Source organism: Maribacter spongiae, from assembly GCF_047345125.1.
GTDB lineage: Bacteria > Bacteroidota > Bacteroidia > Flavobacteriales > Flavobacteriaceae > Maribacter.
This window is the reverse complement of the sequence record NZ_JBLFEQ010000001.1, coordinates 229,941-595,022: the sequence shown is the minus strand read 5'-3', so window position 1 is coordinate 595,022 and position 365,082 is coordinate 229,941. Positions and strand designations below refer to the sequence as shown.

At 39.9% G+C, this 365,082-nt stretch carries 297 protein-coding genes, 3 tRNA genes and 1 pseudogene (1 of these 301 cut by a window edge); 179 read left to right on the top strand and 122 right to left on the bottom strand.

Going from position 1 to position 365,082, the window contains the following annotated elements; translation table 11 throughout:
- Nucleotides 1–512: 512 nt before the first annotated feature.
- From ACKWB9_RS02590 to ACKWB9_RS02575, 4 genes are all read right to left on the bottom strand, one after another.
- A complete protein-coding gene (locus ACKWB9_RS02590) occupies nt 513–2,504 on the bottom strand; it encodes a putative porin (RefSeq protein ID WP_414001418.1) in 1,992 nt (663 codons plus the stop codon).
- Between the two features lie 131 nt (nt 2,505–2,635).
- Entirely contained in the window at nt 2,636–3,160 is a 525-nt protein-coding gene (locus ACKWB9_RS02585) for a hypothetical protein (RefSeq protein ID WP_414001417.1), read from the bottom strand.
- Nucleotides 3,161–3,171: 11 nt separating this feature from the next.
- The gene (locus ACKWB9_RS02580) at nt 3,172–4,593 is read right to left on the bottom strand and encodes a SusD/RagB family nutrient-binding outer membrane lipoprotein (RefSeq protein ID WP_414001416.1); all 1,422 of its coding nucleotides are present in this window, start codon (nt 4,591–4,593) and stop codon (nt 3,172–3,174) included.
- An 18-nt stretch (nt 4,594–4,611) separates the two neighbouring features.
- Nucleotides 4,612–7,752 (bottom strand): SusC/RagA family TonB-linked outer membrane protein, encoded by a 3,141-nt coding sequence (locus ACKWB9_RS02575; RefSeq protein WP_414001415.1) that lies wholly within the window; start codon nt 7,750–7,752, stop codon nt 4,612–4,614.
- A 207-nt stretch (nt 7,753–7,959) separates the two neighbouring features.
- Here ACKWB9_RS02575 and ACKWB9_RS02570 point away from each other — a divergent pair, with 207 nt between their 5' ends.
- From ACKWB9_RS02570 to ACKWB9_RS02555, 4 genes are all read left to right on the top strand, one after another.
- The gene (locus ACKWB9_RS02570; protein ID WP_414001414.1) at nt 7,960–8,556 is read left to right on the top strand and encodes a ribonuclease HII; all 597 of its coding nucleotides are present in this window, start codon (nt 7,960–7,962) and stop codon (nt 8,554–8,556) included.
- 33 nt (nt 8,557–8,589) lie between these two features.
- Entirely contained in the window at nt 8,590–11,040 is a 2,451-nt protein-coding gene (locus ACKWB9_RS02565) for a ribonuclease HII (RefSeq protein WP_414001413.1), read from the top strand.
- 145 nt (nt 11,041–11,185) lie between these two features.
- Entirely contained in the window at nt 11,186–12,499 is a 1,314-nt protein-coding gene (locus ACKWB9_RS02560) for an OmpA family protein (protein ID WP_414001412.1), read from the top strand.
- Nucleotides 12,500–12,577: 78 nt separating this feature from the next.
- A complete protein-coding gene (locus tag ACKWB9_RS02555; protein ID WP_414001411.1) occupies nt 12,578–13,270 on the top strand; it encodes a TapB family protein in 693 nt (230 codons plus the stop codon).
- 199 nt (nt 13,271–13,469) lie between these two features.
- On the opposite strand, the gene lipB is transcribed toward ACKWB9_RS02555, so the two are convergent.
- Both lipB and ACKWB9_RS02545 read right to left on the bottom strand, forming a co-directional pair.
- Nucleotides 13,470–14,186 (bottom strand): lipoyl(octanoyl) transferase LipB, encoded by a 717-nt coding sequence (gene lipB, locus ACKWB9_RS02550; RefSeq protein ID WP_414001410.1) that lies wholly within the window; start codon nt 14,184–14,186, stop codon nt 13,470–13,472.
- Nucleotides 14,187–14,289: 103 nt separating this feature from the next.
- Nucleotides 14,290–14,445 carry a YqaE/Pmp3 family membrane protein gene (locus ACKWB9_RS02545; RefSeq protein WP_414001409.1) on the bottom strand — a complete coding sequence of 52 codons (156 nt, stop codon included), beginning with the start codon at nt 14,443–14,445 and terminating at the stop codon, nt 14,290–14,292.
- Nucleotides 14,446–14,683: 238 nt separating this feature from the next.
- Between ACKWB9_RS02545 and lysS the strand changes: the two genes are divergently transcribed.
- From lysS to ACKWB9_RS02515, 6 genes are all read left to right on the top strand, one after another.
- Complete coding sequence (gene lysS / locus ACKWB9_RS02540) at nt 14,684–16,378, top strand: lysine--tRNA ligase (protein ID WP_414001408.1); 1,695 nt, start codon at nt 14,684–14,686, stop codon at nt 16,376–16,378.
- Between the two features lie 49 nt (nt 16,379–16,427).
- On the top strand, nt 16,428–17,858 hold the full coding sequence (locus tag ACKWB9_RS02535) for an SLC13 family permease (RefSeq protein ID WP_414001407.1): 1,431 nt from the start codon (nt 16,428–16,430) through the stop codon (nt 17,856–17,858).
- A gap of 303 nt (nt 17,859–18,161) precedes the next feature.
- Nucleotides 18,162–20,135: a beta-galactosidase gene (locus ACKWB9_RS02530; RefSeq protein WP_414001406.1), complete on the top strand. Its 1,974-nt coding sequence runs from the start codon at nt 18,162–18,164 to the stop codon at nt 20,133–20,135.
- Between the two features lie 433 nt (nt 20,136–20,568).
- A complete protein-coding gene (locus ACKWB9_RS02525; RefSeq protein ID WP_414001405.1) occupies nt 20,569–23,064 on the top strand; it encodes a zinc-dependent metalloprotease in 2,496 nt (831 codons plus the stop codon).
- A 181-nt stretch (nt 23,065–23,245) separates the two neighbouring features.
- Complete coding sequence (locus tag ACKWB9_RS02520) at nt 23,246–23,425, top strand: hypothetical protein (RefSeq protein ID WP_414001404.1); 180 nt, start codon at nt 23,246–23,248, stop codon at nt 23,423–23,425.
- Between the two features lie 157 nt (nt 23,426–23,582).
- Nucleotides 23,583–24,029, top strand: coding sequence for a hypothetical protein (locus ACKWB9_RS02515; RefSeq protein ID WP_414001403.1), 447 nt, complete (start codon nt 23,583–23,585; stop codon nt 24,027–24,029).
- A 359-nt stretch (nt 24,030–24,388) separates the two neighbouring features.
- Here ACKWB9_RS02515 and ACKWB9_RS02510 read toward each other — a convergent pair whose 3' ends face one another.
- Nucleotides 24,389–24,619 (bottom strand): hypothetical protein, encoded by a 231-nt coding sequence (locus tag ACKWB9_RS02510; protein WP_414001402.1) that lies wholly within the window; start codon nt 24,617–24,619, stop codon nt 24,389–24,391.
- 62 nt (nt 24,620–24,681) lie between these two features.
- Here ACKWB9_RS02510 and ACKWB9_RS02505 point away from each other — a divergent pair, with 62 nt between their 5' ends.
- The 6 genes from ACKWB9_RS02505 to ACKWB9_RS02480 are packed head-to-tail and all read left to right on the top strand — an operon-like array spanning nt 24,682 to nt 30,572.
- Nucleotides 24,682–25,410: a FadR/GntR family transcriptional regulator gene (locus ACKWB9_RS02505; RefSeq protein WP_414001401.1), complete on the top strand. Its 729-nt coding sequence runs from the start codon at nt 24,682–24,684 to the stop codon at nt 25,408–25,410.
- On the top strand, nt 25,407–26,414 hold the full coding sequence (locus ACKWB9_RS02500; RefSeq protein ID WP_414001400.1) for a PfkB family carbohydrate kinase: 1,008 nt from the start codon (nt 25,407–25,409) through the stop codon (nt 26,412–26,414). Before ACKWB9_RS02505 ends, ACKWB9_RS02500 begins: the two co-directional genes overlap by 4 nt.
- Entirely contained in the window at nt 26,411–27,049 is a 639-nt protein-coding gene (locus ACKWB9_RS02495) for a bifunctional 4-hydroxy-2-oxoglutarate aldolase/2-dehydro-3-deoxy-phosphogluconate aldolase (protein ID WP_414001399.1), read from the top strand. Before ACKWB9_RS02500 ends, ACKWB9_RS02495 begins: the two co-directional genes overlap by 4 nt.
- Nucleotides 27,046–28,203 (top strand): galactonate dehydratase, encoded by a 1,158-nt coding sequence (dgoD, locus tag ACKWB9_RS02490; protein ID WP_414001398.1) that lies wholly within the window; start codon nt 27,046–27,048, stop codon nt 28,201–28,203. The genes ACKWB9_RS02495 and dgoD overlap by 4 nt, the downstream gene beginning before the upstream one ends.
- An 18-nt stretch (nt 28,204–28,221) precedes the next feature.
- Nucleotides 28,222–29,544 (top strand): GntP family permease, encoded by a 1,323-nt coding sequence (locus tag ACKWB9_RS02485; RefSeq protein WP_414001397.1) that lies wholly within the window; start codon nt 28,222–28,224, stop codon nt 29,542–29,544.
- A gap of 8 nt (nt 29,545–29,552) precedes the next feature.
- Nucleotides 29,553–30,572, top strand: a complete 1,020-nt coding sequence (locus ACKWB9_RS02480; protein WP_414001396.1) for an SMP-30/gluconolactonase/LRE family protein — start codon at nt 29,553–29,555, stop codon at nt 30,570–30,572.
- A 152-nt stretch (nt 30,573–30,724) separates the two neighbouring features.
- Here the strand turns inward: ACKWB9_RS02480 and ACKWB9_RS02475 are convergent, their stop codons facing one another.
- Genes ACKWB9_RS02475 through ACKWB9_RS02465 form a run of 3 tightly spaced genes read right to left on the bottom strand, consistent with a single transcriptional unit; the run spans nt 30,725 to nt 35,205 of the window.
- The gene (locus tag ACKWB9_RS02475) at nt 30,725–31,237 is read right to left on the bottom strand and encodes a DoxX family membrane protein (protein ID WP_414001395.1); all 513 of its coding nucleotides are present in this window, start codon (nt 31,235–31,237) and stop codon (nt 30,725–30,727) included.
- Between the two features lie 53 nt (nt 31,238–31,290).
- Nucleotides 31,291–32,451: a cellulase family glycosylhydrolase gene (locus ACKWB9_RS02470; protein WP_414001428.1), complete on the bottom strand. Its 1,161-nt coding sequence runs from the start codon at nt 32,449–32,451 to the stop codon at nt 31,291–31,293.
- 33 nt (nt 32,452–32,484) lie between these two features.
- Nucleotides 32,485–35,205, bottom strand: coding sequence for a glycoside hydrolase family 2 TIM barrel-domain containing protein (locus tag ACKWB9_RS02465; RefSeq protein ID WP_414001394.1), 2,721 nt, complete (start codon nt 35,203–35,205; stop codon nt 32,485–32,487).
- Between the two features lie 237 nt (nt 35,206–35,442).
- On the opposite strand from ACKWB9_RS02465, the gene ACKWB9_RS02460 reads away from it, so the two are divergent.
- Complete coding sequence (locus tag ACKWB9_RS02460; RefSeq protein ID WP_414001393.1) at nt 35,443–37,308, top strand: MGH1-like glycoside hydrolase domain-containing protein; 1,866 nt, start codon at nt 35,443–35,445, stop codon at nt 37,306–37,308.
- 97 nt (nt 37,309–37,405) lie between these two features.
- Here the strand turns inward: ACKWB9_RS02460 and ACKWB9_RS02455 are convergent, their stop codons facing one another.
- The 6 genes from ACKWB9_RS02455 to ACKWB9_RS02430 all read right to left on the bottom strand — a co-directional run bounded on the left by ACKWB9_RS02455 (nt 37,406) and on the right by ACKWB9_RS02430 (nt 46,007).
- Complete coding sequence (locus ACKWB9_RS02455) at nt 37,406–39,460, bottom strand: hypothetical protein (protein ID WP_414001392.1); 2,055 nt, start codon at nt 39,458–39,460, stop codon at nt 37,406–37,408.
- A 50-nt stretch (nt 39,461–39,510) separates the two neighbouring features.
- Nucleotides 39,511–40,605 carry an aldose epimerase family protein gene (locus ACKWB9_RS02450; RefSeq protein ID WP_414001391.1) on the bottom strand — a complete coding sequence of 365 codons (1,095 nt, stop codon included), beginning with the start codon at nt 40,603–40,605 and terminating at the stop codon, nt 39,511–39,513.
- 162 nt (nt 40,606–40,767) lie between these two features.
- The gene (locus ACKWB9_RS02445) at nt 40,768–41,973 is read right to left on the bottom strand and encodes an enolase C-terminal domain-like protein (RefSeq protein WP_414001390.1); all 1,206 of its coding nucleotides are present in this window, start codon (nt 41,971–41,973) and stop codon (nt 40,768–40,770) included.
- 67 nt (nt 41,974–42,040) lie between these two features.
- Nucleotides 42,041–43,879 carry a glycoside hydrolase family 2 protein gene (locus ACKWB9_RS02440; protein ID WP_414001389.1) on the bottom strand — a complete coding sequence of 613 codons (1,839 nt, stop codon included), beginning with the start codon at nt 43,877–43,879 and terminating at the stop codon, nt 42,041–42,043.
- Nucleotides 43,880–44,052: 173 nt separating this feature from the next.
- Entirely contained in the window at nt 44,053–44,766 is a 714-nt protein-coding gene (locus ACKWB9_RS02435; protein ID WP_414001388.1) for an NUDIX hydrolase, read from the bottom strand.
- Nucleotides 44,767–45,074: 308 nt separating this feature from the next.
- A complete protein-coding gene (locus ACKWB9_RS02430; protein ID WP_414001387.1) occupies nt 45,075–46,007 on the bottom strand; it encodes a helix-turn-helix domain-containing protein in 933 nt (310 codons plus the stop codon).
- Nucleotides 46,008–46,243: 236 nt separating this feature from the next.
- Between ACKWB9_RS02430 and ACKWB9_RS02425 the strand changes: the two genes are divergently transcribed.
- The 9 genes from ACKWB9_RS02425 to ACKWB9_RS02385 all read left to right on the top strand — a co-directional run bounded on the left by ACKWB9_RS02425 (nt 46,244) and on the right by ACKWB9_RS02385 (nt 61,588).
- Complete coding sequence (locus tag ACKWB9_RS02425; protein WP_414001386.1) at nt 46,244–48,487, top strand: DUF2961 domain-containing protein; 2,244 nt, start codon at nt 46,244–46,246, stop codon at nt 48,485–48,487.
- Nucleotides 48,488–48,557: 70 nt separating this feature from the next.
- The gene (gene fucP, locus ACKWB9_RS02420) at nt 48,558–49,910 is read left to right on the top strand and encodes an L-fucose:H+ symporter permease (RefSeq protein WP_414001385.1); all 1,353 of its coding nucleotides are present in this window, start codon (nt 48,558–48,560) and stop codon (nt 49,908–49,910) included.
- Between the two features lie 46 nt (nt 49,911–49,956).
- A complete protein-coding gene (locus ACKWB9_RS02415) occupies nt 49,957–51,657 on the top strand; it encodes a hypothetical protein (RefSeq protein ID WP_414001384.1) in 1,701 nt (566 codons plus the stop codon).
- 58 nt (nt 51,658–51,715) lie between these two features.
- Nucleotides 51,716–53,386, top strand: a complete 1,671-nt coding sequence (locus tag ACKWB9_RS02410) for a ribulokinase (protein ID WP_414001383.1) — start codon at nt 51,716–51,718, stop codon at nt 53,384–53,386.
- A 79-nt stretch (nt 53,387–53,465) separates the two neighbouring features.
- On the top strand, nt 53,466–54,743 hold the full coding sequence (locus ACKWB9_RS02405; protein ID WP_414001382.1) for a glycoside hydrolase family 172 protein: 1,278 nt from the start codon (nt 53,466–53,468) through the stop codon (nt 54,741–54,743).
- 67 nt (nt 54,744–54,810) lie between these two features.
- Nucleotides 54,811–56,091 carry a DUF6786 family protein gene (locus ACKWB9_RS02400; protein ID WP_414001381.1) on the top strand — a complete coding sequence of 427 codons (1,281 nt, stop codon included), beginning with the start codon at nt 54,811–54,813 and terminating at the stop codon, nt 56,089–56,091.
- A gap of 52 nt (nt 56,092–56,143) precedes the next feature.
- Nucleotides 56,144–58,552, top strand: coding sequence for a glycoside hydrolase family 95 protein (locus tag ACKWB9_RS02395; protein ID WP_414001380.1), 2,409 nt, complete (start codon nt 56,144–56,146; stop codon nt 58,550–58,552).
- Between the two features lie 163 nt (nt 58,553–58,715).
- The gene (locus ACKWB9_RS02390) at nt 58,716–60,434 is read left to right on the top strand and encodes a glycoside hydrolase family 172 protein (RefSeq protein WP_414001379.1); all 1,719 of its coding nucleotides are present in this window, start codon (nt 58,716–58,718) and stop codon (nt 60,432–60,434) included.
- A 14-nt stretch (nt 60,435–60,448) separates the two neighbouring features.
- On the top strand, nt 60,449–61,588 hold the full coding sequence (locus ACKWB9_RS02385) for a glycoside hydrolase family 172 protein (RefSeq protein ID WP_414001378.1): 1,140 nt from the start codon (nt 60,449–60,451) through the stop codon (nt 61,586–61,588).
- Between the two features lie 400 nt (nt 61,589–61,988).
- On the opposite strand, the gene ACKWB9_RS02380 is transcribed toward ACKWB9_RS02385, so the two are convergent.
- The 4 genes from ACKWB9_RS02380 to ACKWB9_RS02365 form a co-directional block, all read right to left on the bottom strand.
- Complete coding sequence (locus ACKWB9_RS02380; RefSeq protein ID WP_414001377.1) at nt 61,989–64,571, bottom strand: GH116 family glycosyl hydrolase; 2,583 nt, start codon at nt 64,569–64,571, stop codon at nt 61,989–61,991.
- A gap of 286 nt (nt 64,572–64,857) precedes the next feature.
- The gene (locus tag ACKWB9_RS02375; protein WP_414001376.1) at nt 64,858–66,582 is read right to left on the bottom strand and encodes a RagB/SusD family nutrient uptake outer membrane protein; all 1,725 of its coding nucleotides are present in this window, start codon (nt 66,580–66,582) and stop codon (nt 64,858–64,860) included.
- 12 nt (nt 66,583–66,594) lie between these two features.
- Nucleotides 66,595–70,119: a TonB-dependent receptor gene (locus ACKWB9_RS02370; protein WP_414001375.1), complete on the bottom strand. Its 3,525-nt coding sequence runs from the start codon at nt 70,117–70,119 to the stop codon at nt 66,595–66,597.
- Nucleotides 70,120–70,295: 176 nt separating this feature from the next.
- Nucleotides 70,296–71,456, bottom strand: coding sequence for a FecR family protein (locus ACKWB9_RS02365; RefSeq protein WP_414001374.1), 1,161 nt, complete (start codon nt 71,454–71,456; stop codon nt 70,296–70,298).
- A 160-nt stretch (nt 71,457–71,616) separates the two neighbouring features.
- Here ACKWB9_RS02365 and ACKWB9_RS02360 point away from each other — a divergent pair, with 160 nt between their 5' ends.
- On the top strand, nt 71,617–72,111 hold the full coding sequence (locus ACKWB9_RS02360) for an RNA polymerase sigma-70 factor (protein ID WP_414001373.1): 495 nt from the start codon (nt 71,617–71,619) through the stop codon (nt 72,109–72,111).
- A 198-nt stretch (nt 72,112–72,309) separates the two neighbouring features.
- Here the strand turns inward: ACKWB9_RS02360 and ACKWB9_RS02355 are convergent, their stop codons facing one another.
- The 13 genes from ACKWB9_RS02355 to ACKWB9_RS02295 form a co-directional block, all read right to left on the bottom strand.
- Nucleotides 72,310–73,692 (bottom strand): RagB/SusD family nutrient uptake outer membrane protein, encoded by a 1,383-nt coding sequence (locus tag ACKWB9_RS02355; RefSeq protein ID WP_414001372.1) that lies wholly within the window; start codon nt 73,690–73,692, stop codon nt 72,310–72,312.
- 25 nt (nt 73,693–73,717) lie between these two features.
- Nucleotides 73,718–77,185: a TonB-dependent receptor gene (locus tag ACKWB9_RS02350; RefSeq protein WP_414001371.1), complete on the bottom strand. Its 3,468-nt coding sequence runs from the start codon at nt 77,183–77,185 to the stop codon at nt 73,718–73,720.
- Nucleotides 77,186–77,527: 342 nt separating this feature from the next.
- Nucleotides 77,528–80,914, bottom strand: coding sequence for a VCBS repeat-containing protein (locus tag ACKWB9_RS02345; protein WP_414001370.1), 3,387 nt, complete (start codon nt 80,912–80,914; stop codon nt 77,528–77,530).
- Between the two features lie 2 nt (nt 80,915–80,916).
- On the bottom strand, nt 80,917–84,273 hold the full coding sequence (locus ACKWB9_RS02340; protein WP_414001369.1) for a VCBS repeat-containing protein: 3,357 nt from the start codon (nt 84,271–84,273) through the stop codon (nt 80,917–80,919).
- Nucleotides 84,274–84,464: 191 nt separating this feature from the next.
- Nucleotides 84,465–87,083 carry a GH116 family glycosyl hydrolase gene (locus ACKWB9_RS02335; RefSeq protein ID WP_414001368.1) on the bottom strand — a complete coding sequence of 873 codons (2,619 nt, stop codon included), beginning with the start codon at nt 87,081–87,083 and terminating at the stop codon, nt 84,465–84,467.
- Nucleotides 87,084–87,244: 161 nt separating this feature from the next.
- Nucleotides 87,245–88,723, bottom strand: a complete 1,479-nt coding sequence (locus ACKWB9_RS02330; RefSeq protein ID WP_414001367.1) for a RagB/SusD family nutrient uptake outer membrane protein — start codon at nt 88,721–88,723, stop codon at nt 87,245–87,247.
- Between the two features lie 10 nt (nt 88,724–88,733).
- The gene (locus ACKWB9_RS02325) at nt 88,734–92,081 is read right to left on the bottom strand and encodes a TonB-dependent receptor (protein WP_414001366.1); all 3,348 of its coding nucleotides are present in this window, start codon (nt 92,079–92,081) and stop codon (nt 88,734–88,736) included.
- Nucleotides 92,082–92,204: 123 nt separating this feature from the next.
- The gene (locus ACKWB9_RS02320; RefSeq protein WP_414001365.1) at nt 92,205–93,344 is read right to left on the bottom strand and encodes a FecR family protein; all 1,140 of its coding nucleotides are present in this window, start codon (nt 93,342–93,344) and stop codon (nt 92,205–92,207) included.
- Nucleotides 93,345–93,561: 217 nt separating this feature from the next.
- On the bottom strand, nt 93,562–94,164 hold the full coding sequence (locus ACKWB9_RS02315) for an RNA polymerase sigma-70 factor (protein ID WP_414001364.1): 603 nt from the start codon (nt 94,162–94,164) through the stop codon (nt 93,562–93,564).
- Between the two features lie 403 nt (nt 94,165–94,567).
- Entirely contained in the window at nt 94,568–97,558 is a 2,991-nt protein-coding gene (locus tag ACKWB9_RS02310; RefSeq protein WP_414001363.1) for a CBM96 family carbohydrate-binding protein, read from the bottom strand.
- Nucleotides 97,559–97,839: 281 nt separating this feature from the next.
- Nucleotides 97,840–101,457, bottom strand: a complete 3,618-nt coding sequence (locus tag ACKWB9_RS02305) for a CBM96 family carbohydrate-binding protein (RefSeq protein ID WP_414001362.1) — start codon at nt 101,455–101,457, stop codon at nt 97,840–97,842.
- A gap of 400 nt (nt 101,458–101,857) precedes the next feature.
- Nucleotides 101,858–105,451 (bottom strand): CBM96 family carbohydrate-binding protein, encoded by a 3,594-nt coding sequence (locus tag ACKWB9_RS02300; protein WP_414001361.1) that lies wholly within the window; start codon nt 105,449–105,451, stop codon nt 101,858–101,860.
- 208 nt (nt 105,452–105,659) lie between these two features.
- Nucleotides 105,660–109,766 (bottom strand): hybrid sensor histidine kinase/response regulator transcription factor, encoded by a 4,107-nt coding sequence (locus ACKWB9_RS02295; protein ID WP_414001360.1) that lies wholly within the window; start codon nt 109,764–109,766, stop codon nt 105,660–105,662.
- Between the two features lie 722 nt (nt 109,767–110,488).
- Between ACKWB9_RS02295 and ACKWB9_RS02290 the strand changes: the two genes are divergently transcribed.
- The 7 genes from ACKWB9_RS02290 to ACKWB9_RS02260 all read left to right on the top strand — a co-directional run bounded on the left by ACKWB9_RS02290 (nt 110,489) and on the right by ACKWB9_RS02260 (nt 119,817).
- On the top strand, nt 110,489–110,944 hold the full coding sequence (locus ACKWB9_RS02290; RefSeq protein WP_414001359.1) for a hypothetical protein: 456 nt from the start codon (nt 110,489–110,491) through the stop codon (nt 110,942–110,944).
- A 210-nt stretch (nt 110,945–111,154) separates the two neighbouring features.
- Nucleotides 111,155–115,561: a CusA/CzcA family heavy metal efflux RND transporter gene (locus ACKWB9_RS02285; protein ID WP_414001358.1), complete on the top strand. Its 4,407-nt coding sequence runs from the start codon at nt 111,155–111,157 to the stop codon at nt 115,559–115,561.
- A 23-nt stretch (nt 115,562–115,584) separates the two neighbouring features.
- Complete coding sequence (locus ACKWB9_RS02280; protein WP_414001357.1) at nt 115,585–116,790, top strand: efflux RND transporter periplasmic adaptor subunit; 1,206 nt, start codon at nt 115,585–115,587, stop codon at nt 116,788–116,790.
- 24 nt (nt 116,791–116,814) lie between these two features.
- Nucleotides 116,815–117,213 (top strand): hypothetical protein, encoded by a 399-nt coding sequence (locus tag ACKWB9_RS02275; RefSeq protein ID WP_414001356.1) that lies wholly within the window; start codon nt 116,815–116,817, stop codon nt 117,211–117,213.
- Between the two features lie 51 nt (nt 117,214–117,264).
- Nucleotides 117,265–117,954 carry a HupE/UreJ family protein gene (locus ACKWB9_RS02270; RefSeq protein ID WP_414001355.1) on the top strand — a complete coding sequence of 230 codons (690 nt, stop codon included), beginning with the start codon at nt 117,265–117,267 and terminating at the stop codon, nt 117,952–117,954.
- A gap of 12 nt (nt 117,955–117,966) precedes the next feature.
- A complete protein-coding gene (locus ACKWB9_RS02265; protein WP_414001354.1) occupies nt 117,967–118,602 on the top strand; it encodes a hypothetical protein in 636 nt (211 codons plus the stop codon).
- Nucleotides 118,603–118,614: 12 nt separating this feature from the next.
- A complete protein-coding gene (locus tag ACKWB9_RS02260; protein ID WP_414001353.1) occupies nt 118,615–119,817 on the top strand; it encodes an MFS transporter in 1,203 nt (400 codons plus the stop codon).
- 202 nt (nt 119,818–120,019) lie between these two features.
- On the opposite strand, the gene ACKWB9_RS02255 is transcribed toward ACKWB9_RS02260, so the two are convergent.
- Entirely contained in the window at nt 120,020–120,817 is a 798-nt protein-coding gene (locus ACKWB9_RS02255) for a hypothetical protein (protein WP_414001352.1), read from the bottom strand.
- Nucleotides 120,818–120,977: 160 nt separating this feature from the next.
- On the opposite strand from ACKWB9_RS02255, the gene ACKWB9_RS02250 reads away from it, so the two are divergent.
- A complete protein-coding gene (locus ACKWB9_RS02250; RefSeq protein WP_414001351.1) occupies nt 120,978–121,463 on the top strand; it encodes a class I SAM-dependent methyltransferase in 486 nt (161 codons plus the stop codon).
- A 281-nt stretch (nt 121,464–121,744) separates the two neighbouring features.
- Entirely contained in the window at nt 121,745–121,915 is a 171-nt protein-coding gene (locus tag ACKWB9_RS02245; RefSeq protein WP_414001350.1) for a DUF6747 family protein, read from the top strand.
- Nucleotides 121,916–122,076: 161 nt separating this feature from the next.
- Here the strand turns inward: ACKWB9_RS02245 and ACKWB9_RS02240 are convergent, their stop codons facing one another.
- Nucleotides 122,077–122,298 carry a hypothetical protein gene (locus ACKWB9_RS02240; RefSeq protein ID WP_414001349.1) on the bottom strand — a complete coding sequence of 74 codons (222 nt, stop codon included), beginning with the start codon at nt 122,296–122,298 and terminating at the stop codon, nt 122,077–122,079.
- 361 nt (nt 122,299–122,659) lie between these two features.
- Between ACKWB9_RS02240 and ACKWB9_RS02235 the strand changes: the two genes are divergently transcribed.
- The 3 genes from ACKWB9_RS02235 (at nt 122,660) to ACKWB9_RS02225 (ending at nt 124,797) form a co-directional block, all read left to right on the top strand.
- Complete coding sequence (locus ACKWB9_RS02235) at nt 122,660–123,700, top strand: PfkB family carbohydrate kinase (protein WP_414001348.1); 1,041 nt, start codon at nt 122,660–122,662, stop codon at nt 123,698–123,700.
- 81 nt (nt 123,701–123,781) lie between these two features.
- Entirely contained in the window at nt 123,782–124,447 is a 666-nt protein-coding gene (locus ACKWB9_RS02230) for a bifunctional 4-hydroxy-2-oxoglutarate aldolase/2-dehydro-3-deoxy-phosphogluconate aldolase (RefSeq protein ID WP_414001347.1), read from the top strand.
- A gap of 8 nt (nt 124,448–124,455) precedes the next feature.
- A complete protein-coding gene (locus ACKWB9_RS02225) occupies nt 124,456–124,797 on the top strand; it encodes an L-rhamnose mutarotase (RefSeq protein WP_414001346.1) in 342 nt (113 codons plus the stop codon).
- Nucleotides 124,798–124,872: 75 nt separating this feature from the next.
- Here ACKWB9_RS02225 and ACKWB9_RS02220 read toward each other — a convergent pair whose 3' ends face one another.
- Nucleotides 124,873–127,911 (bottom strand): DNA polymerase III subunit alpha, encoded by a 3,039-nt coding sequence (locus ACKWB9_RS02220; protein ID WP_414001345.1) that lies wholly within the window; start codon nt 127,909–127,911, stop codon nt 124,873–124,875.
- 26 nt (nt 127,912–127,937) lie between these two features.
- Entirely contained in the window at nt 127,938–129,152 is a 1,215-nt protein-coding gene (gene dinB / locus ACKWB9_RS02215; RefSeq protein WP_414001344.1) for a DNA polymerase IV, read from the bottom strand.
- A gap of 218 nt (nt 129,153–129,370) precedes the next feature.
- Between dinB and ACKWB9_RS02210 the strand changes: the two genes are divergently transcribed.
- The gene (locus tag ACKWB9_RS02210; RefSeq protein ID WP_414001343.1) at nt 129,371–130,249 is read left to right on the top strand and encodes a hypothetical protein; all 879 of its coding nucleotides are present in this window, start codon (nt 129,371–129,373) and stop codon (nt 130,247–130,249) included.
- 200 nt (nt 130,250–130,449) lie between these two features.
- Here ACKWB9_RS02210 and ACKWB9_RS02205 read toward each other — a convergent pair whose 3' ends face one another.
- The 3 genes and pseudogenes from ACKWB9_RS02205 to ACKWB9_RS02195 all read right to left on the bottom strand — a co-directional run bounded on the left by ACKWB9_RS02205 (nt 130,450) and on the right by ACKWB9_RS02195 (nt 131,825).
- A complete protein-coding gene (locus tag ACKWB9_RS02205; RefSeq protein ID WP_414001342.1) occupies nt 130,450–131,385 on the bottom strand; it encodes an arginase in 936 nt (311 codons plus the stop codon).
- Nucleotides 131,382–131,516, bottom strand: a pseudogene (gene rocD / locus ACKWB9_RS02200) (ornithine--oxo-acid transaminase); the annotation flags it as partial. The gene ACKWB9_RS02205 and the pseudogene rocD, both read right to left, overlap by 4 nt.
- 228 nt (nt 131,517–131,744) lie before the next feature.
- Nucleotides 131,745–131,825, bottom strand: a tRNA-Leu gene (locus tag ACKWB9_RS02195).
- A 185-nt stretch (nt 131,826–132,010) separates the two neighbouring features.
- On the opposite strand from ACKWB9_RS02195, the gene ACKWB9_RS02190 reads away from it, so the two are divergent.
- From ACKWB9_RS02190 to pth, 3 genes are all read left to right on the top strand, one after another.
- Nucleotides 132,011–132,952 carry a ribose-phosphate pyrophosphokinase gene (locus tag ACKWB9_RS02190; protein ID WP_414001341.1) on the top strand — a complete coding sequence of 314 codons (942 nt, stop codon included), beginning with the start codon at nt 132,011–132,013 and terminating at the stop codon, nt 132,950–132,952.
- Nucleotides 132,953–133,033: 81 nt separating this feature from the next.
- The gene (locus ACKWB9_RS02185) at nt 133,034–133,666 is read left to right on the top strand and encodes a 50S ribosomal protein L25/general stress protein Ctc (RefSeq protein WP_414001340.1); all 633 of its coding nucleotides are present in this window, start codon (nt 133,034–133,036) and stop codon (nt 133,664–133,666) included.
- A gap of 93 nt (nt 133,667–133,759) precedes the next feature.
- Nucleotides 133,760–134,386, top strand: coding sequence for an aminoacyl-tRNA hydrolase (gene pth, locus ACKWB9_RS02180; RefSeq protein WP_414001339.1), 627 nt, complete (start codon nt 133,760–133,762; stop codon nt 134,384–134,386).
- 1 nt (nt 134,387) lies between these two features.
- On the opposite strand, the gene ACKWB9_RS02175 is transcribed toward pth, so the two are convergent.
- Both ACKWB9_RS02175 and ACKWB9_RS02170 read right to left on the bottom strand, forming a co-directional pair.
- On the bottom strand, nt 134,388–135,068 hold the full coding sequence (locus tag ACKWB9_RS02175) for a hypothetical protein (RefSeq protein WP_414001338.1): 681 nt from the start codon (nt 135,066–135,068) through the stop codon (nt 134,388–134,390).
- A complete protein-coding gene (locus ACKWB9_RS02170) occupies nt 135,065–138,841 on the bottom strand; it encodes a zinc-dependent metalloprotease (protein WP_414001337.1) in 3,777 nt (1,258 codons plus the stop codon). Before ACKWB9_RS02170 ends, ACKWB9_RS02175 begins: the two co-directional genes overlap by 4 nt.
- A gap of 51 nt (nt 138,842–138,892) precedes the next feature.
- On the opposite strand from ACKWB9_RS02170, the gene ACKWB9_RS02165 reads away from it, so the two are divergent.
- The 18 genes from ACKWB9_RS02165 (at nt 138,893) to ACKWB9_RS02080 (ending at nt 156,778) form a co-directional block, all read left to right on the top strand.
- Entirely contained in the window at nt 138,893–139,819 is a 927-nt protein-coding gene (locus ACKWB9_RS02165) for a bifunctional riboflavin kinase/FAD synthetase (RefSeq protein WP_414001336.1), read from the top strand.
- 1 nt (nt 139,820) lies between these two features.
- Nucleotides 139,821–141,149: an HTTM domain-containing protein gene (locus tag ACKWB9_RS02160; protein ID WP_414001335.1), complete on the top strand. Its 1,329-nt coding sequence runs from the start codon at nt 139,821–139,823 to the stop codon at nt 141,147–141,149.
- Between the two features lie 52 nt (nt 141,150–141,201).
- Nucleotides 141,202–141,636, top strand: coding sequence for a hypothetical protein (locus ACKWB9_RS02155; protein WP_414001334.1), 435 nt, complete (start codon nt 141,202–141,204; stop codon nt 141,634–141,636).
- 1 nt (nt 141,637) lies between these two features.
- Entirely contained in the window at nt 141,638–141,949 is a 312-nt protein-coding gene (locus tag ACKWB9_RS02150) for a hypothetical protein (RefSeq protein ID WP_414001333.1), read from the top strand.
- 76 nt (nt 141,950–142,025) lie between these two features.
- Complete coding sequence (gene serS, locus ACKWB9_RS02145) at nt 142,026–143,297, top strand: serine--tRNA ligase (RefSeq protein ID WP_414001332.1); 1,272 nt, start codon at nt 142,026–142,028, stop codon at nt 143,295–143,297.
- 153 nt (nt 143,298–143,450) lie between these two features.
- Nucleotides 143,451–145,238, top strand: coding sequence for a tetratricopeptide repeat protein (locus tag ACKWB9_RS02140; RefSeq protein WP_414001331.1), 1,788 nt, complete (start codon nt 143,451–143,453; stop codon nt 145,236–145,238).
- A gap of 123 nt (nt 145,239–145,361) precedes the next feature.
- Nucleotides 145,362–145,673: a DUF4286 family protein gene (locus ACKWB9_RS02135; protein WP_414001330.1), complete on the top strand. Its 312-nt coding sequence runs from the start codon at nt 145,362–145,364 to the stop codon at nt 145,671–145,673.
- 7 nt (nt 145,674–145,680) lie between these two features.
- Nucleotides 145,681–146,538: a 16S rRNA (adenine(1518)-N(6)/adenine(1519)-N(6))-dimethyltransferase RsmA gene (gene rsmA / locus ACKWB9_RS02130; RefSeq protein ID WP_414001329.1), complete on the top strand. Its 858-nt coding sequence runs from the start codon at nt 145,681–145,683 to the stop codon at nt 146,536–146,538.
- 265 nt (nt 146,539–146,803) lie between these two features.
- A complete protein-coding gene (locus tag ACKWB9_RS02125) occupies nt 146,804–149,200 on the top strand; it encodes a glycoside hydrolase family 3 N-terminal domain-containing protein (protein ID WP_414001328.1) in 2,397 nt (798 codons plus the stop codon).
- Nucleotides 149,201–149,202: 2 nt separating this feature from the next.
- A complete protein-coding gene (locus ACKWB9_RS02120) occupies nt 149,203–151,497 on the top strand; it encodes a GH92 family glycosyl hydrolase (protein ID WP_414001327.1) in 2,295 nt (764 codons plus the stop codon).
- 127 nt (nt 151,498–151,624) lie between these two features.
- Nucleotides 151,625–152,977, top strand: a complete 1,353-nt coding sequence (gene mgtE / locus ACKWB9_RS02115; protein ID WP_414001326.1) for a magnesium transporter — start codon at nt 151,625–151,627, stop codon at nt 152,975–152,977.
- A 64-nt stretch (nt 152,978–153,041) separates the two neighbouring features.
- Entirely contained in the window at nt 153,042–153,407 is a 366-nt protein-coding gene (locus ACKWB9_RS02110; protein WP_414001325.1) for a cupin domain-containing protein, read from the top strand.
- Complete coding sequence (locus tag ACKWB9_RS02105; protein ID WP_414001324.1) at nt 153,408–154,349, top strand: 2-hydroxyacid dehydrogenase; 942 nt, start codon at nt 153,408–153,410, stop codon at nt 154,347–154,349.
- Nucleotides 154,350–154,358: 9 nt separating this feature from the next.
- Nucleotides 154,359–154,769: a response regulator transcription factor gene (locus tag ACKWB9_RS02100; protein WP_414001323.1), complete on the top strand. Its 411-nt coding sequence runs from the start codon at nt 154,359–154,361 to the stop codon at nt 154,767–154,769.
- A 106-nt stretch (nt 154,770–154,875) separates the two neighbouring features.
- Nucleotides 154,876–155,337 carry a DUF4199 domain-containing protein gene (locus ACKWB9_RS02095; RefSeq protein WP_414001322.1) on the top strand — a complete coding sequence of 154 codons (462 nt, stop codon included), beginning with the start codon at nt 154,876–154,878 and terminating at the stop codon, nt 155,335–155,337.
- A 3-nt stretch (nt 155,338–155,340) separates the two neighbouring features.
- Nucleotides 155,341–155,712 (top strand): VOC family protein, encoded by a 372-nt coding sequence (locus ACKWB9_RS02090; RefSeq protein WP_414001321.1) that lies wholly within the window; start codon nt 155,341–155,343, stop codon nt 155,710–155,712.
- A gap of 80 nt (nt 155,713–155,792) precedes the next feature.
- Entirely contained in the window at nt 155,793–156,245 is a 453-nt protein-coding gene (locus tag ACKWB9_RS02085) for a DUF1801 domain-containing protein (protein ID WP_414001320.1), read from the top strand.
- Between the two features lie 146 nt (nt 156,246–156,391).
- Entirely contained in the window at nt 156,392–156,778 is a 387-nt protein-coding gene (locus tag ACKWB9_RS02080; protein WP_414001319.1) for a YtxH domain-containing protein, read from the top strand.
- A 141-nt stretch (nt 156,779–156,919) separates the two neighbouring features.
- Here the strand turns inward: ACKWB9_RS02080 and ACKWB9_RS02075 are convergent, their stop codons facing one another.
- From ACKWB9_RS02075 to ACKWB9_RS02060, 4 genes are all read right to left on the bottom strand, one after another.
- Nucleotides 156,920–157,951, bottom strand: coding sequence for a carboxypeptidase-like regulatory domain-containing protein (locus tag ACKWB9_RS02075; RefSeq protein ID WP_414001318.1), 1,032 nt, complete (start codon nt 157,949–157,951; stop codon nt 156,920–156,922).
- Nucleotides 157,941–159,746, bottom strand: a complete 1,806-nt coding sequence (locus ACKWB9_RS02070) for a GNAT family N-acyltransferase (protein WP_414001317.1) — start codon at nt 159,744–159,746, stop codon at nt 157,941–157,943. The genes ACKWB9_RS02075 and ACKWB9_RS02070 overlap by 11 nt, the downstream gene beginning before the upstream one ends.
- Nucleotides 159,747–159,828: 82 nt before the next feature.
- The gene (locus tag ACKWB9_RS02065) at nt 159,829–161,076 is read right to left on the bottom strand and encodes an aspartate kinase (RefSeq protein ID WP_414001316.1); all 1,248 of its coding nucleotides are present in this window, start codon (nt 161,074–161,076) and stop codon (nt 159,829–159,831) included.
- A gap of 39 nt (nt 161,077–161,115) precedes the next feature.
- Nucleotides 161,116–161,607, bottom strand: coding sequence for a GNAT family N-acetyltransferase (locus tag ACKWB9_RS02060; protein ID WP_414001315.1), 492 nt, complete (start codon nt 161,605–161,607; stop codon nt 161,116–161,118).
- Between the two features lie 112 nt (nt 161,608–161,719).
- Here ACKWB9_RS02060 and fbp point away from each other — a divergent pair, with 112 nt between their 5' ends.
- The gene (gene fbp, locus ACKWB9_RS02055; protein ID WP_414001314.1) at nt 161,720–162,730 is read left to right on the top strand and encodes a class 1 fructose-bisphosphatase; all 1,011 of its coding nucleotides are present in this window, start codon (nt 161,720–161,722) and stop codon (nt 162,728–162,730) included.
- Nucleotides 162,731–162,854: 124 nt separating this feature from the next.
- On the opposite strand, the gene ACKWB9_RS02050 is transcribed toward fbp, so the two are convergent.
- The gene (locus ACKWB9_RS02050) at nt 162,855–163,277 is read right to left on the bottom strand and encodes a tellurite resistance TerB family protein (RefSeq protein WP_414001313.1); all 423 of its coding nucleotides are present in this window, start codon (nt 163,275–163,277) and stop codon (nt 162,855–162,857) included.
- Between the two features lie 562 nt (nt 163,278–163,839).
- On the opposite strand from ACKWB9_RS02050, the gene mfd reads away from it, so the two are divergent.
- The 3 genes from mfd to ACKWB9_RS02035 all read left to right on the top strand — a co-directional run bounded on the left by mfd (nt 163,840) and on the right by ACKWB9_RS02035 (nt 169,517).
- Nucleotides 163,840–167,163, top strand: coding sequence for a transcription-repair coupling factor (gene mfd, locus ACKWB9_RS02045; protein WP_414001312.1), 3,324 nt, complete (start codon nt 163,840–163,842; stop codon nt 167,161–167,163).
- A gap of 90 nt (nt 167,164–167,253) precedes the next feature.
- On the top strand, nt 167,254–167,961 hold the full coding sequence (locus tag ACKWB9_RS02040; protein ID WP_414001311.1) for a Dph6-related ATP pyrophosphatase: 708 nt from the start codon (nt 167,254–167,256) through the stop codon (nt 167,959–167,961).
- Between the two features lie 233 nt (nt 167,962–168,194).
- On the top strand, nt 168,195–169,517 hold the full coding sequence (locus ACKWB9_RS02035) for a TlpA family protein disulfide reductase (RefSeq protein ID WP_414001310.1): 1,323 nt from the start codon (nt 168,195–168,197) through the stop codon (nt 169,515–169,517).
- Nucleotides 169,518–169,538: 21 nt separating this feature from the next.
- Here the strand turns inward: ACKWB9_RS02035 and ACKWB9_RS02030 are convergent, their stop codons facing one another.
- Nucleotides 169,539–170,198 carry an aspartate kinase gene (locus ACKWB9_RS02030; RefSeq protein ID WP_414001309.1) on the bottom strand — a complete coding sequence of 220 codons (660 nt, stop codon included), beginning with the start codon at nt 170,196–170,198 and terminating at the stop codon, nt 169,539–169,541.
- 89 nt (nt 170,199–170,287) lie between these two features.
- Nucleotides 170,288–170,647 (bottom strand): YraN family protein, encoded by a 360-nt coding sequence (locus ACKWB9_RS02025; RefSeq protein ID WP_414001308.1) that lies wholly within the window; start codon nt 170,645–170,647, stop codon nt 170,288–170,290.
- Nucleotides 170,648–170,834: 187 nt separating this feature from the next.
- On the opposite strand from ACKWB9_RS02025, the gene ACKWB9_RS02020 reads away from it, so the two are divergent.
- From ACKWB9_RS02020 to ACKWB9_RS02000, 5 genes are all read left to right on the top strand, one after another.
- Nucleotides 170,835–172,328, top strand: coding sequence for a DUF1800 domain-containing protein (locus tag ACKWB9_RS02020; RefSeq protein WP_414001307.1), 1,494 nt, complete (start codon nt 170,835–170,837; stop codon nt 172,326–172,328).
- A gap of 8 nt (nt 172,329–172,336) precedes the next feature.
- The gene (locus ACKWB9_RS02015) at nt 172,337–174,040 is read left to right on the top strand and encodes a DUF1501 domain-containing protein (RefSeq protein ID WP_414001306.1); all 1,704 of its coding nucleotides are present in this window, start codon (nt 172,337–172,339) and stop codon (nt 174,038–174,040) included.
- Nucleotides 174,041–174,164: 124 nt separating this feature from the next.
- A complete protein-coding gene (metG, locus tag ACKWB9_RS02010) occupies nt 174,165–176,264 on the top strand; it encodes a methionine--tRNA ligase (protein WP_414001305.1) in 2,100 nt (699 codons plus the stop codon).
- 224 nt (nt 176,265–176,488) lie between these two features.
- Nucleotides 176,489–177,322 carry a phosphatase PAP2 family protein gene (locus tag ACKWB9_RS02005; RefSeq protein WP_414001304.1) on the top strand — a complete coding sequence of 278 codons (834 nt, stop codon included), beginning with the start codon at nt 176,489–176,491 and terminating at the stop codon, nt 177,320–177,322.
- Nucleotides 177,323–177,465: 143 nt separating this feature from the next.
- Nucleotides 177,466–178,080 (top strand): hypothetical protein, encoded by a 615-nt coding sequence (locus ACKWB9_RS02000; RefSeq protein ID WP_414001303.1) that lies wholly within the window; start codon nt 177,466–177,468, stop codon nt 178,078–178,080.
- 4 nt (nt 178,081–178,084) lie between these two features.
- Here ACKWB9_RS02000 and ACKWB9_RS01995 read toward each other — a convergent pair whose 3' ends face one another.
- The gene (locus ACKWB9_RS01995; RefSeq protein ID WP_414001302.1) at nt 178,085–179,332 is read right to left on the bottom strand and encodes an NAD(P)/FAD-dependent oxidoreductase; all 1,248 of its coding nucleotides are present in this window, start codon (nt 179,330–179,332) and stop codon (nt 178,085–178,087) included.
- 115 nt (nt 179,333–179,447) lie between these two features.
- Between ACKWB9_RS01995 and flxA the strand changes: the two genes are divergently transcribed.
- The 34 genes from flxA (at nt 179,448) to flxY (ending at nt 211,673) form a co-directional block, all read left to right on the top strand.
- On the top strand, nt 179,448–180,983 hold the full coding sequence (flxA, locus tag ACKWB9_RS01990; protein ID WP_414001301.1) for a flexirubin biosynthesis tyrosine ammonia-lyase FlxA: 1,536 nt from the start codon (nt 179,448–179,450) through the stop codon (nt 180,981–180,983).
- Nucleotides 180,980–182,104, top strand: coding sequence for a WG repeat-containing protein (locus ACKWB9_RS01985; protein WP_414001300.1), 1,125 nt, complete (start codon nt 180,980–180,982; stop codon nt 182,102–182,104). The genes flxA and ACKWB9_RS01985 overlap by 4 nt, the downstream gene beginning before the upstream one ends.
- 97 nt (nt 182,105–182,201) lie before the next feature.
- Nucleotides 182,202–182,948: a flexirubin biosynthesis SDR family reductase FlxB gene (gene flxB / locus ACKWB9_RS01980; protein ID WP_414001299.1), complete on the top strand. Its 747-nt coding sequence runs from the start codon at nt 182,202–182,204 to the stop codon at nt 182,946–182,948.
- Between the two features lie 14 nt (nt 182,949–182,962).
- Nucleotides 182,963–184,180, top strand: a complete 1,218-nt coding sequence (locus tag ACKWB9_RS01975) for a beta-ketoacyl-[acyl-carrier-protein] synthase family protein (RefSeq protein ID WP_414001298.1) — start codon at nt 182,963–182,965, stop codon at nt 184,178–184,180.
- An 8-nt stretch (nt 184,181–184,188) separates the two neighbouring features.
- Nucleotides 184,189–184,431 (top strand): acyl carrier protein, encoded by a 243-nt coding sequence (locus ACKWB9_RS01970; protein ID WP_414001427.1) that lies wholly within the window; start codon nt 184,189–184,191, stop codon nt 184,429–184,431.
- A 23-nt stretch (nt 184,432–184,454) separates the two neighbouring features.
- Nucleotides 184,455–185,342 (top strand): LpxL/LpxP family acyltransferase, encoded by an 888-nt coding sequence (locus ACKWB9_RS01965; protein WP_414001297.1) that lies wholly within the window; start codon nt 184,455–184,457, stop codon nt 185,340–185,342.
- Nucleotides 185,339–186,265, top strand: a complete 927-nt coding sequence (locus ACKWB9_RS01960; protein WP_414001296.1) for a dialkylrecorsinol condensing enzyme DarA — start codon at nt 185,339–185,341, stop codon at nt 186,263–186,265. Before ACKWB9_RS01965 ends, ACKWB9_RS01960 begins: the two co-directional genes overlap by 4 nt.
- On the top strand, nt 186,265–187,398 hold the full coding sequence (gene darB, locus ACKWB9_RS01955; RefSeq protein ID WP_414001295.1) for a dialkylresorcinol biosynthesis protein DarB: 1,134 nt from the start codon (nt 186,265–186,267) through the stop codon (nt 187,396–187,398). The genes ACKWB9_RS01960 and darB overlap by 1 nt, the downstream gene beginning before the upstream one ends.
- A complete protein-coding gene (locus ACKWB9_RS01950) occupies nt 187,399–187,833 on the top strand; it encodes a hypothetical protein (RefSeq protein ID WP_414001294.1) in 435 nt (144 codons plus the stop codon).
- 1 nt (nt 187,834) lies between these two features.
- Nucleotides 187,835–188,290 carry an ABC transporter permease gene (locus ACKWB9_RS01945; RefSeq protein ID WP_414001293.1) on the top strand — a complete coding sequence of 152 codons (456 nt, stop codon included), beginning with the start codon at nt 187,835–187,837 and terminating at the stop codon, nt 188,288–188,290.
- 2 nt (nt 188,291–188,292) lie between these two features.
- Nucleotides 188,293–188,694 (top strand): flexirubin biosynthesis protein DarG, encoded by a 402-nt coding sequence (DarG, locus tag ACKWB9_RS01940; RefSeq protein WP_414001292.1) that lies wholly within the window; start codon nt 188,293–188,295, stop codon nt 188,692–188,694.
- Complete coding sequence (darH, locus tag ACKWB9_RS01935; RefSeq protein ID WP_414001291.1) at nt 188,687–189,694, top strand: BtrH-related acyltransferase DarH; 1,008 nt, start codon at nt 188,687–188,689, stop codon at nt 189,692–189,694. Before DarG ends, darH begins: the two co-directional genes overlap by 8 nt.
- An 87-nt stretch (nt 189,695–189,781) precedes the next feature.
- Nucleotides 189,782–190,897 (top strand): ATP-binding protein, encoded by a 1,116-nt coding sequence (locus ACKWB9_RS01930; RefSeq protein WP_414001290.1) that lies wholly within the window; start codon nt 189,782–189,784, stop codon nt 190,895–190,897.
- 16 nt (nt 190,898–190,913) lie between these two features.
- Nucleotides 190,914–191,660 (top strand): ABC transporter ATP-binding protein, encoded by a 747-nt coding sequence (locus tag ACKWB9_RS01925; protein ID WP_414001289.1) that lies wholly within the window; start codon nt 190,914–190,916, stop codon nt 191,658–191,660.
- Entirely contained in the window at nt 191,653–192,912 is a 1,260-nt protein-coding gene (locus tag ACKWB9_RS01920) for an ABC transporter permease (protein ID WP_414001288.1), read from the top strand. Before ACKWB9_RS01925 ends, ACKWB9_RS01920 begins: the two co-directional genes overlap by 8 nt.
- On the top strand, nt 192,890–193,342 hold the full coding sequence (locus ACKWB9_RS01915) for an acyl-CoA thioesterase (RefSeq protein ID WP_414001287.1): 453 nt from the start codon (nt 192,890–192,892) through the stop codon (nt 193,340–193,342). The genes ACKWB9_RS01920 and ACKWB9_RS01915 overlap by 23 nt, the downstream gene beginning before the upstream one ends.
- Nucleotides 193,335–194,477, top strand: a complete 1,143-nt coding sequence (locus ACKWB9_RS01910; RefSeq protein WP_414001286.1) for a beta-ketoacyl synthase N-terminal-like domain-containing protein — start codon at nt 193,335–193,337, stop codon at nt 194,475–194,477. Before ACKWB9_RS01915 ends, ACKWB9_RS01910 begins: the two co-directional genes overlap by 8 nt.
- A gap of 21 nt (nt 194,478–194,498) precedes the next feature.
- On the top strand, nt 194,499–194,753 hold the full coding sequence (locus ACKWB9_RS01905; protein ID WP_414001285.1) for a hypothetical protein: 255 nt from the start codon (nt 194,499–194,501) through the stop codon (nt 194,751–194,753).
- A gap of 4 nt (nt 194,754–194,757) precedes the next feature.
- A complete protein-coding gene (locus ACKWB9_RS01900) occupies nt 194,758–195,399 on the top strand; it encodes a 3-oxoacyl-ACP synthase (RefSeq protein WP_414001284.1) in 642 nt (213 codons plus the stop codon).
- The gene (locus ACKWB9_RS01895; protein WP_414001283.1) at nt 195,359–195,613 is read left to right on the top strand and encodes a phosphopantetheine-binding protein; all 255 of its coding nucleotides are present in this window, start codon (nt 195,359–195,361) and stop codon (nt 195,611–195,613) included. The genes ACKWB9_RS01900 and ACKWB9_RS01895 overlap by 41 nt, the downstream gene beginning before the upstream one ends.
- A 53-nt stretch (nt 195,614–195,666) precedes the next feature.
- Nucleotides 195,667–196,872: a beta-ketoacyl-[acyl-carrier-protein] synthase family protein gene (locus ACKWB9_RS01890; protein WP_414001282.1), complete on the top strand. Its 1,206-nt coding sequence runs from the start codon at nt 195,667–195,669 to the stop codon at nt 196,870–196,872.
- The gene (locus ACKWB9_RS01885) at nt 196,869–197,936 is read left to right on the top strand and encodes a beta-ketoacyl synthase N-terminal-like domain-containing protein (protein ID WP_414001281.1); all 1,068 of its coding nucleotides are present in this window, start codon (nt 196,869–196,871) and stop codon (nt 197,934–197,936) included. Before ACKWB9_RS01890 ends, ACKWB9_RS01885 begins: the two co-directional genes overlap by 4 nt.
- The gene (locus tag ACKWB9_RS01880) at nt 197,930–198,706 is read left to right on the top strand and encodes a polysaccharide deacetylase family protein (RefSeq protein ID WP_414001280.1); all 777 of its coding nucleotides are present in this window, start codon (nt 197,930–197,932) and stop codon (nt 198,704–198,706) included. The genes ACKWB9_RS01885 and ACKWB9_RS01880 overlap by 7 nt, the downstream gene beginning before the upstream one ends.
- The gene (lolA2, locus tag ACKWB9_RS01875; protein WP_414001279.1) at nt 198,699–199,316 is read left to right on the top strand and encodes a flexirubin biosynthesis/transport protein LolA2; all 618 of its coding nucleotides are present in this window, start codon (nt 198,699–198,701) and stop codon (nt 199,314–199,316) included. Before ACKWB9_RS01880 ends, lolA2 begins: the two co-directional genes overlap by 8 nt.
- Before the next feature lie 43 nt (nt 199,317–199,359).
- On the top strand, nt 199,360–199,902 hold the full coding sequence (gene lolB2, locus ACKWB9_RS01870; RefSeq protein ID WP_414001278.1) for a flexirubin biosynthesis protein LolB2: 543 nt from the start codon (nt 199,360–199,362) through the stop codon (nt 199,900–199,902).
- Entirely contained in the window at nt 199,903–200,490 is a 588-nt protein-coding gene (locus ACKWB9_RS01865) for an outer membrane beta-barrel protein (RefSeq protein WP_414001277.1), read from the top strand.
- A 4-nt stretch (nt 200,491–200,494) separates the two neighbouring features.
- Nucleotides 200,495–200,863 (top strand): 3-hydroxyacyl-ACP dehydratase, encoded by a 369-nt coding sequence (locus ACKWB9_RS01860; RefSeq protein WP_414001276.1) that lies wholly within the window; start codon nt 200,495–200,497, stop codon nt 200,861–200,863.
- On the top strand, nt 200,864–201,349 hold the full coding sequence (locus tag ACKWB9_RS01855; RefSeq protein ID WP_414001275.1) for a hypothetical protein: 486 nt from the start codon (nt 200,864–200,866) through the stop codon (nt 201,347–201,349).
- Between the two features lie 92 nt (nt 201,350–201,441).
- A complete protein-coding gene (locus ACKWB9_RS01850; protein ID WP_414001426.1) occupies nt 201,442–202,611 on the top strand; it encodes a DUF2062 domain-containing protein in 1,170 nt (389 codons plus the stop codon).
- Nucleotides 202,604–206,296: a 1-acyl-sn-glycerol-3-phosphate acyltransferase gene (locus tag ACKWB9_RS01845; RefSeq protein WP_414001274.1), complete on the top strand. Its 3,693-nt coding sequence runs from the start codon at nt 202,604–202,606 to the stop codon at nt 206,294–206,296. Before ACKWB9_RS01850 ends, ACKWB9_RS01845 begins: the two co-directional genes overlap by 8 nt.
- Nucleotides 206,293–207,840 carry a phytoene desaturase family protein gene (locus ACKWB9_RS01840; protein WP_414001273.1) on the top strand — a complete coding sequence of 516 codons (1,548 nt, stop codon included), beginning with the start codon at nt 206,293–206,295 and terminating at the stop codon, nt 207,838–207,840. Before ACKWB9_RS01845 ends, ACKWB9_RS01840 begins: the two co-directional genes overlap by 4 nt.
- Nucleotides 207,840–208,712: a cupin-like domain-containing protein gene (locus ACKWB9_RS01835; RefSeq protein WP_414001272.1), complete on the top strand. Its 873-nt coding sequence runs from the start codon at nt 207,840–207,842 to the stop codon at nt 208,710–208,712. The genes ACKWB9_RS01840 and ACKWB9_RS01835 overlap by 1 nt, the downstream gene beginning before the upstream one ends.
- A 5-nt stretch (nt 208,713–208,717) precedes the next feature.
- On the top strand, nt 208,718–210,376 hold the full coding sequence (locus ACKWB9_RS01830) for a C45 family autoproteolytic acyltransferase/hydolase (RefSeq protein WP_414001271.1): 1,659 nt from the start codon (nt 208,718–208,720) through the stop codon (nt 210,374–210,376).
- A 4-nt stretch (nt 210,377–210,380) separates the two neighbouring features.
- Nucleotides 210,381–211,673 carry a flexirubin biosynthesis putative acyl-CoA ligase FlxY gene (gene flxY, locus ACKWB9_RS01825; protein ID WP_414001270.1) on the top strand — a complete coding sequence of 431 codons (1,293 nt, stop codon included), beginning with the start codon at nt 210,381–210,383 and terminating at the stop codon, nt 211,671–211,673.
- 48 nt (nt 211,674–211,721) lie between these two features.
- On the opposite strand, the gene ACKWB9_RS01820 is transcribed toward flxY, so the two are convergent.
- Nucleotides 211,722–212,054: a single-stranded DNA-binding protein gene (locus ACKWB9_RS01820; RefSeq protein ID WP_414001269.1), complete on the bottom strand. Its 333-nt coding sequence runs from the start codon at nt 212,052–212,054 to the stop codon at nt 211,722–211,724.
- A 602-nt stretch (nt 212,055–212,656) separates the two neighbouring features.
- On the opposite strand from ACKWB9_RS01820, the gene ACKWB9_RS01815 reads away from it, so the two are divergent.
- The 6 genes from ACKWB9_RS01815 (at nt 212,657) to ACKWB9_RS01790 (ending at nt 216,587) form a co-directional block, all read left to right on the top strand.
- The gene (locus ACKWB9_RS01815; protein WP_414001268.1) at nt 212,657–213,190 is read left to right on the top strand and encodes a hypothetical protein; all 534 of its coding nucleotides are present in this window, start codon (nt 212,657–212,659) and stop codon (nt 213,188–213,190) included.
- A gap of 232 nt (nt 213,191–213,422) precedes the next feature.
- On the top strand, nt 213,423–213,644 hold the full coding sequence (locus ACKWB9_RS01810) for a pentapeptide repeat-containing protein (RefSeq protein WP_414001267.1): 222 nt from the start codon (nt 213,423–213,425) through the stop codon (nt 213,642–213,644).
- A 274-nt stretch (nt 213,645–213,918) separates the two neighbouring features.
- Nucleotides 213,919–214,776 (top strand): hypothetical protein, encoded by an 858-nt coding sequence (locus tag ACKWB9_RS01805; RefSeq protein WP_414001266.1) that lies wholly within the window; start codon nt 213,919–213,921, stop codon nt 214,774–214,776.
- A gap of 99 nt (nt 214,777–214,875) precedes the next feature.
- Complete coding sequence (locus ACKWB9_RS01800; protein ID WP_414001265.1) at nt 214,876–215,067, top strand: hypothetical protein; 192 nt, start codon at nt 214,876–214,878, stop codon at nt 215,065–215,067.
- On the top strand, nt 215,068–215,418 hold the full coding sequence (locus tag ACKWB9_RS01795; RefSeq protein WP_414001264.1) for a hypothetical protein: 351 nt from the start codon (nt 215,068–215,070) through the stop codon (nt 215,416–215,418). It abuts the gene before it with no gap.
- Nucleotides 215,419–215,888: 470 nt separating this feature from the next.
- A complete protein-coding gene (locus tag ACKWB9_RS01790) occupies nt 215,889–216,587 on the top strand; it encodes a hypothetical protein (RefSeq protein WP_414001263.1) in 699 nt (232 codons plus the stop codon).
- A gap of 9 nt (nt 216,588–216,596) precedes the next feature.
- Here ACKWB9_RS01790 and ACKWB9_RS01785 read toward each other — a convergent pair whose 3' ends face one another.
- On the bottom strand, nt 216,597–216,785 hold the full coding sequence (locus ACKWB9_RS01785) for a hypothetical protein (protein WP_414001262.1): 189 nt from the start codon (nt 216,783–216,785) through the stop codon (nt 216,597–216,599).
- 135 nt (nt 216,786–216,920) lie between these two features.
- Here ACKWB9_RS01785 and ACKWB9_RS01780 point away from each other — a divergent pair, with 135 nt between their 5' ends.
- The 3 genes from ACKWB9_RS01780 to ACKWB9_RS01770 all read left to right on the top strand — a co-directional run bounded on the left by ACKWB9_RS01780 (nt 216,921) and on the right by ACKWB9_RS01770 (nt 219,041).
- Nucleotides 216,921–217,142 carry a helix-turn-helix domain-containing protein gene (locus tag ACKWB9_RS01780; RefSeq protein ID WP_414001261.1) on the top strand — a complete coding sequence of 74 codons (222 nt, stop codon included), beginning with the start codon at nt 216,921–216,923 and terminating at the stop codon, nt 217,140–217,142.
- 144 nt (nt 217,143–217,286) lie between these two features.
- Nucleotides 217,287–218,348: an SH3 domain-containing protein gene (locus ACKWB9_RS01775; RefSeq protein ID WP_414001260.1), complete on the top strand. Its 1,062-nt coding sequence runs from the start codon at nt 217,287–217,289 to the stop codon at nt 218,346–218,348.
- Between the two features lie 15 nt (nt 218,349–218,363).
- Nucleotides 218,364–219,041, top strand: a complete 678-nt coding sequence (locus ACKWB9_RS01770) for a hypothetical protein (RefSeq protein ID WP_414001259.1) — start codon at nt 218,364–218,366, stop codon at nt 219,039–219,041.
- A gap of 249 nt (nt 219,042–219,290) precedes the next feature.
- On the opposite strand, the gene ACKWB9_RS01765 is transcribed toward ACKWB9_RS01770, so the two are convergent.
- Entirely contained in the window at nt 219,291–219,491 is a 201-nt protein-coding gene (locus tag ACKWB9_RS01765) for a hypothetical protein (RefSeq protein WP_414001258.1), read from the bottom strand.
- A gap of 169 nt (nt 219,492–219,660) precedes the next feature.
- Here ACKWB9_RS01765 and ACKWB9_RS01760 point away from each other — a divergent pair, with 169 nt between their 5' ends.
- The 10 genes from ACKWB9_RS01760 (at nt 219,661) to ACKWB9_RS01715 (ending at nt 227,592) form a co-directional block, all read left to right on the top strand.
- Nucleotides 219,661–219,870, top strand: coding sequence for a helix-turn-helix transcriptional regulator (locus ACKWB9_RS01760; RefSeq protein WP_414001257.1), 210 nt, complete (start codon nt 219,661–219,663; stop codon nt 219,868–219,870).
- Between the two features lie 11 nt (nt 219,871–219,881).
- Nucleotides 219,882–220,496 (top strand): DUF4062 domain-containing protein, encoded by a 615-nt coding sequence (locus ACKWB9_RS01755; RefSeq protein ID WP_414001256.1) that lies wholly within the window; start codon nt 219,882–219,884, stop codon nt 220,494–220,496.
- 1 nt (nt 220,497) lies between these two features.
- On the top strand, nt 220,498–221,889 hold the full coding sequence (locus ACKWB9_RS01750; protein WP_414001255.1) for an ATP-binding protein: 1,392 nt from the start codon (nt 220,498–220,500) through the stop codon (nt 221,887–221,889).
- Nucleotides 221,890–222,255: 366 nt separating this feature from the next.
- A complete protein-coding gene (locus tag ACKWB9_RS01745) occupies nt 222,256–222,846 on the top strand; it encodes a DUF3575 domain-containing protein (protein WP_414001254.1) in 591 nt (196 codons plus the stop codon).
- Between the two features lie 163 nt (nt 222,847–223,009).
- Nucleotides 223,010–223,612 carry a hypothetical protein gene (locus ACKWB9_RS01740; protein ID WP_414001253.1) on the top strand — a complete coding sequence of 201 codons (603 nt, stop codon included), beginning with the start codon at nt 223,010–223,012 and terminating at the stop codon, nt 223,610–223,612.
- Between the two features lie 257 nt (nt 223,613–223,869).
- On the top strand, nt 223,870–224,184 hold the full coding sequence (locus ACKWB9_RS01735; RefSeq protein WP_414001252.1) for a transposase: 315 nt from the start codon (nt 223,870–223,872) through the stop codon (nt 224,182–224,184).
- Between the two features lie 258 nt (nt 224,185–224,442).
- The gene (locus ACKWB9_RS01730) at nt 224,443–225,093 is read left to right on the top strand and encodes an IS3 family transposase (protein WP_414001251.1); all 651 of its coding nucleotides are present in this window, start codon (nt 224,443–224,445) and stop codon (nt 225,091–225,093) included.
- A 98-nt stretch (nt 225,094–225,191) separates the two neighbouring features.
- Nucleotides 225,192–226,100, top strand: a complete 909-nt coding sequence (locus ACKWB9_RS01725; protein ID WP_414001250.1) for a hypothetical protein — start codon at nt 225,192–225,194, stop codon at nt 226,098–226,100.
- Nucleotides 226,101–226,183: 83 nt separating this feature from the next.
- Nucleotides 226,184–226,432: a hypothetical protein gene (locus ACKWB9_RS01720; RefSeq protein ID WP_414001249.1), complete on the top strand. Its 249-nt coding sequence runs from the start codon at nt 226,184–226,186 to the stop codon at nt 226,430–226,432.
- A gap of 48 nt (nt 226,433–226,480) precedes the next feature.
- Nucleotides 226,481–227,592 (top strand): IS3 family transposase gene (locus ACKWB9_RS01715; protein WP_414001248.1). Its coding sequence is split into 2 segments (ribosomal slippage): nt 226,481–226,742 and nt 226,742–227,592, totalling 1,113 coding nucleotides; the frame shifts between segments, so codons are not numbered across the junction.
- A gap of 1 nt (nt 227,593) precedes the next feature.
- Here the strand turns inward: ACKWB9_RS01715 and ACKWB9_RS01710 are convergent.
- From ACKWB9_RS01710 to ACKWB9_RS01700, 3 genes are read right to left on the bottom strand one after another with little or no spacing between them, the layout of a single operon-like run.
- The gene (locus ACKWB9_RS01710; RefSeq protein ID WP_414001247.1) at nt 227,594–227,923 is read right to left on the bottom strand and encodes a transposase; all 330 of its coding nucleotides are present in this window, start codon (nt 227,921–227,923) and stop codon (nt 227,594–227,596) included.
- Nucleotides 227,907–228,605, bottom strand: coding sequence for a hypothetical protein (locus ACKWB9_RS01705; protein ID WP_414001246.1), 699 nt, complete (start codon nt 228,603–228,605; stop codon nt 227,907–227,909). Before ACKWB9_RS01705 ends, ACKWB9_RS01710 begins: the two co-directional genes overlap by 17 nt.
- Nucleotides 228,551–228,865 (bottom strand): transposase, encoded by a 315-nt coding sequence (locus tag ACKWB9_RS01700; RefSeq protein ID WP_414001245.1) that lies wholly within the window; start codon nt 228,863–228,865, stop codon nt 228,551–228,553. The genes ACKWB9_RS01705 and ACKWB9_RS01700 overlap by 55 nt, the downstream gene beginning before the upstream one ends.
- Before the next feature lie 242 nt (nt 228,866–229,107).
- On the opposite strand from ACKWB9_RS01700, the gene ACKWB9_RS01695 reads away from it, so the two are divergent.
- Together ACKWB9_RS01695 and ACKWB9_RS01690 are read left to right on the top strand one after the other, a co-directional pair.
- On the top strand, nt 229,108–229,353 hold the full coding sequence (locus tag ACKWB9_RS01695) for a type II toxin-antitoxin system ParD family antitoxin (RefSeq protein ID WP_414001244.1): 246 nt from the start codon (nt 229,108–229,110) through the stop codon (nt 229,351–229,353).
- Complete coding sequence (locus tag ACKWB9_RS01690) at nt 229,354–229,650, top strand: type II toxin-antitoxin system RelE/ParE family toxin (protein WP_414001243.1); 297 nt, start codon at nt 229,354–229,356, stop codon at nt 229,648–229,650.
- A 219-nt stretch (nt 229,651–229,869) separates the two neighbouring features.
- Here ACKWB9_RS01690 and ACKWB9_RS01685 read toward each other — a convergent pair whose 3' ends face one another.
- Complete coding sequence (locus ACKWB9_RS01685; RefSeq protein WP_414001242.1) at nt 229,870–230,334, bottom strand: CBS domain-containing protein; 465 nt, start codon at nt 230,332–230,334, stop codon at nt 229,870–229,872.
- A gap of 120 nt (nt 230,335–230,454) precedes the next feature.
- Between ACKWB9_RS01685 and ACKWB9_RS01680 the strand changes: the two genes are divergently transcribed.
- From ACKWB9_RS01680 to ACKWB9_RS01660, 5 genes are all read left to right on the top strand, one after another.
- A complete protein-coding gene (locus ACKWB9_RS01680; protein WP_414001241.1) occupies nt 230,455–232,743 on the top strand; it encodes a M28 family peptidase in 2,289 nt (762 codons plus the stop codon).
- A complete protein-coding gene (locus tag ACKWB9_RS01675; protein ID WP_414001240.1) occupies nt 232,736–233,548 on the top strand; it encodes an NAD-dependent epimerase/dehydratase family protein in 813 nt (270 codons plus the stop codon). Before ACKWB9_RS01680 ends, ACKWB9_RS01675 begins: the two co-directional genes overlap by 8 nt.
- Before the next feature lie 304 nt (nt 233,549–233,852).
- Nucleotides 233,853–234,560 (top strand): hypothetical protein, encoded by a 708-nt coding sequence (locus tag ACKWB9_RS01670; protein WP_414001239.1) that lies wholly within the window; start codon nt 233,853–233,855, stop codon nt 234,558–234,560.
- 191 nt (nt 234,561–234,751) lie between these two features.
- The gene (locus ACKWB9_RS01665) at nt 234,752–235,180 is read left to right on the top strand and encodes an SRPBCC family protein (RefSeq protein ID WP_414001238.1); all 429 of its coding nucleotides are present in this window, start codon (nt 234,752–234,754) and stop codon (nt 235,178–235,180) included.
- Nucleotides 235,170–235,493, top strand: coding sequence for an ArsR/SmtB family transcription factor (locus tag ACKWB9_RS01660; protein ID WP_414001237.1), 324 nt, complete (start codon nt 235,170–235,172; stop codon nt 235,491–235,493). The genes ACKWB9_RS01665 and ACKWB9_RS01660 overlap by 11 nt, the downstream gene beginning before the upstream one ends.
- Here ACKWB9_RS01660 and ACKWB9_RS01655 read toward each other — a convergent pair.
- The 3 genes from ACKWB9_RS01655 to ACKWB9_RS01645 all read right to left on the bottom strand — a co-directional run bounded on the left by ACKWB9_RS01655 (nt 235,490) and on the right by ACKWB9_RS01645 (nt 237,638).
- Nucleotides 235,490–236,581: a DUF2652 domain-containing protein gene (locus ACKWB9_RS01655; protein WP_414001236.1), complete on the bottom strand. Its 1,092-nt coding sequence runs from the start codon at nt 236,579–236,581 to the stop codon at nt 235,490–235,492. The two genes, ACKWB9_RS01660 and ACKWB9_RS01655, sit on opposite strands and share 4 nt — an antisense overlap.
- An 81-nt stretch (nt 236,582–236,662) precedes the next feature.
- Nucleotides 236,663–237,151, bottom strand: a complete 489-nt coding sequence (locus tag ACKWB9_RS01650) for a nuclear transport factor 2 family protein (protein ID WP_414001235.1) — start codon at nt 237,149–237,151, stop codon at nt 236,663–236,665.
- On the bottom strand, nt 237,141–237,638 hold the full coding sequence (locus tag ACKWB9_RS01645; RefSeq protein WP_414001234.1) for a hypothetical protein: 498 nt from the start codon (nt 237,636–237,638) through the stop codon (nt 237,141–237,143). The genes ACKWB9_RS01650 and ACKWB9_RS01645 overlap by 11 nt, the downstream gene beginning before the upstream one ends.
- Nucleotides 237,639–237,703: 65 nt before the next feature.
- On the opposite strand from ACKWB9_RS01645, the gene ACKWB9_RS01640 reads away from it, so the two are divergent.
- From ACKWB9_RS01640 to ACKWB9_RS01585, 12 genes are all read left to right on the top strand, one after another.
- The gene (locus ACKWB9_RS01640) at nt 237,704–238,645 is read left to right on the top strand and encodes an NAD-dependent epimerase/dehydratase family protein (RefSeq protein WP_414001233.1); all 942 of its coding nucleotides are present in this window, start codon (nt 237,704–237,706) and stop codon (nt 238,643–238,645) included.
- A gap of 16 nt (nt 238,646–238,661) precedes the next feature.
- Complete coding sequence (locus ACKWB9_RS01635) at nt 238,662–238,907, top strand: GIY-YIG nuclease family protein (RefSeq protein WP_414001425.1); 246 nt, start codon at nt 238,662–238,664, stop codon at nt 238,905–238,907.
- A gap of 89 nt (nt 238,908–238,996) precedes the next feature.
- Complete coding sequence (locus ACKWB9_RS01630; protein ID WP_414001232.1) at nt 238,997–239,281, top strand: GIY-YIG nuclease family protein; 285 nt, start codon at nt 238,997–238,999, stop codon at nt 239,279–239,281.
- Between the two features lie 89 nt (nt 239,282–239,370).
- Nucleotides 239,371–239,655: a GIY-YIG nuclease family protein gene (locus tag ACKWB9_RS01625; RefSeq protein ID WP_414001231.1), complete on the top strand. Its 285-nt coding sequence runs from the start codon at nt 239,371–239,373 to the stop codon at nt 239,653–239,655.
- Nucleotides 239,656–239,676: 21 nt separating this feature from the next.
- Nucleotides 239,677–239,748: transfer RNA gene (locus ACKWB9_RS01620), tRNA-Arg, on the top strand.
- A 457-nt stretch (nt 239,749–240,205) separates the two neighbouring features.
- Nucleotides 240,206–243,883, top strand: a complete 3,678-nt coding sequence (locus ACKWB9_RS01615; RefSeq protein WP_414001230.1) for a DUF2341 domain-containing protein — start codon at nt 240,206–240,208, stop codon at nt 243,881–243,883.
- Nucleotides 243,884–244,020: 137 nt separating this feature from the next.
- On the top strand, nt 244,021–244,842 hold the full coding sequence (locus tag ACKWB9_RS01610; RefSeq protein ID WP_414001229.1) for a helix-turn-helix domain-containing protein: 822 nt from the start codon (nt 244,021–244,023) through the stop codon (nt 244,840–244,842).
- Between the two features lie 264 nt (nt 244,843–245,106).
- A complete protein-coding gene (locus ACKWB9_RS01605) occupies nt 245,107–246,405 on the top strand; it encodes an Ig-like domain-containing protein (RefSeq protein ID WP_414001228.1) in 1,299 nt (432 codons plus the stop codon).
- A gap of 370 nt (nt 246,406–246,775) precedes the next feature.
- Nucleotides 246,776–248,446, top strand: coding sequence for a helix-turn-helix domain-containing protein (locus ACKWB9_RS01600; RefSeq protein WP_414001227.1), 1,671 nt, complete (start codon nt 246,776–246,778; stop codon nt 248,444–248,446).
- Between the two features lie 97 nt (nt 248,447–248,543).
- Nucleotides 248,544–249,152, top strand: coding sequence for a hypothetical protein (locus ACKWB9_RS01595; RefSeq protein ID WP_414001226.1), 609 nt, complete (start codon nt 248,544–248,546; stop codon nt 249,150–249,152).
- A 154-nt stretch (nt 249,153–249,306) separates the two neighbouring features.
- Nucleotides 249,307–250,005: a hypothetical protein gene (locus ACKWB9_RS01590; RefSeq protein ID WP_414001225.1), complete on the top strand. Its 699-nt coding sequence runs from the start codon at nt 249,307–249,309 to the stop codon at nt 250,003–250,005.
- A gap of 366 nt (nt 250,006–250,371) precedes the next feature.
- Nucleotides 250,372–251,532 carry an MFS transporter gene (locus tag ACKWB9_RS01585; protein ID WP_414001224.1) on the top strand — a complete coding sequence of 387 codons (1,161 nt, stop codon included), beginning with the start codon at nt 250,372–250,374 and terminating at the stop codon, nt 251,530–251,532.
- A 583-nt stretch (nt 251,533–252,115) separates the two neighbouring features.
- Here the strand turns inward: ACKWB9_RS01585 and ACKWB9_RS01580 are convergent.
- The 7 genes from ACKWB9_RS01580 to ACKWB9_RS01550 all read right to left on the bottom strand — a co-directional run bounded on the left by ACKWB9_RS01580 (nt 252,116) and on the right by ACKWB9_RS01550 (nt 259,856).
- Nucleotides 252,116–254,233, bottom strand: a complete 2,118-nt coding sequence (locus ACKWB9_RS01580) for a peptidylprolyl isomerase (protein ID WP_414001223.1) — start codon at nt 254,231–254,233, stop codon at nt 252,116–252,118.
- Between the two features lie 106 nt (nt 254,234–254,339).
- Entirely contained in the window at nt 254,340–255,626 is a 1,287-nt protein-coding gene (locus ACKWB9_RS01575; protein ID WP_414001222.1) for a hemolysin family protein, read from the bottom strand.
- A complete protein-coding gene (locus tag ACKWB9_RS01570) occupies nt 255,626–255,832 on the bottom strand; it encodes a hypothetical protein (protein WP_414001221.1) in 207 nt (68 codons plus the stop codon). The genes ACKWB9_RS01575 and ACKWB9_RS01570 overlap by 1 nt, the downstream gene beginning before the upstream one ends.
- A complete protein-coding gene (gene lptC / locus ACKWB9_RS01565; protein WP_414001220.1) occupies nt 255,825–256,433 on the bottom strand; it encodes an LPS export ABC transporter periplasmic protein LptC in 609 nt (202 codons plus the stop codon). The genes ACKWB9_RS01570 and lptC overlap by 8 nt, the downstream gene beginning before the upstream one ends.
- Before the next feature lies 1 nt (nt 256,434).
- Nucleotides 256,435–257,805 carry a tetratricopeptide repeat protein gene (locus ACKWB9_RS01560; protein WP_414001219.1) on the bottom strand — a complete coding sequence of 457 codons (1,371 nt, stop codon included), beginning with the start codon at nt 257,803–257,805 and terminating at the stop codon, nt 256,435–256,437.
- Nucleotides 257,806–257,843: 38 nt separating this feature from the next.
- The gene (locus ACKWB9_RS01555; RefSeq protein ID WP_414001218.1) at nt 257,844–259,127 is read right to left on the bottom strand and encodes a hypothetical protein; all 1,284 of its coding nucleotides are present in this window, start codon (nt 259,125–259,127) and stop codon (nt 257,844–257,846) included.
- Nucleotides 259,128–259,856: a type III pantothenate kinase gene (locus ACKWB9_RS01550; protein ID WP_414001217.1), complete on the bottom strand. Its 729-nt coding sequence runs from the start codon at nt 259,854–259,856 to the stop codon at nt 259,128–259,130.
- A gap of 155 nt (nt 259,857–260,011) precedes the next feature.
- Between ACKWB9_RS01550 and ACKWB9_RS01545 the strand changes: the two genes are divergently transcribed.
- Nucleotides 260,012–260,084, top strand: a tRNA-Phe gene (locus tag ACKWB9_RS01545).
- Between the two features lie 71 nt (nt 260,085–260,155).
- Here the strand turns inward: ACKWB9_RS01545 and ACKWB9_RS01540 are convergent.
- The 9 genes from ACKWB9_RS01540 to gap form a co-directional block, all read right to left on the bottom strand.
- Entirely contained in the window at nt 260,156–260,734 is a 579-nt protein-coding gene (locus ACKWB9_RS01540) for a RidA family protein (RefSeq protein ID WP_414001216.1), read from the bottom strand.
- A 29-nt stretch (nt 260,735–260,763) separates the two neighbouring features.
- Complete coding sequence (locus ACKWB9_RS01535; protein ID WP_414001215.1) at nt 260,764–261,978, bottom strand: aminotransferase class V-fold PLP-dependent enzyme; 1,215 nt, start codon at nt 261,976–261,978, stop codon at nt 260,764–260,766.
- A gap of 23 nt (nt 261,979–262,001) precedes the next feature.
- Complete coding sequence (locus ACKWB9_RS01530; RefSeq protein ID WP_414001214.1) at nt 262,002–262,469, bottom strand: RidA family protein; 468 nt, start codon at nt 262,467–262,469, stop codon at nt 262,002–262,004.
- A 51-nt stretch (nt 262,470–262,520) separates the two neighbouring features.
- Nucleotides 262,521–263,450, bottom strand: a complete 930-nt coding sequence (locus ACKWB9_RS01525; protein ID WP_414001213.1) for an RraA family protein — start codon at nt 263,448–263,450, stop codon at nt 262,521–262,523.
- 31 nt (nt 263,451–263,481) lie between these two features.
- Nucleotides 263,482–264,582, bottom strand: coding sequence for a bile acid:sodium symporter family protein (locus ACKWB9_RS01520; protein WP_414001212.1), 1,101 nt, complete (start codon nt 264,580–264,582; stop codon nt 263,482–263,484).
- 49 nt (nt 264,583–264,631) lie between these two features.
- Complete coding sequence (locus ACKWB9_RS01515) at nt 264,632–265,879, bottom strand: amidohydrolase/deacetylase family metallohydrolase (RefSeq protein ID WP_414001211.1); 1,248 nt, start codon at nt 265,877–265,879, stop codon at nt 264,632–264,634.
- Nucleotides 265,880–265,978: 99 nt separating this feature from the next.
- On the bottom strand, nt 265,979–267,748 hold the full coding sequence (locus ACKWB9_RS01510; RefSeq protein ID WP_414001210.1) for a PQQ-dependent sugar dehydrogenase: 1,770 nt from the start codon (nt 267,746–267,748) through the stop codon (nt 265,979–265,981).
- Between the two features lie 390 nt (nt 267,749–268,138).
- Nucleotides 268,139–268,795 (bottom strand): carbohydrate-binding family 9-like protein, encoded by a 657-nt coding sequence (locus ACKWB9_RS01505; RefSeq protein ID WP_414001209.1) that lies wholly within the window; start codon nt 268,793–268,795, stop codon nt 268,139–268,141.
- 1,015 nt (nt 268,796–269,810) lie between these two features.
- Entirely contained in the window at nt 269,811–270,803 is a 993-nt protein-coding gene (gene gap, locus ACKWB9_RS01500; protein WP_414001208.1) for a type I glyceraldehyde-3-phosphate dehydrogenase, read from the bottom strand.
- A 196-nt stretch (nt 270,804–270,999) separates the two neighbouring features.
- Between gap and ACKWB9_RS01495 the strand changes: the two genes are divergently transcribed.
- The 4 genes from ACKWB9_RS01495 to ACKWB9_RS01480 all read left to right on the top strand — a co-directional run bounded on the left by ACKWB9_RS01495 (nt 271,000) and on the right by ACKWB9_RS01480 (nt 274,001).
- Nucleotides 271,000–271,617: a TIGR04282 family arsenosugar biosynthesis glycosyltransferase gene (locus ACKWB9_RS01495; RefSeq protein WP_414001207.1), complete on the top strand. Its 618-nt coding sequence runs from the start codon at nt 271,000–271,002 to the stop codon at nt 271,615–271,617.
- A 1-nt stretch (nt 271,618) separates the two neighbouring features.
- A complete protein-coding gene (locus ACKWB9_RS01490; protein ID WP_414001206.1) occupies nt 271,619–272,434 on the top strand; it encodes a purine-nucleoside phosphorylase in 816 nt (271 codons plus the stop codon).
- Nucleotides 272,435–272,518: 84 nt separating this feature from the next.
- Nucleotides 272,519–273,289, top strand: coding sequence for a DUF547 domain-containing protein (locus tag ACKWB9_RS01485; RefSeq protein WP_414001205.1), 771 nt, complete (start codon nt 272,519–272,521; stop codon nt 273,287–273,289).
- Nucleotides 273,261–274,001 carry a TIGR04283 family arsenosugar biosynthesis glycosyltransferase gene (locus ACKWB9_RS01480; protein WP_414001204.1) on the top strand — a complete coding sequence of 247 codons (741 nt, stop codon included), beginning with the start codon at nt 273,261–273,263 and terminating at the stop codon, nt 273,999–274,001. Before ACKWB9_RS01485 ends, ACKWB9_RS01480 begins: the two co-directional genes overlap by 29 nt.
- Here ACKWB9_RS01480 and ACKWB9_RS01475 read toward each other — a convergent pair.
- From ACKWB9_RS01475 to ACKWB9_RS01445, 7 genes are all read right to left on the bottom strand, one after another.
- Nucleotides 273,983–275,020, bottom strand: a complete 1,038-nt coding sequence (locus tag ACKWB9_RS01475) for an N-acetylmuramoyl-L-alanine amidase family protein (protein WP_414001203.1) — start codon at nt 275,018–275,020, stop codon at nt 273,983–273,985. The genes ACKWB9_RS01480 and ACKWB9_RS01475 overlap by 19 nt on opposite strands.
- A 52-nt stretch (nt 275,021–275,072) precedes the next feature.
- The gene (locus ACKWB9_RS01470; RefSeq protein ID WP_414001202.1) at nt 275,073–276,011 is read right to left on the bottom strand and encodes a hypothetical protein; all 939 of its coding nucleotides are present in this window, start codon (nt 276,009–276,011) and stop codon (nt 275,073–275,075) included.
- A 28-nt stretch (nt 276,012–276,039) separates the two neighbouring features.
- The gene (locus ACKWB9_RS01465) at nt 276,040–277,305 is read right to left on the bottom strand and encodes a POTRA domain-containing protein (protein ID WP_414001201.1); all 1,266 of its coding nucleotides are present in this window, start codon (nt 277,303–277,305) and stop codon (nt 276,040–276,042) included.
- Nucleotides 277,306–277,373: 68 nt separating this feature from the next.
- A complete protein-coding gene (locus ACKWB9_RS01460; RefSeq protein WP_414001200.1) occupies nt 277,374–278,093 on the bottom strand; it encodes a hypothetical protein in 720 nt (239 codons plus the stop codon).
- A complete protein-coding gene (locus ACKWB9_RS01455; protein WP_414001199.1) occupies nt 278,090–279,097 on the bottom strand; it encodes a glycoside hydrolase family 113 in 1,008 nt (335 codons plus the stop codon). Before ACKWB9_RS01455 ends, ACKWB9_RS01460 begins: the two co-directional genes overlap by 4 nt.
- Before the next feature lie 47 nt (nt 279,098–279,144).
- Nucleotides 279,145–280,050 (bottom strand): hypothetical protein, encoded by a 906-nt coding sequence (locus tag ACKWB9_RS01450; RefSeq protein ID WP_414001198.1) that lies wholly within the window; start codon nt 280,048–280,050, stop codon nt 279,145–279,147.
- Nucleotides 280,051–280,077: 27 nt separating this feature from the next.
- Nucleotides 280,078–280,791 (bottom strand): DUF547 domain-containing protein, encoded by a 714-nt coding sequence (locus ACKWB9_RS01445; protein ID WP_414001197.1) that lies wholly within the window; start codon nt 280,789–280,791, stop codon nt 280,078–280,080.
- Nucleotides 280,792–281,068: 277 nt separating this feature from the next.
- Between ACKWB9_RS01445 and ACKWB9_RS01440 the strand changes: the two genes are divergently transcribed.
- From ACKWB9_RS01440 to argH, 19 genes are all read left to right on the top strand, one after another.
- Entirely contained in the window at nt 281,069–282,418 is a 1,350-nt protein-coding gene (locus ACKWB9_RS01440) for an NAD(P)/FAD-dependent oxidoreductase (protein ID WP_414001196.1), read from the top strand.
- 77 nt (nt 282,419–282,495) lie between these two features.
- Nucleotides 282,496–284,076: a 4Fe-4S binding protein gene (locus tag ACKWB9_RS01435; RefSeq protein ID WP_414001195.1), complete on the top strand. Its 1,581-nt coding sequence runs from the start codon at nt 282,496–282,498 to the stop codon at nt 284,074–284,076.
- Nucleotides 284,077–284,200: 124 nt separating this feature from the next.
- Nucleotides 284,201–284,686: a toxin-antitoxin system YwqK family antitoxin gene (locus ACKWB9_RS01430; RefSeq protein ID WP_414001194.1), complete on the top strand. Its 486-nt coding sequence runs from the start codon at nt 284,201–284,203 to the stop codon at nt 284,684–284,686.
- The gene (locus ACKWB9_RS01425) at nt 284,686–285,375 is read left to right on the top strand and encodes a glycosyltransferase family 2 protein (protein WP_414001193.1); all 690 of its coding nucleotides are present in this window, start codon (nt 284,686–284,688) and stop codon (nt 285,373–285,375) included. Before ACKWB9_RS01430 ends, ACKWB9_RS01425 begins: the two co-directional genes overlap by 1 nt.
- Nucleotide 285,376: 1 nt before the next feature.
- Nucleotides 285,377–286,861 carry a cellulose synthase family protein gene (locus ACKWB9_RS01420; protein ID WP_414001192.1) on the top strand — a complete coding sequence of 495 codons (1,485 nt, stop codon included), beginning with the start codon at nt 285,377–285,379 and terminating at the stop codon, nt 286,859–286,861.
- Between the two features lie 18 nt (nt 286,862–286,879).
- Nucleotides 286,880–287,500 (top strand): thioredoxin family protein, encoded by a 621-nt coding sequence (locus tag ACKWB9_RS01415; RefSeq protein ID WP_414001191.1) that lies wholly within the window; start codon nt 286,880–286,882, stop codon nt 287,498–287,500.
- Nucleotides 287,501–287,689: 189 nt separating this feature from the next.
- Nucleotides 287,690–289,018, top strand: a complete 1,329-nt coding sequence (locus tag ACKWB9_RS01410) for a mannosyltransferase (protein WP_414001190.1) — start codon at nt 287,690–287,692, stop codon at nt 289,016–289,018.
- A gap of 235 nt (nt 289,019–289,253) precedes the next feature.
- A complete protein-coding gene (locus tag ACKWB9_RS01405; protein ID WP_414001189.1) occupies nt 289,254–289,868 on the top strand; it encodes a GNAT family N-acetyltransferase in 615 nt (204 codons plus the stop codon).
- Nucleotides 289,869–289,938: 70 nt separating this feature from the next.
- On the top strand, nt 289,939–291,129 hold the full coding sequence (gene argG / locus ACKWB9_RS01400) for an argininosuccinate synthase (RefSeq protein WP_414001188.1): 1,191 nt from the start codon (nt 289,939–289,941) through the stop codon (nt 291,127–291,129).
- On the top strand, nt 291,122–292,096 hold the full coding sequence (gene argC, locus ACKWB9_RS01395; protein ID WP_414001187.1) for an N-acetyl-gamma-glutamyl-phosphate reductase: 975 nt from the start codon (nt 291,122–291,124) through the stop codon (nt 292,094–292,096). Before argG ends, argC begins: the two co-directional genes overlap by 8 nt.
- Before the next feature lie 138 nt (nt 292,097–292,234).
- Nucleotides 292,235–293,029, top strand: a complete 795-nt coding sequence (gene proC / locus ACKWB9_RS01390; protein ID WP_414001186.1) for a pyrroline-5-carboxylate reductase — start codon at nt 292,235–292,237, stop codon at nt 293,027–293,029.
- A 55-nt stretch (nt 293,030–293,084) separates the two neighbouring features.
- Nucleotides 293,085–294,212, top strand: a complete 1,128-nt coding sequence (locus tag ACKWB9_RS01385; protein WP_414001185.1) for an aspartate aminotransferase family protein — start codon at nt 293,085–293,087, stop codon at nt 294,210–294,212.
- Nucleotides 294,209–295,405 carry a glutamate-5-semialdehyde dehydrogenase gene (locus ACKWB9_RS01380; protein ID WP_414001184.1) on the top strand — a complete coding sequence of 399 codons (1,197 nt, stop codon included), beginning with the start codon at nt 294,209–294,211 and terminating at the stop codon, nt 295,403–295,405. The genes ACKWB9_RS01385 and ACKWB9_RS01380 overlap by 4 nt, the downstream gene beginning before the upstream one ends.
- Before the next feature lies 1 nt (nt 295,406).
- Nucleotides 295,407–296,180 carry a glutamate 5-kinase gene (gene proB, locus ACKWB9_RS01375; protein ID WP_414001183.1) on the top strand — a complete coding sequence of 258 codons (774 nt, stop codon included), beginning with the start codon at nt 295,407–295,409 and terminating at the stop codon, nt 296,178–296,180.
- On the top strand, nt 296,165–297,103 hold the full coding sequence (locus ACKWB9_RS01370; RefSeq protein ID WP_414001182.1) for a Rossmann-fold NAD(P)-binding domain-containing protein: 939 nt from the start codon (nt 296,165–296,167) through the stop codon (nt 297,101–297,103). Before proB ends, ACKWB9_RS01370 begins: the two co-directional genes overlap by 16 nt.
- Before the next feature lie 9 nt (nt 297,104–297,112).
- Nucleotides 297,113–297,862 (top strand): SDR family NAD(P)-dependent oxidoreductase, encoded by a 750-nt coding sequence (locus ACKWB9_RS01365; RefSeq protein ID WP_414001181.1) that lies wholly within the window; start codon nt 297,113–297,115, stop codon nt 297,860–297,862.
- Between the two features lies 1 nt (nt 297,863).
- Entirely contained in the window at nt 297,864–298,643 is a 780-nt protein-coding gene (gene argB / locus ACKWB9_RS01360) for an acetylglutamate kinase (RefSeq protein WP_414001180.1), read from the top strand.
- Nucleotides 298,640–299,713, top strand: a complete 1,074-nt coding sequence (locus ACKWB9_RS01355) for a M20 family metallo-hydrolase (protein WP_414001179.1) — start codon at nt 298,640–298,642, stop codon at nt 299,711–299,713. The genes argB and ACKWB9_RS01355 overlap by 4 nt, the downstream gene beginning before the upstream one ends.
- Before the next feature lie 50 nt (nt 299,714–299,763).
- Complete coding sequence (argH, locus tag ACKWB9_RS01350) at nt 299,764–301,041, top strand: argininosuccinate lyase (RefSeq protein WP_414001178.1); 1,278 nt, start codon at nt 299,764–299,766, stop codon at nt 301,039–301,041.
- 47 nt (nt 301,042–301,088) lie between these two features.
- Here argH and ACKWB9_RS01345 read toward each other — a convergent pair whose 3' ends face one another.
- A complete protein-coding gene (locus ACKWB9_RS01345; protein WP_414001177.1) occupies nt 301,089–301,673 on the bottom strand; it encodes a DUF4870 domain-containing protein in 585 nt (194 codons plus the stop codon).
- 449 nt (nt 301,674–302,122) lie between these two features.
- Entirely contained in the window at nt 302,123–303,037 is a 915-nt protein-coding gene (locus ACKWB9_RS01340) for an AraC family transcriptional regulator (protein ID WP_414001176.1), read from the bottom strand.
- Between the two features lie 308 nt (nt 303,038–303,345).
- Here ACKWB9_RS01340 and ACKWB9_RS01335 point away from each other — a divergent pair, with 308 nt between their 5' ends.
- On the top strand, nt 303,346–304,329 hold the full coding sequence (locus tag ACKWB9_RS01335; RefSeq protein ID WP_414001175.1) for a hypothetical protein: 984 nt from the start codon (nt 303,346–303,348) through the stop codon (nt 304,327–304,329).
- Between the two features lie 248 nt (nt 304,330–304,577).
- Here ACKWB9_RS01335 and ACKWB9_RS01330 read toward each other — a convergent pair whose 3' ends face one another.
- The 10 genes from ACKWB9_RS01330 to ACKWB9_RS01285 form a co-directional block, all read right to left on the bottom strand.
- The gene (locus ACKWB9_RS01330; RefSeq protein ID WP_414001424.1) at nt 304,578–305,348 is read right to left on the bottom strand and encodes an IS3 family transposase; all 771 of its coding nucleotides are present in this window, start codon (nt 305,346–305,348) and stop codon (nt 304,578–304,580) included.
- Nucleotides 305,349–305,422: 74 nt separating this feature from the next.
- The gene (locus tag ACKWB9_RS01325) at nt 305,423–305,689 is read right to left on the bottom strand and encodes a transposase (RefSeq protein WP_414001174.1); all 267 of its coding nucleotides are present in this window, start codon (nt 305,687–305,689) and stop codon (nt 305,423–305,425) included.
- 280 nt (nt 305,690–305,969) lie between these two features.
- Nucleotides 305,970–306,611: a hypothetical protein gene (locus ACKWB9_RS01320; RefSeq protein WP_414001173.1), complete on the bottom strand. Its 642-nt coding sequence runs from the start codon at nt 306,609–306,611 to the stop codon at nt 305,970–305,972.
- On the bottom strand, nt 306,608–313,168 hold the full coding sequence (locus ACKWB9_RS01315; RefSeq protein ID WP_414001172.1) for an RHS repeat-associated core domain-containing protein: 6,561 nt from the start codon (nt 313,166–313,168) through the stop codon (nt 306,608–306,610). The genes ACKWB9_RS01320 and ACKWB9_RS01315 overlap by 4 nt, the downstream gene beginning before the upstream one ends.
- Nucleotides 313,169–313,248: 80 nt before the next feature.
- Entirely contained in the window at nt 313,249–313,725 is a 477-nt protein-coding gene (locus ACKWB9_RS01310) for a T9SS type A sorting domain-containing protein (RefSeq protein WP_414001171.1), read from the bottom strand.
- A 6-nt stretch (nt 313,726–313,731) separates the two neighbouring features.
- Nucleotides 313,732–314,850, bottom strand: a complete 1,119-nt coding sequence (locus tag ACKWB9_RS01305; RefSeq protein WP_414001170.1) for a hypothetical protein — start codon at nt 314,848–314,850, stop codon at nt 313,732–313,734.
- Between the two features lie 5 nt (nt 314,851–314,855).
- Nucleotides 314,856–315,323, bottom strand: a complete 468-nt coding sequence (locus ACKWB9_RS01300) for a hypothetical protein (protein ID WP_414001169.1) — start codon at nt 315,321–315,323, stop codon at nt 314,856–314,858.
- A 98-nt stretch (nt 315,324–315,421) separates the two neighbouring features.
- The gene (locus ACKWB9_RS01295) at nt 315,422–315,919 is read right to left on the bottom strand and encodes a hypothetical protein (protein WP_414001168.1); all 498 of its coding nucleotides are present in this window, start codon (nt 315,917–315,919) and stop codon (nt 315,422–315,424) included.
- 2 nt (nt 315,920–315,921) lie between these two features.
- Nucleotides 315,922–316,770 carry a hypothetical protein gene (locus ACKWB9_RS01290; RefSeq protein WP_414001167.1) on the bottom strand — a complete coding sequence of 283 codons (849 nt, stop codon included), beginning with the start codon at nt 316,768–316,770 and terminating at the stop codon, nt 315,922–315,924.
- Nucleotides 316,771–316,861: 91 nt separating this feature from the next.
- Entirely contained in the window at nt 316,862–317,269 is a 408-nt protein-coding gene (locus ACKWB9_RS01285) for a hypothetical protein (RefSeq protein WP_414001166.1), read from the bottom strand.
- A gap of 748 nt (nt 317,270–318,017) precedes the next feature.
- On the opposite strand from ACKWB9_RS01285, the gene ACKWB9_RS01280 reads away from it, so the two are divergent.
- Nucleotides 318,018–318,665: a hypothetical protein gene (locus ACKWB9_RS01280; protein WP_414001165.1), complete on the top strand. Its 648-nt coding sequence runs from the start codon at nt 318,018–318,020 to the stop codon at nt 318,663–318,665.
- A gap of 9 nt (nt 318,666–318,674) precedes the next feature.
- Here the strand turns inward: ACKWB9_RS01280 and ACKWB9_RS01275 are convergent, their stop codons facing one another.
- Both ACKWB9_RS01275 and ACKWB9_RS01270 read right to left on the bottom strand, forming a co-directional pair.
- Nucleotides 318,675–320,345, bottom strand: coding sequence for a helix-turn-helix domain-containing protein (locus ACKWB9_RS01275; RefSeq protein WP_414001164.1), 1,671 nt, complete (start codon nt 320,343–320,345; stop codon nt 318,675–318,677).
- A gap of 177 nt (nt 320,346–320,522) precedes the next feature.
- Nucleotides 320,523–321,620, bottom strand: coding sequence for a S1C family serine protease (locus ACKWB9_RS01270; RefSeq protein ID WP_414001163.1), 1,098 nt, complete (start codon nt 321,618–321,620; stop codon nt 320,523–320,525).
- Between the two features lie 296 nt (nt 321,621–321,916).
- Between ACKWB9_RS01270 and ACKWB9_RS01265 the strand changes: the two genes are divergently transcribed.
- Nucleotides 321,917–323,656 (top strand): ABC transporter ATP-binding protein, encoded by a 1,740-nt coding sequence (locus tag ACKWB9_RS01265; RefSeq protein ID WP_414001162.1) that lies wholly within the window; start codon nt 321,917–321,919, stop codon nt 323,654–323,656.
- A 98-nt stretch (nt 323,657–323,754) separates the two neighbouring features.
- Here the strand turns inward: ACKWB9_RS01265 and ACKWB9_RS01260 are convergent, their stop codons facing one another.
- From ACKWB9_RS01260 to ACKWB9_RS01195, 14 genes are all read right to left on the bottom strand, one after another.
- A complete protein-coding gene (locus tag ACKWB9_RS01260) occupies nt 323,755–324,087 on the bottom strand; it encodes a 2Fe-2S iron-sulfur cluster-binding family protein (RefSeq protein ID WP_414001161.1) in 333 nt (110 codons plus the stop codon).
- A gap of 57 nt (nt 324,088–324,144) precedes the next feature.
- Nucleotides 324,145–325,206, bottom strand: coding sequence for an NAD(P)/FAD-dependent oxidoreductase (locus tag ACKWB9_RS01255; protein ID WP_414001160.1), 1,062 nt, complete (start codon nt 325,204–325,206; stop codon nt 324,145–324,147).
- A gap of 66 nt (nt 325,207–325,272) precedes the next feature.
- Nucleotides 325,273–325,512 carry a NifU family protein gene (locus tag ACKWB9_RS01250; RefSeq protein WP_414001159.1) on the bottom strand — a complete coding sequence of 80 codons (240 nt, stop codon included), beginning with the start codon at nt 325,510–325,512 and terminating at the stop codon, nt 325,273–325,275.
- 3 nt (nt 325,513–325,515) lie between these two features.
- Nucleotides 325,516–326,655: an Mrp/NBP35 family ATP-binding protein gene (locus ACKWB9_RS01245; RefSeq protein WP_414001158.1), complete on the bottom strand. Its 1,140-nt coding sequence runs from the start codon at nt 326,653–326,655 to the stop codon at nt 325,516–325,518.
- A 293-nt stretch (nt 326,656–326,948) separates the two neighbouring features.
- Nucleotides 326,949–327,614: an ABC transporter ATP-binding protein gene (locus ACKWB9_RS01240; RefSeq protein ID WP_414001157.1), complete on the bottom strand. Its 666-nt coding sequence runs from the start codon at nt 327,612–327,614 to the stop codon at nt 326,949–326,951.
- 139 nt (nt 327,615–327,753) lie between these two features.
- Nucleotides 327,754–330,159: an ABC transporter permease gene (locus tag ACKWB9_RS01235; RefSeq protein ID WP_414001156.1), complete on the bottom strand. Its 2,406-nt coding sequence runs from the start codon at nt 330,157–330,159 to the stop codon at nt 327,754–327,756.
- A 53-nt stretch (nt 330,160–330,212) separates the two neighbouring features.
- Nucleotides 330,213–332,702: an ABC transporter permease gene (locus ACKWB9_RS01230; RefSeq protein WP_414001155.1), complete on the bottom strand. Its 2,490-nt coding sequence runs from the start codon at nt 332,700–332,702 to the stop codon at nt 330,213–330,215.
- Nucleotides 332,703–332,772: 70 nt separating this feature from the next.
- Nucleotides 332,773–335,247, bottom strand: a complete 2,475-nt coding sequence (locus ACKWB9_RS01225) for an ABC transporter permease (RefSeq protein ID WP_414001154.1) — start codon at nt 335,245–335,247, stop codon at nt 332,773–332,775.
- Between the two features lie 70 nt (nt 335,248–335,317).
- Nucleotides 335,318–337,702, bottom strand: coding sequence for an ABC transporter permease (locus ACKWB9_RS01220; RefSeq protein WP_414001153.1), 2,385 nt, complete (start codon nt 337,700–337,702; stop codon nt 335,318–335,320).
- Nucleotides 337,703–337,748: 46 nt separating this feature from the next.
- The gene (locus ACKWB9_RS01215) at nt 337,749–338,444 is read right to left on the bottom strand and encodes an ABC transporter ATP-binding protein (RefSeq protein WP_414001152.1); all 696 of its coding nucleotides are present in this window, start codon (nt 338,442–338,444) and stop codon (nt 337,749–337,751) included.
- Between the two features lie 44 nt (nt 338,445–338,488).
- The gene (locus tag ACKWB9_RS01210; RefSeq protein ID WP_414001151.1) at nt 338,489–338,752 is read right to left on the bottom strand and encodes a hypothetical protein; all 264 of its coding nucleotides are present in this window, start codon (nt 338,750–338,752) and stop codon (nt 338,489–338,491) included.
- 49 nt (nt 338,753–338,801) lie between these two features.
- Nucleotides 338,802–339,209, bottom strand: coding sequence for a hypothetical protein (locus ACKWB9_RS01205; protein WP_414001150.1), 408 nt, complete (start codon nt 339,207–339,209; stop codon nt 338,802–338,804).
- Between the two features lie 19 nt (nt 339,210–339,228).
- Entirely contained in the window at nt 339,229–340,479 is a 1,251-nt protein-coding gene (locus ACKWB9_RS01200) for an efflux RND transporter periplasmic adaptor subunit (RefSeq protein WP_414001149.1), read from the bottom strand.
- A 13-nt stretch (nt 340,480–340,492) separates the two neighbouring features.
- Nucleotides 340,493–341,839: a TolC family protein gene (locus ACKWB9_RS01195; RefSeq protein WP_414001148.1), complete on the bottom strand. Its 1,347-nt coding sequence runs from the start codon at nt 341,837–341,839 to the stop codon at nt 340,493–340,495.
- Between the two features lie 215 nt (nt 341,840–342,054).
- Here ACKWB9_RS01195 and ACKWB9_RS01190 point away from each other — a divergent pair, with 215 nt between their 5' ends.
- Nucleotides 342,055–343,416: a sigma-54-dependent transcriptional regulator gene (locus tag ACKWB9_RS01190; RefSeq protein WP_414001147.1), complete on the top strand. Its 1,362-nt coding sequence runs from the start codon at nt 342,055–342,057 to the stop codon at nt 343,414–343,416.
- 107 nt (nt 343,417–343,523) lie between these two features.
- Nucleotides 343,524–344,873 carry a sensor histidine kinase gene (locus tag ACKWB9_RS01185; RefSeq protein WP_414001146.1) on the top strand — a complete coding sequence of 450 codons (1,350 nt, stop codon included), beginning with the start codon at nt 343,524–343,526 and terminating at the stop codon, nt 344,871–344,873.
- 195 nt (nt 344,874–345,068) lie between these two features.
- Here ACKWB9_RS01185 and ACKWB9_RS01180 read toward each other — a convergent pair whose 3' ends face one another.
- From ACKWB9_RS01180 to ACKWB9_RS01160, 5 genes are read right to left on the bottom strand one after another with little or no spacing between them, the layout of a single operon-like run.
- Nucleotides 345,069–345,398, bottom strand: coding sequence for an MGMT family protein (locus tag ACKWB9_RS01180; protein WP_414001145.1), 330 nt, complete (start codon nt 345,396–345,398; stop codon nt 345,069–345,071).
- A gap of 1 nt (nt 345,399) precedes the next feature.
- Entirely contained in the window at nt 345,400–346,029 is a 630-nt protein-coding gene (locus ACKWB9_RS01175; protein ID WP_414001144.1) for a LysE family transporter, read from the bottom strand.
- Nucleotides 346,030–346,032: 3 nt separating this feature from the next.
- A complete protein-coding gene (trmB, locus tag ACKWB9_RS01170) occupies nt 346,033–346,701 on the bottom strand; it encodes a tRNA (guanosine(46)-N7)-methyltransferase TrmB (RefSeq protein WP_414001143.1) in 669 nt (222 codons plus the stop codon).
- A gap of 49 nt (nt 346,702–346,750) precedes the next feature.
- A complete protein-coding gene (locus tag ACKWB9_RS01165) occupies nt 346,751–347,815 on the bottom strand; it encodes a sensor histidine kinase (protein ID WP_414001142.1) in 1,065 nt (354 codons plus the stop codon).
- Nucleotides 347,815–348,501, bottom strand: coding sequence for a response regulator transcription factor (locus tag ACKWB9_RS01160; RefSeq protein WP_414001141.1), 687 nt, complete (start codon nt 348,499–348,501; stop codon nt 347,815–347,817). The genes ACKWB9_RS01165 and ACKWB9_RS01160 overlap by 1 nt, the downstream gene beginning before the upstream one ends.
- A 178-nt stretch (nt 348,502–348,679) precedes the next feature.
- On the opposite strand from ACKWB9_RS01160, the gene ACKWB9_RS01155 reads away from it, so the two are divergent.
- The 6 genes from ACKWB9_RS01155 (at nt 348,680) to ACKWB9_RS01130 (ending at nt 358,562) form a co-directional block, all read left to right on the top strand.
- Complete coding sequence (locus tag ACKWB9_RS01155; RefSeq protein WP_414001140.1) at nt 348,680–351,523, top strand: TonB-dependent receptor; 2,844 nt, start codon at nt 348,680–348,682, stop codon at nt 351,521–351,523.
- Between the two features lie 50 nt (nt 351,524–351,573).
- Nucleotides 351,574–353,799, top strand: a complete 2,226-nt coding sequence (locus tag ACKWB9_RS01150; protein ID WP_414001139.1) for a beta strand repeat-containing protein — start codon at nt 351,574–351,576, stop codon at nt 353,797–353,799.
- A 156-nt stretch (nt 353,800–353,955) separates the two neighbouring features.
- The gene (locus ACKWB9_RS01145; protein WP_414001138.1) at nt 353,956–354,264 is read left to right on the top strand and encodes a T9SS type A sorting domain-containing protein; all 309 of its coding nucleotides are present in this window, start codon (nt 353,956–353,958) and stop codon (nt 354,262–354,264) included.
- A 319-nt stretch (nt 354,265–354,583) separates the two neighbouring features.
- Nucleotides 354,584–354,907 (top strand): T9SS type A sorting domain-containing protein, encoded by a 324-nt coding sequence (locus ACKWB9_RS01140; protein WP_414001137.1) that lies wholly within the window; start codon nt 354,584–354,586, stop codon nt 354,905–354,907.
- Between the two features lie 67 nt (nt 354,908–354,974).
- Nucleotides 354,975–355,952: a LuxE/PaaK family acyltransferase gene (locus tag ACKWB9_RS01135; protein ID WP_414001136.1), complete on the top strand. Its 978-nt coding sequence runs from the start codon at nt 354,975–354,977 to the stop codon at nt 355,950–355,952.
- 87 nt (nt 355,953–356,039) lie between these two features.
- Complete coding sequence (locus ACKWB9_RS01130) at nt 356,040–358,562, top strand: DUF2569 family protein (RefSeq protein ID WP_414001135.1); 2,523 nt, start codon at nt 356,040–356,042, stop codon at nt 358,560–358,562.
- A 20-nt stretch (nt 358,563–358,582) separates the two neighbouring features.
- Here ACKWB9_RS01130 and ACKWB9_RS01125 read toward each other — a convergent pair whose 3' ends face one another.
- The 3 genes from ACKWB9_RS01125 to tyrS all read right to left on the bottom strand — a co-directional run bounded on the left by ACKWB9_RS01125 (nt 358,583) and on the right by tyrS (nt 360,853).
- A complete protein-coding gene (locus ACKWB9_RS01125; protein ID WP_414001134.1) occupies nt 358,583–359,008 on the bottom strand; it encodes a hypothetical protein in 426 nt (141 codons plus the stop codon).
- Between the two features lie 121 nt (nt 359,009–359,129).
- Complete coding sequence (locus ACKWB9_RS01120) at nt 359,130–359,510, bottom strand: lipocalin family protein (protein ID WP_414001133.1); 381 nt, start codon at nt 359,508–359,510, stop codon at nt 359,130–359,132.
- A 44-nt stretch (nt 359,511–359,554) separates the two neighbouring features.
- Nucleotides 359,555–360,853, bottom strand: coding sequence for a tyrosine--tRNA ligase (gene tyrS, locus ACKWB9_RS01115; protein ID WP_414001132.1), 1,299 nt, complete (start codon nt 360,851–360,853; stop codon nt 359,555–359,557).
- 105 nt (nt 360,854–360,958) lie between these two features.
- On the opposite strand from tyrS, the gene ACKWB9_RS01110 reads away from it, so the two are divergent.
- On the top strand, nt 360,959–361,966 hold the full coding sequence (locus ACKWB9_RS01110; RefSeq protein ID WP_414001131.1) for an NAD-dependent epimerase/dehydratase family protein: 1,008 nt from the start codon (nt 360,959–360,961) through the stop codon (nt 361,964–361,966).
- On the opposite strand, the gene ACKWB9_RS01105 is transcribed toward ACKWB9_RS01110, so the two are convergent.
- From ACKWB9_RS01105 to ACKWB9_RS01095, 3 genes are read right to left on the bottom strand one after another with little or no spacing between them, the layout of a single operon-like run.
- On the bottom strand, nt 361,947–362,381 hold the full coding sequence (locus ACKWB9_RS01105; protein ID WP_414001130.1) for a DUF4296 domain-containing protein: 435 nt from the start codon (nt 362,379–362,381) through the stop codon (nt 361,947–361,949). The genes ACKWB9_RS01110 and ACKWB9_RS01105 overlap by 20 nt on opposite strands.
- On the bottom strand, nt 362,378–363,715 hold the full coding sequence (locus tag ACKWB9_RS01100; RefSeq protein ID WP_414001129.1) for a dihydroorotase: 1,338 nt from the start codon (nt 363,713–363,715) through the stop codon (nt 362,378–362,380). The genes ACKWB9_RS01105 and ACKWB9_RS01100 overlap by 4 nt, the downstream gene beginning before the upstream one ends.
- A 1-nt stretch (nt 363,716) precedes the next feature.
- Entirely contained in the window at nt 363,717–364,445 is a 729-nt protein-coding gene (locus tag ACKWB9_RS01095; protein ID WP_414001128.1) for a polyprenol monophosphomannose synthase, read from the bottom strand.
- A gap of 129 nt (nt 364,446–364,574) precedes the next feature.
- Between ACKWB9_RS01095 and ACKWB9_RS01090 the strand changes: the two genes are divergently transcribed.
- Nucleotides 364,575–365,082: the 5' portion of an ArnT family glycosyltransferase gene (locus ACKWB9_RS01090; RefSeq protein ID WP_414001127.1), read on the top strand. The gene runs 1,166 nt beyond the window's last position; the window shows 508 of its 1,674 coding nt (coding positions 1–508); it begins with the start codon at nt 364,575–364,577; the stop codon falls past the right edge of the window.

Here is a 365,082-nt window from a genome sequence, read left to right as displayed (position 1 = left end):
TTAGGCCTGCCGCTAGCGTTCATCCTGAGCCAGGATCAAACTCTTCATCGTTATACTATATATACTATTAAGCAAACGACCAAAAAATATCCCCGGGCCCGTAATCTCGATTCAAATCCTTTTATTATATGATTCAAAAAAAACCTACCGTCCATCTATTTATAATCCAGATGGACGCTGTCTCTACAATATGTCAAATGAACTTCCAGTCCAAGGGGAAAAGATATACCGAAATATCCCTCGAACCCCTCTCCAATACCCAGGCCTCAGTGCCTAAGCGGGTGCAAATATAAGAGGGTTTTTTTCTTTACACAATACTATTTCAAAAAAAAGTGCATTTTATTTTAAATAAATATACAATGTATTGATTTTTAGATATTTAATTACCAAAAAGAATAGAAAAAAAGTTCTTATCCAAGCAATAAACTGGCTATCAATAAATTAATCGACAACTCCAAAAAGAAGAAAAAGTCAAATGACTTAAAGACAGTCATCTAAAAATCGATTAAAAACTATGAAAAGAAATTCCAGACGAGACCGAAACGAATTACAAAATCCCGATAGGGGTAATTTGGAGCCGCATAAAAATCATATCCCGTGAAGGAAGAATTAAAATGTTCCGCCTTTAGATATATTCTTGTTTGTTTTATCCGAGCATTAATAAAAAAGTCCAACAAGGGGAAACCACCAAGCTCTTCTGAATCCTGTACGTAAAATTCTCCTAGCAAGGGATTATACGCATCCATTGTATAGCTGGTAAAATATTTAAATGTAATGCCTGTTTGAAGATACATGGCCTTTTTAAATACATCCGAAGAAAAGTAGAGCGTATTTCTGGTCACCAACTGCGGCACATTCAACACATTGTTTTTTTGAGATACATTTTGATACATTACCGTATTATTCAATGCAAATTTCCCCAATTTAAATTCTTTGGCATATTTCATCTTTATATAGGAAATATTTGATTCTTCCTGCAAGGGCCTTATATTGGCGTTTTCCGACCCTTCTTCTATGACGACCGTAGGATTTGAAGTAAAGAAGGTATAATTATCCAGTGTAGTGTATCTGGCCGAAAGCCTTCCCCATAAATCGGATTTTAAATTAAATTGAACCGTATTGACTTTTTCCTTTGCAAAGGAACCGGTATTTTGCCAGTTGTAATTAAGGTATTCACTTTGATAGAGCAGAAAATTAAAATTAGGCATTCGGGCAGAAGAATGAATTGAGAAGCCCAGTGTATGCTTATCATTTATGGTATATGATGCGGAGGCATCCAATATATTTCCGGTAAGCTCGCCCGAAAGATTATATCTTAGGGTTCCCTTAACATCAAAATCACCTATACGCTTACTGTAATCTCCCCCGAAAGCGATCTCTGTCCCTCTTAATTGGTTTTGAACGGTTTCCCCATTTTCGGCCACAAAAACACTGTCAAAAAAGTAGTCGTAATTGTAAAGGTCTATACTTCCCTTTAATCTTCCCAACGTACTATTATAGAATTGAACATTGAATTGGTTATAGAATGTTTTTAGCGTTGCTTTATCATCAACATTGGAGATAATAGCTTCTCCAAAATATGCATTTGCATTTTGTTGTATAAATTGATAATATTTGGTTTCGTAGCTAAAAACATGACCTACGGCCAGGGAAGTTTTTTCCACAAAAGTGGAATCTCTTTGTTTTTTCACCAATTTATATTGATGATCCAAATAATACCGTTTTCCTAGTATTTTATTATCCGTATTATTAAAGCGGACATCCACTCTTGGTCTATTAATAAAATCCGGATCACCGGACTCAAATTGCAGTTCTTTATTCGTAAGCCCTCCGTTTTCCTCTGAATCTATATTCTGGGCGGCAATATGGGCCCTTAACAGATATCTTCCATTTTTGCCCTGATAATTTGTAGTTGTTCTAAAATTACCCGATTGTATTTGATCAAACTGATACTTTCCCAAAGAACGATGTCCTTTATAGGCCAGGGAAAAGTTTAAGCGTCTGGAAGTATTAAAGGTCAACATAGCATCCAATAACTGCCCTTGCTCCAGGGTCGTTTTAAAAAAAAGGTCGGTCATTGGAGTGGCTACGTTATAATAGTCTATATCCTCTATTTCCAAATAATTATAGTGTTTTGCCCTTGCCCCTATCCTAGGATATAGGTTTGATCTGTTGAAATCCACCCCCAATTTGTTATAGGTTTGCCCTATGTTTGAAAATGACATCAATTCAAAATCATCTTTTCGCAAATAGTTATACCTGTATTCTTTTTGAATGGTAAGGGTGGTATCCAAGAAAGTCGTATCCCGTTGAAATGAGATAATTTTATAATCCTTTATCGAAATTTCGGGAAGGGGATTATTTGAAACACCTTTACTTAAAGGTTGTTTAGGCTCTGAAATAATTCCGATTGCACCTTCTTTTTTCTCTTTCCCGATATTCTCTTCTTGAGCTAAAACAATGGAATTAACAAAGACAAAAAAGAGAATAAAAAAATATTTCATGTATATCTATTTCGGGAACAAAGTTAATTTTTTTGTTGCTAATGAAATGTGAAAGTTTTAGCAATAAAAAAATCCCCTGCGTTCCAGGGGATTTAATTTATAACAATCAATCGTTCAATAGCAAAGAAGTTTTATTCATCTACATCTGCAATGTTGACCGTTGCCGTACGTAACAAATCCTGCCCACCTCTACCAATGGGCAATTCACCATCAGCATTAGATGCGCTAACTATCGTAATGGTCAAAGTTTTATCACCATCTATGACGCCATCTTCAAGCAGGTTTACTACTATATCCCCATTCACAGGCAGTCCGTCCTGATTAGGGACCGTAGTTAGGGCAATTACCAATGTGCCACCGGCACTTGTAGCCCCATCTACCGTAAAGTCGGTGCCAAATATGGCACTCCCCCCAAAGGTATAATTAACCGTTACATCACTAAGCGTACCTCCGGGAATCTCAATACTAACGTCTTCAGACCCTTCTTCTTCATCTGTATCTATTGGTGGAAATGTCGCTCTGGTTCCTGCAGGGTTAAATGCCACATAATTTGGCAATTCCTGAAAGTCAAAACCTCTATCATCAAAATCAAGGTCATTATCACATCCTATTAAAATCAATGTGATCAAACAAGCTATATATTTTATATTTTTCATCTTTTAATAAATTATAAGTTTTCAAACCACATAGGAACATCCGTCTGTTTATTTTCCGGAACATTAGGGTTACTCCCTATTTCATCGGGAGGATATACAAATCTTTTCAAGATTGTTGAAATTGTCGCCGCAGGAGGCGGGTCCAATACAGGAAATCTATTCCTTCTTACATGGTTCCAAGCCATTACTGGCTGAAGAAAAGCTGCTAAATACTGCTCATTATAAACATCCTCTATAGTCGGAACGCTTAGTCCATCTACATAAGCACTAATTTCTGCATCTGTAAGTGTTGTACCAACATCAGGAATATCTTGGCCCCACCATTCAAGGGCACTCGTAACACCTGCTCGATAATTTTCATCAGCAGATCCAGCTGCCGCAACTCCCTCTAAGGCCAACTGGGCTTTATACAAATAAATCTCGGAAGGCATCATGACCACATCTGGAAGAGATCCCCTTATAATATTATTACTAAGCACAGAAGTTTCTGGATCTGGAAATATATCATTTCCCGGAGCGGGCAAATCATTACGGGCTACCCATAGGTCATATCTTGGATCACCGGAATCCCTTAGCAATTCATCTACGGGATCTCCAGGGGCAAAAATATTCTGGCTTTCGTTATCAGGCCCAAAAAACGCAGTAATAATTGTGAACATTCCACTTTGCGCTCCTGAATCACCTGTATAATTTATAAATGCCGCATCATTATTACTCTCCATCAATGGTTGTGATAAAGTGGCATTAATCTGAGCATCAACATTAACACCTCCACTTCTCAGCATCATAAGCGTACGCAACTTTAAGGAATTCGCCAATATCCTCCATTGATCCATATCCCCGCCGTAAAACATATCACTTGTAGGACTGATCGGAAATTCACCAGTAGCGGGGCGACTATCAATAAGGGCAATACCTTCATCCAATAAATCAATCACCCCATTGAATATGGTTTGTTGATCATCAAAATTAGGTGCTGGAAACGCCGTTCCGTCCAATGCCTCCACGAAAGGCGCATCTTCCCAAATACTAGTTATCTCATAAAATAAATGAGCGCTTAATATTGTAGCAACAGCATTCACATTATTACTGGTTGGGCCAGCAGCTTCGGCATCAGCTCTAACCAATGACAAATTACCAAGACAATTCGTATACCAAGTACCCCATGTATTCCCCGTTAAAAAGATACTTACATTACCTCTATTAGGACTGTTAAAAGTATTGGATATATATTGGGATACGTCACATATCCTTGTACCTAACTCCGTTACCTTCCTAGCTGTATATGATGTAAAAACATATGGGAGCAAGGCGTTAGGGTCAGCTGTAGGTGCTGAGAATGGATCTGTATTTACATCCAACCTATCATCACAGGACAATAGTGAGCCGAATATGAATACCACAGAAAACAGTATTAATTTTATTTTTTTCATGTCTTTTAAAATTTAAATTTAGAATCTTAACCTTACATTAAAACCTATACTCCTTGTGGATGGTATACTGGCTCTCTCTATACCAAATCCATCCGCCCCTGAACCGAACAAGGAAGATTCTGGGTCAATATGTGGAACCTTAGAATACAAAAGAGCTAAGTTCCTACCTTCAACACCAATGGTAAGACCCTTTACAAAACTATCTCCTAATAATTTCGAAGGAAAAGTATATGAAATACTAGCTTCTCTAAACTTTATATAACTCGCATCAAAAATAAAGGGCTCTGCCAAGCTATTATCATCTAACGAAGTCCAAAAGTCCTGTGCATTTAGCACGGGAACATCATTATCCCTTCTTGTGACCGTTCCGTCTCCATTATCAGTAACAATAATACCTTCACGATCTATAAAAGTTCCTTCCCTATTAACAGTTGTCTCTCTTACCAATCCTTGTGTCTGTAAATCTTCTACGGTAGAAGATTTCATTATACCGCCCCATCTTACATCTATGGTCGCAGAAACATTAAAGCCCTTATAGCTAAAATTATTTACCCAGCCACCGGTCCAATCTGGCAAAACAGAACCTAACTCGGTTGCCTCACCCGCTTGTCTTCTTCCTGTATTTGGATCAATAATAGGTCTACCGGTCTCCTCATCCCTTAGATAAGGGAATGCAAATAATTGGAATTCCTTACCCGGAACCGCTACCACTTGAACACTGCTAAAACCAGATGCAATAATAACCCTCTCCAAACCTTGCGTAAGAGAGACCACTTCGGATTCTACTCGGGAAAAATTAACTGCAGTATTCCATGAGAAATCACCTATCCTTAATGGATTGGCCGTCAATGCGATTTCAAAACCTGTTTGGTCTACTTGACCTACGTTTTGTGTCCTAAAGGCAAAACCGGTAGTTTCCGGAATGGGGATATTCAAAATCTGGTTCTTATTTTGGTTTTTAAAATAAGATGCATCTATACCTAATCTACCATTAAAAAACTTTAGATCTAATCCAAACTCATAAGAAGTTTGCTCTTCCGGAAGTAAATTTTCCGAAGGAATTATAGGAGAGGCCCTGTAAGCAAGAGAACCATTGAACGGAAAGCTCAAATCCAAACTATATTGGCCGTCCGCAGTGTTCCTAGGTTGAAAAAGAAAATCCACTTGATATGGATCTGTATCATTTCCTACCTGTGCCCAACTTGCCCTTAATTTTCCAAAGGTCAAGAAATCACCAGAAAGGTTAAAGGCATCCGAAAATACAAATGCCAGACTAGCGGAAGGATAAAAATAAGAATTGTTGTCCTGCGGTAAGGTCGAAGAATAATCATTCCTCGCTGTTAACGTAAGTGTGGCCCAATCTTTATAGCCCAATTCCGCTGACCCATAAATTCCGAAAAGCCTTCGTTCGGTAAAATCCCTTTCAGGGATAGTTTGTGATGCATTAGCGGGGCTAAACAACTCTGGCACCAACAGTTGCACTCCCTCTATTTGTTGCCTTTCGAATATCCTGGCATTATATTGCATACCGCCCAAGACACTAAGCGACAAATTTTCCGTCAAATCAGTATTATACGTAGCAATGATATCCGATGTTATTTCATTTCTTCTAATATTATCTGATAAGAAGTCCCCAACCAATCTACCAACCGTTCCTACTCTATTGGTAATCAATCGCCTATCATCTTGAAGATCGACACCTACCCTAGCTAAAAGGCTGAATCCATTAAAAGGTTTAAAGGTAATTTGGTAATTACCAAAAATCCGGTCATCATCCCTATCATTTTTATTTTCGTTTCTTAACCACAAATAATTATTCGTTAACGATCCATCGTTAGCAGTAATCAAATTAATTTGATTTCCTGCCTCATCGATCCAAGGGCTAAATAATGCGGGGTCCAAGGTACTACTAAATGATGCCAATGAAACAATGTTGGGGTCGTTAGCTCCCGCAGTACCTGTACCCTCTGTCTTAGTAGTAGTATATTGAACGCTGAACCTTGATTCTAATTTTTCATTATGCTTTACTCCTGCATTTAGGCCAACCGTAATTCTATCCAAACTTGATCCGGGCAAAATACCCGTTTGATTTAATGAAGTTATACTCAATCTATAATCCATTTTTTCATTGGCATCGCCAATAGAAAAGTTATTTATTCGAGTTATACCTGTCTTAAAAAAATTATCGATTCCATTGTTAGGAACAGCCGTTAAAGCTCCTCTTTGATTTGTAATGGCCAAATTATCAACGGTTTGACCTGCAATACGTGGCCCCCAGTCATTCGTACTCCCGGGATTGTATTGTCCGTTGGAACCTGCAGCATATTCCTGTTGATAATCCGGCGTTACAAACAAGTTATCGAACCTAGTAGACGAATTGAAAGAAACGGCAACGCCATCTCCCGCTCTACCCTTTTTAGTAGTTACTATAATAGCACCACTTGCAGCTCTTGAACCATATAATGCCGTTGCTGCAGCACCTTTTAATACATTAATGGATTCTACATCATCTGGATTGATAGCAGCGGCACCATTAGAAAAATCACGATTTCCCGTAATCCTATCATTATCACTTGGGGCAGTTTGTGAATCGTTGATCAACACACCGTCAACAACCCACAACGGGTTATTGTTTCCAGACAAGGAAGAAACCCCCCTGATTATTATTTTAGAGGATCCTCCAAGATTTCCCCCGGAATTTGTAATCTGGACACCGGTAACTTTACCCTGTAAAGAGTTAACAATATTACTCTCCCGAGCTTTTACAAGATCCTCGCCCTTTACCACATCGGTGCCATAACCGAGTGTTCTTGCACCCTTTTGAATACCTAAGGCCGTAACCACAACCTCTTCCAAGGCCTGGGCATCCTCTTCCATTTGGATACTGATCGTATTGGAAGTTCCAACGGTCCTATCTACCGTTTTCTGTCCAACATAGCTGAAGCGCAATACCTGCCCTTCTTCGACATTGATAGCGTAATTACCATCAAAGTCCGTTTGGGTACCATTTGTAGTTCCTACTTCAACAATGGACACACCCGGTAAGGGCAATCCTGATTGATCCGTAACGGTACCGGAAACTGTTTTTTCCTGTGCATAGGAAAATGAGATGAAAAACACCAACAATGGTGTTAACATCCATGCAAACTTCTGTCTCATAGATTTAGTTTTTGAATTAGCTTTGCCAAAAGTCCTAAAAATTGCCAACTTATCCAAAAGTTATCTTAATACAGCCCTCAATTATGTTAAATAATGATAAAAAATTACAGTATATTCATAACAATGCATGTATTATTACATATTATTCATTTTTTTAACTTAAAAAAATCATTCCCATAACATCTGTAATCACCTGAAATTTTAGAAATGCTCAAAAAAAATCACAAATATCCGAATGAAATAGGCACTGATGAAGCTGGAAGAGGATGTCTGGCCGGACCCGTTACGGCCGCCGCCGTAATACTCCCGGAAAGTTTTGGGAATACCCTTCTAAATGACTCCAAGCAATTAAGCGAAAACAAGCGGAAAATCCTAAAACCTATCATAGAATCCGAATCGGTTTTCTTTGGCATCTCCCATGTACACCCAAGAGAAATCGAGGAAATCAATATTTTAAACGCTTCATTTGCCGCCATGCATAAATCAATCGCACTTTGTCAGGAAGCGATCCCGCTTATACTCGTAGACGGAAATAAGTTCAAACCCTATAAATCAATTCCTTTTGAATGTATAATTAAAGGGGATTCCAAATATATGAGTATAGCGGCCGCGTCTGTTCTGGCAAAAACTTACCGGGACGAATATATGGAGAAACTGCATGAGGAATATCCCATGTACAATTGGAAAAAAAATAAAGGATACCCTACTAAAGAACATAGGGAAGCCATTAAAAAGTACGGCATCACAAAATACCACCGGAAAACTTTCAAGCTACTTCCCGATCAGTTTACTCTAGACCTATAATTATCATAAATTTGCACTAAAGCCATTTTTAAGATGAAAGAGAGATTTTTTCTTTTCTTTATCGTATCCGTTATTGTTGGGTGTACCCCTGAAAAAAGGAAGGACAACTCTTTAGCACATCTCATTCCACCCAATACGGCCGTAACCTTAAAAATAAATGATTTTGAATCGTTCGTTTCCGAAATAAAGGACAATGAAATTTTATCTAAAATAAATTCCCTGCCTTTTGCGGTTAAAATCTCAAAAAAGATAGCATCACTTAAATATGTAAATAACCAGTCCAAGGGACTACTAACTTTTTCCGGAACCAACGATAATTTTGATTTCACATACATCCCCATTGATTCCGCTCTTCAGCTCCATATGGACAGTATGGCAAATAAAACGGTAACATCCTTGAGGTTTAACAACCAAGACTTTAAGAAATATCTATTGGACAGTTTGGAATTTTATACCGCTTTAATACATGATAGGGAAATATTGAGTTCTTCCTTAACGGTATTGCAAAATTTGAGAACCTTAACGGAAAGCGACAATCAACAACTAAAGAAATTCTATCGCATCTCGGACACAACAAAACTTGCACAAATCTGGTTGAATTTAAACGAAGGCGATACATTCCTAAAACAGCTCTTTGAAGTTGACCATATGTCCTTGCCTCATAAATTTGCCGACTGGATTTCACTTGATATCACATTGAGGAACGAAGAAATTCTTTTGAACGGTGTAAGCATATCCCAGGACTCATCAAAAAACTATCTGGGAATCTTCCAAAACAAGAACCTACCTGACAAAAGCAAATCCTTTATCCCAAAAAATGCCAATTCCTATGCATCCTATACCATTGCTGATTTTGATCGATTTACCAAAAGCCGGTTGGCGTACTTGGAATTGGAAAGCCAATCGGATTCCTTATTTGCTACTGTTGAGGAAGTAGGGATCGCCAACATAGCAAACGAACCCATAGTTTTGATAAGAACCTATGGAGCGGCCAGTATTTTCGACTATTTAAAATCCATTCAAAAGGATGCAAAGGAATACCGATCGACGGAAATAATGGAGTTAGGGAAAACAGGTTTTCTAAAAGATTTTTTAAATCCCCTGGTTACCGATTTCAAATCGTCCTATGTCTGTGTTGTTGAAAATACCTTTATTTTTTCCGAAAACTTGGAAACCCTGCAAGATGTTATCACCGATTACAAAATGGGAAATACATTTGAAAAGTCAGGACTTTTTAAAAATGCCGCTGAAACAATAACGGAAGAATCATCTGTTCTGACATTGGAAAATATTACTGGTTTTAAGACATCTTTGGAAAAAAACATATCGTCCGATTTTACCAAGGGCATTAAAGATATTTTTTTTAAGGACTATTTATTCGGTTCACAATTTGTATCTGAGGGCAATTTTTTACACACCAGTTATTTCATCAAAAAAATATCCGATGTCAATAAAAAAAATACCGTATCCTCTTTGTTTAAAGTAGTATTGGATGCGGATATAGTGTCAAAACCACAATTTGTAACCAACCACAAGACCCATAAGAAAGAAATAGCGGTCCAGGATCATGATAATGTCCTCTACCTCATCTCCAATAAAGGCAAAATCTTATGGAAAAAACAGCTGGACGGACGTATACAAGGAAAAATACACCAAGTTGATATCTATAGGAACGGAAGGCTGCAACTTGCATTCACTACGGACAATGAATTTTTAATCATTGACCGAAATGGCAAGGAAGTGGCTCCATTTACCCTCAAGTACGAAGGGGGAAACCTAAATCCGCTGGCAGTCTTTGATTATGAAGGAAACAAAAACTACCGCTTTGTCGTCACTCAAAACAATAAAGTCTTTATGTACAATAATAAAGCACAAATTGTTTCGGGTTTTAAATATACCAGGGCCGAGGAAAATATAATGGATGCGCCCCAACATTTCAGAATAGGCCAAAAGGACTATCTGGTTTTTAAACTTTCGCCCAACAAACTTAAAATCTTAAACCGGGTGGGTGATATTCGGATAAACATCAAAGAGAACATTCCTTTTTCCCAAAATAAGGTTCGGTCATATAAAAACACGATCGCCCTTACCACAGCAAATGGGCTTCTATACCAAATAAGTCCTAACGGAAAAATCCAAAAAACAGATATGGGCCTAAATAAAGATCATGGTTTGGATGCCACATCTAAAACACTGGCTGTTATGAACGACAATATACTAAGGATAAGGGATAAAAAAATTACCCTGGATCTTGGAGTATATACAACACCATCGATTTTTTATTTGAACGATAAAATTTACGTTTCGGTCACGGATATCCAAAATCAGAAATCCTATCTCTTTGACAGTCAGTCCAAAGCTATTCCCAATTTTCCCATATATGGCACTTCCGTCATAGATATGGCCGACATGGATAATGACAAGAAACCCGAACTAATTATTAAAGACCAAGATAATTCCCTATCTGTATACAAAATACGCTGACACATGTTTTTGGGAGATCCATAAACAATGAATGTCCAGTCATACAATCCTGTCTTGGAAAAATGATACTTTTTTTATTTTTATATAGTTAAGAACTCTCAATAATCGTGTTAGCTACACTACGATTATTCAATAGAACACTATTATGAAAACTACCGATTCCATGATACGGACATTTTTTATTGCGGGTATTTTTGTTTTTTGCGCTCCCCATGCAAATGGACAATTCCTTAAAAAACTGGGAAAAAGGGCTGAAAGAGCAGCCGAAAGAACCATTGAAAGAAGGGTAGATAAAGAGACCACAAAGAAGACCGATCAGGCACTTGACAGTATTTTGGAGCCCGGTGCCAAAGACAAGAAAAAAACGCCGACCACTATTGGCGGCAACGCTCCGGCAAGCAATCCCGAAAATGGGCCGTCCGGTTCAAAAGCAGGATCCAAAACACTCGTTGTTTATAGTAAATTTGATTTCGTACCCGGCAACAAACCCTTATTTTTTGATGATTTTTCCAATGATTTCATCGGGGACTTTCCTGCCAAGTGGAATACAAATGGTAGTGGTGAAATTGTTACAATCGGAGATTCACCGGAAAAATGGTTAGAACTTAAACCCGGTTATAACATCCTATACGTACCCGATGTACCGGAACTACCGGAGGAATACACCATTGAATTTGATACGGAAGTTATAGGGATCGATCAAAAAACATCTTCAAGGACCGGTTTACAGATAATGTTGAGCGATGATCCAAAATTTAAGACCGGTGACAATTATGTTACGGCATGGATTCCCTACGGGCAATATGGAGCTTTTGATATCCGAATGAGAAACTATATCAATAGGGACAGAGGGGATATTAACAGCGGACTCAAGGCCGATATTAGAAAAGCCGTGCTCAACAGGCCACACATCTCTATTGCCGTGAATAAAGAACGATTTCGGCTTTGGGTAAACGAACAGAAATATGTTGATATTCCTAGAATTATGCCAACTACCAACGGTGTTACCACACTCAAGTTTAACGTGAACAATTTTAAAGATCAAAAAGAGCGCATATTCATCAGCAACCTTAAAGTAGCGGAGGGAGGCATAGATCTAAGAAGGAAACTAATTTCAGAAGGTAAGATTTCGACCAATGGAATACTGTTCGATTCAGGGTCGGACAACCTAAAACCCGAGTCTATGGGCATTATTAGGCAGATTTCCCAAGTATTGCTCCAAGAAAAAGGAATGGTCTTAAAAATCATAGGGCATACCGATGGCGATGGGCCGGAAGATGCTAATCTTAAACTCTCAAAAGCCCGTGCCGGTGCCGTAAAAACCGCCTTGGTCAACATTTATTCCATTGACGAAAATAGACTTTCTACAGAAGGCAAGGGCGAATCCGAGCCAGTGGGTGACAATTCCACAACGGACGGCAAAGCACAGAACAGAAGGGTAGAATTTATAAAACAATAACCCTTGTAAAGTTGTTCTATATTTCAAACATCAATTAATAACGATCGATCCAATAATAAAAACAAAAGACACCAAACAATGAAAAAAACAATGTTCATGTCCCTGCTGATCCTAGGAACCATTTTTGATTTAATAGGGCAAGACGGCTGTAGTAAATACTATACAATGACCGATGGTTCTTTCTATGAATACACCCTTTATAACAAGAAAGGAAAGCAAGATGGTGTTACACGGTATAAAGTTACTGAAGTAACGACCAATGGCTCTGCCGTTACCGCTACATTGGATATAAAACTCATCGATAAAAAAGGAAAAGAAGTTTACAATACCAACTATAGTTATACCTGTGAGGACGATATAATAAAAATCGATTACAAATCGTTGTTTCCGGCACAAATGATGCAGCAATATGCCAATATGGAAATGGATATCACGGGCTCGGACATAGAAATCCCCAATAACCTTAACGTAGGTAAAGAGCTTGCCAATGCCCATGTAGCAATAGATATGAACATGGCGGGCATGAACATGAACATAACGGTCACCATGACCGATAGAAAAGTAGAAAACAAAGAAACCATCACCACCCCTGTAGGGTCTTTCGATTGTTATGTAATTGCCGAGAAAAACACCTCTAAGACGATGGGAATCACCAATGAAATGAACACCAAATTATGGTTAGCGGAAGGTATTGGCATGGTCAAACAGGAAATCTATAAAAAGAACGGGGACTTAATTTCAAAAACGGAACTTACCAAGCACAGTAAATAAAAGGCCGTATTAAAAGCCTGTTCAAGTTTAAATGGTTTTCCTTTTACATAGGCCGTTTTTAATATAGTCTGAAGCAAAATCGCAGCTAATGACAACACTACGCAATTAAGGTTTTAATGAAAAAATACGCAAAAAGAAATACAGAAAACCAAGCAAAACAAATTTAAAAAGGCTCTTAATCAATGTATAAAACTTTGGGCTATACCGAAGCTTTTTGCCTTATCATTTTTGCTTCGAAAAGTGTTGCAAAATGATCTAGTAGTTTTTCTTTTACCTCCACCATGGAGATCTCTTTTTTTCCCAACTCCACATTTAACGAGGTAACCGCCTTATCCCTAATACCACAGGGAACCATCAGGTCGAAATAACCCAAATCGGCATTTACGTTTAACGCAAAACCATGCATGGTCACCCAACGGCTGGCACGCACGCCCATGGCACATATTTTTCGGGCAAAAGGCGTTCCAACATCCAACCAAACCCCGGTTTCCCCTATAGATCTTTCTGCTTTCAAGCCGTATTCGGTCAAAGTTAAAATGACCATTTCTTCCAACAATCTCAGATATTTATGGATATCGGTAAAGAAATTGTCCAAATCCAAAATCGGGTATCCCACAATTTGACCAGGTCCGTGATAAGTAATGTCCCCTCCCCTATTAATTTTATAGAACTTGGCATTTTTGGCTTTTAACTGAGCCTCATCCACCAATAAATGTTGCTTATCCCCACTTTTTCCCAAAGTAAACACATGTGGATGCTCTACAAAAAGAAAATGATTGGGCGTTTCAATACTTGTGTTCTTTCTTCTATTGGCAATCTTAACATCCAACGTTTTTTGGAAAAGTAGTTCCTGATAGTCCCAAGTTTCCTTGTAGTCTTTCAACTCCAAATCCTGTAATAATACCTTTTTGTTCATCAAGGCAAAAGTACAAAGTGTAACGTTATTACCTAAAGATGAGATTCCGAATAAGAATCCCCATCATCAATTATTCCATCACTTTTAAAATGGTAGGAGTAGGCTAATTGGGATTATTTAAAATGATCAAGGCCGCAATAACACCAGGCACCCAACCACAAAAGGTCAAAAGCAAGACAATTAGAAAAGAGCCACAACCTTTCCCGATAACAGCTAAGGGCGGAAAGAATATAGCCAATAAAACGCGGATTAAACTCATGATTGGTGTTTTTGATCGATGCATCTTATAGGTCTCAAAATCATTCGCTTTGTTACAGAACATCCAGTTTTAATCACAATAACGCCCACACTGGCAAAATTTTCAAGTCCGTTGTTTTTTTATTCAGGATATAGCCTACGACGGGCAAAATACAGATCAGGGCCATTAACGCTTTTGTGCGCTACGGATTGAAAGATTAATGCTTTGTAGCTATATTTGCGCCTCTAAATAGCAGTACATGCAATTATCCGAGCAAGAAGTCGTACGAAGAGCGAAACTGGAAAAATTAAGGGAATTGGGAATCGACCCATATCCCGCGGCATTATATCCCGTAGATGCCACTTCAAAAAGCATTAAGATCACCTTTGAAGAAGGTAAAAAAGTCATCGTATCCGGAAGGTTGATGTCTCGCCGTATCCAGGGGAAGGCCTCTTTTGCGGAAATTCAGGATAGCGAAGGCCGTATACAAGTGTATTTTAACCGGGACGAGATTTGTGAAGGAGAGGATAAGACCCTATATAACGAGGTCTATAAAAAATTGCTGGATATTGGCGATATTATTGGCGTTGAAGGAACACTTTTCACCACCCAGGTGGGTGAAAAAACGATAATGGTGAAGCATTTCACTATGCTCAGCAAGTCTTTAAGGCCGTTGCCATTGCCCAAACAGGATGCCGAGGGCAATGTATACGATGAGTTCAATGACCCTGAGCTAAGGTACCGCCAACGCTATGTGGATCTGGTAGTAAATCCCAAGGTAAAGGAAACCTTTGTCAAGCGGACCAAAATCACCAATAGCATTCGCGAATTCTACAATGACAAAGGCTATTTGGAGGTAGAAACCCCTATTTTACAGCCCATTCCCGGGGGGGCGTCCGCACGGCCGTTCTTAACCCATCATAATGCACTGAACATTCCGCTATACCTGCGCATTGCCAATGAGCTTTATTTAAAGCGATTGATCGTGGGTGGTTTTGACGGGGTTTACGAATTCTCCAAGGATTTTAGGAACGAAGGCATGGATCGCACGCATAACCCGGAGTTTACGGTGATGGAATTATACGTGGCCTATAAGGACTACCATTGGATGATGGGTACCACAGAACAATTGCTGGAAAAAGTAGCTATTGATGCCAACGGCACCTCCAAAGTTACGGTAGGGGAACATGAAATAGAATTTAAGGCACCCTATGCCAGGGTTCCCATTTTAGAAGCTATCAAAATTCATACGGGCGTTGACGTGGCCGGGATGGATGAAAACAAGCTCCGGGAAACGGCCAAGAACCTAGGTCTAGAGGTAGATGACACTATGGGCATTGGAAAACTGATAGATGAGATTTTTGGGGAGAAATGTGAACATCATTACATTCAACCTACCTTTATTACGGACTATCCCAAGGAAATGAGTCCGCTGACCAAAGAACACCGCTCCAATCCCGCCCTAACAGAGCGTTTTGAACTAATGGTAAACGGCAAGGAATTGGCCAATGCCTATTCCGAGCTCAATGATCCCATTGACCAACGGGAACGTTTTGAAGAGCAATTGCGACTATCCGAAAAAGGAGACGACGAAGCCATGTTCATTGACCAGGATTTTCTGCGTGCGTTAGAGTACGGTATGCCCCCAACTTCCGGAATAGGTATTGGAATTGACCGCCTGGTCATGCTATTGACCAATAATTCCTCTATCCAAGAGGTATTGTTCTTTCCACAGATGCGACCGGAGAAGAAAGCGATCGAACTTTCGGATAATGAGAAAGTTATTTTTGATATTCTTAAAAAAGAAAAGAGCATTCAATTGGCAACGTTAAAGGAAAAAACAGACCTGAGCAACAAAGCATGGGATAAAGGCATCAAGGGATTGACCAAACAAAATCTTGCCAAGGTTTTTAAAGAAGACGATACTCTTTTCTGTGAGTTTTTGGATGGGTAACGATAGCCATCTATAAAAACCATAGCTTTGGGAATCATTTTTAGTCGATATGGGTCTAAGTAAAAAACTAGGTCTTCTTCTGGGACCACTCCTATTTTTAGCTCTTATTAACCTTCCTATTGAGCTGGTATCCAAAAATGGTGATGCGGTAATTGCTATAGCCCTGTGGATGGTCATTTGGTGGATTACCGAGGCAGTCTCTATTTCCGTAACGGCCTTACTGCCCCTGCTCCTCTTTCCGATCTTGAAAATTATGCCCATGGGAGATGTAGGGGCCAACTACGGCAGTCCTATCGTCTTTCTATTTTTTGGTGGTTTTGTTATGGCTTTAGCATTGGAAAAAGTAAATCTCCATAAACGCATTGCCCTTACTATTATCAAGATTACGGGTACTACCCCTAATAAAGTAATCTTAGGATTTATGATCGCTACCGCCACGCTAAGCATGTGGATCAGCAATACGGCCAGTACCGTGGTAATGCTTCCCATTGCCATGTCCGTTATTCAATTGCTGATCGACGATGCGGACGGTTTCACCAAAAAGGACCGGAATTTTGCGTTGAGTGTTGTGTTGGGAATCGCTTTTTCCGCAAATGCAGGTGGTATTGCCACGGTGATAGGTACTCCGCCCAACTCTGTCCTCATCGGGTTCCTGGAAAACGAATACAATACAGAGATTTCCTTCTTAAGATGGATGGTCATCGGACTTCCCTTTTCCATAATTATTATTTCCCTTTGTTATTGGGTTCTGGTAAAATTGATGTTCCCCAATGGAAATTTAAAATTCGACGCTTCCAAAGACATCATTACAGCGGAACTTAAAAAATTGGGAACTATCTCGGGAAAGGAAAAAATGGTCCTGGCCATTTTTGGGATTACCGTTTTTCTTTGGATTTTCAGGACGGTCATCAATTCCATATTCCCTAGTTTGGGACTTTCGGATACTATGATCAGTATTTTTGCGGCCATTTCATTATTTGCCATTCCCTTTAATCCTGCGAAAGGTGATTTCATCCTGGAGTGGAAAGACACCTCAAAACTGGCCTGGGGCATTCTTATTCTCTTTGGTGGAGGGCTGGCATTGGCAAAGGGCATGTCCGTTACCGGCATCGTAGATCTTGTGGCGGAATCCATTGCCCAAAGTGAGATCAGTGTGTTATTAACGGCCGCACTGCTCATATTTTTAATGCTTTTTATGACGGAGTTGATGAGCAATGTGGCCCTAGTGGCCGTTTTGGTACCTGTAGTGGCAGGTATTGCCATAGGATTGGATATCCCCATAATCCATTTATTGATCCCCGTAACTATGGCCAGCAGTTGTGCCTTTATGCTGCCCATGGCCACACCACCAAACGCCATTGTCTTTGCCAGTGGCTATATAAAAGTACACGAAATGGCCAGAGCGGGTATTGTTTTGAACATCATTTCCGTATTTCTTCTGGTCTTAATGTTCCAGTTTATCCTGCCTCTGCTGTTTTAAAAAGATAAAGCTCTTACAATAGCTCAGGTGCTTTTCCAATATGGCAGCATTCTTTAGAATAAGCCTATTCATGAAATTCGACCTACGGTATTTTCTTGACAACCCATTCCTCCAACAACCAGAACCTGCCCCATTGCTATGTGCACGGAGTAAACTATTTGAATGAGAGGTTATTTCAATAAGAAGAAAAATTGTTCGAACATCCTTCAACACCGAACAAATCTTTTAAATTTGAAATCGTTGAGGACGGCCCTGGAAGTAGATCGATAAAATTTTGGAATAGATAAATTATTTATAATCATTATGAAAATTTTCAGCTATATATTAAGCTTTTGTTTTATCATCTTGACGGTTAAAAGTCAATCTCAGGAAAATTATAAGCTAGGGACAATTACAGATAAGGTTTTTTCGCTGGACAAAGTAGGCAACGGGGAAGTTTTTGAAATTCCGATAACCAAAGGCAATCAAAACCTTTCGGTCTACAAAGGAATATCCGCTAAGGTCTCGAACAAAGGGAATTCATCTGTTCGCATAGAAGGATTCCTGAATACCGAAAGGTGGATAAATAGTTGTATTTATTTAAAACCGGGAGAAGTAAAAAAGATAGAAATTGTATTCAAAAGGACAACTCTAAAGGGGTCCAAAGAGTTTCCAGCTATGAACGGTATTCCGGGAGGTACACTTTGGCATTGGAAAGCGTTCGATCCCGATACAACAGAAAAAATCTCTTTTATTAAATATTGTAATAACCCAAGCTCTGTTACAATTTCAAATGTTTCCGCTTATGGACATTTCCAAAGTTCCGAAGAAATGGCATCAAAAGAAGGGTTCTTCCCTTTTATCGATACCTATGGGCAATATAAACATGACGATTGGGTAGGGAAAGTATATAGTGACAAAGCGTTAAAAACATCAGCTATCGAAGAGATCAAGATTCTCGAGAATCGATCCGGACCTGAAAATGTAAACCAGTATGGCGGATGGCTTGAAGGGCCGAAACGTAAAGCAACAGGGCATTTTAGAGTAGAAAAAATCGATGATAAATGGTGGATAATCGATCCTAACGGCTATTTGTTCTGGTCGCATGGGGTTACTGGAGTAAGGTTTAATAACGCTTATACCCGCATTGAAGGACGTGAAAGATTCTTTGAGGGCTTAATGAGCAATAACACCATTCCCGAACTGTATATAAAAAGAGGAGGAGGGGAAGTTTACAACTTCACCATGTTAAACCTATGGAGAAAATATGGAGAGGCATGGAAAGAAAAAGCAACCGAAATTACAATGAAGCGCTTAAAAAGTTGGGGGATAAATACCTTTGGTAATTGGTCCGATGAAGACCTATATCTATATGCCAGACCTCGCGTACCTTATACGGTAGCCGTTTCTCCGCAATGGCCCAGAATAGATGGAAAAGGGTTTAAGTTCCCTGATGTTTTTCATCCCGGGTTTAGGACGAGTATTGCCAAAGCTATGGCAAAACAAGGAGAAAGGACGAAAAACGATTCGTTTTGCGTGGGCTATTTTATTGACAATGAACTTTCTGTGGGGGGGCTTACCCGGCAGTTGTTGAAACAACCAACTGCAAGTCCTGCAAAAAAAGCTTGGGAAAATTGGTTGAAAACACATTACGTAAAAGTGGAGGAACTCAACCGATTATGGGGTACGAAGTTTAAAAACTGGAAACAGGTAGTTGTTATTTCCGAGGCACCTTCGGAAAAATCAATTAAAGAAATAGACTTGTTTGATAAGGTAATCGTAGATAAATATTACAGAATATGCATGGAGGAAGCAAAAAAAGTCGCCCCAGATAAAATGTACATGGGATCTAGGTTACATTGTCATTATTATCCTGACGACCTTACGGAAGAAGGAATAATTCGGATTGCCGCAAAATATTGTGATATCGTAAGTTTTAACAGGTATCGTTTTTCTGCTGAAAACCTAAAACTTCCTAAAGGTGTCGACAAACCTATAATAATTGGTGAATTTCATTTTGGCGCACTTGACAGGGGGCATCTTCATACGGGATTGAGAAGTGTCTCCAACCAAGAACAAAGGGCCGAGGCCTATTATAATTACGTAAAAGGAGCATTGCAAAACACACAAATTGTTGGCACACATTGGTTTCAGTATGGTGACCAGGCATTTTCCGGGAGGGGAGATGGCGAAAATTACCAAATAGGCATGGTCGATATTTGTGATAGACCTTATGAAAAATTAATCGGTGTTGTGAAACAAATCGGCTATAGCCTTTATAATCTGAGGAACGAATAAAATTTTTCATCATATATTGAAATATGTTTGGGTACTCGTTCTAAGATTTTTTTTGTTACCATATGAATGGGGCTTAAACTTTTTTCTTTTTAAATTTTTGGAGAGCAATGACAATAAGCCCAGCTTACTGAATTCTTTCCAGCTTTCGACCGAGGTATCGAAACCTATAGAACAATGAATGGACGTTGCCCATCTATATGCCGATGCGTTCTAGGTCATAACTTTCATCATAGTTTTATCGGGTACATTGCACGTAAAGGGTCGGTTTTGGGATTATTTATATTTTATGATACAAATACTCACAACCTTTGTTTTTGATCCAAAAAGAGTTTAACAAAAAAAGAAAACATTACAGTATAGGCTTATGATTTCATTAACAAGCAGTTAAATTAATTTTTCGGTTCTTTGAAAAATTTCCAAACTCATACTAAAAATGACTAAAAAATTACTACTACTCCTAATTACTTCATGTTGCATTTTCAGTTATCAATCCGTTGATGCACAAATTTTCAAAAAGAAAAAAAAGAAAACTGAAAAAAATGCCGACATCCCCAAAAATAAAAAGGATAAAATCCAACCTTACAACAAGGTCATTACCTCGGACGCCAAAACGGATGCCGGACTTTTTGATGTACATGTTGTAGACAATAAACACTATTATGAAATACCGGATTCCCTCTTCAATAGGGAAATGTTGATGGTCAGTAGAATTTCAAAAACAGCTTCCAATATAGGTTTTGGAGGCGGAAAAATAAATACGCAGGTACTACGTTGGGAAAAGAAAGACAAAAAAGTACTGCTGCGCGTAGTATCACACAATGTGGTAGCGGCGGACTCCCTGCCCGTACATGAAGCCGTAGTGAATTCCAATTTTGAACCGGTACTCTATGCCTTTGATATCAAAGCATTAAAAAAAGACTCCCTAAACCCGGCCACGGTCATTAATGTGGACAATATTTTTAGCAAGGACACCAAAGCCCTAGGTATGCCGGAATCCTCTAGAAAACAATATAAAATTTCCCGATTGGACGATAGCCGGAGTTTTATTGAGAGCATCAAAAGTTACCCCCTGAATATTGAGACACGTCATGTAAAAACATATTTTTCCGGTGCACCTCCCAGTAACGGCAGCTTGGGTTCCATCTCGGTAGAGATCAACAATTCTATGGTACTTCTTCCTGAAGAACCTATGAAAAGGCGTTATTTTGATGAGCGGGTAGGGTGGTTCACAACAGGTCAGGTAGATTATGGCCTGGACGCCCAGAAAAGTAAAACAGTGACCTTTTTGGATCGCTGGAGACTAGAGGTCAAGGACGAGGATATTGAAAAGTACAAAGCAGGGGAATTGGTAGAACCCAAAAAGCCGATTGTGTATTATGTAGATCGGGCCACTCCAAAAAAATGGGTCCCCTATATCAAAAAAGGTATCGAAGACTGGCAGATAGCTTTTGAAGCAGCGGGGTTTAAAAATGCCATTTTGGCCAAGGACCCCCCAACCAAAGAGGAAGATCCTGAATGGTCCCCCGAAGACGTACGGTATTCCGTGGTGCGTTATTTGGCCTCGCCCATTCCCAATGCCAACGGTCCCCATGTTAGCGATCCGCGTAGTGGCGAAATTTTGGAATCGGACATTAACTGGTACCATAACATAATGACTCTCTTAAGAAACTGGTTTTTTGTACAAACGGCCGCAATCAATCCGGAAGCCCGTGGCGTTGCTTTCAAGGACGAGGTAATGGGGGAATTGATCCGTTTTGTATCTTCTCACGAAGTGGGCCATACCCTTGGCCTTCCACATAATATGGGAAGCAGTGCGGCCTATCCCGTAGACTCACTTCGTTCGGCAAGTTTTACCAAAAAAAATGGTACGGCCCCTTCCATAATGGATTATGCAAGGTTTAACTATGTGGCACAGCCCGAAGATAAAGGTGTGGCATTAATGCCCAATATTGGCGTGTATGACAAATATGCCATCCAATGGGGCTATAAGCCCATTTTGGATAAAACAGCCGAAGAAGAAAAAATGACCCTGAACGGTTGGATATTGAAACATGCCAAAGACCCGCTCTACCGTTTTGGCCATCAACAAATAGGGGATATAGTGGATCCCAGTTCCCAGACAGAAGATTTGGGCGATGATGCCATAAAGGCCAGTAATTATGGTATTAAAAACTTAAAACGAATCGTACCCAACCTGATCGAATGGACGAAAGAGGATGGTAAAAACTATGATGATCTACAAGCCATATATAATCAAGTAATTGGCCAGTTCAACAGGTACATGGGGCATGTTTCCAATAATATTGGTGGCGTTTATGAACAGTACAAGACCTATGATCAAGAAGGTGCAGTGTACACTCCGGTATCTAAAGAGCATCAGGAAAATTGTATGGCATTTATTCAGGAACAGCTCTTTAAAACACCCGATTGGCTATTGGATCAAGAGATTCTTGGAAAAATCCAATATTCCGGCTATGTGGAACGCATACGCTCCCTTCAGGTGGGCACTCTTAACAATATGTTACATTTAGGAAAGATGGCCAGGATCATTGAAAATGAAACCGTTAATGGAAACAATGCTTATGGTTTGTTGGAAATGATGGACGATCTTAAACGAGGTATCTGGTCGGAACTCAGAAATGGGCGCAAAATAGACACCTATAGAAGAAACCTTCAAAAAGCGCATATTGACCGTTTAGGGTATTTAATGACCGCTAGGAACGAAGGTAAAAAACCAGATTTTGGAGGATATCGAAAATCCACGGTCGTAAATACGAGCCAGTCCGATATCCGATCGTTGGCAAGGGCAGAATTGAAACGACTCAAAAAAGATATTGGAAATGCCATCAACAGAACTTCCGATCGGATGAGCAGGTATCATTTGGAAGATGCCAGAGAGCGAATCAATATGATTTTAGATCCAAAATAAATGCGTTATGTAATAGTCGGTTTTTCATTCAAGTCGATGAAATGCAGATAAATCCGATAATGGGATTTGCTTAACCACAACATACCTATTTTAGCCATCAAAAAAAGCCCATTTCACAACAATGGGCTTTTTTGCACCTTTTCTTTCGGTAGCTTGAAAATGAAATCAAAACCCCCAAATCATGAATAACAAACTAAAAAGTCTATTGTATTTAAGTTGTTTTTTAATTGCTTCCGTCATTTATCACATAAGCGATTATGAAGATATCGTAAAAGAAATACCCGAAACACAGGAAATAGTGAATGCCGATATCATCATCAATCCATATACGGAAGCCATGGATAATCAGAAAACGGAATAAATTTACCAAACTAACTAAAACCCAAAGCATGGCTAAGGCCATGCTTTTTTTATACCCAAACCGGATTAAAACGTTAAAACTTGATTAAAAAACACTGGGCCATTAAACCTTTCCATAAGTAAAAGGTCAAAAGAATAAAATCAAAAACCATAAAAAAATGAAAAAAACAGTAGTAGTAAGCATCATGTTTATAGGGCTTTTTATGACCGCTCAGGAGCATCATAGAAAGGAAGGTAGGCGGGCAATGCCGGACCTTAGCCCTGAGCAAATTGCCAATTTAAAGACCAAGAAGATGACCTTAGCCCTGGATTTGACCAAAAATCAACAGGTAAAAATAAAATCCCTGCTCACCGCAAAAGCGGAAGAAAGAAAGGCAAAGATGGAGGCGCAAAAAGAAAGAAAGGAGAATAGGGAAATGGGAAAGCCCTCTCCCGAAGAACGTTACGCCATGGCAAATGCACGATTGGATCTGCAAATTGCCCATAAAAAGGAGGTGAAAGCTATTCTAGATGAAGTACAATACGCCAAATGGGAGAAAATGCGGGAGAAGCGCCGGCATCATATGAAAAGATATAAAAAAGATAAGCGTTCCGGAAAAAAGTAATATAGGTCGGTTGTATTCGGCTGTCTATAAAGATCCGTAATAATGCGGGTCTTTTTTGTTATTATACTATGTGATTGTAGAAAACTAAAACGTTTATATTCCTTCATTTATTTTTACGACGTATTTATTGGATTTTATGGGGCTATCATACCAAATCGTATATTAAAAGGTTGGAATAGCAAAGGACCAGATTTAAGATTCGCTTTAGAAAAGAGAATTAAAGAACGGGTTATCTCAAAAAAGGGAATGCCAAATAGAAATGACCCATTCTATCTTATGTTAGGTAAGTGTGAGTGGGCCAAACACTGGTATATAGACCCTGGTGTAATAAAAATACCTTTATCTTGTTTACATTAGTTTCACTTATCCAGACCATATAGTATCGTTTCAATTTTATGACGAACTGAAATTTGCGGCATATAGAAAGGACTGTAACGGACAAGTTTTTTATTAAACGAAATAGGCAATTTGATACATGAATCATGAGGGATGTGATCGTACCATAACCACACACCATTGACCTCCTCCTTAAAAATAGTAAAGAAAAGTATTCGTTCAAGTTTTAAATCCGTTATTGTTTTTGCCCTCATACATTATATTTTAGTTTTTATAGAATTATTTATATTTGTATGACATCTTATAACATACATATATGTTCCAACCTATAGCAACCCGAAAAATTCTCAGTCAACATATTGAAGAGGAACTAATCAAGGCCATTAGGGAAGGTGTATATCCTCCGGGGCACAAAATCCCTACAGAAAATGAGCTCTGTCAAATATTCAATGTGAGTCGTACGGTAATAAGAGAGGCCATCAAAAAACTAAATGCTATGGGTTTGGTGGACATAAAAAAAGGAAGCGGGATCTATGTCTCCCAAATCAGCACGCAAAATGCCAAGGAGTTCCTGAATATGTTCTTTGAACTATCTTCCGATAAGAACCTCATTTTAAACACTATTGACTGTAGGCGCATGATCGAACCTATCATTGCTGCTCAAGCGGCAATACTGAGAACCGATGAGCATATAGAGCGATTGAAGAAAAATATGGATCATATGCGCCAATGCTCCATAAAGAACAGAAAAAAAGAAGCGGAACTAGACAATGAATTCCATAATATTCTATTGGATATTGTTGAAAACCCCGTACTCCAATTGCTTATAAATCCTATTTTCAGTTTAATTCCCAAGTTTAAAACAGATGTTTTTGCCAAAAATATACACGGCGACTTGAAAAGTGAAAAGGAAACCACGCTCTATTATCATAATGGCATTTTAGAGGGTATCAAAGCGCAGGATAGCTATAAGACCAAAAAATTTATGGAAGAACATCTTATGAAGACACGTATCAATTACCTCCAATCCATTAACACATTATGAGTTTTGTAACCTTCGGGGAAATAATGCTACGGCTCTCCCCTGCTGCTTTGGGAGATAAACTTGCAACGTCCAATGAACTTGCCATGGGGTACGCAGGGGCAGAATCCAATGTAGCGACTTCTTTGGCACTATTAGGCAATACAACGGATTTTGTATCCAAACTCCCCAATAACCCATTGGGAAATGGAGCCATATTGTCCTTAAAAAAATATGGGGTCTCTACTCGATATGTTATCGAGGGCGGCCAAAGGATAGGCACTTATTTTATAGAGATGGGGGCATCTATCCGTCCATCGCGAGTGGTATATGATCGTCTGGAATCCGCCATTGCCACGATATCAAAAAATGAGTTTGATTGGGGAGCCATTTTAAAGGATAAAAAATGGTTTCATATTACAGGAATTACACCTGCCCTATCCGAACAATGTGCCAATGAATGTGTTTTAGCCGCAAAAATGGCCGGAAAGCTTGGGGTTAACGTGAGTTTTGACATGAATTACCGGAGAAGTCTTTGGACAGACAAATCATCCGCCAAGACTATTTTTGATAAAATCCTGGAGCATACGACAGTATTATTCGCAAACCTCGGAGCCCTAAAAGATGTCTATGGCTTAAAATTTTCTGGAAGTACCGCTATTGAGCAAACGGAAAATGCCATGTTAAAGGCGCAACAAATCTTTGGTATAGATCAAATGGCCTTTACCGTCCGTGAGCATACATCGGCATCCGTAAATACCATTGCGGGTACATACCTTTCCGAAAAGGAACTATGGAAATCCAGACCGTACACCCTTCAGGTTGCGGACCGTTTTGGTACCGGCGATGCTTTTGCCGCCGGATGTCTCCACGCTATAAACAAACGATGGAAAGCGCAAAAAATAGTGGATTTTGCCACTGCGGCCTTTGCGCTTAAACACACTATAAAAGGGGATATCAACTATAGCAACGAACAAGAGATCCATTCAGCGTACGAAGGGAATCTTTCAGGATACGTAATCAGATGAGCAAAGAAAATCACATCCAAAAAATTCTACGGGATCGTATTGTAGCCATTATTCGCCTACCTCAGGGAAAAATGGTCGGAGAGGTCGTGGAACAGCTTATTTTGGGTGGAATCAACACCTTGGAAATCACTACCAATACCCCAAATTTTAATTTGGAAATAGAAAAGGTACGAAAAAATCATCCCAAAACCCTTATAGGTGCCGGCACCGTTACAAATCAAAAACTTGCGGAAAAGGCCATTGCTTCCGGTGCCCAGTTTTTGGTGACTCCGAACACCAACAAAGAAGTGGCCAAAGTAGCTCGGAATAGCAACGTTCCAATATTGATGGGCGCATTTACCCCGACCGAGGTGAGCAATGCAATGCAATATGGTGCCGATATCATAAAATTATATCCGGCCAACCTGTTGGGAATTCCCCACTTTAAGGCTATGGCGGCACCATTTGATAAAGTCAACTTCTTTGCAGTAGGGGGCATTACTTTAAAAAATATAGATAGCTGGTTAAATGCGGGCATCAATGGTTTGGGTATTGGTGGTAGTCTAGTCCCTTCTTTCGTTTCCAATACAAAAGATTTGGACCTCATCCGCACTACGGCCCATCAATTTACAGAACGAATTAGTAAACCATTATGACTTTCCCAAAAATCGAAAAAATTGAATTATTTAAAGTACCGCCACGGTGGTTGTTCCTAAAAGTATCCACAAATCAGGGAATCACAGGTTGGGGCGAACCCATCATCGAAGGAAAAACTTCGACTATAGAGGCATGTGTGAATGAACTATCACCTTTAATCCTAGGGCGCACTATAAACCAAATAGAGGATATTTGGCAAACCTTGTACCGCGGTGGTTTTTATAGGGGAGGGCCTATCTTAATGAGTGCACTTTCCGGTATTGACCAAGCCTTATGGGACATTAAAGGTAAATTCCTTGGGGTTCCCGTACACGAATTATTGGGGGGAGCGGTCAGGAATAAAATGAAAATGTACTGTTGGATCGGTGGTGACCATCCAGAAGTGATCATAGAACAGGCCCGACAAAAAGTCGAACAGGGATATACGGCCGTAAAACTTAATGCCACCGGTGCTTTTGAATGGATAGATTCCAATAGGAAAGTTCACGAAGTAGCGGAAAACATTAGGATGTTAAGAGAGGAGTTTGGAAATACCCTGGACATTAGCGTTGACTTTCATGGTAGGGTACACAAGGGAATGGTAAAAAAACTCATTGATGTTCTGGCCCCATATGAGCCTTTATTTATTGAGGAACCCATACTCAGTGAAAACAATGAAGCATTACGGCACATCTATAACTATTCAAGTATCCCCATAGCCACCGGGGAACGAATGTACTCCCGTTGGGACTTTAAACAGGTCTTACACGAGAGTACCGTAGACATTATCCAACCAGACCTGAGCCATGCCGGAGGTATTTCCGAAGTAAAAAGGATTGCCGCCATGGCAGAAGCCTATGATATTGCCCTAGCACCACATTGCCCTTTAGGTCCTATTGCATTGGCATCATGCCTGCAGGTAGATTTTACTACGATTAACGCATTCATTCAAGAAAGTAGTTTGGGCATTCATTACAATAAAGGGTATGATTTATTGGATTATGTGGAAAATCCAGAGGATCTGCAAGTACAGGGCGGCTATATTCCTTTGCTCCAAAAACCGGGGCTTGGAATAGAAATCAATGAGAAAAAATTAGAAGAAGGTGCAAAAATAGGACATGATTGGTCCAATCCAATTTGGCGGAACCAAGACGGCAGCTTTGCGGAATGGTAAATTAAAAGTAAACATTATATGGTACAGATTATCGCATTGATTTCGGCATTGGCCATTATTATATTGGGCATTGCCAAATTAAAGATCCATCCCTTTTTTGTACTGTTACTGGCCGCAATTGGTTATGGGTTTTTAACGGGTATGGATGCTCAACTCATTTTGGATTCCATTAACTACGGATTTGGGGATCTCATGTCCAAAATTGGACTAATTATCTTTTTCGGGGTCGTCATTGGAGTCGTTATGGAAAAATCCGGTGGCGCCCTGGTAATGGCCAACAGTATCTTAAGGTTAATCGGCAAAAAATCCATCCATCTAGCCATGATGTTAACGGGTTATATACTCTCCATTCCGGTTTTTGCGGACAGTGCCCTACTCATGATGAATTCACTGAACAAAGTATTGTCCAAAAAGGCCAATGTTTCCTATGCCGGTACTACCGCCGCATTGGCATTGGGACTCACCGCCACGCATGTTATGGTACCCCCAACCCCGGGGCCAATTGCAGCGGCCGGAATACTGGATGCCGATTTGGGCAGTGTTATTGGCTGGGGCGTGGTCGTAAGTATATTATCCTTGAGCACTTGCTATATCTTTGCTAAAAAATTCGCTTCTAGGATACAAATTCCGTATCAAATAGAACCCATGGTAAACTCCTCGAATTTGCCCAAATTATGGAAATCACTTTTAGCACTTATAATACCTATTCTGCTTATTATCCTAAAATCTATTTTTGATTATCCCGGCCTAGGCCTGAAAAACCATTTCCCCTACCCCATAATAGCCTTTTTAGGAACTCCTGTTATTGCTTTACTAATTGGCGCTATTCTTAGTTTACTTCTTCCTGCCAAACTCGATGAAAAGGTATATTCCGCAACAGGATGGTTGGGCGAAGCCCTTAAAATTTCCGCACCCATTATATTGATTACGGGTGCTGGAGGAATTTTTGGCAAAATGCTCCAAAACTCAGGAATGGCAGAAGTAATCACCGATGGACTTTCCGGTATTCAGTTAGGGCTTTTCCTTCCTTTTCTATTGGCCGCTTGTTTAAAGACCGCCCAAGGTTCATCCACGGTCGCATTGATCACCACCGCTTCTATAATTGCTCCTATACTGCCCGCCTTAGGGCTAGACAATAGTATTTTAAAAACAATGACCGTTTTGGCCATAGGTGCAGGTTCGGCCGTAGTATCACATGCCAATGACAGTTTCTTTTGGGTGTTTACCCAACTTACGGGAATGACCATTAAGCAGGGAAATCAAATCCAGACCGCCGGAACGCTCATCTTTGGTACTACTGCTATGCTGGTTATTTTTATAATCTCTCAAATCATCGATTAAATACTGATATGAAAAAAGCGTTATCTCTTTTAGCAACAAGTATCCTTCTAATCCCCATAGGTTGTTCACAGAAAAAAAAGCGAGATATCACCAAGGGCTTTTCAATTGAAATCCTGGATAAAGAAGCACAAGGAATCATAAATCAAAATACAAAAATCGAAATCTTAGGGGAAGGGTTTGACTGGACAGAGGGACCTTTATGGATCGAGGAGGGTCATTACCTTTTATTCTCGGACATTCCTAAAAACAAAATTTATAAAATTGATACAAAAGGGAATACCTCGGAGTATCTTTCTCCCTCAGGATATACAGGGGAAATGTCCAGAGGAGGTGAATCGGGTTCCAATGGGTTGCTTTTGAACAAAAAGGGACAGCTGGTACTCTTGCAACATGGGGATCGTAGGGTAGCCCTGATGGAAAGCCCTTTGGACATACCCGCTCCAAGGTTCAAAACCCTAATCGACAATTATATGGGCGATAGATTCAACAGTCCCAATGACGGAGTCTATGATTTTAATGGAAATCTTTATTTTACCGACCCTCCTTATGGTCTTCCCAAGCAAGTAAAAGACCCATCAAAAGAACTTGATTTTCAAGGTGTTTATTGTTTGAAAAATGATGGAGAAATCCTTTTATTGGATTCTTTGACCCGTCCGAACGGCATTACTTTATCTCCCGACCAAACCCAACTGTATGTCGCCGTTTCAGATAACCAACATGCCGTATGGTACCAATACGATATTGTAGTACCCGGAAAGGTAGCCAATAAAAGGGTATTCCATGATGCTACAAAACTGGTCGGTAAAGCGGGGTATCGAGGATTACCGGACGGAATGAAAATGCACAGCAAAGGATACCTGTTTGCTACCGGACCTGGCGGCGTATGGATATTCAATAAAAATGCAAAGCCCATTGCACGAATACGAACAGGGCAAGCCACTTCTAACTGTGCCTTTTCCCAAGATGAAAAACAATTGTTCATGACTGCGGACGACTATATCCTTAAAATAGCCCTGGAAACCCCTTGACACCAATGACATTTAAGGTTTGTTCTTATAAATGAGGGTTACCTTTGGCTTACAACCCTAGCTACAATTAGTAAATTCAGGTATTTATGACAAAAACTATTTTACCTCTAGAAATAAGGTGAAAACATTCTATAATCCATTTAACTCCGGACTCAGGATATCTTCCTGTTCAAAATTTCCTTTTGACCCGTTTTTTCTCCCATAATGTCTTCCGGTTGCACGACATCATTTATATTGAGTGTTCTTTTTTTCTTAAAAACACGCCACATATTTTCACCGGGATAAATTAAAAGTAAGCCACTGGCGATTACAAGGTTTTTCATAATATACTGCCCTACCAAAGTAAGTGTCATGGGCAATTCATTGAATGCGGTGTCGGCCACTACAATAAGTGGCATAAAGGTTCCCAACATGTGTATCAGGGCAGCTACAACAACAATTCTAAGATAGATATTCAATAGTAAAAGTATTCCGATCAAGACTTCCCAAACAGCCAATGTTATGTACGAAATATTTTGAGGTACTAATCCAAAAGTCAAAATAGATATTGTCTCTTTGGCCAATGATTCCGCCGGACTCAGCTCGGGGAAAAATTTCAACACCCCAAACCACAAATAAATTATTCCAATACTATATCTAAGTAAGTTCAATTTCTTAACCTGCATTACCGTCCCCATATTTTATAGCAAAAGTCGCCCATTTAAATATAATATCCTCATTATTTTGTCAATGATCTGATCAATTTCACTTCAGCCTCCGAAAATGGTGTACCGTCTTTTCTCAGAATATCGTGAAACCAAATATCCGGTTCTTTGGTAAAGGTCTTTTCCCATGATTCCCACGGATAAATGGTATTGGTCTTACCGGATACGAACCCCCAATTGATGGCCCCTATATTTTCTTCTTTAAAATAAGGCATAACGTCCTCAAACAAATTATTATTGGTACGGGCCATATATTCGGTACAGATAATGGGCCTATTGTAAGCTTTTAATTTGTTTACCCTTCTTTTTACGCCCATAAGTGTATTGGCATAGACATGAAAGGTAATCACATCCGAGTTTATGATTATCGCCCTGTCCAATTCAGATAATTTTTCCGGAGTATCCCAGGCACTTATATCGTTCCAATCTTCAACGGACCCTCTCCAAATACCCATGGTGATCGGTTGCGAGGGACCAATATCCCTGGCCCATTTAAATGTTTTGGAAACCAATCTTAACGCATGTTTGTTCTTCTCTTTTTGGGACAATTCTGTTTTATTTGTAGAAATAGCACCATAAGAATTGGCATTGGGGTTTCCGGGTTCGTTATACAAGTCCCAAATAACCACCCTGTTATCATTTTTAAACCGGGTCAAAACTCCTTTCACATAGGCCTCCAATAACGGATCTTTTGATGCATCTTCCAAATATTCCCTTCCGGGTGCTTGTACCCATCCAGAATTGTGCCTATGGGGAAACGGATCTGGCTGTTTACCCAAAACCGGTAAAGGATCCCATACATCATCGAACAATACGAACATTATCTTGATATCGTATTTATCGGCCATTTCAAGAAACTTATCTATCCGCTCTAGGTATTCCCCTGAATTCTGTTGCCATACCAGATTGTGAAGAAAAACCCGGTGCAGGTTAAAGCCCAGGTCCGCAGACCATTTCAGTTCCCTTTCGATCGTTTCCAGATCAAAACTCTCTGCCTGCCACATTTCCAACTGATTAATAGCGGTGCTCGGGTTAAAATTTGTCCCAGCAAACCAATCATGACTATCATACCATTGTTGGGCACGGGATTCCGACCATCTTGCACCAAGCTCTTGCCCCTTGACCGCTACTCCCATAAGTAAAAGTCCGATCAATAGTATGCCATAAAGTCTCATCACTTTAACTCTTTAGGTTAAATAGGTTTAGTATTATTTTCTATTTTTTTTCGTTCCTTCAAATTCCTTTTGTTGGCGTTCTACTTCTTTGAGTTTAAAACGTTGCAATTCCCTTTCCAGTGTTTCCAACTTTTTTTGGAGTTGTTCTGTCCGTAAATTTCTTTTTGGATCTTTTTTGGTAACACCAATAGGTACATTTTGAGATTTTTGCGGTTGCTCGGTATGTAACATTTTCAGTGGTGCCGCAATACTTTCAAATGTAAGTTCACCGCCCACTACCCGATTGATGCCATCATTAACCAATGATGCCTTAATCGTTATTTTACCAGGGTTTGTGGTTGAACCAATAAGTACAGGTGCCGTACCCCATTCTATTTTTCGCGGGTTGGCATTAATGGTACCGTCATCGATTATATTCCCCTCTCCTTCTATTTCAAATTTCACCTGGGAATTGTTCAGTCGCTTCACATTACCCGAAGCATCCGTAATACTTGCCACTACGGTAACTACGTCCGAACCATTGGCCAAAAAGGGAACACCGTGATCCATTAATTCCAGCTTTATCTTTTCTGGACGCAAGGCTGCCATACGCCTATAGGTAGCGACCACTTTGCCATCTATCAGTCCTTCGGCAACAATACTGGCCTCTTCCTTTTTTTTGTCCCTATGGAGGTTCTTTACATCTATAAAATCATATACGTCTTTAAAAACAACGATCGGATGGGGCATCTTAGCCTTATTTCCCGGATTGGCCTTTTGCACCAATGTGTCCTTTCCATAAAGTATTAAGCGTACCTCCTCGCAATTGGTATATACTGCAATATCCGATGATGAAAAAGGGGTCATTTCATTGGCAATAAACACCATAGGTTCACTTTCCGATGGATCAAGCTGGCTCTTAAATAAATAGTACGAGTATTTAGGCTGCCTAAAAACATCGGTAATACCACCATAAAACGGATCGGGATGATATCCCCTTTGATGGTCAAAAGAATGCCATAATGCACCTCCAACATGTTGTCTGGGCGTACTATGAAGTGTTTCCCATGAGGTATATACATAATCTGGATGGGCATAGTGCTTGGCCTGCAATAATTGTGGCCGTTCGCCCCATTCCCTGGACACCCTACTTGGAGAATTATGGGAATTCCAATCATCTACACAATCTCCCCATTCCCTTGTAAAAACACTTCTCTCCTCCGAGTTATAATCGATAAACAGTTTATCCCTATTTTCTGGAGTATCCTGTCTAACGTGTTGATAGTGTTCATTGATGAAAGGGTGGGAATACACCACATCAAAATGCTCCTGTCCCCTTGCACCTATATCACAAACCGTATATGCTCCTTGAAAAGGGTATTCTTCGTGAACAATGTCATGGGTGTTTTTTGCAAAATGAGGGGGATACCAGGTTTCATTTAGAATGGGTTCCCACATAAGCACGCTGGCGTGATTGCGGTCGCGCCGAACCATATTTCTTATATCTTGATATACCCGTTGCTCAAAAACCGGGGCTTCGTTCCAAAATTGCCAACCGGGCGTGGCCTCTATAAAAAATAATCCCAATGCATCACAAGCATCCATAAACGCCGGGTCTGCCGGATAATGTGCCGCCCGAATAACGTCCGAACCCGCCTGTTTTAATATGAGGGCATCCCGCCATTGCCCCGTATTGGGCAGTGCATTGCCAATGTAAGCGTGATCTTGATGCCTATTTGCCCCTATCAATTTACCGGGATAAGGTTCTCCGTTTAGGAAAAGACCTTCTTTGCCTTTAAATTCTATTTTGCGAATTCCTACCCGTTGTTTTAATCCATCCACTACTTTTTTACCATCCAAAACCCTGATTTCCAAATCATATAAATACGGATTGAAAGGAGACCATAGTTCTGGTCTATCCACGGCCAATCTCCCTTTTATAACAGAAGAGTTTGATGGTCCTATGGTCGTAACCTTACTTTCATATTTTGCAACAACGTTCGCATCCTTGTCCTTTAACAGGTATTGTACTTTTCCTTTTATTATTCTTTTCCCCGTATTGGAAACATGGGCGGCGATTCCAAGAACGGAACGTTCTTTGGCAAATTTCTCCACATGGACAAGAATACCGCCGCCCGCAACTTCATCAACTGTATTGGCATTGGTTATAAAAACAGGATTTGTAGCAATAAGCCAAACATCACGATAAATACCTCCAAAATATGTAAAATCAAGCGTGCGTTGGGGCTTGCCCGGTGGATAGGAAGCATCATCACTATTATCGGCCCAAACGGCCAATATATTTTCTTCTCCTTTTTTTATCTTTTCGGTAATGTCAATGGAAAATGGTAAAAACCCACCAAAATGACTTCCAACAAGTTCTCCATTGAGCCATATGTTACATTTGCCCATCACTGCTTCAAAATGCAATGATAGCTTCTTGCCTTCCAAGCTTTCGGGTATGGTAAAATGCTTGCGATACCATGCTTCTCCCTGATAATTTTCACCTCCGCTCGATTCGGTCGAATTTAATTCAAGGCCATGGGGAACACTGACCACCTCCCATGAAGAATCATCAAACGAAACGGACTCGGCACCTTTCATGGCACCTTTGTAATACCTCCATCCTACATTAAAGTCAAAAACTGCCCTACCCGTATTTTCCAAGGGATAAAAACCTGCTGTTGAAAATTTAGGGGGTTGTTCCTGTCCATGAACAAAAAATAATTGGAACAATATTCCAATTACCAAAAATAATACTTGCGGAAATCTCATCTGTTGTTCTTAAAAGAGTTAAAAGATATTTATGTGATATAACATTTTTTTCATTGCATATCTAAATATCAACTAATTTGGATAAAGATAACAAACAAACGTTATTTTTACATTTATAAAGATGAATTGTTGTTTATCCTCAATTTTATTTTTTCGCACCTAATGTTATGTTATTCCTATAACATTGTCATTTGACACTGTTCGAACGTTAAAACCAAAAATTACAACAGAATTTCTATGAAAAATTATTCATGCGGGTTATTGCAAAAGTCACTTCTTTCATTTGCCCTACTTTACATTTTGGGAACTGTATACTCTTGTTCTGTAGCAATACCGGATTACGATAGCGAACTGGTCCGTTTACGGAAAGTAGCAAAAAAGACCTTATCCGAAGATGTAAAGGAATTTAATGATTATAAGGAACGGCCAAAATCGGATGGAGCATACAACAGTAGCAACAATAGTGCCTTCCTACAGGAGAACATCCCCATGTTCTTAAGTTCCAATGAAGATTTCACGGAAGTATACAATTATAGATGGTGGATGATATCTAAACACCTTAGACCATGGAAAGACCCATCTACCAATAAGGACATATGGGTAATAACGGAATTTTTTGGATGGCCCGGCCATGCTAGTATAAGTGGGGCAATACCATGTCCTGCAGGGCATCAGTTCTATGATGTACGTTGGCTTAAAGACCCTACATACCTACGCTCTTATGCAGAATTTTATCTTAGCGGTTATGCTTCCAAAAACAATCAGCGAGAAAATCCAGCCTTTCATAGCCATATCAGCAGACCGGAAAGTCACCATTTCTCAAGCTGGATGGTAGATGCTACCGAAGCTTTTTTAAAAGTGCATCCCAACAAAACTTGGCGCAATAAAATGTTGCCCTATATGGAGGCACATCAAAAAGTTTGGGACAGTAAATTTATGGTCAATGAATATGGGAGCAAAACCGATGGTCTATATAAAGTCCTTGACTTATATGATGGAATGGAGTTTACCATTTCTGCGACCATGCCCCTAATTGCCAGTGACGGACCTTATGCCTTTTACACGGAAGAGAAATGGCGTGATTACTATCTTGGCTGGGGAACCATAAACGATTTAAGGTCATCAAAGTTAGTTGCAAATCAAGATGCTTTTGCAAATGCTTACCCTTTATTGTACTTGGTTCGCCCTTCCATTAATAGTTATTATTATGGTAATTTAAAATCCCTCGGCAACCTGTATGCGTTAAAAGCTGGGGAAACGGATAATCAAGACGCTAAAAACAAAAGTGAAATGTACCATCAAAAAGCCCATTCCCTGCAAGCAAGGACATTGAATACCTTATGGAACGAAGAAGATCAGTTTTTTTATTCTTATACGGCGGCAGATAATAACTACGGTGTAAAGGATCAGGAATCCCGTGTGCGCGAATCGGTGGGCTACACGCCTTGGTATTTTAATATGATCCCCAAATCCTCCAAAAAATATGATGCCGCCTGGAAAATGTTCTATTCCAAAAAAGGCTTTTACAATAAGAAGGGAATGACCACGGCAGAGCAACAAAGTCCTTACTATGATGAACAAGCCTATGCCTGGAACGGACGCGGTTGGCCCTTTCAAAACTCAATTGTAAACAAAGCCTATGCCAACTATTTGAAGAATTACAAGGACGACGACGTTACCAAAGCGGACAAGGAACTGCTCTATGACTATGTTCAAAAGTTGGTGGACATGCACGGGGAAAAACGCAATATTGGAGAGTGGTATATCCCCAGTAATGGAGAACAATTTGGTGGGGTCCAAGATTATTTTCATTCCACTTTTCCAGATATGCTTATTGAAGATCTTTTAGGGTTTACCTCATCCCATAAAGATAGTTTTTCCATTCAACCTTTACTCCCGGAGGACAAATGGGATTATTTTTATTTGGGTAATATACGTTATCACAATTGCGATATTGATATCATATGGAAAAAAGATTGGGATCCCAAGACCAAAGGTGAGCAAAGTAAACTTTGCATTTGGGTGAACGGGAAGCTTATGGCCAGCAACGACTCTTTAAACGAACGGGTCATTGTTGGTCTTCCTGAAACGAAAAACAGATAGAAGTTCTTTTATTTTTTAAGAAAAAATCAAGATTGTATTTAAAAAACAACCCCTTCAAGTTGAAGGGGCCAATTCTCTGATTGCAGCCAAGTTCGGTTTAGAACTGTACGCCCATTTCCTCAAACTGTGCGGCCGCATGTAAAAAATGGGTGGTAATCCAAAAGACCGCCCAACTCTCCGAATAACCGCCCCTAAGTTTAAATACATCGGTCATGTTTCCATGTTGTGCAAAATTGGTATGCTGTAATTGCTCCCCTTGCGAACCATAGGGATCTATCATTTGTCCACAGCTACGGTACATGACCACGGCCAGTTTTTTAAGCACTTCATTGTTGGTATATTCTCCCAATTTATAAATGGCCGGGGTCTCCAAAACACCGTACACATCAAGGTGCTGGTTTTGCGGGGACACCCCCGTCCATCCTCGGGTCTTAAAATAATGGTCTCCCATTCTACCGGGTGGAAGCGGAATATCCCAGACCACGGTATAGCTAAGCACCACGTCGCCGGCATGCTGCGCATATTCCAGGTATTTTTTATCGTTCGTGAACTCATATGCAGTCAAAAAACCTTGGAAAGCACCCCATGCCCCTTCTTTATCTTCGCAAGTAGCATCCAATGTACCTCCCCAATAGGGTTCTTCCATACTCAAATGTCTTTGCGCATAATAATCGGAAGCTTTCAATGCCGCTTTGGAGAAATTGTCATCATCAAATAATCCGGCTGCCAAAAATAAGGGAGCTATATAAAATGCCTCGGCCGTATTCACGGGATTCCATGAACTGCTCAAGATCCGTTTTGCGTGAATTTTACTAGCTTTTTTTAAAAATGCTTCCCATTTTTCGGTTTTTAAATCAGGGTTTTCCCTAGCGGTCTTAATTGCCATGGCAATACTGTTCATCGCCTGCCCTTCCGATACCGGATCTGGACTATGCCAGCGATCTTCTTCTACTTCATAACGTACCGGAAACCCCTTCTTGGTTATTGGACTTGTGCAGATATGATCCATTGCCCGTTGCACCATGTCCAAAATCTTTTTCTCCTCACCCAGTTTTTTTGCCAAGGGCTGGAGCCCATAGATCAAAGCTTCGGATTGCCCGGCCCAGCCCAACACAATTCGTTGCTTTTCAAATTCGGGATACATGTTAAACCCGGCATAGTTCTTTCCTTCTATCCAACGGGATTTGGCAAAACGGTATTTATCCTCAATAATTTCCCTGTAAGTGGGTAAATCTTCGGTATAGAAAGGTCTAAATATATCCATTGAGGTGTACATAGGACGTTGAAAACCCGCGCCTTTTTTTTCTACGGTATAGGGTTCCATATAAAATGTCTTCTCTAAAATGGTCCCGGGATATATTTTAGTGTAGGTATCCTTATAGGGCAGGGCTTTCTGTTGGAGCGCTTTTGCAACACTTTTTTGACCATTATAAGTAACGGGGCCGCTCATAAGAAGCAGTTCCGTATCTCCATCATTGGCATGTACCCCTAGAGACCACCATTGATCTTTGATATTACCATTATTCACCTGACTGGGCAAAGTGTGCAATGCGGCACCAAGGTACTTACCCTCCTTATTCTTATATTCCAAAGAGGCAAAAGGCATGGTATATCGATGTTCTTCAAAAATGGCCATCTCCCCGGAGGCCCCATGAAAGACAGGAACTTTTTCTTTTCCGTTTTTTTCACCTGATGGGTTTCCATAATATAGGATATTGGGCAAAAATGCCTTGGCATCGGTTGCATTTACTTTCCATCGTACCGATAGGGTCGCTTTTTCCAACGGCTTTTCGCCTTTCCATTCAAACCGACGAATACATTTCACCCTATTTTCCTCTACCTTATAGGCATCTTGAACCTCCATATTACCTTCCGGCAACTCTATAGTCCCCTGCACTATTTTCCACGGTCCGGATTCTTTATATGAGGTTGCCGATGCATGATGCCAATTGGTTGGCCAATCTTCTTTCCAATCTGTGGCAATGGACCAAAGACCATCCAAAGGCGGTATTATCATTGCTTCTTCATTGGTAATTTCCGGAACATAGATATGGCCCTTCTTTTTAATTTCTATTTCTTGGGCAAAAGCGATTGAAGCGTTCAGAGACACCAAAAGAAGTCCCAGAAATAATTTATCCTGTATTCTGATCATAATATTATACTCTTTATTTTTTATGTTTATTTACATTGTCATTGCTCCCATCAATGGGTCACGGAAAATTTATAGATACATATAGAATAGTATTCCTGCCCAGGGTCTAGACGCGTAGAAGGAAAATGAGATTGGTTGGGACTATCCGGAAAATGTTGGGTCTCTAAACAAAAGGCCGTTCTGTGCCTATATATTTTTTCCCCTTTACCGACTATGGAACCATCCAAAAAATTACCTCCATAGAACTGAAGCCCCGGTTCATTGGTATATACCTCCATAGTTCTGCCGGAAATTGGTTCAACTACTTTGGCCGCATAATTTAATCCGTTCATGTTTTGATTCAACACAAAATTATGGTCATATCCCAATCCGTACTTTAATTGTTCAAAATCAGTATCTACCCGCTTGCCGATGGCCATTGGTTTTCTAAAATCCATAGGCGTATTTTCCACGGTGGCCAATTTCCCTGTTGGAATAAGGCCTTTATCTACAGGGGTATAATAGGGTGCATTTATTTGCAATAAATGGTCATTGATGGTCCCGTTACCAGCTCCTCTCAAATTAAAGAAGGAATGATGCGTGAGGTTCACGACCGTAGGTTTGTCCGTTGTTGCCCAATACTCGATCTTTAACTCACTTTCGTCCGTAAGCCGATATTTTACGTTTATGGTCAAATTCCCAGGATACCCTTCTTCCATATGCTTGGAAACATATCGTAATTCCAACGTTTGCCCGTCTATTTGTTCAGCGTCCCAAACTACGGCATCATATCCTTTGTCCCCGCCATGTAAATGATTGTCCCCATTATTGGTAACCAGAGTATACTCTTTTCCATCCAAAGAGAATTTCCCTTTACCGATTCGGTTGCCATACCTACCTATCAACGCTCCAAAATACTTTTCTTTTGCGGTCAAAAAACCATCAATATCAGAATATCCCAATACAACATCTTCATAATTCCCTGTTCTATCGGGTAACCATAGCGACACTACTTTACCCCCGTAATTTGTGATTTCCGCAATAGTACCTGCCTTGTTTTTAAGCATATAAAGGCTTATCTGTTTACCATCCACTTTTTGATCAAAATCCTTCTTCTTCAATAGTTTGATATTACTATTCTGTGCCATGGTAACATTAATAACCATTATTAAAACCGTTAAATTCCAAAAAAAAATCCTCATAATTACTTAATCGTTCAAAATAAACGTAATATATACATTTACCAGTTAAGGAAAAAATCATCATTCATAAAGTTGCTTTTATTCCTACCTTCCTATTAAGATACTATAGCGATTATCTTTTTTAGGCTATTTTAGGAGCTTCATTCCAAATCCTGGTTTGTCAGAAACTTCAATTTTTCCATTTCTAATGGGATAGTCCCCATAATCAATATCATCGGACAAACAGGTGACTCCTTCTATGGTAGGTATATTTCCACATCCTGCGGCCAAATGCGTTGCATAATGTGTTTTTAATCGGTCTCCCCATGTATGCGGACTTGCCGTAGCACCTGCTTTCTTTAGTTTTGGCATTATTTTCTTCCAATTGGTAATGCCAATGGCATGGATATCGTTCAAATAGGTATTAAGAATTCCGGTCCGGGCCATTTTTAAGGCGATATCATTAGGGTCGTCCGGGCCGATCCATTCCCCATCCGCATAGCGCGTATGGGCAAACCCGTTCCCATCCATCCATGTCCTGAGTTTTTTTCCTGTTTCCATGGCTTCGGGAAAGGGTTCTTCCACCCAATAAATGGGAATATCCTGAACGCCTTTTAAAAAGGTTATGGTATCATCCAAGGAATAGGAATTATTGGCATCTACCAATATATCCACTCCCTTGTCCTTGTATTCTTCATAAATCATCTTTACCACCTTGACATCCATTTTCATACCTTCTTTTGCAGGATACCAATTTTTCCCTCTTCCTATCTTTATCTTAAATTGCCGATAACCGTAGTTGTAATCCCAGGCACAGTTATCCATGATCGTATCCAGGCCACCTTTGAATTCTTTATAGGGAATTTCATCAAGATAGATCATTCCACTATATACAGGGTTCTGTTTTTTTCCCTTGGCCCCGAGAATCTCATAGACGGGCTTGTTCATAATGACACCCAATAGATCGAACAAGGGTAAATCAAAATAAAAAGGATTAAGTCCGTTGGCCAAACCTTTGTCCGGTGTTACCAATTCAGCTACGGATCTACCCTCTAATACCGAAAGTTCCTTCGCCGCTCCCGGGTGACTAATACCCCATCCCATGGCCCCCTGATCTGTATGGATTTTTAATATCGACGCTTTATTATACTGCCCGTGAACATCCCTGGCCCCATTTTTACCAACAAATCTCGGCCATTGGTAATCCAGGGTCACCAATTCCGTCTTTCCGATCTTGTGTTTGGCCAATTCCGAAAATTCTTCTGAATGGTTGTTGGCAGCAAATATCTTATCGGACAATAACAATCCCCCCACTCCAAGGACGCTTCTTTTAATGAATTCCCTTTTTTCCATATCAACTTTATAAATCAAGTATTAAAACCTGCATTGGTCAAATTTCAGGGCGGTTATTCCCTTTGTGTTAATCCAATGGGGATATCGCATAGAGCTCATTATTAATTTTGCTCATTTCCGTTACATCCAGCTTGATCACTTCCCTATCATATGTCATTATTCCATTAACCTCACCTTCAACATCTGTCGTCTGTGTATATATTGCAGCGGCAAGACCATCTTTGATCAACTCGGGCATTTTTTCCAAAAGCTTCTTATAGGACTTTAAAAGCTCTTCTTTACCTGTTAGGTTCCTATAGCCCCAATTTTTGTCTTTTTGCCATAGATGATTTTCAATAGGCAATCCCAAGCCTCCAAATTCGCCCAAAAGCAATACCCTTCCGTTCAGAATATCCGGAGCATGCAAATTTCTGCGTGGCATTGATGGCCCTGGATATTGATGTTCGTCTACCGTATGTCCTGCAGCAAAGAAATTACCGCCACTTGGACCATTGACCAATCTTGAGGTATCATAATCCATCGTCCAGTTAATGACCTCAACCGTATTGAACTGCCCCCAAGCCTCATTAAAAGGCACCCACATAACAATACTCGGTTTATTATGATTGGCATCCATAATGGCTTTCCATTCTTTGTAATATTGATGGGCGGACTGAGCGGTCCGTTGCATTTCCCTGCCGTCATACCCCGATGGCCCTCTCCAATCCGCACTCTCATCCCCGTTGGGCATATCCTGCCACACCAACATTCCCATTTTATCACAATGATAGTACCACCTGGCAGGTTCTACTTTCACATGTTTTCTAATGGTATTGAATCCCAATTTTTTAGTTGCTTCAATATCGTATTTAAGCGCTTCATCCGTGGGAGCGGTATAGAGTCCGTCTGGCCACCAACCTTGATCCAAGGTTCCGTATTGGAATAGTATTTCATTGTTCAGGGTAAATCTATGATTTCCTTTTTCATCTTTTTTAACGGAAATTTTGCGCATTCCAAAATAACTCTTGACTCGATCTATTCTTTTTCCATTTTTTAATAGCGTTACTTCCAGGTCATATAAAAAAGGATCGTTCGGCGACCATAATTTGGCATCCGCCAATGGCACTTCCACTTCTTTTCCAATATTTCCTTTGGCAGTGGCTACTTTATTTCCTGTATCAGAAACCTTGAACGCTACGGAGTAATCCGCATCCAGGATTTTACTTCCCGTTACCTTCACTACCAATTTACCGTTATCGATATCCGGTGTTATTTTTATGGATTTAATGGATTGTTCCGGAACGGGTTCCATCCAAACCGTTTGCCAAATTCCCGTAACCGGCGTATACCATATTGTACGGGGTTTTGTCACTTGTTTGCCACGTGGTTGGGTTCCCCCACTTGATGGATCCCACACCTTGACCTCCAATTTTTGCAAGCCGGACCTATTCAATGCATCCGTTATATCAAAGGAGAAAGGGTCATAGCCCCCTTGGTGCATCCCAACTTTTTTACCGTTCACATAGACCGTAGCCTCCCAATCCACGGCACCAAAATGCAGAAGTATATTTTTATTTTTCCAAGATGAAGGAACCCGGAAATTTCTTTGGTACCAAACAACCTCTTTCTCATTGATTTTTTTCTGAACCCCGGACAAAAACGATTCTATGGCATAGGGAACCGTAATCTTACCATCATAAGTTTGCGGAACATCTTCGTTTTGCCCTTTTATGGCATAGTCCCATTCTCCATTAAGGTTTTCCCAATTGGATCGCACCATTTGTGGACGGGGATATTCCTGAAGAGGACGCTCCTTATCCACTTTATGGGACCATTTTGTAGTTAGCGTTTGCGCATTAATATTTTTTTGAGCAAACAATGTTATTAATACTACACAAATAAGCAGTGATATTTTGGTTTTTTTCATTTTAAAAAAAATTCTGTTTTTTAATTGAATGGGTTGTTAATAAAATGCGGCCGATCAAGAAGCGAACGAAATTAAACGTAATGTATACATTTAAGCTTATTTGCACAAATTTATGATGAACGGTATGCCTAGAGCCAAACTCGATAAAAGCTAGAGCTGGTTTCCCATTATTTTCAAAATTGAATGACTTCCTTTATTTTTTCAAAATCCCCATTGTTCATGGAGGACTTGTCCAGGCTTTTTTTCTTGAATTTATATAGAAAAGCTCCTTTTCGTGAAGAAGATTTATCTTTCTTGTCCATTTTACGCAAAATATCCAATGAAAGTATTTTTTTTCTAAAATTCCTTGGGTCGAATTTTGTGCTATAAATGCTCTCGTACAATGTTTGAAGTTGTGGCAAGGTGAAAAATTCCGGCAATAATTCAAAACCTAATGGTCTATTCCTTGCCTTTAACCTTAATGCACGAATTGCATCTTGAACCATCTGTTGATGATCTAGGATAAGTTCCGGTATTTCCTCAAAATCGAACCATTTGGCATCATGGCTCTCGATAGATTTTAAATTAAATTCATCAATACGCATTAAACTATAATAAGCCACGGATATTACCCGTTCCAGAGGGTCCCTGCCTGTTTCACCATAGGTCTTTAATTGATGTAGATATACATTTCTCAATCCCGATAGTTTATAAAGAATCTCATTGGCACTTTCATCTAATGAAACGTTATTTTTTATTAATTCCCCTATAAGGGACCAAGACCCTTTTAAGGGTTCTATTTTTCTTTTGAACAATAACAATTTTAATTTTTCGGAATCAAACCCAAAAATTATACAGTCAACGGCGACCCTAACGTTTTGTTGCGGATTATATTTACTTAAAGCCAAAGCAGGGGATAAATGTATAGGTCCAGTGTTTTTCAATGATTGTTCTAAATTAACAATTTATTCTTTCATCCCATTATTAATAGGCATATTCTGCCCATAACTTCTTTTTTATTGATCACTGCGAGCTAAAAATGTAATATTGCCTTAAAATTAGTGATTTTGATGGGACAAGGAGGTAATTTATCATTCTTATCATAAAGCTATGAACCATCGGGTTCCTTCATAATGAATCTTTACTTCATATATGGTTTGTTTTCACCCCGGATCCACTAACATTAAACCAACAACAAAGTACTTAAACGAACCACCTAAAAATACCCATTACTCTTTCTAAAGGCAGCGGGAGAGGTTTTCTTTTCCATTCTGAATACTTTGGTCAAATGATAACGGTCCGAAAAACCGCATTTATCGGCAATCAAATCAATACTGTTATCCGTATAAAGTAAAAGGTTACACGCTTTCTCGATCCGTATTTTTCTCAAATATCGACTAGGGCTCACACCTGTATCCCTTTTAAAAAGTCTTGAAAAAGATCCGGTGGATAAATGCATATTCTTTGCCAAAGTCTTATCCGTCATTTTAGTATTGATATTCTTCTCCATAAAATCTATGGTAGAAGCTATTTTATAATTGATATTATCGGAAGTCTTTAAATAAGGCATAACACTTCCTAAAGAAGAAAGTATAAGATTATACACATCCAGACTTTCTTTAGAAGAAAAGGATTTCGATCCTTTGACCAATAGCTCCAGGACCCTATGGAGGTTGTTGGTCCTCTCCTCCGTTTTTTCTACAGGATAGACACCTGGATGTACATTATCATAATCGGCACCCAACGTAAAATGGATAAAAAAATGGAGGAGGTTTCCATTTTGGAGATTGTATTTTTCTTCTTGCTCAGAATTAATTCTCCCACATTTATAAAAATAATCCGATTCTTCCGTAGGTTTTTGATGATTGATTCCCGTAGAGTATGGCGTATGGGGAGAAATCAAATAAAAGTGGTCAGGCTTAAGGTCAATTTTTTCATTGTACAATATATACCCCCCTTCATTTTTATTCCAGTACAATCTCCAATAGGGAAAAGACATACGTTGACCCTTCCAAATTTCAAACCACCAGTACCTGCAACAAAGCAATTTAAGTTTTAAATGCTTAAATTCCTGAGCATCTTTAGAGGGATCTCCACTATCCGCTAATTTATCCGTAATCAACATCGCATAAAAATAGAAAATATACACAAAATTAGAAAATTGAACATTTTATGACAGCACTATAAAATATAGATTTGATGGGTTTTAAGATATTGGAACTTTTCAACCGTTGGGTAATTAAAAGCTTACGACAACAACTTAACTAACATAAATTCTGAATATCAAAAAATATTTGTCGTGGAATTTGGCAAGAGCGGTTTCAAACAGAGCAAGATGTAATTGATAATGGAATATAAAACCATCAATTATATCGATCAATAAAAATGGACATAAAAAATATTTTATTTATTATATGGGCATTGTTACCCTTAGCCATAATGGCGCAGGGAAAAGTCGATATACCGACCGTGCCCATAGCTGATGATGCCTATTTGCAATGGGAGCGTCTCCCATACCATAAAATAGGAGTCCGGGGCTATATGCGGAGCACCTATGACCGCAGAGGCAATAATTACTTTTCGGATGCCGGTCATTTCCTCTATCAGGAGTCCGATGCATTTAATGTTACCTTGGATGTAAAGAACCCGGGAATCTTATATTTCAAAAGAACCAATTTCTTTCATGGGAGTCCATGGCATTATGAAACCGATGGCGAAGATTTTATAGTAAAGGAAACCGCAACTGATGACCCCGTTGATATTTATAGCAAGTATACCCATACGGAATTCATTCCCCAAAATTTGTTCCCCGAACCACTTACATGGACCTGGGCAACAACCAAGGGAGCTGATTTAATGTGGGTGCCCATTCCTTTTGAAAAATCGTTCAGAATAGCCTATTCACGCACTTATTATGGAACGGGATATTATATTTACCATACCTATCCGTTAGGTGCAGATCATTTATCCAAACCATTAAAACGATGGGATAAGACTCCTCCAAATCCCAAAGTGGTCAATTTTATCAAAAAGGCGGGAACTGATATTTCTCCTTTGGGGAATCATGTAAAAACCATAAAAAAAGAAAACGTTCTTGCAGCATATCAAAAAATTGAATTGGCCCACATACAAGGGTCATCAAATATTCGTTTATTGCAGTTCAAAATACCTATTGACGAGGCCCTTGAGTTTGGCAAGAACAGGCTCATTGTTACTTGGGATCAAAGGTGGCATGCATCTATTGATGTGCCTTTAGATCTGTTTTTTGGTGCAGGGCATTTATACAACCCGGAAAACAAGGAATATTTGGTAAAGGGACTTCCCATGAACATACGTTACGACAAGAACTATGCATATTTATCATGCTATTGGCCCATGCCTTTTGAAAAAACGGCAAAAATTGAATTGGAAGAACGCAATGGACATAACTTTTCTAATTTTGAATTCACCTTAAAAACGGAACCGTTCCATGGTTTTTTTGGTCATGTAGGTTATTTTCATGCAACTTATAGTGATCACCCAGCTCCGGAAATAGGAGAAGACATTACTTTTTTAGATTCCGATCAAGCGGAAGGTGGAGGCCCATGGAGCGGAAATTTTGTAGGGATGAGCTGGACGTTTACCGATACGGGAAACCTCAGTGCTTTAGAAGGAGACCCCCGTTTTTTCTTTGACGATAGCAGAACCCCGCAAGCATGGGGAACCGGTTCCGAAGAATGGGGCGGCGGTGGCAACTATTGGGGCGGTGAGAACATGACCATCCCCCTTGCCGGACACCCCGTAGGAAAAGCGGCCAAAGCGGCCAAGGATTCTTTGGACCTGATCAATTCCGCTTACCGATTTCTGATCGCCGATTATTTTCCTTTTGGAAAACGGGCAGTAATTCGGCTGGAACACGGAGGGGTCAACACGGCAGAGGAACACTATTCCGGTGTTGTGTATTGGTATGGGGCACCCAATGCCACTTTACAATTAACGGATACGTTCAACGTATGCAATTCAAACGACATAAAAGAGCATAAATACCGATCACCTTCGGCCAATACCCCTTATTTATTGACATCCCGTTATGAATGGGGACCACATACCGATATGCCCGACAGGCATTCGCCCCATGGTCAAGAACACTATAAGGAGTCAAGAATGTTTTTCCCTACGGAAAGTGATTCAGTACGAATCATGAAAGGCAATAGCCAATTTGAAGTAAATTTAGACCCCGATAATCTAGGAGTATTATTGCGCAGAAAATTTGACTACCAGTACCCTAATCAGGAAGCAAAAGTATGGGTGAAAAATGCCGATGATTCTATTTCGGATTGGAACTATACTGGAATATGGTACACATCGGGCAGTAGCACCGCCTACGCATCCTGGCCCAAAGGCAAATTTTATAGTCAGGCAGAGTTGGCCCCACCCAAACCCGAAATCATTGACAGTGATAGGAGATGGCGTGAAGAGGAATTTTTGATCGCTCGAAAGTTTACAGAGGGAATTTCCAAATTGGCGATTAAGATCGAATGGGTGCCCAACACAAAAAAACTCTTAAAAGATCGCCCTTTTCCCATTGAATCAGCCTGGAGTGAAGCCCGTTATTGGATTTATTGTTACAAGCTTCCGTCTACCAAATAAAAAATTAAGTATATTTTGAACAAATTTCAGTCAAACCAAAAATAATTTAAAACCAAAAAATATGAGCAAAATGGGCATACAAAAGGATAAGCCAAAATTAGTGGAACCCAGATTATTGTTACCTTTTATAGCGGTAACCTCGCTATTCTTTTTATGGGGATTTCCCAATGACCTGACCAATCCCATGGTAGAGGTATTCAAAAATGTTTTGAATATTTCCAATGTAAAGGCTTCCTATGTTCAATTGGCTTTTTACGGAGGTTATGGCACCATGGCCATACCAGCGGCCCTGTTCATTAGAAAATACAGCTATAAGTCCGGTATTATATTGGGGCTTTTCCTTTTTATGGCGGGAGCTCTAATGATGTACCCTTCCGCAACTCTTATAAATTACAACCTTTTCTTGGTTTCCCTTTATGTTTTGACCTTTGGGCTTGCTTTTTTGGAGACTACGGCCAACCCTATGATTTTGGAATTGGGTGATTCAAGAACAGCGACCCAGCGTTTGAACCTCTCTCAGGCGTTCAATCCCATGGGCGCACTTTCGGGTCAACTCGTAGCACGACTTTATGTGGTAGACCGCTTGGAAACCAAAATCGGAGCGGACAGCACATCGTCACAAATACTTTCCGAAGCTCAAAAACAACAGGTCATAGAACATGATTTCAGTATTATAAGCACCCCCTATATTGTTTTGGGTTTTGTGGTATTGGCCATTATGGTCTTGTTCCTATTCATGAAAATAGATAATAAAAAACAAGTTGTAGAAAAACTCAGCCTAAAAGCGACCTTCAATAAACTCTTTTCCAACAAAGCGTATTATGAAGGGGTATTGGCCCAATTCTTTTATGTGGCAGCCCAAATTATGGTATGGACCTTTATCTATCAATACGTAACGAATCTGAACGCCTTAAGAAGCGAAGACGAGCAGTTGAATGCGGTCGTTTATGTAGCGGCATCTACGATTCTGTTCTTAACGGCCAGATGGATCTGTACTTTCTTGATACGTTATATAGAATCGGCCAAATTGATGTTGATTTTTGCCGTATTGGGCGTAGCATTCTGCGCAGGGGCCATATTGATCAATGGCATGGTCGGATTATATTGCTTGGTAGGGGTGTCCTTTGCCATGTCACTCATGTTCCCCACCATTTACGGTATCGCATTAAAGGGAATGGGCGATGAGGCTAAATTGGGTTCTGCCGGATTGATCTTGGCTATCGTGGGCGGTGCATTGCTACCGCCACTACAAGGTAGTATTATAGATATGGGAGGAAACGGACTTAACGATATCAAACTTTTCGGGTTCATTCCAGAGGTGAATTTCTCGTTCATTCTGCCCATGATATGCTTGGTCCTTGTAGGGGTATATAGTTATAGATCAATGAAAAGAAATGGGGCCTTGAACAGTGCGACCATTTAACAATAAGAAAGAACAGATTAAAAATCATTTAAAAATAAAATAATATATGTCAGCTTTAAAATTGAACAACGATGTAGCAGAAAGCACAGGGCTTCCGGTAATAGGAGTATTTGCCACTTGTGACCCGAGGATCGATCAGGATTCCCGTACCCGGGCCGCCAATATTGTAAAAATGGCCGCCAATCAGATTTCGGGAGAAGTATTAACGCCCGGCAAGGAAAAAGTACCGGTCGTGTATTCCGATATATTGGTCGATGGTGAAAAACAGGCAGATGCCGTAGCTTCCCAATTTAAAAAAGCAGGAGTAAACATTATTGTCTGCGTACCGGACACCTGGGCATTTCCGCAATTGACCGTCCTTTCTTTGCTATCACATTTCCCACAGGACATTCCTTTTAATTTTACTACGGGTAACAGTGGTCCCAGACCTGGCGTGGTCTTTACACATGCCACCAATGGTGCCTTGGCACAATCAGGCAGATTGGTTCATATTAATGTAGGTAGTTGGGCCGATACTGGGCTTGATCCCATAATGTCCGATGAAACAAAAGATGCTTTGATCGATTGGTGTTATGCCGCTGCAACGATCCAAGGCCTTAAAGGAAAACGTGTAGTGGTGTTTGGTCATGATTCCATGGGTATGGAGACTGCTTTACCACATGTGGCCGCCACCAGAAACCAATTTGGATTGGAGATTACTCGTTTGGACATGAAATTGTTGGCGGATCTGTTGACCAAAGAATCTTATGACAAAGAAGAATTGAAACGACTTAGAGACTGGCTGGAAAGTGGTTCTGCAGGTATAGAGTTACCAGAGGGTACCGATAGTGGAAATCTGGACAAAAGTTTGGCCCTATATCTTATCGTAAGGGATTTGATGAAAGACTTGAATGCCGTTGGCGGTGGATTCATGAGCCAATTGGAATGGGGATCCGATGCAAGGGGCATTCCGCTTCCCGTGGCCGATATTATGGAATCATTGTTCAACTCTAGTTTTGATCACAATGGTCCAAAAGAAGTTGTTCCTTATGCTACCGAAGCAGACGTTCAGGCACTGTTGACGCAACTGTTCATGACCTGGTTATCTGGTGGAAACCCACCATTGTTCATGGATTTTAGAAAAGTATGGGATCCGTCCGAAATCAAGGAATTCGCCAAAGAGCAGGGTGTAACCTTAAACGGGGATACGAAATGGGAACAAAAAGGTTTTGTAGATGGAGTAAATTCTGGCTCTGCTTCTTTTGATTGGGCAGCACTTCCAGGAACCCCTTCCGAAGAAATCCTAAAAAAGATTACCTTTCCAAAAGCAGTAGAATACTTCTCTTACTTAGGAAATTCAGTTCATTATATCTCGCCAGAAGGCATAGAGGGTATCGCCGCTCGATTGGCCTATAGTTCATTATCAGGTATGTTCTCTATGGTTTGGGATGAAACCGAAACGGTATTGCCACCTCAAAAATTAGCGCAAGCTGTTTGTGAGACAGCCAACCCGACCTGGCCGCATACTTTTGTAATGCCTAAATATGCGACTATGAACGAATACAAGCATTATGCACCGGCCAATCATTTTCATATGACTTGGAACCTCAAAAGAGCTCGATTACAGTTTTGGATGGATATGGCCAATGTATTATCGGTTACACCATGGGCAGCAAAACCTGTATTTGAAGAAGGAGTTGATCGACCCATTCCGCTATTGTACATCATCAATGGAGGTGAAGATCAGGCCAAACTCATGCGTAAATAACAATATTAAACATTGGCGGTCGATTGACCGCCAATTGTCATTTTAAAAATAATTGAAAATGGAATATACACTTGGACTCGATTTTGGAACAGGTTCTGGAAGGGCCTGCATCCTAGATGTCCATTCAGGGCAAATGATCGCCACGGCCGTTTGCGAATTTGAAGGTGGAGTAGCCGGAACCTATATGGACCAGAACAATCCATTGGTCGCTAGACAGTCTCCCATGGAATACATGAGGTCCTTGGAAGTAGCCGTAAAAAAAGCTATTGTTGATTTTGTTGCCAAAGGACACGCCGTGGATAACATTATAGGCATTGGGGTCGATGCCACAGGCTCTACCCCCATACCGGTAAAAGAGAACATGCAACCTTTGGCATCGATTGCAGAATTCAAGGATAACCTTAATGCCTATGCCTGGTTATGGAAAGACCATACTGCTGTTGAAGAAGCTTTAAAAATAACCGAAAGGGCAGCAAAGGACAAACCCGAATATTTAGCCAAATGTGGAGGTACTTATTCCTCAGAATGGTTCTGGTCCAAAGTTTGGCATTGCCATAACGTAGATCCAGAAGTTTTTTCTGCTGCCCATAGTTGGGTAGAACAATCCGATTTTATTCCAGCTACCCTGGCAGGTATTGACAATGTAAAAAAAGTAAAGCGCAATGTCTGTGCCGCTGGTCATAAAGCGATGTATTCAGAGACATGGGGAGGTTTGCCCGATAAAGAATTTTTGGCATCATTAGATCCGGCCTTGGCCGAATTGAGAGATCGTTTATACGATACAGCCCATACCTTTGATGAAATTTTGGGACATTTATCTCCAGAATGGGCAGAACGTTTGGGGATTCCAGAAGGTATTCCCATTGCCGTAGGAGCTTTAGATGCCCATGTGGGCGCCATTGGTGCAGGTGTGGGCAACGGAAAGTTCGTTAAGATAATTGGCACCTCTACTTGTGATATCATGGCATTTCCCGCAGACAAGGCTCCAGAAGATTTTGATGGCGTAGCAGGCATTGTCAATGGCTCTGTATTACCGGGGAACATTGGTGTTGAGGCCGGACAAGCAGCTGTTGGGGATTTGTTGAACTGGTGGGTACAACGCATATTGGGAAAAGATGGATCGTACCATACGATATTGACCCAAAAAGCTTCAAAACTCAAAGCTGGCGAAAGTGGATTATTGGCCCTTGATTGGAATAACGGCAATCGGAATATTTTGGGAGACCAACAATTGTCAGGTATGTTGGTAGGCCAAACTTTGGCCACCGCAGATTATGAAATATATCGAACATTGATTGAAGCAACCGCTTTCGGAGCCCTTAAAATTGTGCGCTTGGTAGAAAGCCAAGGTATTGAAATCAAGGAGGTGATCGCTACTGGAGGTATAGGACATAAGAACGAAATGTTCATGCAGATATATGCCGATGTGCTGGGGTATCCCGTAAAATTAGTAGAAAACCCACAAACCGTTGCCGTAGGTGCAGCTATTATGGCCGCCATTGCCGTTAAAAAAGGAACTAAAGGGTTTATGAATATCGATGAAGCCGTTGATCGGCTTTCTGTAGCTTCTGAAAAAACCTATACGCCCAATAATGAGGCAAATGCTATTTACAATCGTTTATTCGAGCTCTATGGAAAACTTCACGATACATTTGGAAAGCAGACTAAGGATAATCTTTACGACGTGATGAAAGCATTGATCCAAATTAGATCAGAAGTAAAAAAGTAGTATTAAAGAAACAACGATTAAGACAATGTATTTTGTTTTGAGTCAAAAAAGAAATAGATTTCTGGGGAAGTTATTTGTCATGACTTCGATCATAGCCGTTTTGTCTTGTTCTGAAAAAAAGGAAGAAGTGATATTCTCTCCCCAAGATGTTACAACCCTATATAAAGCGGCACCAAAAGGTGTAGAAACCAGATGGGCCAGCGGAGAGAACATAAATGCAGAAAAAGGCAGCGGAGGCCAATCCAATAAAGGAGCCAAGGGAGATGCTTTTCTTATTGTGGCACCAGGAGAGAAAAAAGTAATTTTTGACGAAGAGGGAGCAGGTATGATCAACCGAATGTGGATGACCGGAACCATGATGCAGATGAGAGAAATCAGAAGGGAAGTTAAAATTGAAATGTTCTGGGACAATGCTGAAAAACCAGCCGTCTCCGTACCTATTACTGATTTTTTTGGGGTTGGTATCGGTGAGATGACCCCTTTTGAAAGTGCTCTTTTTTCACAACCCGAAGGAAAATCTTTCAATAGTTTTGTGCCTATGCCCTATAAGACTGCAGGAAGAATTGAGGTTACCAATGAATCTGATTATTATATGATGCTCTATTATGACATAGATTTTATTAAAGTACCTAAACACCCTGAAGATGTATTGTATTTTCATACCTATTGGAGCCGAGATCTAAAAACCGAGTTAGGTAAAGATTTTGAAATCTTGCCCAAAGTTTCGGGAAGGGGCCGTTATTTAGGAACCAATATCGGAATTATAGGAAACCCCGACTATCAAGGCACCTGGTTTGGTGAAGGCGAGATAAAAATGTACCTAGACGGAGACCAAAGCTTACCTACCCTTGTGGGTACCGGCACAGAAGATTATATAGGTACCGGATGGGGGCAAGGTGAATATGACCATCAATATCAAGGGTCGATTATCTCGGACACGGATCATGACCTGTATGCTTTCTACAGATATCATATTGTAGATCCTGTGTATTTCCATAATGACTGTAGAATAACCATCCACCAAATGGGAAATTCCAAAAAGCCCAAAATTATGGAAATCATGGAAAAAGGCGCAGAATTACAAGTGGTAACCCACTATACTTTTGATCAATGGATTAGATCTAACGTGCGTCCTACGATGAACCATCTTCTCTCCATGGAAAACCCGCCATCTATTACTGATGAAGATTTTGACGGTAGTGGATCCACTAACTTTTATAGAAGGGATGATGTATCGGCAACCGCATATTTTTATCTTGACAAGCCCTACAGCGACTTACCTCCATTACCTCCAAAAGGATTACGTACCAAGCACTTAGAAGAGAGAGTATATCAATGGCGAGAAGAAAATTATTGATAAAAAATACTGAACAAGATCAAAAGGCAAAATGAATTTAAAAATGTAAATCAAACAATTAAAGAATATGAAAGGATACAAGAACAAAATTCAGCAAACAGGCAGTGTTATAATGCTATTGGCCCTATTATCTATGACCGCATGTAAGCAACAACCGAATAAAAAACAAGATGAAATGAAAGATGAGATCCAAAAAGAATATACCTCTTATGGTAATGATGTATCCTTTATGCAAAAATATACGGATATCATTGAACTTACTTCTCCTTCCGGGAAAGGAAAAATTGCCTTGTCCGCTGCTTTACAAGGGCGCGTAATGACCAGTAGTTCCACAGGAACGGACGGTCGTAGCTACGGTTGGATCAATCGTGAGCTGTTTGCTTCCGGTGACACCCTGGAACACATTAATGCTTTTGGGGGCGAAGAACGGTTTTGGTTAGGACCGGAAGGAGGCCAGTTTTCCATTTTTTTTGAAAAAGGAGCGGAATTCAATTTAGAAGCTTGGCAGACCCCTCGTTTTATTGATTTAGAAACCTATGACATAAAAAGTAAAGGACCTAGCAAAGCGGTATTTACAAAAACGGCATCCCTTACCAATTATTCGGGGTTTACCTTTGATCTGGGCGTAGAACGGGAAGTGTCCGTTCTTTCCAATCAGGATATAACCAATGAATTGGCCTTGGAAAATTTAGACAATGTTAGTGCTATAGGTTATCAGACCACCAATATTTTAACGAATACAGGCGATGCAGATTGGCAGAAGGAAACAGGGTTATTGTCCATTTGGTTGTTGGGGATGTATAATCCTTCGCCAGAGACCACCATAGTTTTGCCATTCGAACAAGGAGACGAAAGTGAATTAGGAGAGTCCGTTAATATTTATAAATCTTTTGGCGAAATACCATCGGAAAGATTGGTCATTAAAGAGGAAGTTGCTTATTTTAAAGGCGATGGGCAGTATAGAAGTAAAGTTGGATTGTCTCCCAAAAGGGCTAAAAACGTTGCGGGATCTTATGATTCGGCCAATAAAATATTGACCATTGTTAAATACAATAAACCCGAAGGAGTTACGGATTACGTGAATTCACTTTGGAAACTTCAAGACGAACCTTATGCAGGTGATACGGTAAACTCTTATAATGATGGAGCACCGGAACCAGGCGCGAAACCACTGGGTCCATTTTATGAATTGGAAACCTCTTCTCCGGCGTTGGCACTTAAAGCAGGGGAAAGCGGAACCCATATTCAAACGACCTGTCATTTTGAAGGGGAAGAATCCGCATTGGATGCAATTGCCCAAAAAGTATTAGGGGTATCCCTTAACGAGATTAATAATGTTTTTAAATAAAGATAATTCTAAAAAGAACTTTTTCTATAAAACCACTAATACCAAAGTTACTATGAGATTAAGTAAATTGAAATTTCTTATCATAACGCTACCCCTATTATTGCTTGGATCGTGCGTGAAAAAATCCGATTCAAAGGCAAAAAAAATAGATAGATTATGGTATCAAGTACCCGCTAAAACATGGATGACCGAGGCTTTGCCCATTGGTAACGGATATATGGGCGCTATGTTTTTTGGTGGTATTGAAGAAGAACGAATTCAATTTAATGAGGAATCCCTTTGGATAGGGGGTAAAGGAGAATGGGAAGCCTATAACGGAGGAAATAGAGAAGGTGCGTACAAGCATCTACCCCAAGTAAGAAAGTTGTTGGAAGAAGGTAATTATGAAGCGGCACATGCCTTGGCAGATAAGGAACTAACAGGAGTTATTAAAGCCAATAAGGGGGGGCACACCTGGGACGGTTTTGGCGCTTATCAGGCATTTGGAGATGTTTATGTAAAGACTAAACATGAAGGCACTCCTGAAAATTATCATAGAGAGCTTAATATTTCTGAAGCTATAGGAACGGTCAACTATGATGTAGGTGAAACACATTATAGCAGAGCGTATTTTGCCAGTTATCCAAAAAGAACCTTGGTATTTCATTTTACAAATGATAAAACCGAAGGTACCGATTATTCAGTTCGTATTGCGACACCACATAAAAACACCCAACTAAATTTTGAAGAAGGGCAATTGGTGTTAAAGGGACACTTAGAGAATAATAATATGGGCTTCGAAAGTAGAATGCTCATTAACTCCGATGCCACAGATATTTCTTTCTCAAATGGAATATTAAATATAATAGGGGCCAAGACGCTTAATTTATATATGACTGCGGCTACGGATTATAAAAATGAGTATCCGGAGTATACAGGAAGGGATTATGAAGCTTTGAACCAAAAAACAATTGCTGCACTTTCCGATAAAAAGTATGAGGATGTATTAGCAGAACACATTGCAGATTATTCTAACTTATATTCAAGGGTAGCACTTCAATTGGGCATGGTAGAAAAAGATTCTATTGCCACCGACCAACGGCTGGCAAATTATACTTCGGGCACTCCGGATCCAGCATTAGAGGCCCTGTTTTTTCAGTACGGCAGGTATCTTTTGATCAGCAGCTCCAGGCCCGGAACTATGCCGGCCAACCTTCAAGGAAAATGGAACGAAGAATTAAGGCCTGCGTGGGCAGCAGATTATCACGCAAATATTAATGTGCAAATGATCTATTGGCCTGCCGAGGTGACTAATCTGTCCGAATGCCATGAACCTTTAATAGATTATATTGATAAATTACGGGCACCGGGACGCCAAACGGCCAAAGACTTTTTCAATGCCGATGGTTGGATCGTCAATACCATGAACAATCCCTTTGGATTTACTGCACCGGGATGGGAATTCCCTTGGGGCTTTTTTCCAGGAGGAGCTGCATGGTATGGCCGTCACGTTTGGGAACATTATCAATATACCCAAAATGAAGATTTTTTAAGGGACAAAGGGTATCCAATTATGAAAGAAGCCGCATTGTTTTGGTTGGATTATTTGACCGAAGACAAAGAGGGATATTTGATTTCCTCTCCTTCATATTCTCCCGAACATGGGGGTATTTCAACAGGGGCCTATATGGACATACAAATGGTTTGGGATCTTTTTACGAATTGTATCGTAGCCTCTGATGTATTGAAAAATGATATCGACTTTAAGGATAAGTTAGTCAGGGCAAAAGCGAAATTACTGCCATTAAAGATTGGCAAATGGGGGCAATTGCAGGAATGGAACGAAGATGTAGATGACCCCGAGAGTAAGCATCGACATGTATCCCATTTATATGCGTTATACCCTGGATTTCAAATAGACCCTATCAATACTCCAAAACTTGCAGAAGCGGCTAAGACTACCTTAGATGCTCGGGGAGATGGAGGTACGGGATGGTCCATTGGTTGGAAAGTCAATTTTTGGTCACGTTTATTAGATGGTGACCATGCCCATAAAATGCTTAAACGCTCTATTAATTATATAAATGAAAGTAAAGGTTATAGAGCTGAAGGAGGAAGTTCTTATGCCAATAGTGGCGGGATTTATAGTAATATGTTCTCTACCCATCCGCCTTTTCAACTAGACGGTAATATGGGAGGGGCTGCCGGCATGGCAGAAATGCTCATACAATCGCATGCAGGTACCGTACACTTACTTCCGGCATTACCTACTGCATGGAATACCGGCAAGGTTTCAGGCCTAAAGGCCAGGGGTAATATTGAAGTTGATATGCAATGGGAGAAAGGGAAACTAACAAGAGTTGCGCTTTTGTCCAATAGCAATACAAAAGTTATAGTGAAATATAATGATGTAGAAAAGGAAATAGCGCTAACAAACGGAAAGAAAATAAACTTGAACGGGGAGTTCAACCCCGTTCAATAGTGTGTTCTTTTATATGATGATTCCAATTTGAGCCCTTTATGATCTGCTTCTAAAATATGGGATTCCGTGGAAAGATCAGATGATGCTAAAGCTTCAGAATAAATAATGTAATTATCGGTGATTTATCGTTAAAATTTAAAGAGCAAGTTTTAAAAAAGGTGAAATGAAAAAGATTCTTTTAGTAGTATGTTGGGTTTGTACGTTTGCAATAAGTACGGCACAAGAAAAGACCATTACCATGGGAACCCTTCTTGATGAGATGTATGACAGGAGTACATTGGCAGAGTGGCCAGATGTTGAATATTTGTGCAAACAATCCAGTAGTCGTGACCGTAGCAGTAAGGTCGCAAATGCCGAAGATGGAATTCGGCCCAAAGCTCCCGGTAAATTAACCTCAAAATCGGGTTGGTTCGGTAATGGAGATGCAAGTAAATATGATTCTATAATTGATAGGGGAGGTTATCAAGAGGCTGTGATGCTGGATGTAAAAGGACCAGGAGTAGTTACACGTATTTGGCAGGCCCATAGCAAGGGAAGTTATGATGCTTCTGCAATATTGCGTATTTACATTGATGATAATACAACTCCAGCACTTGAAATTATAAATAGAAATGCAATTGGTGAAGCCGGTATCGCTCCTTATCCCTTCAGTTTTTACGCACCGGAAAAAGCCGAAAACTATTATTGGAGAGGTAGAAATTTAATGTTTCCCATTCCTTTCCAAAAAAGCTGTAGAATTACCTACGATGGTCATTCTATGTACGGAAATATAGGAGGTGGTGAGGCCAATTATTACAATATCAATTACAGAACATATACGGATCCTGTTAAAGTGGAAAGTTTCAGTCTGCAAAACCTGGCAAAGTATAACGATAAAATTAAAGAGGTAAGTAAGAAGTTGCTGGAAAAAACTACCCTATTGAGTGGACAGCAAACAAGCATCGCTCCAGAAAAAAAATATACATATACGTTAAAAGGATCTAAGGCCATAGATTATTTTCAAATGAAATTAGTGGCTGCGGATTTGAAACAAGCTTTAAGATCGGTCGTATTGGAATTGGAGTTTGACAATAAAAAAACCCTTTGGGTACCAATTGGTCAATTTTTTGGATTGGGGTATGAAATGCACCCACACAAAACCCATTATGTAGAGGTGACCAATGACGAGCTTATGATTTCAAAATGGGTAATGCCTTTTAAAAAATCGGCAAAAGTTACATTTCACAACTTTGGAGATCAAACTGTACTGATCGATAACCTATCCATAAATAGTAAGCCTTATGAATTTACAAAAAACACCATGTATTTTCATGGTACCTGGAGGGAAGATTATAAGCAGGACGGTACAAATGTGGTTGATGGAAAATTTGTAACCATTCAAGGAAAAGGTATTTATGTTGGCGATAATTTAACCATATTCAATTCAGGACCTGATTGGTGGGGCGAAGGTGATGAAAAAATCTATGTGGATGGCGAGACATTTCCCAGTCATTTTGGAACAGGTACAGAAGATTATTACGGGTATGCCTGGTGCAGGCCCCATCCTTTTAGCCTGCCCTTTGTTTCGCAACCCGTAGGAAGTGGCAATAAAACCTGGGGGATGACAAGTAATAATAGATACCGTCAATTAGATGCCATTCCCTTTAAAAAATCTTTGGACTTTGATATGGAAATATTCCAGATTTTCAGAATGCCGCTCAATTGGTCTCCCGCAACCTTTTATTATGCTTTTTCGGGAGCAAAAGATGATATCGATCCGGATATTAATGGTGTAAAAAGAAAAGTGACCACAACATTAGATCAGATTTTAGACGGATTTCCGAAGGAGTACCACGATGTTGAGCAGAAAGATGGTTTCCCTATAATAATAAATGATAATTAATAGATTTCAATAAAATGAAAAAAGTTTTGCTTTTTTGCACAATGCTATTGACGATTCATGTCATGGCCCAAGAACGTGCATTTAGTGGACTTAACAACAATTTGTCCAACCTATATAGGACGTCCGATGCCAAGACCCGGTCTATAAGCCCGGAAAACTTTACGGGTGAGAAAGGAAAAGGAGGCATGGCCAAATTGGGGGAAGGAGCCGCTTCAGAAGAAGCCCGTGAGTTGGGGCAGGGCTGGAAAGTAAGCCCTTATATTTGGATCCAACCGGGAGAAACTTTCACGTTGGCAGAAATCGAAGGCCCTGGTAGCATTCAACATATCTGGATGACCCCTACCGGTAATTGGCGCTTTTACATCCTGCGCTTTTATTGGGACGATGAAAAGGAACCATCGGTAGAAGTACCCGTGGGAGACTTCTTTGGAATGGGATGGGGAGAATATGCCCACCTCAATTCATTGGCCGTAAGTGTTAATCCTGGAAGGGCGTTCAATTCGTATTGGCAAATGCCATTTCGGAAGAAATGTAGGATTACCATGGAAAATATCGATACCAAGGCTACCAAATTGTATTATCAAATTGATTATACGTTGACGGACGTACCTGAGGATGCCGGCTATTTCCATGCCCAGTTTAGAAGCCCCGAACCCGATAAGGACAAAGAAGCATATACCATTATCGATGGCATTAAGGGTAAAGGGCAATATGTAGGTACGTACATGGCATGGCAAGTGAATGACAATGGTTGGTGGGGCGAAGGCGAAATCAAGTTCTACATGGATGGTGATAAAAAATTCCCTACTATTAACGGCACCGGGGCCGAGGATTATTTCTGTGGGTCCTACAATTTTGATGTCGGAGGGCAGTACAAAGAATTCTCTACACCTTATGCAGGTCTGCATCAGGTCATACGCCCGGATGGCACCTATAATGCCAATACCCGGTTCGGATTATATCGTTGGCATATTGTAGACCCCGTCCGGTTTGAGAAAGACTTGAAAATTACCATTCAGGATCTGGGGTGGCGAAGCGGAAGGAGGTATAGAAAGCAATCGAGCAAAATTTCCTCCGTGGCCTATTGGTATCAAATGGAGCCGCATGCAAAGTTTCCCCCATTGCCCTCGAAAGACGATTTGGAATTTAAATGACCGCTATCGGGCAAGACCATCTCATAAATTATTTTGCCAACGGTAACCTGCAATGGATCGCCGGGTTGAATTCCGGAGTTCTTGAAAGCGATTCATATATTTCAAAAAATATGACTTATGGTGTCATAGATCTATATATCGGAAGCTGGACATAAATACCGGGAACTATTTGCAACGGATTTGAATCGGATCAACAGTTTCAATTTACAGCGCCCAAAGCTTCAACAGATGGCCCTTGGGTATTTACCAATGAAGGATGGAAACACGTTCCGGCGGGTGGTTGAGTCCATTGAGTAGACAAATCGATTAGAGAAATACCATTCCATAACAATTCTATATAAAAAACTGCCAGCATTGAAAAAATCAATACCGGCAGTCTGTCTTATTATTTTATTGGTTTCTATCCGCCTATGGTAATTTCTAGATTGTCCCCCTTTTTTAAATTGAGGTCTTTAAAAGAAATAGCAACGGTTTTTTTGTCTTTTATCTTAAATTTTGTCCCTACAACCTTTCCGTTTATTGTAGCGGTTATAGTTTTAGGAATCTCTGTGGACGGCATGGCCAATCGCAATTCACCCACTCGAAGTTTTCCATAAGTCAAGGTCAAGGAATTGATTTGCTTAGAACCCGTTATCTTCTGCGTAAACGAACCCCATCCCTCTCCGGTAATAAAAGCCGAGGAAAAATCCTGTGCGTCCATTTTTGGATCAAAACCTACTATTCCTTTTGGTCCGTGATAGTAAAAACCACTGGCAGATACAAAAGGGGCATAACCGCTCATGGCACGCGTATAATGGTTCCCATATTCAATTTCGTTATACGGATTCCTTCGTTCTGCTGAATAGCGCATATGAACCGCTTTTTCAACTTTTAACGCCTCTTCCACCATACCTTCGGATAAAAGGGCAGCGGCCAATTGATGTTCCTGTCCTGTCCAAATTTCACTAAAATAACCTACAATGGTCTTTTCCCATTCATTCTTTATCTCTCCCGGGGCTTGGTCACCACCTCCCTTGGGAAAAGTACACATAATAATACCCGGTTCATCATAATCGGCATACCAGCGTTTTATGGGAATTTCCGCGTTTGCCAAATAATCCCCATAATTTTCCACATAATTATATTTTACGATGGACTTAAGGGCACTTTGTACCTGTTCTTTTGGAAGAATATCTCCCAATCCTACCTGGGTGGACCAGTATTGGCCCAACAACTGATCGGTATGGCAACCTATATTGGTATTTGGCGTGTCTAAATGATCGGGGTCACGTTCATGGGTAAAATATTCTCCATTATAAAGTTCTTGTGAGATGTTCTTGAAAGCCAGGGAAGCAATCTTGGAACACTCCCTTGCAAAACGCTTATCCCCCATTTCTTTGGCCATTTCAGAGCCAGCTTTTAGTGCTGCCGCATACAGCCCGCTGATCCAGGTTATTTTTCCGTACCAAACCCTATCCAGAGTATTGTACTGTACCCCTTCTAAAATGCCATCTGCCTTACCTGTTTTTTCTTTATCATGATTTATCATGTAACGGATACTCTTCTTTATCTTGCCCCAATTATTTTTCAAAAAGGTACGATCCGAAGACATTTGGTGTTCTCTATAGATGCGCATGATGGTACCGGCATGGCCATCTACCGCATAGCCGCGGCCGTCATGTTTGCCAATATCGGAGAACTCGCCCCTATAGCCAATAACACCATCTTTTTTATAGGACAGCCCCAAATCGGTCTGTTCCCGTAATTGCATGGCCAAATCTGGAAACACGCGTCCCAAGGCTTGTTCGTAATGGAATACATGGGTACAGGTACCCGGACCCTTATACACCCCTTCAAAGGTATAAAAACGACCTTCGTTCTCGGGATTTCCCGTAATATCATGAAATCGTTGGCAGGCACTGGTAGCCAAAGTACTTACATTGACGAACGTCCGATCCAAAAACCATTTGGGCAGGGAAGAATCGTACCAACTGTCTTTCCAGTTTTTGGTAGCGTCCAACAGCCAAGGGTTATCGATTACATAATCGGACACTTCCGATGCACTGTCAAATTTTGCATCGTAATAATGTCTTAAATCTTCTTTATCCTTCCAATCGTGTGCGGCATCCCAAAGATGCACATTGGGGAAGTACCAACTGATCAAAAAGGTGAAGGTCTTACGTTCCCCTTTCTTTAGTTTAGTTCCTCCATAGACGCCACCTACTAAAGTGTTCCCGAGGTCTTCACTAGATTCTTTTACTTCATTTCCCGATAAATAGATATCTATGCCTTTATATTTTGTCAATTTTGCAGAAGCTTTTCCCTCTCCTAAAAGTGTGAGGGACATATTGCCCCAATCTGCAAGTTCATTTTCATATTCACCCTCACCTTCACTAACCAAACGGGTATATTTATCCGTTGTTTCGATACGGTTCAAGTGTTTTCCTTTTTTTCCCTTGCCCGTGAGATAACCGGACATATTTTGAAGCCATCCTCCCAGTTCTATCTCCAATTCATCTTCTTGCGTATTGGTTACGGTATACTCCAATACGGTTACCGGTAGTCCGGAATTGTCCGCATCTGTGGGAATAAACGGGGAATATGCCTTTAAATCGACCGTTACGGGACATGATACATCTTTATATTGGACATTGCCTACCGGATATTCACCATTAAATTCTATATCTGAAAAGCCGTTTTTGTTCAATGGGCGATAGAACTCCCGAAATCCGTCTTTTATGGTTATTCCAAAACCGTTTTCAAAGGGTTTGTCTCCTTGTACCATGGGATTTACATAGTAGCGGAAACCGGGCTCACTACCAGGATCCAACATGGAAACATTGAAGATGTCCCAGTTCCATAACTGCCCGTCACCGCCAAGATAAATCTGACCGGTGCAAATACCGTTTACGGGCATTCCTATATATTTTAAATCTTCCGTTTGGGTAGATTGTGAAAACATACAATGCCCCCACAATAAAAACAATAAACCTATTTTCTTCATCTTCTATTCAATTACGCTTAAAATTATGTGTTGTCGCAACTTATAATTATATGTTTATGTACACAATCTTTTTATAATTTTTTTCTGATTTAGATTACATATCATAATCTAAATTATTTTATCATGCCACTTTTGTCCTTCTTCTTATTTGAAAGATTCTCTTATCTTATTTTGTCCATACTGAAAAAGATATAAACTAAAAAAATAGGGTATGCATTGTTGTACTTTACATACCCTATTCAACTAAACTAACTCAAACTATATCAATAAAAGTTTATTTCTGCATTTACCAATTTGGGTTTTGCTGCAAATTTGGATTTGCTATTATCTGTCCCGACGGTATGGGAAACAGGTAATTTTTGTTCTCATCAAACAATCTTGTGGACTCGGCTTCCAAAACTATAAAACCATCAGGATCAAAAGATAGTACCAAACCTGCGGTGTTTGGATCTGTTTCATATTCGGTACCCTCATATTTAACACCTCTAACGGCTTTCCTTAACTCGATATGGGCCGTATGCCACCTGCGCAGGTCATCTAATCGGAAGCCTTCCCAGGCCAACTCTACGGTTCTTTCCCTGCGTATTTCCGTAAGCATATCCAGATTGTTGGCTCCTACAAACGCATTGGTCAAAGCAGGAAGCCCAGCACGCATTCTCACCAAATTCAAGGATCGGTCCAAATCACCATCGCTAATCGACCCATCCCGCTCAAAAACAGCTTCGGCATAGGTGAGCAACACTTCGGCATAGCGTATTACGGAATAATCAATACCAATATCCAATGGAATACCATAGGCCACATATTTGATATTGCTATAGCCTGTAGATGTCCTTGAACCCAAATCACCTGTTTGTCCATAAAAAACAAAGCCTCTACCTGGATTGTCCGGATCGCTCCAATCCCTTCCCCATGCCGGACTAGGCTGCCAGTACTGTTGCTTTGGTATTTGAAAATGATTGCGCATTCTCAAATCCCGGTTTTCAAATTCGCTGGTCATGAGATCATATCCCTGAAAAAGTGGGGATTGATCAATGGGAAGCCCATCTCTGCACAAGTGCATATCTGCAAATATCTTGGTAGGTGTTGTTCGACCCGCCAACCATTCCCGACCTACATAAACAGATCTTCTAAGGGCCGCATCGTATTTCTGTGCCAATATGAACTCATTATTCGCACTTTCGCCAATATTGTCCGGATTTTGCTGAACGCTACTGTCCAAGGTAAAAAAGTAATGTAAGAACTCATCTTCACCCCATCCAAAATCATCTTGAAAAAGCACATATTCTCCGCTATTGATTACCGCATCGGCTTGATCCACTGCATTGGAAATAAGTGCGCTACCATCGCCTCCTTTGTATTTACGCCAAGTACCTTCAAAAAGGTAGGCCCGTGCCAAAAATGCCTGGGCAGCCCCTCTAGAAATCCTTCCCAAATCCGCATCACTAATATCACCCTGAACAGGTAAATCCGTAATAGCTTCCAATAAATCAGTTTCTATTTGGGCAAAAACCTCTTGACGGGTATTTCTAGGCGCTTGCAATTCGGGAGAATCTGTATCCAAAGTTTGCGTAATCAATGGAACCCCTCCAAAGCGCTGCAATAACCTAAAATAGGTATAAGCTCTAAAGAATTTGGCCTCAGCGGCATACACTGCCGATTCTTCTCTATTTTCTTCAAGTTCATCAAACTTTTGCAATAGAAAATTAGTAGAAAAGATAGTCGAATATGAATCATCCCAAACAGGATCTTCTATTGGAACAATATTTGTACCATTACTCACTGCATCTGGTCCGTTCCCCCTAATAATATCCGATTGAATGTCATTACGGTTAAACGTTTCCAATTCAAAATAAAATTGATTGGCAAACAGTTTAAATTCTTCTGCATTTCTAAAAAATGCTGCTTCTGATAATCGATCTAAAGGTTCACGATCAATATCCGTACTACAACTTGATACCAACAACACTGTTGCCAACATACAAGTAAAAAGTTTATTCAAATTTTTCATCGTCTATTTTTTTTAAAATGTTACATCTAAGCCCATACCCACGTAACGTGCAAAAGTGTGAAAGTTTGCCCGAATTCCACTTCGAGGATCAACCGTCTCTGGGTTAAAACCTTTTGGAATACCTGGAGCGTACTCCCATAAATCCCTACCGTTAAGGTATAATCGTACGCTGGATATTTTCATAGCCTCTAACCAAGGTTGGTTGGCTGCTGTCATATTGAACCCAATCTGTACATCACTTAAACGAATGTACCCGGCATCATACAACAATCGATCCGAAAGTTGATAGTTCCAGTTGGTTCGCGCACTACCAAAGGTTCCACTCAAACTAGGAAATCTAGCATTAGTTCTGTCCGGTGCCCAGGTATCGTTATAGGTGAAGGCAAATGGCTGGAACCAGAAAAAACGATAAGGCTGCAATCCACCGGTTATAAGGGTAGTTCGTTTACCTACACCTTGAAAACGCATGGAAAAATCAAAGGCTTTATATTGTGCCCCAAAGTTCATCGAAAAAGAATATCTGGGATTCGTATTTCCTAAATGAACCAAATCACCTTCTTTTCCATCAGCACTAAACGCATTGAACTCTCCATTTCCGTCTACATCTACAAAACGGGCATCACCTACTTGTATGGCCGAGCTTACCCCTGGCATTGCCTGATAGGCCGCCAATTCTTGCTCGTTTTGAATATGGTCATCGTATTTATAGCCAAAAATAGAATTGGTAGCAAAGCCTTCTCTAAATTGTTGTACACGAGCACCAAAAGTATCTGCCCCTGCCAAATCGGTCAACACGTTCTTGTCATCCGTTACATAGGCTGTGATAAAGTAGGAAAAATTATCGTTCACCCTATCTCTCCAATTCAATGTGGCTTCCCAACCTTTGGTCTCCAAGGCACCATTATTGGTCTGTGGCGGATCAATTCCCAATACTTCGGGGAAAGTCACACTGACCAACATGTTGGTGTTCTTTTTCACAAAATAATCAAAGGATCCAGACAACTTATTGTCCAATACCGCAAAATCAACTCCAAAATTGGTCGTGGTTATCTTTTCCCAGGTACGTGTTAAACTGATCGAATTCGATAAAAACGCCGATGGAAAGCTACCTGCTGCAGCCCCAAAAGGATAAATCCCAATATCATTATTAGGTCTTTCCGATCTATTGAAAGGTTCATTAAGATCTGAATCTACACCAATTTGTTGAATATAATCATACAATCCAATACCACCTTGGTGCCCGGCCTCACCATAAGAGGCCCTGAACTTTAGATTATCAAAAATTCCTAAATCTTGTATAAATTGCTCGTTAGAGGCAATCCAGGCTCCAGAAATACTGGCAAAACCTCTGTAACGGTCATCACCGATAAATCGTGAACTACCATCATATCGGTACTGGCCTGATACAGAATACCTACCATCATACACATAACCTGCCCGACCAAAGAACGAACGCAATGCCCAATGATTCGCTGCACCAGTATTGGTTTGCGAATTGCCATCGCCCAAATTTAAGGTGTGCAATTCATCTGAAAGCGCATTTCGTCTTCCAGCTTCGAACCGTTGAAACAAGTTTTCTTCTTGTGAAGCACCTGCCAATAGGCTTACATTATGTACCTGATTAAAAGTTTTATCGTAATTTAAACGAAAGACATAACTCTGAAAATCGGTTTCATCCAAACGGTTAAAGAGCGAAGTATTTGGGTTACGTACCGCAGTCCTTATAGGGTCAAGACCCTCACCTAATGCACCATTTGAAGTCGTATAAGTAGCTGTAAAAGATTTATTGGTCTCTTTAACAGAATTGATCCCTATTTGTGTTGTAGCCACTAAGCCGTCCAATACACCCCCAAATTTATATTCTAGATTTAAATTAATATTGGTCGTGGTATTTTTAATAGAGCGATCGCCCCCCAATTCTGCAGATCCTGCACTACTTTGAAAACCACCAAAGTTGTAGAAATTGCCATCATTGGAAAAGACCCTAAAAGTAGACCATTGGCGATTTTGTTCGTTCAATGCTTGGTTTAACTGTGTTGGTTCAATAATATCATTAAAAGCCACGGCAACATTAGCACCAAATTTAAGCCTTTTCGTAAGGTTGTAATCGTAATTTAACCTTAAATTAAAGCGTTCGTTCTCGTTGTTTCCATATTTGAACATAGACTCCTGGTTCAAATAACCCGCAGAGAAAGAATAAGAAGATTTGTCGGTGGCTCCTTGAACGTTAAAATTGTGTTGTTGGGTAACCGCATTGCCCCATAACGCTTTTTTCCAATCAAAATCCCCGAACCAAATGGCAGGTGTATCTCCAAAAGGTCCTTCAACCCAGTCATTGGTCAGCGGTAAATCTTTGTATTTAGCAAAACCTGAATTAAAATCCCCATCATTTTCAAAGGCTTCATTCGCCATTTCAAAATGCTGCAAGGTCGTGGTTCTTCTTGGGTAAAGACCTGGTATGCTCAAGGTAAAATTAGAGCTGATCGATATCTTTGGCTCTCCTTTGCCTCTTTTAGTAGTTACTAAAACTACCCCGTTGGCCGCTCGTGACCCGTAGATTGAAGCCGCCGCATCTTTAAGCACACTGACGTTTTCAATATCATTGGGGTTGATCAAATTAAATTGCTGATTTGTAGAGGCCACCCCATCAATAATAATCAAAGGGTCCGCATCGTTTGTAGAAGAGATACCACGAATGCTAAAATTAACATCTTCCCGACCAATCTGTCCGGAACCCCTGGTCACATTAAGACCGGGCAATAAGCCCTGTAATGCACCTATACCTGTGGTATTGATCCTCTTACTGATGGTCTCACTTTTTACCTCGCTAATGGCACCCGTTAGGCTTTCCCGTAATTGGGTACCATAACCTACCACCACAACTTCGTCCAAAGCTGCCGTATCTTCCTGCAAGCTAATATTAACAGTACTTTGCCCATTAACGTTAACTTCCCGAGTGGCAAAACCTATATACGAAACGACCAATACGGCATTATCATCGGCTACGGTTATAGAGTAGTTTCCATCAAAATCGGTTTGGGTACCGTTGGTAGTCCCTTTTTCAATAACACTGGCACCAGGCAAAGGTTGCCCATCGGCATCCGTAATCGTTCCCTGAACAGAAGTCTGTACTGCCGCCATTTCGATTGGGCGTACATCTTTTTTACTTAAAGAAGCTTCTTTCTTGGTCAAGGTAATTTGCCTATCATATGTAGTGTACACAATATCTGTTCCACGAAATAATATCCGTAGGATATCGGATATTTTTTTCTTCTTAACGGATATCGTTGTTTTACGTTCCAAATCAATCTGACTGCTCTCGAACAAAAATCGAAATTCCGATTCCGATTCTATCCTATCGAAAACCTGCCCCATTGTGGCATCATTCATATTCAACGTAAGCTTCGTATTCTGAGAATACGTACTCGCCTGAATTCTAAACAACGAAACCACCAATAAAAAAACGGTCAGTTTCATCTTTAAATCAATTTTAGGAAAGAGCAAAACACTTCCTATACCTCTAAAGGATTTTTTCATAATTTTGTTTGGTTTTTAATGTTAATCAAAACGTCATAGAACCACTGTTTAGAATCGGGAAATGTTGCACCATTTTCCGATTTTTTCATATAGGGTTCTTAAGAAATTAAATATAATCTCGCTCGTTACTTTTATTTCATACGCAAATAGTTTTTTTTTAAGTTAGTATTAGTTTATTATTCAATGATTATTTGGTTGTCCAAAATTGTATATGTAAACGGATGTATATTATTTATGGCTTTCATAACATCGTCCAAGGTTTCAATATCTACATGAAAGCCGGCGTTGAATTTTTTACTGTTCAACACTTCATTATCACTTTGAATAGTTACGTTATACCTGCGTTCCAATTTTTTGACCATATTGTCAAAGGAAGAATTCCTAAAAATCATTTCCCCCTTGATCCACCCGGTATATAACCTAACATCCACCTCTTCCATTGAAATTTTATGATCCGTACGGTTCCAAGACCCTTTTTGACCGGGTTTCAATATATAAGACTGATCGGGTCTTTTTTCATCATATATATTTACCGCTCCTTCTACCAAAACCGTACTGATGTCCGCATCTTCCTCAAAAGAAGAGACATTGAATTTTGTACCCAATACCTCCACGGCCACCGACCCCGTATTTACCACAAAAGGATGCGAAGAATCCTTTGTTACCTCAAAAAAGGCTTCTCCATCTTTTATATAGACCTCTCTCTTTTTCCCTTCAATAAACTTTATGGGATATCTTAATTTTGTCCCTGAATTTAAATGCACCACGGTACCATCCGACAAAGTAATGCCGAATGTTTTTCCATAAGGAACCTGAAGTTCATTATATATTAATTCTTCCACGGCCACATCAGCCACATATTCCAACTTATTCCCTTTTTGAACACCAAAAACCTGACCGTTTTTCAATGCTATCTTCTGTTCTTCGTTAGTATTAATAACCTGAACGGCACCATCATCCTGGGTCAACACAATAACATTCTCCGGAATTCCGGCCGGTGGTATAGCATTCTCAGATTTATAAGCGTTATAATATAAGAAGAACGCTGCCGTTAACAAACCTATAAATACAGCCGCATATTTAAGCAATGGTCTCCACGTTGGTTTAGCAGATGTTTTCTCTTCAAAAGGAGCTATTTCTTTCCTGAACCGTTCCCAATCACCATCCACATCAAGTGAATCTATAAACTCTAATGCTTCTGCAATAAGATTGTCCCTATATAAATCTATTATAAGTTCCTGCTCTTCTTGCGATAATGCCTCCACTATTTTTAAATCAATAGTATCTATTTTGGCTATGTGCTTCAGAACTTGTTTGATCTTATGGGATGAGTTCACGATATTCGGTTGTTTATGTATATGTTATGAAAAAGTTAATTTAGGGTGACACATTTTTGATAATTAAATAAAAAAAGGGGCGATTTTTTTAGTAAATTGAAAAAATAAAGTAATTTCAGGCCCTAATATAGTTGTTTGAGTCAAAGTAAATCGATTGAAAATGTCGCAGTGGAAAGATTTTGAAACACTTTACAGACAGCATTATACATTTTTGTCCTTGGTAGCGTTTAAAGTACTGAAAGACAAGAGTGTTGCGAAAGATATTGTACATGACTTTTTCCTTTCCTTTTGGAAGAAAAAAGACACTATCGATATACAGACCTCATTTAAGGCATATGCTTCAAAGGCCGTTAAAAATATGAGTTTGCAATATCTTGAAAAGCTACAAAAAGATGTTGCGAAGATAGAAAAAATGAATCCCCCAAAATATGAGAACCCTCCTTCTCTTGAAAAACCAACAAATGGAAAAGAGTCAAAAATCAGGGAATTATTAGGGCGATTACCAAAATCTCGAAGGGATATTTTTGTAGATCACATTATTCATGGGTTAAGCTATAATGAAATTGCCCAAACGAACAATATTTCCATTAATACCGTAAAGACCCAAATGAAAAGGGCCTATGCTTTCTTTAGAGAACAGGAGGGTTCGTTTTGAATAAAATGTTGGAACGGTAATTCTATGGGAACATTTTTTTATGAACAATTTATTCCCATTTAGGGGATACTGTCATTCACTTCGTGTTCTTCCTTTTTCGCAGTTCGCATATATAAAATACCGATCCCTAAAACATTTTATTCCATGTTATTATAATCCCTTGTTTTGAAAAATTAAACTGACCGAACAATTTCTTATCTAATACCCGGGGTTCTGCCTTAGAATGGCATTATCGTTTACCTTCAATATTTCCGCTTCGGGTATCGGAAATAAATCATTGTGGGCCTGAACGTTAAATCCTTTGCTGCCCATCACTTCCAAATATCTACCGGTTCTGACCAAATCGAACCACCTGTGACCTTCCGAGGCAAGTTCCACTCGTCTTTCATGTTCTACGGCCAACCTGAATGCGGCCTGATCGGCCACGGTAGCGGAAGTAATATCAGCAAGACCCGCCCTGCTTCGTACCCTATTTAAAAGCGTGAAAGCTTCTCCGTCCGGAACATATCCTTGCTCGTTAATGGCTTCGGACAACATCAACAATACATCGGAGTAACGTATTACCGGCCAATCACTTTCACCACCTTCTCCAAGAGGAGGTTCAGGGCCATATTTAATCACTAAAGTATCATTGGCGGAAATGGCAGTGTTCAACGTAAGGTCCCTCCTCACATCTCCAGCCTCATATTCATCATACAAATCTTTTTTGGCCGTATTGTCGGCAGCTTGGTTATTGGCATAAGAAAAATTAAATCCATTGCCATTAACACCGTCATTAGTCCATCTTACTACAAAAATGACTTCAGGGTTAAGCTCGTTATCGGTATCAAATACGTCGGCATAATCAGCAAGTAAATTTACATTACCGCCTTCCTGGGAAATAACGGACCTTAACACTGTTTCGGCATCCGAGAAATTGCCATTGGTCAACTGTACCCTGCCCAATAAGGCATTGGCAGCTATATTGGTGGCCCTTCCTTCATCCGCACCGCTATAAGAGGACGGCAAAAGTCCCACAGCCTGTGTAAGATCGGAGACAATCTGAGCATATACCGTTGTAGAAGGGCTCTGCGGAAATTCCAATGCTTCGGCACTCGTAATCTCGGTAATCACTAATGGAATATCACCATAAATTCTCACCAGGTTAAAGTAGATCAAGGCCCTTGCAAAGAGTGCTTCTCCCTTTACACGGGTTTTAAGGCTCCCTTCTATTGAAGCCTCATCAATCCTATCCAGAATAGCATTGGCTCTGGAAATCGCATTATAACTCTCGTTCCATCTTCCACTAATGGCCTCATTGGTCGGAAGAATAGAGAAATTGTCGAAATCGGACCTTGTGGTAACGGATCCGGAAACAACAGGTTTGGTATTATCGGAACGGATATCGCCAAATAATACAATATCATCAAATTCTCCCCTTAAACTAGCATAGACTCCTATTATCGCTTGCTCATAATCAGAAGCAGTCTGATAGAAGTTCTCTGTATTTATCTGTGACACCGGGGCCAGATCTAAATTGTCTTCACAGGATACTATACCCAATAGCCCTAGAGAGGTTATAAAATATTTTATATGTTTCATAATTTTACTATTAGTCATGATAAGCTTATAGGCCAACCTTTATGCCCAGTGCCCATCTTCTGGACAATGGATACGATCCGTAATCAGCACCTGTCCTTAAAGGATCTCCTCCACTTAAACTCACTTCCGGGTTATAGCCAGAGTAATCTGTAAAGTAAGCCAAGTTGTCTATACTGGCATAAATTCTTAACGAACCTAGTTTCATCTTCTCCGTAATGTTATTTGGGAAGTTATACCCCAAGGTCACGTTCTGGATTCGTACAAAAGAGCCATCTTCTACCCATCGTGATGATTCTGCCACATTGTTGTTGCCACTTGTTAGACGGTTAGCCCTTGGCGTTACACCATCTCCTGGTTGGTTGGGTGATCTCCATCGGTTTAACGCATCTGCCGATTGGTTCTGGTTACCCTCTAAATTATTGTAAAACCTACGAGCTACGTTGTGTATCAAATTCCCTTCAACACCATTTACGACAACATTCAAATCCAAATTTTTGTAATGTAGATTATTGGTAATGCCCCAAATAAAATCAGGTCTGTTACTTCCTATAACCACCCTATCATCGCTATTGATCACACCATCACCATTCTGGTCTTTATATTTTACATCGCCCGGAAAGGTACCCCTACTGGTATTCCAAACTGCACTATTGTCAATTTCTTCCTGGGTCTGAAAAATGCCAATTTGTTCGTACACAGAGAAAGCGCCCAACTCACCTCCTATTTCATTTAAGAAGATACTTCCTGCCCCACTTCCTGCCCTAATAGGATCGCCCTCCGGACCTAATTCCAATATTTCATTGTCTCCAAACGTGATATTGAAATCCGTGTCCCATTTAAAATGGCCTACAAAGTTTTTGGAATTGATTGCAAATTCCCATCCGGTATTTTTAACCCTGCCCAAATTTTGCAAGGCAGATCCAAAACCAGAACTTGTTGGAATAGGAACATTTAGCAACAAATCCTTGGTTTCACTATTAAAATAATCCACGGTAAAGAACAGTCTATTCTGAAAAAGCCCTAGATCAAGACCAATATCATATTGTTCCGTGGTCTCCCAAGTCAAATCAGGGTTCGCAATAGATTCTGGCCGTAAACCGGTTACTCCTTCTCCGTTGCCACTACCTAAAACATAGTTTTCATTAGTCAATAAGGCTATGGACGAATAATTACCTATACGATTATTCCCTGTTCTACCCCAACTTGCCCGCAGTTTTAGAAAGTTCAGGTCGTTGTATCCTTTTACGAAATCTTCTTCGGAAATGGTCCATCCGGCAGATACAGAAGGGAAGTTGGCAAACTTATTATTGGCTCCAAACCGAGACGACCCATCACGCCTTATGGCCGCTGAAATCAAGTACTTATCAGCAAAGGAATATTGAACCCTGCCCAATAGAGAGACCAAACTCCACTCTTCTATAAAATTGAATGCCCTTGTAACGGTATTGAAATCAAAAATAGTACGTACGGGACCGTCTGAAACATCAGCTGCTTGTATTCGGTTGTTCTGTTGACGAAATTCTTGGTAAGTAAAACCGCCCAAAACATCAAATTTATGTTCCCTAAAAGAGGTATTATAATTGAAGGTATTTTCCGTTAACCAGTTTCTTTGACCAAGTTTGTTGGTAAACACGGCATTCTGGTTGTTGAACCTTCTTGCCGCTGCCGCAATAAATTGGTTTCTTTCAAAATCCGAATAGTCAAAGCCAAAACTTGTCTTGACTTTTAACCCTTTTAATATTTCCAGTTCTAAATAGGTGTTGGTCAATAATCTTAATTGTGTACTATTTATGTCATTTTCACTGGCCAATAACACTGGATTCGGTGTTCCACAACAGGTATAATTAGGATCGTTCGCTTCAAATTGTTCCCCGCTTATCTCATCTGGTCCCGGTCTTAAAAAAGGAAAAGAAACTAAAGCCGAATTAATTACAGCGTTCACAGCCCAATGCCCCTCTGCATTAACTTCATCATTAACGGTATAACCAGGAGCAATATTAGCGCCAAGCTTAAGGTTATCCGTTAATTGGGCATCCAGATTAATACGTAATGAAAAACGCTCAAAACCGGATGAAACCACAATACCCTCTTCATTAGTATAACCTCCTGAAATGAAATATCGTAACTTTTCGGTTCCTCCTGATGCGGACAATTGATAGTTATGTATTAAGGCTGATCGGAATATTTGATCTTGCCAATCTGTATTTACACCTTGCAAACCACTAACATCGTTCAAGAATAAAGGGAAAGCAATGCCCGGAGCTGAAGTTGCATCTGCATTTACATAAGCATCCCTAACAAAATCTATATATTGATCACCATTGAGCAAATCCAATTCATTAATAACGGAGGAAGATCCAATAGAAGCGCTGAAATTAATATTTGAGGTTCCCGACCTACCTTTTTTAGTAGCGATTATCACTACTCCATTGGCTCCCCTAGATCCATAAATGGCCGCTGCAGAAGCATCTTTTAATACCTGAATGGATTCAATGTCATCCGGATTTAAGGATGACAAAGGGTTTATGCCCTGGGAACCATTAGATCCAAGCTCATTGTCATCATTACCCGAAAGATTGCTTTGTTCTATGGGAAAGCCATCGACTACATACAAGGGGTCATTGCCTGCCGTCAAAGATCCAGTCCCCCGGACCCTTACCACAATATTTCCACCGGGTGCACCCGTAGTCTGCTGAATCTGCACCCCGGCTATTTTACCCGATAGTGTCCTGATGAAAGAATCATTGGATGCTTCCCCTAAATCTTCGGCGGAAATTGTGGAAATGGCTCCGGTAACATCCTTCTTGTTCTGTGTACCATAACCTACAACGACCACCTCATCCAATCCCGCCGCATTTTCAGTTAAAACTATGGCAATGACCCTCTGTTGCCCTATCTCGATTTCTTGGGAAGCAAATCCAATATAGGAAACGACCAATACAGCATTTTCATCGGTCACTTCAATAGAAAAGTTGCCATCAAAATCGGTCTGTGTACCATTGACAGCACCCTTTACCACAATACTTGCCCCTGGCAACGGTTGCCCATTGGTATCGGAAACAGTGCCCGATATGGTTAGCTGGTCTAGTGTCTCTTTTGGAGGATTGGGAATTTTCATAGCTGAGATAACATCCTTTTTCCTAAGAATGATTTGCTTGTTCAGAACTTCAAACCCGACATTTGTATTGGAAAAAACCTCGGAAAGGATGGAACTTATACGTTTCTTTTTTGCTTTAACGGAAACGATTCTATCCAAATTAACATCTTTACGGTTATGTAGAAACTTGAATTCAGATAAAGATTCAATCTCCCTGATTGCATCGTTTACTGTTACCTTATCCATTTCTACAGATAGTTTGGTTGACCGGGAATGAGAATTATTCGCTTTCAACTGGAACAAGGAAACTACGGCAACAAATAGGGTTAGTTTCATTTTTAAGTCAAATTTCAATAGGAAGCGTTCTTTTCCCCGTGAATTCAAGGTTTTTTTCATAATTGAATAATGGTTTAAGAGTGTTTAAATCACTTTTTATTAAATCAGGGAAATGTAAGTGTATTTTCCGATTTTTAGTTCAAAAGTGAATTTTTATCATTTGCTAATTTAGTTTTTTTCACATATTACGATTTTAAAAGTGACTTTCTCCCGCATTTAGGTACGGGTCATAAGTAAATAATCATTTAAGGTTAAACATTTATTCGCCCAGCTTTTCTCTAGTTTTAAACTGTCCGGTTTAACGGGAGGAGGTCAAAAGGATACTTTTTCTTTGATTATTTTTAAGACAAATACAATATATATTGCAACTTTCTGTTATTATGAGATTTACCAACAAGAAAGCTAATTTATGGTGTAGCATTGTATTGCTGCATTGTTGGCTGCAAACACTACCATTTCTTTTTCATTATCATATTTAACGATAGCAGCATTACGTATTTCCCCATGTACTTCTAACCCGCTCTGATATGGGTAAAAGTCTTTAAAATTTCCTTTACCATCTCCTTTCATAAAAAGACCAAAACTAGCATCATTTCTAGGAGTCTCTACCTCTGAACCGTATAAATTTCCTGTCAAGATTAAATCTAAAAAACCGTCATTATCAAAGTCATTGGTCAATATATTATTCACAGAAGATATTTGAGCCAAACCGTTCAATGGTCTTATTTTAAACTTTCCATTCCCTAAATTTTCAATATAGCTCGTAGCAAAATTTGTGGCCTCATACTGTATCGCTTCATTTAAGTTTTCTCTTCCATAAACATCTTCAAGAGATGCATGAGCGAAAGAACTATAACTCTTAAATTTCTTTTTAATAAAGGGCATTTGATTTGAGGAACATTCTCTTCCTCTAAGCGGATAAAGTTTATCTTTCTCATAAAAACCCAATACAATATCTAAGGTTTTGTTATCGTCAAAGTCTTTCGCATAAATCTTAAAAGGATGTTCTTGGCTGGCTTTATACTTATAATTTAATCCAAGATTACCACCGACAAAATCGATATCACCATCACTATCAAAATCTCCATGGGCTAGAGTGTTCCACCAACCAACGTGATCCTGCAATCCGGACTCATCAGTCGTATCTCGGAAACCACTATCTGTGTTCACGAAAACCTTGATGGACATCCATTCTCCTGCTACCACCAAATCGTTTCTATGATCACCATCGACATCCACCCAAATTGCCGAGGTAACCATACCTATATCCTGAAGTACAGGAGCCATCTTTGCAGTAATATCAGTAAAAGATATTAATCCATTCTCAGAATCATTCCGAAGCAATTGACTACTGGCCGGCGATGGGTATTTTCCCGGAATTTGCCTACCTCCGACAAAAAGATCTAAATCTCCATCATTATCATAATCACCTGTTACAACACAAGAGCCGCTGGCATGTATTTTAGGAAGAGCTTTTTCTATTTTATGAAAAAAGCCTTGTTTGTTTTCATAAAAACGATCAGTATAATACTCACTCTCTATTTCTTCTTCATTACTCCCACTCACTACATACAAATCCAAGTCACCATCATTATCCGCATCAAAAAATGTCGCTCCAGTATCTTCATGGATTTTATCAATATCAAACAATGGTGATTGCACAGAAACAAAGCTGCCATTTTGTTGCTGTATATGCATTTCTCCCGATTGGTCTTTTGCCCCGCCAATATACATATCGTCAAGACCATCATTATTTATGTCGCCTACAGCCAGAGCCGGTCCAAACTGTGACATTTTATGAGGTAACAGGCTTTCTCTTTCGTAATCGTTAAACGGGTTTTCTTTATGCCTGTAATCAATTTTAGTATTATCTGTAGCTGAAGTAAATAGTGTCGTATGACTAGCGGCAACGATTTCCCCGTTGTTTTCGGACCACTCTTTTTGAACAATCAGTTCTCGATTTCCTTTTATGTCGGTCAAACTTTGTATTGTACCATCTGCCCATACAATCTGTAGTTTCTTTACTTTGTCCATTTTTCCCAATCCAAAGTGCAGCACAGGCTCCATGGAAGATTGATACCCTCGAGATAGTATGAGTTCTTGAGTCTGCTGGCTTGCATCAGGTGCTACAAGAGTAACTTTTGCCCCAATACCAAACGGATTGTTTTGACCTCCATTGAGCTTTATACGTATATAATTTTTCTCTTTAAAGACCTGTTGTGCCTTGTTTTCAAAAATCAATGATTTTGTATCTTGATTATTGAAGACCATATCCAAATCTCCATCAAGATCAAAATCGGCATAGGCCGTTCCGTGGGTAAAACCCCTAAAGCTCAACCCCCAATTGCCCGGTTTTTTTTTAAAATCGAACCCACCATTGTTCACAAAAACATAATTATCAATTGGGTTTACGGGTATGTTACGTACCATTTGATGTTGATTTTCTTGTGTAATCTTTTTCTGGGCATACAGTCGGTTAAAATAGTTTTGATAATCATTGTTATTAACATTTCTTCGCATCCCATTGCTCACAAATAAATCTTTCCACCCATCGTTGTTCAAATCCATAAAAAGAGGGCCCCAACTCCAATCGGTGTATCCTACCCCGGCCATTTCGGCTATATCACTAAAACCGCCACTACCATTATTGATTTGCAAACAGTTACGCATATATTGATAATGCAGACCAGAAGTAATCGTTTCTTGAAACGCCTCGGTATCCATTGCAGACATATTGGTCTTTTTTCCGAAATTGGTCTCGGACATCATATCACATTGAAAGAAATCTATAAGACCATCATTGTTGATATCCGCAGCATCCGTACCCATTCCAAAATTGGAAGTATGGGGAAAATAATGGTCAAGTTGATCGGTAAACGTCCCGTCCTGATTGTTTATATACAGAAAATCCTTAGCATTGAAATCGTTTGAGACATAGATATCGGGCCACCCGTCTCCATTGAAATCGGCAATACTTGCATTAAGTGAAAGACCATAATTCAATAGACCGGTTTCGGAAGTCATGTCGGTAAAATTTCCATTACCTTCGTTTCTATAGAATCGATCACTTTCTTCATATTGGGGGTCTATATTTTTTTCTTTAAAAAAAGTATTAGAGTTAAAAAGGTTAAAATGAGGATATGCACAGATATATAGGTCCAAATCACCGTCACGGTCATAATCAAAGAAGGTACTCTGAACGGAGTGGCTATCATCGTCAATACCATACTTAGCTGCTTCTTCTGTAAAGGTCATATCACCTTGATTTACATAAAGCAAGTTGTTCCGTCTTTGATACGGATCGCTAACGTTTACATAAATATCCAAAAAGCCATCATTATTGATATCTACCATGGTTACTCCCCTCGTCCACCGCACCTGATCTAAAGCGGATACCCCGGCCTTAGTGGTAACGTCTTCAAATTGAAGGCTTCCTTTATTTCTGTACAATTGGTTCTCAACCATATTGCCACTAAAATAAATATCGGCCAATCCATCATTATCCAAATCGCCTACGGCAACTCCGCCACCTGAGTAAATATTTGGATAGGTAAAATAATTCAATCTTTTACCTTCGGATATCTTATTCATAAAATGAATTCCACTAACAGAAGGTTCAACTATGGCAAAACTCAACTCTTGAAATGGTTTTAGCTGGTTTTGGGAAATATTTGACGAATCTGAATTTGACGAATCTGAACAGGAAGTCATCAAAACAACAAATCCAAAACCCAAACAAATGGCTTTTTTTATGAATTGCGAAGACCAATATTTTATATACAAGGGCATAACTATTTATTGGGTTGTATAAATTGCAATGGTGCATTATTTTTTGCAAAGCAAATGATTTGGTTCTCTGACTGTTTCCATCGTAATGCAGAAACATGACGGACCACACCGTCTATCGTAACACCCGTGTTACGGGGTCTATATGCATTAAAACCGCCCTTGCCGTCACCTTTCATCAAAACACCATAACTAGCATCGTTACGAATAGTCTCTACTTCAACTCCATAATTATTGCCAACTAAAAGAGCATCGAGATAGCCATCTTTATCAAAATCATCTACATGAATAGCATTGACACATGATATTTGGGCTTCATTTTGTAAAGAAATCACCCTAAATTCACCATTGCCTAAATTTTCTACGTATGAAGTGGTGAAATTGTTCGCCTTATAGGTTAATGCATTTTCTAGTTTCTCAGCTCCATATACATCTACCAAAGTTGCTTGGGCGAATGAATTGTAATTGGGAAATTTCTTTTTTATAAAGGGCATTTGATTAGAGGAACATTCTCTTCCCCTAAGTGGAAAAAGTTTATTTTGATTATAATATCCCAAAACAACATCAACCGTTTTATTATCGTCAAAATCAGATGCATAGATTTCAAAAGGCTTTTCTTTAGAACTTTTATATTTATAATTAGTACCCAAATTACCTACAATAAAATCATCGTCTCCATCTTTGTCGAAATCGGCTGCAACTATGCTGTACCACCAGCCTATTTCATTAGACAATTCATTTTGTTTGGAAACATCTACAAAACTACCAGATTGGTTCTCGAAAGTTCGGATGCCCATCCACTCTCCCACAATTACAAGATCCAAAAACTTATCATTATTGAAATCGGTCCAAACGGCATCTGTAACCATGCCCATACCATGAAAATCAGGGGCAATTTCAGCAGTAGCATCCACAAAGGAAACCGTACCTGGAATACTTTCATTACGCAATAGAATACTATTGGCAGGAAAAGGGTATTTCCCTGGTTCTTGGCGTCCACCCACAAAAAGATCCAAATCCCCGTCATTATCAAAATCGGCGCTCTTTACACATGAACTACTTATTGCCATTTGGGGAAGGTTAACACACTTGGAAAATTTTCCAAGACCATCGTTCATATATAATCTGTCATAATACCATTTAGATCCCTTGGCATACTCATTACCACCACTGGTCACATACAGGTCCATATCAGAATCGTTATCAGCATCAAAAAACAGGGCTGACACATCTTCATAATTCTTTTCATTATCAAAAAATTGCTGTTGCCAGGGTTTAAACGTACCGTCTTCTTGCTGTATCAACAAACTTGCAGGTTGACCTTTGGCTCCACCGTAGAAAATATCGTCTAAACCATCATGGTTCACATCTCCGGCGGCAAAAGCAGGTCCTGTTTCTGACATCTTATGTGGCAACAAGCTTTCTCTTTCAAAATCGTTGAATTTATTTTCAACATGTGTCTTATTAATTAAAATTTCATGAGTCACATCAACCAACAAGGGTTGGTTTTCTTTGGTTTGATATTCACTATCGTCAAGATTTAAAGCATCTGCATAATTTACCACTAAGGTCTTATTAGCTTCAAGATGTTTAATTTTTTGTTGTTTGCCATCAGGCCATAGTATCCTAAGTTGATCCAATACCTTATTATCTCCAGTCCCAAAATGGATTATGGGATCTATGGAAGATTGAAAGCCACGGGTGAGATAATGTTCATGGTATTGCAATTCATCCCCATGTTCTAAATATAGTTTAGCACCTAGGCCATATACATTGCCTTCAGGACCTTTTAACTGAATCTTCAAATAATTATTATCGGATATTTCATTGGAATTGTTCTTATAAACAAAAGCAGTTTGATCTACATTATTAACGACCATATCTAAATCACCGTCATTATCTAAGTCAGATAATGATGCTCCATTTGAATAACTCTCGTTAGTAATTCCCCATAAAGTATTTACTTTATCAAAACTGAGATCACCCTTACTTTTGAATATAGAATTAACCGCCGCCCTTGGGGGAATAAACCGAGTTAAGGTATAAAAAAGAGAGTCTTTATCAATACCTTTCTTTTCTTTTTCTAGAAGTACTTTTTCTTTAAACCTTACAAAATCATTATTTCTAAAATCTCTTTTTAAACCATTGGTAATGAATACATCTTTGTATCCATCATTATCCAAATCGTTCAATAATACGGACCAACTCCAATCGGTATTAGGGATTCCTGCCAAGTGGGCTACCTCACTAAAAGTGCCATTACCATTGTTTCGTTGTAAACAATTGAACATATACTGATGGTGAAAACCATTTTCTACTGCTTTATAGAATCGTTCAGGTGCCATGCCACTCATGCTGGCCTTTAACCTGAAATTGTCATCTGAAACCATATCGAGCGTAAAAATATCTAGATTGCCATCGTTGTCATAATCAGAAATATCAACACCCATAGAATAGAAAGACAAATGCTTTAACTGCTCTTTGCTCCGTTCTGAAAAAGTACCGTCTTGATTATTGATATAGAGATAATCATGTTCATCGTAATCGTTTGAAACGTACAGATCAGGCCAACTGTCATTGTTTAAATCACCGGCGGCAACGCCAAGTCCATACCCAATTTCATTACCATTGATACCTGCATTTTTACTAATATCAACAAATTTTCCATTATCATTTCGGTAGAGCTTGTCACCTACCAATGGAGTTCTTTTGTTTCTATCAAAACCATCAAATCGTTTGGTCAATACATTGTGGTTCAATAAAAACATATCAAGATCACCATCCTTATCATAATCGAAGAACAGGGATTGTGTAGAATAACTGGAATCATCCAGACCATATATTTTGGCCATTTCCTTGAATTGGGGAACATTGTTCTTGTTCGTTCCTTGATTAATGAACAATTTATTGGCCCGCTGTTCTTCACTGAGCCTTCCTGATCGCGAAACATAAATATCTAGCAGACCATCTCCATTTACATCGGCCATGGCCACCCCGGTAGTCCAACTTGGGGTATCTACAATTTGGGCTTCTTTTGTAGCATCAATAAATTTTAAGTTTCCTTTGTTGATATACAGTTTATTTGGAGAAACCGAAGCCGTAAAGAATATATCGGGAAGCCCATCATTGTTCAAATCACCAATGGCCACACCCCCACCATTGTAATAGTATTCATAGGAAAGACCGTTCATGGTCTTTGATTCTGGAACAGGGTTCTTGAATAGAATTCCACTTTCTGAGGGGTCTACGAGTTCAAATTGTTTTTTTATTGGAACTGATGTTTTCGCGACTTTCTTCTCTGTTTTATCCTTGCATCCTAAACAAAGGACAAAGAAAAAAACATATATCATATAATTTTTCATCTCCATTTTTCTAAAGTTCTAATTTTTAGGATTCAACTGATAGTCACAATCTTTTTAAAGACCCTAGTGGCTATTATACCAATTCAAACGCGCTTATAAGAAAACACAGCGTTCAATTTATCCATAAACCCCGATGTTGGACAACACCGGGGGATTGCTTTAATAACCAATTATTATAATGTGGCAAAGGTTTATGCTTCCATTACTTTTCCGGACACCATTATCTTCTTTACATCAATGCTGCCCAGTTTCACATCAATAAAGGGTTTGCCGTCTTTAAGTCCCACGTTTCCAAAGCCCGACTTGGTTGATAAAAAAGAAGTGAAATCATCTCCTATCTTCGAATCAATATACAGGGTTTTATCTACTGCATCGTACCGAACACCTGTTAAACCTTGGAGCAGTGCATAACTGGACATTGCTCTGGCATACCAATGCCCACATTCGTATTCATCAAAAGGATTACGAACGGTGCCGTCATATCGGCTTCTGCAATAGCGCACGATCTCCAAACCTTCTTCAACTTTTCCTTTCATCATCAGGTGCGAAGCCACTTGATATTCAATTCCCGTCCAAACCTCATTACTATAAACAAAAGGCAAAGAGAGTCTTCCTCCTTTTGGCCAGGTACACAACAATAGGCCTCCTTCCTTTCCAACGGCGTAAGATGGTCGCTGAGGGTTAGGGTGGTCTACAAGGTTATCTTTTAAGTTGTATTTATGAATAGATTGTAAATGACTGGTTACCATATCATTATTCACAGGTTCTTCTAAGCCAGCACAATTGGCGATCCACATGCCTAGTATACCATCGGAAAGACACCCCTTGCCATATTGATATTTAGGTCCTTCCTTCTGTAAAAGCTCTTTGGCTTCTTCAGAATAATTGGAGGTCCATGAACCTTTTGATAATTCAACAGGGTCTTTGGCTTCAAGCCCCGTCCATTGGATATTTTGCACGAAGTATTCTCCATCAAAAAGAGTTTCTTCCATAAACTTTTTACCCTTCTTTAATAATTTCGCATAATGCTTATAGGATTGTTTTGCGGCCTTGCCCATTTCTACAATTGCCGTAAGGGCTCCTAAATAAAAACTGGTACACATACCGTCTGGTCCCCAAAACTCAATATCATAGGTGTTATGGTGAGGCTCTTCTAAGATACCTTTTCCTTTAGGGTCCCATGTTTTTATACAGTAATCTAAACTCTGTTTTACTTTAGGATATATTTTCTTCATCCATTCCGTATCACCAGAAATACGCCAATCACGATATACTTTCATAATGCCCCCTAACTGACCATCGGAAGCGGCATGAAAACCATGATCTACAGTACGTATAGGCAAAGAGGTACGGAAAGTCTGATGTCCTTTATTATTCTGACTGATATTAAACTCGGTATCTCTAAGTGAACGTTCTAGGTTCGGAAACAGGTGGGGTAATGCTTGGGCATAGTTCCACACATGGGTACAAGTACCATGACAGCAACCCGAATCGTCGTTGGTGCCTTCCCATGCCCAGAATTTTCCGTCTGTTTGACGCAGCACTGTAGGAGATTTTAAAATACCTAAATTCGCAGACACTGCCTCCATAACTTCAGGTGGTAAGGTCGAATTATAAAAAGTATCTGAAAACATCTGACTTTTTCGATTCAAATCATCGTAATGTTTTGTCCAATAACTTGTAACCTCATTTATTGAATTGAATTTACCTGCGTACCATGGTCGATGTGTATCGGATTCGGAACAAGAAGAATTAGGCATACAGTCGCCTTTTTTTCCTAATCTCATCGTCGTGTTGGGAACATACCATGCGAACAGCACTTTTATCGTTTTCTCTTCTCCAGGGGCTAAATTGAACGGCACAAAAACAGAGGCACCAGGTGATTCTTTCTCTAAAGGGGCTTTTGGTGATGTGTCTCCCCTGCTTATTTTTTCCCAGATAATGGACAATGAATCAAACCATCCTCCACGAAACCAACTATGATCTACCGTTGCAGCATCATCTTTCACATAGGCCGAAAAACAACCTTCATCTTCTGGATTCTTTTTAGACCCCGATTGCTCTAACACAAAACCATTATCTATGGATGATATCTTATTGCCTTTTTTACCTCTTATACTCATGAAGTTTTTTGTGTTCCATGAGAACACCGCTTCAACAGATGATGCCGAAGTATTTTTAAACGTATATTCAAAGGCTCCCACAGGAAGACTAGAATTATCTTCATCTGAAGGTATAAAAGGGCTCCATCCTTTTAACTCAACCTTAAGAGGTATGTCGGCATCTTCTAATTCAACCGTTCCGTATGGAAAACGGGCATTGAAGGTCGCTTTTTCAAAACGAGGCAGACCATGACTCTTTCTTGCTCCTCCACGGGCCGATGCCTCATCATAATGGCCTCCCTGACCATATTTCTTCCAATCGGGTAAAAGAGCTTCTAATGCTTTGGTACCATTTTTTTGACCTTTTATATGTATTGCTCCAAAACTACAAGGTTCATGCAATGTGTTTGAAACATTACGTACCGATACATGAGACAAAGCACCGTACCCTTCCAAACAGAACATGCCTGCCCCAATCCCCCCAATGGGAAAGGCGACACGGTTCAGGTTTTCCCCGGAATAGGAACCGTTGAAGTCACGAGACATATAGTTTTCCGGTGCAGGAGCATTCTTGGGAACCGTATCCCCTTCCCTTGTAATAGTCTTGGTCATTGCACTTGCTCCCGTGGGAACGGTCATCAAAGCGCCCAGTGCCGCAGAGTTGGCCAAAAACTTTCGACGGCTGTTGGATTTATTATTTTTTTTCATTGAAAAACATTCTTCTTATGTTATACAGCAATATCTTATAAAAAAAGCCTGCCTTTTGCAGTATGTGCTTTGGCAGGCTTTTTAACTAACTCAAACTAATATATGAAAAACCAACTGTTTTTCATTTAAGCATCATACACTTTTTGATTCCTCGGATCATTCTATTGATATTCCGGATTCTGCTCCAATGTTCCTTCGGAAAAATCTATCTGTTTTTGAGGGATGGGCATCAAATCTTTTTGATTGGGAACTCCTTTGTCGTTATAGAACGTTCTGTGTAATCCCCATCGCCTTAATGCATATCCAAAATGTGCCTCAAAGGCAAATTCTACCCGATATTCATGGATCAAGGCATCCCATGCATCCTGAATATCCATGGTCCCTGAATCCAGCAAAGGCAAATCCACACTTTGTCTAGCTCGTAACCTATTGATTTGATTTACAGCTTCATCTTTTTGATTATTTTGCAAATAAGCTTCGGCTAACATCAATACCACTTCCGCATAGCGTATTTCATGCCAGTTCTGAGGGCCATAATCAATGGCATCTGTCGTACCTGTAGCAGGGTCTGTCACATATTTACGAATGGCAAAACCAGTACCGTTTACCTGATCTACAAAAGTTCTTACATCGCCATTGGCTTTTGTAAAGGTATCTCCCAATGAAAATACACTGGCCGGCAATCTGGAATCCCCAGTTTCATATTCATCGACCATATCTTGAAGTGGCCTGTCAAGACCCCAACCTCCATTGGGAACAAAACCTTCCCCATTGGGCGCATAGAACAAGGAAAGTGCCGAACCTTCTTTTTTACCGGCTACTGGCTCAAATTGGATTTCAAAAACCGATTCACTGCTATTTTCATTGGAACCATCAAAAAGACTGGCATAGTCATCTACCAAGGCATAACCTATACTTTCCACCTCTTGTAATTTGGACAAAGCTTGGGGATGGTTTTGTTGCCATAACAAGACCTTGGCCAAAAGTACTTTTGCAGTACCTTGGGTCACTCGACCTAAATCGGCAGCCCCATAACTTTGTGGCAATCTAGATTCTGCTTCTTGAAGGTCTCCTGTAATAAAGGCCAACATTTCTTCTGTAGTAGCACGTGGAATCAAAGTCTCTTCTTGGGTTGCTATCAACTTATCGACGATTGGTACTCCGCCCCACCATTCGAACATTTTAAAATAAAAGTATGCCCTAAGACAGTATGCTTCTCCTAAAATACGGGATTTTAAAGCCTCATCCATTTCAATGGGTGGTACGTTGACCAATATTTCATTGGCCCTACGCACACCGATATAGGATTGTTCCCAAATCCAGTTGATCTCAAATTGATCTGACTGTACCGTACCGGTACGCATTACGCCATAACGGCTCAATAAATCGGGGTGTTCAATAGAAGCATGTGACCATGCCAACCCGATCACGTCCCAAGCATTGGAGGCATGGCCATTAATGGGACCCCTAAAGTGCTGCACTTTATCATACACTGCGGTCAAGGCCAAAACAGCATCTTGCCCAGTCTGGAAAAAAGTTCCACTGGATATTTGGCCATTGGGCTGTTTATCCAAAAAATCATCACTGCATCCAAAGAAAACAGTGGAAACAATAAATAGTACAATTATATATTTTTTCATAACGCTTTTTTTAAATTTTTACATTTAAACCTAAGTATACGGATAGGGGTACCGGAGTTCCTCCATATCCCGTTTGTGGATCATATCCCTGAAAGTTGGTAAAGGTGGCAATGTTCTGACCTGCAACATATACCCTTAGGTTGGAAAGATTCAATTTATCCAATGCGGACTGTGGCAATGTATAGCCCAATTGAATGTTTTGGATTCTAAGATAATCGGTCGATTCTATCTGTAAAGTTGATAGACGCTCGTTATTGTTGGGATCACCGGCAATGATTCGGGGATATAAGTTACTGGTACCCTCACCAGTCCAACGATTTCTCAAATAACCGGCAACAATTTCAAATGGTCGCACAAAATTATGAAAACCTCCCCTGCGTATCTGCTGACCTCCTGCCTGTCCGGTCCCGGATAAGTTCAGGTCGAAATTTTTATATTTCATAAAAATATTGAGTCCAAAATTGTGAGGTGGAATACCTACACCTATCCAATCCCTATCGGCGGCATTGATAACACCGTCATCATTCAAATCTTTGAATCGTACATCTCCAGGAGCTGTACTGTTTTCAGGCCCTGAACCGACCACTTGTGTAGCATGGGCATTAACTTCGGCCTGGTTTTGAAATATACCATCGGCAATATATCCAATATCAAAGGTCGAAAGTGGTCGACCAACCCGTGATCTTCCAATAGAAGCGTCTATAGCATCTTCTGCAGGGCTCAAGCTAACAATTTCATTTTTGATATAAGTATAGTTAGGGCTTATCTCCATTGAAAAATCGCCAAAAGTCTTACGGTAGGTCAAAGCCAACTCTATACCTGTGTTGCGGATATTAGAGGTATTTTGAATCGGTGCCGCTATTCCTGTCAGAGCAGAAGCATCAGGCGAGAAAAGGATACCGTCTGTATCTTTGATAAAGAAAGCCGAAGTAAGCGATAGTGAATTATCAAACAAATCAAGATCCAATCCAATATCCTTGGTCTCCGTAGTCTCCCATTGCAGAGCATTGTTTCCGGCCCTTGGAGAAAAAACCCCTGTATTCAAAGCTCCCCCAAAAATGGCATCTGCCCCTGTTTGGTATACAGATTGGTAGGGATAGTCGACAGGTATAAGTCTACCCCTATCTCTTATTACAGACCTTTCATTTCCTAGTTTACCCCAATTGGCCCTTATCTTTAATCGATTGATAAAACCAACGTCAAAAAAGGATTCATCACTCAATACCCAGGCTGCGGATACCGATGGAAAAAATGCATCCCTAAAATCAGGATGTATTCTTGAAGACCGATCTTTTCTAAAACTAGCATCCAATAAATATTTACTCTTATAGCCATAAGATACACTCCCTATTAAGGATGCTATACTCCATTCTCTTTTGTTGCCCGAACCTCTTGTCTCATCTGGTGTCAAAGTAGCATCAACAAACTGTAGGTTTCCGATATTGGATAAAAAATTTCGAGCATCTATACGCCAATTCTTTGAGGTTGAACTTTGTGCTGAATGACCGAACATGGCACTGACATTATGGTCACCAAAATTTCTGTTATAGGTCAGAAAATTATCCCATGTCCAAACAAAAGTTCTTCTAGTTCGGGTTTCCAAAGTGTTTACATCACGATTGTTGGCTCCTACCGCATCCTGTGGATAAAATACCGTAGGATTGAAGCGATTGAACGAGGTATTCACAAATTCGGTACTTACAAAGGTTCTGGCTTTTAACCCCTTAATGATTTCATATTCTGCCGATATATTTCCTAAACCCCGTAAATTATCATCTTCTGGACGAGCTATATTTAAAACAGCTAATGGGTTTTCACGGGTATAGCCCGAAAAGACCAAGTCGCCATTGCTATCAAAAGGAGCTATATTAGGAGGGCTCTGCAAGGCTAAAAATACCACCCCACCATCATCGGTCTGGTTGGCTTCAGCGTAGCTTATGTCCATACTGGTGGTAAATTTCAATTTCTTTCCTACCCAAAAATCATTGTTCATTCTAAAATTGTATCGGTCCAATTCAGCACCTTTTACAACCCCTTCTTGGTGGTAATACCCTCCATGGAAGGCGTATTGATGTTTTTCGCTACCGCCCCTAACGGATAGATGATGGTTTTGCTGGGTTCCGGTCCTGAAGACCTGATCTTGCCAGTCAGTCTCACCTCTAACAGCAGGAGTGACCAAGCCTGAAGTTTGGCCCGCATTGGTAAAATATTCGGTATTGATGGTTTCCCATTCTTGGGCATTCAACACATCTAATTTATTGATAACACGATCGAAGGTATAATAGGTATCATATTCGATCACAGCTTTGCCCACAAGACCACGTTTGGTCGTAATCACAACTACGCCCGCAGCAGCTCTGGATCCGTATATGGCCGCCGTGGAAGCATCCTTAAGAACCGAAATGGACTCAATTTCATTGGGATTCAAGGTACTTAGACCACTATCGACAATTTGCCCGTCAATGACGAACAAAGGCGTATTGTTGTTCCGGGTCGTTTGCCCTCTAATGGTTATAGTAGCTTCACTCCCGGGTCTCCCTCCATTACTATCGATACGTACCCCGGCCGCTCTACCTTGCAAGGCCAAAGATGCTGTGGGAAGTGCGTTGTCTTGAAAATCAGCTCCCGAAACACTGGAGACCGATCCCGTAAGATCCTTTACTTTCTTCACCCCGTAGCCTACGACCACAACTTCATCCAGTGCCGCGGTATCTTCTTGTAAGGCAATGTTAAGGACGGATTGACCATTGACCGACACCTCCCTGGTAGCAAAACCAATGTAAGAAACGACCAACGTAGTGTTTCCATTTTCAACGGAAATGGAATAATTACCATCAAAATCGGTCTGAGTCCCGTTAGTAGTTCCCTTTTCAATAATACTGGCACCGGGCAACGGTTGCCCATCTGCATCGGTCACACTTCCCGTTAGTGTAAATTGTACAGGATTTATACTAGCCTCTTTAAGTTCTTTTTTTAAGGACTGAACAGAAACAGTATTTTTTTTAAGTACAATTTGTTTTTTTAAGACCGTATAGGATATCGACCCATCATTAAAAATGATATCTAAAATTTGCTTGATGGGCGTTTTCACTACATTCAAGCTCACTTTTTTGGATACATCGATTTCGCTGGTATTATAAAAAAAGATAAACTTACTTTCTGATTCTATATGCTCCAATATCTCGCTTATTGGCTCATTGTCGATCTGCAAAGATATCTTGGTATTCTGTGAATACATATCGTTTGCCTGTAGATTCATCAGTGCGAAAGCAAACAAAAGCAACGATAATTTCATCTTCAGGTGTTTTTTGGAAAGGTTTTCCAAACTCTTATTGGAAAACCATTGTTTTTTTTCCATAATTTTGAATGGTTTTAATTGATAATTAGTTAGTCTTCGGTTAAAATCAATTCATTTCGGGGAATGTGTCCGCATTTCCCGATTTTTTTTAATTCGTTAGTTTAAGTTTTCACGCCATACGCATTAAGGTTTAGTTATTATTATTTTGTTATCTACAATTTGATAGTCAAATCCAACACTTTCTTTAAACACATCCATTAAGTCAATAATCGTTTCATCTTCAAATCGCCCTTTGAATCTATAGCCATTAAGTTCTGTATGTTTATTTTCAATGGAGACATTGTATTTCCGTTCTATTTTGTTCACAATATCCATAAAAAGCATATCGTCAAATGCCAATTTACCTTCACGCCAATCGATATAGTTACTCACATCGACTTCGGTAATTTCCACACGTCGTTCTACGAACGATCCCTTTTGCCCAGGGGATAACAAAGTAGTTTTACCAGCAACACGGCCCTTTTCATCGGAATTCTTTGAATACATATTTACACTACCTTCGACCAAGACCGTAAAAGGTTCGGACTTTTTATACGTATTCACATTAAACTCCGTTCCCAAGACCGTTACGCCCATAGCGTCCGTATTTACAACAAAGGGATGTGCCGTATCCTTGGTCACATCAAAATAGGCTTCCCCATGTAAGAACACTTTCCTTTCTTTGCCTTCAATGAAATTTTCAGGATATCGCAATACAGTTTCTGCATTAAGATAGACCAGAGTTCCATCTGAAAGTGTCAATCGGAACCTTTTGCCTTTGGGTATTACAATCTCATTGTAAACAACTTCTTCATTTTTCCCGGCATTGGACGTATATGTCAGTTGATTTCCGTTTTGGGAACCAATTACCTCACCTTCTGCATTCACAAGCAATTCGGTACCGTCAGAACTGATTACTTTGGTCTTGTTGTTTCCAAGTTTCAATACAATGGCTTCATCGGAAATAACCAATTGGGATTTTTCTCCATCATTTTTATATTGAAAAAATATTGCAATGCCAATGATAGCAATTAAGATTGCCGCATATTTCAATAAAGAGGATATAGATCGATTTTTCTGTTTTTTCCCATAAAGGACTTCGGCCTTTATTTTTAAAAACATTTTCTCAAGAAGTTCGTCTTTATCACCATATTCCGATACGGACCAAGCATTGCCATCTTTTTGATAAGAATCCAAAAATCGATGTAACAATTCGAGCTCTTTTTCTGAACATTCATTATTTACGTATTTCTCAAAAAGTCGTTTTGCTTGCTTTTTATTCATCAATGATGGCGTTAAAAAATAATGGGGTTCCTAGTATTAAGTACCCTAATTTGCCGTTTGGTACACGTTAAACGTCAGTTTTTCTTTAAAATGTGAAAATTATTGATCAAACGTGGAGTATTCTTCAATAGAAAACGATCTCATAATGATGGTCGATCATCAATAATTATGACTGATTGGAAAATAATCGATAAACTATATCTTATGGTAATGGAAATCAATAAAAAAAGAGAATGAAAAAGGCGAGCTCATCATCCTGTAAATCATGTCGTATCGTGGATAAGGCCTTAGAGATTTGGTTTTTGACCGCCTGAATCGAGATTCCCAACTCTTCTGCAATTTCTTTATTGGTCTTGTATTGGTATCGACTCAGCACAAAAATCTGTCGACATCTTTTTGGAAGTTGAGTGACACAATTCTTTACGGCCTTTTCCAATTCATCATATTCCATGCTTTTAGATATGTTCATGGAAATATCAATGATATCCAATCGTTTTAGATTCTCAAACGAAATTTTTTGGTTCCGAAGATGGTTGAAAATTTGATATTTAACGGCCTTAAAAAGATATCCGGAAAGATTGGTTATAACAATAGTGTTTCTCTTAAGCCAAAGGTTTAAAAAAATGTTCTGTATCAAATCTTCACAAATCTCTTTTTTACCTAAAACATTTATGGCATATAAAAGCATGTCACCAGCATAACGTGCATAAATTTGTTCAAAGGCATCCATACGTCCATTCCCCATCAACAGCAATAACTCTTTATCACTAAAAGCCTTGCAAGTATCCCTTAAAAATTGCTTCGGATTTTCCTTCGCCATATGGAAATATTACTAAATTCTCAAATTTAAACTATATGGGACATTTTTTTGATAAAAATATAATATCAATCAACTCTTATTGAGTTTTCAGCAAAACTAAAATTTCCAAAGATAAAATTTTTAATGAAAAATCCCCCGTATTTTATATGAGGGCCGAGTAGCCCTAACAGTGCCATGTAGGAAATAAGCAAGATATTATTTTTGAAGAGGTACAGAATTGTTATACTATTTTTTTAACACATTGGTCAAACCACAGAGCTTATCAACATAACAACTATATCCCATAGATAGCTTGGACTATGAAGAATTTATTGGAAGTATGTAAAAATAATGTTGAAACGGGACAAGAATCCACGTTTCAACATTATATAATCTGAATTAAAGAAAGTTAGTACCTCAACAATTATTTGACCACCTTAAAATCGTTTATCGAACTGTCACTTCCTAAAACCTTAAGGATATAAACCCCCTTGGTAAGCGAGGTCATATCTATCTTGACCTCATTACCATTTACATTTTCCGAAGACAATAAAAGTACCCCCGTTGTACTATATATCCAATATTTCTGGATTTTATTAGGTGAAACGATCTGGATCCAATTGGTAAAGGGGTTCGGATAAACTGTTGTAACTTCCTTTATCGCCGAACTGGTAATCAACGGGGTATCCAACACTGCTTTTAAGTTTGATGCACCCCCTCCGGTAGTGGTCACGACCAATACCGGCCTGTCCGCTGAATTGGCAGTTTCCTTACTATAATAATGTACCCATTGGCCATTGTTTACCGTGGCGGATATGTTCAAGGATAGCTGGCCGTCCCCGGACTTCTCCGTCTGTGCCTGGGAGGTAACGTCCCACTCCGTGGCCGAGGCACTGCCCGCCTGACTGGAAACTACAGAACCTGCGGTCGGTCTGTTGTTCCAAGTGATCCCCGTCTCGTTCCAGGAATCGTCGCTTACAAACTTCACGTCCACGCCTATGGCCCCAACATTGCCAGAGCTGCCAGAGGGGACCAGTTTAAGTTTGGCCTCCGTAATCGTCCCCGAGACCGTGGACAGATCGAAACGGTAATAGGCCTCGCGACTGTAGGAATCCCCCGTGTTGCTCCTCTTGACTATCAATGCCGTATCGTTCCCGTAATTATCGTTCCCGTACGAACCACTGCGGATATAGGAATCCGCCGATGACGAAATCGAACTGGTCACGGTGCTTTGGGAGCTCGTGGTAACGACTAGGACCGGGCGCAACGAGGTATTCGAAGCCTCCCTACTATGATAATGCACCCATTGGCCATTATTTACGGCGGCATTTATGTTCACTGAAAATTTGCCATCTCCAGAATTTTCAGTTTGTACCTGGGAGGTAACGTCCCACTCCATGGTCGAAGCACTACCTGACTGGGTCGCCAGCACACTCCCTGTTGAAGGTTTGTTATTCCAAGTGGTTCCCGTTTCGCTCCAGGAATCATCACCCACGAACTTGACCTCGATGCTGGCAGCTCCGACGTTCGATGAATTCCCCGAAGGAACAAGCCTTAATTTTGCGTCGGTAATCGTTCCCGATACCGAGGACAGGTCGAAACGGTAATAGGCCTCACGGTTATAGGAATCACCTGTATTGCTCTTCTTGATTATCAAAGAAGCATCCGTTCCATAATTATCGTTCCCATAGGACCCGCTCCGTACATAGATATCTGCTTCCGCTGGTATCTGCACCCCATCGGTTACCTGAAAGCTCCGTACTACTTCATCGCCATAATAGGTAGTATTTCCTGTATTCTTTGCTTTTAAGGTTACCTCACCGATTCCTGTAAGCGTCAATGCGTTTCCGCTCACAGTGGCCGGACCACTAATAACCTCGTAGTTTATGGGAAGACCCATATCCGAACTTGCATTAAGGGTAAGTGGTGAACTCGACAAAGCAACATCTCCCTGTTCAAAAGTGATTCGCTGAACGGATTTGCCATTGATGATTCTTTCAAGGTAATCATGTCGGGTCATAATGCGAACCGAATCAACTGCCGCATTAAAAGAAATTGTGGTCTGTGCTACCCACCATTCACCACCGTCAGCAGTATTTGCATTCCTCAAGCACGCTTGATAATAAACATTACCGCTTCTATCGGCTACTTCCCTTTGAGCAGGAGCGTTGTAATAAGCCCCCCCCTCTTGGTTTCCAAAAGGAAGGTCTGTAGAAAAAAGGCTCTTCCAATCTGTCCAATCGTTAGCACTACTGTTCGATTTGGTAGAAAACCCTAACCATTGCCAGGTTCTTCTTGCCGTACAAATTATTTTATTATCAGTGGTTACTACCGTAGAATTATAAGAAGCATTACTGTCTTCCCAATCATGGAAGTTCCATGTACCATTGATGGAATATGGACTTGGAGAACGTCCATATTGAAAATCCAAACTGCCGCCCGGGCCATGGGAACCTTTAATATAATGTAAATAGCCTTGGCCATCTATAGTAAGTGTAGAGAAATTGTGATCATCGGGTTTAGCGGCAAACCCTTCACCTAAGCCTAGGTATTTGGTCGTTGCCGTTCTTGTAGCCCGATCAATCTCCGCTATCCAATAGGCATTCTCAGGAGTAGTTGTTCCCGGTATCACACCTCCTTGCCAGGAAGCAAATACTTTACCATTTTTTGAAACACCCCATGAACGCCCCCCTGAGTGCGCAAACCTTGTAACTGCATCGTCTCCTAAGTGGATCAAATCACCTAAGTTCAAGCTGCCATCACTATTTTTAGTGGGCAAGTATACACCAAAAGAACCGCCACTGTTCACACCAAAAGCCGGTGGGACGGAAACATCGTTAAAACCGGAATTTATTTCAACATAAGCGCTACTTGTAGCTCCAAAACTATGTACGGTGAAGGTAGGGTTGACAACTGTAATATCTGGAGAATAGACTAAAATAACCCTACCGGCGGTATGGCCACCTCTAGCCCAGATCATCATATAGAGGGCGTTATCACCATCAATATGAATAGAACTGTTGGCATGCGCATAAGTAGACCAATACATGGTATAATCAGCAGCAGCCTCAAAATTTGCTTTCAATTGGGTCTCTACAGTATTCTGAAAATGAATTTTCGTCCAAATACCATTTCTCAACGTCAGCAAATATCCTGCATGTAAGCTACTCCTCTCATTATACAAATAAGGGCGGTTCTGGCTGTCAAAAGCCATTTGGTTGGAACCCACATAATCCAGTCCAGGATATTTAACCAATGTTTGGGAATTCCTATCTGAAATATCCCGTGCTGGCACATAAAAAGGAAGGTCGTCCACATGCTTCACCAAGGGAAGTTCTTGGGCCTGTAAGGATGTCACCAATAGCAGGGCCAAAATGGGGATCGATAAGAATTTAATCGTAGTCTGTTGTTTCATTGTTTTTGTTTTTTGGTTATACAATCGGTTGTTATACTATATGAAAATAAAATACTTCATATGAATTTTCGATTCAAAAAAAATGATTTGCAATATGGAACGTTTATAATTATCCGTCAATTATTGATGATTTTTCGTCATATCGTAATTTCTTTTAGGAATATCGTTCTTATTCCTTAATTGTTTAGCATATTCTTTTTAAACATAAAAAATGCTGGAACGGGACAGGCCCCATTAAATAGGTCCGTCCCCTTCCAACATTTTATAACAGCTTGGGCAAATTATTTGATTATCTTAAAATCGCTCGTTGAGCCGTCTTGGTTCAACACCTCGAGGATATATACCCCTTTGGTAAGCGATGCGGTATCTACCTCTGCTTCATTGTCCCTTATATTATCCATGGACAGCAAGAGCATCCCTGTTGTACTGTATAAACGATAGCCCCGTATACCATTGGGGGAGGCAATCCGGATCCAATTGGTAAAGGGGTTCGGGTGAACCGTGGTGCTGCCCTGGACCTCTATTTCAGGCAGTTCGGCCACCGCCACATCTTCCGATATCATGCTTAAATTTGATGCACCCCCTCCGGTAGTGGTCACGACCAATACCGGCCTGTCCGACGCATTGGCGGCCTCCTTGCTATAGTAATGTACCCATTGGCCATTGTTTATCGTGGCGGATATGTTCAAGGATAGCTGGCCGTCCCCGGACTTCTCCGTCTGTGCCTGGGAGGTAAGGTCCCACTCCGTGGCCGAGGCATTGCCTGCCTGACTGGAAAGTACAGAACCTCCGGTTGGCCTGTTGTTCCAGGTGATTCCCGTCTCGTTCCAGGAATCATCGCTTACAAACTTTACATCTATATTGGTCGCACCAATATTACTAGAGCTACCAGAGGGGACCAGTTTAAGTTTGGCCTCCGTAATCGTCCCCGAGACCGTGGACAAATCGAAACGGTAATAAGCCTCACGACTGTAGGAATCGCCCGTATTGCTTTTCTTGACTATCAATGCTGACTCATTGCCATAATTATCACTTCCATAAGATCCACTACGGATATAGGAATCTGCTTCTGACGACAAATTTGCTGTCGTAGTAGTACTTGGTTCAAGTGTTTTAATGACCAGAATCGGACGAACGGAAACATCTAGAGCCTCTTTGCTGTGATAAGTGATAAAATTTTGACTTCCAATAACAGTAGATTCAAGAGCTATTGACAACAATCCATCATTGGAACGTTCAGTTTCAGCCTGCAAAGTAACATCCCATTCGGTTACAGAGGAACTTCCGGTTTTGGTATCCAACACATTACCTGCGGACGGTTTAGTATTCCATGTAATGCCTGTCTCATTCCAATTATCGTCACTTACAAATTTAATCTCGACGTTTGTATTCTGAGGAGTTGTACCACCACCTAAAGGCACCAACCGCAATGTAGCTTCTACAATCGTTTCAGGAATTGAGGAAAGATCGAAACGCAAAAATGTATTACGGGTATAAGAACCTCCATCTATTTTGACCGTCAGGCCAGCATCGGTTCCAAAATTGGTGTCCGCATAAGTTCCGTTTCGCACATAAGAATCTGCTATAGGCGATACGTTTGTCATACCTACAGGTGGTGGTGTTTGGTCAGTAGAGAAAACCAAAACGGGACGAACCGAAAAATCTGAAGCTTCTTTACTGTAATAATGCACCCATTCTCCATTGTTTTGAGCAGCCGATAAATGCACAGATAGCTTACCATCTCCTAATAACTCTGTTTGTACTTGTGAGGTCACATCCCATTCTGTAACTGAACCGCTACCCGATTGGGTCGCCAACAAGTTGCCTGATGCCGGTCTGTTATTCCAGGTGATGCCCGTTTCGCTCCATGTGTCATTACTCACGAACTTCACATCAATATTGGCCTCTTCTACATTGGTTGAACTACCTGAAGGAACAAGTTTTAATTTGGCATTGGTAATTGTGCCCGATATAGATGACAAATCAAAACGGTAATAAGCCTCACGAGCATAAGAATCTCCCACATTGCTAGCCTTTATTATCAATGGGCTACTGTTACCATAGTTATCATTACCATATGACCCACTACGTACATAAGCATCAGCTTCGGCAAATATTTGTGAGCCATCGGTAATTTGAACGATACTTACCGTTTCATCACCATAATAAACAGAATTTCCTGAGTTCTTTGCTTTTACCATTACTTCTCCGATTCCCGTAAGTGTCAATAAATTTCCATTTACAGTTGCCGGACCACTGATGACTTCATATATTATGGGAAGACCCGATGCATTTGTAGTAGCATTAAGAGTGACTGGAGAAGTTGACAAAGATCCATCTGATGGCTCAAAAGTGATTTTTTGAACAGATTTACCATTGATAATTCTCTTAAGATAGTCATGTCGAGTTATAACTCGAACCGAATCAACATCAGCAGTAAAGGAAACTGTTGTTTGTGGCATGAAATATTCCTTTTCAGTAGCAAAATCAAAATTCCTCAAACATGCCAGGTAGTAAACGTCGCCATTTTTATCTACAACTTCTCTTTGCGTAGGAGCATTATATAAGGTACCTCCCGACTGATTTCCAAAAGGAAGATCTGTAGAGAACACGCTTTTCCATTCCGTCCAATCATTGTTTCCGTTCGTTGTAGGTTTGGTCGAAAACGCCATCCATTGCCATTTTCGGCGAGCAGTACTGATTATTTTATTATTGGTAGTTACAACAGTTGAATTATAGGTGGCATCACTAGATTCCCAATCATGGAAAGTCCAATTACCATTGATTGAATACGGATTTGGAGAGCGCCCATATTGAAAATCAATACTTTGACCAGGTCCATGACTACCTTTTATATAATGTAAATACCCTTGGGCGTCAATGGAAACTGTTGCAAAGTTATGGTTATCAGGTGGTATACTGGGAGGAGCAAACCCTTCTCCAATACCGAGATATTTTTTTTCAAGCTGTCGGGTGCTTCTGTCTACTTCAGCTATCCAATAAGCATTTGCACCAGTTGTTGTATTAGGAAGAACCCCACTTTGCCAACCTACAAATATTTTACCATTTTTAGAAGCGGCCCAAGCACGCCCTCCAGAATGTGTCAATAAACCTACGGCTTTATCATCCAATAATATCCTGTCTCCTAAAATCAGGTTTTTGTTGGCATCCTTAGTTGGAACATATAATTCAAAACTCACTAATTTTTTGTACGAACACCCTGGACAAGGCAAATCAATTCCATCATCATTATAAACTCCTATTGCTGGAGGCACAGAAGTATCATTATAACCTGTTTTCACCTCTACAAAACCAGTAAAGGATTTAGATGAATTGGCAATCTTGTATGTTGTAAAAGTGGGATTAGTAACAGTAATATCCGGACTATATAATAATATATAATTTCCAGCAGTTGTTGGGTTTTCATCAGGAAGATGAACCGCATCATGGATAATTAACACCAAATACAATGAATTTTCATCATCAATGTGCATTGAACTGACTGCATGGGAATAAAGATCCGGACGGTAGTCGAACCCGTTAGGGGCACCATATTGGTCAGTCAGGACATCATTAACATAGGCCGTGAAATCAATTTCTTTCCATATTCCATTTCGAAGTGTCTGTATTTTTCCTGCATATTTCTTCGTTCTCTCATTATAAAGATAAGGTCGATTTTGGCTATCGAATGCCATTTGTGTAGAGCCAGGATAATCCGTTCCCGGATAATTAATTAAATCTTGGGAGTCTCCATCATCAGGAAAGATTCTTGGAGGCACATAAAATGGCAAATCGTCTACATGCTTTACCATAGGAAGATCCTGAGCTTGAGCCACCGTTGTCAACAGTAAAGCCAAGATCGTAATCGTAAAAAAATTAATTGTAGTTTGTTGTTTCATAAGGTATTGGTTTTTCGTTTTAAAGCTATTGTAACGGCTCACAAACTTATCTTAATCTTGACAAGGCTCTAGTTGCTTATTTCCATTCAAGATAAGATGTTAAAAGCAAATAATTACATTATAAAATATTTGTAATTATTAGTCACTTATAGATTGTAAAGAAAAGTTGAATATTTATTGATGATTCATGTACAGAAAGGAATCATCAACAAATATTCTGCAATAGCTATTTTGTTTTTACAACCAAGGTTCAGTTATTTAGATTTTTGCATATGAGGGTGGTAACTGGTATTTCATTATAAAAAAAGAAAACCCGATACAAAATGTATCGGTGAATCCTTTCTGATTAAAGATTATTGCTAAAAAAGTAATCTATTTATAAATACTATTTCATTTCAACTTATTTAACAATTTTAAAATCACTGACCGATCCGTCACTTCCTAAAACCTTAAGGATATAAACCCCTTTGGTAAGCGATGCGGTATCTACCTCTGCTTCATTGTCCCTTATATTATCCATGGACAGCAGGAGCATCCCTGTTGTACTGTATAAACGATAGCCCCGTATACCATTGGGGGAGGCAATCCGGATCCAATTGATAAAAGGGTTCGGATGAACCGTGGTACTGTCCTGGACCTCTATTTCAGGAAGTTCGGCCACCGCCACATCTTCCGATATCATGCTTAAATTTGATGCACCCCCTCCGGTAGTGGTCACGACCAATACCGGCCTGTCCGCTGAATTGGAAGCCTCTTTGCTATAGTAATGTACCCATTGGCCATTGTTTATCGTGGCGGATATGTTCAAGGATAGCTGGCCGTCCCCGGACTTCTCCGTCTGTGCCTGGGAGGTAACGTCCCACTCCGTGGCCGAGGCACTGCCCGCCTGACTGGAAACTACAGAACCTGCGGTCGGTCTGTTGTTCCAAGTGATCCCCGTCTCGTTCCAGGAATCGTCGCTTACAAACTTCACGTCCACGCCTATGGCCCCAACATTGCCAGAGCTGCCAGAGGGGACCAGTTTAAGTTTGGCCTCCGTAATCGTCCCCGAGACCGTGGACAGATCGAAACGGTAATAGGCCTCGCGACTGTAGGAATCCCCCGTGTTGCTCCTCTTGACTATCAATGCCGTATCGTTCCCGTAATTATCGTTCCCGTACGAACCACTGCGGATATAGGAATCCGCCGATGACGAAATCGAACTGGTCACGGTGCTTTGGGAGCTCGTGGTAACGACTAGGACCGGGCGCAGCGAGGTATTCGAAGCCTCCCTACTATGATAATGTATCCATTGGCCATTATTTACGGCGGCATTTATGTTCACTGAAAATTTGCCATCTCCAGAATTTTCAGTTTGTACTTGGGAGGTAACGTCCCACTCCATGGTCGAAGCACTACCTGACTGGGTCGCCAGCACGCTCCCTGTTGAAGGTTTGTTATTCCAAGTGGTTCCCGTTTCGCTCCAGGAATCATCACCCACGAACTTGACCTCGATGCTGGCAGCTCCGACGTTCGATGAATTCCCCGAGGGAACAAGCCTTAATTTTGCGTCGGTAATCGTTCCCGATACCGAGGACAGGTCGAAACGGTAATAGGCCTCACGGTTATAGGAATCACCTGTATTGCTCTTCTTGATTATCAAAGAAGCATCCGTTCCAAAGTTAGTATTGCCATGAACTCCACTACGAACATAGGTATCTGCTTCTGCCGATATGTCAACCGTATCCCCTGTAGGAGGAGGTGGCGGTGGCGACTGACCAACATCAATTATAAGAACAGGTCTAACCGAAGAATTTGATGCTTCACGACTGTTGTAGGTAACAAATATAGGGCTTCCTGCAACTGTTGATTCTAATAAAAGTGACAATTTTCCATCGCCTGATTGCTCAGTTTGAACTTGCGATGTAATATCCCATTCGGTAGGGTTGGCACTTCCTGTTTGACCAGAAAGCACACTGCCTCCAGTTGGTTTATTATTCCAGGTAATTCCTGCTTCAGACCATGAATCATCGCTCACAAACTTTGTTTGAATGGTGGTAGAACCAACGCCCGTACCACTGCCACTGGGTACTAATCTCAATTTAGCACTATTGATCGTTCCTGAAACACCCGAAAGATCAAAACGAAAATACGCCTGACGGTTAAAACCAGTATTATCGTTTTTAACTACCAATCCTGTATCATTACCAAAATTTGTATTGGCAGAACCTCCATCCCTTACATAAGCATCAGCTTCGGCAAATACTTGTGATCCGTCTATCACCTGAAATTTTTGTGTGACTTCGTCTCCATAATATGTTGAGTTTCCAGAATTGCCAGCTTTAATCGTCACTTCTCCAGTTCCTGTTAATGTTAAAGAGTTTCCACTGATTGTTGCAGGACCGCTCACTATCTCATAGCTAATAGGTAACCCTGTTGAATTATCCGTACCATTTAATGTTATTGGTGAATTTTCAAGGCTTTGATTACCAATAGAAAAAGAAAGTTGCTGTACTGTTTTACCATTAATGATATTTTCTAAATAGGTATAACGATCAGGCATTTCCCAGGCACCATTGCCATTTGGTCTATAGGCATTTATACGTGGATACTCCCCATTTTCGCCCGATCCAAATTCAAAGAAACCACTACTTAAATGTACGTTACTTGCCCGATCCATAACCAACCTGTGATAATGGATGATGTACTGTCCGTCAGAACTCCAGGGAGCAGGAGGCCTAACAATCAGACTACCCAAGTTTGTACCCCAGTTGGTTGTATTGACAGACCCTGTTTTTACGTACAACCCCCTATTCGCACCACCATTTCTTTGCCTGTAAGCGACATGGATGGTATTGTTATCATCTATGACAGGCGTATCATAACTAAAATCTCCATCATTGGTGGTCGTACCATATTGTGTCCAATCGGTTGAAAAGTTGAATGATGGGTCATTGACGTCACGGGTTGTGCGCCAATATTCATCTTCTTCGGCATGATTACCTGGAAGGTAATGCAGTCTACCTGTGGCATCCAATACCACTCCTCCCTGGCTATGGGAATCTATATGGCCATAAACAGACTGTACTCCCATAAACCGTGAAGTAAATGTAGTATTCCCTGATGCTGACGAAGGACGTGTTGCCTCCGCCAAATAGCCCCAGTTCACATTGTCCCTTGCACCCTCATTCTCAATCCTGGCTTCATCAAAGCCAGAATAGGTAAAGTACGTCTTGTTCCCTATTGTGGCCATAGTCGCATCCCCCCCGGAATGTATGGTAGTGGCCCCAAGCTTAGTTCCAACAAGCGTGGTATTGAACGATAATGTACCATTGGAATTACGATAGGGAATAACCAGTTTTATAACATGAACTATACCTGTGGACCAACTCACTGTTGGAGCGGGCCAACCTAACTCTTCCAATGATGCACCTACTTCCGTCACAAGAATGGCCGGGGTCTCTCCATTTTTAAGATTATGTCCCGTAAACTCTTCTACATTCACCACTGGTGTAGTAGCTCTCGGGTATGTTCTGATCTGAAAATCATCGGAATCCAGATCATCTAAATAGAGTATGGCCCAATAATCATCCCCAGAAGTATTATACTCCATCGTAATATACAAATGATCGTCCGAGGTAATCGATATCCTCGCCGGGTGATGTCCATTGGTAAGGGCACGACTGGTTATGGATAAACCAGGGTGATGTGCCTGAAGGTCATCCAAATAATTAATCTCTACCCAAACCCCATTGCGCAGAGTGCGGACATACCCAAATTCCTCATGCATATTGAATCCATAAGGACGGTTTTGACTATCAAACGCCACGGTGGAAAAATTGTAAAAATCAATATTGTCATAAATAGCCCCTTCATTATTATTTGAAGGCATTTGAAAGGGGGCCGTTTGTGCATTGAGCTGTGATATGGCCAAGCATATAAAAGCCAAAAAGCATAAGCTTCGAAGCTTTATTCGTTTAATTCCAATTATTTCATTGTAGTAGTTTTTTTTCATAAAATATACTGTTTAGTCGCAATTATAAAATTAGCAATATTCAATGTCTTATTTTTGTAGTTATTCAGCATTTTTTTATAATTATTTGTTTTTTACCACACTTTGGACCTATTCTTTACATTTTCTACTAAATCCCTAAAAAAAATAAAATTATCTTTTTCTGGTTTGAGTACGCCCATTAGTCCCTAAAAGTGGAGGGTATAATAATTCAAATATGTTTGGATAATCGTTTTCTATATTTACTGGGACTCTCGCCAAATTCAGATTTAAAGCATTTGCTAAAATAATGGACATTGGAAAACCCAGTTGCATCTCCAATTTCACTTATTGAAAAATCACTCTCCACTAGTATTTTTTTTGCCTTTTCCAGTCGAAATGTTCGAATAAACTCATTGACCGATTTTCCCGAAATGGCCACCATTTTACGGTACAAAACCGAATGGCTCATTCCAATGGCCCCTGCAATATCCTTCACACTGAGATTTGGGTTGTCCAATTGTTTTTCAATGATTTGGGTAATCTTTTTTATAAACAGCTCGTCCGTTTTATTATGGGCCAGCCTTTCGGGTTGCAAAAGACCTTTTCTTGCAAATTTTTCCTTCAATCGAGCCTGTTTTGCAAGCAGATTTTCAACTTTTGCCTTTAAAAGTTGAAAACCAAAAGGCTTGGTGATATAATCGTCCGCACCATACTCCAATCCTTGTAAATGATATGTCTCACTGGTACGTGCGGTCAACAAAATCAATGGAATATGGCTGGTCCGCTCATCTTGTTTGAGCAATCGGCATAATTCTATACCATCCAATTCCGGCATCATTACGTCACTGATAATAATATCAGGGACATCGGCGATGGCCAATTCAAAAGCTTGTTTTCCATGTATCGCCTCTTTTACCGAATAGTGCTCTAACATGGAATCGACCAGATAAGATCGCAATTCATCATTATCTTCTACAATCAGCAATTGTTGGGTATTTTTCGAATTCTGTCGATTCTTCCTGGAAAGAATCGGCTTTTTTGTAGAAGGTAGCAATACAATGGGCCGAACCGGTCTTTCACTTTTTATAGTAGCCGTAACCAGTTCTTCCTTCCCAAAATGCTCTTTTTTAAAAGGCAATTTTACCAGAAAACGACTGCCTTTGCCTTCCTCACTCTCTACGGTAATCGTTCCCCGGTATAGGTCAACCAAATTTTTGGTAAGTGCAAGCCCTATTCCCGAGCCATTTCCGCCAAATGTATTGCCCTGACCCTTCACCTGATAAAAAGACTCAAAGATATGTGACAAGCTGTCTTCAGGAATTCCTTTTCCACTATCCCGAACGATAATTCGCATCTTTTCCCCTGCTTCTATGATGTCTACATTCATGGTAATGGAATCACCGGACTTGGTAAACTTGAACGCATTGGAAAGTAGGTTGAACAATATAACCTCCAATTTTGATCGATCATACCACCCCATGACCGAACCTGCATCTGTACGGATCGTAAAAGCAATATTGTTTTCTTGGGCAGATTCTTTGAAAGTGGTATACACTTCTTTTATAAAACCGACAATGTCCCCTTGTGCAACCTGCAATTTCATATTTTTTGTCTCCAGCTTTCGCAGGTCCAGCAATTGATTGATCAAACGATGTAACCTCTGGCTGCTTTTTTGAATGGTCAGAAGACGGTTCTGCACTTGTTCCTTGGTAATTTCAGGGGTATTCATCAATTTTTCCAAAGGCCCCAACATCAACATCAATGAGGTACGCAATTCATGTGAAATGTTCGTAAAAAAACCAATTTTTAAAAGATGTAATTCATTGTCCTTTTGATGTTTGATCTGTTCAATGTCCAATTGATTGACCAACCTCACCTGTTTAAGCTTAATCCTATAGATCGTATACCATACTCCCGTAATTAATAATAGGTAACTTGCATAGGCCCATGGTGTCCGCCAAATAGGGGGGCGTATTTTTATGTACAATGTCTTTGGCTTCTTCCAAACACCATGGCGATCGGATCCCGCTACTTGAAGTTGATAATTTCCTTCACTTAGGTTTGAATAGGTACCGGTACCGGTGAATGACCCTGCTTTGACCCATTCCTCATCAACCCCCTGCAATTTGTAGCGGTATTGGACTTTTCCTGAATAAGGATATTTGGGTGCTGCAAACTCAATCGAAAAATTATTCAATTGATAGGGTAACGCAATTTCGGAAGTATGACCAATTGATTTATCCAACACTATTGTTCCTTTAAACGACTTGCCCGGGACAACCTCCTGATTGAACAATTTAAACGTGGTGAACGATACTTCAACAGAAGTCGTGTCTTGGCTAAGATTTTTTGGATGAAAGGAAACAACCCCTCTTTTACATCCAAAATACAGGGTTCCATCATCGGTTTTACAAATGGCCCCTCCGGTAAAATCATTAGTGGGCAAATCATCGAAGGTATTATAACTATTGATACTTCCCGTATCGGGATCCAACTTTGCAATACCTTTATTGGTACTTATCCAAACCTTTTTTTCGTTGTCCAATAAAATACCGTAAACCGCATTGCTGGGCAGACCACTACCTTCTACAAATTGAGTTGTGGAACCTGTTGCCAAATCCAATCGAAAAAGACCCCTCCCCTCTGTACCCACCCATAAATCTTGGGAACTGCCGTTGGCTATATCAAAGATCCTTGCCCCATCGAGGGTATGGTGATCAAAATGTTTTTCTTTCTTATTAAACCTATACAATCCCGACCCTAATGTTCCTGCCCAGATATTACCCTTGGTATCTTCACATATATCAAATAACCTATTGGCCCCAGAATTGGCTTTGTCGGGCGAGAAATGTTCAAAGGTATCGGTCTCCCGGTCGAGTACATTCAATCCACCACCATCTGTGGCAATCCATATCTTCCCTTCCCCTCCCTCAATAACATCCCTAACATTGTCATGGTTCAATCCTTTTGGACTGCCATTATTTTCATAATGGACAATGTTGTTTTCTTTTCTGTTGAACAAGTCGATCCCCTCTAGTGAATAGGCCATCCAAATGTCACCGTTCCGGTCTTCCATTAAGGAAGTGATGATCGTCTTACTTAGATTGTCATATAGGGGGTCGTTCAAATCAACATGACCAAATTTATTGTTTGACAATTTTAACGTGTCCATTCCTTTACCTCCGATCCCCGTCCAAATCAAATCATCATTGGAACTTTTGAGCAATGAGATAACCCTGTCCGTACTTAGATTGTATTTTTGGGAAGTGGAAGAGCGGTAGTGTTTAAATTCACTTTTCTTAATAATATTGATATCACCGTCTCCCACCCCCAACCATGTCCGGTCATAATTGTCAATGTATATGCAATAAATTGAATTTTTATATAGAGAATTCTTATCCGTGTTATCATATTTAAAATGCTGGAATACTTTTGTTTCCAAATCCATTAAACTTAGACCACCCCCATCGGTAGCAATCCACAAATGCTGCCGGTCAAAACTTATTTTTAGGTCTTTTATGACCGAACTACTTATACTATTGGCCTCCCCTGTATAAACATAATGAACAAATTGTTCCGTTTTTTGATTAAATTGATATAGGCCGTCCCCTTCCGTTCCAATCCAGATATTCCCTAAAGGGTCATTGATCAGTACTTGACCTTTGGCCACTGCCATATAATCGACCGGATTATAAACAAAACTTTCAAATCCCTGTTTTTTTGGATCATATCGATTTAATGCACCAAAATTGGTCGTAATCCATATTTGTCGATATTCGTCCTCAATAATTGAAAAAACATCATCACTATCAATACTATTTGGATTGTTCGAGTCATGCCGGAAATGTGCGATCACTTTTCTTTTTTCATCCAAAAGAAATAGTCCGTCTCCAATGGTTCCCACCCATAATTTTCCTTTGTGATCTTCATATACGGTCGCAATCGTTCCCATACGCAATGGTTCTGGAAAAGAACTTGATTTTGGGCCTTGTGTAAAAGTGGCCGTTCTAGGATCAAACCTATTCAGCCCTTTACTATCCGTACCAACCCATAGGTACCCCTGCTTATCCTCATACAAACATTTGATGTTGTTCCCACTGATGGATATGGAATCGTTCGGGTTATGTTTAAAGGTTTTAAAATGATGCCCATCATATCTATATAGGCCATGAAAACTGCCAAACCACATAAATCCTTCCCTGTCCCTTGTGATACATTTAATCCGGGAAAGTCCTTCCTCGATCAATAAATGTTCGATCTTTATATTTTGACCATGTAATCCGTTTACGGACAAGGTCAGCATCAATACACTTAAAATATAGAGAAACCTCACCATTGGTTAGACCAAAAGAAATTTGAACCCTACTGAATTATCGGTAATGACAAGTCTCAAAATGCTGCTGTTTTTCCCATTTAACATGGTTTTCGTAACATGGCCTCTCATTCGATCATTGAATTGTTTTTTCAAATAACATCGTGTATCCTTTAGAGGTCATCATCTTAAACCAATGTGTTGGATACGTACATCTTTAAATACTAACATCATCGGCATCATATACCATGGAAAGAGTGGGGGAGCCATAGAAAATCTACAAATTTCGAATTAACACAGTATGGTGCGGTTTTCGTAATGGAACCGATGGTTCGACCATACTCTTATTCATATAATAATTTTGAAATCACCTCCTATAAAAGAGGACGGGTTATTCCAAATCAAGTAGGAAAGATACTATTTTATTTTTTTATGTATTAAGATAATTCTTTCCATGCTTGACACATATATTTCTCTTTTCCAAACCCATCCGATGATTAAGCCCTACATGCTCTTTTCACGAAAAGCAAACATCTATTCTATAAACATTCTGCATAAAATAACCAGAATTAATACTTGGCAGGCCCGGTTAGGTTAACGAATATGGCATTACAACTTTCAATATATCTTGCTGATTCCCATAGTTATTGGAATTCTTCTAAAAATTATTCGAACATATATGGAATCGCATCCTATAAACTAAAATGCTCATACATAGTTTGATATAAATTTCATAAATTTGCTTCGTGGACTTCATCAGAAAAATAGCACCTGTTGTATTATTAAGCATTTTTAGCTTAACTATATTTCATTCTATTTTGCCCCATATACATCATGGGCATGATGTTGCCGAAATCATTTTTGATGAAGTTTCGGAACACGATCATCATCTTACGACCCATACGGAAAAACATGATCAGGGTGATGACAAGCACGAACATAATGGTCTGGATTTTTTACACCATTTCCTCGAAGGACACTCCCATAATTCCATTCCCGTAGAAAATGTTCTTATAGCCCACCAAGATGTAAAACGTTTATTCGGTTCCGATAATTTTGTTGTTGGTGGGACAGATGCCCATTATGGTTTTATTATAACAGGTTATGAAAAGTGTTCTGCAGTACGTGGCTACAGCTTAAAATTGGGACACGATTTTCACCTATCTTCCTTTTCCCACAGAGGACCACCTTCCCTAGTTTAATTTAATATGTTTTTTAAGGTATGGGTATCTCATTGTCAATTCTAAATGACGGGGTTATCTTCTTTTCAATTTTGACATATCCGTCTTGTTGGACATCTTAAAACTCGTTTCATGGATTTTATATGCAGTATTCGTAGCATCCGGAAAACCCGGGCATACTTTTTAACATTAAAACTACTGCACATTTATCATTTTAAATTAAACTATTAAATGTTAGATAAAATAATTAAGTTTTCGATAGCCAATAAATTGGTTATTGGATTATTCACACTAGGGTTAATTGTTTGGGGAACATATTCTCTTCAAAAATTACCCATAGATGCTGTTCCTGACATTACCGATAACCAGGTAATGATTATTACAACATCACCAACATTAGCTGCACAAGAGGTGGAACAGCTAGTAACATTTCCTATAGAACAAACTATGGTAAGTATCCCGAATATAGATGAAATGCGTTCATTTTCACGTTTCGGACTTTCAATAGTTACTGTGGTTTTTGAGGAAGGTATCGACCTATATTGGGCACGTCAACAAGTACAAGAACGATTGACGTTAGCCTCTAAAGATATTCCTGAAAACATTGGTGTACCCGAAATGGCACCAGTAACAACAGGGCTTGGGGAAATATACCAATATGTTGTTAAAGCCAAAAAAGGCTACGAAGATAAATATGATGCTGCCGAACTACGTACTATACAAGATTGGATTATAAAACGCCAGTTATTAGGTACCGAAGGTGTTGCCGAAGTAAGTGGTTTTGGGGGATTTGTTAAACAATATCAAGTAGCCATAGATCCCAATCGATTACAGAGTATGAATGTGTCTGTTTCAGAACTGTTTGAAGCACTTGAGAAAAATAATCAAAATACGGGAGGTGCTTATATAAATAAAGGACCAAAAGCTATTTTTATTCGTGGTGAAGGACTTGTAAAGAACTTAAGCGAAATAGAAAAAATAGTCATTAAAACGAACAACAATGGAACACCTATTTTGGTTCGCGATGTTGCTAAAGTACAATTCGGACAAGGCGTACGATACGGAGCGGCAACACGTAATGGCGAGGGGGAAGTTGTAACCGGTATTGTTATGATGCTTAAAGGAGCTAACTCTTCTGCCGTAATTACCAATGTAAAAGATAAGATAGAACAAATTAAAACTACACTTCCAGAAGGTGTTATAATAGAACCTTTTTTAGATAGAAAGAGTTTAGTCGATAGAGCTATCAATACCGTAGTTACCAACTTAGCCGAAGGTGCATTAATTGTCATTTTTGTACTGATACTTTTCTTAGGAAATTTAAGAGGAGGATTAGTTGTAGCTTCGGTAATACCTCTTTCTATGCTCTTCGCATTAGGCATGATGAACTTGTTCGGAGTTTCGGGTAACCTAATGAGCTTAGGAGCTATTGATTTTGGATTAATAGTGGACGGAGCTGTTATTATTGTAGAAGCTGTCATGCATGGTATTGTTATCAGTAAAGCAAAATATGCAGGAGTTTCAAAACTCACACAAAAACAGATGGATGAAGAAGTGTATCAATCATCCAGTAAAATTCGTTCAGCAGCAGCCTTTGGAGAAATCATTATTCTTATTGTTTATTTACCAATCTTAGCTTTGGTAGGTGTGGAAGGAAAAATGTTTGGACCAATGGCTCAAACCGTATCCTTTGCAATACTCGGTGCTTTTATTTTATCGCTTACATATGTTCCTATGATGTCTGCCTTGACCTTGAGTAAGAAAACAGTACACAAAGAGAATTTTTCAGATAAGATGATGGCATTTTTTCAGCGCTTATATGCCCCAGTTATTAATGGAGCATTAAAGAACAAAGCTGTTATTGTAATTGCTACAGTAATTTTATTTGTCATTACCCTTATCACCTTTAATAATATGGGAGGTGAATTTATTCCACAATTGGATGAGGGCGATTTTGCCGTAGAAACACGTGTTCCTGTGGGGAGTTCCATACAGGAATCTATAGATGGCTCAATTAAAGCCCAAAAAATAATCTTAGATAATTTCCCTAATGAAGTAAAACAGGTAGTAAGTAAAATAGGTTCGGGTGAGATTCCTACAGACCCTATGCCAATTGAAGCAGGTGATATGATGATTATCTTAAAAGATAAAGATGATTGGAAAGTAGCCGATACTCGTGAAGAATTAGTGGAAAAAATGGAAGAAAAGTTGGCAGTATTACCTAACATTACTTTTGGTTTCCAACAACCTATTCAAATGCGTTTTAATGAACTGTTAACAGGAGCTAAACAAGATGTTGTGCTAAAAGTTTATGGTGAAAACCTAGATAAGTTATCAGAATTAGCAAATCAAGTAGGTGATAAAATCAAAAGAGTTGATGGAGCTGAGGATTTATACATTGAAGAAATTACAGGATTACCTCAGATACAAATTAGTATGAATCGTGATAAGATTGCACAATATGGTATGAATGTAGAAGATATCAATACCGTAATAGCAACATCCTTTGCAGGAAAATCGGCAGGAATAGTTTATGAAGGAGAACGTCGTTTCGACTTAGTTGTGCGTTTAGACGAAGCCTTTAGAAGTGACATTACCGATGTAACTAATATTTTTGTACCTACCGCTAACGGTAATCAAATACCATTATCTGAGGTAGCTAAAATATCCTACGAACCAGGTCCTGTACAAATTCAAAGAGATGATGCTAAACGTAGAGTTACCATAGGATTTAATGTAAGAAATAGAGATGTACAAAGCATTGTAAAAGATATTAAAGAAGTTATCAGTAGTCAGGTTACAATGCCTGCTGGGTATTATGTTACTTATGGCGGACAATTTAAAAATTTGCAAGAAGCTAACAAACGTTTAGGTATTGCTGTACCAGCGGCACTATTGCTTATTTTATGTTTACTGTATTTCACATTCAAATCTGTTAAACAAAGTTTACTCATTTTTACAGCAATTCCTTTATCTGCAATTGGTGGTGTTTTTGCCCTAATACTACGTGATATGCCTTTTAGTATTTCTGCAGGTATTGGTTTTATAGCACTTTTTGGGGTAGCTGTATTAAACGGTATAGTTTTAATTGCAGAATTCAACCGTTTAGAAAAAGAAGGTATTAACGATGTGTATCAACGTGTTTTACAAGGTACAAAAACAAGACTACGCCCTGTATTAATGACAGCATTAGTTGCTTCATTTGGATTTTTACCAATGGCACTTTCTAATTCATCAGGAGCTGAAGTACAACGACCATTAGCAACGGTAGTTATTGGAGGTTTATTTACAGCAACCATTTTAACATTGATAATTTTGCCTATTCTATACATTTATTTTACCGAAGGCAGAAAACGTATTTCAATAAAACCTTCAAATGCACTACTAATAGTTTTAATGTTATTTGGATTAGCATTGCCAATACAGCAGGCACAAGCACAAGAAGTGCAGCCAAAGCGAACACGTACGTTAACATTAAACCAAGCCATTGATGAAGCATTACAAAACAATAATGCCATTAAGATTGCTAATTATCGTGTAGCTGTAGAAAAAGCCGCTAAAAATGGAGCTATTAACTTGCCAAAAACAGGAGTATCTTACGGATTTGGTGTAATTAATAATCCAGATGTAGACGATAATACTATTAGTGTTTCACAACGTTTAGAATTCCCTACAGTTTATGGTAGCCAGAATAAATTAGCAAAAACTAAAATTGATGCTGCCGAAAGTTTCAGAATACTGGAAGAGAATGAGCTTATAAGTAAAGTAAAAACAGCCTATGATTATTATGCGCTACAATTAGCAAAACAAAAATTGTTAAAAAGACAAGATAGTATTTATAAGCGTTTAGCTTTTGCTAGCAGCAAACGTTACGAATCGGGAGAATCAACAAAGTTAGAACATATTACTTCTGAAACTCAAGCAATGAAAATGCAGAGTTTATTGAAACAAAATATTTCAGATATAAGTATTGCTCAAAAACAATTACAAAGTTTGTTGCATACAACCGATAACATTAAGGTTATTAATGAAGTATTTGTTCCAAAAACAATTCCGTTATCATTATCGCAAACTGACGTTTCTGGTATTCCTACAATTCAGTATTTGGAAAAACAAGCCAAAGTAAGTGAGCGTAAAACAAAGTTGGCTAGAAATAAAATGCTTCCAGATATTACATTGGGCTTTACCAGTCAAACATTTATTGATGTACCTCAAGTAAATAACAGCGCGTTACGCTATGGAACATCAGACCGTTTTTCATTATTCAATATAGGGCTAGCAATTCCTATTCTACCTGGAGGAAATCGTTCAAAAATAAAGCAAGCCAAAATCAAGGAAGATATTGCGAACAGTAATTTAGAGTTAGCAAAAATAGAGCAAGAATCGGTATTGCAGTCGTATATAAAGACCTATCAAAAGCATCAAACCACACTTGACTATTACAACAAAACGGCATTGCCACAAGCAGAAATATTAATTGAGACCTCAAATAAAAGTTTTAAAGGAGGTGATGTTTCTTATACGCAGTATTTGCAAAATTTAGCATTGGCAGTTTCCATTCAAACAGAATATTTAGAAACGGTATTTGCAAATAATCAGTCGGTCATTGCAATAGAAACTCAATTAGGAAAAAAATAATAAGAATATAAAAATATAATAAAATGAATTTTAAAATATTCAAAATAGGTGCAGTAGTCTTATCAATGCTATTGCTTCTTGTTGCGTGTGGTGAAGAAAAAAACACCACAGTAAACACAGAGTCAAATGAACAGAGTGAAGAAAAAATGGCAACTACCATTTCTTTTAATTCAAGTCAATATAAACTAGCAGGAATACAAACAGGCAAAGTAACCAAACGTAATATCAGTGATGTTATAAAACTCAACGGAAAAATAGAAGTTGACCCTACCAATATTGCTGTAGTATCTGCCCAATTAGGCGGCTATATAAAAACCGCAGGATTAATTGTAGGAACACCAGTTAAAAAGGGGCAAGTTCTAGCGACCATTGAAAACATAGAGTTTGTCAATATTCAGCAGGACTATCTTGAAAGTATCAACGAATTCACTTTCTTAGAACAAGAATATCAAAGACAAAAACAATTAAGAGATGAAGATATTAATTCTAAGAAAACATTTCAAAAGATAAGCTCGCAATACAATATACTAAAAGGAAAGGTAAATGCTTTAGAGCAAAAACTAGCCTTAATAGGAGTTAATAAACAACGCTTAAAAAACGGAGCAGTTTCCAGAACGGCAAACCTATATGCTCCTATAAGTGGTTACATAAAAACAAGTAATGCTGTTGTCGGAAATTACGTTTCGCCAACCAATACAGTTTTTGAAATAATAAATACAGACAAAGTTCATTTGGAGTTGAGCGCATACGAGTCAAGTGTTGGACAACTAACTATTGGGCAAAAAGTACATTTTTCATTAGCAAATGAAACTGACTTTAATAGAATAGCAACTATAGAACAAATTGGTAAAGCTTCAGGTAGCGATAGAGTGATTATTGTACACTGTAAAATAGATAAAAACAGTTTAAAAGGATTATTACCAGAAATGTATATAAAATCTCAAGTAGAAATTAGCACAAATACGAATATGCAAACTGTAATTCCTTCAGTAGCTATAGTTGAATATGACAACAAGGATTATATCATTTCAGAAGAAAAAACATCCGAAGACGATATTGATTTCAACTTAATAGCAATCAAAAAAGGAGTTGAGCAAGATGGTTACACAGCTATTGAAGTTTCAGAAAAACCATTGGATAATTTAAATATAATAACCCAAAACGCATACACCGTTGTATCTGCCTTAAAAAATTCACAAGAAGGCGATGAAGGTGGACATGGGCATTAATTAATTTTTAAAAACACAGAAAAAATGAAAACAAGAATTTTAACATTGACTTTAATTGGAGCAGCTTTAATTTTTACTGGTTTTACTGATAAGAAGAAAAAAGAAGCAGAAACTAATGTAGAAGCAACTAAAGGTCATGGTCATTCGCATGGACCCAATGGAGAACATGGAGATGCAGCTAAAAAGGCATCAGAAATAAAAGAACACGGTCACTCGCACGGACCAAATGGAGAACATAGCAGCATTCCAGAAGCTCAAAAAAAGCGTTTAGATAGTATTAAGAAAGCAAATGGAGGCTTTTTAATAGGCCCACAAGGTCAGCTTGTTATTCCTGAAGATGCATCTGAAGAAGAAAAAAAGCGTTTAGAAAAAATTATAGCAGCAAAAGAAAAACAAATAAAAGAGCACGGACACTCGCATTAATGTTAAATCACTCTTCTGAGTATTTTAGAAGAACATTTAAAATTATACAATATGAAATTTAGAAAAATAATAAAGCCCCTTATCCTACTGCTTTGCTGTATGGTTTCCGTAACAGCTTTTGCGCATGGTGTAGATGGCGAAACGCAGTCCTTTTTAATGGCGAATAAAGGCGTTGCCTTTGGGCCATTTTTATATATAGGAGCAGAACACATGATTACGGGTTACGACCATTTATTGTTCTTGGTAGGTGTTATTTTCTTCTTATATAGAACAAAAGAAATCATAACCTATGTAAGCTATTTTACCATTGGGCATAGCACAACGCTATTGCTTGGGGTTATGGCGGACATTCAAATGAATGCTTACATTATTGATGCTATTATTGCACTATCCATTGTATATAAGGGCTTTGATAACTTAGGTGGGTTTAAACAGTTTTTTGGCAAGCAACCCAACACCAAAGCGGCAGTACTTATTTTTGGACTGTTTCACGGTTTTGGACTAGCCACTAAACTGCAAGAATTCAAATTTGACAAAGAAGGGCTTTTCACCAATTTGCTTGGGTTTAACCTTGGGGTAGAAATCGGTCAGTTTTTAGCATTAGGCTTAGTGCTTCTTATTATTGGCGTATGGAGACGCTATGACAGCTATCTTAAATTTTCAAAAATCACCAATACGCTTTTAATGGCAGCAGGCTTTTTGTTGCTCGGATTTCAATTAACAGGATATTTTACATCATAAAAACATAAAAACATGGATACACAGAATCAGCCTTTAATGGGCAAAAAACAATTAATAAAATCAGTAATCATCGCATTTATTATTGGTGCTATAGTACTTGTAACAGCAATATTCCCAGCAGAATATGGCATGGATCCGTTAGGAACAGGAGAACTATTTGGTTTTAGCAAATTATACCAAGGTGAAGGCAAAGCTAATCCTATCGGAGAAGCTACTGGAGATAATAGCGCTTTAAATTTCCAAAAAATTAAAATGGAATATCTTGGTTCGCCGCCAGATAGAAAAGCACCAGAACAAACTATTGATAAGTCACTTATCAATAAACTATCAAAAAGAACAGATAGTATTCAAATAAAGTTACCTGCAGAAGAAGGTCTTGAATACAAAATTAAAATGCTACGTTATGGTAAAACCAAATATGAATGGACTGCCAATAAAGGTATTGTGTACATTGATTTTCATGGCGAACTTATAGAAGGTGGAAATGGATTTTTTGAGAGTTACACACAGGCGTATTCAAACAATTTGGCAGGTACTTTTACTGCTCCGTTTGAAGGAAAACATGGATGGTATTTTAAAAATACAACAAAAGAGGATATTGTTATTACGCTTAGATTAAATGGAGAGTATGAGTTGTTTAAAAAGTAAATAACGTTTTAAGTGTTCTTAAAATCGAATCTTAGAAGCTTACAAAACACCTCATTCAGATGGCTGTTTTTATCACAGGCCATTAATCTATTAGGTGATGCCCTGTCTTGGACAGGGCTTGCCCTATTAGCCCATAAAATTGCGGGCGAAAATGCGACCAACGTACTCTCTATTTCTTTAACCATAAGGGTATTGGTTTTTGTTGTTGTTGCACCTTATAGTGGTGTATTGGCAGATAAATTGGATAGAAAAAAAATAATGCTCTTTAGCCATTTTATACGTATGGTTTTGGTCGCATTATTACCTTTTGCTTTTCTAGCATGGCATATTTATGGCTTCGTATTTATATTCAGCATTTTTAGCGCCTTGTTTACACCTACTTTTAAAGCGTCTGTGATTCAGGTGTTCGATGATAAAGCGTTGTATCCGCAAGCCATTTCATTATCATCGGCAACCTATCAATTGTTGGGTATATTAGGTCCCGGTTTAGCAGGTGGGTTGGCCACCTTTTTTAATATCGATTTTATTTTCTGGATAGATGCCTTAACTTTTGTATTCTCTGCTATTTTTATTTTAATGGTGCCTATGTCTCTAAAAGTAAGTCACATCATCAAACCAACAAAAACAACATTGTGGAAAGATATAAAACTGGGGTCGCAACTACTTTTTAAGAATAAAATGACCAAGCAGGCCTTGTTTATGCAATTGGTAGTTGCCTTAGTGGGTGCACAAGTTTTGGTCAATACTATTTTTCATATAAAAGAAACATTGAGTCTAGAAGACAAACACTATGGCTGGGTAATGTCCGCCATGGGTTTAGGAGCTGTAATCGGGGCACTTTTAGCAGGAAGCTTAAAAACGCCCAAAGCCCGATTGCGAACTACAATAATAGGTGCTATTCTGGGAATTGTCTGTATTGCATTCGCAAATGAATATAATCTAATATTGGTATTGATTTTTTGGGGAATTATCGGTGTTTCAGAAAGCTTGGTCAATATTCCCGTAGATACCCTAATAGCAGATACCACCGACAAAAAATTACAAGGTCGTGTCTATGGTGCACATTTCTCCTGGTCGCATTTGTGGTGGGTTGTTGCTTATCCTATTGCGGGGCTTTCCATAAAACATTTTCCAGGCAACTATTTCTTGATCGGTGCTGGCATAGCAATAGTTTTATGGATTGTCTTTCTAATTAAAAGAAAATCAAATAAGTAACATAAAATAGCAATGACGATGGCGTTAGCGATGCGCTTGCAATGGCCAATAGTATTATGGATATAGCCATGGGGCCCGCAATTATCCTTCATGAAGGTTTTACATTATTGGTGGTTTAATGCATTGCGATTATTAAGATATAATAAATACGGCATAGGAGACTTGGATTACGGTATTTTCTTAAGACCGGCACAATCCCATCCTAAGTAACACTTAATTGTAAGGTGTTGGTAATATCATAAAAGATTTCAACATCCGCGGAAGAAAACAATAGCATCTCCGTATAGAACGGATATTTTGCCTGTGTTCCTTCCCATAACAGGGTATTTATCTCCCTTATAAGTTGGATCGCCTCATAATAAGCCGCTGCTTCTGGAATAAATAGGGCCTTATCAATAGTATTTATATAATTTTTGCTGTTCAGTTCCGATCGTTTGTTCGGTCGATATTTTTCCGCATTAAAAATCCTGATCAAAACTTCCATGTCAAAAGCGTTCATTCTCGAATTTCGGCCTCCGGGAATCGGAAAAAAATGACTTCCCGCATTTTGCGACAGAATAATCCAGTTAAGCGCATAAATTACTCGGGTATCATAAATGATGTTTTTATGTGGATACATGAACATTCCCACTTTGGAAACACTGGGCAACGCATCGAACTTTGGTTTTTCGGCCGTTATAAAATCATATATCCTGGGCATCGTCGTTTGTGGCTTTGCGCCCCTTATCCCTCCCCATTCCCGAATGATCCACATACATAGCGCTTCAAATTTATCGGAGTCATTTACATAGTATTCCAATAACTTTTTCTCTATGATAAATTTTATCTCGACTTCTTTTTCATAATAGGTCCGTTGATTTAAGCGGAACATTTCTTCCATGGAAATCACGCCAAGTCTGGCCAATCCGTTTAGGTTGGCGCTCCATTTATAAGTAAGGGTGATGTTCTGTTGAATTTTTTTTAAATAATTCGCTATTTTTTCTGTTTCAAAAATGTACATAGGTATTCTCGATTGCGGATGTTTCCCTTATTAATTTTCTAAATTAGAGCTTATTTTGGCTTTTTGGATTTAACTGAAAATGAATTTAAGCTATTTTTTAGGGAATGAAAAAAGCCAAGAGGAGATCTTAAAGAAAAAGAAGAAAATTTACTTTTCAAAAATGAAAAAGACAAAAGCCGTTGGGCGAAAATTGGGCAATATGCATTATCTCCATAAAGATGCCATAGCTTATCTGGACCCTTTGGAAAAAGAGGCTTTGGACAAAGCATTGTACTTTCTTAAGGATTTGCCATGGAATCTGGTCAAAATTTCAAAAGAACTGGATACTGTTTCATTTCTGTTATATGAGGATTTTAATTTGGAACTATTTCCATCCCTATTACAGTCCACCATTGTGAACATTTCAAATGAAAGTATCAAGATCATTGATTATAGGAACAGGGAAAACCCTCCTGTTCTGCACCGAAAAGAACTTATGCTTGCACCCAATGACCCCAGAATTCCTGAATTTGCAAAAATTACCAGCTTCTGTGAAGAAAAACGCCTTTTTGAAAAAGCATCCTACATAGGAACAAAATTAAAATGGGAACAGCGTCTGTATGAACATGGATATATGATCAAAGGATCAAAGATTACAAAGCGCTGAACAGGAAAATAACGATTCTCGGATCATAAGACCAGCGTACCTCCATTCCATTTGCAAACATCGCAGGGGAAATCATGGTTTCCCCCCTATCCTTTCACCGAGATAACAAGAACGTTCGGCACAATTGCTTTAACGTATAAATTCTCCATAAACTACGAGTAAATGGGTTGAACTGAAATTCATTTGTTCTTCATCGATGTTTTATCTCCTTTTTCGAATATCCAAAAATGTTTCTCGAACAATTCGGAAACTTTACATGAAGAATATTTTAAAACCTATTTATGAAAACTGTATTATTATTAAAAGAAATCTATTTGGATGGTTTCCGAAACCTGGGGAATCTCCTGATAAAGAATTATTTCAAAATTTTCACATGGTTTACCCTGTTTATGTTTGCCGTTGTCCTCTATGCGTTCGTTTTTAGATTATTTACAGGGTTTGCTTTTGACTAATACACCAGAAAATGGAAATAAAGATCAATTATGAAAAAGTGCTTACTATTGCTTGCTGCCTATTTGTTGCTTTTGTTCTTTTATTAATTACGAAAATGACGTCCGCTTCCTGGACCGGATCTATTATTGGATTCTAATTCGCTGCAAGAGTTTTTTTGATTTTACATATCTCTTTTTTCAACAATTCCAAAATTGCCGATCAAAGATTGTCCGGTTGAAAAAATCAAATAGACTACCATCATACTAGAAATAATATCCCATGCCTTTGTAGTTCTTAACGATTCGGGCACATTGGCTGTAATGGCATAATATTTTGCAATGCGTTCTGAAAAAAAGTGTATGCTTTTATATACTGCACATATCCACATTACAAAAACTACCATTACTTATAACAAAACACTGCCAAAAAAGGTGCCGATACCATGTAATTCCCTTATTGAAGGAAGAATATTTACAAAATGGAATCCTTTATTATACAGTATCTTGATTTTTATAAGAATGATCGTAAGTTTCAATAAATGATTGGATTCTACTAACGGTATAATAAAAGTAATGGTTAATTTTGAGGCCAATATATAAGTCATATAATAAAACCGACACGACCGGAATAATCTTTAGACATATCGGGCAGCAACCGTTGAAGTCACCAAAACCTATCCAGATGGTAAAGTAAAGATTATATGTTCACACCGGTCAAGGTTGAAATATTACTATTGAAAAAACAATAAAAGTAAAAATAAATACATGAAAAGAGTTGTAACTTTTGGAGAGATTATGCTGCGTTTGGCCCCTCCGGGATTTTTAAGGTTTTCACAGGCAAATTCTTTTGATGTCGTATATGGTGGCGGAGAATCCAATGTAGCGGTATCACTTGCCAATTATGGTGTTCCTGTAGATTTTGTGACCCGTTTGCCTAAAAATGATATCGGAGAATGTGCCTTGATGGAGTTACGGAAAAGAGGTGTTGGAGTTGATAAAATAATATATGGAGGGGATCGTTTAGGTATTTATTTTCTGGAAACGGGAGCGGTATCCAGGGGTAGTAAAGTGGTATATGACCGGGCACATTCCGCTATTGCGGAGATACAGGCCGGTATGATCGATTGGAAAACTGTTTTTAAGGATGTTTCCTGGTTTCATTGGACAGGAATCACCCCGGCCATTTCACAAGGGGCGGCAGATGCCTGTCTGGAAGCCGTAAAAATGGCCGATCAAATGGGAATTACCATTTCTACGGACCTAAACTACCGCGCAAAACTTTGGAAATATGGTGGAAACCGAGAAGCCATTATGACGGAACTTACCTCCTATTGCGATATTATCCTTGGGAACGAAGAAGATGCGGAAAAGCATTTTGGCATACACCCGGAAGGATTGGATGTACATAAGGACGGGCATGAAGTAAAAGCTGAATCGTTCCTGTCCGTATGCAAACAGATGATGGCAAAATTCCCCAAAGCGAAAAAAGTAATTACCACATTAAGAGGCTCTATTTCCGCATCCCATAATACCTGGGCCGGAGTGCTGTATGATGGAGAAAAGATGTATAAGTCCCGTCAATATCAGATTACGGACATTGTAGATCGCGTTGGTGGCGGGGATTCGTTTATGGGCGGATTGATCTACGGGTTATTAAAATACCCCGATAACGATCAAAATGCATTGGACTTTGCAGTGGCCGCCTCTTGTTTAAAACATACTATAAAGGGCGATGCCAATTTGGTAACCGTTGCAGAAGTCGAAAAGTTAATGGGAGGAGATGCCTCTGGCCGTGTAGCTAGATAATACTTGTAATATTAATCGTTGTTTTTCGATGCTGTTCCAAGCCCGTCAAAATATAATCCAGAACCTAAATAAACCCGAATAATGGCTCGTTTTTCAAGAATAGAAGTAGCAAATGTAATGAAGGAGACCGGAATGGTTCCTTTATTTTATCATCCAGATATAGAACTAGGAAAAAAAGTGTTAAAGGCCTGCTATGATGGAGGTGCCCGACTTTTAGAGTTTACCGCAAGAGGGGATTATGCCTTTGAAGTATTCTCGGAATTGAATAAATATGCAGTATCTGAATTGCCAAAAATGATAATGGGCGTTGGTTCCATAACCGATGCCGGAGCAGCTTCCATGTTCATGCAAATGGGTGCCAATTTTATTGTAACCCCATCTTTACGTGAGGATATCGCTATCGTCTGTAACCGCAGAAAGATACTTTGGTCCCCGGGTTGCGGTTCGTTGACCGAAATTAATAAAGCAGAGGAAATGGGTTGTGAAATCGTGAAATTGTTTCCCGGTTCACTCTACGGTCCCGGGTTTGTAAAGGCCATAAAAGGACCTCAACCATGGACAAGTATTATGCCAACGGGCGGTGTTAGCACGGACGAATCCAACCTTAAGGGCTGGTTTGATGCAGGTGTGACCTGTGTGGGCATGGGCTCAAAATTAATCAGCAAGGAAATACTTGTAAATAAGGATTTTACGGCCTTGGAAAATACAGTACGCGAAACCTTGGCCTTGATCAAAAAAATTAAGTGATCTCACAGATGGAAACCGCTCGATACTGCTATTCATGTGATTTAAAAGAAGATTCCGATCTTATTAAGGAATACAAGGAGTACCATGCTCCGGGAAAAATTTGGCCCGAAATTACGCAGAGCATAAAGGATGCGGGTATTGTAGATATGCAGATTTACCTAACGGGCAATCGTATGTTTATGATCATAGAGGCAGACAAAACCTTTGACCCCGATAAAAAAGCGGAAATGGATGCCAACAATCCCAAAGTACAGGAATGGGAACAGCTTATGTGGAAATACCAACAAAGTCTTCCCTGGGCCAAAGATGGCGAAAAATGGGTAGAGATGGAGAACGTCTTCCGGTTGTAGCAACAACAAAATACAAAACTCGTGAACCGGCCAAGTTCCTAAATTCATATTGAAGATCCTTTGGTTTTTTCCTAATCAAACAGGAAGGTCCCCCAACTCTCTTTTAACGGGATGCGATGCATTAGCATCAAAAAACTTGGTACTGGTCTTCATATCGGAATAACGGGGATCAGGGATATAATCTTGCTTTTGCATTTTGACGACCTCAATACTTAAAAACCCGAATTCGCTCACAACTTTGCCATAAAAACGGTAAACCCCTTTCCCTCTAAAATAATACTTAGCGGCTACAGGAGGAAAAATCACCACATCAAAAATCTTTCCCTGCTGATCTACCAAAGTGGCAAAATACATACGTTTTCCGGCATGGGTGCTTGTATTTTTAATCTTGACCAAATACCCGTAAATATCAACATAACGATTTAAATGCTTTTCCAGATCTTTGGCACACCTATCATTTTTTGGAGTTTCGGCCAATAGCATAAAAGGACTGCACAAACAAAAGCCCAACAATTCCAATTGGGTAAATGCAATTTCAAGATCGGTAGTATATAATTGTGGAATCTTAAAACTCCGATGTTCAGGGGGGAACAATTTGGGACAATCTACTTTTTCATTCTTATTTAAAAACAAATGGGCCTTCCAAAGTAATCGATGCTTATTTATAGCCGTAAAACGAAAGGCATCAATTCTGATCAGGATACCCACTTGTTCTATGGATATGGATATCCGATCTAAAAAATCCTCCAAAGAGCCATAAATTCCATTCGCAATTCTATCTTTTAAGATCCGTTCCGATACTTTATGCTCCAATTCCCTTAAATGGCCAAAACCCAAAAAGATATCGCTGCCATAAATTATAGTAGTGGTACCGCTCTTGTTGACACAGGGTGGATGCACGGTAGCACCCAATGCCCTCGCTTCATATACGTAAAACTCGGGCCGATAAAACCCGCCGCCATTATTAAGTACGGCAACCATAAACTCCAATGGAAAATAAGCCCTTAAGAAAAGGGTCTGGTAGCTTTCCACGGCATAAGAAGCAGAATGCCCTTTGGCAAAAGCATAGCCTGCAAAACTGGCGATCTGCTCCCAGACCTCAAAGATGAGCTTATCGGCATAGCCTTTTTTGCGGCAGTTTTCTATAAATCTCGCCTTTACTTTTTGAAACTCTTCCCGGGACCTGAACTTACCGCTCATACCACGACGCAGTACGTCCGCCTCGCCCAATGTAAGATCGGCAAAATGGTGGGCAACCTTAATTACGTCTTCCTGATAGACCATTACGCCATAGGTTTCCGGCATAATATCCAGCATTACCGGATGGGCCTTCTCCATTGCCCTACCGGGATTGCGGTGTCTAAGAATATATTCCCGCATCATGCCGCTTTTGGCCACTCCCGGGCGAATAATGGAACTGGCCGCCACAAGGCCCAGATAGGTATCCACTTTTAATTTTTTGAGCAACATACGCATTGCCGGAGACTCCACATAAAAACATCCCATACATTGGGCCGTTTTTATCAGGGTATTGATCTTTGGGTCTTTTTTGAATTTATCGATATCATGTATATCAATTTCAGCGAATTCTTCGGGGCGGCCATGTTCCAATATCGCAAGGGTCTCTTTAATCTTTGCGAGGCCGCGTTGCCCTAAAATATCAAACTTATAAAGCCCTACATCTTCGGCTATGACCATATCAAACTGGGTCGTGGGAAAATTTTTAGGAGGCAGGTTCGTAGCCGAAAACCAATGCAAAGGTCTTTCACTAATTAAAATACCCCCTGCATGCACACTCAAATAATTGGGCATCCCCATAATTAAACGCCCGTATTTAATGACCAGACGGGAAACCTCATCAAGTTCAGATATGTTATATCTTCCCTCTGACAAAAAATCCATTTCACTCTTGGAAAGGCCAAAAACTTTGCCCAATTCACGAATAGCACCCTTTTGTTTAAAAGTCACATACGCCCCCAACAGGGCCACATGTTCAAAACGCCCAAAAATATATCGGGTCATTACGGGCCTGTCCTTATGGGAAAAATCAATATCAAAATCCGGTGGATTGGCGCGGTACAAATTAATGAAACGTTCAAAATAAAGATCTAGTTCCATAGGATCTACGTCGGTAATGCGCAAGAGATATGCAACAATACTATTGGCTCCACTACCACGGCCTACATAGAAAAAACCTCTCCTTCTGGCTTCGGATATAATATCCCAATTGATAAGAAAATAAGAGACAAAACCCATTTGTTCGATAAGCTTGAGCTCTTTCCGCAATCGTTCCACTACAGCTTTGCCCCCTTTTGGATATCTGTACTTTAGGCCTTCCCTACATAAGCTTTCGATCATCTCTTCATCTTCCTCCTTGGTAGCATTATATGTGCTTAGGTTTTGTGGTTTCCTTCCTTTGGAAAAGTCAAAATATATGGAGCAGGAATTCAGCAATTTTTCCGTGTTTTCAAGAATGAAGGAGTATTGGGAAAAAGCCATAGCCAGGTTTTCAACAGGAAACATCTTTTCATCTTCATTGGCCTCTTCACTTTTTGGGAGTTTGCTCAGCAACACATTATTATCAATGGCACGCAATAATCTATGCGCATTAAAATCTTTCTTATTTTTAAACGTAACCGGTTGCTGTACGACCAATCTATCCCGCCATTGCAGCAATCCGGAAAAGGGCAATCGCCTTAAATCGTTTATGGAAATACCGATAAACTCATGCTCGGTAAAATCTTTTCGATTATTCTGCAATACATTCTCAAAGGGGTAAATAATGTAGGTATTCTCAAAAAAAGGGGCCTTTTGGGGAAACTCCTTACCCTCGTGCAAATGTTTGGAAAGAAAATCGTTCAGTTCCAGATACCCCTCGTTATTTTTGGCAATACCTATAAAACAAGGAGCTGCACCATTTCTAAAATCAACACCCAAAATAGGCCTTACATTATATTCCCCGGATTTACGGACAAAGTTTAAACAGGCCGATGTATTATTGATATCCGTCAATACCAATTGCGTTACATGGTTTTCCTGTGCCAACCTTAGAAGGTCCAACTCGGAAAAAGTACCGTAACGAAGGCTATAATATGTATGACAATTAAGGTACATGTTGAAAAATCAAAAAATATGTTACATTATTGTTTTCTATGCGCCAATACAACAGGAGGTTGCCCGTTAAATGGGTTGTGCATTCGTCCAATGGTCTTTGCTCCCAAACCCGAGGCCCTAAGTACACTTTTATCGCCATAACGATTTCGTATGACATCCATGGCATGGTATAAATTCAAGGCCTCCTCCGTATCTTCAAAAAGGTTTATCTGATAGTTGCCCCGCACCAAATAACTGAATCTGATCCCGATCAATCGTACCAGCAACCTCCTGTTGTAAAGCGCTTTGAACAAGGCCAATATTTTTGGAATCAAAATATGATCCGCACTCGTATAAGGTATCCGCAGTTGTTTGGAATAGGTATTAAAATCAGAATACCTAATTTTGACCGCAATACATGCCGTTAATTTCTCGCCTCTGCGAAGCTGATAGGCCAAATTTTCGGTCATTGCTATTAAAATTCCCTTTAGTCTTAAAACGTCGATAGTGTCCCTATCAAAAGTACGTTCCGTAGAGATGGATTTACGCTCACAAAAAGGGACTACAGGCGTATGATCGATACCATTGGCCCTTTTCCAGATAACCATTCCATTTTTGCCCAATACACTTTGCATTACATCCATGGGCATCTCCTGTATAGTCCGCACTTGTCGTAATCCCAGATTTCTCAAGGTCTGATAGGTCCTGTCCCCTATCATGGGGATTTTCTTTATGGAAAGCGGTGCCAAAAAAGGCTTTTCGGTCCCATGTTCTATTTTTAAATGACTATTGGGCTTGGCCTCATTAGTGGCGACCTTGGAGACTACTTTATTTACGGATAATCCAAAGGAAATGGGAAAGCCTGTCTCTTTGATAATTTTTTGACGTAGTTCCGATGCATATTTATAGGATCCAAAAAAACGATCCATGCCCGTAAGGTCCGCATAAAATTCGTCTATACTCGATTTTTCGAATAAAGGCACATGCTCTTTTATAATTTCGGTAACCTCATCGGAATGTTTACTATAGACCCCTGCATTTCCTTTAATGGCAATGGCTTCGGGACACAGTTCCCTTGCCATTTTCATGGGCATACCGGAATGAACGCCAAAGCCCCGGGTCTCATAACTACAGGCCGCAACAACGCCACGATCGCTCAGCCCTCCCACTAAAACAGGCTTATTGCGTAAACGACCGTCCAATCGCCGCTCTACGGAAACAAAAAAAGTATCAAGGTCTAAATGCAAAACAGTCTTCTCCATGGTTATTCTAAAAAAGAGAAGATCAATATATGGATTATTTCCTATAAATAGGAAATAATCCAATAAATATATTTAAATATCGCATTGAAAAATTATTTAAACCCATTTCCAACATTTATAAAGAAAAAGCGTTATTATCTTAGTAAAAAGGATTGATTATTAACACATTAATCTAAAAAAGTTCCCCAAACTGATTTAGTTTATTTTTATCATTAATAATGAAATTCTATCGATTACTTTTAATCTGTATTTTTTTCTTGGGTGCTTTTATGTTAGTTTCCCAAGAAAAAAAATCATCCATCACGATCAACAACCCAAAACAGGGAACAGTATGGACCATACCCGAATTGGTTGGACTGGAATGGGAAGTGCAACACATGAACACCGAAAAATCTACCCGTTTTTTCTTGGTCAGAAATGAAATGGTCGTTCAGGAATTGGGTTCATTTAAAAACACCGGTTCTATAGAAGGTATCGAATTGGCCAAGAATATTGATTCTGGGGACAGATATCAGGTCGTGGGAATAGAATTGTTCCCCGATAACAAATACAACGTTGCCAAATTCGTAACCCCGTTTTTCGCTATTGTAAACAAAGCTTCCGATGAGCGAAAAAGAAAACAAGAATTGGCCGCCATACCAATAACTTCAAAAAAGAAGAAAAAAACCAAGAAGAGAAAAAAGGAAAAGCCAAAACAAAAAATAGCCCAATTGACCATCGGCACAAATCCAAAGACGGACATAAGACAGGAATTTAACGGTCGAAAAATTTCCTACACTAAAGAATTGGTGTTTAATGATGAAAATATCAGTGTAAAGATTTGGGACCATGGGCGTCAAGATGGCGATATTGTTTCTATCTACCTCAATGGAAATTCGGTAGTATCAAAATACCACCTAACCTATTGGAAGAAGGAGTTCAAAATAAAATTAGACCCAAATAAATCCAACGACCTTTTTCTTTATGCCCATAATTTAGGGAAAGCTCCTCCAAATACGGTATCTATTGAAATTACGGACGGTAACAAATCTGAAAATATCATCTTGAATTCAGATTTGCAAAGCTGTGAAGCAGTGATGATCAGTGTCAAGAAGTAAAAAAGCTTATAAAACTGTATTAATCAAGTTGTATTTGCTAGAATCCGGTATTGTTTAACAATTTCAGCCATCAAACCCTGAATCTCTATTTTTTTGGGACTAAACCCGGAAAATTACACGTTATCATATAAATGGATCTTTTACGCTGATTGATCCTTATCATAAAAAGATACCGTTTAATCTTGAACGACCATCCATGATTATCCAAAGCAATGGTTTAGGACATCAAAAGCGGTCTCGGCCATTTTGTTCCCTTTGGTGTCCAACAAGGGGTTCACTTCGGTAAATTCCGCACATACCACTTTTCCCGTTTCCAGAAAGCCCGTAATGATCCGTTTCGCCTCCGATGGGCTAAGACCGAACGGCACCGGGGTTCCCGTTCCGTGGGACACATGGTCGCAGTCCATACTGTCTACATCAAAGGTCAGGTACAGGACATCGCAGTGCCTTAATTTTTCAATGGCTTCCCCGATGCAATGTTGAAAGCCCCTGTACCGCAACTCGGCTACGGTGTAATTTTTTATATTCCGTGCGGCCATCACGGCATTTTCAGGTTCTTCGGTATCCCTGACCCCAAAAAATATGAGATCTTCCGCCAAGAACTTTGGATCGTCCGTACCTATGCTCTTCAATCGCTCCCAATGCTCCAAGGTCTCGCTATCGGGTTCGTTCGTCTTCATTCCTAAGTTGTCCTCATGCAATGCAGCGGCGAGCGGCATGCCATGTACATTGCCCGAGGGTGAAGTATACGGCGAATGCAGGTCCGCATGGGCATCTATCCAAACGATTCCCAACCGGGACCCGGGATCGAACGCCTTGATCCCGGAAATGGTCCCCAGGGCAGACGAATGGTCCCCGGACAGGACCAATGGGAACTCATTGTCCAAAAGGGTTCGATGGATGGTATCCGATACCCTGTTGCACTGTTCTTCCACGAACCCTATCCGTTTTGCGAAAGAATTCTTGACCATATTGTAAATGGTCTCGTTATGGGTATCGATATCCACAAAGGGAATCCTGTTGAAGAAATCGTTCCCGGCATTTATCGCTGCGATCTCCATGGCATCTACCCCCATATCGGCACCTCTGGTACCTGCACCGATATCCGATCGGTTCTTGACTATCCTAATTTTCATCTGAATGCTTTAATGGTATTTTCGATAATGGAAACACAGTCCAAAAGCTGTGCTTCGTCCATCACTAATGGAGGTGCAAAACGGATCTTGTTTCCATGGGTCGGCTTTGCCAACAAACCGTTTATTTTCAGCCCCCTTTTCTTAAGGTCTTTTTAGCATTTTTTCCTATTACACGATCTATCTAATATTTTTATATGCTCTTTGTTTTCCTATTATTCACCCCTAGTATAAAATCGGGTTTTAAAAACCCGAATCTCACCAATGATCATTATAACATAATGACTTAAATTGACAAAAATGCATTACCCAATGTTGCTTGTAAAAGAAAAAAGCCTAGATTTTCATCTAAGCTTTCTCTGTACTCGAGGTGGGAATCGAACCCACACTCCAAAGGAACTGGATTTTGAATCCAGCGCGTCTACCAGTTCCGCCACTCGAGCTTGCCCACCTTTATTACGGTATTTAAAAATAGGACTGCAAAATTAAAAAATATTTTCTTTTCATCGTCAAAAATATCAACAATTATCCTTTAGCAACACAAATTAATTTTTAAATTTGCACCTCCTTAGAAAACAGGGGGTTTCGTATTTCGGGATACATTTTTAAAGATACAATTGATCTAATTATGCCATATCAAGTTCCGCAGCCTAAAATATTTGCCTGTACACAAAGTATGGAACTGGGTAAAAAAATTGCCAAGGCCTATAATATGGACTTAGGCAAAATTCATTTTTCACGTTATAGCGATGGTGAGTTTCAACCTTCTTTTGAGGAATCTATACGTGGCACCAGGATATTCATTATTGGGTCCACGCATCCCGGACCGGAGAATCTAATGCAGATGCTGTTAATGATCGATGCCGCTAAAAGGGCATCCGCCAGACATATAACTGCGGTCATGCCCTATTTTGGTTGGGCAAGACAGGACAGAAAAGACAAACCAAGAGTTCCCATAGCTGCCAAACTTGTAGCAAAAATGCTGGAGGCCGCAGGAGCTACGAGAATTATTACCATGGATCTGCACGCAGACCAAATCCAGGGGTTCTTTGAAAAACCGGTGGACCATTTATTCGCCTCTACCTTGTTCCTGCCTTATTTAAAAAATTTAGGATTGGATAACTTAACGGTCGCATCACCGGATATGGGCGGTTCCAAAAGAGCCTATGCCTATTCAAAAGCCCTGGAATGCGATGTTGTAGTTTGCTATAAGCAGCGTGCCAAGGCCAATGTGATTTCGCATATGGAATTGATCGGGGATGTTGAAGGTAAAAATGTAGTACTGGTAGACGATATGGTGGATACGGCCGGCACACTGACCAAAGCCGCGGATTTAATGATGGAAAGAGGTGCGGCAAGTGTCAGGGCAATTACCACACATGGACTTTTATCGGGAAATGCCTATAAGAAAATCGAAAATTCAAAATTAAAGGAATTGATCATCACCGATTCAATTCCCGTTGAAATAGAAAGTGACAAAGTCAAGGTATTGAGCTGTGCCAATTTGTTTGCGGATGTTATGCAAAAGGTACACAACAACAATTCAATTTCCTCCAAGTTTTTGATGTGATTTTTTGGCTACGCCCAATTCACCGGCAGCAATTGAGGAAGAAAATAATTTATTAAGCATTATTAATTATTAATACATACAATGAAGTCAATTACAATTAAAGGATCAGAAAGAGAAAGCGTGGGCAAAAAATCGACCAAGGCCTTACGTAATGCTGGAAAGGTACCTTGCGTGGTATACGGAGGGGATAAGCCATTGCACTTTTCAGCAGATGAACTAGCGTTCAGAAACTTGGTGTACACTCCAAACGCACATACGGTTGCAATTGAATTGGACGGTGGCCAAAAAGTGAAAGCCGTTATGCAAGACATACAGTTCCACCCGGTAACGGATAAAATCCTGCACATAGATTTCTATCAGTTATTCGATGACAAAGCCGTTACCATGAATATTCCCGTAAAGTTACAAGGAAACTCCCCAGGGGTAAGAAACGGTGGCCGTTTATTGTTTAGAAAACGTAAACTTGCCATTAAGGCATTACCGGACAAATTGCCGGATTTCTTTGATATTGATATTTCAAAGTTGAAAATAGGTCAAAATATATCGGTTGCCTCTTTATTGAACGACGATTTTACGATCCTTCATCCAGATACAACAGTGGTCGTACAAGTTAAGACAGCTCGTGCCGCAGTGGCTACGGATGACGAAGAAGAAGGAGAAGAAGGAGCGGAAGCAGCAACGGAAGCACCGGCCGAAGAAGCAGCTCAAGAATAATCCATTCGGTTATTTTGAAAAATCGATAAAAGCATCCCGAGATCTATCGGGATGCTTTTGTATTTTTATACGGTACGACGGCCATAAATTAGTATGTTTCACTTTCTCAAATCGATTTTCCAATCCAAACCTTTTTTAGACGAAGATGACATCATGAAGAAATTTTTGATCGTAGGCCTAGGAAATATAGGTAATGAATATACGGAAACCAGACACAATATCGGTTTTAAGATATTGGATGCCCTGGCCGTATCGGAAGGTTTTAATTTTGAAACGGCAAAATTGGGAGCTATGGCCACGTTTAGGTTAAAAGGGAGAAGTATTTTATGTTTAAAACCCTCTACTTATATGAACAGGAGTGGTAAAGCTGTAAAATATTGGATGGACAAAGAGAAAGTACCCCAGGAAAACTTGCTTGTCATTACGGACGATATTAATCTGCCTTTTGGCACCCTAAGGATCAAGACAAAGGGAAGTGATGGGGGGCATAACGGTTTAAAGGATATTCAGCAAATTCTTCAAACCACGCAGTACAACAGATTTCGTTTTGGCGTTGGTGCCGATTTTGGCAAAGGCAGGCAAGTAGAGTATGTATTGGGGCAATGGAACGAAGAGGAAAAATCCAAATTGGACGAACGCCTTAAAAAATCGACCGAAATAATTAAATCTTTTATATTGGCAGGTGTCTCCCGGACCATGAACCAATACAACGGCACTTAAATTAAAGCACCTTAAAGCTATATATTCCAGAATTGGTAGCATTACCTTCCCGATCCTTCACTACTATGTTCCAATAATAAACGGTATTGGACGAAACGCTCACTTTTAAGGAAGTGTTACCGTTGGAAAGTGTATTTTCTAAACTGGTAGGTGGGGTTTCCAAGGAAAAATACACCTCATATTCGGTAATGTCATTATCAAGGTCGGAAGCCGTCCATGATAAAGTAACCTCATTGTTCATATCCTTAAAAATATTCTCGGACATTTTTGGGGATATGATATCTGCAGGAAAAGGCGCGAAAGTAGTTCGCGAACCCTGATTATAAAAACTCCAGGTTTCACTGGATACCGTGCGATCTACCTGTCCGTTTTTAGAAAGCACCAGCCAGGAAAAAGGCTCTCCTCTTTCAATAGGTAGTCTAGCAGAAGTACTGGACGTAGTAATGGTCTGCGCAACTCCTGTGTTTATATTGGTCACCCGTAGCTGATACGTTTCCGTATTATCCGCGGCCTCCCATCTAAATTCCACCTGGGTCGTAGTAGCGTTCAAAGGCTCCCCTGTAGTACATTCGGAATTTCGCTCGGGAAAAATAAGTCGTGCCGCTTCAGGAGGTTTGGGGTTCTCTTTTTTACATCCGGAAAAGAACATAAACAAACATCCTAAAAACAATATGGTCCTCATCTCTTAATAACTTTAGCCGTTCCTATAATTGAGCTGCCCTTAAACTGGATATAATAAAGTCCGGCCGCCATTTGCGTAAAATCCAATTCCATTTGTGTACCGCTAATTTCACGTACATCTCTCATAATAAGCCGCCCGTTAGAACTAAATATACTTACTTCTACGGTCTTATCGCTTTCTCCAAAAAATACATTGGTCACATCCGTAAACGGATTAGGAAAAACAACGGGGGTACTTGAAAATAAAATTTGCTCTTCATAGGTTCCCTGACAGGACCTATTGGTAGAAACTTTCAGAAAGTTTATTCCTTTTTCCAGGTCCAGGGTAATTTCGGAAGCCTCCGTTTGTACGAGTTGCCCATTCAATTCCAAATTATATAGATCGGACCCTAGAAGGTTTACAATGACCTGTTTTCCATCTAATGAAACCTTAGAGGTAACGCTCAAGGCATCCGGTTCCGCTATTACTACGTCCAAACAATGCTCTTCATAGACAATCGCCCCATCAACCCCGGTAATACATAAGGTATAGGTACCGGCACTCAAATCGGAAAGTATAAAATTGTCGGTAAAGCTTTGGGTTATATCAACCCCGGGGCCCGAAACCGCAATATCATAATCCAATACTATCTTAGGTAAAATCTGTATCTGCCCGTCATTACTGGTCCTGCACGATTCACTTTGTAAACTAACGCTAAAATTCTCATTGGGAAACCTGTATACAGGACACCCGGATGCATCTACTTCCTGTCCTTCGGGAGTTCCCAAACAAAGATCATCCCCATCATCAAAAATACCATCATTGTCATCATCGGGCCTAAAGTCCCCTTCTACACAAACCTCAAGCGAAAATGAATTTAACCTTCCTCCGTCCGAGTTTAAATTGTCCTTGATCTCCAATGTCCATTCGCCCAAAATAGATTCTCCATTGAACGAACTTAGAGAACCTAACGGCCTTACCGTACCACTGATCGCAGGGTTACCGACACATAAAAATGGGAGGGCATCATCATCAAAAACCGCATTGATATTCCGGGAGCTACCACATGAGCTAGAAGTTAAAACTACTGTAGTTCCTGCCGGGGAAGTAAGGCTTATGACTAAATCCGATAAAAAACTATGCTCTATGTCCAAACTCACATTGATATCAGCTATAGGCAAATCTTCAAAGAATGCTATTTTTGAGGTAATGGTAGGGGTTCCACTGGAAGGTATGGTTATCGGCAGGTCAACTGCATCTTTATTGGTGCAATTAAACTGAACGGTGGTAAAGCTATTCGTAATCCCAAAAGTTCCTTCCCCACAATTATTCCTAGGCTTTACCCGCCAAAAATATTGTGTATCATTGTCCAGATTGTTCGGTGGGTATGTGCTTGTAAAAACCGTGGCCGATTCAATAACATTCGCAAATCCTGAATCTGTAGCGATTTCAACATCATATAGTGTATTCTGGGAATTTGCCTGCCACTCCAAAACAAGATCTTTAGAGGCGTTTTCCAATCCATTGGCCGGGGATATCAAATTCACTTCTGAAAAATTTGCATCGAAAACCTTTAATTGAATGGTTACTTGTTTCGTGAAACTTGCGGAAGTTGCCGTAACTCGTAAGGGGTACGTCCCTACTGGCAGACCACTTATTCCTGTTAGTGTTAAACTCACGTCCGTATCCGTAGTAGCGGATACCGGTGCAAAGGCGACTCCCAGTCCCGCCGGAGGGGCAATTACACTAAACGTACTTTCTTCCGTAAAGCCCAGATAGGTTTCATAATCAAAATCGATTACCACCAGGTCGTTCGGTAAGCAGGCCTCATATTCCAATTGCGGAAAATTCAATACAACTTCTGATTCCACGATCGTAAAATTGGACGTGTTCACTGCAAAAAAGATATTATTGGAAGGCTTGACCATAATTCTGGCCATAGTGGTAGGCGTACCGGGCATGATTACATCATGCCTACCATCGTTCAATACATTTTGGGCCAAGGTCACCGGATAGGTAAGGCCTCCGTCCAACGATAGAAGTATATCCACGGTTTCCGCTAAAATAGGCGCCACATGGGTATTGGCCACATCCCATTCTACGGTCTGGATTTCCCCCGCCACATAGGAGCTGGCCGTACTTTGGGAATTGACCACAAATGGTCCCGCACTGCTGATCACATTAACGGAGACCTCATCCGAAACCGATTGACCTCCATTTAGTGCATTGTCACGGACCGTTAAGGAAAAATTCAAACTTCGTTGCACATCGGAAAGGGTTTCCCAGGCATCGCCCAATACGGGGTTTGTCTGCGTTAAATTACCCGATAAAATTCTATCCAAATTAGGAAAATAACGTTCCGGAACGGTAACCGGGGGCAAAGATCGGAACATGGCACCAGTAGGGTTTGTAGGGCCAAATGTTGCCTGAGTTATGATTCCGTTATCTATCTGTTCCCAGGCATAGGTCAAAACATCTCCCGCATCTGCGTCAGTGGCATCTCCGGTCAATACAAAAGGGGTAGACCTGGGAATGATAAAGTTTTCTACGGGGTCCAGTATAGGAGGATTATTAGAAAAGCCGGTGGCCTCTCCACAAGAGACTGTCCGCAAATAATCCCTTATTTGAACAATACTTACATAATGAAAATAATCATCGCTATTGGAAGCAACATTGTTTATCCCCGTAATACCGGCATAACCCATAATTGTTGTTCCACTGGCAGGCTCTACTTGTACGGTAGTACCTTCGGAAAGATGGGACCATGAATGATTGGCCCCAAATTGGTGTCCCATTTCATGGGCTACCAAATCAATATCAAAACCATCGCCCTCCGGGGCGGAAAATGTGGAATAGGCACTACCTTTTCGATTGTCACGACAAACCGCACCAATAAACCCGGCATTTCCATCCAGGGTATTGTCCTCTTGATCAAATAAATGCCCAATATCGTAATTGCTTTCCCCGATAACATTGGTCAATGTATTTTGAGTCTGTGAACTTAGATTGTCCGTATATGGATCTGTCTCGGAATCGGTATATATAACGGTATCCGTTGTACCTATGAGTTCTAGGGTAACGGCCAGATCCCGCTCAAAAACCTCGTTCACCCGTGTAAGGGTGGCATTAATGGCCGCCAGGGCATCTGCCTTTGTTCCTCCATGAAACGCCGTATATTCCCCGGAAGCGGAAATAGCTACCCTAAATTTCCTCAAGGTTTGATCATCCACCAATCTGGCGGTCAATGTAGATTGCTCCCCGGAAAGCTGCTTAGCGGTCCTACACACAAAATCTACTTCTTTATGGGCATGCTGCTTCCTGTTATACAGCACATATGTGCCGCCCTTGCCCTTCTGCATAAATAACGTTCCTTTTTCACCGGGAACCGTCATCATACTTTCAATACCCTTATGGGAAACACTAAAACGAATTTTCTTGCCCTTATCCTCTGCCCCAATTCCCTTATAAGACGTAATCCAAGGGTATTTTGCGGAAAGTTCCTTGGAAAAAACAGATGCCTCAACTATCTCGAACGGAACTTGATGGCCCGTTTCATCAGGAAAAAAAACGATATTTCGGGAACTTTTTTGCGTACCGACACCCTGAAGCTGGGACCTAAAAAGCCGTTCGTTCAATTGAAATGTTTTGATATCGGAAACATTCCATCGCCTTAATTCTTCCTGTCGTTCAGAACTTTTCAGGGAAATACTGTTCCATGGGCTATTTTGGGCAACTCCCGAAAAGGAAAGAAATAATATGGTAATTGAAAAAACTAGGCGTAATTTTGTAATCATTGAGGGGCTTTTTCTCAAATTCAAATATAAGTTTTTTTATTTCGATCACAGGTGACTACCGTCCACAGCATTACTAAATACGACCAACGATACCCATTGGCCATTACCATCGGCACTTTTGATGGTGTTCATATCGGTCACCGCAAGATATTGGAAAGGATCATAAACCATGCCAAAGACTTAGCGTTAAAATCTGCCGTTCTCACCTTCTTTCCGCACCCAAGAATGGTATTGCAAAAAGATGCCGATATCAAGTTGTTGAATACCCTAGATGAAAAAACCGCCATTTTAAGGCAAATGGGATTGGATATTCTGGTCATTCATCCCTTTACAAAAGATTTCTCCCGTTTGGGCGCTACGGAGTTCGTTAGGGATCTGTTGGTGAACAAGCTCAAGTCCAAAAAAATAATCATCGGTTATGATCATAGGTTCGGGCGCAACCGAAATGCCAACATTACGGACCTTATCGCTTTTGGGAATACCCTGGACTTTACCGTTGAAGAGATTCCCGCCCAGGAGATCGATGATGTTTCCGTGAGTTCCACCAAAATCAGAAAAGCCCTGGAAGAAGGAAACATGGAAACGGCCAACAGTTATTTGGGATATTCCTATATGCTTACCGGAACGGTGCAAAAAGGAAAAGGCCTGGGCAGACAACTCAATTTCCCTACGGCGAATCTCGTTATTGAAGAGAGTTATAAACTAATTCCAAAAAACGGATCTTATATTATTAAGAGCAACATTCGTGGCAGAACCGTTCATGGGATGATGAACATTGGTTACAATCCTACGGTAAATGGCCAAACAAAAACGATAGAAGTCCATTATTTTGATTTCGATGATGATCTATATGGGCAAAAGATCCAGGTAGATCTACTTTCCAGGCTTCGCGACGAACGGAAATTCGATTCCCTTGAAGCTTTAAAGGCCCAATTGGCCAGGGACAAGGAAAATTCATTACAATTTATCTCAAAATAAGATGCTGCAACGGGTGCTTTTTCAGCGAATGGACAACAGCCCGTTAATTATTTTCCGAATATTCTTTGGCATACTTATTTCCATGGAATGCTTTGGTGCCATTGCCACGGGTTGGGTAAAAAGAAATCTTATAGACCCGGAATATACCTTTCCTTTCATTGATTTTGAATGGCTGCAACCGTTATCGGGAACAGGCATGTATTTCTATTTTGTGCTAATGGGCCTGTTGGGCATTTGTATAACGATCGGTTACAGGTATAGATGGAGTATTATTGCTTTTACGGTGTTGTGGACAGGTTGCTATTTAATGCAAAAGACCGCTTACAATAATCACTATTATTTATTGATATTGATTTCCTTCCTAATGTGCTTTTTTCCTGCAAATAGGAGTAGGTCCATAGACACAAGATCGGGTGACATCCAAGAAAAACATTCCATGCCCCATTATGTGAAATGGATTATCGTCCTTCAGTTGCTTATCGTGTACGTATACGCCTCCATTGCTAAATTGTATGGGGATTGGTTGGATTTTAGCATGATAAAGATATTGATGCGGCCCAAAGCGGATTACTTCCTCATCGGCACTATACTACAGGAATCTTGGATCCATAAAATCATTGGCTTGACCGGAATTATTTTCGATTTGTTGATCATACCTGCCTTGCTATGGAAGCGCACTAGAAAATTTGCATTTATAATTTCCGTTTTTTTTCACCTGTTCAATTCCATCATATTCCAAATAGGCATTTTCCCTTATCTTTCGTTGGCGTTTTCGGTCTTCTTTTTTGAGCCTGAAACCGTTCGGAAACTATTTTTTAACAAGAAACCGACGTACCGGCTTTCGGAACTCGCCGTTCCTTCCTATAAAAATTCATTTTTGTTGGGCTTTGGCATTTATTTTCTGATCCAACTGTTATTACCGTTGAGGCATTATATCATAAAGGATCATGTTCTTTGGACGGAAGAGGGCCATCGTATGAGTTGGCGCATGATGTTGCGGAGCCGATACGGCACAGGGCAATTTAAGGTCATTAACAATATGACCCAGAAGGAAAAATTCGTAAAAGTTGAAGATCATCTCACAAAAAGTCAGGCGACCAGGGTATTTTCATACCCGGATTTTGCGTGGCAGTTTGCCCAATATCTCAAAAGAAAGTATGCCGAAAAGGGAGAAAGTGTATCCGTATACCTTACAAATTCCAAGATCAGTATCAACGGAAGACCGTATGCCCCTTTTATCGATCCCAAAATCGATTTGGCCAATACCCCATGGAAATCCTTAGAGCATCACAAATGGATCTTACCTTCCAAATTGAAAAAATCAAAATAGTTTTACCCACGCAACCTTTTTGGAATACTCCTATCTTATTTAAAACCCGGTGATGAGAATTAAAGATTTCCAAAAAACATTCTTCTTCTTTTTGCCTTTTTTGGCCGCCTTAAGTTGTTCCGATATTAAAAATGAAGAACCTTGTGGTGAAATAGCCTGTACTGAAGAATTTGTTTCCTTAACCATTTCTATAAAGAACGCTATCGGAGAACCTGTTCAACTAGACAGTTATAGTGCTGTTCTTTCCGAGACCAATAAAGATATAGCTTCGGAACTGGCCGATTTTGACAAGGATTCTTTTGGCGAAAACGGCATTTATGTTATTTTTAATGATCGTTATGTCAAGGAATTTGAAAATAAAAGTACCTCTTTACAATTTAGGGGCATTAAAGATGCTCAAGAAATAGTCTCGGCGAAATTTGAGGTTGGTGCGGACTGTTGCCATGTAAAACTGATTTCCGGGGACAGGGATATTGTAATACCATAGAATGAAAACCTTATTTTCATTATTATATATAGTTTTGACCCTGTTATTTTATTCAAGCTGTTCTAAAAATGAACCTTGTAAAAATCAACGGAACGCCAAATTATTTTATTTGGACAATTGTGCTACCATAAACGGATATATAATACTGGAGCAAAGCAATGAAGTATATACCTTTCAAGATGAGTTGGAAGAAAAATTCAAAAAAGATGAAATCAATGTAAAGCTTTCTTTTGAATTTACTTCCCCTCGCATTCTAACGGCAGATTGTTTTCAAAACGAGGTCGTTAAAATTACTTGTATTCAAGAAAATTAGCATTATTTATTGTCCTTTACCGAACTTCAAAATCCGAAGATTATCTTAACTTTGCAGACTTGTAAAACCAAGGAACATGTTACAGTTACAGGCTATCCGAGAAGATAAAGAAGCAATGGTGTCAGCATTGCAAAAACGAGGTATCGATGCCCGGACCTTATTGGACAATGTACTTGGACTGGACGAAAAAAGACGTGCCGTACAAACACAATTGGATACCGTATTGGCAGAATCCAATAGGCTTTCCAAAGAAATAGGAATATGTTACAAATCGGGCAAACCCCAAGAAGCCAATGTCTTAAAGGAAAAGACCGCCGATTTAAAAGAAGATTCCAAAAAATTGGGCGAGGATTTAAACCATGTCGCCAAAGAGCTCCAGGACCTTCTTTATCAAATTCCGAATGTCCCCCATGAGTCCGTTCCATCTGGCAATACGGATGAGGACAACGAGGAGGTCTTTAAAGAGGGCGACATTCCGAAATTAAATCAAGAAGCCCTCCCCCATTGGGAACTCGCAAAAAAATATGACATCATAGACTTTGAGCTAGGGGTTAAAATTGCGGGTGCCGGATTTCCTGTTTACAAAGGAAAAGGCGCCAGATTGCAACGTGCTTTGATCTCTTATTTTTTGGACAAAAATACAGAGGCCGGCTATACTGAAATACAGGTTCCGCATTTGGTCAATGAAGCATCGGGCTATGGAACGGGACAATTACCGGACAAAGAAGGGCAAATGTACCATATTACCGCAGATGACCTATATCTTATCCCTACCGCAGAGGTTCCCGTGACCAATATTTTTAGGGACGTTATGCTCAACGGGGCGGATTTTCCCATTCAATATACCGGATACACACCCTGCTTTAGAAGAGAGGCAGGAAGTTATGGGGCGCATGTGCGGGGACTCAATAGGTTGCATCAATTTGATAAAGTGGAAATTGTACGGGTAGAACACCCATCAAATTCCTATAAAGCCCTGGATAAGATGGTGGAACACGTGAAAAGCATTTTACGGGATCTAAAACTCCCCTATCGCATTTTGCGATTGTGCGGTGGCGACCTGGGCTTTACCTCGGCCCTGACCTATGATTTTGAAGTGTTTTCCACAGCACAGGACCGCTGGTTGGAGATAAGTTCCGTTTCCAATTTTGAGACCTATCAGGCCAACCGATTGAAATTAAGGTTTAAGGATGAAAATGGAAAAAGTACATTGGCGCATACATTAAATGGTAGCGCTTTGGCCTTGCCCAGGGTATTGGCGGGAATCATAGAAAACTATCAAACCCCGGAAGGCATCAAAATCCCGGAAGTATTGGTTCCCTATTGTGGGTTTGATAGCATCAAATAGATAAGTTTTCCGATTCACCCCGAGACTATTTTGAAATATCCGGTCGGTTTTATAGGTTATTTTTAATGCAGGACAGAGCATAAAAAAACAATTGTTACATTTCTAAACAGTCTCTTAACACCATATGATAAGTTTCTGCGTTATCTTTAAGCCATGCGAATTCTTAGTCTTATCATCTCTTGTCTCTTGTTTTTTGCAACTGCCAACGCACAGGAAGATTTCTTGGCCAAACAGTATTTTGCCGATGGTGATTTTGAAAAAGCGGTGATTTTTTATGAAAAACTGGCCAAGAAAAATCCCAGAAGAACAGATTACGTTCAGGGCCTGATTGCCTGCTATCAACAATTGAAACGTTATGAAGATGTAGAAAACTTTTTATCCGATCAATTAAAACAGCGCAACCCACACCCTAATCTGTTAATCGAACAAGGTTATAATTATGCGCTGCAAGACATCCCGGAAAAGGCGAATGCATTTTATGAAAAGGCCCTGAAAGTCATTGAGAAAAACCCCAATTTTGGGTATGCGCTCGGATTTCAATTTCAAAAATACAGTTTATTGGACAGGGCCATTATGGCCTACCAAAAGGCAATGGAGCTCAACCCGGCCCTAAATTATGATTATCAATTGGCCCGGATATATGGCGAGCAGGGCAATGTGGAAAAAATGTATCGTTCCTACCTAAATCTGATCGGTGTGGGCAAAACTTCAAAATCCAATATTTTGAGAAGCATTGATGCCTTTGTATCCTCAGATCCGCAAGCTCCCAATAACCTTTCCCTTAAAAAAATCCTTCTGGAAAAAGCACAGAAAAACCCGGACCTTATTTGGAACGAAATGTTAAGTTGGCTGTTCATAAAACAAGAACAATACAATAATGCCTTTAGACAGGAGCGGGCCATTTATAAAAGGACGGAAGGTAGTTCCGCCGAGCGTCTGGAAAGTCTTGGGGACATGGCATTGCAAGCCGGGAAAAATAAGGTTGCAAAAGAAATTTTTGAATATATAGCGGATACTGCCAATAATGAAATCACCAAGTTGAACGCCCAACTTAACTTATTGGATATTGAACTTATTGATGCCAAAGAAAATCAATTGGACCATATTCAAAAAAAATACGGGGCATTGATCGAAACCTACGGCTATAAAAACCAAACGTTGCAATTACAGGTAGCCTACGCCAACTTTTTGACGTTCAGAAAAAACAACCCCGAACCTGCCGAGAAGCTTTTAAAAAACAGCTTGGAACTTCCCCTGAACCCGAGAGGAATAGCATATATTAAATTGACCTTGGGCGATATCCTGGTCTATAACAGAAAATTCAATGAGGCCCTGATCTATTTTTCGCAGGTACAACAGAAACTAAAAAATGATGTACTGGGACAAAATGCCAGGTTTAAAGTTGCACAGACCAGTTTTTATAAGGGTGATTTTGATTGGGCCCTCACCCAGCTTAAAGTATTAAGAGGCTCTACCTCACAACTTATGGCCAATGATGCCATGCAGTTAAGTTTATTGATTTCCGATAATTCCCTGGAGGATTCTACCCAAACCGCTTTAAAAAAATATGCACGGGCAGATTTTCTGGCCTATCAAAATAAAACAAAAGATGCTATTACCGTTTTAGAGGATATTCTTCAAAATCATAAAGGTGAAAAAATAGAAGACGAAGCATTATTGAAGCAGGCCCGAATTTTTGAATCCCAAGAACAATATGAAGATGCACGGTTCAATTACCAAAAAATCGTAGAATTCTATGGATCGGGGATTTTGGCGGACGATGCCCATTTTGCGCTTGGGGAATTGTACAGGAAAGTCTTTGAGGAACCCGAAAAGGCAAAATCACACTTTGAGAAAATAATCTATAATTATCAGGATAGCTATTATTTTCCCCAGGCCCGAAAGAATTTTAGAATGCTCAGAGGGGATGCCATTAACTAAAAACGCATATTAAATCCCTTCCCTAAAGAAAAAATTTTAATACAAATGAGGGGGTTCATTATTAAAATAAAAAACGATAATACTAAATAACGCCTCTTCTTGGAGCGGTCATAAAAAAAACTCATGTACATATACAATGTAACCACCAATATTGATGAATCCGTTCAGGAAGAATGGTTAAAATGGATGAAGGAAACTCATATCCCGGACGTTCTGGCAACGGGCAAGTTTTTAAATGCCAAAATGTGCAAGGTCCTGATAGAAGAAGAAATGAGTGGCGTAACCTATTCCGTTCAGTTTACGACCACAGATAGGCAAACCCTGGAAAAATACTATACCGAAGATGCCCATAGGTTAAGGGAAGATGCATTAAGCAAATTTCCCAATAAATTTGTTTCCTTTAGAACAGAATTGGAGGTAGTTAGCGAACACTGAACAAAGTATGGGGAAGAAAAAAGGAAAATCCAAAAAGTACCGCCATAAATCCAGGGAAGAAGGGCCCGTAAAGGCCAAAAAACATTTGGGGCAACACTTTCTAAAAGATGAGGATATTGCACAAAAAATAGCGGACACCCTATCATTACAAGGGTATTCCAATGTAGTCGAGATCGGGCCCGGAACAGGGGTATTGACCAAGTATCTTTTACAGCGAAAAATGAATTTGGTCGCTATGGATCTGGATGCCGATTCCATTGTTTACCTAAACCATAGTTTTCCCCTGGAACATCCTAATGTCCTTCAGGGAGAAGGTTCTTTTAAGGTCATTGAGGCAGATTTTCTACAATATGACCTGCAAAAGTTGTTCGGGGAACGACCTTATGCCATAACTGGTAATTTTCCCTATAACATATCCTCACAGATCGTTTTTAAAATGTTGGAAATGCGCGAACAAATCCCGGAATTCTCCGGAATGTTCCAGAAAGAAGTCGCCCAACGTATCTGTTCAAAAGAAGGCAATAAAACCTACGGTATACTTTCCGTTTTGGTTCAGGCCTTTTATAAGGCCGAATATCTCTTTACGGTATCCCCACAGGTTTTTGATCCACCGCCAAAGGTACAATCGGGCGTATTACGGTTAACACGAAAGGAGAATTTTAAGCTGGATTGTGATGAGAAATTATTCCGTCAAGTCGTAAAATCGGCTTTCAACCAAAGAAGAAAGACCATCCGTAACAGCCTAAAGACCTATGCGCTGCCGGACATTCTGAAAGAAGATACCATTTTCGGACAGCGGCCGGAGCAATTATCCGTATCGGATTTTATTCTCCTTACCAAAAAAATACAGCATTATATTCCGTAAAACCTTCTGTTTGCAAACACGAAAAAACGGGCATAAAAGACATTCTATCCAATGTTAATCACCAGGTTCACATTGAATCCATTGAACCGGTTTAAACTTTTTGGGTTATAGCGACGCCCCCTGCCGGACAGGAAGGAAAAAATGACAAGGTCAGGATGCAAAAAGGCATTTTTTTAGCCAATTGAAAAAGTTTAAAGAGTTCATTAAAAAATAACAAGGGGTTCTTTATCTTTAGCCAGAAAGATCCAACAAATAAATAATTATAATGCTTTCCTTAAAAAATACAAATTTCGTTCTAATAACGGTTCTAATTTCTTTATATACCACGGCCCAGACCAAGAAAATCTATCATAAAGATTGGATAGACTTCAACAAGAACGGAAAAAAGGAAATCTACGAAGATCAAACCCGGTCCATAGAAAAAAGAATAGATAATCTGTTGTCTTTAATGACCACGGACGAAAAAACCATGCAATTGGTTACTTTGTACGGTTATGGGCGTGTAGCCACCGATGAGCTTCCCGTCAAATCCTGGAAAAACGAACTCTGGAAAGATGGTCTCGCCAATATAGACGAGGCCTCTAACGGGGTATCCGAAAAAGCGAAATACACCTTTCCGTATAGCAAGCACGTTTGGGCATTGAATAAGATCCAAACCTTTTTTGTAGAAGAGACCAGATTGGGTATTCCCGTAGAATTCACGAATGAGGGCATACGAGGGCTAAACCACGTAAAGGCCACCTCTTTTCCGGCACAAATAGGTATGGGAGCTACATGGAACCCCGATCTACTGTATAAAACGGGCCAAGTAATAGGCAAAGAGGCTTACGCCCTTGGTTATAACAACGTCTATTCTCCCGTTTTGGACGTTGCCCGTGACCAGCGTTGGGGCCGTATCGTTGAAAGTTTTGGTGAAGATCCGTTTTTGGTTTCCGAATACGGAGTTCATATAAGCAAAGGAATACAAGAGCAAGGCGTGGTCAACACCCTAAAACACTATGCCGTTTATTCCGCTCCCAAAGGAGGCCGTGACGGTCATGTGCGCTTAGATCCGCACATTACTTGGCGAGACATGCATGCCATGTACCTGTATCCCTTTAAAAGAACCATTGAAGAGACAGAAATTATGGGTGTTATGAGTTCCTATAACGATTATGATGGCGAGCCCATTACGGGAAGCCCTTATTTTTTGACCCAACTGTTAAGAAATACCTATGGTTTCAAAGGTTATGTAGTTTCGGACAGTGATGCCCTGGCCTATTTATACACCAAGCACCATGTGGTAGATTCTTACAAAAAAGCAGTGTTACAAGCCATAACCGCAGGTCTGAACGTACGCACCACGTTCAATCATCCCAAGAACTTTATAACACCTTTACGCGAATTGGTGCAAGAGGGTGAACTTTCGAAAGAAATACTGGATAAGCGGGTCCGGGATGTGCTTTATGTAAAATTCAAGGAAGGGCTTTTTGACACACCTTACAAAGAAGAAAAGACAGCAGGGCAAGTTGTTCGGAGCAAGGCACATAAAGCCCTGTCCCTACAAGCCTCAAGAGAAGCCATTGTTTTATTGAAGAATGACGATAATACCCTACCACTTAAAAAAGACGGACTTAAAAATATTTTAATATGTGGTCCCACGGCCAAGTCGGAATCCAGTTCCATAAGTAGGTACGGGGCATTGCAAACAGAAATTGTCTCGGGCTATGAAGGCATTGTTGATTATTTGGGCGATAAAGTCCGGGTTACCTATTCAAAAGGTATGGATATAAAGGACGAACACTGGCCGGACTCGGAAGTTTTTGACGTACCTCTCAATGAAAAAGAGCATACCATGATAACCGATGCTTTGGATAAATCCGAAGAAGCGGATGCCATTGTTCTATTTGTAGGCGAGGACGAAACCATGGTGGGCGAAAATTTAAGCCGCACCAGTTTGAATCTTCCCGGGCACCAGCGTAAATTACTCACGGCACTTTCCAAAACGGGCAAGCCTTTGATCGTTGTATTGATAAACGGCCATCCCTTGTCCATAAACTATGCCAACAGGCAGGCCGATGCCATTTTAGAGGCGTGGTTTCCCGGTGAATTTGGCGGGCAGGCCATAGCGGAAGTCATTTTTGGCCAATACAATCCGGGCGGTAAACTCCCGGTAACCTTTTTAAGGAGTGCGGGTCAGGTACCCTATAACTTTCCTTATAAACCGGATTCTCAGCGTGGGCAGGCCAAAGATGGCCCTAATGGAACTGGTGAAAGCAGGGTGGTTACGGAGCTTTATCCCTTTGGCCATGGGTTGAGCTATACCACTTTTGCCTATACCGACCTTAAAATTAAAAACAATTGCACTACGACTTCCGGGCAGGTAAGCATTAATTTTAATGTGGAAAATACAGGGGAAGTAGCCGGGGATGTCGTTCCTCAATTATATGTAAACGATGAGATAAGCTCATTAACGGTTTACCAATGGCAATTAAGAGGTTTCAAAAGAATCCATCTAAAGCCAAAAGAAAAAAAGTCGGTGACCTATGTTATAGAACCCCATGACCTACAATTTCTAAATATGGAAAATAAGTACGTGGTCGAAAAAGGGGTGTTCCATATTGCCATAGGAAATTCATCCAAAGATTTTCGATTAAAAGAATCATTTGAAATATTGGAATAACAATGCGGAACAGGACAGCTATTTTAAAGAAAAACATCGTTATTGGTTATGTAGTGTTCTGTGCGCTTGGCTGCAACAACGGAAATCTTGAAAAAGCATTGCCAAAAGAGAACATTGCCATTCTGGACCATGTAGATCCGTTTATAGGAACGGGGTTCCACGGTCATACCTTTCCGGGTCCCGTAATGCCCCATGGCATGGTACAATTAAGTCCGGACACCAAACTTAACGGTTGGGATGCCTCCAGCGGATATCACTTTAACGATTCTACCATTTACGGATTTTCGCATACCCATTTAAGCGGCACGGGAATTGGTGATATGGGCGATATTCTTATACTTCCCTTTACCGGGAATCATCCCCGGGAAAAACCCATCGCCCTTTTTAACAAGGTAAATGAACAGGCCCAAGTGGGGAGTTATTCCGTAAAATTCAACAATTATGATGTACGGACCGAACTAGCGGTTACCCAAAGGGTCGGTGTACACAAATATACCTATGGCAGTAATTCAAAAAAACGCCTATTGTTGGATATAGGTCATATTTTACAGCGATCATGGGGGCACGACAATGTGGTCAACGAGTTGAAAATTATTGATAATCACACTTTAAAAGGATTAAAGCATTCCAAAGGTTGGGCAAATGACCATAAGGTCTATTTCTATATCGAATTTTCCAGTCCCTTTAATTTGGATGAGATACAGGTAGATAACGCGAAGTCCGATCCCGATTCCAAAAACCATACCGGCAAGAATATTTTTGCATACCTGAGCTTTGATGCCCTTAAAGATGATCAATCGCTATTGATAAAAGTGGGTATTTCTCCCGTGGATCGCCAGGGAGCAAAAAAGAATATGGAAGAGGAACTACCCCATTGGGATTTTGAAACCGTAAAAGAAAATGCAAAAAAAGCATGGGGAAAAGAATTGCAGCGCATAAAAGTAACTACCGAGGATAAAACGGTATTGACCAATTTTTATACGGCCATGTACCATAGTATGATCGCCCCTATGATCTATCAGGATGTGGACGGGCGTTATAGGGGAATGGACAAACAAATCCACCGGGCGGAAACGGGACAAACCAATTATACGGTCTATTCCTTATGGGATACCTTTAGGGCGCTACATCCACTTATGACCATTATAGATGAACCAAAATCAATAGCATGGGCAAACAATCTATTGCTCAAATATGAACAGGGGGGCATGCTTCCCAAATGGCCCCTATCCGCAAATTATACGGGTACGATGATCGGTTACCCTGCCGTGGCCAATCTGGCGGACATACTCTCCAAAAACATTATGGGCGTCGATAAGGAAAAAGCCTTACGGGCATCTTTAGTAAGCGCATCCTATAGTCCGGAGCTATTAAATGCCATGGACGAGCCTAGAAAAGATAGGCTAATGCCTCTTTACAATAAATATATTAACGAAAACAGGCATATCCCGTCCGATAAAATACGTAATTCCGTTTCCTATGGGCTTGAAAATTCCTATTACGATTGGTGTATCGGCCAAATAGCGGAATTTAATAACAACGATTCCATCACTTCCATTTTCAAAAGAAGAAGTAAGGATTATACCCGTTATTTTGATACCGAAACTGGTTTTATGCGTGGCAAAAATGAGGATGGGTCATGGAAATCACCCTTTAACCCACGACTTTCCGACCATGAAAACTCGGATTACATAGAGGGCAATGCATGGCAATGGACCTGGTTTGTTCCCCATGACATTGAAGGTTTTATAAAATTATCGGGTGGCAAAAGGGCGTTCGGGTCAAAACTGGACAGTCTTTTTACTACCTCTTCCATAATCGAAGGGGAAAATGCCAGTGGCGATATTACTGGCCTAATAGGTCAATATGCCCATGGAAATGAACCCAGTCATCACATCACCTATTTTTATACATATGTAGACGAGCCATGGAAAACCCAGGAATTGATAGATCAGATCCAAAAGGAATTTTATACCCCCACACCCGATGGTATCATTGGTAATGAGGATTGCGGGCAAATGTCCGCTTGGTATATCCTCAATGCCATAGGCTTTTATCAGGTAACACCGGGAAAACCTATTTATACCATAGGCAGGCCCCTGTTCAAAAAAGTAGAAATACCCATTTCTGAAAACAACGTATTTACGGTCATTACCAAAAACAATGGCCCGGAAAATAAATATGTGCAAGCCGTGTCTTTAAACGGAAAAGCACATCCCAATCTATTTTTCACCCACGATGATATTAAAAAAGGAAGTACTTTGACCATTACCATGGGAAATACCCCAAAAAAATAAGGATTGTTCACAATAAATCGTTTATTGGAAAATTCGCGGTATACGGAAAATCCCAATAAAATGTTCGGTTTATAAATCTTTAATTTAGATTTGCCATAGTTACAGCAGAATGCATATCTATTGAATAATGACACCGTTTAAACTCACCGAGGAATTTATAGGAGAAATAGAACAGCTCATTGAAAACCAAAAGGGTACGGAATTGGATTCCCTTTTGAAAGAGGTGCATTACGCCGATGTTGCGGAAATCATCAATGAACTCGATGAAGATGAGGCTACCTATCTTATAAAGTTGTTAGATAGTGACAAAACCTCGGATGTCCTTACAGAACTGGACGATGATGTACGGGAATCCATTTTAGGCAACCTATCCTCTAAAGAGATTGCAGAGGAATTGGAAGAATTGGACACCGATGACGCTGCGGATATTGTTGCGGAGCTTCCCCAGGAAATCGTTCAGGAGGTCATTTCGGAAATAGAGGATAAGGAACACGCCAAGGATATTGTTGACCTTCTCCGCTATGATGAGGATTCCGCTGGTGGATTAATGGCCAAAGAATTGGTAAAGGTCAGTGAGAACTGGACGGTTACCAAATGCGTAAAGGAAATGCGTGCTCAGGCTGAAAACGTGACCCGGGTCCATTCCATTTATGTGGTGGACAAAGATGAAATACTAAAAGGAAGGTTGTCCTTAAAAGATTTGTTGACCGTTTCTACGGCAACACATATTCGCGAAATATATATTCCAAAGGTAGACTATGTAAACGTCAACGAAAAACCGGAGGAAGTGGCAAAAATAATGAGCAAGTACGATCTGGAAGCCATTCCCGTAGTGGATGAGATCGGAAGGTTGGTAGGCCGTATAACCATTGATGATATTGTAGATGTAATTCGGGAAGAAGCGGAAAAAGATTATCAATTGGCGGCCGGTATATCCCAGGATGTAGAAGCGGACGATAGCATTTGGGAACTTACACGTGCACGTTTGCCCTGGCTTATCCTCGGCCTTTTTGGAGGAGCCGGGGCCGCCGTAATCATGGGAGGTTTTGAGGAGATGTTCAGCAAATACACTACCCTATTTCTTTTTACGCCTTTGATTGCCGCTATGGCCGGTAATGTAGGGGTACAGTCCAGTGCTATTATTGTTCAAGGACTGGCCAATGATTATCTTAAGGGAAGTATGGGGAACCGGTTGATCAAAGAAATACTTTTGGCCCTTTTAAATGGTCTGATCCTTGCGGCCATTCTATTGCTCTTTACCTGGATCTGGAAAGGAGATTTTATGACCGCCGTGGCCATATCCGTTTCATTGATCGCGGTAATTGTAGTAGCGGGTTTTGTGGGAACGTTTACCCCATTGTTCCTACACAAACGTGGTATTGACCCTGCGATCGCCACAGGACCCTTTATTACGACCAGTAATGATATTTTCGGGATTTTAATCTACTTTGTAATCGCAAAACTTATTTTGGGAATTTAACAACATATAGGTTTTCTGCCTTATATATGGTCTATTTAAATCCCTAATTTAAACTTGACACCAAATGAAACCCATTAATCTAAAAGAAAAACACGGTCTATTTTCCAAACAATGGCATCCACATCAAATAGCCACAGTGGACAATATGCAAGTTATTTTGGCAAAGGTCCAAGGAGAATTTGTTTGGCATGCCCATGAAAATGAGGATGAACTTTTTCAGGTACTCAAAGGCACATTGTATATGAAGTTCAGGGATAGAACGGAAGTGGTAAAAGAAGGGGAGATCATTGTAGTGCCCAAAGGAACAGAACATTGTCCATCTACCCAAGATGGAGAAGAAGTACATCTGCTGTTATTTGAAAAACAAGATACCGCACATACGGGAGATGTGGAACACAAAATGACGCAAACCCATTATCCAAAAATTTAGATGCAAGTCCTACACGTAGATATCAACCATCCGCTGCTCCTGGAACAATTTGCCGCGCTCGGTTTCCAAAATGACGAAGACTATACCACTTCCAAAGCAGCGATCGAAACAAAGATCCACAACTATGATGGACTCATCATTCGGAGCAGATTTACCATAGATAGGGCTTTTTTGGACAAGGCCACAAACCTAAAGTTCATTGGAAGGCTAGGGGCGGGTTTGGAAAATATCGATATTAAATATGCCCGATCCAAAGGTATTTATTTAGCTGCGGCCCCAGAGGGAAACCGAAATGCCGTGGGAGAACATGCACTGGGCATGCTACTTTCATTGTTTAATAACCTAAATAAAGCGGACGCAGAAGTACGACGTGGCAAATGGGACCGGGAAGGCAATCGGGGATTGGAACTCGAAGGTAAGGTAGTGGGCATCGTAGGTTATGGCAATATGGGAAAAGCCTTTGCCAAAAAACTAAAGGGCTTTGATGTGGGGGAGGTTATTTGTTATGATATCAAAGGCGGTGTGGAGGACGAAAACGCCAGACAGGTAGGCATTATGGAATTGCAGCAAAGAACAGAGGTCTTGAGCCTTCATGTTCCCCAGACCGAACTTACCGTGGGTATGGTAGATTCGGAATTCATAACAAAGTTCCATAACCCCTTTTGGATCATTAATACGGCTCGGGGCAAGTGTATTAAAACAGAAGATTTGGTGGAGGCATTAAAATCGGGTAAAATCCTTGGGGCGGGCCTGGACGTTCTGGAATACGAAAAATCATCGTTCGAAAACATGTTCACGGACAACGAACTGCCGGAAGCTTTTCAATATTTAATAAAAGCGGACAATGTTATCCTTTCTCCCCATGTTGCCGGTTGGACGGTAGAAAGCAAAGAGAAGTTGGCCCAAACCGTTGTAGATAAGATCCGGGCAAAGTTTTGCTAAATTTAAGCCATGAAGAAGACGATCGTCATCTTTGGCCTGCTGATTTTAGCATTGCTCCTGTTACTTCAAATTAGCACCTATTCCCTGATCAACGGCAACATTACCATAGAGTTGACGATAGCCATGGTCGCCATTGTTTTCTTCTTTGCAGGCATTTATCTCCATAAAAAAAGCCTGTATAACAAAGAGCTTCCCACGGAAGCTATCGATTTAAAAAAAGTTAAGGAACTGGAGCTGAGCAAACGGGAATATGAAGTCCTTAAGGAAATTGCTTTAGGATTGTCCAATAAAGAAATTGCCCAAAAGCTCTTCCTTACCGAAAGTACCATTAAGACCCATGTTTCCAACCTACTGGTAAAACTGAATGCCAAAAGGAGAACCCAGGCCGTTCAAATTGCCAAAGAACTCCATATCATCTAAAAAAGTTATTTTCAAGCAAAGTACCGTGAATTTGGTACTTTAGTATGAATGTTTTTGGCCAACTCGGAATTAGCTTGACCGTTATAATCCAAACACTTATCATACAATGCAAAATACGGTATTAAAATTTGGGGGCTACGGGTTCCTTTTAGGTTCTGGACTCTTCATGCTAGGTCTTTTGCTCATGAAGGATATAGATGTGTCCGTTGGAGAAGTCATCGGTTATGCAACAATGATCGTTTCCCTATCCCTTATTTTCTTTGGTATAAAGCATTTTAGGGATAAGGTAAATAGCGGTACTGTTTCATTGGGAAAAGCTATAACCATTGGCGTATTGATTTCTTGTTTTCCGGCGATTGGCATTGGTATTGCGGATTTCATATACACCTCTTTTATCAATCCCGATTTTTTTAAGGAATATGTGGAAATGATGGAAGCACGGGGCCATACGGAACCCATTCCCAGATGGAGCAACGGCATGATGGCATTGGTCATGTTTTTGACCGTAATGATCCTTGGCTTTATCATTTCCTTAATTTCGGCATTATTATTACAACGTAAAAACTAAATCATGGACCTAGGCAACTTTTCAATTAGCTTAAATGTCAAGGACATCAAAGCATCAAAATTATTTTATGAAAGTCTCGGGTATACCGTTTTTCACGGTAATCTAGAGCAACATTGGCTTATCATGAAAAACAAAACGTCCACCGTTGGATTGTTCCAGGGGATGTTCGAAAAAAACATTTTGACCTTTAATCCCGGATGGGACGGGAATGCAAAAGCATTGGAATCTTACACGGATATCCGTGAATTACAGCAGCAGCTTAAAGACAAGGGTATCAAAATAGAAACTGAAGTGGACGAAAATACCACCGGGCCGGCAAGTTTTGTGGTAATGGACCCTGATGGAAACCCTATTCTCATTGATCAACACGTTTGATTAAGAAAGACAATTTTTAAGATAGGGATAATACCTTTTTTTGTTAATTTAATACTGAACAGACCATAAAAACCGGCCCTATGAAATACGAAGCAAATTCTCCGGACGAATACATCGCCCAACTGCCCAGGGAAAGGCAAGAGGTCATCTCCAAGATAAGAGGGGTCATCCTCAAAAATATTCCTAAGGGTTTTGAGGAACAAATGAGCTATCATATGTTGGGTTACGTAGTCCCCCACTCTATTTATCCCAAAGGGTATCATTGTAATACCAAACTCCCATTGCCTTTTATCAATCTGGCTTCCCAAAAAAACTTTGTAGCGTTATACCATTCCGGAATCTATGCGGATAAAAAATTGTTGGATTGGTTTGTTGGGGAATATCCAAAACACTGCAAACGCAAATTGGATATGGGCAAAAGTTGTGTCCGTTTTAAATATATGGATGATATTCCCTATAAATTAATTGAGGAACTGTGTACAAAAATGTCCGTGGATGAATGGATAGCCCTCTATGAAAAAAGTACAAAATGAATTTGTTTAAACTTCAGTATTCCCATAAGTTGGAAGTAACGGGCATGAATCCAATTGGTTGACCGTAAAAGTACTTTTGGCCCATTTCTAAACCTATTGATTTATTTGTTACATTTAGACTGATATAACCACCAAAAACGATTAACATGTCAGAAGAAAATAAAGATTTGGGAGACAAGGCCAAAGAAGCGGCCAATGATTTTGTTGAAGACGTTAAAGAGACTTTTGACCCTAATAACTCAAATAGTGGAAAAACCGTTGCTATTCTGGCACATATCACTCTCATTGGATGGATAATTGCTATTATAATGAACAGTCAAAACAAGAGCGAATTCGGGAGTTATTATATTAGACAGACTTTAGGGATTTGGATATTTGTAATCGTACTTAGTTTTATTCCTATAGTAGGTTGCTTCGCTTCTTTATTGGGTCTTGTACTGGTCATTATAAGTTTAGTGAACGCCGCTAATGGAAAAATGGTCCCAACTGTTGGTGTGGGTCATTTATTCCAAGATTGGTTTAAAAGTCTATAAGGGACAAAGTCGGGACAAATTTTGTTTCGACTTTTTAATTCAAGTCGTTATTGTAATATCTAATTTTAGATAGGGGCAATTATCATATTACCAAAGTTAAGAACATTACTATTGGCGGTGTGTGGTGTCGATCAATATCGCTCAATTTGATTCCATCCCCTCAAGAACGGTAGTGCCATAATCTAGAGGGAGTAAATCCCCTACTCTTGATTTCCCCATTTCCCCACCAAAGAGTATACGGTCCGGTGGTGAGTGGTTTCCGTATTCATCAATATAAAAGGTTGTTCCCTCAATCTCTATAGATGATTGTTCAATATTTTTATATAGAATACTAAGTTTTTCCGTATTCTGGGAAATTTCAGTCAATGGGTTTGCTTTTTTAATATAAAATTCCGAGTAAGGTTCAACTTGAAATTTGTCCTTAAAAATTTTGAATCCCTCTTCAACCAGATGTTTTTTTGAAAGTGCCCGCATAAAATGAAGGATTGATCCGGAATATAATTCCTCTCGTCTTTTAGCATGTTTTTTCTTCAGTTTTTTAGCGTTCAATTCCGAAAAGAAAACTATACCGGCCATATAAGTAGAATAAGGTAATCTAAGTCCGGACAATGTATTTTGAAAAAGCACCTCGAAATCATGTAAACCATAGGTTAATCTATAACCTAAAAAGTCATTCTTTACACGAATTGGTTTAACTGCATAGGCATATAATTTATTCTCATCCTTATTGTAATATAATCGTATATCATCTTCATTCAAAATTTTACACTTTAAACTTGCCGATGTTTTACCAAGGAACTCCCTTCTAAAAATGGCAAGTTTCTTTTCTCGGCTCCACGTATCAGGTCTCAAGACCACTTCGTCCAAACGGAAAACCTCTTCCTTTAAAAGGATGTTCTCCAAAAAGCCGGTCTTGCTTCCTTCTAAAACCCGGGTTTCATAACCAATATAACTAATGACCAAGTTAGTGGTCATCAATTTTGGGGTCTCCATTTTAAAAAAACCGTTTTCATCCGTAATCGTTCCAATAGTAGTTCCATCATAAAATATTGATACACCTTGCAACGGTTCATTAGAAATAGCGTCCAATATATAACCAGTAACCGAAAATTGGGAAAAACTTATATTGGGGAGGGCAAGCAACAAAAAACCTAAAAAAAACCTAACTCTCATTTTGCTGAAGTTTACGTTCCAACTCGGCCTGAAACTCTTCCATAACGGGTTTTACGGTACTTTCGGGTAAATCTGCAATTTTAATGTACATAAGACCGTCTACCGAGTTATTAAATAGCGGATCCACATTAAAAGCGACTACCTTCGCATTTTGTTTAATATATTTTTTAATCAGTACGGGCAGCCGTAAACTTCCCGGTTCCACCTCATCTATCAAACGGTCGAACTTGTTCAGATCGGACTGTGTCTCATCAAACACAAACTCCTTGTCCGCATCCTTGAGTTTTACCTTAAACTCTTTTTTCGGCCTGATATATTGCGCAACATAGGGATCCCAATAATGGGATTTCATAAACTCGATCATCAGGGATTTGGAGAAATTGGAAAATTGATTGCTGATACTTACGCCTCCGATCAAATATTTGTGTTCCGGGTGTCTTAATGTGGTATGTACAATACCTTTCCAAAGCAAAAATAGCGGCATGGGCCTTTGCTGATATTCCTTTACAATATAGGCTCTTCCCATTTCTATGGAATTCTTCATCATCCCGTACAGTTCCGGTTCTACCCGGAACAAATCCTGCAAGTAAAAACCATTGATCCCGTATTCCGGGAAAATTTCCGAGCCCATACCCATACGGTACGCCCCGACAATACACTGTTCTTCATCGTCCCATAGAAAAAGATGATAGTAATAAGAATCAAAAATATCCAGATCAATGGCATTATTGGTTCCTTCACCAATGGCCCTGAAGGTTACTTCCCTTTGCCTGCCAATTTCTTTGAGTATAAAGGGCATATCCTTCTCCTGGGCCAGGAAAACCTCATAATTCTTACTTTGGAGCAAACGACGGTCCTTTTCCCGCAGCTTTTCTATTTCCCCACATATTACCTCCTTACTTATGGCAGTTGCGATTTTCTTAGGAGGTTTTGGAATTTTCAGGGAAGTGGGTAATTGATCGATCAGGCGTTCTTTCTCATAGGCATTGGAAAGAATATAAGTTTTCTTCCTGAGCAGATCCGTATACTCTTCAAGGCTCTCCTGATCCAGTTGTGCCTGAACGGATATAGGTTGCCCGATCCTAATTTTAATAGGCCTGTTTCTTTGAGAAAATACCTGCGAAGGTATCATAGCGGTCCTAAGGACATCGTTTATTTTGGATAGCCTGTAGAACAGCTTACTATTTTTGGCGTGGAAATAAATGGGGACTACGGGAACCTCTGCCTTACGGATCAGTTTTAGGGCCGCCACCTCCCATGGCTTGTCCACAATTAGTTTATCATCTTTATAAGTAGAAACCTCCCCGGCAGGAAATATTCCCAAAGGGTGGTCGTTTTTTAGATGCCGCAAGGCATTCTTAAAACCTGTTATGCTATTTTTTGCGTCTTTGTGTTCCTCAAACGGGTTAACAGGCAAAATATAGGGCTTTAAAGGAGCCATCCTTTGCAGTAAAAAGTTCGCCATGATCTTAAAGTCCGCTCTTTGTGAGAACATGAGCTTCATCAATAACAGCCCGTCAATGGCACCGAGTGGATGGTTACTAATGGTTATATAGGCTCCGTCCTTGGGCAGTCTTTTAAAATCTTCCTCCGGAATTTCAAAATCCACCTCAAAGTGATCCAGGATGGCATCTACAAAATCAACTCCGTTTAAATGGGCATTTTTATCGTAAACGGAATTTACGCCGGAAATTCGGGTAACTTTCATCAATACCCAGCCTACAAAAGTCCCCAGAAAGCCGTATGTGGATAAATTAATGGCTTTTGCCACCTCTTTTGCGGTTACTAAACCCATAGAAACAATTGCTTAAAGAGCGGTAAATATAGGAAAATGCCCGTGGAGCTTTGGATTTTAACCTTATAAAAACAAAGTGATTTTATTTTACCACCAACTGTACCGTTTCTTTCCCGCGTTGCTCCAACAATACCTCATGACCGTTTTGCATGGATTCCAAGGCCTTAGCATCAAAATGTCTAATGGTATACAATGAAACATCGGTATGGTAGACCACTTTGAACTTACTTTTCAATTGATCTAATAAAGCTTCCAATCCGTTAAATTTATTATCCAAACAGACCGAAAAACTAATGGCGGAATTCTGTATAAGGTCTACTTTCATCTTGTGATCGTGAAACAATTTGAAAATCTCACTAATATTATTCTCTACGATAAAAGAAAAGTCCAATGATGATAATTTTATCAATACCTGGTTCTTTTTGACGATAAAACAAGGTACCTCGGGTTCGATCCCCATTCCTTTCCCTACCGTAGTCCCCGCTTTTTTGGGATTGATAAAAGATTTTACATGCAACGGTATCTCCTTGCGTTGCAAGGGCTGTAATGTCTTTGGGTGAATTACGGATGCTCCGTAAAACGCCAGTTCTATGGCCTCTCTGTAGGAAATATTGTTCAATAACCGCGTTTCCTTAAAATGACGTGGATCTGCATTCAACACCCCGGGAACATCCTTCCAGATGGTAACACAGGTCGCATTAAGGCAATAGGCCAAGATAGCGGCCGTATAATCCGAACCCTCCCGGCCCAGGGTAACCGTAAAATTATTGTCGTCACTCCCCAAAAAGCCCTGGGTAATGTTCAAAATATTTTTATCGATCCCGGAAATACGTTCCTGCGTTTTTTCCCAATTGACCATGGCATCCCTATAGCTGTCGTCCGTTTTAATATATTCCCGTACATCCAACCAATTATTCTCGATCCCTATTTCATGCAAGTAAGCACTGATTATGGTGGTCGATATCAATTCTCCATAACCCACTACTTGATCATAGACAAAATTATAATTGGGTGATTTGTTCCAGGCCAGAAAACCGTTCACCTCATCTACAAGGAGCTTTACCCTATCATACACCACATGCCGGGGGTCAGGAAACAGATCCCTGAGTATGGCCTCATGATACGTAACCATTTCATTAACGTTTCCGGCCAAACCGGACTTATCCCGAAAGTAGGAATCCACAATAGCCTCCATGGCATTGGTGGTCTTGCCCATGGCCGACACCACTACGATGGTATTTTCATGGCCGACCTCATTTAAAACCTTGACCACGTTCTTAACACCTGCCGCATCTTTGACGGATGCCCCTCCAAATTTAAAAACTCTCATAAATCCGAAACAAAATTTATATACTCGCCCTATCTATAATTAAATAGGTTGGTTTATATTCTTAATATAATTAGCTATTCCTTTTTCATCTAAATGCACCACATCCCAATCGCGCATAACATTGGCACCTTTGCTTTCATAAAACGATATGGCGGGATCGTTCCAATCCAGCACTTCCCAACATATCCTTTTCACGCCCAAGGTATTTGCATAGGTCACAACACGGTCCAAAAGTGCGGTCCCCAGACCACTACCTCTCATTTTTTGGGTAACGATCAAATCCTCTAGGTGGATTACAGGCCCCTTCCATGTAGAATAGCGCGGATAGACCAACGCCATGCCCACAATTTCATCCTTATATTCCCCCACAAAACACTGAAACAGGGAATCGGCACCAAAACCGTCCCTTACTAGATCTTCCACGGTTACCTCAACGGCATCCGGTTCCTTCTCAAAAGAAGCCAGCTCCTGAACAAGTTGCAAGACCCTGGGCATATCTTTAGGAAGAGCCTTTCTTATGACAAAATCCATGTTGTTACAAATAAAACACAAAGTTATAAATTTAAAAAACGAATATAAAACGAAAGGACATAGTTTCACAAAATACCCGATATTTGTGCTTTAAAACCAACATGAAATATCAATGACAGCTAAGCAAAATCAGACTTTAGGAGAGTTTATTATTGAAAACCAGGCCTCCTTTCAGTATTCCTCGGGCGAACTTTCAAAGCTTATCAACGCCATTCGTTTAGCGGCCAAAGTCGTAAATCATGAGGTAAACAAAGCAGGTCTCATAGATATTTTGGGTACGGCGGGCGATACCAATGTCCAAGGTGAAGACCAGCAGAAATTGGATGTTTTTGCCAATGAAAAATTTATTCGAACATTAAAGAATCGGGAAATCGTTTGCGGTATCGCTTCCGAGGAAGAAGATGATTTCATTACCATAAACAGTAATGATGAAAAGCACCAGAATAAATACGTTGTCCTGATAGATCCTTTGGACGGCTCCTCCAATATTGATGTAAATGTATCCGTAGGTACCATTTTTTCTATCTATCGCAGGGTAACACCTATTGGAACACCGGTAACCCTGGAAGACTTCTTACAGCCCGGCCATAAGCAGGTCGCTGCCGGTTATGTAGTATATGGCACATCTACCATGTTGGTCTATACGACCGGTGACGGTGTAAACGGGTTTACGCTGAACCCTGCATTGGGAACGTTCTATTTATCCCATCCCAACATGCAGTTTCCCGAGACCGGAAAAATATATTCCGTAAACGAAGGAAACTATATTCATTTTCATCAAGGGGTCAAGGACTACATCAAATATTGCCAGCAAGAAGAAGGGGACAGACCTTATACCTCCAGATATATCGGTTCCCTGGTATCCGATTTTCATAGAAATATGATCAAGGGCGGTATTTATATGTACCCAAAAAGCAGTATTACCGAAAGCGGTAAACTCCGGTTGCTTTACGAGTGCAATCCAATGGCCTTTTTGGCAGAACAGGCCAATGGTCTGGCCATTGACGGCAAAACCAGTATTTTGGATATTGAACCTACTGAATTACATCAAAGAGTTCCCTTTTTCTGTGGAAGCCGAAAAATGGTCCAAAAACTCCAGGAATTTTTAAATAAGTATCATTAAAAAAGAATTTTGAATTCTTTTTCAGCATTTATAAGGCAAAAGACTCATATAAACTTTTTATTCGGCCCGACACAAAATCAATAATTTCGCCTTAACCCTAAAAGTTTAAATAGATTCAAAATGATCAGCGTTCCAAAAGATACTTATAATCATCAAAATTTATCTTACCGCTAAAAATAGCAATAGAGCGTTCTATTACTGTATGGGCATGCTCGCCCGAGAATCCAAGACCAATGGCATATCGCTTCACCAACACCATTTCCTCATCGTCGATCACGTGATCTACAAAAACAATACGGAAAAGGTCATATAATCTTTCCAAACGTTTTTCCGAATTCACGGGAGGCTCGATCGGATATTTATTCTCCGGGTTCATCACCTCCTTATATTCAGTTTCGGAAATATTCAATTTTCTTGCAAAACTATCCAAAAGCCGCCGCTCCTCCTCGTTCACCATACCATCCGAGACGGCCAACGTTGCCATGGCCGCAAAATGGGCTAAATTCCTTTTGTGCTCGGGATTTCCGTATAAATCTGTAAATGACATAAATCGTGTTTAAAAATAGGACACAAATATAATTTTTTTAGAGGTCTTTGCAGACTATCCCCATAATTATTTTGGCGTTCCCTTTACTCCGAAAATTATCGGGTAAAGGTCGTGCTTTCCACTACAAATCCTCGTACGGCTCCCGACTATCATCGAGAGCCATACTCCGGGTTTTTCGTTGCAATCACTAACGCGAACAAGACCACAGGATTTAGCGGGATTTCGCAACTTGGTACAGCTATAAAATCGCTTTCGGAAATAAAAAAACCAAGACCTGTTAAACTATATGTCGGATCATAAAAGTTCTCTTTGACAAAAAGAAAAGAACATCTTAAAAAGACCGGGGCAAAAATGTAAAACTTCTTTTGCCAACCTCTTAACTAGAAGGTATCTTTGCAGTTCAAAAAAAATCCCGAAAAAAAATCGGGATTAGTCCGGTCACCTGATCTAAACGAACCTTCTAAGATTAAGGTTTACAGATTACGGCGGCCTTATTAAAATATAACGGTTGACGCATTCCTCCATTCAACAACTGTTTTCACAATCTCCCAAAACCGGGAAATTGAAGGATTCTATTGCCTATTCCGACCCTTCGGGTATTTCAAAAATCCAGACAAAGGGCCTTGTAGGTTCATCCCTCTCTTTTGTTTTGGCAGATGCATTTCAAAATACGGAAACACCGTTTCTCTTAATTTTTAACGATAAGGAAGAGGCTGCTTACTATTTGAACGATCTGGAACAGCTTATCGGGGAAAAAGACGTCCTTTTCTATCCGGGCAGTTACCGCAGGCCCTACCAGATCGAGGAGACCGATAATGCCAATGTACTCCTAAGGGCAGAAGTGCTTAACCGCATCAATTCCAGAAAAAGACCGGCTATAATCGTTACCTATCCAGATGCACTTTTTGAAAAAGTGGTCACCCGCAGGGAGCTGGAAAAGAACACCCTCAAAATAAAATTGGAAGATACCCTTTCGCTCGATTTTCTGAACGAAGTACTTTTCGAGTACAAATTCCAACGGGTAGACTTTGTAACGGAACCCGGGGAATTTTCCGTTCGGGGCGGTATTGTGGACGTATTTTCTTTCTCCCATGACCAACCTTACCGTATCGAGTTTTTTGGGGACGAGGTGGACAGCATTAGAACTTTTGATGTAGAAACGCAACTATCTACCGAAAAGGTTAAAAAAATCACCATCATTCCCAATGTAGCGGATAAATTTTTAGAGGAAAAACGCGAAAGTTTTTTAAAATATATCGCTCCTAAAACTGTAGTTTTTGCTAAAAATACAAGCCTGCTTTTTGGAAGATTGGACGATTTTTTCAGCAAGGCGAAGGAAACTTTTAAAAAACTGTCCAAGGAAATAAAACATGCCCGGCCAGAAGAACTTTTTTTGAATGCCGAAGCTTTTAACGCACAATTGAACGACTTCCCATTGATCTCTTTTGGAATTTCCGATCCGGCCAATGCCCAAAACAAGATCGTCGAATTCAATACCAGACCCCAACCTTCTTTCAACAAGAAGTTTGACCTGCTCATTGATGACCTTACCGAAAACCATTCCAACGGATATTCCAATTATATATTCTGTGCATCGGAACAACAGGCAAAGCGGTTCCATGACATTTTTGAGGAAGTAGATCGGCAAATCCATTACAAGACGATCGTTTTTCCGCTATATCAAGGTTTTATTGATAACGACCTTAAGATAGTCTGCTATACGGACCATCAGATTTTTGAGCGTTATCACAAATTCCATTTGAAAAATGGTTATGCCAAAAAGCAGGCCATCACGCTAAAAGAACTCAACAAACTGGAAATCGGGGATTATGTTACCCATATAGACCACGGTATCGGAAAGTTTGGCGGACTTCAAAAAATAGATGTCGAGGGGAAAAAGCAGGAAGCCATAAAATTAATGTACGGCGAACGGGACATACTCTATGTAAGCATTCATGCCCTTCACAAAATATCCAAGTTCAACGGTAAGGACGGTGCTCCGCCAAAAATCTACAAACTAGGTTCCGGTGCCTGGAAAAAAATCAAGGACAAGACCAAATCCCGTGTCAAGAAAATTGCCTTCGACCTTATAAAGATCTATGCAAAAAGGCGATTGGAAAAAGGGTTCCGATACGATCCGGACAGCTACTTACAGAACGAACTGGAAGCCTCTTTTATCTATGAGGACACCCCAGACCAAAGCAAGGCGACCGAGGACATTAAAAAAGACATGGAAAGTGAACGGCCTATGGACCGGCTCATTTGCGGGGACGTGGGTTTTGGAAAGACGGAAGTGGCCATTCGTGCCGCTTTTAAAGCTGTAGACAACGGCAAGCAAGTGGCCGTTTTGGTACCCACTACCATTTTGGCCTTTCAGCATCATAGAACCTTTGGCAAACGTTTAAAAGATATGCCGGTAAACGTGGATTACCTGAACAGGTTCCGAACGGCAAAGGAACGCAGGGAAACCCTGGAAAGATTGGAAGCCGGCAAAGTAGATATTATCATTGGAACCCACCAATTGGTCAATAAAAATGTAAAATTCAAGGACCTGGGACTTCTGATCGTGGATGAAGAGCAGAAATTTGGGGTGGCCGTCAAGGATAAATTAAAATCCATCAAAGAGAACGTAGATGTCCTTACGCTCACTGCCACTCCCATTCCCCGAACACTTCAATTTAGTTTAATGGCCGCCAGGGACCTCTCGGTCATAACTACGCCCCCACCGAACAGGTATCCTATTGAAAGTCAGGTTATCCAATTTAACGAAGAAACGGTTCGTGATGCCGTAACTTATGAAATTCAGCGTGGCGGGCAAGTTTTTTTTATTCATAACCGCATAGAGAATATCAAAGAAGTTGCCGGCATGATCCAGCGTTTAGTCCCGGATGCCAAAATAGGTATTGGCCATGGGCAAATGGAAGGCAAAAAACTGGAAAGCTTAATGCTACGTTTTATCAATGGAGAGTTTGATGTACTGGTCTCCACCACAATTGTTGAAAGTGGGCTGGATGTAACCAATGCCAATACCATTTTTATCAACAACGCCAATAATTTTGGTCTCAGCGACCTACACCAAATGCGGGGGCGTGTTGGGCGAAGCAACAAAAAGGCTTTCTGTTATTTTATAACCCCGCCCTATGCTGCAATGACCACCGATGCCCGTAAAAGAATCGAAGCATTGGAGCAATTTACGGAACTGGGAAGCGGATTTAATATTGCGATGAAGGATTTGGAGATTCGAGGTGCGGGAGATCTGTTGGGCGGCGAGCAGAGTGGATTCATCAACGAAATAGGATTTGAGACCTATCAGAAAATATTGGCAGAGGCCATTGAGGAACTCAAAGAAAACGAGTTTAAGGAACTGTATGAGGAGGTAGAGGGCAAGACCGATAAAATCTTTGTAAAGGAAACCCAAATAGATTCCGACTTTGAACTGCTCTTCCCGGATGATTATATCAATAACATTACAGAACGCTTAACACTCTACACCCATTTAAACCAGGTAAAAAACGAAAAAGGCCTTCAAAAATTTGAAAAGGAACTGGTAGATCGCTTTGGGGAACTACCATCGCAAGCTGTGGACCTGCTCAATTCCGTACGTATTAAATGGATCGCCAATGGCATTGGTCTGGAAAGAATAATCATGAAAAAAGGGAAACTGATCGGTTATTTTATTGCGGACCAGCAATCGGATTTTTACCAAAGCCCGGCATTTACCAAAGTGCTACAATTTGTGCAGCATAACCCCGGACATTGTAAAATGAAGGAAAAACAAACCCGTAATGGGTTACGATTATTATTGACCTTTGAAGGAATTGCCAATGTAGAAAAGGGATTAACGGCATTAGAACCATTTCGGGAAAAAGCCAAGGTAGCCCTCTAGATCAGATTTAGATTTCCCACAGGGGATTCTCTGGAAGAAGTTGCAAAATCGATATAACAAAAACACCCTTAAAAACAATATTTTAGACCTGTGGCCCAAAAACCAAAAACTTATTTCAATTGGAGTTCCGGCAAAGATTCCGCATTGGCACTTTATCATATACTGCAACAAGGTCAATTTAAAATTGATCGTTTATTGACCACGATTAACGCCCATTACAATAGGGTTTCTATGCACGGCCTAAGAAAAGAGGTCCTAGAGGCCCAAACCGCAGCGATCGGTATACCGCTCGATATTCTGGAAGTGCCCGAAAACCCCAGTATGGAGGACTACAATATCTTAATGGGCCATAAAATGGAGCAATTAAAATCAGCAGGGTATTCACATACCGTTTTTGGTGATATTTTTTTGGAAGACCTAAAAAAATATAGAGAGCAAATGCTTTCACCCCACAATATCAAGGCCATTTTTCCTATATGGAAAAAAGATACACGTTTGCTTATTCAAGAATTTTTAGCATTAGGATTTAGAGCGGTCATTGTATGTATAGATAATTCAAAATTGGAGAACTCATTTCTAGGTCAAGAGCTATCGTTGGAACTTATAGATAAACTGCCTCAAAATGTTGACTCCTGTGGTGAAAATGGAGAGTTCCATACGTTCTGTTTTGACGGCCCTATTTTTAATGCTCCCATTGCACACGAAATTGGGCCAACAATTTTTAAGACTTATGACAATCCATCGGATAAAAAGAATCCGATTCAGTTTGGATTTTGTGACGTTGTACTCAAAACCTGAGATTTCCCGCATTCGTTCGAAATGACCAAAAAATACCAATCGTCATTTCAAAGAAACAAAGCACGGGCAACGAGAAATCCGGGAACATCGTTACAAATCTGCCAAAAGCAGCTAAAAAAACCGTTAAGTTACATGCTTATCGTAAAAGCAACGGTACTATCTTTGTAGCGGCCAACAGGTTTGATAGCCCAAGAAACCTTACATTTGGCTTAGTTTTTGAACCTTGTTATTTTATGAAGTCCCTTTATTCTATAATCGCTTTTTTCTCGTTGTTCGTACTCAACGCACAACATACCATTTCGGGCAATTTTCACCCTGCAAAGGATTTTAGATGGCTAATGGCCTATGAACTTACTTCCGGTGGTCAACGCTATGTAACGAATACTGCGGTAAAGAATGGGTACTTTAAAATGAAACTCCCCACAAATGCGGTAAAAGGCACTTACCGCCTTGTTTATGCCGTACCACAGGATGAATGTTATATTGACGTACTTTATAACGGACAGGAAGATATTGAGCTCAATTTTGATTTGGAAGAAGGAGTACATTTTGTCAAATCCGAGGAAAACAAATTATTGAACGACTATTTTACAAAAATCAGTACCGTAGAAAATAAGCTTTTTGATTTTTATCAAAATGGAAAAACGGCCAAGAATGAGTTTATGGCCATAACAAAAGAGCTATCGGACACTCAATCTACTATGGAGGCCATACAGAAGCAATCTATGGCCCATCAATTTATAGTTTCCAACAAACCCTATGTTCCGGATGGTTTTGAATCTGTAGAAACGTATCTATCCAATAAAAAACTTCATTATTTTGATGCAATCGATATGAATAATGGGGTTTTACAGGCTTCAAACTTTCTATCGGACAAGATTACCCATTATGTGTTCTCCGCCCTATCTCCCGACCTGGCTTCCCAAGCTGCTATGGAGGCCGAAATAAATACCAATGTGGATACCGTAAAAGAGAAGGCGGGGACCACACCGGAAGACTTCCAAATTGCAATTTTTTATACCCTTTGGAAATTGGCCAATGATAATAACTTAAATAATGTAGCAGATTACATTTATGCATCCAATCTTAAAAATTTGGCCCTTAAAGCAGGTAAACATGAAATGGCCAATGAAATTGAAACGACTACAAGGTTGAGAATGGGTGAAAAATCCCCGGAAATAACCTGGGAGAAAAACGGTGTAACAAAAACGCTGTCCGGTCTAGAAACGGCAGACCATTATATTTTGATTTTCTGGAGCAGTACGTGTTCCCATTGCCTAACAGAACTCCCTCCTTTACATAAGGAGCTTCAAAAACGGCAAAACATAAAAGTAGTTGCGATAGGCCTTGAGAGTGATCAGGAAAACTGGGTAAAAGAATCGGCCAAATTCCCATTCTTTGAACACGCCATTGCCCTTAAAAAATGGGAAAGCGAATACGCCAAACTCTTTGCCGTTCATAAAACACCCACCTATTTCATTTTGGACCGGGACAAGCGTTTTACGGCCAAACCGGAATCTGATAAAGAAGTGGTAGCGTATTTAGAAAATAAGTAAAGTACTTCTGCAAAAATTAGGCTAAAGCGATTTTAAATCCTTAATGGTCTTAAAGGCAACATCTACCTGATCGTCATTGACCAAAATGGTAAATTCATTAGTCGTGGAAATGACTTCATAAAGTACAATGCCTTCCCATGCCAATCGTTGAAAGATGAAATAATAGATTCCCGGAACCGATACATTTTCGGCAGGCAACTTTACCGTAATCGAAGAAAGGTTGTCCGCTTTTTGGGTACATTTTTCACTTTCGAACAATTCCTCAACGGTATCGTCCATAATGTCGCTTATAACAATATTGATCTCATTTACCCCTCTGGAAGAAGTGTAGAATATATCCTGGTTGTTGTTTATCGCCTCTAGCAACTTGGCCTGTTTTACCAAAATATCATCGGATGCCAAAAAAGTATAATCGGTAAGAGAGGAGCGCACCGTTATTTCTCCAATGTTCTTAAGGACCTTAATGATCTTATGGGTAGCCCTAAACTCCAAATCGTCCGAAAGACGTTTAAGCGCCATGACAATGGCACCGTTACGAATATCTTTTCCAAGTTCTTCCTCAATTTCCGGCCTAACGATTCTGGATAAAGAGGTAAGGTTGATAATTCCCTGCGCCAAAGCGCTCTGGAGAAAAGGCTTTTTTTTAATGTACTGTTCTACGACTGATGAGATTGTTTTCATTCTATAGGAGGTTGACGCCACAAATATAACAACTTGTTATAAATAAAACAAAATGTTTGGAAGATTAATCCAGTAATTTAATAGGGTTTTCAAAAATGATAGAATGCATTCTCCAAATGTTCCAGTTCAAAACGATTTTTATTCTTTAAAATGGTAATGATATCAAAACGCACCTCCACCTGTATATCGGCCTTATTTACATAATGATCGGCCGCCATCACCAATAGTTTTATCTTCTTGGGAGTAACGGTATCGGCTATATTTTCCAAAAAATCCGAACTTCTGGAGCGAACCTCCACAATGGCCAAAATATCTTCTTTTTGGGCAATTATATCTATTTCGGCCTTTAAATAACGGTAATTCCTATAACAAATGGCATAGCCTTTTTTTGCCAGAAAATCTACCGCTATTTGTTCTCCTTCCTTACCAAATTCATTATGTTTTCCCATAAAATTGCTCTAAAACCATGCAGTTCATCGAAAATACAGGCAACTTGGCGGATTTTTCAAAATTTAGCACGTACTTTCGAGTGTCAGTTAACGAAAATAATCGGATTAATTATACTAACCCAAATTTCGTTACGTTAAATAGAAGCCCCAACTCTATGAACGTATTTACTAACGCCCATAAAAGACTATGGAATATTTCATTAATTGTAATACTTCTACTCTTGCACCTTATAACGCTCCCTTAGATCAGACCAGAGCTTCGCATTTGTACAGAAGATTAGGATTTAGTGCATCCGTTGACACCATCAATCAAGCCGTAGGACAAAATGCGGGCACCCTTGTGGATGCCTTGGTAGATGAAGCCTTGAATATGGCCCCGTTACCCGCTCCCACCTGGGCCGATTGGACCAATGCGGACTATCCCGCCGACGAAGATGCCGCAAGGCAACTGCGAAATCAACAGTTTGCCCAGTTTAGATTGGACTATGCCAATGGCATGCTGAACAACAACCTCCGTGACCGGCTAAGCTTCTTTTGGAGCAATCACCTTGTAACGGAATATGATGTTTATGACTGCAACTCCTTTTTATACTACTATATAAATTGCCTACAGCGAAATGCCATTGGCAATTTTAGAACATTTGTCAGTGAAATTGGTTTGACCAGTGCCATGCTCTATTATTTGGACGGCGTATATAACAACGGTAACAATCCCAACGAGAACTATGCCCGTGAACTGTACGAGCTTTTTACATTGGGAGAGGGCAATGGTTATACGGAACAGGATATCATAGAAACGGCCAAGGCATTGAGCGGTTATGTAGAACGTGGAGAAGAAGGCTGTACCCAAGTGACTTTTAATCCCGAAAGGCACAATACCGATGCCAAGACTATATTAGGACAAACCGGAAATTGGGGTTATGATGATGTCATCAATATTCTTTTCCAAGAAAGACCTAATGAAATAGCGGAATTCATATGCAGAAAACTGTATGAATTTTTTGTGCACCCGGATTCCAAGGATGATGCCGGCAATGCACAGATCATAATTTCCGGTATGGCCACTACTTTTGTTTCCAACAATTTTGAATTGGCCCCCGTTTTAAGACAATTATTCAAAAGCGAGCATTTTTTTGATGATGAGGCCATTGGCGTAATCATCAAGAGCCCGTTCGACTTCTATTTCAATACATTAAAGGAAATCGGTTTTACCTATACGGATACCACAGTAGATGAAATGGTAAACTATAGCCGATTGTTGAGCCAGGAGCTGTTTGATCCTGTTGATGTGGCCGGATGGCAACGAGATCGGACATGGATCAATACCAATTTTATTATTGGCCGTTGGCTGACCATTGAAAGTATGTTGGAGGCTTTCTACCAGGCCGATAATGAACAATTCAGGACATTGGGTCTGGCAATTACCGGAAATATTGGATTAACAAGCAGTAATCCCGATGAAGTATCTAGACCTATTATTGATTTTTTCCTTCCCAAAGGTCTTTTGGACCAGGGAGAGTATGATAAAGCCTATACCATATTTAGGAGCGATGTAGACGATGTTTACTATGAAGGCGGAAATCAAGAATCATGGACTTTGGCCACTTGGCAACAGGCCCCTTTTCAGGTGTATTTGTTACTACAATACCTGGCCAGACAACCTGAATTTCAACTAAAATAATACCTACTATGTGCTATACACATCACCACAATACACCTCACAAAGGCTTGGAACACGAAGGCCACGATCAGGAACATCAAATTTGGAGCCGTCGCTCTTTCTTACAGGCCTTGGGCATAGCCGGTTCCGGCTCTATGATGCTCGGCACCAATATGCTAACGGCTTCCGCACCTTCCCCGTTATCGGCAGGTATTGCGGATGCGGAAACGGACAATATTCTAATATTGATACGCCTTTCCGGTGGAAACGACGGATTGAGTACCGTTATTCCCATGGAACAATACGACGATTATGCGAATGCAAGGCCCAATATCTATATTCCTGAAAGTAAGGTTTTAAAATTGACCGATGAATTTGGCGTACCTTCCTATATGGGTGCCCTGGAACCCATGTGGGGCGAAGGGCAATTTAAAGCCGTTCATGGTGTAGGCTATGAAGGCCAAAGCCTTTCCCATTTTACCGGATCGGACATCTATGCCAATACCGATTTGACCACAACAGGTTTTAGTGGTTTAAATACCGGATGGATGGGCAGACATTTTGAAAACTGTTTTCCCAACTACTTAATGGAACCGCCTCCAGCACCGGCCGCCATACAAATAGGCCAGTTCGGGAGCTTGGTATTCCAGGGAGAAGAAACCAATTACGCCTTTGTGACCTCCAATATCAATCAGTTAGAGGAAATTGCGGAGTCCGGTGTAGTATATGGTTTGGACGATGCCCTGTTCAATGACTGTATGTACGGTGATCAATTAAAATTTTTAAGAGGAGTGGCCAACACTACTTATGAATATTCCGGCCTGATCCATGAAGCCTATGAAAGAGGACAAAATCAGGTAGAATATCAAGACAACGGTTTTGCAAGGCAATTGGCATTGTTGGCCAGATTGATAAAAGGAAACCTGGGTACCAAAGTATATATGATCTCTATGGGAGGTTTTGATACCCATGGCAACCAGCCATTGGCCCATGAACGTTTAATGACAAACCTGTCCGTTGCCATAAACAATTTTTATGATGACCTGGGTTTTACCCAACAAGATGATAAGGTACTGAGTATGACCTTCTCGGAATTTGGACGTCGAATCTTTGAAAATGGCTCCAACGGTACAGATCATGGAAAAGCGGCACCTACCCTATTCTTCGGTTCGGGCTTAAATGGTAGTGCCTTTGTAGGGGACCACCCTACTTTGGACAATCCCGATGGCCGTGGAAACCTGGAATACACTATGGATTTTAGGGATTTATATGCCACCGTTCTGGCAGAATGGTTATGTGTGGACATTCCCTTGGTGGAACAACACCTGTTAGGACATCCCTATGCCCCGGTCAACCTCGGGTTCAACTGTAGCGGTATAGACTTTCCGGACATTGTTTATAGTGATGGTCCCGTGACCCCGCCAACACCACCGGGCGAAGATAGTACCGATCCAAATCCGGATTTATTGAATGCCATTGTGCACAAACCGTTCTATCCTACGGATGGCGCTCCCCATATTTACCTGGAAATGCCCTTTACGGCACAAGTGGATATTCAATTATACAATATTCTTGGACAACATGTAGGAACCGTCTATAATGAAATGATGCTAGAAGGTTCTACGGAAATCAATATACGAGAGCGCATGCCCAAGCATTTATCGACTGGTAAGTACATTTATCGTATAAGTGTACAGAACCAGAAGATGAGCAGGTCGGTCATGGTCGCCTAAACTGTTTCCCCACTATGTAACTTGACCTTCGGTCGTGCCTTTTTGGCACACCGAAGGTTTTCTTTTGTAATTGAGGGATTCCGCCCTTCTAAAAATCTTTATTTTTGTAGCTTAATTTATTTTGATGTCTATAAAAACCTCACCTTCTCGATATACCATAACCGCTGCACTGCCATACACAAATGGCCCTATCCATATTGGTCATTTGGCCGGCGTATATGTCCCGGCCGATATTTATGCACGTTATTTAAGAATAACGGGGAAAGACATCATCTTTATTTGTGGTAGCGATGAACACGGTGTAGCCATTTCAATGAAGGCCAAAAAGGAAAGGGTTTCCCCAAAAGACGTCATTGATAAATACCATGGGATCATAAAGCGGTCCTTTGCCGATTTTGGAATTTCCTTTGATAATTATTCCAGGACCTCCGCTCCCGTTCATCACGAAACGGCCTCCGATTTTTTTATAAAATTATATGAACAGGGTGATTTTATCGAAGAGACCACGGCGCAGTTATATGACGAGAAAGCCGAGCAATTTCTGGCCGATCGCTTTGTTGTGGGAACCTGTCCAAAATGTGGAAATGAAGAAGCGTATGGGGACCAATGCGAAAATTGTGGATCCTCTTTAAATGCGACCGATCTCATTAATCCAAAATCAACGATTACCGGAACAATTCCCATTACAAAAGAGACCACACACTGGTTCCTTCCTTTGGACCGTTATGAGGATTTTCTAAGAAAATGGATTTTAGAAGACCATAAGAATGATTGGAAGCCCAATGTGTACGGTCAATGCAAATCATGGATAGATGGCGGTCTGGAACCCAGGGCCGTGACCCGTGATCTAGACTGGGGCATTCCCGTTCCCGTTAAAGGAGGCGAAGGAAAAGTATTGTACGTCTGGTTTGACGCCCCCATCGGGTATGTGTCTTCCACAAAGGAATGGGCAGTGCGCGAAGGAAAAGATTGGGAACCCTATTGGAAGGACAAGGATACCAAATTGCTTCATTTTATAGGCAAGGACAACATTGTCTTTCATTGTATCATCTTCCCTTCGATCTTAAAAGCCCATGGGGATTACATCCTTCCCGAAAACGTGCCGGCCAATGAGTTTTTAAACCTTGAGGGGAACAAACTTTCCACTTCCAAAAACTGGGCCGTATGGCTGCATGAGTATTTATCGGATTTTCCTAACATGCAGGATGTATTGCGATACACCTTGACCGCAAACGCCCCGGAAACAAAGGACAATGATTTTACCTGGAAAGACTTTCAGGCCAGGAACAACAATGAACTGGTAGCTATTTTTGGAAATTTTGTGAACCGTGTGGTAGTCTTAACACAAAAGTATTACGGTGGACAGGTACCACCTGCGGGAAATCTATTAAAAATAGATACGGATACCCTTGAAGAATTACGAAAATTCCCAAAAATCATTACTTCTTCCTTAGACCGTTATAGGTTTAGGGAAGCGAGCCAGGAATTAATGAACTTGGCCCGTTTGGGAAATAAGTATTTGGCCGATGAAGAACCCTGGAAAGTCATAAAACAAGATGAGGAACGGGTAAAGACTATTATGTACGTGGCTTTACAGATCGTTACCGGTTTAGCGATCCTAAGTGAACCCTTTCTCCCTTTTACATCGGAAAAACTCAAAAGCATCCTGGCCATCGGGTCGAGTGGGATGGCGACCTCTTGGAATGAAGTCTCAACCAAAGAAACCTTACTTCCTACCGGTCATCAAATCAATAAAGCGGAACTCCTTTTTAGAAAAATAGAGGATAAGGAAATACAAGCACAATTGGATAAATTGGAAGCCGTAAAAAAAGCGAACGAATACGAAAACAAAACGATCATGCCACAAAAAGATACCATAACTTTTGATGATTTTTCTAAATTGGATATACGTGTAGGTACCATAGTTGAAGCGGAAAAAATGGCCAAGACAAAAAAATTATTGGTCTTAAAAGTAGATACCGGTCTGGACACGCGAACTATAGTTTCCGGTATTGCGGAAAGTTTTTCCCCGGAAGAGATTATAGGCAAAAAAGTAACGGTCCTGATAAATCTCGCCCCAAGGGCCTTGCGGGGTGTTGAAAGCGAGGGCATGATCCTTATGACGGAAAATGCGGAAGGTCAATTGGTTTTTGTAAACCCCGATACTTCGGCCATATCAAGTACCGGAGAGAATGGAGTTGACAATGGATCCACGATCAGTTGATGTCTATTAAAACAGTCATTTCCCCCATCTGTCTATCAACACAAATAGCTCGGTCGTCATAAATCAAAATATACGGACATTCCCAACGTTTTAAAAAACAGAAAACATTCTCGCAATGATGTATTTTATATAAAAATTAAAGGAATCGTGTTCATTTAATGTATGGCCCGATTCTCAAAATGATTCTTTTATACTTAGATTTAGGCGATTTAAATGTACTTCCATTGAAATATTTCTTTTTATTACTTCTTTTTACCACCTACGCTATCAACGGACAAAGCATAAAAACGGATTCCATTACTACACGATGGGAAATGTTCGCCTATGATATGGGCAATGTTCTTAAAGGAGTGGGACATTCCTATACAAGGCCATTACATTGGCAAGGCAGGGATTGGGCAACCTTTGGTTATACCATAGGAGGCACGGGTCTCGCCTATCTAGTAGATACGCCCGTAAACGATTACTTTGGTGGGATTAAGGACGACGTTCCCAAAGTAATCCGTGATTATGGTTTCAAATATGGCAGCCCAACGAATAATTATATCATAACGGGGCTTGTATACCTGACGGGGCTGACAACTAAAAATGAGAAACTGAGACGAACCGGGGTGCTGTTAGTTTCTTCCGCATCCTCTGCCGGTCTGTTGCAACAAATACTAAAATCGGTCGTAGGAAGGGCCAGGCCGTTAAGCGGTTTAAATAAAGATACATATAATCCATTCTGGTCGGGGGACAAGGATTTTCATTCCTTTCCCTCCGGCCATACCGTATTGGCCATGACCAATGCCCATGCCATTGCAAAGCAGTTCAAGAACATATGGGTCAAAACGGGAGTTTATACTTTGGGTGCCATTCCCGCTATTTCAAGATTATGGGAAGGTAAACATTGGTTTTCCGATGTGGTACTGGGTGCCGCTATTAGTATTTTTACCGTTGAATCCATTGATCGTTATTTGGATTCCAAATACGATAAAAAATACAATGACAACCCAAAGAAATTAAGTTGGAACCTTAATTTTGGGCCGGGGCAGGTTGGACTTAATATACGGTTCTGAACTTAACGATCCAAAAATGGATAAAATTTGTTTAGAAAAAGTGCAAATAAATACCTTTTGAGCGTGTTCAATTAGAGATAATATAGAATTTCGTTTAAACCCGTTCAAAACAAAAGTCATGTAAATCAACCTAAAACCAAATTATGAGATATTTAATTTTTCTTTTTTCGTGTTCCTTTCTTTTGCCCATTGGAACTACTTCCATTTCCGCCCAAAAGTACAAGGCACTTGATGGCACTATCAAAAACCTAAAAGGTATTACCAGTTATAACTTGGTCTTTGATTATTCCGATCTTGAAATTCCAAAATATGACTCCGAAGAGGATTTTTTAGTGGATAAAATGCAGAAACGAGAAGAAAAAGAAGCCGGTCTAGGGGAAAAATTCAAGAAATCCTGGTTTTCGGATAGGGAAGAATTCTATGAACCAAAATTTATAACATCTTTTAACAAACGTTTTGATGGAACCATTAAAGTAGGTAAGGATTTGAACGGTGCCGAATACACTATACTAATACATACTAATTTGATTTATGCAGGTTACAATGTGGGGGTGTGGAGGCAAAATGCCAAAATTGATGCTACCATAACTGTTTACGGGACCACCGATCCAAATACTATTATCTATTCGGGAAAATATATAGATGTTCCTGGTTCTGGTGCCATGGGTTATGATTACAATTCTGGGTATCGTATTTCAGAAGCGTATGCCAAACTTGCAAAATCGTTCGCTACATTAATAAGGAAAAAGGCGAAGTAACCTATTACGCCTTAGCTGATGCTTCCTTTTCCAAATCTGTGATATGGGCCACCGTTCCGATCAATCTGTAATGATTTTTAACGAACGGATTGGTCTTGTCCCATACATACCCGGCCAACACCGCACATATCTGAGATTTTATAACGGTATTCTCCGTGTCCGCAAAGAAAATCTTCTGGAGGTTTCCCGCATACCATTCCTTAACATAGGAAGAAAATACGTTTACCCCTTCCAATATATATTGGGAATAATCCTTTTCCCAGTCCACGATCTCCCCTCTTAATTCCTGAGCGATCATCCTTGCGGCCAAATGTGCGGATTCCGTTGCAAAAGCTACACCCGAAGAGAAAACGGGATCTAAAAACTCCGCACTATTGCCCGTAAGTACAAAACCATCGCCATAGAGCTTCTTGGCGGATTTTGCCATATTCTTGATCATACGGGGTTCAAACTCATAAGGAAGATCCTCAAAACGATCCCTATAATGACCGGACAGTTTTATCATTTCCCGTAACCTGCAGGTACTGTTACCCTCAAAAGACTCCAAATATTCGGTGGGACCTACGTATCCAATACTGGTATATCCATTGGAAAAAGGAATGACCCAAAACCAGGTTTCACGGCTTACAATATCAAAGGTTATACGATATCCTTCCCACCCTTCCGGTCTTCTAACGTCCCTAACGTGCGTGAAAATAGAAGAATGTCTGGGAATTTCGGAAGGTTTTTCCAAATCCAGCAATCTAGGCAAGACCCTCCCGAAACCACTGGAATCTATAATATAATCCGCTTCGATCTGTGATGGACTCCCTTCCTTGTCCAGAATGGTGGTCATTGATCTCCCATTCATGAATTCGACCGCCGTTACTTCCTTTTCAAACGCTATATCCACCCCACGTTTGGTGAGCTCATCCGTCAGGGTCTTATCAAAATCCGCGCGGGGCACTTGCCAGGTCCAGTCCCACCCTTCCGTGTGTTTCTTACTAAAATCAAATTCACAGGTTTTGCCTCCTTGAAGAAATCTTGCCCCGGTCTTCACCTCAAAATTTTTTGCTTTTAAGCAATCCATTAATCCCACGGCCTCAAAATGATCCATGCATCTGGGAATAAGGCTTTCTCCTATTACAAACCGTGGAAACTTGTTCTTTTCCACGACTTTTAAAGAAAATCCCGCATTATGAAGGTATGAAGCGGCAACGGAACCAGATGGTCCCGCTCCAATTATAAGCACATCTACTTTCTCCCTTTTCATACGTTTATTTCCTCTTGTTCATTATCCTAATTCGGTAATTATTTTAATTTTGCGAATCAAGTTGCTTATTTTTACGCACTAAGGTATTATTAATACCGAATAGAATCAACCATACATGCCAGAAATTAAAGAAAGGTTAGGAATAACGGAGTTTTATGATGTAATTTTTGACGGAAAACCCATTACGCTCAATCAAGAATTATTAGATAGAGTGCAGAAAAGTTTTGATTTTTTAAAGGATTTTTCCAAAAACAAGGTCATCTACGGGGTAAATACCGGGTTTGGCCCCATGGCCCAGTATAAAATCAAGGATTCCGAGACCGTACAATTGCAATACAATCTTATTAGAAGCCATGCTTCTGGTACAGGTAACCCAATTCCACCTAAATATGTAAGGGCCGCTATGCTGGCACGCTTAAATACATTAAGCCTGGGAAATTCCGGGGTCCATATTTCCGTAATATCCGTAATGTCCACATTGCTCAATAAAGATATTATCCCGCTTATATATGAACACGGAGGTGTAGGTGCCAGTGGCGATTTGGTACAACTGGCCCATTTGGCATTGGTGCTTATTGGAGAAGGCGAAGTCTTTTATAAGGGCGAAAGAAAACCTACAAAGGAAGTTTTTGAACTGGAAGGTATCCGACCCATCTCTGTTGAACTTCGGGAAGGCCTTGGCCTGATCAATGGAACTTCGGTCATGACCGGAATAGGCATTGTAAACACCATTTACACCAGGCGATTATTGGAATGGGTCATCTGTTGTTCCTCTGCCATCAACGAAATAGTGGAAGCTTATGATGATCACCTTTCCTTTGATCTGAACCAGACAAAAAAGCACTTGGGCCAACGTGAGATAGCACGCTCAATGCGAAGTCACCTTAAGGACAGTTCACTGACCAGAAAACGCGAGCATCATTTATATACCGATAATAACGGGGTTTCGGTTTTTGAAGAGAAGGTCCAGGAATATTATTCCATACGTTGCGTTCCCCAAATACTGGGCCCGGTACTTGATACCTTAAACCAAGTGGAACGCATTCTGATCGAAGAGGTAAATTCGGCAAATGACAACCCGATCGTTAATGTAGAAAAGCAACATGTATATCATGGCGGCAATTTCCACGGGGATTATGTTTCCCTTGAGATGGACAAGCTTAAGATCGTGGTGACCAAAATGAGCATGCTGGCAGAACGACAATTGAATTATTTATTAAATTCCAAGCTCAACGATATCTTGCCTCCATTTGTAAATTTAGGTATCTTAGGGTTGAATTTTGGAATGCAGGGCGTACAGTTTACGGCTACCTCGACAACGGCCGAAAACCAAATGCTTTCCAATCCTATGTACGTGCATAGTATACCTAATAATAACGACAATCAAGATATTGTAAGTATGGGTACCAATGCCGCCCTTATCACCAAAAAGGTCATTGAGAATGCCTTTGAGATTGTGGCGATAGAAATGATCACCGTTGTGCAGGCCATGGAATATCTTAACGTTAAGGATAAAGTATCTTCCAAAACCAAAAAAATGTACGATGCCGTTCGTAAAATAGTTCCCCCGTTTAAAAAAGACGAGGTCATGTACCCGTATGTAAATGAAGTAAAGAACTATATTATTAACCATCAAAATAAGAAGTCATGAAAGCATTTTTTACATTTTCACTAACGCTTTGCCTTACTTTTTCCTTTGCCCAGGAGCTAGCACTGGTCCGTGAAGACGGACTCTTCGGATATATAAACAAATCGGGGGAGTATGTAATTAAACCACAGTTCACCAAAGCCAAGAGCTTTTCGGAAGGCTATGCAGCGGCCCAAAAAGGAAAATTGTGGGGATTTATCGATCCCTCCGGAAATTGGACCATAGCACCGGAATATAATAAGGTAAAATATTTCAGCTCCGGTTATGCCCTTGTCCTAAAGGATGACCAATGGCATTATATCGATTCCTCTGGTAAAAAATTGGAAACAGCGGCGACCGAAAAATATTATGATTTTCAGAAAGGTGTGGCCCTTATCCGCCAAAATGACAAAATCGGGATTATTGGCACGAACGGGAAAGTGATTTTGGAACCCATATTTGACGAGATCAAAAAATTCAGAAACGGGCATGCCAAAGTGCGGAAAGGAGAATTGTGGGGCATGATCAATAATCAAGGAAAAACGGTCATCCCTATTGAATATGAAGAAATAGGCAATGCCCTTAACACATCCGGAGTCTATGGTAAAAAAGGAGGAAGTTTTGGTATAATCCACAACGGCAGCTTTAATACAATAGAGGGTGCGGACAAAGTTTGGAACTTCCATGGAAATTCTGGACTAACCTATGCAAGAAAGAACAAAAAGACGGGTTTTGTCAATTCAAAAGGAGAATGGGCCATTGCACCCACCTTTGATAAGGTCCGGGCATTTTCCAATGGGTTGGCACCAGCCGCCAAGGGAAAGTCCTGGGGGTATATCAATACCAAGGGAGAGATCGTCATAGATTTCCAATATAAGGATGCCGAGATCTTTGCCGAAAACGGATTGGCCCCCGTAAAAGAAAAATATTGGGGCTTTATAGATACATCGGGCAATATGATCATTCCTGCGGAGTACAATATCACCGCCGGCCTTGCATTTCTTTCCGGAAAGAACGAGAAAGGGTTTCTAGGAGATCTGGCCCGTTTAAAATCTAAAAAAGGATGGGGGTTTTTTAATGCCAAAGGAGAACTTCTGGGCAATAAATGGTATCAGAATGCAGAGCCGTTCGTGCATATAAAATAAGTAAGTATCCATTGGAAAAGGCCAAGATTCATACATACGGACAAAAACGAATATCCATCAAATGAAGTAATCACGTAAAAGAATTGTGGAATAAGGAATGAAAGAGGAAAAAAGAAAATACGCATTAATAACGGGGGGGTCCAGGGGAATTGGCCGGGCTATATGCATCCAATTGGCCAAGGATTTGAACTATAGCTTATTGATCAATTACCGAGAAAATAAGGAAGCCGCCGAAGAAACCTTAAAAATGGTCATTGCGGAAGGCGGAACCGGAACACTGTTACAATTTAATGTGACCGATACCGAAAACGTAAAATCTACCTTGGACAACTGGCATGAAAACAATAAAGATGGAGTAATCGAGGTAGTAGTAAACAACGCCGGAATTACAAAAGATGGCCTTTTTATGTGGATGTCGCCCGAGGATTGGTCGTCTGTGATCAATACCAGCCTAAATGGCTTTTACAATGTAACCAATGCCCTTATACAAAAGTTATTGGTGAATAAATATGGTAGGATCATCAATATGGTTTCGGTATCCGGACTCAAGGGAATCTCCGGGCAGATCAATTATTCCGCCGCCAAGAGCGGTGTAATAGGGGCCACTAAGGCATTGGCACAGGAAGTGGCAAAAAGAAACGTTACCGTAAACGCTGTTGCGCCAGGATTTATAGCTACCGATATGACCTCAGAACTGGATGAATCGGAATTAAAAAAAATGATTCCTTTAAACCGGTTTGGAAAAGCTGAAGAAGTAGCGCACGTAGTTTCTTTTTTAGCATCTGACAAGGCCTCTTATATAACGGGAGAAGTAATTAACATCAACGGCGGGATTTATTCCTGATCATAAGAAGATACATGAAGAGAGTCGTGATTACGGGCATGGGCATTTATTCCTGTATTGGCAAGAATCTGGACGAAGTAAAGGAGTCGCTATACAATGGCAGATCTGGTATCATCTATGATCCCATCAGGGCTGACTTTGGCTTTAGGTCCGCATTGACGGGCTTTGTTGAAGATCCCGATTTAAAGGGTCTCCTCTCAAGAAGACAACGCATTAGTTTGGGCGAAGAAAGCAGATATGCCTATGTCGCTACTTTGGAAGCCATGAAAAATGCAGGGATCGATCAGCATTTTTTTGACACCCAAGAAGTCGGCATTATCTACGGGAATGACAGTACGGCACTTTCCGTAGTAGAATCCATAGACATCGTTCGAGAAAAAAAGGATACTACATTGGTAGGTTCAGGAGCTATTTTTAAGGCGATGAATTCTACCGTAACCATGAACCTTTCTACCATATTCAGGCTCACGGGAGTAAACTATACCATAAGTGCCGCTTGTGCCAGTGGCTCACATTCCATTGGCATGGCCTATCATTTAATAAAAAGTGGCCTCCAGGATTGTATTATTGCCGGGGGTGCCCAAGAAATAAATCATATTTCCATGGCGAGTTTTGATGGTTTGGGCGTATTTGCCATGCGCCAGAAAGAACCTCAAAAAGCCTCCCGCCCTTTTGACAACGAAAGGGATGGGTTGATTCCCAGTGGAGGTGCGGCAACCGTTATTTTAGAAAGTTATGAATCGGCCATGGCACGAGGTGCCACTATTTTGGGGGAGATTATTGGCTATGGGTTTTCCTCTAATGGCGCACATATTTCAACACCAAGCGTAGATGGGCCGTCCAGGGCCATGGCCAAAGCCCTGAAAAGTGCGGATTTAGAAGCTTCGGCAATAGATTATATAAATGCACATGCCACTTCCACACCCGTTGGCGATACCAATGAAGCAAAAGCTATTTTTGAAGTTTTTGGAAAAAAAGGACCACTGGTAAGCTCTACAAAATCCATGACCGGACATGAATGCTGGATGGCGGGTGCCAGTGAAATCGTCTATTCCATGTTGATGATGAAAAACGGGTTCATAGCACCCAATATCAATCTGGAAAATCCAGACGAGGATTCGGCAAAACTCAACATAGCACGAAAGACCATAGATAAAAAAATTGACGTATTTTTGTCCAATTCATTTGGATTCGGTGGAACAAATTCCGCCCTGATTATAAAAAATTGCTGACCTAGATGATGACCAAAGAAACCATTATTGAAAAAACGAACGACTTTCTAATTGACGATTTCGAGATAGAGGAACAAGTCTTGGAACCCAGTGCCAACCTAAAGGATGCCATAGGTCTCGACAGTTTGGATTTTGTGGATTTAGTAGTAGCCGTGGAAAGTAATTTTGGTGTAAAATTAGTAGGAGAGGATTTTACGAACGTCGTGACCTTACAGGACTTTTATAACCTTATACAAAGCAAATTGGATTAACGCAATCCGCAGTACCTATATCAATGGCGACCGAATGGGAAGGAAAATCTAAAGGAACGCTTTTAGGGTATAAACTTTATATTTATTTTCTCAGGACTTTTGGCATAAGTACGGCTTATTTTATACTTCGCTTTATCGTTGCCTACTACTTTTTGTTTTCCTTTAAGAGTTCCAAGGCTATCTATTTTTATTTTGGGAAAAGATTGGGATACTCAACACTTAAAAGTATAGGCTATATATACAAAAGCTATTATATGCTCGGAAAAATCCTTACGGATCGAATGGCCATTTCAACCCAATTCAAGGATAAATTTGAATATTCCCATGATGGCATTGAACATATAGACGAACTGCTGCGGAAAAACGAAGGAGGTATTTTGATCAGTGGGCACATCGGTAACTTTGAAATTGCACATTATTTTTTGCAAGACAGATATTCCGTTTCCAAAGTCTTTATGGTAACCACACATGAGGAACATGAAGATATCCAGGAGTATTTGGATGGTATTGTGGCAAAATCGACCATGAAATTCATTGTGGTACAGGATGATATGTCCCACATCTTTAAAATTCATGCGGCACTGGAACAAGGCGGATTAGTTGTTTTCACAGGAGATCGTTATCTTCCGGGAAACAAAATCCTGACCGAACAATTCTTAGGTGCCGAAGCCGATTTCCCCATGGGTCCCTATTTATTGGCATCACGGTTAAAAGTGCCCGTATTGTTCGTATATGTTATGAAAGGCCCTAAACGCCAATATCATCTGTATGCAAGAAAGGCCAGGGCAAAGGCAAGGGACGCACAGGCTTTGTTAAAGGAATATACCGAAAGTATGGAATGGGTTTTGCAAAAATATCCATTGCAATGGTTTAATTATTTTGATTTTTGGAAGGACGGCACTAAACAATGAAAGAGGTTCTCATTATATACTATTCGCAAACAGGACAATTGTTGACCATTCTAGAAAACATGGCCAAAAAAATTGAAGGGGACGGTATCCAAATTTCCTATTATGAAATCATTCCCGAGCCCAATTATGGTTTTCCATGGAAACAAAGGGGTTTTTACGATAGTTTTCCAGAATCCTTTCTACAAATTCCTTCTGGTTTTAAAGCTCCTTCCCCTACGGTACTTAAGAAAAAATATGATTTGGTCATCTTGGGATATCAAGTCTGGTATCTAACACCGTCCATACCAGTTAATTCATTTTTAAAATCGGAATATGCCAAGGAATTGCTTCAGGACACGCCCGTGGTAACGGTTCTGGCCTGTAGGAATATGTGGATCCAGGCCCAGGAAAAAATGAAACGGCTATTAAAATCCGCAGAGGCCCAACTTGTAGGTCATATAGCCCTGGTAGACCGTCATATCAACCACATTAGTGTTATCACCATATCACATTGGATGTTTTCCGGTAGAAAAGACAGGTATCTGGGTATTTTTCCCAAGCCCGGGGTCTCCGATAAGGATATAGAAGATGCAAAAAGGTTTGGGACACCAATAAAAGAGGCCTTGCTCAATACTGATTATTCGGGTCTACAACAAAAAATAATTGAACGGAAGGGTGTTAAGATAAATCCGTTTTTAGTATTGACGGATAAGCGTGGTAATGTCCTTTTCTCAAAATGGGCCAATCATATTATCAAGAAAGGTGGCCCGGGGGAACCGGAACGATTAAAATGGATCGGTTTCTTCAGATATTATTTGTTATTTGCGATATGGATCATAGCTCCTATCGTTTTTGTCGTATTTTTGCTGACTTATTTCCCGAGTTACGGTAAAAGAAAAAAGGAAAAAGCCTATTATTCTTCCGTAGTACTAAATGAAAATTGATGAAGGACGTATTTATAACCAGAATAGCCAAGTTTTTACCCAACCATCCTGTAACCAACGAGGAAATGGAGGAAAAACTCGGTTATATCAATGGCAAAACATCCAAGGCCCGCCGTATTGTACTCCGTAACAATCAAATCAAAAAAAGATACTATGCCATTGATGCCAATGGCGAGGTCACACATAACAATGCACAATTGACGAAGGAAGCTGTCCATCAATTGTGCGATAAGGATTTTACCGTTAAGGACATTCAACTTTTATCCTGTGGAACTTCCAGCCCTGATCAAATCCTTCCCTCGCACGCCGCAATGGTACATGGTTACCTAAAGAATGGGAACCTTGAGATCAATTCCCCTTCAGGTGCCTGTTGTTCGGGCATGAACGCCTTAAAATATGGCTATCTTTCCGTTAAGACAGGACAGGTGGACAATGCTGTCTGTACCGGTTCTGAACGCACTTCTTCCTGGATGAAATCCGATGTTTTTGAAAATGAACTGGAGCATTTAAAAGAACTGGAAGACAACCCTATGCTTTCCTTCAATAAAGAATTTTTACGATGGATGCTTTCAGATGGTGCGGGAGCGGTACTATTGGAAAACAGTCCTAATGGCCACCCTTCCTTTAAAATCGAGTGGATGGAAGGTTACTCCTACGCCCATGAAATGGATGCCTGTATGTATGCCGGTGCAGATAAAAAAGAGGATGGCCACCTAAAACCATGGAGCGAATTTCCTGCTGAAGCATGGGGCAAAATGTCCTTGTTCGCTATGAAACAGGATACAAGATTACTCGGAGACAATATTCTTATCAAAGGTGTGGACAGTTTAAAACAGGCTTACGAAAAACACCATATAGGCCCGGAAGATGTGGATTACTATTTACCCCACATTTCTTCTTATTATTTTAAGGACGGACTTTACAAAGAGATGGAAAAACAGGGGATTCCCATGCCCTGGGAAAAATGGTTCCTAAACCTGCAAAATGTGGGCAATATAGGTGCGGCGTCTATCTATGCGATGTTGGAAGAATTGGCGAATTCGGGAAAGCTTAAAAAAGGAGATCGCATTTTATTACATGTGCCGGAAAGTGCCCGTTTTTCATACAGTTATGCATATTTAACCGTACATTAAATGAGTTTGTTGGTACCACCCATAACCGAAGCGCTTTTTATCATCGACCTGATTCCGCAAAAGCAACCTTTTGTCATGGTGGACAAACTTTACGAATTTTCGGAAAATCGAATCACCTCCGGACTTACCATATCCAAAAAGCACCTATTTACGGAAAACGGCGTGTTCAATGCCCCCGGGCTTATTGAAAATATGGCCCAAACAATTGCCCTGCACAAAGGGTATACCTACTACCTTAAAAATAGACCGGCACCCGTTGGGTATATCGGTGCTATAAAAAAAGTGGAGATTTTGGAGCTTCCAAAAATTGGCCAGGAACTAAGAACCACCGTTTCCATTTTACACGATATAATGGGCGTAACCTTGGTAGAGGCCAATATCCACTGTGAAGGAACGATCATTGCCTATAGCGAAATAAAAACTGGCCTAGCGTAAGATGGAAGAGTACCGGCAACAGATCGATATTAAAAAATTCTTGCCGCACAGACCGCCCATGCTCATGGTAAGTTCCATGCCATACATAGATGACACCTCCGTTATCACCGAATTCCTAATAGACGACCAATGTATTTTTGTAAAAGAAAAAGTCCTGACGGAACCGGGCCTCATAGAAAATGCCGCCCAAACCTGCTCTGCCATTGTAGGGCAAAGCTATTTTCGAAAAGATGATCTTGAAGGCACCAGCAATCGTCTTATCGGTTATATCAGTGCCATCAAAAAGGTCCGGATACACCTACTCCCAAAAATCGGTCAGACTTTGGTTTCAAAAGCTACATTGATATCCCGTTATGATACCGATGAATTGAGTATCTGCACTATAAACTGTTCCTCTTTTACAAATGACGATTTAATTGTAGATTGTACCTTGAACTGTCTTATTCACGAAATTTAAAAATGAAGAAGGAGGAAGTACCTCAGGATAAAAGCAATCTGGCATCCGCAAATATCAGGGAAATGGTATATGCGGTGGATAAAAACGGAGAATATACCACTACCTTAAGTTCTGGCTGGAATCCAAAGACCATAGCTCTGGATAATGCCCTTAAGGATATTGAGGAGCGTACGGCAGGGGCCAAACAAAAAGTATTGTCCGGCCAGACCAGCCCGATAGAGTATTATATGGAACTCAACAAAATGGACCTTCCCGTTCTTGCAAGCTATGTAGGGCTATGGCAATGGCGGGTAAAAAGACATTTTAAACCTGCCGTTTTCAACAAACTCAAGGACAAAACATTGCAAAAATATGCGGATGTCTTCGAGATCAGTATTCAAAAGTTAAAAAATATAGATGGCTGAAACCTTAACGATAGATTTTACGCATAACCAATCTGCACATTGTGAAAATGGTGTAGTCTCCAATTTAATGAAACATAACGGTTTTGATATTAGTGAGCCCATGGTTTTTGGTATCGGATCGGGGTTATTGTTCAGTTACCTGCCCTTTCTCAAGGTAAACCATGCTCCCGTTTTTACCTATAGATCCATGCCGGGGTCTATTTTTAACCGGTTTGCCAAAAGGGTCGGAGTGAAAATGAAAAGGGAAAAATTTAAAAACCCCGTTAGGGCAAAAGCCAGATTGGATGAAAATTTGGCCAAAAACAACCCCGTAGGATTACAGGTAGGTGTTTATCATTTAATTTATTTTCCAGATGAATACCGCTTTCATTTCAATGCACACAATATGGTGGTCTATGGTAAGGAAAATAACCGTTATCTGATCAGCGATCCGGTCATGGAACAAGTGACCAGCCTTACCGAAAAAGAATTGGAAAAAGTGCGCTTTGCCAAAGGTGCCTTTGCCCCAAAAGGCCATATGTACTATCCTATCGCTTTTCCCAAAAAGCTGGAACTGGAAAAGGCCATTGTAAAAGGTATTAAACAAACCAGTCGGGACATGACGGCCCCGGTTCCCGTTGTTGGGGTAAAAGCCATGCGTTGGGTAGCGAAAAACATCAGGAAATGGCCTAAGAAATTAGGAGCGAAAAGAGCCAATCATTATTTGGGTCAAATTGTGCGTATGCAAGAGGAAATAGGTACCGGAGGCGGAGGTTTTCGATATATTTATGGAGCTTTTTTACAAGAGGCAAGCGAAATCTTAAGGAATGACGCACTAAGGACACTCTCTAAAGAAATTACCGAAATCGGAGACGCATGGCGGGATTTTGCCGTAGATGCCTCACGTATCTACAAAAACAGAAACACTCAAAGCGAAGGTTATGAAGATATTGCCTTACAACTGGAACATATAGCAGATCGAGAAGAAGCTTTTTTTAAAAGATTGAAAAAAGCGGTATAAAACATAATCAAATTTCACAAAAAGCACTTTTGGTGAATATAATCATCAAAAATACGTATATTTAGTGAATATCATCACAGGATTTACATGATAAGAAGGGTGCTTAAAAATAAAATAGCCGCCAAAATCGATAAAGGAAAGGCTATTATACTCATAGGTCCAAGGCAAGTTGGCAAGACTACCCTTATAAATTCATTACTTGCAAATAGAGATTTTTTATTTTTAGATGGAGACGACCCAACGGTAAGAAACCTTCTCAATGACCCCAATACCCAACAACTCAAAAACATTATTGGGAACAATCAAATAATATTTATAGATGAAGCCCAGCGCATCAAAAATATTGGACTTACACTAAAATTGATCACCGACCAGTTTAAATCGGTACAATTATTCGTAAGTGGGTCATCCGCAAATGAGCTCTCCCATAACACCAATGAACCTTTAACGGGCAGAAAATGGGAATATCAACTTTTCCCTATCTCCTGGAAAGAACTGGAAGAAAGCAAGGGTTTTCTCCAGATGGAACAAGAACTGGAGCTTCGCATTTTATACGGCATGTATCCAGATGTTATTAACCATCCCGGGGAAGAACTGGAAATTTTAAGAGAACTGGTCAATAGTTATTTATATAAAGACCTATTGGCTTTTGGAGGTATAAGAAAGCCAGAAATTCTAGAAAAACTTCTCCAGGCCCTGGCATTACAGTTAGGAAATGAAGTAAGCTATAATGAGCTTTCACAATTATTGGGTATCGATAAAAACACGGTAAGTTCCTATATAGATATTCTGGCCAAGGGATACGTTATATATAAATTACCCAGTTTTAGTAAAAATCTTAGAAATGAGATAAAGACCAATCAAAAAATATACTTTTACGATACCGGAATAAGGAATATGATTTTGGGTAATTTTAATGCTCTGGACCTGAGAACGGACAAAGGGGCCCTATGGGAAAATTTTTTAATAACGGAACGCATTAAAAATCTGTCCTATGAAAAATCGTTTGCCAAATCCTATTTTTGGCGAACCACAAGGCAACAGGAAATCGATTATGTCGAGGAAACGGCCGGTATTATAAAAGGCTATGAATTTAAATGGAACAAGAATGCAAAAGTTAGATTTCATAAACCCTTTCTTGCAGCCTATAATGCGGATATTACGGTAATCCATCGCGAAAACTTCCGGGATTTCATTCTTTAAACACGTTTAGGCACCTATGATTCAAATCGACCAACTTTCCAAAAAATATAAAGGCGCAGAAGGTTTTTCCCTTTCTGGTTTCGATTTGAAGATCAACGAAGGGGAGATTTTTGGTTTATTGGGCCCTAACGGTGCGGGGAAGACCACATTGATCTCTATTTTATGTTCGCTTTTAAAGCCTACGTCTGGCACCTTCCGAATAAACGGATTGACCTATAAGGAACATAAAAGGGAGTTACAACAGACTATCGGTATTGTTCCTCAGGAATATGCACTTTATCCTTCACTCACCGCAGTTGAGAACCTTACATATTTTGGAAGCATGTACGGCCTTAAAAAATCTCACCCGTTAAAAGATACTATTGCCGAACACCTTGAAACACTTGGCCTGTCCAATTTTGCCAACAAGAAAATAAAAGCCTTTTCAGGAGGTATGAAACGGAGGGTCAATCTTATCGCTGCAATTTTGCATCGTCCAAAAGTTTTGTTTTTGGACGAGCCCACGGTAGGTGTAGATGTGCAATCCAAGACCGTTATTATGGAATACCTGAAACAATTGAATGCCCAAGGCACTACTATTGTCTATACCTCGCACCATTTAAACGAAGCTGAACAATTTTGCAGGCGTGTCGGGATTATCGATCATGGAAAATTAGTTTGTGCAGGCACTCCAAAAGAACTGATCATGGCCCAAAAAGGTGCCGATCATTTAGAGGATGTCTTTTTAGGATTAACGGGAAAAGCATTGCGAGACCATGCATAAACTTTGGAGCGCCACCTATAAAGAAATGCTACTCCTGATCAGGGATGCGGGCGGGCTTGCCGTATTGTTCATCATGCCCTTATTTTTGGTAATTACCATTACCATGATCCAGGACAATACCTTTAAGATCATTCAGGAAAACAAAATACCTGTGCTATTGGTGGATTTGGACAAAGGTGATGTCTCCGGTCAAATAACCGAAAATCTATCCCGATCAAATTTATTTGAAATTATTTTACAGAATGATGAAAGCATTGCCGAAACCCATATACAAAAAGGAGACTACCAATTGGCCATTGTACTACCCGAACACCTAACAAAAGATCTCAACACCAAGGTTGCCCAAAATGTGGAAGGGATTCTAGCTCGTTTTCTGGCAGAAGAACCCGCCAAGACTACAAGAACAAATATTTCTCCTAAAGAAATTCGACTATATTTTGATCCAGCCACGCAGCAGTCCTTCAAAAATTCCGTTAGGAACAATATTGATAAAATGGTAGCCAAAATAGAAAGCAAGGCTATCTATAGGGCTTTTCAAGAAGAACTGGGGGAAGACGACCCTATTTTCGATACGGAAAGCTTTATCACTTTCACCGAAATCATACCCAATACAGGGAAACAGGCCGCCATACCCAATTCTACCCAGCACAATATTCCCGCCTGGACCTTATTTGCCATCTTTTTTATCATTTTACCCTTATCCATAAATATGGTCAACGAAAAAAATCAAGGGATTTTTGTGCGCCTGCGTACACAACCTGTTCCTTATGCCATAATCCTGGGGGGAAAAACCGTGGTATTTTTGTTGGTTTCCTTAGTACAATTTGGATCTATGCTTTTGGTAGGCATTTATTTATTCCCATTGTTAGGGTTGCCCAAATTGGATATTTCAGGACGTTTACCTATGCTTTTTACGGTTGCTTTTTTTGCAGGGTTGGCCGCCATAGGGCTAGGGCTTTTATTGGGTACCATTGCCAGATCACAAGAACAATCAGCACCTTTTGGGGCAATTTTTGTAGTTATATTAGCCGCTATTGGCGGGGTTTGGGTTCCCGTTTTTGCCATGCCCGGGTTCATGCAAGCACTTTCCAATCTATCCCCGATGAATTGGGGACTAAATGCCTTTTATGATGTATTTTTGCGCAATGTAGGTTTTGAGGAAATCATTCCGGAAACCCTGTTGTTGTTGTTGTTCTTTATAGGAACTACCTTAACTGCCATAATATATAATGAAAGAAAAAAATCGGTCTAGCAGCTCCAAAAAAGAGATAAGTTTTACCAGCAAAGTCCGTGTACGCTTTACGGAAACCGATCCTTTGGGGATTGTATGGCACGGGAATTATATCCAATATTTCGAAGATGGCCGGGAAGCCTTTGGTAGACATCATGGCATTTCTTATTTAGATCAAAAAAAACATAATTTTTCCACACCGATCGTAAAATCATCTTGCGAACATAAATTGCCTTTAAAATATGGTGATGTTGCCGAAATAAAAACGACTTATATAAATTCGGCCGCTGCAAAAATGATTTTTAAATATGAAATCATGAATCAGGAAGGGAAGGTAGTATGCACGGGCGAGACCGTTCAGGTATTTGTGGAACTTCATGGGGATCTCTCGTTAATGATTCCCGAATTTTTTATGGATTGGAAACGTAAGGTCGGGCTGTTGGATGAATAACGTTTACCTCTCACATAACAATATTGTTTCTGGCTACGGATTTGATAGTTTTTCGGCCATAGAAAATATCGAAAAAAAAGTTGCGGCCCTCCAATTGATAGCAAACAAAACGGTATTGCCCCAACCCTTTTATGCATCCATCATAAACCAGGACATACTTCAGGAAAAATATGATCAATTATGCCCATCGGAGAAACATACCAGATTGGAACGGATATTATTGGTATCCCTTGCCCGTACTATGGCCAAGGCCCGTATAAAACTTACCGATCGTGTAGGCCTGATCATTTCCACTACCAAAGGGAATATCGATGTCCTGGAGGACAAAAACCCTTTTACAGAAGAGCGTTCCTATTTGTCCGTTCTTGGGAAAAAAGTGCAGGAACATTTTGGTTTTAAAGATCAGGCTATCGTACTTTCCAATGCCTGCGTTTCGGGAGTATTGTCCGTGGCCATAGCCAAACGTCTCATACGCCAGGGAAGATACGATCATGTTTTTGTTGCGGGCGGGGATCTGGTGACCCCATTTATTCTTTCGGGTTTCAATGCCTTCCAGGCATTGAGCAATGCACCTTGCAGGCCTTATTGCAAGAACAGGGCAGGGATCAATATCGGAGAGGTAGGCGCCAGTGTTTTGGTCACAAAAGAAAAAGAGCTACTGACTCCCGAAGCAGTGAAGGTTTTAGGGGAAGCTTCTTGCAATGATGCCAATCATATTTCGGGGCCTTCAAGAACGGGGGAAGGATTGTACCGCAGTATAACTTCATCCCTATCACAATCTGGTATGAAACCATCCGACATCGATTATATTTCAGCTCATGGCACGGCAACCGTATTCAATGATGAAATGGAGGCCGTTGCTTTTAATAGGTCGGGTTTGGAAAGTGTACCGCTCAATAGCTTAAAAGGATATTTTGGCCATACATTGGGAGCTTCCGGATTGTTGGAAACTATTATCGGCATGCATTCCTTACATCGGAATACCCTGTTCGCCTCTTTGGGTTTTGAGGAATTAGGGGTTTCAAAACCTTTGCATATCATTAAAAATACGACTCCAAAAGAAATCAATACCTTTTTAAAAACGGCCTCGGGCTTTGGTGGATGTAATACAGCGGCAGTGTTCCAAAAAATATAAGTTTTATAGTAAATCTCGATCATGTTAAATTCGTCGTTCAAATCGGTCCAGAATCAAAACTTAACAGTTACAGATGCGTTTCAAACCACCACGATCATAAAAAGACAGGGAGTGTTCGATCATGTTTTTGACAACAACGCCAGAGGAGGGGTTTCCTTATTGAAAATATCCGAAACCCCCGAGTTAACGGAATTGGTCAACACCGCAGGGTTAAAGGCAAAAGAAGATATTGATCTAGGGAGAATTTTACATGCTATTTTGTTCGTAAAAAAGTAATCTATTGGAAAAAACCTTTTACATACAGGACTATTGCCATATTAGAAAGGGAACGATTTCCAGGAACGGAAAGACCATTTTTAAAAGTTCCGACAGCGATTTTAAGTCGGTTATGAAATCGGCCTATAAAAAACTGGACATGGATTATTCCAAGTTTTTTAAAATGGACAATCTAAGCAAGCTTGCCTTTATGGCGGCAGACCTACTCCTGGAAAAAGAAGGGGAAAAGAATATGGCCTTGATTTTTTCCAACAGTTCTGCAAGTCTGGATACGGACAGAAAACACCAGCGATCCATACAAGATACCGCACAGTACTATCCGAGCCCGGCAGTATTCGTATATACCCTGCCCAATATATGTATGGGAGAAATTAGTATTAAGCATCAATTATATTCGGAGAATAGTTTTTTTATATTTGAAGCGTTCTCCCCCCATGTTCCGCATGACTATGCCAACTGCCTTCTTACTGAAAATAAGGCGGAAAAGGCCTTGTGCGGTTGGGTGGATATGGACCATGGAAAATATGATGCATTTTTGTATGTTGTAGCAAAGAAGGGTACTTTTGTACATTCCATTGCCGAAATAAACCGATTATACCACACCAATGAGCAATTTAAAACTAGAATTAAAGGAGAAAATTATTGAGCAACTAAACCTGGAGGATGTTTCCGTAGATCAAATTGCGGATTCCGACCCGCTTTTCGGTGACGGTCTTGGATTGGATTCCATAGACGCTTTGGAACTCATTGTAATGCTGGACAAGGATTACGGTATAAAACTGGCCGATCCCAAGCAGGGCAGAAAGATTTTTGAATCCGTGGATACCATGGCCGCTTACATCACTGTCCATAAACCTTAGATCTGCCCTCTAAACCTATTGGTAGAAATTAAGTCTCTTTTTAAATACGATCCATGAACCAACAAGGTGTTGCCATTACAGGAATGGGCGTGATTTCGGCCATTGGAAACAATGTCAAAGAAAACCACACTTCTTTGGTCTCGGAAAAAATAGGTATTTCCAGGATTTCGCAGATAGATACCGTACATAAGAACGAGATCATGGTGGGGGAAATATCCACTACCAACAGGACTTTTGAGTCCCAACTCAATCTTTCCGAAAACACCTATTCCAGAACGCCTATATTAGGCATCATAGCTGCCAGGGAAGCCATTGCACAAGCGGGGATTCCCAATATCAACGATTACCGTACCGGGCTTATTTCAGGTACTACGGTGGGTGGTATGGATAAGGCCGAGCAATATTTTTACGATTACTTTGAACGGGATACGCATTGGATCCACATCAATGCACTCCATGCGGGTGATTCCACACAAAAAATAGCTGAAGCGATCGGGCTAGAAGAAAGTTTTGTAACCACCATTAGTACGGCTTGTTCCTCTGCTGCCAATGCCATTATGTTGGGGGCCAGAATGATAAAATCGGGAGAGTTGGACAGGGTCATTGTTGGCGGATCGGACAGTCTATCCAAATTCACCATTAATGGTTTCAAGACCTTGATGATATTTTCGGATACCTACAGCACTCCTTTTGATGAGGAGCGAAAAGGGCTTAATTTAGGGGAAGCCGCTGCTTTTTTAGTATTGGAATCCGATGAAGTGGTAACCAGGGAAAATAGAAAAGTCCTAGCTTATGTAAAAGGGTATGGCAACGCCAATGATGCTTTTCATCAAACAGCATCTTCCGAAAACGGGGATGGTGCCGTTCTGGCCATGGAAAGGGCGTTAAAGGTTGCGGGAATATCGCCCGGGGACATAGATTATATTAATGCACATGGTACCGCTACACCAAACAACGATTTATCCGAAGGCAGGGCTTTATTACGGGTGTTCGGGGAAAATAATGTGCCCCCGTTCAGTTCCACCAAAGCCTTTACGGGACATACATTGGCCGCGGCCGGAGGTATAGAGGCCGTATACTCCGTATTGGCGTTACAACACAATGTAATCTATCCCAATCTCAATTTTAAAACGCCGATGAAGGAATTTGATTTGATGCCCGAGGTCACCTTGGCAAAAAAAGACCTGAAAACGGTATTGTCCAATTCATTCGGGTTTGGCGGAAACTGTTCAACCTTAATTTTCTCAAAGGAGCCATGAAAAAACCCGTTTATATAAATAGCATCGGTTCCGTATCCATTCAGAAAACATTCGATAATTCCGAATTTTTGGAAGATATTATACCCCATTCCGAATCTTGTCTTAAAGTAGTGGATCCCAATTATAAGGCATACCTTCCCCCGGCAGCGGCCAGAAGAATGGCCAAAGGGATAAAAATGAGTATGGTCAGCTCCAAAACCGCCATGAAAGAGGCACAACTGAGCAATGTTGATGCCATCATAGTGGGTACCGGATTGGGCTGCTTAGGCGATTCTGAGAAATTTCTAAGCGATATTATAGACAATAACGAACAATACCTTACCCCCACCCGATTCATACAATCCTCCCATAATACCGTTGCCGGACAAATTGCATTGGACATGGGCTGTAAAGGATACAATTATACCTATGTTCATGCCACAGTCTCTTTTGAATCCGGTCTTTGGGATGCCAAAATGCAGTTGGAACTGGGTGAAGCCGAAAATATTTTAGTCGGTGGTGTGGATGAATTGGTGGACCACCACATAGATACCCATAAACTCATAGGCCATATAAAAGAAGAACCCCAGGCACCCGAGGAACTTTTAACTTCGGTCACCAAAGGAAATAAAGTTGCGGAAGGTTCCCACTTTTTTGTGCTTTCCAATCAAAAGCGATCATTTACCTATGCCCGGTTTTTAGGAATAGACACCTTCAATGCGTTGACACCAGAACAGGTACCATTAAAAATTGAAGATTTCCTGAAAAGACAGGAAATGGAATTATCGGATATGGATTTGGTCGTTCTCGGGTACAATGGCGATGTGGAATACGACGGTTATTACCATAATTTAAGTGCCGGCATTTTGGCGGATATCCCACAGATCTATTATAAGCATGTTTCGGGCGAGTTTGATACGGCGACCGGTTTTGCATTTTGGATGGCCAATCAAATGCTCAGAACACAGCACATTCCCGATGTTCTTAAAGTAAACGGAAAAACCCCCGAAAAAGTAGAGACCATACTGCTCTATAACCAATATAGGGGAAAGAACCACAGTATCGTATTACTTCAAAAATGCTAAGGCGAAAACCCATAAACCTATTATTCGCAACAACGCTTGCAACGTTTACCTTACTCTATTTTTCAAACACGGCACCAATATGGTCGGTTTTTTCCATAATTTTTATTTGGTTCCTGATTACGCTGTGCGGATCCTTTTTCATCCGGTGGAACTATCATTTAAAGGCACTACATTCCAATAAGAATACGGAGAATGACCATATAGCCCTTACGTTTGATGATGGGCCACACCCCCAATTCACCCCCAAAGTATTGGCGTTATTGAAAAAACACAATGCCAAGGCCACCTTTTTCTGTATCGGGAAGCAAATAGAAAAACACCCGGATATTTTTAAAAGCATTATTGATGCCGGTCATACAGTGGGCAACCATACTTTCTCCCATTCCAAATCCTTTGGTTTTTTTAATACCGAACATGTAACGGCGGAATTACGGGCGACCACAAAATTGGTGACGAAAAAAATGGGGTTTGAAATGAAGTTCTACCGACCTGCATTCGGGGTAACCAATCCAAGCATTGCAAAAGCGGTAAAAAATTTAAGATTGAATGCCATTGGCTGGAACGTTCGCTCTCTGGACACCACTGCCAGAACGGACAATACGGTCTTAAAACGAATTACCTCCAAGGTTTCTAAAGGAGACATTGTCTTACTCCATGATACCAGTGCGAAAACAATCCGTGTTTTGGAACGGTTATTGTTATTTTTGGAACAACAAAAGTTGCGGTCCGTTACCGTGGATGAATTACTTCAGATAAAGGCTTATGCATAAAATACTTTTCCTTTTTTTAATTTTAACCTGTAATCTGACGGCCCAGACCAGAATGAGCGCTACCGAAGCCAAATCTTTACGGGCAAGAGTAAAGGAAAAGGCAAAGAACACCCATACCATTACAAGTGATTTCGTTCAATACAAACACCTGGATTTTTTGTCCAATGATATCGAGTCTGCCGGAAGGTTGGCCTTTAAGGCACCCGATATTGTCAAATGGGAATACACAAGACCTTTTTCCTATTCCGTTCTTTTTAAAAACGAACAGCTTTTTATCAATGATGATGGAAACAAAAGCAATATGGATTTGGGTTCCAGCACGACCTTTAAACAATTAAATGGATTAATTACGGCCAGTATTAGCGGGGATATGTTCATTATGGAACAATTTGATATTTCCTATTTTCAAGAGGCGGGTAAAAGTATGGTACACTTTAAACCAAAAGACGCCCAACTTTCGGAATTCATAAAAGCGTTTCATATTGTCTTTTCAGCATCGGGAGCGGTTACGGAAGTAAAAATGGTCGAACCCAATGACGATTATACGCAGATCGTCTTTGGCAATAGAGTAGAAAACCAAGCTATCCCCGATGCGGTTTTTGCTCAGTAGTCTTCTGATAATTATAGTAGGATGTACATCCTATCCCAAAAAAATGGGTTTTGAAGAAATCGCCATTCCGAAAAAACATATCCTGAACCCCTATTTCTCGGATAGTTCAAAAGACTATGTTTATAAGGCCGTTATAAAAATTCATAAGAGAACATTTGGAGGGGTTTTGGCCATCAAAAAAATTGCCTCCCAAGAACATCGTATCGTTTTTGCGACCGAAATGGGAAATACCCTATTCGATTTTTCCTTTAAGGGCAATACGTTCAAAATCAATAGGATATTGAAAGAGATGGATAAAAAAATACTGGTTAACATTCTTAAAAAGGATTTTGAAGCACTGATCAAGGAGAAACCTGTGGTTATAAAATACTACAGCGATCAAAGCAACATCTTGATTGAAACAAAAATCGGTAAAAACAGTCATTTCTATTCTTTCGGGGAAGAACGGTTAAAGCAAATTATCCGGGTCGGCCCACAAAAGGAACAGGTCATTTTTTCGTTTTCGGAAATAAATGATAACATTGCACAACATATTAAGGTTTTACATAAAAATCTAAACCTTCAAATAACCCTAAATGCCTTTTAAATGAAAAAATCGGGTTTTGTCATTATCCTTTGTATGGGGCTTCTCCATACAAGCCTATATACCCAGGTTAGACCAGGTATTAAATTAGGCTGGAACAACAGTGCCATAAGCAAGACCCTTTTGGAACACAAGCAAGGGGTATATATTGGGGGGATTCTAGATATTCCACTGACCGATCGTTATACACTCCAGCCAGAACTTTATTACTCCGGCCAGGGAGGCGAATCCCGTTCAACGGAGTTTGGTGATGTCGAAATCGATTATTTATCCATAGCCGCCACAAATAAGTTCTATGTGGATACCAATAAAGGATTCCATTTTATTTTGGGAGCAGGGTTGGACATTAACATCAAGAACAACTTTGTAGCCTTTTTCAATGGGGAGGGAGATGGTGAAATTTCCCCTTTTGATGTTGTGGTATTTGGCGGCCTAGGTTATGAATTTAATTTTGGGCTCATCTTAGAAGCACGCTACAAACAGGGAACGGTAAGCATTGATTTCTTTGGAGCGGATGACCTGTATGAAGAGAACGGCAGTAATCTGAACGAGGTTTTCCAAATCGGGGCCGCTTATAAATTTAAAATTTGAACAAATGTTGATAGAAGGTCTATATGAAATCCTGAATTTTCTTTATAAAGAACAAACCGTTGAAGCTTCTATTAAACTGAACAAAAACCATGAAATTTTTGGAGGTCATTTTCCCGGTCATCCGGTTTTGCCCGGAGTCTGCGTTATTCAAATGACAAAGGAACTGGCCGAAAAAGCATTGGAAAGGAAATTATTGCTTACTATGGCTTCCAATGTAAAGTTTATGACGGTCATTAATCCGGAGAAAAATGACACCATACACTTTGTATTGGAGCTTTCCGAGACGGAAAATGAAGTCAAGGTGAAAAATTCGGTGAAGTTTGAAGATACCCTGGCATTAAAATTGAACGCTACTTTCAAAAACAGGAACTAAATGAAAGTATGTATTCTCTTATTGCTATTGGGTGGGTTTCTGACGGAAATCGATTTGGCGGAAGTCCGTCAAAAATATAAGCAGGCATATCATAGTCCCGAAATTACCCATGATCTAAATACGATGCTGTTGGAAGTATCGGCAACGGACAAGCCCGTTCTAATAGGCTACAAGGGCGCTTTATTAACCTTAAAGGCAAAACATGCCAAAGGCATAAAAAACAAAAAAGCATTCTTTAAGAAAGGAATTACATTTTTGGAATTGGCCATAACAAAAGAACCTTCCAATATTGAAATCCGGTTTTTAAGATTAAGTGTTCAGGAGAATGCCCCAAAAATTGTTGGTTATAAAGGTAATCTGAAAGAGGACAAATTTTTTATCCATAACAATTACGAAAAAACCAAAAACTCCGCTGTAAAAAGCCTGATAACGGATTATGTGGCTTCTTCCACCCTTTTTACCACGGCCGAAAAGCAGTTGTACTAGGCACTTCCTTATGCTTATCTTTGTACATTAATTCCATCAAGACCTTGATAAAGGATTACACAACAGATTCCGACATTACCGTTCATGAGAAAATGCAACGGTTAAATTGCTGTGTCATCATTCCTACTTATAACAATGCCAAAACATTGAGTGGGGTATTGGACGGCGTTATGGCATACTCTTCGGAAATTATTGTTATAAACGATGGTGCCACGGATGAAACGGCTTCTATTCTCAAGAATTACCCCCAAATACTTCAAGTTCATTTATCAAAAAATGAAGGGAAAGGAAAGGCATTGCGAACGGGGTTTAAAACGGCATTGGAAAAAAACTATGATTATGCCATTACCATTGATTCGGACGGCCAGCATTTTCCGGAGGATATAACGGTCTTTTTGGATGCCCTGGAAAAGGAAGGAACCAAAAACGTCCTTTATATCGGTGCCAGAAATATGGAACAATCCGATGTACCCGGCAAAAGCAGTTTCGGAAATAAATTTTCCAACTTTTGGTTTTGGTTCGAGACGGGAAACTGGTTGACGGACACCCAATGCGGATATCGTATGTATCCCCTTAAAGAAATACAGAAGCTAAAGCTATTTACTCCAAAGTTTGAATTTGAAATTGAAGTAATCGTAAAAGCGGCCTGGGAAGGGACCTTGGTCAAAAATATTCCGGTAAAAATACATTATGGCGATGCGGAGCGTGTATCCCATTTTAGGACTGTGCCGGATTTTACAAGAATCAGCATCTTGAATACCTGGTTTGTCCTTGTTGCCATTTTCTATATAAAGCCACGGGAACTGTATAGAAAGCTAAGAAAAAAGGGGGTGAAAAAGTTTCTTTTGGAAGATTTGCTCGGTAGTACGGATGCCCCTATCAAAAAAGCCCTTTCCATTGCATTGGGCATTTTCATCGGGCTAAGTCCTTTTTGGGGGTTTCATACCCTATTGGTCTTATTTCTGGCCTTTGTTTTTAGATTGAACAAACCTATTGCCTTTGCCTTTTCCAATATTAGCCTACCCCCGTTCATCCCTTTTATCATTTTTTTCAGTATCCGAACGGGCAGCTGGATCTTAGGAGAGGAACTTATATTTTCAATTGAAAGCAACATTACAGACTTTAACTTTCTCACCAATCTAAAAGCTTACATTGTAGGGAGTCTGACCATTGCAAGTTTGGGTGCTATTTTATCCGGAGGAATAGGTTATCTTATCCTTACATTTTTTGGCAAGCGAAAAATGGTGGTAAACAATGGGTGATATTTTTCACGGCACATACCGGTTCATCAATAAAAACAGAATAACAAGTATTATTGTATTTGTTGTTCTAACGGGCGTACTTGCTTTTTTTGCCTCTAAAATTAGATTAGAAGATGATATTACGGCCTTAATCCCGGCCAATGAAGAATCCAAAAGAGTACAAAAAGTCCTGAAATCCATTTCGTTTACGGACAAGATTATCGTAAATATCCAAAAAAACGAAAATACCTCTATAGCGGATTTGACACAATATGCATCCGATTTTATTGATAGCATCAGGCAGAATCATGGGGAGCATGTTAAAGACATACAAGGGAAAATTGATGATGCCGAAGTTTTAAAAACCTTCAATTTTGTTTATGAAAACATCCCCTTATTCCTAGACAAAGTAGATTATGCCTCTATAAAGCATAAGCTTTCAAAAGACAGTATTGCCAAAATTATGGGGCAAAACTACCGGACGTTGATCTCACCTTCGGGTATCATGGCCAAAAAAAGCATCCTGAAGGACCCTTTGGGACTATCGTTCATAGCCCTAAAAAAATTACATCAACTAGGCATTGCGGAGAACTTTAAACTAAAAAATGGGTTTTTGGTCAACAAGAAGGAAACAAATATTCTTCTTTTTATCACTCCTACCTTTCCATCGAGTGCCACGGTAGAAAACAAACCATTTTCCGATGGCCTGTATAGGTTAAAGGAGAAACTGAATCAATCATATGGCAGTAAAATAGACATTTCATTTTTTGGTGCGGCCCTCGTTGCCGTTGCCAATGCAGATCAAATACGAAAAGATATTCTGTTTACCGTGAGCATCACCATGACATTACTGGTGGTACTACTCATTCTTTTTTATAAAAAACCCACCCTACCGTTCATCTTATTTGCGCCTACCGTTTTTGGGGCATTACTTTCTTTGGCCTTCTTATTTCTGTACAGGGAACGGGTTTCCGTTATTTCCTTGGGTATCGGTTCTATTTTGTTGGGGATAACCCTGGATTATGCCCTACATATTCTAACACATATCCGAAATGGGAAAAGTGTTGGGCAGCTATATAAAGAGGTGGCCCCATCTGTTCTGATGAGCAGCCTTACCACGGCCTCGGCCTTTCTTTGCCTTTTGTTCCTGAAATCCCAGGCCCTTCAAGATTTGGGTATTTTTGCTGCCATTAGCGTAACGGGAGCTTCCTTTTTTGCATTGATATTTATTCCACAGGTATATCGTTATAAAAAAGATCCGGCTGTCAAGGGAATTTTTTTGGATCGCATTGTTTCCCATGGCCTTCATAAAAATAAGTGGGCACTGGCACTTTTGATCATTGCTTTTATCGTGAGTATTTTCACTTATAACAAGGTTGGTTTCAATCAGGACATCAACGATCTGAACTATAGGTCCGATGCGCTGATAGCGGCCCAGGAACACTTGGAAAAATTAACGGATATCGGATCTAAATCCGTTTATCTATCCACTTACGGTTCGGATAAAGAAACGGTATTGCAACGCAACGATTCCATTTATGCGGAATTGGAACAATTAAAAAAGGACAAGGTTGTCGTAAGCCATACCGCCATAGGCAGTCTGGTAAAATCACGCAGGGCACAACAAAAAAAAATAGCTGCCTGGCAACATTTTTGGACTTTGGCCAAGAGAGACTCCCTAAAGAACAATTTAATATCGTCAGGGACCGAACTCGGGTTTAAAAAAAACGTGTTCGATGATTTTCATAAATGGCTACGGACCGGTTTTCAACCGATAACGGTGCAAGATTACGATAGTATTCCGGCCCTATCCGTTAAGGACTATATTATTACCGATCAAAATGGGACAACGATTACATCACTGGTCAAAATTGAGGAAGATCAACTAAAAACGATCAAAGGGCATTTCAAGGACAAGGAGCAAACCTTGCTGATCGATCGGCAACAGGTGAATGAATCGTTTTTGGGTACTTTACGCAATGATTTTAACCGCTTGCTGATCTATTCTTTGTTTGCCGTAGTTTTTATACTGCTCTTCTTTTACAAAAGTATGTCGTTGACCTTGATTACGGGAATACCCATTTTTTTGACCTGGTTTTTAACCGTTGGAATCATGGGGTCGTTAGGGATGCAGTTCAATATCTTTAATATTGTTATCTGTAGTTTCATTTTTGGTTTGGGAGTGGATTACAGCATATTCATTACTCATGGTCTCTTAACCCGGTACAGAACGGGAGAACGCAATTTACCGACCCACAAGACCTCCATTATACTATCCGTTATCACGACCATTGCCGGAGTGGGTGTATTGATTTTTGCAAAACATCCGGTACTTACCGCCATTGCCAAAGTATCCTTGATCGGAATATGTTCTGCGGCTTTTGTAGCATTTACGTTCCAACCCTTGTTGTTTCGGCTTTTTATCGGTAATACTAAAAAGCGTCCTATTTCCCTTCGCTATTTTATACATTCCGTCCTCTCTTTTTCTTATTTTGGCCTGGGTGGTCTTTTGTTTTCCGTTTACGCCTGGATCGTTATAAAATTCGACCCCAAACGCATTGAAAAAAAGAACTTGAGTTTTCATAAAGCGGTTTCCAAATTAATGGGTTCCGTACTCTACACCAATCCTTTTGTAAAAAAGGAAATCCAAAATCCGTACGGGGAACATTTTAAGAAACCGGCCATGATCATTGCCAATCACACCTCTTTCCTAGATATTCTCTGTATAGGTATGTTGCACCCCAAAATCATCTTTTTGGTGAATGATTGGGTGTACAATTCCCCTATTTTTGGGAGTGCCGCCAAATTGGTGGGAGCCTATCCCGTAAGTGGAGGTATAGAAAACGGTGAAACATACCTGAAACAAAAAGTGGAACAGGGATTTTCCTTAATGGCCTTTCCCGAAGGTACCCGCTCTACGAGCAATAAGATAAAGCGGTTCCATAAAGGTGCTTTTTATTTGGCCGAACGGTTTAAGCTGGATATCCTTCCTATTTTGATACATGGTAATTCCGAAGTACTGCCCAAAGGAAGTTTTGTGATCAGGGACGGGGGTATCACCATTAAAATTTTACCTAGAATATCCCCAAAAAATACAACCTTTGGTGAAAATTACTCGCAAAAAGGGAAACTTTTGGGAACCTATTTCCGAAAGGAATTTCGACGATTAAGAAATGAAGTGGAAAATACGGCCTACTGGCACAAGGTTATTTTGGAACATTATCGGCACAAGGGTACCCGTCTGTACGAACAGGTCCGGAATGACCTAAAAGTCTATGGCGACAGTTACACGGAACTGCTAAGGAACATCGATACAAAAGAAAACGTTCTTCATATTTCAGAGGATTCCGGGCAGCTGGACTTTCTCCTGGCACTGGATGGTATAGATCGAAAAATAGTTGCCTTTTTAACAGATCCTTCGGACAATCAATTATTGCGAAATAGCTTTTTGACCCATCAATACGGTCATATTTCCGTTTTGGATTCCCTTGATGAAAGTACAGACCCACCGATCAATGTGCTGCTGCTTAATTATGAGGGTATCGGTCTAGAATATATCGAACGGCACATTGCACAAGGGGTCACTACGATAATATTATTGAAAGCAAGCAGAAACTTCGATTTTAATACACTTTTGAATCTTGGTTTTTCCATTAGCGTCCAAAATGATAATTTTATAATACTTATAAAAAACATATCCGATTGAAAACGTATTATGATGTTGTTATCATTGGCAGTGGTATGGGAGGATTGGTAGCTGCCAATATCCTGGCCAGGGAGGGCCGTAGTGTCTGTGTTCTGGAAAAGAACAACCAATTTGGAGGCAATTTACAGACCTTTGTCAGGGAACGGACCATTTTTGATACCGGAGTACATTATATAGGCGGACTTTCCAAAGGTCAAAACCTTTACCGCTATTTTGAGTATTTGGATATTTTGGATGGCCTACACCTTAGGCAACTCGATAAAAATGGTTTTGATGTCATTACATTTGACAATGACGATACCGAATATCCCCATGCACAGGGATATGGAAATTTTGCGAAACAGCTCATACGGGAATTTCCAAAGGAAAAAAAAGGAATAGAAGCTTATTGCAACAAATTACAGGCCATATGCGATAAATTTCCGTTGTACAATTTAGAGGAAGGAAAACCGTATGGAAACGACCCGGAAATATTCCAAACATCCGCAAAGACTTATATAGATGGGCTTACCGAAAACAAAAAACTGAGAGCCGTTCTGGCGGGATCTAATTTATTGTATGCCGGCGACCCGGACAAAACCCCGTTATACGTTCATGCGTTATCCATCAATTCTTATATTGAAAGCGCATACCGCTGTGCCGATGGGGGCAGTCAGATTACCAAATTGCTCGTCCGTAGACTAAAAGAGCTTGGCGGGGATGCTTTTAAGCACAGCGAAGTTGTGGATATTACCTGTGAGGACAAAAAAATAAAATCGGTCTCGTTAAACGATGGCAAGGTGGTTTTGGGAGATTTGTTCATCTCCAATATCGAGCCAAAACATACCATTAAAATGATAGGGGAGGAACATTTTAGAAAATCCTACAACTATCGTATCCAAGAACTGGAAAATACCATTTCCGCTTTCAGTATCCATATTGTTTTAAAGCCCGGGACATTTCCCTATATCAATAAGAATTACTATCATTTTAAAGATTACAAAAGTGTTTGGGAAGGCCATAGGTACACTGAGGAAAGCTGGCCGGAAACCTATATGGTCTCTATGGGCGTGCGTAAGAACCAGGACGAATGGGGGGAACAGCTTACGGCCATTACCTACATGCGCTATGACGAAGTAAAAGCATGGGAAACCACCTTTAATACCGTTGCCCATAAAAATGACAGAGGACAAAGTTATATCGAATTTAAAAAATATAAAGCTGATATATTTATCAAAGAACTGGAGAGAAAATTTCCCGGCCTTGGCCAATGCATACAATCCATTTACACCTCAACGCCTTTGTCATATCGAGATTATATTGGCTGTACCCAGGGTTCCATGTATGGCTACATAAAGGACATCGAAAATCCGTTAAAGGCCTTTATATCTCCAAAGACTAAAATTCCAAACCTGTTTTTTACAGGCCAAAGCCTAAATATGCACGGTATTTTAGGAGTAACTATAAGTGGTGTGGTTACCTGCTCTGAAATTCTAGGAGGCTCATATTTAATCAAAAAAATCACCTCTTCAAGCAATAAGGCCAACGAAAAAACACCTGTCTGATGGGAACATTCAAAACGACCCCGATTACCGTTCTGGAACAAATCTCCAAAGCCGAATTCATTGAACATTTTTACAAACCGCAGCTTCCCGTACTTATTAAGGGAATGACCAAGAATTGGCCCGCTTATAAAAAATGGTCCTTGGATTATATACAACAAAAGGCCGGTGACCAAATAGTACCCTTGTACAATAATGAACCGGCAAAGGGCAAACAAAGTGTTTATGCCCCGGTCAGGAAAATGAAATTGACGGAGTATATCGAAATCTTAAAGACCAAACCAACGGACCTGCGTATATTCTTCTATGAAATTCTAAAGAAGATGCCGGAACTCACGCAGGATTTTGAGTATCCGGATATTGGTCTAAAATTCTTTAAAAAGCTCCCCGCCCTTTTTTTTGGTGGTGGAGAATCCAGGGTATTCATGCACTATGATATTGATCTGCCGGATAGTATGCATTTCCATTTTGATGGCCATAAAAGCGTTACCCTTTTTTCGCCCCGGCAAACAAAATATTTATACCGGGTGCCTTATTCCATCCACAACCTGGAGGCCATAGACATGGACGACCCGGATTTTGAAAAATATCCGGCACTCCAATATGTTGAAGGTATCACCGCCCAAATGGAGCATGGTGATGCGCTCTTTATGCCCAGTGGTTACTGGCATTACATCAAATACTTGGACGGCGGTTTTTCGATGACGTTAAGGGCGCTCCCGAGAAACCCAAAAAGATTCGCCAATATGCTATACAATGTATTGATCATGAGGAATTTTGATAATTTTACGAGAAAATACTGGGGGCAGAAGTGGCTGGATCATAAAGATAGACTGGCCATACGCAAAACCCATAGAAACCTGGCCGATAATTGAACTCCGTGCAAAACATATACCGCTTTCTCAAAGTCTCTTTTCTTGCACTTTTTATAGTATCCTGCGGGGTAAAAAAATCGCTCAGGGACCGGCCCGAAATTGCCCGGTATACCACGGATATTGCCGAACGTATCCAATTAAACGACTCCACATTTACATTGGAGGATAACTTCCTGCGCAAAAATCGTCAGGGGCTATGGGAACTGTATGTAGATGGAAACCCATTGGAACTCGGGTTAAAAACAGGTAAACTCACCCAGGAACTTTTTAACGAACAAGAGGATATTTTTATCCAAAAGATCAATGAGCTGGTACCCTCCAGGGGATATCAGAACCTATTGCGAAAATTCCTGGCCTGGTTCAATAGAAAGATGTACCTGAATATAGACGAACAGTACAAAACCGAACTTTATGGCATTGCACAATACGCCTCTCCCGATTACGATCATATAGCCAAACCCTATCAACGGATCATGTATTTTCACGGTGCCCATGATATAGGTCATGCACTTCAGGATTTGGCATTGGTGGGCTGTTCTTCTTTTGCCGCCTGGGGAGCGCAAAGCAAGGACGGTAAACTCGTCATAGGCCGAAATTTCGATTTTTATGCCGGAGATGCCTTTGCCAAGAATAAGATCATCGCTTTTGTAAAACCGGATATGGGCCATAATTTCATGTCGGTTACCTGGGGCGGAATGATCGGTGTGGTTTCGGGCATGAACGATCAGGGACTTACGGTAACCATCAATGCCGGGAAATCCAGGTTTCCTTTGATCGCCAAAACACCCGTTTCACTGGTCACCAGAGAAATATTACAATACGCCTCCACCATTGAAGAAGCCATCGCTATAGCAAAAAAACGGGAGGTATTTGTTTCGGAATCTATTTTTGTGGGCAGTGCGAAGGATAAAAAAGCGGCCATTATTGAAGTTTCCCCTAATAATTTTGGAGTATATGAGGTAGCGAACAGCGGTCAATTGATCTGTGCCAATCACTTTCAAAGTAAAGCGTATGCCCAGGATAAGAAAAATAAAAAGCACATTTTTGAAAGTCATTCCCAATACCGGTATGACCGTATGACGGAGCTTTTGGAAAACACCGAAAAAGTAGGTCCCGAAAGGGCAGTTATTATTTTAAGGAACCGAAAGGGCCTGAACGAACAGGAAATCGGATACGGTAACGAAAAAGCCCTGAACCAATTATTGGCGCACCATGGTATTGTTTTTCAACCCGAAGATCTTTTGGTCCGGGTCTCCAGTAACCCGTACCAATTGGGTGAATTTGTGGCCTACGATCTAAAGGAAATATTCGGGAAGGCCCTGGATCCCAATAAAACTATTGCCAAAAGTGAACTAAATATCGAAAAGGATCCCTTTTTAGAAACAAAGGCCTATTCCAATTACGAAAAATACAGGGCGTTAAGAACTGAAATTGAAAATGGGATCGCACAAAAAACGCACCTCAATAAGACGGTATTAGATCAACTTATACAACTGAACCCGAATTTTTGGGAAGGATACTATTTGGCGGGGAAATATAATTATGACCGGGGATATGAAACGGCGGCTCTCCCCTATTTTTTGAAAGCTGTTAAAAAAGAAATAACTACGGTACCCGATCGGAAAAATGTAGAGCGGTATATTCGTAAAATAAAAAGGAGATAACACTATGACCGCGAAAATTGAAATGGCCCCGGCCGAAGAAATTAAACGGCTTCAAGAAAAAAGACTCAGGGAACTGGTCGTTTATTTGGCAGAAAAGTCCCCTTTCTATCAAAGGCTCTTTAAAGCGGCCAATATTGACATTTCCGATATTAAGGGCCTAAAGGACCTAACTCGGATCCCAACGACCAACAAAGAGGACCTACAACAATATAATGACGATTTCTTTTGTGTGCCCAAAACGGAAATCATAGATTTTGTAACCACTTCCGGTACATTGGGAGACCCGGTCACTATAGGTCTAACGGATTCGGATTTAGAGCGTTTGGCCTATAACGAGGCTATTTCCTTTGCTTGTGCAGGTGTGCAAAAAAACGATGTTTTACAGTTGACCACCACTATAGATCGCCGTTTTATGGCAGGTCTTGCCTATTTTCTGGGTGCAAGAAGGTTGGGTGCGGGAATCATTCGTGTAGGTGCCGGAATACCGGAATTGCAGTGGGATACCATTTTAAAATTCAATCCGTCCTATTTGATCGTAGTGCCCTCGTTCCTATTAAAATTGATAGAATATGCGGAATCCCATGATATAGATTATAAAAACTCCGGAATTAAAGCGGCGATCTGTATCGGTGAAGCCCTCCGCGATCAGGATTTTGGGTTGAATGTTTTGGGACAAAAAATAAAGCGTAAATGGGGTATCGAGCTCTATTCTACCTATGCCTCTACCGAAATGAGTACGGCCTTTACGGAATGCCCGGAACAACAGGGCGGACATTTACATCCCGAGCTGATCATTGCGGAAATATTGGATGATAAGGGAAATGAAGTTCCCGAAGGTTATCCGGGGGAACTTACGATTACCACGCTCGGTATTGAAGCGATGCCGCTCTTAAGGTTTAGAACGGGTGATGTAGTAGTCGCACATCGATTGCCTTGTAAATGTGGCCGCAATACACTTCGTTTAGGTCCCGTATTGGGCCGCAAAAGACAAATGATAAAATACAAGGGCACTACCCTTTATCCGCCTGCAATGGACGATCTATTGAATGATTTTAACGAAGTACAAAGCCATACGATAGAAATTTACCATAATGACATTGGCACGGATGAAATTAGGATAAAGATTGCCACAACGTCCATTTCAGAGGAATTGTCACAAAATATTAAAGATCATTTCAGATCCAAGTTACGTGTATCGCCAAAGATTGAATTCTGTAAAAAAGAGGAGATTCTAAGACTTCAGGCATCCAAATTGGGCAGAAAACCCATTAGAGTTATCGATCATAGAAAAAAATAAAAAATCCCATGCGTTCCAAAGCATGGGATTTTAATATCTTGGAACAACTTACTTGCCCAACATTAAAAGTTCATTACACCTCACCTCCGTAATATATCGCTTTTCACCTGCGGAGGTCTCATAAGAGCGGTGCGTTAATTTCCCCTCTATGGCGACCTGTTTTCCCTTGGTCAAATAATTTTCCACGATTTCGGCGGTCTTGCCCCAGGCAACTATATTGTGCCATTGGGTATCTTCTACTTTTTCGCCACTGGCATTCTTATAACTCTCGGTAGTGGCAATTGAAAATTTGGCCAATTTACTTCCACTTTCAAGGGCTATTATTTCTGGGTCCTGACCCAAATTCCCAATCAACTGTACTTTGTTTCTAAGTGCGTTCATAATATTTAATTTATCGTTAAACAGTTAATACCATCAAGCCTCCCTGACTTGACACTGCAAACCTAGAACACACTTTAAAGGTTATCCGGTTAGAAAATATTTACTTTCGTTTGTAATCATTTGTAGTCGTTTAAAAACTTTTATATAATTCATAATCAGTATTTTACATATAAATTAAAATAAGGAAATAAATTCTCGGATGTTGGACATCCATTTTTCAGCAAGTTTAGTACTTCATGATCGTACTGCCACTGGTTCGACAGGCAAAGCATAAGGAGCAATCTACTAAACACCTTTTTCATTTTCAGGAACAAACTCACTCGGTCGATGTGTTGACCCCAACCTACGACGTTAGATAACGATATGTTATTTTTTTGGGAATGAATATTTTAAATGCATCGGTCAAGAGTAGTGTTGATTTTTCAACTTCTTCTTGCATTTCTGGAGTGCTCCTTTTTCTTTTTTGAATTTCTTCTCTGACACGACACAAAAATAATCAACGTCAAACCGATATTTTCTCACAATTTTAAAAAACTTTAACATATTGTAAGAAAATACTATATTAGTGTGCCTCAAACCCAAACTTTTAAATCAAATTTCATATGTTTTGTAATTTATGGGAATGGTTAAATTCCACTAATGGTGTTTGGACCGGGCTTGTCTCCGCTTTTTCTTTTCTGTTTATTGTATTTTTTGCCTTTCGGCCTTGGTTTTATGTTTCAAAAAAAATCAGTAAAAAAGATGGTTCTTATAAATTTAAAATTATCAATTTCACTTTGGTAAAATGTTGGGATGTTAAGGTTTACCTGCGTAAAGTAGAAGAAAAACACGCTTTTCCTAAAGGAAAAGATTTAACATATACTAAAATAGACCTTAAAACAGATAGTTACGTTTATATATCAGGATCTATTACAGGTATAACGAGTATTGATAGACCCAACTGTATACAGGCAAAGGTTGTTAATGAGGATTTAAAACAAATAGTTGACGAAGATAACGTTTATTTAGAGTTGATAGTTACGGGAAGACACGGTCTTTCTGGTTTGCAAAAAGCCAAAAAGAGAACATTTAAACATGTTAGATATGTTAAAGATGGTATGTTTGAATCCGGTTTTAGTACTAAAATTGTAACTTAAAGAGCGTATTAACGTCTAATTAGACAAGAAAAAGAGGAAAATGTAAGAAATGGAATATTTTTTGTAATATTACGTTATAACATAATAAACTAAAACTCATTTATCATGAAACAAGACGTCCAAGGATAATAAACAGAATAAAATATAAACTAAGCCCTCAAAATCGAGGGCTTTAATTTTTATATACGCTTCATGAGAAGATTATAAGGCAAAACACTTTGCCCATTGTAAATTGACCGAAGTAGATTTTACCGAAGCGAACCTGACCGAAACCGTATTTGACAACTGCGATCTGGCAAGGGCCATTTTCGATCAAACCAATCTGACAAAGGTCGATTTAAGATCGGCCTACAACTTTAAAATAGACCCGGAAAAGAATACCATTAAAAATGCGGTTTTTTCAAAAGACAATCTATCGGGGCTTCTAACCAAACACCAGCTTAAAATCATTTAGCCCATCAACACAGGAGCTTTTATTTAAATAGATCATAACAGTTGCAAGAAGGGCAATCATAATACTGGAGTCAAAAAATCGGCCTCTTTTATTATAAGAATGTAAGGTTTTATTAGTTTTACCGCCAAAAGCTGCAAAATAATCCCGGATTTCATTATTGTACTTCAGGGGAAAAATAAAATCAACGTTCCGTTGAGCCAACGGCATTACTACTTTCTGAATTGCCTAATTCATAGAAATCATACAAAAACGACAACTTATCAAATCTAGACAAATGAAAAACACATTAACCATTTTAACACTACTATCGTTCGCATATGCCGTCTCGGCCCAAAATGCCAAAATAGATAAAATTATCAAAAGGGACTATACAATAATCGATGCGATCATCACCAAAATGTCAGAAAGCAATATAGAATATACACTTCCTAACGAAACCCTGGTGAACGTCATGGAAATATCCAAAATTGCGCGTATCGACTTTGCCAACGGGAGAAAACAGAGTTTTCTGGAAACAAAAACGGTTCCAGGTGTAAATGAGGAAGTGTCAAATGCTCCATCACAAAAAAAGATCCAAGAATATAGCATTAGGGAATTGGAGCAAAATACAATTGCCGTTCTGCCAATTCCTTTTGTGAATTCGGAAACTCTTTCCAGTTCTCAAGAAATGGCAAAATTTGCCCAAAATGATGTGTACGGCCAATTAATCAAGAGAGCATCCAATATATTCCCATTAACCGTACAGGATTTAAGGGTTACCAACAGTTTATTAAAAAAAGCGGGGATAGACTATAAAAATATAGATGAGATTTTAATAGAAGACCTCCAAAGTATTTTAGGCGTGGATAATATTATAGCAGCAAAGGTTTCTTATGACATAGAACATTCCGAAATCTCCACAACTTATGGAAGTACAGAACTAAAAGAAAAAAAAGATAGGGTCCGGGAAGATGATTTTAGCGAGTCGAGTACCTATGAAGAAAAGAATTATAATTACACCCTCTATTTTGATCTGTATAAAAATACCTCAAAAATATATACAAAAACGCGCCAGCCTTTCTTTAATTTAAAAGATAGTTGGATCGATTCCATGACTTACCTATTAAAAAGGTGTCCTATATATTCTAAATAAGACCCAATTGAAAAAAGACCGAGTGGAAATTTATGAAAAATAAATTGTAGTCGTTTGCAATCGGATAATTTGTATCTTGTTGCGAACGACCATTACCACATGAAAACTTTTTTGCCAATTTGCCTTTTGTCCGATCCAAGCGAACCAATACAAAGCACATTGACCTTTATCAAGAGTGCGACCTTGCCAAAGACCGATTTATCCGTTGCTAAATGGATGACCGATTATACGGGATACAGAGCTTTTGAAAGTATCGTAGAAAAAATCGAGTATCGTTATAAAAGGGAATAAATGAAAAGGGAATGTCTGGAATGTGGAAGGGATATCATTGGGCGGATCGATAAAAAATTCTGTAATGATTACTGCCGCAATGCCTATAATAATAAAGTAAATAAGGATAGTAAAAACTTGGTGCGGAATATCAATAACCGTCTCCGAAAAAATTACCGCATCCTGGATAGTTATAAACTAACGGATGGAAAGACCAAAACCACTCGTACCCGATTATTGGACAAAGGCTTTGATTTTGACTTTATCACCAACCTGTACACTACTAAAAAAGGCACTACCTACTATTTTGTTTATGATTTAGGCTATTTGCCTTTGGACAACGATTATTATATGATCGTAAAAAGGGAGTAAACCTCATAACCCAAGCTTGTTCTATAACCATGTTCAATTTTTGCCAGTTTTAATTGCGTGTTATATCTTTTTATTATTGAATTTTCAATAGGCCAAAAAATGGTCCTTTTGTTCCTTAACCTTGTCATTTTTTCCTTCCCTAGCGAATATCATGATTTTTTAGTGGCGCTCCATTTCGCGGATGAAAACCTTTTGTGTAGATCTGCTATCAAGGCTTTATTAAATCTAAATTTTATAGGAACGATATTCTTGACCCGATGCTCGGAAGGCTCAAAAGAATATTTTAAAAAATCCATACAGGTATTTTGTATAACATTTCTAATAGTTTTGCTTAACCTGTTATATAAAATACCTGCATAATTCATTTTATACAACCTCTTATACTATAAGGGGTAGCGAATAATTCTTATTTTTGGAAAAACGGACATAAATACAGAGTTATTTATGTGTTGTGCGTCATTTGAACAAAAATGGAACTGAAAGACGAACTTATAAAATCTTTTCACGAGCAATTTGCTCAGAATCAAAATCATCATCAGAAATTATTCTTTCAGATTCTTTCTGTAATTGTTACTGTAACAGTTGGATATAGTTACGTTTACACAATGGGTGGAGAGATTCTAACTACGGATTCTAAACCATCTATTTTTTTGTTATCTCTTGCACTAATTATTTCAACAATTGTTTTAGGGTTAAGTTTAGTCCTTCTTTCAAATATGGCATATGGATTTAGAAGAGACCAATTTGTAAATAACCGAATTAGAAAACGAGCAAAATTAATTCACAATAAAGATAAATCTGACGATATATTTCCAAAATCCTATGACCCTGCTTGGGGTTTTAATAAAAAACAAAAGGATTATTCAGAAAGGCTGAAAAGAATGTCCATTCAATTAAGGATAACTTATGGAGTTTGGATTTGGATTTTAAAAAGACTATCGTGGATGCCAAATTTTCATAATTCATTATTTTTTATGCTAGTATTAATTCAAATCATTTTACTAGCAAGTTATATTTTCAATCCATTCGACAATATCCAATTATTTAATTTCGACCTTTCAATTGATTGGACATTTATAGCAACTATTGTCATTTGGTCAATTTTAAGTGGACTTGTTTTGAGGTCTCAATCTGTTTTTTATAGGAAATTAAAAAAACTATTCGCTTAAAATTAAAGCCTATTTTCTCTTAACTGTCGAGTAAAATTTCTGTTTAAATTCACTCATCTCATCTTTCAATTTCTTATTTGCATTGTTAAGCAATTCATTTTGAACTTTCATTATAGCCAAAAGGTCATTCATTGCATTTAAATTCTCTAATTGAGTAAAAACTATTCTCTCCAAATCTGCTTTCGTATATCTATTCATAGTAAAAAATTACACATTAGTATTGATTTTCTACACAAATGTATTCAAAATATATCCAAAGTAAAAACAAAAGTTTAGATTTTTTAAACAATTGGAGTTATTAAGTATATTTATGTCTAGAAATTTGATATAATAATGACAGGATTAGGGTTATACTTAACTAAAAAATCAATTAACAAGGCTGAAGTTTCGAGACGAACAGGAATAAGCAAATCTCGATTAAGTCAATTAAGTGCGAATGAGTCTACAAAACTTCGGGCTGATGAATTGTACCTAATTGCATTGGCGATTGACATCGAACCTTGTGAAGTTTTTGAAGAAGTTTGTGGACACTTGGATTTGAAAAATAAAGAATAAAAACGAACGCACAACAATGGCTATAAGTAATTGCTTGTTCTCACCTACTTCTGAAAATCCTCGCGGATTTTCAGTTTGGTGTGTACTTGCTAAATTAGTTGCTGAAACACGCAACTACTCATAGCCGAGACCGTTGGCAACAATATGAAAAAGCTTTTTCCATATATAATCCTCGCCCTAATTTTAAGTTGCTGCAAAAGCAATGGAAATGAGACTCAAAAATCCGAAGTTTTAGAGCAAAAAGAATCAAACCCAGTCGAAGAAGCTAAAATTTCGGAAAAAATCATACTCCAAAACCAATCGGACACAATAGCTGAAACCCAAGAATCAGAGAAAAAATATGTTGCTGCGGAGAACGGACTTACAATTCGAGATAAACCGAGTATCGATGCTGTCAAAATTGGAACTTTGAGTTTTGGAACTGAAATATCAATTGTCGAGAAAACTGACATCCAACTTAAAATCGAAGACGAGGGAAAAACAATAAACGGGCAATGGGTCAAAATAAAAACAGGCGACCAAAAGAAAGGTTATATTTTTGATGGGTTTTTGACAGATGAAATTAGGTCTAATCTTTTTATGGTTTCCTACAATCCCAAATGGAAAGGAATGGAATTAAAATTGAGTTTTTCAAAAATTTCTGACACAGATTTTACTTCACATAAAAATAACTACGATTCAAAAATCACCAAAGACTCAACAGTAAAACAGGATTCTAGTTTTTTTGCTTTTAAAACTTCTGAAACCCTTTATAAACTATACAATAATCGGACAACTGGCAATCCGAGATTTGATTATTTCGGGTATCTTGAGCCACTAAATTCACAAATCATTGGGGGTGGTGGAGATGGAATTTATGAAATGTTCCTTGTAGAAATGGAAAGGGATTCTGTCGCTCACCTATTTGCTTTCAGTGATTCCAATTCCGATGTTCCCGTAATTTCACCTGATAACTCCAAACTAATATCATTTCAGTCGGCACCAGGTTCAGATTTAGAATCATATATTGCCTTATATGATATCGCGGAAAACTCGCTTTTAAAAAACTATATTACATACGAAACGTCTGAGTGGCGAATAAATGAAATCGTTTGGATTGACAATAAATCCATTGCTTTAAAAGTTTACGACAACTATCGAGGAAAGGACAAAAACGGAGAAAAAAAGTTTGAGAATGAACGTTATTTCAAAGCAACGATGGAATAAATACTGTTGCCAACAATGGCTATAGCAAATAGGGCGAAAAGTGCTGTATCCATTGGCTTGGGCGTGTTTTCCAAGTCCGCCATAGCCGAGACCGTTGTAACACATTTCCCGAACGTGAAATTTAAGGACTTCATAAATTCTATAAAAACTTACACTTTATTTGCAGTCGTATATATTGGATTTCTTGCAATACTCGCAGGACTTGGTTACCGAGGCAAATGGAAACCTATAGGAGACATAAACCCGTACTTTGTTGCTTTCGGAATTGTCTTAATTACTCCACTCCTTTACTGGGTAATAAAAACAAAATTGGAGGAAAGAGCTAAGAAATCGGAAAACGAAAAAAGAATTGAAAAACTTAAACAAAATGGACAAAAAGTTGAGATAGAACTAGACAAGGTTAAGATAAATTCAAGTTCGTGGCAAGAAAAAATTATTACAGATAACACGCGATATGCTGGACTTAATGAGGTTGTGGGGCGAGGAGATAGAAATTTTAAATTAGTTGATAGGACTTTAAATCAAATATCGCTAAAAAAAAACTTTAAGGGGAGAACAATAACCTATAGGGAGTCAATTAAAATGGACACGGACAACTTAAAAATTCATCTCGCTTTAAAAAAGAAAACTTTTCTATATATCGACCATAACGACAGGAAGAACATGTATTTGGACTTAGAATTTTTAAAATAAAAACGTGTTACAACAAAGACTATAAATAATACGGGTTCTGGCGTTTAATATCTAAAGCTGGTATATCAGCTATTACCGCCAAATCTTTTGGATTTGGCTTTTAAATAGAAAAAATAAAAACAAACAAAAAGATTCGGCTAATCGCTTAAACGGAAACAAAAGCACACTTTTATTCCCGTACTATTTATAGCTAAACTGGTATGCCATTACGGAAAAACCAACCACTCTTTAAGAACATTTGGACAGTAATCACTTTGATTTTCTGCTTGTCGGATATTTGAATTGTTGCTCTTTGAATTGACCAATCTCTTCCCTAAGTGTTTGGTTAATATTTTGAATTAAATCATTCTGAACTTTCATAATACTCAATAAATCGTGCATAGCGTTTAAATTTTCTAATTGCTTGTAGACAATTTCTTCTAAATCAGCTTTGGTATATCTTTTGCTCATAATTGTATGTTTTTAATATTCAAAAAAAACCTTAAGAGGCTTATTTGAACCTTTAAAAGCACAACAAAGATATTAAAAATATTTAATTGAATACTAAAAAGCATAAAATAATGCGAAAAACATCTTAAATGAAGTTACTATATTTGATTTTTAACGATAATAATTTGTCATGAGCAAGGAAGTATACAATCGCATTAAGGCAGTTTTAGCAGAACAAGGGAAAACCAATAATTGGTTAGCAGATGAATTGGAAATGAATCGTACAACAGTTTCAAAATGGTGTAGAAACGAAATGCAACCAAGAGTTGAAACTTTGTTTCACATTGCTAAAGTGTTAGACATTGATGTGAAAGAACTACTTGTCAGTAGCAAAAAATAAGAGATAGTATAATGGCATCAAAACGCAATCATATTAAAGTCTTCGTAGCTTCAACAGTCTACAATTTTCAAAGTGACCTAAATCGTATTTATAATTTATTAGATGGTTTTGGTTATGATGTATTGATGTCGCATAAAGGAACTATTCCTCTCGACAGTAGTAAATCTAATGCTCAAATTTGTACGGATGGAGTTGAAGAATGTGATGTGTTTCTGGGTTTTATCAGACCTGATTATGGCTCTGGTGTTTTAGAAAAAGGCGGTAAATCAATTACACATATGGAATTTCAAACCGCAATGAAAAGAAACATTCCTCGATTTGTATTAGGCGACTATAGAGTTGCATTTACAAGAAGTTTATTTAAAGACAGTTTCATTATTGAAGACAGTACCAAGAAACAAATTAATTTCGATACTATCTCATTTGACAACTGTGATGTAATGGACACTAGATGCGTTAGAATGTACAATGAAGCAATAAAAGACAAAGAAAGGCCTGCTTCAAAAAGAACTGGAAATTGGGTTCAGGAGTATTATGACTATGATGCAATTAAGATGCACATTGAAAGTCAATTTAAATATTCAGAGAGAATTCAAAAACTAATTGATAATTCAAAGAAAAAATAAAATGGAAACTCAATCTTTTATACAAGAGTTATTGAAACGAAAAGGTGAGCTAAATTTAGCATTTCTTCAAGAATTTGATGTCTCAGTAATTCTTCAAAATATTTGTGGCTTACTTAATTCAGAAGGCGGTTGGGTGCTAGTTGGACATAATGGTAAAAAATTTGTTCATCTAGAATTGAGTGATGCTACTATTAACAACCTTAGACAAGAAGTAAATACACAAATATCTCCACAACCATTAGTTTACATTGCCAAGGACTTAGATGGAAACAATGATGTTGTATTAATCAATGTATTAAAAGGCTCACGACAACCTTATACATTAAATAATATTTACTATGTATTTGCTGGAGATTCTCCAGTAGTAGCGAATCAAGATGAAATTAGTTTATTACTACGTTCTTCTAATGAATACACTTCTACTTGGGAAAAAACAACTGTCATTGATTGTTCTATAAAAGATTTAGACCAGGATGAAATAATTAGAACAATCTCTGAAGCAGAAAAAATGAGCAAGGGAAAGGTTTTACCAAACACTCCTGAAGAATTCTTAAATTACTTTCAATTATCAGACTATGGAAATATTAAGAATGGAGCTTTAGTATTATTTGGTATAGACCCAATACGTTTTTTGCCACAATGCAGAATTAGGATATCAGTATTGCCAGAAGGTAAAACAGGGGATAAATTCGAAGATATTGAATTAATAGAGAGTAATTTATTTGATTCTTTTAACCGTGCAAAAGATTATTTTAGAAGATACAACCCACTTATCAGCTCTTTTAAAGAAAATGAATGGGACAGAGATACACAACTCAAATTTCCTGATGATGCTTTAGATGAAGCAATTGTCAATGCAATGGTTCATAGAGATTATGGAGACGTCTCAGGAGAAATCACCATTAACATTTACCCCAATAAAATTGAGATTACTAATTCAGGCGAAATCCCTTCTGACATAATTAAAGGAAAGAATAATATTAAGCCACATCACTCTGTATTTAGAAATCCTGCAATCGCACATATGTTTTATTTAAGAGGTAAAATGGAAAAATTGGGTCGTGGATTAACTCTTATTCGAGATAGCTTCGTGAAGGCTGGTTATCGCAAACCTGAATGGACTTTCCAAAGCGGCTATACTACACTAACATTATTTAGTAAGTCAATAAAGATTCAATTAAACGATAGAATGATAGATTTCTTTGCTGGTTTTAAAGAAAATGTATTTTCAAGACAGGATTACGAAGATTTTTTTAAAGGCACCATAGCGGAGAAAACAGCACGAAATGACCTTTCAAAGTTAGTTGAAAGCGGTTTTCTAATAATGACAGGTAAAGGGTCATTAACAAAATATAAAAGAACAGAGAAACAATTACCGGAAATTACCGGATGAGTTTAGTAATGAGTATCAATTTTTACCGGAGGTTACCGGAGGAGGGATTAAAAACCTCTTTTTGGAGTGTTTTTGGGCTTAATCAATTACCGGAAGTTACCGGAGGGATAAAAAATAATTTAATTCTTTTATGAGACATTTTACCGGAAATTACCGGAAACAAAAAATAAAACGGCATACAACAAGGTATAAAAAACATAGCCACTCTACGGGATGGCAACGTTTCTTATACTAACCGTTGTAAAACATTAAACAGAACCTCGAAAGAAAAATAATAAGTTGAAAATTATATATTATCGGAACAATTTACATTATTTTTTATGCTCTAATTAACGTGTTTTTTAATTGAATTTAACATTTGTATTATTGAAATATGATAGGTTTGTATTGAACTATTTAACAATCTATTTAATAAAAAAAATTTTAATAATTACAATTCTATTTTCTATTTTCAATACTAATGCACAAACCAAAAATGAAATTAAAGAAAATCAATTAGAAAGGAAAAATGAAATAAAACTTAACGCTTATTTTACAGCCTTGGGACTTTTTGAAATGACTTATGAAAGGAGTTTAAATAGAAAATCATCTTTAGGAATAACTGGATTGTACACTTTTAATAAAAAATACGATGAGGATACAAATTTTCTAATATCTCCTTTTTACAGAAGATACTTTGGTAAGAAATATGCTTCAGGTTTTTTTACTGAAGGTTTTGCGACAATAGGCTCAGTTGATGGAAAACAATTAACTGATATAAATGGAAATTTAACCTTAAATGAAGGTCCTGATGTAATTGATTTATCACTTGGTTTAAGTCTTGGATATAAATGGACTACCAAAACCGGAATTACTTTTGAAGCTATATTTGGAATGGGAAGAAATTTATTTAATGATGATAAAACAGACCATAATATTATTAATCGTCATGCAGTAAGCATAGGTTACCGATTTTAGTCCGAATAAAAAACGTTTTACAACAACGTTTATAATTCATTGCTAGTGCTCGCCTATTTACGAAAATTCTCAAGGATTTTCAGTTTGGTGCGTACTTGCAAAGTTAAGTGCTAAACCACACAACTACTCATAGCCGAGACCGTTGTAAACAATTAAAGAAGTGATGAAAAAAAAATTACTTAATGCTACCTTTTGCCTGATGACCTTAAGTTTGTTAGGACAAGTAAAAATGAACTTAATATTAAAAAATGGAAATATTAAGACAGGGACTTACAAAATCAAGGACAATACCCTAGGCTGGGCAACAAAAACAAAAATAATCTCGAAGAACACTAATGAAAAATATAATCTAAAAGATATCCGAAGTCTTGTTATGTTCATTAATAGTGATTCAATAAGATATGAGGTTATAAAAGTTAAGAAGTATTCTGATTCAAAAAAAACTGAATTAAAACTTGGGCAAGTTGGACTAAAAGGTAATAGAATAGAACTTTTTTATGTATCAGAATATGTATATCAAGGTGGTGCAGTTTCAAATATTACCACTGTTGGCTCTTACAATGAAATATACCTAAAAAAGAAAAATGCTCAAATTGCCTATAACATGGGTTATATTTATGGTGCAGGTCAAAGAGGGGTTAAAAAAAGAGTCCGAGAATTCTTTAAAGATTGTTCGTTGTTAATTGAAAAGGTGGATAAAAATGAAATTCCTAAAAAAGAAACAATGGAAATAGCTTTATTTTATGAAAACAATTGTAAAAAATAACTGTTCACAACAACACCTATAAACAATACGGGCTTAGTGTATAATCGCCGGGTTTGTGTATTTTTATGAAGCCCGCAAAATCTTTGGCCCCGACGCTTCGGGGTTGCTTACGAAAGGAAAAAATAAATCAAAACAATAAGATTTCGCTATGTGCGTGGCGGAAAGAAAATGCTAGTTTGCTCCTGTACTGTTCATAGCTCAACCGTTGTAGCACATTTTGCCCCGTCCTGAATAAAGGCTACATAATTTTAAACATTATGTACAAAAACGACAAAATGATCAGACGGTATTCAGAACCTTTTAAACTGAAAATTCTGGACGAACTTACCACAGGCAGACTTAACAAGTATCAACTCGGTAAACTTTATGGTGTTGCTCCTACCACCATTAACGAATGGATTAGAAAGTATAACCGCAAAGACCTAATGAACACCAGAATTAAAGTGGAAACCAAAGACGAAACAACACGTATCAAAGAACTTCAAAAGGAAATCGAACAACTTAAAAAAACTCCTTTTAAAAAAGGATTTAGATGCACTAGTATTGGACTCCTATCTGGAAGTAGCCGCTGAACGGTTAGGTTATAAATCTGTTACCGAACTAAAAAAAAGCTAAATATCCAGCCTTAATAAAAGCCAAGGACAAAGCTAAGGGATTTGCTTCTTTAACAACTATAACCCATTGTTTTGGACTCAAACGTGATGCATTCTACAAGTATAGGGATAGAGCGGACAAACGCTTGGAGTTAGAACAACAGATTCTAAACATAGTTGGAAAAAGACGCAAATCCCTTCCTGGAGAAGGCGTGCGCAAACTCAAAAAATCATTGCATGACGAGTTTAACAAAGCCAGCCTTAAAGTCGGTAGAGATACATTGTTCAATGTCCTTAGAAAACACAATATGCTTACTCTTAGAAAGAAATACAGCTCCAGAACAACCAATTCGTTACACAGGTTCCATAAGTATAAAAAACATCATTAAAGATGTAGAGGTAACCATGCCTAATCAAGTTTGGGTATCTGATACTGCCTATATTAGAACTGTAAAAGGGTTTTGTTATCTCGCCCTTGTTACGGACATGTATTCTAGAAAGATCGTTGGTTATGGCCTTAGTGATAGCTTAGAACTTAAAGGATGTGTTAGAGCGCTTAACAAAGCACTATATCAATCCAAAGATGTCAAAAAGCTTATTCATCGTTCGGACAGGGGCATACAGTATTGTAGTAATCAATACACACAGGTCCTTAAAAGAAATAAGATAGATATCGGTATGACCGAAGAAAATCATTGCTGTGAAAATGCTTTGGCCGAACGTGTAAACGGCATCTTAAAAGACGAATTCTATCTCGACCAAACCTTTACCGACAAGGTTCACGCAAAAAGAGCTACAAAAAATGCAATTAATTTATATAATGAAATAAGATTACATTTATCTTTAGACCATAAAACACCAAATATGGTATATTTAAAAACAGCGTAAATCATTTTTTAACCTGTAGCCATATTTCAGGACGAGACAGTTTGAAAAACGAAACTTTTAATTATCGAATAATATTAATAATCAATAAAAAAACAGAAATGAAAAAAATAATATTGTGGATTGGGTTAATAGGAATTAATATCACACTAAATGCGCAAGAAACTGTTCAAGGAATTAATTTTCATGCAGAACACGCAAGTTATAACTCTTCTGGGGTTCACGATTCACACTTAACTCAATGGGATCGGTTATCATTAGCCCTTAAATCAGAAAATAATTCATTTCGAATTGAAGACTGGACTTTAGGAAGTAGTAATGTTAAAACAATATTCTCTGCAAATGCTGATGGTATGGTAGGAATAAATACTAGTTCGCCTAAGGAAAAGTTTCATGTTAAAGGAAATATATTAATTGATTCATATAGTTTGGGAAATGACAATGGGATTTTTTTTAGAGAGAATTTTAGTTCTGGGAACAAGTACAATATGTCAATTTTAACTTATGACCATTCAAATTCAGGAACAAGTCCAGACGGACTTAGCTTTAATGCATTTGATGGACTTAGCTTCTCTACAGGTTCGAATAATCGTAATGAAAGGATGAGAATAGATAAAAATGGAAATGTTGGAATTGGAACTACTAATCCTGGCTCATGGAAATTAGCAGTTAATGGAAGTATTAGAGCAAAGGAAATAAAAGTAGAAACTGGTTGGTCTGATTTTGTTTTCTTTAGCGATTATAAATTATCAACATTGGAAGAAGTTGAAAATCATATTAAAGAAAAAGGACATTTAAAAGATATCCCTTCTGCTAAAGAAGTCACAGAAAATGGTATTTATCTTGGGGAAATGGATTCCAAACTTCTTCAAAAAATAGAAGAGTTAACTCTTTACACTATTCAACAAGAAAAGAAAATAAAAAAACTTGAAAAAGAGAATCAAGAACTGAAATCCTTATCTAATCGATTATCTAAAATAGAAAAACTACTACTAGAATCGAAAAAATAAAAGCTTATAACAAAGGTAGCCGTGGCACAAGCCCCTAAAACCCGAAAACGTAAATCAGTATAAGCTCTTTTGCGAGGGCTTTCTTGGTTTATATCTGCTCTGATCTTGCCAAAAAAGGAGGGTCGAAAAGCCCCCAAAACGGCTTTTATCGGGTCTTTTATGGCGAAAAAGTCAAAAGACAGGGACTTGGCCCCGTTCTTGGCTTTTTTCATGGCGTATTTCAACAGTTTTTTCAGATTGTAGGCAGTGGCGGCCATATGCATGCATTCGTTGGCCTGCCTTATGCCCAAAGTATAGATCTTGCCCATACCCATGAACTGGGCCAGGGTTGAAGGCTTCCCTGTTTTTCGTACAGTTTAAAAATCAATTATTTTTAGATTATGAAGAAAAGCAGATTTACAGAAACACAGATCGTTGCGATGCTTAGGCAATACGATTCGGGAATGAAGGTCACCGACATCTGTCGTGACAAAGGGATCACCACCGCCACTTTTTATAGTTGGAAGCGCAGGTACGGCGGCATGGACGCCCAACAGCTCAAGGAACTCAAGTCGTTACGGGAAGAGAACAGGCGGCTCAAGGCGATGTACGCCGATCTGAGCCTGGACCACCGTATTTTAAAGGACATCATCGAAAAAAAGCTTTGAGGCCTTGCGGGCGAAGGGAACTGGCAGAGGGTATCGTAAAGGAGGAGGGCCTGAGCATAGCAAGGGCCTGTACGATCGTATGCCTCTGCCGTTCGATGTGGTACTATCGTAGCAGGCGTGACGATACGGAAGTAATCGACAAGTTGACCGAACTGGCCGAGTCCAAGCCCGATAGGGGTTTCGATTGGCTCTATAACCGCATCCGCAAGCAAGGCCACAAGTGGAACCGTAAACGTGTATTGCGGATCTATCGCCTATTGGGCATGAGGTTAAGGAGAAAAACCAAGAAACGGCTGCCCAAACGGATAAAGGAACCCTTGGCGGTACCGGACGCGCCCAGGGAGGTATGGAGCGCGGACTTCATGTCGGACAGCCTTGTAACGGGACGGAGCTTCAGGATATTCAACCTGATGGACGACTTCAACCGTGAAGCACTCTGCATGAAGGGGAACTTTTCCATGCCGGGAATTCGGGTGGTAGGATACCTCAGGGAGGCCATAGAGGTTTACGGCAGGCCTATGGCCATAAGGGTGGACAACGGACCTGAATTTTTATCCAGGGTCTTTGTCAACTATTGCGAGGTAGAGGACATCGAGATAAAATACATACAACCGGGCAAGCCGAATCAGAACGGTTATATCGAAAGGTTCAACAGAACCTACCGTGAAGATGTACTGGATGCGCATCTGTTCAGGGATATCGAGGAAGTGAACTTGGAGACCGAACGATTCAAGGAGGAATACAACCGCTTCCATCCGCATAAAGCATTGGGAAGAAGCAGCCCAAAAGAATATTTGGAAGAATTTTCAAAGGGGCATGCCCCTTTGAAACATCATTTTGTTTAATTTAACCCCTGTACGAAAACGGGTAAGTCTTCAGGGTGCCCGGAACGGGTTCCACCGTGCTTTGCTTTTTGGCCTTCATATAACGCCCCAATGGGCTGTTGACCCATTTGTTGTTGCGTTCGTATTCCCCGCGGTAATAGGTAACGCCGAACTTCTTCTCCTGTGCGCTCTTGCCAAGGCATCGGGCCCTGACCGGGCAATCGACGCAGACATGCTTCCTTGCACGGTATTCCTTCTTCTTGGTACCGGTCCGATAATCCCCGATTACCTTGGTAAATGGAACCACCTTTCCTTGGGGACATAGGCAATGGTCTTCACCTTTGACATACACAAAACCTTCCGGGCCGCCCTTGTAGGTGCCGTGGGGAGGGATCAAGCTCTTCAGGCCAACTTGTTCCAACAAAACGTAGTTCTCCCCGCTGCCGTAACCCGTATCGGCGACAACGTTCTCCCACATCGGACCTTCCCGCCAAAGCCTCCTGCCTACCCGGCCTACCATATCGGGCAAATGTTGGTTGTCCTTCCCAGCTGATACGTACGTCGGGGTCCACGGGACTGTAATGCGTCTTGTTACTGGTGTACTTGCTCCCCCAGTTGCCCGAACCGGGACGTTGGTCCTGGTCCTTCGACCATTCCTTGTTGCGGCTTTTTACGGCCCGTAGTTCCTTGTCTTTGGCCGTTACCTTACCTTGGTTACCGATCGACCTATCGTTCTTTGCCCTGCGAAGCGGCCTTTCCTTGTCAACGGTACTTATATGGCGTACCTTCCTCAGGTGGGCCTCCAAATCCTCCCCCAGCACCTTTAGCTCCAGACTGTCCATAGAGGCGTTGGCCTTCACAGGGGCCGAGTCCATCACCTGGGTATGGCCACTGACCAGGCCGCTTTCCACACAGAGCGAGAACACCTTGGTGGACACCTCCTCAAAAACATCCTCGGGAAACAACTGGCGCGTACGGCTTATGGTTGAATGCCATAACCCAAAAAGTACAGGATGTCCAACCGCATACCGCAATGGCCGACCAGTTTTCTGTCGCTTGCGATATTCTCCAGATACCCCACCAGACACAGCTTGAAGAACACAACCGGGTCGATGCTCTTTTGACCGCTGCTCCCATAAAAACCCTTGGTCAGCCGATAGAGGAAATCCATATCGGCCCCTCCCTTCAAACGCCGGTAGAAATTGTCCTCGCGAACACGGTCGCTCAATCGGAAATCCGTAAACAGTTTTTCTTGGTAATCCTTTTTGCCTTGCATACCTAAAGATAAGATCATTCGTTATCTTTAGAAAGTTGTGCAACAGGCACAAAGTGTAAAAATAATTGCTTAGTTCCAGCCTACTTCTGAATCCCGATAGTTATCGGGACTTGCGGATTTTCAGTTTGGTGTGTACTTGTAAAATTAAGTGCTAACCCACGCAACTATTCATAGCCGAGAACATTACCCACGATTTCAAATCACTATCTAAAATTTGGACAAAATACCATAAATTGGTATATTTGAAATAAAAACCCAAGATGGCGAAAAACACTTCCATTTTATTAGGTGATTACTTTAACAATTTCATAAATGAACAAATTAGCAGTGGCAGATTTTCTTCAGCAAGTGAGGTTGTTAGGTCTGCATTAAGATTATTTGAACAAGAAGAAAGTAAGAAAAAAGAGCTGATTAAAGAATTGATTAGAGGGGAAAGGTCTGGATTTTCTGAAAACTTTGACAAAAATGAATTCTTAAAGAAAATGCACAAAAACGCATCCATATAAATGGACTTTAAAATAAGTATCGAAGCTGAAAATGACTTGGAAAAAATCTGGAACTATACTTTTGAAACCTGGTCAACAGAACAAGCTGATAGATATATTAACCTAATCTTTGAAGAAATTGAATATATCTGTGAAAAACCAAAATCTGGAAAAGACTTTAGCTATGTAAGGAAAAATTATTTAGGAACTAAAGTCAAGTCACATTTCATTTTTTATAAGGTTAATCAAAAAGAAAATGGAATAGAAATCATCCGTATTTTACACCAAAGAATGGATATTGAAAATAGGTTAAAATAAAGCCGTAGCTAACAATGTTCCTATAATTCATTGTGGTTTTGTGCCACATCAAAATAAAAATCAAAGGCTGATTTTAAGCGGAATAATCCTGACTCGCCTGCACGCCAACTCGCCCACTGCTTCGCAGACATTATCACAATGAAATCATAGCTGGAAAACCGCTAAAGCAACTATAGAAATTTCTTGAGAAACCCTTTTTTTAGAAAATCGGACAGGGTTCTATTTCCAATTCTGCCCGCTTAATTTTAGTGCGGCAATTACAACATCTTTTCTACTTATTTGCCCTACCAGCAATCCGTTCTTCATAACGGGAAGCCTTCTTCTGTTGTGTTTGTCAAATATACCGGCCGCATCAAAAATAGAGATATCGTGAGGAATGGTCTGCACGTTTTTTGACATGTATTTCTCCACACTTTTATCCAAAATAGGTTGATTAAAATATCGGCTTTCGGATATTCGTTTCATACAGTCCGCTTCTGAAATGATTCCCACCAAAAAACCATTGTTGTCCAGTACCGGGCCGCCCGAAATATGGTGTTTCGCAAAGGCCTCCATAACTTCCAAAATGGACTGTTCGGGATTAAAGGTCACGAGCTTTGCAGTCATGTAATCTTCTACCAAAATAGGTGCTTCAAACTCCTTTTTAACGGCTTTTCGGGCCCCTTGAAAACTTTTGATCCCCATGACTACGTAATTTATAGATTGATTACTAAAGATAGGAAAAAATGGCCGATTTTTTTAAAAAACTCGATGTAATGTGTCAACTTATCAATATTTCATAATTTTAACATAGATTCATAACCTATGAAAAGAACGACCTCCATACTCACTTTATCGCTTTTAATTTTAGCAGCTTATTGGAGTTTTAAAGTGCTAATGCCCTCTTATGTTCCGGACAAAACGGCATCTGAAACTTCCTTTTCTACCGATAGGGCCTTGACACATGTAAAAGCTATTTCCCAAGAACCTCATGGTGTGGGTTTCGCCGGCCATTCCAAAGTGCGTACCTATATCCTATCGGAACTTGAAAAACTTGGAATAGAAGCCTTTACCCAAGAAGGTTATACCGCCGGTGATTCGGAAAATATGAGCAAAGCAATAAATATTGTTGCCCGGATAAAGGGAACGGGCAAAGGCAAGGCCCTTCTGCTTATGAGCCATTATGACAGTGACCCGCATTCCTCCTTGGGAGCCAGCGATGCCGGCAGTGGAGTGGCTACGGTCCTAGAAGGGATAAGAGCATACATGGCCCAAAAGAAACAGCCAAAGAACGATATCATCGTTCTTATTTCGGATGCCGAGGAACTAGGCCTTAACGGTGCCGATCTTTTCGTGAGCGAACACCCCTGGGCCAAAGACATTGGACTTGTCCTTAATTTTGAGGCCAGGGGAAGTGGCGGTCCCGGGTTTATGTTCATAGAAACCAACCAGGGGAACGCAAATTTAATCAAGGAATTTATAAAGGCATCCCCAAAATATCCTGTGGCCAGTTCACTCATATACAGTGTCTATAAAATGTTGCCAAATGAAACCGATCTTACCATTTTTAGGGAGAAAGGGGATATTGAAGGGTTTAACCTTGCTTTTATAGATGATCATTTTGATTACCATACCGTCAGGGATACCTATGAAAATTTGGATCGTAATACACTGGCCCATCAGGGAAGTTATTTGATGTCATTATTGCATCACTTTAGTGAGGCAGACCTGGGCAAAATAAAAAGCCCTAACGATTCCGTGTATTTTAATATGCCATTCTTTACGATGGTCTCCTATCCTTTTGATTGGATTTGGCCCATGTTAGGGTCGGCCGTCCTATGTTTTATATTATTGATCGTACTCGGATTCAGGAAAAAGATCCTAAATGGAAAGGACATCTTAAAGGGATTTATTCCCCTGTTTTTTTCATTGATCATCAACGGTCTGGCAGGTTTCTACGGTTGGACACTCCTTAAATGGTTTTACCCCGCCTATACGGACATACTCCATGGTTTTACCTATAACGGCCACACTTATATTTTGGCCTTCATCTTCTTTTCTGTAGGGATATGTTTCTACACATACCACAAATTCAAGGTGGTAAAAACCCCTAATCTTCTGGTAGCCCCTATTTTTATTTGGCTGTTAATTTGCACATTGATATCCCATTATTTGCCGGGTGCGGCATTTTTTATAGTTCCCGTTTATGGAATACTGGTCGCTTTTTACATTCTCATCCATCAAAAAAATCCGAACGCTTTTCTATTGGTTTTTCTCGGAATCCCGGCCATCTTTATCTTTGCGCCCTTAATCCAAATGTTCCCGATCGCACTTGGATTAAAAATGATGATTACCGGTACGCTCTTGACCGCACTCACTTTTTTTCTGCTTTTGCCCGTATTTACAAGATATAAAAACAAAAGGAGTCTGGCCATATTGAGTTTTTTACTGGTTATCGGGTTTATGGTATCCGCCCATATAAATTCCGGGTTTACGGAAGAACGGCCCAAACCCACCAGTTTATTGTACGTTTTAGATGTAGACGAGCAAAAAGCACATTGGGCAACCTATGAAAATGTACTTTCGGAATGGACAACGCAGTACATCCCCGAAAACAAAAAACCGCTCCCGGAAACTTTATCCAAAAATACGGTTTATAGTAAATACAGATCCAATTTCACTTATACGGCAGATGCTCCCCTGAAAAAAGTACCGGCCCCTGAAATCAAAATCCAGAAAGACACTTTGATCAATGAAAATAGAGTTTTGGAAATTTGTATTGTTCCCCAAAGAAATGTGAACAGATTGGACGTTTTTACGAATAAAACAGACATAAGAAACGCCAGTTTTAACGGTGTTGCCCTTTCTGGCCAGTACCTTAAAAATAGGCGTAACCGAAATTTGATTACCCATTATATTACCGATAATATGTATACTGAACTGTATTTGGAAATTCCGAAGAACGCCCCTTTGGAATTAACGGTCTATGAAACGTCCAATGATCTATTGGAAAACGAACGGTTCAGCATACCCAAAAGGCCCATAGACCAAATCCCGATGCCCTTTGTGCTCAACGATGCCATTGTAACCGTTCAAAAAATCAAGTTTGACTAAATCGGTCGGAGTTATAGGTTGCGGATGGCTGGGGTTCCCACTTGCCAAAAGTCTCATTAAAAAAGGATATTCCGTTAGTGGTACCACCACTTCGGAAAACAAATTGGAATTACTTGAAGAAGCAGGTATATCGCCCTATAGGGTCCAGCTTTCAGAAAATGATATTTTTGGGGATATTTCGGCATTTCTTAAAAATTTAGAAGTGCTTATTCTTAACGTACCTCCCCGACTAAGAGGTAAGGGCGAAAAAGGGAACTATGTAAAAAAGATGGAACTACTCCATCGGGAAATCACCAATTCACCCATAGAAAAGGTCATTTTTATAAGTAGTACATCGGTCTATGGTGATATTTCGGGCACGATTACCGAGGAAACGGAACCCAGACCCAATACCGAATCGGGAAGGCAACTGTTACAATGTGAAAAAATATTTCAAAATAACGCTCATTTAGAAACTACCATCATACGCTTTGGTGGACTTATCGGACCCGGTCGGCATCCGGTGACCATGCTGTCCCGCCGTGAAAATCTTACCGATGGCGATGCCCCGGTAAACCTTATTCATTTGGACGATTGTATCGGGATCATTACTTCCATCTTAATGTTTGATCAATGGGAAGAAGTTTTTAATGGGGTATATCCGTACCATCCTGCCAAAAGGGATTATTACAGATCAGCAGCGCTTAAACGAAACATAAAAATTCCTGATTATCAATTATTTAAATCCATAAAACATAAAAAAATAACTACTTCTAAAGATTTTCTCCTTAATTTTTATGCCTTTCAAACATCAATAGATCAATAGTTCGTTGTTTGGATTCTATGCCCCATATGTCAAAAGTTTTTACCAACACAACGATTTCACGACCATTGACCTGGATTTAAAAATTAAGAACGGTTAAAAGGCATTTAGTGTGCCTTTTTCTTTTTCTGGCATTTAAAGCTTTCCTTAACAGCTTCATACGGAATATTTTAATAGTTTAGCGCACCAAAAATCACTGAACAATGAAACCGATACGATTAAGATAATCCTAAATATGCAAGACAATGATTATTTTAAATCATCAAAAGGTGACAGTCGATCATTAAAAAACAATAAAAATAAACACATGAAAAAATTACTTTTTGCGCTTCTTTTACTTATTGGATTTTCTGGAATAGCACAGACCAAAAGCGAACTACAAAAACATTATGAGGCCTTTTACAACCAAATGCGCTTACAGGGAGATGTGGACGGTGTTATCAATGCCTTGACACACTTGAACGTACTATCGCCATCACAAGAAAGAAAGGACACCCTGGCCTATATCTATGCCAATGACAACAAACACCTACAGGCACTAAATATCATAGGTATCGAAAAGGTAGATACGGATTCCGATTTGGCCGTACAGGTAAAGGCCATTTCCTTAAAAGCATTGAACCAGCCCAAACGTGCCCTGGAGCATTTTGAGGTATTGAATACCAGAAACCCCAATGCATATCTAGCGTATGAACTGGCCGACCTAAAAATACAGACCGGGGATAATACCGGGGCCATGACAAACATAGATTATGGCATCTCCAACGCCAAAGATGATATGAAATATGCATTTTATGAGCGCCAACAACCTTATGAAGTTCCATTGAAAGCCGCTTTCTTTCATTTAAAGGGATTAGTGAAATTCAATATGGATAAAACCAATAATATCGATGCGGCCATAGCCATTATGGACGAAGCATTAAAAATAGAACCCAACTTTAATTTGGCCAGTTTGAGTAGGCAGGCATTGATTACGAGAAAAGAAACCCCGGCCGAAACAGAGACCAAAGAATAGAGGAGAAATACATCTTATTTATCGAAAGAGCGGACATATGTCCGCTCTCTTTGTTTAGGCCTAAAGGTGGTTTTTGACTACGCGGAGAAACATGACCCATCCAAATATGCAACTAAAAAGTTGCACAATAAATATTATTCACTATATTTGCAACCATATAGTTGCGTATTAATATATAAAACAATCCGATCATGAAAGATGTAATCACAAAAGAACACGTTTTCAATCACCCTATCCATAGCGTATGGAATGCCATCTCTAAAGGGGAGGAAATCTCCACATGGTTTATCAATGCCGATTTTAAGCCCGAAAAGGGCTATAGGTACACCTTTACGGCAGGTGAGGAAAAAGGATGCACACAAATTACCGGAGTAGTAAAACAGGCTGAGCCCTATACATTGATCTACACCTGGATCGTTGAGGACACCAACGTTGAGACTACGGTTAAATGGACCTTAAAAGAAGTATCGGGCAAAACCCAACTGGTTCTGGAACACTCGGGAATATCCAATTATTCCGGTGATAATGCCGTTACCATGTTCGGCCACTTTAGTGCCGGATGGGATAATTGTGTTTCTTTGCTAACAGCGTATCTAACCCAGGAAGTACATGCAAGATAAAGTTACAACTGTATTAAAAGCTATTGCCGACCCTACCAGACGTGAAATTTTTCATGTACTGGTAGTGGCGACCACGGCTATGCCGATAACCGAAATATCCAATCAGTTTAATATGACCCGCCAGGGCATTACCAAACATCTACTAACGTTGAACGAAGCTGGCCTTGTAGAGATCAGCAAAAAAGGAAGAGAGCGTTTTTGCAATGCCAATACCGGTCCCTTAAAGGAAATACACCAATGGCTCAATTTTTACGAACAATTTTGGGACGATACGCTTGGCAAACTGGATGCTTATCTAAAAGATAGAACTTAGGTCGTAGTGTTGTGCTTTTCGCTAATAAACTGGGCAAGACCATCAATGGCGTTCCGGGTATTTCTTTTGAAAACCCTTTTTACGAACAAGAAAATGAACAACCGCTTGATAAGGGATTTGGTTTCCCAATATGTTTCAACCCTTAAAGTACTTGATTTTTCCGTTATGGGGGTTATAATATAAAATTGATAAAAGATATTTACTACAGGAGGGCTACTTGTCATTTCACCATAAACCAATTTACCGGACGCTACCTCTTTTGTTACCGCTACAAAGTTCAGATGCTTACCGTTCACCACGCAAAGATGTTCCGTTCCCAATCTGGTGACTTCATGCTCATTGTACTCAAATCTATCCACTCCTATACCCCAATAATGGCGATAAGTGTAGTTTGTAATATACTCTATTAAAAGTTTGCCCGAAACGGGAATATCCTTTTCAAGCACCAGGTCGGGCGGTCTTTTGAATACTAATTTCTGCCCTTTGGGAAAGGTATTCAATACAAGTTTTTCCGGATCTACAACAGAATATATATAACCTACTTCCCGATTATCGTAAACATCCTGCCCTTCCCTAAATCTAAAGAGTTTGCTGTAATAATATATGGGCAGTTCTATGGTGCTGGCCAATTCTTTGCTTACCAGGGCATAATTATCGCTCTCAACGGAGTTTTTGAGCAATCTATGGGCTTCTATGACCTGTTTTCCAAAAGGCTTTCTATTACCCTGGACCGCTATAAAACTGAGTTCCCCACAGTGTGCCACAATTTTTAATTGCAAACTGGCGGCGGTAGCGCAGGCGGTACAGGAACATATCCTATTGCGTTCCAAAAGCCTTAAATGGCTATAAAAGGCCGTGTACATGGTTTCAAACTGCGCCAACAGTTTCTCCTGTGAAAGCACCTCCTCTTCTTTATAAAAGAAAAGGGCATCCCCCTCTATTTCCGCAAGTTGTAGCTCGTGTGTATTGGATTCTATAAGAACCTCGAGCAGTTCCGCTATAACATGCTGGCTATGTTCTACCTCCGTAGTCTGCACAAAATTGGTGAATCCGGAAATATCCGGAATAAAAAGGAGTGACTTTGGCATAATCCAAAACTACTAAAAATAGTATCATAAATTTCCTCGATCCCAACAAGACGAGCTTACACAGGATGGTACAAACGGATATTAATTTCTGTTGAACCGGGACAGCAATAAACTATCCTTTTCTTTTTTAATGGCGATAAGCTCCCTCACATTTTCATTGGGGACGGCGATGGAAAGTACATAGTGCGCAATTTTCCATTCACCATTGGATCTATGGAGTACCCCTGAACCCCTGCAAAGCTTCATCTGGGTATCCAACAACTCATCGAACCAAGCAATATCCCCCGTACTACTTATATAAATATTACGCTCTACGGCCGTAAAGCTCCACGCCCTCCCCTTGTCAAAATGAGGTTTGGCATATGCTTCAAATTCCGGGCGTGGCCAGTTTTCCATAGCATCCGTACCAATAAATACGGCATCCTTCGTCATTAAGTCAAAATAGCTGTCAAAATCGGCTTTGGAAGCGGCCAAGTGCCATGCGTCCATCGTTTTATTAATCGCGTTTTCAGGGGTCTGGGCAAATAGTTTCGCGCTTAAGAACAGTAATATGATATATTTAATTTTCATCGGAAAGTAAATCTTCAGGCAAAATATTGTTTACGGTTACGTTGAATTGCTTTCGCAATGCATTGAACGCCCCTACCATTTCTTTGATGGATTCCTCGGGATTTTGACGGTATTCCAAATCGGCCTTAGTTTGTAAAATAAAGGTTTTCAGCACCTTTTGTCTACCCTTTACCTGAGGAATGTCAAAGGTCGAAGGATATACCGAAGCTTCCCACGTCTTTTGTTTTTCCACCAAATCCTCGATAGTCAATATAAAATCTTCACGAAACTCCGCCCTGTACATACTGTTAAAACTGGTTTCAAAACCCCTATATTCCACCCATTCGGATAAAATAGAGGCAGCCTTTGCGTTTATCACAGCAGGTTTTGGTAGATTGGACAATTCCACGGCCCAACCGGAATCCTGAGCTCCTACATTTTTGGATGTTTCATCCCTGCAAGCGTTCATTGAAAAAATGACCAGCAAAAAAAAACAGAATTTTCGCATAGGGCGAATGTACAAATTTTAAGAAAAGGTATCTTTACACCCTCGTGTTTTAACTTCAATTTTTGATGGAAAAATATATACTTATTATTGGTGCCTGCGGGCAGATAGGAACAGAACTTACATGGGCACTTCGTTCAAAATACGGTAATGACCGTGTGATTGCGAGCGATATCAGGGAAGGTAGCGAAAGTTTAATGGAATCCGGACCGTTCGAAATCCTGGATGCCACTGATTATAATGCCTTGGAGGAGGTTATTGCCTATTATGAAATTAGCGAAGTCTATCTTATGGCGGCCATGCTGAGCGCCACGGCGGAAAAATTTCCTATGCGCGCCTGGAACCTGAACATGGGGTCCCTTTTCAATGTTCTGAATTTGGGCAAAGAAAAGAAAATAGATAAAATTTTCTGGCCATCCAGCATAGCCGTTTTTGGTCCGAATACCCCAAAGGAAACCACACCGCAAAATACTATTATGGAACCTAGCACGGTGTACGGCATTAGCAAACAATCCGGTGAACGTTGGTGCGAATATTATTTTAACAAATTTGGGGTAGACGTGCGGAGCATCCGTTATCCCGGTCTGATCAGTTGGAAGACCATGCCCGGTGGCGGTACTACGGATTATGCCGTGGACATCTACCATAAAGCATTGTCAGAAGGCACGTATACCTGTTTTTTAAAAGAGGATACCAAACTTCCCATGATGTTTATGGACGATGCCATAAGGGCCACAATACAGATTATGGAAGCCGATACCGAAGCGATTAAGGTACGTTCCGCCTATAACTTGTCCGCCATGAGCTTTACCCCCATCCAAGTGGCCAAAAGCATTCAAAATCATATCCCCGACTTTAAAATTTTATACGAACCCGATTTTAGACAAGCCATAGCCGATTCCTGGCCCAGCAGTATTGATGACTCCGATGCACAGAACGATTGGAACTGGAAAGCGGAATTTGACCTGGAAAAGACGACCAAAAAAATGCTCAAGCACTTGAAACCCTAGTTCATCTTTTTTGTAAATTGTATATATCGGTAGGACCTCCGATTTGATCGCCCGTCTGGAATTCCATAATTCCCGAACAAAAAATACCGGGACCACCAGATCAAAGATTCCATGGGCCTATTTTTATACGTTGGAGGTAAAGGGTCCAAAAATCGCCGGAAAGATCGAAAAACACATCAAAAAAATGAAAAGCAGGGCGTATATCCACAATTTGAGGCGTTATCCCGAAATTGCCAAGGAACTTATTAAAAAGTATTCTTAAATTCGCTTCGGAATTTTAAATGGCCCCGTAGTTCAATGGATAGCCCCGATAGCTATCGGGGGAAGTTTCCTTGAAATATTGACAAAAAGATGCACTTTGCATATGTCATACGGTCCAAAATCGACAACAGCTTTTATATCGGTAGGACTTCCGATTTGATCGCCCGTCTGGAATTCCATAACTCCCGAACAAAAAATACCGGGACCACCAGATCAAAGATTCCATGGGACTATTTTTATACGTTGGAGGTAAAGGATCCAAAAATCGCCGGAAAGATCGAAAAACACATCAAAAAAATGAAAAGCAGGACGTATATCCACAATTTGAGGCGTTATCCCGAAATTGCCAGGGAACTTATTAAAAAGTATTCTTAAATTCGCTTCGGAATTTTAAATGGCCCCGTAGTTCAATGGATAGCCCCGATAGCTATCGGGGGAAGTTTCCTTGAAATATTGACAAAAAGATGCACTTTGTATATGTCATACGGTCCAAAATCGACAACAGCTTTTATATCGGCAGGACCTCCGATTTGATCGCCCGTCTGGAATTCCATAATTCCCGAACAAAAAATACCGGGACCACCAGATCAAAGATTCCATGGGACTATTTTTATATGTTGGAGGTAAAGGATTCAAAAATTGCCGGAAAGATCGAAAAACACATCAAAAAAATGAAAAGCAGGACGTATATCCACAATTTGAGGCGTTATCCCGAAATTGCCAGGGAACTTATTAAAAAGTATTCTTAAATTCGCTTCGGAATTTTAAATGGCCCCGTAGTTCAATGGATAGAATAGAAGTTTCCTAAACTTTAGATGCAAGTTCGATTCTTGCCGGGGCTACTTTTTGACTTTCAGATGATTCCAAAAATCACTAAAATATTGAAAATTAGATATTAATATTCTACCTTATTTATCAACTGCTTTCATAATTTAGAAACCAATCTATTATATAAATGGTTGACCTTCTCCAGTTTCACACAATGATTTAACGCTATCCAAAATCTACTCCGATGATGATTACAAAATCCTTGGAATTCGGTTTCAATCCATTCCTTATCTCAATAAACACATCTAAGAGCTTTAAACCGAAATGAAGGTTTAGAAGAATCAAGAATAACCTTGACAAGACTAAAAAACACTAATCAGAGAATTTTGGTGTTGGCATTAAAAGTATGCAATGCAGATGACCCAATACAATTAATTTTATTGTATACACAAGTGTTTATTGTGGTTACACAACAAATTTTTAGCAGATTTCCCAACGTGGTATACATTGCTGATAAATTTAAAATGTCATATGCATCGACTATCCCCCAAGTCTTTTTTAAAACCCTTTTTTTTCTTTCTGTTATTCAATTTCAGCCTTCAAGCTCAAGTGGATATTACCATTGAAGTTAATTGGCCCAATTGGTCATCGGACAATAGGGTAACTTTCCGAAATCCTTCGAACATTCAAATAGGAGCTACAATATGCGATCCAGTTAATTGTTTTAATGCAGCGTCCAATACTTCTTATGACAATATAGGTAGTCGTGAATTGTATAGCAGTGTTTTAGAAGGAACGGGATATTCCATCGAACTCGAAGATGCTTTTGGAGATGGTTGGAACGGAGCAGGTTCATATGTCAGGGTATACCAAGATGGTGTTTTGATAGTGGATACAGATTTGACAGGTGGCAATTCGTCTACAGTCACCTTTGATATTGTAACACTGGTAGATACCGACGGAGATGGGGTTCCGGACGATACAGATTTGGACGACGATAATGATGGTATTCCCGATACCCTGGAGTATTGCTCCACTATTGAATTGCCCAATTTACCTTCCATAAACGCTGGAGGCGCAAGAACAATCACATATACACATACCGATACGGGATATTTGGAATTTGACTTTAACACATTGGATAATTCTTTTCAATTATCCGTTAATGGCACCAATATACACAATAGGATAATACAGTTTGAGAACGGTGCCCATGACCCGGCCACAGAAGTGTTGATGAGAACAGTTTCAGGAAACGTGTTGATAAATACCCCATGGGTTGCCAATACTAATGGACTACCAAGAATTAAGGTAATAATCGATGAAAATGGAAATGTGTTTTTATATGGGACGAGAAATACAACATCAATCAGCCTTGAGCCTTTGGGAACTAACGATTCAAGTACTTTCAATTCCTTGCCATGGATACCTGGCAATACCAACACCTTTGTCATTACCAATCCAGATGAAGGGGGCCCTGAAGGACTATCGGGAGATTTATATTTAAATGACATTTGTGATTCCGATGGCGATGGGGTATCAAATCGTTTTGACCTGGATTCCGATAACGATGGAATTTATGACATTGTCGAAGGTGGTGCCTTGACCGTGGCCGGAGTGATCGATGCCAACAATGATGGAATTATTGACGGTGTTGGTACCGACTTTGGCACCAATGGCCTTCATAATAATCTGGATGATGTGGAAACACTTACCCCAGTACTGCAATATTCAATAATGGATTCGGATTCAGATATGGATTATGATCCATACGAACTGGATTCCGATAATGATTCCTGTAATGATGTCATAGAAGCCGGTTATACCGATGATAATGGAGATGGCCTTTTGGGACCTTCGCCACAAACCTTTGATACAAATGGGATGGTCACAAGTGGTTCTGATGGTTATACAACACCTGATGACAACAACGGAAATACCGTATACGACTTTCAAGAAGTGGTTACACCCACTGTTACGGTACAACCAAGCAATGTTGGTGTATGCGGGGGCGGAGGAACAAGTTTTGCCGTTACCACCACAGATACCGACGCGTACCAATGGCAGGTAAGCGTCAATGGCGGATTGAATTTTAGTGACCTTTCCAATGGAGGAATCTATTCAGGAGTTGACACCGCGACCCTAACACTTTCAAGTACTTCGATATCGGAAGATGATAATCAATACAGAGTAATGATAACCAATAATGCCTATGTATGTGGAAGCAGTACCATGTCCAATGCCGCCATTTTAGATGTACAAGAGAATCTTGCTGTGAATGCAGGTGCGGACGATAGTCTTTGTTCAAATTCAGTATATATCTTGGACGGCAGGGTTTTAAATGCCTCAACAATAACATGGTCCGGAAGTACGGGCATAAGCAATACTGGCATTGCCAACCCTACATATACCCCCACTGCGGCTGAAATTACAGCAGGAACGGTAACTTTGACTTTGACAGCGGAAGGTATAGGGGCATGCTCGACAGGTCCAATGGCCGATACGGTAACTTTGACCATAGAATCGGGTCCTACCGTCAATGCAGGGACTGACGATACTTTTTGTGCTGACGGCACTTACAATCTCGATGCTACCGTTACCAATGCTTCTGCGATATTATGGTCGGGGAGTTCAGGAATCAGTGATACAAGTTTAGAGGACCCTATATATACCCCAACGGCCGCAGAGATTGCAGCGGGAACTGTGACTCTAACCATGGGAGCATATGGTACAGGAGGATGTAATCCCTTAGGAGTGCCTAACTATGCTTATCGAAAAAAAATTACAGTAGACTCGGATAGGGTCATAGGCAGCTCTGATTTTACAGACTACGCACTTTTGGTAAATACAATCGATCCGGATTTGAGAACAACTGCGAACGGAGGAAAAATTGAAAATGTAAATGGGTATGATATCGTTTTTACAACTTCGGATGGTACTACCTTGCTTTCGCACCAATTGGAGAAGTATGATGAAGTAACGGGCGAACTGGCCACTTGGATCAGTATCCCAACCTTAAGTACAACGACGGATACGGTTATTTATATGTATTATGGGAATGCGGGGGCAACAGATACTTCAACCAACGGAATTTGGCCGGCAAACTATCAAACCATATTGCATTTAGGGGAAGACCCAACGGCAACGGCCCCTCAAATGGTGGATGCAACAGGAAACACAAATTCGGGTATCGCCAATGGCATGACCTCGGGCAATACGGTGGCAGGGATTATTGGGGATGCATTGACCTTTGACGAGATCGATGACTACATTAGGGTCCCTGATTTCGATTATACAGGTTCAAATGCCTTTACGATATCTTTTTGGTTTAAGATCGCCGATAACACAGGGTCATCATACCAGTACATGTTCGGGCATGGAGGGTTTAGTACAAATAATTCCATGAACGCCTATTTGGGAGAATCAGGTGTTGCACCAGGTACAGGGGAGAACACACTGCGTACAGTATTTCAAGATTCCAATGATGCGACAAATTTAAATGGATTGGATGCTGGGACATCCTATATCGATGGTCAGTGGCATCAATATACGTTCACGACCACATCATCTGGTAATCCAAGAGTTTATATTGATGGAATCGAGAGATCGGAGATTACCTTTAACGGAGGAAATTCCTATAACCCCACAACAGATATATTTATTGGATCACGGTCCGATATTTCAGCTGCACGTTTCTTTGGAGGTGAATTGGACGAAATAAGAATTTTAGATAATGCCCAATCAGCCGATTTGATCATTACGGAATATAACAATCAGAGTGTCCCTAATGATTTCTATCATATTGGGGCCGAAATAGATTTGACTCCTATAACCGATACAGTGACACTGACCATTGAACCTGCCCCTACAATTGATGTTCATCCCACAGGTCAAACCGCCTTTGCAGGTACAAATACAGTCTTTTCAGTTACGACCAGTGATGCTGACACCTATCAGTGGCAGGTGAGTATCGATGGAGGTGCAAGCTTCAATAATATAATGGATGGCATGGATTATACAGGTACGCAGACGCAATCTTTAACGGTGATCAGACCGGATATTGATAAAAACGATTATCGATATAGAGTACAAGTATCAAGTTCGGGCACATCCTGCATATCGGTGACCTCGAACCAAGCAATTTTGAATATGAGGGTTGCCAGAGTATTGACGAATAGAAGAATCACGTACAGGGTCAAAAAGATATGATTGATAACTGTTTCTCAAAATAACTTTTTGGGTCGAGTTTTACTAAGCTTCAGTTAAGTAATATAAAAATTATTCGTCTGCGGTTCTATTTTCTTTATTTTAGAGTTCCTATGTAAACATAACGATCAACGCTTAGAATGTCACACCCGACCGTCACTCCATTTCCCATCATAAATTCCAGATTAAGGCCTTTTATAAAGCGTATTTGTCTTGTTGAAAACACACTTGCCTCTCCACTGACACAGCAGGTTCCCCCTATTGGGGCGATTGGACTTACTTTTATCTTGAAGAAAGGAATTGAACTTTATATTGACGGACAGAATATTCCCTTGAACAAGAGAAGTTATATCATAGGCCATGTTACACGTGAAGGAATTTCCGTCATACATGAAGGTGAGGTGGCGCAAATGGTCATAGACTTCACTCCAACGGGCTTTTATAGGATGTTCAAAAAAAACTGCCGGACCTTTAATAATAGACTGGGCGATTTCTCGGAAATAGATGCCAAACCCCTTGAAGTGGCCCTGGAAAATAGCTCATACGACCACAAGGAAATCCATAAGATTTTTGAAGATTACCTTTCTTCCAAAATCGAAAGTGCCTTACCAGAAGTGCCTTTTGTGGAAGAAGCGTTGGCGCTAATGCACCAAAATTTATTGGAAAACCATCGTATTGAGGACATTTCCAACAAGGTTGGCATAGGCCAACGCCATTTGTCGCGCATGTTCACAAAAACCGTGGGAATATCTCCAAAAAAATTCTTTAGAACCTTACAATGGAACCATATCATGACCATAATAAGCATGAACCAAAAGGATTCAATGACAAAATTGGCCCTTGCCTGTGGTTTTTATGACCAGCCTTCTTTTACTAATGAGTTTAAACGGTTTATGCAGATTCCCCCCAGAAAGTTTATCAACGGACGGCTCCAATTGGCCCAATTGATGCTTAAAGAATAAACTCTTCAACTTTAAACAGGGAGGGATCGGCTTCAAGAAATTCTTTTATTAAGCTTTTAGAAAAGTCTGAAAGTAATATTGAATCCATGAATTGAGTAATCGTCAACATTTTTTCTAGATTCAACAAAGGCCCTCACCAAGTTTTTCAACGTTTTAAGGTAAATAAGAAAATGTCCTGATTTTTTGAATACAAAAGAAATAGGACTTTGCATGCTTGAGGTGGCAGTAGATTTGAGGTTTTTTAACCTTAAATTTTACTTGAATATGACACCTACAAAATATTTGTTCGTTATGGTTTTAACTGTCATGATTTTCAATGCATGTTCTACCGATCCTTCAGATACCGGCCTAGTGGATTGCAATGGAAACCAAGTCGAGACTTTGGTTACAGAAATTGAATTGGATCAATCCCGTATCAATTTAAAAAAAGGAGATGTCCTTTTACTTTCTGTAACTACGGATATTGGAGATGATTCAGTTACGTGGGTAAGTGACAGTCCAGAAATAGCCCAAGTCGATAACCAAGGTGAAGTCACCGCATTAAAATCAGGTTCTGCCATAATTACTGCAAAAACCTGTAATGCGGAAACTACGGCCACCTTATCCATAGACCCCGATATTTATATTACAGGCAGTGAAATTATGACTACAGAATCATTTTCGGGATCATTGGCCACGTACTGGAAGAACGGTAAAAAAGTAACCCTTAGCAATCTTGAACAATCTTCAAATGCGCATAGCATTTTTAAAGAAGAGGGCACTCTATACGTGGCGGGTCAGCAACGATTTGGATTGTCATCACAAGCAAAATATTGGACACAGGATAGTGAAACATCGCTTACAAGTGGAGAAGGTTATGCCATAGCCAGATCAATTTTTGTGGACGGAGGGGATGTGTATGTGACCGGTACGGAAAAATTTTCTTCAGGTAATACAATAGCGAAATACTGGATAAACGGCCAAGAATTTCCACTTACCGATGGTTCAAACAGAGCATTTGTATCCTCTATTTATGTTGCCAACGGGGATGTGTATGTGGCAGGGACGGAGCAAAATGGGGCGACCCCAAATAGATACGTGGCAAAATATTGGAAAAATAACCAAGAGTTCATCCTAACTGACGGGACAGATGATGCCGGGGTAAGGGATATAGTTGTTATCGGCAACGATGTCTATGTGGCGGGCACTGAAGGAAGTGTGGTAAAATATTGGAAAAACGGCGAAGCGGTTTCCCTTTCCGATGGATTTGAAAGTGCCGCAGCGCATTCAATCCATATAGATGGTGATGATATATATGTGGCTGGATATGAATATGGAAACGGTTCATTTCAAGAAGCTGCGGTATATTGGAAAAACGACGAAAAATTTGTACTCACTAACGGGGTTTATCGTTCCTATATAGCCGATATTACCGTGCACAATGGCAATGTCTATGCCGTAGGGGCAGTACAGGATAGCTCATCAGAACCAGAACTCCCAGTATATTGGAAAGATGGAGAACGCAATACATTACCCGTTGTTTCTGGTGGTCGAGGGAATGCAGATTCTATTTTCCTTGATTGACATAAGGATTTTTAATAAGATCCAAATTCTGACATGAAACAAGAAAAATCCGTTGAAACATTCAAAATCATCCGTTTATGTCTTGATTCCAAATTAAACAATCTATTATGTAAAAAATTATATGTAAATACAATTGATTCCTCCTATGGGCAATTGGATCTATTTTCTTCTTGAAAAAAAAATAGGACACTATATTCTGCTATATACCTCGATTCCTCGATTAAAATGTAGTGGAAAACGTTGTGTGTGCAAAAAGTCCGTTTTTTACAAGTTTTTAGAAAAAATCGAAAGTAGTTTTGATCTCTTGATTTGGGCTAACATTTGTATTTCCCAAATCCAGTTGGTTTCGTTAACTCCATAAAAGCGCAATTTGAGCTGGAACATCTACAACGGCACAATATTACTTCTCTCCCTTTTTTTGATAATCATGGCGTTGCTCCAATTGATGCAATTAAAGGACAATCACACGGCCAAGTATTTTTTTGGATTCATTGTTTTGGCAAACCTTGTCATTCTTCAGGTAATTCTTATTGATATTGGGGTTACTAAAGCCTATCCTATAATTTTACTGTTTTATTTACCATACCAGTTTCTATCGCCCACAATTTTTATGGCATTTACCTGCTCTTATATAGGAAAGGCAAACCTTTACAAGCGCTACAAAAAAGCATTGCTTTTACCTTTTGTACTGGTTTTTTTGGCATATACTTTTTTAAAGATCAATCTAATATCGGATTACGCATTGCTATCAAAAGAAACGGCCAAATATATCAATGCCCATTACGATGAAAATCTGGCTTTGGCTTTTGCCATGCTCATGGGTGTATGGGACTATTGGATTATCAAGAACTATGAAAACCGGATAGGCAATCTGTCATATCATGTAGTCAAAAAAAAGACCAAATGGTTAAAGATTGTATTTGTTACATTGATTGTGCTTTGTTTTGTTTGGGCCAGTGTCATTCTCTATATCCATATCACCCCTGAAGTGGAAACCTCAAAAATATACTACCTCATTTTTTTCCTATTCTTGGGATTCTATCTCACACTTTCCTTTTTGGGGCAAAACCATCTCAATAAAGTCAAAAAACGCAAAGAACAGGAAAGGATATGTACCGAGACTATTGCGAACGAATTCCAAATAAAAGGATTGAACAAAATTTTCTCTGTTGAAGAATTGGAAACCAGTCAATATGAAGCCACCAATATATTGAGCTATTTTGCAACATCACTTTTTGACAAGAATACTAAAGATAGCGTACTGTGGGACATTTCCAAGAATTGCATCTCACTTTTAAATCTCGAGGACTGTGTTATTTACACCTTGGACCCCAAAAAAAAGATCCTAATTCAAAGTGCAGCATATGGAGATAAGAAAAAAGACGACAAAAAAATATTGAACCCCATTGAAATTCCTTTGGGGAAGGGTATCGTTGGTACAGTGGCATATACCAAAAAATTGGAAATCGTATCGGATACCGCTTTGGATAGCAGATATATTGTTGATGATAAAGAACGGTCGTCCGAGCTGGCCGTTCCCATTGTCCATGAAAATAAACTGTTGGGGGTCATTGATTCCGAACACTCCGCAAAGAATTTTTTTGAAGAAAAGCACCTTTTTCTCCTCCAGCTCATAGCTAAACTTACTGCCGCCAAACTACAACAGCTTTCTTGTAAAGGCATCCACAGTATTACCAATGACAATGCCTATTTTAAAGAGTTCTGCATACTGCTCGACAAAGATAAAATATATCGAAATCCTGAATTGAGCCTTGGAACGGTCGCCAAAAAACTCAACATCAGCACCAATTATCTTTCCCAGATGGTCAATCGTTTAAGTGGTTCCAACTTTTCGGATTTTGTAAACACGTATCGGGTTACGGATGCAAAACAAAAATTAATAGATCCACAATTTTCAAACTATACTGTACTTTCCATTGGCTTAGAGTCTGGGTTCAATTCAAAATCCGTGTTCTACGCAGCTTTCAAAAAACATACGGGCATGTCTCCCACCAAGTATAAAGAGGCAACAGTAAAATAGCTTGGTGTCCTGATTCTTTTAAATCATAAGATTTGGGACTTTCCCACAGGCCCCAAGTAGTAGTTTCGCCAAAGTCAATTTTAAATCTTATCAAAAAATGAAGTTTACAAAAAAGTTATTAGGATTATTTATTGCGGTAAGTCTTTTAATGGCCTGTTCCGCAGAGGACGGGGAAGATGGAGCTATTGGCCCTTCTGGATCTCAAGGGGAACAAGGTCCCGCAGGCCCTCAAGGAGAACAAGGGGACCCCGGAACCGCAAATGTTATTTATTCCGGATGGATTGGACATGGATTTGGCAATAGCCCGGTAGAAAGTTCAGCGGCGGGGTTTGATATTGAGGCTCCCGAAATTACCAATGCTATTCTAAACAATGGGGTTATATTAGTGTACGGTAGAAGGTTAAACAATGTAGCCGAGGAGGCCGATCTTACATATTATCTATTACCGTATACCTTTTATGGAAGCTTACAGGTAGAATATCGCTATAGGATCGAACCTCCAACAGATAGTTCCAACGGAGTAATCCGGGTCCAAGTTCGGAAATTGGACGATACCGATTTGAATGCGGATGCCACCTTGATTTCTGGGTATCGATATGTTATAATTCCCGGTGGAACCGAAGCTGGCGGAAAATCTTCAACAGCCGTGGATTATTCCAAAATGTCCTATGAAGAAATTACTTCTCTTTTCAAAATAGAAGATTGATATTCGTATAGGTTCTCCCAAACCATCAGTTTCCTGCCCGTAATCACATGGGCAGGAAATACGTTATAAACTTACAATGCCATATCCCGATACTATGAATATGTATCCTAGGAGTTTATTCAAAAAGCATCATTTTATCATACATGCATGGTCAATGACACTTCTCTTTGTGTCCATGCTATTTTCGCTTTCTTGTTCTTCCGGCCAAGACCCGGAACCTGAGGAAGAAAATGAGATTCCTCCGAATCAGTTAACGTTCAACGGAATACCTTGGACATTTTTTAACAAAGAGGTTTTTAGCGCTGAAGAAACAGAAAATGGAATTCAATTGGATTTGGAACAAAATGCCCTTTGGTTTCAGGCCAGTAGTGGCGGACTTCTATACCAGACTGTTTCTGGCGATTTTACCTTTTCCGCAACAGTGTCGGTTCGTCGAAAAAGTAATGGTTCCCTTGCTCCCAATTGCAATATTTGCCTCGGTGGTTTAATGGCACGAAACCCCAATGCGGATGGTGGTGAAAATTATGTCCATTTGGTTTCCGGCAATACTCCTGAAGAAACAAATGACGGAGTTGATGAGTTGGGCGTGGAACACAAATCGACCCTCGATAGCGTTTCATTCTTTAATACACTTCCGGACGGGCTTTCAGATCATGGACTACGCATACGGAGACAGGGAAGTAATTTTTCCCTCTATGTCAAGAACATCGGGCAAAGCCCATGGCAATTACTACATACCTATGACCGCCCTGATCTTCCAACGACCCTACAGGTTGGACTCAATATTTATACCGCAGTCAATGGAACAACTGCAGATTTAAGGGTTATTTATGAAGACATTGTACTCGAATAGGATAATTATTTAAAATCAAAAAAATGGAACCCTGTAAAATTTAGGGTTCCCAAAATCAAGTTCGGTTCTTGCCACAGCACTATATTACTTTTCAATGCTCACATAATGTCCTTGTAACTTTAGCAATTGCCTGTACTACTGGTATTACTTGGTTTTGCAACCTACTTTCTTTAAGGTTCCAAAGGTCTTCCATGCCATTTAATGGACAAAACAATTTTTAACAAAATATGGGCAAAATGTAATGGATTCCCAAAGCCTGCCCAATAGTATTAGGATTTTATTAAAAAGGAGGGGAAGTTATTTCATTTTTATTAGCTTAGCACATTGACCAAAAATATAAATCAACCTAAAAATCATTTAATATCTATGGAACACATAAATAAGAATAGATTGTTTATTGCTTCGTGCATGGCACTACTTGTGGCAGGATTATCCTTTGCCGTTAGGGCAAGATTGGAAACAGTTTTTGGACCGGAGGGAATAGGCCTAACATTAGAACAGTTGGGGTATGCCCTAGGGCCTGCATTTTGGGGCTATACGCTGGCCGTGGTTATAGGGGGGCCTTTGGTTGATGCACTTGGTATTAAAAAAATCACTTGGATCGGTTTTATCATCCATCTTATCGGTATCATATGGTCTATTGTGGCCGGAGATATGACCGCATTGTTTATGGCAACCCTGTTTATTGGTGCCGCCAACGGATTATTTGAAGCCGCGTTGAATCCTATGGTCGCATCCATGTACCCTAACGAAAAAACCAAAATGTTGAATAAGTTTCATGTGTGGTTTCCCGGAGGGATTATTATTGGTTCCATACTCGGATGGTTAATGATGGACGTTATGGGCCTAGGCTGGCAGTTATATGTTGCTGTTTTGTTTGTGCCGCTTATCGTTTATGCCCTACTATTTTTTGGTCAAAAATTTCCGGTCACTGAACGGGTTCAAATGGGCATTAGTACAGGCAAGATGCTATCGAGCCTAGGAAAGCCCTTGTTCATCTTTATGGTGCTTTGTATGTTTCTTACGGCCGCATCGGAACTAGGAACTACCCAACGCATTGAATCCCTGCTAAAGACATCTGGGGTAAATGCTCTTTTGGTACTTGCCTTTATTAATGGCATAATGGCTTTGGGCAGGGCATTTGCCGGTCAGGTGGTACACAAACTACAGCCATCCGGTATGCTATTGTTCTCGGCAATATTTACTTTTATCGGTCTTTGGTTAATGACCGTTACCAGCGGAGCAATGATTTTTGGGGCAGCGGCCATTTTCGCTATTGGCGTGACCTTTTTCTGGCCGACCATGTTAGGTTTTGTTGCAGAATATCTCCCGGAAACAGGGGCCTTGGGGCTTTCAATCCTTGGTGGGGCCGGAATGCTTTCCGTTTCATTGGTTTTACCCGTTATGGGGAACTTAATGGATAACGCCAGTCCGCTTGAAGCATTGCGGACCATGTCTTTATTACCCGCAATATTGATTATTGCTTTTACGGGCCTATACTTTTATATGAAAAAAAGAGCTTCTTAAACATAGGTAAGATCAAAACCGATTTACAAAAATAAAAAAGAGGCCGTCCAAAAAGACGGCCTCTTTTTTTACGGTTTAAATCACTTCCGGGTATATCATATATCATCTACACAGGCTTAAAAGTATTCTGTACGTCTCTTAAAAACCTATATTCCTCCCGCAAGATAACGGTCAATGCCATTAAATATATTTTTATTTAGTATTGTTGATCAAGACCAACTGGGAATAACATCCATAGGTTATTAATGGAACCCCAGGTTATGCCGAAAAGTATACCCTCAAAAGAATAAAAACCGAACACTCCAAAATCTTATTGTAATAATCCCTAAAAAGGTATCCGTAGCCATTGGTCGAATCAATATATAGTTACCCAAGATAAAGATGTGGGTAAAAAATAAAGTATAAACCCAAACCCATGAAAAAACTTATCCTGTGAAACAACATAGGGAATAATAAAACAAACGGGGAATTCAACCCCAAGGAATAACAGTATATCTCCCTGTGCTACTTATACCCATAAAACATATGCAGAACAATCCGCCAATACCGGAATATGACCGACCTCTAATCCGTTTTTATCAAATCAATAAAAAGTTGCTCTTTTGTCCTCAATATCGGCCGCTTCCTTTAATGCTTTGTAAACTGCGGAATTAACCCTATTTGCAGCATTGTTCTTAAGTGTATTGGCGTACGTACTATAATTATTCAACTCTGTGGCCGGAGTTCTTTTGGTTATCTCAATTTTAAAAATTCCAGAATTACCTTCAATAAGGCCCGAAGTTTCATTTTCTTCCATGCCATAAGCTATTCCAACGACCACGGGCTCATTACCCGCACCGGGAATTGTTGGTGATTTTACGGTCAGGGCAGAAGCCGTAGAAACCGTTATCCCATTATCCTTTGCAATATCTTCTAGGGATTTTCCTTTATTGGCCGCTATTATTTGAGCAGCTTTTCGCTCTTTTCTGATTCTAGGTAGTACTGTTACCGAGGCATCTTCGGGGCTCATTACTCCTTCCTTATAACTTCCGGTCAATTGGACTACGGCATATCCGTTATTGATATTGAACCGTTTGATATCCCCAACTTCCGTATCATCGTTAAAGGCCCATTGTACAATATTGCGTTGGGCGGAAAGGCCCGGAAGGTTCTCGTCCAATGCTTTTATCTTATTCACAGGACGCACCACATACTCACTTTTCTTGGCAATATCTGAAAATGAGGTCTCATCATCTATGGTATTCATCTCAAACTTGGTAGCATCCGTAAAAAGGGTATTAACGGTCTCCTCGGAAGGAACGACCTCTCTGGATAAAGTAGCTATTTGCACAACATCTTCTTTATCAACGATCCTAATGATATGGTATCCAAAATCGGTCTCTACCAAATCTATCGCCCCTATGGGATTGGAAAAAATAAACGTATCAAATTCTTCCGCCAGTCTTCCTTGTTGAAAATACCCCAGGTCTCCACCTTGTTGAGCGGAAGGTCCATCTGAGTTATCTTTCGCATATTCGGCAAAACCATCGACATTATTTTTTACTTGTTTAAAAAGTTCGTTCGCCTTGGTCTCGGCCTCTTCTTTGGTTCTTGTTATTTGAGGATTGGCACGGGTAGCACCTTTATAGGTTATAAGTATATGGCTGGACTTTACGGAGCCGTTTGCACGCCTTCCCACCATTTTAGAAACTTTATAGGAACCCCCATCTTTATATGGCCCATAAATCTCACCGGATTTCAATGCCATTAAAGTATCGGCAACGGCAGCCGATAAATTCTTTCTGGCTTTATAAATGGTATCGAATTTAGTATCCGAATTACGGTCTAAAAAAGCACTGACATCGGTAGTATTCCTAAAACCTTGAAGGGTGTCATTTTGATCTGTTTGGGAATTGTATTCTATTGTATCGTCCAATAATTTTGTAATGGTCTCCTTAACACTGGCATCGTCGGTATTGGAAGGTTTTTCTTCAAAATATACAAACTGGATATCCCGTGCGGGGTCTTGCTTAAACTCTTCCTTATGTTCTTTAATATAAGCGGAAATTTCACTTTTAGTAACCGTTATGGTAGTATCGGCAACAGAAGTAAAGGGTACACGAACGTATTTGATGTCCATTTTTTCATTGGCCAATCTATAGTCCAATTCTCCTTCTTTAAGTGTAGCGCCCACACCTGCTTTCACCAAGTTGAAATAGGTCTGTTCTTTGGCCAGTTGGATTATTTCCTGTTCCGTTTGCAACCAGACATCGTACTGTGCAGGGTTATTGGTCTTCCAATCCGCAACGGTCCGCTTAAAAATATTGGGGTCAAAAACCCCATTTTCATTCTGAAAAGCAGGATTTTGTGCATAACCGGAAGTTTTAATAAAATCTACGATTTGATCTTGTTCAATGCCAATGCCCAAATCGTCGAATTGCTCACTCAATATAGAACCCCTAACTTCTCTTTCCCATACTTGATTTACCAATTGCATGGAAGAAGTCGTTGGACCTGTTCTCCTGGATATTGTCTCTACTTTTTGCCTAAACTCGTCAATGGAGATTTCATTGCCATTGATTTCCGCAACGGACGAACCTACTTTTTCACCGCCAAAATTGCTACTGGTAAAAACCCCTGAAATTACAAATGCAAAAAGTGCCAAACCAATTATCAATATCAATACGGTCGTACGTTTTCTAATATTTTCTAAAACTGCCATCCTATTAATTCGTTAAATCATCCCGATAGTTATCGGGAGGCGAAATTACCATTTTTAATTGAAATAATAAAAACTAAAAACAAGTGATATACAGTAAGAAACGGATCTAATCCTCTGCTACGAGTTCAAGGGAAACCAAGTCTATTTTCGTGCTTGAAACTTCTAAAATGGTAAACTTGAACCGATCTATGACAATCTCCGATTCTCTCTCGGGAATCTCCCCCAACCGATGTACCAATAGCCCTCCCAAAGTCTCATATTCATCGCCAATGGGCAAATCAAATTTATAGTTCTCGTTCAAATGGTCCACCTCAAGCCTGGCCGAAAAAAGAAAATGGGTTTCATCAATTTGCTCGTCCCTTAGGTCCGTACTGTCATGTTCATCCTCTATCTCCCCAAAAAGTTCCTCCACAATATCCTCTACGGTCATTAATCCAGAGGTTCCTCCATATTCGTCCAAAACTACGGCAATACTTTTTCGTTTTTTGATCAATACGTTCAATACATCTTGAATGGGCATGGTTTCCGGCACGAACTCTACAGGCAATAAGATACTCTTTATGTTTCTCGGCTTTTTGAAAAGCTCGTAGGAATGCACGTAACCGATTATATCATCTACCGTATCCTTAAAGATCAGAATTTTTGAAAGCCCCGTTTCCGTAAACAGCTTGGCCAGGTTTTTAAGTGTCTCATGTATCTCAACGGCAACAATTTCCGTTCTGGGTACCATGACCTCTCTCGCCTTTACTTCGGAAAATTCCAATGCATTTTGAAAAATCTGTATTTCGGAATCCACTTCGTCCTCTTCTTCAACGGTTTCCATTTGTTCCGTAATGTAATCGCCGAGCTCTATTTTACTGAACGCCAATTGCACCTCATCTCCTGAGGTACGAAAAATGCGTTTTAGGATAAAATCCGAAACCCCGATGACAAAATCGGAAATAAAGGAAAAAAGGGTATAAAAAAGATATGCGGGAACCGCAAATGCCTTTAATAGGCTGTTGGCATATATCTGAAATAATACCTTGGGCAAAAACTCTGCCGTGATCAATATGACCAGAGTAGAGATGATGGTTTGGGACAACAGGTTAAAATCTGTCAACATAAGGCCTAAAAAGGCATTATCGGGAGAAAGGCCAACAAACCAATCCACAAGCAATTCGCCCATAAACAAACCATAGATCACCAGGGCAATATTGTTCCCGATCAACATGGTCGCAATAAATTTAGATGGTTTTCTTGTGAGTCGGGCAAGGACTTTTGCCAAAAGGCCATCTTGTTTCTTCTCAATCTCGATATGGATTTTATTGGCCGAGATAAAAGCAATCTCCATACCTGAAAAAAAGGCGGAAAAAATAAGGGAAAGTACAATGACGACTATCTCGCTATCCACTATCTGTCCTGATTTTCCTTTCGACGTTTTTCAAATTTCTTCCGGTAACTTCTCCTAAAAAAGAACATGCCCGTTGAAACTATTGCAAAGAAAACGAACAAATAGGCCATGGAACGATCGGTGTTCCAATCTGTAAAAATCCTATAGCAGGAAAAAGCGGCCACTATAACATATAGGTATTCCGTATATCTTAATATCTTAATCATCCTTCTTTTCTTTTATAAACATTAATCCATAAGTTTTATGTGCGTTCAAAAAGCTTAAATCTTTTTTAATATCCATTCCTTCACCATCCATCACAGAATTATCTTCCGGGTTGGTAAACGTAAATTTTTTCTCCGTAAACGCCCATTCATTGGTTCGATCATAGTATAACTGTGGGGTTTCCAGTTTTTTACCGTCATGCCCTTGGATCACAACGTTCCCCTCCAAATCTACGATAGAGGTAGTGGAATAATAGATCCCGTAATCTGCCTCAATAGTGGTCTTTTCATTGTTCTCATTAAAAATTTCGATCAAAAGCCCTTTTGGAAAAGTTTGATAGGGAAACTTTAAGTTGTCAAAATCGTTCCTTATTGGTCCGGACATAACGGCCAAAACCTTGGATGAACCTGTAGCCTCGGCATTTATGCGTTCCGGGGATTCCGTATAGGTAAGGATAAAATTCTCGGCGATCCCCTGAGGGAAAATCTTCTTTTGCGCCTCCTCTCCCACTCTTTTGTAATTGTCCTTACAACAAAAAAAAAGCATCGCCATGGAACCCGCCATAACAATGCTTTTTAACTTATCTGATAAATGTTTTGACATTTTACAAATTAGGAACTTTTACGCTACCTCCTACCCAACAGGAGAACGATACTGTCTTACCGGCCATTCCGGCGGTAAATATCATTTCTTTTGTAGGTGCCTTTGCATTATAACTTGCTGCAGATTTGCTGGCCCTACCTCTTAAAGAGGGGTCTACCCTACCTGCTTTTCTGGCCATTTCCGCCGCTTTCCAATAAATGGCACGTTTCTCAAAAGGTGTACTTCCACATGCATTGGCACTACTGGCGTACAAGCTTGCGATCAATAAATAGGCCTTGCCGTTTGCCCGATTGGCATCAATGGCTTTTTGTGCATAATTTCTAGCTTGTGATTTACTGTTTTTACGGATTATAGTAGCTACCTTATATAAAATTTTAGATCTTTTAATATTATCGGTCTCCAACTCTTCCGCCTTATTAAAAGATGCTATCGCTTCTTTAGAATTACCTGCTTTTAATTTAATGATACCATCATAAAAGAACGCATCCGCAGAAGGGTCCAATGCCAATTGGGCCTCAAACAATTTTTGAAACATGGGGTCATCCGTACAGTCTTTGCTAAACATTCTGCTAACGGCACTTTTCACCCAATTTACATTATCCTTTTTCGCATCAAAATTCTTTTGATATAGGGGAATCAAATTTTCACAGTCCGCCAGTTTTCCCAACTTGGCATCTATACTTCCCGTAATCTTACCATAATTCTCGGAATATGAATTGTAGGATTTTAACAATCTCTTTTCTTTGGAGGTCAATGAGTTATCTTCTTCCTTGGGTAAAAGTTTGGCGATTTTATCCGTTAATTTGTTGTTTTCTTCCTCTATTTTCCCGGTAACTTTATCATAAACGTCAAAAACCTCTTGAAGTTCTTTTTGCCCTGCATTATGCAAGTTTACCAGACTGGAGAAATAAATATATAATGCTTTAGGATTTGTAAAGTTCTTTTTGTCCTTGGTAAAGGTTTCGCTCAACATATCATACATTTCAGCATCCCCGGCCATTTTGTTGTCATATTTCAACATGGCCTTGTTGACCATAGTTTTTCCCAAACTGGTCTTGGATTTGAAATATTTTAATTTATCATCCAACAAATTCATCATATCCGTAATGAAACCTTCCTTCTCGGTTCCCGAGGATTTTTTTATCTTATCCTTTAAAATCCTTTCCCCATACACGTATATGGCATTATTTAACTGAGGACATTTTTCATAGACCATTTTCCATGGTTCATAGGCCGCATCATAATTTTTAACCTTGGCGTGTTCTGAAAATATGGACAAATTCGTCATACATTCCGGGTCTTGTGCCTGCGCATTACTTACTCCCACCATTCCAAAGAGCATAACCGCCGTGAAGTAAAGTTTCAATTTCATCTTACTGATTTTAAAGTGGTTAATGTACTAATTTTTTATCAATTTATTTTTCTTTTCCGGAACCACTGATCGTTCAATGATAGCCCGATATTTATTTTAAAATAGTTCTCTTCTACTAAATTGGCCCTTGTGGTACCGCGTTTTCCCAGTTCAAAACCCAAATTAAGATTTGAATACCCGGCCAATGGCAACCCAAGACCAAAAGTTATGCCAAAGTTATTTATATCCACATCATTGACCACCATTCCGCTTTTGTCCAAACGAACACCGGCCCGATAGGTGATTCTTTTTAAATAGCTCGAAAAAGAAGTATAATCCGGCGTATAAAATCCACCCAAAGCATAGGAGCTCGCATCTTTATAAGCTATGTTATCTACACCCAAAAACGGATTTTCAAAGGAACTAAGGCCTTGAAAACTGTATTCCGCACCTAAAAACCATTTACCGTCCCGACCATATCCCAGTCCCAACGTGGTCGTAGTGGGTATCTTAAACTCTGTATTCCTTAAATTATCGGCATCCAAATTTACATTTACCTCTTCAATATTTCTTCCGGTAGCCACTGAAAAAGAACCGATACGTCGTTCATTCTTTGAAACGAGATTACCCTGCGTATTTATCCTTACAGATGTATGAAGTGTATATTTATCCTTAAAAGTAGGGGTGTAGTTTAGGGCATAATTAAAATCAAAACCGTTTACCTGTGAAAACCGTCTATCAAAAGTACCGAACTGAACATCCTCTATTTGCTGCAAACGTTCACTTTGTAGATTTCCATAATTAAAATTGATGGTTGCCCCTATGCTTAAATTTTTGGCAACCTCATATCCAATGGTATAATATACTCTATTGATTCCGCCATCACCTGAAAAAATATTGACCAAAGAGGAGCCATCCGTAGTCCTTTCGTCCCTTAGGTTATATCCCACAGAGGAATAGGGCATAATACCAAAACCCATTCCAAGGCCCTTTTTTACACTAAACGCCAATGACAGATAATCCAGATTGGTCACGGAACTACTTTCTTCCTTAGAAAAACTCTTTAATCGGATTTGTTTATTGGAAATTCCTGCCGTGTATACGGTTACCCCGAAATCACCTCCATAATGCACGCCCAAATTGGCATAAGCCGCAGGGTTCTTTAGGTTCACATGAGTACTATCGGCAAAAATGGCTATACCTCCCATCATGTTATTTTCTACCGTACCGGCATTTCTCAAATCGCCAATACCGAAAAAAGAATAAGGGGAAACTGTTCCATCTTGAGCATACAATCCTATTGTGAATGTGTATACTATTACAATTACAAGTTTTTTGACCATCTAGTGCTTGTTGTATTCCAACAAATAATTAAGTCCTTTCAGGAGGAATTTGGAATCCGCAAATATGGTATTTTTTAGCCGTTCTAACAAAAATTGGGCATCACCGCCTGTTAAAATAACTGTTAAATCTTTAAAACGTGATTTATATTGCGCAATGGCCCCGTCAATTTCATTGCAAACACCGTTAATTACACCGCTGTGCATACAGTTCTCGGTTGAATTGCCAATATAATCCATCAACTCTGTTTTTTCCAATAAAGGGAGTTGAGAAGTTTGTTGGTTCATTGCCGTATATCTCATTTGGACTCCGGGTGAAATAGCCCCCCCCAAATACTCGTCAAAATCATTGATGATATCATACGTAATGCAACTACCGGCATCTATAACAAGATTATTGCTATGGGCCCTTTGGTAATATAACGCCGTAACCAGGGCAATACGGTCAACACCCAATGTTTGTGGCGAAGTATAAGAATTTTTAAATGGGATTTTAGAGGCATGCGATAATTCATGTACTTTGCAATAAAGACGTACCATATCCACATGCGCCTTGGTCAAAAGGCCCACACTGGACACTATGGCGCAGTTTATTTTAGGATAGCTTTCAAAAATGGATTTAATCCCTTCCCGAAAACCATTCAAATCTATGACCCTGTCATCAAGGATGACATTTTTTTGAAAAACGGCCAGTTTTATCCGAGAATTACCCGCATCGATTATCAGGTTCATTTTACAAAGATCATAAAATGTCCAAAACAAAATGCTTTTTTTATGATTTAGTTTGTATATCCTAAATTTGAAATTATATTTGCACCCGCTTATACAATTCCATCATACGTATTCGTTAAGCGGCCTATTTTGTAAAAAAGAGGTTTAAAAAATAGGGTACCTTAGCTCAGTTGGTAGAGCAACGGACTGAAAATCCGTGTGTCCCTGGTTCGATTCCTGGAGGTACCACAAGAAAAATCCGTAACAAACTATTTATTGGTGAGTTGCGGATTTTTTGTTTTATAGAGTTTTGGAAAAAGCTATTCCACCTCTACGATCATTTCAATCTCCACGGCAATATTACCAGGCAGTGATCCCATACCTACCGCAGCACGGGCATGTTTTCCCTTTTTCCCAAAAACCTGCACCATTAAATCCGAATACCCATTGATCACTTTTGGATGATCGGTAAAATCCGAAGCGGCATTTACCATGCCCAGCACTTTTACAATACGCTTTACCTTGTTCAAATCACCAAGTTCAGCTTTAAGCACGGATAACTGGTTGATGGCGGTTACCCTGGCGGCATAGTACCCTTCTTCAATGGTCAAATCTTCACCTACTTTGCCGGTGATATTTTCCCCATTGGATTGCAAGGGGCCCTTTCCGGCCAAAAAAATCAGGTTTCCGGTACGCACGGCATTTACATAGTTGGCCACGGGAACGGAGGGGGTACTCAATTCAATCCCTAATTCCTGTAGCTTGGCCTCCGGATCGTAATCAGAGGTGTTCTTTTCTTCAATAACATCGTCTTTGGTCGCTTCTTGCTTTTTTTCTTGTGATAGTCCACAGGACACCACCAATAGTAAAAGAAAGATTCCCTGAAATAGGATTTTCATGGTCAAAAATTTATAGGGTTTGTATAAAATTAAGCGTTTTCCAATACTTCCTTAACCCTTTGGGCAACAATCCTTTCCTGACCGGGAACCATCATCCATGTTGTAATCCCTATGGTATCCTTATCTCCCACGGTAGCAATGGACGGATGGCCTTCCTTCAATTTCTTTCTTGCTGCCTCGGCAGTAATTTTTACCACGTTTTCATCCCATTTGATCTTTAGGGAAGGTACGTGATTGGCATGCGGTGGTACATGGATATCCGTTTCCACGCCTTTTACGGACAAAGCACTATCACTGATCAATTTTATCTGGCTTTCCCATAGTTTCCATTCCGCATCGTGATCTTTCTGCAAATAGGTTTCCAGGGCTACCAACATCCCCAATACCTCCTCCTTATTCACTTTCATGCCCCTACCAATCGTAGTTCCCCTTGGCGGAGTGTGCAATCTTGCCGCTTTTATGTATTTGCGTTTGCCCAATAAAAGACCAGCGCTTTGTGGTCCCCGAATTCCCTTTCCTCCTGAAAACGCAACAAGATCAAATCCCATTTTAGTGAATTTGAACAAATTTTCAACCGGTGGTACATCGGCAGCACAATCGATAAAAGTTGGGATTTTGTGTTTTTTACCCAAAGCCACAAATTCTTCTCTTTTAATCTCACCTTCCTCTGTATTGGCGTTTAGAAACCATAGCATAGCCGTATTCTTGTTGATGGCTTTCTCCAACTCCTTCGCCGTTTTTACCCAGACCAATTTTGCCCCAACATTGGTCAATGCCTTTGAATATCCAATATTATGGGCTTCCTGAAGGATAATCTCATTTTTAATCCCAGTTGAATCCGGTAGTCTGGCCACGATTTCCTCGTCCATTCCACTAAGTACCCCGGCGGTACCTATGGACATTGCCCCGAATGCCCCCGAGGTCACCGTAGCATATTCACATTCCAGTAACTGTGCAATGCGCTCCCCAACGCGATCGTGCAGGTCATCTAGATCCACGTACTCCGTGGCTCCAAAAGTAATGGCGGACAATACTTCCTTGGGCATTAAGGAGCCCGTCATCGAAGTATAGGTCCCCGCCGCATTGATAAATGTCCGTAAACCCAATTCCTTAAAAAAATTACGGGATACAGGTGTTTCTACCGCTGCATGCATCATCTGCGGGGTAAGCAAGCCTGTTCCTACCAATCCTCCAATAACGGGCAGGCCGGAAAGGGTCTTTAATAGTTTTCTTCTAGTAAGCATATCTTGTGATTTTTGTTTTCAGTTTAGTCCAAAGCGGCGATACAATCAATCTCCACCAACGAATTTCCGGGAACCCCACCATAAACGGCCACGGTGGTCCGGACCGGAGGATGCTCTCCAAAACGCCCCCTATATACTTCGTTCATTCCGTGATAATCTTCCAAGTCATGCAGATATACATTTACTTTAAGTACCTTTTCCATGGAAGAGCCATTCTTCACCAATTCTTTTTCTACCTCTTTAAGTACATGATCCGTATGCGATTTGATATCCCCTTTAAAATGGGCTCCTTTTCCAGCTATATATAGGGTGTTCCCATGCTTTACCGCTCCTGAAAACAACGGCAATTTTTTATCCTGTACAATTTCGCCCACTACTTCTTTTTTGGGTTTAGCATCCTTGGCCATAACCTTTACCGTACCAATGCCCAATAAAGCCGCAAGACCCATTCCCATTTTTTTAAATACCGACCTTCTATCTGTTTTTTCCATTTTTATACTTCTTTAATTTATGTTTGTTTTTTGTCTTCTTACATTGAGTTTTTACCACATTCGCTTTTTCAATAGTTCCCTGACCTGTTCTTTCGGAACCGGGAGTTCATCTATATGATCTTTTAGCCATTGGGAGAAGTCCTTTTCTATTTCCTCGGTCCATTTGCTGTCTATTTGTCCCGGGGTGTATTTGCCTTCTTTCAACCGACCGATTCCAAATAAATCCCGAAGCCGGACCACTTCCGAGGTCACCACTACTTTTTCGGCCAGATGGGCCGGAATGAACATAACTCCCTCTTTTTTGGCCAATACAATATCACCGGGAAGTACTGTAGCCACACCCATACGTATAGGTGTATTGATGCTGAGCAACATCACTTCCGTAAGATAGGATGGATCCCACCCCCGTACAAAGGCATTGAATCCTTCAATTTCGGACAGCCCTTCCATATCTCGACTGGATGCATTAAATACGACACCATTTTTTGATTTGGCATAGATGGAGTTTCCTAAATTATCCCCGATCAATGTACCGTTCACAATTTTTCCAAAGGCATCCGCCACATAAACATCCCCTTCTACCAACATGTCTATGGGCCAAGAATTGGTATTTCCTATACGTCCATCGGCTTTGCCTTTTTTCTTTATTTGATCCGATACGTCAGGTCGGTTGGGCATGTATTGCACGGTAAGCGCACGACCTACAATAGGCACATTATCATGCAAGGGTTGCCAACCGCTTTCAAACTGGTTGTGGTACCCTTCATTCCGCAATACGCCCCATGCCTCTTCTATAGTGACCTTTTTCATCCGTGCCAGAACATCATCGGCTACTTTTGGCCTGCCATCATCAAATCGTTCCCCGGTCCATTGTGGAGTAAGGAACACCATTTGTTCTTTGGTCAAGGTTTGGGCCGTAGTGTTTCCAAAAGCAAGTAGTAAAATGCCCATGGAAAATAGTGATCTATAAATTGATTTCATTTTTAAAAATTTGATTGTGTTCATCTGACGTTTACGTTTCTTTGGATTCATCAATGTTTTTTTCAGAATCTTTGTCCCGCCACCATGTCGCTAGGGAAGAACCTGAAATGTTCATCCACGGGCCGAAGACTGCCGGTGCCAATCCTATGGTAGCCACTTTACCCATTTCCAGGGCAATTCCAGAGGCCAATCCTCCGTTTTGCATACCTACTTCCAATGCAATGGTACGGCAATCCTGTTCTTTCATTTTTAAGGCTCGACAGGACCAATACCCTAAGAAATATCCGGCTATGTTGTGAATGATCGCTGCCAGGACAAGGAAAAGCCCGATGGTGAGCAAACTATCCCTGCCCGCCGCTGTAATTATGGCGATGATCAATGCAATACCTGCTATGGATATTACGGGCATGGCTTTGTCCAACCACTTGGCCTTACCATGAAAAAAATAGTTGAACAATAGGCCAGCGATAATGGGCAGGATCACTATTTTTACAATACTGAGCATCATCCCCCAGAAATCTATGGGAACAAACTGACCTGCGAACGTTTCCATGAGCAACGGGGTCATTAAGGGTGCCAATACCGTAGAGACCGCTGTTAGCGTAACGGACAATGCTAAATTGGCCTTGGCCAAATAGGCCATTACATTAGAGGCCAATCCGCTTGGAGAAGATCCGATCAATACCACTCCTGCCGCAATTTCTGCTGGAAACCCAAATAAACTTGCAATGGCAAACCCCAAGATGGGCATAATGGTAAACTGGCAAACCAGCCCGACCAACACGCCTTTGGGCATTTTTACTACACCGGCAAAATCCTTTATACTCATGGCCGTTCCCATTCCGAACATGATCAATTGCAATAGGGGAACTATCAACGATTTCAACTGAAATTCGCCAATACTGGTAAAATAGGAAGGATAGAACATGGAAACACTTACGGCCGCAAACACCAATACGGTAAAGGAGAAACCCTTAAATTTTTTATGACCTCGGATCGCCAATGCCAATAAAAGAAGGAAACATATGATGGCCAGACCCGTTTGCTCCCCATACCCCAAAATCAACATGATGAGTGTTATCGTTAAACAAATTAGCGAGGCAATTAATAAAATTCGGTATTGTTTCTTCATTGGTTATCGGTGTTGCTTATACGTAATTCTATAGGATAGTTTATTCGGATTATTCGTTCCATAGGGAACTGGCCATCCCATTAAGGTCCCACACCACTTTTCCCTCACGAATGGTCAATTCGCATTCCAGTTTTTGGTCGCCCTTCATTTTTTTTCCTTTGGTATCGATAAAGCCAAAATCCCCTTTTCTAAGATTCAGGATGGCAACATCGGCCACTGCCCCTTCGGATAAATGTCCCAAATCTTCTCTTTTAATGATTTTGGCAGGATGCCAAGTGGAACTCGCAATAACCTCATCCAAGGGCATATCCATATTGATGAATTTGGACATCACGTTAATAATATCCTTCATTCCCCCGTTCATGCTCCCAGTATGTAGATCGGTACTTATGGAATTGGGTTTAAACCCTTGTTTCATGGCAGGAATGGCCTGTTCGAACAAAAAGCTGCCTCCACCATGGCCCACATCAAAAATCACCCCCCTTTTCTGGGCATCAAAAACAAAATCCCTTATTTTTCCTTTCTCGTCCACAATCGGCATCCGCCCATTTACATGGGCATAGGCATGGGTAAAAATATCCCCCGGCCGTAGTTTTTCCATGAACAGTGTCTCGATCGACAGTTCTGGATCGCTGCCCCCAAAATCTATCATAACCGGAATATCGGCCAATTCCCCTGCTTCAACGGCACGCTCCGTAGGTGTCCAATCAAAACCATGATAATGGGCCAGTTTCACTCCAACGACAACTCCTGGGTATTGCTTTGCGACCATGGCGGTTAGTTTGGGGTCCATATCGGCCAAATTTTGTTCGATGGCACCACCTTTCATCCCTGATCCCACGATATTTAAAAAAGACAACACTCTTGTTTTGGAACGATCGATGGTCTGTTCCTTAAACTGCCTGAAGTTTCTCCACCCTGCACCACCTGCATCCACAATTGTGGTTACACCGCTACGGAACGAAAACCCATCGGGCGGCAACGCCGTGTCACTATTGCTCAAATAGGCATCGGGTTCCGTGCCATGAAAATTATGACTGTGGATGTCCAATAGGCCCGGAATCACATAAAACCCTTTGGCATGGATTACTTTTTTTGCCTTTTGCTCTGAGATTCGGGTATCTACCTTCACTATTTTCCCATCACTAATGGCCACATCCATGACTTTGTCAATTCCGTTTTTGGCATCTATTACATGCCCATCATTAAGCAACAAATCATAATCCTGGGCAGAAATCCGGTTCCCCATAAGCAAGGTCAAAACAACTATGAGAGTATTGTACATTTTTATTTTCATATTTTTTGGTTTTATCGGGCAATTAAATTTGAGTAAAGCTCCATTGTTCTTTTGATTATACTATTGATTATCAGCTTGTTGCAATCACTAATGTACAATTTATAAGTCTTTCCTGATTTTTTCCACTTCTTCCACCTCAATCGCACTTGCCCTATTATTAAAATTTGAACGTATATAGGTCAGCACTTCGGCAATCTCTTTATCTGACAGAAAACCATGTTGGGGCATAACCCCATTGTACGTTTCCCCATGCACCTCTATACTACCTTCCATTCCTTCAAGAACTATTTTTATTAATCTTTCCTTGTCTCCCGTTACCCAATCGGTATTTGCCACAGGGGGAAATCTTCCGATAGCCCCACCTCCATCTTTTTGATGGCATGCACTACAGTAGGTATAATAGGTTTTTGCTCCGCCGGAAATATTGTCCTGCATCAAATTGTCCTTGATCTTATCCGGTGTACGGATGTGGGAGAGTTCTTTTCTTTTTTCCATCTCGGCCAATTGTTCCACGCCAAATGCATCCTTATCCCCGATATAGGTAACTTTCCATATTTTACCTTTTACGGAATCCGAAATGTACATGGCCCCATTTGGACCAAAGGCGATTCCCATAGGGCGGTATACAGCATCATTAACACTTTCCAAGGGATCCACCGCTGCAAAACCATCCACAAATACCTCCCAATCACCGGAGGGTTTGCCATCTTTAAAGGGAACAAAACCAACAAAATATCCCGATTGGGGATAGGGAGCCCTATTGGTGGAACCATGGAACGCTATAAAAGCACCATTCTTATAATGCTCTGGAAATGCGTCCCCATCATAAAAAACCAAATCGTTCGGAGCCCAATGCCCGGGGAACCCAACGATAGGGTCATCAAATTGATCACATCGTCCTACAATTTCACCATCTCCACCATATTCAGGGGCCAATACTTTTTTCTCCTGTATCTGATCATAATAACAATAGGGCCAGCCAAAATTGGAACCTTCGGTTACTTTAATAAATTCCTCCGATGGAAGAAGGGCACTTTTCCACGGGTCATATATATTGGGGAACAATCGCAACAGATCGTCCCTGCCATGCATTACCACATATAAGTTATTATCTGCTGGGTTCCAGTCCATGGCCACCACACTTCTAATGCCCGTGGCATATTTATAGCCATCTTTTTGGGTCTGACCCAATTTATTGGCATCAAATCGCCATATCCCCCCATGATCCTCCAATTCTGGACACGGATCCAAACCAGAGGCACCCGGTATTCTTTTAGGACTTTGACAGGCATTGGAGGGTGCACCAAAAGGTATATACATATGTCCCTCATCATCAAAAGCCAAGGGCTTTCCAATATGTTCATGCTTGCCATGGGGGTGATCGTCCGTAAACACTATTTCCATCTCGCCTTCGGGCACCAAGGTTCCGGGCTTTAATTTATACCGATACACCACCAGTTCCGAACTAAAATAGAGGTATCCGTTGTAAATGCGTATGGCCGTAGCGTAACCCAATCTCTGGTTGGTTCCATAAGATCCGAAACGCTTTATCTTATCCGCCCCGCCATCTCCGTTTGCATCCTGAAAAACCGTTATTGATCCTTCCGAATTTGAATTTCTAAGTTTTGCATACAGGTATCCATCTTCGGAAACGGCAATGTGCCTCACTTTTCCCTCCGTACTGTCCACTACAACTACAGCTTCAAAACCGTCCGGAAGAAAAAGCCCTCCGTTGGGCGGCTCACTTTCCCTTACGCATTGGACAAAACAAACGATTAACATCAAGGAGAATGTGATCGACTTTGCACAGGACACAAAATTCATGAACACTATTTCATAATTTGTTGCGTGGCTCAGTTGGTCTTCCATGATTTTTGTCAAATAAGCGTCTCGAAATTTCCAAATATAGGATCGGCTTGAAAACTCCTCAATTCATATTACTGTTAATCAATATGTTAGGCTTTACTACTTATATGACTTCAGAAATTGATAAATGACATCAAAAAAATCCGAAGCACTTTTGATATTAATTTTATGCTTCCGGGCATTTATTCGGACAGCATAGATCGGTTTTACTAAATCTATAACCTTAACTCTCTAAAAACAAAAGATTTAGACAGAAGAGTAGCTTAAGGTAGCTGTTCAACGGTATTTAACCCATCAGGGCAATTTATAATCCTTATCGATCGATCAAATCAATTGTTGAAAGTTGAGCCTTACGATGTTTTTTATTCCGATCAGGGATGGTGAATCCTAAGATTATTCAAATATCAGTTCACCGAAGAATTCGGGACGATGAAAATCCGGCTTTTTCGTATCTATTGGATTCCAACTCAAATAATGCGGTGTAGAAGTAGCGTCACCGCATTTATAAAAATTGGCCCTGGATTTTAGCCCTTTCAACTTAATTCCCGGGTCATGTGCAAGGATTTCAACCGGAAGAACAATAGTGACCTCCCATTTGTGCCCCCCCTTCTTTTCAACAAAAGAATTTTTCCCCAAAGACGACCCTACCTTTACAAGGTGTTCTATGGTTTTTGGAGTAATATATTCACGTTCTTTTCTTTGAGGGCCATAGGCCAAAAGGGTCGTGCCGATGCAATTGAATTCAAAATTGTAGTAGTTTCCGTCTCCCAATGGGTCAAAAAAGAATTCAACACAACTGTCCATGGAAACTAATTGGTTCGTCCGTGTTTTTTCGGCCAAAACAGTCTCTTCTTCCACAATATATTTTAGCCATATCTGATTGTTGTTATGGGCCATCTTAAAATGCACTTGAGGTTTATATGGGAAATTTTTCCAATTTATTTTCTCTATACTATGGGTTTCCACTTGCTCGTCCAACAGTTGAGAGACCTTTTGAAGGTCTGCAAGTCCTTCATATTCAATTTCCTTTACGACAAGTATCTTGTTCATATGGGTCGTTTTGATATTGCAGGAAGTAATTACACTCCATATTAAAAAATAGTATAGCCTTTTCTTCCACATGGGCAAAATTGAAATATCTCTTCTAAAATACAAAATGCTCTTTTACAATAATTGAAAGTTAATCTTATTTGGCCCATGCGGCTTTATCTTCTTGCTTTTAGAATTTAAAAACCGAAGCGTTCGGGGAATACTGGATAATATATTCTTTCCGTTATTCAAACCAAAAAAGAAACCGTCATGCCCTTTACCAATTTTGGTAACAATACAAGGTTCGTAAGCGTGAACTAAATACGAGCAAGTGCATAACGGCTTGGTTGAAAACACACTTCCATGAAGATTTGCAGGAAGACATCTACACATATCATTGTCGATGCCCCATAGATTTTAGAAAACCTTGAATATAATTTTAAAAATATAGGTTCAGTAGATGAAACCTTTAACCACTTGAAAAGGGAATATCGAAAGATATTTTGCGAAGGTTGTAAAATCACCTACAGAGAGGGCAAAACCAAGATTTATATAACAAGGGTATTTGATACCAGACAACATCCGAGAAAAAACAAATAGGCTACAAGAAACAATAGTCCTTTCAAGTCACATTATTGTGTTCCATTTTTTTCCTTCCTTATGCCATCCACAAGGCAATTTTCACCATTTACATCTTTTTTTCTACAATTAATGAAAATATAAAACTTTTAAGTATTCGTTTTCAGTACTTTAGAAAAATAAATCAAAAATCTCAACCAAGAACAAATACATTTTACGATGAACACTTTAGAAGAAAAAATGGGCTATATTTTTTGGTATGCAATGATCGCTTTTTCCGTATGCCTGCTTATCAATAACATTTATCATTATATTTTTTAAAGACTATAAACCCTGGGCTTTTTAGGAAATCGTCAAAGCCTTTATGCCCAACGGTTTCTCATTTTTCCAAATACAAATGATACTAAAAAGGGCTTCATAAAAATATATAAAGCCCTTGTTTTTACGTGAACCGGTTTTATCCTTTTATTTCGAGAATCTGCCGTATCATTTGATTGGTAAACCCCCATTCGTTATCATACCAGGTCATTACCTTTAATAAATCACCATCTACCACTCGGGTCATTGCCAAATCTACTGTTGAGGCATACGGACTTTTGATGATATCCGAAGAGACTATGGGTTCATGGGTAGTGTCCAAAACTTTCGCATAACGTTCCGTTTGGGCTTCTTCTTCAAGAATTTGATTTACCTCCTCAGGTGTAACCGACCTTTCCGTCACAAAGGTCAAATCGGATATGGATCCCACTGGAACGGGAACCCGTATGGCAACACCATCAAATTTCCCTGCATATTCCGGCATGGCTTTGGTCGTGGCAATCGCTGCCCCCGTTGTGGTCGGTATCAGGTTCTGGGCACCTGCCCGGCCCATTCTAAAGTTCTTTTTTGAAGGTGCATCTACCATGCCCTGGGAAGCCGTATAGGCATGCACAGTAGTCATGATCGCTTTCTTGATCCCCACCCTACGCCCTAAAATCTCAACGACCGGACTAATATTGTTCGTAGTGCAACTGGCACAAGAAAAAACACTGGTATTCCCATCCTGATTATTTACCCCATGTACTATTGTTGGTGTATCTACACTTTTGGTAGGAGCGGAAATAATCACCGTTTTTGCCCCTGCACTTACATGTCTCTCCGCATCTTCGCCCGTAGTAAAAACCCCTGTACTCTCGATCACCAGATCTACATTGTACGCTGCCCACGGCAGATCTTCTGGGTTTCTATGGGAAGAATAATGAATTTTCCGCCCATCTACGTTTAAGGTGTCCGCTTCATGGGAAACCTCTTTTTCATAAACCCCGTAAACGGTATCATATTTTAATAAATATGCCGTGTTTTCTATGGAAACGATATCATTCACCGCTACTACTTCAAGCCCGGGGGTTTCATTGATCACTTTTAAAGCAGCACGTCCAATACGACCCATTCCGTTAATTCCGATTTTCATTTTGATGTTCTTAGATTATTATGTTTTTAAGTACTATTGGTCTGAAAACCACTCATTAAATTACAAAAGAAAAAAGAAGGTGGACCTATTTACGATAGTATATAAATTAGAACGAAAAAGTACATATTTTTGGTAAGTATTGAAGTGCTACCTTGACCAATGCGCAAAAAGGCATCGCACATTAAAATATAAACTATTGAACAAAAAAAAAGACAGCTTACTCTTAATCTTTACCCGCAACCCGGAACTTGGAAAGTGCAAGACACGCTTAGGGGCCACAATTGGTGATTCCGCAGCCTTGGAAGTTTATAAATTCCTTCTGGACCATACTGTTAAAATAACCGCAGACCTGTATGCCAAAAAAGTAGTTTATTATTCGAAAGAGATTTGGGAAAATGATATTTGGGACAACGCAAGGTTTGAAAAACGCCTACAACAAGGAGCCGATCTTGGGGAACGTATGGAAAATGCCTTTTGGGATGGCTTTGAACGGGGTTTTGAAAAAATTATCATTATAGGGAGTGATATATTCGATTTGACCCTCAATGATTTGGAAAACGCTTTCGAGGCCCTGGATCAAAACGATTTTGTAGTGGGCCCGGCACAGGATGGCGGATATTACCTCTTGGGAATGAAAAAACTGAAAACGGTGCTTTTTAAAAATAAGGACTGGGGCAATGAAACCGTTCTTGAAAGTACCCTGAACGATTTACAACATGAAAAATATAAGCTCTTAGAGGAGCGAAACGATATTGACCATTATGAGGACATTAAGGATAATGTAATCTTTGATCCTTTTTTAAAACATATGTAGAATGACAGAAAAACAGCTCCAAGAATCCGTAAGTTATCTAACAAATAAGGGATTTGACAAACCCGAAATTGGTATTGTCCTTGGCACGGGACTTGGCAAATTGGTACATGAAATCAAAAATCCCGTAGAAGCACATTACAATAATATTCCGTTTTTTCCATTGGCCACGGTAGAATTTCATACGGGAAAGTTGATCTTTGGTTCCATTGCGGATAAAAAAGTGGTCGTCATGCAGGGACGGTTCCATTTGTACGAAGGCTATGATTTTCTGGACATTACCTATCCTATCCGGGTTATGCATATGCTCGGGATAAAAAGGCTTTTTATATCCAATGCGGCGGGAGCCATAAATCTAAATTTTAAAAAAGGGGATATGATGTTGATCGAAGATCATCTTAATCTTCAGGGTGGCTCTCCTTTGGCCTTTAAAAATGTGGCCGATTTTGGCGAACGCTTTGCCGATATGTCCGAACCCTATAATCCGGATATGCGTCAAAAGCTAATACAAATTGCCAAAAAATATGATATATCCCTCCAAAAAGGGGTTTATGCCTCGGTAGTAGGGCCCCAGCTGGAAACGAAAGCGGAATACCGAATGCTAAAAATTCTTGGTGCGGATGCCGTAGGTATGAGCACGGTTCCCGAGGTTATTGTAGCAAATCATTTAGGGTTGCCCGTCATAGCTGTTTCCGTGTTGACGGACGAGTGCGATCCGGACAATTTGGAACCGGTTAACATTGCGGAAATCATAGCCATTGCCGGAACGACCGAACCTAAAATGGTAACCTTGTTCAAGGAACTCATAAAATCCCTATAATACCAACAAATTGTACTAAAAGGAATTTTAAAGTTGTAAGCTTTTCCAATACCGACCTACTCATTGGATTACAATAGCTTATTAATGCGTTTAACTATTATGGTAAAAATAACGGCAATTTCATTCTCATTGATCCTAGGTCTCTATTTTCTTCTTAGAAACGGTGACTTACCGGAATCTGAATTTAAAGGTTATGAACATGCGGGGAACATAGATCATTCTCCCTGGAATACTTTATTGGGAAAATACGTGGATACCGATGGAGACGTTGATTATTCAGGTTTTAAAAAAGATAAAAAGGCACTTCAGGATTATTTGGATTACCTGTCCGCTAACGAACCTGTCAATAGTTGGTCCAAGAAAACCGGTTTGGCCTATTACATTAATTTATACAATGCGGCAACGGTCCTTTTAATATTGGAGAACCACCCTTTGAGTAGTATCAAGGATATTAGCAGCCCCTGGGGCAAAGACCGCGTCTCCATCGGTTCAAAAAAATACTCGCTTGGTGCTATAGAACACAAGGTACTCAGAAAAATGAACGAGCCCCGGATTCATTTTGCCATTAATTGCGCTTCCTATTCCTGTCCAAAATTATTGAACGAAGCTTATACAGCCCATACGCTAGAAGCTCAGTTACAAAAGGCTACAAAAGATTTTATAAACGATACAAAAAGAAATAAGATTACAGGAGATGCGCTTCAATTGTCCAATATTTTCAAATGGTACAAAAAAGACTTCACGGAAAATGGTTCACTAATAGATTATATAAATCCGTACACTCAAATTAACATAAGTCCAAAAGCGGATATCGATTATTTAAAATATGATTGGAGCCTTAATGAAATTAAATAGCCCTAAAATAAGTATCATAATTCCGGTGCTGAACGAGGCCGATTATATTGGTAAAATCATTCAATACCTAAAGATAAACAGTTCGCCTCAAAATATACAAGAGATTCTAATTGTGGATGGGGGCAGTACGGACAATACCGTTAATGTAGTACTTGATACCGGTGTATCTGTCTTGCATTCCGAAAAGGGAAGGGCAAAACAATTAAATCTTGGGGCCAAATATGCACAAGGGGAAATTCTTTATTTTTTGCATGTAGATACCCTGCCTCCCCGAAATTTTGATGAGAATATTATTCAAGGCGTATTGGAGGGAAACCATATGGGCTGTTTTAAAATGAAATTTGATAGTAACAGTCTTTTTTTAAGGTTTTTTGCCTGGTTTAGCCGTGTAAACCACAAACTCTGCCGCGGAGGGGATCAATCACTTTTTTTGACCAAGCGGTTGTTTGAAAAATCAGGAGGGTTTAACGAGGACTATATAGTGTACGAGGACAATGAATTCATCAACAGACTGTACAAATTAGGCCCGTTTAAAGTTTTGCCCAGGCATGTCAAGACCTCGGCCCGTAGGTATGAAGAAAGGGGGACGATACCATTACAGTGCCATTTTGGGATGATTCATTTAAAGCATTATTTAGGTGCGGCTCCTGACGATTTGCATCAATATTATCTTAAGCATATTGCCGTGCGGTCTTACTCCAATTCTTCGTAGTCCAAAAGGACCCCTTCGGATATCCATTTGGCCATAGCTTGCCTATTGTCCGGTTCCAAAATTCGCTTTTGATCTTTTTTGTTCTGGATATTCCCGATCTCGATATACGTCATGGCAGGATGGGTCTTCCTTACCAAATACAGGTCTGTACGATCCTGAAAAGTTCCCGTATAAGTTCTATTGGGTTGGTACTTTTTGTATTTTTCCCTAAAGGTCGTATGTATACTTTCCGCTAATTTTTTCCCGTTTTTACTTTTTTCATGATGATAAAAGAAGACATCTATGTTCTGCCCTACCTTTCTGCTGTCTATATGGGTCACGATAAGACGTTGATATTTTCCCTTATTTTTTTTGTATAGTCCGTTTACGATTTCTACACGCTGCCTTAAACGTCGTATTTGGTTCAGGGGAATGGCCTTGTCCGGATACGCTACTTCGTCCCTATCAATTTCTAAAATACGCTCGTCCCGTATTCCATCGTCCTCGTCCCTAATAATGATATAGACCATGGCTCCATGTGCCAAAAGCTCTTTTGCCAACCGTAACGTAATGTCATAGGCATACTCATCCTCGGCCAATGAAGCTCCCGCATAATGCGCCATGGCTCCTGGATCCGGCCCACCGTGTCCGGATACCAAATAGTATACCGCACCCTTTAAACGCTTACTTTTAGCATACACAGCTTCGTGATCTTCTCCGAAAATGGGAAAGGTCTTACGCTCAATTTCCTTTATTTCCTTAGGCTGTTCTTGAATGGAATCCACAATGGAAACGGTATGCCGTTCTATCCTTGGCACCAGATATGGTTTTCCTTCATAGAGATGGACGCTATCCCTGAGGTTATCAAGATTTAAAGAAATAAACAGGTCATAATATTCATAGGGATTTACCCCTTGCCTGCGCAATAAAGATAATATCCCGTCCCCTTTTTCAGCGGTAACCGTACGTAGCGAATCTTGTGCCAAAAGACCAAGACTTGAAAAAAGGACAAGGATTATATGTGTGAAAAATTTTGGCATTGCAGAAATCAAAAAACAAAATTCGTGCCGAATATTCCTTTAAAAAATGTAATCATCGATCTTCAAAATCCAATTTGGAATAGTCCAGAAGTATCCCTTTTGTAATCATTAACGGCAACCTTTCTTTACTGGTTTTCATACGAATGTCACTTTTGGTAATTTCAGAAATATCATTAATAGCAATGGTAGTGACCGGCGGTAAAATGTTTCTGGCAAAAAAGATACTTGCTTCATCTTTAAACGGAACACCGTTATTTTTTGCACTCCTTTTGCCCAACGTATTCTTAGTGAGTATCTCCCGCAGGTTTGCGGCCAACTTTTCCCCCTCTTTGCTTTGTTCGTAATGGCGGACGGACAATGTATAATTCTTATTGTTCATATTTTGATCTTGAATGACCAAAACACGTTGGTATGCACCATTATGCGTTAAGTATTTTTTATTGATGATGGTCGCAAATTCTCCCAACCTGTATTTTTTTTGAGCTTCCAACGGTATTGTTTCCAAACCGTCTTCCAAAATATAGGCCCTGGCCCCTTTTAAAAGCAGTTCCCTTGCCATTTTAACCAAATTCCGATCCCCTTCCTTCTTTGGGGTTTCCACGGTAGGGTTCTTAAAATGGATTAAATAATAAACCGTGTTTTGTAGCGTACTGTCCTTCAGCACCATTTTATTAAGTTCCCGATCAAAGATGGGGTGTTCCTTTCCGGTATCTATATTAATGCGTATCCCCATTTTTTTAAACGAATCGGGGGCATCTGGCAAAATATATGTTTTACCGACGATCAATTCGCTGGCATTACGGATATTTTCAGGATTCAATTTCAAGAATTCCCCATAATATTTAATAGGATCTATACCCGATTTTCGCAAAATGGAAAATATACCGTCTCCCTGCTGCGCCACCGTTGTGGAAAGTGAATCTTGACTACATAAAAACTTAGGGGAAAGGAGAAGAAAAACAAGCGCAAAGAATCCCAACCGTGTAGTCATAAAAATCTATTTATGCCTACAAAGATGCTTAAAAATATTGTCCGATACCAAAAACAATTCCTCGATCTCCGTCTTTTGTAATGCCGTAACCATAATCTATTCTAAAAATAGCATTAAAAATACGTTTATGAATAAATCGCAACCCAACACCGGGATAGATCCTAATATTCTGATTGTCACCAAAATCCCCAAAATCACCTCCCGGATTTCGCCAAGAACCACCGTCTATAAAAACATTACTCTGCAAAACAAACCAATCCTTATCAATAAGCGTATGCCTATACTCCGTATTAAGAATAATGGCTCCCGTGCCCCGATCGATAATATTTCCTACACCCCTAATATTCAGGTTATTGTCAACGGTAAAGGGCGCAAAAGGGGTATCTACGTTGCTGGCCAAGCCCAAGCGGAGCCTGCTCGCCCAATTGCCCCTTTCCCCTACCCGAAAAAAATAGGCAAAATCATTAAAGCCGATCCAAAAGTCCGGAAGGTTCGCATCCGAACTTCCCACATATTGCAGGTTCAAAGAACTTCTGAAACCGGATAGGTATTGATAAAAATAATTTATGCCATCAAAATTATAAATAAGTTTAAAAAGGTGTTTATCTACTTTTAACGCCTGGGGTACATTAGGATTAGTGGCTCCGAACAAATAGCTATAATCTTCCGTAAAAAAGCTGGTTCCCAGAGCAATTCTGTTCTTAAAGTTTATTTCATAAAGCCCCAAGACCTCCACGGCTTCATTATTATAACGGTAATCCGCTTCGCCCTCATCTAAAAAAACAGGCTCTTGTGTTGTAATATCATGATAATTTATGGCCAGTCCCAATTTGCTGGAGAATAAATAGGGAGCCTGTATGCTTAGGCCGTAGGAGTTGAAAATATCATATTGATAAAAACCGCCCAATGTTATGTTCCTGCCCAAAAGATTAAATTCCTGCAGGCCGACCCGAAAAGCAAAATCATCATTGGAAGAACTAAAAAGATTGGCAAAGGGTATTAAAGTAAAGTTTTCTTCTATATTATAAAAGACATTATGTCCGCCATCCTTGGATGGAAAGACCTGATAATAGGCATGTGCCACCGAAGGGAGCCTTTTTAACCGGGTCATATCCCGCTCCATAAGGGTGGAGTCCAGGAGCATGTCCGGTTTCAGTTCCACTATTTTTTTAATGAAGGATGGTTTTGTTCTTTTTGTACCCTGTATTTTAATATCGACCACGGTACCTTCCTGGGCCAAGGACAATGAACTCTGTAATACAATCACAAATAAGAAGAGAATTCTTGAGGTCATTTACCATGATTTAATAGTCAAAAATAAGATATACGGATAACGAATGTATCACAAAAACGCCATTAACTTTAATCGGGACTAAAATCAAGTGCTGAAAATAGATTGACCCAATTATCTTCACTCACCGCCAAAAGTGTAAATCCGTACCTCTCGTTGGAATTTAATCCTGAAGGAATGCCCGGGGTAATGTTCAATACCACGTTGTCCAATTCATAAAATTGAAATGTCCTGTCAAAAGTATAAGTGCCCGATATCAAATTATTATCGGCATCCGTTACTACCTGAAAGTATATTTTGGTGTCATCGTACAACCCATCCTCCCACCTGAAAACCGGAGTGGTCGTATTGGATGTTATGGCTACATTCGTGGAAAGGTATTCCGTAGGTTTGCTTTGGTCTTTAATGCGAATGGGGTTGGACACATGCACTTTCCCATCTTCTTCAAAACTTACGATTACCCATTTTTCCGTGGTTATGGCTACTTCAAACTTTTTCAAAAATCCGTTAAAAACGTCCAATAAAGGGGCTTCTACCAAGGAATATCCATCAAAATCGTTTTTGTCGCTATTGCCGTTGTTCGCTTCATAATATCGTATATTGGTAGCACCTTCCCTGGGGTATAAAAAAACGCTGACCAAATTATCGTTCTCGTTACTGGCCGCACAGGCAATTACATTGTCTAAAACAACCTCTTTGCCGAAAACAAAAGACGCTAACGTATTCCTCTCTTCCAGATCATTGGAACATCCAAAAAGGATCATCCCCGCAAAAACCAGTACTTTTTTCAATGTTCGTACATTTTATAATGGTCTACAATAATCTGTTGTGCCGGTTTATTCTGCGGTGTAAACCTGTTGTCATTTTCCCCGCCGGATTTTTCATGTTGTATAAACCATTTCCAAACGTAGCCTCCGGCAAACCAGGTTTCGTTCCAAAAGGTTTCAAAAATGGCCTTAGTAGCATTTGCCTGGGCTTTTAGGTTTACATTTTCATCATTCCTATCCACCAACCATGGCTTTTTTGCCGTATAATCCATGCTTCGGTAACCAAATTCGGTAAAAAGTACCGGTTTGTTATTCGTTTTTGATATTTCGGCTATTTTCTCCTTCCACGGTTTCCAACCCTCTTTCAATTCTTCCACTGATGGCATGGTCGATTCCGACAAGGGAAAATAAGCATCGATTCCTATATAATCCAATTCGCCCCAAAATGGAGTCCGCTTATATTCATCCCAATTGGCCGCATAGGTCAATTTCCCCTTATAGATCGTTCTGATACGCTGTATCAGGTCTTTCCAATATTCCGGTCTATTTTCCACAAACTTTTCCAATTCCGTACCTATACACAGTACAGGGATTTTAGTTTCTTCCGCCAATGCGGCATAGGTCAATATGAACTTGTCATATGTTTCTTCCAATTGTTTCCATTCTGCTTCGGAATTCATTACGATCGTTCCCGTAAACTCCCCTCTCCAGACCCATATCTGGGGTTTGAGCATTACGGCAATACCGTTTTTTTTCAACAGCTTTATATATTGTTTGGCCCCTCTTTTGGTCTCCCCGAACCATTGGCGGTCCGTATCAAAAATAATTTGGGGAGAATTAATATCCCTTATAAATCCAAAGGGCATAATCGCTGCGCTATTGGCATATACCTTAATGACCTCATCCACATGATTTTGAGCAATCTTTTCCCTAGAAGCTACAACACTTACCCCATTTATTTTTTTCTGTGCTTCCCCGGTACAGGAAAATTGGATAAGGCTTAAAAAAAGGAGTCCTATTTTTTTCATATTGAATAATTATGGGACTCCCAATTTAAGGCTTTTATGTACTTTTCTTAAAAAATACCTCGTAATCCTATGTTAAAGGTTTGTCCAAGACCCGTATTTGAACCCCTCACAAAATTGGTGTACAGGAATTCCAGGTTCAACGGTTGTGATAATTGGAATTTGACCCCACCTCCTACAGCGGTAAAATTCTGTTTAAAATCATTGCCCAGATCCAAACGCTGGGAGTGTTGTACCAATCCTAAAATAGTAAAGTTGGAAGTCGGGAAATAGCTCAAGAACAATCCTGGATTGATATTTAAACTGTTGTTGGCAAAACTTCCTTCTATACTATCAAAATTAGCATCCTGGACTAAATCCTTACCAAAGTTAAACTCCGAAGTAAGTTCTGTAAACAACTGCCATTTATCACCTGGGAACGTATAATCATAAAAGAGGCGATTTTGCCACACAAAACCATCCTGCTCTAAGAAAACCCCGGTCTCCGTCTCATTATCGATCAATGGAATAAATAAGGAACTCTGAATAGAAAAGTTACTGAGCGATGCGATCGGGACAAATTTTATGGAAGGTGCTATGGCCGTAAGACCGGAACGGGCCGTTCCTTCCTCGCCATCAAATTTAAACACGTCCAATGCATCCCTATCCGAAACCACGTTGGAACGCAATCTGGCGATAAATCCTAAATTGATCCTTTTATTTTGTCCAACACCGGTATAAAATTCAAAGGTGGAAGTAAAAAAGGTCTGCCGTGGTTCGTCACCATCCGTAAAGGTACTTTTGGTCTGGGTATATAGGTTATTGAACCATTTTAAATCTACCTGCCCTTTCCCGACCAATTTAGAAGGCGTGTATTGTTGAATATTACTTTTTTGTTGCAAACTGTCCTGCGCCAAACCTGTAAAAAAGGTCAATAAGGTTCCTGCAAGAAATAAATTTCTTTGTAAAGATTTCATTTTCAAGTTTTTAAAGTTATTGTTGTTTTATTTGACCTCGTTCAAAGTCCAGTCATAAGGGTAATAGGAAACCTTACTCTTTTCAGATAATTTTTCCTTTTTATATATATTTAGATAATCCACTAAATTCTTGCCATTTTGTGTGAAATCACCTTTATACCATTCAAATATTTGGGATACTTTCACCTTGTTTTTGTTCACCTTAATAAAATTGGGATTATTAATGGCCTTTACGGTTTGCTGTTGTAGTTGTGCATCTAACGTATTTGGTTTGTAGGCCGAAGCAATGATGGGAGGGCATCCCAAACCGGCACATACCAGAACAAAGTGAAAACGGGATTCCGAAGGAAAGTTTCCCCGTAACAACTTGTTCTCAATATCGTTTAAGGTAATGTTCTCTCCACCAACTTCATGTTTCTTCTTATCAAAAAACCCGGCTACGTCCAATGGTGATTTTAATGGGTAATTGTTTACAATCCCATTAATGACCAATAAGTTATATGTATTGATCCAAAAGGCTTGATAGGTATTTTCATCCGATGTTGAAACGGTAATATCCTTCGCTTTTTTCAATAATTCATGCAAGGGTGCTGGATCGGCCTTTATATCGGTATAGGCTACTCGCCCATTGGTTACGTTCGCCTTAAAGAAACGATCGGCCTTTAAAAAATATTCTTGGGTATTCTGCGCTTGTACAAAAACAAGGCTTGTTAAGAATATAAGTGTAATTGCTTTTTTCATTTGTTGTTATTTATTGATTTTCAGTCGTCTCAAACTTTCCGTTAGGTCGAAAGCATTTTAACAACCCTACAACCAAACCATATTTTTTATGATTTTTTTAAGATATTGGGCCATCCCATTTTAATCTTTACCTATAATAGTAATCGAGCTTTTTTAACGAAGTAAAATTCTGGTTAATTTATTACAGATCGGTCACAAATTTATATTCTTTCTAAATAAAAAAACTTGTTAAGGTATTATCTTTAGCAACGACACAACAACCACCAATACATAATTCATGGAACATATCGTCATCATAGGTAATGGAATCTCTGGAGTGACCGTTGCACGACATATTAGAAAACTCTCCGATAAAAAAATAACCATAATTTCAGCAGAAACAGATTATTTCTTTTCTCGCACTGCACTCATGTACGTATATATGGGACACATGAAATTTGAACATACACAACCTTATGAAAACTGGTTCTGGAAAAAGAACCGCATAGATCTGATCAAAGCATACGTGGAAAAAGTGGATACCGGGGCAAAAAAACTCCAACTTTCAGATGGCCGATCCGTAACCTATGACAAATTGGTCATAGCAACAGGTTCCAAATCCAACAAGTTTGGATGGCCCGGACAGGATTTGGACGGTGTTCAAGGTCTATATTCCAAACAAGACTTGGACAATCTGGAAAAGAACGCCCCGGATAAGGACACTTGCAAAAGAGCTGTTATTGTCGGAGGTGGCCTAATCGGTATAGAAATGGCGGAAATGCTAAGAAGCCGGGATATTCCGGTTACCTTTTTGGTAAGGGAAAGTAGTTTTTGGAACGGGGTGTTACCGGAAGGAGAATCCGCCATGATCAACGAACACATTTTAGAACACCATATAGATTTACGCCTAGGTGCCAATTTAAAGGAAATCCTGGCCGATGAAAATGGAAAGGCCCGTGCCATAGTCGTTCAGGAAACCGGAGAGGAAATTGCCTGCGATGTTGTGGGGCTCACGGCAGGCGTATCCCCCAATATAGATTTTTTAAGGGAATCGGGTATTGAGCTAGGCAGGGGCGTTAAGGTGAATCGGATGTTGGAGACAAGTGCAAAAGATGTGTATGCCATAGGGGATTGTGCCGAACAACATGAAGCTATTGGTAGCAGAAGACCTATAGAAGCCGTTTGGTATACAGGGCGTATGATGGGCGAAACACTGGCACAGACTCTTTGTGGCAACCCAACGGAATACAAGCCGGGGCATTGGTTTAACTCCGCCAAATTCTTGGATATGGAATACCAAACCTACGGTTGGGTGTTTAGTGATCAGAACAAGAAAAATCATGAAGAGCATTTTCACTGGCGGCATGTTTCAGAAAAAATATGCATAACAATAGCTTTTCATAAAGAGACGAAATTATTCTTGGGAATCAACACTTTTGGTATCCGTATGCGTCATGAAATATTTGATAAATGGTTAACGGAAGGGCGTACCGTGGATTATATTATGGAGCATTTAAAAGATGCCAACTTTGATCCCGAGTTCTATACCCCGCATGAAAATGATGTTGTTGCCAAATACAATTCCGAATATGGAGCGAACATTTCCCCCAAGAAAAAAAGCTGGCAACGAATATTCGCAAAAGCATAATTAAATCATCGTACCCTAAAGCCGGTTTGTCATAGGGCAAGTTTTAGGGAATATATTATATAAATGATAGTAAAAAAATGAAAACAATAAAGAACATAGGATTAATAATCTTTTTAGCAGGTCTGGCAATTTTCACTGCCTTACCGGTCATTGGCACTTTTAAGGTAACTTCAGAAGTTTTTCAGGAGTTCGTAGCCCAAAAAGGTGTAAAAAGTGACTTGTTCATAGCCGATATAGAACAAAATGTAGTGGGTAAAAGTTTTGATGGCATGCTATCCTTTGCCCCTAACATCACAAAAGCTCTGGAAACGGCCAATGCCCAACATCGCAAAAACAAAGAATATAAAAAGATCATCTATACCAAGCCGCACGATATGGCGGCAGAACTGGGAAAAAAAGCAGGTAATGGTTTTATCGTAGAAAACAAAGGCCTTATGTGGTTCCTAACCTTTGGGCTAGGAATTATCGGCGCATTGCTATTTATTATTCCCAATGTAGTTTTATTAGGTCAAAAAGGAATTAAGAACGACGGTATATATCATGAGAAAAGCACCAATAAAGGATGGATAGCCTGGTTGGTATTCATCTTTTTGGTCGGTTTTTATTTAATCCTCTATTTTAGATCTGAGTATGCCGTTAACTGGACCTATCTGGTGGACCCCATTAGCGAGGGTTTAAGTGGTAACCCGGCCGGGCATTGGTTCGTATACGGCTTTATGTATTGTGTGGTCATGACCGTTATGGCGGTACGCATGTACATAAAATACAGGCATAATATGTACCAGATGGTACGTACGACTTCCGTGTTGTTTTTTCAGATCGTATTCGCATTCCTAATTCCAGAGATTATGGTACGGTTACAAATGCCGTATTATGATTTTAAAAACGCATTTCCGTTAGATTATGATTTTTTCTTTCAATGGAATTTAAAATCACTCATAAATAGCGGAGGTATCGGAATGTTTATTTTAGTCTGGGGAATCGTACTTACCCTCGTAATAGTTCCCGTAATGGTCTATTTTTTTGGAAAAAGGTGGTATTGCTCCTGGGTATGCGGTTGTGGAGGACTCGCGGAAACCTTGGGAGACCCCTACAGACAACATTCCAGCAAATCCTTATTTTCGTGGAAAGTAGAACGTTGGTTGATTCACGGTGTCTTGGTATTTGCCGTGGTTATGACCGGAATGACACTTTACAGTTTCTTTTCCGAAACGGGGACCGTACTTGGTTTCAAGACCTCCGGTGTTCAAAATACCTATAGCCTTATGATAGGTTCTGTTTTTGCAGGGGTTATCGGTACCGGATTCTATCCCATTTTTGGGAATCGGGTATGGTGCAGGTTTGGTTGCCCATTGGCCGCCTATTTAGGTTTTGTACAACGTTTCAAGTCCCGTTTTAGAATTACCACAAACGGAGGGCAGTGTATCTCCTGTGGCAACTGTTCCACCTATTGTGAGCAGGGTATAGACGTAAGGGCCTATGCCCAAAAGGGAGAGAACATAGTACGGTCCAGCTGCGTAGGCTGTGGTGTCTGTTCCGCGGTATGCCCCAGGGGAGTACTCAAATTGGAAAACGGCCCCGAGAAAGGACGTATTAACCCTACCCAGGTCTTATTGGGCAATGATGTTGATTTAATGGATTTAGTGAACAACAAATAAAATTGTAATCAACAAGCCCAGATCGGTGTAGAAACAATTAATCGCCCATTGAAAAAGAATAATACATGAACGTCATTACCGTACTTAACTCCTTAGGTCAAATGATTAAACCAAAGAACAATACATGTCGATAAAAATTCTTTTCCTATTTTCTTTTCTGTTCGTGGTTACGGCTCCCACAAATGAAGATAAAACATACCAAAAAACCTATTACGACAATGGAAAATTACGATCCGAAGGGTGGGTAAGGTTCAATATAAAGACAGATTATTGGAAATTCTATCACAAAAACGGTCACATTTCGGCACAAGGCCATTACGCCTACGATAAACGTGAAAAATACTGGTATTTTTACGATGAAAACAGTGTTCGCACCCAAGAAGGTCATTATAAAAATGGAGAGAAAATAAATTGGTGGCTCTTTTATGACAAACAAGGGCGCATAAACCATAAATGCCAATTGAACAAAGGCGTTAAGAACGGATATTGTTTGAAGTATAAAAACGAAAAATTAACGTCTGCGGAAAAATATAGTGATGGTAAGAAGATTAAGGAATGGACAAATTTTGTCGATTTTAAGCGAGAAAACAGTTTATCCGATCTAAAATAATGGTGGATATCAAAGTAATTATTCCGGCCTTTAATGAAGCGGATTCCATTGAGCAGGTCATTAAGGAGCTTCCCGATAGCGTATCCGAAATAATTGTCGTCAATAATGCCTCATCGGACAAGACGGCTCAAAACGCCCAAAATGCAGGGGCTACGGTACTTACTGAAAACAGAAAAGGTTATGGCTATGCCTGCCTCTGTGGTTTGGATCATGTAGCCGGACAATCCAAAACACCGGATATTATCGTATTTATTGACGGGGACTACTCCGACTATCCGGAAGAATTGGATAAAATAGTAGCTCCCATTTTGCAGGACGGTCTTGATTTTGTTGTTGGGGCCAGAAGAAAAAATTTACGGGAAGAAGGGTCTATGACCCCCCAACAGGTCTTTGGGAATTGGTTGGCCACATCTTTAATGCGATTGCTCTTTAGAGCAAAGTTTACGGATTTAGGACCGTTTAGAGCCATTAAATACGAAAAGCTCAAGGCATTGAAAATGGAGGACAAGACCTATGGGTGGACGGTAGAGATGCAATTGAAAGTTTTGTTAAAAAAAATGACATATACCGAAGTACCAGTACGTTACAAAAAAAGAATTGGTATTTCAAAAGTATCCGGTACGGTAAAAGGTAGTATATTAGCCGGCATAAAAATACTAGGTTGGATTTTTAAATATAGCTTAAAATAATATGGCACTAACAGTCTCTTACATTATCATTGCGATTTATAGTATATCGTTAGTACTGATTTTCTTTTACAGCTTGGCACAATTGAATCTTTTGATCAATTATCTGGGTCAAAAAAGGCAAAACCGGACCGCTCCAAAATTCAATCTATTAGACCCCAAGGAAATTCCTTATGTGACCATCCAACTTCCCGTTTACAATGAGGAATATGTAATGGAACGGCTTTTGGAAAATATTTCTAAAATAGAATATCCAAAAAGCAAATTGGAAATTCAGGTATTGGACGATTCCACGGACGATTCAGTAGAAGTAACGGCAAAAAGGATCGTGGAACTGAAAGAAACCGGTTTGGACATTCAGCATATCCGCAGGGAAAATCGTATAGGTTTTAAGGCAGGGGCCCTAAAAGACGGACTTAAAATAGCCAAAGGGGATTTCATCGCCATATTCGATGCCGATTTCCTACCCTCTTCAGATTGGTTAAAGAAGACCGTTATTTATTTTAAAGATGAAGAAATTGGCGTGGTACAGACCCGTTGGGGTCATATTAACCGTGAATATTCTACGCTTACAAGAATACAGGCATTTGCCCTGGATGCCCACTTTACCTTAGAACAGGTAGGCAGAAATACCAAAGGACACTTTATCAACTTTAACGGTACTGCCGGTATTTGGCGTAAAGAATGTATTTTGGATGCCGGTAATTGGGAAGGGGATACCTTGACCGAAGATTTGGACCTGAGCTACCGTGCCCAACTAAAGGATTGGAAATTCAAATATTTGGAAGATGTAGAAACACCTGCCGAACTTCCGGTAGTTATAAGTGCGGCACGTTCACAACAGTTTCGATGGAACAAAGGCGGTGCGGAAAACTTTAGAAAAACCGTCTGGAGCGTTATCACCGCCAAGAACATATCCTTTAAGACCAAATTTCATGGCGTAATGCATTTGCTGAACAGTTCCATGTTCCTTTGCGTTTTTATTGTAGCCCTATTGAGCATTCCCATGTTGTACATCAAAAATACATATGGCCATTTGGGATGGGTTTATGAAGCAACCAGCTTCTTTATCATAAGCACCATTATCCTCTTCATCTGTTATTGGTTTACGTATAAAAGCATACAGGGAAGTGGTTTTGACAATTTTGTGGATTATATCAAGCTCTTCTTTACCTTTTTTTCGGTAGCACTCGGTTTCTCCCTGCACAATTCCATTGCCGTTTTAGAAGGCCACATGGGCAAGCGCAGTGAATTTGTACGTACCCCAAAATTCAATATCAGCAACCTTACGGAAAGCTGGAAGGGCAACAAGTATTTGGCCAAAAAACTTTCTCCCAATATGATTCTGGAATTCGCCCTAATGGTCTATTTCCTATTTGGAATGTACAGTGCGATACCCTTGGACGATTTTGGGTTGTTCCCGTTCCACTTTATGTTGTTTCTAGGCTTTGGCTTTGTGTTCTTTAAATCCTTGACCGCAAGGGCATAAATGCTCCTTTTCCAATAAATGAACGGCACGCTAAGAATAGTACTGAATACCATACTGGTCCTTTTTACATTTAGTGGAATTTATTTGGCCAATGCAACGGTCAGGAGGTTTGGGCTTTTATTGCTCATTATCGTTACCGGAACTTTTCTATTTAATTTCATTAAGCAAAAAAAGCTAGCTATTCCCTATTATTTTATAGGTTTTATCGCCAGTAGTTTTATCCTTTTTAAAGCGGTGGTCTTTTTGATCTATGCCGAGCGGGAAAGAAGCAAGTTCGATATTCCTACAGCTGTGGTTTTTGAAACCCTTGATTTTGACGCATCCCTTTCAAAGGCAAAAACTATGGAGAAATTTGTTTTTATAGATTTTTATGCCAGTTGGTGCGGTCCTTGCCTAAAATTCACCAAAAACGTTTTGACCGATGCCGATGTGGGAACACATTTGAACAGTACTTTCATCAACCTAAAATACGATGCGGAAAAAGGAGAAGGCAGGATAATCGCCAAACGCTATGGCATAAAATCATATCCCACACTCCTTATTGTTGATGGGGACGGAAATGAGATAGAAAGAGCGGCCCGCGGTAAGGCCCCAACAAAAGCTACCGTTATAGCATTGTCCGAGAAATATTCCCAATAGGGGCGTATCCAAAAACAATCGGTCTGGTACCTCAAACCAGGCGAAAGGAGGACAAATACCAACAGGTAAAATATCCGAAAAATAAATAAATATAGGCCTTGCGGTTTTTAGACTTCTAGAACTCCTAAAGAAGTATTATTTTTTGTTTCTTAGTAAAAATTTACGATCCGTACATTGCCGACAAAACTAATGTCCTATTGGAAACTGCACCAGTACCCACTTCTTTTTGTTTTGGGCTCGCTGCTCCTTTATGCCGATTTTGCCCACAATCTGGACCGAACGGATTTCTTGAAATTTCTTGCACTTTTTTCGGCTTTATTTTTTCTGTGTTTTAAATTGATTCGGTTTGAAAAATGGAATTTCAGATTTTTGCTGATAGCGGGAATTTTGTTCAGGTTGGTTTTTTTAAGTACCGCACCCAACCTTTCCCAAGATTACTTTCGTTTTATATGGGACGGCGAAGTTATCCTTGCCGGAATAAACCCCTATCTATTTGCGCCGGACACGCTCATGGAACAAGGGAGTTTAGCCCTGGCCAATATGGAAACCCTACATACCCATATGGGCTCTTTAAGTGCCCGGCATTTTAGTAATTATCCGCCATTAAATCAAATTTTGTTCGCTGTTGCCGCATTTTTCGGTGGAAAGAGTATCTGGGGAAGCATCATGGTCATGCGGGGTTTTATGCTACTGTCCGATCTGGGCGTCTATTATTTTGGGAGAAAGCTCTTAAAAGAAATGAACCTGTCTCCCTACTTGATATTCTGGTATTTTTTAAATCCGCTGGTGATTATAGAGCTTACCGGGAACCTTCATTTTGAAGGGGTCATGCTCTTCTTTTTCGTATGGGCGATCTATTTACTTGCCATCAAAAAATGGCAATGGGCAGCCGTAATCTTAGCCTGTTCCATTTCGGTAAAATTAGTTCCTTTATTGTTTCTTCCCCTTTTCATAAAACATTTGGGGTTAAGGAAAAGTATTCTTTTTTATGTGCTTATAGGGGCTACGTGCTTATTGCTATTTGCTCCATTCTACACCTCGGAATTTATTCAAAACTATTCCAAGACGATCGGCCTGTGGTTTTCCAACTTTGAATTTAATGCAGGCCTGTACAATGTCATAAAAAAGTTAGCGGTGCAGTTTGATGCAAAACCCTGGGAGTTGATCAAAACCTATGGCAAAATCACACCCTATATAACCATACTGATCGTATTGCTCTTCACATTCTTTAGACGCAATCAAAAACTCCCCATATTACTTTCTTCCATGTTTTGGATACTGACCTTGTATTATTTCATGTCCGCAACGGTGCATCCGTGGTATATTATTTTTCTGATCGTTTTAGGCATTTACACACAATTTCGCTTCCCCTTATTGTGGTCCGCAACTATTGTTTTAAGCTATTTTGCGTACTCCCAATCGGATTTCAAGGAAAATCTATGCCTTCTCACTATTGAATATTTATCAGTTTATGCCTTTATGATTTATGAAATCATTGCCCATCGTAACAAAACATGAAGTTTTTGTAAAAAATTTTACACTTTCTAGGCCAGTTCCACAAAATTTGTACTTTTGATTCATCATGAACGTACAGAACAACATATTAACTTCTTTGGGCATTGCTCCTCTTCGTCCGTTCGTGCGTCGCCGTCGCCCGTAAGGGTACTGCTATTCTATTGGAAATAGGTGCGTCCATTTCCGCAAAATCCACAGAGACATTTCAAAATTCAATATCCATTAAAAACATTTAGCAATGGAAATCATTGTTGCTAACGGGTCACATCTTAAATACGCAAGGATTATAAGCGATACCATTACGGAATCCGCAAAAGTACGTGGTACGGGAATCGCTCAGCGAACACCTGAATATATTGCCAAAAGGTTGGAAAACGGCAACGCCGTTATTGCCCTGGACGGCGATACTTTTGCAGGTTTCTGTTATATAGAAGTCTGGGGCAACAAAGATTTTGTTGCCAACTCGGGTTTGATCGTACATCCCAGGTTTAGAAATCAGGGATTGGCCAAAAAAATCAAGAAAGCAATTTTTGAACTTTCCAAAGAAAAATTCCCCCAGGCAAAGATCTTTGGTATCACAACCGGTCTGCCCGTAATGAAAATGAATTATGAATTGGGTTATAAGCCCGTGACTTTTTCTGAATTGACCGACGATCCCGATTTCTGGAAAGGGTGTCAGACCTGTAAAAATATTGACATCCTTACCCGAACGGAACGGAAGATGTGCCTTTGTACCGGAATGTTATATGATCCCAAGGCCCAAAAGAAAAAAAAGGATAAAATAAACGGTAAGGCCTTTAAAAGATTAAAAAGTATAAAAGAAAGTTTGTTTTTAAAGAAAAATAGAAAATAGATAAAAGTGGAACGTTATGGATCCTAATTATTCATAGCCTTAAACTTATAATATATAGAAATCGTAAATCATGAAAAAATTAGTATTGGCATATAGCGGTGGACTGGACACCTCATACTGTGCAAAATATTTATCCCAGGAGAAAGGATTTGAAGTACATGCCGTAAGCGTGAACACCGGTGGTTTCTCCGATGAAGAAATTAAGGGCATTAAGGAGAAAGCCATTCAATTGGGAGCTACTTCCTATACTTCGATCAATGCCGTACAGACTTTTTATGAAAAGGTAGTGAAGTACCTTATCTATGGCAATGTCCTAAAGAACAACACCTACCCCCTATCCGTTAGTGCGGAACGTATTGTACAGGCCATTGAAATTGTAACCTATGCCAAAAAAATAGGTGCGGCGTATATAGCCCATGGGAGTACCGGAGCCGGAAATGACCAAGTACGTTTTGATATGATCTTTCAGATCATTGCTCCGGAAATAGAGATTATCACCCCTATACGGGATAACAAACTGGCCCGTGAAGAAGAGATTGCATACCTACAGGAAAATGGGGTAGATTATCCTTGGGAAAAAGCCAAATATTCTATCAATAGAGGACTTTGGGGAACATCCGTAGGCGGTGAAGAAACGCTGACCTCCGAAAAACCATTACCCGACTCGGCCTATCCGAGCCAACTACGGGAAAAAAATCCTATGGAAGTAACGCTTACATTTGAAAAAGGGGAACTGATCGCCATTAACGGTGAAAAAGACAATCCCGTTGCCAATATTGAGAAGTTAGAGGCCATGGCCTCCAAATATGCCATTGGTAGGGATATTCATGTGGGCGATACTATAATCGGCATTAAGGGGCGGGTCGGTTTTGAAGCTGCCGCTCCTTTGATCATCATAAAAGCGCACCATTTGCTAGAAAAACATACTTTGACCAAATGGCAGCAGTTCCAAAAAGAACAGCAAGGGAATTTTTATGGGATGCTCTTGCACGAAGGAAACTATCTGGATGCGGTAATGCGTAATATTGAAGCTTTCCTGACCGATACACAAAAAACGGTTTCCGGGGATGTTTTCATAAGCCTTTACCCATTTCAATTTCGATTGAACGGAATTTCATCAAAACACGATTTAATGAACGCTTCTTTTGGAAGTTACGGTGAAATGAACAAAGGTTGGACCGCGGACGAAGCAAAAGGATTCATAAAAATACAATCCAATACCGGAAAAATATATAACCATGTAAACCAAGATCATGATTAAAGCAGGGATTATAGGAGGTTCCGGGTATACGGGAGGAGAGCTCATTAGAATTTTAATGAACCACCCCGGCACGGAAATCGATTTTGTGTATAGCACGACAAGGGCGGGAAAAAAAGTTTCATCGGCCCACCCAGATTTATTGGGTATAACGGATATGGCATTTACCGGAAAAGTGAACCTTGAAGTAGATGTTGTTTTTCTCTGTCTGGGCCATGGAAATTCCACAACCTTCTTACAAGGAAATTCGTTTTCCCCAACTACAAAGATCATTGACCTAAGTAATGATTTTCGTCTGCAGGCGGATGCGAATTTTAATGGAAAGGAATTCATATATGGATTGCCGGAATTGAACCGCACCTCAATTGAAGAGGCACGGTATATTGCAAATCCCGGTTGTTTCGCTACGGCCATTCAATTGGCATTGTTGCCCCTTGCGGACAAAAAACGATTACAAAATGATGTACACATCAATGCCGTTACGGGCAGTACAGGGGCAGGTGTTAGCCCGTCCGCCACATCACATTTTAGTTGGCGGAACAATAATATTAGCTGGTACAAACCCTTTACCCATCAGCACTTGGGGGAAATCAATGAAAGTCTGCACTCGCTTCAAGAGGATGTTGGCCAATTATTTTTCCTTCCCAATCGCGGAAACTTTACCCGGGGTATTCTGGCAACGGCGTATACGACCTTTGAAGGTTCCATAGATGAGGCAAATGCATTGTTTAAAAACTTTTACACAGATGCCTTATTTACAAATATCGCCGAGGAACCCATTCACCTAAAACAAGTGGTGAATACAAATCAATGCCATATTCATTTGCACAAGCATGAAAATACCCTGTTGGTGACATCGGCCATAGACAACCTATTAAAGGGAGCGTCCGGACAGGCGGTGCAGAATATGAATCTGATATTCGGCTTTGAAGAGGATTTGGGGTTAAATTTAAAAGCAGGTGTATTCTAAAAGAACGAAGAAAGAAATAAGGGGTATAAAGTGTATGGCCTATTTGTTTAGGATTATAAGTTGCAAGCCTCAACCGATATAAAATAGTATAGAAACGGATTTTCATTTTAAAGGAGAATAACGAAAAATAAGATAAGCATGAAAATAGCCATCATAGGATCGGGGAATTTAGGTTTGGCCATAGCCAAGGGCATACTGCATAGTAGCGGTGCCACCAGTATGTATATGACCAAACGAAATACGACGTCCATAAAGGACTTTGAAAAATACGGAAACGTAACCGTTACTACCGATAATTCGGAGGCCGTACAAAATTCCGATATCCTGATTTTTGCGGTGCAGCCAGGGCATTTTGAGGGAATCCTGAATGATGTAAAACATTTATTTACGGAAAATCACGTCATCATAAGTGTTATTACCGGTTTTAGCATCGAAAAAATGGAAACCATCATAGGTTCCGATCATTGCATTATTAGAAGCATGCCCAATACCGCCATATCCGTTGGTAAATCCATGACCTGCATCTGTGGCAATGCACAAGGTAAAAAACGTATTGATCTGGCCAAGGCTATTTTTGACCGAATGGGGCATTCCCTGGAAATTCCAGAAGAACAAATGCAGGCCGCAACGGTCATCTGTGCCAGTGGTATCGCTTTTTGGATGCGTTTGATCCGTGCCACTACCCAAGGTGCCATACAATTGGGATTTGATGCCAAGGAAGCACAGGAATTGGCCATGCATACCTGTAATGGGGCCGCCGGTCTGTTGATAACTTCCGGCAATCATCCGGAAGAGGAAATAGATCAGGTTACAACACCCATGGGCTGCACCATACAGGGGCTTAATGAAATGGAACACCAAGGATTAAGCTCATCGCTCATACAAGGCATAGTGGCATCCTATGATAAAATAACCGAGTTTAAAACAAAATAAAAACACAAGTGCAATTACTAGACCGTACATGTGCATTGAACCTGAATTTTGAAGTATGAAATTATTTGACGTATATCCGCTTTATGACGTTACCCCCGTTTCCGCAAAAGGAATTGAGGTAATCGATGATCAGGGTGAAACTTACTTGGACTTTTATGGTGGCCATGCCGTAATCTCCATTGGCCATACCCATCCGCATTATATAAAACGCTTAAAAGACCAGTTGGATAAAATAGGGTTTTATAGCAACGCCGTACAGAACCCGATTCAGGTAGAACTCGCACAAAAATTGGGGAAGCTTTCCGGTTGTGAAGATTACAATCTGTTTCTTTGCAATTCTGGGGCGGAAGCCAATGAAAATGCATTAAAAGTAGCATCGTTCCACACGGGAAAGTCAAAGGTCATCGCCTTTAAGAACGGTTTTCACGGAAGGACCTCAGCGGCAGTCGCCACTACGGACAACCCTAAAATAAATGCCCCTATCAATCAACAACAAAAGGTGACCTTTTTGCCTTTTAATGATTTTGAGGCTTTTGACGCCGCCGTGCAGTGCGGGGAATATTGTGCGGTAATCCTGGAAGCTATCCAGGGCGTTGGCGGATTGGACGAACCCTCTACCGAGTTCTATCGGTTTATCGCTGAAAAATGTAAAGAACACAATGTTATTATCATTGCGGACGAGGTACAGTGCGGTTTTGGCAGAAGCGGTAAATTCTTTGGGTTTCAGCATCACGGCATCCAGCCACAGATTATCTCCATTGCCAAGGGAATGGGGAACGGATTCCCCGTTGGCGGAATATTGATACACGAGGATTTTAAGGCATCCTACGGACTTTTGGGAACCACGTTTGGAGGGAACCATTTGGCATGCGTAGCTACCTTGGCCGTTCTGGAAGTTTTGGAAAAAGAAAATTTAATTGAAAATACGGCGAAGTTAGAAGCTTATTTTAAAGAAAAAGCTGCGGAAATACCTTCCATCAAAAAAGTAAAGGGAAGGGGATTAATGTTAGGGATTGTATTTGATTTTGAAGTTGCCCCTCTAAGAAAAAGCATGATTTACAATCAAAAAATATTCACGGGCGGTGCCAAGGACAAATATGTACTTCGGTTCTTGCCGGCCCTAAATATATCCGAAAAACACATTGATCTATTTTTTAATGCCCTAAAAGCCGAATTACCATGAGCCTAGTATTGTCTTTGGAAAAACGAAATGCCGTATTACAGCGAATGGCGGAATTGGTGATAGAAAAAGCCCCTGAAATTTTGAAAGCCAACCTGGCCGATTTGGAGGGTTATAACGGCAAAGACCTGGCCATGGGAGATCGGTTAAAGGTCGATGACGAAAAAATCAACGGTATGGTACGATCACTGGAGGAACTGGCAGGCCAACCCGACCCCATTGGTGTGGAACGTTACGCCTTTAAACATGAAAATGGTATGAAGGTCAGCAATAGAACGGCCTCTTTTGGCACCGTTATGATCATCTATGAATCCAGACCGGACGTAACCATAGAAGCGGCAGGAATCGCTTTTAAATCCGGGAATAAGATATTATTGAAAGGGGGCAAGGAATCGCTGCGCAGCAATCTGGCCCTGATAAACCTTTGGCATCGGGCATTGGAAGAAAATGAATGTTCAAAAGAGTGGATCGCTTACCTGAACTATACCCGACAGGAGACCCAGGAGTTTTTGGCCCAACCTACCCAAAAAATAGATTTGATCGTACCCCGTGGTGGCGAAAGGTTGATCCAATTTGTAAAGGAACATGCCAAATGTCCGGTCATTGTAAGCGGCCGTGGGAACAATTTCTTATACATAGCTCCATCCGCAGATGTAACCATGGCCAGGGATATTATCATTAATGCCAAGACCACAAAAATATCGGCCTGCAACGCTTTGGACAAAGTTTTGATCGCCGCCGATCTGCCGAACAAGGATGAATTCTTGACCCGTTTGGCAAAAGAGCTCCGATCCAAAAATGTTGCACTTTACACAGATAGCGCATTGTCAAAAATTGAAGGGGCACAGACCGTTACGAACGAGCATATTTGGGAAGAGGAATTTTTGGATTATAAAATTGTTTTGGGCGAGGTAGAAGGGTTAAATGCCGCCATTGAAAAAATAAATACGAACAGCGGCGGACATTCCGCTACGATCGTTACATCAAATGAAGAAGAGGCCAGTTCATTTATGGCTTCAGTAGATTCCGCTGCGGTATATCACAATGCATCTACCCGATTTACGGACGGTGGTCAATTTGGTCTTGCCGGGGAATTGGCGATCAGTACGGATAAATTACACCAGAGAGGGCCCATCGGACTGCAACATTTGGTGACCAATAAATGGTATATAAAGGGTAACGGGCAAATCAGATAAGATGAAAAAGCGCATACTTATAAAAATCGGTTCCAATACCTTGACCAAAGAGACCAATCAGATCTCCAGGGGCAAGATTGAGGATATAGGCAGACAAATAGCCGCATTAAAGGATGAATATGAATTTATCCTGGTATGTTCGGGAGCTATTGCCGCCGCCAAACAATTTGTTCAATTGGAACATAACGGACAGGGGATTAATGTAAAGCAAGCACTGGCGGCCATTGGTCAACCCCGGTTAATGCATATTTTTCAGGAGAATTTCAGGGAACTCGGCCTTTTTACCTCGCAATGCCTCTTTTCCTATGCCGATCTGGAGAATGAAAATGCCAAACTCAATATAAAGAATACGATCAATGTGCTTTTGGCCAATGATGTGGTTCCTATAATCAACGAAAACGATACCGTGGCTACGGATGAAATCCAGTTTGGCGACAATGATAAATTGGCAGCGTTGACAGCGGCCTTTTTACAGGTAGATCTATTATTGATCGCCACCAATACCAACGGAATCTACACCAAACGATCCTTGCAAATGGAACGGCCGGAAACTATTAAGGAAGTTACCTCTATCAAAACTTTGGAAAATGAAGCCGATACTACCAAATCCTTGCACGGTACGGGCGGTATGCGGTCAAAAATAGAAGCCGCTACCATTGCCCAAAATTCTGGAATAGAAACTTGGATCGTCAACGGTCTAAAGGATAATTTTATAATCGATAGCTTTAAGGGAAATAACCATTTTACAAAAATCAAAGCATGCAGCACTACCTGAACATAAAAGATGCGGGCGATTTGGAAACCTGTGTTTCCGAAGCCATTGCATTGAAACAACATCCCGTTAAATTCAAGACATTGGGACAGGGCAAAACCATTTGCCTATTGTTCTTCAACAATAGTTTACGAACGCGATTAAGTACTCAAAAAGCGGCCATTAATTTGGGTATGGACGTTATCGTGATGAATTTTGGCAGCGAAGGCTGGCAACTGGAATATGAAGACGGGGTTGTAATGGATCAGGGAAAATCGGAACACATTAAAGAGGCCGCGCAAGTAGTCTCCCAATATGCGGATATAGTGGCCATTCGTGCTTTTGCAGGATTGGTGGACAAGGAAAAAGACGAGGCGGACATGGTCCTTAACGGATTCAAGCAACATGCGGCCATTCCCGTAGTGAATATGGAAAGTTCCGTAGGTCATCCATTACAGGCCTTGGCCGATGCCATAACCCTGGCCGAAAACAAAACTATCGAAAAACCAAAAGTAGTATTGTCCTGGGCGCCGCACCCAAAGGCATTGCCCCATGCGGTTGCCAATTCATTTGTACATATGATGAATTTGCAAGATGCCGAGTTTGTAATTACACATCCTAAAGGATATGAACTCGATCCCAAGATCACGGAGGGTTGTGAAATTATCAACGATCAAAAAAAAGCATTGGAAAATGCCGATTTCGTATATGTGAAAAACTGGAGCAGTTATACAGATTACGGCAAGGTACTCAGCCAAGATAAAAATTGGATGATGACCCAAGGAAAATTGGGTAATGCCAAATTTATGCATTGCTTACCGGTACGAAGAAATGTAGTTGTTGAAGATGCCGTTCTGGAGAGCGATCAAAGTCTGGTCATAGAACAGGCCAATAACAGAACCTATTCTGCCCAGATCATATTAAAAAAACTTTTGGAAACCCTGTAAAGGAAAATTATGTCTCAAAAGCTAAAAAATAAAGTCTGTATTATAACCGGAGCTACCAGTGGTATGGGCAAGTCCATTGCCGAAACTTTTTCCGGGGAAGGCGCAAAACTTATACTCTCCGGAAGGAATATGGACGAGGGGAAAGCCATGGCCGAAACTTTGCCCAATACCGTTTTTATTCCCGGAGATGTTTGCGAAGTGGACTACAATAAAAAATTGATCGAAGAAGCCCTGTCCCAATTTGGCAGATTGGATCTATTGTCCGTAAATGCCGGAATCCTGGGGTTGGGGAATGTGGTAGACCTTTCAATAGATGAATGGCACAAAACCCTTAATACCAATCTCAGTGCCATTTTCTATTTGTCAAAATTCGCTATTCCACATCTTAAAAAATCCCGGGGGACCATTTTAATAAACGCATCTATTGCCGCTTTTAAGAGTTTTCCGAACCATCCCGCCTATTGTGCATCCAAAGCAGGGGCCGTGGCGATCATGAAACAAATAGCCGTAGAATACGGTCCGGAAATCAGGGTAAACGCCCTGTGTCCCGGCCCTGTGGACACCCCCTTATTATGGAATTCCGCCAAAGCATTTGAAAATGCGGACAAAGCCGTATCCGATGCAAGGGAGAAAACCCTGTTAAAGCGATTGGGAACGACCGATGACATTGCAAAGCTCGCCCTTTTTATGGCATCCGATGATGCCTCTTGGATAACGGGAACGACCGTTAATATTGACGGAGGAATACTAAACGTTTAAAATGAAACAAAATCTTTCCATAGTAAAAATTGGTGGTAACGTCATTGAAAATGAAGCGGAACTCCAAGTATTTTTGCAATTATTTTCGGCCATGGACGGTTTAAAAATATTGGTTCATGGCGGTGGAAGAAAAGCCACTCAAATGCTGGAAAAATTGGGATTGAAACCTAAAATGATCAATGGACGCCGAATAACGGATGCCGAAAGTCTGGATGTGATCATTATGGTCTATGGTGGATTGACCAATAAAAAGATAGTGGCACAATTACAGGCCAATAACTGTAATGCCATTGGCCTTAGCGGAGCGGACGGGAACACCATCCAGGCACATAAAAGACCTGTGAAGGAAATTGATTATGGCTTTGCCGGGGATGTGGACGGCATAAACGAAAAAACCATATCCGATCTCTTGGGGGCGGGTTTAACTCCGGTATTCTGTGCGCTTACCCATGATCTTAAAGGTCAAATTCTAAATACCAATGCAGATACCATAGCCTCCACACTCGCTATTGGATTGAGCGAGATATATGAAACCACGCTCTATTATTGCTTTGAAAAAAAAGGGGTCTTGATGAATGTTAATGACGAAGGTTCCGTAATAAAGCACATCGATTCAAAAAAATATGGGCAATTGTTGCAGGACGGTATTATTGCAGATGGTATGCTCCCTAAACTGGAAAATTGCTTTAAGGCCTTAAACAAAAACGTACATAAGGTCTGTATCGGAGATATTTCCATGATAGACCCCACATCCAAACTTTTTACCACGATCACGTTATGAAAATAGAACAAACAACATTGACCCAAAAGGCAATCGACCTGTTAAAACAACTGATTTCCATCCAGTCCTTTTCTTCGGAAGAGGACAAAACGGCAGAGGCCATTGAGCAATGGTTCATGAATTTTGATATTCCTTTTGAACGCATTAACAATAATGTTTTCGCCAAAAACAAATATTGGGACAATGCGAAACCGACCCTCCTATTGAACTCCCACCACGATACCGTAAAGCCCAATAAAGCATATACCAAAGATCCGTTTGATCCGCATATAGAAGACGGGAAATTATACGGTCTGGGGAGTAATGATGCCGGGGGTGCCTTAGTTTCCCTAATGGCAACTTTTGTGCATTTTTACGATGCCGAAAACCTGAACCATAATATTTTAATAGTAGCTTCCGCAGAAGAAGAAAATGCAGGGAAAAATAGTTTGAGAGGCCTGTTGTCCAGTTTGCCCAAAATAGACGTGGCCATTGTGGGGGAACCTACGTTAATGCAATTGGCAATTGCCGAAAAAGGTTTGGTGGTATTTGATGCCGTTGTAAAAGGCACACCTTCCCATGCCGCACACCCTAATGATAACAATGCCATTTACAATACGATAGAAGTATTGGAATGGTTTAAAAATTATGGGTTTAAGAAAACCTCGGAAACTTTAGGCGATGTTAAAATGACCGTTACACAAATAAATGCCGGAAGCCAACACAATGTGGTTCCCGCACAAGTTGAACTGGTGGTAGATGTTCGTGTGAACGATCAATACACCAATAAGGAAATTGCCGACCTATTAAAATCGGAAGCGCCATGTGAGTTACAGGAACGGGGATTAAACCTAAATTCGTCCAAAATTGACAAGGGGCATGCTTTGGTACGATCGGGAATAGCCCTGGGCAGAACAACGTATGGCTCCCCTACGCTATCCGATCAGGCCGCCCTTACATGTCAGTCCCTTAAATTGGGGCCTGGCGATAGTACCCGTTCCCATTCGGCGGATGAGTACATTTATGTTCGTGAGATTGAAGAAGGAATACACCTGTATATTAAAATTTTAGAAGGATTCTTAACCAAATAAACATAAATGCAAACTCAAAAATTTATGTTTGAACTTGATACTTTACTATTATGAAACTCTGGGACAAAGGTTTTAGCACCGATCAAAAAATAGATCATTTTACCGTAGGGAACGATCGGGAACTGGATTTACATCTTGCAAAATATGATGTCATCGCTTCTAAGGCACATGCCAAAATGTTGGGTAAAATAGGTTTATTGACCGCCGAGGAAACCTCGGCATTAATAAACGAGCTGGATGCCATAGGAACATCCATAGAAAGAGGGGAGTTTAGTATTGAGGATTCTTTTGAGGACATGCATTCCAAAATTGAATTTATACTTACCGAAAAATTAGGGGACACAGGGAAAAAAATACATACGGCCCGTTCCAGGAACGATCAGGTCCTGGTCGCCATGCACTTGTATCTAAAAGACGAACTTGCCCGGATAAAATCCCAGACCAACGCTTTATTCGACTTGCTGATCAGTTTAGCCGACACCTATAAACAAGTACTTTTGCCCGGTTATACACACTTGCAAATTGCCATGCCTTCATCCTTTGGGCTATGGTTTTCCGCTTATGCGGAAAGTCTTATAGACGACCTGTATTTTGTTGATGCGGCCTATAAGATAGCCGATCAAAACCCGTTGGGAAGTGCCGCAGGTTATGGAAGTTCCTTTCCCATAGACCGAAATTTCACTACCCGGGAGATGGGGTTTTCTACCCAAAAATACAATGTGGTCGCCGCTCAAATGGGAAGGGGAAAGGTTGAAAAAGCCACTGCTTTTGGCATGGCCGGTATTGCCGCCACCTTATCTAAAATGGCGATGGACATTTGCCTATACATGAGCCAGAATTTTGATTTTATATCCTTTCCGGATGAATTAACGACCGGCAGCAGCATTATGCCACACAAAAAAAACCCCGATGTCTTTGAACTGGTACGGGCCAAATGCAATAAACTTCAATCCATTCCCAATCAACTGACCTTGGTCATCAATAACCTTCCCAGCGGTTATCATAGGGACCTGCAATTGGTCAAGGAAATTATAGTGCCCGCCATTCAGGATATGAAAGCCTGTTTGGAGATTTTGACCTTCAGTCTAAAGGAAATCAAAGTCAACCAGGGCATTCTAAAAGACCCTAAATATGACTACCTCTTTAGTGTGGATACCTTAAACGAACTGGTCCAAAACGGCATGCCCTTTCGGGATGCCTACAAGAAAATGGGAAAGGAAATCAATGAAGGCACATTTGTTCCAAAGCGTGATATTCAACACACCCATGATGGCAGTTTAGGAAATCTTTGTTTGGAAGAGATCAAAGCTAAAATGAAAAAGAGCTAGACAACATCCAAAGTTTTGGGTAAACGGAATTTTGGATATTGTCTGTCTTATCTTAAAATTCGTAATGCTGGTCTATATTTAAATGTTTTTTTATTGTAAACCCTGACCGTATTATATATGGTAATGATTATGTTATATCCATATAAAATCATCAAAGGGATAAACATTGTAAATATTCCAAAATTCCAATTTGGCAGTATTCTACCCAAAATCCCTCCAAACATTCCAGTTAATAAAAACATATAATACAAAAACAATAATAGGGTCCACGATATTTGAAAATTCAGCATTGATTTCCCCAATTCATTTACATTTTTTAGTTTGTCTTTTTTAAAAATCCACATTGTCAATGGAATAATAATTCCGAGCAAAGGAAAAAACAAAAAACCAAGTGCAGAAAGGCTCATTAAAGTCAAATAGTTTTGGTCTTCTTGTATTTTCCAATCCACTATTTCATCTGGTGAAGTGTCTAACGCAATGGCCAATCTTTTTAAAGTATCTCCTCTAGGAACTGTTTCGTTGTTTTCAATTCTCTGAATAGTTCGTAAGCTCAAACCAGATTCCTCTGCCAACATTTCTTGCGATATTCCCTTTCTATTCCTTAATTCTTTTACTTTTTGTGCTAAATTCATATTGTTCATTTTAATATAATTTTAATTTGAAGCAAAAGTATTCTGGTTTAATCCTATTTGATAGCGTCTTTACCATGTCATTCTTACGTCATTAATGTCATAGCCTTGTTTTTGGTATGACACACAACGGTGGTCTTTCTCAAAACTAAAATCATCTTTCCAAGAACAGCGTATTTGAGTTTTTCAAAAACACCTTCCAAATACATTCCTTATAACAAGGAGTTCTCAAGCAATCTGATGGTTTGCGCAAAATGCGTTGCAATATATTTTACATCTTATCATCTTTCGTTTTAATCCTCTTTTTCTTGGTGAAATATCCTAAAATATTATTTTTTAATGAGCGTAAATTCCGTAAGGTTTCTTAAATGTTCTTGGGGCAGATATGCACTATAGCTAATATAAAAGGGCATTAAAATGCTCCCTTTATATTATTGCATAGCATTTTTTATTCAAATTGGTATACAAAAGTCAACAATTGCCTTCCTTTCGGGATGTTCATTAAAGTTGTTATGATAAATCTCAAAAGGTTCTCTGTCTGCCTTTTTATATCCGTTTTCGTTCATCCAGACAAACAGCCCTGTCCACGATTTTTCAAATTCGTTCGGTTCAATTTCAAAACTACCAACGATACATTTCCCAGCTTCTATGGTTGTCAGTCCAATTTCCCCTTCCGCCTCAACAGGTTTATCGAGCAAAACGGAAGCACTCATTCTAACCTTGTTGGCTTCCGTTACCTTAAAACTGTCATGATAAACCGTTAGCACCTTTGTCCGTTCGTTCATTAACCCTTGAGGCATTGCCCATTGAATTAACTTGTCAAAAGCATTTTCAAGATTTTGAGATCCCATACAGGACACGTAGGCCACATTCATTTTTGGCATTTCCTTAATTTCAATTTTTGCATTCATTTTTATCCATTTTTTAAGATTATCAATAATGCAAATGTATTTTTCATAAGGAGGATACTCTTGACCATTCTTGCGCTCAAGTTGGCGAATCTTGCTATGTCTGTTCGGGTTTTGTCTTTTAAATTCCGTTGGACTTATTTCAAAATACTTTTTAAATGTTCTAGAAAATGAAGAATTATCGGCAAACCCATATTTGTGAGCTATTTCCGTTGTCGTAATGTTTTTATGTAGCAAGTCTAAGGCCGATTTTTCAACCCTTTGTCTGGTAACATATTGATTTAAGGTTTCGTCTGTAACGAACTTGAAAACTCTATGAAAATGGAAAGGGGAGAAAAATGCAATTTCAGAAATCGTGTTCAAGGATAAATCAGAGTCCAAGTTTTGGTCAATAAATTCAAAAACCCGGTTAATTCGGTTTTTATAATCTGCCTGTATTTCTTCATCTATTATCTTCATTTTCAAATTAAACGCAACGATTTTCTATCAAACATAGTGTGTAAAGTTGTAAACTTATTTCAGGACGGGACAGGGAACTTGTAATTTCTGCTCATGAAACTAAAAATACAAATGCCATGATCGAATACCATAGCTTTGTTTGATTATCCTCTGCGTACTCGTACCACCACCAGTCACAGATTGGCGGTAACGGAGGAGGAGCAGGGGATGCCAAAACTCCAATAATTTTACATGAAAATTTTCTTACAAAGATACTTGTCTATATATTTGTTTTCCCATCATTTTAAGAATCAAAAATAAATACATAAATGAAAAAAATAATTTTTATTTCAAGTATAATAATCAGTCATATAGGGTTTGGTCAAACGGCTGAATTAAATAGAAATAATCAGGCGGCTATATCTTTTTTACCTGGAAACGGAAATTCTATTTTTCATATGAGCCATGGCTTAAATAACGATTTAAATGTTTCCCATGGCTCCAACGTTGGTGCAGCAAATATTATGACCATTAAAAACAATGGATATGTTGGAATCGGTACTACGGGGCCAGCTAGTCAACTTGATGTTCGTACCTCAAACGGTAAAGGTATTTGGCTTAATTACAATAATGAATCAGCCGTTACTTTTAGACCAAATAACGGTAATTCTATATTTCATTTAAGCCATGGACATGACAATAGGCTACATATATCTCAAGGAGGAACAGTAGGGGCCGGTAAATTAATGACATTTGTAAATTCTGGTAGTGTAGGTATTGGTACAACAACACCTTCAAGTAAATTGCATGTTTTTAATAGTGGAAACCAAAATGGCTTAATAATTGAAAATAGCTCAGCGTCTATGGCAAATTATGGGCTAACCGTTAATAATACTTCAACTACCAGTGGATATTTACTTAGATTAAGGTCTTTTGCTGTTGATAGAGTCACCGTGTCCGGAAACGGAGATGTCGGCATCGGCATCACGGACACCAAAGGATTTAAATTAGGGGTTAATGGTAAAATAGCCGCCACAGAAATAAAAGTAGCAGCCTATGCAAATTGGGCAGATTTTGTTTTTGATAACAATTACCGGTTACCAACTCTTAAAGAAGTAGAACAGCACATCAAAGAAAATGGTCATTTAAAAAACATTCCAAGCGCAAAAGAAGTAAAAAAAGAAGGTTTCTTTTTAGGGGAGATGGACGCTAAGTTACTACAAAAAGTAGAGGAATTAACACTATATCTTATTCAGCAAAACAAACAAATCAAGGCATTGAAAAATAGAATAAAAGAACTGGAAAATAAATAGTTCGCTATGTTGAGGCCCTTTTTGGTTTTTCCGTATGTCTTCAAACGAATATGAACCGGGATAGTGTCCCAAAGTTAAGTCACGGTTTCAATTTTTGAATTTGCTACGCTTTCCTTCTTTTGAACATTCTTCGTTCTTTTCTTTATCAATTTACGGTTTTCCAATGATTTGGTGATACTTCCCGTCGTTATAATAGCTGAAGGCTTCCCTGTTTTTGAAGACTTACCCGTTTTCGTACAGGGGTTAAATTAAACAAAATGATGTTTCAAAGGGGCATGCCCCTTTGAAAATTCTTCCAAATATTCTTTTGGGCTGCTCCTTCCCAATGCTTTATGCGGATGGAAGCGGTTGTATTCCTCCTTGAATCGTTCGGTCTCCAAGTTCACTTCCTCGATATCCCTGAACAGATGCGCATCCAGTACATCTTCACGGTAGGTTCTGTTGAACCTTTCGATATAACCGTTCTGATTCGGCTTGCCCGGTTGTATGTATTTTATCTCGATGTCCTCTACCTCGCAATAGTTGACAAAGACCCTGGATAAAAATTCAGGTCCGTTGTCCACCCTTATGGCCATAGGCTTGCCGTAAATCTCTATGGCCTCCCTGAGGTATCCTACCACCCGAATTCCCGGCATGGAGAAGTTCCCCTTCATGCAGAGTGCTTCACGGTTGAAGTCGTCCATCAGGTTGAATATCCTGAAGCTCCGCCCCGTTACAAGGCTGTCCGACATGAAGTCCGCGCTCCATACCTCCCTGGGCGCGTCCGGTACCGCCAAGGGTTCCTTTATCCGTTTGGGCGGCCGTTTCTTGGTTTTTCCCCTTAACCTCATGCCCAATAGGCGATAGATCCGCAATACACGTTTACGGTTCCACTTGTGGCCTTGCTTGCGGATGCGGTTATAGAGCCAATCGAAACCCCTATCGGGTTTGGCCTCGGCCAACTCGGTGAGTTTGTCGATTACTTCCGTATCGTCACGACGGCTGCGATAGTACCACATCGAACGGCAGAGGCATACGATCGTACAGGCCCTTGCAATGCTCAGGCCTTCCTCCTTTACGATACCTTCCGCCAGTTCCCTGCGCCCGCAAGGCCTCAGAGCTTTTTTTCGATGATGTCCTTCAAGATCCTATGGTCGAGGCTAAGGTCAGCGTACATCTGTTTGAGCCTACGGTTCTCTTCCCGTAACGACTTGAGTTCCTTGAGCTGTTGGGCGTCCATGCCGCCGTACCTGCGCTTCCAACTATAAAAAGTGGCGGTGGTGATCCCTTTGTCACGACAGATGTCGGTGACCTTCATTCCCGAATCGTATTGCCTAAGCATCGCAACGATCTGTGTTTCTGTAAATCTGCTTTTCTTCATAATCTAAAAATAATTGATTTTTAAACTGTACGAAAAACAGGGAAGCCTTCAAAACGGGTAAGTCTTCATAGCCAAGAACTCTTGCTCTAACCTTTCCTTGAATTCCCCCGCTACTGCCAGTTTGCAACTGATCGTCCCAATACCTTTTCAAGGCCTAAAATCCGGCCCGTAGAACGGAAGCATTAAAGAAAACCATGCCAAAAACATGGTTGGTTGTTTCAATTTATTTTAGGATTAAGTATAAAAATGCAAACCTATTTCAGGAAGAGACAAGTGGGGGTTATTGATATTGAACAGGCAACCATTCATTTATTTGTTTTTCTTCTTCATTAGATTGTTTGAAATGATTTGTGAAAATAGTTCTACATTCAGGTTTAAAACCTATAATATCTAATGGCCAAACATAGTCACTCGCACTATATTTACCCCACACACCAGTTTCTCCAAAAATAAAAAACTCCTTATTTGGATTTTCAATAATAGTTGAAGAAATGAAATTTCCATTTATAATTTCCTTCCAACTAATTGTAACTGGATATTTCATTCTAAATGCTGGTTCTTTTAAATTGCCTCTAAAAGTATTTTCTATTACAACTAAATATTTTTCTCCAATTTCCAAAAGAGATTTTTTCAACTGTTCAAAATCTTTTTCTGAAAATAAACATCCTCCTCTTAGAGGAATCAATTCATAACCTTTCTTAAAAACCATATCTGGAAGGGATACATCTAAATTCATAAATATACGTTCGTGCAATTCTTTCCACTTTGAATTATATTCATTTTCTGAAAGCCAGTATTTTCTCAGATAAATTTCTGCCAATGAAATATTGCCCCATTTAGATTTAGGAGTAAGTTTTGACAACCACCATGAACCTTCTACTGAATATGTGTCAATATGATCTTTATATTCTTCTCTCATCATTGTATTATTCGGATTTTAAAAACTTCTCCTGCACGATTAAAGTTAATAGTAAAATCTCCTGACCAAGAAGAAATATGTCTACCAATATTCGTTCCGTCATTTAATAAGAACCTGCCGCCAGGAAGAGATTTAGCTCCTTTTGTTAGAGCATCAAATATAGCATTTCCATTACCTTTTACGAAACCTTGTAAGCCACCTTTCACTTCGGAAAGATCTCCTGCAGCGACAATTAGGTCATCAACACTATCGAATCTAGATATAGCTTCTTTTACTGCTCGCCTTTTTGCTGCTCGTCTATATTTCGCTCCTTTTTTTAAAGTTCGTTTAGCAAGCGACCTACCCCCAGCTTTTATTCCTGTTTTTATAGCTCCTTTTACTATAGAAGAACCACCTAGGGTAAATACGTCTAAAACAATAGATCCCGCACCTAAGGCTACCATCCAACCATTGCCTTCTTGTATACCATTGTAAATGTCTTTCAAGCCACCAACTACGGGTACAAAATCCAAGGCCATATCCACAACATCTTCCGTAGTAATGTTAAAGCCTTCAGGTTCATTAAATTGTTGGGCATCGGCAGCAGGGTCATACTCCCAGCCCTCAGGTCTTGCCATGCCCTGTAAAGGATCCGCACGGCCGGTCAATGAAATACCGGTCGGGCTCACATCTTGAAAAGAGAAGTTATTGCCCAAAGTATAGTTAATAGCATTACCAGATGTGTCTACAGCGGGTATATTCAACGCTATACGCCCCCCATCATTAAATGCCGATCGCCGCTCAGAGCCTGCTATACTTGATGATATCTGTGAATTATTCTGATTATTGCTGGGCGAAGGCGGTTCACTACCAATATCGCTAGGTGAGCCTTTACCTGCATAGTTGTGTATTAATCCATATATACCCGTAACAGCAAATAACCCTACAATAATTTTTGCGGCTATTATAAGAGCAGCAATAATACCTTCTTCCCCACTAGGGTCATTGTACATTAGAGGGTTATTTAACACATAGGCATACCGGTTGTAGTTTTGTGTATTAAAGGGATCCTGTATATAATTATCAGGTGATAAGAACCTACCCAAATTAGCATCGTACATACGCCCGTTCATATGGATGAGACCTACTTCAAAAAAGTGCTCATGGCCCGTATAGCCCCTGCCCAATAAGCTATTATGGTCAAAAGTGGTATTTCCGTTACTATCTAAAAATTGATCCACTACCCCCCAAGCCCCAAATTGGCGCTCTTCTTTTACATCGCCATCGGCATCAGTGATCGCCATGATACTGCCCAGATAATCGCGGTGTAAATAATGGTATTCATCCACTGCCCCAGCACCTGTAGTCTTAATATGTGCTATAGGTGCCGAATAGGCATCGCCCCCTACATAGGTGATAATTTTTGTAGTATTTGTTTGGGTATCCTCAACAATCTCTACCGGCATAATGGCCGAGTAGTGCTTTTTATATTTACGCAAAGTTTTATCTTCATCTTCACCACCATAATAAGCCGTACTACGGTTCATCATTGGGCCATATTCAAAATTTACCCATCCGTGCCCTTCTTGGTGAACAGTAATTGGTTTTTTATATGCATTGTAAGTAATCTTTTGAGTGGGATGTTGTTGAAAATAGGTTTCACCAGCAGTATTGGGGTCAATTTCAGTTAAACGATATTTTTTACCGGTATCCCCATATGCATAATCGCCCAGAGCCGTATTGGTATCAATGGTACCATTGGGGTTATACCCCATGGCATGGGTAACATCACCGGTAATAGCCGTTAAACGATCCAAGGTATCATAATCAAAGGTTTCTTGCCAGTCAAACCCAAAATTTTCCCTATTGTTAAGTGTACCGCGCTGTGTATTAAAATCATATTCCGTATGCAATGCAACCGTGGGGTTGGTGCCACTTTCTTTATCTTCTATTTTTTCTAAATACCCATAGGCATCGTACATTTTGGTTTGGGTCATACCGTTGCCCAAGGTAACGGTCAATGCTTGCCCTCGAGCATTGATCTGATTTAGCTCCCAAAGTTTGTCCGGAGTGCCAAAATTCAAAATTTCCTTTAAAAGTCCCGAAGTATCGTAGACGTTTTGGGTAACTATAGATTTAGTAATGCCCCCAAATACCGTAGTTTGTGTTTCTTTTTCAATACGGCCGTAGGTATCATACCCCATTTCATAGGTGAAATTTGCCAGACCTGTGTTTTCAATAATCTTATCTGGTCTTTCATAGGCACCATATTCATAATCATAGGTATAGACCCTATTACTATTGGTTTTGTCAGTCCCTATGATCTTTTTTAATTGTTTGGTGGTATTTTCATGATATTGATAGGTCAAGAGTAGATCTGTTAACTCTCCTACTATTTTCTTTTCAGTTACTTTTCCGTCCGGGTCATATTTATAAGAGGTAGTTCCCTTGGGAGAAGTTTGTTTCTTAAGTTCTCCATAATTGTTATACTCATAGGTGTATGTGCCAGCGGAAGGGTCATTTAAACTTGTTTTTCTACCCCAACCATCTACCCCTATGGTAACAATATTACCGTCATAATTGGCAGATTTTAATTGACCGCTTGCATGATAGGTATAATCTATGGCACCTCCAGGGGTATCCTGTACCTTAATGGTATTGCCTAAGGCATCTAAGGTCGTAGTTACGGTTTTAACCCCATCATTTACGGTATTGGACAAGCCTGAATAGGTAGAAGTAATGTTTCTGCCCGTATATAATTGTTGTGAAACAACTCTATTGTATCCATCAAAATTTGTGACGGTCCATTGACCGGGCGATCCATTATGAGGTTCACTTTGGCGAATTAATTTCCCACTTGCATCATGCTCATAACTTGTATAGGACCATTGGTTGTTCAATGTTAAAACTCCCGATCTTATTTCCCAACCAAAGGCATTGTACCAATTTTCCGTTTTACTACCTTGAGGATAATCTACCGTTGTTTTGGTTCCGCCATCTTGTTGGTATTCAGTAGTGTAATTTGTAGTATTTCCTAAATAATCCGTTTCTGTGATAACCCGATCCCAGTTGTCATGCCCATATGAAGTGGTCAATCCATAAACATCCGTAGAAGTCAACAATGAACCCGTAACAGAATCATAATCAAAGGTGGTTTCCAAACCATCAATACCAACAGATTTTGTTAAAAAACGATGACCATAAGTGCTACTATACTCAAATGTTTCAATTCTAGGAGCCTCACCATCAACTACCAAGGTTTTTTTATCAATGTTTCCATACCCATCATATTCAATATTTTGGATAATCCACCCCGTACCTTTACCTTTTCTTCGAATTGTTTCAACTTGATTATTGTTATAAACATATTGCTCTTCTGTACTAAAAGAACTTCCGTTTAAAGAAAGTGTTTCTATCATTTTTAAAGGCTTACCAATATGATAGGTACTGTTAGTAGCCGATGCGTTATTCGAATATTGATAGGTCAGGACCCTACTGCCACCAGGGTAACTCGTTGTAGTTGTCAATGGGTTGTTGTAGGGGTCATAGGTATAGGTGTCCGTTGTCATAACCCCGGTCAGGCCATTATCTATCTCTTTACGGTTCAACCTAATATCAACAGCACCAGCATAACCTGCTGCTCCAGGTTGCTGTTCCGGGGGCACAATTTTACCGGTATAAGTGCCATTGGACCCATTGGCGTAAAAGCCCGGCAATAATTTGATATATTGTTCCACTTCGTCTAATTGAGGCCCGACAATAGAAGTATTTCGGTTATAAAAAGAATCATACTCAGGCGCAATAGGCGACCCAGGATTGGCAATCAACTTATAGTCATAAAAATAATTTACCTTGCTCATATATGAGCTAGGGTCATCAGCATACGAATTTGCAGTAGTAGTTTGTTCTGTTACTGCTCCACGTAACATAGGGTCGTGCTTATTTATGGTCCATATTGCCGGTGCATTATTACCGTACCAATTGCTACTTTTTACTATTTCGAAGCCCCTAAAACCAAGTCCGGTGGCATGTGATACCGCACCTTTATAACGAAACCGCCTCTTTCGAGTAAGCCCAGAGCCAGTTTGTTCCAATTCTCTTACTACCCTGAAAGATGGTGCTACATTTATACTCACAAATGGATAAACTTGTGTTAAACCTGACACTGGAGATTTATACGCTTTAAAAAAATCAGGATCATCATTATCAATGTAACTTGTATCGACCTTATCGTATTTTATCGTTGTGGTAATTCCATTGTTTACAACCTCTTTTAGAGTTACATCTTCTTTATGATCCGTTGAAAATGTAAATGAACTTACCCATTTATCACTTATAGAAGCAAAAGCAAGGGCATTGTTCGGCTTATCCGTAGTTGAAAAAATAGGGATTGGAAAGTGTTTTAAATACCCTGAATATGTCATATTGGGTGTCACAACCTCCTCAAGTTTTGGGGTTAGGGCAATTTGAGTGACCTGCCCCGTATTTTTATATACTTTAATACTCTGCGAACCTACATTACTATTGTTATAGGTTATCGTATTGTAACTTATAATATCTGTTTTAGCATCTCCATTAATATCTACAGGTATTAGATTATAACCGTATAAGGTTCCTTGTCCGTCTTGCCCATCAAAATCATTATTCTTATACATAAAAGGTTGCGTAGTGACCGGTGCAAGAAAACCATTGCCTTTGGATTGAAATGTTAAAAATTGATTATTGTCATCGCCAAGTGGAATTAAAAAATCACCTAACCCATCTCCGTTATAGTCTCCCGGATATACCTGAAAGTAGGATTTAATTCTAGAATCAGCTTTTTCCCACAATAGGTCTAAACCATCATTTGTAGCATTGATGGAATAAACCTGTACATTTCCTCCTTCTATAAACCTTACCAAATCGGTCTTGCCATCACCATTCATTTCAAGAGCAAAAAATCTGTCGGATGCTGCAGAATTCCCTGTTAGGTTACCTAAGTTAATTGTAAATCCACTTCCTATTCTCCTATCTAGTTTTATAGAATGTACTGATGGCGTATCGTATAGAACTATTGGCTGTGGAGTCACTGCCCCACCAAAATGATGTAGTATAATAAGTGGTTTTGCAATTGCTAATACATCAGAGAGCCCATCACCATCAAAGTCACCTGAAACATACTGCTGAGGAATTCTTACATTGGAATTATTGACTGGGTTATTAGTAAGAGGAGCGTTCCAAGTTTTGGTATAAGAAGTTACCGGGACACCGTTAGCTATGGCAGGACCTTCCACCATTACATTGAAATCAATTTTATCTCCTGAGCTGTTCTGAACAACGGCCAAAGCTTTTGATGTCATTAGCTTATTTTGAGTACTAAGCCAATTTACAGGTAAGATAGCTTCAAATTCCCCTGTGTTTACAGGAGTATCTCTATAGTTAAAACCACCTGGGTTATGAATATCTTTAAAAAACCAAAATTTCTTTTTTTCATCGACCCCCGTTTTAGGATAAACAATTAAATCTGTTTTTCCGTTTCCGGTAAAATCCAGCGGTATTACTTCAGCATTTCTTTGCTCAATATTACCTAAACTCAATTGAGAAGCTTCTTCTCTTGTAATAGTTGCCTCAAAATTTGTATTGCCATAATTAAATGTAACTTCTCTTTTGGGAAAACTTACGTTACCATATCTTTCTTCAACACTAATCAACCGATCATATTCAAGGGAGGTTTTGCCATAATTTAACGTATACCTCCTATAAATACTTCCATTATTGCCCGTAACCCAAATATCATTAAGTCTACTACTTCTTGTAAATTTTAGCCCTCCTATATAAGCTTCTTCATCTCTATCACGATTTTCATAGCCAAAATGGATTTTATTTATTGGGTTTGCTTCTCCAATGCTTCCATAAGTAATTTCATCAATAGATAGTTTATTGCTCCTATTATATTTATACGATATACGAACACCCTGAGGGTTTTCCCAATGGGTAATTGCATAATCCATAGCACCTCTAGAATTTTGGGTACTCCCATAATAAGCTATAGAACCATCAGGGTAAAATACTTTAAAATATTCAGGGCCTTGCATTGCCTTAGTTGAGATGGGGCCTGATTGACCATAAGTATCTGGGTTTGAACCATGGGCAACAATTTTCAAGTTCGAATATTGTTCTGTTTGATAAACACTACCACTAACACCATAACTCCCAGACTTTAAAATTAAACGTTGCCCGTCTAAAGCAAAGCGGTCATCTAAATCAAACTTAACAGGGTTTATCTGATTATCATGAAAAAGGGTGGAAGGAATCCTGGAAATTGTTGAAACACCTGAAATATTCCAGCCCCAACCAGCCATACCATTACCTGATTGGCTATTAAAATCCAATGAAATTTCTGGATTTACACCATTAAGTCCGGGAGGTACAACAATAGGAATCGAATAATTAGCTCCTCCTGAAGAATTGACAGACAAATCCGCTACAATACTTCCTTGACTATTACTCAAGTTTATTATATCTTCTGCTATTGGTCCTTTATTTTGTGATGCTTCCTTATCATTTATTTTAATTGTCTCAATATTAGATGCCCTAAACATCTTATGTTCTTTATCTTTTCGAAAGGATAATAACAAAAACAAAGCACAAAAAATTAATATTAGTTTTCTCATGGGGTAGGTTATTTTTTAATTACTTGAAAAGATTGCCTTGTTTTGTCCGCATAGAACACTACTACTATATAATTGCCCGGAGGGTATTGACTAAAGCTCAGATCAACACCCAATTGGCTAGTATGTATTTGGGTATCCAAAAGTTGCTGACCACCCGTTGAAAAAAGTACAACTCTTTGTACAGGGTTATCAGTTTCAACCCATTCAACACGAAGTAAATTTGTAACCGGGTTAGGATAGGCAAAAACTGCTGAATTGCCAGATTCTTCTATTTTATCTTTCAACGGTTCGCTTTCCTCTTCAAGATTTGCAACTAGTGTAGAATCATTAGCTTTTAATGAAGTGGTGCAATTGACACAGACCTTATCCTTCAAGGTCTGGTTACCTGCGCTGTCATAGCTGAACTGAATTTTGTACTGTAGTTGGGCCTGGGCGAATGAAACGACCAATGCGAAAAGCAGGATTGTTAATGTATTTTTTTTCATTGCAAATTAATTTTGTTTTTCCAGTATTTTTAAAATGACAGCTTCAAGGGAATGTAACTTTTTGTACAAAAGCTTATTTTCTTCCCTTAGAGAACTTAATTCCTTAATCGCATTATCTTGCTGCAAAGTGTACAATGTGAGTTCCTCAATTTTTTCCAACAACAGTCTATTCATTTCGCCCAATAGGATGCCGTTGGCCTCAACTTCTTTAGCAGAAGGGATGTTGATCAAATGGCCTTTTTCCATGATGTGTTTTTCTACTTCTTCCAAAGTGGGAAGGTCATAACCTTCTTTAAAGACATAATCGGCCCAGCCGGTTTCCACTTTGATCTCTTCCGCACGGATCTTGCCTTTTACGGCCAGTTTCCAGGAATCGGCATTTTTAGTCCCTATTCCAACATTTCCGTTTGAAGTGTTTATGGTAAACGTATCCCAACTCTCTTGATTCGTATATCTTGTCCCGATTCCGAAAATATTGCCCCCGAAATTCTCTTCGGAGTAACCAATGTTTACTCCAAGCTGGCCTCCATCCTGCCTTATTTCTATTAAAGGGTTATCCGATTCATTGTTGTTGTCCGTATCGGCCTCTAGCCTGAAAATAGCATCACCCGAAGTACCAGTGGAAACGTGCAATTTTCCTTGAGGGGAATTTGTGCCAATACCCATATTCCCCGATGAATTTATTCTAATTCGCTCCACACCGTCATCCTTAAAAATTAAAGAACCTGTGCTTCCGGCCCTTAGTTGCCACGAATTACTTGTTGTATTAATTAGGGAAAGTTGATCTTTGGTAAGGTCTTGTATTACAAGTTTGGAATTTGGAGTTTTGGAGCCAATTCCCACATTCCCATTATCTTGATTAAACCACATTACATCATGGTACGTTCCATTATTATGTCGCCAAAGAGCCAAATCGTGTTGTTCGTTTGCATTTCTAGCACCTAATTCCCATTTAATCACATTGCTAGATCGAAATTCTAGAGGAACCTTGTTCGCTGTATTAGCGTCATTTAAGATTAATTTTGGTCCATAGGAACTAGATTCAATTGTTACCGTTTCACTATGGGTTATCTGGCCCAAAATGTTTGTTGTCACTGCTAAAGAAATGTATAGCAAGAGATTCATCTTTGTCATTTTTTCATTATTAGTTGATTCATTCTTTGAATTTCAATCTGTTGCTGATCGTTTTGTTTTTTTAACTCAATCACATAAAGTGTCAATTCCTCTATCTTCTCCAAGAGCAGTCTGTTCATCTCGCCCAATCGGATACCGTTGGCCTCAACTTCTTTGGTCGAGGGGATATTGATCAAATGGCCTTTTTCCTTGATGTGCTTTTCTACTTCTTCCAAAGTGGGAAGGTCATAATCGCTGAAGAAAACATAATCCGACCATGTGCCAACTTCTACCTTGATTTCTCTAGCACCTATTGAACCTCCCACGGCCAATTTATGAGAACCCGTACCTGATGTCCCAACGGCCATATTTCCATTATTGTTTATTGTAACGGAAGGGTTGGCTATGCCGTTTCCATTAACGGAAAAACGCAATATAGAACTGGATTCAAGACCTCCGCCAAAACCGGAATAATTTGTTGTCAATCTAATATTATCCCCTCCGGACCTCTCGATTTGGATTCCTTGAATTCCTGCAAACGAACCTTTGAAAAGGGCATGTGTGGAATTATCCGTACTGACTTCTAATGGGTTTTGTGGGTGGTGGTTCCGATGCCCACATTGCCGTTCTTATGGAAAGTCAATAACGCAGTATTGTCCGAATGTCCCAAATAAAGCCTATCTGCGCTATCTTGTATATCAAACCTCCATAATTTACCTCCTCTCTCCATTCCAAGTGCAGCTCCTCCTATGGGGTTTTTAATATGTAGCTTAAACAATGGATTGCCGATCCCCAGCATAACTTTCCCGTTGTTCACAATAAAATTACCACCAGTCTTAAATTGATAATTTGTATTGTCATCCTGTTTAATTTTAAGTCCATCACTCTCTATTTGAAAATGATAAATCTGATCTGGGTTATAGTGTATATCCTTTAATGTCAGCAGGCTAGACTTCCAACTGGCCGTTTCTATTGTAAGGCTGGCATTATTGATTTCAACATTACCAGTCGATGGAAAATTATTTTGGGCCTGTGTATTAAATATTGCACAAAATATTATCAGCATAGATATTCTCTCCATTTTTACTTTTGTTTTATTAATGATTTTTCGAGTTCGTATAAACGTTGTTCTTGAATTTTCAACCTCCTTTCTTGTTGGATAGTGTATAATATCAACTCCTCTATCTTTTCCAATAGTTTCATGTTCATTACACCCAGTTGCACCCCGTTTTTCTCCATTTCTTTGGCAGATGGAATGTTGGGCAAGTGTCCATTTTCTTTAATATAGTTCTGAACTTCCCCCAAGGATTTAAGGTCATACCCCTCCTTGAACACATAGTCCGGGCCGGGAACGGAAAGGTCCACCTTTACCTCTTCGGCATGGATATTCCCTTTTACGGCAAGCTTGGCGTCCGGAGAAGTTGTTCCTATTCCTACCTTGGTACTAAAAAATCCGAAATCACCTGTCTTTGGCACATCTTGATAGATATCTGGATCAGTTACTAGCGTAATTGTATTAGGAATATCAATAATTAAAGTAGCTTCTTTCGTAACTGAAAGTTCAATGGAGATATGTCCATAATAGCCTTGTGATTTCCCAAAAAGCTCATAAGTGGTGTCATTTATTTTTTTAAATCTTAAATAATCCCCTATTTCAGTACCTGATATATTATAGTTCCATTTACCAAGATTAGAACTTCCTTCTCTTAAAATCAGCTTTGCGTTTGCTGAATAACCTTTTTCACTCGTTCTCACATAATTTATATGGGCATCGATTATTACCGAATTATGGCTTCCATTGCCAGCCAAATCAAAATGTGCTAATTTGCACCAACCCGATGTGGTTCCAAAACTAAATTTCCCTTGATAAGAGTCTTGCCCGAGCAATAAGCCATATGATACCATGAATATCAACAAAAATGCATTTTTCATTGTTTATTTATTTTTTCAAGTTCTTTTATTCTTTTCTCTTGCTGTAAAATATATAGCATCATTTCTTCTATCTTCTCCAAGAGCAACCTGTTCATTTCGCCCAATTTAGGATACCGTTTTCCTCCACTTCCCTGGCCGAGGGGATATTGGGCAAATGGCTTTTTTCCTTGATATGCTTTTCTACCTCTTCCAAGATCGGAAGGTCATACCCTTCTTTGGATACATAATCCGGCCAGCCGTTGAGGTCTACCCGAACTTCCTTGGTATGGACATGACCGCTTACGGTCAGTTTGTTAATCCCCAGAGCGGGGATACCAACATTGTCATTACCCCAAATGCCCATCCGGCCCATATCGCTCCATGGTAAAAAAGAAATGTCCGGCGAGCCTTGGGAATTCAACGCTTCAACAGTCCCTATAACGGAACTGTTACCAAAAGCCTTCCAGCCCGGGGAAACAACATTACTAGATATGATGGGAAAATTAAAGGGGATATGCAATTGTAGGTGTTTTCATGTTCAGGACGATCTCGGGTTAAAATTATACATCTCTTTTTTATTTCTGACTTAGGAAAACCTTATAATTTCGGAGGATGTTGTTATAAAATTCTCTTTGGAATACGGATTTTTTAACCATAAGATTATTTAAAATTTTGGCATCAAGTTTTAAAAAAGAACGAAAACCCTATATCCGTAAAAAGGTTTATAGCTTTGCTAAAGAAATATTCGGGTATCATTTTTTCAACCTTAGTGGACAATTCTTCCAGCGTAAATAAATTGGGAAACCTAAGAGAAAAGGGAAACGGCGTAAAATTAGCATTATATACTACACTTTATACGGGGTGCTGTGTGGGCATCAATCTTAGAATTGTATTGTGCTATTTCTCCATACACATTTAATTCCCAAAGAGCTACATAGATATCTAAGAAATCCCGATACCGCAATTCGGAAACAGAGTCGTGACAGGATATTTGTGACCACTCTACATCTCAGAATGAATTTACTGTCGGGGCCTTGCCGAACCCTTGATTGTTATGGGAAGTTCGTCCTCCCCCCTTTCATTACCGGAGAAAAAATTGTTCTAATTGTCCCTATGGGAAAAATCAAACGGGTCCATAAATCAAGGGTCTTATATAAAAAGACATCCACGGATTACCACTACGATTATCGATCATATAAGATTTTAACATCTCCTTAAGCTCCTATGGCAGGGTATTTGCTATCTTTAGTTGATTTTACCAAGGTAGGATGAACAAAAAAATTACATATTCCCTCTTTTTCTCAATACTGATTTTTGGGTTCGTAAATGCCCAAACGGATATTCCCACACAAAGACCTTTAAAGATAGGGGCGGTCAATAAACCGGATTCAAAAGGCAAGGCCAAATCGGGAACGGTGTTGAATATTCCATCGGTCGTTAAGGAACCGTCCAAAATAGATTATAAGAGCAGGCCACCTGTAAAGATGCTTCCGGACAGGGAACTGGTACAGGCGGGTACAGGACTTAAAATAGACCCCAGGATCGGTCCCAGGGAAAAAGAAGGCGGTTCAAAACAATTTTTTGGCGATCAATACCTGGGGGATGTAAGGAGTAATGGAAAATTCATAGGTATTGTATGTAGAGACCATGAGTTTGTGGATGGCGATCGTGTAAAGATCTATTTAAACAATGTAGTAGTCGATCAGAACATGCTACTAACAGGAGCGTTCAAAGGTATTAACGTAGACCTTCAAAAAGGGTTCAACAGATTGGATTTTGAGGCATTGAACCATGGTTCCTCAGCTCCAAATACAGCCCAGGTAGATGTCTATGACGACAAGGGCCAACTTATCTATTCCAACAAATGGTTGCTCTCTTCGGGTTCCAAAGCTACATTGATCGTTACCAAGGAATAGTAGTTTCACTTACAGGAACGCCAACGCTAATTTAATATCCCCATAATCTACTTTACCCTCAAGTGCCTCATATATTGGTTTTAAGCCCACAGCATCATTTTTTACTTTTTTTCTGGCTTCGGTTATTTTTTCCAATAGGTGGTCATCGGGACGGTAAAAATCCAGATTTTCCTTGGGCCGTTCTTTTCGCAATCTGATCAAATGCCCGGCAATCGTACCTATGGAAAGGCCACGCTCTTCAGCAATTACTTCCAAAGGGATTTTTTGTTTCAAATACCCGAGCGTAATTTCATAGGTAGATTTCTTCTCCGTACTTTTCTCCTTTATTTTTTTGGATTGTTTTTTGATTTCTTCGGGATCGGTGAGTCCACCGCATTGCTTTATAAAGGCCAACGATTCCATTTCCAAGGTTTTGAAATCATTTTCCATATCCACCATTTCCGAAAGTTCCTGAAAACGGATATCCGCCTTATGGGCCAATCCATCCACATGAAGCGCCATTTCATTAAATCCCGAAAGTCGCAGGTTTTCAATATTCTTTAATCGGGAAAGTGCCACATACCCCTGACCACGTTCAAAGGTTTTGGAAAGATCGATCGTGGCGGCATCCAAGGTCATCCCTTGACATTTATGAACGGTTATGGCCCATGCCAATCGCAACGGAATCTGTTCAAAGCTTGCCAAAACCTTCCCGTAATCGTCATATATTCCCCAAATTTCTTGTTTTACCGTAATCCTTTTTCCATGGGTCGTCTTTATGATGGGGTATCCCTCATCGGTAAAATCGATTACCGTTCCCATGGTCCCGTTCACATATCCCTGTTCCGGATTGTTACGCACGAACATTATTCTGGCATTTTCTTTCAGTTCAAGATGTTCTTGTGCCAAAACCGATTTTTTTAAAGTCTCGACCAACTTTTGATTACCCTTGGTCGATGCTTTATATTTTCGAGGACGGCCCGGTAATTTCTCCTGTTCTGAGCTATTGATCTGGTCCACATCCATATTATGGGTAAACAATCTTGTGGGTGTTTCTTGATCCAGAAAATTCGTATTCGCTTCTTTTAAAAAATCAATGCTTCGTTGTGAAATATTTGCCGACCGAATCTCGTTCAGGATACCATTCAAAACATCATCGCTTTCTTGACGGTATTGTTCCGTTAGATAACAGACATGCAACCGGGCATTGAGCCATGCCTCTCCCATAAAGGCAAATTTGTCCCTGCTTTTCTCATTCGGATACCCAATGGGCGGTAACTGGAAAAAATCCCCGCACAATACTATTTGGACTCCCCCAAAAGCCCTGTCATCGTCCTTAAAAAAACGGAGTACCTCATCTACCATGTTCAACTGGTTCCTGTGCAGCATAGAAATCTCATCAATGATCAAGATCATGGACTCCTCTAAATGTTTTTTAAGGTATTTCTTGGTACGCATGGTAACCAAATTGGCCCTGGTCAATTGATTTTTAATACCAAACCCGGCCCAGGAATGTATGGTCATGCCATTCATATGGGTAGCCGCAATTCCGGTAGAAGCCGTAATGGCAACAGGTACTTTTCTTTCCTTTAAATAGGAAATATATTGGTTGAGCACATAGGTCTTGCCCGTACCCGCAGAACCGGTAAGGAATACATTTTTTCCAGATTTCAACAGGGCCAGGGCCTTATCTTGACGCATATGAAAATAACCAAGTATTCGTAAAAGTATCTCAAAAAATATTCAACGCCCCCCTTCGGCAACCTCAGTACATTATCTCAAGGGAGCAATCAATATATTCAAAAAAGATAAACTAAGATCTGCTTTACCGGGATAATATTTTTTCCATGCTTTTTTCGACACAAAGAAACCTTGGTCTTATCCGCCCTTTAAAAAATTTTTCCTCACTTCGGATACATCTAAGGTAACCATGTATTCCTTGCCTTCACGCAAATAACGGACATCTATTTTTTCCTTGTTCACCAGCGTCTTCCTTATACCTTCCAAACAACCTACATGGCAGGTATCCTGCGGGCCTATCTTCAAGATAATATCACCCCCGAACAAAAAAGGCTTGCCCCCGATATTTGCAGGTATATATCCACCCTTAAGGCCTGCCTTATCCGCCGGACTGGAGGATCCTACTTTCTGTACCAACAAACCGCCACTAAGGTTTAAATTGAATAATTTAGCTAATTCCCCCGATTTTAAAAACACCCCTTCTATACCTATCCACGGACGGTCCTCAAAAGCCAACAAACCCTTCACGGTATTACTGGTCACCGCCATACCTATCCCCTGAAAACCTCCGGAAACCGTTAGTATACTCGATGCGATCCCTACAACCTCGCCATTTGAATTAAATAACGGCCCTCCGCTATTACCCTGATTGATGGCAGCATCCGTTTGGATAAATTCAATGTTCACCGTACCATCATACAACGTATTGAAATTTCTAAAAGCCGATACGATACCGGAAGAAAAGGAATTTTCCATACCATAGGGACTACCAATGGCATAAACGTTTTGGCCTACCGCCATTATATCGGAATCGCCTAAAGTCGCATGGGTGAGATTACGGTCTGGCACATCCAATTTTAAGAGTGCAATATCAGCAGATTTCTCGCTAAATAGAATGGTAGCCTTTCTTAACTTTCCATCCGTTGTCTTTACTTCTATTTTGGTAGAACCGTCCACTACGTGGGCGGCGGTAAGAATATGACAATCCCCGGAAATCAACACCCCAGATCCCAAACCATTATTTTGTACGGGACCTTTTTCCGTATAGGAACTACTGGTCGTGTAAATGGTGACCACAGATGAAATTACTTTTTGATAAACCCTGGCGACCTGTGCCTCCGCAGGGGCTAAATTATTGGGAAAAGTTCTTTTATTTATAGGAGCATGGCCGTTTTGCGCCCATAGACCTATACCCATCAATACTAAAACCCCGAAAATTATACCATTTTTTTTCATCTGTTGTTATTTAATATGTTTTCTATGATCGGCTGTGGTTTGCCAATCAATATTTTGATCGACACCTTACCGGTCACCCTTATTTCTTATGTCGATGGAAACTCTAAAGCTCCCAATCCTTACCTTGGTCGTGCGACAAGCCTATATACTAACTCCAATTCCCGGATTATTATCCAAATTGATAGATATGTTCCTATTTGGCCGTTTTTGGAGCTATATTTCCCATTCAATTATACCTACCTTTATAGCTTTATTTTTAGTACAAAAAACCTTCTTCAATCAAACCACAACCCAAGATGTCCGGAAAAAAAGTAAGTGTCCTAAAAGCGTTCAAAACCATTATCTGGCCCAGAAGAAAACTGGTATTAGTGGGGCTATTATTGATTTTGATAGGCCGTGGGGCAAGTTTTGTAGCGCCTGTTTCCTTGCGTTATTTTATAGATGATATTGTCCCCAACAAGAATTATGGCTTTCTTAAACTATTGGTGGCCGTAGTCGTCCTTTCCTTTTTGGTCCAGGGAATAGTATCATTCCTATTGACCAAAGTATTGAGCATACAGGCACAATTTATGATTTCCGAACTCCGGGCACAGGTTCAAAAGCAAATACTGTCATTACCCATCCGTTTTTTTGACAATACCAAATCCGGGGCGCTGGTTTCCCGCATTATGAGCGATGTTGAGGGCGTGCGCAATCTTATCGGTACCGGCCTGGTACAATTGGTAGGTGGTACCGTAACTGCTGTGGTTTCATTAGTGCTATTGCTACGGATAAGTCCTATTATGACCCTCTTTACATTAGTTCCCCTGGTGTTATTTGCCGTTATCGCTTTAAAGGCGTTTAAAATTATACGGCCCGTATTTCGCGAACGTGGTAAAATAAACGCAGAGGTAAAGGGGCGACTTACGGAAACTTTAGGAGGGATACGGGTTATCAAGGGTTTTAATGCCGAGGCACAGGAAGCTAAAGTGTTTGAATCCGGAGTGGAGCGTATTTTTAAAAATGTAAAAAAGAGCTTGACCGCAACAGCGATTATGACAAGTTCATCTACTTTTTTGCTCGGTCTTGCCACAACGGGCATCATGATGGGTTATGGCGGCTATGAAATGATACAGGGCCAGTTGAGTACCGGGGAATATTTTGAGTTTACTTTTCTTCTGGCGTTGATGGTAGCACCCATTGTACAAATGAGCAACATTGGCAGTCAACTGACCGAAGCCCTGGCCGGGCTTGACCGTACCGAAGAATTAATGAACAAAACGGCGGAAGCCGATGAAAAAGACCGTACCGTCCAATTAAACGCCATTCACGGGGATATGATCTTTGAGAATGTTTCTTTTGCTTATGAAGAGGACAAAGAGGTCCTGCAAAACATTAGTTTTAAGGCCAAATCGGGCGAAGTCATAGCCTTAGTGGGCAGTTCAGGTTCGGGTAAATCTACCATAGCCGGGCTGGCAGCGAGTTTTTTGAATCCCGATTCAGGGAAAATCACCATAGATGGAAAGGACTTGGCAACAATAGATTTAAGTAGCTATCGCCAGTTCTTGGGTGTAGTTTTACAGGACGATTTTCTGTTTGAGGGCACCATTCGGGACAATATCCTGTTTCCCAGGCCCAATGCTACGGAAGCCGAATTGCAAGCTGCCATAAAAGCCGCCTATGTGGATGAATTTACGGACCGGTTCGATGAAGGATTGGAAACCCTGATCGGGGAACGCGGCATAAAGCTTTCCGGAGGTCAGCGTCAGCGTATTGCCATTGCCCGCGCAGTCTTGGCCGATCCGCGCATTTTAATTTTGGATGAAGCCACCTCAAACCTAGATACCGAAAGCGAAGCCCTGATCCAAAAGAGTCTGGCGGAACTGACCAAAGGACGGACTACTTTTGTCATCGCCCACCGCTTAAGTACCATCCGAAAAGCAAGCCAAATCTTGGTCATTGAAAAAGGGAAAATTGCTGAGCGGGGAACACATGATGAATTAATCGCCACGGAAGGCAGGTATTATAATTTGTTTACCTATCAGGCAAGGATATAATCAGCTGCCAGGTGATTAAATGTAGTGTAAACACCTGTTCGGGTGCAAGAAGAAATCAAAACTTGTCCTTAGTCTATATAAACCGGATAGGGCAACCCTTAAATTTCCTCTGGAGCCAACTCTACTTCAAGCCCATCCATATCTTCGGTAATATGCAATTGACAGCCCAAACGGGAGTTATCTTCTACGTTAAAGGCTTCGGCCAACATGGCATCTTCATCATCCGATTTTTCGGGAAGTGCATGGGCGGATTTCACATAGCATTGGCATGAGGCACACATGGCCATACCGCCGCAAATCCCAATTGTACCTTCCGGGGCAAGTTCATAGGAACGTACCACTTCCATCAGGTTCATATTCATATCCGTAGGAGCATCGATCTCATGAAGTACTCCTTCCCTATCCGTAATCTTAATCTTTATATCGCTCATAATACATGGGAATACATCCCTAAAGTCCCTTTAAGGGGATAATCCTTACTATTAAAATTAGTCTATTGCCTTGACCACAGCTTTTGGCGCTTCTTTTTTACTACCGTCAAATCCGGTAACGCCCCCTACCGTAGTGTATTTCATAACATATTTTTTATCCGGATAAATACGTTGATATGCACTTTGGCACATTAAAGTAGCCTCATGAAAACCACAAAGAATCAATTTTAGCTTACCCGGATAGGTATTTACATCGCCTATGGCATAAATACCTGGTATATTGGTCTGATAATCCAGGGTATTATCCACTTTAATGGCATTCTTTTCAATCTCCAGTCCCCAATCCCCTATTGGTCCCAATTTGGGCGAAAGACCGAACAACGGAATAAAATTATCCACTTCCAGAACAAAATCTTCCGAGGTATTCCCCGTTTTTCTTATAACAACGGATTCCAATTTATCCTTACCGTTCAACCCGACTATTTCTGCAGGTGTGATCAAATTTATTTTCCCCTGATCTTTCAACCGCTGTACTTTTTCAACGGAATCCAAAGCACCGCGAAATTCATTTCTTCGGTGTATCAGGGTTATTTCCGCAGCTATATCGGCCAAAAAGATGCTCCAATCCAAGGCGGAATCCCCTCCCCCGGCAATCACTACTTTTTTACCCCGGTAAACTTCGGGGTCTTTTATGATATAGGCAATGCCCTTATCTTCATATTTTGTTAGATTTTCCAGTAACGGCCTCCTAGGTTCAAAGCTGCCCAATCCACCTGCAATGGCAACAATAGGCGCATGGTGTTCCGTACCTTTGTTCGTAGTCACGACAAAGGAACCATCTTCCAATTTTTTAATGGTCTCCGCCCGTTCCCCCAATGTAAACCCCGGTTGAAAAGGTTTTATCTGCTCCATGAGGTTGTCTACCAGATTGCCCGCCAATACCTCGGGAAAACCGGGAATATCATATATAGGTTTCTTCGGGTAAATTTCCGAGCATTGTCCGCCGGCCTGGGGCAAGGCATCGATCAAATGGCATTTTAGTTGTAGCAGGCCTGCTTCAAAAACGGCAAAAAGACCCGTAGGTCCCGCGCCGATAATCAGTATATCCGTTTTAATCATTCAGGAGTTTTATTTTGGAGGTAAAGCTAGAGATAGCCCGGAAAAACATATATGATAATTGTTAGGTTAACCAATATTGATTACTTCCTCTATTTGCGGAGCATATTTTTTTATGGTCATTTCCACACCACTTTTCAATGTCATCTGATTGACGGAACAGCCTACACAGGCCCCTTCCAATTTTACTTTTACCGAATTCTCATTATCTATGGATATCAAAGAGATGTCGCCCCCATCACTTTGTAAAAAGGGACGGATTTCCTCCAAAGCTTTTTCCACGTTCAGTTTTAATTCTTCTGGTGTCATTTTTTATTTCTTAACGGCGGAACACCCTGCCATTGTTGTTATCTTAATTGCCTCGGTCGGCGGAATATTCTTATTTCTATTCACCGTTTGTTGTACTACATTTTTAGTGATTTCCTCAAAAGCGGCCTCAATAGCGGTTGCCGTTTGCAATGCCGCCGGACGGCCCACATCACCGGCCTCACGGATACTCTGTATCAAGGGGACCTCTCCCAAAAAAGGGACTTTTAAATCTTCGGACAGGTTTTTGGCCCCATCCTTGCCAAAGATATGGTATTTATTACCGGGTAATTCTTCCGGTGTAAAATAAGCCATATTCTCTACAATCCCCAAAACCGGTACGTTTATGGAATCTTGATGAAACATGGCCACCCCTTTACGGGCATCCGCCAGGGCCACTTCCTGGGGCGTGCTTACCACTACGGCACCGGTAACCGGCATAGCCTGCATGATGCTCAAATGAATATCCCCTGTTCCCGGCGGTAGGTCTATCAACATAAAATCGATTGCTCCCCAATGGGCATCAAAAATCATTTGGTTCAGTGCTTTGGAAGCCATGGGTCCTCTCCAGATCACTGCTTGATCGGGCCGTGTAAAAAATCCAATGGAAAGCAGTTTTACGCCATAGCTTTCCACTGGTTTCATCTTAGATTTCCCATCGATATTTACCGCCAGGGGCTTTTCCATGGCTACATCGAACATAATGGGCATGGAGGGGCCGTAAATATCCGCATCCAATAAACCGACCTTAAAACCCATTTTGGCCAAAGTTACCGCCAAGTTCGCCGTAACGGTAGATTTGCCCACACCTCCCTTACCCGAGGCAATTGCGATTATATTTTGGATGCCCGGAATGGGTTTCCCTTTTATCTCGTTGGTCTTGGGCTTTTCAACGGGTGCATCTACCTTGATATTGATTTTTATTTTGGCCTTTTCATAGACCTCTTTATGGATAATCTTAAGAATTTCTACCTCGGTCTTTTTACGTGCCTGCAAGCTGGGGTTGGAAATAACAATATCCACTTCTACCTCATCGCCAAAGATCTGAACATTCTTAATGGCCCCGCTTTCTACCATATTCCGGCCTTCCCCGGGAACCGTAATCTGTTCTAATGCTTTTAAAATATTTTTTTTATCTAACTTCATCAATTCAACCTTTTTTGTCCGGATACGCTCTTAAAGTCCAGTTGCCGACGGACATACCCCACTTTCGCAAGCCCGGCACATGGTCTCAAGAGAATTATTTTATTCAAAATCATTCTAAACAACAAAGATAGTCCTTAGTCCCGAGATTAGGAAGCTATGGAATTGAAAATGAAGATAGAGGGATAAGGATCGATTATCGGGGCATGGAAAGGAAAAGGTTTTCTTAATCGGAAAAAACCTAAATCAGGTTTAAATAGCCGTACTATAAGATTGAACTGGTTTAAACGAGTTCATTATACCTTTCTCCCGTCCAACAGATTAATGATCCGGGATCCGTAGGCCGCATTCTTTTCAGAATGGGTCACTTGGATAATGGTTACGCCATCTTCCTCGTTCAACTTTTTAAAAAGTTCCATGATTTCCCTGCTCTGCTGTGAGTTTAAATTTCCCGTAGGCTCATCGGCCAATATCAATTTCGGGTTGGCGATCAGTGCACGGGCCACACCTACTAGCTGTTGTTGCCCACCGCTCAATTGCGTAGGAAACAGGTCTTTCTTCCCTACAATATTAAAGCGATCCAACATATCGGCCACTATGGCCTTACGTTCCGCACCCTTAACTTTTTTATACAATAAAGGCATTTCTAAATTCTCCTTTACCGTGAGTTCATCCAGTAAATGATAGGATTGAAATACAAATCCAATGTACTCCTTATACAAATTGGCCCGGTGTTTTTCCTTAAGGTTATGGACTGATTCATCAAGAAAGTGGTATTCCCCCTCATCAAACCCATCCAACATCCCAATGACATTGAGCAAGGTGGTCTTGCCCGAACCTGACGGCCCCATAACGGAAATGAACTCCCCTTCTTCGACCTTCAGGTTAACATCCTTTAAAAGAAATACCCGTTGGCCACCGGAGTTGACCCATTTAAAGATGTTTTTTAATTCTAATAACATAGTTGTTGTTTTAATATTATTCTCTGAAAATCGGGAATCCGTTTTGTTTTAACATGGTCCCCGTTTTGTGAGACCTGTTAGGTTTTAGAAACCTAACAGGTCTAATGTTTATTCGTCTCTAAGTGCTGTTATAACTCATTTATTCTTCCCTGAGTGCAATAATTGGATTTGCCATTGACGCTTTTATAGATTGAAAACTACAAGTAATCATAGCAATTAGAAAGGTTAAGAATCCTCCAGTTAAGAACATCCAAAATGAAGGTCGGATGCGATAGGTAAAACCCTCTAGCCATAAATTCATAAAATAATAGACCAATGGTGCTGCAATAAAAAAAGATAGCATAACCAAATACGAATATTCTTTAGAAAAGAACGAGATGTTTTCCAATAGCGATGCTCCTAACACTTTTCGTATCCCTATTTCTTTTCTCTTTTGGTTAACGATAAATGACATTAAGCCAAATAGCCCAAGACAACCAATTAAGATGGAGAGTACCGAAAAAGTTCCAAATCCTGTAAAAACCATATTTTCAATGGTATATTCTTTAGCTATGGCATCATCCAAAAACTGAAATTCATAAATGGCATTGGTATAGGTATCTTCCCAATTATTTTTAATGTTTTCAAGAGCAGTATAATTGGAATCACCCATCTTAATAAAGGCGTTGTTTTGATAATATATCCAGTTCAAAAAAATACATGGTGAAATTTCATGTTGTAATGAATTATTATGAAAATCCTTTACTACACCTACAATTGTAGCCTGGCCTTCATTTATTTGAATTTTCTTCCCAATGGCCTCATTTGGTTTCCATCCGAAGGATGTCAAAAAGGTTTCATTGACGATAAATTCATCAAAAGCTTCTTTGTTCGAAAGAAAGTTTCGCCCAGCCAAAAGCTCTAGATTAAAAAAGTTAAGATAGTGCAAATCGCCTATTTTCATTTCTGCAGCCCTTGATTCTTCTGCTGGTTGTTCAGGCAAACGATAGTTAGTACCCAATTGTAATCCGTTTACAGCCATTGGAGGTCCAGAGCCAAATGCAACTTTTGAAATACCTCCATCGGCAAGTAATTTTTCTCTGAAAACAGTAGATTTTTCATAATTAGGAGATTCTGTTATAACCACTGATTCTCTATGAAAGCCCAGTTCGCTTTTTTTAAAATGATTCATTTGAAAAGCCAAAATAATAGCTGCAATAACAAATAACTGAACCATCACAAACTGAAACGTGACCAGTGATTTTCTCAAATTGATTTTAGTGTCCGTAGCATTATTAAACGTATTCTTTAAGGCTTGAATAGGTTTGAACCTTGATAGGATAACGGCAGGATATATGGCAGCAAGAACTATTGCCGAAGTGATTGTGAACAGTATATAAAGTAAATGGATTGCTTCAAATTCTAATTGAAGCTCTATAATAGAAAGGTTATTGTTCAATAATTGGATAAGTCCTTGAATTACAATAATTGATAGTGCCGTAGCAAATAAAATGATAAAAGCATTTTCAAAAATAAATTGTAAAACCAAGTGTGATCTTTTGCTGCCCATGACCTTTCTAATACCAACCTCTTTTGACCTTGAATGTGATTGTGCGGTCACTAAATTTATAAAATTGATTAAAGCAATAAGAAGAATAAAGAGTGCGACAACAGTAGATATGGTCAATATGTTTTTTGGCAGGATATAACCTCCTGGGCTAGCACCATAAAGCGTTTCGTTATGTATTTCGTTAAGTGGTTGTAAATGGTATGAAATCCGTTTATCATCCTGCGGATTTAAGTACTTCTTTTTCCAGCTTGCTATTTTTGATTCAAAACTGGCTTTTTGTACTGTTTCATTTAGAACAACAAAAGTTGTTCCTTGATAATTGCCCGACCAATTTTCAGAAAAATAAGGGTTATTGATCTTAAAGAATTCATAGGGGATCAACATATTGTATTGATGGTCCGCATTACCTTTCGGATTTTTAATCACCCCCGTTACGGTCAGCGGGTCTTTGCTTTGCAACAAGATGGTTTTACCCAGGGCATTTTGGTAATTTGCTGCTGAAAGACCAAAATAGCGCTTTGCAAGCCTTTCTGTCAAGACTACAGATGCTGTTTCTTTTAAGGCCGTGTTTTTATCGCCGGCCAACCATTCTACATCAAAGGTTTTTGGGTAATAATTATCTACAAATAAAACGCCGGGGTCTTCAAATAGATTTTCGTTTTTAAAGGAGTCTTCAATTTTAAATATTCGACTCACAGGGCCCGCAATTTGTGTTACTACATCAACTTCCGGGAAATCATTTCGTAACGCTTCGGCCAATGGATATGCGGTTGTATTCCAATACAATGTTCCATTGGGCAGTTTATTGTGTTGCACCACCCGAAACGTCTCATTAGATTTTTCATGAAAAGCATCAAATGTTGATTCGTAACGAACAAAAATCAGGATTACAATACAGATGCTTATTCCAAGGGTCAAACCAAAAATATTAATGAATGAACTGAGTTTGTTCTTCATCAAATTACGCCAAGCAATTTTTAGATAGTTTTTGAACATAATCCTTGTTTTGTGAGACCTGTTAGGTTTTGGAAACCTAACAGGTCTTATTTTCATTCGTTCCGTAACGATTCCGCAGGATTGATCAATGCCGTTCTAAGGGATTGCGATATTATGGACAATGCCGCAACTACCATTACGATCAATAACGGAACCAAAAACATCCAAATACTCATCTGGATCTTAAAGGCATAATTTTCCAGCCATTTCTTGGTAATGATATATATGATCGGTAGCGCAATGGCCCCGGACAATAGCACCAGACCCAATAATTTTTTGGGAATGATCGCCAATGCCTGCCCTACGGTGGCACCCATAACTTTACGTACACTTATTTCCTTCGTCTTTTGCATGGCCATATGGGATCCTAATCCAAAAAGGCCCAGTGCGGCTATGAAAATGGCCAGTATTGAAAATAACAGGCAAATGGTGCCGAATTTAAGATCGGCTTGGTACTGCATATTAAAATATTCGTCCAGAAAAAAGTAATTGAACGGATCTCTGGGAAACAACATATTGAACTGTGCCTCTACATCGGCAAGGGTCGCACCTACGTTTTCACCACTCATGTTTACGGTTATGTATTCGCCAAAATAGAAGGTAGGGTAAATGAATATTATTTTGTCATAGTCGCTTTCCAATGATCTTTGATGGTAATCTTCCAAAACTCCGATTACTTCCCCAGTTCTGTCGACAGGACCATATTTAAAAACTATTTTTTGGTTGATGGCCGCTTCGGGTGTGGCAAACCCCAGTGCTTTTGCAGAGGCCCTGTTAATGAGTACGTGATACACGTTTGGGTCGCTACCGCTATCATCCCTAAAATAATAATTGCCCATATCCTCTTTTACCAAATTGCGCCCAGCAATCACATCTACACCATAGGTTTTTAAGAAATCCTCGTCAATTTCCATAACACTGCCCGTACTTCCATCTATGGCTTCATCCTCTTTTTTGCGTACCGTGGTCGTCATGATAAAAGGTTTTCCGGGTATTTCACTCGTTAGCGTGGCCGAATTAATTTTTGGGCGACGCTCTATTTCTCCTTTGAAGACCTTTATTTTTTGTAATGCTATAGAATCGACCACATCCATAGGCGCGTTGATCACAAGATTCTGATCGGCCTTAAACCCAAGTTCCTGATTTTGCATAAATGAAAACTGATTGTACACAATAAAGGTTCCTGAAATCAAGGCAATAGAAACTGCAAATTGGGTCACTACCAACGCTTTCCGCAATGACGTGCCTTTGCCCGACTGGTGGAATTTTCCGTTAAGTACCTGTACAGGTCTAAAATCGGACAATACAAATGCAGGATATAGACCTGCCAATAGGCCACCGACCAATAGTATCGCTAAAATAGTAAGCCATACGCCGGATTTTCCCCATGTTGCCAGGGACAACACCTCCAACCCTACCAATTGGTTAAAGGGATCCATAAGTATGCCCACCAAAAGAATTGCCAAGAGTACGGCAACAAAATTGATGATCAGGGACTCCCATAAAAATTGTGACACCAATATGCCCCGCTGCGCCCCCACAACTTTCTTTAAACCTACTTCCCTGGCCCGTTCCATAGATTTTGCAGTAGACAGGTTGATAAAATTAATGAGTGCTATTGCAATGACAAAAGCGGCCACTATCATTAAAAAAGTCAAGGTCCCTTCACTGGAGTTGACCGACATTTCTTTTGCAAGCTTAGATTTTAAATGGATGTCCGAAACAGGTTGCAGATTGAATTTTGCCTGAAAACCATATTGGTGCATTATATCGCTCAGGTATTTTTGAACAAAGGCGGGAAATTTTGCGTTAACTGTTTTAGGGTCGGTTCCCGATTTTAGTTTTATATAATTGTAAAATTCCGGCCATACCCATGTAGAATTAAAATACTCGGGGTTTAATGAAGTGAACGAGACCAATATATCAAAATTAAGATGGGTGTTTTGGGGCAAATCCTTAAAAACCCCGGTTACCATCACTTTGCTTCCGTCACTGTTTATAGACAGTTGTTTTCCTACAGGTTCTTCGTTACCAAAAAAACGATAGGCCGTACTTTCCGATAGAATTACGGTCTGTGGCTCTTTTAAGGCCGTTTCCCTGTTTCCATAAACCAATGGAATATCAAAAACTTCCAAAAGTGCCGCCTCGGCAAAATAAAGATCAAAATCATTGATATTGGATTTAATCAATTCCCCAGAAGGGGTTTTATAGGATAAAATAGCACTGCCGCCCAACACCTTCCTATCTACCATTCGGGCATAACTTTCTACCTCCGGAAAATCGGCTTTCATGGCCGGGCCAAGGGCAGGATGGTTGGTAGCGGAGGTTTCAAAAGCTTCGGATTCAAAATTAGTGGACAGGGTCGTCCTATACACATCTTCTATGCCCGGTTGAAATTTATCATAACTCCTTTCAAAAGAAACGTATTGGGTAATGAGTAAAAATGCCGCTATACCAATGGTTAGCCCCAGGACATTTATTACTGTAAAAAGCCTGTTCTTTTTAAAAAACCGAAAGGCAATTTTAATGTGATTTTTAAACATGATTCTCGTTTTTGATGATTTCGTTTTTACCATACCTGTTAGGTTTTGGAAACCTAACAGGTCCTGGTTTTCATTCGTCACGTAAGGATTCCGCTGGATTGATCAAGGCCGTTCTTAGGGATTGTGATATTATAGACAATGCCGCAACCACCATTACGATCAATAACGGAACCAATAACATCCAGATATTAATCTGGATCTTAAAGGCATAGTTCTCCAGCCATTTTTTGGTAATGATGTATATAACGGGAAGCGCTATGGCCCCGGATATCAATACAAGACTCAATAATTTTTTGGGAATGATCGCCAATGCCTGTCCTACGGTAGCACCCATGACTTTACGCACACTTATTTCCTTCGTCTTTTGCATGGCCATGTGAGAACCCAGTCCAAACAGGCCCAGTGCGGCTATGAAAATGGCCAAGATGGAAAACAACAGGCAAATGGTACCGAATTTAACATTGGCCTGATATTGTTTATTAAAATAATCATCTACAAAAAAGTGTTTAAAAAGATCATTAGGAAAGAAATCCTTATATGTGGTTTCTACATCCATAACAGTCTCATTGATAGTATTTCCTCCAAGAATATTTACAGTAATATAACTGCCCGTAGAATAAGGGAAATATAGAAATAACATGGGGCTATATTCATTTTCCAAGGATTGTTGATGGTAGTCTTCTACAACTCCGATAACCTCTGCCTGTCTTTCGGACCCAAGAGTATAGATAATTTTCTCATTAATGGCCATTTGAGGATCAGGATAACCCAATACTTTGGCCGCGGTATTGTTAATGATCACACGAACGGTCATTTGCGTTTCCGACATGTAAAGACGCGCATCTTCTTCAACAAAATCCCGACCAGCAAGCAAATCGATCTTATACGTTTCAAAAAAATCATCGTCAATACTTATCAAAGCACTCGCAACTCCCTGTTCCTTTTCCTCATGCCCCTTTCTAATCATATTATTCCATGTTACTCGTTTTCCTGGAATCTCATTGGATATCGTAACACCGTTGATTTTAGGATTCTGTATCAATTCTGCTTTGAAGGTCTTTAATTTACCTTGCATAGTAGTATCCGAATAGATAGGCGAGTTCAATACCAGATTATGGTCCGCATCAAAACCCAAATCCTGATTTTGCATAAACGAAAATTGACTATACACAATGAATGTTCCGGCTATCAAGGCAATAGAAATAGCAAATTGGGCCACTACTAAGGATTTTCTTAACGAGGTACCTTTTGTACTTTGATGGAATTTTCCCCTAAGAACTTCAATAGGAACAAAATTGGATAGCACAAAAGCAGGATACAAGCCCGCCAAAATTCCACCGCCGATAAATATACTGATCATGGCAATCCATATTTTCCATTTACCCCACATTGTTATACCGAGTACAGGCAGGCCTACTAAAGAATTAAAGGAGGGGGTCAGCAGGTTTATAAATAAAAAAGCCAAAACCATAGCAAAAAAATTAATAATGAGCGATTCATAAAGAAATTGCCTTATTAATGATTTCCTACTAGCACCTGCTACTTTTTTGATGCCAACTTCTTTGGCCCGTTCCATAGATTTGGCCGTGGACAGGTTGATGAAGTTGATAAGGGCTATAGCAATAATAAAGCTCGCTACGATCAACAAAAAATACAGGGTACCCTCATTGGTGTTGGCAGAAATTTCCTTGTCTATTTTTGATTTCAAATGGATATCCTTTACAGGTTGGAGCCCAAACTTTGCCTCAAAACCATGTTCGTTCATAATATCGTTCAGGTATTTTTGAACGAAGGCCGGAAACTTGGATTCTACAAGTTTAGGATCCGTCCCCGGTCTAAGCTTTACATAGTTATAGAATTCGGGCCATACCCAACTATTCGAAAATCTATTGTCTTTGGAAAAAGTAGTGTATGAAATTACCATCCCCAATGGTAAATGGGTATTCTGTGGCCTTTCATCAAAAACCCCGGTAACCTTCAACTCGAAATTTCCATTTATTTTTATAATTTTACCCAAAGGGTCTTCTTTTCCAAAAAACCGCTGAGCAATACCACTCATTAATATTATGCTATTGGGCTCTTCAAGAGCATTTAGCGAATCTCCATGTATCAGATCAATATCAAATAGTTCTAAAATGGAGTTGTCCGCAAAATGAATTTGATCATCATTGGCGTCTGATTTAATAATGTCCCCATGCTTATTGGTATAGGATAGAATAATTGTACTTGAAAAGGGAAGTGATTTATCGACTATTCTAGTGAAATTTTCCACTTCGGGGAAATCCCGTTCCATAGCGGGCCCTACGGCCGGATGGTTGGTAGCTGATGTAACAAAACCCTTATCTCCAAGATTGGAGGTCAAGGTTACCCTATATAGGTTATCTATATCTAGAAGGAACTTATCATAGCTCTTTTCATAGGATACATAGCGTATCAACAAAATAAATGCTGTAATACCAATAGCCAATCCCAGAATGTTGATTCCGGTAAAAAGTTTGTTCTTTTTAAAAAACCGAAAGGCAATTTTAAGATGGTTTTTAAACATGATTCTCGTTTTTGATGATTTTGTTTTTACCATACCTGTTAGGTTTTGGAAACCTAACTGGTCTTGGTTTTTATTCTGTTCGTAAACTTTTTACGGGGTTCGCCAACGCCGATTTCACAGCTTGAATTCCCAAGGTGAATGAGGTTATCAGTAAAGCGATTAGGCCCCCTAGTGCAAACATCCACCATTGTATTGTTATGCTATAGGAAAAACTCCCCAACCAAGCGTTCATTAAATACCAGGCTACTGGAAAAGCGATCAAGGCCGCAACACCCACCAAAATGATATATTCTTTTGATAACAAGATGATTATTTTAAGTATGCCAGCACCCAATATTTTACGGATTCCAATTTCCTTTATTCGCCTTTTGGCCATAAAGGAAATTAGTCCGAACATTCCCAAACACGAAATAAATATGGTTAGGAGGGCCGCCACGTTTACGACTTTTAGCATTCCCTCCATTAGGCGGTACTGCCCACTTACTTTATCGCTTAGATATGCTTGCTCGTAGTTTCTACGTGAATCAATTTGTGCAAACTTGGAACGTAGACTATTTGTTATTATCTTTTCTTGACCTTCTTCAACCCGCAAAGACAAATAATGGTGAGCCCCCAGATTTTTTCTATCACGGTAAAAATGCACCAAAGGTTCAACTGCATTCTGTAAATCTTGATAATGGAAATCTTCCATTACCCCTACTACCAAGTGCCCGGAATCCAAACTGTTTTTGAACTTTAAACGTTTTCCTTCTATGGAATTCCAACCCAAGGCTTTCATTGCCGTCTGATTTATAATAGCACGGTATTCTTCGGTATGATCAAGATTCTCATCAAAATCCCTTCCTTCTACCATAGGGATTTCAAGTGTTTTCAAATATCCCTCATCAGTATAAGAGCGTCGCATACGCACATCGGTATCAGTATTCGGGTCATAATATGTCGTATAATTAAAATAATAATCAGAGGGTATCGCCTCGCTCACAGAAAAACTTTTCACATAGGGGTTGCCCTCAAGTTCTTTTAATAGGGCCTGAAAATTGGATTCGGCCGATTCGATATCCTTGTATTCCAAATCGATAGCCCCCACAATGATATTTTCCTTTTTAAAACCCAGGTCCGCATTTTTCATGAACCCAATCTGGTTATTCAAAATAATAGCGATACAGATAAAAAGGATCGCTATGACAAATTGAAGGATGATAAAGGAATTCTGTAAGAAAAAATTACTTTTGATAGTCTCGATCTTTCCTTTTATTCCCGTGGATACCGGAACGGAAATAAAGCGTAAGGTAGGAAACACGCCCACTACCAAGGTCACTAAAATACCCAAGACCCCGACCCCAAAAATAACGGGATAATCATTTTGGATACTAAAGCCAATTTTACCAAAATCAGCACCATAAATATTGTTCAACTTAGGCAACAAGAGCCCCAGAAAGAGTCCTCCCGAAATCAGTACCGATAACAACACCAAAATACCGTTTTCCATACAAAACTGTACGATCATACTCTTTTTGCTTCCACCCAAAATTTTACGGACCGCAATATTCTTTGTTCTTCGGAACATGGTAGAAGTATTAAGGTTGAGTAGATTGACAAGCACGATCAACAGTATAAAAAAAGAGGTCGCAATATTGCCCCCGATTATTGTTCGGACCACCGGTATTGAATCCATTCGTGCTCCGGCAAAGGGCATGGCCTTTAGCCTTGCAATTATTGTGGGGTCGGAATAATTGTGCTGTACCAATTGATTGACATGATTTTCTAATTGTGTGATATCAGCTCCTGGTCGTACTCTTAAGAAGTGTGATGAAAAACTGCTGGCCCAATTTGCTTGGGACAAAAAATTGGGGTTATCCTTTAAAATTTCATTGGGCAATAATACGCCTAACCGAAAGGCAGAATACGGACTAATAGGTTCAAAAACACCTGTAACCGTTAGGTTTAATGAGTCGGCCCCGATAAGTGTTTTGCCAACAGGGTTCTTATCTCCAAAAATCTTTTGACTGACCCGATCTGTTAAAATGATGGAATACTTTTCTTCAAGAGCAGTTTTGGAATTGCCATATTTTAAGGGTAATGAGAAGATTTCAAAAAATTCTGGATCGACATAATCCGTACGTTCTTGCAATTCTTTTTCACCATGCTCCAACCAAATATTTCCCCATCCATGTAGATGCGTGCCGACAATTACCTGAGGTGAAGTTTCGATAATCTTATCCATCAAAGGATACGGATTGTCCCTATAACTGTCACCGCCCGTGGTTATGGTCTTAAAGTAATAAATATTTTCCTGATCCTCTATATTTTTATCTGCAGTATAGTAGGCATAGACTGAAAATAACAACGTTAACACACTACCTATTCCGATACTCAAACCAAGTAAGTTTAAAGCAGAAAGCAACCTGTTTTTCCAGAGATTTCGAATAGATAATTTCAGATGATTTTTTAACATGATGCCTAAGATTTGCCCCCATAGCTATAGGGAGATGAATAAACTCTTATATCATAGCCCCAATTTCCCTATTCTGACTTTCCGTAACGATTTGACCATCAAACAGATTCACTACTCTATGGGCATAGTGCGAATCTCGATCGGAGTGGGTCACCATAATAATGGTGGTACCTTCCTGGTTCAGCTCGGTCAACAGGTTCATGACCTCGATCCCGTTTTTGGAATCCAAGTTTCCCGTAGGCTCATCCGCCAATATTAATTTTGGGTTGGTGACAACGGCCCTGGAAATGGCCACACGCTGTTGTTGCCCCCCGGATAATTGTTGTGGAAAGTGCTTTTCCCGATGGGCGATCTTCATACGTTCCAATACCGCACGTACTTTTTGCCTGCGCTCGCTTTTGCCCATTTTAAGATAGATCAGCGGCAGTTCTACATTTTCATAGACCGTGAGCTCATCGATCAGGTTAAAACTTTGGAAAACGAAACCCAAATTTCCTTTTCGCAATTGGGTGCGTTGGCTTTCCCGGAGCCCCCCTACTTCATTGCCCGCAAAATTGTAGCTGCCCTCGGTAGGGTTGTCCAACATACCAATAATGTTCAACAACGTGGATTTACCGCAACCGGAAGGCCCCATAATGGCCACAAATTCCCCATCCTCTACATGAAGGTTAACCTTGTTCAATGCCAAAGTTTCCACCTCTTCTGTCCTGAAACTCTTTTTTAAATCTTGAATCGTTATCATTGTATCTTATTTTAGATTTTTAGGTCGCCCATTTATTATTCAGTTTATTTGGTCAATATCCGCTTTAAAAGTTCTTTCTTTTCTTCTTCGCCAATTATTTCACCCTCGTTATGTCTCAGGGTATATATAACTTCTTTTGCTATCGCTATCATCTCTCCCTTACATGGGTTTTGCGCTATCCATTCCGTCCAAAAAGCACGCTGGGCAGCGGTAGGGTTCAATATCCAATCCCTAAATTCCGTATTGGAAAGAAAATCCTCTAATTTGTCCACTTTTAGACCTATGTCTTGATCATTTTTCCCACTCATAATAAACATCCTTTGATTTACTTAAAGGACAGGAAATCCATGATGATCGTTACACTTTGCATTGCCCAATAATTTTATTTTCAACCGAATACCCCTGCTTAGCGGTCTTCAAAACAATCTTGAGGATATCTTCAATATCCTTTGGTAAAACCTCTTCCACATTTTTCTCCAGATTCAGGTTCTGTAATGCAATATTTTCAAACTCTATGTACGGGTTTCCATGATACCGCCCCACACTTAGTACTAGAACATCCTCTCCTTTAACTTTTAAAGGCTTCATATACGAATCCCTGTTCCAGAACCATTGCCCTAGATGTTCTTTTATATACGCCAGTTTTTCCTTGTTCTTAATTTGAAACAATTCCGACCGGGCTTCTTCGATCTCCTTGGTATATAGTTTTATCATCTGCTCTAATTCCACGACACGATCTATATTAGGTAACTGCACTACTTCCATAATCTATTGGCTTCTATAATTATTTCAGGACGATGCGTTCCGCTTCTCCAAAAGAATCATAATTACTGGTAATGACCTCTTCTCCCGCATCCAACCCCTCTAAAATCTCATAATATCTTGAATTTTGTTTTCCGATCCGTATCGGTCTTTTTATAGCCTCGTTCCCTCCAGGGGCCACCACAAAGATCCACTGACCTCCTGTACTCTGAAAGAAGCTTCCCTTAGGCAACAACAGGGCATCGTTAGATTCCCCCAGTTGTAATTTAATGTTATAGCTCTGTCCCGTTCTTATGGTCTCAGGCTTATTTTGGGTAAATACCAAATCTACCCTAAACCTGCCGTTCCTGACCTCTGGATACACTTTTCTGACCCGTAGCGGATACTCGTTTCCATTACGTTCCAAAACTGCGGTCAAATCTCTTTTGACCCGATCAATATAATGTTCATCTATATCCGCTTCAATTTTATAATCGGTCAGCACATTGATCTGTCCGATACGCTGGCCCTGGGATATGTTCTGCCCGATTTCTGCATCCAAAAACCCCAACTGACCATCTGCGGGAGCACGAACGTTTAAATGATCTAAACGTTGATATACCATTCCCAATGTTTTTTGCATCCTTGCCAAATCGGCATCCAGACCGGTCAAGGAAGTTTTGCGCAATTCATCATCGTTCTCGGTCTGCAGTTTTACGATCTCATATTGCTTTTGGGAAAGCTCATAATTTTCCTTGGACAGCAAATACTGCTCTTTAGAGATTAATTCCTCTTTGTACAGGGCCTCATTTTGTTCAAAATTTCGCTTTAAACGCTGCAAATCTGTACTAGCGGTCGCTAATGATCTTCTCCCCTCCACCTGACGGGAATCGAAAGTGAGTTTTGTTGATCGCAGATCATTCTGCTTTAAGGCAAGGTTGCTTTCACTGGCCAATATCTGTTCGTAAAGGTTCGTGTTTTCCAGTTTTAGGATAATATCCCCTTGCTTTACCATTGCACCTTCTTCAATCAGCTTTTCGGTAACGCGCCCTCCTTCATAGGCATCCATATAGATAGTGGTGATCGGTGCAACATTTCCATTTATGGTGATATAGTCATCAAACTTGCCTTGTTGCACCTTTGCAATTGACAACTTGTCCTTTTCTGTTCTAAAGGTTGAAATAGAGCTTGCAAAGATTAGCTGATATGCAACAAAAAGCAGCAAAAGACCAACGGCAATGTAGCCGTAATGTTTGGGCCGTAATCCCTTTTTCTTTTCAAGTTGTATGTCCATTTTATTGTTTTGTCTAATTAATATTAAAAACTGGTAAGCCTCGGTAAAAATCCAGGGTACTTTTATTTATTTCGGACCGAAGCCTTACCTGCAAATTCTCATTCTGGGCACTGGCGAACAAATTCTTGGCCGTGAACAGTTCCAAAGCATTGATCAATCCTTTTTCATATCGTTTTTGGGCTATGGTAAAAGCCAGATTCTGGGCTTCCACTTTTTGCGTACTCTGATTTAGTTCCACCATTAACGAGTTATACTCTTGAACCAATTGCTGTATGGTCTGCAACAGCTCTTGTTTTTGTATATCCAAATTATTTTGGGCTCGTTCATATGCAATTTTACGCTGTTTTACCCTTGATCTTCTGGACCATCTCTCCGTAATGGGAACGGATAAGGAAACTCCGATAAATTGGGAAGTATTATCCTTGAACTGTTCCCTAAACGGAATGGTAATGCCCAATGTATCTCTCGTGGTCTCAAAATACCCTGTTCTATACCCCCCGAACAAAGACAGGGTAGGAAAGAGGTCCCCCCTGGCGGCGGCAACTTGTTTTTTGGCCGCTTTGGCCCTAAGGGCCTGGGCCTTTATAAGGGGAACAAAGTTTTTGGCCGTATTAAAAATAGTGTCCGATCGTATTTCGGTAGATGTGCTATCCAAACTATTTTCCTGAAGACCTACTTGAATTTCGATATCCGGAATATCCTCCAGGTTCATTTCCTGTATCAACCGTAATTTGGCCGCTGCCAATTGATTGGCACTTTGGGTTACGTTCAATTTATCGGTCAATAACAAGGATTCCGCTTCATACAAATCAGCTCCCGCTTTTAAGCCCAAATCTACCTGCTTCTTTACCAGTTCATAATTTGTTTGCGACACCGTTTGTTGTTCCTTGGATATTCCCAATAACCCTTCAAAAAATTGTATGTCATAAAACGCCTGCATGACCCTAAAGGCCAATAGGTACTTTTGATGCGCAGTCTCTTCTTTTGCCGCTTTATATAAAAATTTTGAGGCTTTGATGGTGTTCATTTTTTGAAACCCCTGAAACAAATCGATAGATCCGTTCAGGTTATAACTATTGGAGAAGAAATCCGTGGTAACAACATCATTGGTAAAGGGATCGGTACTACGGCCAAAATTAACAATGTAGTTGGTGGACCCATTTATATTGGGCAGTACATCCCGTATGGACTGTCTATAGGTTTCCCTACCGGATGCGGCATTATATGTAAAATCCTTGAGCTGTAAATTGTGTTCCAATGCGTATTGGATACATGCATCCAAGGTCCACTTTTCCTGGGCCCTACCATTTGCGTAAACCAACAGAAGTAGAAAAAGGGATGTTTTAACGTATTGCTTCATAGGATATAGGTATGCCAAAAGCTTTACCATATGCATGCCAAGAACTTACACCGCTGATTATATGTGATTTACAAATTTTTAATTGACCTTAAACACTGTCCGCTGTAAAATAATTATACAGATATTGTAAAATATTTTGACACATTATAAAATGTATTTGTTTTGATTTGTAGCTTTAACGAACACTTTTAGAACCCGTTCAAAGCACTTCTTAAATGGTAGATGCAAAAATCCTGGTCATAGACGATACCAAAAGCGTACTGAGCGCCTTGGAAATTCTCTTGCAGTTTGAATATAAAAGTGTACAGACCCTATCTAATCCTAACCAGATTTCCTCTTTTCCCGATTTATCCAAAATCGATATCATTCTTTTGGACATGAACTTTTCGGCAGGGGTAAATACCGGCAACGAAGGGCTGTATTGGTTACGGGAAATAAGGAAAAAAGCTCCCCATATTTCCGTAATTATGATGACCGCTTACGGAGCCATAGATCTGGCCGTAAAAGCCCTAAAAGAAGGTGCTTCCGATTTTGTGTTGAAACCATGGAACAATGAACGTTTATTGGCCACGGTAAGATCTGCCCACGAACTCCGCAAGACCCAGAAAGAGATACATCAACTCAAACAGAAGGAAAGTAATCTTAAACAGGTCATCAACCAGAACAACAATTACATTATAGGCAACTCCAAAGCCTTGAACAGGGTTTTAAAACTGATCCGAAAAGTGGCCAAAACAGACGTTAATGTCCTGGTGACCGGAGAAAACGGAACGGGAAAAGAGGTTATTGCCCGGGAATTGCATAGACTGTCATCACGAAAAGACGAGGTGTTTATTGCCGTGGATATGGGCTCCATTTCCGAAAGTTTATTTGAGAGCGAGCTTTTTGGCCATGTAAAAGGGGCTTTTACGGACGCCAAGGAAAATCGTGCAGGAAAGTTCGAGGCTGCTAATGGCGGAACTTTATTTTTGGATGAAATTGGAAACCTGTCCCTGCAAATGCAGGCCAAGCTATTATCGGTCATTCAGAACAGAACGGTTGTAAGGGTAGGTTCCAATAAGGCTATTCCCATAGCTATCCGTTTAATCTGCGCTACCAATTGCAATTTGAACCAAATGGTGTTGGACGGGCTTTTTCGCGAGGATCTGTTATACCGCATCAATACCATTGATATACAGGTTCCCCCATTACGTGAGCGTGAAGGCGATATTTTGATATTGGCCGATTTTTACCTCAACAAGTTCATCAATAAATATGGGAAACAGGGTCTTAAAATGAATCAGGCGGCACAGGAAAAACTAATAGCCTATACTTGGCCGGGGAATATAAGGGAATTGCTACATACTATGGAGCGTGCCGTTATCCTTTCTGAAGGGAATGTATTAAAGCCTATCGATTTTCTATTGGAAGCCAAAAATTCCATTGCCAGGGAAAATCACCCTTGCACTTTAGAGGAGATGGAACTCCTTATGATTACCAATGCCCTAGATCAAAATGAAGGCAATTACAGTGCGGCGGCGGAACAATTGGGAATATCCAGACAAACACTTTATAATAAACTAAAAAAAAGTAAATAGTGAGCAATGAGTAAAGATAAACTTGACGTAGATAGCAAACGTCATATCATTTAACTTAATGAACGCATTACTAAATACTTTTTTTATTTGATGTTTGAACTTTACATATGGTAAGTAGAAATATATATGTGCAGACAATAGTGCGTATCATTTTTATAACGTTTACGGCGTTATTATCCGCTTATTTCTTTTTTAGGGAACAATATATCGCTTTCGCCATTGCCCTTATCGTCCTTATTTTTCAGACGGCTTACCTAATTTCGTTCGTCAACCAGACCAATCGCAAAATCGCCTATTTTTTTGATGCGATAAAAAACGAGGATTTTACACTTCGCTTTCCCGAAAAACTAAGCGTAAAGTCCTTAAAAGAACTGAATCACAGCTTAAATATGCTCAACATTATGATTCAGGATATCTATTTGAAAAAACAGGCCCAAGAACATTATTATCAGGAAATTCTAAGACAGGCGGATATCGGAATCTTTACGATCAACCCCAAGGGGCATATTCTTTATGCCAATCCAACGGTCCAAAACCTGCTCAAGTATCGGCCTTTAAACCATGTAAAGCAGCTCGACCAAGTGGATCCTCAACTTTACGGGCTTTTTAAGAATCTGGAACCTTTTGACAATACCATTTTTCAACTGGGCAACGAACGGGGAAAACAAGAATTGAGCTTAAAATGCACTCCCATTACCATTGAAGAAGAAAAATTATTATTGGTGGTGGTACACGATATCCATAAAGAATTGGACGATAAGGAAACGGATTCCTGGGTAAAATTGATACGTGTTCTTACTCACGAAATTATGAATACCATTACACCGATTACCTCTATTTCAGAATCCATCTTAAAATATTTTAGAAAGGGAAAGGATTTGAACATACCGGGGAATTTTGACCACGACCAATTAAGGAATACGGCCAAAGGCCTGGAAGTCATTAAAGACCAGGGGAATGACCTAATGAGCTTTGTACAATCTTATCGAACCTTTCTAAGCGTACCCGAACCGGACAAATCTTTGGTAAGTGCACAAAAATTGTTGGATAAGATAAAACTACTCCTAGAAGGGCAAAATTCTGCATATAAAGCAAAAGTTGAAACTTTGGTAATGTCCAAAAATCTGGAACTCTTTATTGATGAAAAACAAATTATGCAGGTCTTATTGAACTTGGGGAAAAATGCCAAGCAATCGGTAGAGCACCGGAAAAACGGAATTATCCAATTTACGGCAGGAATTGATAATGCGGATAAAAAGTATATTCAGGTCCGGGATAACGGACCGGGGATTCCTCCCGAACTTATCGAAGAGATCTTTGTACCGTTCTTTACTACAAAAGACACGGGAACAGGTATTGGGCTTAGCTTTTCCAAACAGATCATACGATTGCACAGGGGAACCATTCGCGTATCGTCCATACCGGGAAACACGGTATTTACCTTGACCTTTGAATAAGTCACAAACCCATTAACTCAAGTTCGTTCAATATATTATTGAGATTTTTCATCGCTCATACTTCACGATATCGAAATGATAAATCCCTGTTTTTTAATGTGCCATATTATAAAATGTCTTGATCACAACCCACATCGGGCCATAAGAATCGGGTAAGTCCATACAATAACCACACTTACGGACTCTCAGAACAATTTACAATTCTTTGTACGGATCCCAAAAATGCTTCTCTAAATCCTGAATTTGATTATCAATAACCTCCACTCCTTCACTCTCCAATAATTGTTGCATCAAATTAGTACCATCAAAATGATGTTTCCCCGTAAGAAGCCCCGCTTTGTTCACCACTCTGTGTGCGGGTACGTTTTCCATGTTACCAGCTCCGTTCATGGCCCATCCTACCATTCTGGCACTACGTGCCGCACCCAAATATTTGGCGATGGCACCATAGGAAGTGACCCTGCCAAACGGAATCTGTTCAGCGACCTCATATACTTTTTGAAAAAAGTTTTTAGTATCGGACATTTTAATGACTATTTATACGTACCCATGTAATTATCAAAAGCAGCACCATTAAAAAAGAAAGAATATAATTGGCATTTTTTGCAAATTTGTTGGTCTTGTGTTCTAGTTTATCAAAATAAAACACATAAAGATACAGCACGGAAAATGTACCAAAACCTGCCGCCAAAACAAAGATGATAATGTCCCATATCATAAATTCTATCCAACCGGAAGCATTCCACATAATGTTCAATCCGCTATAGTAGGGAATCGTAAGCAAATTGACGGCCGCCAGGAACACCCCCTTAAAATAACTGTTCCGTTTACTTGTTTTAACGGTCTTCACTTTCTTCCGTGTATCGTTTCTGGCAATAAAAAAAAAGTAAATGGCCAATACCGCAAAAACAACTATCGCAATTTTGAGCAATACGGCGACCACATCCGGGTTTCTATCCAAAAATTTAGAGATGAAAACGGCAATAGTAGCTTGCACCATGATCATAGTGGATACACCCAAACTAAAGATCACCCCGTTCAACCTGTTCTTTTCCACGCTTACCTTGGCCGCATTCATATTGAGCAATCCCGGAGGAACGGTAGCCATGAACGCCGCCGAAAAAGTAGCAAAGAAAAGTATTAGCAAATGTCCCATTGGTCAGTTCACCCTAAATTGAATATATGTTATGGCCTTTTGTTTTTCAAGATACTGATTTTCATAGAAAGTTTGTATCCCCAACACCTCGCCCGGGCTGCCTTCGTTTTTATATACATCGTGATTTGCATATAGCACTTCCAAGCCAAGGCCGTGCAACAATCCCAAGGTATATCCATGCATGAACTCACTATCCGTTTTTAAATGTACCAATCCCCCCGGTCTTAATATTTTTTGATACTTTTTCAAAAACCCTTCATTGGTCATGCGATGCTTGGTACGTTTGTATTTAATCTGTGGGTCGGGGAAGGTTATCCAGATTTCGGAAACCTCATGTACTTCAAAAAGAAGGTCTACCAGTTCTATTTGTGTTCTTAAAAATGCAACGTTTTCCAAGTTTTCTTGCAAGGCCGTTTTGGCACCTCTCCAAAATCGTGCTCCTTTTATATCTATTCCTATGAAGTTTTTATCCGGGTGCAGCCTAGCCAGGCCAACGGTATATTCCCCTTTACCACAGCCCAGTTCCAAAACGATCGGATTTTCATTTTTAAAATGCTCGTGCCATTGCCCCTTAAACTGAAAACCTTCCTCAACCTCCTGCCTACTTGGTTGTATGACATTGCTAAAGGTCTCGTTCTCGTTAAATCTTTTTAATTTGTTCTTGCTTCCCAATTTGTCTCTAGATATTGGGCAAAACTATGAAAAATAAACAATGGGAGGTTTAAGTGTCCGCCCTCATTTGGTCTTTGCTCTTTTCCAAGGTAAACGAGAACTCGGAACCAACGTCCGGAGAACTTTCCACATATATTTTTTCTCCGTGGGCCTCAATAACATGTTTTACAATGGCGAGTCCCAGACCCGAACCGCCCTCTCTACGGCTACCGCTTTGATCCACCCTATAGAAACGCTCGAACAATCTTGGAATATGCTGTTCCGGAATACCCTCTCCATTGTCCGTAACACGGATAATCACCTTATTTTTTACAAGATTCTCCACACTAACCTCCGTAGTACCGTTGTCATTGCCATATTTAATGGAATTCACTAATAGATTGGTCAGCACCTGTTGTATTTTTTCCATATCGGCAAAGACCAATATGGAGTCATTATAATCTATATCAAAAGTAAGGACGATGTTTTTATTGGCGGCCTTCATTTCTAAAAGATCGAACACACTTTGAATGAGTTCGATAATATTAAAATCGCCCTTCTTTAAATTTAAATCCCCTACTTCCAATTTTGTGATCAAATCCAAGTCCTTAACGATATAAATGAGCCGATCTACCGCCTTATTGGCTCTTTCCAGGTATTTTCCCCGAACCTTTTTATCATTGATGGCCCCGCCCAATAACGTTTCCAGATATCCTTGGACCGTAAAAAGAGGTGTTTTTAATTCATGTGATACATTTCCCAGAAAATCCTTTCTATATTCTTCCCTGATTTTTAGGGTATCGATTTCTATTTTTTTGTCCTGTGCAAATTTTTCGATTTCGGCAGTGAGCGTACGCATATCCGTAGTAATGGGTTGTGTTGCAAAGGAGGATGATTCCAAGAGTGCTACATCATCATATATTTTCTTAATTCGTCGATAAACGAATTTTTCTATCCTTATCTGAAGAACGATAAATGTAGTAAGGAAGGTTAAAAAGGCTACAGGAACCAAAAGGTCCCATCTTAAAAAATCAAAGACCCAGAGTGTTAGACCTAATATAAAGGTTAAACACAAGGTTAAATAAACGGCCGAACGAAATGCAAAACGATATGATCTTTTAGCGCGAATCGCCATTAGAGCACAAACTTATATCCTACTCCCTTGACCGTTTTAAAATAATCTTCCCCAATCTTTTCCCTAAGTTTTCTAATGTGGACATCTATGGTACGGCCACCAACGACCACTTCATTGCCCCATACTTTATCCAAAATTACCTCTCTCTTAAAGACCTTGCTGGGCTTGGACGTAAGAAGGGCCAAGAGTTCAAATTCCTTTCTGGGAAGAATTATCTCTTTCCCCTTTTTTATGATCTTATATTCCTCACGATCAATAACGATATCCCCGACCTTTGTGATTTCTTCCTGTGGGACATCTTCTTTTTTAATCCTTCTTAAAAGGGCATGTACCTTACTGATCAACACTTTGGGTTTGATGGGTTTGGTAATATAATCATCCGCTCCGGCATCAAAACCCGCAACCTGGGAATAGTCCTCGCCCCTTGCGGTTAAAAATGTAATCACGGTATTCTCCAGCCCGGGGGTTTTCCTCATGATCTCGCAAGCTTCGATCCCGTCCATTTCGGGCATCATTACGTCCAGGATAATCAAGTGGGGCTGTTTCTTTTTCGCCTTGGCGACACCTTCGGCACCATTGGAAGCGGTATATACATCATACCCTTCCGAGGAAAGGTTATAACTCACTATCTCCAGAATATCCGGTTCATCATCTACCAGAAGTATTCGAATATCCTTTTTTTTCATCTGTAGCTATCGATTAGTTATACCAAAAATAAAGATAATACCGGTATCATTTGATCGCTTAACGTTGATTTAATATAGTAACCTTTAACTAACATTAATAAAATAAATCTTTAACATGTACATAACTGCACTTTTACAACTGCCGATTTTCTTTGCCGCTGATTAGAACGTATATATAATGAAAAGATTTTTTGTGTTTTTTAGTGCGTGTTTTACTGTGGTAGCGGGCGCACAGGAGACGGGGAGCATAGCTGGAAAACTTACCGATAAGGAATATAACAACGAGCCCTTGGCATTTGCGAATATCCTAATTAAAGGAACAACGAAAGGAACTACCTCGGATTTTGACGGGCTTTATGAAATAGCCAACTTGGATCCCGGAACCTATACGGTCGTTTATAGTTATCTGGGTTATGAAACGGTAGAAATACCAAATATCAACGTAGAGGTCGGCAAAGTATCTACTATTAACGTGCCATTAAGTGCATCTCAAGGGGTTTCTTTAGATGAAGTAGTAGTGACTACAGTGGCCAGAAAAGACTCTGAAGTTGCATTATTATTGGACCAGAAGAAAGCGGTAACCTTAGAGACTTCCATTGGGGCTCAAGAACTTGCAAGAAAAGGAGCTAGTGATGCAGCAACGGCGGTAAGTAAAGTAACCGGAATTTCCAAAGATGAAGGCTCAGGAAATGTTTACGTTAGAGGATTGGGAGATAGGTTCAACATTACGACTTTAAACGGACTTCCTTTACCCTCTAATAATACCTCGAAAAAAAATATTGATTTAGGAATATTTGGAACAAGCATAATCCAATCCATAGGAATCGATAAAACTTTTAATGCAGCCAATTATGGTGATTTTGGCGGTGCGAATATCAACATCAATTCAAGAGATTATAATGGTTCGGGGTTTTTTGAGCTCAGTGCTCAAACCGGAGCTAATACAGAAGCGGTCGGCGTAGATCAGTTTTATCTAAACGATGGCCCGGATTTTTCCGGATTCTATAATAGTGATATCCCGAACAATCCTTTTTCCGACACATTTTCTACCAGTTGGGACAGGGAAACTTCGAGCACTCCAATAAATTCAAGTTTCTCTTTAAAAGGCGGAGATGCGTTTAATTTAGGGGGGAATACTAGACTTAATTTTTTTGCCGTAGGTTCTTTTAGCAACAATAACGGTTATAGGGAAGGTGTGAACCGGGGTGCGCCAAATGTGGGGAATGGTTTACCAAATTCAGACTTTGATTACGAAAGGTACAGTTACAATACCTCTACAACATTAATGACAAATGTGGGCTTAAGGTTAGGAACGGGAACCGCTTTAAAATATAACTTCCTTCTTCTTAATAATTCACAACAAAAACAAGAAGAATTCAGCGGTATAATAGACAGGGAAGATGATGCTCCCGAAGGTGGTGGTTTTATCCAACGAGCGACTTTTGACAGAACGACCTTATATATACACCAACTATTGGGCAAGCACGATATTGGAGACAATTTCGAAGTCAACTGGGGGGGGGCTTACAATTATGTAAAAAACGTTGTGCCGGATAGAAGACAGAATACCCTGCTCCCTGTCCGAAACAACCGGCCCGATGGACCAAAATCATTTGCATTGGTTTCTGCAGCTTCTGAAAATCATCGTTTTTTCCAAGAATTGGATGAAGAAGAGATTGCGGCAAACCTTTCTGCCACATATAAATTTAAAAAAAATGAGGAAGACTTTGACGGTAAATTAACATTGGGGTACAACGGTAGATTTAAAAACGTAGATTTTGATGCTACACAGTTCAACTTTCAGTTTTTAGATATTAACAACCAACCAGAAGTAGACCCCAGGAATATAGATGCCTACTTTGAAGAAAACCCGTTAAGCTCTGGATTATACCAGATAAGAACATTTAGAGGCCCTGCATCCTTTGGAGGCGCACTTGAACCCCAAACTTATGGTGGAGAGCAACAAATCAATGCCGCTTACCTTACTTTTGAGTATAAGTTTTCTCCTAAATTCACCGTTTTTGCCGGAGCACGGGGAGAGCAGATTACACAATCTATAAATTGGAATACCGTTATACAGGGTGAGGACAGTAATGAGCTGGATATTTTTGAGTTCTTACCATCCTTGTCATTTAAATATGCTCTAAACGACAAACAAAATTTAAGGTTTGCCGCAAGTAGAACTTACACGTTACCTCAGTTTAAGGAAAGAGCGCCTTTCTTGTTTCAAGAAGAAATTAACCAAGACTCCTTTGGAAATCCCGAATTAAAAAATTCTATAAATTATAATTTTGACCTACGATGGGAATTGTTTCCAACTTCCAGCGAAATTATTTCTTTAGGTGTTTTTGGAAAACTAATAGAAAATCCGATCAACACGTTCTTGGTTGTTTCTGCAGCCAACGACTTAAGCTATGCGAACACAGGTGATAACGCTACGGCCTTTGGTGCGGAATTAGAAGTTAGGCTTAATGTTCTTAATAAGGAAAAAGAAACTGAAAACTCCGTTTTAAAGGAATCACTATCTATTGGTGGTAATATTTCTTATTTAAATACTAACCAAGAATTGGATTCTCAAAAAGTATCGGAGGAAACCAATTTATCCGCAGCTTTCACCAACACAGAAGCCCCTTTGCAAGGTGCCTCTGATATTATTTTGAATGGTGATGTCAGCTATTTCACCGAATTTTCCGAAAACAAGAATCTCAGATCTACACTTGCCATTAACTATTTTTCTGAAAGATTATTTGCTTTGGGAAGTACGGGTAGAGGGCATTTAGTAGACAAGGGTTATGCAACTCTCGATTTAATATCCAAAGCTCAATTGGGCAAACACCTAGGCATAGGCCTAAATCTTAGGAACCTGCTCAACCCTCTTATAGAAAGGGTAAATGAAAACGCCGAAGGTAAATTAGATACCGAGAACCCTGCTGTTCCCGGGTTTTTAGAAGATGGTCCCGTAACCGTTCTATCGTACAAAAAAGGGATTAATTTATCCCTGTCATTAACATATCGTTTTTAACTGAATTTTATTTATAAGTCAACTATTTAAACCTCATTAAAACTAAAAAAATGAAAAAAACAGTTTTCTCTTTAATGTTAGGGCTCGCTACTATGGCTTTTGTCGTATCCTGCAGTGACGATGATGAAATACCAACTAATGACCCCACGTGTACAGATGGTATACAAAACGGTGACGAAACCGGTGTAGATTGTGGTGGTTCCTGTACTCCATGTACGACCATGAGCGTAGATTTGTCAGGAGATGTTAGTGAAAATACCATACTTGATGCAACTATAGAATATACGTTATCAGGAGCATATATAGTCAAATCAGGATTTTCCCTTACAATCCCGGCGGGCACTACAATTAAAGCTGCCGGTGGTACAGCAGCATTTATTGGTGTTGAAAGAGGCGCTCAAATATATATAAATGGTAATGCTTCTAACCCGGTGGTTATGACTTCTGGCGCAGCAACTCCTGCCGCAGGTGACTGGGGAGGTCTTGTAATAGCAGGTGACGCACCTACCAACAAAGGTGTAGATGTTACTACCGAAGTCGGTGATTTAACATATGGTGGAAGTACTATTGGAGATGACTCTGGTTCTATCAGATATTTAAGGGTCGAATACACTGGAGCCACTTTCTCTAATGATAAGGAATTTAACGGTGTTTCGTTATTTGGAGTAGGTTCGGGTACCACTTTTGAGTTCGTACAATCTTTTAACGGTGGAGATGACGGTATTGAATTCTTCGGTGGTGCAGTTAATGGAAGCAATCTAGTTTCCATTGGAAGTGGAGATGATTCGATCGATTTTGCCGACGGTTGGACCGGTAATGGAAACAACTGGTATATTGCCGGCGGTGCTAAAGCGGGTATTGAAGGTTCTAATAATGGTGATGACGGTAATGCAACACCTGTTACCACAACTACGCTTAGCAATATTACCGTAGTTGGGCCAGTTACCGAAGGTGCTCTTTTCTTTAAAGAAGGGGGTGGTAATTTTACCGTAGATAACTTCTATGTAAGCGGAGCGGATTTAGGTGTAAATGTAAAAGGCACCGATACCGAAGCAAATACCAGAATAGACAACGATGATTTGACCATTGTGAACATCCAATTTGCTGATACTCCCAATGGATTCGAAGCAACAAACTATACTGGAACAAATGATGACTTCTTTACAGAAGGTGTTGCTTCTGGTGCTGGAAATGGGGCCGCCTCTCCTGATTGGGCCGCTGGATGGACTACCGGATTGACAAATAGTGCATCTACACAACAAAACTTGGCAGGTGAAGTAACAGGTGAAGTAGTCCTAGACTCGAACGTCGAGTATATTTTAACAAGCGGTTTTGTTGTTAAGGAAGGTGGTTCTTTAACTATTCCCGCTGGAACTACTATAAAAGCTGCTGGTGGGACCGCTGCTTTTGTCGGTGTTGAAAGAGGTGCTCAAATTTTCATAAATGGTACCGCTTCCAACCCGGTCGTTATGACTTCATCTAGTGATACTCCTGCTCCGGGTGATTGGGGAGGTCTTGTAATAGCGGGTGATGCACCCACCAACAAAGGTGTAAATGTAACAACTGAAGTAGGCGATTTAACCTATGGTGGAACTACTCTCAACGACAACTCTGGCTCTATCACGTATTTAAGGGTAGAGTACACGGGGGCGACTTTCTCAAATGACAAAGAATTTAATGGGGTTTCCCTTTTCGGAGTTGGTTCTGATACTACTTTTGAATTTGTACAATCGTTTAATGGCGGTGATGATGGCATTGAATTCTTTGGAGGTACAGTTAACGGGAATAATCTAGTCTCTATAGGAAGTGGTGACGATTCTATTGATTTTGCAGACGGATGGCAAGGAAATGGTAACAATTGGTATATTGCGGGTGGTGCCAAAGCAGGTATCGAAGGTTCCAATAATGGAGATGATGGAGATGCTACACCAGTTACAACAACTACTTTAAGCAATATAACTGTTGTAGGCCCTGTGACCGAAGGCGCTTTATTCTTTAAAGAAGGTGGTGGAAACTTCACCATAACCAACTTTTACACAAGTGGTGTAGATTTAGGTGTTAAAGTGAAAGATACAGATGTTGAGGCCGGCGTTAGAATTGAAGCTGATGCCCTATCCATCAACCCAATGCAATTTGATGCTACTGCTGTAGGATTTGAACAAACAGACTACACAGGTGCCAATATTACTTTTATCACAGTAGGTGACAATACCGGTGCCGGTGCCGGTGCAGATGAGCCTGATTGGGCTAACGGTTGGACAGTAGGTATCAACTAATAAAATATACCCCAACGATCGTAAAGGCCGCCCCTGATATCGGGGCGGCCTTTTTTTTACATTTCATCGAAAAACTAAAAGAAAGTTTCCTATACTATTGACTTTCAGTAGTTATAATTTTTATATTTGTGTTATACCATTAACAACCAGCTTTACATGAAGCATTTTTACCTAGTCGTCTGTTTTCTTTTTTTCTCTTTCAGTTATGGGCAAAGCTCCCAGAACAAAGGGGATATCGACGATTTTCGTATGTACCCGAATCCTGTGACCCAGGGAAAAGTTTATATTTCTACCAAATCGAATAGCCCCAAGAAAATTATGATCTATGATGTTTTGGGCACACTGGTGCTTAAAACCACTATTTTGGGCAAAGAACTAAACCTTACCGATATGGATGCGGGTGTTTATGTTTTACGAGTGCTTGAAAAAAACAAAATGGCCACCCGAAAGCTGATTATCAAGTAACTCCTTCTTTTGTTGAACTTGTCATGACTTTTTCTATTCCCTAAAAATGGCTTAGATTCATCCATATTTCGTTGCTATATATTTCAAAAAGTGCCTCATCTGGATAAATTTCAACTCATTTTCGGTCAAATACAAAAAATCATAATGAGTTCATTTTACAACCTTCCGCAAAAAATTCACCATCGACCATCGGTCAAAAAAATCGATGAATTGCCGACCGTATCTCATTGACCTACATATTATTGGAGTTCACAACATTTTTAAGGCCTTCCTTTAAGGCATACTTATCTTTAGGGTGTTGATCCCAAATCAATACCAAATGAAAAAAATCTACTTTATCCTTCTTCTGGGAATTTCATTTATGGCCCATGGCCAGGATTCCATAGATTTCCGAAACCTTAGGGCAGACGAGATTGCAGGTTTTAAATTGTACCCCAATCCTGTAATAGCGGATGTAGTATATGTAACTACCAAAAAAAACGATGCCAAAAAAATTAAGGTTTATGATGTTTTTGGAGAATTGGTCCTGACCGATAGGATTTTGAACAAGACACTGAACATTTCAAAACTATCTCCCGGTGTTTATATGGTCCAGGTTACCGAAGATAAAAAAACCATTAATCGGAAACTGGTCGTAAAGTAGCCTTCAACATTTTACATATTTATCCATTCCTCCCTGTTCAGTACCTTTGTTCCGATCGGGGACCTGTATGAATTACCAAGAAATTTTTGAAATTAGAACGGAGGCGGATTTTCATTCCAAAGCACTCCAGGTTTTTCAATATCAATATATTCATAATACCGTTTATCGGGAATATTGTAATCATCTGGCCGTTCGTCCGGAAAATGTTCAAGAGCTTTGGAACATTCCGTTCCTGCCCATTCAATTTTTTAAATCCAGGAAAATACTATCTCCGGAACAAACACCGGAAATTACTTTTACCAGCAGTGGAACAACGGGTAATGCTGCCAGTCGCCATTTTGTGACAGATTTAAAGCTATATGAGCTTAGCTATCTAAAAGCTTTCGAGCAATTTTATGGACCGATAAAGGATTATTGCGTCCTTGCCCTATTACCTTCTTATTTGGAGCGTAACGGATCTTCCCTGGTATATATGGTGAATGATTTCATTAAAAAATCAAATCATCCCAAAAGCGGTTTTTTTCTAAACGAACTAGAAACCTTAAAGAAACACTTATTGGAACTGCAACGATCCAATACAAAAACCCTTTTGATCGGGGTTTCCTTTGCCCTGTTGGATTTTGTGGAAACCCACCAATTACGCCTTAAGAATACCATTGTCATGGAAACGGGCGGCATGAAAGGGCGCCGAAAGGAAATGATTCGCAAAGAGCTTCATAAGGTACTCAAAAAGGGGTTTGGAGTGAACAAAATACATTCCGAATACGGTATGACCGAGTTGTTGTCCCAGGCATATTCCAAAGGGGAAGGCATCTTTATATGCCCTCCCTGGATGAAAATAATGGTCCGGGACACGGAAGACCCCTTTACCAATCATCAGAATGGCAGGTCAGGCGGAATCAACGTTATCGATTTGGCCAATATTAACTCCTGTGCTTTTATTGCCACCCAAGATCTGGGCAAGACTTATTCTAACGGAAGTTTTGAAATCTTAGGTCGCTTTGACCATTCCGATATTAGGGGGTGTAATTTAATGGTGCTGTAGAAATTAGTAATTTATACTATATGCCAATGGATTACGTTACTATTTTTTAAGTATTTTTCTACTGAAATACTACACAACCAAAAAACCATGCGCATTACCACAATATTCATTATCACTTTATTTTTTTATACACTAAATGCTCAAGAGACGAAGAAAACAACCATTCCTGATTGGGTTGTTAATAATAAGGTTCCTGCGAATATCAATAGCACTTCAAATAAGGAAGATGGAGCATATACATATTTGCTCATTGATTTTCAAGATAATTTAATCAATGAAGAACAATATGCCCATTATATAGTAAAGGTTCTAAATAGTCAAGGGATAAGTGAAATGTCGGATATTAGTGTCTCGTTTGATCCTGCGTTCCAAACCTTAAGATTTCATTCAGCCAAGATTATAAGAAAAGGTGAAACCATTAACAAACTATCTAATACGAGAATAAATACTTTTCAAAGAGAAACAAATCTAGAACGCTCTTTATACGATGGATCTTTAACCTCTGTACTTAATTTGACGGACGTCCGAGAAGGAGACATAATTGAATATTCCTATACAATAAAAGGTTTTAATCCCGTGAATAAGGGCAATTACTCTGGTATTCTTTATCAACAATATTCATTACCTGTCCATAGAATTTACTCCCGCTTAGTGACAAATAGAAAAAACGACATCAATTATAAATTGTTTTATAATGCTAAAGAGCCAGAAATTATAAATTCCGAGTTGGGCAAAGAATATATATGGAATACCAGTGGTTTAGAAAATGTGGTTTATGATGTAAATGTACCTCATTGGTACGACACCCAAAAGCGCATATCAGTATCCACCTTTGACGATTGGAAAGAAGTCGTCAACTTAATAGAACCTCTTTATTCGTTCTCTAAAAATAAAATCGATTTACCTATAAGCATAAATAAAGAATTGGATTCTAAACAGGATATAATCATAAAACTTATCCGTTTTGTACAAGATGAAATACGTTATCTTGGCTTTGAAGCAGGAATTGGAGCATATAAGCCGAACAAACCAGATATTGTTTTATCTAGAAGGTATGGGGATTGCAAAGACAAATCTCTGCTTCTTTCAAGCCTATTACAAAACGAAGATATAGAGGCTTATCCTATACTAGTAAATACACAAGTCAACAAAAATTTAAACGAATTATTACCTGGCCATAACATATTTAATCATTGTATTGTTTATTTCAAACATGAAGGAAAAGGTTATTTTATAGATCCTACCATTTCCAATCAAGGTGGAGATTTATATCACTTATCAACTCCTGATTATAATTTTGGCCTTGTTTTAAACAGTAAAAGCAAAAATCTTATAACTATACCTAAACCAAAAAGGCCATCCTTAAGGATTGTTGAAGACATTGTTGTAGATTCCATTGGGGGTAATGCTACATTTAGTGTAAAAACGGAATATTTTGGAAGTAGGGCTGATTTTATGAGATCCTATTTTAAAAATAACACAGAGAAGAGCATAAATAAGGAATATTTAAATTTTTATAGTAGCCTATACCCAACCATTATGTCCATGGACATAATTTCCTTTGAAGATAACGCTAGGCCATGGGAGAATATTTTCACTACCCATGAATCCTATTTAATCGAACCACTTTGGTCTCCAATTCAAAATACAGACGGTATTTACTTTGAAACTTACCCTCTAATCCTAGAGAATTTGGTAAATTATACGAAATCTGCAAAAAGGGAAATGCCTTATTATGTGGGCACACCTTATAGCTTTGAACAATTAACCAGAATAACTCTTCCTGAACCCTGGCTTATTAAAGAAGAAACCAAAACTATTGAAGATGATGCTTTCCAGTATTCTAAACAAATTAGAAAATCTGGAAATATTGTTTCTTTAAACTATAAATATAAAACCAGGAAAGAAGTAATTGATGGCAACGCTGTATCTACCTTTTTATCTAAAAACAATGAAGTGCGTCAACAGCTAGGGTTTCAATTTACATATGACAACTCTTCCGATGGTTTCAATTTAAGTTGGATATCCCTTCTGATTACATTAACCACATTCATTGCCAGTATTTTTTTAGCAATTAAGTTATATAAAAAGCATAATCCAAAACCAGAAAATGTTAATAAACCTAAATCTATAGGAGGATGGTTAATATTACCGGCAATAGGACTTGTTCTTACACCTTTTAACTTAATATTTCAATTATTCAGTTCGGATTATTTTCACAAAGATATCTGGTATGGATTTCAGGCCGCAGGATATAAAAACTCAGAAATGCTTAATATCTATATAGGCTTTGAACTTTTCGCAAACATTTCATTTTTAGTATTTACAATCCTTCTTATCATATTATTTTTCAAAAAACGCACAAATTCACCAATTTTAATGGTTTATTTTTATGGAACAAATTTAGGTTTGATTTTAATTGGAAGCTTTATAATAAATCAATTTGGCATTGACGATTCTACACTTGTAAAAGATTTGTTTGGAGGAATAATAGGTGCTGTTATCTGGATACCTTATTTTATGAATTCGACCAGAGTGAAAGATACCTTTGTCACCACATATAAAAACAAATATGAAACTGTCTCCAATATCAAAGAGAAGCCTTTTTAATACTTTTTGAGATAAATCTCCTAATCCTCTGTCAAAGTATAATCCAATCCCGGACCATCACATGCCTGCCATGTATTGGAAAGTCGTCTGGAAGAGCGATAGATTAGTATTTCTTTGTTGTTGCCGGAACAATTACCGATTAATTCCGAAGTTTTATAAGTAAGTTCCAAATAGTCGTGGTCGTCATTTTCATACTCCACGGCCTCAAAAGTTCCGGTCGCTTCCGTAGTAATACCATCCCGGTCCCGGGATTTTAAAAAAGTCCCGTCAGGGTCAAAAATGTAAAACTCTTGCCACTCCATATTTTCCCCTTCACTTACAGACCCGGCAAAACTCCCGGTCATTCGGACCAATTGCCATTTTTGACTGGAAAATTGCAAATCAACGATCGTACTTTCCATACCATCATCCGTGGAACAGGAAAACAAAAAAAACGTAGATAACAAGATTAAAATACTATTTCGCACCATATTATTTTCTACTGATTATAGAAATAAGATGTAAAACGTTTAAAACAGTTGCGTAAAAATCACGTCAAACATAAAATCTGTTTAACCCGATTACATTTTATGGCCGTATAAAGGAATAGGTAACCTCATCATCCGCAATATTGGGTTCGTCCACAAATATCAGGGTAAGCGTATTGTCCTCAACATCAAAAACATAAAAACGTTCATTATCCATCGTAATCCTGTTCCCCTCTCCCGTATAACTATATGTTCCCGTATCCCTTAGAAAAGTAAATTCACCACTGTTCCGAATACTGATCTTGTTCTCATTTGTATTGAATGTTATCGTGGTAGATGAAAAATCATAGTCCGGGCCAAATCCACAAAAACACACTACATTATCAAGAACCCATTCGCCTTGCAAAGTAGTATCTTTTAATTCTTCTTTGGAACATGATATGCAAAGTATGGTAAGAAGCGTAAAAACAGACTTTTTCATAAGATTAACTTTATCTGTTAGATGCAAATCCAAAAAAAGGTTGCTTATTCCTTTGTCACTAAAACAAAATAGTTCTTTTTACCCCTTTGGAGCAGCACATATTTTTTGTTTATCAAATCCTCTTTGGTAATCAAATAATTGTCTTTTACTTTTTCTTTGTTCACGGATATGGAATTCTGTTTAAGCTCTCTCCGAGCCTCTCCGTTCGAGGCAAGAAAACCCGTTTTAGCAGATAACGCAGCGATCATATCCATACCATTTTCCAATTCGGCCATTGCAATTTCCGCTTGCGGAACCCCTTCAAAAATATCCAAAAAGGTCTTTTCGTTCAACCCTTTTAAATCGGATGATGTAGATTTACCAAAAAGGATGGTGCTTGCCTTTACGGCATTGTCCAGATCCTCCCGGGAATGGACCATTACAGTAATTTCCTCCGCCAACCGTTTTTGTAGCGACCTTAAATGCGGTGCTTCGGAATGTTGCTTCGTCAATGCCTCGATTTCATCTTTGGCAATGAACGTAAAAATTTTAATATACTTCTCGGCATCGGTGTCCGAAGTATTCAACCAATACTGGTAGAATTTGTAGGGCGATGTTCTTTCTGCATCCAACCACACATTGCCGCTTTCGGTCTTACCGAACTTTGCACCGTCCGCCTTTGTAATCAAGGGGCAGGTAAGTGCATAACCCTTCCCTCCTCCTATTCTTCTGATGAGTTCCGTCCCCGTGGTAATATTTCCCCACTGGTCGCTGCCACCCATTTGCAAGGTACAATTATGCGCTTTGAACAGGTGCAAAAAGTCGTATCCCTGTACCAATTGATAGGTAAACTCCGTAAATGACATTCCTTCCTTGGCTTCGGCCGAAAGGCGTTTTTTGACCGAGTCCTTTGCCATCATATAATTGACGGTAATATGCTTACCTACATCGCGAATAAAATCCAAAAACGAAAAGTCTTTCATCCAATCGTAATTATTGACCAGTACCGCAGCATTTTCGGCATCACTATCAAAATCTAAAAACCGGGACAATTGTGCCTTTAACGCTTCTTCATTATGCCTTAAGGTAGTTTCGTCCAAAAGATTTCGTTCCGCGGATTTTCCCGAAGGGTCTCCGATCATACCCGTAGCACCTCCAATAAGGGCAAAAGGTTTATGGCCGGCAAGTTGAAAATGCCGTAACATCATTACTCCCACCAAATGACCTATATGTAAGGAATCCGCCGTGGGGTCTATACCCACATAGGCGGATTGCATTGCCGCCATCAGATGGTCTTCCGTTCCGGGCATGGCATCGTGCAACATTCCCCTCCATTCCAGTTCCTTAACAAAATTTGAAGCCATTTTTTTGTGTTTTCTACATTTTGATTGCAAATATAAAAGGAATTATGTGCGCCCACTAACTGAGCCATCCCGAATTTATCCATTGCTATTCCCTAACTTTGAAACATGGTTTTAGTAACTGGAGGCACTGGATTGGTAGGCTCCCATCTTTTATTGGAATTGGCATTGTCCGGCATTGAAACAAGGGCAATATATAGATCAAAGGCCAAATTGGACGAGGTAAAAAAAGTTTTTGGGTATTATACGGAAAATGTCCTTGAACTGTTTGATGCCATTGAATGGGTACAGGCGGATATACTGGATGTTCCGGCATTGGAAACGGCATTTGTGAATATTGAGTATGTGTACCATGCGGCGGCCCTGATTTCATTTGACCCCAGGGATTTCAACGCTCTCCGGAAAATAAATGTTGAAGGCACCACCAATATTGTAAACCTTGCCTTGGAACACCATATTAAAAAACTCTGCTATGTAAGCACTATTGGTACGCTCGGAAGAAGTACGGACAAAACGCAGACCACGGAAGAAACGGAATGGACACCCCAACATACCAATGTTTATGCTACCTCCAAATATCTGGCGGAAATGGAGGTGTGGAGAGGTTCCCAGGAAAATTTAGATGTAATCGTAATCAACCCTGGGATTATTCTCGGACCCGGATTTTGGAATAGCGGAAGTGGGGAACTCTTTAAAACGACAAGCAAGGGATATTCCTATTACCCACCGGGAGGTACCGGTTTTGTTACGGTCAAGGATGTCATAAAAAGTATGTTGGCATTGATGGATACTTCCATCGTTAACGAACGATACATTCTTGTGGCGGAAAACCGCTCCTTTAAGGATATCATGGGTAAAATTGCGCTCGCCCTGGGCAAGAAAGTGCCGCGCAAAGAGCTTAGGATATGGCAATTGCAATTGGGCAGATGCCTTGACTGGCTCCGTGATATGCTCACACATAAAGGCAGAAAAATAACGGGTAATTCTATCTATTCCCTAAAAAACAGGAAATACTATGACCATTCAAAAATTAAGAAAGCGATCCATTTTGAGTTTGAACCCGTGGATTCCTCAATTGAATTTTGCTCAAAAAAATTTATTGAGGACCGTTCTTGATCTTGCTCAAGACCTTTAAACTGTCCTTATCTTTAAGTTGGAGGGCTTTTGAATACTTTATACTATCGATTATTTTTTGCCTTTCTTCCATATGCGCTCTTTCTTCTTCTAAAAGAGCTTTGACTTTACTATAAATGGACTCGTATTCCAATGGTACGGAAGCGTAGTACCGATCACTTTCTACAAATTGTGCACTATCTATGGCATACTTTTCAAAAACGTAGTTTGTAGGGTCGATTTCATATTTTTTCAACCTTCCGATATCCGTGGTCTTTGCAGCATTAAGAATGGCCATGTCCTTAAGGATTTTTATCATTTCCTCTTTCGGGATAAGGTTTTCCGGGGCCTCAACAAGCTTTTCCCTACAAGCGAAAAGGAAAAACAGTGTAATCAGAAAAATAAATTGTTTTTTCATGTTCTGTTAAAAGTGAGTCTTTTTGCATTTCTTTCCTCCGAAAACTTATTATTCCCATAGGCCAAATGCCCATTTACGAATGTATGCGTAACCCTTGCCCTAAAGGTATTTCCTTCAAAAGGGGACCATCCGCATTTATAGACAATATTTTCCCGGGCAACTTCCCAGGTATCATTCAAATCTACCACGGCCAAGTCGGCAAAATACCCTTCCCGAATATAGCCTCTTTTATCTATTTGGAACAATTTAGCGGGATTATGGCACATTTTTTCAACTACTCTTTCCAAGCCGATCTTACCGTTCAAACTAGCTTCCAACATGGCCGGCAATGCGTGTTGGACCAAAGGGCCGCCAGAAGGTGCCTTGGTATATGCATTATCCTTCTCTTCCAACAAATGCGGAGCATGGTCGGTAGCAATCACATCTATCCTATCATCCAATAGGGCTTCCCATAACTTTTCCCGGTCCCCTGCTGTTTTAACTGCAGGGTTCCATTTGATCAGCGTGCCCTTGTTCTTATAGTCCTCATCGGAAAACCAAAGATGATGAATACATACCTCGGCCGTAATTTTCTTTCCTTCCAAAGGAATGTCATTTCTGAACAAATCTGTTTCCCTTCCCGTGGAAAGATGAAAAACATGCAACCTTGCCCCCACCTTTTTAGCCAAAGCTATAGCCTTGGAACTGGAAATATAGCAAGCTTCGGTACTCCTGATCAACGGATGGCTAGCAATGGGGATATCATCTCCATATCTGGAGCGGTATTTTTCCATATTTTCCCGAATGGTCTTTTCATCCTCACAATGAGCGGAAATTACCATATCCGTACTTCGGAATATAGACTCGATCACCTTTTCATCGTCCACCAACATATTTCCCGTTGAGGACCCGAGAAAGAGTTTAATCCCGGAACAGGCATTTTTATCCAGTCTTTTAATTTCCTCCAGATTATCATTTGTACCCCCAAACAGGAAAGAGTAGTTGGCATAAGAGGACCTTGATGCCATATTAAACTTTTCTTCCAATTTCTCAATGGTAGTGGTCTGTGGATTAGTATTGGGCTGTTCCATAAAAGTGGTAATTCCACCGGCAATGGCAGCTCTGCTTTCTGAAGCAATATTTCCTTTATGGGTCAGGCCAGGTTCCCTAAAATGCACCTGATCGTCAATGACTCCCGGTAAAACATGTTTCCCCGCCAAATCGATGACCTTTGCATTCTTATCGGAGATATCATCCGCTATCTTATCAATGAATTCCCCTTTAATGAGAATATCCCGGGTTCTCACAACGCCCTCATTAATAACAGTACCATTTTTTAAAAGAATATTTTGCATCCTAAAATTTATTTCTTAGAAAAAGACTACGAAGTTTCATAACGAATACGCCCCATACGGCTTCGCTTATTATGGAAGAGCTCATTTTAGACTTGCCCCTTATCCGATCTCTAAAAATGATGGAAATCTCCTCTATCCTGTATTTTTTCAAATACGTCCTAAACTTCATTTCTATCTGGAAAGCATAGCCTACAAAACGAACCGAGTCCAAATTTATATTTTCCAATACATGCCTCTTATAACAAACAAAACCTGCCGTAGGATCATGTACCCGCATTCCCGTAATTATCTTGACATAAAATGATGCTCCATAAGATAAAAGCACCCTATACAAAGGCCAATCAACTACATTAACCCCTTTCTTATACCTGGATCCAATAGACATGTCCGCACCATTTTCACATGCTTTATGCAGTCTCGGCAAATCTGTTGGGTTATGCGAAAAGTCCGCATCCATTTCAAATATATAGTCGTATTTTCTGGCTATGGCCCATTTAAAACCGTGTATATATGCCGTTCCAAGGCCGGATTTTTCCGTACGGGTTTCCAAAAAGAGTCTGTTCTTAAATTCGTTCTGTAATTTCCTGACGCAATCCCCCGTTCCGTCCGGTGAATTGTCATCCACTATAAGCACATGAAAATCTTTCCGTAAATCAAAAACCGCTCTAATGATAGCTTCAACGTTTTCAATTTCATTGTACGTTGGAATAATAACAATGCTGTTGGACATAAAAATTAGCCTGTTTGCACAAAAGTAATGTTTTCATCACGGTGTTAAAACGGGTATCCCCTGTTTATGATTTTTTTTAAAATAGATTAATCCTTAGAATTTGTAATTTTGCCCAAGCAAAGCCAACGAATGTTAGAAAAAATTCCCAAACCTTTCTTTTATTTCCTTACTGTTTTTTTGGTATTCAACCTGATCCAGGCCTCTTTTACCGAGCTTATTTTTGACGAGGCCTATTACTGGTACTATAGCCAAAACATGGCGTGGGGGTATTTTGACCACCCTCCCATGGTAGCGCTGCTCATTAAGATAAGCGCACTCTTTTTTAACGGGGAACTGGGAGTTAGGTTTATCGGTTGTTTACTTTCCGCGGGAAATGTGATTATACTTTGGTCGCTCATAGACAATCCCAGAAAAAATGAATATATCCCTCATTTTTTTGTGCTGGTCTTTTCCATGACCCTTCTTAATGCATATGGTTTTTTCACCTTACCGGACACCCCCTTATTATTTTTTACTTCCTGTTTTTTACTGAGCTATAAACGCTTTATTGAAAAACCCACATTGTTGTTGGCAATAGCGTTGGGCGTAATAATGGCTGCACTTATGTACAGTAAGTACCACGCCGTGTTGGTTATTT

Bases quoted from the DNA above. Each gene is read 5' to 3' on its own strand.
- darB (WP_414001295.1), top strand. From the start codon at position 186,265: ATGAAGGACGTATTTATAACCAGAATAGCCAAGTTTTTACCCAACCAT.
- ACKWB9_RS01155 (WP_414001140.1), top strand. From the start codon at position 348,680: ATGAAAAGATTTTTTGTGTTTTTTAGTGCGTGTTTTACTGTGGTAGCG.
- ACKWB9_RS02395 (WP_414001380.1), top strand. From the start codon at position 56,144: ATGAGATTAAGTAAATTGAAATTTCTTATCATAACGCTACCCCTATTA.
- ACKWB9_RS01490 (WP_414001206.1), top strand. From the start codon at position 271,619: ATGACAGAAAAACAGCTCCAAGAATCCGTAAGTTATCTAACAAATAAG.
- ACKWB9_RS02075 (WP_414001318.1), bottom strand. From the start codon at position 157,951: ATGAGAGTTAGGTTTTTTTTAGGTTTTTTGTTGCTTGCCCTCCCCAAT.
- ACKWB9_RS02500 (WP_414001400.1), top strand. From the start codon at position 25,407: ATGAGTTTTGTAACCTTCGGGGAAATAATGCTACGGCTCTCCCCTGCT.
- pth (WP_414001339.1), top strand. From the start codon at position 133,760: ATGTTTCACTTTCTCAAATCGATTTTCCAATCCAAACCTTTTTTAGAC.
- ACKWB9_RS01845 (WP_414001274.1), top strand. From the start codon at position 202,604: ATGGGTGATATTTTTCACGGCACATACCGGTTCATCAATAAAAACAGA.
- ACKWB9_RS02220 (WP_414001345.1), bottom strand. From the start codon at position 127,911: ATGTACCTTAATTGTCATACATATTATAGCCTTCGTTACGGTACTTTT.
- ACKWB9_RS02475 (WP_414001395.1), bottom strand. From the start codon at position 31,237: ATGCAGGTTAAGAAATTGAACTTACTTAGATATAGTATTGGAATAATT.
- ACKWB9_RS01265 (WP_414001162.1), top strand. From the start codon at position 321,917: ATGTCCGGAAAAAAAGTAAGTGTCCTAAAAGCGTTCAAAACCATTATC.
- ACKWB9_RS01110 (WP_414001131.1), top strand. From the start codon at position 360,959: ATGGTTTTAGTAACTGGAGGCACTGGATTGGTAGGCTCCCATCTTTTA.
- ACKWB9_RS02340 (WP_414001369.1), bottom strand. From the start codon at position 84,273: ATGAAAAATTATATGATATATGTTTTTTTCTTTGTCCTTTGTTTAGGA.
- ACKWB9_RS02400 (WP_414001381.1), top strand. From the start codon at position 54,811: ATGAAAGGATACAAGAACAAAATTCAGCAAACAGGCAGTGTTATAATG.
- ACKWB9_RS01530 (WP_414001214.1), bottom strand. From the start codon at position 262,469: ATGGAAAAAACAGATAGAAGGTCGGTATTTAAAAAAATGGGAATGGGT.
- ACKWB9_RS01730 (WP_414001251.1), top strand. From the start codon at position 224,443: ATGACGAGTTTAACAAAGCCAGCCTTAAAGTCGGTAGAGATACATTGT.
- ACKWB9_RS01665 (WP_414001238.1), top strand. From the start codon at position 234,752: ATGAAAGATGTAATCACAAAAGAACACGTTTTCAATCACCCTATCCAT.
- ACKWB9_RS02250 (WP_414001351.1), top strand. From the start codon at position 120,978: ATGAAAAAGACAAAAGCCGTTGGGCGAAAATTGGGCAATATGCATTAT.
- ACKWB9_RS02155 (WP_414001334.1), top strand. From the start codon at position 141,202: ATGAGAATTAAAGATTTCCAAAAAACATTCTTCTTCTTTTTGCCTTTT.
- ACKWB9_RS01215 (WP_414001152.1), bottom strand. From the start codon at position 338,444: ATGATAACGATTCAAGATTTAAAAAAGAGTTTCAGGACAGAAGAGGTG.
- ACKWB9_RS01950 (WP_414001294.1), top strand. From the start codon at position 187,399: ATGAGTTTGTTGGTACCACCCATAACCGAAGCGCTTTTTATCATCGAC.
- ACKWB9_RS01905 (WP_414001285.1), top strand. From the start codon at position 194,499: ATGTTAAATTCGTCGTTCAAATCGGTCCAGAATCAAAACTTAACAGTT.
- ACKWB9_RS01790 (WP_414001263.1), top strand. From the start codon at position 215,889: ATGGAACTGAAAGACGAACTTATAAAATCTTTTCACGAGCAATTTGCT.
- ACKWB9_RS02210 (WP_414001343.1), top strand. From the start codon at position 129,371: ATGAAATTCTATCGATTACTTTTAATCTGTATTTTTTTCTTGGGTGCT.
- ACKWB9_RS01835 (WP_414001272.1), top strand. From the start codon at position 207,840: ATGGGAACATTCAAAACGACCCCGATTACCGTTCTGGAACAAATCTCC.
- ACKWB9_RS01820 (WP_414001269.1), bottom strand. From the start codon at position 212,054: ATGAACGCACTTAGAAACAAAGTACAGTTGATTGGGAATTTGGGTCAG.
- ACKWB9_RS01880 (WP_414001280.1), top strand. From the start codon at position 197,930: ATGCTAAGGCGAAAACCCATAAACCTATTATTCGCAACAACGCTTGCA.
- ACKWB9_RS01290 (WP_414001167.1), bottom strand. From the start codon at position 316,770: ATGAAAAATGCATTTTTGTTGATATTCATGGTATCATATGGCTTATTG.
- proB (WP_414001183.1), top strand. From the start codon at position 295,407: ATGAAAAAGCGCATACTTATAAAAATCGGTTCCAATACCTTGACCAAA.
- ACKWB9_RS01605 (WP_414001228.1), top strand. From the start codon at position 245,107: ATGACACCTACAAAATATTTGTTCGTTATGGTTTTAACTGTCATGATT.
- ACKWB9_RS02585 (WP_414001417.1), bottom strand. From the start codon at position 3,160: ATGAAAAATATAAAATATATAGCTTGTTTGATCACATTGATTTTAATA.
- ACKWB9_RS01615 (WP_414001230.1), top strand. From the start codon at position 240,206: ATGCATCGACTATCCCCCAAGTCTTTTTTAAAACCCTTTTTTTTCTTT.
- ACKWB9_RS01260 (WP_414001161.1), bottom strand. From the start codon at position 324,087: ATGAGCGATATAAAGATTAAGATTACGGATAGGGAAGGAGTACTTCAT.
- ACKWB9_RS02310 (WP_414001363.1), bottom strand. From the start codon at position 97,558: ATGAAACAACAGACTACGATTAAATTCTTATCGATCCCCATTTTGGCC.
- ACKWB9_RS01345 (WP_414001177.1), bottom strand. From the start codon at position 301,673: ATGAATTTAGCACAAAAAGTAAAAGAATTAAGGAATAGAAAGGGAATA.
- ACKWB9_RS02455 (WP_414001392.1), bottom strand. From the start codon at position 39,460: ATGATCAGAATACAGGATAAATTATTTCTGGGACTTCTTTTGGTGTCT.
- ACKWB9_RS02225 (WP_414001346.1), top strand. From the start codon at position 124,456: ATGGAAACCGCTCGATACTGCTATTCATGTGATTTAAAAGAAGATTCC.
- ACKWB9_RS02120 (WP_414001327.1), top strand. From the start codon at position 149,203: ATGCGGAACAGGACAGCTATTTTAAAGAAAAACATCGTTATTGGTTAT.
- ACKWB9_RS01610 (WP_414001229.1), top strand. From the start codon at position 244,021: ATGTCACACCCGACCGTCACTCCATTTCCCATCATAAATTCCAGATTA.
- ACKWB9_RS01505 (WP_414001209.1), bottom strand. From the start codon at position 268,795: ATGAACAAGATACTTGTCGTAAAGGAAATTGAATATGAAGGACTTGCA.
- ACKWB9_RS01750 (WP_414001255.1), top strand. From the start codon at position 220,498: ATGGAAACTCAATCTTTTATACAAGAGTTATTGAAACGAAAAGGTGAG.
- ACKWB9_RS01800 (WP_414001265.1), top strand. From the start codon at position 214,876: ATGAAAACTTTTTTGCCAATTTGCCTTTTGTCCGATCCAAGCGAACCA.
- ACKWB9_RS01725 (WP_414001250.1), top strand. From the start codon at position 225,192: ATGAAAAAAATAATATTGTGGATTGGGTTAATAGGAATTAATATCACA.
- ACKWB9_RS01355 (WP_414001179.1), top strand. From the start codon at position 298,640: ATGAAAATAGAACAAACAACATTGACCCAAAAGGCAATCGACCTGTTA.
- ACKWB9_RS01640 (WP_414001233.1), top strand. From the start codon at position 237,704: ATGGAAAAATATATACTTATTATTGGTGCCTGCGGGCAGATAGGAACA.
- ACKWB9_RS02520 (WP_414001404.1), top strand. From the start codon at position 23,246: ATGAATAACAAACTAAAAAGTCTATTGTATTTAAGTTGTTTTTTAATT.
- ACKWB9_RS02445 (WP_414001390.1), bottom strand. From the start codon at position 41,973: ATGGAAAAAAGGGAATTCATTAAAAGAAGCGTCCTTGGAGTGGGGGGA.
- ACKWB9_RS02345 (WP_414001370.1), bottom strand. From the start codon at position 80,914: ATGCCCTTGTATATAAAATATTGGTCTTCGCAATTCATAAAAAAAGCC.
- ACKWB9_RS02240 (WP_414001349.1), bottom strand. From the start codon at position 122,298: ATGGTAGTTTTTGTAATGTGGATATGTGCAGTATATAAAAGCATACAC.
- ACKWB9_RS01915 (WP_414001287.1), top strand. From the start codon at position 192,890: ATGAAAGAAAAAAATCGGTCTAGCAGCTCCAAAAAAGAGATAAGTTTT.
- ACKWB9_RS01415 (WP_414001191.1), top strand. From the start codon at position 286,880: ATGAACGGCACGCTAAGAATAGTACTGAATACCATACTGGTCCTTTTT.
- ACKWB9_RS01655 (WP_414001236.1), bottom strand. From the start codon at position 236,581: ATGCCAAAGTCACTCCTTTTTATTCCGGATATTTCCGGATTCACCAAT.
- ACKWB9_RS01770 (WP_414001259.1), top strand. From the start codon at position 218,364: ATGGCTATAGCAAATAGGGCGAAAAGTGCTGTATCCATTGGCTTGGGC.
- ACKWB9_RS02295 (WP_414001360.1), bottom strand. From the start codon at position 109,766: ATGGTGAGGTTTCTCTATATTTTAAGTGTATTGATGCTGACCTTGTCC.
- ACKWB9_RS02570 (WP_414001414.1), top strand. From the start codon at position 7,960: ATGCTCAAAAAAAATCACAAATATCCGAATGAAATAGGCACTGATGAA.
- gap (WP_414001208.1), bottom strand. From the start codon at position 270,803: ATGAAAATCGGAATTAACGGAATGGGTCGTATTGGACGTGCTGCTTTA.
- ACKWB9_RS01140 (WP_414001137.1), top strand. From the start codon at position 354,584: ATGAAAAAAATCTACTTTATCCTTCTTCTGGGAATTTCATTTATGGCC.
- ACKWB9_RS01175 (WP_414001144.1), bottom strand. From the start codon at position 346,029: ATGGGACATTTGCTAATACTTTTCTTTGCTACTTTTTCGGCGGCGTTC.
- ACKWB9_RS02060 (WP_414001315.1), bottom strand. From the start codon at position 161,607: ATGGATTTTGTCATAAGAAAGGCTCTTCCTAAAGATATGCCCAGGGTC.
- ACKWB9_RS01540 (WP_414001216.1), bottom strand. From the start codon at position 260,734: ATGAAAATCCTATTTCAGGGAATCTTTCTTTTACTATTGGTGGTGTCC.
- ACKWB9_RS02330 (WP_414001367.1), bottom strand. From the start codon at position 88,723: ATGAAAAAATATATAATTGTACTATTTATTGTTTCCACTGTTTTCTTT.
- ACKWB9_RS02175 (WP_414001338.1), bottom strand. From the start codon at position 135,068: ATGAGGACCATATTGTTTTTAGGATGTTTGTTTATGTTCTTTTCCGGA.
- ACKWB9_RS01130 (WP_414001135.1), top strand. From the start codon at position 356,040: ATGCGCATTACCACAATATTCATTATCACTTTATTTTTTTATACACTA.
- ACKWB9_RS01365 (WP_414001181.1), top strand. From the start codon at position 297,113: ATGTCTCAAAAGCTAAAAAATAAAGTCTGTATTATAACCGGAGCTACC.
- ACKWB9_RS01195 (WP_414001148.1), bottom strand. From the start codon at position 341,839: ATGAAGCAATACGTTAAAACATCCCTTTTTCTACTTCTGTTGGTTTAC.
- ACKWB9_RS02065 (WP_414001316.1), bottom strand. From the start codon at position 161,076: ATGAGAGTTTTTAAATTTGGAGGGGCATCCGTCAAAGATGCGGCAGGT.
- rsmA (WP_414001329.1), top strand. From the start codon at position 145,681: ATGGGGAAGAAAAAAGGAAAATCCAAAAAGTACCGCCATAAATCCAGG.
- ACKWB9_RS01670 (WP_414001239.1), top strand. From the start codon at position 233,853: ATGAAAAAATTACTTTTTGCGCTTCTTTTACTTATTGGATTTTCTGGA.
- ACKWB9_RS01230 (WP_414001155.1), bottom strand. From the start codon at position 332,702: ATGTTTAAAAATCACATTAAAATTGCCTTTCGGTTTTTTAAAAAGAAC.
- ACKWB9_RS02465 (WP_414001394.1), bottom strand. From the start codon at position 35,205: ATGAGATTTCCGCAAGTATTATTTTTGGTAATTGGAATATTGTTCCAA.
- ACKWB9_RS02510 (WP_414001402.1), bottom strand. From the start codon at position 24,619: ATGAGGGCAAAAACAATAACGGATTTAAAACTTGAACGAATACTTTTC.
- ACKWB9_RS02555 (WP_414001411.1), top strand. From the start codon at position 12,578: ATGAAAAAAACAATGTTCATGTCCCTGCTGATCCTAGGAACCATTTTT.
- ACKWB9_RS02205 (WP_414001342.1), bottom strand. From the start codon at position 131,385: ATGAAAATTAGGATAGTCAAGAACCGATCGGATATCGGTGCAGGTACC.
- ACKWB9_RS01480 (WP_414001204.1), top strand. From the start codon at position 273,261: ATGATTGGAGCCTTAATGAAATTAAATAGCCCTAAAATAAGTATCATA.
- ACKWB9_RS02110 (WP_414001325.1), top strand. From the start codon at position 153,042: ATGAAACCCATTAATCTAAAAGAAAAACACGGTCTATTTTCCAAACAA.
- ACKWB9_RS02275 (WP_414001356.1), top strand. From the start codon at position 116,815: ATGAAAACAAGAATTTTAACATTGACTTTAATTGGAGCAGCTTTAATT.
- ACKWB9_RS01960 (WP_414001296.1), top strand. From the start codon at position 185,339: ATGAAAGAGGTTCTCATTATATACTATTCGCAAACAGGACAATTGTTG.
- ACKWB9_RS02535 (WP_414001407.1), top strand. From the start codon at position 16,428: ATGGGTCTAAGTAAAAAACTAGGTCTTCTTCTGGGACCACTCCTATTT.
- ACKWB9_RS02160 (WP_414001335.1), top strand. From the start codon at position 139,821: ATGCTGCAACGGGTGCTTTTTCAGCGAATGGACAACAGCCCGTTAATT.
- ACKWB9_RS01320 (WP_414001173.1), bottom strand. From the start codon at position 306,611: ATGATGAGAGAAGAATATAAAGATCATATTGACACATATTCAGTAGAA.
- ACKWB9_RS01570 (WP_414001221.1), bottom strand. From the start codon at position 255,832: ATGATTAAGATATTAAGATATACGGAATACCTATATGTTATAGTGGCC.
- ACKWB9_RS02000 (WP_414001303.1), top strand. From the start codon at position 177,466: ATGAGATATTTAATTTTTCTTTTTTCGTGTTCCTTTCTTTTGCCCATT.
- ACKWB9_RS02135 (WP_414001330.1), top strand. From the start codon at position 145,362: ATGTACATATACAATGTAACCACCAATATTGATGAATCCGTTCAGGAA.
- ACKWB9_RS02300 (WP_414001361.1), bottom strand. From the start codon at position 105,451: ATGAAAAAAAACTACTACAATGAAATAATTGGAATTAAACGAATAAAG.
- ACKWB9_RS01920 (WP_414001288.1), top strand. From the start codon at position 191,653: ATGCATAAACTTTGGAGCGCCACCTATAAAGAAATGCTACTCCTGATC.
- lipB (WP_414001410.1), bottom strand. From the start codon at position 14,186: ATGAACAAAAAGGTATTATTACAGGATTTGGAGTTGAAAGACTACAAG.
- argB (WP_414001180.1), top strand. From the start codon at position 297,864: ATGAAACAAAATCTTTCCATAGTAAAAATTGGTGGTAACGTCATTGAA.
- lysS (WP_414001408.1), top strand. From the start codon at position 14,684: ATGCAATTATCCGAGCAAGAAGTCGTACGAAGAGCGAAACTGGAAAAA.
- ACKWB9_RS01595 (WP_414001226.1), top strand. From the start codon at position 248,544: ATGAAGTTTACAAAAAAGTTATTAGGATTATTTATTGCGGTAAGTCTT.
- ACKWB9_RS01255 (WP_414001160.1), bottom strand. From the start codon at position 325,206: ATGATTAAAACGGATATACTGATTATCGGCGCGGGACCTACGGGTCTT.
- ACKWB9_RS01970 (WP_414001427.1), top strand. From the start codon at position 184,189: ATGACCAAAGAAACCATTATTGAAAAAACGAACGACTTTCTAATTGAC.
- ACKWB9_RS02335 (WP_414001368.1), bottom strand. From the start codon at position 87,083: ATGAAAAAAAATAATAAATCCAACAGCCGTCGAAAGTTTTTGGCCAAC.
- ACKWB9_RS01425 (WP_414001193.1), top strand. From the start codon at position 284,686: ATGGTGGATATCAAAGTAATTATTCCGGCCTTTAATGAAGCGGATTCC.
- ACKWB9_RS01890 (WP_414001282.1), top strand. From the start codon at position 195,667: ATGAACCAACAAGGTGTTGCCATTACAGGAATGGGCGTGATTTCGGCC.
- ACKWB9_RS01340 (WP_414001176.1), bottom strand. From the start codon at position 303,037: ATGAAGATAATAGATGAAGAAATACAGGCAGATTATAAAAACCGAATT.
- ACKWB9_RS01165 (WP_414001142.1), bottom strand. From the start codon at position 347,815: ATGGCGATTCGCGCTAAAAGATCATATCGTTTTGCATTTCGTTCGGCC.
- ACKWB9_RS02560 (WP_414001412.1), top strand. From the start codon at position 11,186: ATGAAAACTACCGATTCCATGATACGGACATTTTTTATTGCGGGTATT.
- ACKWB9_RS01765 (WP_414001258.1), bottom strand. From the start codon at position 219,491: ATGAGCAAAAGATATACCAAAGCTGATTTAGAAGAAATTGTCTACAAG.
- ACKWB9_RS02280 (WP_414001357.1), top strand. From the start codon at position 115,585: ATGAATTTTAAAATATTCAAAATAGGTGCAGTAGTCTTATCAATGCTA.
- ACKWB9_RS01815 (WP_414001268.1), top strand. From the start codon at position 212,657: ATGTTTTGTAATTTATGGGAATGGTTAAATTCCACTAATGGTGTTTGG.
- ACKWB9_RS01220 (WP_414001153.1), bottom strand. From the start codon at position 337,702: ATGTTAAAAAATCATCTGAAATTATCTATTCGAAATCTCTGGAAAAAC.
- ACKWB9_RS02485 (WP_414001397.1), top strand. From the start codon at position 28,222: ATGGTACAGATTATCGCATTGATTTCGGCATTGGCCATTATTATATTG.
- ACKWB9_RS01865 (WP_414001277.1), top strand. From the start codon at position 199,903: ATGAAAAAATCGGGTTTTGTCATTATCCTTTGTATGGGGCTTCTCCAT.
- ACKWB9_RS01680 (WP_414001241.1), top strand. From the start codon at position 230,455: ATGAAAAGAACGACCTCCATACTCACTTTATCGCTTTTAATTTTAGCA.
- ACKWB9_RS01930 (WP_414001290.1), top strand. From the start codon at position 189,782: ATGATAAGAAGGGTGCTTAAAAATAAAATAGCCGCCAAAATCGATAAA.
- ACKWB9_RS01910 (WP_414001286.1), top strand. From the start codon at position 193,335: ATGAATAACGTTTACCTCTCACATAACAATATTGTTTCTGGCTACGGA.
- ACKWB9_RS01555 (WP_414001218.1), bottom strand. From the start codon at position 259,127: ATGGTCAAAAAACTTGTAATTGTAATAGTATACACATTCACAATAGGA.
- ACKWB9_RS01685 (WP_414001242.1), bottom strand. From the start codon at position 230,334: ATGGGGATCAAAAGTTTTCAAGGGGCCCGAAAAGCCGTTAAAAAGGAG.
- ACKWB9_RS01995 (WP_414001302.1), bottom strand. From the start codon at position 179,332: ATGAAAAGGGAGAAAGTAGATGTGCTTATAATTGGAGCGGGACCATCT.
- ACKWB9_RS02470 (WP_414001428.1), bottom strand. From the start codon at position 32,451: ATGAGACTTTATGGCATACTATTGATCGGACTTTTACTTATGGGAGTA.
- ACKWB9_RS01305 (WP_414001170.1), bottom strand. From the start codon at position 314,850: ATGAATCTCTTGCTATACATTTCTTTAGCAGTGACAACAAACATTTTG.
- ACKWB9_RS01455 (WP_414001199.1), bottom strand. From the start codon at position 279,097: ATGAAAAAAATAGGACTCCTTTTTTTAAGCCTTATCCAATTTTCCTGT.
- ACKWB9_RS02415 (WP_414001384.1), top strand. From the start codon at position 49,957: ATGTCAGCTTTAAAATTGAACAACGATGTAGCAGAAAGCACAGGGCTT.
- ACKWB9_RS01795 (WP_414001264.1), top strand. From the start codon at position 215,068: ATGAAAAGGGAATGTCTGGAATGTGGAAGGGATATCATTGGGCGGATC.
- ACKWB9_RS01180 (WP_414001145.1), bottom strand. From the start codon at position 345,398: ATGTCCGATACTAAAAACTTTTTTCAAAAAGTATATGAGGTCGCTGAA.
- ACKWB9_RS01580 (WP_414001223.1), bottom strand. From the start codon at position 254,233: ATGGCAGTTTTAGAAAATATTAGAAAACGTACGACCGTATTGATATTG.
- flxY (WP_414001270.1), top strand. From the start codon at position 210,381: ATGACCGCGAAAATTGAAATGGCCCCGGCCGAAGAAATTAAACGGCTT.
- ACKWB9_RS01630 (WP_414001232.1), top strand. From the start codon at position 238,997: ATGCACTTTGCATATGTCATACGGTCCAAAATCGACAACAGCTTTTAT.
- ACKWB9_RS02315 (WP_414001364.1), bottom strand. From the start codon at position 94,164: ATGGCGAAGGAAAATCCGAAGCAATTTTTAAGGGATACTTGCAAGGCT.
- ACKWB9_RS01885 (WP_414001281.1), top strand. From the start codon at position 196,869: ATGAAAAAACCCGTTTATATAAATAGCATCGGTTCCGTATCCATTCAG.
- ACKWB9_RS02285 (WP_414001358.1), top strand. From the start codon at position 111,155: ATGTTAGATAAAATAATTAAGTTTTCGATAGCCAATAAATTGGTTATT.
- ACKWB9_RS01860 (WP_414001276.1), top strand. From the start codon at position 200,495: ATGTTGATAGAAGGTCTATATGAAATCCTGAATTTTCTTTATAAAGAA.
- ACKWB9_RS02090 (WP_414001321.1), top strand. From the start codon at position 155,341: ATGGACCTAGGCAACTTTTCAATTAGCTTAAATGTCAAGGACATCAAA.
- ACKWB9_RS01095 (WP_414001128.1), bottom strand. From the start codon at position 364,445: ATGTCCAACAGCATTGTTATTATTCCAACGTACAATGAAATTGAAAAC.
- ACKWB9_RS02230 (WP_414001347.1), top strand. From the start codon at position 123,782: ATGGCTCGTTTTTCAAGAATAGAAGTAGCAAATGTAATGAAGGAGACC.
- ACKWB9_RS01520 (WP_414001212.1), bottom strand. From the start codon at position 264,582: ATGAAGAAACAATACCGAATTTTATTAATTGCCTCGCTAATTTGTTTA.
- ACKWB9_RS01945 (WP_414001293.1), top strand. From the start codon at position 187,835: ATGGAAGAGTACCGGCAACAGATCGATATTAAAAAATTCTTGCCGCAC.
- ACKWB9_RS02255 (WP_414001352.1), bottom strand. From the start codon at position 120,817: ATGTACATTTTTGAAACAGAAAAAATAGCGAATTATTTAAAAAAAATT.
- ACKWB9_RS02580 (WP_414001416.1), bottom strand. From the start codon at position 4,593: ATGAAAAAAATAAAATTAATACTGTTTTCTGTGGTATTCATATTCGGC.
- ACKWB9_RS01560 (WP_414001219.1), bottom strand. From the start codon at position 257,805: ATGAAATTGAAACTTTACTTCACGGCGGTTATGCTCTTTGGAATGGTG.
- ACKWB9_RS02020 (WP_414001307.1), top strand. From the start codon at position 170,835: ATGGAATATTTCATTAATTGTAATACTTCTACTCTTGCACCTTATAAC.
- ACKWB9_RS01325 (WP_414001174.1), bottom strand. From the start codon at position 305,689: ATGAAGAAAAGCAGATTTACAGAAACACAGATCGTTGCGATGCTTAGG.
- ACKWB9_RS01525 (WP_414001213.1), bottom strand. From the start codon at position 263,450: ATGAAATCAATTTATAGATCACTATTTTCCATGGGCATTTTACTACTT.
- flxA (WP_414001301.1), top strand. From the start codon at position 179,448: ATGCCAGAAATTAAAGAAAGGTTAGGAATAACGGAGTTTTATGATGTA.
- proC (WP_414001186.1), top strand. From the start codon at position 292,235: ATGAAAATAGCCATCATAGGATCGGGGAATTTAGGTTTGGCCATAGCC.
- ACKWB9_RS02185 (WP_414001340.1), top strand. From the start codon at position 133,034: ATGAAGTCAATTACAATTAAAGGATCAGAAAGAGAAAGCGTGGGCAAA.
- ACKWB9_RS02360 (WP_414001373.1), top strand. From the start codon at position 71,617: ATGTCGCAGTGGAAAGATTTTGAAACACTTTACAGACAGCATTATACA.
- ACKWB9_RS01965 (WP_414001297.1), top strand. From the start codon at position 184,455: ATGGCGACCGAATGGGAAGGAAAATCTAAAGGAACGCTTTTAGGGTAT.
- ACKWB9_RS01225 (WP_414001154.1), bottom strand. From the start codon at position 335,247: ATGTTTAAAAACCATCTTAAAATTGCCTTTCGGTTTTTTAAAAAGAAC.
- dinB (WP_414001344.1), bottom strand. From the start codon at position 129,152: ATGGAGAAGACTGTTTTGCATTTAGACCTTGATACTTTTTTTGTTTCC.
- ACKWB9_RS01485 (WP_414001205.1), top strand. From the start codon at position 272,519: ATGCGTTTAACTATTATGGTAAAAATAACGGCAATTTCATTCTCATTG.
- ACKWB9_RS01850 (WP_414001426.1), top strand. From the start codon at position 201,442: ATGCAACGGTTAAATTGCTGTGTCATCATTCCTACTTATAACAATGCC.
- argG (WP_414001188.1), top strand. From the start codon at position 289,939: ATGAAAAAATTAGTATTGGCATATAGCGGTGGACTGGACACCTCATAC.
- ACKWB9_RS02100 (WP_414001323.1), top strand. From the start codon at position 154,359: ATGAAGAAGACGATCGTCATCTTTGGCCTGCTGATTTTAGCATTGCTC.
- ACKWB9_RS02035 (WP_414001310.1), top strand. From the start codon at position 168,195: ATGAAGTCCCTTTATTCTATAATCGCTTTTTTCTCGTTGTTCGTACTC.
- ACKWB9_RS01315 (WP_414001172.1), bottom strand. From the start codon at position 313,168: ATGTTTAGGGCATCTAATATTGAGACAATTAAAATAAATGATAAGGAA.
- lptC (WP_414001220.1), bottom strand. From the start codon at position 256,433: ATGTCAAAACATTTATCAGATAAGTTAAAAAGCATTGTTATGGCGGGT.
- ACKWB9_RS01370 (WP_414001182.1), top strand. From the start codon at position 296,165: ATGCAGCACTACCTGAACATAAAAGATGCGGGCGATTTGGAAACCTGT.
- ACKWB9_RS02505 (WP_414001401.1), top strand. From the start codon at position 24,682: ATGTTCCAACCTATAGCAACCCGAAAAATTCTCAGTCAACATATTGAA.
- ACKWB9_RS01210 (WP_414001151.1), bottom strand. From the start codon at position 338,752: ATGAGTGGGAAAAATGATCAAGACATAGGTCTAAAAGTGGACAAATTA.
- ACKWB9_RS02070 (WP_414001317.1), bottom strand. From the start codon at position 159,746: ATGGGTTTAGTAACCGCAAAAGAGGTGGCAAAAGCCATTAATTTATCC.
- ACKWB9_RS02245 (WP_414001350.1), top strand. From the start codon at position 121,745: ATGAAAACTGTATTATTATTAAAAGAAATCTATTTGGATGGTTTCCGA.
- argH (WP_414001178.1), top strand. From the start codon at position 299,764: ATGAAACTCTGGGACAAAGGTTTTAGCACCGATCAAAAAATAGATCAT.
- ACKWB9_RS01695 (WP_414001244.1), top strand. From the start codon at position 229,108: ATGGCGAAAAACACTTCCATTTTATTAGGTGATTACTTTAACAATTTC.
- ACKWB9_RS02410 (WP_414001383.1), top strand. From the start codon at position 51,716: ATGGAATATACACTTGGACTCGATTTTGGAACAGGTTCTGGAAGGGCC.
- darH (WP_414001291.1), top strand. From the start codon at position 188,687: ATGGCTGAAACCTTAACGATAGATTTTACGCATAACCAATCTGCACAT.
- ACKWB9_RS01280 (WP_414001165.1), top strand. From the start codon at position 318,018: ATGAACAAAAAAATTACATATTCCCTCTTTTTCTCAATACTGATTTTT.
- ACKWB9_RS02380 (WP_414001377.1), bottom strand. From the start codon at position 64,571: ATGAAGAAAATAGGTTTATTGTTTTTATTGTGGGGGCATTGTATGTTT.
- mgtE (WP_414001326.1), top strand. From the start codon at position 151,625: ATGACACCGTTTAAACTCACCGAGGAATTTATAGGAGAAATAGAACAG.
- ACKWB9_RS01690 (WP_414001243.1), top strand. From the start codon at position 229,354: ATGGACTTTAAAATAAGTATCGAAGCTGAAAATGACTTGGAAAAAATC.
- flxB (WP_414001299.1), top strand. From the start codon at position 182,202: ATGAAAGAGGAAAAAAGAAAATACGCATTAATAACGGGGGGGTCCAGG.
- ACKWB9_RS01410 (WP_414001190.1), top strand. From the start codon at position 287,690: ATGTCCTATTGGAAACTGCACCAGTACCCACTTCTTTTTGTTTTGGGC.
- ACKWB9_RS01650 (WP_414001235.1), bottom strand. From the start codon at position 237,151: ATGAAAATTAAATATATCATATTACTGTTCTTAAGCGCGAAACTATTT.
- ACKWB9_RS02405 (WP_414001382.1), top strand. From the start codon at position 53,466: ATGACTTCGATCATAGCCGTTTTGTCTTGTTCTGAAAAAAAGGAAGAA.
- ACKWB9_RS02440 (WP_414001389.1), bottom strand. From the start codon at position 43,879: ATGAAAAAAACCAAAATATCACTGCTTATTTGTGTAGTATTAATAACA.
- ACKWB9_RS01310 (WP_414001171.1), bottom strand. From the start codon at position 313,725: ATGAAAAAAAATACATTAACAATCCTGCTTTTCGCATTGGTCGTTTCA.
- ACKWB9_RS01420 (WP_414001192.1), top strand. From the start codon at position 285,377: ATGGCACTAACAGTCTCTTACATTATCATTGCGATTTATAGTATATCG.
- ACKWB9_RS02150 (WP_414001333.1), top strand. From the start codon at position 141,638: ATGAAAACCTTATTTTCATTATTATATATAGTTTTGACCCTGTTATTT.
- ACKWB9_RS02050 (WP_414001313.1), bottom strand. From the start codon at position 163,277: ATGTCATTTACAGATTTATACGGAAATCCCGAGCACAAAAGGAATTTA.
- ACKWB9_RS02525 (WP_414001405.1), top strand. From the start codon at position 20,569: ATGACTAAAAAATTACTACTACTCCTAATTACTTCATGTTGCATTTTC.
- ACKWB9_RS01470 (WP_414001202.1), bottom strand. From the start codon at position 276,011: ATGACTACACGGTTGGGATTCTTTGCGCTTGTTTTTCTTCTCCTTTCC.
- ACKWB9_RS02140 (WP_414001331.1), top strand. From the start codon at position 143,451: ATGCGAATTCTTAGTCTTATCATCTCTTGTCTCTTGTTTTTTGCAACT.
- ACKWB9_RS01515 (WP_414001211.1), bottom strand. From the start codon at position 265,879: ATGAAAATAAAAATGTACAATACTCTCATAGTTGTTTTGACCTTGCTT.
- ACKWB9_RS01385 (WP_414001185.1), top strand. From the start codon at position 293,085: ATGAAATTATTTGACGTATATCCGCTTTATGACGTTACCCCCGTTTCC.
- ACKWB9_RS01100 (WP_414001129.1), bottom strand. From the start codon at position 363,715: ATGCAAAATATTCTTTTAAAAAATGGTACTGTTATTAATGAGGGCGTT.
- ACKWB9_RS01465 (WP_414001201.1), bottom strand. From the start codon at position 277,305: ATGACCTCAAGAATTCTCTTCTTATTTGTGATTGTATTACAGAGTTCA.
- ACKWB9_RS01120 (WP_414001133.1), bottom strand. From the start codon at position 359,510: ATGAAAAAGTCTGTTTTTACGCTTCTTACCATACTTTGCATATCATGT.
- ACKWB9_RS01105 (WP_414001130.1), bottom strand. From the start codon at position 362,381: ATGAAAAAACAATTTATTTTTCTGATTACACTGTTTTTCCTTTTCGCT.
- ACKWB9_RS01755 (WP_414001256.1), top strand. From the start codon at position 219,882: ATGGCATCAAAACGCAATCATATTAAAGTCTTCGTAGCTTCAACAGTC.
- ACKWB9_RS01135 (WP_414001136.1), top strand. From the start codon at position 354,975: ATGAATTACCAAGAAATTTTTGAAATTAGAACGGAGGCGGATTTTCAT.
- ACKWB9_RS01430 (WP_414001194.1), top strand. From the start codon at position 284,201: ATGTCGATAAAAATTCTTTTCCTATTTTCTTTTCTGTTCGTGGTTACG.
- argC (WP_414001187.1), top strand. From the start codon at position 291,122: ATGATTAAAGCAGGGATTATAGGAGGTTCCGGGTATACGGGAGGAGAG.
- ACKWB9_RS02530 (WP_414001406.1), top strand. From the start codon at position 18,162: ATGAAAATTTTCAGCTATATATTAAGCTTTTGTTTTATCATCTTGACG.
- ACKWB9_RS01740 (WP_414001253.1), top strand. From the start codon at position 223,010: ATGAAAAAAAAATTACTTAATGCTACCTTTTGCCTGATGACCTTAAGT.
- ACKWB9_RS01185 (WP_414001146.1), top strand. From the start codon at position 343,524: ATGGTAAGTAGAAATATATATGTGCAGACAATAGTGCGTATCATTTTT.
- ACKWB9_RS01200 (WP_414001149.1), bottom strand. From the start codon at position 340,479: ATGGACATACAACTTGAAAAGAAAAAGGGATTACGGCCCAAACATTAC.
- ACKWB9_RS02590 (WP_414001418.1), bottom strand. From the start codon at position 2,504: ATGAAATATTTTTTTATTCTCTTTTTTGTCTTTGTTAATTCCATTGTT.
- ACKWB9_RS02495 (WP_414001399.1), top strand. From the start codon at position 26,411: ATGAGCAAAGAAAATCACATCCAAAAAATTCTACGGGATCGTATTGTA.
- ACKWB9_RS02385 (WP_414001378.1), top strand. From the start codon at position 60,449: ATGAAAAAAGTTTTGCTTTTTTGCACAATGCTATTGACGATTCATGTC.
- ACKWB9_RS02355 (WP_414001372.1), bottom strand. From the start codon at position 73,692: ATGAAACATATAAAATATTTTATAACCTCTCTAGGGCTATTGGGTATA.
- fbp (WP_414001314.1), top strand. From the start codon at position 161,720: ATGACAGCTAAGCAAAATCAGACTTTAGGAGAGTTTATTATTGAAAAC.
- ACKWB9_RS02320 (WP_414001365.1), bottom strand. From the start codon at position 93,344: ATGAATAAAAAGCAAGCAAAACGACTTTTTGAGAAATACGTAAATAAT.
- ACKWB9_RS01235 (WP_414001156.1), bottom strand. From the start codon at position 330,159: ATGTTCAAAAACTATCTAAAAATTGCTTGGCGTAATTTGATGAAGAAC.
- ACKWB9_RS01380 (WP_414001184.1), top strand. From the start codon at position 294,209: ATGAGCCTAGTATTGTCTTTGGAAAAACGAAATGCCGTATTACAGCGA.
- ACKWB9_RS02305 (WP_414001362.1), bottom strand. From the start codon at position 101,457: ATGAAACAACAAACTACAATTAATTTTTTTACGATTACGATCTTGGCT.
- ACKWB9_RS01550 (WP_414001217.1), bottom strand. From the start codon at position 259,856: ATGAACCTGATAATCGATGCGGGTAATTCTCGGATAAAACTGGCCGTT.
- ACKWB9_RS02425 (WP_414001386.1), top strand. From the start codon at position 46,244: ATGGACATAAAAAATATTTTATTTATTATATGGGCATTGTTACCCTTA.
- ACKWB9_RS01145 (WP_414001138.1), top strand. From the start codon at position 353,956: ATGAAGCATTTTTACCTAGTCGTCTGTTTTCTTTTTTTCTCTTTCAGT.
- ACKWB9_RS02265 (WP_414001354.1), top strand. From the start codon at position 117,967: ATGGATACACAGAATCAGCCTTTAATGGGCAAAAAACAATTAATAAAA.
- ACKWB9_RS01805 (WP_414001266.1), top strand. From the start codon at position 213,919: ATGAAAAACACATTAACCATTTTAACACTACTATCGTTCGCATATGCC.
- ACKWB9_RS02325 (WP_414001366.1), bottom strand. From the start codon at position 92,081: ATGGAAAAAAAACAATGGTTTTCCAATAAGAGTTTGGAAAACCTTTCC.
- ACKWB9_RS01335 (WP_414001175.1), top strand. From the start codon at position 303,346: ATGAAAAAAATAATTTTTATTTCAAGTATAATAATCAGTCATATAGGG.
- ACKWB9_RS01250 (WP_414001159.1), bottom strand. From the start codon at position 325,512: ATGACACCAGAAGAATTAAAACTGAACGTGGAAAAAGCTTTGGAGGAA.
- lolA2 (WP_414001279.1), top strand. From the start codon at position 198,699: ATGCATAAAATACTTTTCCTTTTTTTAATTTTAACCTGTAATCTGACG.
- ACKWB9_RS02235 (WP_414001348.1), top strand. From the start codon at position 122,660: ATGAAAAGAGTTGTAACTTTTGGAGAGATTATGCTGCGTTTGGCCCCT.
- ACKWB9_RS02125 (WP_414001328.1), top strand. From the start codon at position 146,804: ATGCTTTCCTTAAAAAATACAAATTTCGTTCTAATAACGGTTCTAATT.
- ACKWB9_RS01985 (WP_414001300.1), top strand. From the start codon at position 180,980: ATGAAAGCATTTTTTACATTTTCACTAACGCTTTGCCTTACTTTTTCC.
- ACKWB9_RS01855 (WP_414001275.1), top strand. From the start codon at position 200,864: ATGAAAGTATGTATTCTCTTATTGCTATTGGGTGGGTTTCTGACGGAA.
- ACKWB9_RS02030 (WP_414001309.1), bottom strand. From the start codon at position 170,198: ATGAAAACAATCTCATCAGTCGTAGAACAGTACATTAAAAAAAAGCCT.
- ACKWB9_RS01775 (WP_414001260.1), top strand. From the start codon at position 217,287: ATGAAAAAGCTTTTTCCATATATAATCCTCGCCCTAATTTTAAGTTGC.
- ACKWB9_RS01735 (WP_414001252.1), top strand. From the start codon at position 223,870: ATGTACAAAAACGACAAAATGATCAGACGGTATTCAGAACCTTTTAAA.
- ACKWB9_RS02190 (WP_414001341.1), top strand. From the start codon at position 132,011: ATGCCATATCAAGTTCCGCAGCCTAAAATATTTGCCTGTACACAAAGT.
- ACKWB9_RS01150 (WP_414001139.1), top strand. From the start codon at position 351,574: ATGAAAAAAACAGTTTTCTCTTTAATGTTAGGGCTCGCTACTATGGCT.
- ACKWB9_RS01535 (WP_414001215.1), bottom strand. From the start codon at position 261,978: ATGCTTACTAGAAGAAAACTATTAAAGACCCTTTCCGGCCTGCCCGTT.
- ACKWB9_RS01295 (WP_414001168.1), bottom strand. From the start codon at position 315,919: ATGGAGAGAATATCTATGCTGATAATATTTTGTGCAATATTTAATACA.
- ACKWB9_RS02450 (WP_414001391.1), bottom strand. From the start codon at position 40,605: ATGGTTATTAATGTTACCATGGCACAGAATAGTAATATCAAACTATTG.
- ACKWB9_RS01625 (WP_414001231.1), top strand. From the start codon at position 239,371: ATGCACTTTGTATATGTCATACGGTCCAAAATCGACAACAGCTTTTAT.
- ACKWB9_RS01450 (WP_414001198.1), bottom strand. From the start codon at position 280,050: ATGAAATCTTTACAAAGAAATTTATTTCTTGCAGGAACCTTATTGACC.
- ACKWB9_RS02480 (WP_414001396.1), top strand. From the start codon at position 29,553: ATGAAAAAAGCGTTATCTCTTTTAGCAACAAGTATCCTTCTAATCCCC.
- ACKWB9_RS01780 (WP_414001261.1), top strand. From the start codon at position 216,921: ATGACAGGATTAGGGTTATACTTAACTAAAAAATCAATTAACAAGGCT.
- ACKWB9_RS01275 (WP_414001164.1), bottom strand. From the start codon at position 320,345: ATGCGTCAAGATAAGGCCCTGGCCCTGTTGAAATCTGGAAAAAATGTA.
- ACKWB9_RS02170 (WP_414001337.1), bottom strand. From the start codon at position 138,841: ATGATTACAAAATTACGCCTAGTTTTTTCAATTACCATATTATTTCTT.
- serS (WP_414001332.1), top strand. From the start codon at position 142,026: ATGTTACAGTTACAGGCTATCCGAGAAGATAAAGAAGCAATGGTGTCA.
- lolB2 (WP_414001278.1), top strand. From the start codon at position 199,360: ATGGGTTTTGAAGAAATCGCCATTCCGAAAAAACATATCCTGAACCCC.
- ACKWB9_RS01240 (WP_414001157.1), bottom strand. From the start codon at position 327,614: ATGTTATTAGAATTAAAAAACATCTTTAAATGGGTCAACTCCGGTGGC.
- ACKWB9_RS02575 (WP_414001415.1), bottom strand. From the start codon at position 7,752: ATGAGACAGAAGTTTGCATGGATGTTAACACCATTGTTGGTGTTTTTC.
- ACKWB9_RS02015 (WP_414001306.1), top strand. From the start codon at position 172,337: ATGTGCTATACACATCACCACAATACACCTCACAAAGGCTTGGAACAC.
- ACKWB9_RS02105 (WP_414001324.1), top strand. From the start codon at position 153,408: ATGCAAGTCCTACACGTAGATATCAACCATCCGCTGCTCCTGGAACAA.
- ACKWB9_RS01585 (WP_414001224.1), top strand. From the start codon at position 250,372: ATGGAACACATAAATAAGAATAGATTGTTTATTGCTTCGTGCATGGCA.
- ACKWB9_RS01895 (WP_414001283.1), top strand. From the start codon at position 195,359: ATGAGCAATTTAAAACTAGAATTAAAGGAGAAAATTATTGAGCAACTA.
- ACKWB9_RS02095 (WP_414001322.1), top strand. From the start codon at position 154,876: ATGCAAAATACGGTATTAAAATTTGGGGGCTACGGGTTCCTTTTAGGT.
- ACKWB9_RS02545 (WP_414001409.1), bottom strand. From the start codon at position 14,445: ATGAGTTTAATCCGCGTTTTATTGGCTATATTCTTTCCGCCCTTAGCT.
- ACKWB9_RS02515 (WP_414001403.1), top strand. From the start codon at position 23,583: ATGAAAAAAACAGTAGTAGTAAGCATCATGTTTATAGGGCTTTTTATG.
- ACKWB9_RS01445 (WP_414001197.1), bottom strand. From the start codon at position 280,791: ATGAAAAAAGCAATTACACTTATATTCTTAACAAGCCTTGTTTTTGTA.
- ACKWB9_RS01405 (WP_414001189.1), top strand. From the start codon at position 289,254: ATGGAAATCATTGTTGCTAACGGGTCACATCTTAAATACGCAAGGATT.
- fucP (WP_414001385.1), top strand. From the start codon at position 48,558: ATGGGCATACAAAAGGATAAGCCAAAATTAGTGGAACCCAGATTATTG.
- ACKWB9_RS02350 (WP_414001371.1), bottom strand. From the start codon at position 77,185: ATGAAAAAAACCTTGAATTCACGGGGAAAAGAACGCTTCCTATTGAAA.
- ACKWB9_RS02375 (WP_414001376.1), bottom strand. From the start codon at position 66,582: ATGAAAAATTTGAATAAACTTTTTACTTGTATGTTGGCAACAGTGTTG.
- ACKWB9_RS01700 (WP_414001245.1), bottom strand. From the start codon at position 228,865: ATGATCTTATCTTTAGGTATGCAAGGCAAAAAGGATTACCAAGAAAAA.
- dgoD (WP_414001398.1), top strand. From the start codon at position 27,046: ATGACTTTCCCAAAAATCGAAAAAATTGAATTATTTAAAGTACCGCCA.
- ACKWB9_RS01475 (WP_414001203.1), bottom strand. From the start codon at position 275,020: ATGCCAAAATTTTTCACACATATAATCCTTGTCCTTTTTTCAAGTCTT.
- ACKWB9_RS02390 (WP_414001379.1), top strand. From the start codon at position 58,716: ATGAAAAAGATTCTTTTAGTAGTATGTTGGGTTTGTACGTTTGCAATA.
- ACKWB9_RS01590 (WP_414001225.1), top strand. From the start codon at position 249,307: ATGACACTTCTCTTTGTGTCCATGCTATTTTCGCTTTCTTGTTCTTCC.
- ACKWB9_RS01190 (WP_414001147.1), top strand. From the start codon at position 342,055: ATGGTAGATGCAAAAATCCTGGTCATAGACGATACCAAAAGCGTACTG.
- ACKWB9_RS01245 (WP_414001158.1), bottom strand. From the start codon at position 326,655: ATGAAGTTAGATAAAAAAAATATTTTAAAAGCATTAGAACAGATTACG.
- ACKWB9_RS01975 (WP_414001298.1), top strand. From the start codon at position 182,963: ATGAAGAGAGTCGTGATTACGGGCATGGGCATTTATTCCTGTATTGGC.
- ACKWB9_RS02085 (WP_414001320.1), top strand. From the start codon at position 155,793: ATGAAATACGAAGCAAATTCTCCGGACGAATACATCGCCCAACTGCCC.
- ACKWB9_RS01160 (WP_414001141.1), bottom strand. From the start codon at position 348,501: ATGAAAAAAAAGGATATTCGAATACTTCTGGTAGATGATGAACCGGAT.
- DarG (WP_414001292.1), top strand. From the start codon at position 188,293: ATGAAGAAGGAGGAAGTACCTCAGGATAAAAGCAATCTGGCATCCGCA.
- ACKWB9_RS02460 (WP_414001393.1), top strand. From the start codon at position 35,443: ATGAAAAATTATTCATGCGGGTTATTGCAAAAGTCACTTCTTTCATTT.
- ACKWB9_RS01925 (WP_414001289.1), top strand. From the start codon at position 190,914: ATGATTCAAATCGACCAACTTTCCAAAAAATATAAAGGCGCAGAAGGT.
- ACKWB9_RS01660 (WP_414001237.1), top strand. From the start codon at position 235,170: ATGCAAGATAAAGTTACAACTGTATTAAAAGCTATTGCCGACCCTACC.
- ACKWB9_RS01270 (WP_414001163.1), bottom strand. From the start codon at position 321,620: ATGAAAAAAAATGGTATAATTTTCGGGGTTTTAGTATTGATGGGTATA.
- ACKWB9_RS02270 (WP_414001355.1), top strand. From the start codon at position 117,265: ATGAAATTTAGAAAAATAATAAAGCCCCTTATCCTACTGCTTTGCTGT.
- ACKWB9_RS01510 (WP_414001210.1), bottom strand. From the start codon at position 267,748: ATGGAAGACCAACTGAGCCACGCAACAAATTATGAAATAGTGTTCATG.
- ACKWB9_RS01785 (WP_414001262.1), bottom strand. From the start codon at position 216,785: ATGAATAGATATACGAAAGCAGATTTGGAGAGAATAGTTTTTACTCAA.
- ACKWB9_RS01435 (WP_414001195.1), top strand. From the start codon at position 282,496: ATGAAAACAATAAAGAACATAGGATTAATAATCTTTTTAGCAGGTCTG.
- ACKWB9_RS02565 (WP_414001413.1), top strand. From the start codon at position 8,590: ATGAAAGAGAGATTTTTTCTTTTCTTTATCGTATCCGTTATTGTTGGG.
- ACKWB9_RS01760 (WP_414001257.1), top strand. From the start codon at position 219,661: ATGAGCAAGGAAGTATACAATCGCATTAAGGCAGTTTTAGCAGAACAA.
- ACKWB9_RS01645 (WP_414001234.1), bottom strand. From the start codon at position 237,638: ATGCGAAAATTCTGTTTTTTTTTGCTGGTCATTTTTTCAATGAACGCT.
- ACKWB9_RS02370 (WP_414001375.1), bottom strand. From the start codon at position 70,119: ATGAAAAAATCCTTTAGAGGTATAGGAAGTGTTTTGCTCTTTCCTAAA.
- ACKWB9_RS01440 (WP_414001196.1), top strand. From the start codon at position 281,069: ATGGAACATATCGTCATCATAGGTAATGGAATCTCTGGAGTGACCGTT.
- ACKWB9_RS02080 (WP_414001319.1), top strand. From the start codon at position 156,392: ATGTCAGAAGAAAATAAAGATTTGGGAGACAAGGCCAAAGAAGCGGCC.
- metG (WP_414001305.1), top strand. From the start codon at position 174,165: ATGTCTATAAAAACCTCACCTTCTCGATATACCATAACCGCTGCACTG.
- tyrS (WP_414001132.1), bottom strand. From the start codon at position 360,853: ATGGCTTCAAATTTTGTTAAGGAACTGGAATGGAGGGGAATGTTGCAC.
- ACKWB9_RS02025 (WP_414001308.1), bottom strand. From the start codon at position 170,647: ATGGGAAAACATAATGAATTTGGTAAGGAAGGAGAACAAATAGCGGTA.
- ACKWB9_RS01205 (WP_414001150.1), bottom strand. From the start codon at position 339,209: ATGGAAGTAGTGCAGTTACCTAATATAGATCGTGTCGTGGAATTAGAG.